At 60.1% G+C, this 458,968-nt stretch carries 425 protein-coding genes, 10 tRNA genes, 3 rRNA genes, 1 other RNA gene, 3 pseudogenes and 1 riboswitch (2 of these 443 running past the window's edge); of the genes and pseudogenes, 199 read left to right on the forward strand and 243 right to left on the reverse strand.

Annotated elements, in window-relative coordinates:
* From ACS4NR_RS16070 to leuA, 4 genes are all read left to right on the forward strand, one after another.
* Positions 1-247, forward strand: partial view of a LysR family transcriptional regulator gene (locus ACS4NR_RS16070; RefSeq protein ID WP_456017868.1) — the 3' end only. It extends 668 nt beyond the left edge of the window; 247 of the gene's 915 nt are visible here — the last part of the coding sequence; its start codon lies off the left edge, out of view; the stop codon is at positions 245-247.
* Between the two features lie 31 nt (positions 248-278).
* Positions 279-1,658 (forward strand): exodeoxyribonuclease VII large subunit, encoded by a 1,380-nt coding sequence (gene xseA, locus ACS4NR_RS16075; protein WP_108183714.1) that lies wholly within the window; start codon positions 279-281, stop codon positions 1,656-1,658.
* A gap of 3 nt (positions 1,659-1,661) precedes the next feature.
* A complete protein-coding gene (locus ACS4NR_RS16080; RefSeq protein ID WP_456017869.1) occupies positions 1,662-2,486 on the forward strand; it encodes a peptidoglycan DD-metalloendopeptidase family protein in 825 nt (274 codons plus the stop codon).
* Positions 2,487-2,951: 465 nt separating this feature from the next.
* Complete coding sequence (leuA, locus tag ACS4NR_RS16085; protein ID WP_027612129.1) at positions 2,952-4,631, forward strand: 2-isopropylmalate synthase; 1,680 nt, start codon at positions 2,952-2,954, stop codon at positions 4,629-4,631.
* A 176-nt stretch (positions 4,632-4,807) separates the two neighbouring features.
* On the opposite strand, the gene ACS4NR_RS16090 is transcribed toward leuA, so the two are convergent.
* From ACS4NR_RS16090 to trmJ, 21 genes are all read right to left on the reverse strand, one after another.
* Positions 4,808-5,599, reverse strand: coding sequence for an amidohydrolase (locus tag ACS4NR_RS16090; RefSeq protein WP_166497535.1), 792 nt, complete (start codon positions 5,597-5,599; stop codon positions 4,808-4,810).
* Entirely contained in the window at positions 5,587-6,735 is a 1,149-nt protein-coding gene (locus ACS4NR_RS16095) for a pyridoxal phosphate-dependent aminotransferase (RefSeq protein WP_456017870.1), read from the reverse strand. Before ACS4NR_RS16095 ends, ACS4NR_RS16090 begins: the two co-directional genes overlap by 13 nt.
* A gap of 248 nt (positions 6,736-6,983) precedes the next feature.
* The gene (gene der, locus ACS4NR_RS16100; RefSeq protein WP_027612132.1) at positions 6,984-8,456 is read right to left on the reverse strand and encodes a ribosome biogenesis GTPase Der; all 1,473 of its coding nucleotides are present in this window, start codon (positions 8,454-8,456) and stop codon (positions 6,984-6,986) included.
* Positions 8,457-8,668: 212 nt separating this feature from the next.
* Positions 8,669-9,820: an outer membrane protein assembly factor BamB gene (gene bamB, locus ACS4NR_RS16105; RefSeq protein ID WP_095136893.1), complete on the reverse strand. Its 1,152-nt coding sequence runs from the start codon at positions 9,818-9,820 to the stop codon at positions 8,669-8,671.
* Positions 9,813-10,454, reverse strand: coding sequence for a tetratricopeptide repeat protein (locus ACS4NR_RS16110; RefSeq protein ID WP_003227886.1), 642 nt, complete (start codon positions 10,452-10,454; stop codon positions 9,813-9,815). The genes bamB and ACS4NR_RS16110 overlap by 8 nt, the downstream gene beginning before the upstream one ends.
* A gap of 41 nt (positions 10,455-10,495) precedes the next feature.
* A complete protein-coding gene (gene hisS, locus ACS4NR_RS16115; protein ID WP_003227887.1) occupies positions 10,496-11,785 on the reverse strand; it encodes a histidine--tRNA ligase in 1,290 nt (429 codons plus the stop codon).
* Positions 11,786-11,821: 36 nt separating this feature from the next.
* On the reverse strand, positions 11,822-12,931 hold the full coding sequence (gene ispG, locus ACS4NR_RS16120; protein ID WP_025109215.1) for a flavodoxin-dependent (E)-4-hydroxy-3-methylbut-2-enyl-diphosphate synthase: 1,110 nt from the start codon (positions 12,929-12,931) through the stop codon (positions 11,822-11,824).
* Between the two features lie 3 nt (positions 12,932-12,934).
* Positions 12,935-13,972, reverse strand: a complete 1,038-nt coding sequence (locus ACS4NR_RS16125; RefSeq protein WP_253150364.1) for a RodZ domain-containing protein — start codon at positions 13,970-13,972, stop codon at positions 12,935-12,937.
* Entirely contained in the window at positions 13,972-14,730 is a 759-nt protein-coding gene (gene pilW, locus ACS4NR_RS16130; protein WP_007964430.1) for a type IV pilus biogenesis/stability protein PilW, read from the reverse strand. Before pilW ends, ACS4NR_RS16125 begins: the two co-directional genes overlap by 1 nt.
* 12 nt (positions 14,731-14,742) lie before the next feature.
* Positions 14,743-15,891: a 23S rRNA (adenine(2503)-C(2))-methyltransferase RlmN gene (gene rlmN, locus ACS4NR_RS16135; protein ID WP_003227893.1), complete on the reverse strand. Its 1,149-nt coding sequence runs from the start codon at positions 15,889-15,891 to the stop codon at positions 14,743-14,745.
* A 28-nt stretch (positions 15,892-15,919) separates the two neighbouring features.
* Positions 15,920-16,345, reverse strand: a complete 426-nt coding sequence (ndk, locus tag ACS4NR_RS16140) for a nucleoside-diphosphate kinase (RefSeq protein ID WP_007964426.1) — start codon at positions 16,343-16,345, stop codon at positions 15,920-15,922.
* Positions 16,346-16,433: 88 nt separating this feature from the next.
* Complete coding sequence (gene iscX / locus ACS4NR_RS16145; protein WP_103520545.1) at positions 16,434-16,634, reverse strand: Fe-S cluster assembly protein IscX; 201 nt, start codon at positions 16,632-16,634, stop codon at positions 16,434-16,436.
* Positions 16,635-16,648: 14 nt separating this feature from the next.
* On the reverse strand, positions 16,649-16,990 hold the full coding sequence (gene fdx / locus ACS4NR_RS16150; protein WP_007964424.1) for an ISC system 2Fe-2S type ferredoxin: 342 nt from the start codon (positions 16,988-16,990) through the stop codon (positions 16,649-16,651).
* The gene (gene hscA, locus ACS4NR_RS16155) at positions 16,990-18,855 is read right to left on the reverse strand and encodes a Fe-S protein assembly chaperone HscA (RefSeq protein WP_456017871.1); all 1,866 of its coding nucleotides are present in this window, start codon (positions 18,853-18,855) and stop codon (positions 16,990-16,992) included. Before hscA ends, fdx begins: the two co-directional genes overlap by 1 nt.
* Before the next feature lie 51 nt (positions 18,856-18,906).
* Positions 18,907-19,428 carry a co-chaperone HscB gene (hscB, locus tag ACS4NR_RS16160; RefSeq protein ID WP_008084660.1) on the reverse strand — a complete coding sequence of 174 codons (522 nt, stop codon included), beginning with the start codon at positions 19,426-19,428 and terminating at the stop codon, positions 18,907-18,909.
* Positions 19,429-19,436: 8 nt separating this feature from the next.
* Complete coding sequence (gene iscA / locus ACS4NR_RS16165) at positions 19,437-19,760, reverse strand: iron-sulfur cluster assembly protein IscA (RefSeq protein WP_003227904.1); 324 nt, start codon at positions 19,758-19,760, stop codon at positions 19,437-19,439.
* Between the two features lie 28 nt (positions 19,761-19,788).
* Entirely contained in the window at positions 19,789-20,175 is a 387-nt protein-coding gene (gene iscU, locus ACS4NR_RS16170; protein ID WP_003227907.1) for a Fe-S cluster assembly scaffold IscU, read from the reverse strand.
* A gap of 83 nt (positions 20,176-20,258) precedes the next feature.
* Positions 20,259-21,473 (reverse strand): IscS subfamily cysteine desulfurase, encoded by a 1,215-nt coding sequence (locus ACS4NR_RS16175; RefSeq protein ID WP_041071812.1) that lies wholly within the window; start codon positions 21,471-21,473, stop codon positions 20,259-20,261.
* A 47-nt stretch (positions 21,474-21,520) separates the two neighbouring features.
* The gene (gene iscR, locus ACS4NR_RS16180; protein ID WP_003227911.1) at positions 21,521-22,012 is read right to left on the reverse strand and encodes a Fe-S cluster assembly transcriptional regulator IscR; all 492 of its coding nucleotides are present in this window, start codon (positions 22,010-22,012) and stop codon (positions 21,521-21,523) included.
* A gap of 240 nt (positions 22,013-22,252) precedes the next feature.
* Entirely contained in the window at positions 22,253-23,029 is a 777-nt protein-coding gene (gene cysE / locus ACS4NR_RS16185; protein ID WP_003227913.1) for a serine O-acetyltransferase, read from the reverse strand.
* Positions 23,030-23,032: 3 nt separating this feature from the next.
* Complete coding sequence (gene trmJ / locus ACS4NR_RS16190; protein ID WP_027612138.1) at positions 23,033-23,803, reverse strand: tRNA (cytosine(32)/uridine(32)-2'-O)-methyltransferase TrmJ; 771 nt, start codon at positions 23,801-23,803, stop codon at positions 23,033-23,035.
* A gap of 145 nt (positions 23,804-23,948) precedes the next feature.
* Here trmJ and suhB point away from each other — a divergent pair, with 145 nt between their 5' ends.
* On the forward strand, positions 23,949-24,767 hold the full coding sequence (suhB, locus tag ACS4NR_RS16195; protein WP_007964419.1) for a type III secretion system regulator SuhB: 819 nt from the start codon (positions 23,949-23,951) through the stop codon (positions 24,765-24,767).
* A 249-nt stretch (positions 24,768-25,016) separates the two neighbouring features.
* On the opposite strand, the gene ACS4NR_RS16200 is transcribed toward suhB, so the two are convergent.
* From ACS4NR_RS16200 to queA, 6 genes are all read right to left on the reverse strand, one after another.
* The gene (locus ACS4NR_RS16200) at positions 25,017-25,565 is read right to left on the reverse strand and encodes a glycine zipper 2TM domain-containing protein (protein ID WP_027612139.1); all 549 of its coding nucleotides are present in this window, start codon (positions 25,563-25,565) and stop codon (positions 25,017-25,019) included.
* A gap of 121 nt (positions 25,566-25,686) precedes the next feature.
* Positions 25,687-26,601: a protein translocase subunit SecF gene (gene secF / locus ACS4NR_RS16205; RefSeq protein ID WP_095136888.1), complete on the reverse strand. Its 915-nt coding sequence runs from the start codon at positions 26,599-26,601 to the stop codon at positions 25,687-25,689.
* Between the two features lie 9 nt (positions 26,602-26,610).
* Positions 26,611-28,479: a protein translocase subunit SecD gene (gene secD / locus ACS4NR_RS16210; protein ID WP_095136887.1), complete on the reverse strand. Its 1,869-nt coding sequence runs from the start codon at positions 28,477-28,479 to the stop codon at positions 26,611-26,613.
* 64 nt (positions 28,480-28,543) lie between these two features.
* Complete coding sequence (yajC, locus tag ACS4NR_RS16215) at positions 28,544-28,882, reverse strand: preprotein translocase subunit YajC (RefSeq protein WP_016773317.1); 339 nt, start codon at positions 28,880-28,882, stop codon at positions 28,544-28,546.
* A 43-nt stretch (positions 28,883-28,925) separates the two neighbouring features.
* Positions 28,926-30,041, reverse strand: a complete 1,116-nt coding sequence (tgt, locus tag ACS4NR_RS16220) for a tRNA guanosine(34) transglycosylase Tgt (RefSeq protein WP_161794909.1) — start codon at positions 30,039-30,041, stop codon at positions 28,926-28,928.
* A 14-nt stretch (positions 30,042-30,055) separates the two neighbouring features.
* The gene (gene queA / locus ACS4NR_RS16225) at positions 30,056-31,120 is read right to left on the reverse strand and encodes a tRNA preQ1(34) S-adenosylmethionine ribosyltransferase-isomerase QueA (RefSeq protein ID WP_095136886.1); all 1,065 of its coding nucleotides are present in this window, start codon (positions 31,118-31,120) and stop codon (positions 30,056-30,058) included.
* A gap of 108 nt (positions 31,121-31,228) precedes the next feature.
* Here queA and ACS4NR_RS16230 point away from each other — a divergent pair.
* From ACS4NR_RS16230 to ACS4NR_RS16275, 10 genes are all read left to right on the forward strand, one after another.
* Positions 31,229-31,313, forward strand: a tRNA-Leu gene (locus tag ACS4NR_RS16230).
* 164 nt (positions 31,314-31,477) lie between these two features.
* Positions 31,478-32,719, forward strand: coding sequence for a tyrosine-type recombinase/integrase (locus ACS4NR_RS16235; RefSeq protein ID WP_264365733.1), 1,242 nt, complete (start codon positions 31,478-31,480; stop codon positions 32,717-32,719).
* A gap of 244 nt (positions 32,720-32,963) precedes the next feature.
* Positions 32,964-33,884 (forward strand): hypothetical protein, encoded by a 921-nt coding sequence (locus ACS4NR_RS16240; RefSeq protein ID WP_456017872.1) that lies wholly within the window; start codon positions 32,964-32,966, stop codon positions 33,882-33,884.
* 88 nt (positions 33,885-33,972) lie between these two features.
* The gene (locus ACS4NR_RS16245; RefSeq protein ID WP_085655305.1) at positions 33,973-34,239 is read left to right on the forward strand and encodes a helix-turn-helix transcriptional regulator; all 267 of its coding nucleotides are present in this window, start codon (positions 33,973-33,975) and stop codon (positions 34,237-34,239) included.
* Positions 34,236-34,541, forward strand: coding sequence for a hypothetical protein (locus ACS4NR_RS16250; protein WP_456017873.1), 306 nt, complete (start codon positions 34,236-34,238; stop codon positions 34,539-34,541). The genes ACS4NR_RS16245 and ACS4NR_RS16250 overlap by 4 nt, the downstream gene beginning before the upstream one ends.
* Before the next feature lie 531 nt (positions 34,542-35,072).
* Positions 35,073-35,357 (forward strand): hypothetical protein, encoded by a 285-nt coding sequence (locus ACS4NR_RS16255; RefSeq protein ID WP_456017874.1) that lies wholly within the window; start codon positions 35,073-35,075, stop codon positions 35,355-35,357.
* Complete coding sequence (locus ACS4NR_RS16260) at positions 35,354-35,626, forward strand: DUF3077 domain-containing protein (protein ID WP_456017875.1); 273 nt, start codon at positions 35,354-35,356, stop codon at positions 35,624-35,626. The genes ACS4NR_RS16255 and ACS4NR_RS16260 overlap by 4 nt, the downstream gene beginning before the upstream one ends.
* Entirely contained in the window at positions 35,623-38,538 is a 2,916-nt protein-coding gene (locus ACS4NR_RS16265) for a DUF927 domain-containing protein (protein ID WP_456017876.1), read from the forward strand. Before ACS4NR_RS16260 ends, ACS4NR_RS16265 begins: the two co-directional genes overlap by 4 nt.
* A gap of 92 nt (positions 38,539-38,630) precedes the next feature.
* A complete protein-coding gene (locus ACS4NR_RS16270) occupies positions 38,631-39,608 on the forward strand; it encodes a chromosome segregation protein SMC (RefSeq protein WP_456017877.1) in 978 nt (325 codons plus the stop codon).
* A gap of 313 nt (positions 39,609-39,921) precedes the next feature.
* The gene (locus ACS4NR_RS16275; RefSeq protein ID WP_401068401.1) at positions 39,922-40,287 is read left to right on the forward strand and encodes a histone-like nucleoid-structuring protein, MvaT/MvaU family; all 366 of its coding nucleotides are present in this window, start codon (positions 39,922-39,924) and stop codon (positions 40,285-40,287) included.
* A gap of 750 nt (positions 40,288-41,037) precedes the next feature.
* Here ACS4NR_RS16275 and ACS4NR_RS16280 read toward each other — a convergent pair.
* Together ACS4NR_RS16280 and ACS4NR_RS16285 are read right to left on the reverse strand one after the other, a co-directional pair.
* Complete coding sequence (locus ACS4NR_RS16280) at positions 41,038-41,730, reverse strand: PP2C family protein-serine/threonine phosphatase (protein ID WP_456017878.1); 693 nt, start codon at positions 41,728-41,730, stop codon at positions 41,038-41,040.
* A 2-nt stretch (positions 41,731-41,732) separates the two neighbouring features.
* Positions 41,733-43,049: a serine/threonine-protein kinase gene (locus ACS4NR_RS16285; RefSeq protein ID WP_122843333.1), complete on the reverse strand. Its 1,317-nt coding sequence runs from the start codon at positions 43,047-43,049 to the stop codon at positions 41,733-41,735.
* A gap of 606 nt (positions 43,050-43,655) precedes the next feature.
* Here ACS4NR_RS16285 and ACS4NR_RS16290 point away from each other — a divergent pair.
* A complete protein-coding gene (locus ACS4NR_RS16290; RefSeq protein WP_456017879.1) occupies positions 43,656-44,081 on the forward strand; it encodes a J domain-containing protein in 426 nt (141 codons plus the stop codon).
* Between the two features lie 474 nt (positions 44,082-44,555).
* Here ACS4NR_RS16290 and ACS4NR_RS16295 read toward each other — a convergent pair whose 3' ends face one another.
* Positions 44,556-46,019, reverse strand: a complete 1,464-nt coding sequence (locus tag ACS4NR_RS16295; protein WP_456017880.1) for an ApeA N-terminal domain 1-containing protein — start codon at positions 46,017-46,019, stop codon at positions 44,556-44,558.
* Between the two features lie 923 nt (positions 46,020-46,942).
* Here ACS4NR_RS16295 and ACS4NR_RS16300 point away from each other — a divergent pair.
* Positions 46,943-47,851 carry a hypothetical protein gene (locus ACS4NR_RS16300; RefSeq protein WP_456017881.1) on the forward strand — a complete coding sequence of 303 codons (909 nt, stop codon included), beginning with the start codon at positions 46,943-46,945 and terminating at the stop codon, positions 47,849-47,851.
* 217 nt (positions 47,852-48,068) lie between these two features.
* Here the strand turns inward: ACS4NR_RS16300 and ACS4NR_RS16305 are convergent, their stop codons facing one another.
* Positions 48,069-48,425 (reverse strand): DUF7079 family protein, encoded by a 357-nt coding sequence (locus ACS4NR_RS16305; protein WP_456017882.1) that lies wholly within the window; start codon positions 48,423-48,425, stop codon positions 48,069-48,071.
* A 271-nt stretch (positions 48,426-48,696) separates the two neighbouring features.
* On the opposite strand from ACS4NR_RS16305, the gene ACS4NR_RS16310 reads away from it, so the two are divergent.
* The gene (locus ACS4NR_RS16310; protein WP_367085650.1) at positions 48,697-49,026 is read left to right on the forward strand and encodes a hypothetical protein; all 330 of its coding nucleotides are present in this window, start codon (positions 48,697-48,699) and stop codon (positions 49,024-49,026) included.
* A gap of 24 nt (positions 49,027-49,050) precedes the next feature.
* On the opposite strand, the gene ACS4NR_RS16315 is transcribed toward ACS4NR_RS16310, so the two are convergent.
* On the reverse strand, positions 49,051-49,800 hold the full coding sequence (locus tag ACS4NR_RS16315) for a hypothetical protein (RefSeq protein ID WP_456017883.1): 750 nt from the start codon (positions 49,798-49,800) through the stop codon (positions 49,051-49,053).
* 86 nt (positions 49,801-49,886) lie between these two features.
* Between ACS4NR_RS16315 and ACS4NR_RS16320 the strand changes: the two genes are divergently transcribed.
* From ACS4NR_RS16320 to ACS4NR_RS16330, 3 genes are all read left to right on the forward strand, one after another.
* The gene (locus ACS4NR_RS16320; RefSeq protein ID WP_456017884.1) at positions 49,887-50,294 is read left to right on the forward strand and encodes a hypothetical protein; all 408 of its coding nucleotides are present in this window, start codon (positions 49,887-49,889) and stop codon (positions 50,292-50,294) included.
* A gap of 110 nt (positions 50,295-50,404) precedes the next feature.
* Entirely contained in the window at positions 50,405-51,136 is a 732-nt protein-coding gene (locus ACS4NR_RS16325; RefSeq protein WP_456017885.1) for a hypothetical protein, read from the forward strand.
* 75 nt (positions 51,137-51,211) lie between these two features.
* Complete coding sequence (locus tag ACS4NR_RS16330; RefSeq protein ID WP_456017886.1) at positions 51,212-53,131, forward strand: alkaline phosphatase D family protein; 1,920 nt, start codon at positions 51,212-51,214, stop codon at positions 53,129-53,131.
* Between the two features lie 123 nt (positions 53,132-53,254).
* Here the strand turns inward: ACS4NR_RS16330 and ACS4NR_RS16335 are convergent, their stop codons facing one another.
* Positions 53,255-54,427 (reverse strand): acetylornithine/succinylornithine family transaminase, encoded by a 1,173-nt coding sequence (locus ACS4NR_RS16335; protein WP_456017887.1) that lies wholly within the window; start codon positions 54,425-54,427, stop codon positions 53,255-53,257.
* A gap of 102 nt (positions 54,428-54,529) precedes the next feature.
* Between ACS4NR_RS16335 and ACS4NR_RS16340 the strand changes: the two genes are divergently transcribed.
* The 3 genes from ACS4NR_RS16340 (at position 54,530) to ACS4NR_RS16350 (ending at position 56,755) form a co-directional block, all read left to right on the forward strand.
* The gene (locus ACS4NR_RS16340) at positions 54,530-55,435 is read left to right on the forward strand and encodes a LysR family transcriptional regulator (RefSeq protein ID WP_047599263.1); all 906 of its coding nucleotides are present in this window, start codon (positions 54,530-54,532) and stop codon (positions 55,433-55,435) included.
* Between the two features lie 55 nt (positions 55,436-55,490).
* On the forward strand, positions 55,491-55,895 hold the full coding sequence (locus ACS4NR_RS16345) for a GNAT family N-acetyltransferase (RefSeq protein WP_456017888.1): 405 nt from the start codon (positions 55,491-55,493) through the stop codon (positions 55,893-55,895).
* A 158-nt stretch (positions 55,896-56,053) separates the two neighbouring features.
* Positions 56,054-56,755 (forward strand): hypothetical protein, encoded by a 702-nt coding sequence (locus ACS4NR_RS16350; RefSeq protein ID WP_166497722.1) that lies wholly within the window; start codon positions 56,054-56,056, stop codon positions 56,753-56,755.
* 67 nt (positions 56,756-56,822) lie between these two features.
* Here ACS4NR_RS16350 and ACS4NR_RS16355 read toward each other — a convergent pair whose 3' ends face one another.
* From ACS4NR_RS16355 to hmpA, 9 genes are all read right to left on the reverse strand, one after another.
* On the reverse strand, positions 56,823-57,314 hold the full coding sequence (locus ACS4NR_RS16355; RefSeq protein WP_456017889.1) for a RidA family protein: 492 nt from the start codon (positions 57,312-57,314) through the stop codon (positions 56,823-56,825).
* 406 nt (positions 57,315-57,720) lie between these two features.
* On the reverse strand, positions 57,721-58,608 hold the full coding sequence (gene cyoE / locus ACS4NR_RS16360; protein WP_003227980.1) for a heme o synthase: 888 nt from the start codon (positions 58,606-58,608) through the stop codon (positions 57,721-57,723).
* Between the two features lie 10 nt (positions 58,609-58,618).
* Positions 58,619-58,954: a cytochrome o ubiquinol oxidase subunit IV gene (gene cyoD / locus ACS4NR_RS16365; protein ID WP_047599258.1), complete on the reverse strand. Its 336-nt coding sequence runs from the start codon at positions 58,952-58,954 to the stop codon at positions 58,619-58,621.
* Positions 58,954-59,577 carry a cytochrome o ubiquinol oxidase subunit III gene (cyoC, locus tag ACS4NR_RS16370; protein ID WP_003227982.1) on the reverse strand — a complete coding sequence of 208 codons (624 nt, stop codon included), beginning with the start codon at positions 59,575-59,577 and terminating at the stop codon, positions 58,954-58,956. Before cyoC ends, cyoD begins: the two co-directional genes overlap by 1 nt.
* A gap of 3 nt (positions 59,578-59,580) precedes the next feature.
* The gene (gene cyoB, locus ACS4NR_RS16375) at positions 59,581-61,608 is read right to left on the reverse strand and encodes a cytochrome o ubiquinol oxidase subunit I (RefSeq protein ID WP_095136875.1); all 2,028 of its coding nucleotides are present in this window, start codon (positions 61,606-61,608) and stop codon (positions 59,581-59,583) included.
* Between the two features lie 3 nt (positions 61,609-61,611).
* Positions 61,612-62,553 (reverse strand): ubiquinol oxidase subunit II, encoded by a 942-nt coding sequence (gene cyoA, locus ACS4NR_RS16380; protein WP_027612162.1) that lies wholly within the window; start codon positions 62,551-62,553, stop codon positions 61,612-61,614.
* 826 nt (positions 62,554-63,379) lie between these two features.
* Positions 63,380-63,889: a disulfide bond formation protein B gene (locus tag ACS4NR_RS16385; protein ID WP_025109264.1), complete on the reverse strand. Its 510-nt coding sequence runs from the start codon at positions 63,887-63,889 to the stop codon at positions 63,380-63,382.
* A 25-nt stretch (positions 63,890-63,914) separates the two neighbouring features.
* Positions 63,915-64,265, reverse strand: a complete 351-nt coding sequence (locus tag ACS4NR_RS16390; protein WP_456017890.1) for an ester cyclase — start codon at positions 64,263-64,265, stop codon at positions 63,915-63,917.
* Positions 64,266-64,502: 237 nt separating this feature from the next.
* Complete coding sequence (gene hmpA / locus ACS4NR_RS16395; RefSeq protein ID WP_456017891.1) at positions 64,503-65,684, reverse strand: NO-inducible flavohemoprotein; 1,182 nt, start codon at positions 65,682-65,684, stop codon at positions 64,503-64,505.
* Between the two features lie 162 nt (positions 65,685-65,846).
* Between hmpA and norR the strand changes: the two genes are divergently transcribed.
* The 5 genes from norR to ACS4NR_RS16420 all read left to right on the forward strand — a co-directional run bounded on the left by norR (position 65,847) and on the right by ACS4NR_RS16420 (position 70,354).
* The gene (gene norR / locus ACS4NR_RS16400) at positions 65,847-67,400 is read left to right on the forward strand and encodes a nitric oxide reductase transcriptional regulator NorR (RefSeq protein WP_456017892.1); all 1,554 of its coding nucleotides are present in this window, start codon (positions 65,847-65,849) and stop codon (positions 67,398-67,400) included.
* A gap of 261 nt (positions 67,401-67,661) precedes the next feature.
* On the forward strand, positions 67,662-68,564 hold the full coding sequence (locus tag ACS4NR_RS16405) for a chemotaxis protein CheV (protein ID WP_007968390.1): 903 nt from the start codon (positions 67,662-67,664) through the stop codon (positions 68,562-68,564).
* A gap of 27 nt (positions 68,565-68,591) precedes the next feature.
* Positions 68,592-69,050, forward strand: a complete 459-nt coding sequence (locus ACS4NR_RS16410) for a GNAT family N-acetyltransferase (RefSeq protein WP_456017893.1) — start codon at positions 68,592-68,594, stop codon at positions 69,048-69,050.
* A 144-nt stretch (positions 69,051-69,194) separates the two neighbouring features.
* Positions 69,195-69,518 carry a hypothetical protein gene (locus ACS4NR_RS16415; protein ID WP_456017894.1) on the forward strand — a complete coding sequence of 108 codons (324 nt, stop codon included), beginning with the start codon at positions 69,195-69,197 and terminating at the stop codon, positions 69,516-69,518.
* An 86-nt stretch (positions 69,519-69,604) separates the two neighbouring features.
* The gene (locus ACS4NR_RS16420) at positions 69,605-70,354 is read left to right on the forward strand and encodes a YkgJ family cysteine cluster protein (protein WP_456017895.1); all 750 of its coding nucleotides are present in this window, start codon (positions 69,605-69,607) and stop codon (positions 70,352-70,354) included.
* Positions 70,355-70,494: 140 nt separating this feature from the next.
* Here the strand turns inward: ACS4NR_RS16420 and ACS4NR_RS16425 are convergent, their stop codons facing one another.
* The 4 genes and pseudogenes from ACS4NR_RS16425 to ACS4NR_RS16440 all read right to left on the reverse strand — a co-directional run bounded on the left by ACS4NR_RS16425 (position 70,495) and on the right by ACS4NR_RS16440 (position 73,133).
* Complete coding sequence (locus ACS4NR_RS16425) at positions 70,495-71,601, reverse strand: methyl-accepting chemotaxis protein (protein WP_456020395.1); 1,107 nt, start codon at positions 71,599-71,601, stop codon at positions 70,495-70,497.
* 201 nt (positions 71,602-71,802) lie between these two features.
* Positions 71,803-72,084, reverse strand: a pseudogene (locus ACS4NR_RS16430) (PAS domain-containing protein); the annotation flags it as partial.
* Positions 72,085-72,233: 149 nt separating this feature from the next.
* On the reverse strand, positions 72,234-72,473 hold the full coding sequence (locus ACS4NR_RS16435; RefSeq protein ID WP_047296393.1) for a hypothetical protein: 240 nt from the start codon (positions 72,471-72,473) through the stop codon (positions 72,234-72,236).
* A gap of 297 nt (positions 72,474-72,770) precedes the next feature.
* Complete coding sequence (locus tag ACS4NR_RS16440; RefSeq protein WP_086791645.1) at positions 72,771-73,133, reverse strand: DUF6124 family protein; 363 nt, start codon at positions 73,131-73,133, stop codon at positions 72,771-72,773.
* A 1,053-nt stretch (positions 73,134-74,186) separates the two neighbouring features.
* Between ACS4NR_RS16440 and ACS4NR_RS16445 the strand changes: the two genes are divergently transcribed.
* The 7 genes from ACS4NR_RS16445 (at position 74,187) to ACS4NR_RS16475 (ending at position 84,214) form a co-directional block, all read left to right on the forward strand.
* A complete protein-coding gene (locus tag ACS4NR_RS16445; RefSeq protein WP_456017896.1) occupies positions 74,187-75,347 on the forward strand; it encodes an efflux RND transporter periplasmic adaptor subunit in 1,161 nt (386 codons plus the stop codon).
* Positions 75,344-78,445: a multidrug efflux RND transporter permease subunit gene (locus ACS4NR_RS16450; RefSeq protein WP_115984425.1), complete on the forward strand. Its 3,102-nt coding sequence runs from the start codon at positions 75,344-75,346 to the stop codon at positions 78,443-78,445. The genes ACS4NR_RS16445 and ACS4NR_RS16450 overlap by 4 nt, the downstream gene beginning before the upstream one ends.
* A 9-nt stretch (positions 78,446-78,454) precedes the next feature.
* Complete coding sequence (locus tag ACS4NR_RS16455) at positions 78,455-79,132, forward strand: heavy metal response regulator transcription factor (RefSeq protein WP_007916978.1); 678 nt, start codon at positions 78,455-78,457, stop codon at positions 79,130-79,132.
* Positions 79,122-80,486 carry a heavy metal sensor histidine kinase gene (locus tag ACS4NR_RS16460; RefSeq protein WP_456017897.1) on the forward strand — a complete coding sequence of 455 codons (1,365 nt, stop codon included), beginning with the start codon at positions 79,122-79,124 and terminating at the stop codon, positions 80,484-80,486. The genes ACS4NR_RS16455 and ACS4NR_RS16460 overlap by 11 nt, the downstream gene beginning before the upstream one ends.
* A gap of 286 nt (positions 80,487-80,772) precedes the next feature.
* Positions 80,773-80,994 (forward strand): hypothetical protein, encoded by a 222-nt coding sequence (locus ACS4NR_RS16465; protein ID WP_115984428.1) that lies wholly within the window; start codon positions 80,773-80,775, stop codon positions 80,992-80,994.
* 197 nt (positions 80,995-81,191) lie between these two features.
* The gene (locus ACS4NR_RS16470) at positions 81,192-82,508 is read left to right on the forward strand and encodes an OprD family porin (RefSeq protein WP_456017898.1); all 1,317 of its coding nucleotides are present in this window, start codon (positions 81,192-81,194) and stop codon (positions 82,506-82,508) included.
* A gap of 197 nt (positions 82,509-82,705) precedes the next feature.
* Entirely contained in the window at positions 82,706-84,214 is a 1,509-nt protein-coding gene (locus tag ACS4NR_RS16475; protein ID WP_456017899.1) for a sensor domain-containing diguanylate cyclase, read from the forward strand.
* Between the two features lie 158 nt (positions 84,215-84,372).
* On the opposite strand, the gene lpxC is transcribed toward ACS4NR_RS16475, so the two are convergent.
* The 18 genes from lpxC to rsmI form a co-directional block, all read right to left on the reverse strand.
* A complete protein-coding gene (lpxC, locus tag ACS4NR_RS16480) occupies positions 84,373-85,284 on the reverse strand; it encodes a UDP-3-O-acyl-N-acetylglucosamine deacetylase (protein WP_007961638.1) in 912 nt (303 codons plus the stop codon).
* A 112-nt stretch (positions 85,285-85,396) separates the two neighbouring features.
* Positions 85,397-86,593, reverse strand: coding sequence for a cell division protein FtsZ (gene ftsZ, locus ACS4NR_RS16485; protein ID WP_456017900.1), 1,197 nt, complete (start codon positions 86,591-86,593; stop codon positions 85,397-85,399).
* Positions 86,594-86,661: 68 nt separating this feature from the next.
* Positions 86,662-87,921, reverse strand: a complete 1,260-nt coding sequence (gene ftsA / locus ACS4NR_RS16490; RefSeq protein ID WP_007989901.1) for a cell division protein FtsA — start codon at positions 87,919-87,921, stop codon at positions 86,662-86,664.
* Positions 87,922-87,936: 15 nt separating this feature from the next.
* Entirely contained in the window at positions 87,937-88,803 is an 867-nt protein-coding gene (locus tag ACS4NR_RS16495) for a cell division protein FtsQ/DivIB (RefSeq protein WP_095136858.1), read from the reverse strand.
* Positions 88,804-88,807: 4 nt separating this feature from the next.
* Complete coding sequence (locus ACS4NR_RS16500) at positions 88,808-89,782, reverse strand: D-alanine--D-alanine ligase (RefSeq protein ID WP_027612179.1); 975 nt, start codon at positions 89,780-89,782, stop codon at positions 88,808-88,810.
* On the reverse strand, positions 89,779-91,239 hold the full coding sequence (murC, locus tag ACS4NR_RS16505; RefSeq protein WP_007961634.1) for a UDP-N-acetylmuramate--L-alanine ligase: 1,461 nt from the start codon (positions 91,237-91,239) through the stop codon (positions 89,779-89,781). Before murC ends, ACS4NR_RS16500 begins: the two co-directional genes overlap by 4 nt.
* On the reverse strand, positions 91,232-92,302 hold the full coding sequence (murG, locus tag ACS4NR_RS16510) for an undecaprenyldiphospho-muramoylpentapeptide beta-N-acetylglucosaminyltransferase (RefSeq protein ID WP_027612180.1): 1,071 nt from the start codon (positions 92,300-92,302) through the stop codon (positions 91,232-91,234). Before murG ends, murC begins: the two co-directional genes overlap by 8 nt.
* Entirely contained in the window at positions 92,292-93,509 is a 1,218-nt protein-coding gene (gene ftsW / locus ACS4NR_RS16515) for a putative lipid II flippase FtsW (protein ID WP_047599228.1), read from the reverse strand. Before ftsW ends, murG begins: the two co-directional genes overlap by 11 nt.
* Positions 93,506-94,852, reverse strand: coding sequence for a UDP-N-acetylmuramoyl-L-alanine--D-glutamate ligase (gene murD, locus ACS4NR_RS16520; RefSeq protein WP_095136857.1), 1,347 nt, complete (start codon positions 94,850-94,852; stop codon positions 93,506-93,508). The genes ftsW and murD overlap by 4 nt, the downstream gene beginning before the upstream one ends.
* A 5-nt stretch (positions 94,853-94,857) precedes the next feature.
* Complete coding sequence (gene mraY, locus ACS4NR_RS16525) at positions 94,858-95,940, reverse strand: phospho-N-acetylmuramoyl-pentapeptide-transferase (protein ID WP_025109289.1); 1,083 nt, start codon at positions 95,938-95,940, stop codon at positions 94,858-94,860.
* Positions 95,940-97,307, reverse strand: a complete 1,368-nt coding sequence (locus tag ACS4NR_RS16530; RefSeq protein WP_456017901.1) for a UDP-N-acetylmuramoyl-tripeptide--D-alanyl-D-alanine ligase — start codon at positions 97,305-97,307, stop codon at positions 95,940-95,942. Before ACS4NR_RS16530 ends, mraY begins: the two co-directional genes overlap by 1 nt.
* Positions 97,300-98,763: a UDP-N-acetylmuramoyl-L-alanyl-D-glutamate--2,6-diaminopimelate ligase gene (locus ACS4NR_RS16535; protein WP_166497704.1), complete on the reverse strand. Its 1,464-nt coding sequence runs from the start codon at positions 98,761-98,763 to the stop codon at positions 97,300-97,302. Before ACS4NR_RS16535 ends, ACS4NR_RS16530 begins: the two co-directional genes overlap by 8 nt.
* Positions 98,763-100,502, reverse strand: coding sequence for a peptidoglycan D,D-transpeptidase FtsI family protein (locus ACS4NR_RS16540; protein WP_177325626.1), 1,740 nt, complete (start codon positions 100,500-100,502; stop codon positions 98,763-98,765). Before ACS4NR_RS16540 ends, ACS4NR_RS16535 begins: the two co-directional genes overlap by 1 nt.
* Complete coding sequence (gene ftsL, locus ACS4NR_RS16545) at positions 100,502-100,795, reverse strand: cell division protein FtsL (RefSeq protein WP_095136854.1); 294 nt, start codon at positions 100,793-100,795, stop codon at positions 100,502-100,504. Before ftsL ends, ACS4NR_RS16540 begins: the two co-directional genes overlap by 1 nt.
* Positions 100,792-101,739: a 16S rRNA (cytosine(1402)-N(4))-methyltransferase RsmH gene (gene rsmH / locus ACS4NR_RS16550; protein WP_007961626.1), complete on the reverse strand. Its 948-nt coding sequence runs from the start codon at positions 101,737-101,739 to the stop codon at positions 100,792-100,794. The genes ftsL and rsmH overlap by 4 nt, the downstream gene beginning before the upstream one ends.
* Positions 101,736-102,191, reverse strand: coding sequence for a division/cell wall cluster transcriptional repressor MraZ (gene mraZ / locus ACS4NR_RS16555; RefSeq protein WP_003228026.1), 456 nt, complete (start codon positions 102,189-102,191; stop codon positions 101,736-101,738). The genes rsmH and mraZ overlap by 4 nt, the downstream gene beginning before the upstream one ends.
* A 401-nt stretch (positions 102,192-102,592) precedes the next feature.
* Positions 102,593-102,946: RNase P RNA component class A (gene rnpB / locus ACS4NR_RS16560), an RNA gene on the reverse strand.
* Between the two features lie 73 nt (positions 102,947-103,019).
* Positions 103,020-103,925, reverse strand: coding sequence for a 16S rRNA (cytidine(1402)-2'-O)-methyltransferase (gene rsmI, locus ACS4NR_RS16565; protein ID WP_456017902.1), 906 nt, complete (start codon positions 103,923-103,925; stop codon positions 103,020-103,022).
* 177 nt (positions 103,926-104,102) lie between these two features.
* Between rsmI and ACS4NR_RS16570 the strand changes: the two genes are divergently transcribed.
* From ACS4NR_RS16570 to ACS4NR_RS16585, 4 genes are all read left to right on the forward strand, one after another.
* Positions 104,103-105,914, forward strand: a complete 1,812-nt coding sequence (locus ACS4NR_RS16570) for a penicillin-binding protein activator (protein ID WP_443532570.1) — start codon at positions 104,103-104,105, stop codon at positions 105,912-105,914.
* Entirely contained in the window at positions 105,914-106,276 is a 363-nt protein-coding gene (locus ACS4NR_RS16575) for a YraN family protein (protein ID WP_007961623.1), read from the forward strand. Before ACS4NR_RS16570 ends, ACS4NR_RS16575 begins: the two co-directional genes overlap by 1 nt.
* Before the next feature lie 104 nt (positions 106,277-106,380).
* Positions 106,381-106,974, forward strand: a complete 594-nt coding sequence (locus ACS4NR_RS16580) for a phosphoheptose isomerase (RefSeq protein ID WP_007961622.1) — start codon at positions 106,381-106,383, stop codon at positions 106,972-106,974.
* On the forward strand, positions 106,971-107,549 hold the full coding sequence (locus ACS4NR_RS16585) for a BON domain-containing protein (protein ID WP_456017903.1): 579 nt from the start codon (positions 106,971-106,973) through the stop codon (positions 107,547-107,549). The genes ACS4NR_RS16580 and ACS4NR_RS16585 overlap by 4 nt, the downstream gene beginning before the upstream one ends.
* 148 nt (positions 107,550-107,697) lie before the next feature.
* Here the strand turns inward: ACS4NR_RS16585 and ACS4NR_RS16590 are convergent, their stop codons facing one another.
* The 7 genes from ACS4NR_RS16590 to rplM all read right to left on the reverse strand — a co-directional run bounded on the left by ACS4NR_RS16590 (position 107,698) and on the right by rplM (position 112,584).
* Complete coding sequence (locus ACS4NR_RS16590; protein ID WP_027612189.1) at positions 107,698-108,111, reverse strand: ClpXP protease specificity-enhancing factor; 414 nt, start codon at positions 108,109-108,111, stop codon at positions 107,698-107,700.
* 16 nt (positions 108,112-108,127) lie between these two features.
* A complete protein-coding gene (locus ACS4NR_RS16595; RefSeq protein ID WP_007961620.1) occupies positions 108,128-108,745 on the reverse strand; it encodes a glutathione S-transferase N-terminal domain-containing protein in 618 nt (205 codons plus the stop codon).
* Positions 108,746-108,891: 146 nt separating this feature from the next.
* Entirely contained in the window at positions 108,892-109,674 is a 783-nt protein-coding gene (locus tag ACS4NR_RS16600; RefSeq protein ID WP_007917027.1) for a cytochrome c1, read from the reverse strand.
* Positions 109,674-110,885: a cytochrome b gene (locus tag ACS4NR_RS16605; protein WP_095136850.1), complete on the reverse strand. Its 1,212-nt coding sequence runs from the start codon at positions 110,883-110,885 to the stop codon at positions 109,674-109,676. Before ACS4NR_RS16605 ends, ACS4NR_RS16600 begins: the two co-directional genes overlap by 1 nt.
* Entirely contained in the window at positions 110,885-111,478 is a 594-nt protein-coding gene (gene petA, locus ACS4NR_RS16610; RefSeq protein ID WP_003228055.1) for a ubiquinol-cytochrome c reductase iron-sulfur subunit, read from the reverse strand. Before petA ends, ACS4NR_RS16605 begins: the two co-directional genes overlap by 1 nt.
* 270 nt (positions 111,479-111,748) lie before the next feature.
* Positions 111,749-112,141 (reverse strand): 30S ribosomal protein S9, encoded by a 393-nt coding sequence (rpsI, locus tag ACS4NR_RS16615; RefSeq protein ID WP_007961615.1) that lies wholly within the window; start codon positions 112,139-112,141, stop codon positions 111,749-111,751.
* 14 nt (positions 112,142-112,155) lie between these two features.
* On the reverse strand, positions 112,156-112,584 hold the full coding sequence (gene rplM, locus ACS4NR_RS16620; RefSeq protein ID WP_003228062.1) for a 50S ribosomal protein L13: 429 nt from the start codon (positions 112,582-112,584) through the stop codon (positions 112,156-112,158).
* A 244-nt stretch (positions 112,585-112,828) separates the two neighbouring features.
* On the opposite strand from rplM, the gene ACS4NR_RS16625 reads away from it, so the two are divergent.
* Entirely contained in the window at positions 112,829-113,869 is a 1,041-nt protein-coding gene (locus ACS4NR_RS16625; protein ID WP_095136849.1) for an NADP(H)-dependent aldo-keto reductase, read from the forward strand.
* 103 nt (positions 113,870-113,972) lie between these two features.
* Here the strand turns inward: ACS4NR_RS16625 and ACS4NR_RS16630 are convergent, their stop codons facing one another.
* Positions 113,973-115,109, reverse strand: coding sequence for an acyl-CoA dehydrogenase family protein (locus ACS4NR_RS16630; RefSeq protein WP_007961611.1), 1,137 nt, complete (start codon positions 115,107-115,109; stop codon positions 113,973-113,975).
* Between the two features lie 250 nt (positions 115,110-115,359).
* On the opposite strand from ACS4NR_RS16630, the gene ACS4NR_RS16635 reads away from it, so the two are divergent.
* Positions 115,360-116,256, forward strand: coding sequence for a GlxA family transcriptional regulator (locus ACS4NR_RS16635; protein ID WP_171061848.1), 897 nt, complete (start codon positions 115,360-115,362; stop codon positions 116,254-116,256).
* A gap of 177 nt (positions 116,257-116,433) precedes the next feature.
* Here the strand turns inward: ACS4NR_RS16635 and zapE are convergent, their stop codons facing one another.
* The 3 genes from zapE to ACS4NR_RS16650 form a co-directional block, all read right to left on the reverse strand.
* Positions 116,434-117,528, reverse strand: a complete 1,095-nt coding sequence (gene zapE / locus ACS4NR_RS16640; RefSeq protein WP_456017904.1) for a cell division protein ZapE — start codon at positions 117,526-117,528, stop codon at positions 116,434-116,436.
* Between the two features lie 90 nt (positions 117,529-117,618).
* Positions 117,619-118,974 carry a tryptophan--tRNA ligase gene (locus tag ACS4NR_RS16645; protein WP_135296538.1) on the reverse strand — a complete coding sequence of 452 codons (1,356 nt, stop codon included), beginning with the start codon at positions 118,972-118,974 and terminating at the stop codon, positions 117,619-117,621.
* 24 nt (positions 118,975-118,998) lie between these two features.
* The gene (locus ACS4NR_RS16650; RefSeq protein ID WP_456017905.1) at positions 118,999-119,628 is read right to left on the reverse strand and encodes an alpha/beta hydrolase; all 630 of its coding nucleotides are present in this window, start codon (positions 119,626-119,628) and stop codon (positions 118,999-119,001) included.
* Between the two features lie 144 nt (positions 119,629-119,772).
* Here ACS4NR_RS16650 and ACS4NR_RS16655 point away from each other — a divergent pair, with 144 nt between their 5' ends.
* On the forward strand, positions 119,773-120,207 hold the full coding sequence (locus tag ACS4NR_RS16655; protein ID WP_007961596.1) for a YhcB family protein: 435 nt from the start codon (positions 119,773-119,775) through the stop codon (positions 120,205-120,207).
* A 255-nt stretch (positions 120,208-120,462) separates the two neighbouring features.
* Here the strand turns inward: ACS4NR_RS16655 and ACS4NR_RS16660 are convergent, their stop codons facing one another.
* From ACS4NR_RS16660 to ACS4NR_RS16690, 7 genes are all read right to left on the reverse strand, one after another.
* On the reverse strand, positions 120,463-121,197 hold the full coding sequence (locus ACS4NR_RS16660; protein WP_095136845.1) for an OmpA family protein: 735 nt from the start codon (positions 121,195-121,197) through the stop codon (positions 120,463-120,465).
* 116 nt (positions 121,198-121,313) lie between these two features.
* Positions 121,314-121,958: an MBL fold metallo-hydrolase gene (locus tag ACS4NR_RS16665; protein WP_027612196.1), complete on the reverse strand. Its 645-nt coding sequence runs from the start codon at positions 121,956-121,958 to the stop codon at positions 121,314-121,316.
* A 63-nt stretch (positions 121,959-122,021) separates the two neighbouring features.
* A complete protein-coding gene (locus ACS4NR_RS16670) occupies positions 122,022-124,754 on the reverse strand; it encodes a LuxR C-terminal-related transcriptional regulator (protein WP_456017906.1) in 2,733 nt (910 codons plus the stop codon).
* Between the two features lie 286 nt (positions 124,755-125,040).
* On the reverse strand, positions 125,041-126,405 hold the full coding sequence (locus tag ACS4NR_RS16675) for a DUF1329 domain-containing protein (protein ID WP_115984448.1): 1,365 nt from the start codon (positions 126,403-126,405) through the stop codon (positions 125,041-125,043).
* Positions 126,406-126,432: 27 nt separating this feature from the next.
* Entirely contained in the window at positions 126,433-128,322 is a 1,890-nt protein-coding gene (locus ACS4NR_RS16680; RefSeq protein WP_115984449.1) for a DUF1302 domain-containing protein, read from the reverse strand.
* Positions 128,323-128,659: 337 nt separating this feature from the next.
* A complete protein-coding gene (locus ACS4NR_RS16685) occupies positions 128,660-130,342 on the reverse strand; it encodes a fatty acid--CoA ligase (protein ID WP_456017907.1) in 1,683 nt (560 codons plus the stop codon).
* Between the two features lie 146 nt (positions 130,343-130,488).
* Positions 130,489-131,673, reverse strand: a complete 1,185-nt coding sequence (locus ACS4NR_RS16690; RefSeq protein WP_456017908.1) for an MFS transporter — start codon at positions 131,671-131,673, stop codon at positions 130,489-130,491.
* A 100-nt stretch (positions 131,674-131,773) separates the two neighbouring features.
* On the opposite strand from ACS4NR_RS16690, the pseudogene ACS4NR_RS16695 reads away from it, so the two are divergent.
* Positions 131,774-132,539 (forward strand): annotated as a pseudogene (locus ACS4NR_RS16695) (AraC family transcriptional regulator).
* Positions 132,540-132,666: 127 nt separating this feature from the next.
* Here ACS4NR_RS16695 and ACS4NR_RS16700 read toward each other — a convergent pair.
* Positions 132,667-133,296, reverse strand: a complete 630-nt coding sequence (locus tag ACS4NR_RS16700) for a LysE family translocator (protein WP_007967726.1) — start codon at positions 133,294-133,296, stop codon at positions 132,667-132,669.
* Between the two features lie 243 nt (positions 133,297-133,539).
* On the opposite strand from ACS4NR_RS16700, the gene ACS4NR_RS16705 reads away from it, so the two are divergent.
* From ACS4NR_RS16705 to ACS4NR_RS16715, 3 genes are all read left to right on the forward strand, one after another.
* On the forward strand, positions 133,540-134,505 hold the full coding sequence (locus ACS4NR_RS16705) for a 2-hydroxyacid dehydrogenase (protein ID WP_456017909.1): 966 nt from the start codon (positions 133,540-133,542) through the stop codon (positions 134,503-134,505).
* A gap of 33 nt (positions 134,506-134,538) precedes the next feature.
* Complete coding sequence (locus ACS4NR_RS16710) at positions 134,539-135,537, forward strand: class I SAM-dependent methyltransferase (protein ID WP_108592724.1); 999 nt, start codon at positions 134,539-134,541, stop codon at positions 135,535-135,537.
* A gap of 39 nt (positions 135,538-135,576) precedes the next feature.
* A riboswitch (yybP-ykoY riboswitch) is annotated at positions 135,577-135,701 on the forward strand.
* Positions 135,702-135,789: 88 nt separating this feature from the next.
* Complete coding sequence (locus ACS4NR_RS16715; protein ID WP_095136833.1) at positions 135,790-136,374, forward strand: TMEM165/GDT1 family protein; 585 nt, start codon at positions 135,790-135,792, stop codon at positions 136,372-136,374.
* Between the two features lie 191 nt (positions 136,375-136,565).
* Here ACS4NR_RS16715 and ACS4NR_RS16720 read toward each other — a convergent pair whose 3' ends face one another.
* Complete coding sequence (locus ACS4NR_RS16720; RefSeq protein ID WP_095136832.1) at positions 136,566-137,384, reverse strand: M48 family metallopeptidase; 819 nt, start codon at positions 137,382-137,384, stop codon at positions 136,566-136,568.
* 263 nt (positions 137,385-137,647) lie between these two features.
* Between ACS4NR_RS16720 and ACS4NR_RS16725 the strand changes: the two genes are divergently transcribed.
* Positions 137,648-139,789, forward strand: coding sequence for a methyl-accepting chemotaxis protein (locus ACS4NR_RS16725; protein WP_095136831.1), 2,142 nt, complete (start codon positions 137,648-137,650; stop codon positions 139,787-139,789).
* Between the two features lie 105 nt (positions 139,790-139,894).
* Here the strand turns inward: ACS4NR_RS16725 and ACS4NR_RS16730 are convergent, their stop codons facing one another.
* Genes ACS4NR_RS16730 through ACS4NR_RS16740 form a run of 3 tightly spaced genes read right to left on the reverse strand, consistent with a single transcriptional unit; the run spans position 139,895 to position 141,007 of the window.
* A complete protein-coding gene (locus ACS4NR_RS16730) occupies positions 139,895-140,518 on the reverse strand; it encodes an SOS response-associated peptidase (protein ID WP_456017910.1) in 624 nt (207 codons plus the stop codon).
* A 36-nt stretch (positions 140,519-140,554) separates the two neighbouring features.
* A complete protein-coding gene (locus ACS4NR_RS16735) occupies positions 140,555-140,815 on the reverse strand; it encodes a putative signal transducing protein (protein WP_008083988.1) in 261 nt (86 codons plus the stop codon).
* Positions 140,816-140,824: 9 nt separating this feature from the next.
* On the reverse strand, positions 140,825-141,007 hold the full coding sequence (locus ACS4NR_RS16740) for a CPXCG motif-containing cysteine-rich protein (protein ID WP_095136829.1): 183 nt from the start codon (positions 141,005-141,007) through the stop codon (positions 140,825-140,827).
* Positions 141,008-141,149: 142 nt separating this feature from the next.
* On the opposite strand from ACS4NR_RS16740, the gene ACS4NR_RS16745 reads away from it, so the two are divergent.
* Positions 141,150-142,313 (forward strand): 1-acyl-sn-glycerol-3-phosphate acyltransferase, encoded by a 1,164-nt coding sequence (locus ACS4NR_RS16745; protein WP_177439983.1) that lies wholly within the window; start codon positions 141,150-141,152, stop codon positions 142,311-142,313.
* 92 nt (positions 142,314-142,405) lie between these two features.
* On the opposite strand, the gene ACS4NR_RS16750 is transcribed toward ACS4NR_RS16745, so the two are convergent.
* On the reverse strand, positions 142,406-142,684 hold the full coding sequence (locus ACS4NR_RS16750; RefSeq protein WP_007967709.1) for a hypothetical protein: 279 nt from the start codon (positions 142,682-142,684) through the stop codon (positions 142,406-142,408).
* Between the two features lie 194 nt (positions 142,685-142,878).
* Between ACS4NR_RS16750 and ACS4NR_RS16755 the strand changes: the two genes are divergently transcribed.
* The gene (locus ACS4NR_RS16755; protein WP_027612213.1) at positions 142,879-143,085 is read left to right on the forward strand and encodes a hypothetical protein; all 207 of its coding nucleotides are present in this window, start codon (positions 142,879-142,881) and stop codon (positions 143,083-143,085) included.
* 192 nt (positions 143,086-143,277) lie between these two features.
* Here ACS4NR_RS16755 and ACS4NR_RS16760 read toward each other — a convergent pair whose 3' ends face one another.
* Positions 143,278-143,862 (reverse strand): YajG family lipoprotein, encoded by a 585-nt coding sequence (locus tag ACS4NR_RS16760; protein ID WP_096797161.1) that lies wholly within the window; start codon positions 143,860-143,862, stop codon positions 143,278-143,280.
* Between the two features lie 203 nt (positions 143,863-144,065).
* Between ACS4NR_RS16760 and ACS4NR_RS16765 the strand changes: the two genes are divergently transcribed.
* Positions 144,066-144,299 carry a hypothetical protein gene (locus tag ACS4NR_RS16765; protein WP_003228102.1) on the forward strand — a complete coding sequence of 78 codons (234 nt, stop codon included), beginning with the start codon at positions 144,066-144,068 and terminating at the stop codon, positions 144,297-144,299.
* A gap of 706 nt (positions 144,300-145,005) precedes the next feature.
* Positions 145,006-146,514: a malate dehydrogenase (quinone) gene (gene mqo / locus ACS4NR_RS16770; protein ID WP_123587805.1), complete on the forward strand. Its 1,509-nt coding sequence runs from the start codon at positions 145,006-145,008 to the stop codon at positions 146,512-146,514.
* A 180-nt stretch (positions 146,515-146,694) separates the two neighbouring features.
* Here the strand turns inward: mqo and ACS4NR_RS16775 are convergent, their stop codons facing one another.
* The 4 genes from ACS4NR_RS16775 to ACS4NR_RS16790 all read right to left on the reverse strand — a co-directional run bounded on the left by ACS4NR_RS16775 (position 146,695) and on the right by ACS4NR_RS16790 (position 148,683).
* Positions 146,695-146,982, reverse strand: coding sequence for a PA4642 family protein (locus tag ACS4NR_RS16775; RefSeq protein ID WP_095136825.1), 288 nt, complete (start codon positions 146,980-146,982; stop codon positions 146,695-146,697).
* A gap of 63 nt (positions 146,983-147,045) precedes the next feature.
* Positions 147,046-147,531, reverse strand: coding sequence for a hypothetical protein (locus tag ACS4NR_RS16780; protein WP_166497596.1), 486 nt, complete (start codon positions 147,529-147,531; stop codon positions 147,046-147,048).
* 117 nt (positions 147,532-147,648) lie between these two features.
* Positions 147,649-148,122, reverse strand: a complete 474-nt coding sequence (locus ACS4NR_RS16785; RefSeq protein WP_095136823.1) for a WbuC family cupin fold metalloprotein — start codon at positions 148,120-148,122, stop codon at positions 147,649-147,651.
* Positions 148,123-148,125: 3 nt separating this feature from the next.
* Positions 148,126-148,683, reverse strand: coding sequence for a hypoxanthine-guanine phosphoribosyltransferase (locus tag ACS4NR_RS16790; protein ID WP_008086142.1), 558 nt, complete (start codon positions 148,681-148,683; stop codon positions 148,126-148,128).
* 161 nt (positions 148,684-148,844) lie between these two features.
* On the opposite strand from ACS4NR_RS16790, the gene upp reads away from it, so the two are divergent.
* Positions 148,845-149,483: a uracil phosphoribosyltransferase gene (gene upp, locus ACS4NR_RS16795; protein WP_003228118.1), complete on the forward strand. Its 639-nt coding sequence runs from the start codon at positions 148,845-148,847 to the stop codon at positions 149,481-149,483.
* 2 nt (positions 149,484-149,485) lie between these two features.
* Entirely contained in the window at positions 149,486-150,760 is a 1,275-nt protein-coding gene (locus tag ACS4NR_RS16800; RefSeq protein ID WP_003228120.1) for a uracil-xanthine permease family protein, read from the forward strand.
* Positions 150,761-150,878: 118 nt separating this feature from the next.
* On the opposite strand, the gene hemH is transcribed toward ACS4NR_RS16800, so the two are convergent.
* Together hemH and ACS4NR_RS16810 are read right to left on the reverse strand one after the other, a co-directional pair.
* Positions 150,879-151,904, reverse strand: a complete 1,026-nt coding sequence (hemH, locus tag ACS4NR_RS16805) for a ferrochelatase (RefSeq protein ID WP_456017911.1) — start codon at positions 151,902-151,904, stop codon at positions 150,879-150,881.
* A gap of 13 nt (positions 151,905-151,917) precedes the next feature.
* On the reverse strand, positions 151,918-152,820 hold the full coding sequence (locus tag ACS4NR_RS16810; protein ID WP_095136821.1) for a TIGR01777 family oxidoreductase: 903 nt from the start codon (positions 152,818-152,820) through the stop codon (positions 151,918-151,920).
* A gap of 197 nt (positions 152,821-153,017) precedes the next feature.
* Here ACS4NR_RS16810 and ACS4NR_RS16815 point away from each other — a divergent pair, with 197 nt between their 5' ends.
* The 12 genes from ACS4NR_RS16815 (at position 153,018) to ACS4NR_RS16870 (ending at position 163,136) form a co-directional block, all read left to right on the forward strand.
* The gene (locus ACS4NR_RS16815; RefSeq protein ID WP_456017912.1) at positions 153,018-154,004 is read left to right on the forward strand and encodes an NAD(P)/FAD-dependent oxidoreductase; all 987 of its coding nucleotides are present in this window, start codon (positions 153,018-153,020) and stop codon (positions 154,002-154,004) included.
* The gene (locus tag ACS4NR_RS16820; RefSeq protein ID WP_027612220.1) at positions 154,001-154,216 is read left to right on the forward strand and encodes a TIGR02450 family Trp-rich protein; all 216 of its coding nucleotides are present in this window, start codon (positions 154,001-154,003) and stop codon (positions 154,214-154,216) included. The genes ACS4NR_RS16815 and ACS4NR_RS16820 overlap by 4 nt, the downstream gene beginning before the upstream one ends.
* Before the next feature lie 214 nt (positions 154,217-154,430).
* Complete coding sequence (locus ACS4NR_RS16825) at positions 154,431-155,393, forward strand: YbgA family protein (protein ID WP_095136819.1); 963 nt, start codon at positions 154,431-154,433, stop codon at positions 155,391-155,393.
* Complete coding sequence (locus ACS4NR_RS16830) at positions 155,393-156,334, forward strand: MerR family transcriptional regulator (RefSeq protein WP_456017913.1); 942 nt, start codon at positions 155,393-155,395, stop codon at positions 156,332-156,334. The genes ACS4NR_RS16825 and ACS4NR_RS16830 overlap by 1 nt, the downstream gene beginning before the upstream one ends.
* 11 nt (positions 156,335-156,345) lie before the next feature.
* The gene (gene phrB, locus ACS4NR_RS16835; RefSeq protein WP_456017914.1) at positions 156,346-157,791 is read left to right on the forward strand and encodes a deoxyribodipyrimidine photo-lyase; all 1,446 of its coding nucleotides are present in this window, start codon (positions 156,346-156,348) and stop codon (positions 157,789-157,791) included.
* Positions 157,784-158,206 carry a nuclear transport factor 2 family protein gene (locus tag ACS4NR_RS16840; protein ID WP_095136817.1) on the forward strand — a complete coding sequence of 141 codons (423 nt, stop codon included), beginning with the start codon at positions 157,784-157,786 and terminating at the stop codon, positions 158,204-158,206. Before phrB ends, ACS4NR_RS16840 begins: the two co-directional genes overlap by 8 nt.
* Positions 158,203-158,985 carry an SDR family NAD(P)-dependent oxidoreductase gene (locus ACS4NR_RS16845; protein ID WP_456017915.1) on the forward strand — a complete coding sequence of 261 codons (783 nt, stop codon included), beginning with the start codon at positions 158,203-158,205 and terminating at the stop codon, positions 158,983-158,985. Before ACS4NR_RS16840 ends, ACS4NR_RS16845 begins: the two co-directional genes overlap by 4 nt.
* The gene (locus tag ACS4NR_RS16850; protein ID WP_166497590.1) at positions 158,982-160,229 is read left to right on the forward strand and encodes an NAD(P)/FAD-dependent oxidoreductase; all 1,248 of its coding nucleotides are present in this window, start codon (positions 158,982-158,984) and stop codon (positions 160,227-160,229) included. The genes ACS4NR_RS16845 and ACS4NR_RS16850 overlap by 4 nt, the downstream gene beginning before the upstream one ends.
* The gene (locus tag ACS4NR_RS16855; RefSeq protein ID WP_456017916.1) at positions 160,226-161,041 is read left to right on the forward strand and encodes a DUF1365 domain-containing protein; all 816 of its coding nucleotides are present in this window, start codon (positions 160,226-160,228) and stop codon (positions 161,039-161,041) included. Before ACS4NR_RS16850 ends, ACS4NR_RS16855 begins: the two co-directional genes overlap by 4 nt.
* Entirely contained in the window at positions 161,028-162,293 is a 1,266-nt protein-coding gene (locus tag ACS4NR_RS16860) for an SAM-dependent methyltransferase (RefSeq protein ID WP_166497588.1), read from the forward strand. The genes ACS4NR_RS16855 and ACS4NR_RS16860 overlap by 14 nt, the downstream gene beginning before the upstream one ends.
* Complete coding sequence (locus ACS4NR_RS16865; protein WP_456017917.1) at positions 162,286-162,777, forward strand: DUF2878 domain-containing protein; 492 nt, start codon at positions 162,286-162,288, stop codon at positions 162,775-162,777. Before ACS4NR_RS16860 ends, ACS4NR_RS16865 begins: the two co-directional genes overlap by 8 nt.
* Before the next feature lie 53 nt (positions 162,778-162,830).
* Complete coding sequence (locus ACS4NR_RS16870) at positions 162,831-163,136, forward strand: YkgJ family cysteine cluster protein (RefSeq protein WP_041072462.1); 306 nt, start codon at positions 162,831-162,833, stop codon at positions 163,134-163,136.
* Between the two features lie 131 nt (positions 163,137-163,267).
* Here ACS4NR_RS16870 and ACS4NR_RS16875 read toward each other — a convergent pair whose 3' ends face one another.
* The 6 genes from ACS4NR_RS16875 to hemA form a co-directional block, all read right to left on the reverse strand.
* Positions 163,268-163,786, reverse strand: coding sequence for an acyloxyacyl hydrolase (locus ACS4NR_RS16875; protein WP_027612230.1), 519 nt, complete (start codon positions 163,784-163,786; stop codon positions 163,268-163,270).
* 112 nt (positions 163,787-163,898) lie between these two features.
* A complete protein-coding gene (gene murI / locus ACS4NR_RS16880) occupies positions 163,899-164,690 on the reverse strand; it encodes a glutamate racemase (RefSeq protein WP_095136811.1) in 792 nt (263 codons plus the stop codon).
* Positions 164,683-165,438 carry a molybdopterin-synthase adenylyltransferase MoeB gene (locus tag ACS4NR_RS16885; protein ID WP_456017918.1) on the reverse strand — a complete coding sequence of 252 codons (756 nt, stop codon included), beginning with the start codon at positions 165,436-165,438 and terminating at the stop codon, positions 164,683-164,685. Before ACS4NR_RS16885 ends, murI begins: the two co-directional genes overlap by 8 nt.
* Complete coding sequence (prmC, locus tag ACS4NR_RS16890) at positions 165,432-166,262, reverse strand: peptide chain release factor N(5)-glutamine methyltransferase (RefSeq protein WP_456017919.1); 831 nt, start codon at positions 166,260-166,262, stop codon at positions 165,432-165,434. The genes ACS4NR_RS16885 and prmC overlap by 7 nt, the downstream gene beginning before the upstream one ends.
* Positions 166,263-167,345 carry a peptide chain release factor 1 gene (gene prfA, locus ACS4NR_RS16895; RefSeq protein WP_027612234.1) on the reverse strand — a complete coding sequence of 361 codons (1,083 nt, stop codon included), beginning with the start codon at positions 167,343-167,345 and terminating at the stop codon, positions 166,263-166,265.
* On the reverse strand, positions 167,342-168,628 hold the full coding sequence (hemA, locus tag ACS4NR_RS16900; RefSeq protein WP_047599168.1) for a glutamyl-tRNA reductase: 1,287 nt from the start codon (positions 168,626-168,628) through the stop codon (positions 167,342-167,344). The genes prfA and hemA overlap by 4 nt, the downstream gene beginning before the upstream one ends.
* Positions 168,629-168,810: 182 nt before the next feature.
* Here hemA and ACS4NR_RS16905 point away from each other — a divergent pair, with 182 nt between their 5' ends.
* From ACS4NR_RS16905 to ychF, 8 genes are all read left to right on the forward strand, one after another.
* Positions 168,811-170,535 carry a tetratricopeptide repeat protein gene (locus tag ACS4NR_RS16905; RefSeq protein ID WP_095136808.1) on the forward strand — a complete coding sequence of 575 codons (1,725 nt, stop codon included), beginning with the start codon at positions 168,811-168,813 and terminating at the stop codon, positions 170,533-170,535.
* 3 nt (positions 170,536-170,538) lie between these two features.
* Entirely contained in the window at positions 170,539-171,156 is a 618-nt protein-coding gene (gene lolB / locus ACS4NR_RS16910) for a lipoprotein insertase outer membrane protein LolB (RefSeq protein ID WP_095136807.1), read from the forward strand.
* Positions 171,157-171,159: 3 nt separating this feature from the next.
* The gene (gene ispE / locus ACS4NR_RS16915) at positions 171,160-172,011 is read left to right on the forward strand and encodes a 4-(cytidine 5'-diphospho)-2-C-methyl-D-erythritol kinase (RefSeq protein ID WP_003228157.1); all 852 of its coding nucleotides are present in this window, start codon (positions 171,160-171,162) and stop codon (positions 172,009-172,011) included.
* Between the two features lie 37 nt (positions 172,012-172,048).
* Positions 172,049-172,123: transfer RNA gene (locus ACS4NR_RS16920), tRNA-Gln, on the forward strand.
* A gap of 45 nt (positions 172,124-172,168) precedes the next feature.
* Positions 172,169-173,110 (forward strand): ribose-phosphate pyrophosphokinase, encoded by a 942-nt coding sequence (locus ACS4NR_RS16925; protein ID WP_003171603.1) that lies wholly within the window; start codon positions 172,169-172,171, stop codon positions 173,108-173,110.
* A 141-nt stretch (positions 173,111-173,251) separates the two neighbouring features.
* Positions 173,252-173,854 carry a 50S ribosomal protein L25/general stress protein Ctc gene (locus ACS4NR_RS16930; protein ID WP_007967646.1) on the forward strand — a complete coding sequence of 201 codons (603 nt, stop codon included), beginning with the start codon at positions 173,252-173,254 and terminating at the stop codon, positions 173,852-173,854.
* Between the two features lie 169 nt (positions 173,855-174,023).
* Positions 174,024-174,608: an aminoacyl-tRNA hydrolase gene (gene pth / locus ACS4NR_RS16935; protein WP_095136805.1), complete on the forward strand. Its 585-nt coding sequence runs from the start codon at positions 174,024-174,026 to the stop codon at positions 174,606-174,608.
* Between the two features lie 22 nt (positions 174,609-174,630).
* The gene (ychF, locus tag ACS4NR_RS16940; protein WP_007967645.1) at positions 174,631-175,731 is read left to right on the forward strand and encodes a redox-regulated ATPase YchF; all 1,101 of its coding nucleotides are present in this window, start codon (positions 174,631-174,633) and stop codon (positions 175,729-175,731) included.
* 187 nt (positions 175,732-175,918) lie between these two features.
* Here the strand turns inward: ychF and ACS4NR_RS16945 are convergent, their stop codons facing one another.
* Complete coding sequence (locus tag ACS4NR_RS16945; protein ID WP_166497585.1) at positions 175,919-177,136, reverse strand: MFS transporter; 1,218 nt, start codon at positions 177,134-177,136, stop codon at positions 175,919-175,921.
* Between the two features lie 441 nt (positions 177,137-177,577).
* On the opposite strand from ACS4NR_RS16945, the gene ACS4NR_RS16950 reads away from it, so the two are divergent.
* The gene (locus tag ACS4NR_RS16950; RefSeq protein ID WP_456017920.1) at positions 177,578-179,635 is read left to right on the forward strand and encodes a methyl-accepting chemotaxis protein; all 2,058 of its coding nucleotides are present in this window, start codon (positions 177,578-177,580) and stop codon (positions 179,633-179,635) included.
* A 115-nt stretch (positions 179,636-179,750) separates the two neighbouring features.
* Positions 179,751-179,827: transfer RNA gene (locus ACS4NR_RS16955), tRNA-Met, on the forward strand.
* A 105-nt stretch (positions 179,828-179,932) separates the two neighbouring features.
* On the opposite strand, the gene ACS4NR_RS16960 is transcribed toward ACS4NR_RS16955, so the two are convergent.
* On the reverse strand, positions 179,933-181,045 hold the full coding sequence (locus ACS4NR_RS16960; protein ID WP_456017921.1) for a M14 family metallopeptidase: 1,113 nt from the start codon (positions 181,043-181,045) through the stop codon (positions 179,933-179,935).
* Positions 181,046-181,315: 270 nt separating this feature from the next.
* On the opposite strand from ACS4NR_RS16960, the gene ggt reads away from it, so the two are divergent.
* The 3 genes from ggt to ACS4NR_RS16975 all read left to right on the forward strand — a co-directional run bounded on the left by ggt (position 181,316) and on the right by ACS4NR_RS16975 (position 184,075).
* Complete coding sequence (ggt, locus tag ACS4NR_RS16965; RefSeq protein WP_456020396.1) at positions 181,316-183,148, forward strand: gamma-glutamyltransferase; 1,833 nt, start codon at positions 181,316-181,318, stop codon at positions 183,146-183,148.
* Between the two features lie 249 nt (positions 183,149-183,397).
* The gene (locus ACS4NR_RS16970; protein ID WP_095136800.1) at positions 183,398-183,700 is read left to right on the forward strand and encodes a type II toxin-antitoxin system HigB family toxin; all 303 of its coding nucleotides are present in this window, start codon (positions 183,398-183,400) and stop codon (positions 183,698-183,700) included.
* Positions 183,701-183,703: 3 nt separating this feature from the next.
* The gene (locus ACS4NR_RS16975) at positions 183,704-184,075 is read left to right on the forward strand and encodes a helix-turn-helix domain-containing protein (protein ID WP_095136799.1); all 372 of its coding nucleotides are present in this window, start codon (positions 183,704-183,706) and stop codon (positions 184,073-184,075) included.
* 22 nt (positions 184,076-184,097) lie between these two features.
* Here ACS4NR_RS16975 and ACS4NR_RS16980 read toward each other — a convergent pair whose 3' ends face one another.
* From ACS4NR_RS16980 to ACS4NR_RS16995, 4 genes and pseudogenes are all read right to left on the reverse strand, one after another.
* The gene (locus tag ACS4NR_RS16980; RefSeq protein ID WP_456017922.1) at positions 184,098-184,730 is read right to left on the reverse strand and encodes a LysE family translocator; all 633 of its coding nucleotides are present in this window, start codon (positions 184,728-184,730) and stop codon (positions 184,098-184,100) included.
* A gap of 74 nt (positions 184,731-184,804) precedes the next feature.
* Positions 184,805-185,404, reverse strand: coding sequence for a flavin reductase family protein (locus tag ACS4NR_RS16985; protein ID WP_456017923.1), 600 nt, complete (start codon positions 185,402-185,404; stop codon positions 184,805-184,807).
* Positions 185,405-185,557: 153 nt separating this feature from the next.
* Positions 185,558-186,166 (reverse strand): methyl-accepting chemotaxis protein, encoded by a 609-nt coding sequence (locus tag ACS4NR_RS16990; protein WP_372241231.1) that lies wholly within the window; start codon positions 186,164-186,166, stop codon positions 185,558-185,560.
* A pseudogene (locus tag ACS4NR_RS16995) lies at positions 186,146-186,874 on the reverse strand (PAS domain-containing protein); the annotation flags it as partial. The gene ACS4NR_RS16990 and the pseudogene ACS4NR_RS16995, both read right to left, overlap by 21 nt.
* A gap of 237 nt (positions 186,875-187,111) precedes the next feature.
* Between ACS4NR_RS16995 and ACS4NR_RS17000 the strand changes: the two are divergent.
* Positions 187,112-188,482 (forward strand): GntT/GntP/DsdX family permease, encoded by a 1,371-nt coding sequence (locus ACS4NR_RS17000; protein ID WP_456017924.1) that lies wholly within the window; start codon positions 187,112-187,114, stop codon positions 188,480-188,482.
* A gap of 7 nt (positions 188,483-188,489) precedes the next feature.
* On the opposite strand, the gene ACS4NR_RS17005 is transcribed toward ACS4NR_RS17000, so the two are convergent.
* The gene (locus ACS4NR_RS17005) at positions 188,490-189,803 is read right to left on the reverse strand and encodes an MFS transporter (protein WP_456017925.1); all 1,314 of its coding nucleotides are present in this window, start codon (positions 189,801-189,803) and stop codon (positions 188,490-188,492) included.
* A gap of 333 nt (positions 189,804-190,136) precedes the next feature.
* On the opposite strand from ACS4NR_RS17005, the gene ACS4NR_RS17010 reads away from it, so the two are divergent.
* Positions 190,137-191,555, forward strand: coding sequence for a TIGR00366 family protein (locus tag ACS4NR_RS17010; protein WP_166497577.1), 1,419 nt, complete (start codon positions 190,137-190,139; stop codon positions 191,553-191,555).
* Positions 191,556-191,591: 36 nt separating this feature from the next.
* Here the strand turns inward: ACS4NR_RS17010 and ACS4NR_RS17015 are convergent, their stop codons facing one another.
* Positions 191,592-191,936 (reverse strand): HepT-like ribonuclease domain-containing protein, encoded by a 345-nt coding sequence (locus ACS4NR_RS17015; RefSeq protein WP_095136792.1) that lies wholly within the window; start codon positions 191,934-191,936, stop codon positions 191,592-191,594.
* Positions 191,933-192,223: a nucleotidyltransferase family protein gene (locus ACS4NR_RS17020; RefSeq protein WP_095136791.1), complete on the reverse strand. Its 291-nt coding sequence runs from the start codon at positions 192,221-192,223 to the stop codon at positions 191,933-191,935. Before ACS4NR_RS17020 ends, ACS4NR_RS17015 begins: the two co-directional genes overlap by 4 nt.
* 148 nt (positions 192,224-192,371) lie before the next feature.
* Between ACS4NR_RS17020 and acpA the strand changes: the two genes are divergently transcribed.
* From acpA to ACS4NR_RS17035, 3 genes are all read left to right on the forward strand, one after another.
* Entirely contained in the window at positions 192,372-194,066 is a 1,695-nt protein-coding gene (acpA, locus tag ACS4NR_RS17025; RefSeq protein ID WP_456017926.1) for an acid phosphatase, read from the forward strand.
* Between the two features lie 120 nt (positions 194,067-194,186).
* The gene (locus tag ACS4NR_RS17030; RefSeq protein ID WP_456017927.1) at positions 194,187-195,368 is read left to right on the forward strand and encodes a hypothetical protein; all 1,182 of its coding nucleotides are present in this window, start codon (positions 194,187-194,189) and stop codon (positions 195,366-195,368) included.
* Between the two features lie 178 nt (positions 195,369-195,546).
* Positions 195,547-196,062, forward strand: coding sequence for an SET domain-containing protein-lysine N-methyltransferase (locus ACS4NR_RS17035; RefSeq protein WP_456017928.1), 516 nt, complete (start codon positions 195,547-195,549; stop codon positions 196,060-196,062).
* A gap of 6 nt (positions 196,063-196,068) precedes the next feature.
* Here the strand turns inward: ACS4NR_RS17035 and can are convergent, their stop codons facing one another.
* The gene (gene can / locus ACS4NR_RS17040; RefSeq protein ID WP_095137378.1) at positions 196,069-196,713 is read right to left on the reverse strand and encodes a carbonate dehydratase; all 645 of its coding nucleotides are present in this window, start codon (positions 196,711-196,713) and stop codon (positions 196,069-196,071) included.
* Positions 196,714-196,852: 139 nt separating this feature from the next.
* On the opposite strand from can, the gene ACS4NR_RS17045 reads away from it, so the two are divergent.
* Complete coding sequence (locus ACS4NR_RS17045; protein ID WP_456017929.1) at positions 196,853-197,257, forward strand: serine kinase/phosphatase; 405 nt, start codon at positions 196,853-196,855, stop codon at positions 197,255-197,257.
* 112 nt (positions 197,258-197,369) lie between these two features.
* Here the strand turns inward: ACS4NR_RS17045 and rimI are convergent, their stop codons facing one another.
* Together rimI and ACS4NR_RS17055 are read right to left on the reverse strand one after the other, a co-directional pair.
* Entirely contained in the window at positions 197,370-197,822 is a 453-nt protein-coding gene (gene rimI, locus ACS4NR_RS17050) for a ribosomal protein S18-alanine N-acetyltransferase (RefSeq protein WP_007961522.1), read from the reverse strand.
* Positions 197,815-198,561, reverse strand: coding sequence for an energy transducer TonB (locus ACS4NR_RS17055; protein ID WP_456020397.1), 747 nt, complete (start codon positions 198,559-198,561; stop codon positions 197,815-197,817). Before ACS4NR_RS17055 ends, rimI begins: the two co-directional genes overlap by 8 nt.
* Before the next feature lie 246 nt (positions 198,562-198,807).
* Between ACS4NR_RS17055 and mksB the strand changes: the two genes are divergently transcribed.
* From mksB to mksF, 3 genes are read left to right on the forward strand one after another with little or no spacing between them, the layout of a single operon-like run.
* On the forward strand, positions 198,808-200,088 hold the full coding sequence (gene mksB, locus ACS4NR_RS17060; RefSeq protein WP_167734176.1) for an Mks condensin complex protein MksB: 1,281 nt from the start codon (positions 198,808-198,810) through the stop codon (positions 200,086-200,088).
* Complete coding sequence (mksE, locus tag ACS4NR_RS17065; protein WP_016773189.1) at positions 200,078-200,779, forward strand: Mks condensin complex protein MksE; 702 nt, start codon at positions 200,078-200,080, stop codon at positions 200,777-200,779. Before mksB ends, mksE begins: the two co-directional genes overlap by 11 nt.
* Complete coding sequence (mksF, locus tag ACS4NR_RS17070) at positions 200,776-203,616, forward strand: Mks condensin complex protein MksF (protein ID WP_095136782.1); 2,841 nt, start codon at positions 200,776-200,778, stop codon at positions 203,614-203,616. Before mksE ends, mksF begins: the two co-directional genes overlap by 4 nt.
* Before the next feature lie 183 nt (positions 203,617-203,799).
* Here mksF and ACS4NR_RS17075 read toward each other — a convergent pair whose 3' ends face one another.
* From ACS4NR_RS17075 to ACS4NR_RS17140, 14 genes are all read right to left on the reverse strand, one after another.
* A complete protein-coding gene (locus ACS4NR_RS17075) occupies positions 203,800-206,103 on the reverse strand; it encodes an MlaD family protein (RefSeq protein ID WP_456017930.1) in 2,304 nt (767 codons plus the stop codon).
* Positions 206,096-206,719, reverse strand: a complete 624-nt coding sequence (locus tag ACS4NR_RS17080; protein WP_047599125.1) for a paraquat-inducible protein A — start codon at positions 206,717-206,719, stop codon at positions 206,096-206,098. Before ACS4NR_RS17080 ends, ACS4NR_RS17075 begins: the two co-directional genes overlap by 8 nt.
* Positions 206,706-207,365, reverse strand: a complete 660-nt coding sequence (locus tag ACS4NR_RS17085) for a paraquat-inducible protein A (protein WP_456017931.1) — start codon at positions 207,363-207,365, stop codon at positions 206,706-206,708. Before ACS4NR_RS17085 ends, ACS4NR_RS17080 begins: the two co-directional genes overlap by 14 nt.
* Positions 207,366-207,514: 149 nt before the next feature.
* Positions 207,515-207,630, reverse strand: a 5S ribosomal RNA gene (rrf, locus tag ACS4NR_RS17090).
* Positions 207,631-207,784: 154 nt separating this feature from the next.
* Positions 207,785-210,676, reverse strand: a 23S ribosomal RNA gene (locus ACS4NR_RS17095).
* 247 nt (positions 210,677-210,923) lie between these two features.
* Positions 210,924-210,999 (reverse strand) — tRNA-Ala (locus tag ACS4NR_RS17100).
* Between the two features lie 29 nt (positions 211,000-211,028).
* Positions 211,029-211,105 (reverse strand) — tRNA-Ile (locus tag ACS4NR_RS17105).
* Positions 211,106-211,186: 81 nt separating this feature from the next.
* Positions 211,187-212,723: ribosomal RNA gene (locus ACS4NR_RS17110) — 16S ribosomal RNA — on the reverse strand.
* Together the 16S, 23S and 5S rRNA genes with 2 tRNA genes alongside form the textbook arrangement of a ribosomal RNA operon.
* Before the next feature lie 496 nt (positions 212,724-213,219).
* Positions 213,220-213,831 carry a protein-methionine-sulfoxide reductase heme-binding subunit MsrQ gene (gene msrQ, locus ACS4NR_RS17115; protein ID WP_253150563.1) on the reverse strand — a complete coding sequence of 204 codons (612 nt, stop codon included), beginning with the start codon at positions 213,829-213,831 and terminating at the stop codon, positions 213,220-213,222.
* Positions 213,831-214,844, reverse strand: coding sequence for a protein-methionine-sulfoxide reductase catalytic subunit MsrP (gene msrP / locus ACS4NR_RS17120; protein WP_456017932.1), 1,014 nt, complete (start codon positions 214,842-214,844; stop codon positions 213,831-213,833). The genes msrQ and msrP overlap by 1 nt, the downstream gene beginning before the upstream one ends.
* Positions 214,845-214,907: 63 nt before the next feature.
* On the reverse strand, positions 214,908-215,765 hold the full coding sequence (pssA, locus tag ACS4NR_RS17125; RefSeq protein WP_456017933.1) for a CDP-diacylglycerol--serine O-phosphatidyltransferase: 858 nt from the start codon (positions 215,763-215,765) through the stop codon (positions 214,908-214,910).
* Between the two features lie 147 nt (positions 215,766-215,912).
* A complete protein-coding gene (gene ilvC, locus ACS4NR_RS17130; RefSeq protein ID WP_007959661.1) occupies positions 215,913-216,929 on the reverse strand; it encodes a ketol-acid reductoisomerase in 1,017 nt (338 codons plus the stop codon).
* A gap of 48 nt (positions 216,930-216,977) precedes the next feature.
* Complete coding sequence (gene ilvN / locus ACS4NR_RS17135; protein ID WP_003205610.1) at positions 216,978-217,469, reverse strand: acetolactate synthase small subunit; 492 nt, start codon at positions 217,467-217,469, stop codon at positions 216,978-216,980.
* Positions 217,470-217,471: 2 nt separating this feature from the next.
* Positions 217,472-219,196 (reverse strand): acetolactate synthase 3 large subunit, encoded by a 1,725-nt coding sequence (locus ACS4NR_RS17140; protein ID WP_041065497.1) that lies wholly within the window; start codon positions 219,194-219,196, stop codon positions 217,472-217,474.
* Between the two features lie 399 nt (positions 219,197-219,595).
* On the opposite strand from ACS4NR_RS17140, the gene ACS4NR_RS17145 reads away from it, so the two are divergent.
* A complete protein-coding gene (locus ACS4NR_RS17145; RefSeq protein ID WP_456017934.1) occupies positions 219,596-220,012 on the forward strand; it encodes a DUF4124 domain-containing protein in 417 nt (138 codons plus the stop codon).
* Positions 220,013-220,112: 100 nt separating this feature from the next.
* Here the strand turns inward: ACS4NR_RS17145 and ACS4NR_RS17150 are convergent, their stop codons facing one another.
* Genes ACS4NR_RS17150 through mrcB form a run of 3 tightly spaced genes read right to left on the reverse strand, consistent with a single transcriptional unit; the run spans position 220,113 to position 223,544 of the window.
* Complete coding sequence (locus ACS4NR_RS17150; protein WP_007963922.1) at positions 220,113-220,448, reverse strand: YqcC family protein; 336 nt, start codon at positions 220,446-220,448, stop codon at positions 220,113-220,115.
* A complete protein-coding gene (locus tag ACS4NR_RS17155; protein ID WP_095140087.1) occupies positions 220,448-221,203 on the reverse strand; it encodes a tetratricopeptide repeat protein in 756 nt (251 codons plus the stop codon). Before ACS4NR_RS17155 ends, ACS4NR_RS17150 begins: the two co-directional genes overlap by 1 nt.
* A gap of 16 nt (positions 221,204-221,219) precedes the next feature.
* The gene (gene mrcB / locus ACS4NR_RS17160; RefSeq protein WP_095140086.1) at positions 221,220-223,544 is read right to left on the reverse strand and encodes a penicillin-binding protein 1B; all 2,325 of its coding nucleotides are present in this window, start codon (positions 223,542-223,544) and stop codon (positions 221,220-221,222) included.
* 116 nt (positions 223,545-223,660) lie between these two features.
* On the opposite strand from mrcB, the gene ACS4NR_RS17165 reads away from it, so the two are divergent.
* From ACS4NR_RS17165 to ACS4NR_RS17180, 4 genes are all read left to right on the forward strand, one after another.
* Entirely contained in the window at positions 223,661-225,217 is a 1,557-nt protein-coding gene (locus ACS4NR_RS17165; protein WP_443535374.1) for a bifunctional aminoglycoside phosphotransferase/ATP-binding protein, read from the forward strand.
* A gap of 91 nt (positions 225,218-225,308) precedes the next feature.
* Entirely contained in the window at positions 225,309-225,653 is a 345-nt protein-coding gene (locus ACS4NR_RS17170) for a pentapeptide repeat-containing protein (RefSeq protein WP_007963914.1), read from the forward strand.
* A 282-nt stretch (positions 225,654-225,935) separates the two neighbouring features.
* The gene (locus ACS4NR_RS17175; RefSeq protein WP_003228231.1) at positions 225,936-226,208 is read left to right on the forward strand and encodes a TfoX/Sxy family protein; all 273 of its coding nucleotides are present in this window, start codon (positions 225,936-225,938) and stop codon (positions 226,206-226,208) included.
* Between the two features lie 16 nt (positions 226,209-226,224).
* Positions 226,225-227,025 carry a Crp/Fnr family transcriptional regulator gene (locus tag ACS4NR_RS17180; RefSeq protein ID WP_456017935.1) on the forward strand — a complete coding sequence of 267 codons (801 nt, stop codon included), beginning with the start codon at positions 226,225-226,227 and terminating at the stop codon, positions 227,023-227,025.
* Positions 227,026-227,251: 226 nt separating this feature from the next.
* Here ACS4NR_RS17180 and ACS4NR_RS17185 read toward each other — a convergent pair whose 3' ends face one another.
* The 4 genes from ACS4NR_RS17185 to ACS4NR_RS17200 are packed head-to-tail and all read right to left on the reverse strand — an operon-like array spanning position 227,252 to position 230,797.
* The gene (locus ACS4NR_RS17185) at positions 227,252-228,103 is read right to left on the reverse strand and encodes a ChaN family lipoprotein (protein WP_456017936.1); all 852 of its coding nucleotides are present in this window, start codon (positions 228,101-228,103) and stop codon (positions 227,252-227,254) included.
* A 20-nt stretch (positions 228,104-228,123) separates the two neighbouring features.
* Positions 228,124-228,891 carry a heme ABC transporter ATP-binding protein gene (locus tag ACS4NR_RS17190; RefSeq protein WP_456017937.1) on the reverse strand — a complete coding sequence of 256 codons (768 nt, stop codon included), beginning with the start codon at positions 228,889-228,891 and terminating at the stop codon, positions 228,124-228,126.
* On the reverse strand, positions 228,891-229,874 hold the full coding sequence (locus ACS4NR_RS17195) for a FecCD family ABC transporter permease (RefSeq protein WP_177440045.1): 984 nt from the start codon (positions 229,872-229,874) through the stop codon (positions 228,891-228,893). Before ACS4NR_RS17195 ends, ACS4NR_RS17190 begins: the two co-directional genes overlap by 1 nt.
* A gap of 50 nt (positions 229,875-229,924) precedes the next feature.
* Positions 229,925-230,797: a heme/hemin ABC transporter substrate-binding protein gene (locus tag ACS4NR_RS17200; protein WP_456017938.1), complete on the reverse strand. Its 873-nt coding sequence runs from the start codon at positions 230,795-230,797 to the stop codon at positions 229,925-229,927.
* 161 nt (positions 230,798-230,958) lie between these two features.
* Here ACS4NR_RS17200 and ACS4NR_RS17205 point away from each other — a divergent pair, with 161 nt between their 5' ends.
* Entirely contained in the window at positions 230,959-231,276 is a 318-nt protein-coding gene (locus tag ACS4NR_RS17205) for a Rieske (2Fe-2S) protein (RefSeq protein WP_103367315.1), read from the forward strand.
* Here ACS4NR_RS17205 and sfsA read toward each other — a convergent pair.
* The gene (gene sfsA, locus ACS4NR_RS17210) at positions 231,273-231,986 is read right to left on the reverse strand and encodes a DNA/RNA nuclease SfsA (RefSeq protein WP_456017939.1); all 714 of its coding nucleotides are present in this window, start codon (positions 231,984-231,986) and stop codon (positions 231,273-231,275) included. The two genes, ACS4NR_RS17205 and sfsA, sit on opposite strands and share 4 nt — an antisense overlap.
* Positions 231,986-233,158, reverse strand: a complete 1,173-nt coding sequence (locus ACS4NR_RS17215) for a pyridoxal phosphate-dependent aminotransferase (RefSeq protein ID WP_443535386.1) — start codon at positions 233,156-233,158, stop codon at positions 231,986-231,988. The genes sfsA and ACS4NR_RS17215 overlap by 1 nt, the downstream gene beginning before the upstream one ends.
* A gap of 334 nt (positions 233,159-233,492) precedes the next feature.
* Here ACS4NR_RS17215 and dksA point away from each other — a divergent pair, with 334 nt between their 5' ends.
* From dksA to ACS4NR_RS17295, 16 genes are all read left to right on the forward strand, one after another.
* Positions 233,493-233,936: an RNA polymerase-binding protein DksA gene (gene dksA / locus ACS4NR_RS17220; protein WP_027614094.1), complete on the forward strand. Its 444-nt coding sequence runs from the start codon at positions 233,493-233,495 to the stop codon at positions 233,934-233,936.
* A 467-nt stretch (positions 233,937-234,403) separates the two neighbouring features.
* The gene (gene gluQRS / locus ACS4NR_RS17225) at positions 234,404-235,300 is read left to right on the forward strand and encodes a tRNA glutamyl-Q(34) synthetase GluQRS (protein ID WP_456017940.1); all 897 of its coding nucleotides are present in this window, start codon (positions 234,404-234,406) and stop codon (positions 235,298-235,300) included.
* A 77-nt stretch (positions 235,301-235,377) separates the two neighbouring features.
* Positions 235,378-235,554, forward strand: coding sequence for a hypothetical protein (locus ACS4NR_RS17230; RefSeq protein WP_003176118.1), 177 nt, complete (start codon positions 235,378-235,380; stop codon positions 235,552-235,554).
* Positions 235,538-238,492 carry a sensor histidine kinase gene (locus tag ACS4NR_RS17235; protein ID WP_166497202.1) on the forward strand — a complete coding sequence of 985 codons (2,955 nt, stop codon included), beginning with the start codon at positions 235,538-235,540 and terminating at the stop codon, positions 238,490-238,492. The genes ACS4NR_RS17230 and ACS4NR_RS17235 overlap by 17 nt, the downstream gene beginning before the upstream one ends.
* Positions 238,493-238,514: 22 nt before the next feature.
* Positions 238,515-239,951 carry a sigma-54-dependent transcriptional regulator gene (locus tag ACS4NR_RS17240; RefSeq protein WP_115986750.1) on the forward strand — a complete coding sequence of 479 codons (1,437 nt, stop codon included), beginning with the start codon at positions 238,515-238,517 and terminating at the stop codon, positions 239,949-239,951.
* Positions 239,952-240,674: 723 nt separating this feature from the next.
* On the forward strand, positions 240,675-242,075 hold the full coding sequence (locus ACS4NR_RS17245; protein ID WP_095140072.1) for a polynucleotide adenylyltransferase PcnB: 1,401 nt from the start codon (positions 240,675-240,677) through the stop codon (positions 242,073-242,075).
* Positions 242,076-242,078: 3 nt separating this feature from the next.
* On the forward strand, positions 242,079-242,564 hold the full coding sequence (folK, locus tag ACS4NR_RS17250; protein WP_456017941.1) for a 2-amino-4-hydroxy-6-hydroxymethyldihydropteridine diphosphokinase: 486 nt from the start codon (positions 242,079-242,081) through the stop codon (positions 242,562-242,564).
* 397 nt (positions 242,565-242,961) lie between these two features.
* Positions 242,962-243,762 (forward strand): 3-methyl-2-oxobutanoate hydroxymethyltransferase, encoded by an 801-nt coding sequence (panB, locus tag ACS4NR_RS17255; protein WP_456017942.1) that lies wholly within the window; start codon positions 242,962-242,964, stop codon positions 243,760-243,762.
* Positions 243,759-244,619: a pantoate--beta-alanine ligase gene (gene panC, locus ACS4NR_RS17260; protein ID WP_456017943.1), complete on the forward strand. Its 861-nt coding sequence runs from the start codon at positions 243,759-243,761 to the stop codon at positions 244,617-244,619. Before panB ends, panC begins: the two co-directional genes overlap by 4 nt.
* Before the next feature lie 210 nt (positions 244,620-244,829).
* Positions 244,830-245,210: an aspartate 1-decarboxylase gene (gene panD / locus ACS4NR_RS17265; RefSeq protein ID WP_003228271.1), complete on the forward strand. Its 381-nt coding sequence runs from the start codon at positions 244,830-244,832 to the stop codon at positions 245,208-245,210.
* A 230-nt stretch (positions 245,211-245,440) separates the two neighbouring features.
* A complete protein-coding gene (gene pgi, locus ACS4NR_RS17270; RefSeq protein WP_095140069.1) occupies positions 245,441-247,105 on the forward strand; it encodes a glucose-6-phosphate isomerase in 1,665 nt (554 codons plus the stop codon).
* Positions 247,106-247,370: 265 nt separating this feature from the next.
* Entirely contained in the window at positions 247,371-249,308 is a 1,938-nt protein-coding gene (gene acs, locus ACS4NR_RS17275) for an acetate--CoA ligase (protein ID WP_456017944.1), read from the forward strand.
* A gap of 51 nt (positions 249,309-249,359) precedes the next feature.
* Positions 249,360-250,232 carry an oxygenase MpaB family protein gene (locus ACS4NR_RS17280; RefSeq protein ID WP_456017945.1) on the forward strand — a complete coding sequence of 291 codons (873 nt, stop codon included), beginning with the start codon at positions 249,360-249,362 and terminating at the stop codon, positions 250,230-250,232.
* A 150-nt stretch (positions 250,233-250,382) separates the two neighbouring features.
* The gene (locus ACS4NR_RS17285; protein WP_253151558.1) at positions 250,383-251,399 is read left to right on the forward strand and encodes a class I SAM-dependent rRNA methyltransferase; all 1,017 of its coding nucleotides are present in this window, start codon (positions 250,383-250,385) and stop codon (positions 251,397-251,399) included.
* 218 nt (positions 251,400-251,617) lie between these two features.
* Positions 251,618-254,566 carry a DUF748 domain-containing protein gene (locus ACS4NR_RS17290; RefSeq protein WP_456017946.1) on the forward strand — a complete coding sequence of 983 codons (2,949 nt, stop codon included), beginning with the start codon at positions 251,618-251,620 and terminating at the stop codon, positions 254,564-254,566.
* Entirely contained in the window at positions 254,566-254,862 is a 297-nt protein-coding gene (locus ACS4NR_RS17295; RefSeq protein ID WP_095140064.1) for a DUF2845 domain-containing protein, read from the forward strand. The genes ACS4NR_RS17290 and ACS4NR_RS17295 overlap by 1 nt, the downstream gene beginning before the upstream one ends.
* Before the next feature lie 234 nt (positions 254,863-255,096).
* On the opposite strand, the gene ACS4NR_RS17300 is transcribed toward ACS4NR_RS17295, so the two are convergent.
* The gene (locus tag ACS4NR_RS17300; protein WP_047600285.1) at positions 255,097-255,453 is read right to left on the reverse strand and encodes a BON domain-containing protein; all 357 of its coding nucleotides are present in this window, start codon (positions 255,451-255,453) and stop codon (positions 255,097-255,099) included.
* Positions 255,454-255,750: 297 nt separating this feature from the next.
* On the reverse strand, positions 255,751-256,191 hold the full coding sequence (locus ACS4NR_RS17305) for a pilin (protein WP_027614108.1): 441 nt from the start codon (positions 256,189-256,191) through the stop codon (positions 255,751-255,753).
* Between the two features lie 228 nt (positions 256,192-256,419).
* Between ACS4NR_RS17305 and pilB the strand changes: the two genes are divergently transcribed.
* The 5 genes from pilB to yacG are packed head-to-tail and all read left to right on the forward strand — an operon-like array spanning position 256,420 to position 261,028.
* A complete protein-coding gene (gene pilB, locus ACS4NR_RS17310) occupies positions 256,420-258,120 on the forward strand; it encodes a type IV-A pilus assembly ATPase PilB (protein ID WP_456017947.1) in 1,701 nt (566 codons plus the stop codon).
* 2 nt (positions 258,121-258,122) lie between these two features.
* A complete protein-coding gene (locus ACS4NR_RS17315) occupies positions 258,123-259,340 on the forward strand; it encodes a type II secretion system F family protein (protein ID WP_456017948.1) in 1,218 nt (405 codons plus the stop codon).
* Position 259,341: 1 nt separating this feature from the next.
* Complete coding sequence (locus ACS4NR_RS17320) at positions 259,342-260,214, forward strand: prepilin peptidase (RefSeq protein ID WP_456017949.1); 873 nt, start codon at positions 259,342-259,344, stop codon at positions 260,212-260,214.
* On the forward strand, positions 260,211-260,834 hold the full coding sequence (coaE, locus tag ACS4NR_RS17325; protein ID WP_115986759.1) for a dephospho-CoA kinase: 624 nt from the start codon (positions 260,211-260,213) through the stop codon (positions 260,832-260,834). Before ACS4NR_RS17320 ends, coaE begins: the two co-directional genes overlap by 4 nt.
* Complete coding sequence (yacG, locus tag ACS4NR_RS17330; protein WP_003228296.1) at positions 260,831-261,028, forward strand: DNA gyrase inhibitor YacG; 198 nt, start codon at positions 260,831-260,833, stop codon at positions 261,026-261,028. Before coaE ends, yacG begins: the two co-directional genes overlap by 4 nt.
* A 6-nt stretch (positions 261,029-261,034) precedes the next feature.
* Here the strand turns inward: yacG and ACS4NR_RS17335 are convergent, their stop codons facing one another.
* Together ACS4NR_RS17335 and ACS4NR_RS17340 are read right to left on the reverse strand one after the other, a co-directional pair.
* Positions 261,035-261,250: a hypothetical protein gene (locus ACS4NR_RS17335; RefSeq protein ID WP_003228298.1), complete on the reverse strand. Its 216-nt coding sequence runs from the start codon at positions 261,248-261,250 to the stop codon at positions 261,035-261,037.
* 65 nt (positions 261,251-261,315) lie between these two features.
* Positions 261,316-262,005 carry an energy-coupling factor ABC transporter permease gene (locus tag ACS4NR_RS17340; protein ID WP_047600279.1) on the reverse strand — a complete coding sequence of 230 codons (690 nt, stop codon included), beginning with the start codon at positions 262,003-262,005 and terminating at the stop codon, positions 261,316-261,318.
* Positions 262,006-262,201: 196 nt separating this feature from the next.
* Here ACS4NR_RS17340 and ACS4NR_RS17345 point away from each other — a divergent pair, with 196 nt between their 5' ends.
* The 4 genes from ACS4NR_RS17345 to ACS4NR_RS17360 all read left to right on the forward strand — a co-directional run bounded on the left by ACS4NR_RS17345 (position 262,202) and on the right by ACS4NR_RS17360 (position 264,939).
* On the forward strand, positions 262,202-262,828 hold the full coding sequence (locus ACS4NR_RS17345) for a DUF1780 domain-containing protein (RefSeq protein WP_025108806.1): 627 nt from the start codon (positions 262,202-262,204) through the stop codon (positions 262,826-262,828).
* Positions 262,825-263,352, forward strand: coding sequence for an MOSC domain-containing protein (locus tag ACS4NR_RS17350; protein WP_103367298.1), 528 nt, complete (start codon positions 262,825-262,827; stop codon positions 263,350-263,352). Before ACS4NR_RS17345 ends, ACS4NR_RS17350 begins: the two co-directional genes overlap by 4 nt.
* Positions 263,353-263,403: 51 nt before the next feature.
* Entirely contained in the window at positions 263,404-263,577 is a 174-nt protein-coding gene (locus ACS4NR_RS17355) for a DUF3094 domain-containing protein (RefSeq protein WP_007909875.1), read from the forward strand.
* Between the two features lie 63 nt (positions 263,578-263,640).
* Complete coding sequence (locus ACS4NR_RS17360; RefSeq protein ID WP_095140057.1) at positions 263,641-264,939, forward strand: NAD(P)/FAD-dependent oxidoreductase; 1,299 nt, start codon at positions 263,641-263,643, stop codon at positions 264,937-264,939.
* Positions 264,940-265,110: 171 nt separating this feature from the next.
* Here the strand turns inward: ACS4NR_RS17360 and ACS4NR_RS17365 are convergent.
* The 7 genes from ACS4NR_RS17365 to rluD form a co-directional block, all read right to left on the reverse strand.
* Positions 265,111-265,187, reverse strand: a tRNA-Pro gene (locus ACS4NR_RS17365).
* 97 nt (positions 265,188-265,284) lie between these two features.
* Positions 265,285-265,360: transfer RNA gene (locus ACS4NR_RS17370), tRNA-Lys, on the reverse strand.
* Positions 265,361-265,365: 5 nt separating this feature from the next.
* Positions 265,366-265,442, reverse strand: a tRNA-Pro gene (locus ACS4NR_RS17375).
* Positions 265,443-265,451: 9 nt separating this feature from the next.
* Positions 265,452-265,527: transfer RNA gene (locus tag ACS4NR_RS17380), tRNA-Asn, on the reverse strand.
* Positions 265,528-265,822: 295 nt separating this feature from the next.
* Positions 265,823-268,387 (reverse strand): ATP-dependent chaperone ClpB, encoded by a 2,565-nt coding sequence (gene clpB / locus ACS4NR_RS17385; protein WP_095140056.1) that lies wholly within the window; start codon positions 268,385-268,387, stop codon positions 265,823-265,825.
* Between the two features lie 131 nt (positions 268,388-268,518).
* Positions 268,519-269,241, reverse strand: a complete 723-nt coding sequence (pgeF, locus tag ACS4NR_RS17390) for a peptidoglycan editing factor PgeF (protein ID WP_456017950.1) — start codon at positions 269,239-269,241, stop codon at positions 268,519-268,521.
* The gene (gene rluD, locus ACS4NR_RS17395) at positions 269,238-270,200 is read right to left on the reverse strand and encodes a 23S rRNA pseudouridine(1911/1915/1917) synthase RluD (protein WP_041065339.1); all 963 of its coding nucleotides are present in this window, start codon (positions 270,198-270,200) and stop codon (positions 269,238-269,240) included. The genes pgeF and rluD overlap by 4 nt, the downstream gene beginning before the upstream one ends.
* A 150-nt stretch (positions 270,201-270,350) precedes the next feature.
* On the opposite strand from rluD, the gene ACS4NR_RS17400 reads away from it, so the two are divergent.
* The 4 genes from ACS4NR_RS17400 to ACS4NR_RS17415 all read left to right on the forward strand — a co-directional run bounded on the left by ACS4NR_RS17400 (position 270,351) and on the right by ACS4NR_RS17415 (position 274,655).
* Positions 270,351-271,373, forward strand: coding sequence for an outer membrane protein assembly factor BamD (locus ACS4NR_RS17400; protein ID WP_115986762.1), 1,023 nt, complete (start codon positions 270,351-270,353; stop codon positions 271,371-271,373).
* A gap of 126 nt (positions 271,374-271,499) precedes the next feature.
* Positions 271,500-271,733 (forward strand): PP0621 family protein, encoded by a 234-nt coding sequence (locus ACS4NR_RS17405; protein WP_456017951.1) that lies wholly within the window; start codon positions 271,500-271,502, stop codon positions 271,731-271,733.
* Positions 271,723-273,312 (forward strand): sensor histidine kinase, encoded by a 1,590-nt coding sequence (locus tag ACS4NR_RS17410; RefSeq protein WP_095139316.1) that lies wholly within the window; start codon positions 271,723-271,725, stop codon positions 273,310-273,312. Before ACS4NR_RS17405 ends, ACS4NR_RS17410 begins: the two co-directional genes overlap by 11 nt.
* The gene (locus ACS4NR_RS17415) at positions 273,309-274,655 is read left to right on the forward strand and encodes a sigma-54-dependent transcriptional regulator (protein ID WP_115986763.1); all 1,347 of its coding nucleotides are present in this window, start codon (positions 273,309-273,311) and stop codon (positions 274,653-274,655) included. Before ACS4NR_RS17410 ends, ACS4NR_RS17415 begins: the two co-directional genes overlap by 4 nt.
* A gap of 132 nt (positions 274,656-274,787) precedes the next feature.
* Here the strand turns inward: ACS4NR_RS17415 and thiO are convergent, their stop codons facing one another.
* Genes thiO through ACS4NR_RS17450 form a run of 7 tightly spaced genes read right to left on the reverse strand, consistent with a single transcriptional unit; the run spans position 274,788 to position 281,553 of the window.
* Positions 274,788-275,888, reverse strand: coding sequence for a glycine oxidase ThiO (gene thiO, locus ACS4NR_RS17420; protein WP_456017952.1), 1,101 nt, complete (start codon positions 275,886-275,888; stop codon positions 274,788-274,790).
* Between the two features lie 57 nt (positions 275,889-275,945).
* Positions 275,946-276,347: a type IV pilin protein gene (locus ACS4NR_RS17425; protein WP_115986765.1), complete on the reverse strand. Its 402-nt coding sequence runs from the start codon at positions 276,345-276,347 to the stop codon at positions 275,946-275,948.
* Between the two features lie 15 nt (positions 276,348-276,362).
* Positions 276,363-279,446 (reverse strand): pilus assembly protein, encoded by a 3,084-nt coding sequence (locus ACS4NR_RS17430; RefSeq protein WP_456017953.1) that lies wholly within the window; start codon positions 279,444-279,446, stop codon positions 276,363-276,365.
* A complete protein-coding gene (locus ACS4NR_RS17435) occupies positions 279,433-279,912 on the reverse strand; it encodes a pilus assembly PilX family protein (RefSeq protein ID WP_095139306.1) in 480 nt (159 codons plus the stop codon). The genes ACS4NR_RS17430 and ACS4NR_RS17435 overlap by 14 nt, the downstream gene beginning before the upstream one ends.
* Positions 279,913-279,923: 11 nt before the next feature.
* Complete coding sequence (locus ACS4NR_RS17440) at positions 279,924-280,637, reverse strand: PilW family protein (protein ID WP_456017954.1); 714 nt, start codon at positions 280,635-280,637, stop codon at positions 279,924-279,926.
* Entirely contained in the window at positions 280,634-281,083 is a 450-nt protein-coding gene (gene pilV, locus ACS4NR_RS17445; protein ID WP_456017955.1) for a type IV pilus modification protein PilV, read from the reverse strand. The genes ACS4NR_RS17440 and pilV overlap by 4 nt, the downstream gene beginning before the upstream one ends.
* Complete coding sequence (locus ACS4NR_RS17450; RefSeq protein ID WP_253150419.1) at positions 281,080-281,553, reverse strand: GspH/FimT family pseudopilin; 474 nt, start codon at positions 281,551-281,553, stop codon at positions 281,080-281,082. Before ACS4NR_RS17450 ends, pilV begins: the two co-directional genes overlap by 4 nt.
* A gap of 130 nt (positions 281,554-281,683) precedes the next feature.
* Between ACS4NR_RS17450 and ACS4NR_RS17455 the strand changes: the two genes are divergently transcribed.
* On the forward strand, positions 281,684-282,253 hold the full coding sequence (locus ACS4NR_RS17455; RefSeq protein ID WP_095139302.1) for a GspH/FimT family pseudopilin: 570 nt from the start codon (positions 281,684-281,686) through the stop codon (positions 282,251-282,253).
* Here the strand turns inward: ACS4NR_RS17455 and ispH are convergent.
* The 6 genes from ispH to murJ form a co-directional block, all read right to left on the reverse strand.
* Positions 282,210-283,154, reverse strand: coding sequence for a 4-hydroxy-3-methylbut-2-enyl diphosphate reductase (gene ispH, locus ACS4NR_RS17460; RefSeq protein WP_095139301.1), 945 nt, complete (start codon positions 283,152-283,154; stop codon positions 282,210-282,212). The two genes, ACS4NR_RS17455 and ispH, sit on opposite strands and share 44 nt — an antisense overlap.
* 188 nt (positions 283,155-283,342) lie before the next feature.
* Positions 283,343-283,780 carry an FKBP-type peptidyl-prolyl cis-trans isomerase gene (gene fkpB, locus ACS4NR_RS17465; protein ID WP_177325639.1) on the reverse strand — a complete coding sequence of 146 codons (438 nt, stop codon included), beginning with the start codon at positions 283,778-283,780 and terminating at the stop codon, positions 283,343-283,345.
* Positions 283,781-283,787: 7 nt separating this feature from the next.
* Positions 283,788-284,300 (reverse strand): signal peptidase II, encoded by a 513-nt coding sequence (gene lspA / locus ACS4NR_RS17470; RefSeq protein ID WP_007909836.1) that lies wholly within the window; start codon positions 284,298-284,300, stop codon positions 283,788-283,790.
* Positions 284,293-287,124: an isoleucine--tRNA ligase gene (gene ileS / locus ACS4NR_RS17475; protein ID WP_253150420.1), complete on the reverse strand. Its 2,832-nt coding sequence runs from the start codon at positions 287,122-287,124 to the stop codon at positions 284,293-284,295. The genes lspA and ileS overlap by 8 nt, the downstream gene beginning before the upstream one ends.
* Before the next feature lie 13 nt (positions 287,125-287,137).
* A complete protein-coding gene (gene ribF / locus ACS4NR_RS17480) occupies positions 287,138-288,076 on the reverse strand; it encodes a bifunctional riboflavin kinase/FAD synthetase (RefSeq protein ID WP_003228347.1) in 939 nt (312 codons plus the stop codon).
* A 129-nt stretch (positions 288,077-288,205) separates the two neighbouring features.
* On the reverse strand, positions 288,206-289,744 hold the full coding sequence (murJ, locus tag ACS4NR_RS17485) for a murein biosynthesis integral membrane protein MurJ (RefSeq protein ID WP_456017956.1): 1,539 nt from the start codon (positions 289,742-289,744) through the stop codon (positions 288,206-288,208).
* 252 nt (positions 289,745-289,996) lie between these two features.
* Here murJ and rpsT point away from each other — a divergent pair, with 252 nt between their 5' ends.
* The gene (rpsT, locus tag ACS4NR_RS17490) at positions 289,997-290,269 is read left to right on the forward strand and encodes a 30S ribosomal protein S20 (protein ID WP_003228351.1); all 273 of its coding nucleotides are present in this window, start codon (positions 289,997-289,999) and stop codon (positions 290,267-290,269) included.
* 195 nt (positions 290,270-290,464) lie between these two features.
* On the opposite strand, the gene ACS4NR_RS17495 is transcribed toward rpsT, so the two are convergent.
* The 5 genes from ACS4NR_RS17495 to rplU form a co-directional block, all read right to left on the reverse strand.
* A complete protein-coding gene (locus tag ACS4NR_RS17495; protein WP_003228353.1) occupies positions 290,465-290,932 on the reverse strand; it encodes a CreA family protein in 468 nt (155 codons plus the stop codon).
* Between the two features lie 12 nt (positions 290,933-290,944).
* Positions 290,945-292,063, reverse strand: coding sequence for a glutamate 5-kinase (proB, locus tag ACS4NR_RS17500; protein WP_064589259.1), 1,119 nt, complete (start codon positions 292,061-292,063; stop codon positions 290,945-290,947).
* A gap of 123 nt (positions 292,064-292,186) precedes the next feature.
* Positions 292,187-293,410: an Obg family GTPase CgtA gene (cgtA, locus tag ACS4NR_RS17505; protein ID WP_003228358.1), complete on the reverse strand. Its 1,224-nt coding sequence runs from the start codon at positions 293,408-293,410 to the stop codon at positions 292,187-292,189.
* 194 nt (positions 293,411-293,604) lie between these two features.
* The gene (gene rpmA, locus ACS4NR_RS17510) at positions 293,605-293,862 is read right to left on the reverse strand and encodes a 50S ribosomal protein L27 (protein ID WP_003228360.1); all 258 of its coding nucleotides are present in this window, start codon (positions 293,860-293,862) and stop codon (positions 293,605-293,607) included.
* 35 nt (positions 293,863-293,897) lie between these two features.
* A complete protein-coding gene (gene rplU / locus ACS4NR_RS17515) occupies positions 293,898-294,209 on the reverse strand; it encodes a 50S ribosomal protein L21 (protein ID WP_003228361.1) in 312 nt (103 codons plus the stop codon).
* Between the two features lie 241 nt (positions 294,210-294,450).
* Between rplU and ACS4NR_RS17520 the strand changes: the two genes are divergently transcribed.
* The 3 genes from ACS4NR_RS17520 to ACS4NR_RS17530 all read left to right on the forward strand — a co-directional run bounded on the left by ACS4NR_RS17520 (position 294,451) and on the right by ACS4NR_RS17530 (position 296,405).
* Positions 294,451-295,419 carry a polyprenyl synthetase family protein gene (locus tag ACS4NR_RS17520; protein ID WP_003228362.1) on the forward strand — a complete coding sequence of 323 codons (969 nt, stop codon included), beginning with the start codon at positions 294,451-294,453 and terminating at the stop codon, positions 295,417-295,419.
* A gap of 179 nt (positions 295,420-295,598) precedes the next feature.
* Complete coding sequence (locus tag ACS4NR_RS17525) at positions 295,599-295,940, forward strand: zinc ribbon domain-containing protein YjdM (protein WP_025108781.1); 342 nt, start codon at positions 295,599-295,601, stop codon at positions 295,938-295,940.
* 207 nt (positions 295,941-296,147) lie between these two features.
* The gene (locus ACS4NR_RS17530) at positions 296,148-296,405 is read left to right on the forward strand and encodes a PA4570 family protein (RefSeq protein WP_003228365.1); all 258 of its coding nucleotides are present in this window, start codon (positions 296,148-296,150) and stop codon (positions 296,403-296,405) included.
* Between the two features lie 137 nt (positions 296,406-296,542).
* Here the strand turns inward: ACS4NR_RS17530 and ACS4NR_RS17535 are convergent, their stop codons facing one another.
* The 3 genes from ACS4NR_RS17535 to ACS4NR_RS17545 form a co-directional block, all read right to left on the reverse strand.
* Positions 296,543-297,160, reverse strand: a complete 618-nt coding sequence (locus ACS4NR_RS17535; RefSeq protein WP_003228367.1) for an FKBP-type peptidyl-prolyl cis-trans isomerase — start codon at positions 297,158-297,160, stop codon at positions 296,543-296,545.
* Between the two features lie 122 nt (positions 297,161-297,282).
* Entirely contained in the window at positions 297,283-297,588 is a 306-nt protein-coding gene (locus ACS4NR_RS17540; protein WP_115986773.1) for a DUF6482 family protein, read from the reverse strand.
* Between the two features lie 135 nt (positions 297,589-297,723).
* On the reverse strand, positions 297,724-298,212 hold the full coding sequence (locus tag ACS4NR_RS17545) for a TIGR00645 family protein (protein ID WP_007950967.1): 489 nt from the start codon (positions 298,210-298,212) through the stop codon (positions 297,724-297,726).
* 174 nt (positions 298,213-298,386) lie between these two features.
* Between ACS4NR_RS17545 and ACS4NR_RS17550 the strand changes: the two genes are divergently transcribed.
* The gene (locus tag ACS4NR_RS17550; protein WP_456017957.1) at positions 298,387-300,219 is read left to right on the forward strand and encodes a hypothetical protein; all 1,833 of its coding nucleotides are present in this window, start codon (positions 298,387-298,389) and stop codon (positions 300,217-300,219) included.
* 6 nt (positions 300,220-300,225) lie between these two features.
* Here ACS4NR_RS17550 and ACS4NR_RS17555 read toward each other — a convergent pair whose 3' ends face one another.
* Together ACS4NR_RS17555 and ACS4NR_RS17560 are read right to left on the reverse strand one after the other, a co-directional pair.
* Positions 300,226-300,555 carry a PA4575 family protein gene (locus ACS4NR_RS17555; RefSeq protein WP_095139295.1) on the reverse strand — a complete coding sequence of 110 codons (330 nt, stop codon included), beginning with the start codon at positions 300,553-300,555 and terminating at the stop codon, positions 300,226-300,228.
* A gap of 311 nt (positions 300,556-300,866) precedes the next feature.
* Entirely contained in the window at positions 300,867-303,305 is a 2,439-nt protein-coding gene (locus ACS4NR_RS17560; RefSeq protein WP_095139294.1) for a Lon protease family protein, read from the reverse strand.
* Between the two features lie 277 nt (positions 303,306-303,582).
* Here ACS4NR_RS17560 and ACS4NR_RS17565 point away from each other — a divergent pair, with 277 nt between their 5' ends.
* From ACS4NR_RS17565 to ACS4NR_RS17580, 4 genes are all read left to right on the forward strand, one after another.
* Complete coding sequence (locus ACS4NR_RS17565) at positions 303,583-304,071, forward strand: DUF3015 domain-containing protein (RefSeq protein ID WP_007909797.1); 489 nt, start codon at positions 303,583-303,585, stop codon at positions 304,069-304,071.
* A 268-nt stretch (positions 304,072-304,339) separates the two neighbouring features.
* Positions 304,340-306,193 (forward strand): Lnb N-terminal periplasmic domain-containing protein, encoded by a 1,854-nt coding sequence (locus ACS4NR_RS17570; protein WP_456017958.1) that lies wholly within the window; start codon positions 304,340-304,342, stop codon positions 306,191-306,193.
* Positions 306,194-306,411: 218 nt separating this feature from the next.
* Positions 306,412-306,768, forward strand: coding sequence for a hypothetical protein (locus ACS4NR_RS17575; protein WP_115986776.1), 357 nt, complete (start codon positions 306,412-306,414; stop codon positions 306,766-306,768).
* Between the two features lie 71 nt (positions 306,769-306,839).
* A complete protein-coding gene (locus tag ACS4NR_RS17580) occupies positions 306,840-307,334 on the forward strand; it encodes a GreA/GreB family elongation factor (protein WP_456017959.1) in 495 nt (164 codons plus the stop codon).
* Here the strand turns inward: ACS4NR_RS17580 and gdhA are convergent.
* A complete protein-coding gene (gdhA, locus tag ACS4NR_RS17585) occupies positions 307,331-308,668 on the reverse strand; it encodes an NADP-specific glutamate dehydrogenase (RefSeq protein WP_456017960.1) in 1,338 nt (445 codons plus the stop codon). The genes ACS4NR_RS17580 and gdhA overlap by 4 nt on opposite strands.
* A gap of 346 nt (positions 308,669-309,014) precedes the next feature.
* Positions 309,015-310,679, reverse strand: coding sequence for an energy-dependent translational throttle protein EttA (gene ettA, locus ACS4NR_RS17590; RefSeq protein WP_041065248.1), 1,665 nt, complete (start codon positions 310,677-310,679; stop codon positions 309,015-309,017).
* Positions 310,680-311,106: 427 nt separating this feature from the next.
* Between ettA and morA the strand changes: the two genes are divergently transcribed.
* The 5 genes from morA to ACS4NR_RS17615 all read left to right on the forward strand — a co-directional run bounded on the left by morA (position 311,107) and on the right by ACS4NR_RS17615 (position 319,699).
* Complete coding sequence (morA, locus tag ACS4NR_RS17595) at positions 311,107-314,955, forward strand: cyclic di-GMP receptor MorA (RefSeq protein WP_456017961.1); 3,849 nt, start codon at positions 311,107-311,109, stop codon at positions 314,953-314,955.
* 331 nt (positions 314,956-315,286) lie between these two features.
* Positions 315,287-316,540, forward strand: a complete 1,254-nt coding sequence (gene glyA, locus ACS4NR_RS17600; RefSeq protein ID WP_003228394.1) for a serine hydroxymethyltransferase — start codon at positions 315,287-315,289, stop codon at positions 316,538-316,540.
* A 334-nt stretch (positions 316,541-316,874) separates the two neighbouring features.
* Positions 316,875-318,188, forward strand: coding sequence for a C4-dicarboxylate transporter DctA (locus tag ACS4NR_RS17605; RefSeq protein ID WP_095139287.1), 1,314 nt, complete (start codon positions 316,875-316,877; stop codon positions 318,186-318,188).
* Between the two features lie 84 nt (positions 318,189-318,272).
* Entirely contained in the window at positions 318,273-318,977 is a 705-nt protein-coding gene (locus tag ACS4NR_RS17610; protein ID WP_095139286.1) for a FadR/GntR family transcriptional regulator, read from the forward strand.
* 23 nt (positions 318,978-319,000) lie between these two features.
* Positions 319,001-319,699 carry a GntR family transcriptional regulator gene (locus tag ACS4NR_RS17615; RefSeq protein ID WP_456017962.1) on the forward strand — a complete coding sequence of 233 codons (699 nt, stop codon included), beginning with the start codon at positions 319,001-319,003 and terminating at the stop codon, positions 319,697-319,699.
* Here the strand turns inward: ACS4NR_RS17615 and lanM are convergent.
* From lanM to ACS4NR_RS17640, 5 genes are all read right to left on the reverse strand, one after another.
* Complete coding sequence (lanM, locus tag ACS4NR_RS17620; protein ID WP_456017963.1) at positions 319,626-322,766, reverse strand: type 2 lanthipeptide synthetase LanM; 3,141 nt, start codon at positions 322,764-322,766, stop codon at positions 319,626-319,628. The two genes, ACS4NR_RS17615 and lanM, sit on opposite strands and share 74 nt — an antisense overlap.
* Positions 322,767-322,823: 57 nt before the next feature.
* A complete protein-coding gene (locus ACS4NR_RS17625) occupies positions 322,824-322,973 on the reverse strand; it encodes a hypothetical protein (protein ID WP_158558385.1) in 150 nt (49 codons plus the stop codon).
* 246 nt (positions 322,974-323,219) lie between these two features.
* Positions 323,220-324,191: a GTPase gene (gene yjiA, locus ACS4NR_RS17630; RefSeq protein ID WP_456017964.1), complete on the reverse strand. Its 972-nt coding sequence runs from the start codon at positions 324,189-324,191 to the stop codon at positions 323,220-323,222.
* A gap of 163 nt (positions 324,192-324,354) precedes the next feature.
* On the reverse strand, positions 324,355-324,552 hold the full coding sequence (locus ACS4NR_RS17635; protein WP_003228401.1) for a YbdD/YjiX family protein: 198 nt from the start codon (positions 324,550-324,552) through the stop codon (positions 324,355-324,357).
* 15 nt (positions 324,553-324,567) lie between these two features.
* Complete coding sequence (locus tag ACS4NR_RS17640) at positions 324,568-326,634, reverse strand: carbon starvation CstA family protein (protein ID WP_095139282.1); 2,067 nt, start codon at positions 326,632-326,634, stop codon at positions 324,568-324,570.
* Between the two features lie 159 nt (positions 326,635-326,793).
* Between ACS4NR_RS17640 and ACS4NR_RS17645 the strand changes: the two genes are divergently transcribed.
* The gene (locus ACS4NR_RS17645; RefSeq protein ID WP_456017965.1) at positions 326,794-327,162 is read left to right on the forward strand and encodes a PilZ domain-containing protein; all 369 of its coding nucleotides are present in this window, start codon (positions 326,794-326,796) and stop codon (positions 327,160-327,162) included.
* A 130-nt stretch (positions 327,163-327,292) separates the two neighbouring features.
* On the opposite strand, the gene radA is transcribed toward ACS4NR_RS17645, so the two are convergent.
* From radA to katB, 3 genes are read right to left on the reverse strand one after another with little or no spacing between them, the layout of a single operon-like run.
* On the reverse strand, positions 327,293-328,669 hold the full coding sequence (radA, locus tag ACS4NR_RS17650) for a DNA repair protein RadA (protein WP_456017966.1): 1,377 nt from the start codon (positions 328,667-328,669) through the stop codon (positions 327,293-327,295).
* Between the two features lie 43 nt (positions 328,670-328,712).
* Positions 328,713-329,249, reverse strand: a complete 537-nt coding sequence (locus ACS4NR_RS17655) for an ankyrin repeat domain-containing protein (protein WP_456017967.1) — start codon at positions 329,247-329,249, stop codon at positions 328,713-328,715.
* Between the two features lie 60 nt (positions 329,250-329,309).
* Entirely contained in the window at positions 329,310-330,851 is a 1,542-nt protein-coding gene (gene katB / locus ACS4NR_RS17660) for a catalase KatB (RefSeq protein WP_456017968.1), read from the reverse strand.
* Positions 330,852-331,136: 285 nt separating this feature from the next.
* On the opposite strand from katB, the gene mscL reads away from it, so the two are divergent.
* Complete coding sequence (gene mscL / locus ACS4NR_RS17665; protein WP_095139278.1) at positions 331,137-331,550, forward strand: large-conductance mechanosensitive channel protein MscL; 414 nt, start codon at positions 331,137-331,139, stop codon at positions 331,548-331,550.
* Positions 331,551-331,591: 41 nt separating this feature from the next.
* Here the strand turns inward: mscL and ACS4NR_RS17670 are convergent, their stop codons facing one another.
* Positions 331,592-332,368, reverse strand: a complete 777-nt coding sequence (locus ACS4NR_RS17670) for a ferredoxin--NADP reductase (RefSeq protein ID WP_456017969.1) — start codon at positions 332,366-332,368, stop codon at positions 331,592-331,594.
* Positions 332,369-332,697: 329 nt separating this feature from the next.
* On the opposite strand from ACS4NR_RS17670, the gene ACS4NR_RS17675 reads away from it, so the two are divergent.
* Entirely contained in the window at positions 332,698-333,426 is a 729-nt protein-coding gene (locus ACS4NR_RS17675) for a helix-turn-helix transcriptional regulator (protein ID WP_456017970.1), read from the forward strand.
* Positions 333,427-333,577: 151 nt separating this feature from the next.
* The gene (locus ACS4NR_RS17680; RefSeq protein ID WP_456017971.1) at positions 333,578-334,702 is read left to right on the forward strand and encodes a methyltransferase; all 1,125 of its coding nucleotides are present in this window, start codon (positions 333,578-333,580) and stop codon (positions 334,700-334,702) included.
* A gap of 74 nt (positions 334,703-334,776) precedes the next feature.
* Here ACS4NR_RS17680 and ACS4NR_RS17685 read toward each other — a convergent pair whose 3' ends face one another.
* From ACS4NR_RS17685 to ACS4NR_RS17695, 3 genes are all read right to left on the reverse strand, one after another.
* The gene (locus ACS4NR_RS17685; protein ID WP_095139274.1) at positions 334,777-334,944 is read right to left on the reverse strand and encodes a DUF2474 domain-containing protein; all 168 of its coding nucleotides are present in this window, start codon (positions 334,942-334,944) and stop codon (positions 334,777-334,779) included.
* An 83-nt stretch (positions 334,945-335,027) separates the two neighbouring features.
* Positions 335,028-336,035: a cytochrome d ubiquinol oxidase subunit II gene (gene cydB / locus ACS4NR_RS17690; protein WP_047602597.1), complete on the reverse strand. Its 1,008-nt coding sequence runs from the start codon at positions 336,033-336,035 to the stop codon at positions 335,028-335,030.
* 3 nt (positions 336,036-336,038) lie between these two features.
* Positions 336,039-337,484: a cytochrome ubiquinol oxidase subunit I gene (locus tag ACS4NR_RS17695; RefSeq protein ID WP_115986793.1), complete on the reverse strand. Its 1,446-nt coding sequence runs from the start codon at positions 337,482-337,484 to the stop codon at positions 336,039-336,041.
* Between the two features lie 546 nt (positions 337,485-338,030).
* Between ACS4NR_RS17695 and ACS4NR_RS17700 the strand changes: the two genes are divergently transcribed.
* Positions 338,031-339,269, forward strand: coding sequence for an MFS transporter (locus ACS4NR_RS17700; protein ID WP_456017972.1), 1,239 nt, complete (start codon positions 338,031-338,033; stop codon positions 339,267-339,269).
* A gap of 124 nt (positions 339,270-339,393) precedes the next feature.
* A complete protein-coding gene (locus ACS4NR_RS17705) occupies positions 339,394-339,675 on the forward strand; it encodes a HigA family addiction module antitoxin (protein WP_443534076.1) in 282 nt (93 codons plus the stop codon).
* Positions 339,676-339,680: 5 nt separating this feature from the next.
* On the opposite strand, the gene ACS4NR_RS17710 is transcribed toward ACS4NR_RS17705, so the two are convergent.
* Positions 339,681-340,232, reverse strand: a complete 552-nt coding sequence (locus ACS4NR_RS17710; protein ID WP_456017973.1) for a DJ-1 family glyoxalase III — start codon at positions 340,230-340,232, stop codon at positions 339,681-339,683.
* Between the two features lie 67 nt (positions 340,233-340,299).
* Positions 340,300-340,749 (reverse strand): DUF4879 domain-containing protein, encoded by a 450-nt coding sequence (locus ACS4NR_RS17715; protein ID WP_456017974.1) that lies wholly within the window; start codon positions 340,747-340,749, stop codon positions 340,300-340,302.
* Positions 340,750-340,973: 224 nt separating this feature from the next.
* Here ACS4NR_RS17715 and ACS4NR_RS17720 point away from each other — a divergent pair, with 224 nt between their 5' ends.
* Together ACS4NR_RS17720 and trmA are read left to right on the forward strand one after the other, a co-directional pair.
* A complete protein-coding gene (locus tag ACS4NR_RS17720) occupies positions 340,974-342,269 on the forward strand; it encodes an NCS2 family permease (protein WP_007963748.1) in 1,296 nt (431 codons plus the stop codon).
* Positions 342,266-343,345 carry a tRNA (uridine(54)-C5)-methyltransferase TrmA gene (trmA, locus tag ACS4NR_RS17725; RefSeq protein WP_456017975.1) on the forward strand — a complete coding sequence of 360 codons (1,080 nt, stop codon included), beginning with the start codon at positions 342,266-342,268 and terminating at the stop codon, positions 343,343-343,345. The genes ACS4NR_RS17720 and trmA overlap by 4 nt, the downstream gene beginning before the upstream one ends.
* A gap of 55 nt (positions 343,346-343,400) precedes the next feature.
* Here the strand turns inward: trmA and ACS4NR_RS17730 are convergent, their stop codons facing one another.
* Both ACS4NR_RS17730 and ACS4NR_RS17735 read right to left on the reverse strand, forming a co-directional pair.
* Positions 343,401-343,847, reverse strand: a complete 447-nt coding sequence (locus ACS4NR_RS17730; RefSeq protein WP_456017976.1) for a DUF2442 domain-containing protein — start codon at positions 343,845-343,847, stop codon at positions 343,401-343,403.
* Entirely contained in the window at positions 343,844-344,272 is a 429-nt protein-coding gene (locus ACS4NR_RS17735; protein WP_456017977.1) for a DUF4160 domain-containing protein, read from the reverse strand. Before ACS4NR_RS17735 ends, ACS4NR_RS17730 begins: the two co-directional genes overlap by 4 nt.
* A gap of 331 nt (positions 344,273-344,603) precedes the next feature.
* Here ACS4NR_RS17735 and aroQ point away from each other — a divergent pair, with 331 nt between their 5' ends.
* Both aroQ and ACS4NR_RS17745 read left to right on the forward strand, forming a co-directional pair.
* The gene (gene aroQ, locus ACS4NR_RS17740; protein ID WP_456017978.1) at positions 344,604-345,053 is read left to right on the forward strand and encodes a type II 3-dehydroquinate dehydratase; all 450 of its coding nucleotides are present in this window, start codon (positions 344,604-344,606) and stop codon (positions 345,051-345,053) included.
* Positions 345,050-345,904: a shikimate dehydrogenase gene (locus tag ACS4NR_RS17745; RefSeq protein ID WP_456017979.1), complete on the forward strand. Its 855-nt coding sequence runs from the start codon at positions 345,050-345,052 to the stop codon at positions 345,902-345,904. Before aroQ ends, ACS4NR_RS17745 begins: the two co-directional genes overlap by 4 nt.
* Positions 345,905-346,020: 116 nt before the next feature.
* On the opposite strand, the gene ACS4NR_RS17750 is transcribed toward ACS4NR_RS17745, so the two are convergent.
* The gene (locus tag ACS4NR_RS17750; protein ID WP_115986800.1) at positions 346,021-346,698 is read right to left on the reverse strand and encodes a TetR family transcriptional regulator; all 678 of its coding nucleotides are present in this window, start codon (positions 346,696-346,698) and stop codon (positions 346,021-346,023) included.
* A gap of 102 nt (positions 346,699-346,800) precedes the next feature.
* Positions 346,801-348,702 carry a 3-dehydroshikimate dehydratase QuiC gene (gene quiC / locus ACS4NR_RS17755; protein ID WP_456017980.1) on the reverse strand — a complete coding sequence of 634 codons (1,902 nt, stop codon included), beginning with the start codon at positions 348,700-348,702 and terminating at the stop codon, positions 346,801-346,803.
* 343 nt (positions 348,703-349,045) lie between these two features.
* Between quiC and ACS4NR_RS17760 the strand changes: the two genes are divergently transcribed.
* Positions 349,046-350,383: an MFS transporter gene (locus tag ACS4NR_RS17760; protein WP_253150279.1), complete on the forward strand. Its 1,338-nt coding sequence runs from the start codon at positions 349,046-349,048 to the stop codon at positions 350,381-350,383.
* Positions 350,384-350,511: 128 nt separating this feature from the next.
* Here ACS4NR_RS17760 and ACS4NR_RS17765 read toward each other — a convergent pair whose 3' ends face one another.
* The 4 genes from ACS4NR_RS17765 to ACS4NR_RS17780 all read right to left on the reverse strand — a co-directional run bounded on the left by ACS4NR_RS17765 (position 350,512) and on the right by ACS4NR_RS17780 (position 354,330).
* Positions 350,512-351,390 (reverse strand): DMT family transporter, encoded by an 879-nt coding sequence (locus ACS4NR_RS17765; protein ID WP_456017981.1) that lies wholly within the window; start codon positions 351,388-351,390, stop codon positions 350,512-350,514.
* A gap of 64 nt (positions 351,391-351,454) precedes the next feature.
* On the reverse strand, positions 351,455-352,270 hold the full coding sequence (locus ACS4NR_RS17770) for a sugar phosphate isomerase/epimerase family protein (protein ID WP_456017982.1): 816 nt from the start codon (positions 352,268-352,270) through the stop codon (positions 351,455-351,457).
* A 2-nt stretch (positions 352,271-352,272) separates the two neighbouring features.
* Entirely contained in the window at positions 352,273-353,334 is a 1,062-nt protein-coding gene (locus ACS4NR_RS17775; protein WP_456017983.1) for a Gfo/Idh/MocA family protein, read from the reverse strand.
* A gap of 219 nt (positions 353,335-353,553) precedes the next feature.
* Positions 353,554-354,330: an IclR family transcriptional regulator gene (locus ACS4NR_RS17780; RefSeq protein ID WP_456017984.1), complete on the reverse strand. Its 777-nt coding sequence runs from the start codon at positions 354,328-354,330 to the stop codon at positions 353,554-353,556.
* A 176-nt stretch (positions 354,331-354,506) separates the two neighbouring features.
* Here ACS4NR_RS17780 and ACS4NR_RS17785 point away from each other — a divergent pair, with 176 nt between their 5' ends.
* The 4 genes from ACS4NR_RS17785 (at position 354,507) to ACS4NR_RS17800 (ending at position 359,095) form a co-directional block, all read left to right on the forward strand.
* Positions 354,507-356,246: an FAD-dependent oxidoreductase gene (locus tag ACS4NR_RS17785; RefSeq protein ID WP_456017985.1), complete on the forward strand. Its 1,740-nt coding sequence runs from the start codon at positions 354,507-354,509 to the stop codon at positions 356,244-356,246.
* On the forward strand, positions 356,230-357,063 hold the full coding sequence (locus ACS4NR_RS17790; protein WP_456017986.1) for an aldo/keto reductase: 834 nt from the start codon (positions 356,230-356,232) through the stop codon (positions 357,061-357,063). Before ACS4NR_RS17785 ends, ACS4NR_RS17790 begins: the two co-directional genes overlap by 17 nt.
* Positions 357,064-357,253: 190 nt before the next feature.
* A complete protein-coding gene (gene ypfJ, locus ACS4NR_RS17795; protein ID WP_456017987.1) occupies positions 357,254-358,144 on the forward strand; it encodes a KPN_02809 family neutral zinc metallopeptidase in 891 nt (296 codons plus the stop codon).
* Positions 358,145-359,095 (forward strand): alpha/beta fold hydrolase, encoded by a 951-nt coding sequence (locus tag ACS4NR_RS17800; protein ID WP_456017988.1) that lies wholly within the window; start codon positions 358,145-358,147, stop codon positions 359,093-359,095. It abuts the gene before it with no gap.
* A 117-nt stretch (positions 359,096-359,212) separates the two neighbouring features.
* Here the strand turns inward: ACS4NR_RS17800 and ACS4NR_RS17805 are convergent, their stop codons facing one another.
* The 3 genes from ACS4NR_RS17805 to ACS4NR_RS17815 all read right to left on the reverse strand — a co-directional run bounded on the left by ACS4NR_RS17805 (position 359,213) and on the right by ACS4NR_RS17815 (position 361,347).
* A complete protein-coding gene (locus ACS4NR_RS17805) occupies positions 359,213-359,806 on the reverse strand; it encodes an HAD family hydrolase (protein WP_456017989.1) in 594 nt (197 codons plus the stop codon).
* Positions 359,803-360,672, reverse strand: coding sequence for an acyl-CoA thioesterase II (gene tesB, locus ACS4NR_RS17810; RefSeq protein ID WP_003228466.1), 870 nt, complete (start codon positions 360,670-360,672; stop codon positions 359,803-359,805). The genes ACS4NR_RS17805 and tesB overlap by 4 nt, the downstream gene beginning before the upstream one ends.
* Before the next feature lie 105 nt (positions 360,673-360,777).
* Positions 360,778-361,347 carry a GNAT family N-acetyltransferase gene (locus ACS4NR_RS17815; protein WP_095139254.1) on the reverse strand — a complete coding sequence of 190 codons (570 nt, stop codon included), beginning with the start codon at positions 361,345-361,347 and terminating at the stop codon, positions 360,778-360,780.
* Between the two features lie 82 nt (positions 361,348-361,429).
* On the opposite strand from ACS4NR_RS17815, the gene ACS4NR_RS17820 reads away from it, so the two are divergent.
* Together ACS4NR_RS17820 and ACS4NR_RS17825 are read left to right on the forward strand one after the other, a co-directional pair.
* Entirely contained in the window at positions 361,430-362,350 is a 921-nt protein-coding gene (locus tag ACS4NR_RS17820) for a histone deacetylase family protein (protein WP_414889573.1), read from the forward strand.
* A gap of 281 nt (positions 362,351-362,631) precedes the next feature.
* Complete coding sequence (locus ACS4NR_RS17825) at positions 362,632-363,873, forward strand: TIGR03862 family flavoprotein (protein ID WP_456017990.1); 1,242 nt, start codon at positions 362,632-362,634, stop codon at positions 363,871-363,873.
* 117 nt (positions 363,874-363,990) lie between these two features.
* Here the strand turns inward: ACS4NR_RS17825 and ACS4NR_RS17830 are convergent, their stop codons facing one another.
* Both ACS4NR_RS17830 and yedA read right to left on the reverse strand, forming a co-directional pair.
* Positions 363,991-365,331, reverse strand: coding sequence for a DEAD/DEAH box helicase (locus tag ACS4NR_RS17830; RefSeq protein ID WP_115986815.1), 1,341 nt, complete (start codon positions 365,329-365,331; stop codon positions 363,991-363,993).
* Positions 365,332-365,396: 65 nt separating this feature from the next.
* Entirely contained in the window at positions 365,397-366,338 is a 942-nt protein-coding gene (gene yedA / locus ACS4NR_RS17835; RefSeq protein ID WP_456017991.1) for a drug/metabolite exporter YedA, read from the reverse strand.
* A 163-nt stretch (positions 366,339-366,501) separates the two neighbouring features.
* Between yedA and ACS4NR_RS17840 the strand changes: the two genes are divergently transcribed.
* Complete coding sequence (locus tag ACS4NR_RS17840) at positions 366,502-366,954, forward strand: Lrp/AsnC family transcriptional regulator (RefSeq protein ID WP_095139246.1); 453 nt, start codon at positions 366,502-366,504, stop codon at positions 366,952-366,954.
* 135 nt (positions 366,955-367,089) lie between these two features.
* On the opposite strand, the gene ACS4NR_RS17845 is transcribed toward ACS4NR_RS17840, so the two are convergent.
* The 3 genes from ACS4NR_RS17845 to ACS4NR_RS17855 form a co-directional block, all read right to left on the reverse strand.
* Positions 367,090-367,695: a 3'-5' exonuclease gene (locus ACS4NR_RS17845; RefSeq protein WP_095139244.1), complete on the reverse strand. Its 606-nt coding sequence runs from the start codon at positions 367,693-367,695 to the stop codon at positions 367,090-367,092.
* Between the two features lie 24 nt (positions 367,696-367,719).
* Complete coding sequence (locus tag ACS4NR_RS17850; RefSeq protein ID WP_007963710.1) at positions 367,720-368,199, reverse strand: LabA-like NYN domain-containing protein; 480 nt, start codon at positions 368,197-368,199, stop codon at positions 367,720-367,722.
* A 231-nt stretch (positions 368,200-368,430) separates the two neighbouring features.
* Positions 368,431-369,189, reverse strand: coding sequence for a DUF2076 domain-containing protein (locus ACS4NR_RS17855; protein ID WP_456017992.1), 759 nt, complete (start codon positions 369,187-369,189; stop codon positions 368,431-368,433).
* Positions 369,190-369,367: 178 nt separating this feature from the next.
* Between ACS4NR_RS17855 and ACS4NR_RS17860 the strand changes: the two genes are divergently transcribed.
* Entirely contained in the window at positions 369,368-370,042 is a 675-nt protein-coding gene (locus ACS4NR_RS17860; protein WP_115986818.1) for a YciC family protein, read from the forward strand.
* 74 nt (positions 370,043-370,116) lie between these two features.
* Positions 370,117-371,196, forward strand: a complete 1,080-nt coding sequence (locus ACS4NR_RS17865; protein WP_115986819.1) for an endonuclease/exonuclease/phosphatase family protein — start codon at positions 370,117-370,119, stop codon at positions 371,194-371,196.
* Positions 371,197-371,352: 156 nt separating this feature from the next.
* Here the strand turns inward: ACS4NR_RS17865 and hrpB are convergent, their stop codons facing one another.
* Positions 371,353-373,872, reverse strand: coding sequence for an ATP-dependent helicase HrpB (hrpB, locus tag ACS4NR_RS17870; protein WP_456017993.1), 2,520 nt, complete (start codon positions 373,870-373,872; stop codon positions 371,353-371,355).
* 109 nt (positions 373,873-373,981) lie between these two features.
* Between hrpB and ACS4NR_RS17875 the strand changes: the two genes are divergently transcribed.
* Entirely contained in the window at positions 373,982-374,401 is a 420-nt protein-coding gene (locus ACS4NR_RS17875; RefSeq protein ID WP_443534036.1) for a polyribonucleotide nucleotidyltransferase, read from the forward strand.
* Positions 374,402-374,416: 15 nt separating this feature from the next.
* The gene (locus tag ACS4NR_RS17880; protein WP_115986822.1) at positions 374,417-375,325 is read left to right on the forward strand and encodes a cation diffusion facilitator family transporter; all 909 of its coding nucleotides are present in this window, start codon (positions 374,417-374,419) and stop codon (positions 375,323-375,325) included.
* Here the strand turns inward: ACS4NR_RS17880 and ACS4NR_RS17885 are convergent.
* Positions 375,319-376,359, reverse strand: a complete 1,041-nt coding sequence (locus ACS4NR_RS17885; RefSeq protein WP_456017994.1) for a DUF6515 family protein — start codon at positions 376,357-376,359, stop codon at positions 375,319-375,321. The two genes, ACS4NR_RS17880 and ACS4NR_RS17885, sit on opposite strands and share 7 nt — an antisense overlap.
* Before the next feature lie 455 nt (positions 376,360-376,814).
* Between ACS4NR_RS17885 and ACS4NR_RS17890 the strand changes: the two genes are divergently transcribed.
* Together ACS4NR_RS17890 and ACS4NR_RS17895 are read left to right on the forward strand one after the other, a co-directional pair.
* The gene (locus ACS4NR_RS17890; protein WP_008081091.1) at positions 376,815-377,294 is read left to right on the forward strand and encodes an Lrp/AsnC family transcriptional regulator; all 480 of its coding nucleotides are present in this window, start codon (positions 376,815-376,817) and stop codon (positions 377,292-377,294) included.
* A 585-nt stretch (positions 377,295-377,879) separates the two neighbouring features.
* On the forward strand, positions 377,880-378,089 hold the full coding sequence (locus ACS4NR_RS17895) for a DUF2788 domain-containing protein (RefSeq protein ID WP_003228500.1): 210 nt from the start codon (positions 377,880-377,882) through the stop codon (positions 378,087-378,089).
* Here ACS4NR_RS17895 and ACS4NR_RS17900 read toward each other — a convergent pair.
* The 4 genes from ACS4NR_RS17900 to ACS4NR_RS17915 form a co-directional block, all read right to left on the reverse strand.
* A complete protein-coding gene (locus ACS4NR_RS17900; protein ID WP_456017995.1) occupies positions 378,084-378,719 on the reverse strand; it encodes a pseudouridine synthase in 636 nt (211 codons plus the stop codon). The two genes, ACS4NR_RS17895 and ACS4NR_RS17900, sit on opposite strands and share 6 nt — an antisense overlap.
* Positions 378,720-378,791: 72 nt before the next feature.
* Complete coding sequence (gene amn, locus ACS4NR_RS17905) at positions 378,792-380,291, reverse strand: AMP nucleosidase (protein ID WP_177440024.1); 1,500 nt, start codon at positions 380,289-380,291, stop codon at positions 378,792-378,794.
* Between the two features lie 183 nt (positions 380,292-380,474).
* Positions 380,475-382,124 carry an acyl-CoA dehydrogenase family protein gene (locus ACS4NR_RS17910; protein WP_456017996.1) on the reverse strand — a complete coding sequence of 550 codons (1,650 nt, stop codon included), beginning with the start codon at positions 382,122-382,124 and terminating at the stop codon, positions 380,475-380,477.
* A 97-nt stretch (positions 382,125-382,221) separates the two neighbouring features.
* The gene (locus ACS4NR_RS17915) at positions 382,222-384,576 is read right to left on the reverse strand and encodes a hybrid sensor histidine kinase/response regulator (protein WP_456017997.1); all 2,355 of its coding nucleotides are present in this window, start codon (positions 384,574-384,576) and stop codon (positions 382,222-382,224) included.
* Between the two features lie 441 nt (positions 384,577-385,017).
* Here ACS4NR_RS17915 and ACS4NR_RS17920 point away from each other — a divergent pair, with 441 nt between their 5' ends.
* From ACS4NR_RS17920 to ACS4NR_RS17935, 4 genes are all read left to right on the forward strand, one after another.
* Positions 385,018-385,815 (forward strand): hydroxymethylpyrimidine/phosphomethylpyrimidine kinase, encoded by a 798-nt coding sequence (locus ACS4NR_RS17920; protein ID WP_007960553.1) that lies wholly within the window; start codon positions 385,018-385,020, stop codon positions 385,813-385,815.
* Positions 385,816-385,833: 18 nt separating this feature from the next.
* The gene (gene thiE / locus ACS4NR_RS17925; RefSeq protein WP_095139211.1) at positions 385,834-386,457 is read left to right on the forward strand and encodes a thiamine phosphate synthase; all 624 of its coding nucleotides are present in this window, start codon (positions 385,834-385,836) and stop codon (positions 386,455-386,457) included.
* A gap of 15 nt (positions 386,458-386,472) precedes the next feature.
* Positions 386,473-387,756 (forward strand): glutamate-1-semialdehyde 2,1-aminomutase, encoded by a 1,284-nt coding sequence (gene hemL / locus ACS4NR_RS17930; RefSeq protein ID WP_456017998.1) that lies wholly within the window; start codon positions 386,473-386,475, stop codon positions 387,754-387,756.
* A gap of 225 nt (positions 387,757-387,981) precedes the next feature.
* The gene (locus ACS4NR_RS17935; protein WP_456017999.1) at positions 387,982-388,536 is read left to right on the forward strand and encodes a tetratricopeptide repeat protein; all 555 of its coding nucleotides are present in this window, start codon (positions 387,982-387,984) and stop codon (positions 388,534-388,536) included.
* 108 nt (positions 388,537-388,644) lie between these two features.
* Here the strand turns inward: ACS4NR_RS17935 and ACS4NR_RS17940 are convergent, their stop codons facing one another.
* Entirely contained in the window at positions 388,645-388,974 is a 330-nt protein-coding gene (locus tag ACS4NR_RS17940; RefSeq protein ID WP_003185742.1) for a DUF1820 family protein, read from the reverse strand.
* A 132-nt stretch (positions 388,975-389,106) separates the two neighbouring features.
* Here ACS4NR_RS17940 and miaB point away from each other — a divergent pair, with 132 nt between their 5' ends.
* The 5 genes from miaB (at position 389,107) to lnt (ending at position 394,817) form a co-directional block, all read left to right on the forward strand.
* Complete coding sequence (gene miaB / locus ACS4NR_RS17945; RefSeq protein WP_456018000.1) at positions 389,107-390,435, forward strand: tRNA (N6-isopentenyl adenosine(37)-C2)-methylthiotransferase MiaB; 1,329 nt, start codon at positions 389,107-389,109, stop codon at positions 390,433-390,435.
* A 250-nt stretch (positions 390,436-390,685) separates the two neighbouring features.
* Positions 390,686-391,684, forward strand: a complete 999-nt coding sequence (locus ACS4NR_RS17950; RefSeq protein ID WP_095139208.1) for a PhoH family protein — start codon at positions 390,686-390,688, stop codon at positions 391,682-391,684.
* Positions 391,677-392,171, forward strand: coding sequence for an rRNA maturation RNase YbeY (gene ybeY, locus ACS4NR_RS17955; protein WP_095139206.1), 495 nt, complete (start codon positions 391,677-391,679; stop codon positions 392,169-392,171). Before ACS4NR_RS17950 ends, ybeY begins: the two co-directional genes overlap by 8 nt.
* Before the next feature lie 5 nt (positions 392,172-392,176).
* The gene (locus ACS4NR_RS17960; protein WP_027612886.1) at positions 392,177-393,016 is read left to right on the forward strand and encodes an HlyC/CorC family transporter; all 840 of its coding nucleotides are present in this window, start codon (positions 392,177-392,179) and stop codon (positions 393,014-393,016) included.
* A gap of 277 nt (positions 393,017-393,293) precedes the next feature.
* Positions 393,294-394,817, forward strand: a complete 1,524-nt coding sequence (gene lnt, locus ACS4NR_RS17965) for an apolipoprotein N-acyltransferase (RefSeq protein WP_456020398.1) — start codon at positions 393,294-393,296, stop codon at positions 394,815-394,817.
* A gap of 87 nt (positions 394,818-394,904) precedes the next feature.
* Here the strand turns inward: lnt and ACS4NR_RS17970 are convergent, their stop codons facing one another.
* Complete coding sequence (locus ACS4NR_RS17970; RefSeq protein WP_456018001.1) at positions 394,905-395,666, reverse strand: YdcF family protein; 762 nt, start codon at positions 395,664-395,666, stop codon at positions 394,905-394,907.
* A gap of 105 nt (positions 395,667-395,771) precedes the next feature.
* On the reverse strand, positions 395,772-396,095 hold the full coding sequence (locus tag ACS4NR_RS17975) for a hypothetical protein (RefSeq protein ID WP_456018002.1): 324 nt from the start codon (positions 396,093-396,095) through the stop codon (positions 395,772-395,774).
* A gap of 256 nt (positions 396,096-396,351) precedes the next feature.
* Here ACS4NR_RS17975 and leuS point away from each other — a divergent pair, with 256 nt between their 5' ends.
* From leuS to ACS4NR_RS18000, 5 genes are all read left to right on the forward strand, one after another.
* A complete protein-coding gene (leuS, locus tag ACS4NR_RS17980; RefSeq protein WP_166497261.1) occupies positions 396,352-398,958 on the forward strand; it encodes a leucine--tRNA ligase in 2,607 nt (868 codons plus the stop codon).
* A gap of 88 nt (positions 398,959-399,046) precedes the next feature.
* Complete coding sequence (locus ACS4NR_RS17985) at positions 399,047-399,652, forward strand: LPS-assembly lipoprotein LptE (RefSeq protein WP_456018003.1); 606 nt, start codon at positions 399,047-399,049, stop codon at positions 399,650-399,652.
* Between the two features lie 39 nt (positions 399,653-399,691).
* Complete coding sequence (gene holA / locus ACS4NR_RS17990; protein WP_456018004.1) at positions 399,692-400,729, forward strand: DNA polymerase III subunit delta; 1,038 nt, start codon at positions 399,692-399,694, stop codon at positions 400,727-400,729.
* Positions 400,730-400,926: 197 nt separating this feature from the next.
* A complete protein-coding gene (arfA, locus tag ACS4NR_RS17995; protein ID WP_007975872.1) occupies positions 400,927-401,091 on the forward strand; it encodes an alternative ribosome rescue factor ArfA in 165 nt (54 codons plus the stop codon).
* A gap of 61 nt (positions 401,092-401,152) precedes the next feature.
* On the forward strand, positions 401,153-402,475 hold the full coding sequence (locus ACS4NR_RS18000) for a lytic murein transglycosylase (protein WP_115986832.1): 1,323 nt from the start codon (positions 401,153-401,155) through the stop codon (positions 402,473-402,475).
* A gap of 125 nt (positions 402,476-402,600) precedes the next feature.
* Here the strand turns inward: ACS4NR_RS18000 and ACS4NR_RS18005 are convergent, their stop codons facing one another.
* The 13 genes from ACS4NR_RS18005 to ACS4NR_RS18065 form a co-directional block, all read right to left on the reverse strand.
* Entirely contained in the window at positions 402,601-403,551 is a 951-nt protein-coding gene (locus tag ACS4NR_RS18005; protein WP_456018005.1) for a S66 peptidase family protein, read from the reverse strand.
* 244 nt (positions 403,552-403,795) lie between these two features.
* Positions 403,796-404,794, reverse strand: a complete 999-nt coding sequence (lipA, locus tag ACS4NR_RS18010; RefSeq protein ID WP_160768663.1) for a lipoyl synthase — start codon at positions 404,792-404,794, stop codon at positions 403,796-403,798.
* Positions 404,795-404,819: 25 nt separating this feature from the next.
* Positions 404,820-405,467 carry a lipoyl(octanoyl) transferase LipB gene (lipB, locus tag ACS4NR_RS18015; RefSeq protein WP_025108695.1) on the reverse strand — a complete coding sequence of 216 codons (648 nt, stop codon included), beginning with the start codon at positions 405,465-405,467 and terminating at the stop codon, positions 404,820-404,822.
* Complete coding sequence (locus tag ACS4NR_RS18020) at positions 405,467-405,742, reverse strand: DUF493 domain-containing protein (protein WP_095139193.1); 276 nt, start codon at positions 405,740-405,742, stop codon at positions 405,467-405,469. The genes lipB and ACS4NR_RS18020 overlap by 1 nt, the downstream gene beginning before the upstream one ends.
* Before the next feature lie 86 nt (positions 405,743-405,828).
* Positions 405,829-406,986 (reverse strand): D-alanyl-D-alanine carboxypeptidase family protein, encoded by a 1,158-nt coding sequence (locus ACS4NR_RS18025; protein ID WP_095139191.1) that lies wholly within the window; start codon positions 406,984-406,986, stop codon positions 405,829-405,831.
* A gap of 187 nt (positions 406,987-407,173) precedes the next feature.
* Entirely contained in the window at positions 407,174-408,184 is a 1,011-nt protein-coding gene (locus ACS4NR_RS18030; protein WP_115986835.1) for a septal ring lytic transglycosylase RlpA family protein, read from the reverse strand.
* Entirely contained in the window at positions 408,184-409,194 is a 1,011-nt protein-coding gene (gene mltB / locus ACS4NR_RS18035; RefSeq protein ID WP_007960589.1) for a lytic murein transglycosylase B, read from the reverse strand. Before mltB ends, ACS4NR_RS18030 begins: the two co-directional genes overlap by 1 nt.
* Positions 409,195-409,211: 17 nt before the next feature.
* A complete protein-coding gene (rodA, locus tag ACS4NR_RS18040) occupies positions 409,212-410,315 on the reverse strand; it encodes a rod shape-determining protein RodA (protein WP_166497270.1) in 1,104 nt (367 codons plus the stop codon).
* Between the two features lie 31 nt (positions 410,316-410,346).
* Positions 410,347-412,242, reverse strand: a complete 1,896-nt coding sequence (mrdA, locus tag ACS4NR_RS18045) for a penicillin-binding protein 2 (RefSeq protein WP_095139185.1) — start codon at positions 412,240-412,242, stop codon at positions 410,347-410,349.
* Between the two features lie 10 nt (positions 412,243-412,252).
* Positions 412,253-412,720, reverse strand: coding sequence for a 23S rRNA (pseudouridine(1915)-N(3))-methyltransferase RlmH (rlmH, locus tag ACS4NR_RS18050; protein WP_003185785.1), 468 nt, complete (start codon positions 412,718-412,720; stop codon positions 412,253-412,255).
* Between the two features lie 9 nt (positions 412,721-412,729).
* Positions 412,730-413,224 (reverse strand): ribosome silencing factor, encoded by a 495-nt coding sequence (rsfS, locus tag ACS4NR_RS18055; protein WP_007960601.1) that lies wholly within the window; start codon positions 413,222-413,224, stop codon positions 412,730-412,732.
* Positions 413,225-413,296: 72 nt separating this feature from the next.
* Positions 413,297-414,019 (reverse strand): nicotinate-nucleotide adenylyltransferase, encoded by a 723-nt coding sequence (nadD, locus tag ACS4NR_RS18060; RefSeq protein ID WP_049827899.1) that lies wholly within the window; start codon positions 414,017-414,019, stop codon positions 413,297-413,299.
* A complete protein-coding gene (locus ACS4NR_RS18065) occupies positions 413,988-415,259 on the reverse strand; it encodes a glutamate-5-semialdehyde dehydrogenase (RefSeq protein WP_456018006.1) in 1,272 nt (423 codons plus the stop codon). The genes nadD and ACS4NR_RS18065 overlap by 32 nt, the downstream gene beginning before the upstream one ends.
* Positions 415,260-415,436: 177 nt before the next feature.
* Here ACS4NR_RS18065 and ACS4NR_RS18070 point away from each other — a divergent pair, with 177 nt between their 5' ends.
* Entirely contained in the window at positions 415,437-416,156 is a 720-nt protein-coding gene (locus tag ACS4NR_RS18070; protein WP_456018007.1) for a DNA-3-methyladenine glycosylase, read from the forward strand.
* Between the two features lie 135 nt (positions 416,157-416,291).
* A complete protein-coding gene (locus ACS4NR_RS18075) occupies positions 416,292-417,608 on the forward strand; it encodes a bifunctional DedA family/phosphatase PAP2 family protein (RefSeq protein WP_095139177.1) in 1,317 nt (438 codons plus the stop codon).
* Positions 417,609-417,611: 3 nt separating this feature from the next.
* On the opposite strand, the gene ACS4NR_RS18080 is transcribed toward ACS4NR_RS18075, so the two are convergent.
* The 3 genes from ACS4NR_RS18080 to ACS4NR_RS18090 are packed head-to-tail and all read right to left on the reverse strand — an operon-like array spanning position 417,612 to position 419,291.
* A complete protein-coding gene (locus ACS4NR_RS18080; RefSeq protein ID WP_115986841.1) occupies positions 417,612-418,202 on the reverse strand; it encodes an LON peptidase substrate-binding domain-containing protein in 591 nt (196 codons plus the stop codon).
* A 10-nt stretch (positions 418,203-418,212) separates the two neighbouring features.
* Positions 418,213-418,929, reverse strand: a complete 717-nt coding sequence (locus ACS4NR_RS18085) for an LrgB family protein (RefSeq protein ID WP_007960614.1) — start codon at positions 418,927-418,929, stop codon at positions 418,213-418,215.
* Positions 418,929-419,291, reverse strand: a complete 363-nt coding sequence (locus tag ACS4NR_RS18090; protein WP_095139173.1) for a CidA/LrgA family protein — start codon at positions 419,289-419,291, stop codon at positions 418,929-418,931. Before ACS4NR_RS18090 ends, ACS4NR_RS18085 begins: the two co-directional genes overlap by 1 nt.
* A 180-nt stretch (positions 419,292-419,471) precedes the next feature.
* Between ACS4NR_RS18090 and ACS4NR_RS18095 the strand changes: the two genes are divergently transcribed.
* The 3 genes from ACS4NR_RS18095 (at position 419,472) to ACS4NR_RS18105 (ending at position 422,435) form a co-directional block, all read left to right on the forward strand.
* Complete coding sequence (locus ACS4NR_RS18095) at positions 419,472-419,927, forward strand: MaoC family dehydratase (RefSeq protein ID WP_003228575.1); 456 nt, start codon at positions 419,472-419,474, stop codon at positions 419,925-419,927.
* A gap of 111 nt (positions 419,928-420,038) precedes the next feature.
* Positions 420,039-421,766: a C13 family peptidase gene (locus ACS4NR_RS18100; protein WP_166497253.1), complete on the forward strand. Its 1,728-nt coding sequence runs from the start codon at positions 420,039-420,041 to the stop codon at positions 421,764-421,766.
* 27 nt (positions 421,767-421,793) lie between these two features.
* Positions 421,794-422,435, forward strand: coding sequence for an oxidoreductase (locus ACS4NR_RS18105; protein ID WP_007968134.1), 642 nt, complete (start codon positions 421,794-421,796; stop codon positions 422,433-422,435).
* A 162-nt stretch (positions 422,436-422,597) separates the two neighbouring features.
* Here ACS4NR_RS18105 and ACS4NR_RS18110 read toward each other — a convergent pair whose 3' ends face one another.
* The 4 genes from ACS4NR_RS18110 to ACS4NR_RS18125 all read right to left on the reverse strand — a co-directional run bounded on the left by ACS4NR_RS18110 (position 422,598) and on the right by ACS4NR_RS18125 (position 426,933).
* The gene (locus ACS4NR_RS18110) at positions 422,598-422,882 is read right to left on the reverse strand and encodes a YceK/YidQ family lipoprotein (protein WP_115986843.1); all 285 of its coding nucleotides are present in this window, start codon (positions 422,880-422,882) and stop codon (positions 422,598-422,600) included.
* Positions 422,875-423,522 carry a flavin prenyltransferase UbiX gene (gene ubiX / locus ACS4NR_RS18115; RefSeq protein WP_007968137.1) on the reverse strand — a complete coding sequence of 216 codons (648 nt, stop codon included), beginning with the start codon at positions 423,520-423,522 and terminating at the stop codon, positions 422,875-422,877. Before ubiX ends, ACS4NR_RS18110 begins: the two co-directional genes overlap by 8 nt.
* Complete coding sequence (mpl, locus tag ACS4NR_RS18120) at positions 423,519-424,868, reverse strand: UDP-N-acetylmuramate:L-alanyl-gamma-D-glutamyl-meso-diaminopimelate ligase (protein ID WP_201136482.1); 1,350 nt, start codon at positions 424,866-424,868, stop codon at positions 423,519-423,521. Before mpl ends, ubiX begins: the two co-directional genes overlap by 4 nt.
* A 157-nt stretch (positions 424,869-425,025) precedes the next feature.
* Positions 425,026-426,933, reverse strand: coding sequence for a sigma-54-dependent Fis family transcriptional regulator (locus ACS4NR_RS18125; RefSeq protein WP_456018008.1), 1,908 nt, complete (start codon positions 426,931-426,933; stop codon positions 425,026-425,028).
* Positions 426,934-427,323: 390 nt separating this feature from the next.
* On the opposite strand from ACS4NR_RS18125, the gene exaC reads away from it, so the two are divergent.
* The 11 genes from exaC (at position 427,324) to ACS4NR_RS18180 (ending at position 438,610) form a co-directional block, all read left to right on the forward strand.
* A complete protein-coding gene (gene exaC, locus ACS4NR_RS18130; protein ID WP_025108675.1) occupies positions 427,324-428,844 on the forward strand; it encodes an acetaldehyde dehydrogenase ExaC in 1,521 nt (506 codons plus the stop codon).
* Between the two features lie 211 nt (positions 428,845-429,055).
* On the forward strand, positions 429,056-430,507 hold the full coding sequence (eat, locus tag ACS4NR_RS18135) for an ethanolamine permease (protein ID WP_095139162.1): 1,452 nt from the start codon (positions 429,056-429,058) through the stop codon (positions 430,505-430,507).
* Positions 430,508-430,559: 52 nt separating this feature from the next.
* A complete protein-coding gene (locus ACS4NR_RS18140; protein ID WP_456018009.1) occupies positions 430,560-431,954 on the forward strand; it encodes an ethanolamine ammonia-lyase subunit EutB in 1,395 nt (464 codons plus the stop codon).
* A 5-nt stretch (positions 431,955-431,959) separates the two neighbouring features.
* Positions 431,960-432,784, forward strand: a complete 825-nt coding sequence (eutC, locus tag ACS4NR_RS18145) for an ethanolamine ammonia-lyase subunit EutC (RefSeq protein ID WP_456018010.1) — start codon at positions 431,960-431,962, stop codon at positions 432,782-432,784.
* A gap of 114 nt (positions 432,785-432,898) precedes the next feature.
* On the forward strand, positions 432,899-433,360 hold the full coding sequence (locus ACS4NR_RS18150; protein WP_007958617.1) for a GNAT family N-acetyltransferase: 462 nt from the start codon (positions 432,899-432,901) through the stop codon (positions 433,358-433,360).
* 266 nt (positions 433,361-433,626) lie between these two features.
* Positions 433,627-434,277 (forward strand): DedA family protein, encoded by a 651-nt coding sequence (locus tag ACS4NR_RS18155; protein WP_115986848.1) that lies wholly within the window; start codon positions 433,627-433,629, stop codon positions 434,275-434,277.
* A 4-nt stretch (positions 434,278-434,281) separates the two neighbouring features.
* On the forward strand, positions 434,282-435,094 hold the full coding sequence (locus ACS4NR_RS18160; protein WP_456018011.1) for a M90 family metallopeptidase: 813 nt from the start codon (positions 434,282-434,284) through the stop codon (positions 435,092-435,094).
* Positions 435,095-435,206: 112 nt separating this feature from the next.
* Positions 435,207-435,734: an inorganic diphosphatase gene (gene ppa, locus ACS4NR_RS18165; protein ID WP_008052339.1), complete on the forward strand. Its 528-nt coding sequence runs from the start codon at positions 435,207-435,209 to the stop codon at positions 435,732-435,734.
* Between the two features lie 223 nt (positions 435,735-435,957).
* Positions 435,958-436,704, forward strand: a complete 747-nt coding sequence (locus ACS4NR_RS18170; RefSeq protein ID WP_095139154.1) for a S24 family peptidase — start codon at positions 435,958-435,960, stop codon at positions 436,702-436,704.
* Positions 436,705-437,599: 895 nt separating this feature from the next.
* Entirely contained in the window at positions 437,600-438,160 is a 561-nt protein-coding gene (locus ACS4NR_RS18175; RefSeq protein WP_095139152.1) for a hypothetical protein, read from the forward strand.
* Positions 438,161-438,175: 15 nt separating this feature from the next.
* Entirely contained in the window at positions 438,176-438,610 is a 435-nt protein-coding gene (locus ACS4NR_RS18180; protein WP_027612917.1) for a hypothetical protein, read from the forward strand.
* A gap of 23 nt (positions 438,611-438,633) precedes the next feature.
* On the opposite strand, the gene ACS4NR_RS18185 is transcribed toward ACS4NR_RS18180, so the two are convergent.
* From ACS4NR_RS18185 to ACS4NR_RS18205, 5 genes are read right to left on the reverse strand one after another with little or no spacing between them, the layout of a single operon-like run.
* Complete coding sequence (locus ACS4NR_RS18185) at positions 438,634-439,446, reverse strand: YfaP family protein (protein ID WP_456018012.1); 813 nt, start codon at positions 439,444-439,446, stop codon at positions 438,634-438,636.
* Between the two features lie 3 nt (positions 439,447-439,449).
* Complete coding sequence (locus ACS4NR_RS18190; RefSeq protein ID WP_456018013.1) at positions 439,450-441,069, reverse strand: DUF2300 domain-containing protein; 1,620 nt, start codon at positions 441,067-441,069, stop codon at positions 439,450-439,452.
* Position 441,070: 1 nt separating this feature from the next.
* Positions 441,071-445,645, reverse strand: coding sequence for an alpha-2-macroglobulin family protein (locus tag ACS4NR_RS18195; protein WP_456018014.1), 4,575 nt, complete (start codon positions 445,643-445,645; stop codon positions 441,071-441,073).
* Complete coding sequence (locus ACS4NR_RS18200; RefSeq protein ID WP_095139142.1) at positions 445,642-446,292, reverse strand: DUF1175 domain-containing protein; 651 nt, start codon at positions 446,290-446,292, stop codon at positions 445,642-445,644. Before ACS4NR_RS18200 ends, ACS4NR_RS18195 begins: the two co-directional genes overlap by 4 nt.
* A complete protein-coding gene (locus ACS4NR_RS18205) occupies positions 446,277-447,431 on the reverse strand; it encodes a DUF2138 family protein (RefSeq protein ID WP_456018015.1) in 1,155 nt (384 codons plus the stop codon). Before ACS4NR_RS18205 ends, ACS4NR_RS18200 begins: the two co-directional genes overlap by 16 nt.
* Here ACS4NR_RS18205 and ACS4NR_RS18210 point away from each other — a divergent pair.
* Positions 447,402-447,490, forward strand: a tRNA-OTHER gene (locus ACS4NR_RS18210). The two genes, ACS4NR_RS18205 and ACS4NR_RS18210, sit on opposite strands and share 30 nt — an antisense overlap.
* Before the next feature lie 151 nt (positions 447,491-447,641).
* The gene (locus tag ACS4NR_RS18215) at positions 447,642-447,902 is read left to right on the forward strand and encodes a hypothetical protein (RefSeq protein ID WP_456018016.1); all 261 of its coding nucleotides are present in this window, start codon (positions 447,642-447,644) and stop codon (positions 447,900-447,902) included.
* 125 nt (positions 447,903-448,027) lie between these two features.
* On the opposite strand, the gene ACS4NR_RS18220 is transcribed toward ACS4NR_RS18215, so the two are convergent.
* Positions 448,028-448,819, reverse strand: a complete 792-nt coding sequence (locus ACS4NR_RS18220; RefSeq protein WP_456018017.1) for a YfaP family protein — start codon at positions 448,817-448,819, stop codon at positions 448,028-448,030.
* 280 nt (positions 448,820-449,099) lie between these two features.
* Here ACS4NR_RS18220 and ACS4NR_RS18225 point away from each other — a divergent pair, with 280 nt between their 5' ends.
* From ACS4NR_RS18225 to ACS4NR_RS18245, 5 genes are all read left to right on the forward strand, one after another.
* Positions 449,100-450,245: a Fic family protein gene (locus tag ACS4NR_RS18225; RefSeq protein ID WP_456018018.1), complete on the forward strand. Its 1,146-nt coding sequence runs from the start codon at positions 449,100-449,102 to the stop codon at positions 450,243-450,245.
* Positions 450,246-450,350: 105 nt separating this feature from the next.
* Entirely contained in the window at positions 450,351-450,593 is a 243-nt protein-coding gene (locus ACS4NR_RS18230) for an exodeoxyribonuclease VII small subunit (protein ID WP_003228627.1), read from the forward strand.
* Positions 450,590-451,477, forward strand: a complete 888-nt coding sequence (gene ispA / locus ACS4NR_RS18235) for a (2E,6E)-farnesyl diphosphate synthase (protein ID WP_456018019.1) — start codon at positions 450,590-450,592, stop codon at positions 451,475-451,477. Before ACS4NR_RS18230 ends, ispA begins: the two co-directional genes overlap by 4 nt.
* A gap of 91 nt (positions 451,478-451,568) precedes the next feature.
* Positions 451,569-453,467, forward strand: coding sequence for a 1-deoxy-D-xylulose-5-phosphate synthase (gene dxs / locus ACS4NR_RS18240; RefSeq protein WP_456018020.1), 1,899 nt, complete (start codon positions 451,569-451,571; stop codon positions 453,465-453,467).
* 141 nt (positions 453,468-453,608) lie between these two features.
* Complete coding sequence (locus tag ACS4NR_RS18245; RefSeq protein ID WP_456018021.1) at positions 453,609-455,492, forward strand: TonB-dependent receptor domain-containing protein; 1,884 nt, start codon at positions 453,609-453,611, stop codon at positions 455,490-455,492.
* Positions 455,493-455,603: 111 nt separating this feature from the next.
* On the opposite strand, the gene ACS4NR_RS18250 is transcribed toward ACS4NR_RS18245, so the two are convergent.
* The 6 genes from ACS4NR_RS18250 to thiL all read right to left on the reverse strand — a co-directional run.
* Positions 455,604-456,404 carry a cobalamin-binding protein gene (locus ACS4NR_RS18250; RefSeq protein ID WP_456018022.1) on the reverse strand — a complete coding sequence of 267 codons (801 nt, stop codon included), beginning with the start codon at positions 456,402-456,404 and terminating at the stop codon, positions 455,604-455,606.
* The gene (locus ACS4NR_RS18255; protein ID WP_047602513.1) at positions 456,404-456,823 is read right to left on the reverse strand and encodes a hypothetical protein; all 420 of its coding nucleotides are present in this window, start codon (positions 456,821-456,823) and stop codon (positions 456,404-456,406) included. Before ACS4NR_RS18255 ends, ACS4NR_RS18250 begins: the two co-directional genes overlap by 1 nt.
* On the reverse strand, positions 456,820-457,437 hold the full coding sequence (gene ribA, locus ACS4NR_RS18260; RefSeq protein ID WP_095188498.1) for a GTP cyclohydrolase II: 618 nt from the start codon (positions 457,435-457,437) through the stop codon (positions 456,820-456,822). Before ribA ends, ACS4NR_RS18255 begins: the two co-directional genes overlap by 4 nt.
* A 240-nt stretch (positions 457,438-457,677) precedes the next feature.
* On the reverse strand, positions 457,678-458,415 hold the full coding sequence (locus tag ACS4NR_RS18265) for a substrate-binding periplasmic protein (RefSeq protein ID WP_095139123.1): 738 nt from the start codon (positions 458,413-458,415) through the stop codon (positions 457,678-457,680).
* A gap of 34 nt (positions 458,416-458,449) precedes the next feature.
* On the reverse strand, positions 458,450-458,953 hold the full coding sequence (locus ACS4NR_RS18270; protein ID WP_007910933.1) for a phosphatidylglycerophosphatase A family protein: 504 nt from the start codon (positions 458,951-458,953) through the stop codon (positions 458,450-458,452).
* Positions 458,950-458,968: the 3' end of a thiamine-phosphate kinase gene (thiL, locus tag ACS4NR_RS18275; RefSeq protein ID WP_456018023.1), read on the reverse strand. 947 nt of this gene lie beyond the right edge of the window; the window shows 19 of its 966 coding nt (coding positions 948-966); its start codon lies beyond the right edge, outside the window — the gene reads right to left on this strand; it ends in the stop codon at positions 458,950-458,952. Before thiL ends, ACS4NR_RS18270 begins: the two co-directional genes overlap by 4 nt.

Here is a 458,968-nt window from a genome sequence, read left to right on the forward strand (position 1 = left end):
GGCGCGGGTGATGTCGCGCAAGACTACGCAGTTGCAGTTGATCCAGGCTGGATTCGGCATCGCCCTGCTGCCCGAATCAATGCAGGACATCGCCCCCGGCGGCGTGCGATTTCTGCCGCTGAGCGATCCCGATTGCCAAAGCACCGTCGCCCTCGCCCATCGCCAGAATCCAACGCCACTGGTTCAACACTTCATCCAGACCTTCACAAATCCCCCCCACAATTGGTTTTGTGTTGGGTCATGGTGATCGACAGGCAAATGCCCTTAAACTGCGCCCCATGATTAAAGATCCCTTTGCAAGACTTGGCCTGGACCGTGAAGTCCTGACCGTCAGCCAGCTCAACGGCCGCGCGCGGGTGTTGCTCGAAGACGTGTTCAGCAACATCTGGGTCGAAGGCGAAATCTCCAACCTCGCCCGCCCGGCGTCCGGCCACGTGTATTTCACCCTCAAGGACAGCGGGGCGCAGGTGCGTTGCGCGCTGTTCCGCAATAATGCGGCGCGGGTGCGCCAGGCGTTGAAGGACGGCCTGGCCGTGAAGGTGCGCGGCAAGGTCTCGCTGTTCGAAGGGCGTGGCGACTATCAGCTGATTCTCGATACCGTGGAGCCGGCCGGTGACGGCGCGCTGCGTCTGGCCTTCGATGCGCTGAAGGAAAAGCTCAGCGCCGAAGGTCTGTTCAGTGCCGAACGCAAAGTCCCGCTGCCGGCGCATCCGCAACGTATCGGCATCATCAGTTCGCCGACCGGCGCGGTGATTCGCGACATCATCAGCGTGTTCCGCCGCCGGGCGCCGCAGGTGCAACTGACGCTGATCCCGACTGCCGTGCAGGGCCGTGAAGCCACCGCGCAAATCGTCCGCGCGCTGAAAATGGCCGACGCCCGTGGTTTCGACGCGCTGATCCTCGCCCGTGGCGGTGGTTCGCTGGAAGACCTCTGGTGCTTCAACGAAGAAGCCGTGGCCCGCGCGGTCGATGCCTGCGTGACGCCGATTGTCAGCGCCGTCGGGCATGAGACCGACGTGTCGATCAGTGATTTCGTGGCTGACGTGCGCGCACCAACGCCCTCCGCTGCCGCCGAGCTGCTGGCCCCGGATTCGAGTCACCTGATCCGTCAGGTCGAAAGCCTGCACCGGCGTCTGGTGATGCGCATGCGCGACCGGCTAATGCGCGATCGTCTGCGCCTGGAAGGCATGGCCCGCCGCCTGCGCCACCCCGGCGAACGCCTGCGTCAGCAAGCACAACGCCTGGATGACCTGGACATGCGCATGCGCCGGGCCTTCGAGCGCCAACTGAATACCCGCCGCGAGCGTTTGATCCGTCTGGAAACCCGCCTCGCCGGGCAACACCCGGGACGCCAATTGGCGATGCTGCGCCAGCGCCTCGACAGCCTCGCCGAACGCCTGCCGCGAGCCATGCGCGAAGGTCTGAAAAGCCGTCGCCTGCAATTGCACAGTCAGATGCAGACGCTGCATGTGGTCAGTCCGCTGGCAACCCTCGGCCGTGGCTACAGCATTCTGCTGGATGAACGCGGGCACGCCATTCGCAACGCCGCGCAGACCCACACCGGCCAACGCCTGAAGGCCAGACTGGGCGAAGGCGAACTGCAAGTGCGCGTCGAGGACAATCACCTGACGCCTGTCACCCTCTCTTTACTGGACTGATCCATGCCACGCTTTTTTGCTCCGTTATTGTTGCTGTGCCTGACCACCTTCAACGCCCACGCCGACAGCTACATCACCCGTTTGCTGAACAAACCGGTGCCGGGCGGCGTCGCGGTGATTGATCTGGGCAGCGCCGCGCAGGCGCCAAAAGCCACCTATCAGGGCAAACCGGTGCTGGTGGTGAAAGAACAGAACAACTGGCTGGCGATTGTCGGTGTGCCGCTGACGGTCAAACCCGGCAGCCAGCAGATCAGCAGCGGCGGGCGTAATCTGCCGTTCACCGTTGGCACCAAGAAATATCCGGAACAGCACATCACCCTGAAGAACACTCAACAGGTCAATCCGAACCCGGCCAATCTCAAGCGCATCGAGGGTGAACTGGCCGAGCAGATCAAGGCTTACCGCAGCTTCAGCCCGAACACTCCGAGCAACCTGCTGCTGGACAAACCGGTCAACGGGCCGCTGTCGAGCAAGTTCGGTGTGCGCCGCTTCTTCAACGGCGAAGAGCGCAACCCCCATGCCGGCCTCGACTTTGCGGTGCCGGCCGGCACGCCGATCAAGACCCCGGCAGCGGGCAAAGTGATTCTGACCGGCAACTACTTCTTCAACGGCAACACGGTGTTTGTCGATCACGGGCAGGGCTTTATCAGCATGTTCTGCCACATGTCGAAAATCGACGTGAAGGTCGGCGATCAACTGGCCCGTGGCGCGGTGGTGGGCAAGGTCGGCTCGACCGGCCGGGCGACCGGGCCGCACATGCACTGGAACATCAGCCTGAATGATGCGCGGGTGGATCCGGCGATTTTCATTGGAGCATTTCAGCCGTAATTCCTGATTGAGGCTACCGGCCCCTTCGGGAGCAAGCCCCCTCCCACACTGGATTTGTGTTGTAAACACGATCAACTGTGGGAGCGGGCTTGCTCGCGAAGGCGGCCCATCTCACACCGCAAATACTGCTCACACCCCCACCAGTTTCAATTGCGCCCCAATCCAACCCCGCGCAAACATCAATAAGATCATCCGCCTGAAGCACAATAAAATCGCGCCAATCGCAGCTTTTCGAGTATTCCTCTCAATTTTTTTCGACTGCTTGCCATCCTCTCCCCTCGCGGTTAGGGTTGAAGGCATGAAAACCTCTCACACCCTTATTCAGCTTCGCCAGCACCGCAGTCTGTGCCTCGTCAGCGCACGACTGCCGGGCTGAATCGCTGCGCCTCGTCCCAAGCTGTTCCCCGAACATTCGTTCCACCGGCAGGCCGCCTCTTTTCGGCCCAGACAATAAGGAATTTCCCGATGAGCATGCTCAAAGACCCGTCTTCGAAATACCGCGCTTTCCCCGTCATCAATCTGCCGGATCGCACCTGGCCGTCGAAAACCATCGACGCCGCGCCGATCTGGTGCAGCTCCGACCTGCGTGACGGCAACCAGTCGCTGATCGAGCCGATGGACGCGGTGAAGAAGCTGCGCTTCTGGAAAACCCTCGTGCAGGTCGGTGTGAAGGAAATCGAAGCCTCGTTCCCGGCCGCTTCGCAAACCGACTTCGACTTCGTGCGTACCCTGATCGAAGAAGGCCACATCCCGGACGACACCACCATTCAGGTGCTGACCCAGGGCCGCGAAGACCTGATCGAGCGCACCTTCGAATCCCTGCGCGGGGCGAAGAAAGCCATCGTTCACCTGTACAACGCCACCTCGCCGTCCTTTCGTCGCATCGTCTTCAACCAGGACAAGGACGGCATCAAGGCGATCGCGGTCAACGCCGCCAAGCTGTTCGTCAAATACGCAGCGATGCAGCCGGACACCGAGTGGACTTTCGAATACTCGCCGGAAACCTTCAGCGCCACCGAGCTGGAGTTCGCCAAGGAAGTCTGTGACGCGGTGATCGAGGTCTGGAACCCGACGCCTGAGCACAAGATGATCCTCAACCTGCCGGCCACCGTTGAATGCGCAACGCCGAACGTCTACGCCGACCAGATCGAATGGTTCGGCCGCAACATCAACCGTCGTGACAGCGTGATCATCAGCCTGCACACCCACAACGACCGTGGCACCGGCGTCGCCGCTACCGAGCTGGGCCTGATGGCCGGCGCAGATCGCGTCGAAGGCTGCCTGTTCGGCAACGGCGAGCGTACCGGTAACGTCGACCTGGTCACCGTGGCACTGAACATGTACACCCAGGGCGTTGACCCTGAGCTGGACTTCTCCGACATCGACGGCGTGCGCAAAGTCGTTGAAGAGTGCAACCAGATCCAGGTGCACCCGCGCCACCCGTACGTCGGCGACCTGGTCCACACCGCATTCTCCGGCTCGCACCAGGACGCAATCCGCAAGGGCTTCGCCCAGCAGAAACCGGACACCCTGTGGGAAGTGCCGTACCTGCCGATCGACCCGGCCGACATCGGCCGCAGCTATGAGGCAGTGATTCGTGTGAACAGCCAGTCGGGCAAGGGCGGTATCGCCTACTTGCTGGAGCAGGAATACGGCATCAGCCTGCCGCGACGCATGCAGATCGAGTTCAGCCAGGTGGTGCAGCGGGAAACCGACCGCCTCGGCCTGGAGATGACCGCCAAGCAGATCCACTCGCTGTTGATCAGCGAATACCTGCAAGCCAACACCCCGTACGCGCTGGTCAGCCATCGCCTGCAGGAAGAAAACGGCAACAGCGCCGTCGAAGTGGAAGTGGCGAGCAAGGGTCAGGGCGAAACCAACCTGCACTGGCGCGGCAAGGGCAACGGTGCGCTGGAAGCACTGGTGGCCGGCCTGCCGATTCCGGTGGAGATCATGGACTACAACGAACACGCGATCGGCGCGGGCACCAACGCCAAGGCAGCGGCTTACATCGAGCTGCGAGTGAACGGTGAACGTGCGGTGCACGGCGTGGGTATCGATGAAAACATCACCACTGCCAGCTTCAAGGCGCTGTTCAGTGCGCTGAACCGCTCGTTGAGCCAGCCGGAAGCGAAAGCGGCGTAAGCTTCGCTGAAATGCAAAAGGCCCCGGAGTGTGAATTCCGGGGCCTTTTTTATGCCTGCTGGTTTTGTATTGCCTGATCTGGCCTCTTCGCGAGCAAGCCCGCTCCCACAGGGTAATGCGCTCTACCTGTGGGAGCGGGCTTGCTCGCGAAAGCGCTCGCTCAAGCGAAGCGAATATCAAGTGAGTTGGAAGGTATCCGCATCCAGATTCGCCGGAAAACGCTCGCGATACGCCGCCAATGACGCGGCCTCCAGCACAACCTTGAACACGCCGTCGGCCTCCCCCGCCGCCAGCAACGTCTCGCCCTGGAAATCCAGCACCTGACTGTCGCCGGTATAGGCAAAGCCCTTGCCGTCGGTGCCGATCCGGTTCACCGCCGCCACGTAGCACAGGTTTTCAATCGCCCGCGCCGGCAACAAGCGGTTCCAGTGCAGACGCCGCGCACCCGGCCAGTTGGCGGTGTACAGCAGCAGATCGGTGTCCTGCGCGTCGCGACTCCACACCGGGAAACGCAGGTCGTAGCAAATCAGCGGCCGAATGCGCCAACCCTTGAGCTCAAACTGCACCTGGCGCTCGCCGGGGGTGTAGTGATTGTGTTCGCCCGCCATGCGGAACAGGTGGCGCTTGTCGTAATGCCAGACTTCACCGTCCGGGCGCGCCCACAGCAGGCGATTGCGATGGCTACCGTCCGCCGCCTGAATGATCACGCTGCCGGTGATCACCGCATTCAGTTTCGCGGCCTGCTCCTTCATCCATTTGCTGGTCGGGCCATGCTCGGCTTCGGCGAGGGTTTCCGATTCCATGGAGAAACCAGTGGTGAACATCTCCGGCAGGATGATCAGGTCGGCGCCTCGGGCCTGCTCCAGCAGCACCTCGAAGTGCTCGAGGTTGGCCTGACGGTCATGCCAGGCCAGGCTGGTCTGGATCAGCGCCAGATTGAGATCGGGCAACGCACTCAGATCACGCATAGTTTTGCCGCTGCCTCGCGCAGCGTCTCCTCGCGTTTGGCAAAGCACAGGCGCACCAGGCGCTGGCCTTCGGGTGGATTCTGATAAAACACCGACACCGGAATGCTCGCCACGCCGTGTTCGCGGGTCATCCAGATCGCCATGTCGACGTCGTTCAAGTCAGGGCGGATCTGCGAGTAGTCGACCAACTGGAAATACGTGCCGGTGACGCGGGTGAAGGTGAAGCGCGACGGCGTCAGCAAGTCGCAGAACAGGTCGCGCTTGGCCTGATAGAAACCCGGCAGCTCTTCAACATGTTCCGGGTGTTCGGCCATGTAATCGGCCAGGGCGTATTGCAGCGGCGTGACACCGCAGAAACTGACGTACTGGTGCACCTTGCGCAGCTCGGCGGTCAGCGCCGGGGGCGCAACCACGTAGCCGGTTTTCCAGCCCGTCACGTGGTAAGTCTTGCCAAACGAACTGACAACGAACGCGCGCTGATACAGCTCTTCGTGGGCCAGCACGCTGACATGCGGCACGCCGTCGAACACCAGGTGTTCGTAGACTTCATCGCTGATCAGGTAGATGTCCCGCCCCCGGATCAACTCCGCCAGTTGATCGAGCTCGGCACGGCTGATCAGTGCACCGCTCGGGTTGTGCGGGGTGTTGATGACGATCATTTTCGTGCGCGGGCTAAGGGCCGCGGCGAGCTTGTCGAAATCGATGGAGAAATCGTGCGGATTCAGTTGCACATGCACGCAGCGGCCGCCCGCCAGCTGCGTCGCCGGCTCATAGCTGTCGTAGCACGGATCGAACACGATGACTTCGTCGCCGCTGTGGATAACCGCCTGAATCGCACAGAAGATCGCCTGGGTGGCACCCGGCGTCACGGTCACTTCGCTGTCGGCGTCGACTTTCACGCCATAGCTGCGCGCGATTTTCGCCGCGATCTGCTCGCGCAGCGCCGGCAGGCCGGTCATCGGTGAATACTGGTTATGGCCGCTGGCGATATGCCGACCGACCGCGTCACGCAGGGACTGCGGGCCGTCGAAATCAGGAAAACCCTGGGACAGGTTAATCGCTCCGGTCTGCGCCGCGAGCTGAGACATCTGCGTGAAAATAGTGATGCCGACATCCGGCAGCTTACTGGTGATCATCGAGGGGTTCCCTGCTCTACACCCGGCTCTGACGACGGCGCGGGAGAGCCCGAGAATAGCCCATCCGGCGCCCATAAAAAAAGGGCGCCCGACTGAGCACCCTTCTTTCATTTATACCGCAGCAACCTTGTGGCGAGGGGATTTATCCCCGATCGGCTGCGAAGCAGTCGCAAACCCTATGACAGGTATTTGGGGCCGCTGCGCAGCCCCTCGGGGATAAATCCCCTCACCACAAAGGCTGCGAAAAATCACTTCTTGTCGCGGCGCTTCTTGCTGGCTTTCTTGTTGTGCGACATCAAACGACGCTTCTTGTTGACCTGGCGGTCGGTGAGCGTGTTCTTGTTGCCTTCGTACGGGTTTTCGCCACCCTTGAACTCGATGCGAATCGGCGTACCGACCAGCTTCAGCACACGGCGGTAAGTGTTCTCCAGATAGCGCACATACGACTTCGGCACTTTCTCGATCTGGTTACCGTGGATCACGATGATCGGCGGGTTCGCACCCCCCAGGTGAGCGTAACGCAGCTTGATCCGGCGGCTGTTGACCATCGGCGGCTGGTGCTCGCTGACCGCGTCTTCGAGAATCTGCGTCAGGCGGCTGGTCGGCCAGCGGGTAACCGCGGACTTGAACGAGTTCTGCACCGAGGCGTAGAGGTTGCCCACGCCAGTGCCGTGCAGCGCCGAGATGAAGTGGATATCGGCGAAGTCGACGAAGAACAGCCGACGTTGCAGCTCGACCTTCACAAAGTCGCGCTCGCTCGGGGTCATGCCGTCCCATTTGTTGATCGCGATCACCAGTGCACGGCCGGCTTCGAGGGCGAAGCCCAACAGGTTGAGGTCGTGATCGACCACGCCTTCGCGGGCGTCCATCACGAAGATCACCACGTTGGCGTCTTTGATCGCCTGCAGGGTTTTGACCACGGAGAATTTTTCGACTTCTTCGTGGATCTTGCCGCGCTTGCGCACACCGGCGGTGTCGATCAGCGTGTACTTCTCGTCGTTACGCTCAAACGGAATGTAGATACTGTCGCGGGTGGTGCCGGGTTGGTCGTAGACGATTACCCGGTCTTCACCGAGCATGCGGTTGACCAGAGTCGACTTGCCGACGTTCGGACGGCCGATGATGGCGATCTTGATCCCGTCTTTTTCGCTCGGGCCAGGAATGCGCTTGGCTTCCTCGCCTTCGGCAACGATCTCTTCCTCTTCGCCTTCCGCCGGTTCGTCATCATCACGCGGGAAATCGCTCAGTGCCGCTTCCAGCAGTTGAGTGATACCACGGCCGTGAGCACCAGCGATCGGGATCGCGTGGCCCATGCCCAGCGGGGCAAACTCAGCGCGGGCCATTTCCGGGTCGATGTTGTCGACCTTGTTGGCAACCACGTGGGAACGCTTGTTACGCTTGCGCAAGTGTTCGGCGATCATCTGGTCGGCGGCGGTGAAACCGGCCTTGGCATCTACCAGGAACAGCACAACATCCGCTTCTTCAATGGCCAGCAGCGACTGCTCGGCCATTTTTTCGTCCATACCGTGTTCGTCACCGGAGATACCGCCGGTGTCGATCAGAATGTAGGAACGCCCTTGCCACTTGGCCTCACCGTACTGGCGATCACGGGTCAGACCGGACAAGTCGCCAACGATGGCGTCACGCGTCCTGGTCAGGCGGTTGAACAAGGTGGATTTGCCGACGTTCGGTCGGCCCACCAGGGCGATTACGGGAACCATGCGGCTCTCCACTTCGTTATTTCAGAAAATACAAAAGCCGCTGCGAGGCAGCGGCTGGTGCTCGGGGCAACACTGTGGGAGCGGGCTTGCTCGCGAAAAACCGTAGCAGCACCGCGTTTATTCAGGCTGTACGCGTCTTCGTTGACGCCCTTCGCGAGCAAGCCCGCTCCCACAAATGAAGCTGCCTGGGGCGTTAACCCCAAGCATAGTTGTTACTTGATGGTCAGGGCTTCCAGTTTGCCGCTGTTGCCATACACATAGATCGTGTTGCCCACCACCAGCGGACGGGCACGCAGGCCGTCACTGTCGATACGCTCACGACCCACAAAACGACCGTCCACCTGGCTCAACAGGTGCAGGTAACCTTCCATGTCACCAACGGCTACGTAGCTGGAGAACACTTCCGGCGCCGACAGCTGGCGACGAGCCAGCGAGTCGTTGCTCCACAGTGCAGTGGTCGAACGCTCGTCAACGCCTTCAACGGTGCCCGAAGACAGACTCACGTAGACGTTGCCGAAACCCTGGGCAACACCGGCATAGCTCGATGCATCGCGCTGCCAGAGCTGGCGACCGCTTTGCAGATCGAGTGCCGCAACGCGACCCTGATAGCTGGCAACGTACAGGGTTTCACCGGACAACAGCAGACCGCCGTCGATGTCGACCACGCGCTCCAGTTCCGAACGACCGGTTGGAATCGCGACCCGTTGTTCCCAGACCGGCACGCCGTTGGAAATGTCCAGGGCAACCACTTTACCGGTCGACAGGCCAGCCACCGCGAGGCGGTTGGTCACGACTGGCGCGCTGGTGCCGCGCAGGGTCAGGACCGCAGGGGTGCTGTCGTAAGTCCAGCGACGGTCGCCGGTAGCAGCGTCCAGACCGATCAGACGATCGTCCTGGGTCTGTACCACGACAACGTCACCGTTGTTGGCCGGCGGCGCGAGGACTTCGCTGGAAACCCGGGCGCGCCACTTCTCTTCGCCGTTGATGGCGTCGAGCGCAACGATTTCACCCTTGAGGGTACCGATCGTGACCAGACCGTAACCCACGCCAACGGCGCCGGAGACAGGCAGTTCAAGATCCTTTTTCCACTTCACGTCGCCATTGCTGCGATCCATGGCCATCAGCACGCCGGTCACATCGGCCGCGTAGATGGTGTCACCATCGATCGCCGGCACCAGCATGTTGTAGGTTTCGCCCTGACCGTCACCGATCGAGCGGCTCCACTGCTTTTGCAGAACCACTTCTTCTTTGAAGTCGGTCAGCTCGGCCGGTGGCAGTTCTTTTTTGCTGTTGCTGCTGCAACCCGCGGCCAGAATGGCCAGAGCCAGCAATGCTGCATGCTTCCAACGGATCACGTCACGCATCCCCTTTGGCCAGGTCGTCAAGCTTGATTTGAAGGCCACCGACTGCCGCTTCATCCGACAGTGCCGCCTTGGCTTTTTGATACGCGGTGTTCGCCTCGTCGGTACGACCCAGTTGAACCAGCAGATCACCCTTGAGTTCTTCGCGAGTGGCCAGGAACGCCTTGTCGGCATCGCCGTCGAGCAGCTTCAGGGCTTCATCGGCCTTGTTCTGGGCACCCAGCACCTGCGCCAGACGCTGACGGGCGATTTCGCCCAGCGCCGGGTTGGCCGGTTTGGCAACGATGGCTTTGAGTTCAGTCGCAGCGTCGTCCAGCTTTCCGCTGTCGACCGCTACTTTGGCCACGAACAGGCTGCCGTACTGCGCGTACGCGGTGCCGCCGAATTCGCTGTTGAGCTTGCCGGCCAGATCCGCAACGCGGGCAGCGTCAGGTTTGCCATCCGGGGTCAGCGTGGTTTCCAGCAGTTGCTGGTAGAGCACCGAGGCGCCTTGCGACTGGTTGCTCTGATACTTGTGATAAGCCTGCCAGCCGAACACGATGACCAGCGCCAACAGGCCGCCGGTGACCAGAGGTTTGCCGTTGCGTGTCCACCAGTCCTTCAAATCCGCCAACTGTTCGTCTTCGGTACTCGACACCCCAATACTCCTTAATCGCTAAATCGGCTGTTTAGACAGCTTCAACCCTGCACGACGCAGGTGGCCAGGTGAGCGGCAAGCGCATCCCAGGCAATGCTTTGTTGTTCGCCCTGGCCACGCAGGGGTTTGAAACCTACCACTTGCTGGGCCATTTCGTCGTCACCCAGGATCAGTGCATACAGCGCACCGCTCTTGTCGGCTTTCTTGAACTGGCTTTTGAAGCTGCCGGCGCCGGCATTGACTTGCAGACGCAGGTTCGGAAGCTGGTCACGCACACGCTCGGCCAGGGCCAGACCGGCCAGTTCGGCCTGCTCACCAAAGGCGCACAGGTAGACATCGACCTGACGGGAGATTTCTTCCGGGATCTGCTCCAGGGTTTCGAGCATCAACACCAGACGCTCGATGCCCATGGCGAAACCCACGCCGGCAGTCGGCTTGCCGCCCATCTGCTCGACCAGACCGTCGTAACGACCGCCCGCGCAGACAGTGCCCTGGGCGCCGAGCTTGTCGGTGACCCATTCAAATACGGTTTTGCTGTAGTAATCGAGGCCGCGCACCAGTTTCGGGTTGAGCACATACGGGATGCCAACCGCGTCCAGACGCGCCTTCAGACCTTCGAAGTGCGCACGGGATTCGTCATCCAGATAGTCGGCCATCTTCGGCGCATCGACCAGTACCGCCTGAGTGTCGGCATTTTTGGTGTCGAGCACGCGCAACGGGTTGGTTTTCAGGCGACGCTGGCTGTCTTCGTCGAGCTTGTCGTGGTGCGCCGAGAGGTACTCGACCAGCGCTTCACGATAGCGACCACGGGACTCGCTGGTGCCCAGACTGTTGAGTTCGAGCTTGACCGCATCACGGATACCCAGCTCGCCCCACAGGCGCCAGGTCATGATGATCAGCTCGGCGTCGATGTCCGGACCGTCGAGGTTGAACACTTCCAGACCGATCTGGTGGAACTGGCGATAACGGCCTTTCTGCGGACGCTCGTGGCGGAACATCGGGCCGATGTACCAGAGTTTCTGCACCTGACCACCGCCGGTAATGCCGTGCTCGAGCACCGCACGCACGCACGCCGCGGTGCCTTCCGGACGCAGGGTCAGGGAATCGCCGTTGCGGTCTTCGAAGGTGTACATCTCTTTTTCGACGATGTCGGTCACTTCACCGATCGAGCGCTTGAACAGCTCGGTGAACTCGACGATCGGCATGCGGATCTGCTTGTAACCGTAGTTATCCAGCAGACGCGCGACAGTGCCCTCGAAATAACGCCACAACGGGGTCTGTTCGGGCAGGATGTCGTTCATGCCACGAATGGCTTGCAGAGACTTGCTCACTTTAAATCCTTAAATTCGTTCGGCGCTTCAGTCAGGTCAGCCGCGTGCGATAACCGCTGCGTCAGCTTCGACCTTCTCGGCCGCTTTCTCGCGGATCAGCTTTTCCAGCTCGTCCACCAGATTGTCATTCGTCAGTTTCTGCGACGGCTTGCCGTCGATGTAAATCAGGTTTGGCGTGCCCCCGGTCAAGCCGATATGCGCTTCCTTGGCTTCGCCGGGGCCGTTGACCACACAACCGATCACCGCGACATCCAGCGGCACCAGCAGGTCTTCAAGGCGCCCTTCCAGCTCGTTCATGGTCTTGACCACATCGAAGTTCTGCCGCGAGCAGCTCGGGCAGGCGATGAAGTTGATGCCACGGGAACGCAGATGCAAAGACTTGAGAATGTCGTAACCGACCTTCACTTCCTCGACCGGATCGGCCGCCAGCGAGATGCGGATAGTATCGCCAATCCCCTCGGCGAGCAGCATACCTAGGCCCACGGCGGATTTCACTGTGCCCGAACGCAAACCACCGGCTTCAGTGATACCCAGGTGCAGCGGCTGGACAATTTCCTTGGCCAGCAGACGGTAGGCTTCAACGGCCATGAACACGTCGGAGGCTTTCACGCTGACCTTGAAGTCCTGGAAATTCAGGCGTTCGAGGTGCTCGACGTGACGCAGCGCGGACTCGACCAGCGCAGCCGGGGTCGGTTCGCCGTATTTCTTCTGCAGGTCTTTTTCCAGGGAACCGGCGTTGACACCGATGCGGATCGGAATCCCGCGGTCACGGGCGGCATCGACCACGGCGCGCACCCGGTCTTCACGCCCGATGTTGCCCGGGTTGATGCGCAGGCAATCCACACCCAGTTCGGCGACGCGCAGAGCGATCTTGTAGTCGAAGTGGATGTCGGCAACCAGCGGCACCTTGACCAGTTGCTTGATCTTGCCGAACGCCTCGGCGGCGTCCATGTCCGGTACCGAAACGCGGACGATGTCGACGCCGGCGGCTTCCAGACGATTGATCTGGGCGACGGTGGCAGCCACATCATTTGTGTCGCTGTTGGTCATGCTCTGCACAGCGATAGGCGCATCGCCACCAACAGGTACGTTACCGACCCAGATCTTGCGCGAAACGCGACGTTTGATTGGAGATTCGCCGTGCATGACTTATTGACCCAACTTCAGGCGAGCAGTCTCGCCACTGGTGAACGGAGCGATATCGACCGGTTGGCCGTTGTAGCTGACCTGTGCGGCGCGAGCTACACCCAGGCGTACCGCCAGTGGCGGCTTGCCGGAAACCGAAACGCTGTCGCCTTTATGTTTCAGACCGCTGAACAGCACTTTGCCACGACCGTCGGTGACCTGTGCCCAGCAATCGGCGGTGAACTGCAGTTGCACCTGACCGTCGCCGGCCGCTGGGACAGCTGCTTCTGCGGTCGGCGCAGGGGTAGCCGCTACCACTGGTGCGGTGACAGTCGGCGCTGGTGTGGCCGGAACGTTCGGTGCCGGAGTCGCCGGAGTGGCCACAACCGGGGCCGGCGTATGAACCGGTGCGGCTGGCGTGGTTGCAGCCGGGGCGGCTGGTGCGGTGGCCGGAGCAACTGGCTCGGCACCGGTCGATTCCGCGGTGGTTTCCGATTGTGGCAGTGCCAGCGCGGTTGCGGCTTCGGCCTGACCTTCGGCAACGGCCTGGTCTTCCGGCTCGTCGATCGGGTGAATCTGCGTGGTGCCGTCGGCGCCTTCGACTTCAACGTGCTCCGGGGCCAGGCTGGTCACGTCCTTGCTGCGCTGCGAGGTCTGATCCTGCCACCAGACGAAACCGCCGCCGATGACCGCGACCAGCAACAACAGACTGACAATACGCAAAATAGTGTGTGAAACCCGTACCGGCTCTTCGATACGGCCCAGCGCATGCACATTGCTGCCCTGTGAGTCGGTGCCGGTGGACTGGTCGAATTGCTGAACCAGAACGGTCTGGTCCATGCCGAGCAATTTGGCATAAGCGCGAATGTAACCGCGAGCGAAGGTATGCCCTGGCAGCTTGTCGAAAGCGCCAGCTTCAAGATTGCTCAGGGAAGTCACGGTGAGGTTGAGCTTGAGGGCCACTTCGGCCAGCGACCAGCCATTGCTTTCGCGGGCCTGGCGCAAAGTCTCACCGGGATTAACGCGATTCGCTGCTACAACTTCGGGATGCGCCGCTTTCATCATTGCTCCGACAGGTATTGCTGATATTCCGGCGTACCGGGATAGAGTCGTTTTAATTGCAGGCCATAACTGGCGGCCTTGTCGCGATCTTCAAACACTTTTGCCAGCCGAACACCGAGCAATAGACTACGTGCATTTTGCTCGGTTAGCAGGCTGAAACGGTCGTAATAGTCACGCGCGGGCACATAATGCCTGTCTTCGAAGGACAACTCAGCCATTTCCAGCAAAGCGCGCGGTTGTTGACGGTTCAGCCGCAGGGCTTTTTCCAGTTGCTGCTGTGCCAGATCCCGCTGACCGAGTTTCGAGGCGGTCATGCCGAGGTTCTCGAAGACTCGCGAACGCTCAGGATACAGTGTATCGGCGGCGGCCTGCTCAAAACGCTCGTAGGCTTCCTTGTAACGCTGTTCTTCGTAGAGAAAACTGCCGTAGTTATTGAGGATTCGTGCATCGGTGGGACGCGAGGACAGGGCTTTGCGGAAATGTTCGTCGGCCAGCTTCGGCTCCATTTCGGCCTGGAACACCAGCCCGAGGGCAGCGTTGGCATCAGGATCGGAGCCGTCCAGCTCCAGCGCCTTCTTCAGCGGCACCTTGGCGCGCTCGGTCATCCCTTGCTGCAAGTACCCCAGTCCCAGCTGCACGTAGGCGGCACGCGCTTCGTCGCGGCCCTTGCTGGTCTTCATCGGGTTGTAGTCACCCGACAGGACACAACCAGCACATAGGCTGGCCATCAGCAACAGCAGCGCAAAGCGCAGGGACATAGAGATCCTCTCTTAGTTAGTGTTCGCGGCGTTCTGTGCCAGATCGCTGTCGGCGCTCAACTCGCGCACGGCGATGTAACGTTCGCTGCGACGGGTGCGATCCAGCACCTGCCCTACCAATTGACCACATGCGGCGTCGATGTCTTCACCACGGGTGGTGCGCACAGTGACGTTGAAACCGGCCTGATGCAACTGATCCTGGAACCGACGAATGGCGTTGTTGCTCGGCCGCTCGTACCCCGAATGCGGGAACGGGTTGAACGGAATCAGGTTGATCTTGCACGGAATGTCTTTGAGCAGTTCGATCATTTCCACGGCGTGCTCAAGCTTGTCGTTGACGTCCTTGAGCAAGGTGTACTCGATGGTCAGCACACGTTTCTCACCCAGGGCGGACATGTAGCGCTGGCACGACTCGAGCAGCATCTTAAGCGGATATTTCTTGTTGATCGGCACCAATTGGTTACGCAATGCGTCATTCGGTGCGTGCAGGGACAACGCCAGGGAGACGTCAATGTGCTTGGCCAGCTCATCGATCATCGGCACCACGCCCGAAGTGGACAGGGTCACGCGGCGCTTGGAGATCCCGTAGCCCAGGTCATCCATCATCAGATGCATGGCGGCCACGACGTTGTCGAAGTTCAGCAGCGGTTCGCCCATGCCCATCATCACCACGTTGGTGATGGCGCGGTCGATGGTGGCGGGAACACTGCCGAAGGATTTGTTGGCAATCCACACCTGACCGATGACTTCGGCGGCGGTGAGGTTGCTGTTGAAGCCTTGCTTGCCGGTGGAGCAGAAACTGCAGTCCAGGGCACAGCCTGCCTGGGACGAAACGCACAGCGTGCCGCGTTTGCCCTGGGGAATGTACACGGTCTCGACACAGCTGCCGGACGCCACGCGCACCACCCACTTACGGGTGCCGTCGCTGGAAATGTCCTCGCTGACCACTTCGGGACCACGGACCTCAGCAATAGCCTTGAGCTTGTCGCGCAAGGCCTTGCTGACGTTCGTCATGGCGTCGAAATCATCGACGCCAAAGTGGTGAATCCATTTCATTACCTGACCGGCACGGAAACGCTTCTCCCCGATTGAGTCGAAGAATTTTTCCATTTCCGGCTGGGTCAGACCCAGCAGGTTTGTTTTAACAGTCGATGTAGTCATGGATTCACCTTCACTCTTTAAGCAATGCTTAGCGAGTGGTTACTTCAGTAGCTGCGAAGAAGTACGAGATTTCGCGAGCAGCAGCGGCTTCGGAGTCCGAACCGTGAACGGCGTTGGCGTCGATCGACTCGGCGAAGTCAGCACGGATGGTGCCGGCAGCAGCTTCTTTAGGGTTGGTAGCGCCCATCAGCTCACGGTTCAGAGCGATAGCGTTTTCGCCTTCCAGAACCTGAACAACAACAGGACCGGAGATCATGAAAGCAACCAGGTCGCCGAAGAAACCGCGCTCTTTGTGCTCAGCGTAGAAGCCTTCAGCTTCGGCTTTGGACAGTTGCTTCAGTTTCGAAGCTACAACGCGCAGGCCTGCTTTTTCGAAACGAGTGGTGATCTCGCCGATGACGTTTTTTGCAACAGCGTCAGGCTTGATGATGGAGAAAGTACGTTGAACAGCCATGGTGTAACTCCAGAAACAGTAATTTGCGAAAAATTAAACCCGCGAATTATACGCGGGTTCTTGGGTATTGCCTAACCTGCGGGGACGATCAGTCCAATTCTGCGGCCCAGAGCTCCTGAACCCTTTCCAACACCTTCTCGCCAACGCGGCCAGAGGTCTTATCGAAGTCAGGCAGCTCCTCGATCATATGCTGCAGACGGACGAAACCTACAGAGTACGGATCGAGCCCCTCGTGGGCCTCGGCCAGCTCTTCGGCAATACGTTGAACATCATTCCAACCGTAGCTCATGACAGTCTTACCAGTCAGTGCGGCGCTTCGGCCGCATGGTTAAGCGAATATTTCGGGATCTCGACGGTGATGTCTTCTTCACCAACGATAGCCTGACAGGCCAGGCGCGATTGCGCTTCCAGGCCCCAGGCGCGATCGAGGAAGTCCTCTTCCAGCTCGTCAGCCTCTTCCAGCGAGTCGAAACCCTCGCGGATGATGCAGTGGCAAGTGGTGCAGGCGCAGACGCCGCCGCAGGCGCTTTCCATCTCGATGTGATGTTCGTGAGCCAGCTCGAGAATCGAAGTGCCGGGTTCGGCCTCGACGACCATGCCTTCAGGGCAGAACTTCTCGTGGGGCAGAAAAATGACCTGCGGCATCAGATATCCTCGATTTCATTCAGATTGCGCCCCGACAAAGCGGCTTTCACCGTCAGATCCATGCGGCGGGCGGCAAAAGCATCGGTCACTTGCGACAGACGCTTGGTCTGCTGCTCGATGGCATAACCATCGGTGCCTTTCATCAGTTCGGCCAGTTCCTGCATCTGCAGCTCGATGACCATGCGCTCTTCGGCGTCGAGCAAACGCTCGCCATCGGCCTCCAGAGCACCCTGCACCGCTTCGATCAGGCGCTGGGCATCGACTTGCTGCTCACGCAGAACGCGGGCGACCTTGTCGTCATTGGCGTGCTGGAACGAGTCCTTGAGCATCTTGGCGATTTCGCCGTCGGTCAGACCGTAGGACGGCTTGACCTGAATGCTCGCTTCAACGCCCGAACCCAGTTCACGGGCGGAAACGCTGAGCAGACCGTCGGCATCGACCTGGAAGGTCACGCGAATCTTCGCCGCACCAGCCACCATCGCCGGAATGCCGCGCAATTCGAAACGCGCCAGAGAGCGGCAGTCGCTGATCAGCTCGCGCTCACCCTGCAACACGTGGATCGCCATGGCCGACTGGCCGTCTTTATAAGTAGTGAAGTCCTGCGCACGGGCGACCGGGATGGTGGTGTTGCGCGGAATCACCTTTTCCATCAGCCCGCCCATGGTTTCCAGCCCAAGGGACAATGGAATCACGTCGAGCAGCAGCAGTTCGCCGCCATCACGCTTGTTGCCAGCCAGCGTATCCGCCTGGATCGCGGCCCCGATGGCCACCACTTGATCCGGGTCGATTTCCGTCAATGGCTGACGGCCGAAGGCTTCGGCAACGGCTTCACGTACACGTGGAACGCGGGTCGAACCGCCGACCATGACCACAGCATGCACGTCTTCCAGCTCAATACCGGAATCACGCACGGCGCGGCGGCAGGCTTTCAGGCTGCGCGCGACCATTGGCTCGATCAGCGCATCAAAGGCTTCGCGAGTCAGTTGGGCTTTCCAGTCACCGTAGGCAACTTCAACACTCGCCGCATCGGTCAGGGCTTCTTTTGCTGCGCAGGCGGTTTGCAGCAGATTGCGCTGCGCACCCGGATCGAGATCGGCGGACAGGCCCGCGCTCTCGATGATCCAGCCAGCAATCGCGTGATCAAAGTCGTCGCCGCCCAGCGCACTGTCGCCGCCAGTGGCCAGCACTTCAAAAACGCCGCCGGTCAGACGCAGAATCGAAATATCGAAGGTGCCACCGCCGAGGTCATAAATGGCCACCAGGCCTTCGGCATGCTGATCCAGACCGTACGCCACAGCGGCCGCAGTCGGCTCATTGAGCAGACGCAGCACGTTCAGACCCGCGAGTTTCGCCGCATCTTTAGTGGCTTGACGCTGAGCATCGTCGAAATACGCCGGCACGGTGATCACCGCACCGACCAGCTCGCCACCCAGGGTCGCTTCAGCACGCTGACGCAGCACCTTGAGGATATCGGCGGAGACTTCGACCGGGCTTTTCGGGCCTTGTACGGTGTCGATGAACGGCATGTGCGATTCGCCGCCAATAAAGCGGTATGGCAGTTGCTCGCCCAATTGCTTGACGTCGGACAGACCACGCCCCATCAGGCGCTTGACCGACAGCACAGTGTTCAAGGGATCGGAGGACGCGGCCAGTTTGGCCGACTCGCCAACCTCGACGCGGTCGGCGTGATAACGCACGGCGGACGGCAGGATGACCTGCCCGTCAGCGTCGGCCAGTGGTTCGGAAAGACCACTGCGCAACGCAGCGACCAGCGAATTGGTAGTGCCCAAGTCGATCCCCACAGCCAGACGACGCTGGTGCGGTTGAGGACTTTGGCCGGGTTCGGCGATCTGCAGTAGGGCCATCGTGATCAGGACTTATCTGTATATCAGGCGTGCGACCGGAGCGGCACTGGGTTAATCGTCGAGGCGCTCTTCTAACTGGCGCACTTCGTAGGTGAGCTTGTCGAGGAACTGCATGCGCCGCATCAGGCGTTCGGCCTGTTCGCGCTGCGCTGCATCATCCCAACAGGCTGCGAAGCTTTCGTTGAGTTCTTCCTGAGCCACTTTCAGGCGCCGCTTGAATACTGCGACACCGTCGAGGTCGGCACTGTCCTGAAGGTCTTCGAGCTCTTCGCGCCATTGCATCTGCTGCAAGAGAAACTCGGGATCATGGACCGTGACTTCCATCGGCACTTCATGCCCGCTGATGGTCAGCAGGTAGCGTGCGCGCTGGGCCGGGCTCTTGAGCGTCTGGTACGCGTCGTTGAGCCGCGCAGACTGCTCGAGCGCCGAGCGCTGCTCGCGCTCGGAAGCGTCGGCAAAGCGGTCAGGATGAACGCCGCGCGCCAACTCACGATAGCGCGTGGCCAACTGCTCGAGATCCAGACGGAAGCTCGGCTGCAGCTCGAATAAAGCGAAATGACAAGGAATACCCACGACAAGCCTCAGATGTTGAAGCTTTCGCCGCAGCCACATTCACCGCGTACGTTGGGGTTGTTGAACTTGAAGCCTTCGTTCAACCCTTCCTTGACGAAATCGAGCTCGGTGCCGTCCAGGTAGGCCAGGCTTTTCGGGTCGATGATCACTTTTTCGCCGTGACTTTCGAACACCTGATCCTCGGCAACCACCTCGTCGACAAACTCCAGCACGTAGGCAAGGCCGGAACAGCCTGTGGTGCGAACACCCAGACGAATCCCTTCACCTTTGCCGCGCCCGTCGAGGGAGCGTCGCACGTGTCGAGCAGCCGCTTCTGTCATGCTGATAGCCATCGTTGACTCCTTACTCGTCGCGCAATGCTTAGATCAAGCCTTTCTTCTGCTTGTAGTCGCGAACAGCCGCTTTGATAGCGTCTTCAGCGAGTACCGAGCAGTGGATTTTCACTGGCGGCAGGGCCAGTTCTTCGGCCAGCTGAGTGTTCTTGATGGTCTCGGCTTCGTCCAGGGTCTTGCCCTTCATCCACTCGGTGGCCAGGGAGCTGGAAGCGATTGCCGAACCGCAGCCGTAGGTCTTGAACTTGGCGTCTTCGATAACACCCTGATCGTTGACCTTGATCTGCAGACGCATCACGTCGCCGCACGCCGGAGCGCCGACCATGCCGGTGCCGACATCCGGGTCTTCCGCGTTCATCTTGCCGACGTTGCGCGGGTTTTCGTAGTGGTCGATGACCTTTTCGCTGTAAGCCATGGTGCTTAATCCTCACTCATCAGAGAGTCGCTCTTTAAGCCCTGCAACCTGGGGTCGCAGGGCCGGTTCGCGGCGACTTGAAATCAGTGTGCCGCCCACTCGATTTTCGAAATGTCGACACCGTCTTTGTACATGTCCCACAGCGGCGACAGAGCGCGCAGCTTGGTAACGGCCTCGCAGACTTTCTGCGCGGCGTAGTCGATTTCTTCTTCGGTGGTGAAACGGCCGAAGGTGAAACGGATCGAGCTGTGTGCCAGTTCGTCGTTGCGGCCGAGGGCGCGCAGAACGTACGAAGGTTCCAGGGAGGCCGAGGTGCAGGCCGAACCGGACGATACCGCCAGATCCTTGAGCGCCATGATCAGCGACTCGCCTTCAACGTAGTTGAAGCTCAGGTTCAGGTTGTGCGGAACGCGGGCGGTCAGACTGCCGTTGACGTACAGCTCTTCCAGATGCTCGACCTGCTTGTAGAAGCGGTCGCTCAGGGCTTTGATGCGCACGTTTTCGGCAGCCATGTCTTCCTTGGCCACACGGAACGCTTCGCCCATGCCGACGATCTGGTGGGTCGCCAGGGTGCCGGAACGCATGCCACGCTCGTGACCGCCGCCGTGCATGGTCGCTTCGATGCGCACACGCGGCTTGCGGCTGACGTACAGCGCGCCGATACCTTTAGGGCCGTAGGTTTTGTGGGCGGAGAACGACATCATGTCGACTTTCAGCTTCTGCAGATCGATCTCGACCTTGCCGGTGGACTGAGCGGCGTCGACATGGAACAGAACGCCCTTCGAACGAAGCAGTTCGCCAATGGCAGCGATGTCGTTGATGGTGCCGATTTCGTTGTTCACGTGCATCACCGACACCAGGATGGTGTCTTCGCGCAGTGCTGCCTCGATCATCGCCGGGGTGATCAGACCGTCTTCAGTCGGCTCGAGGTAGGTCACTTCGAAACCTTCACGCTCCAGTTGGCGCATGGTGTCGAGGACAGCCTTGTGTTCGATCTTGCTGGTGATCAGGTGCTTGCCCTTGGAGGCATAGAAATGTGCCGCACCCTTGATAGCCAGGTTGTCGGACTCGGTAGCGCCCGAGGTCCAGACGATTTCACGCGGGTCGGCGTTGACCAGGTCGGCCACCTGACGACGAGCGTTTTCGACGGACTCTTCAGCTTTCCAGCCGAATACGTGGGATCGGGACGCCGGGTTACCGAAGTTTCCGTCGACCAGCAGGCATTCACTCATCTTTTGCGCAACGCGCGGATCGACCGGGGTGGTCGCAGAGTAATCAAGGTAAATCGGCAATTTCATGGACTATCTCCTAAATCAGGGCTGGCGTTCCGCTAGCTCTTCGGCTGTCATTCGACGGCGGACGCTTCAATCTTGTCCAGGCGTGGCGCCTTGCTGTTGCAACGGCGCTGGTCCTGACGCTGGGCTACTTCTTGCACCTCACGGCGAGTCACAAGATCAGCCAAGCTGATACCACTTAGAAATTCGTGAATCTGCAGGCTCAGGTCGCACCACAAGTGGTGAGTCAGGCAAGTGTCGCCGGAATGGCAATCACCCTGGCCCTGGCACTTTGTAGCATCGACCGATTCGTTGACCGCATCGATCACCTGAGCCACCTGGATGCCCTGCATGTCGCGCGACAGCTGGTAACCACCGCCTGGACCGCGAACGCTGGAAACCAGGTTACTGCGGCGCAGCTTGGCGAAAAGCTGTTCGAGATAGGACAGGGAGATGCCTTGGCGCTCGGAGATATCGGCCAGGGACACCGGCCCGTGCTGCGCGTGCAACGCCAGGTCAAGCATGGCGGTCACGGCGTATCGGCCTTTTGTAGTCAGTCGCATGGACAATTACCACGGAGTTCGGAATGGGCGGGAGTATGCAATTCCCGAGCATTTAAGTCAACTATAAGACCTAGTGCTTTAGTCGGGTTTACCCGCAAAAGAGCGCGCGCATCATAGCAAAGGCTGGCGGCGTACAGCCAGCGGTACCGCGTTATCGTTCTTCGCGAGCAAGCCCGCTCCCACAGGGGAGATGCATTCCAATGTGGGAGCGGGCTTGCTCGCGAAAAGCAGCGCCGCGGTTTAGCTGGCCTGGCTCTGATCCTTGCCCTTCACGCAGGCAAAGTCTTCTTCACGCAGCTCAGGCAGATCTTTCGCACAGTAATTGCTGCCCAGATCCTTCAGCGCGCCGCACATCCCCTCCAGTCGCCCGTCCACCGCCTGCAGGTGATCGAGCAACTGACCGATGGCACGGGCCACCGGGTCGGGCATGTCTTCGCTGACACCATAGGCATCGAAACCGATCTTCTCGGCCATCGCCTTGCGCTTGGCGTCCTGCTCTTCATCGGTTTTGACGATGATCCGCCCCGGAATCCCCACCACTGTGGCGCCCGGCGGCACTTCCTTGGTGACCACCGCATTGGAACCGACTTTGGCGCCAGCACCCACCGTGAACGGCCCCAGTACTTTGGCGCCGGCACCCACGACAACGCCGTCACCCAGCGTCGGGTGGCGCTTGCCTTTATTCCAACTGGTACCACCAAGGGTCACGCCCTGGTAAATGGTCACGTCATCACCGATCTCGGCGGTTTCACCAATGACGATGCCCATGCCGTGATCAATGAAAAAGCGCCGACCGACCTTGGCACCCGGATGAATCTCGATCCCGGTCAGCCACCGACCGAAATTCGAAACCAGCCGCGCCAGCCATTTCAGCTCGTTGCGCCAGAGCATCCCGGCCAACCGATGAATCCAGATCGCGTGCATACCGGGGTAGCAGGTCAGGACTTCAAAAGCGTTACGCGCCGCCGGGTCTCGATGGAATACGCTCTGGATATCTTCACGCAAACGCTCAAACATCATTCAGTCCTTCCGCTTAAGAAGCTCACCACGGGCCGCTTTTTGGGTTTCCGTGAGGATGCCACGCAAAATATTCATTTCCGCCCGGCTGACCGAGCTGCGTCCGTACAACCGGCGCAGGCGCGCCATCAAGTGCCGCGGCTTTTCCGGATCAAGAAATTCGATGGCGACCAGCGTCTGCTCCAGATGCTCATAAAAGCGCTCCAGCTCATCCATGGTCGCGAGCTCGGCGCTTTTCACCGAGGCCACTTCTTCTTTCTCGATCTTGGTCGGCTGCCCTTGAGCAGCCAGCCAGGCCATGCGCACTTCGTAGCTCAACACCTGCACCGCCGCCCCGAGGTTCAACGAGCTGAACTCAGGATCGGAGGGGATGTGTACGTGAAAGTGACATCGCTGCAGCTCCTCGTTGGTCAGGCCGGAGTCTTCACGACCGAACACCAACGCGATCTGCGCACCCTGCCCGGCCTCCTCGACCACTTTGCTCCCGCATTCGCGGGGATCCAGCAATGGCCAGGGAATGCGGCGGTCACGGGCACTGGTGCCGAGCACCAGATTGCAGCCGACCAAGGCGTCTTCCAGAGTGGCGACGACCTGCGCGTTTTCAAGGATGTCACCGGCACCGGAAGCACGGGCATCGGCTTCGTGATGCGGAAACAGGCGCGGTTCGACCAGCACCAGCCGCGACAGACCCATGTTTTTCATGGCGCGCGCGGCCCCGCCGATGTTGCCGGGGTGGCTGGTATTGACCAGGACGACACGAATGTTCTGCAGCAAGGGAGGCGCTCTCGGACACAGGAAAGGGGTGCAAATCTTACAGAACAGCCTACCGTTAAGCTATGAAAGCGAACAGCGACCTTCACCTGAAGAAAAGTTCTGATAGAATGCGCGGCTTTCTTTAACAACCTTAGGTGACACATCCATGCAGCCCATGCTGAATATCGCGCTGCGCGCCGCCCGCAGCGCCAGTGAACTGATCTTCCGCTCCATCGAGCGCCTGGATACCATCAAGGTCGACGAAAAAGACGCCAAGGATTATGTATCCGAGGTCGATCGCGCCGCCGAACAGAAAATCATCGATGCTCTGCGCAAGGCTTACCCGAATCACTCGATCCAGGGTGAAGAGACCGGCATGCACGTCGGTAACGGCATCGAAGGCGAAGAGTACCTGTGGATCATCGATCCGCTGGACGGCACCACCAACTTCCTGCGCGGCATTCCTCACTTTGCTGTCAGCATTGCCTGCAAATACCGTGGTCGCCTGGAACACGCTGTGGTTCTGGATCCGGTTCGCCAGGAAGAATTCACCGCCAGCCGTGGTCGCGGCGCTCAACTGAACGGTCGTCGTCTGCGCGTCAGCGGTCGCACCAGCCTCGAAGGCGCCCTGCTGGGTACCGGCTTCCCGTTCCGTGACGACCAGATGGACAACCTCGACAACTACCTGGGCATGTTCCGCGCCCTGGTTGGCCAGACTGCCGGTATCCGCCGCGCCGGTTCCGCCAGCCTGGACCTGGCCTACGTGGCTGCCGGTCGTTTCGACGCGTTCTGGGAATCGGGCCTGTCCGAGTGGGACATGGCTGCAGGCGCCCTGCTGATCCAAGAAGCCGGCGGCCTGGTGAGCGACTTCACCGGCGGTCACGATTTCCTTGAAAAAGGCCACATCGTCGCCGGCAACACCAAATGCTTCAAGGCAGTGCTGACGGCGATCCAGCCGCACCTGCCAGCTTCGCTGAAGCGCTAAGCTTCCGGCGAAACGCAAAAAGCACCCTTCGGGGTGCTTTTTTTATGCCTGCGATTCAAGCCCCACCACAAAGACCCTGTGGGAGCGGGCTTGCTCGCGAAGGCGATCTACCATCCGGAATCAATGTTGACTGACCCACCGATTTCGCGAGCAAGCCCGCTCCCACATTGGGATTGTGGTGATCTGGCGTAGAATCGCAGGCACAAAAAAGCACCCCGCAGGGTGCTTCTTTTTTAATCGATCAGACCGTTATTGAGCAGGCTGATTCTGCGACAGAATCAACTTGCCTTCCTTGTCGACCGGAATCTGGTTGCCCGGATCGCGATCCATTCGCACTTTGCCTTCCTTGCCATCGAGCGAATAACGCACGTCGTAACCGACAACTTTGTCACTGATGTCATTCACGGTGTTACAGCGAGTCTGGGTGGTGGTGTAGGTGTCGCGGTTCTGCATGCCTTCCTGCACCTTGTTACCGGCATAACCGCCACCCACCGCGCCAGCGACCGTGGCAATCTTCTTGCCGGTACCGCCGCCGATCTGGTTACCCAGCAAACCACCCGCTACCGCACCAATCGCGGTACCGAGGATCTGGTGTTGATCCTTGACCGGCGCCTGGCGGGTTACAGCAACATCCTTGCACACTTCACGTGGAGTCTTGATCTGTGTTTTGACCGGTTCTACGGCCAGCACTTGCGCATACTCAGGGCCGCTTTTAACCAGGCTGTAGGTGGCAACAGCACCCCCGGCAGTCACACCGACAGCACCCAATACCGCACCAACCAGCAACGACTTGTTCACATGAACCTCCTGACCATCACATGCGGGACGCGCCCGCGCTTCTCCCAGCCTTGGAGCATAAAAAAAGGCGCGAGTTCAACTCGCGCCTTTTCCGGGCTGACAACCGGTGAAGCGATGGCCGTTATGGACGGTCGTCGACTTCCTTCTCGGTGTTGGCCGGAGGAATCAGATCCTCGGTGCTCAGGTTCAGCCAGATCAGCACCACGTTCGCGATGTAGATCGACGAGTAGGTACCCGCCAGCACACCGATGAACAGGGCAATGGAGAAGCCGAACAGGTTGTCGCCACCGAAGAACAGCAGCGCCGCAATCGCCAGCAAGGTGGAGATCGACGTCGCCATGGTCCGCAGCAGGGTCTGGGTGGTCGAGATGTTGATGTTCTCGATCAGCGAAGCCTTGCGCAGCACACGGAAGTTTTCACGAACCCGGTCGAACACGACGATGGTGTCGTTCAGCGAGTAACCGATGATCGCCAGTACCGCCGCCAGCACTGTCAGGTCGAAGGTGATCTGGAAGAACGACAGGATACCGATAGTCACGATCACGTCGTGAATCAGCGAAACGATGGCGCCGACCGCGAATTTCCACTGAAAGCGGAAAGCCAGGTAGATCAGGATGCCGCCGAGCGCCAGGAGCATGCCTAGGCCGCCCTGATCGCGCAGTTCCTCACCTACCTGCGGGCCGACGAACTCGACACGCTTGACCGTCGCCGGGTTGTCGCCACCGACTTTCTGCAGCGCGTCTGCTACCTGATGGCCCAGCTGCGGGTCTTCACCCGGCATGCGCACCAGCAGGTCGGTGGTCGCACCGAAGTTCTGCACGATGGCTTCGTGGTAACCGGAAGTCGCCAACTGCTCGCGCACTTTGGTGACGTCAGCCGGACGCTCGTAGGTCAGCTCGATGAGCGTACCGCCGGTGAAGTCCAGACCCCAGTTCATGCCCTTGGTGGCGACACTGAACAAAGCCAGCAGAGTGAGGAATACTGTGACGCCGAACGCGAAGTTGCGAACGCCCATGAAGTTGATTGTACGTAACATGGCAGCCCCTTAAATCCACAACTTCTTGAAGTCACGTCCGCCGAAGATCAGGTTGACCATTGCGCGGGTCACCATGATGGCCGTGAACATCGAGGTAAAGATCCCGAGGGACATGGTCACTGCGAAGCCCTTCACCGGGCCGGTGCCCATGGCGAAGAGGATGCCGCCGACCAGCAGAGTGGTCAGGTTGGCGTCGAGAATCGCGGTGAATGCCCGGCCGAAGCCTTCGTTGATTGCACGCTGCACGGTCATGCCGGCGGCGATCTCTTCACGGATCCGCGAGAAGATCAGCACGTTGGCGTCGACCGCCATACCCATGGTCAAGACGATACCGGCGATACCCGGCAGGGTCAGCGTTGCACCCAGCAGCGACATCAGCGCCAGCAGCAGCACCATGTTCACCGCCAGTGCGACCGTGGCGATCACACCGAAGAAGCGGTAGATGGCGATGATGAACAGCGAGACGAACAGCATGCCCCACAGCGATGCATCGATACCTTTGGTGATGTTGTCAGCACCCAGGCTCGGACCGATTGTGCGCTCTTCAGCGAAGTACATCGGCGCCGCCAGACCACCGGCACGCAGCAGCAGCGCCAGTTCGGACGATTCGCCCTGACCGTTCAGGCCAGTGATGCGGAACTGCGCACCCAGCGGCGACTGAATGGTCGCCAGACTGATGATCTTCTTCTCTTCCTTGAAGGTCTGCACCGGCACGTCTTTCTCGACGCCGTCGACTACCTGCTTGGTGTAAGTGGTCACCGGACGCTGCTCGATGAAGATCACCGCCATGCTGCGACCGACGTTCGAACGGGTTGCGCGACTCATCAGCTCGCCACCATGACCATCCAGACGGATGTTCACTTCAGGTGTGCCGTGCTCGCCGAAACCGGCCTTGGCATCGGTGACCTGGTCACCGGTGATGATCAGGCCACGCTCGATCTGCGCCGGAGGACGGTTGCCCTCGCGGAATTCGAACGATTCGGAAGTGGCTTTCGAAGCACCCGGCTCTGCAGCCAGACGGAACTCGAGGTTGGCGGTCTTGCCGAGAATACGCTTGGCTTCGGCAGTGTCCTGCACGCCCGGCAGCTCAACCACGATGCGGTTGGCGCCCTGACGCTGAACGATCGGTTCGGCAACACCCAGCTCGTTGACGCGGTTACGTACCGTGGTCAAGTTCTGCTTGATGGAGTATTCACGGATTTCCGCCAGCTTGGCCGGGGTCATCGCCAGACGCAGCACCGGTTGACCGTTGAGGTCGGCCGGAACAATGTCGAAATCGTTGAAGTTCTTGCGGATCAACGCACGGGCCTGTTCACGGGAGTCAGCATCGCTGAAGCCCAGCTGAATGGCGCCATTGAGTTGTGGCAGGCTGCGATAGCGCAGCTTCTCTTTGCGCAGCAGGCTCTTGACGTCGCCTTCGTAGACTTTCAGGCGGGCGTCGAGGGCTTTGTCCATGTCCACTTCCAGCAGGAAGTGCACACCACCGGACAAGTCCAGACCCAGCTTCATCGGGTGCGCGCCGAGGCTGCGCAGCCATTGCGGGGTGGTTTGTGCCAGGTTCAATGCAACGACGTAGTCATCACCCAATGCCTTGCGCACAACGTCCTTGGCCGGCAGCTGGTCTTCAGCCTTGCTCAGACGGATCAGGCCGCCCTTGCCGTTGGCCGCCAGCGAGGCTGCCTTGACGTTGATTCCAGACTCACGCAGCGCGGTGCTGACGCGATCCAGATCGGCCTGATTGACCTGCAGTGCCGTGCTGGCGCCGCTGATCTGAATGGCCGGGTCATCAGGGTATAGATTGGGAGCGGAATAAATCAGACCGATCGCCAGCACCGCCAGGATCAGAATGTATTTCCACAGAGGATATTTGTTCAGCATCACGCCGCCCGTTATGAACGCGGGGCGCCTTGCGCGCCCCGTCGATTGAGTAGAAGTTGGAACCTTAGATCGCTTTCAGCGTGCCTTTTGGCAGCGTGGCGGCGATGGCGCCCTTCTGGAACTTCATTTCCACGGTGTCGGAAACTTCCAGAACCACGAAGTCATCGGCCACTTTGGTGATCTTGCCGGCGATGCCGCCGGTGGTGACCACTTCGTCGCCCTTCTGCAGGCTGCTCAGCAGGTTCTTCTGCTCTTTGGCGCGCTTGGCCTGTGGACGCCAGATCATCAGGTAGAAGATGACCAGGAAGCCGACCAGGAAAATCCACTCGAAGCCGCCGCCCATTGGGCTTGCAGCAGCCGGTGCAGCTGCGTCAGCCATGGCGTTAGAGATAAAAAAGCTCATTTAGCACTCCAGTTGCAAATGTTGAATCTTGGGGTCAGAAAACTCAGTCCAAAGGCGGAACGGGGAGCCCGCGTTTGGCGTAGAAGGCATCGACAAAGGCGGCCAATGTACCCTGTTGAATAGCCTCGCGCAAACCAGCCATCAGCACCTGATAATGGCGCAAGTTATGGATGGTATTGAGCATGCTGCCGAGCATTTCGCCGCACTTGTCCAGGTGATGCAGATAAGCGCGAGAGAAGTTCTGGCAGGTATAGCAATCGCAGGTCGGATCCAGCGGCGAATCATCATGGCGATGGAACGCGTTACGGATCTTCAGCACGCCTGTATCAATGAACAGATGCCCATTGCGGGCATTACGGGTTGGCATCACGCAATCGAACATGTCCACACCGCGGCGCACACCCTCAACCAGATCTTCCGGTTTGCCAACGCCCATAAGGTAACGAGGTTTGTCAGCCGGCATCATGCCCGGCAGATAATCCAGCACCTTGATCATCTCGTGCTTCGGCTCGCCCACCGACAGACCGCCGATGGCCAGGCCATCGAAGCCGATCTTGTCCAGACCTTCGAGCGAGCGCATGCGCAGATCCTGGTGCATGCCACCCTGAACGATACCGAACAGCGCCGCGGTGTTGTCGCCATGGGCGTTTTTCGAACGCTGGGCCCAACGCAGCGACAGCTCCATCGATACGCGGGCGACGTCCTCATCAGCCGGGTACGGCGTGCATTCATCGAAGATCATCACGATGTCGGAACCGAGATCGCGCTGCACCTGCATCGACTCTTCCGGGCCCATGAACACTTTCGAGCCGTCGACCGGGGAGGCGAAGGTCACGCCCTCCTCCTTGATCTTGCGCATCGCGCCCAGGCTGAACACCTGGAAGCCACCGGAGTCGGTGAGGATCGGGCCTTTCCACTGCATGAAATCGTGCAGGTCGCCGTGCTCCTTGATCACCTCGGTGCCCGGGCGCAGCCACAGGTGGAAGGTGTTGCCCAGAATGATTTCCGCGCCAGTGGCGACGATGTCACGCGGCAACATGCCCTTGACCGTGCCGTAGGTACCCACCGGCATGAACGCCGGGGTCTCGACGGTGCCACGCGGGAAGGTCAGCCGACCACGACGAGCCTTGCCATCGGTGGCAAGCAGTTCAAAGGACATGCGACATTCGCGACTCATTCTGTTTCCTCTGGGCCTGTGTGTTCAGGGGCAGTCGGGGCGGGATTACGGGTGATGAACATCGCATCACCGTAGCTGAAAAAGCGGTAGCCGTTGTCGACGGCAGCTTTATAGGCGGCCATGGTTTCGGGATAACCGGCGAACGCCGAAACCAGCATCAACAGCGTGGATTCCGGCAAATGGAAGTTGGTGACCAGGGCATCGACCACATGGAACGGCCGGCCCGGGTAGATAAAGATGTCGGTGTCGCCGCTGAACGGCTTGAGCACGCCATCGCGCGCGGCACTTTCCAGCGAACGCACGCTGGTGGTGCCCACGGCAATCACCCGCCCGCCACGCTCACGGCACGCGGCAACGGCGTCGACCACGTCCTGGCCGACTTCCAGCCACTCGCTGTGCATGTGGTGATCTTCGATCTTGTCGACTCGTACCGGCTGGAACGTCCCCGCACCGACGTGCAGCGTGACGAACGCGGTCTCGACGCCCTTGGCGGCAATCGCCTCCATCAGCGGCTGATCGAAATGCAATCCCGCAGTCGGCGCCGCCACCGCACCGAGACGCTGGGCGTAAACGGTCTGATAACGCTCGCGATCCGAACCTTCGTCCGGACGGTCTATATAAGGAGGCAACGGCATGTGCCCGACACGATCGAGCAGCGGCAGCACTTCTTCAGCAAAGCCCAGCTCGAACAGCGCATCGTGACGCGCGAGCATCTCGGCTTCACCACCGCCATCGATAAGGATCTTCGAACCCGGCTTCGGCGACTTGCTGGAACGCACATGGGCCAGCACGCGATGCGTATCGAGCACGCGTTCGATGAGGATTTCCAGCTTGCCGCCCGAAGCTTTCTGCCCGAACAGCCGCGCCGGAATCACTCGGGTATTGTTGAATACCATCAAATCGCCTGGGCGCAAATGCTCAAGCAAATCAGTGAATTGACGGTGTGCAAGGGCGCCGCTCGGCCCATCAAGGGTCAGCAGGCGACTACCGCGACGCTCGGCCAAAGGGTGGCGGGCGATCAGCGAATCAGGGAGCTCGAAGGTAAAGTCAGCAACGCGCATGATGGGGTTCGTCTAGCAGGGCCGGAAAGTCTAGCGGAATTATCAAAAATTGACCATGAAACGTGATTGACCAACGGTAATCACCTCTCTATACTTCGCCGCCATTGAGCCCTGATGGCGGAATTGGTAGACGCGGCGGATTCAAAATCCGTTTTCGAAAGGAGTGGGAGTTCGAGTCTCCCTCGGGGCACCACATAGCAGTATCTGAGAGTCTCTACCAGCCTCTCAGACCCAAAGAAACCGGCCACTTGGCCGGTTTTTTTGTGCCTGCTTGACTACCCCTGTCTCCCCTTATCCGTTGTATCCCTGTATCCCTGCTTGTATCCTGAGAAAAATACCTAACTTTGGGATACAAGGATGAAGCGCGCAGACATCAAGCGCCGCCCTCTCGCTGACACGACACTTGCGGGATTGGAGCCGGAATCAAAGGAATACCGGGAGCTGGACGGAAACGGCCTCTACTTCAGGGTTAAACCTGATGGTGGTAAATCCTGGCAGCTCCGCTACAAACGTCCGGCGGGCAATTGGGCTTGGATGGGGCTAGGGGGTTACCCGGAAGTGAGTGGTGCATTGGCGCGGGACAAAGCTGCCGAACTACGCAAGGTAGTTAGCAGCGGGGCCGATCCTCTCGAACAGAAACGCTCTGCCAAAGCTGCCATTGACGCTGCCAGGACTAGGACCTTCAGAGCTGCTGCGGAAGCTTGGCTTAAGGCCAAAGAAGAAAAGGGCCTCGCTCCCTCCACTCTTAACAAAATCCGCACTTACCTCGATAAGGACATCCTCCCGGCATTGGGAAATAAGCCCCTCGACGAAATCACCCGTACCGACTGCGCAGACCTCCAGGCATCCCTCGAAGCGCGAAACGCGCACAACGTGGCGGAAAAGTGTCGCACTTGGATCAATCAGATCTTCGGCCGAGCCATCGGCTTAGGGCTCACCGAAAACGATCCGGGTAGTCGCCTCCGTGACATTGCAGCCCAAGCCCCCAAGACTCAGCAGCATCCACACCTGCTGGAACCTGAGCTGGCTGAATTCCTCCACGCACTCAAAAACACACCAAGCAGACTGACAGCCCGCACCGCCGCTTGGCTTTGTGTCTGGACAGCATCGCGCCCTGGCATGGTCCGCTTGGCTGAGTGGAAAGAGTTCGACCTTGAGAAAGCTATTTGGACGACACCTGCTGCCAAGATGAAGATGCGTCGGGATTTTGTATGCCCCCTTCCCCATCAAGCTGTTACCGCTCTGAAGGATCTGCATTGCTTAACAGGACGGAGTCGCTGGCTTTTCCCCGGCGTAGGAGCCAAGAACCCAACTATTAGTGAAAACACAATCAACAAAGTCTTTGCAACCATCGGCTACAAGGGTCGCCTTGTTGGACACGGTACTCGGCACACCGCAAGCACGTTGCTTCGAGAACATGGCTGGCCGAAGGAGCATGTTGAAGCGCAGCTGGCTCACAAAGAGGAAGGCATCTCAGGGGTATACAACAAGGCCCAATACCTTGAGCAACGCGTAACGATGATGCAGTGGTATGCCGATCATCTTGATGGACTCGCAGCTGGCAATGTAGTGCAAGCCCAGTTTGGAAAGGCGGTATGAGATCACTTACCCAGACTATCTCTAAAACCGGTGTAACGGGTGTTACTCGTGTAACAACACCACCCAACCTATTGAAAATATTAGAATTTCTCAAGGTTACACCGGATCCGAGCTCGACAAACTCCGCGTGTAACGATGCTGACGTGTGTAACCGTCATCGAACCACAAGCCCCCTGCTGGCAGCTGTTTTGCCAGATACACCTCGCTGGGGCAGTACGCACGGTACGGGGCGAGGGGTATCTTAATGAACAGGAATCTTGGCACCGAAGCTTTAGAGCTTGAGATTGCCGGGGTAGACGTTGGCTGCCTGCTTTGGGATATTGATGAGGTCGAACTCGCTGTCCGTGAGTTGGCGCTATACAGCCAATTCTCCGAGCACTTCCGTGATGCGTTTACCTGCATCCACAATGCAACATCTTTCTGGCTCAAGGACGGCCAATACGCTGACTGTGCTGAATCAGCGATAAAGACAATGTTTCGACTTCGCGACCCTATTGAAGAGCATTTCTACTTTTCCGAACCGACCTCACTGCCCAGAGTCGTTCGCCGCTTCCTTGGCATTGATCATCCCGCAAGCGACACGCAACTCGTAGCGACTTATGCGCTTATTCAAGCTGTGCAGGCGGTTGAAGTCCTTGCGAACTGGCTATTCGACCTAGAACGCTCCCTCTACGATCTGGATCTAGATCTGGTGGAGCAGATCAGACAGACCGACCCCAAACAATACCTCCTCCTCATTCAGAGAGAACGAAAGCGAAAGAGCGACTTCGAAATCGAGGCACGAGAGGAGTTTGCTGATTTCAATGGCGAGGCCTCCAAGACTTTGATGCTTGCTTCACTTTATCAACAAGCGGACTGGGCGGACATTTCGCGCAATGACTTTAGCGCATCAGGTTTTCTGCGAAGAGCGCTGGAAAAGGCTTTTGCCACAAAAGCGTCGGAAAAGGGCAAAGCGGCCGGAAAGGCTAACGCCAAGCCAGGCACAATCAAACAAGAGAACACCAAGAAGCTTTTTGAGGACATAAGCAAAGCGGCAAAAAGCCAAATCTCTTCCAACCCCAACATAACGGAAACTGAATTAGTCAAAGCGCTAGTCGACTTGGGCAAGGCATCAGCCCCAACAGTTAGAAAATACCTGAGAAAAGGTAAATTTCTCCCTAGATAAAATTTCGCTGTACCGACGAAAAGCAAACCATGTTTGCTTTTTTTTCGTCTTTTAGTCTGCGCCTGTCTCTCACCTTACAGGCACGACTATGTCTAACTCCCGCGCGTCAACAATCAACCAAATTCCTTATCGCGACCCCGCGACAACCTTGATCAGAATATCCGAAGTCATGGCTATCGTTGGCCTGGCACGCCCCACTATTTACAAGCTAATGCAGTGCCCAAAGAGCGGCTTTCCACGCCCGGTAAAACTGAGCACAAGCACCGCACGCGGAGCGCCAGTGGCGTGGGTTCTTTCCGAAATCCAAGCATGGGCACGCAGCCGCATTGAGGCGCGTGATCAGGTGGCCGCATGAATCGCAAAATCGCAGAGAAAGCTTTGATGCATCCGTTTTCAGTGCTGCGTCAAATCGGGTTTTCACCTCGCCTTATGCAGCGCCTCGAGCGCTATCGCAGCAAGCAGGACAAATTAGGTCGCGTGGTCAGCGTGCTCAGCTGGGCCGACGGCACTTGGTGCGCCCTATCCCTCCATTGCGAAAAGACCGGGGCTGTTGTCGTCGACGAAGGCCAGCAGGTCGACGCTTACGAAGACGCCTGCTCCATGCTCAGCGGCGGCTTCCTACCTCTTCTATCCCTGCGCTGGGAAGCCCTTGCCTGAAACGAAAACGCCTCCGGGGGCGATCCGGAGGCGTTGAGGTCAATCTACATGCCCGAACAATTTATGCCGCACCTGAAAAAACCGCAAGCCATCAGCGCAGTTGCACTTTCGAAACACGGACGTTACTCTCTGGCCGTCGCTGCAAATTCAGCGACCGGGTTTGACGGCCCGATCAACAATAGGCGCACAGGCGCCCCCCATTACGATTGCAGGCGCTTTTTTTGTGCCCGCATTCCTGTTTATGGTGGCTGTGCGTGGGAGACCTTCGGGTCTGCCGGGTTCCTATTGTCCCGGTCCGTCAACCTGCGCACAGCTACCACCCTAATTCGTTTGACGGCGAACGGTGGTAGCTCCTCAACAATAGGAGTTTCACCACATGCACGCCCTCAATCCGTCCAAAATTCGCGCCGCTGCACACCGTGCAATGGCTCTCGCCGCTTTACACGCCAACTCCAGCCTCGCTACACGCCTCTCCCGCTACAACGCTCACATAGCCAAAGCCCGCGCGCTCGAAACCGCAGGCGGTGCCCAATGAATAACGCCCTGAGTTTTGCCCTCCCCGAAAACCTGCTTTGCGTGAATCCAACCGCAGAAGCCGGCGTACCTATTGACGCCATCACCTGCGCTATCGACCGCGCTGACTCGGTGCTGACGCTGCTGGAAGACCACTTCGAAAACGAATCCTCGCGCCTTGCCAATCACATCATCGCCGCCGTCCTCTGGGACGTGCGCGGCACCCTCGGACTGATCAAGACGCTCGCCATGCACGGCGATAACACCTCAACGCCTGCGGTGCAGAAAGGTGGTGCGCTATGAGCATTTCCACGACACCGGGCCACGCTACCTTTTCTCGCGTTAATGCCACCGACCTGAAGCTATTTCGGGTGAATGCCGGAGTACCCGTCGAAGACGCGCTTGAGATGGTGTCGTTGCTGCAGCATCACGCGAACCTGCTCAGTTTCGACGCTGCCATGAGTGACCACGGCGAGCGTTTCAGTTGGCCCGCCCTATACCTGGGCGAGATGGCCAAAGCGCTGATCGACGACATCAACGATGCGCTGTTTCTGCCGAGGGCTGACACATGAGCCAACGACCGAACAACGCTAAGCGTCCGAGCTTTGCCGACGTGAAAGCCGCCGCGTTCAAAGACATCGATCGTGTCTTGTCGCACTGGCTGCCCAACGGAAAACGCGTGGATGGCGGCAAGGAATACACCGCTCCAAATCCGACCCGCAGCGACAAGCGCGCCGGTTCGCTCAAGGTCAACTTGAGCAAGGGTACATGGGCGGATTTTGCCACTGGCGACAAAGGCGGCGACCTAATCGATCTGGTGCGCTACTTGGACGGTGGCACCGACGTCGAGGCTTGCAACAAACTGGCCGACCTCCTAAACGTCGCGCCGGGCGCCGCCAAGACAATGGCAGCACCGACCAAGCCCAAGGCGCCGACATGGAACGCCATCCAGCCGATCCCGACCGAGGCCATGAACAAGTGCCCGGCCAAGCACCGTGATCATGGTGTGCCGTCCAAGGTCTGGATCTATCGCGATGCGCAGGGTCAGCCGCTCATGGCGCTGTATCGCTTCGACCTCGGCCCCGATGAAGACGGCAAGCCGAAGAAGGTCTTTGCGCCTCTGACATGGTGTCAGCGCTCCGATGGTCAAACCACACAATGGCGCTGGCAGGGTCTGCCGGATCCGCGTCCACTCCTACGCCTTGATGAACTGGCCCAGAGTGCTGACGCACCAGTGGTTCTGTGCGAAGGCGAGAAAGCGGCCGATGCTGCCACCGAACTGCTGCCGAACTACGTGGCCACCTGCTGGCCGAACGGCTCCAACTCCTGGCACAAAGCCGACCTGACGCCGCTCAAGGGACGAAACGTGGTGTTGTGGCCGGACAACGACGACAGCGGTAAAGCCTGCATGGCTACCGTTGCCGGAAAGCTGCGCGAAATCGGCGCCGCTTCGGTCCGGGTCATCGCGCTGGAGGTGTTCAAACGCAAGCCGACGCTGAAGAATGACCGCGCCGCGTTCGCGAAAGGTGGTCAATGGGATGACGGCGACGATGCCGCCGATGCGCTCGCCAAAGGCTGGACCGCCGGCCACTTCACCGCGCTGGAAAGCGGCGGCGAGCTGTTCGGTGTGATCAAGGAAAAGCCGGTAGTTGCCCAAGTGAAATCCGAGTCAGAACCGGAGCCGGAAGCGAAACCCAAAGCAACGGCCAAGCGACCGGCAAAATCGAAAAACGACCTGATGCCCGGTGGCTTTCGCCTGACGCCCGAAGGTGTGTTTTATGCCGGTGACGACGGCGAAGCACGCCCGGTGTGTTCGCCGCTGGAGATCCTTGCGCGTACCCGGGACGAAAAGGGCCACAACTGGGGGTTGCTGGTCGAGTTCGACGACCCCGACGGGACCAAGAAACGCTGGAACATCCCGGCACGCACAATGACCGGTGACTTCGGCAAAGACGTGCTCGGCCCGTTGGTGGACATGGGGCTGCGTCTGGCCGGCAGTCGCTCGGGGCGCAACGCACGCAACGATTTGCAGAGTTACCTTGGCGGCTTCGACAGTGCGCAACGTGCGCGTCTGGTCACTCGTTTGGGTTGGCATGACAACGCCTTTCTGTTGCCCGAGCAACAGGTCGGCATGCACGCGGAACACCTGCACTTCTACGAGGCCGGCGCGCAGCTTCCGCCGATCAGCGAAGCGGGCACGTTGGAACAATGGCAACAGCAAATCGGTGCGCTGTGCATCGGCAACCACCGTTTGGCGTTTGTCGTCGGTGTGGCCTTCGCCGGCCCTCTGCTACACATGCTCGGCCACGAATCGGGCGGCTTTCACCTGTACGGTGACAGCTCCGGCGGCAAAACCACTCACCTGCAAGTCGCCGCCTCGATCTACGGCGGGCCGCGTCTGGTGCGCTCGTGGCGGTCGACCGACAACGCGCTGGAGTCAATCGCTGCCGCGCATTCCGACGGGCTTCTGGTGCTCGATGAAATCGGAATGTGTGATGCCCGCATCATCGGCGAGACGGTGTACATGCTGGGCAACGGCACCGGTAAGGCTCGGGCCAATGATAGAGGCCAAGCAGGCCGGCAGGTGCAGGAATGGCGTCTGCTGTTTCTCTCCACCGGCGAGAAGACCTTGGCGCAGCACATGGCCGAAGCCAACAAGGAGCTTAAAGCGGGTATGGAGGTACGCATGCTCGCCGTTCCGGCGGATGCCAGCAAAGGTCTGGGCATGTTCGACACGCTCAACGGTTTCGAAGATGCGGCCGCTCTGTCCGACGCACTCAAAGCGCGGGTGGCGAACTATTACGGCACACCGCTTACCACGTTCCTGACTGCGCTGTGCGAACCCGGCAAGCGCCACGGCTGGGCGGCAATCCTGCGCCGCACGCTGGAAGGCTTTATTTCCAAGTCGCTCCCTGCGTCCGCGAGTGGACAGGCACACCGTGCCGCTGCTCGCTTCGGCCTCGCCGCCGCAGCAGGCGAGCTGGCCACCGCGATGGGCATCACCGGCTGGCCGGACGGCACGGCCACCACCGCCGCTCGGGTGTGCTTAAACGCATGGCTTCACGAGCGCGGCGGCGCCGGAAACTTCGAGGGCGATGCGATCTTGGCGCGGCTGCGCCAGGTAATCGAGCGTTTTGGTGAAAGCCGTTTCACACGCTGGGAATCGGCAGCGGCCAAGATCGACGAACACGGCCCGCGCACTATTGACCGCCTGGGCTTTCGCAAGACGCTGGAGCACGGCATGGGCGACACCATGCACACCACCAACACCTATTACGTGCTGACCGAGGCGTGGCGCTCGGAGATCTTCCGAGGCATGAACCTCACGGCTGTGAACAAGGAGCTACTGCAGCGCGGTGTGCTGGAACCGAGCAGCGACGGCAAGGCGTCGAGTCTGGTGCGGCTCCCCGGCCTCGGGCAGCAACGCTGCTACATCGTGAAGGCTATTCCAGGACCGGATGACGGCGAGGCTCGGGCCGCCTGAGGGCATCCCCGCTGATCGAGGTAACGCCGGCTTATTCCCGGCCTCGCCAGCCGCTCATTCAACCCAAACCCATTTTTTAAGGAACAAGACGAATGAAAGAATCCCAAACCTCCACCGAACAGCACGAACTGCTAGCCAGCAACCCAGATGCTCATGAGACAGGGCGTTCACTGCCCGAAGCAGTCAGCAGCGAAGCGCTAGCCGTATGCGAAAAGCAGCGCGTCTTGCTAGACAAAATCGCAGAGCTGAAGACTCAACGCGATAGCCTCCTGAGTGAGGCAGCACAACATTACGTGCAAATAGCGCCATTGGAAGCGCTCTTGGAAAACGAGGAAGAACTCGACGCAGATCGGTTGTATGAAATTCGAAAAGAGTACAACACTCTCAAAATTCCTTACGACTCCTGCAAGACACGCGCTGACTATGCAGAGGCTCGCATTCAACGACGTGAAAAGCTGGTCAATCACGAAACCCTGATGTCGGGTTACACAGAGTCGATGGCGAACTGGAAAGCTGACGAGCAAGAGCTTAACGAGAAACGCGACAGTCTCAGCACCCGCTTGGCACAGATCCAACAACAAGCAGAAGAAGACTTGGCCAAGGCACGACAAGCCGAAACCGATGCAGCAACCGCTTATGCACAAGCTGTGGCCTGGGGCGACACCGAGGGTGAGAAGACTGCCAATGCCGATGCCCAGAAAGCTGCAAAGAATCTGGCGACTGCGAGCGAGCACCATCGCCGACAGCTTCTGATCATTGCCGCGCTGGAGCAGGAACTCGTCATCGTGGATCAACACATCGACGAGGCGCGGAAAGAGCACAAAACCATCGAGCGAAGGGCGTTGCTCTTGGCGCGAACTGTTCTCGAGGAACAGTGGAACGAGAAAGCTCAAGAGTTGCTGGAGATGGGCGGCAAGCTCTGGTCTGCCATTGATCTGGTTGGAGGCGAGCAAATCAGGCTCAGGAAACTAATCATTCCTGAAGAAGGCGAAAACTTCCGGAACTGGACCAGTAGCGATTTGTGGGAACGCGCCTCCAAGTACTCGTTGGAAGACGTTCTCGCGTTGTAATGCGCTGAGCCACCGAAACAGCCTACGCAGGTAGGCTGTTTAACCTCCACAGGCTACAAAATGATCATTCAATTTGACCTTAGAAACACCCCCAACTGGAAAGACCTACTGAATGCACGAATAGTCTCCTTAAAGGAAATGCTGGAATTCGTGGACAAACCTCGCATAAAAACGAAAGTCGAGATTCTCACCGTGAAATTGATAAAAGCCGAGATCATTAGCATCCGAGAGTATCTTAAACTGTCAGAATAGCGCTGAACTTGTGAGCCGCACGAACATTCGAACTGTCATCAAACAAATGTAGGAATCAAACATGTCCAAACTTGCCGAATACCGCCAGCTCGAAAAGCACCTCGCCGAACAGCTTCAGGCTTTGGAAGCACTGAAGAGCGATGGCGCGCTGAAAAAAGAGATCGAGTTCGAAACCAAGCTGCGCGAGTTGCTCAACCAATACGGCTTCAGCCTCAAGCACATCATCAACCTGCTGGATCCGCAAAGCACGAAGCGCGCGTCAACACCAGCGGCGGCACCTGGCACGCGTAAGCCTCGCGCTCTGAAGGTCTACAAGAACCCGCACACCGGCGAAGTGGTCGAAACCAAAGGCGGCAATCACAAGACGCTGAAGGAGTGGAAAACCAAGCACGGTGCCGACGAAGTTGAAAGCTGGGTGAAGAAATAACGCAGCTTGAATAAAAGGCCTCTCAGAGGCCTTTTCTTTTGTTGATCACATCCTTCGCGCCTGCGACCTCACCATCTAAGAATCGCTACCATCAGCAAAAGGAGTCAACGTTGTGGACACAATGAGCAGACGTGAAATTGGCGACCTGTTGTCTCGGCGCCTCCCGCAATGCGCTATCACCTGCTCGATAAATGCAGACCATAGTCTGTCTGTCGAGGTGATCGGCCCCGACCAGCGACAATTCACCATCGCGAACATTGATCGCTCCAGCGCAGCTCTACCCATCTGGGCTAATGCTAGGTGCCTTGCCATACGTCCTCGACTGCTTTCCTGTAGTTCGCTGCAGCCTTCTCGATCATCACTCTGCGCTTCTCACGGGTGATGAAGCCTTCCGCGAAGTCTGACTCTGCCCTCCCAAACGCTAGAAACGAGCTGCTCCTGGCTGCCCTCCACGATTTTTTCTTAACGACCGCGTTTGCCCACTAGCCGCCGCTCACGGACGTCTGCTTTCGGCCGAGGCTGTGTAAAAACGTTTTTGAGCGCGACAGGTACTCAAAACCGGACTGAAAATCGCGCTTCTACGCGAAATCCACATCTGCTGACGTGCCGATAAATTTCAGATTTAACGTAGACGCGCACACTTCAATTTTGGCGAAGCGTTTTTACACACTCTGGGTCAAAAGGAGTCAATCGTATTTGCCTATGAAAGTAGGGGCGACTCAAACTGCTTACGCATTTAGTTAACAGAGATCAAAACTCCAATCCCACCAGCGTGAAATTGTCGGTTGCAGTTACATTATTAACCTGCCTCAGAACGCCCTCACAAAACTCAACAAAATCGGCATGCGCAAGAGAGAGATTGACAAGGCATTTTTTAGTTACAACACCGTAAACTCCGTCTGTAATTAAAAGCAATCGATCACCAGGTAGTACTTCAAAACTAAACTCATCAATGAGTAAATTTTTATGAGTACCAAGGGCGCTGGTAAGTACATTTTTCCTTGGATAGTGTATAGAGTCCTCTTTCGATATTTTCCCTTCGGCAACCAACCTTGCAACCTCAGTATGATCTTTTGTAAGTTGTTTTAATCCGTTACCTCGCAAAATATACGCACGAGAATCCCCCGTATGCACACCTTTCAAAACGTGCCCATCCCAATGGATCGCTGTAAAGGTAGTCGCCATACCGTGGAGCGCTGGGTCTAGGGCTGCTTTTTCACTTATACTTCGATGCGCATTCTCTAAGCAAGCAGTCAGCCCAAGCCTAGCGGCAAATGACTCTTTAAAGGAGTCAACCGCTAGCTTAGAGGCTATTTCACCCCCTTGGTTTCCACCGACACCATCTGCTACCGATGCAATTGTCTCGATGCCTTTAGTCTCGACGCAATATGAGTCCTGATTATTGGTACGCGGACCCTTGTCACTAAAAGCAAAAATTTGCACGCTTAACAGACCTGATTCAAGGTTGATAGAATTGTGGGGTGGAATGTATTACGAGATACCCCGATACTCCCTTCCAAATGCTTTACTGCCTGACATGCTCTAGCGCCAAGAACTCTGATTTCGAGTGCAACTCGGCGTGCGAGGTCAGCGTCCATAGATGAATCACAAAGTGCTGCAAACTTCCGCTCAACGTACCAGCGATTATGACTGGTTCCCATAATTAGAAGCGCAAGCATAATTTCAGCTTGGCAGGAGTAGTCGGGGCACTGCATAAATTCTTGTAGCCGATTGGCGATACCGTCACAAGTTTCAAAATTGAAGCTCGACTCTTTTACCCAAGCGCCATAAACAGTTCCGAGGCGAGCCGCAAGGGCTGGATCCATTGCAACCAGCTCGCTTATTCTATGTAAAGGAATAATTTGCAATAAAGACTTCACGTCAGTGGAAGGGTAACCGTCTTCAACTTTATCAACAATCTTTCGCCAAGTTGTCAAGGGTATATCGCCCGACCCAGTAAGCAACGTAATGAAGTCTGCCACTTGAGGTTCGGAGGCTGTGATGTGAATCTGGCCGAGTGATAAAATTGCTTCTCGTAGATCCGAAACAGATCCGAAGCGACGCGATGGATCGCGCCTTGTACAGCAGCGCATTATCTCGGAATAGGGCCCGGATTCAGAAATTTCGAAACACGGAACACGATCTTCAACCCCAAAGAGATCGTGAAGTATGCATCCTACGGAATAGATGTCCGACCTGCAGGATGCCAATTTTAAATCAGAAGTAACTTCAGGGGCAGTATAGTAGTCTGACCCCATTCGCATGCCTGTTTGGGTTAGTACAGACAACTGCGTATCCTTCACAGAAATCAGGCCAAAGTCACTTATAACGTATCTATCCCCGTCGGGTGTACGAAGACGCAAAACATTCTGAGGCTTCAAATCCCGATGCTTTATATCTAGTGAATGAAGCTCCTCTAATCCTGCGAGAATATCCATCACTGCTTCTATAGCCCGCCCCCCTAGCTGACGGTCATTCTGAATATCCTTATCAAGAGATGCTTCTGCCAATGGCATAATAAAGGAGGGAGGATTACTACCTAAATTAGAATCAATAACAGGCATTATGTTCTTGTGATTCAAAGCTGCCTGTACCTGGGCCTCCCTGATGAAGCGACGCTTGACATTCTCAGCAAGTTCAGGAGGAAAGTCGCCCCCTTGATTGATGCTGAACGTTTTTCTAGCAAACTGTGTTCCATTTGTATCGATAACCAGATCAACGTTACCGAATCCGCCTCTTCCTATTTGCCTTACAGTTTGCATATATGCCGTCCTTGCCTGAAGAAAATGCCACACATCTAGGGTGATCAGATAATGAGTGGATAGTGCCGAAAAATCAACTCATCTGAAATTCCTTGGATGATGGTAGAAGGGTAAAACACCAGGTCAAAGGGGGAGCAGAGGCTCCAGTGTTGCGCTTGATGGGGCTGATCTGCACAGTCCGCCTACGACTGGTCTGTATCGCGTTACCCAGAGATGGTCGTACCAGATTCCACGAGGTAAGCTTCCAAGGGCTTCCAAGGGCTTTCAAGTGGAAGTCTTGACGTTTTTTAGGTATTCGCAATCAGGAGGCTACGCTACACATTCAGCCCAATTTGAGATCATCATAGCGGGAGGTTCGCTAAGGGCACGTTGATGACGCAGCTCTGCTGAAGATGATACCCACCTCAAGGCTAACCATAGTAGATAAAGAAGCATCGCGGGGACGCTGAAAATATTAATCAAATAAATGGCTTGTGATCACATTTTATTTTATCCAAGGAACGAAAAGGTTTTTATCGCGACAGTAGCGAAACTTCAATTTTTTGTCAGGGGAGTGGTGGAGTGTTTGGGTACTTATATTACTATACGATTTTAGGGAAGAGTGAAGTGATTCTTGCTATCCCCAGTCCAACTTATGGCAATACGAGCTATGAACTTGGTGCTTTATATGATCAAGGGTTTATCTACCTCTCCGAAATTCAAGCTGCAAACCCATTGAGAGCGGTGGAAATCTTTAAAGAAAATGAAAGTCGTGAGATTTCAAAATTGAAAAGTGAGATTCGCCGATTGCAGATCTCTTTAGAAGAAGCACTGAGAGAAAATGATACTATAAGGCGTAACCCTTACAACTCAAGCACGCTAAAAGGCATGGTGAAAAATTACGAAATTTTTGGATTTTCTAATCCTCCACAACCAAGCGAATTGAAGAAAAGATATCGTTCCTTATGCCAAAAACTTCATCCTGACAAAGAAGGAGATAAACAACTATTTCAGCTAATTCAGCAAGTCTACGGCGAGCTTACAGAGAACTAATAATTATCGGCGCGCATTCTTTGCTGGCGAGGGGGTTAAAGTTCAACATTCACCCTAGCCGAAAGCCATCACTCATAGGCGATTCCTTTCTGGCAGTAGTTACTAGTGAGAGGTCGCATTAATCCATAAGCCGCCAGCCAATTTTAGATTGAGCGCGATTCAAATATCTTTAAACTCAATTTGCCGCCTTAGAGCTCCATGCTCCTATGTGCATTATCGGGTGGATTTTCTATAGGCTCTGCCTCGCTGAAGGAGTGTCAACCTTTTTATCTAAGTCCTCATCACGGGCTATTTCATAGGCGTCGGTAATGAGGTTTACTGCATCAAATCTTCAGTGGCAGAGCAAGATTGAAGCATTGTTGCGCCAGCAGTATCGCTAAGTTGCAAGCCCGAACTTCTTGATTAATGGATTCGTATCGTTTTCCCTTTTTTGTGATGTATCCCCCTGCCAATGCGCCGAAAAACGGCCATGACTTATCCCATTTCCAACGAATCGTCCCCCTTGTCCACCGGCAGCAACCCAGCATCCCGGAACGCATATTTCGGGCGATAAGCATTCGGTGCATTTTCCAAAAGGTTTGCCTTGATTAAGTCGGCATCCACACCGATTTCGTGTAACAACACAGCGTGATAAAGATACGCGAGAGCCTCGGATTTCTTCATGAGGTCGATCATGAACTCCCGGTAATCGCTCCCCTCCCGCTGACCGCCAAAATGCGACATGTCGTTCCTACGGTCTGCGCAAGATTTGCAAAAGACTTCTACCCGCTTCCGCTCGAAGCCGAGTGGCAATGCGGAAAGGACGTCCATCAATCGTTCTTTCAACGACGGTTCACTCGCGTGTTTCAGCGTACCTTCGAGCCAACGCTTGTCATTGCTGCCACTGACTTGATCCAGTATCCGCTGGATTTTTGCATCGAGCTTGGTTTCCTTCGCCTTGTCTTTGTTCTTCCGACGGTGCAATGACTCAAGCCCCCAAATCAGGTTTACAAATCGGTGCTCGACATACATCTTCATGCCGCGCCGGATGCCCAGATAGAGATAGAACCCCGGCCCTAACTCCTCGCGCTTTCGGCGCAGCTCCATCAGGATCGAACCGAAGTTGCTCTTCACCTGAATGTAATTGACCCAGCATTCGTCCCACGTCGGAGTCTTGGTTGATCGTTCGAACCCTTCGTAATAATATTGGTAGGCCATCTTCCCGATGATCAACCGCGGCCATTCCAACGAAAATGTCGTTCCAGTTAGCAGGATAAATAGCTCCTGCAACCGCGCATATTCCTCTCGCATTTCGAGCAGCGTGCGTGCCCGTTTCGGCTTGACCCGAAGGTTCACGCTTTCCACAAGATTGAGCTTGTCCGTGCGATGCACGAACTTTCCAGACCATGGACCAGTGATGTCGTAACGCATCGTCAAAGTACCGTCGTCCAACTCATGGATATCGGTCCTGGGCACCCGATGTTTGGCCGAGATACTTTGCCGGGTTCGTTTGACCTCGATATTTCCCAGCCGCAACCACTCTTCCAGGCCAGTTAGCTCGACGTCAATTGCGCTAAATCGGAGCGGGCGTGTGGCTGGTGGAAACGATCTATTCGTCACAAGGCAATGCGAGGCGGCGAACCCCTCGTGTGAAATGCCGTTGAAGCTAAACTGCCCGCCATGTCGCCGCAGACCTAGCAGCAAAACGTTCCGGCCACTAGCTTTGAGCTTTCCTTGGATGGCTTTCTCCAACGGGAATTGCTGTCTCCGCGCCCCGATGCCCGCCATCGGACCGCCTTCGCTGTTTGCGAAATAGCCATCCAGTTCAAGATATGCCGCACCATTCTCTTCAATGGTCAAAGTGCCAACAACGGAACTGTCCGGGGCAAATTGATTCGCCGGCAGAGGATCATCGTGCCACCAGAACAATCCCCGCTCCTCGAGTATTTTGGTTGTCATGTGTATCCCCGAATCATTTCCAGAAAACAGGCAGGTACTTATAGCGAGCTTACGCCGAGTTCTCTTCCTCCTTCATTTTTTCAGAAGCTACGAACGTCTGCTTCGCATCGCGGCGAACATCCTTCCGGGATTTTTAAGGTGTCGAGGTGAATGGCATTTTTGCCCTGCCGGTTCAGCGCAAGGTTAAGTTGGCAAGGTCCGCTTGTGGCCGAAAGCGGCCCGTTACGACTGCTGACTGATCGCTGGCAGAGCGGCCAAACTGATGATTACAGCCCGTTAATCGCATCAATTGGGGGGGACTGGGAGTGGGGAATTACCTGGCCTCCTGCGCATGGACATGACCTCCTCCGTCCCTCTTTCGAGCATCGGAGCGTTACACCAGATGGCAGAGTTACACGCCTAAATGTTTGTGTACGCAGCCGATGCAACATCATAAATAATCAATAAATACAGTCACTTAATAACCATCGTTACACCAGTTACACGAGTTACACCGCATTTTTGTGGGGTACATATCCCCACACCCCGTAAGCATCAATCCCACCAGCGAACGTCAGGTGTATCTCCCGCAGTGTGCCGGGGCCCCTGAGGTTTTCTTCGAGACACGGGGTCGGAAACCCGCGGAACCTTGTTAGCGGGAGAACTCCCAGCTTAGTGAACAGGTGAACTCGGTGAACTGCCTGTTCACCTGTGCATTTGCCCTATGTATTCACCGATCAGAGATCACCGTTACCGTTCCGGTAACGGTGCCCCTTTTTCTTCAAGATCCTTTCAATTTCAACGATTGAATTTCAGTAAGCTGGAGCACGCTCCGCTACCAAAGTCCCGCGGGTTTCCGACCCCGTGTCTTTAGGTATGCTCCAGGGGCCCCGGCGGTTTTTCAGCCATAATCTAAACATCCGTCCTAAACGAACGAGCTATCTATGGGTCTTGCAACCACCACAGCACGATTTGAATGTCCCATTTGTAAGGAAGAGGCCTGCGCCACTGTAGAAGTACCAGAGGTAGATTGGACCGTAGAACCTCTATCGGACTCGTTGTCTGAAGACGACGGAGAGATGGGGTGTGATCAATGCGGAGAGTGGTTCAACATCAGCATTCAAAATTCCCCTGCTGGGTGCTTTATAGAACTGATCGACCACCCGTCTGTTGACGTCAGCGCAGAGGACGCTGCATTTGCATCTGATGAATCGCAAGAGAATGAATGGCTGAACAACTCCATCCCGCAGAGCCCCTACGACATTTACATCTCCAACTATCATCATCTGGGCGACGTGCTTGCAGAGTGTTCAGGCAGTGAAGCGGGAGTTTTCAGGCGCTCTGCTGCGGTAATTCAGAGAATGATTTTCGCCGAGACGATCAGCTCGATGGAGGCCTATCTAGGGGACACACTCCAACAAGCAGTGCTATTCAGCGCAAAGGCAATGCAGCGTTTGACGGTAAAGGATAAGGAGCTGTCAACCGAGAAGGTCCCGTTGAATGTCATCCTGGCAAACCCCAACGTAGTCACCGACAAGGTCCGCACGTATCTCAAAGGGTTGCTGTATCACAACCTGCCTAAGATTGAAGCCATGTTTAAAATCGCCTTAGAAGTAGATATTTTTCCAGACGAGGATCTCAAGGTCCGACTTCTTGGGATCGTACAAATCAGGCACGACGTGGTCCATCGGAATGGAAAGGACAAGGACGGAGAGGAACACTCATTCCCAACTGCCTGGGTTACGGAGGCGATGGAGAACGTAAGGACTTTCGTTGAACACGTTGAGGCATCTGTCGCCCATGCTCGTCTTGAATTACTTTATGCATCTTTTGAAAGGAAGCAGCCGGAGTGAATTTGTATCCCTACTTGTATCCCTCTGGTTAAAATAACGCTGCAAGCCACGTATTATATGGAACCCGACAGTCTCCCTCGGGCACCAAAATTAAGAAAGGTCTTGCTTAGCAAGGCCTTTTTTTTCGTCTGTCGGAAAGTGAACGTGTGGCGCAGACCTCGCGCGCCCCGCACCTCCCCGCGATTTGTTTTTTATCAGAAATCCGGTACGCGAACGCTCACAACCTGCGGGCAATTTCCTTCCAGATATAGCCGTAGTTGTATTTGAGCCAGAGAACCAGCGCTTTATCGAATTGCCTGCGAAACCAACTGCGCTCTCTCTCCGCCAGCCTTTCGTTGATCATGCTATTGAGCGACTCGGGGTCGAAACCCGTCCAGACAGAGGGCACGGCAGCCGCAATATTGGTGAAACACACCGGTGCGACTTCTGAATAAAGGATCTCGTACAGCACACCGGGATCGATGTTCTTTACCTGACTGGCTATGTAGTCGTAATCCACAGGGAAATCGTTGAACGGATCAGAGAGTGCGACCCTTACATTTTTCAGTTCTGGCTCACTCAAAAAATGTCCCAATGCGAAAACTCCTCCAGCTCTTCATCCAGTGCTTGTCGTCGTAATCCATGGTCGTCGCCATCTTCGCAACCAACAGTTAACGTCAAGTGTATGAAGGCTCACCGTCAAGGTTGATCGGCTCCAGCGTGCCCGGCCTTGCCTTTAGGCTGCACTTGTTGATCTCGCTCCGTATAATCACACCCCTCTGAAGTAGTTCACCGCATCTTGCACCTAACGGTGGTTACATTCAGGCATCAACTCTCACACTGACGGACGTTGCTAAAGGCACACCATGGAAACGTCACTGGAAACCGTCGCCCTGTTCTCCCTCAAACTCGCTTACGAGGAGGAAGGCCTGAGTCCGATTCTGCGGGATGACATGGTCATGGGTGACTATCAGAAAGACGTGTTCGAACTGCTGGTGCGTCGCAGGGATGTCGAAACCATCCAGTTCAAGATGAACGAGTGCCTGGGCTTGGCGATGGATGCGTTGGGCGGGGTCGAGAAACCGTTGGGGCGGGAGCTGCACAAGCTGTCAGCCGATTTCCGTCAGGCGCAGTCGCTGGAGCAGCTTGATCAGCCGCTCCTCGCGCTCAAGGGTTATCTGAAAGACATTCTCTGATCAGTTGCTTCACGCGCTGACCTTTCAGCGCCGCGCCTTCAACACCCGAATATCCGTGGGAAACCCATCCGCCCCCACAATCTTCTTCCAGCCCACATACTGAAACTCGCCCCGCTCATCAATGTAATCGCCCTTCTCCACCGACCGGCCACCGACGATCGCCACGCGTTTTTCCTCGCCACAGCCGCCATCCGACGGGCGCACGGTATAGATCACATACGGCTTCACATACTGCGTAGCGCGGAAGTGTTGGCCGCAGATTTCGTCGACGGTGATCAGCATGGTTTTCAGGCGGGCTTCGCCGTCCATGTCTTCGTGCAGTTTCAGGAAGGAGATCTCGCCAACGTCGCTGTAGCCGAGTGAACGGGCGCGTTTGTATTCGGGGGAGTTTTGGTGGGCGATGCGGCCTTGCTCGGCAGCCTGGTTCATTCTGGCGGCGAACTCGGCATTGCCTTGCGCAATGGTTGCCTCGGCTTGGCCGGCGACGTTTTCGCATTGCGCGAATTCGCGGGAGCCGAGGTATTGGGGCGTCAGGTTCGAGCGGCGCTGGTTCATGCTCCGCAGGCTATTGTCGAGGTCGCCGATCACCTCATAGGCGCTGGGTACGCGACCGCTTTGGACGTCGGCGATTTTTTCCTGCATTCGCTTGCAGTTGGCGAGGTAATACTCCCAGCTGCTTTCCGGAGGCTCCTTCCACTCGGCAAATGCCGGGGTAATGACAGCGGCGCAGGTGATTGCACAAAGCGTGCGCAGAGCAGAAGCGACTTTTGACATGAGTAGTCCATTACAGGAATCAAGAAAGTGGCGCGACGCTACTATTTTGCTATCTTGCCGTCCACTGTCGGCAAGGTGCCGAGCGTTTGTACAGCGACTGGTTTCGAAGGATGGATACGATGGATGTTGTGTTTTTCTTTATCGCCTGGATAGGCATGTGGGTCTGGGTCGTCAGGCAGCGTGGCGCGTGGAACCTGCTACTCGCCAATGTGTTGGGCGCTGCCAGCGGCATGATTGTCGGCCTGGTGGTTTCGCAGCTTTGTGTCGGTCTGTTCGGCTCTAGCCGGCCACCGGTTCCGGGGCTCGTGGGATCGATTCTGGAAATGCTCGCAACCGCTGCGGCGCTGAGCGGTGTATGGATGCTGGTGGCCCGTCGCTCACAGGTCGAACATCCTGTCGCGCGTCAGCTACTGGCCGGCCTTTGCGGCGTAGTGGCCGGCATAACGGCGATCATGTTTTTTGCTCAGATCAATCCGCCCAATCTCGGCATGTGAATGTCTTCGTGGCGTCAGACCTCTATTTTGATATCTTGCCGTCCATCTTCAGCACTCACCGCCAGTGAGTGCTGTTTTGCAGGCTATTGAAGGGTTAAGGAAAGGATCGAATGGAGTTTCTGAGTTTTCTGGCATTTGTCGCGGCCTGGGGTTTGATGTGGCGCTGGGTGGTGAAAAACCGCGGCAGCTGGAACCTGTTTTACGGCAACATCGTTGGCGCGGCGGGCGGTTTTATCGTCGGCATGGTGGTGCTGTCGATCTTCCTGTCGTTATTCCCGTCGGCGCATAAGCCCAAGCGGGCGCCAGCCGAAGACGTGATTACCCAGAACGAAGTGACCACCAGTCTGCTGCCGGAAGCCGAGTCGGATACGACGACCGTGGCACTGGAAAACGCTCCCGGGTTCGCCGCTATCGAGCCAGACAATCAGCCTTCGCCCCGCGACTCCGCACTCCTGCCGAACTACGCCAGCCGGGCACCGAAGTCGATGTCGGAAAAAGCCGTTCTGGATCAGAGCGACGCGCAGGGCCGCAAAGCGTTCACCGCGCTGCGCGACAAGCTTGGGCAGAATGCCGACAGTGATAAATCGATGCTCGCGTATGTCATGTGCAGTCCTTACGTGACCGGGGCTTTGCGCTTCCCGGCGTCGGCGCGTTTTGCCGACAGCTCTGCCATCGTCACCCAGCGCTTCAAGGATCAGGTCTACACCCTCAGCAACAAGATCACCGCGCGCAACATGAACGGTGATGACGTCACTTATCGCTTCGACTGTTCGGTGCAGGAGCAACCCGCGTCCGCCGAATGGCGACTGCTCGCGCTGAAGCTGCAGAAGGCTGACTCTTAAGCCTTGTTTAAGGGTTTCAAGGCGCCGGCTGCGCTATCATCGCCGGCTTGTGCGCCTTGAGCTCTTTGCCCCCGAATGTCTTCGATACCTGCTGATCTGAACCCGCTGCCTCCCGTGTTGGCCGGCCCGCTGCTGCGACGGCTGGAACCGACGCGAGTGGTGCTGTGGCTGGTCGGCACCCGCGAATTGTCGTTGACCCTGCGCCTGCAAGGTGTAGGAGACATTCCTCTCGATGCAGGGAAATGCACGGTCATTGCCGTAGGCCGTCATGCGTTCGTCCATTTGATTGACGTTACGCTCGACAGCCCCCTGCCCTGCGACACGCGCATCGACTATGACCTGCTGATCGACGGCCAGACGCCCATCGCCGAATGGGCGCCGCACCTGCTGTACGGCAATGCCCGCTGTCCAAACCTTGTCGTGCGCTCACGGATTGATCAGTTGCTGCATGGCTCCTGCCGCAAGCCCCATCATCCGGCGGCTGACGGTCTGCTGTGCGTTGACCAACTGCTGTCTGGCGAAACCGATCCGCAACAACGCCCGGCCCTGCTGATGATGAGCGGCGATCAGGTTTACGCAGACGATGTTGCCGGCCCGATGCTGCGGGCGATTCATACCTTGATCGAACGTCTCGGCCTGTTCGACGAACACCTCGAAGGTGCCGTGGTCAGCGACAGCGCCAAACTCTACGAACACCCGGCCAGTTACTACCACCGTGCGGATCTGTTACCGGCGCTGGAGAGCAACGAGACATTGCGCGAGCGATTTTTCGGCGGTGCGCGTAAGCCGATTTTCACCAGCAGCAGTGCTGACAATCATCTGGTGACGTTCGCCGAAGTCATAGCGATGTATTTGCTGGTGTGGTCGCCGGTTGCCTGGGCTTTGATCAATCCTGCTGCCCCATCGCTGACGCCTGAACGCTTGAAGCGCTACACCTTGGAGCAGACCCGCATCGACGCGTTCAAGGCTGGATTGGACAAGGTCGCCCGGGCGCTGGCGCACCTGCCGAGCCTGATGATTTTCGATGACCACGACATCACCGACGACTGGAACCTTTCCGCGCAATGGGAGGAAACCGCCTACGGCCATCCGTTCTCCAAACGCATCATCGGCAACGCCTTGATCGCGTACATGTTGTGCCAGGGCTGGGGCAATAATCCGGACGCGTTCAAGGATGTGCTGGAGAACACACGACGTCTGAGCGCCAGCGGTGATGATCGTTATCTCGACAGCCCGGTGCAGGACGCGCTGATCGATGACTTATTGCGCTTTCAGCATTGGCATTTCGTGCTGCCGAGCAGCCCCGCGCTGGTGGTGCTCGACACCCGCACCCGGCGCTGGCGCAGCGAGATGGCACTCAAGCAACCCTCCGGTTTGCTGGACTGGGAGGCGCTGAGCGAGCTGCAGCAGGAACTGCTCGATCATCCATCAGCAATCATCGTTTCCCCCGCGCCGATCTTCGGCGTGAAGCTGATAGAAACCGTGCAGAAGGTTTTCAGCTGGTGCGGCTATCCGCTGCTGGTCGACGCGGAAAACTGGATGGCACATCGTGGTGCCGCGCAGGTGATCCTGAACATTTTCCGACACACCCGCACACCCGGAAACTACGTGGTGCTTTCCGGCGATGTGCATTATTCCTTCGTCTACGAAGTGCTTATCCGACACCGCAAGGCCGGGCCACGGATCTGGCAGATCACCAGCAGCGGGATCAAGAACGAGTTCCCGAAAACCCTGCTGGAATGGTTTGACCGCCTCAACCGCTGGCTCTACTCGCCGCGCTCGCCGTTGAACTGGTTCACCAAACGCCGACGCATGCGCATCGTGCCGTACACCCCGGAACATGCCGAAGCGGGTGAGCGGCTGTGGAATTCGGCGGGGATCGGCCAGGTGTTTTTCAATGAGCAGGGACAGCCGAGCGAGATCATTCAGCACAATTCGAACGGGGCGGTGAAGACCCGGATGCTGGCGCCGGAGTTGGGGGATTATCCGGACTGACGTGCACCTTTTCCAATGTAGGAGTGAGCCTGCTCGCGATTGCGGTAGGCCATTCAAAATGTATATCGCCTGATACACCGCTATCGCGAGCAGGCTCACTCCTACAGGGGGGTCGGTTGCGCGTCAGTGCGCGGTCACGGCGCGCCCCACACCTCTGACAATCATCTCCACCTCCCGCTCATCAAGCGTCAGCGGCGGCAGCAGCCGTATCGTTTTGCCGCGCGTCACATTGATCAGCAGCCCATGATCGCGCGCAGCAATCAGCGTCAGATCGCGAATCGGCTGTTTCAGCTCGATGCCGATCATCAAACCCTGCCCACGAATCGCCAACACATTGGAATTGTCTGCCAGTTCGGCGCGCAGGCGGGTGAGTAGGCGTTCGCCCTGCACCCGGACATTTTCCAGCAAGCCCTGTTCTTCGATGATATCCAGTACCGTGCAGCCGACCCGGCAAGCCAGCGGGTTGCCGCCGAACGTACTGCCATGACTGCCGGGCGTGAACAGATCAGCCGCCCTGCCCCGTGCCAGACAGGCGCCGATCGGCACGCCGTTGCCGAGGCCTTTGGCCAGGGTCATGACGTCCGGCACGATGCCTTCATGCTGGAACGCGAACCACTGGCCGGTGCGGCCGATGCCGGTCTGGATTTCGTCGAGCATCAACAGCCAGGCGTGCCGATTGCACAGGTCGCGCAGGGCTTTGAGGTAGCCGGGCGGCGCCAGTTGCACACCGCTTTCGCCCTGGATCGGCTCGAGCAGAATCGCCACGATCCGCTCGCCGTGCTTTTGCTGCAGCTGATCCAGCGCCGCCAGATCACCGAAAGGTACTTTGACGAAATCTCCCGGCAGATCATTGAAGCCCAGGCGCACCGCCGGGCCATCACTGGCCGACAACGTGCCCAGCGTGCGGCCATGAAACGCATTGGCCATGACCACCACCAGCGGCTGTTCGATACCCTTGCGCCATCCGTACAAGCGCGCCAGTTTCAGTGCGGTTTCGTTAGCCTCAGCACCCGAGTTATTGAAGAACGCGCGATCCATGCCCGACAGCTCCGTCAGCCGTTTGGCCAGTTGCTGCTGCCAGTCGATGCTGTACAGGTTGGAGGTGTGCAGCAGCATTGCAGCCTGCTCGCTGATGGCCGCGACGATCCGTGGGTGCGAGTGCCCGACATTGGTCACCGCGACGCCTGCGACGGCATCCAGATACTCACGACCGGCCTGATCCCACAGGCGAGTGCCCAGGCCTCTGGTGAAGCTAAGGGCCAGCGATTGGTAGGTGTTCATCAGGGCGGCGGTCATGACTTCAAACTCCAGTGAAGGTCGGTTTGTTTGCAGTATGGTTAGCCACCAGAACTGGATAAACTCGGCAAAACTTCAATCATTTAAAAGCAGAGCTTGATAATGGACCTGTTGCAGGCAATGAGCGTGTACGTGAAGGTCGTGGAAGCGGGCAGCATGACGGCAGCTGCGTTGCAGTGCGAAATGTCCACGACCATGGTCGGAAATCACCTGCGCGCATTGGAGCAACGGCTCGGCGTGCAACTGTTGCAGCGCACCACCCGCCGCCAGCGACTGACCGAATTCGGCAGCGTTTACTACCAGCGCTGCCTGGACGTTCTGGGTCTGGTGGCCGACTCCGAGCGCTTGGCCGAACAGGCCCTCGACGAGCCGCGCGGCTTGCTGCGCATCACCGCACCGCTGACCTTTGGTGTCGAACGCCTGGCCCCGGCGCTCAGTGAATTTTCCCTGCAGTACCCGCAGGTGAAGATGGACGTGGTGCTGACCAACAGCCGACCGGACTTGCTGGAAAGCGGCCTCGACGTGGCATTTCGGCTAGGGCATTTCGAGCAGTCGAACCTGATCGCCCGGCCGCTGATCGACTACACCCTGACCGTGTGCGCCTCGCCGGCCTACGTCGCCCGACGCGGCATGCCGATCACCCCGGAAGACCTGCAACAACACGACTGCCTGTCCTTCGCATACCCTGCCGGCGACGACTGGCAATCGGTGGAAAAACGCTGGCGCCTCAGCGGCCCGGACGGCGAGATTCTGGTGGATGTCAGCGGGCCGATGCTGATGAACACGTCCGCCGGCCTGCATCAGGCGGCGCGCACCGGGATGGGCATCGTCATGTTGCCGGACGCGCTGGTGGAACAGGATCTGCGCGACGGCAAACTGGTGACGGTAATCCCCGATTACCAGCCACCAAGCCGCCCTTTGCATCTGCTGTACGCGCCGGATCGTTATCGTTTGCCGAAGCTGCGTCGGTTTGTCGAATTCGCGATGCAGACGTGGGGCAGAGCCTGACGCCGGTCGCGATCAACTACGCTCGAATAACTGCCACCAAGGACGCTGTCAGACTATGAACACCCACATCACCATACGTAATCTGCTGCGCGCTGAAGTGGAGCCAGTCCGGCTGTTTCTCGGCCAACATGGCTGGGGACACCGAACAGGCTCCAGCGATTACTTCGCTCAACTGATCGAAAACTCGCAACGCACTGCCGTCGCACTGAGCGGCGAGCAAATCATCGGTTTCGCCCGGGGCATCACCGATGGTTTATCCAACGGTTATCTATCAATGGTCGTGGTTGATGGCCAGCACCGCCGCGCTGGCGTCGGGCGCGCACTCGTCGAGCACGTCATGGGCGATAACGCTGAAATCACCTGGATGCTGCGGGCAGGGCGAGAAGGCGCGGATGCGTTTTTTGCGAGTCTGGGGTTTCACTCATCGGTAATAGCCATGGAGCGTCCGCGCCTGAAATAGCGCGGCGCATACCGCTCATGTGTGGATGCCGATAGAAAACTCGACCGGCAGACCGGTTGGTCCGTGACAACGCTGCCCCGCTCCCCTAAATTAACCGGCCTGAAAAAGACCTCGCGCTTTCTCGTCTCCACTCCAGTTAAAAAAGTAGTGAAATTTCAATGTCCGATTTCAACACCGCTGAATCCGTAGTCACCGAATCATCCAAAGCGGAATACGAAAACTCCATCAATCTTTCACAACACCTTCCACAAGCCAAAATCATCAGCGAGATGGTGCTGGATGCTTTCCAGTCGACCCGCGAAAGCGACCAGATCCGCGAGCTGCGCGCCGCGATCCGTCAGGCGCACGACAGCTTCGATGATGACAAGGCCTACGAGTTGATGGGTCAGCTCAAGGCGCTGAAAGACGCCGAGGCCGCCGACCTCGCCGCCCTCGAAGACCTGAGCAGCAAGTTCTCGATCGGCCGCATCCTGTCCTGCTTCAAGGACGATCCGGCGTTCCAGGAAATCGTTTACGGCCTCGCGCTCAAAGTGCTGAATCAGACCCACCAGGCGATCAGCAATCCGAGTGGCGGCAAGGGCAAGGCTGCCAAGAAGAAAGAACTGGAAATCTTCACCATCAGCAAGGACGGCAGCAGCGTGACCCTGCCGCTGCGCACTCCGCGTTCGCGCCTGAACGTTGACCGTGAAGCGCTGGAGTTCCTCGGTTTCACCTTCGTCGGTGAAGGCGAAGAAGCCGAGCTGGAAGGCGAAACCTTCGTCGACAACGCTGGCACCGAACACGCGATCAACCGCAAGAACATCATCACCGCGCTGCAGCAGCAGACCGCGTTCGATGGTTACAGCATCGCCGCGCAGTAATCCCGGCGCCGACAAAAAAGCCCCGCTCTGAGATTCAGGCGGGGCTTTTTGTTGGGCGGTGCGCCGGTCAGATTTCCGGCTGTACCGCCGCGATCATGTCGACTTCAATCGCGGCGTTCTTCGGCAACTGATAGACACCGACCGTAGTGCGAGTGTGCCGACCGGCATCGCCGAGCACATGGCTGAACACGTCCGATGCACCGTTGGCCACTTCACTCAGGTCCACGAAGTCCGGAGTCGACTTCACATACACGGTGACCCGCAACAACGCCCGAATCTTGTCCAGCGAACCCACCGCATCGACGATCAGCGCCAGGCAGCGCATGGCACTGATGCTCGCGGCGGCCTGGCCATCCTTGAGGTTCAACTCCAACCCCACACGACCGGGATACAGAATCCTGCCATTGACCCGCGGCACCATGCCGCTGATGTACAACTCATCGCGGTGGCGGATCAGCGGCGCGTAATTGCCGCCGGCGGTGTTCTCGCCATAGATGTCGTAGTTCAGCTCTTGTGCCAGGGCAATGAAGCGTTCGTCGCAGGTCATCCTCTCAGTCATTTCGCCCAGCCTTTTGATCAGTGCATGAAGAACCGCAGGTTAAGACCGATGATTGCCGGAGATTCGATTTGTGGCAGGTCATCGACATAGTTGGATCCAAATTTAGGTGTTTCACGAAGTGATAGCAACCGGCCGCTGAGGCATCCTTCGCCACATTTTCACGGTGTGCCGCCATCTCTGCGACGCCCTGCATTAACTCAGCAAACAGATTGCGCTTTTTCACCCAAACCTGCCCCATTAGAAAATAGCCTCTGGGATCCTAACTAATGAAAAGTTTTCTGAAGGTAGGAGATCTCTCTATAAGCAGACAGTCGTTTCCCAAAGACACGCTCAACCTTAAATAGCACCCAACAAAAAACCCCGCACATCTCTCAATGTGCGGGGTTTTTCTTAAAGCCATCCAGCCTTACGGCGCGTACGTCAGCAGCAGCTCGGCCGGCACCTTGAAGTCCAGGGACATCATGACGCTCAGGGCGGTGATGGTGAAGATCGAGAACACGAACAGCTTGCGTGCCCAGACCGTGTCATCCACCGCCTTGTAGCCGGTCCAGGCCATGTACAACCAGTACATGCCCATGGCCGCGGCGACCGCGAGGTAGCTCATGCCGGCGTAACCGCTGAAGGTCAGCATCAAGGTCGCCACGAGGAACGCCAGGATGTAGAGCAGGATGTGCTTCTTGGCCACTTCGATTCCGCGCTTGACGGGCAGCACCGGAATCGATGCGGCCAGGTAGTCGTTGAAACGGAAGATCGCGATGGCGTAGGAATGCGGCATCTGCCACAGACTGAACATCACCAGCAGGGTCAGTGCGGCCATGTCGAAGCTGTTGGTTACGGCAACGTAACCGATCACTGGCGGCATGGCGCCCGACAGACTGCCCACCAGCGTGCCGTGAACCGACTTGCGCTTGAGGTACAGGCTGTAGAAGCCGACGTAGATGATGAAGCCGATTACCGCGAACAGGGCGGCCAACGGGTTGGCCACCTTGTACAACAAGGCAACGCCGAGAACACCAAGGATGGTCGCGTAGACCAGGGCCAGTTTCAGGGAGATCAAGCCCTGCACCAGCACCCGGTTCTTGGTGCGTTCCATCTTCAGGTCGATGTCGCGGTCGATGCAGTTGTTGAACACGCAACCGGAGGCCACAACCAGGGAAGTGCCGATCATGGCGGCCAGGAACACCGCCAGATCTACATGCCCTTTCGAGGCCAGGAAGAACCCGCCTGCCACAGAAAGCACGTTACCGAAAATGATCCCCGGTTTGGTGATTTGGATAAAGTGCTTGAGCGACATCGGGTCTACCTCACTTCGCCATCATGTACGTGTGGATGCTGAACATGATCCACAGCGACAGGCCAACCAGCAGCAGGATCACGATGGCCGTAAAGACAAACGCGATCACGTTGTTACGTTGTGCAATCGAACGGTCCAGGTGCAGGAAGTAGTACAGGTGAACGATCACCTGGATTACCGCGAACAGCAGGACGATTGCCAGCGTGGTGGATTTCGGCAAGGTCGGGAACATCACCAGGCCGAACGGAATGACGGTCAGGATCACCGACAGGATGAAGCCGATGGCGTACGACTTTACGCTGCCGTGGCCAGCATCATGGCTGTCATGGGAGTGTGCATTAGCCATTACAGAGTCCCCATCAGGTAAACAACGGTGAATACGCAGATCCACACCACGTCCAGGAAGTGCCAGAACAGGCTCAGGCAGCTCAGACGGGTCTTGTTGGTCGCCGTCAGGCCGTGCTTGTTGACCTGGTACATCATGATGCCCATCCAGATCAGACCCGCGGATACGTGCAGACCGTGGGTACCGACCAGGGTGAAGAACGCCGACAGGAAGCCCGAACGGCTAGGACCGAAGCCCTCGGAGATCAGCAGGTGAAACTCGTTGATCTCCATGGCGATGAAGCCTGCGCCGAGCAGGAAGGTCATGAACAACCAGCCCAGAACCTGCTGCTTTTTACCTTTGTACAACGCCAGCATGGCGAAGCCGTAGGTGATCGAGCTGAACAACAGCAGAGCGGTTTCGCCCAGCACGTATGGCAGTTCGAAGATGTCGTGGCCCGACGGGCCACCGGCGACGTTGTTTACCAGTACCGCGTACACCGCGAAGATCGACGCAAACAGAATGCAGTCGGTCATCAGGTAGAGCCAGAAACCGTATACGGTCATCTCGCCCGAGTCGTGGTGATGGTCATCGTGCCCATGGTCACCATGGGCGTGTCCAACATTGGTCACTAAGTTCGACATGGTTTAAGCCTGTTCCAACGAGGTTACACGGGTGGCATTGGCCGGGATTTTCCCTGCCGCGACCAGACGCTTGTGCTGCTCGGCTTCGATGCGCTCGATCGTTTCAACCGGAACCATGTAGCCCTGGTCGTCACGTGCCGCGTGGATCACGAAGTAGATGACAGTGCCGGCCAGGCTGGCGATCGCCAACCACCAGATGTGCCAGATCATCGCGAAACCGAAGACGGTCAGCAGTGCGCCCATCACCACACCAGTGGCGGTGTTGTTCGGCATGTGGATCGGCTCGTACTTGGCCGGAGCCTGGTACGCAGTACCGTTTTCCTTGGCTTCGGTGAACGGGTCGATGCAGTCAGCCTTAGGCAGCACAGCGAAGTTGTAGAACGGAGGTGGCGACGAGGTCGACCATTCCAGAGTGTGGGCATTCCACGGGTCACCGTGTTCGCACATGTTCTCTGGCTTGTTGCGGTCACGCACACTGACGTACAGCTGGATCAGTTGGCAGGCGATACCGACAGCGATCATCACCGCACCGAACATGGCAACGTACAGGTACGGTACCCACTCAGGGTTGGTGGTGGCGTTCAGACGACGAGTCATGCCCATGAAGCCCAGTGCATAGAGCGGCATGAACGCGACGAAGAAGCCCGAGATCCAGAACCAGAACGCTGCTTTACCCCAGCCTTCGTGCAGCTTGAAGCCGAACGCTTTCGGGAAGTAGAACGCGAAACCTGCGATGTAACCGAATACCGCACCGCCGATGATCACGTTGTGGAAGTGCGCGATCACGAACAGGCTGTTGTGCAGAACGAAGTCAGCACCCGGGATGGCCAGCAGTACGCCGGTCATGCCGCCGATGGCGAAGGTCACCATGAAGCCCAGGGTCCACAGAACCTGGCTGGTGAAGCGCAGACGGCCCTGGTAGATGGTGAACAGCCAGTTGAACAGTTTCACACCCGTCGGGATGGAAATCAGCATCGTCGCCAGACCGAAGAAGGCGTTGACGCTGGCACCCGAACCCATGGTGAAGAAGTGGTGCAGCCAAACCATGAAGCCCAGTACCGAGATCGCGCCCGAAGCGTAGATCATCGAGTGGTGGCCGAACAGTTTCTTGCCGGTGAACGCCGAGATCACTTCCGAGAAGATGCCGAATGCCGGCAGGATCAGGATGTAAACCTCAGGGTGGCCCCAGGCCCAGAACAGGTTGACGTACATCATTGGATTGCCACCAAGTTCATTGGTGAAAATGTGGAAATCCATGTAACGGTCGAGGGTCAGCAGTGCCAGGGTAGCGGTCAGGATCGGGAACGAAGCCACGATCAGAACGTTGGCCCAGGTGCAGGTCCAGGTGAAGATCGGCATGTCCATCAGTTTCATGCCAGGGGTACGCATTTTCAGCACGGTGGCCAGGAAGTTGACCCCCGTCAGCGTCGTACCCAACCCGGATAGCTGTAGCGCCCAGATGTAGTAGTCCATCCCCACGCCAGGGCTGTATTGCAGACCCGACAGCGGTGGATAGGCAACCCAGCCGGTCTTGGCGAATTCGCCGACGCCCAGGGACAGGTTGATCAGCACAACGCCGGACACCAGCAGCCAGAAGCTCAGGGAGTTCAGGAACGGGAAGGCAACGTCACGCGCGCCGATCTGCAGCGGCACTGCAAGGTTCATCAGGCCGGTGAAGAATGGCATCGCCATGAAGATGATCATGATCACACCGTGAGCGGTGAAGATCTGGTCATAGTGTTCAGGTGGCAAGTAGCCAGGCGAACCCTCGGTGGCCATGGCCAGCTGGGTACGCATCATGATGGCGTCGGCAAAGCCACGCAGCAGCATGACCATGGCAACGATGATGTACATCACACCGATTTTCTTGTGGTCGACCGACGTCAGCCACTCGGTCCACAAGTAGGTCCACTTCTTGAAGTAGGTGATTGCAGCGAACAACGCCAGACCACCGAGCGCGATCATCGAGATGGTGACCATCACGATCGGCTCGTGGAAAGGGATCGCTTCCCAACTTAATTTACCAAACATCGTTTACTCCTCTGCCCCGGCAGCTGAATGCGAATTCGAGTCCATGTCCGTTGCCGCCACTTCTTTCTCTTTCTTCTCGTGCTTCAGCGGCTTGCCCGGTTTCATGCCTTCGTACTTGTCGACGATGGTCTGGAACAGGTTCGGCGTGACCGAGGAGTAGAGCTCGACTGGATTGTTCTGGCTTGGCTTGGCAAGGGCTGCGTATTCAGCTTGTTCAAGCTGTTTAGGTGCCTTTTTGACTTCACTTACCCAGGCGTCGAAATCTTCCTGAGAAGTTGCGATCGCTTTGAATTTCATACCGGTGAAACCAGCGCCGCTGTAGTTGGCGGAGATACCGTCCATTTCAGCGTTGCGGTCAGCGATCAGGTGCAGCTTGGTGGTCATGCCCGCCATCGCGTAGATCTGGCCGCCCAGGCCCGGGATGAAGAACGAGTTCATCACGGCGTCGGAGGTGATCCGGAAGTTGACCGGGGTGTGCGCCGGGAACACGATCTTGTTGACCGTGGCAATGCCTTGTTCCGGATAGATGAACAGCCACTTCCAGTCCAGCGCAACGACTTCGATGGTCACCGGCTTGACGTCGGATTCAATCGGACGGTACGGGTCCAGTTTGTGGGTCGAAATGTAGGTGATGTAACCCAGGGCGATGATGATCAGAACCGGGATGGTCCAGACCGCCACTTCGATTTTGGTCGAGTGCGACCATTTCGGGGTGTAGACGGCATCCTTGTTGGACGCGCGGTACTTCCAGGCGAACAGGAAGGTCATGACGATAACCGGCACAACGACCAACAGCATCAGCAGCGTGGCGGTGATGATCAGGTTGCGCTGTTCCAGGCCGACCTGGCCCGTTGGATTGAGCAGGGTCATGTTGCAGCCTCCCAGCAACAACGTGCCGAGCAGCGGCACTAGGCCTAGTAATCTGGGGTACCTGTTTTTACTCATCTCACGACCTCTAAAGCAGCTTGCGCAATGCAGTTGGGTTTTGATCGCCAACACTTCACCCTGCCAAGGGTTGGCATTTTCTTTGGATTGAATAAGGGCCGCCCGTCGCGCGTCAGACGCTCGACAAAACCTTGGGACAGCGGTCAGTTCTTATTCGAATTCGTGGTCAAAGGCCTTGTTACAGACCAATTCCATTTGGTGCGGAAAGTTGGAAGGCACCGACACCTGGGTGTCGCAAAAGCCTTTCGGCCCGCTCGACACCCGACTTCCTGTCCAGTTCCTTAATAAAGGCTGAACAGTGCCGGGAATTCAGTGCGGGCGATTGTAGATAGGTAGCGCCCTATACACCATGTCTTATCCCGAAATAATTTTTATCGCTCAGAGCAACAATCCATCACCGTTTTTGCAAAAGTTCCGCATGTTATCGAAATCGATTCTCAACAAAAACACCAAAAAATGTAGGCCTATACACCTCAGTTCAGACAGCTCCGAAGGGATTTTCCCGGCAGCGAATCGGCGCAAAGCCCGATATTCAAAGGCCTCTGGCCATCTGCCAGAGCCTGTTAAAACTGCCTGATCTGGCACCCGCGTGCAAAACCAGAAAAACGCCGAAACAGACCAATCCTTTTTTGTAACATTACGCCAATCCGGGTCGCCGAAAGCCCCTGCGACAGGGCGCGTGTGACAACATGTCGCACATCTGCCGCACTCTCCATTGCCGTTCGTCACGGTGATTTCACAATCACTCTGAAATGCAAAACGCCCCGATCGGCTGATACGCAAATCGGGGCGTTTTCTGTATCGGCCAATCTGCCGAAGAGTTGATTCAGCGCAGTGCTTTTCGGTTACGCGAGGTCAGCAGCGGCACCAGGATCACCACCAGCACGAACGCCACCAGTGCCCATTGCGCCAGCGAAAGGCCGAGGATCGGCGGGTACGGCGTCGAGCAGAAACCGTCGACCTGGAAGCCCAGCGGGAAGATCTTCGCCAGCGGCAGGTCGTCGACAATCGGCTGCAACACATCGATGCCGCAGCTCACCGCCGGATAGAACTGGGTGTACACATGATGCCCGGCGACACCGGCACCGGCGATCGCGCAGATCACCACCAGCACTTCGAACACCGTGATGCTGCGGCGGGTGCGCATCGCCGCGCCGATAAAGGCAAACAGCGCAATCAGCAGCAATGCATAACGCTGCAGGATGCACAGCGGGCATGGCGCCTCGCCCAGCACGATCTGCATGTACAGCGCGCCACCAATCAACGCCAGGCAGATGATGCCCAGCAGCACCAGAAAGCGCCGCTCACGTCCCAGTCGAATCGTTTCCTCGCTCATCGCGTTTCCCTTGTATGTCCATGGTTCAGCTGGCTGGCGGCTGCGCTTGCAGTTGCGCCAGCAGGCTGATGTTGTCTTCGATATGCCAATTGGCCGCGATGCGACCGTTGTCGATCTGATAGATATCGGTTGCCCGGAAGTCTACACGCTGGCCCTGCCCTTTGAGAGTCTTGAACGTCCCACTGAAGTGTCCGCGAAAGTGCAGATGCACCACCACGCGGTCGCCGGCAATGATCATTTGCTCGATCTCGCAGCTCAGGTCCGGCACCGGTGCGATCAACGCCGATTCGGCCGAAGCAAACGGACTGGCCAGCAAAGCGGCCGACAAGCCAAGCATTGCCAGGCTCGAACGAGAGGAGAAGATGATGTGCGACACGGGGGCGATCCTGATCAGTTAAACGAACGAGCGCCTATCATCAGCATCGGGGAATAAACGATAAACCGGTTAAGAAACGATTAACCTTTAAACACTTTTTAAGAATCAAAATTGCGTTACGGCCATCGCGAGCAGGCTCACTCCTACAAGAGATCTGCTTCGTACACCATTTTCATGTACGCCACCGCCCCTGTAGGAGTGAGCCTGCTCGCGATGAAGGCGACTCAGTCCTAAGGATTATTCCAAAGCAGCAGCCGGCCCGAAGAACTCATAACGGCTCTGCTGCTCCGGCACGCCCAACGCTTTCAGATGCCGCTTGATCGCGCCCATGAAGCCCTTCGGCCCGAGGAAGTAAGCGTCGACATCCCGTTGCGCCGGCAGCCATTCACCCAATTGCTCTTGGCTGAGGATCCCGACTTTGTCCGCCGCCGGGCTCACGCCGTCGTCTTCGGCGTAGCAATAAAAGCGCTTGAGCTGCGGATGACGCGCCGCCAGCCCATCGACCCAGTCGCGGAACGCATGCACGCTGCCATTGCGCGCGCAGTGGATAAAGTGCACCGGGCGCTCGGTTTGCAGCGCCGCTTCGAGCATCGCCAAAGTTGGCGTGATGCCGACCCCACCACTGATCAGCACCAACGGCTTGTCGCTCTCAGTCAGGGTGAACTCGCCCGATGGCGGGAACAGCTGAATGCTCGCGCCGACGTGCAGTTGATCATGCAAGTGGTTGGACGCACGACCACCCGGTTCGCGTTTGACGCTGATGCGGTACTGACCTTTATTGGCCAGTGCCGACAGCGAGTAATTGCGGCGGATTTCTTCGCCATCGAGGATCAGCTTCATGCCGATGTACTGACCCGGTTCTGCGGCAAGGATCGGGCCTTTGTCCGCCGGCTCGAAGTAGAACGAAATGATTTCCGCGCTCTCCTCGACCTTGTCCACCACGATGAACTCCCGCGCGCCGCGCCAGCCGCCGACCGCTTGTTCTTTCTGGTCGTAAATCGCCGCTTCGGCACCAATCAGGATTTCGGCCAGTTGCCCATACGCCGCGCCCCATGCGCTCATCACTTCCGGCGTAGCGATCTCGTCACCGAGCACTTCGGAGATGGCACGCAGCAGGCAAGTGCCGACAATCGGGTAGTGCTCCGGAAGGATTTGCAGGGCGACGTGCTTGTTGATGATCTTCGCCACCAGATCGCCCAACTGGTCGAGCTGATCGATGTGTCGCGCATACATCAATACACCGTTGGCCAACGCGCGCGGCTGATCGCCACTGGCCTGGTGCGCCTGGTTGAACAGCGGGCGAACCTCAGGGTATTCAGAGAGCATCATGCGGTAAAAGTGGGTGATCAGCGCTTCACCACCGCTTTCCAGCAGGGGCACAGTGGATTTGATAATGGCACGATCCTGGACGCTAAGCATAAGAGTGACTCCTGAGCTTTTTGAGAATTACCTTAGGCTTATCAGCTTTCGTGCCAGATTAATTATCGTTATAAATCAATGGCTTATTTTTTACGTAGTCATTTAGACTCAAAGCGTTTTATAGTCATCGCGACTACATAGAGTCTCTTTGACTACAAGACCATGACCGCCAAATCCTTGCTCACCGCTCTACTGCCATTGGTCTCCGACCTGTCCCGCGAACTGCCCGAGGGCGAGCGCTATCGACGCCTGCTCGAAGCCATGCGCGCCCTGCTGCCGTGCGATGCCGCCGCACTGCTGCGCCTGGACGGCGAATGGCTGGTGCCGCTGGCGGTGGATGGTTTGAGTACCGACACTCTCGGCCGGCGCTTCAAGGTCAGTGAACATCCCCGTTTCGAGATCCTGCTGGACGGCGCCGGGCCAACGCGGTTCGCCACCGACAGCGACTTGCCCGATCCTTACGACGGTCTGGTCGATGGTCTGGGCGATCACCTCGAGGTACATGACTGTCTCGGCTGTCCGCTGTTCGTCGATGAAAAACTCTGGGGCCTGATCACCCTCGACGCGCTCGATCCGGAGCGTTTTGAACCAATCGAACTCGACGCCCTGCAAGCCTTCGCCAGCCTCGCATCGGCCACGGTCAACGCCGCCGAACGCATCGAACGCCTGGCACTGCGTGCCGAAGACGAGCACCAGCGCGCCGAGGTCTACCGCCAGGCCAGCGGTCAGCAGCAGCGCGAAATGATCGGCCAGAGCAAGGCGCACAAACGGCTGGTGGAGGAAATCAACCTGGTCGGCGGCAGCGACCTGACGGTGCTGATCACCGGCGAAACCGGGGTCGGCAAAGAACTGGTGGCGCAAGCGATCCACGCCGCCTCCCCGCGCGCCGACAAACCGATCATCAGCCTCAACTGCGCGGCCCTGCCCGATACTCTGGTCGAAAGCGAACTGTTCGGCCACGTGCGCGGCGCCTTCACCGGCGCCACCAGCGACCGCCGCGGCAAGTTCGAACTGGCCAATGGCGGCACGCTGTTTCTCGATGAAGTCGGCGAACTGTCGCTGACCGTACAGGCCAAGTTGCTGCGCGTGCTGCAAAGCGGCCAGTTGCAGCGGCTCGGCTCGGACAAGGAACATCAGGTCGATGTGCGCCTGATCGCCGCGACCAACCGCGATCTGGCCGAAGAAGTGCGCAGCGGCCGCTACCGCGCCGACTTCTATCACCGCTTGAGCGTGTACCCGCTGCGAGTGCCGGCACTGCGCGATCGTGGGCGCGATGTATTGCTGCTCAGCGGCTTTTTTCTGGAACAGAACCGCTCGCGCATGGGCCTCAATAGCCTGCGCCTGAGCAGCGACGCCCAGGACGCGTTGCTCGCCTACACTTGGCCGGGCAACGTGCGCGAGCTGGAACACTTGATCGGGCGTAGCGCGCTGAAGGCGCTGGGCAACTGCAAGGTGCGGCCGAAGATTCTCAGTTTGAGCGCGGCGGATCTGGATCTGCCGCGGGAGGTTGTGGATAACTCGGTGGAGCCGGTTGCCGAGGTGCCCGCGATGCCGTTGATCAGCGGCGATTTGCGCAGTGCCACCGAGCAATATCAGCGGCAGTTGATCAGTGCTGCGCTTGAGCGTAACCAGGATAACTGGGCCAGCGCGGCGCGGGAGTTGGGGCTGGACCGGGCGAATCTTGGGCGGATGGCTAAACGCCTTGGGATGAGATAGACCTCCATTGTGGCGAGGGAGCTTGCTCCCGCTCGGCTGCGCAGCAGTCGCAAAAGCAGCGGACATGACCAACCTGATACACCGCGGTGGATGGTTATGGGAGCGCTTCGCACTCCAGCGGGAGCAAGCTCCCTCGCCACAACGTTTGACCCGGATTGAGGATTGAGCCTAAAGCCTGCCCCCGACAAGTCGATAACCCGGCATCAATAGTTTCTGGCGATTTGCACCCTCGCCCATCACCTTTTTCCACAGAAGGTTTATATGTCTTCCACCAAAGCCCGCGCAGATTCACTTTCGCTTCTGCTGTTTACCTTGCGCAGCGGCAAGCTGATGGCGATCAACCTGCTGAAAGTCAGTGAAATCATCCCCTGCCCGCCGCTGACCAAAATGCCCGAGTCGCACCCGCACATCAAAGGCATCGCCACCCTGCGCGGCGCGTCGCTGTCGGTGATCGACCTCAGCCGCGCCATCGGTGAACGCCCCCTGGAAGACCCGAACGGCGGCTGCCTGATCGTCACCGATGTCAGCCGTTCGAAGCAGGGCCTGCATGTGCAGGCGGTGAGCAAAATCGTCCATTGCCTGACCACCGACATCAAGCCGCCGCCGTTCGGCTCCGGCGGCTCGCGCGCCTACATCACTGGTGTGACCTCGGTCGACGGCACGCTGGTACAAGTGCTCGACATCGAGAAAGTCATCCACAGCATCGCCCCGGCGCAGATCGAAATGGCCCCGACCGACCTGAGCATGGAAGACGCCGAGGTACTGGGCAACGCACGGATTCTGGTGGTCGACGACAGCCAGGTGGCGCTGCAGCAATCGGTGCACACCCTGCGCAACCTCGGCCTGCAATGCCACACTGCGCGCAGTGCCAAGGAAGCCATCGACTGCCTGCTGGATCTGCAAGGCACCGCACAGCAGATCAACCTGATCGTCTCCGACATCGAAATGTCCGAGATGGACGGCTACGCCTTCACCCGCACCCTGCGCGAGACGCCAGACTTCGCCCACCTCTACGTGCTGCTGCACACCTCGCTCGACAGCGCGATGAACAGCGAGAAAGCACGCCTGGCCGGGGCGAACGCGGTGCTGACCAAATTCTCGTCGCCGGAGCTGACCCAACGTCTGATCGAAGCGGCCAAACACGTCGCGGCCAACGGTCACTGAGTTTTGGGCCAGACGTACTGCTTTTTGATGCGGCGCGACCTTCGTCAAGACGTGCCGCCGATCCACTGGTCGGAAGGCATTGAGCTGAGCACTTATCGTCCGGAACTCGCTGCGGCCGTGCATCAGCTGATGCAACTTGGCTACCGCGAGGGTGGCGGCCGCGTGCCAGCACTGGAGGAATGGCAGCAGCGCTTCGAGAGCGATGCCGAATACGATCCTGATTTGTGCTTTATCGCCCGCGATAACGAAGGCGTGATCGGCGTGGCGCAATGCTGGACCAGTTCATACATCAAGAATCTGGTGGTTCACCCGCGCGCTCAGGGTCGTGGACTGGGTCGAGCGCTGTTGCTGAATGCGTTCAAGGTGTTTCAGCAACGCCGTGAAGGTTTTGTCGATCTGAAGGTGCTTGAAGACAACCTGCGGGCGCAGCGTTTGTATGAGAGTGCCGGGATGATTGTGGTTCGCCGGGAACTTGTGCCGGACTGATCGACCGTCTTCGCGAGCAAGCCCGCTCCCACCCTGGAATGCATTTCAAATTGTGGGAGCGAGCTTGCTCGCGAAGAGGCCAGCCCAGGCAACTTCTCATCCTCAGGCATACTCAAACCTTGGCCAAACCAAGGATGCCCAACCATGAAAACCCTCTCCCTGAGCCTGCTCTGCCTCACCGCCCTGGCCTCCCAGGCCCACGCCTCCAGCCCCGACGCCTGGGCCGCTTACGACAAAACCGTGCTCGCCAGTTGCACCAGGGCCAGCGGCCTCAAAGACGCCAAACCCGTCGGCAGCCCCGCGCAATTCGATGACCGCGTCGGCTACACCGCCGTGCTGCTACAAGGCCAATACCCGCAAAAACACATGAAAGGCCAGCAAGGCACTGAGCTGTGCCTGTACAGCAAAAAGTCGAAAACCGCGTTCGTCACCGAATGGGACTCGATCCGTCCTACCACCAAGCCTTGAGGGCTGGCGCACAACTTGCTTCGATCAGCCTCAGCCTGGCGACTTTACGTCGCCGTTTCACACTCTGATTGAAGATTGATCGTGCAATGAATACGACATTTTCCTGCGTCGGTTGCGGCAAATGCTGCACCGACCACCATGTGCCCCTGACCCTCGCCGAAGCCCGCATGTGGGCGGCGGATGGCGGTCAGGTGATCGTGCTGGTGGAGGCCTTTCTCGGCAACGGCCTGGGCCTGCCGGCGCAGCAGCGTGAGCACGCCGAACGACGTTCGCTGGTGGTACGCAGCGGCACGACCGAGGCCCACGTGGCCATCACCTTCGCCGCATACAACGTCGGGCGCTGCCGGAATCTTGACGAAGAAAACCTGTGCCGCATCTACGAACGCCGGCCGTTGGTGTGCAGGATTTATCCGGCGGAAATCAACCCGCACATCCCGCTCAATCCGGCCGCCAAGGATTGCCCGCCGGAGTCGTGGCAACAGGGGCCGCTGCTGATTGTCGGCGGGGAGTTGGTCGATCAGGAACTGCTGGAGCTGATCCAGCGTTCGCGTCAGGCCGATCGCGATGATATCCGCATCAAGGATGCGATCTGCGCCGCGCTGGGGATTCGCACCACGGCGCTCAAGGGCGACGGCTTTACCGCGTATTTGCCGCAGATGGACGCTTTTGCGGCCGTGATCGATCAGGTTTCAGCACAGCCGCTGAGTGAAGCGTCCAGCGAATGGCTGTTTCATTTGTCCGGGGATGATGTGGCCGGGCAGTTGGTGGCGGCCGGGGCGCAAGTAGTGACTGAGCCGGCGCAGACGTATGCGTTTATTTCGCTGCGCGCGGCTTGATCCGGATTTTTTATTGCCTGCAATGGCCCCTTCGGGAGCAAGCCCCCTCCCACAGGGTTTTGAGTTGTACACAGAATAAATGATCAACTCACAAACCTGTGGGAGGGGGCTTGCTCCCGAAGAGGCCGGCCCAGATAACCTCAATCCCGAACCTGCCGCCGCCCCCAGAACTCCCGCGCCAGCAACCGCAAATCCCCCGCCAGCCCCGCCACATCTTCAGAATTGCGCTGACTCTGCCGCCCCTCATCCACCGTCAACTCGGACGCCGTGCGAATGCTGACGATATTACGGTTGATGTCTTCGCTCACCGCGCTCTGCTGCTCCACCGCCGCGGCAATCTGCAGGCTCATCTCGGTGATCTGCTCGACCCGCTCGCTGATCCCGTCCAGCGCCCGCGCCGCGCGTTGAGCCTGTTCGACGCTGTTATCCACATGCTCGCTGCTCTGCTGCATAACCAGCACGGCGTCCCGTGCACCGTTCTGCAGGGTGCTGATCATCCGTTGAATCTCGTTGGTCGACTGCTGCGTGCGCTGCGCCAGCCCACGTACTTCATCGGCCACCACCGCAAAGCCGCGCCCGGCATCGCCAGCACGCGCCGCTTCGATCGCTGCGTTGAGCGCCAGCAGATTGGTCTGCTCGGCGATGCTGCGGATCACCTCCAGCACCCCGGAAATCTCGCTGCTGTGACCTTCGAGCTGATGAATCACCTCGGTCGCCCGCCGCAACTCCTCGGCCAGACGCAACACCGCACTGCGACTTTCACCGACCAGCCAATGCCCTTCGCGGGTTTCCGTGCCGGCCATGTCCGCCGCCACCGACGCCTGCTGCGCATGGCTGGCAACTTGCGCGACGCTGGCGGCCATCTGATGAATCGCCGCCGCCACCTGATCGGTCTCCGCCTGCTGCGCCAGCGAACTGTTGTGACTGCTTTGCAGATGATCGACCAATTGCGCCGCGTGCCCGGCCAACTGCTGCGACGCATCACCGATACGCCCGACCACCGCGCCGACCTGGGCTTCGAGCATTTGCAGGGCAAACTCGATCTGGCCGAACTCATCGCGGCGCCCGGTATAGATGCTCTGACTCAACGGATTGTCCGCGACCTGCCGCGCGCGCTCGGTCAGGCGTTCCAGCGGCCGCAAGATCCAGCGCACGCCCAACGCGCAGAGACTGCTGCCGACCACAAATGCCAGCCCATCGATCCATGCCGAGTCCGGACGCAACCAGGCCTCGATCCCCAACACCAGCCCCAGCAACGCACTGGCCAAAGCCGTGATTTTGCCGCGCAGGCCTAACGTGGGCAGCGGCCGCCGCCCCTTCAACTCTCCGCGCAACTGCGCGTACACCCGCTCCGCCGCCGCCACCCGCCGTGCATCAGGCCGGGTGCGCACCGACTGATACTCCACCGCCACGCCGCTCTGCGTAACCGGCGTGACATACGCGCTGACCCAATAATGATCGCCATTCTTGCAACGATTCTTCACCAGCCCCATCCACGAGCGCCCGCGCTTGAGCGTCTGCCACATATGCGCAAACGCCTGCGCCGGCATGTCCGGATGACGCAACAGGTTGTGTGGCGTGCCGAGCAATTCGTCGCGGCTATAACCGCTTATTCTGATGAAATCATCGTTGGCGTAGGTGATCGCGCTGGTCAGATCGGTGGTCGAAAGAATGTTCGCGTCCGGCGCCACATCGACGTTACGGCCGGTTACCGGGAGATTGATCTTCATGGAAAGCGCGCTCGTTTTATGGGAAGAGTCGGCAGGGCTGCTGACTCTAAGCGCACCAATTGGTCAAATATTGATCTGGCTCAGGATCTGAGCACTTAGCCATCACTGCGACCGAAAATCGCAGTCGATGGCCAAAAGAGGGATGAAACTCAGCGCTTGCCCATCGAGCGACGGGTACCCGGCGGCGCCATGCCCGGGGTCTTGGTGTGGCCGTTCTTGGCGCCATTCTTGTACCACGGCTGGTTCGAACCCTTGGCAGCCGCCAGTTCACCCGGTTTGAACGGGAACTTGAAAGCCGGGATCTCGGGTTTGGTCTCGCTGGCATCAGTCAGCTCGGCCGGGACATCGCTCACGGCGTCGTCAACCGGCGGTTGGATCGGGGAAGTCATAAAAGCTCCGCAAAGCAAAAAGTCCGGCCCGAACAGTGAGCCGCGAAGGCGCGCAGTATACCTGCGCGCCTTGCGACAGCACCTGAAGATTTGCAGCGCACGCCGAACGGTTTAGAGGTAGGTGATGGTGCAATGTTTGCCAAATTGGGAATGATCGGTCCCTTTTTGGGACCGGCTGACACCAATAGCCGGCAGAGATGCGTCGCCCGCAAAAACGCCTTCGCGAGCAAGCTCACTCCCACAAGTGAGTGGGAGTGAGCTTGCTCGCGATGAACGATGACGCGGCGCTCGGACGGATCAAGTGCGTGGATCAACCCGATCCAGCGCCCGGTTCACCGCCAGTTCGGCGAGCATGACGATCTGCTGGATCGCCAACGCCGTGCTGCGTTGCGGACCGCCGAGTTCATTGGCGAAATTGCTGGCCATGGCACTGGCAGAGGCCAACGATTCGTAAGCGTGGGCGAGCAGAGTTTCGGTGTCGATGCCTGGGTTGACCAGAAACATCGTGCTTGGCTGTCGCGGCTGGACGGGTTGCGGACTGAGGTAAAAGTCGAGCGCGCGTTTGATGGCTTCGCGGTTTTTGGCGAGGTCTTCTGCGCGGATGGCTTCGGCGAGCGGGGTTGTGGTTTCTACGGGAGGATCGGGTACGGGTTTCGACATTGAATTGATCTCTAATCATCTGATTAAAGCCATCTCTGTCGTTCTCACGCGACGAAGAGGTGGCAGCTATGTGCGGAGTGAGAAACCGGTAAGAGATCAACCCGGCCGAACCGAAGTCCGCCCGCACACAGCCGCCATAGAAGATCGTCGGCAGCAAATAAGCTGACGGCGATTATGGTGCGGCTGGCGCTTGATTAAAACCTCTCAGCGGGTTCTCACACCCGATCACCGATTTGCGGTGACAACCAAAGCCTAGAGACCGCACTTCCGACGGACAACCTGAAAACCTTGTGGGAAGGTTCTGGTTATTTGGCACAGAATTAAACAGCCTCAGACCATGGGGCGGATGGACTGGCCTCATCGCCAGCAGGCTGGCTCCCCACAGTTGAATTGAGTGCATTCAGTTGAGTATTGGTCGGCTATCAGGCCGCCTTCGCGAGCAAGCCCGCTCCCACAGTGGGATTGGGTGAGTCAGTTGGAGATTGGTCGGCTATCAGGCCGCCATCGCTGGCAAGCCAGCTCCCACAAAAGAGCAAAAGCAAAAGCAAGACCAAAAGATCGCAGCCTTCGGCAGCTCCTACAGGGAAGATAGGTACAACCCGCACGCGGCGCATGCCGCCCCACTCCAGGATGAGCGCAAGCTCGGCTGCAGCTCTTGATCTTGATCTTGATCCACGGGCGACGTCGGAAGGCTGAGCGGAGGGATTGATCCGGGGGTGGGAGCGCAGCGACCGTTTGGCGAAGCCAAACACAGCGAGAGGAGGTGCAGCGAAGCAAACCGTAGGCGCTGCGCCCGGATCAATCCCGCAGCGAAGGGACCCCGAGCCCCAGCGAGCGGGCCGCACGCAGGAGCAAGCCTTTTTGGTTACTTTTTCGGCGTCTGGAAAAAGTGACTCGCCGTAAGGGCGAAACCGTAATCAGCCACACCCGCAGAAACGGATATACACCCCGGCGAAACTGACAGCGCTGACAGCCAGCCGTCACCCTACTGACCTGCAGACAGGTTTATAAAGACAACAACCCTGCCCAAACTCCGTCCGGCGCCCACCCCGCATGCGAATCCAAAAGAACAAAGCCCTGCTCGCCACCCTGTTGATCGTCCTCGCAGGCGCAGGTCTGTGGTACACCCTGAAACCCGCCCCGACCAAACTCGCCACCCCCACCGCCATCCCCGTGCGAGTGATAGCGGTCAGCGAAAAAGACGTCCCCCGCTACACCACCGGCATCGGCTCCGTACTCTCATTACACAGCGTCGTAGTACGCCCACAAATAGACGGCATCCTCACCAAAATCCTCGTCAAGGAAGGCCAACTCGTCAAAGCAGGCGACCTGCTCGCCACCATCGACGACCGCTCGATCCGCTCCAGCCTCGACCAGGCCCGCGCACAACTGGGCGAAAGCCAGGCGCAACTGCAAGTCGCCCTGGTCAACCTCAAACGCTACAAACTGCTCAGCGTCGACGACGGCGTCTCAAAGCAGACCTATGATCAGCAACAAGCGCTGGTCAACCAGTTGAAGGCCACCGCCCAAGGCAACCAGGCCTCGATTGACGCGGCGCAAGTACAACTTTCCTACACGCAGATCCGCTCCCCGGTCACCGGCCGCGTCGGTATTCGTACAGTCGATGAAGGCAACTTCCTGCGCATGACCGATACCGCCGGCCTGTTCACCGTGACCCAGATCGACCCGATTGCCGTGGAGTTCTCGTTGCCGCAGCAAATGCTGCCAACCCTGCAGGGCCTGATCAACGATCCGCAGCCCGCCCAGGTCAAGGCCTACATTGGCGCCGACACCGACGGCGAAACCGGCAACCTGCTCGGCGAAGGTCACCTGACCCTGATCGACAACCAGATCAACGCCAACACCGGCACCATCCGCGCCAAGGCCGAATTCGACAATGCCAGCCAAAAGCTCTGGCCGGGCCTGCTGGTGACGGTAAAAATTCAGACGGCGCTGGATAAGAATGCGCTGGTGGTACCGCCCACCGTCGTACAGCGCGGTCTCGACCAACACTTCGTTTATCGCGTGAATGGCGACAAAGTCGAAGCCGTACAAGTGCAGATGGTCTATCAGGGCAGCGGCCAGGACATCATCAAAGGCGTGAAGGCCGGTGACGTGCTGGTGAGCGACGGCCAGTCGCGGCTCAAACCCGGCTCGACCGTGCAGGTCATGAGTGAGCCGCCGCAAGTGGTGCAAGCGGAGCCGAAACCATGAAGGCGCACAAAGGCGTCTCCACCTGGTGCATCGATCACCCGGTCGCGACGATTCTGCTGACCATCGCTTTGGTGCTGGTCGGCGTGATTGCCTTCCCGCGCCTGCCGATTGCCCCACTGCCGGAAGCGGAATTTCCGACAATTCAGGTCTCGGCGCAGTTGCCCGGCGCCAGCCCCGACACCATGGCCTCGTCCGTGGCAACGCCGCTGGAGGTGCAATTCAGCGCCATCCCCGGCATGACCCAGATGACTTCCAGCAGCGCGCTCGGCTCCAGTCTGCTGACCCTGCAATTCACCTTAGACAAGAGCATCGACACCGCCGCTCAGGAAGTCCAGGCGGCGATCAACACCGCCGCCGGCAAACTGCCCAAGGACATGCCGACGCTGCCAACGTGGAAGAAGGTCAACCCGGCCGACAGCCCGGTGCTGATCCTCAGCGTCAGCTCGACGCAAATGCCCGGCACCGAACTCAGCGATCTGGTGGAAACCCTGCTCTCGCGTCAGATCAGTCAGATCGACGGTGTAGGCCAGATCAACATCACCGGTCAGCAACGTCCGGCGATTCGCGTGCAAGCCTCGGCGGACAAACTGGCGGCGATCGGCCTGACCCTGGCCGACATTCGTCTGGCGATCCAGCAGACCAGCCTCAACCTCGCCAAAGGTGCGTTGTACGGCGAATCGAGTATCTCGACGCTGTCGACCAACGACCAGTTGTTTCATCCCGAGGATTACAGCCAACTCATCGTTTCCTATAAGGACGGCGCCCCGGTTCACCTGCGCGATGTCGCCAAAGTCGTCAACGGTTCGGAAGATGCCTACGTGCAAGCCTGGGCCGGTGATCGACCGGGGGTGAACCTGGTGATTTCGCGGCAACCTGGCGCCAACATCGTCGAAACCGTCGACCGCATTCAAGCCGCCCTGCCCGGCCTCGAAGCCATGCTCCCGGCCTCGGTGCAGGTGAAAACCCTGATCGACCGCACCCAGACCATCCGCGCCTCGTTGCATGAAGTCGAGATCACCCTGTTGATCGCGATCCTGTTGGTGGTGGCGGTGATGGCGCTGTTCCTGCGCCAGTTGTCGGCAACCCTGATTGTTTCAGCGGTGCTCGGCGTATCGCTGATCGCCAGTTTCGCCTTGATGTACCTCCTCGGGTTCAGTCTGAACAACCTGACGCTGGTGGCGATTGTCGTGGCCGTGGGGTTTGTCGTGGACGATGCGATTGTCGTGGTGGAGAACATCCACCGACACCTTGAGGCCGGCGACGACATGCGCGAGGCGGCGATCAAGGGTGCCGGCGAGATCGGCTTCACCGTGGTTTCGATCAGTTTCTCGCTGGTGGCGGCGTTCATTCCGCTGCTGTTCATGGGCGGCGTGGTCGGGCGGCTGTTCAAGGAATTCGCCCTGACGGCGACCTCGACCATTTTGATTTCGGTGGTGGTGTCGCTGACCCTTGCGCCGACGCTGGCAGCGCTGTTCATGCGCAAACCGGTGCATCACGCCCACGACAAACCGGGCTTCAGCGAACGCCTGCTCGGCTGGTACGAAAAAGGTCTGCGCCGCGCCCTCGCCCACCAGAAACTGATGATCGGCGTGTTCGGTTTGTCCCTCGCTTTGGCCATCGCCGGTTACATCTTTATCCCCAAAGGTTTCTTCCCGGTGCAGGACACCGGTTTCGTCCTCGGCACCACCGAAGCCGCTGCGGATATTTCCTACGGCGACATGGTGAAAAAACACCTGGCGATGGCCGAAATCGTCGCCGCCGATCCGGCCGTTCAGGCGTTCTCGCACTCGGTGGGGGTGTCCGGCAGCAACCAGACCATCGCCAATGGGCGCTTCTGGATCGCCCTGAAAAAACGCGGTGACCGCGACGTCTCGGCCAGCCAGTTCATCGACCGCATTCGTCCACAACTGATGAAAGTCCCGGGCATCGTCCTGTACTTGCGCGCCGGCCAGGACATCAACCTCAGCTCCGGCCCGAGCCGCGCGCAGTATCAATACGTGCTCAAGAGCAACGACGGCGCGACCCTCGCCACATGGACGCAACGCCTCACGGAAAAACTGCGCAGCAACCCGGCGTTCCGCGATATTTCCAACGACCTGCAACTGGGCGGCAGCATCACCCACATCAGCATCGACCGCAGCGCTGCCGCGCGTTTCGGCCTGACCGCCAGCGATGTCGATGAGGCGCTGTACGACGCCTTTGGCCAGCGCCAGATCAACGAGTTCCAGACCCAGGTCAATCAGTACAACGTGATTCTGGAGCTGGACACCAAACAACGCGGCAAGGCCGAAAGCCTCAACTATTTCTACCTGCGCTCGCCGCTGAGTGGCGAGATGGTGCCGCTGTCGGCGCTGGCCAAATTCGATGCGCCGACCATCGGCCCGCTGTCGATTGCCCATGACGGCATGTTCCCGGCCGCCAACCTGTCGTTCAACCTGGCGCCCGGCGTGGCGTTGGGCGACGCGGTGATCCTGCTCAATCAGGCCAAGGCCGAGATCGGCATGCCCACCGCGATCAGCGGCAATTTCCAGGGCGCGGCGCAGGCGTTCCAGAGTTCGCTGGCCAGTCAGCCGTGGCTGATTCTCGCGGCGCTGGTGGCGGTGTACATCATTCTCGGCGTGCTTTATGAGAGCTTCGTGCATCCGCTGACAATCATCTCGACCCTGCCGGCGGCCGGTCTTGGTGCGGTGATCATGCTGTGGATCTGCGGTCAGGACTTTTCGATCATGGCGTTGATCGGGCTGGTGTTGCTGATCGGTATCGTCAAGAAGAACGGCATCCTGATGATCGACTTTGCGCTGGAAGCCCAGCGCAATCGTGGACTGGCGCCGCAGGATGCGATTTTCGAAGCGTGTCTGACGCGGTTCCGGCCGATCATCATGACCACCCTCGCCGCCCTGCTCGGTGCGTTGCCGCTGATGCTCGGTTACGGCACCGGCGCCGAACTGCGCCAACCGCTGGGAATCGCGGTGGTGGGCGGCTTGCTGGTCAGCCAGATGCTGACGCTGTTTACCACGCCGGTCATATACTTGTGGCTTGAGCGGCTATTTCACAGGCCCAAACCAATGCCCACGACGGCACTGGCGACCACAGACTGAGGCAGGGTCATGCGCGTTCTGATTATCGAAGACGAGGAAAAAACCGCGGACTATCTGCACCGCGGTCTGACGGAACAGGGTTACACCGTGGACCTGGCCCGCGACGGCGTCGAGGGTCTGCATCTGGCGCTGGAAAGCGACTACGCGGTGATCGTCCTCGACGTGATGTTGCCGGGCCTCGATGGTTTCGGCGTGTTGCGCGCATTGCGTGCGCGCAAGCAGACCCCGGTGATCATGCTCACCGCCCGCGAGCGTGTCGAAGACCGGATCAAGGGCCTGCGTGACGGCGCCGACGATTACCTCGGCAAGCCGTTTTCCTTTCTGGAACTGGTGGCCCGCCTGCAGGCGCTGACCCGGCGCAGCGGCGGTCATGAACCGGTGCAAGTAAGCATCGCCGACCTGTGGATCGATCTGATCAGCCGCAAGGCTACCCGCGCCGGGACGCGGCTGGATCTGACGGCAAAAGAGTTCTCATTGCTCAGTGTCCTCGCCCGGCGTCAGGGTGAAATTCTGTCGAAAACCGCGATTGCGGAGATGGTCTGGGACATTAATTTCGACAGCGATGCCAACGTCGTCGAAGTCGCGATCAAGCGTCTGCGGGCCAAGCTCGACGGGCCATTCGACGAGAAACTGCTGCACACCATTCGCGGCATGGGGTATGTGCTGGAGAGCCGTGGTGTCCAGTAACTCGATTGCCCTGCGCCTGAGCGGCATGTTCACCCTGGTGGCGCTGCTGGTGTTTCTGTTGATCGGCGGCGCGCTGTATCAGCAAGTCGACAAGGGCCTGGGTCTGCTGCCTGAAGCCGAGCTGGATGCGCGTTACAGCGTGCTGGAATCGGCGCTCAATCGGTATGGCACGCCTGAGCATTGGGTGAAGATCAACGCCAAGCTCAAGCTGCTCGGCGAGGAAGACAAGCGCATTCGTTTCTGGGTAGTCAGCGGCGATCCCGGTTACGAGTACGGCGCGCCGGACGCGCGGATCCGCGCCTTCGCCAACGGCCCGACGGGCATGCATGACCTGCAGTTGCCCGACCATCCCTATCCGCTGAAAGTGCTGTTGACCGAACTGCCGGCCAAGGATCAACGCCCGCCGCTGCGCTTCATGATCGGCATCGACACTGAAACCTTCCACGAGACTCAGCACAACCTGCTGATCGCTCTCGTCAGCCTGGCGATTATCGGTGTGCTGCTGGCGTCGGCGCTGGGGTATTGGGTGGCGCGGATCGGCCTCAAACCGCTGATCAAACTGTCCCACGAAGCCCAGCGCCTGGCACCGCCACTGCGGGCGGGACGCCTGCGCATGTCACCCTTGCCGCCGGAGCTGGAACAGTTTGTCGACTCGTTCAACTCAACCCTGGAGCGGGTCGAACAGGCCTATTCGCGCCTGGAATCGTTCAACGCCGACGTCGCCCATGAGCTGCGCTCGCCATTGACCAACCTGATCGGTCAGACCCAGGTCGCGCTGACCCGCGGGCGCTCCGCCGAACACTATTTCGAAGTGCTGCAATCGAACCTCGAAGAGCTGGAACGCCTGCGTTCGATCATCAACGACATGCTGTTTCTGGCCAGCGCCGACCAGGGCAGCAAGGCCACCAAACTGACCGAGACGTCTTTGGCCGATGAAGTCGCGACCACGCTGGAGTACCTGGATTTCATCCTCGAAGATGCGCAAGTGCAGGTGCACGTCAGTGGCGATGCGCAGGTGCGGATCGAGATCGCGCATCTGCGTCGCGCACTGATCAATCTGCTGAGCAACGCCGTGCAGCACACCGAGCCGGGCCAAGTGATCGAGGTGCGCATCGAAGTTGAAGAGCATCAGGTCAGCATTGGTGTGGCCAACCCGGGCACTCCGATTGCCAGCGAGCACTTGCCGCGTTTGTTCGAACGCTTCTACCGGGTCGATGCCTCGCGCAGCAACAGCGGCAACAACCATGGGTTGGGGCTGGCGATCGTCAAGGCGATTGCGTTGATGCATGGTGGGGATGTGTTTGTGCGCAGTGATCGGGGGATGAATACCTTCGGCATCCACCTCCCGGTCTAACTGAAAAGCAAAATCCCTGTGGCGAGGGAGCTTGCTCCCGCTCGGCTGCGCAGCAGTCGTAAATCCTGCACACGCAGTTTGTCTGAATGAACGTGATTGCCGGGTTTAGGGCCGCTTCGCAGCCCAGCGGGAGCAAGCTCCCTCGCCACAAGGAATGGCGTCACCCGTGGTTGATCTTTGCTTCTGCTGTAACAGTCATTTATGAAAATCACGCTGTTTCCCAACGCCCGGCGACCTTATCTTTGCCCGCACCAAACAGCACTTGCCAAGCAAGAAGGTTTTCCAGATGTCCAACAGTATGGGTATTGCCAGCGCTTTCGTTTTGTCCTCATTGATCCTGTCGCCGATGGCGATGGCTGAAGAATCGCAGGCGTTCGTAGCGCAGAATGCCGCTCGCGCTCACGCCTTCGAGCAGTCTCAGGCAGAAGTGATGGTCAAGTCGCAGGACGCCTCGCAAGCCCCTCAAGCCGCCACTTCCCAGGCTCAAGCATCCGAGAAAGACAGCTGAGTCGCGCACTGCGAAACATTTCCCTCGACGCGGTTGTTTGGCTCTTCCCGTTCAACCGTCGTCCTTCCAGGCCGCTGCCTTTCAGCGGCCTTTTTTCGTTGTGGTCTGAAAGCCGTTTGGTTCGTCTGTAAAAAACAAGAAACATCCCGCACCTCAAGACATTGAAGTGTCAGTTGACCCAAGGAGCTCCATCGCAAGTGCGTTACCCAGTCCGCTTCACCCCGCTGTTCATTGCAATTGCCGCAACGATTGCCCCCGCCGCCCATGCCGACGAAGCCGCCAGGGAAGGTTTCGTCGAAGGCTCGAGCCTCAACCTCAACGCTCGCAACTACTACATGAATCGCAACCGTCTGCAGCAGACGGACGACAACATCGAGTGGGGCCAGGGCTTTCTCGGGATTTTCCAGTCAGGCTACACCGAAGGCACGGTTGGCTTCGGCATCGACGCCCACGCCATGCTCGGGCTGAAGCTCGACGGCGGTGGCGGCACCGATGGCTCGAGCATCCTGCCGATCAGTGATGGCAACGGCAAAGCGCCTGGCTCGTTCTCGACTGCGGGCGGCACGTTGAAAATGCGCGCGTTCGATACCGAGCTGAAGGCCGGTGACCTGTTCCTCACCAACCCGGTGATTGCCGGCGGTGATTCGCGCATGCTGCCGCAGACCTTCCGTGGCGTCAGTCTGACCAACCACAGTTTCGACGGCTGGATGTTCGAAGGTGGCCAGGCCAGTTTCACCAAGCCGTACAACCAGAGCGGTCGCCAGCGCATCGGCACGTCCTACGGCAAACTCGCCGAGGGCGACGAAAGCCGCCACCTGAACTGGGCCGGCGTGTCCTGGAGCGGCGTCGAAGGCCTGACCAGCAATCTGTACGCCGCCGAGCTCAAGGACATCTGGAACCAGTACTACTACGACCTCGACTACACCTGGCAGTTGAACGATCTGGTCAGCCTCAACCCGGGCCTGCACTTCTATCACACGCAGGACACCGGCGACGCGCTGCTGGGCGACATCGACAACAACACCTACAGCCTGCATTTCACCGTCGGCATCGGCAACCACAGCGTCACGGCTGCGTACCAGCGCGTGAACGGCAACACGCCGTTCGACTACATCAGCCAGGGCGACAGCGTTTACCTCGATAACTCGCAGCAGTACTCGGACTTCAACGGCCCGAACGAGCGCTCGTGGAAGCTCAAGTACGCCTATGACTTCGCCGGTCTCGGCTTGCCGGGCCTGACTTCGGCGGTTTCCTATTCGCGCGGCACCGTGGACCTGACCAAGGTCGATCCGCACAGCAAGGGCTATGCCTCGTGGTACAGCGCTGACGGTCGCAACGCCAAGCACTGGGAACGCGATCTTGATCTGAAATACGTGGTGCAGAGCGGCCAGGCGAAAGATCTCGCGGTACGCCTGCAATGGGCGACCAACCGGGGTGGCAACGGCTACGGCGCGATCGATACGGACACCGATGAATACCGGGTGATTGTCGACTACCCGATCAACGTCTTCTAAGATCCCCCCTGCACCACGGTCTTGAATTGAGAGATGTACCCTGTGGGAGCGGGCTTGCTCGCGAATGCGCTGCATCAGTCGACATCCATGTTGAATGACACGGCGCATTCGCGAGCAAGCCCGCTCCCACAATGGAATACCGTCACTGACTTCATGCAACTACGCTAATAAGATCCTCTCAACCGACAGTCCCCATCATGATCGCGAGCCGTACCCCACCTCTGGCGGGCAAGACCGGACGCCCCGAATTGCTGCTGATCTGCGGCAGTACGCTGACCGTGATCGCGATTCTGTGCATCGTCACCTTTCTGCTGATTCGTGAGCACGCCAACGCTCAGGAATCGGCCACCCGCAGTGCCACCACCATCGCCCAGCTCATCGACGCCGATGTCTTGCGCACGGTCGAGTTGTACGACTTGACCCTGCAAGGCCTGATCGCCGCCGCGCAACGCGACGACTTGCGCGACGTCACCCCGCAGATCCGCCATCTGGCACTGTTCGACCGCTCGACCACCGCACGCTTCAAGGGCGACATCCTGCTGCTGGACAAGCAAGGCGATGTGGTCGCCGACTCATCCCGTATCGAACCCAAGCCAGGCAACTTTGCCGACCGCGATTACTTCCTCGCCCACGCCTTCAACCGCGATACCGGCATGTTTATCAGCCGCCCGTTCAAGACCCGCTGCGATTGCGACGAAGCCAATCAATGGCGCATCAGCTTCAGCCGGCGGATCTCCTCGGACACCGGCGAATTCGCTGGCGTGGCCGTGGCCTCGATGAAACTCGACTACTTCGATCAACTGTTCAACAGCCTCGACATCGGCAAAGACAGCACGCTGAACATCATCAACAGCGACGGCATCCTGCTCGCGCAGAAGCCTTACCTGCAAAGCGATTCCATCGGCAAGAGTTTCGGCAACCGGCCAAACGTGGTGCGGATTCTCGGCGACAAGGATGGCAGTGGCAGTTTCACCAGCACCTCGAGCATGGATCATCAGCAACGGCTCTACACCTATTCCCGGGTCGGCAATCTGCCGTTGACCGTTATGGTCGCGCTGTCCAGTGATGAGGTGTTCGGCACTTGGCGCCGCACCGCGCTGTTGATCAGCGGCGCCACCGGCGTGCTGTGCGCCGGGCTGCTGTGGCTGACCTGGCTGCTCGCCCGTGAGCTGCGCTTGCGCCAGCGCGCCGAGCGTGAACTGGCGCAACTGGCCGCCACCGATGCGCTGACCGGCGTGGCCAACCGGCGGATGCTCGATCAGGCGCTGCGCCACGAATGGTTCCGCGCCCAGCGCTCGGGCAAGCCGCTGTCGGTGATGATGATCGATGCCGATCACTTCAAGGCCTTCAACGACCGGCATGGGCATCAGGCCGGCGATCAGGCGTTGCGTGAGCTGGCCCAGGTGATTACGGCGAACGTGCGACGACCGGCGGATCTGGTCGCCCGTTACGGCGGCGAAGAGTTCTCGGTGATCCTCGCCGAGACCGACAGCAGCGGCGCGCGACAGATTGCCGAACATATCCGCCAGGCGGTTGAGCAGTTGCCGTTGGTCGACGGGGCCGAACGGCCGATGACGGTGAGTATTGGCATCGCGACGTGGACGGCGGCGAGCGAGATGACGCTGGAGCAGTTGTTGTTTGCAGCGGACAAGGCGCTGTATCAGGCCAAGGAAGGTGGGCGCAATCGGGTGGTGGTGGCTGGCTGATTTTTGCGGCGATTGAACTGGCCTCTTCGCGAGCAAGCCCGCTCCCACAAGGGAACGCATTCCAAATGTGGGAGGGAGCTTGCTCGCGAAGAGGCCAGCCCAGGCATAAAAAAAGGCCATCCGAGGATGGCCTTCAAAAAACTAGAGAGGTTTTTTACTTACACTGCCGCAACCGGGCGCATGTAAGAGATCGGTGCAGTGCTGGCGTCTTCGAACGTCACGACTTCCCACGCATCTGTCTGCTCAATCAACTTGCGCAGCAGCTGGTTGTTCAGTGCATGACCGGACTTGAAGCCTTTGAACTCACCAATCAGGCTGTTACCTAGCAGGTACAGGTCGCCAATCGCATCGAGGATCTTGTGCTTCACGAATTCGTCTTCGTAGCGAAGGCCGTCTTCGTTCAGTACACCATCGGAATCCACCACGATCGCGTTTTCAACGCTGCCGCCGAGTGCGAGGTTGTGCTTGCGCAGGTACTCGATGTCACTCATGAAACCGAAAGTACGGGCGCGGCTGACTTCTTTTACGAACGAAGTGCTGGAAAAATCCACGCTTGCACTTTGGGTGCGGTCCCGGAAAACCGGGTGATCGAAGTCGATCTCGAAGCTCACCTTGAACCCTTCGAAAGGGACGAAAGTGGCGCGCTTGTCGCCATCTTCCACTGTCACTTCACGCAGGATGCGGATGAATTTCTTGGCGGCGTCCTGCTCTTCCAGGCCAGCCGATTGAATCAGGAATACGAACGGTCCAGCGCTGCCATCCATGATCGGGACTTCGGACGCGGAGAGCTCGACGTAGGCGTTATCGATGCCCAGGCCAGCCATGGCCGAGAGCAAGTGCTCTACCGTGTCCACTTTGACGTCGCCGTTGATCAGCGTCGTCGACATAGTGGTTTCACCGACGTTTTCCGCGCGGGCAGGAATCTGCACCACAGGGTCGAGGTCAGCGCGACAAAACACAATGCCAGTGTCGACAGGCGCAGGCTTGAGGGTCAGGTAGACCTTCTCCCCGGAATGCAGGCCTACACCTGTGGCACGGATAATATTTTTCAGTGTGCGTTGTTTAATCATGGCTTGGGCCGCTTCAGCGCAAATTGCGAACTGGTATCAACAAAGGCTGGCGATAATAGCAGACCGAGCCTTTGCTGAACACCAATCACCGTCATAGCCCTGATACATTCCATCAATCGGCCTGACGACGCAGGAATGCCGGGATGTCCAGGTAATCCAGATCGTCCTGCGGGTTCATCTTCGCGGCAGTCGCAGCACCGGCCTGAGCCTGGTTGCGCATGACGGTCGGACGGTCCAGGTCACGGTAGTTCACCGCCGGAGCTTCCTGACGCGTAGGAGCCGGTTGTTGAACCTGAGCGGCAGCCATGGAGGTGTGAACGGTGTTGTCGATGACCTTCACAGGCTTCTCGATTTTCGCGCCCAGACCGGTGGCAACCACGGTGACGTGCAGTTCGTCGCGCATGTCCGGATCGATAACGGTACCGACCTTGACCATCGCGTGCTCCGAAGCGAAGGCTTCGATGATGCTACCCACGTCGGAGTACTCACCCAGGGACAGGTCAGGACCGGCGGTGATGTTCACCAGGATGCCGCGTGCACCTTGCAGGTTCACGTCTTCCAGCAGCGGGTTGCGGATGGCCGCTTCGGTCGCTTCACGTGCACGGTTCGGACCGCTGGCGCAGCCAGTGCCCATCATCGCCATGCCCATTTCGCTCATCACGGTACGCACGTCGGCGAAGTCGACGTTGATCATGCCCGGACGCTTGATGATGTCGGAGATACCGCGAACGGCACCGGCCAGTACGTCGTCAGCCTTGGCGAAAGCCGACAGCAGGCTTGCGTCTTTACCGAGGATGGTCAGCAGCTTCTCGTTGGGAATAGTGATCAACGAGTCGACGCTTTCGGAGAGCATGCGGATGCCTTCGTCGGCGATCTGCATACGCTTGCGGCCTTCGAACGGGAACGGACGGGTCACGACCGCAACGGTCAGGATGCCCATTTCCTTGGCCACTTCGGCGATGATCGGTGCAGCACCGGTACCGGTACCGCCGCCCATGCCAGTGGTGATGAACACCATGTTGGTGCCCTGCAGGACTTCGGCAATGCGCTCACGGTCTTCGAGAGCGGCCTGACGACCTACTTCAGGGTTGGCGCCAGCGCCCAGACCTTTGGTCACGCCGGTACCCAGTTGCAGGATGGTGCGCGCGCCGATGTTTTTCAGCGCTTGAGCATCAGTGTTGGCGCAGATGAATTCGACGCCTTCGATGTTGCTCTTGACCATGTGGTTGACAGCGTTGCCGCCGCCACCGCCAACACCGATAACTTTGATTACCGGGCTTGCGGGGATGTTGTCTACGAGTTCGAACATTTTCCCTCTCCTTACATTCTCTAGTTTTTTCGCCTACTGCATTTTTGTAGCGGTGTTGCGGTAAAGCTTTAGAAGTTGCCTTGAACCCACTTCTTCAATCGGTCCAGCAACGGCGCCTGTGGCTCTTCGTTGCTGTAGCTGTCGCGGCTGCCGATGCCCGAGAACGAGATCCCGTCGGACTGCTTCTGCAGGCCGTACATCAACAAGCCAACGCCAGTGGAATAAATCGGGTTGCGCACCACGTCATCCAGGCCCTTCACGCCATGCGGCACGCCCAGGCGCACCGGCATGTGGAAGATTTCTTCGGCCAGTTCGGTGGCGCCTTCCATCTTCGAGGTACCGCCGGTCAGGACGATGCCCGCCGGGATCAGGTCTTCGTAGCCGCTGCGACGCAGCTCGGCCTGGATCAGGGTGAACAGTTCGTCGTAACGCGGCTCGACCACTTCGGCCAGGGCCTGACGCGACAGTTCGCGCGGTGGACGGTCGCCCACGCTCGGCACCTTGATGGTTTCGCCGGCACCGGCCAGTTTGGCCAGGGCGCAGGCGTAGCGGATCTTGATCTCTTCGGCGTACTGGGTCGGGGTGCGCAACGCCATGGCGATGTCGTTGGTCACCTGATCACCGGCAATCGGGATCACCGCGGTGTGGCGGATCGCGCCTTCGGTGAAGATCGCGATGTCGGTGGTGCCGCCGCCGATGTCGACCAGGCACACGCCCAGTTCTTTTTCGTCGTCGGTCAGTACCGAGTAGGCCGAGGCCAGTTGCTCGAGAATGATGTCGTCGATTTCCAGACCGCAGCGACGCACGCATTTTTCAATGTTCTGGGCGGCGTTGACGGCGCAGGTGACCACGTGAACCTTGGCTTCCAGACGCACGCCGGACATGCCCAGAGGCTCGCGCACGCCTTCCTGGTTATCGATCACGTAATCCTGCGGCAGGGTGTGCAGCACGCGCTGGTCAGCCGGGATCGCCACGGCCTGGGCGGCGTCGAGTACGCGCTCCAGGTCAGCCGAGCTCACTTCGCGATCACGAATCGCCACGATGCCGTGGGAGTTCAGGCTGCGGATGTGATTGCCGGCCACGCCGACGAAAGCCGAGTGAATGCGGCAGCCCGCCATCAGTTGGGCTTCTTCGATCGCGCGCTGGATCGATTGCACGGTGGACTCGATGTTCACCACCACGCCCTTCTTCAGGCCGCGGGACGGGTGAGTACCGATACCGACGATTTCCAGCGTGCCGTCGTCCGCGACCTCGCCTACCAGCGCCACCACCTTGGAGGTGCCGATATCCAGACCGACGATCATTTTGCCGCTTTGCACGTTTGCCATGGGTCCTGCCTCTTCTTAATTCTTTGCGACAGCGGGTTGGGCTGTCGTCGGCGCTACTGGTTCCCGCCAGCCAACAGCGAGGCCGTTGGCGTAGCGCAGATCGATGCGCGCAATGTTCGTAATCTGGTCTTTAAGCGTCTTGTCATAGATGGCAATGAAGCGGCGCATCTTTTCCACCAGGTTGCCGCGTCCCAGCAGCAACTCGATGCCGGGGCCGGAGCTGCCGGCACCGGTGGTCAGGAACCAGCTGCCACGTTCACGCAGTTCCAGGCGCGCGATCGAGAAGCCCAGCGGCCGGAGCATCTGGCTCAGCACCTGATACTGCTGCATCACCTGCTGCTGGGCCCGTTGTGGGCCGAACAGCTGTGGCAGGTGTTCGTAGTTCGCCAGTTCCTTCGGCGTGAACGCCTGGCCCTGGTTGTTCAGCAGCGACTCGTCGCCCCAACGGGCCACCGGCAGTTGCTCTTCGAGGCGGATCACCACCTGGTCCGGCCACACCCGGCGTACTTCGGCGTGGGCGATCCACGGCATCTGCTCAAGCTCGGTACGCATCCCGGCCAGGTCGATGGTGAAGAAGCTCGACGCCACGTATGGGGCGATTCGCTGCTGCACCGCTTGCTGACTGATGTAGCTCAGGTCGCCCTGCACGGCGATCTTGGTGATCGGCCGGTCAGCGTAGGGCAGCAAACGCTGTGCGCCTTCGTAGGTACCGAACCCGAGCGCCACTAGCAGCACCGGCCAGAACAGGCTTTTCAGAAAGCCGAAATTGGCTTTCGGCAGGCGCGCGGACATCGGCTCTTTGGCCACCATTCGGCTGGCACCCCGCGGCACCGGCTTGCGGCCGGGTGCGGGTGGCTGATGTCTGAGATGAGCGCCTTGCATGGTCTTAACCTCGCGCCTCTGTATTACCGGAGCCTTCAACACTGGCGGCCAGAATGGCCAGAACCAGTTGCTGGAAGTCCAGACCGGCAGCACGGGCCGCCATCGGCACCAGGCTGTGATCGGTCATGCCCGGTGCGGTGTTCACTTCCAGGAACCAGAACTGCCCGTCGGCGTCCTGCATCACGTCCGCCCTGCCCCAACCGGCAATACCCAGCGCCTCACAGGCCTTGGCCGTGAGATCCATGAGTTCCTGTTCCTTGGCGGCGTCCAGCCCACACGGAATGCGGTACTGGGTATCGTTGGCGATGTACTTGGCGTCGTAGTCGTAGAACGTGTGCGGTGTACCCAGGGCGATAGGAGGCAACACCTGGTCACGCAGGGTGGCGATGGTGAACTCCGGACCTTGAATCCATTGCTCAACCAAGACTTGCGAATCGTAGGTACTGGCCGCTTTCCATGCGTCGATCAACTCGGACGCAGAACTCACTTTGGCCATCCCGATACTTGAACCTTCATGCGCCGGTTTGACGATCAAAGGGAAGCCCAGTTCCGTCGCCGCCGAAATACAATCGGCTTCGCTGCACAGCACGGCGTGACGCGGCGTCGGAATCCCGAGGCTGTGCCAGACCTGCTTGGTGCGCAGTTTGTCCATCGCCAGTGCCGAAGCGAGAATGCCACTGCCGGTGTACGGAATGCCGGCGCATTCGAGCAGGCCCTGCATGGAGCCGTCTTCACCGCCACGACCGTGGAGAATGATGAACGCACGGTCGATCTTTTCGTTCAGCAGACGCTGCAGAAAATCCTCGCCGACATCGATCCCGAACGCGTCCACGCCCGCACTTTGCAGCGCGTCGAGCACGGCGTTACCGGATTTCAGCGAAACCTCACGCTCGGCACTCATGCCACCGAACAGCACGGCGACACGGCCGAAGTCTTTCGGCGCGATGGTGGAGAACAGGTTGGCGTAGGCAGCAGTCATTTCAACTTCCCCTCGACCGACGCAGCCACGGCGCCGGCGAACAATTCACTTTTCAACAGCTTCGGCGCGAGACCGCCGATATCCCCGGCGCCCTGGCACAGCAGGATGTCGCCGGCACGCAGCAGCGGCTTGACCAGCGGCGCGAGGTCGACACCGCGCTCGATGTAGATCGGGTCGAGCTGACCGCGCTGACGGATGCTGTTGCACAGCTTGCGGCTGTCCGCGCCCGGGATCGGCTCTTCGCCGGCCGGATAGACTTCCATCAGCAGCAGCACGTTGGCGTCGGCCAGTACATTGACGAAGTCGTCGTACAGGTCACGGGTGCGGCTATAACGGTGCGGCTGGTAGACCATCACCAGACGGCGCTCCGGCCAGCCACCGCGCACGGCTTTGATCACCGCGGCGACTTCGGTCGGGTGGTGACCGTAGTCGTCGACCAGCATCACGTTGCCGCCGTCCACCGGCAGTTCGCCGTAGACCTGGAAGCGTCGGCCAACGCCCTGGAACCCTGACAGGCCCTGGACGATGGCTTCGTCGCTGACGCCTTCGTCGGTGGCAATACAGATAGTCGCCAGCGAGTTGAGCACGTTGTGGTTGCCCGGCATGTTCACCGACACATCGAGCGGCTCGCGATCCGGGCGCAGCACAGTGAAGAAGGTCTGCATGCCTTGCTGACGCACATTGATCGCGCGCACGTCGGCGTCTTCGCTGAAGCCGTAGGTCACGGTCGGACGCTTGACCAATGGCAGGATTTCACGCACCACCGGATCGTCCAGGCACATCACCGCCAAACCGTAGAACGGCAGGTTGTGCAGGAACTCGACGAAGGTTTTCTTCAGTTTGTTGAAGTCACCGTCGTAGGTCGCCATGTGGTCGGCGTCGATGTTGGTCACCACCGCTACCAGCGGTTGCAGGTGCAGGAAACTGGCGTCGCTTTCGTCGGCTTCGGCGATCAGGTAGCGGCTGGTGCCGAGTTGGGCATTGGTGCCCGCGGCATTCAGACGACCACCGATGACGAACGTCGGATCGAGGCCACCAGCGGCGAACACCGAAGCGATCAGGCTGGTAGTAGTGGTTTTGCCATGAGTACCGGCGACGGCGATGCCGTGGCGATAGCGCATCAGCTCGGCGAGCATCTCGGCCCGCGGTACCACCGGGATACGACGCTCAAGAGCGGTCGCCACTTCCGGGTTGGAGGTGTTGACGGCGCTCGAGACCACCAGCACGTCGGCGGTCGCAGCGTTTTCAGCGCGGTGGCCGATATAGATGTGCGCACCGAACGATTCCAGACGCTCGGTCACCGGCGAAGCTTTCAGGTCGGAACCGGACACTTCATAGCCCAGGTTCAGCAACACTTCAGCGATGCCGCACATGCCCACGCCGCCGATACCGACGAAGTGGATGCGACGGATGCGGCGCATTTCCGGTTGCGGCATGGCTTTCTGATTCTCAACCATGGGCCACCTCCAGGCAGGTATCGACCACGCTACGGGTGGCATCGGGTTTGGCCAGACGGCGGGCCGCTTGGGCCATTTCTTCGAGTCGTTGCGGTTGCATCAAGACCTCTGTCAGGCGCGCGGCAAGATCCGCGGCACCAGTCGTTCTTTGCGGCATCACGAAGGCTGCGCCTTCACGGGCCAAATAATCGGCGTTGCGGGTCTGGTGATCGTCGATCGCGTGGGGCAAAGGCACCAGCATCGAGGGCAGACCAACGGCAGCCAGCTCACTGATGGTCAGCGCGCCAGCGCGGCACACCACCAGGTCAGCCCAGCCATAGGCCTGGGCCATGTCTTTGATGAACGGCTGCACCTGCGCATCCACGCCGGCGGCGCGGTAGCGCTCTGCAGTCACTTCATCGTGGTTTTTGCCGGCCTGATGAAACACTTCCGGGCGCAAATCGGCAGGGACTTGCGCCAGGGCTTCAGGCAGCAACTTGTTCAACGGTTCTGCGCCCAGGCTTCCGCCAAGGATCAGCAAACGCGCTTTGCGACCGGCCAGGGCTGGTCGCGATGTTTCGAGGAACAGCTCGCTGCGCACCGGGTTTCCGGTGGTACGGCGGGTGTCCGACAGAGTAAAGGTGTCGGGGAATGCTTCACACACCCGGGCGGCGAACGGCACCAGCAACCGATTGGCGGTGCCGGCCACGGCGTTCTGCTCGTGAACGATCACCGGCACACCGGCCAGTTTCGCGGCAATCCCGCCAGGCCCGGTCACATAACCACCGAAGCCGACCACGCAGACTGGACGCAGCTTGCGAATCACCGCCCGCGCCTGCCACACCGACTTGAGCAACATGAACGGTGCCTTGAGCAGCGACAGCTTGCCCTTGCCACGCAACCCGGTGGCATTGATGCGATGCAGTTCAAGACCTGCAGCCGGCACCAGTTCGTTTTCGATCCCGCGTGGCGTGCCGAGCCAGTGCACGGTGTAGCCACGCGCCTGGAATTCGCGGGCACAGGACAATGCCGGGAACACATGGCCGCCGGTGCCGCCGGCCATGATCAATACGTTAGCGCCCATGGTTCGGCTCCTCGGCGAAGTCGCTCTCATGGAACTCCATCTCTTCACTGCCCAGGTGGGTTCGACTCTCCCACTCGATCCTCAGCAACAAGCCAAGGCAGGCGCAGCAGATCACCAGGGAACTGCCGCCGTAACTGAGGAACGGCAGGGTCAGGCCCTTGGTCGGCAGCAGGCCGACGTTCACGCCGATGTTGATCAGGAACTGACCGATCCACAGGAACGACAGACCGTAAGCCACATAAGCGGCGAAGAACTGTTTGGCCTTCTCGGCCCACAAACCGATGTACATGCCGCGAATACACACGAAGACGAACAGCGCGACGGTGCACAGCGAACCGACGGCGCCCAGCTCTTCGGCCAGCACCGAGAACACGAAGTCGGTGTGTGCTTCAGGCAGGTAGAACTGCTTCTGTACGCTGTTGCCCAGGCCAACGCCCAGCCACTCACCGCGACCGAAGGCGATCAACGCCTGCGACAATTGATAACCGGCGCCGAACTGGTCGGCCCACGGGTCGGCGAAGTTGGTCAGACGTGCCATCCGGTACGGCTGCATCTGAATCAGCAGCACCACGGCCCCGACGGCCAATACCACCATCAGCGAGAAGCGGAACAGCCCGACCCCGCCAAGGAACAGCATCGCTGCAGCGGCCCCCATCATTACCACGGTGGCACCGAAGTCCGGCTCCATCAGCAACAGGCCCGCCATCGGCAGCAGCACGATGAACGGCTTGAAGAAGCCCATCCAGCTCTCGCGCACTTCTTTCTGCCGACGTACCAGATAACCGGCGAGGTAGATCACCACGAACACCTTGGCGATCTCGGACGGCTGCACGTTGAAGAAACTGAAACCGATCCAGCGCATCGATCCGTTCACTTCACGGCCGATCCCCGGGATGATCACCATCACCAGCAGACCGAACGCGCCGATCAGCATCATCCAGCCCAGGCGCTGCCAGGTGGCGATCGGAATCATCATGGTAACGATGCAGGCGCCCAGGCCCAGCGCCACGTAGATCAGGTGGCGAATCATGTAATACAGCGCGCTGCCCGATTGCGCCGCCGCCACTTCGGTGGAGGCCGAGGCGATCATGATCAGGCCCAGGCCCAGCAGCGCCAGGCAGCCGGCGAGCATCGGGAAGTCGAGGTCGATGCCACGGCCGGTGATGATCGGCGACGGGTACGGTTTGATGATATTGCGCAGGCTCATGCCAGATCCTCCACGGCGCGGACGAACTGGTGACCACGGTCTTCGTAATTCTTGAACATGTCGAAACTGGCGCAGGCGGGCGACAGCAGCACCACGTCACCCGGCTGGGCGACCGCGCGGCATTGCGCGACAGCGTCGACCAGCGACGTGGCGCGAATCAGCGACACCGCGTCGCCGATAGCCTCGCCGATCTTGTCGGAGTCGCGGCCCATCAGGATCACGGCGCGGCAGTTGGCCGCTACCGGATCGCGCAAATCGTTGAACTCGGCACCCTTGCCATCGCCACCGGCGATCAGCACAACCTTGCCGTCGATGTCCGCGCCCAGACCTTCGATGGCGGCCAGTGCAGCACCGACGTTGGTGGCCTTGGAATCGTTGTAATAACCGACGCCGTCGAGATCCCGCACCCACTGGCAGCGGTGTTCGAGGCCGGTGAAGTTACGCAGGGCATCAAGCATGGCGTCGAACGGCAGGCCGACCGCATGCCCCAGCGCCAGCGCCGCGAGGGCATTGGCCTGGTTGTGCGCGCCGCGCACTTTCAGTTCGCGCACCGGCATCAGGTTCTGGAATTCGAAGGCCAGGTATTTCTCGCCGTCTTCTTCGCGCAGGCCGAAAGCCTTGAAATCCGGTTTGTTCAGGCCGAAGGTCCAGCATGGCTGACCCTCGCCGATCAGCGGACGGCTGAGTGCGTCCTGACGATTGACCACGAACTGCTTCGCGCCACGGAAGATCCGGTGCTTGGCCAGGTGGTACGCCGGCAGACCACTGTAGCGGTCCATGTGGTCTTCGCTGATGTTCAGCACGGTGGCCACTTCAGCGTTGAGCTGGTCGGTGGTTTCCAGCTGGAAGCTCGACAGTTCCATCACGTACAGCTCGACGTCATCGCTGAGCAATTCCAGCGCTGGCGTACCGAGGTTGCCGCCCACCGCGACGCGCTTGCCGGCCGCAGCCGCCATCTCGCCGACCAGGGTGGTCACGGTGCTTTTTGCGTTTGAGCCGGTGATGGCCACGATCGGCGCCCGCGCGTTACGCGCGAACAGCTCGATGTCGCCGGCCATTTTCACGCCACGGGCGGCAGCGGCTTGCAGGGCCGGGGTCGCCAGCGCCAGGCCGGGGCTCACGTAAAGCTCGTCGGCACGGCACAGGAATTCGACGTCCAGCTCGCCACAACGCACTTCCACGTGCGGATAGTCACGCTTGAGCGTGGCCAGTTCCGGTGGATTGTCCCGCGTATCGGCGACGGCAAACGACACGCCCCGGTTCGCCAGGAAGCGAACCAGGGACATGCCGCTCTTGCCGAGGCCGACAACGATGCGGAAGTGGTCAGAAGCGATCAGAGACACTCGTTCTACCTCAGCTTCAGGGTGGCAAGGCCGATCAGCACGAGAATCACCGTGATGATCCAGAAACGGACGATCACGCGCGGCTCGGGCCAGCCCTTGAGTTCAAAGTGGTGGTGAATCGGAGCCATGCGGAACACACGGCGACCGGTCAGCTTGAAGGAAGCAACCTGAATGACGACCGACAGGGTTTCCATCACGAACACGCCGCCCATGATGAACAGGACGATTTCCTGACGGACGATCACCGCGATGGTGCCCAGTGCCGCGCCCAGTGCCAGAGCACCGACGTCGCCCATGAACACTTGCGCCGGGTAGGTGTTGAACCAGAGGAAGCCCAGACCGGCACCGATCAGTGCGCCGCAGAATACGATCAGTTCGCCTGCGCCCGGCACGTAAGGGATCAGCAGGTATTCGGCGAATTTCACGTTACCCGACAGGTAGCAGAAGATCCCCAGACCGCCGCCGACCATCACGGTTGGCATGATCGCCAGACCGTCGAGGCCGTCAGTCAGGTTGACCGCGTTGCTCGAACCGACGATCACGAAGTAGGTCAGCACGATGAAACCGGCGCCCAGCGGAATGCTGTAGTCCTTGAGCATCGGCAGGATCAGCGTGGTTTCCACCGGTGTGGTGGCGGTCATATAAAGGAAGATCGCCGCGCCCAGACCGAACACCGACTGCCAGAAATACTTCCAGCGGCTTGGCAAGCCACGGGAGTTCTTCTCGATCACTTTGCGGTAGTCGTCGACCCAGCCGATGGCACCGAACAGCAGGGTCACCAGCAGCACGACCCACACGTAGCGGTTGCTCAGGTCAGCCCAAAGCAGGGTGCTGACACCAATGGAAGACAGAATCAGTGCGCCGCCCATGGTCGGCGTACCCGACTTGGACAGGTGCGATTGCGGGCCGTCATTGCGAACGGACTGGCCGATCTGACGGTTCTGCAGGGTGCGGATCATCCACGGGCCATAGCACAGCGACAAAACCAGCGCGGTCAGCACACCGAGGATCCCGCGCAGGGTCAGGTACTGGAAGACCGCGAAGCCTTTGTAGAACTGTTGCAGATACTCCGCTAGCAGCAGCAGCATTAATGTTTCTCCAGACTGGGCCCGCACAGAGCCGCAACGATGTTTTCCATCGCTGCACTGCGCGAACCCTTGATCAAAATGGTGGTGTTTGTGTCCTGCTCGGCGTCGAGGGCCTGGATCAGTTCGGCTTGCGTGCCGAAGTGATGCGCCTCTTTACCGAATGCGTTCACGGCGTGGACCATGTTCGGCCCGACCGCGTAAAGCGCGGAAACCTTGCCCCGGGCGTATTCGCCCACGTCGCGGTGCCCCTGCTCCGCCCAGTCGCCCAACTCGCCGATATCTCCGAGCACCAGGACGGTGCGGCCGGAAAAGCCGGCGAGTATATCAACGGCAGCGCACATGGAGGTGGGGTTTGCGTTGTAAGTGTCATCGATCACGCGCATGCCGTTCTTCGCCAGTTGCGCGACAGTGCGACCCTTGACCGGTTGTACCGCGCCAAGCCCGGTGGCGATGCCAAACAGCGACACGCCCAAGGCGTGAGCGGCAGCGGCGGCAGCCATGGCGTTGGCGACGTTATGGGTGCCGAGCAGGTTCAGTTGAACGTGCTCCACACCTTCAGGCGTATGCAGGTTGAAGGCCGGGCAACCCCGGGCATCGGTGCTCAGGTCGCTGGCGTAGAAGTCTGCCTGCGGATTGCTCAGGGAGAAGGTCAGCACTTTGCGTGCGCCGGCGCGGAGCTTCCAGATGCCGAAAGCCTTGTCATCAAGGTTGAGCACAGCGACGCCATCCGCTGCCAGCCCATCGATGATCTCGCCTTTGGCTTCGACGATTTTTTCCGGCCCGCCGAACTCGCCAACGTGGGCGGTGCCGGCGTTGTTGAGGATCGCCACGTGTGGCTTGGTCAGCCCGACGGTGTAGGCGATCTCACCCAGACGCGAAGCGCCCAGTTCGATCACGGCGGCGGTGTGTTCCGGCGCCAGTTCGAGCAGGGTCAGCGGTGCGCCGAGATCATTGTTCAGATTGCCGCGCGTCGCCAGCACCGGACCGCGGGTACGCAGGATGCTTGCGAGCATTTCCTTGACCGTGGTCTTGCCGCTGGAACCGGTGATGGCCGCGACTGGCTGGGTGAACGCGGCACGGTTCAGCGCCCCCAACTGGCCGAGGGCCTGGCGGGTGTCCTTGACCAGCAGTTGCGGCAAGGTGCTGTCGACGACTTCGCGCTCGACCAGTGCCGCGACCGCGCCTTTGCCGGCGACGTCGTTCAGATAGTCGTGACCATCGAAGCGCGGTCCAGTCAGGGCAATAAACAGTTGGCCAGCGGTGATCGCGCGGCTGTCGATGCTGACGCCATCAAAACTGGCATCGGTGCTGATCAGACGGGCGTCGAGCACGTTGGTCAGTTCGCTCAATGTCAGGGCCTTAAGCATGGGCCACCTCCCACGCGGTGAGGGCATGATCGGCCTCGACCAGATCGGAGAAAGCGTGGCGCTCGCCATTGATTTCCTGATAGTCCTCGTGACCTTTACCGGCCAGCACGATCACGTCATCCGCCGAAGCACCAGCAATCAGTTGAGCAATCGCCTGACCGCGGCCGGCGACGAAAGTGACTTTATCCACAGCGGTGAAACCGGCGCGGATGTCGTCGAAAATCTGTGCCGGATCTTCCGTGCGCGGGTTGTCATCGGTGACCAGCACGCGATCAGCCAGTCGCTCGACTACTTCGGCCATCAGCGGACGCTTGCCGCGATCACGATCACCGCCGCAGCCGAACAGGCACAGCAACTGGCCTTTGACGTGTGGGCGCAGCGCAGTCAGAACTTTTTCCAGGGCATCCGGGGTGTGGGCGTAATCGACCACCACCAGCGGCTGAGTGCCGCCCCCCAGTCGCTGCATGCGTCCGGCCGGGCCTTCGAGTTTTGGCAGCACCTTGAGAATTTCGTCGAGCGCGTAATCCAGACCGAGCAAGGCGCCGACTGCCGCCAGTACATTGCTCAGGTTGAAACGACCCAGCAGCGTGCTGCGCAGGTGATGTTCGCCCTGCGGCGTGACCAGCGTGGCGCGTACGCCGTGGTCATCGAACTGCGCTTCGCGGACATAGAGATAGGCGCTGCTGTCGAGCAGGCTGTAAGTGATCAGGCGCGAATCGCGTTTTTCGGCGGCCAGCTGCCGACCGAAATCGTCGTCGAGGTTGACCACGCGGCACTTCAGGTCATTCCAGGCGAACAGCTTGGCCTTGGCCTCGGCATACGCCTCCATGGTGCCGTGATAATCCAGGTGATCGCGAGACAGGTTGGTCATCACCGCGACGTCGAACGCCAACGCGGTGACCCGACCCTGATCCAGACCGTGAGACGACACTTCCATGGCCACGGCTTTGGCCCCGGCCTTTTTCAGGTCGCCAAGAGTTGCTTGCACGGCAATCGGATTCGGCGTGGTGTGCAGACCACTTTCCAGCGCGCCATAGAAGCCGGAGCCCAGCGTACCGACGATGCCGCAGTGCTGACCGAGCAGATCGAGTGCCTGCGCGACCAGTTGAGTCACGCTGGTCTTGCCGTTGGTGCCGGTGACGCCGATCAGGTTCAGGTGATGGCTCGGCTCGCCATAAAAGCGCCCGGCGATGTCGGACAGCTGCGCCGCCAGGCCTTTGACCGGAATCAATGGCACTTCAGTGATCGGCAGCACGGTGGCGCCTTCCACTTCATAGGCAACCGCCGCCGCGCCGCGCTGCAAGGCATCGGCGATGTGCGCACGGCCATCGAACTTGCCGCCCGGCACGGCGAGGAACAGGTCACCCGCGCGTACGTTGCGGCTGTCCAGCGCCAATTCACGGATCAGCAGATCGTGGCCGGCGTGGGGGAATATCTTGTTCAGACTTAATGACATCAGCCGCGCCCTCCATTGGCTTTCAGCGGAACGACCGGGGTAGCGTTGGCCTGTTGGGTGGTCGGCAGGTTGTCCGGGGTCACGTTCATCAGACGCAGGGTGCCGGACATCACACGGCTGAACACCGGCGCCGACACCAAGCCACCGAAGTAACCGGCCTTGGACGGTTCATCGATCACCACCACGATGGCGTAACGCGGATCGCTCATCGGGCCGAAACCGGCGAACAACGAACGGTACGAGTTTTCGGCGTAGCCCTTGGTGCCTACCGACGTTTTACGTGCAGTACCCGACTTGCCGGCCACGTGATACGCCGGCACCTGCGCACGGAACACGCCGCGCGGTGCTTCGATCACTTGCTGCAGCATGCCTTGCATGGTTTTCGCGACCGCTTCCGGCAGTACCTGGGTAGTCTGCGGCGGCTTGTCGGTTTTGATCAGGGTCAGCGGTGCCAGACGACCGTTGTTGGCCAGTGCCGAGAACGCGTGCACCAGCTGGATCGCGGTCACGGAAATACCGTAGCCATACGACAGCGTCGCGGTTTCCGCTTTGCGCCATTCACGGTAGTTCGGCAGGTTGCCGACGCGCTCACCCGGGAAGCCGAGTCCGGTGTCCTGGCCGAGGCCGACTTTCTGCGCGAGGCGGAAAATGGTTTCGCCCCCAATATCGAACGCGACCTTACTCATGCCGACGTTACTGGAATTGATCAGGATGCCGGTCAGGTCGAGTACCGGGCCTTCGGTCTTCGACACGTCCTTGATGGTGTACTTGCCGATCTGCAGGGAGCCCGGGTACACCTCGACGGTGTCGCTCGGTTTCCAGCGGCCGGTTTCGATCGCGGCACTCATCGAGATCGCTTTCATGGTCGAACCCGGTTCGAACACGTCGATCATCGCGCGGTTACGCATCATCGCCGGCTGCAGATTGCGACGGTTGTTCGGGTTGTAGGTCGGCTGGTTGACCATGGCGAGAATCTCGCCGGTCTTCACGTCCATGATCACCAGGCTGCCGGCCTTGGCGCCGTTCTCGATGATCGCGTTGCGCAGCTCGCGGTTGGCCAGGTATTGCAGACGCAGGTCAATCGACAACGCCAAGGGCTTGCCGGCCTTGGCGTTCTTGGTGACCTGGACATCCTTGATCAGCCGACCGCGCCGATCCTTGATGACCTGCCGTTTGCCCGGCACCCCGGCCAGCCACTCGTCGTAGGCCAGCTCGACGCCTTCGCGCCCGTGATCGTCAATGTCGGTAAAGCCGACCATGTGTGCGGTGACTTCACCGGCCGGGTAGAAGCGGCGGAATTCTTCGATGCCGTAAACGCCCGGCACTTTCAGGTCGAGCACAGCCTGGCCCTGCTCGGGGGTCAGCCCGCGCACCAGGTAGATAAATTCTTTGTTGGCTTGCGCTTCGAGGCGTTCAGTCAGGGCTTTCGGGTCCTGACCCAGCGCGGCGGCCAGTGCTGGCCACTTCTCTTTGGCGGTCTGCATTTCCTTGGCGTTGGCCCACAGCGTGGTCACTGGGGTACTCACGGCCAAAGGCTCGCCGTTACGGTCGGTGATCAGACCACGGTGAGCAGGAATCGGGATATGACGCAGGCTGCGCGCATCGCCCTGACCTTTGAGGAAGTCACGGTCAACCACCTGCAGGTCGATGATGCGCCAGCAGATCGCCGCAACCATCACGCCGAGCAGTGCCACCATCAGGCGGAAGCGCCACGGGAAGAGTGCGCCTTCAAGTTTCATCATGGCGCCACCATCTTCACGTCAGCCGCGCCAGGGATGTGCATTTTCAGTTGTTCGGTGGCCAGCACTTCGATGCGGCTGTGCGCAGTCCAGGTGCTTTGCTCGAGAATCAGGCGCCCCCACTCGGCCTGCGCCTTGTCGCGCACGCTGAGTTCGTTATAAAGATTGTTGAGCAACTGCCGGTTCCAGTGCGCGCTGTAGGACACGCCGATGGCCGACACGAGCACGCCGATAAACAGCAGCAGCATGAAGAAGCTGCCGCCCGGCAGGGGCTTGGCGAAAAGCTTGCTCACCGCAACTTCTCCGCGACGCGCATGACAGCGCTACGGGAACGTGGGTTGGCTTTGAGTTCGGCGTCGGAGGCCGTCTGCGCTTTGCCATGGATTTTGATTTTCGGTTCGAACGCCACATGGCGCACGGGCAGGTTGCGCGGCAGGTTGTCGGCTTCGCCTTTCACCAGCTTACGCATGAACAGTTTGACGATGCGGTCTTCCAGCGAGTGGAAACTGATGACCACCAGACGGCCACCGATCTCCAGAGCATCCAGTGCGGCTTCGAGGCCGGCTTCCAGATCGCCCAGTTCGTTGTTGACGTGAATGCGCAAACCCTGAAACGCACGGGTCGCCGGGTTCTTGCCCTTCTCCCACGCCGGGTTGGCGACTTTCAAGACTTCGGCAAGATCAGCGGTGCGCTCGAACGGCTTGATGTCGCGGCGCTCGGCCACGGCACGGGCCATGCGCCCGGAGAAACGTTCTTCGCCGTATTCCTTGAACACCCGGGCGATTTCTTCCACCGGCGCGGTGTTGACGAATTCGGCGGCGCTGATGCCACGGGACGGATCCATGCGCATGTCCAGCGGACCGTCATTGAGGAAACTGAAGCCGCGCTCGGCGTCATCCAGCTGCGGCGACGACACGCCGAGGTCGAGCAGGATACCGCTGACCTTACCGCTCAGACCTTGCTCGGCAACCACCGAACCCAGCTCGGCAAAGCTGCGCTGCACAACGACAAAGCGGCCGTCTTCGGCCGCTAGCGTTTGCCCGGTGGCAATCGCTTGAGGATCCTTGTCGAATCCGATGAGTCGACCGTCCGTCCCGAGCTGGCTGAGGATCAGCCGACTGTGCCCGCCGCGCCCGAACGTGCCGTCCAGATAGCAGCCATCAGGACGTACGGCGAGAGCCTCGACGGCTTCGTCAAGCAGTACGGTGATGTGGTTAAAGCCGCTATCAATAGTCACAGGATCAAATCACGCAGTTCGTCAGGCATGGCGCCCGGTTGTTGAATAGCAGCAAGGTCAGCGGCAGACACCGCGTTCCATGCATCCTCGTCCCACAATTGGAACTTGTTCAGTTGGCCCACCAGCATCGCTTTCTTATCAAGCTTGGCGTATTCGCGCAGACGCGGTGGAACCAGAAAACGACCACTGCCGTCGAGTTCGAGGTCGACGGCATTACCAATCAATAAGCGCTGCAGGCGACGGTTCTCTTCGCGTAGCGAAGGGAGTGCGCGCAACTTGGTTTCAATGATTTCCCACTCGTCGAGCGGATAGACACACAGGCACGGATCAACAGCATCAATGGTCACGATCAATTGGCCGGAACTACGCGAAACGAGCTCGTCACGGTACCGGCTCGGCATGGCGAGACGGCCCTTTGCATCGAGACTGATAGCGTTAGCTCCGCGAAACACGTCAGCGTTTCTCCAATTTTTATCGTTTTGAGCTCAAAAAACCCACTTCATGCCACTTTCCGCCACTTGCGCACACTATAGGAATGCGCCCACCACACCGTCAAGGCGCGGATTAAAGGAAAACCCTTACAGAACGGAGATTTAGGAGCTTAAAAGGAGGGGTAACGACAATTTGGCGGATACTTTTGACCAATAACTTGATGCAGCACTGAAAGCTGCGCTCGGAAGTTAAAGTAATTTGTTAAGAGTAAGATTTTTTCGGTATTACAAAAGCGCTTCTGCTGTTGATTGAAGCAAGGTGGGAAATGGCTATTACCGCATTTGCCGCTGCCGGACTTTAGCGCAGGCCTGCCGATAATAACCAGCCCTGACGCCATTGATTCAAGCAGGGAAAGAAAAAGGTGGAGAGTCGATCTGTAAGCCGGGTTCTGTCTTGAACAGTCATTCGTCTACGATGGCCATCACTGGACATCTTTAGCAACCTACCCGGTCCCAGCGCGGGCCACGCCTTGGGACCCTATTTGGTCTTGCTCCAAGTGGGGTTTACCTAGCCACGAACTGTTGCCAGACGTGCGGTGCGCTCTTACCGCACCTTTTCACCCTTACCGGCGCCGAAGCGCTTAGGCGGTTATTTTCTGTGGCACTTTCCGTAGGCTCACGCCTCCCAGGCATTACCTGGCACTTCGCCCTATGGAGCCCGGACTTTCCTCCCCCCCCTAATTTTCATAGAGGGCAGCGACTGCCCGATCGACTCTCCGCCGCGCAGGTTAACGGCAGAGCGCCCGAAGAACAAGCGCTAATAGCCGTGAAACCTGTCTGCGCGACGGGTTACTCGCCCTTCTGCTGATCGAGTGCGACCTGGTACAGGACGTTTTTGCGCTCGCCGGTGATTTGCGCGGCCAGGGCGGCAGCGCGCTTGAGCGGCATCTCTTCGAGCAGCAGATTGAGCACGCGCATCGCCTCGCTGCTGACCGCATCTTCAGACTCCGGCGCAGACCAGCCCGCGACCAGCACCACGCACTCGCCACGCTGCTGATTGCTGTCGGACTCGACAAATCCACGCAGCTCAGCCAGCGGCAAGCCTTTGAGCGTCTCGAAGGTCTTGGTGATTTCCCGGGCCAGCAACGCCTGACGCTCGCCACCAAACACCGCTTCCATGTCTTGCAGGCATTCGAGAATGCGATGCGGGGCCTCGTAGAAAATCAGTGTGCGCGGCTCCTCCTTTACTGCTTCCAGGCGCGCCTTGCGCCCTACCGACTTGGCCGGCAGGAAGCCTTCGAAGATGAAGCGGTCGGAGGGCAGACCCGCCGCCGACAACGCCGCGATCAACGCACAGGCACCCGGCACCGGCACCACATTGATCCCCGCCGCCCGCGCCTGACGCACCAGGTGGTAACCCGGATCGGAAATCAGTGGCGTCCCGGCATCGGAAATCAGCGCGACGTTATCGCCCGCCAGCAAACGGGTAATAAAGCGGCTACCTTCATCACGTTCGTTATGTTCGTGGCAGGCGGCCAACGGCGTGGCAATGCCGAAGTGCTGCATCAGTCGCGCCGAGTGCCGCGTGTCTTCGGCGGCAATCAGTGCAACCTCGCGGAGGATCTTCAGGGCCCGGGCGCTGATGTCGTCCAGGTTGCCGATGGGCGTCGCCACCACATAAAGCGAGCCAGCAGCGGAATTCAAAGGACCTGGAGCAGTCAAAGCGCACACCTCGTGTTCGGTAAAAGCGAGCATTGTAACGCGTCACGAGGCTTGCGAACCGTATGAGCCGAGCGCGGTTTTGCACGCAGTTGTGCGCCGCCGCAACATTTACTCCAGCTAAATTGATTGATTCACGCCAGTAACATCGCGCCCCGGCCAGTGCTTGGGTACAATTCCACGCTAATTTGATCGAGTATCAGGAACACTTACATGATCGCTTGCCTGCGGCTGTTCACTGCCCTCTGCCTCGCTGCCTTGCTGGCGGCCTGCGCCAGCTCCCCCTCCTCCAGCCTTGGCGAACTTCCACGGACTCCGGATGCCAGCATCGAGCAACTGCTCGAACAGGCGACCCAGGCCAAGACGCCGGAAAAAGCCGCCCTGTTGCGCCTGAGCGCGGCAGACCTGGCTTATCGCCAGGGCAACGCCGGGCAGTCCGCGCAAATCCTGCAACAAGTGCCGATGGAACAGTTGAAGCCAGGCCAGCAGATCTTCGCCAGCACCCTGTCCGCTGAACTGGCGATGACCCGCAATCAGCCGAAAGCTGCGCTGACCGCTCTGAGCCATCCGAGCCTGCAGCACCTGAGCGAAATGCCGGAAGATCAGCAAGTGCGCACCGGCACCGTGCATGCCCGCGCATTGGAAGCCGACGGTCAGACACTCGCAGCCGCTCGCGAGCGCGTGTTCATCGCGCCGATGCTGCAAGGCGAAGCCGCGAGCAAGAACCACGAAGCCATCTGGACTCTGATTGGCTCGCTGCCGACCGACCAACTGCAACCCAACACTACCGACGACCTCGGCGGCTGGATGAGTCTGGCACTGGCAGTGAAATCCGCCGGCACCCTGGAACAGCAGCAAGCGGCGATCGATACCTGGCGCGCGCAGAATCCAAAGCACCCGGCGGCGATCAACCTGCCGTTGCCACTGACCAAACTCAAGGAACTGGCCAGCCAGCCCCTGAGCAAGATCGCCCTGCTGCTGCCGCAAGACGGTCAGCTGGCAGCGGTCGGTAAAGCACTGCGCGAAGGCTTCATGGCGGCGCACTATCAGGCTCAACAGGCCGGACAAAAACCGCCAGCGATCGAGTTCTACGACAGCTCCAAGCTGACCTCGATGGACGAGTTCTACCGCAAGGCTCAGGCTGATGGCGTGCAACTGGTGGTCGGCCCGCTGGAAAAACCGCTGGTCAAACAACTGAGCACTCGCCCTCAACTGCCGATCACCACCCTCGCGCTGAACTACAGCGAAGGCGATCAAGGCCCCGCGCAACTGTTCCAGTTCGGCCTGGCCGCTGAGGACGAAGCTCGCGAGGTCTCGCGTCGTGCCCGCGCCGACGGCCTGCATCGCGCGGCGATCATGGTGCCGAAAGGCGAATGGGGCGACCGCGTACTGCGCGCTTTCAGCCAGGACTGGCAGGCCAATGGCGGCAGCATTGTTGCCACCGAACGCGTCGATCAGCCGGTGCAACTGGCCCAGCAGATCGCCGACATGTTCCAGCTGCGTCAAAGCGAAGCCCGCGCCAAGAGCCTGCAGAACGCCGCTGGCACCAACGTAGCCGCGCAGCCGTCGCGTCGTCAGGACATCGAGTTCATCTTCCTCGCAGCCACGCCGCAACAGGCGCAGCAGATCAAGCCGACCCTGAACTTCCAGTACGCGGGTGACGTTCCGGTGTACGCAACTTCCCACGTCTACAGCGCCAGTGGCGATGTGAACCAGTACAACGACATGAACGGCGTGCGCTTCTGCGAAACCCCATGGTTGCTGGACAACAGCGATCCACTGCGCCAGCAAGTGGTTGCACAGTGGCCGCAAGCCGCCGGGAGCCTCGGCCGCCTGTACGCGATGGGTGTGGATGCCTACCGCCTGGCACCGCGCCTGGGCCAACTCAAGGCCCTGCCGGACAGCCGCATTGACGGTGAGTCGGGTAGCCTCGGCATGACCCAGACCCAGCGTGTTGTGCGTCAGTTGCCTTGGGCGCAGTTCGTCAGCGGTCAGGTTCAGCGCCTGCCGGACACCCCGCGCTGATGCCCGACGGCTCGCACCTGCAAAGCGGCAAGGATGCCGAGCGCCAGGCGCTCGAGCATCTGCAACACCAGGGTCTGCGCCTGCTGGCGCAGAACTGGTCATGCAAACGGGGCGAGCTTGATCTGGTCATGCTTGATGGCGATACAGTAGTATTCGTCGAAGTCCGCTACAGAAAAAACACTCAATGGGGTGGCGCGCTCGCTAGCATCGATGAGCGCAAACGGCAGAAACTGATATTCGCCGCACAGTATTTTCTTCAGCGTGAGTCACGCTGGGCCGATTCCCCTTGCCGCTTCGACGTGGTGGCCATCGACAGGCACCCCGATCAGTTGAACTGGTTGCAGAATGCGTTCGATGGTTGATTCTCTGCACACCACCCCGGACACTTTCACCGACAATTTTTGCTCTTTGCTTTGCGGGCTGCACATTCACGTGCCGAACAGCCGCGCCACTTAAGGTCACACAGATGGACATGCAATCCCGAATTCGCCAGCTTTTCCAGGCCAGTATCGACACCAAGCAACAGGCGATGGACGTACTTGCACCGCACATCGAGCAAGCCAGCCAGATCATGGTCAACGCCCTGCTCAACGAAGGCAAAATGCTTTCGTGCGGCAACGGCGGCTCTGCCGGCGACGCCCAGCACTTTTCCTCGGAGCTGCTCAACCGCTTCGAGCGCGAACGCCCGAGCCTGCCGGCCATCGCCCTGACCACCGACAGCTCGACGATCACCTCGATCGCCAACGACTACAGCTACAACGAAGTGTTCTCCAAGCAAATCCGCGCACTGGGTCAACCAGGTGACGTATTGCTGGCGATTTCGACCAGCGGTAACTCGGCAAACATTATTCAGGCGATCCAGGCCGCACATGATCGCGAAATGATTGTCGTAGCATTGACTGGCCGCGACGGCGGCGGCATGGCTTCGCTGCTACTGCCTGAAGACGTCGAGATTCGCGTACCGGCCCATGTCACTGCACGTATTCAGGAAGTCCATCTGCTGGCGATCCATTGCCTCTGCGATCTGATCGACAGCCAACTGTTCGGGAGTGAAGAATGACCCCTAATCGCCTTGGCCTTTTGGCCTTGACCCTGTGCCTCGGCATCAGCGGCTGCACCTCGGTGGTGAACGCCAGCCGTGAAGCGCCGATTGAAGACGACCGCGGCACCCGAACCTTCGGCAGTAAAATCGACGACTCGCTGATCGAAACCAAAGTCGGCGTCAACGTGGCCAAGGCCGACCCTAGCCTGGACAAGGACTCGCATATCGTCGTCACCAGCTTCAACGGCGTGGTGCTGCTCGCCGGCCAGACGCCGCGTGAAGACCTCAAGGCCAAGGCCGAACAGGCCGCCAGCGACGTCCAGCGCGTGAAGAAGGTGCATAACGAGCTGCAAGTGATTGCGCCTTCAAGCTTCCTCGCCCGCCAGAACGACGCTTGGCTGACCACCAAGATCAAGACCCAGATGCTGACCGATGCCAGCATTCCCGGCTCGCGCATCAAGGTCGTGACCGAGAACGGCATCGTCTATCTGCTGGGCCTGCTGACCAAGCAGGAAGCCCAACAGGCGACCAATCTGGTGCAGAGCGTTTCCGGTGTGCAGAAAATCGTGAAGCTGTTCGAATACATCGACTGACCTGCACTTCTGTAGGAGCTGTCGAGTGAAACGAGGCTGCGATCTTTTGATCGTCAAAAACAAGATCAAAAGATCGTCCGAACGCGGCCCGAGCCTGCGGCAGCTCCTACGTAATAAAAAAGGCGACCCTCTCGGGTCGCCTTTTTTATTACTTCACCACTTTCAGGCTCGGCCGGCCGCTTGGTCGCGGCGGCTCGCTGCCCGGTGGCGGCAAGTCGTCATCCGGCTCGATGTCGTCTTCGTCATCCATCGGCGACTCGAGATCGAACACCATGCCCTGCCCGTTCTCCCGGGCGTAAATACCCAGGATTGCACTGATCGGCACATAAAGACTGTGCGGAACGCCACCGAAGCGCCCCTCGAAGGTCACCACGTCGTTGTCCATGTGCAAGTGCCGCACGGCGCTGGGCGAAATGTTCAGGACAATCTGCCCGTCACTGGCGAAGCCCTGCGGCACCTGCACCGCCGGGTATTCGGAATTGACCAGCATGTGCGGGGTGCAATCGTTATCCACAATCCACTCGTAGAGCGCGCGGACCAGATAAGGTCGACTGGAGTTCATAGCGGCTCCTTAAGCCTTAGCGCATATCGCGTTCGACGCCAGACAGACTCGCCTGGAAAGCCTCACGCGCAAACTGGCGCTCCATATAATCAAGCAGCGGCTTGGCCGGCCGCGGCAGTTCAATACCCAGAATCGGCAAACGCCAGAGTATTGGCAATAGGCAGCAATCCACCAGACTTTGTTCCTCACTGAGGAAAAACGGCTTGTCGGCAAACAGCGGCGACACGCCTGTCAGGCTTTCACGCAATTCCTTACGCGCCACGACACGCGCGGCCTCCTTGGACTTGGGATCAAGAATCAGATCCACCAGACCACACCAGTCGCGCTGAATACGGTGAATCAGCAGACGGCTATTGGCACGCGCCACCGGATAAACCGGCATCAGTGGCGGATGCGGGTAACGCTCATCCAGATATTCCATCACCACGGTCGACTCCCACAACGCCAGGTCGCGATCGACCAGTGTCGGGAGACTGCCGTAAGGGTTCACCTCAATCAGTTTAGGCGGCTGGCGACCAGCTTCCACGTAAATGATTTCGGCGCTGACACCCTTCTCTGCAAGCACGATGCGCACTCGGTGGGAATAGTGGTCGGCGGGGTCGGAGTAACAGGCCAACCGATTGGTCACGCCCATGGCGATCCTCCTCGCTTGTTGAAATTATCGGAACCGGAAAAACGCGCGCGCCCAGAGGGCGCCTCCCGCAAAGCCTGGCGAACCAGACGTCGCGTTATCGGAGGCGCCCTTGGGCGCGCGCGATTAACAGCAATGCTTGAAGCGTATCAGTGCACGTCTTTCCAGTATTCACGCTTGAGCAGATAGGCGAACACAAAGAAGAACGCCAGGTACAGCAAGACGTAAGTACCGATGCGCTGATGTTGCAGCTTAACCGGGTTAGCCGAGTAAGCCAGGAAGGTTACCAGATTCTTGACCTTCTCATCGAACTGCTCTTCGTTCAGAGCACCGGATTTCGGCACGATGGTCAACTGATCGCACGCTTCGTGGGTCAGCGGCGTACCGGTCAGCGGATCGTATTGCTTCTTGCCGTCCTCGACGATCTGCACTTGCTTGCAGCCCACCACCTGACGCCCTTGCAGGCCTACCAGCACGTTAGGCATGCCGACGTTCGGGAAGACCTTGTTGTTCACGCCCCAAGGACGTGCCGGATCTTCGTAGAACGAGCGCAGGTAACCGTAGAGCCAATCGGTGCCACGCACGCGAGCCACCAGGGTCAGATCCGGCGGTGCAGCACCGAACCAGGTCTTGGCGTCCGCCGGCTGCATGCCGATGTTCATGTGGTCGCCGATCTTGGCGCCGGTGAACACCAGCTTCTCGAGCATCATTTCGTGGGGAATGCCGAGGTCATCGGCCACCCGCTCGTAACGCTGAAACTTGGCACTGTGGCAACCCATGCAATAGTTGGCGAAGGTTCGCGCACCATCTTGCAGAGCAGCCTTGTCGGATACGTCGATGTCGACTTTTTCCAGCTCCGGACCACCGTGTTCGGCGGCGAAAGACAGCACAGGCAGAGCAGCGAAAATCAGAGCAAAAAATAACTTTTTCATCAGCCAGTCACCCTTTCCGGAACCGGTTTGGTCTTCTCGAGCCTGGTGTAGAACGGCATCAGAATGAAGTAGGCGAAGTACAGGAAGGTGCAGATCTGCGACACCAGCGTGCGCTCCGGCGTCGGAGCCAGTACGCCCAGAATGCCAAGGATCACGAAGGAAATGCAGAACACCACCAGCCAGATTTTGCTCATCCAGCCCTTGTAGCGCATCGATTTGACCGGACTGCGATCCAGCCATGGCAGGACAAAGAGCAAGGCAATCGAGGCGCCCATGGCGATAACGCCCATGAGCTTGTCCGGGATCGCACGCAAGATCGCGTAGAACGGCGTGAAGTACCAAACCGGCGCAATGTGCTCCGGCGTCTTGAACGGGTTAGCCGGCTCGAAGTTAGGTTTTTCGAGGAAGTAGCCACCCATTTCCGGGAAGAAGAACACGATAAAGCAGAAGATGAACAGAAACACCACCACGCCGACGATGTCTTTCACGGTGTAGTACGGGTGGAAGGCGATGCCGTCCAGCGGGATGCCGTTTTCGTCTTTGTGCTTCTTGATGTCGACGCCATCCGGGTTGTTCGAACCCACCTCGTGCAACGCCAGAATGTGCAGCACCACCAGACCGAGAATCACGATCGGCAGGGCCACCACGTGCAGGGCGAAGAAGCGGTTCAGGGTGATCCCCGAGATCAGGTAGTCACCACGAATCCACTGGGTCAGATCGTTACCGATGACCGGGATAGCACCGAACAGCGAGATAATCACCTGGGCACCCCAGTAGGACATCTGGCCCCACGGCAGCAGATAACCCATGAAGGCCTCAGCCATCAGCGCCAGGTAGATCAGCATGCCGAACACCCAGACCAGTTCACGTGGTTTCTGGTACGAACCGTAGAGCAGGCCACGGAACATGTGCAGATAGACCACGATGAAGAACGCCGAAGCGCCGGTGGAGTGCAGCAAACGCAGGATCGAGCCGTACTCGACGTCGCGCATGATGTATTCGACGGAAGCGAACGCCTCTTCTGCCGACGGCGTGTAGCTCATCGTCAGCCAGACACCGGTGACGATCTGATTGACCAGCACCAGCAGCGCCAGCGAGCCGAAGAAATAGAAGAAGTTGAAGTTTTTTGGCGCGTAATACTTGCTGAGATGGTCTTCCCACATTTTGGTCGCGGGGAAGCGTGCATCAACCCAATCCATGAACTTGCTCATCACGCTTTCTCCGTATCGACGCCAATGACAATCAGGTCATCGGTCTCATAGGAATGCGGGGGAACTGGCAGGTTCAAAGGCGCGGGTTGCGACTTGTAGACGCGGCCAGCCAGATCGTAGTGGGAGCCGTGGCAAGGGCAGAAATAGCCACCGACCCAATCTTTACCCAGATCAGCAGGCGCCACTTCGGGACGGAAGGTTGGCGAGCAACCCAGGTGAGTGCAGATCCCGATCAGCAGCAGAATTTCCGGCTTGATCGAACGCACTTCAGGGTCGACATAGGTAGGTTGCGTGGAGTTTTTGGAAGTCGGATCGGAGAGCTGGCCCTCGATCTTCTTGAGATTCCCCAGGATTTCCGCAGTACGGCGGACAATGAACACCGGCTGGCCGCGCCACTCGGCAATCATCTGCTGTCCTGGCTCGATCTTGCTGACATTCACTTTCACCGGTGCACCGGCGGCTTTCGCCTTGGCACTGGGAAACCATGACCCCACGAACGGGACCGCAGCCCCCACCGCTCCTGCAGCACCCACCACGGATGTGGCTGCTACCAAGAAGCGACGCCGGCCTGCATTCACGCCGTCATTGCTCATTCAGTCCTCTCCCATCAGCTTTGTGGCCTGTTAAATCAGGCATCTACTAAATAAATCAATGTTACTTATAAAAATTTTGCCGAGATGGTAATGAAAAGCCCCAATTCTGACAAGGGAATTACCCGGAGCTCATACCCTCAAGCCTTGCAGTATAGGGGGTCTACGAATGTGGCAAGTTGTCACAGCGCAATTCTTTTGATAAATCGCAGGCATAAAAAAACGCCCGGTTCCGTGAGGAATCGGGCGTTCTTTTTTGAACGTGGAAACGAATTAACGCTTCGAGTACTGCGGACGCTTACGCGCTTTACGCAGACCAACTTTCTTACGTTCAACTTCACGGGCGTCGCGAGTAACGAAGCCAGCTTTGCGCAGAGCGCTACGCAGGGTTTCGTCGTAGTCCATCAGAGCGCGAGTGATGCCGTGGCGGATTGCGCCAGCCTGACCACTTACACCACCACCGATGACAGTGACGTAGATGTCGAACTTCTCGACAGTCTCGGTCAGTTCCAGCGGCTGACGAACTACCATGCGGGCAGTTTCGCGGCCGAAGAACGAGTCCAGGGAGCGGTTGTTGATGGAGATGTTACCAGTACCCGGACGCAGGAAAACGCGTGCGGTTGCGGTCTTGCGACGGCCAGTGCCGTAATTTTGAGTCGCCGACATAATGAACTATTCCGTTAAATCTTCAGTTCTTGGGGCTGCTGAGCAGTATGAGGGTGTGCAGCGCCCGCATAGACTTTCAGCTTACGGTACATGTCACGACCCAGCGGGTTCTTAGGCAGCATGCCTTTAACCGCGGTCTCGATCACGCGCTCAGGGGCTTTGGCGATCAGCTTTTCAAAGTTGATCGACTTGATGCCGCCCGGGAAACCGGAGTGGGAGTAGTACATTTTGTCAGTGGTTTTAGCGCCGGTAACACGGATCTGCTCGGCGTTGATTACGACGATGTAGTCGCCGGTGTCAACGTGAGGAGTGTACTCAGGCTTGTGCTTGCCACGCAGACGGCTCGCGATTTCGGTGGCCAGACGACCCAGGGTCTGACCAGCAGCGTCGACGACAAACCAGTCGCGCTTTACTGTTTCCGGTTTAGCAGTAAAAGTTTTCATTCTTTATAGCCTCAGGGGCCGCCTGTAAATAAGACGGCGGATCTTACTGAATAGTGCGTACTTTGACAAGTCAAAGGCAGCCGGATACAGACGCTTTCGGGGGCTCGGGTCGGCGCGTCCGTTCAACGGCAAGATTCTTCGGCGGCGGCGCATCACTTCCACTGCAGAAAGAGGTCGGCAATTATGCAGATTGCGAAAAAATTTTCAACCTGCTTTTATGATTGTTTTGCCCAAGGAGCACCCGATGGACTATCGCCAGCTAGGCCGTACCGACCTTAACGTGAGTGCAATCTGCCTCGGCACCATGACCTGGGGCGAGCAAAACACTGAAGCTGAAGCCTTCGCCCAGATCGAACGGGCCAAGGAAGCCGGGATCAACTTCATCGACACCGCCGAGATGTACCCGGTGCCGCCGAAAGCCGAAACCTATGCCACCACCGAACGTTACATCGGCAATTACTTCAAGCGTCGCGGCGACCGTGCCGACTGGATCCTCGCCAGCAAGATCGCCGGCCCCGGCAACACCATCGACTACATCCGCGACAAAAACCTGCGCCACAACCGCCAGCACATCACCGCCGCGGTGGATGCCAGCCTCGAGCGCCTGCAGACCGATTACATCGACCTGTATCAATTGCACTGGCCGGAGCGCAGCACCAACTTTTTCGGACAGCTGGGCTACAAGCACAAGATCGAGGCCAACCTGACACCGCTCGAAGACACGCTCGAAGCGCTCGACGAGCAGGTCAAGGCCGGCAAGATCCGCCACATCGGTCTGTCCAACGAGACGCCGTGGGGCACCATGCGCTTCCTCGCGCTGGCCGAAGCCCGTGGCTGGCCGCGTGCGGTGTCGATCCAGAACCCGTACAACCTGCTCAACCGCAGCTTCGAAATCGGTCTGGCGGAAATCGCCATCCGCGAACAGTGCGGCCTGCTCGCCTATTCGCCGCTGGCGTTCGGTTTCCTGTCGGGCAAGTACGAGGGCGGCGCGCGCCCACCGAAAGGCCGCCTGAGCCTCTACAGCCGCTTCAGCCGGTATTTCAATCCGCAATCGGAAGCTGCCTGCAGCCGTTACGTGGCCCTGGCTCGTGAGCACGGTCTGGACCCGGCGCAAATGGCGCTGGCGTTCGTCACCCAGCAACCGTTCGTCACCAGCAACATCATTGGTGCGACGACGCTTGCGCAACTGGACAGCAACATTGCCAGTTTTGATCTGAAACTTTCCGATGAAGTGCTGGCAGGGATCGAGGCGATTCACAAGGATCATCCGAATCCGGCACCTTGATCGACCGCTAAAAGCTTCGCGAGCAAGCCCGCTCCCACAGAGGCTCACCGCACCTGTGGGAGCGAGCTTGCTCGCGAAGGGGCCAGTCAACTCACTGCAAATTTCAAAGCGACCGCGCAATGATCTCCTTCATGATTTCATTGGTGCCGGCATAGATGCGCTGCACGCGCGCATCCGCCCACGCCCGGGCCACCGGGTATTCCCACATGAAGCCGTAGCCGCCATGCAACTGCACGCACTCGTCGAGCACCTTGCATTGCAGGTCGGTGCCCCAGTATTTGGCCATCGCTGCTGTCGGAACATCGAGCTTGCCTTGCAGGTGCAGTTCCAGGCACTTATCGACAAATACCCGGCCGATCTGAATCTCGGTAGCCATCTCCGCCAGTTTGAAGCGCGTGTTCTGGAAGTCGGCGATCGCCTTGCCAAACGCCTTGCGATCACGGGTGTAATCCAGCGTCCATTTCAGCGCGGCTTCGGCTGAGGCCAGACCGCCGATCGCTACCGTCAGCCGCTCCTGTGGCAATTCCTGCATCAAATAAGCGAACCCTGCCCCGGCCTGCCCCAACAGGTTTTCTTTCGGCACGCGTACGTCCTGGAAGAACAATTCCGACGTGTCCTGAGCCTTCATTCCGACCTTCTCCAAGCGTTTGCCCTTCTCGAAGCCCGGCGTATTCGCCTCAACTACAAACAGGCTGGTGCCTTTGGCGCCGGCCTTCGGATCGGTCTTGGCGACAACGATCACCAAGTCAGCGAGGAAACCGTTGGTGATGAAGGTCTTGGAGCCGTTGATCACGTACTCGTCGCCGTCCAGCACGGCGGTGGTCTTGACCCCTTGCAGGTCGGAGCCGGCGCCCGGCTCGGTCATCGCGATGGCACTGACCATCTCGCCAGAGACCAGTTTCGGCAGGTATTTTTGCTTCAGCGCTTCGCTTCCGTAATGCAGGATGTAAGGCGCGACGATGTCCGAATGCAGCGAGAAACCGATACCGGTCAGACCGAGACGACCGACCTCCTCAATCACCACCGCGCTGTACAGAAAGTCCGCGCCCAGGCCGCCATATTCTTCCGGCAGGTGCGAGCAGAGCATCCCCGCTTCCCCTGCCTTGTTCCACAGCTTGCGGTCGATGTGGCCTTGTTTCTCCCATTGCGCATGGAACGGCACGGCCTCTTTTTCGAGGAAGGTTCGTACGCTGTCGCGGAACAATTCGTGCTCGGAACTGAACAAGGTTCTGGGGATCATGCGGCACCTTTCATTCTTGTTGGAGGAATATGACCTTCAGAGACTAAGCCTCACCTCCGACACAGGACACTGGACACATCCGACAAAAAATAAGACGATCCAGCCGTCTGGTGACCACTTTCCCTTATAAAAACAAAACAAAAGTTGAATTATGTCCAAGCAAGTCTCTACGCCCTTGCGGCGCGTCAGCATCCTGGCAATCGACCGGGTTTTCGCATCCACTCTCATGCAGGCCAAGGACTTCTTCCATCTGGCCAGTCTGCGTTACGGCAAACAACTGGGCCACGGCCTGACACCGGCGTTCGAAACCCGCCTGGTCAGCCCCGACGGCAAACCGGTGAACAGCTTCAGTGACGTGATGATGCCGGTGGACGGCGGCCTGGAAAACGCCGACGTCATCATCCTCCCGGCGTTCTGGGACGACTTCGAAACGCTTTGCGGTCGTTACCCACAGATTCTGCCGTGGCTGCGCGAACAGCATGCCCGCGGCGCCGTCCTCTGCGGCGAAGCAACCGGGGTGTTCTGGCTGGCCGAAGCCGGATTGCTCAACGGCAAGGAAGCGACCACCTACTGGCGTTTCTTCAATGCCTTCGCCGAACGCTTCCCCAAGGTGTACCTCAATCAGGACAAGCACCTGACGGACGCCGACAACCTGTATTGCGCCGGCGGCACCACTTCGGCCTGCGACCTCTATATCTACCTGATCGAACGCTTCTGCGGCGCCAACGTGGCGCAGGCCGTGGCCCGCGACATTTTGTATGAAGTGCAACGCAGCTATTCGCCGGGACGTATCGGTTTCGGCGGGCAGAAGCTGCACCAGGACGTGATCATCCTGCAGATCCAGCACTGGCTCGAAGAGCATTTCGCCGACAAGTTCCGCTTTGAAGACGTGGCCCGCGAGCACGGCATGAGCATCCGCAACTTTATGCGCCGCTTCCAGACCGCGACTGGCGACAAGCCGCTGCACTACCTGCAACGCCTGCGCATCGAGACCGCCAAGGGCTTGCTGTCCGGCAGCCGCAAGAGCATCAAGACCATCAGTTATGAGGTCGGCTACGACGATGCGAGCTTCTTTGCGCGGCTGTTCCGCCAGCACACCGAGCTGTCGCCTAACCAGTATCGGCAGCAGTTTCAGCAGGCTGCGTAACTCGCTGCCCACGCACAAAACCCCTGTGGGAGCGGGCTTGCTCGCGAAAGCGTACTTTCAGTCGGCATCTATTTAGCTGACACACCGCATTCGCGAGCAAGCCCGCTCCCACAGGGGTACCGCGTCGTACAAAAAAGGGCCTGCAAATGCAGGCCCTTTTTTGTATGCCGAATCTGTTTAAGGCTTGTGCGCCCGCGACAGAAACTCGTGCGATTGCATCTCCAGCAGACGGCTGAGCGTACGCTGGAACTCGAAGTTCAGGCGCCCGCCGGTGTATAGGTCTTTCAGCTCGACTTCAGCAGAAATGATCAGCTTGACGTTACGATCGTAGAACTCGTCGACCATGTTGATGAAGCGCCGGGCGATGTCGTCGGTGGTGACGCTCATCTGCTCGACGCCACTGAGCAGCACCGCGTGGAAGATCTTGCCCAGTTCGATGTAGTCGTTCTGGCTACGCGGGCCGTCGCACAGTTCGCGGAAGTCGAACCAGGCCACGTCGTCGCAGGTGCGTAGCGCACGGATTTCACGGTTCTCGATGATCAGCACATCATTCTCGACCGCTGCGGTGCATTCCGGCGTGAGGGCCTTGAAGCTCTTGCGCAGGCTTTCGTGCGCGGCTTCGTCCAGCGGATAGTGGAACAGCTCCGCTTGTTCGAGGTGACGCAGACGATAGTCGACACCGCTGTCGACGTTGACGATTTCGGTGTTCTGCTTGATCAACGCGATGGCCGGCAGGAAGCGTGCGCGTTGCAGGCCGTCCTTGTACAGGCCGTCCGGAACGATGTTAGAGGTCGCAACCAGGGTCACGCCGTTCTTGAACAGCTCTTCCATCAGCGTGCCGAGGATCATCGCGTCGGTGATGTCCGAGACGAAAAATTCATCGAAGCAGATCACTCGCGACTCGGTCGCAAAGCGCTTGGCGATGATGGTCAGCGGGTTTTTCTCGCCGCCGAGGGTTTTCATCTCTTCGTGCACACGCTTCATGAAGCGGTGGAAGTGGGTGCGGGTCTTTTCCTTGAACGGCAGCGCTTCAAAGAAGGTGTCGACCAGGTAAGTCTTGCCGCGACCCACGCCGCCCCAGAAGTACACGCCCTTGACCGGCGTCTGATCCTTCTTGCCAAACAGCTTGCCCAGCAAACCCGGCTTGTTCTGCTCGGCCGCGATCAGATCGTCGTACAGGCGCTGCAGATGACGCACGGCAGTTTCCTGCGCGGCATCATGGAAGAAGTCCGGGCGTTTCAGATCAGCTTGATATCGTTCTAGGGGCGTCATAATTCGTTAGCAAGGCAACAAAAACGGGCCGTCACTGTAGCGACGGCCCGTAGGAATGGCAATCAGCCCTTGGTCGGGCCGCGCCGCGGATTAGTCCTGAACCGGGGTCAGTGCTACGCGCAAAGCTTCGATAGCGGCGTCCCGCGCAGCAGCATCGGCGAACGCCGGGCTGTCACCAACGCACTCACCTTCCAGCCACACGCTGAAGCTCAGGTCTTGATTGCGGATGTCCAGCGCCTGACCGGATTGCAGTTGCTTGGTCACCTGGCCGGCGGTTTTGCCGTCGGCGAAGTTGCGCGACAGCAGCAGTTGCTCGCCATCGGCCGCCAGCAAACGGAAGCGGAAGCTGCCGTCGTCTTCCCGGAAGCTGACGAAACGTGCAGCTTTCACGGCTTTCTTTTTGGTGGTCGCCGCCACTTGCACCTGATTGACGAACGAACGCAGGCCAACCGCCTCACGCAGTTCGTTGAGGAACGGCGTCGCCACCGCACGAGCCTTTTTCGCGCCGTGTTGCAGGATGTCTTCCAGATCCGCCGGGCGCTCGATCAGTTGGTGATAGCGCTCGCGGGACTCACCCAGTTCATTGTCGAGCAATTGGAACAGACGATTCTTCGCCTCGCCCCAGCCCAGACCGCCGAGCAGTTCGCTGCGGAATTCGTCCGCCTGCGCAGGTGTGGCGAAGGCCTGGAACAGGGTGAACAGATGCGAGTTGTCCGGATCTTTGGCTTCGCCCGGCGCTTTGGAATCGGTGACGATCCGCGAGATCGCGTCCTTCATCTCTTTGGCGCTGGAGAACAGCGGGATGGTGTTGTCGTAGCTCTTCGACATCTTGCGCCCGTCGAGGCCTGGCAAGGTCGCCACGCTCTCCTCGATCAGCGCTTCAGGCATGGTGAAGAACTCTTTGCCCTGGCCGAACAGGTGATTGAAGCGCTGACCGATGTCACGGGCCATTTCCACGTGCTGGATCTGGTCGCGACCGACCGGCACCTTGTGCGCGTTGAACATCAGAATGTCCGCCGCCATCAGCACCGGGTAGCTGTAGAGGCCCATGGTGATCCCGGCATCCGGGTCTTCGCCGCTCTCGACATTCTTGTCCACCGAGGCCTTGTAAGCGTGCGCCCGGTTGAGCAGGCCCTTGGCGGCGACGCAGGTCAGCAGCCAGGTCAGTTCAGGGATTTCCGGGATGTCGGACTGGCGATAGAAGGTCACGCGATCGACATCCAGGCCACCGGCCAGCCAGGTCGCGGCGATTTCCAGACGCGAGCGCTGAATGCGCAGCGGGTCATCGCATTTGATCAAGGCGTGGTAGTCGGCCAAGAAATAGAACGAATCGGCATTGCTGTCGCGGCTGGCGAGGATCGCCGGGCGGATGGCGCCGGCGTAGTTGCCCAGGTGCGGCGTGCCGGTGGTGGTGATGCCGGTGAGGATACGGGTACGGTTCGTCATGGGTAATCGCTTGTCAGACTGCAATCAATTCGAGAGACGCGGCAGGATCAGATCCTTGAGATCGGTCAGCTTGCCATGAAAAAAGTGTCCGCATTCTGCCACTTTCAGCAGCTGATGGGGGCGCTGGAGTTTTTCCGACCAGTCATAGACCAGTTGCGGATCGATCACTTCGTCGGTTTCCGGCTGGATCACGGTCAGCTCGCCGTGTTGTGGCAGTTGATCCTGATCGCCCAAACGCATGACCGCCGGCGCGACCATGAACAACTGCTTGAGCTGCACGCCCTGCGCTTCAAGACGACCGCCGAGACTTGCTGCAACAAATCCGCCGAAGGAGAAACCGAACAGGGTCAGCGGCAAATCCGGGTGTTTTTCCCGTAGCCATGCTGCGGCAGCCTGAGCATCATCGACTTCACCGCTGCCCATGTCGTGGGAGCCTTCGCTGGCACCGACGCCGCGATAGTTGAAGCGCAAGGTAATCAAACCTGCGTCGCGCGCGGTGCGCTGCAGGGTCGAGACGACCTTGTTGAGCATGGTGCCGCCCTGCACCGGGTTCGGATGGCAGATCAGCGCGATGCCGATTGGCTGCTCGTTATCGAGGTACAGCGCTTCGATTTGGCCGACTGGGCCGGCAATGACTACAGGGGTTTCACGCATCAGCAAGGAAGGAACTCCGTGACCTCGAATCGGGTCGACTCGTCTAGCAAATTGTCTGTGCCAATCTATTGCGAGTGAATCGCGGTATACAGCGCAGGTTCGAGCCGTTAACGTAAAGCAAAGCCGTTTATAGAGGAAGGACTCGTGGAACACTCGCTCTTAGTTTGGTTGTTGCCGACTCTTGCCCTGGTTGTGGGTGTCGCCATTGGATTCCTGATCGCTCGCGTCGCACCGAATGCCGCGCCGAGCCGCACGCAGCGTCAACTGGATGATATCCAGGAGCGTTTCGACAGCTATCAAAACGAGGTGGTCACCCACTTCAACAGCACCGCGATGCTGGTCAAGAAGCTGACCCAGAGCTATCAGGAAGTGCAGGATCATCTCGCCGAGGGTGCCAACCGCCTGGCCCTGGACGAGCAGACCCGTCAACGCCTGATCGCCGCTTTGCACGCCGATGCCGCGCAGGCACCGCGCGAACGCCTGACGCCGCCGCGCGATCAGGAGCCGCCACGCGACTACGCGCCGAAAGCCCCGAACTCGCCGGGCATGCTCGATGAGCATTACGGCTTGAAGAAGTAATCAGTCTTCGCTGCAAGCAAAAAGCCCCCGGACAATTCGGTTGTCCGGGGGCTTTTTTTGTATCTGATGATTTGAGGGTGCTTGGTTCGGCCCCTTCGCGAGCAAGCTCGCTCCCACAGGGTTATGTGGTGAACACAGATTTTGTGAACAACACCAATCCCTGTGGGAGCGGGCTTGCTCGCGAAAGGGCCAGCACGGGCAACCCAAAAAAATACCCGGTCACAAGACCGGGCATTTCTTCACTCAAGCATTCACTTACGGATACTGCTGAACCGTACCCGGCTGTTGCTGCTGACCACCATACTGCTGACCCGGGATCGCCTTCAGGTTGACCTCGACGCGGCGGTTCTGCGCGCGGCCATTGACGTCACCGTTGCTGGCAATCGGGTTATCCGGGCCGGCGCCACGGGCCGACAGGTTGGCACCGCTGACACCCTGCGAGGTCAGGTAGGTGGCCACGCTCTGCGCACGACGCTGAGACAGGTCCATGTTGTGCTGGCGGCTGCCGGTGCTGTCGGTGTAGCCGACGATTTCGATCTGGTTCTGGTTGAACTCTTTCAGCGAGTTCGCCAGGTTGTTCAGCGGCTGATAGAAACTTGAAGCGATATTCGCCGAATCGGTGGCGAAGGTGATGTTGCCCGGCATGATCAGCTTGATCTGATCGCCCTGACGCTGCACTTCAACCCCGGTGTTGGCCATGCTGGCGCGCAGCTTTTTCTCTTGCTGGTCGGCGTAGTAACCGTAACCGGCCGCCGAGGCACCCACCACCGCCGCGCCGATCAAGGCACCCTTGCCACGGTTGTTGTGGTCAATGGCGGCACCCGCCAGGGCGCCAGCCAGCGCACCGAGACCGCCATACTTGGCGGTTTTGCTCATGCCTTGCGAGCCACCGTCGGCCTGACCCTGATTGTCATACGGGTTGGGAGAGGCGCAGCCGGCCAACATGGCCACAGCGGTAGCAACAATAATCAAACGAGGCGTGGTGAACATGAAGAGCTCCTGGTTTTTTCGCATTCTGTGTGGCAGCGGCCCTAGGCAATAGACCTGTGCGGGCGTTGGATCATGACAATGCCGAAAAATTCCGCCGCACACTCATGACAAAATATTTAGGCGCGCACGAATGGGTTTTCGCGCATTTCATCCCCCAGACGCGTATCCGGACCATGCCCGGCAACCACGATTGCGTCTTCGTCGAGCGTGTACAGCCGCTGCTTGATCGATCGCACGATGGTCGCCTGATCGCCGCCCCACAAGTCCGTGCGCCCTACGCCGCGACGAAACAACGTGTCGCCGGCAATCAACAGCTTAGCCTCGGAAAACCAAAAGCTCATGGAACCGGGTGTATGTCCCGGCGTATGCAGCGCCACGCCGCAGCCACAGGCCAGTTCTTCATCGTCGCTCAACCAGCGATCCGGCGATGGCACCGGCGTGTAGGGTACACCGAACATCTGGCATTGCATTTCGAGGTTGTCCCACAGGAACTGATCTTCCTTGTGCAGATGCAGGGTCGCGCCAGTCTTTTCCTTCATCTGCCCGGAAGCGAGGAAATGATCGAGATGCGCGTGGGTGTGGATGATACTGACCACTTTCAGACCGTGAGCATCGAGGCGCGCCATGATCAGGTCAGGATTGCCACCCGGATCGACGACGATGGCTTTTTTAGTGATCGGGTCGCCGATGATCGTGCAGTTGCACTGCAGCGGGCCGACGGGGAAGGTTTCGCGGATGAGCGCAGGCGCTGGAACAGTCATGGGGCAATCCTGATCAATATTCGACGGCGGCGAAAACCGCTGATGCCGAAGATTTTAGCGGGACTAGATCATTAACCCCAGCGCCTTGGCGCGGGCCACCGCCTGCGTACGCCGCTCAACCCCCAACTTGCTGTTGATATGGCTGGCATGGGTTTTCACGGTATGCAGGGAAATGAACAGCTGTTCGCTGATTTCCTGATTGGAACAGCCTTGGGCAATCAAACGCAGCACCGCCAGCTCGCGACTGCTGAGTTGTTCGGCAGCGGCGCACTCAACCACTGGACGAGTCGCCACCTGCGGAAAATGCGTCAGCAACTGTTGTCCCGCCAACGTCGGTGAGTTGTGCAATTGGCTGCGCAACCAGTCAGGATGTTCTCTGATCAGTGCGTCAAATGGCTGTATCACACCGCCCGCCGCCGCTTCCAGCGCCTGGCTCAATGCTTTGCGTGCCTCGGATTCGCGGCCACTGCTCAGCAACAAATTCACTTTCTGCGCCAGCGCCATCACACACAGCAACTGGCGTCCGGTTTGCTGACCGTTTTCCAGCAACACATTCAAGCGTCCTTCGGCGAGCATCGGCTGTCCTTTGATCACATCGAGCAACGCCTGCTGCAGTTCGACGTGCAACGGCAGCTGTGGATGAAATTCCGGTGGCGCCGCTGCACGTTCGCCGGTGTAGGTCTGACCCAGGCGCGCCAGCCAGGCTTCAGCCAGATCGGTACGGCCTTGCACCAGCCACAGTTCGCATTTGACCAGGGTAATCATCGCCAGGTAGTAGATCGGCGGCACATCCCAGATATGCATCAGGCGCTCGGCTTCAGCGAGCTCGGCGAAGGCCTTGGCGAACTCGCCAACGCTGCCGTCCAGACGGGCGATCACGCAGTGGCCGATCAACACGCTGATATCGCGGCAGGCCCGCGCTTCGGCCAGACCACTCAGCAATCGGGCCCGGGCCTGCTGCGGTTGCAAGCGCATGGACAGCAGAAAACCTTCATACAGCGTCAGCCGCGCACGCACCGCGTACAGACGTTGCGCCGACAGCCCGCGCAGACGATCAAGGCCCTGATGCACCTCATCCAGGGCGCGCAGAATTTCCCCGCGCGACTGCAATACCCGCGCCCGGTCGTAATGCGCCAAGGCTTCGAACAGCGGATTGCCGACCCGCTGCGCAAGCTCGAGGGATTCGCGATTCAAGCCTCGGGCGCGCCATAGGTCGCCGTCGGCAATCGCCAGATTGGACAGGGTCGACAGGCACATCAGGCGTTGCCCATAACGTTTGACTGGCAGACTTTCCAGCGCCTCGCTGCAATAGCGTTGAGTCAATTCACGATGCCCGCGCCCACGGGCGATAATCCCGCTGAGCGCCAGCCATTGCGCCAGCATCGACTTTTGCGCAGAGGCCGAAGGCGCCGGCAGAAAACGACTCAGATGGCTGGCCAGCTCTTCAGCGGCATCCAGTTGACAGGCCAGCCCGAGCGCCCAGCTATAGAGCACGATCAAGCGTGGCGTGCTGATCAGCAGACTGTCGGGCAAGTCCATTTTCCAGCGCAGCAGCATGCCCACGTTCTGCTCGGCGAGCAGTTGTTCCTCGGACAGGTTCTGCACCAGATTCGCTGCGACATCCAGATGGCCGGCGCGCAAGGCCTGCTCCACCGCCTCGTCGAGCAGCCCTTGAGCATTGAACCAGCGGCAGGCGCGCAGGTGCAGGGTCGCCGCTGGCACCAGCGTCTGGGTCACGGGACGGCTGCGCAGCAGATCGGAAAACAAATGGTGATAGCGATACCAGTGACCGTGTTCGTCCAGTGGCACCAGAAACACCTGATGCGCCAACAGAAACCGCAGGATTTCGGCGCTGTCGTGGGCTTCGCGCACCGCGTCGCACAGTTCGCTGCAAAAGCGCTCCTGCGGTGCGGTGTCGTAAAGAAACGCCTGCACCTCGGCGGGCAGGCAATCGATCACTTCTTCCAGCAGATAGTCGCGGATCAGCCCTTCCCCGCCATTCAGCGCTTGCGGTAACGCGGCCTCGCTGCCGGCTTCGGATGCCGCGAGCAACCAGAAACGCAGTCCGGCCACCCAGCCTTCGCTGCGCTGGATCAGGTTTTCCAGGGCTTCGCCGCGCAATGAACTGCTGTGTCGATCGAGCAGCGTCAGGGCTTCATCATGGGTCAGGCGCAGGTCCTGCTCATGCAGTTCGAGCAACTGGCGCGACAGGCGCAGACGCGCCAGATGCCAGTCCGGGCGCTGCCGGCTGGTGACCATGACCAGCAAGCCATCGGGCAAATGATTGAGGAAAAACTGCAGGCAACGATCGAGCACCGGCCCTTGGGCGAGATGGTAATCGTCGAGCACCAGCAATAAGGGCGTGGTTGGTTGCAGTTGCAGCGCCAGTTCATCGAGCAAGCCGTCGAGCCATTCTTCGAACGCGAACGGCTGATGGCGCTGGCGCATCTTCAACAGGCCGAGTGCACGGCTGCCCAGTTCCGGAAAGTAGTCCTGCAGCCCCTCCAGCAAGCGCTCGAGAAAGCGCCCTGGATCGTTATCTCGCGGACTCAATCCCAGCCAGAGACTTTGCCAGTGCGCCGGCAGACTCTGACAGAACTCCACCGCCAGCGAACTCTTGCCGAACCCGGCGGGGGCGCTGACCAGCAACAGCCGTCCACCGAGCCCGGCCTGCAGGCGCTCGCAAAGACGTGGTCGCAAGACGTAGCCGTCGGGCAACGGCGGGCGGAAAAAACGCCCGTCCAATGACGCGACGGTAACGCTTGCGGGACCCGGAAGTGGGGACAGATCAGTCATGGCCGGCTCTTGTTCGAATTGCTGTTGGCGGCGTTGCAGATGTCCGCAGACTAGCCTTAAACGAACCGGTTATGAAGGTTGCTGCTACAAATGGCTACAAAAAGGCTACACCCTCCTGTGGCCCACCCTGTAGGAGCTGCCGAAGGCTGCGATCTTTTGATCTGGCTTTTGCCGTTGAAAAGTCAAAGTCAAAAGATCGCAGCCTTCGGCAGCTCCTACCCCCAAAAAAAACGCCCCGAACCAGTCGGGGCGTTTTCACGAGGATGCGGCCTCGGGTTGCAGCGGGTTAGCGAACACCATCCTGACGCAGTGCGGCCGGGGTGAAATCGCTGGTGGTGGCGGTGAAGCCGAAGTCATACGCCTGCTTCTCTTCGTTCTTCATGCCCAGCGCCAGATAACGCCCGGACTGCAAGTCGTAGAGGGTTTCCAGCGCGTACCACGGCACTTGCTTGTCGTAGTAGTTCTCGGCGTGCGCTTCAGCCACGCGCCACAGTTGACCACGACCGTCGTAGTGATCGATTACCGCTGCCTGCCAGGTATCTTCATCGATGTAGAAGTCACGCTTGGCGTAGATGTGGCGCTGACCTTCCTTCAGCGTCGCAACGACGTGCCAGACGCGGCGCAGCTCGTAACGTGCCAGATCCTGGTTGATGTGGCCGGCCTTGATGATGTCCGAGTACTTCAACTTCGGATCGTCGAGCTTGTAGCTGTCGGAGGCGATGTACATCTCTTTCTTGCCTTCAAGCTTCCAGTCGTAACGATCCGGAGCACCGTTGTACATGTCGAGGTTGTCGGAGGTACGCAGGCCGTCGGCAGCAGTACCCGGGCCGTCATACGACACTTGCGGTGCACGACGCACCCGACGCTGACCGGCGTTGTAGACCCACGCCGAACGCGGTTCCTTGACCTGGTCGAGAGTCTCGTGCACCAGCAGTACGCCACCGGCCAGACGCGCCGGCGCGGTCACTTTCTGCTTGAAGTAGAACAGGATGTTGCCCGGGTTCGCCGGATCGTAGTCCTTCATCTTGTCGCGGAACACGAACTGATCCTGGAAGTACACCAAACTGTACGAGCCGTTCGGTTGCGGCGTGGCCTGCGTCACCAGACGGGTCACGCTGCCGCCGCGATAGCGGGTGATGTGGTTCCAGATCACTTCCACGCCGGTTTTCGGAATCGGGAACGGCACGGCGGTATCGAAGTTTTCCAGACCGTTGCCGCCGGAGACCAGATTGGTGCTGGTGGCATTCTTCTTGATCGCGGCAAACACTTCATCCGGCACGGTGGCGCCGCGATGAGACGGGTAGACCGGCATCTTGAAGGTTTCCGGGTAGCGCTTGAACATCGCGTACTGGCCCGGGGCAAGCTTGTCCTTGTACTTGTCGGCATCTTTGGCGGTGATGGTGAACAGCGGCTGCTCACTGGCGTAAGGGTTGGACAGGAAGCCCTTGCTGTCGACGCTGCCGGCGTTCTTCGGCAGCGGTTTCCAGGCCGGAATCGAACCGTCGGCGTTACCGGCCATTTCCGCGCCCATCGGCGTCAGGCTTTTGCCCAGTTTATCCGCTTCGGCAGCAGGCACCGCCGCCATGACGCTGGTCGCCAGCAGCGACAGACCCAGAACACCGGCGTGGAACAGACTCTTTGTTATTTTCATAAATTCGTTCGTCCTGAAATGCAGTGCTTAGAAGTTCACGCCGAAGCTGAGCGCCACGAAGTCGCGGTCATCCACGGTGGTGTACTTGCCGTCGAAGAAATTGGTGTAGGCCAGACTCGCGGTGTAGGTGTTCTGGTATTCGGCATCGACGCCCAGGCTGACCGCTTTGCGACCTTCCTCGAAGTTGCCGCCAGGGCCTGGCGAGTAACCGCTGACGTCGTGGGACCAGGCCACGTTCGGCTTGAGGTTCACGCCGGCGAACACGTCGTTGTATTCCCAGATCGCACGACCACGGTAACCCCACGACATCGAGGTGGTGAAGCCGTCGTTATCGCAATTACGGCTGCGGTTGTTCTGCGGTGAACCCGGCCCTGCACCATTGATGGTGCTGGCGTTGAGAATGTTGGCGCAGGTATTCACACCGCCAGTGGCCGGCAACTCGCCTGGACCATACACCGGATCGCGGCCATAACGCTTCTCGGACCGGCTCTCCAGCCCGCCGACGTAGGTCGCACCGACTTCACCGACGAGGGTCAGACGGCTGGCGCCCATGACCTGATCAAAGAAGTGCGTGAACGTGGTCTGGATCTGGGTGATTTCCTTGCGCTCATAGCCATGCAGATCCTGGCCAGGAACGCCATTGAGTATCGAAGCGTTGGTCAGTGCGCCGCCGATCGGGCGCACACCTGCGAACAGGATGTCGGTGGAGTTCAGTTGCACCGGGGCGTTCGGACGGTAGCTGATCTCACCGCTCCACGCCGTACCGGTAGGCAGGGTGGTGGAGAAGCTCAGGCCGTAGAGGCGAATGTCTTCAGGATATTCAATGAAGTAGTTCGAGTTGCCCGCGACCAGCAACGGTGCGAGTGCCGCAAAAGGCCCCGGCAGTGCGCGCGCGGTGTTGTAGACCGATTGTGGTGCGCCGGTGGCGCTGAAGATCGGCGCACGGCTGTGGTAGTTCATGAAGTAGGCGCCGAACTCGGTGTCGAGCGGTTCGTACATGTACTTGAAGGACGCGCCCCACTGACCGCTGTCACGGGCATCGCGGTCCGGACCACGGCGTACCAGAACACCTTCTTCGTTGACGTTGACGCCGTTGGCCGCCAATGGCCCCAAGGCGATAGCCGGGATTTGCGAACGTTTGTTCAGCACGCGCAGATTGCTGTCGCAACCGTCGGCAACGATGTCCGGCTGGGAGAAGAACGTACCGCAGTTGTCGACGACGGTCTGGTCCCATTCCAGTTGATAGAACGCTTCGGCCGAGAGGTTATCGGTGAGGCTCTGGGACACGTAGAACATGTTGACCGGAATCAGGCCTTCCTTGATCTCGGCGCCCGGACGACGGAAAGCGGAGACGTCGATCGGGTTGATCGAGTTGATGCCGCCGCCGATGAAGGTACTTTCACCCCAGCTCACCACCTGCTTGCCCAGACGCACGGAGCCCGGCTGATCGGCAATCGCGTAGTTGTGGTAGACAAAGGCGTCGAGGATCTGCCCGCCAGCGGATTTGGCGCCCTCTTTGCGGTTGCTGTCGCTGATGTCCTTGAACTGGCGGCTCTCGTCCTTGAGTTCGAAGTCGTACCAGTATTTGCCACGGACGAACACCCCGGTGTCGCCGTATTTCAATTCAAGGTCATGGATGCCCTTGAAAATCTTCGAGAAGGTTTCGCCGCTCTTGAAGTTGGCGTGACCGTCATCGGAGGTCTGCGACAGGCCATGGCCACCATTGTTGACGCCGATGAGGTTCTTGTTCGGGCTCTGAGTAGACCAACTGGCACCGATCGACAGGGACGAGTCGAACTGTCCTTCGATTTCACCGACGTTGAAACTGACGCCGAATGCGGGCCCGGCGAGCGAAGAGGCAAGACTGACCGCCAGAGGCAGTTTCGCCCGGCGCCAGAACTGGTTTACTGAGGTCATCGACGCTACTCCATGTGCATTATTGTTATGGCAGTGAGTACTTTTAAAAACGCCTGGAAGACCGGGAGCCAGTAGCCACCCGACGTCTCTCCAAAATTGCATCGCCCCTGTTCGTGCGTGTGCCCCGTTCTTAAAAATCCTTGAGCGGACTATAGCCAGCAGGTGGTACTGCTTGATCCCTCTAAAGTGTGATTTGCAGCTGCCGGCCACTCTGGAACAGTCCTTTCGCCAGTCCGACACATGTCGGCACGGCAAGGATGGCTGATTTTTTCGATTTCACAAGCCAAGCGCTTGCTTGGTGGGTCTGGCGCGCCGGTTTCGGCGCGCCAGCGGACACTCAAAGTGTCGAGAGGAAGGTGCTGTTGTTGGCCTGCCATTCGGTGATGTCGAGGCGGATGCGCTTCTTGTCGAGCTTGCCGACACTGGTCTTGGGAATTTCCGTAACAAGGGCGATCTGGCTTGGAATCGCCCACTTGCTCAAGTGCCCCAGTTCCACGAACGGCTTGAGGTGTTCCTTGAGCTCGCGGGCACCGATCTCGTGCCCTTCGCGGATCACCAGCAGCGCAAACGGCCGCTCGCCCCACTGCGGATCAGCAATGCCCACCACTGCTACTTCACGTACCGCGACGTGACGGCTGATCAGGTCTTCGAGGTCCAGCGAGGAGATCCATTCGCCGCCGGTCTTGATCACATCCTTGATGCGGTCGCGGATGTCGATCACGCCCATGCTGTCGAGCGTCGCCACGTCGCCGGTGTGCAGCCAGCCGCCGGCCCAGAGTTCGGCGCCCTTCTGCGGCTCGTTGAAGTAGCCTTCGGTGAGCCACGGCGCACGCAGCACCAATTCGCCCTGGGTTTCGCCGTCGGCGGGCAGGAAGTTGCCCTCGGCGTCGACGATTGCCGCTTCCACCAGCGGCCCGGGCACACCGGCCTTGATCCGGTAAGTGGTGCGCTCGTCTTCGGTGCCGGCCATCAGCTCGTCGTTCAGGTGGGCACAGGAAACCAGTGGTCCGGTCTCCGACATGCCGTACGCCGCCGTCAGCTGAATGCCCCGGGCCTTGGCGGTTTCATACAGTGTCCGGTTCAGCGCACTGCCGCCGATGACGATTTTCCAGCCGCCAAAATCATTACCCTGCGCGCCTTTGGCGTTGAGCAGCATCTGCAGGATGGTCGGCACGCAGTGGGAGAACGTGACCTTCTCCTTGCGCCACAGCTCGACCAGGAATTCCGGGTCGTAACGCCCCGGATAAACCTGCTTGAGCCCGAGCATGGTCGCCACGTACGGCAAGCCCCAGGCATGCACATGGAACATCGGGGTGATCGGCATGTACACGTCGTTGGTGCCGAGCAGGCGCACGCTGTCGATCGCGCCCATGATCGTCGACACGCCCATGGTGTGCAGCACCAGTTGCCGATGGGTGAAGTACACACCTTTCGGGTTGCCGGTGGTGCCGGTGGTGTAGAAGGTGGTGGCGACCGAGTTCTCGTCGAAATCCTGAAAGTCGTACTGCGGGCTGGCGGCGGCCAGCAGTTGCTCGTATTCGCCAACCAGGTTCGGCAGCTCGGCAGTCTTCTCCGGCAAATCGGTGAGCAGCAGGGTTTTCCCCACCGTGGTCAAGTGCGGCGCGATGGCCTGGTACAGCCCGACGAACTCGCTGTTGACCAGCACGAAGCGGTCCTCGGCATGGTTCATGGTGTAGAGGATCTGCTCCGGCGACAGACGCACGTTGATGGTGTGGATCACCGCGCCGATCATCGGGATGGCAAACATGCATTCGAGGTAGCGATGGCTGTCCCAGTCCATCACCGCCACGGTGTCACCCGCCTTCACCCCGGCCGCCGTCAACACGTTGGCCAGCCGCGCCACCCGATCGATCAGGGTCGGGTAGCTGTAGCGCAACTGGTCTCGGTAGATGATCTCGCGGGTTTTCTCGTAACGGGCGCCAGACATCAGCAGCCGTTTGATCAGCAATGGATACTGGTAGGCCCCATCGGCCGGGGGAATGACGCGAGTCTGCAACATATGAATCCCTTTTCTGGCTGCACGGTGTTGGCGTAGAGCGCATTACTCTAGAGCCGTTATACCCCAGTAAAATCAGCCGAAGGAATGATTTGCACAGCCGTACAAATGCTAGCTTTGCGCCAGCATTTGCCGGTATTCAGCGTCGGTCAGGCTGTTTGCCCGACAGCCGCTTCGGAAGGTGTGCGTGGGAAAACCACAGCCGCGAGGAAGGTCAACGCGCCAAAACCCGCCAGAATCAAGTAAAGCCCGACAAACCCATGGCGCGGTTCGACGTAGGCAATGAGCGGAATCGCCGTCGCACTGACGCCGAACGACAGGCAGTAACGCAGAGCGAAGCCCCGTGACTGCCACTGCGGCGCGACGAAATTGGCGACCATCGAGTCGTTCACCGTCACCTGACCGAACACCACGAACATGAACGCCGCGCCGAGCACGATCACTGCCCAGCCATCGACATACGCCATGGCGTACAACAGCGGCGCCTGAAACAGCGTCAACACTATAAACGGCCATTTCAGGCTGACCCGGTGCAGCACCTGGCCAATGCTCAACTGCGCCACCGCACCAAAGGCATACGCCAGGCTGACCACCACGCCGAGGGTTTGCGGCGAGGCGAACAAGTCATGCAGACGTTCCTCAAACAGCTTCGGGTAGGTCATGGTGGTGGCGTTGAACACTACACCGCCAGTGGCCGTCGCCAGTGCCAGCACACCGAACACCATGAGCATCGAAATCCGCTGCCCGGCAGCGCCCTTCAGTGCGGTATGCGGACGCAGCGGGATCGGCTCTTCACGCACCTGCACGGCAAAGCCGACTCCCAGCAAGATCGCCACCACGCCCGGTAACACAAAGGCCGACCGCCAGCCGAACTGCGCCACGAGCAACCCGGTGATCAGCGCCGAGAACGCCACGCCGAGGTTGCCCCACATGCCATTGATGCCAATCTCCCGACCGCGATTCTGCGCGTAGGCCACCAGCATCGCGGTGCCCACCGGGTGGTAGATCGCGGCGAAAATGCCGATCAGGGTCAACCCGATCACCAGCATCGTCGGGCTGGTGCTCAGCCCGGTGAAGATTGCCGAGGCGCCGATGCCGAAGAAGAACACCAGCATCATCTGCCGCCGGCTCCAGTGATCGCCCAGCCAGCCGGCCGGTAACGAACAGGCGCCAAAGGCAATGAAGCCGCCCAGCGACAGGCCGATCAGCGCGGCGTAGTCGAGACCGAAGGCTTGGGTCATGCCGAGCACGGCGGCGGGAAAAATCAGCATGAACATGTGATCGATCACATGAGCGGCGTTGACGTAGCGTATGACGTTTCGAGATTGATTCATGGCAGCACGCTTGTGTTTGTTATGGGCGGAAGGTTGTCAGCGGCTTTATGCTAAGTTGGCGAAAAAGCGCATACCTGCCAACCAGGTCATCAAATCAGACATGTTGATCAGCCACTTCGAACACGGCCCGGTGAGTGCCTATCCCCGGGATTATCTGGACGGTGAGCACCAGCCGCTGCACCTGCACCGCGAGGCGCAGTTGCTGTATGCCGTCCGAGGGATCATGCGGGTGGTGACCGACCTCGGTGCCTGGGTGATTCCGCCAAGCCGCGCAGTGTGGATTGCGCCGCAAGTCGCGCACGAGATATTCATGTCCGGCGATGTGCAGATGCGCTCGCTGTTCATCGCCCCCGAGCTATCACCGGCCAGTCTGCAACAGTGCTGCGTGCTGGCGGTGACGCCGCTGCTGCGCGAGTTGATCCTGCGCGCCGTACAAGGCCCGCCGCACGCGGACAATCCGCTGATCCAGCAGTTGATGCTGGAAGAGCTCGCCAGCCTGGAAAACCTGCCGCTGCACATTCCGATGCCCACCGACCGACGCCTGCAGAACATCTGTCTGGCGTTGCTGCACACTCCGGATCACCCCAACACCCTGGAAGACTGGGCACAGCAGGTCGGCGCCAGCTCACGCACTCTGGCGCGGCTGTTCCAGCGACAACTGAAGATGAGTTTCAACGCCTGGCGCCAGCAACTGCGCCTGATGGAAGCCCTGCCGCGCCTGCTCGCCGGGGACAGCGTGCAGAGCGTGGCGCGGGATCTGGGGGTACGGCAGCGCGCGGGCGTTCAGCGCGATGTTTCGCCGTTTGCTCGGGGAAAATCCCCGCGACTACCTGAACACCCTGAGCAAGCTCAGCCAACTCGTGTAGGAATTTTCCACCCCCAGTGGGAGCGAGCTTGCTCGCGAAAGCAATCTTCCAGTCACCGGTGATGTCGACTGATCCGACGCCTTCGCGAGCAAGCTCGCTCCCACAATTTTGAATCGTGTTTCTGCAATCAATGCATCTCGGTAAACGCGATTTTCACGCCGAGAGCGATCAGCACCGCGCCCATGGTGCGGTCGAACCAATGGCCCATGCGGGCAAAACCGGCACGTACACGTTGCTGACTGAACAGCATCGCCACCAGACAGAACCAGAAAGCGGTCGCGACGGCCAGGTAAACCCCATAACCCGCCTGCACCGCCAGCGGCGTGTGCGGGTTGATCACCACGGTGAACAGCGACAGGAAGAACAGCGTGGCTTTCGGGTTCAGGCCGTTGGTGACGAAGCCCGAGGTGAACGCGCCGCGCGCCGTGCGTACGCCGGCCTCTTTGTGCAGATCATCGGCCACGACTTTCGCCGGCTGTGCGCGCAACGCCTTGAAGCCGATGTACAGCAGGTAAGCGGCGGCGGCCCATTTCAAGGCGTTGAACAGCACGATCGACTGCGAAACGATCAGGCCGATGCCCAGCAGCGAATAACCCACGTGCAGGAAAATCGCTGTGCCCACGCCCAGCGCGGTCCAGGTGCCGGCGCGGCGACCATGGGTCACGCTCTCGCGCACCACCACGGCAAAGTCCGGGCCGGGGCTGGCCACGGCCAGCAGATGGATCAGTGCAACGGTCAAGAACTCGGTCCAGTACATGGGGGCTCCTCTTGGGGTGAACATCAGCTTGAACACATCGCCCGAATGCTTTTCCCCTGTGGGAGCGGGCTTGCTCGCGAATGGCGTTGTGTCAGGCAACCTTTGTGGTTCTGACACGCCCTCTTCGCGAGCAAGCCCGCTCCCACAGGTTTTGTAAGCACCTCGGACACTGCGTAACGTTTTGTTTCATCTGGTAGGCTCGGCAGATTACGCCTTCCGTTCCAAGCACAAAAGGTACAGTTGATGACGAACCCGCGCCGCGCCGTATTCCTCGATCACCCGTCTCTGGATCTCGGTGATCTCGACCTCAGCCCGTTGCGCGCCTGCTTTAGCGACCTGCAACTGTTCGCCCAGACTGCATCGGAACAAGTCGCCGAACGCCTGCACGGTGCCAGCGTGGCGATCACCAACAAGATCCGCATCGACGCCGCCGCGATGGCCGCCAACCCGGATCTGCAACTGATCCTGATCACCGCCACCGGCACCAACAACGTCGATCTGGACGCGGCCCGCGCCCACGGCATTACCGTGTGCAACTGTCAGGGTTACGGCACGCCGTCGGTGGCGCAACACACAATCATGTTGCTGCTCAACCTCGCCACCCGCCTCGCGGATTATCAAAAAGCGGTCGGCGAAGGTCGCTGGCAGCAAGCCAGACAGTTCTGCCTGCTCGACTACCCGATCGTCGAACTGGAGGGCAAAACCCTCGGCCTGCTTGGTCACGGCGAACTCGGCGGTGCGGTCGCGCGACTGGCCGAAGCGTTTGGCATGCGTGTGTTGCTCGGGCAGATACCCGGCCGCCCGGCGCGCCCGGATCGTCTGCCGCTGAACGAATTGCTGCCGCAGATCGACGCCCTGACCCTGCACTGCCCGCTCAACGAACACACCCGGCACTTCATCGGTGCCCGTGAACTGGCGTCGATGAAACCCGGCGCCTTTGTGGTCAACACCGCACGTGGCGGCTTGATCGACGAGCAAGCCTTGGCCGACGCGTTGCGCAACGGTCACCTCGGCGGTGCGGCTACCGACGTGCTCAGCGTCGAACCGCCGGTCAACGGCAATCCGCTGCTGGCGGGCGATATTCCGCGGCTGATCGTCACTCCGCACAACGCCTGGGGCAGTCGCGAAGCGCGGCAACGCATCGTCGGCCAATTGACCGAAAACGCTCAGGCATTCTTCAGCGGTACAGCGCTGCGGGTCGTCAGTTGATAAACTGCGGCACTTTTTTTCCAAGGAGCAGTTATGGATCCGCGCAGTGAAGTACTGCTTCGTCAGGCCGAGTTATTCCAGGGTTCGCTGTTGTTGGCCGGTTTGCCTGCCGACGATCTGCTCGGGCGCCTGCCCAACGCGTTCGGCTGGTGCTGGCATGCCGGCGATCAAGCCGCACTGGATGCGCGCTTCGAAGGTCGTAGCCATTTCGGCGTAAACGTGCCGGAGCGCGAGTTCGACAGCGCCGTGGTGTTTTTGCCCAAGTCCAAGGATCTGACCGATTACATCCTCAACGCCGTGGCCGCACGTCTGGCCGGGCGTGAGGTGTTTCTGGTCGGGGAAAAACGCAGCGGCATCGAGGGTGCGTCCAAGCAGCTCAACCCGTTCGGCAAGCCGCGCAAGCTCGACAGCGCGCGCCATTGCCAGCTGTGGCAAGTCACCGTGGCCAACGCGCCTGAAGCAAAATCGCTGGAAAGCCTGGCGCAGACTTATGAGCTGCCACTGGCCGAAGGCCCGTTGAAAGTCATCAGCCTGCCGGGCGTGTTCAGCCATGGCCGACTGGATCGCGGCAGCGCCCTGCTGCTGGAGCATCTGGACAAACTGCCGAGCGGTCATCTGCTGGATTTCGGCTGTGGCGCCGGGGTTTTGGGCGCGGCGGTCAAACGTCGTTATCCGCACAATCAGGTGACCTTGCTCGACGTCGATGCCTTCGCCGCCGCCAGCAGTCGCCTGACGTTGGCGGCCAACGGTCTGGAAGCCGAAGTGCTGACCGGTGATGGCATCGACGCTGCACCGATGGGTCTGAACGCGATTCTGAGCAACCCGCCGTTCCATGTCGGCGTGCACACCGATTATTTCGCTACCGAGAACTTGCTGCGAAAAGCGGCCAAACATCTGAAAAACGGCGGCGAACTGCGCCTTGTTGCGAACAGCTTCCTGAAGTATCAGCCACTGATCGAAGAGCATCTGGGCGTGTGCGCGATCAAAGCCGAGGGCAATGGTTTCCGGATTTACCGGGCCAAGCGCGGCTGAAAATTTGTTCTTGCTCTATCGGTTTTGCGAAGGCAGAATCCGCTCCGTCCTAGGGGAGTAGTCTCCCACGAGCGCCAAGCTCGTCCGGCATACGTCAACATACTTGATCCTCAGATCATGGCGTATGCGACCCAAGCGTCCGCACCAGACGGATCGCAGGGTTTGACAAGACCTATGACACGCACACCTTACCCGGGGCGGGAAGGCTGTACGTGTCATAGCCGTGTCGACCCGCCCCTTAGGAAAATCCTGATGCTGGACTCGTTACTCGTTCCCACCGCAATCGTTGCCTTGGCCGAAATCGGCGACAAGACGCAACTGCTCGCGCTGATTCTCGCCGCTCGCTTTCGCAAACCCTGGCCGATCATTGCCGGTATCGTCGCTGCGACCCTGGCCAACCACGCGGCAGCCGGTGCGGTAGGTGCCTGGTTCGGCAGCTTCTTCTCCGATTCGGTGTTGCACTGGATTCTTGCCGCAAGCTTCGCTGCCACGGCGCTCTGGACGCTGGTTCCGGACAAGATGGACGACGATGAAGCCAGCACCGCACGCAAGTTCGGCCCCTTCCTGACCACGCTGATCGCCTTCTTCCTCGCGGAAATCGGTGACAAGACGCAGATCGCCACGGTGATGCTGGCGGCGCAATACCCTGAGCTGTGGCTGGTGATTATCGGCACTACCCTGGGCATGTTGATTGCCAACGTGCCGGTGGTACTGGCGGGTAACTTTGCGGCGGAGAAATTGCCACTGACCTTAATCCGTCGCCTGGCGGCTTCGGCGTTCCTGATTCTGGCGATCGTGGCGGTGTACAAGGCGATGCAGAGCAGTGGCTGGGTTTAACCCCCGTCGACTGAACTACCGAAAACCTGTGGTGAGGGGATTTATCCCCGATGGGGCGCGAAGCGCCCCCAAGCTGACCACCTCGGTGCACCCAGTACACCGCAGTCATAGGTTTTGGGGCTGCTTCGCAGCCCATCGGGGATAAATCCCCTCACCACAATAAAGCCAGTTCCCTTCAAGCCCCGACGGACTCAGGACTTCGGGGCTTTCTCGTACAGCGGCATGACTTTCGGAATCGCCGCCTGCAGCGAGGCGATCCGGCTGGTCGATGCCGGGTGAGTACTCATGAACTCCGGTGGCGAACCTTCTGACGCCTTGCTCATCTTGTTCCACAAGGTGATCGCGGCATTCGGGTTGTACCCGGCACGGGCGGCCAGCTCCAGACCGATCAGATCAGCTTCGTTTTCGTTGGCACGGCTGTTGGGCAAGGTCATGCCGTAGTTGGCCACGGTGTCGGCCAGCGCCAGACTGTCCTGACCCAGACCGAACAACGCACCGGCACCCTGCTTGGCCATTTCAATGCCATAAGCCTTGGACATCGCTTCACGACCGTGCTCGCGCAGGGCGTGGGCGATTTCATGGCCCATGACCGCAGCGATTTCATCGTCGGTCAGCTTCAGGCTGTCGATCAGCCCGGTGTAGAAAATGATCTTGCCGCCAGGCCCGCAGTTGGCGTTGAGCTCGTCGCTCTTGATCAGATTGACTTCCCACTGCCATTGCGCCGCATCCGGACGGAAGTTCGGTGCCTGGGCGATCAGCCGGTTGGCAATCGCCTGAACCCGCTTGGCCTCCGGACTGGTCTTGTCCAGCACGCCTTTGCTCGACGCTTCGCCGACGGTCTTCTGATAGGACTGGGCATACATCTGGTCGACCTCTTGCGAGGACAGCATGCTGAACATGTACTGCTTGCGCTCCACCCCCACGGCTCCGCCGCTGGTGGTGTTGACCGACTGACAACCGGCCAGCAACAGCGCTGCGCTCAGTGCACTTACAACCAATGTCTTGTTCATTCAAAAGCTCCCTGAAAACCTGCCGCGTATCCTAGGCGGGTAATTGTATCGGCGCCAGATACAACAGACGTGTTGCACGGTCTTTCGGAAATTTCCCACCGCTGCTGTCGTAAAAAATTCACAGCAACCGGCAAGCCTGCTGCCACTGCGTCGCGCACCGACCCATTTGCGACATCCTCCGCCGTTTGTTTCGTTCAACGCTCATGGCGCCATGCCTGCTGCCGATACAACAGCGCAGACGTCCTCTTGCGTGCGGAGCTCCCATGAAGTTCAAGTCGATCCAGTTTTCCGTCGCCGCCCTGGCTGGCGCCATCGTCCTCAGCGTGGTCGCTGCGCTGGTGCTGTACGCGCTGTTCTCCGGCGCCCGCACCCAGGAAATGGTGCAACAGCGAACCCAGGCGCAGTTCGAGCAAGTCATCGAACAACGCCTGACCTCGCTGGCGCAGACCCAGGTCAGCCAGATCCAGCGCGAACTCGAAGCGCCGTTGCTGATTGCCGGCGGACTGGTGCGGGTCAACGCGCTGCTCGGCACACCGGGTGCCGATGGCCAGCCGCGACTGAGCATGAGCCGCGAGCAACTGATCAGCCTGATCAAGGAAAACGTCGAAAAGAATCCGAAGATTCTCGGCACCTACATCGGCTGGGAAAAAAACGCACTGGACCACAATGACGCGGCCTACATCGGCAGCGCCGTGATCGGTATCGATCCCGCCAACGGACGCTTCCTGCCGTGGTGGTTCCGCAATACCGACGGCAGTCTGGGCGTGGACAAACTGGCCGATGTCGACGATCAGAAAACCCTGTCCACCGGGGTGCGCGCCAGTGAGTACTACCTGTGCTCCAAGGAAACGAAAAAGCCCTGCGTGATCGATCCGGCGCCGTACAAGGTCGGCGACAAGATCGTGATGCTCGCCTCGTTCATTGAGCCGATCATGCTCAACGGCGCATTCCAGGGCATCGTCGGCGCCGACCTGTCGGTGAACTTCATTCAGGAAATGCTCCTCGGCGCCAACCAGAAGCTGTACGGCGGCGCCGGGCAAATGACCCTGATCGGCGGCAACGGCCGGATCGTCGCCTACACCAAGGACACCAGCAAATTCGGGGAAAAGGTCAGCGACATTCTCGACGCCGAGCAGATCGCCAACATGGCCAACCTCAAGCGCGGCGAAGTCACCTACTCGGTCAACAAGGACAAGGGTCGCATCGAGCTGTACCTGCCGTTCGGCATCGGCCAGACCGACGCACGCTGGACCTTGATGCTGCAACTGCCGCTGAACGCAGTGATGGCGGATCTGCAGAAACTCCAGGCCGATCTCGATGCACAACGAAAATCCGACACCTTCGGCATGGCCATGGTCGGCCTGATCATTGCCGCCATCGGTTTGCTGGTGATCTGGCTGGTGGGGCACGGCATCGCCCGACCGCTGAAACAGATGGTCGCCATGCTCGATGACATTGCCAAAGGTGAAGGCGATCTGACCCGTCGCTTGAGCAGTGATCGCAGCGATGAACTGGGCTCGATTGCCAAGGGCTTCAACACCTTCCTCGCCAAGTTGCAGGCGATGATCACCCAGGTGGTGACGTCGGTGCAGAGCGTCAGCGATTCCTCGGAACACACTGCCGACATCGCGATTCGCACCAACATCGGCATTCAGAAACAAATGGCCGAGATCGATCAGGTTGCCACCGCCGTGCAGGAAATGACCGCCACTGCCCAGGACGTGGCACGCAACGCCACCCAGGCGGCGCAAGCCGCCAGCCATGCGGATCAGGCCGCAGGCCAGGGCATGCAGATCGTTCGTGATACCTCGAATTCGATTGGCGTGCTGGCGGTGGAAATCGGCAAAGCGGTGGAGGTGGTGCAGACGCTGGCCAAGGACAGTGAAAACATCAACGCGATCCTCACCGCGATTCGCGGAATCGCCGAGCAGACCAACCTGCTGGCGCTGAACGCGGCGATCGAAGCGGCGCGGGCCGGCGAACAAGGTCGCGGCTTTGCGGTGGTGGCGGACGAGGTACGCAATCTGGCGCAGAAAACCCAGAAAGCCACCGAAGAAATCCAGAGCATGATCCAGCAACTGCAACAAGGCACCCGCGATGTGGTGCGGGTCATGGAAGACAGCCAGCACCGCACTGACGAAAGCGTGCAGCACGCGGCGAAAGCGGCCGAGGCGCTGGAGACGATTACTCAGGCGGTGTCGGTGATCAATGACATGAATACGCAGATTGCCAGTGCGGCGGAAGAACAGAGCGCAGTGGCGGATGACATCAATCGTAACGTGATCAATATCGGTCAGGTGGCGAATGAAGTGGCGGGCGGTGCGGATGAGTCGAGTTCGGCCAGTGCCGGCCTGACTAAATTGGCGGAGCAGCAGCGGCGGTTGATCAATCAGTTCAAGGTCTGATCCAAAGGCCCATTCGCGAGCAAGCCCGCTCCCACAGTAATTTTGCGGCGTTCACAAAACCTGTGGGAGCGGGCTTGCTCGCGAAGAGGGCGGCACAGCATCAAATCAGCCCGGAGTCAGACACTCCGGCCCATTGAGATTCGGATCATTCACCAGGTTCGCCAACACCCGCTCGCGCAACGCCGCCGGCTCACTGGCGAGCAACCCCTGCAGCACATGCAGCGGCGTCTCGGGATCGAGCCAGGCCGCCTGCCCCGCCTCATCGAGAATCAACGGTCGGCGCTGACTGGCCGCCGGTTGGGTGATCACCGCCGTACTCAGCCACACCTGCTCTTGCACCGGATAGGCCTCCCAGATCGCCGCGAAGAACAGCGACGAACCCTCCCCCGGCGTCAGCCAGTACGGGCGCTTGCGCAGGTTGCCGCGCCATTCGTAGAAACCGTTGGCCGGCAGCAGGCAGCGACGCAGGCGCAGCGCTTCGCGGAACATCGGTTGCTCGGCCACCGTTTCCGCCCGGGCATGCGCCGGTGTTTTCGATAGATCGGTCAGCCACGGCGGTGTCAGGCCCCAACGGGCGCGGGCCAGCGTGCGTTGGCCGTCGGCCTCGGCACGCAGCATCAACACCGAATCATTGGGGGAAATGTTCCACTGCGCCTGCTGATCGGCGGGAAATCCGGGCAGGGCCGCGAAATCGCGGTTCCAGCGAAACAGGGCATAACGTCCACACATGGGGCAACACGACTCAGAAATAAAACGAACGTCAGCCTAACAGACCAGCGTCCCGGGGAAGCTCTCCGGTTCATCGCCGGGCAGCGGCAGCGCGGCATTGTACGCGGTGATCAGTTCGCGGGCGTATTCGGCCTGATCGTTATCGACCGACAGGGCGAGCAGGCCGAAGATCGGCAGTTCACCGGTGCCGCCGAGCAGATCCCGGCCCACCAGATGCGCCTCGATGCCTTCACTGGCGAGCATGCCCTTGAGCATCTCGCCTTCCATCAGGTTTTCCGGTTCGTAGATTCGCTGCATGAGCGCCCCTCATTCGTTTTCGCTGAACACTTCCAGAAACCAGTCCTTGCCATGCACCTGCAAGACAAACGTGATCGGTCGACAACACACCTGACAGTCCTCGATGTAGGTCTGATCGCCGCCAGACAGATCCACTGTCGTCTCGACCGTTTCCCCACAATAAGGACATTCGTATTCAGCGCTTTCCAGCATCGCGGTCTCCCAGGTGACTTGTGCGTATAATCGCCGGTCTATTTGCAGGGCTATTTTTGTCTGGCTACCTTTTCAGACCGTGCCCCGTTGGTTTTCGATCAAAACCTTTACTTACCCTAGCCGTTTCCAACAAGAGAGCATGATGGGCGAATTCGATGCCATCCGACCTTACGACGACAGCGAAGTACCTGCGGTACTGGCAAGACTGCTCGGCGACAAGGCGTTTCTAGATATCCTCACCCACTTCCGCTTCCCGCGTTTTGCCGGTGCCTTCGGCTGGATGCTCAAACCACTTATAGCCCATCGGCTGCGTCGTGAGTTTGCCGACGTGACCTCCGTGGCCACTTTGCAGGACAAAGTCGAGTTTTACGTCGACCACACCATCGAGCGCGCCACTGATGGCGTGACTTACACCGGTGTCGAGCAATTCAAGTCCGGCAGCGCCTACCTGTTCATCGCCAACCACCGCGACATCGTGATGGACCCGGCCTTCGTCAACTACGCGGTGTACCACGCCGGCCTGCCGACCCCGCGCATCGCGATCGGCGACAACCTGCTGCAGAAGCCTTTCGTCAGCGACCTGATGCGCCTGAACAAGAGCTTCATCGTGCACCGCTCGATTACCGGGCGTCGCGAGAAGATGGCGGCGTATCAGTTACTGTCGGCGTACATCAACCACTCGATCCGCAACGATTGCGCCTCGATCTGGATCGCTCAGGCCGAGGGCCGGGCCAAGGACGGCGACGACCGTACCGAGTCGGCGATCCTCAAGATGTTCCACATGAGCCGCAAGGACGAGCCGTTCGGCGAGGTCATCCAGTCGCTGAACCTGACCCCGGTGTCGATCAGCTACGAATACGACCCGTGCGACCAGGCCAAGGCCCGCGAGTTGTACATCCGCGCCACCACCGGCACCTACGCCAAGGCGCCAGGCGAGGATGACGTGAGCATTGCCAAGGGCATCACCGGCTACAAGGGCCGGGTGCACGTGAACTTTGCCGCGCCGATCACCGAGCTGTTCGAAGACACCAAGCAATTGGCGGTCGAGATGGACAAGCAGATTCTCGGCGGTTATCGCCTGTTCCCGGTGCATTACCTGGCGTATGCGATGTGGGCCGATGCCGATCCGCAACTGAACGTGCCGAAGGCAGCCGAGGTGTTCCCGGCCGACGAACTGGCCAAGGCGCAGGAAGAATGGCAGCGCCGCCTGGACGCCTGCCCTGAGGAGCACCGTCCGTATCTGGTGCTGCAATATGCGACGCCGGTGCGTAATCAGTACCGCGTGAAGGCTGGATTGCCGTTGTAACGGCAAGATCAAAAGATCGCAGCCTGCGGCAGCTCCTACAGGGGAATGATGTACACCCTGTAGGAGCTGCCGCAGGCTGCGATCTTTTGCTTTTAGAAGCGCGTGCTGATCCAGGAAACGATCAGGGCCAGACCAAGGCAGGCAAAACCGAAGCGGTAGAAAAAACGGTTCATGCGCAACGTCGCCCAATCCAGAATCGGCTCGGCATTCGGTTGAGCCTGACGCTGCGCGGCGATGCTGGCCATCGCGCGCTGTTCACGGCGGCGGGTCGCGTGCAGCAACCAACTGCCCGGGAAGGCCAAGGCCAGCGCCAGCAGGTTGATCAATTTGGCGGGATGGGCGGTAAACAGCGTCATCAAGTGCAGCGACATCACAGACCTCGGAACTGAATCGGTGTGGCAGCCGCCGAATCGACGACCGCGGCGCGGATTCTACCGAAACACTCCACCCCTGCCCTACCCTTTGCGACAAATAACCTGACAATCGACCGATGGCTGTCCTGTGTCACGGCATCGTCATTTACATCGGCCACCATGCGCGCCTCGAAACACACATGGAACGCGACATGCTTCACGCCGAAAACCAGGATCGTCTGTACCTCATCACCCCGACCGACGAACAACAGAGCCTCGTCGGCAGCCTTGCCTTCAATGTTCAGGACCGCCACTGGCTGGTGTATTGCGCCCTCGGCGGGCATCAGCATGCGGATTTGCCGGAGACGGATTTGCTGACGGGCGTGAGCGTTCTCGACTTCTACTCCCAGGCCGCCTGACACACGCCTGTCCCTGTGGTAGGGGGCTTGCTCCCGAAGACTGAGTGTCAGTCGACTTCTGAGTTGACTGATCCACCGCTTTCGGGAGCAAGCCCCCTCCCACAGTTGTATGAGTATTCAGATAAATTGTGTGGCCACAAAAAAGCCCGGAGCCATCACTGGCGCCGGGCTTTTTCACATCGGCCGGACAGCTTACTCGGCGAGCACCTGACCCACGGTCGGGTCCTTGAACAGGCGAGTCAACGCGTCGCTCAACACGTCGCTGACCAGTTTGGTGTTGGTTTCCTGGTTCGGCGCCATGCCGAAGCGCTGGTCCAGCGAAGCGCCGTAACGGCCGCTGTAGCGACGGTTGCCGCTCTGCACGTCGGAGCGGAAGGTTGCGCCGATGGTGGCTTCGGTCACGTACATGCCTTCTTTCGGCGACTGGTACTTCAGCTCGGTCAGGGTCACGGTCAGCTGCGGCGCGTTCATCCCGTTGCTGGTCGGGGTGAAGCCGAGCAGACGCACGGCGGCTTCAGCCTGAGCCTGCAACTTGGGCAGGATCTGCTCGCGCTGCACGGTGATGGCGCTGGTTTCCGGGTACAGGCCGCCACGGGTGCCGAGGGTTGGCGACGGACGACCGTCAACCACGCGCACCACCACTTGCTGGCCATGGCCGACCGGGGCCAACTGCGTGGTCAGCTTCGGTTCCGGGCTCAGTTGTTGCGGGCTGTGGGCGCAGCCAACCAGGGTCAAACTGGTCACAGTGATCAAACCGAACAACAGGCGTTGCAACATGCTCTTTTCTCCAGAATCAGGCACAAACAGGCCGGCAGTATAGCGGTGGGCCACTGCGGGTCACCAGCACCCGACAGTGAATACTCAAATGTCTGACCCGGCCGTGGGAATGCGGTTCCTGTCACAGATTATTCACCGCCCATACACGTTGGCGTCACGGCCGCCTGGCAAGCTTCAAACCAGTCCCCAACAAGGTACTCGCCATGCGCTATCTGATCTCGTTATTCGCCCCACGTCCGCTGCACCGCAGCTTTGCCTTGCTCGACCGCAACGGTCATTGCCAGGCATTCAAGCAGTGCAGCCTGCAACCGATGGGCGATGGCTGGGTGGAAATCGAAGAAATCCGTCTCAACTGGCTGCACCAGCCACTGCCCGCCAGCGCCCGCGTCATACCGTCGCAGCCCCGCGCACGCGTGCAAGCGATGTTGAGCATCTGACCGGATGCCTAATAAAAGTCATTAAACACGACCAACTGCCCGCATTTCTTCGATACAATCTCCCCCCGATTATAAGGACGTCTCCTGATCGGGCCCCGCAACACCGGCAATGCCCAGCATTAGCCATCAAAATCGCCCACAGAGAGCCGCCCACACAGATCGAGTGAAGTTGGCGCGCTTGCCTGCTCTTCCGGCAAAACCCCGCTTTTCGCGAATCTGCAGAGCTGTCATACGCTCGGCCACCGCGTTGTTTTGCCTTTGCGGGCAAGGTGCCAGGCCTGGACAGCCCTTTTTGAGGTTCACGTCTTCAAAAGAGCGTGAAAAAAACGGGTTTTCACAACTTCACAAGAGTGTGGCGAGCAAATGAAAAGTTTTGCGTCTGAACATGCACCATTAGCGTCTGAAACAGCCCAACGACACAGGACCGGGGATACCTCGAACATCGGAGCCTGAAGCCTGTCCGCTACGGATTTGGTTGCACAAAACGGATTGTCTCGACCATAAGTCGAATTGCCAGCTGCGTGCTGAAATGAGTTCATGGAGCTCTTGAAAGCCAAGCCGCATACATCCGTCGAAGTTGCGAAAAATTGCGAAGATTCGGACATGGCGAACCTGACCATGGATAGCCTGGACACCACTGACCTGTCCCGGAACGCCTGGCAGCCATGCCGACAATTTGGTGCTGCAGATTTTGGAGACGCGTTAAATGGCGCATAACGAAGCAGTCGACGTAGTTCTGGTTGGGGCCGGCATCATGAGTGCCACCCTGGCAGTACTGCTCAAAGAGCTCGACCCGGCGATCAAGCTGGAAGTCGTCGAGCTGATGGATTCCGGTGCTGCGGAGAGTTCCAACCCGTGGAACAACGCCGGTACCGGCCACGCCGGCCTGTGCGAGCTGAACTACACGCCGCAAGCCGCTGATGGCAGCGTCGACATCAAGAAAGCCGTGCACATCAACACCCAGTTCGAAGTGTCCAAGCAGTTCTGGTCGTACCTGACCAAGAAAGGCACCTTCGGCTCGTGCAAATCCTTCATCAGCCCGGTGCCGCACCTGAGCTTCGTCCAGGGCGACAGCGGCGTGTCCTTCCTCAAGTCACGCTTCAACGTACTGAGCAAGCATCACGCGTTCGCCGACATGGAATACACCGAAGACAAAGCGAAGATGGCCGAGTGGATGCCGCTGATGATGCCGGGCCGTTCGCCGGACGAAGTCCTGGCCGCGACCCGCGTGATGAATGGCACCGACGTCAACTTCGGCGCCCTGACCAATCAGTTGCTCAAGCACCTGACCAGCGCACCGGACACCCAGGTCAAATACTGCAAGCGCGTCACCGGCCTCAAGCGTAACGGCGCCGGCTGGACCGTCAGCATCAAGGACGTCAACAGCGGCGCCAGCCGTGAAGTCGACGCCAAATTCGTCTTCCTCGGCGCTGGCGGCGCGGCCCTGCCGCTGCTGCAGGCTTCGGGCATCGAAGAAAGCAAAGGCTTCGGCGGCTTCCCGATCAGCGGCCAGTGGCTGCGTTGCGACAACCCGGAAGTGGTCAAGCACCACCAGGCCAAGGTCTACAGCCAGGCCGCCGTGGGTTCGCCACCGATGTCGGTGCCGCATCTGGACACCCGCGTGGTCGACGGCAAGAAATCCCTGCTGTTCGGGCCATACGCCGGTTTCACCACCAAGTTCCTCAAGCACGGCTCCTTCATGGACCTGCCGCTATCGGTGCGCGCCGGCAATATCGGGCCGATGCTGGCGGTGGCGAAAAACAACATGGACCTGACCAAGTACCTGGTCAGCGAAGTGATGCAATCGATGGAGCAGCGTCTGGAATCCCTGCGCCGCTTCTACCCTGAGGCGAAAGCCGAAGACTGGCGCCTGGAAGTGGCCGGCCAACGGGTACAGATCATCAAGAAAGACCCGAAAAAAGGCGGCATCCTGCAATTCGGTACCGAACTGGTTGCGGCGAAAGACGGCTCCCTCGCCGCGCTGCTCGGCGCTTCGCCAGGTGCGTCGGTGACCGTTTCGATCATGCTGGAACTGATCGAGAAATGCTTCCCGGCCAAGGCCAAGGGTGAGTGGGCGGCCAAACTGGCGGAGATCTTCCCGGCCCGCGAGAAGGTTCTGGAAACCGATGCTGCGCTGTATCGCAAGATCAACACGCAGAACAACATCGCGCTTGAACTGGTTGAAGAAAGCAGCGAGACCCCAAGCTTCGCTTGATCTTGCGGCATAAAAAACGCCCCGTACTCATTGAGTGCGGGGCGTTTTTTATGGCCAGTATTTGAAACACTGACCTCTGTGGCGAGGGAGCTTGCTCCCGCTTGAGTGCGCAGCGCTCACAAGAGTTTGGGGCCGCTGCGCAGCCCGGCGGTAGCAAGCTCCCTCGCCACAGGGATGGTGTTAGGCGCGAGCTTTTTCGATCAGTTCGATGTAGTCCGGAGCGTTGCGCTGATCGGCGATCAGGTCAACGAAGGTCTTGCCGTGCTCATCCTTGCCATCCACGTCGTAACCGGCCGCGACGAAGAACGTCAGGAAGCGCTCGAAATCGTCGATGCGCAGGCCACGGTAGGCCTTGATCAGTTTGTGCAGCGACGGCGAAGTGGCGTCGACCGGTTCAAAATCGAGGAACAGCTTGATCTGCTCATCGCCGATCTCGTCACCAATCACCTGTTTCTTATCTTTACGCATTGCCGACTCCAGCTCGCAGACATTACACGGGGCGGGCAGTTTACCCCTGCCCTGCCACCAGGCTCAACGCGAACGAACGGCTCCGGTGTGCAGATCGGCCCAGATGTGTCCGTTGGCGTAACTGAGGAACTGCACATACACGGTGTCGTTGCGCAGCAGATCGATCACCACCCGGTATTGGGCCAGCGGGTAAAACAGGGTCAGTGTTTTGCTCTTGTCGTCATAAACCGGTTTTTTCAGGCTTTTGCTTTCGCCATCGAAATTGACCAGCACCTGAGTGATGGTCGCTCCTTTGTTCAACGACTTGCCCTTGAGGCGGATCATCAACGCAGAAGTCACCGGAATCGGCTGCTGGTTGGACTGGCGTTGTGCGCCGACCACCACCGAATAATCGGTGACCTGCAGCAGTTGTTGCTGCTCGGGTTCGGCATCGCGCAGGGTCAGGTCGTCCGGCGGCAGGAATTGACTGTGCATCGGCGCCGGAGCGGCGGCCAGGGGCAGGCTGAGGGTCAGCAACAGGGCGGCAAGGCTGCGGAACAGAAGGCTCATGACAGGCTCCGGGGGGCGGGGCCGAGCACTCTAGCCGGGTTTCACGCAGTCCTGCAAAGCAAAAAAGGCGCAGGTCGCGTTGTCAGCAACCTGCACCTTTTTTGATCCAGCCCCGGATCAATCGAACTGCGCGCGCATCCAGGCCTGGTATTCAGCCACACCGGGCGCGCCTTCTCGCGGGGCCCAGTGAGCGAGTTCGCCCTCTCCGACTGGACGATAAGGGCCGGCCTTGCACTCGAACATCAGACTGTCGGCTTCCAGAACCACCAGGCCATGGAAGATGCCCGTCGGCAGATCCACACCGACACACTCGCCACCGGCCTGAAGAATCTGTTTTTTCACCACGACACCGGTTTCGTCAAAAATCAGCAGCCCCAGTCGCCCCTTGAGCACCAGCAATGTTTCCGCCTTGTTCTCACCCAAATGCCGGTGCGGAGGAATATAAGTGCTCGGTTGCAGGCCCACCGCCATGCGATGACAGGCCTCTTCCATCTGGTGAAAATTGTGGTGCTGGCGCCCACGGGGACTGGCCGCAGCTTTCTCGGCCAATTCAGCGAACAGCGTTTGATCAAGAAAGCCCGGTGTGTTCATTGATTACATTCCCTTAACAGCAAAGATCCCGTTGGCGTTGCGCCAGTAGCCTTTGTAGTCCATGCCGTAACCGAAGATGTAGCGGTCAATGCACGGCAGGCCGACGAAGTCTGCCTTCAGGTCAGGACGCGCCTTGCGGTCGTGATCCTTGTCGATCAGCACGGCGGTGTGCACTTTGCGCGCGCCGGCGTGTTTGCAGAAGTCGATGATCGCGCCCAGGGTGTGACCTTCGTCGAGGATGTCATCGATGATCAGTACGTCGCGGTCGATGAACGAGACTTCCGGCTTGGCTTTCCAGAACAGGTCGCCGCCGCTGGTTTCGTTGCGATAACGGGTCGCGTGCAGGTAGGAAGCCTCCAGCGGGAATTGCAGGTGAGTCAGCAGTTTTCCGGAGAAAATCAGGCCGCCGTTCATCACGCAGAACACCACCGGGTTGCTGTCGGCCAGTTGTTCGTTGATTTGTGCACCGACGCGGGCGATGGCGGCCTCGACTTCAGCTTCGGTGTACAGGCAGTCAGCCTCTCGCATGATTTGACGGATATGCTCGAGATCAGCGGACATGGCGCTCTCCAGGGGGATGTTTTCGGAAAAGCGGGCAAAGGTACGCATCCCGTGAGGTCGAATCAAGCCTTAATGGACTAACGTACTCAATGTCCTATAGGACATCACCCTCGGATAGATTAATCTAGGCCGGTTTTTTTGCCCGCCGCCGGAGTTTTTCCATGCCCATCCTCGAGATCCGCCACCCGCTGATCCGCCATAAACTCGGCCTGATGCGCCGCGCCGATATCAGCACCAAGAATTTCCGTGAGCTTGCTCAGGAAGTCGGCGCCCTGTTGACCTATGAAGCTACAAAAGATTTGCCGCTCGAATCCTACGATATCGCAGGTTGGTGCGGCACTGTGTCGGTGGAGAAAATCGCCGGCAAGAAGATCACCGTCGTGCCGATCCTGCGCGCCGGCATCGGCATGCTCGAAGGCGTGCTGAGCCTGATCCCGGGTGCCAAGGTTTCCGCCGTGGGCGTTGCCCGCAATGAAGAAACCCTGCAAGCACACACTTATCTGGAAAAACTGGTTCCGGAAATCGACGAACGGCTGGCGATGATCATCGACCCGATGCTCGCCACCGGCAGCTCCATGGTCGCGACCATCGATCTGCTGAAGAAAGCCGGCTGCAAGGACATCCGCGCGATGGTGCTGGTCGCCGCGCCGGAAGGCATTGCCGCTGTGGAACAGGCTCACCCGGACGTGACCATCTACACCGCCTCCATCGATGAGCGTCTGAACGAACACGGTTACATCATCCCAGGGCTTGGCGATGCCGGTGACAAGATCTTCGGTACCAAGCAGAAGGACGCGTGAGCATGCAGCAAGAGTTCAACGATCCGCTCTGGCGCACGGTGCTGTCCGGCGCCCAGATGCTGTTCGTGGCTTTCGGCGCTCTGGTGCTGATGCCGCTGATCACGGGTCTTGACCCGAACGTGGCACTGTTTACCGCGGGTCTGGGGACGATTCTGTTCCAGATCGTCACCGGGCGTCAGGTGCCGGTGTTCCTCGCGTCGAGCTTTGCGTTCATCACCCCGATCATCCTCGCCAAGGGCCAGTTCGGCCTCGCCGCGACCATGGGCGGCGTGATGGCGGCCGGTTTTGTCTACACCTTCCTCGGCCTCGCCGTGAAGATCAAGGGCACCGGTTTCATCGACCGGCTGCTGCCGCCAGTGGTGATTGGTCCGGTGATCATCTCCATCGGCCTGGCCATGGCGCCGATTGCCGCAAACATGGCGATGGGCAAGGCGGGTGACGGTTCCGAGCTGATCCACTACCAGACCGCAATGATGATCTCGATGCCGGCACTGCTGACCACGTTGATCGTGGCAGTGTTCGGTAAAGGCATCTTCCGTCTGGTGCCGATCATTTCCGGGGTGCTGGTCGGTTTTGCCATGTCGTTCTATTTCGGCGTGGTCGATACCGCGAAGATTGCGGCGGCGCCATGGTTCGCCCTGCCGCATTTCACCGCACCCGAATTCAACTGGCAGGCGATCCTGTTCATCGTTCCGGTGGCGCTGGCTCCGGCCATCGAGCACATAGGCGGCGTGATCGCGGTGGGTAGCGTGACCGGTCGTGACTATCTGAAGAAGCCGGGTCTGCATCGCACCCTGCTCGGTGACGGCATCGCCACCACGGCGGCCGGTCTGTTTGGCGGCCCGCCGAACACCACCTACGCCGAAGTGACCGGCGCGGTGATGCTGACCAAGAACTACAACCCGAAAATCATGACCTGGGCGGCGATCTTCGCCATCACCCTGGCCTTCATCGGCAAGTTCGGCGCACTGCTGCAAAGCATTCCGGTGCCGGTGATGGGCGGGATTCTGTGTCTGTTGTTCGGCTCGATCGCGGCCGTGGGGATGAACACCCTTATCCGCCACAAGATCGACTTGGGCGAGGCGCGCAACCTGGTGATCGTTTCGGTGACCCTGGTGTTCGGTATCGGCGGCGTGCTGGTCGGCACCGGTACTGGCCCGGACGACTTCGGCCTCAAAGGCATCGCGCTGTGCGCGGTGGTGGCGATTGCGCTGAACCTGATTCTGCCGGGCAATGATGGCTGGAAGAACAAGAAGGCGGATGAGCCGCTGATCTAAGGGTCTGGATGCTTGTTGTCTGACAGATAGCTTTCGCGAGCAAGCCCGCTCCCACAGGGGATCTTCAGCGCACCGAAGATCAAATGTGGGAGCGGGCTTGCTCGCGAAGCTTTTGGCTTTAAAGCGCCAACGGCGCTCGTTCACACAGGGTTGCCAACGCCTTCGCCCATTGCGGGTCATCATTCAGGCACGGCACCAGCACCAGCTCCTCGCCCCCCGCCTCGCGGAACTGTTCCTTGCCGCGATCACCGATCTCTTCCAGCGTCTCGATGCAATCGGCGACAAACGCCGGGCACATCACCAGAATCTTCTTCACCCCGCTTTGCGCCAACTCGTCCAGCCGCGCTTCGGTGTAGGGTTCAATCCACTTCGCCCGCCCCAGACGCGACTGAAACGACACCGACCATTTACCATCGGCAATGCCCGCGCGCCTGGCGAATTCGGCGGCGGTGCGCATGCACTGAGCGCGGTAACAGGTGGCAAGGACTGCCGGCGAGGCATTCTTGCAGCAATCCGCGTTTTTCAAGCAGTGACTGCCGGTCGGATCGAGCTTGGTCAGGTGCCGCTCCGGCAAACCATGGAAGCTCAGCAGCAAGTGATCGTAGTCCTGCTGCAGATGCGGGGTGGCGCTGGCGACCAGCGCGTCGATGTACTCAGGCTGATCGTAAAACGGTTGCAGCACCGAAAGTTTTACATCGAGTCTGTTCTCGCGAATCACCCGCCGGGCTTCTTCGATCACCGTGGTCGTGGTGCTGTCGGCGAACTGTGGATACAGCGGTGCCAGCGTGATGCGCTTGTGCCCCGCAGCCACCAGTTGCAACAATTTGGTTTCAATCGAAGGCTCGCCGTAACGCATGGCCAGTTCCACCGGGCCGTGGGTCCACTTGGTGGTCATCTGCTGCTGCAGACGACGGCTGAGCACTACCAGCGGCGAGCCCTCCTCCCACCAGATCGAAGCGTAGGCATGGGCCGATTGCTCGGGGCGCTTGATCAGGATCAGCGACACCAACAGCCGCCGCACCGGCCACGGCAGGTCGATCACGTACGGATCCATCAGAAATTGATTGAGGTAGCTGCGCACATCGGCCACCGAGGTGGAGGCCGGGGAACCCAGGTTGACCAGAAGCAAGGCGTGATCGGTCATGCATCGTCCTATTTCAAAGGCGGCCGGAGAGATCATCCAAAGCCGCGCGCAAATCCGTGAACTGGAAAGTGAAACCCGCTTCCAGCAAGCGTGCCGGCACGGCCCGTTGGCCGCCCAGCAACAGCAATGACATTTCGCCAAGCCCGACCTTCAGCGCCAGGGCCGGCATCGGCATGAACGCCGGACGGTGCAGCACGCTGCCCAGCGTCTTGGCAAATTCGCGATTGCGCACCGGTTTCGGTGCGCAGGCATTATAAGGACCGCTCGCCTGATCGCGGTGCAGAAGAAAATCAATCAGGGCGATTTGATCATCAATATGAATCCACGGCATCCACTGCCGGCCATTGCCCAAAGGCCCGCCCAGCCCGAGTTTGAACGGCAGCAACAGCCGCGACAAAAAGCCGCCCTCGGCCGACAGCACCAGCCCGGTACGCACCAGCACCACGCGGACGCCCAACGCTTCGGCGCGCTGGGCGGTTTCCTCCCAGGCAATGCACAACTGGCTGGCGAAATCGTCGATCACTGGCGGCGACTCTTCTGTCAGCTCGCGTTCACCGCCGTCGCCATACCAGCCGACAGCAGAACCGGAGATCAGCAACGCCGGTTTCTGCTGACGTGTTTCCAGCCAGGCCAGCAGGGTTTCGGTGAGGGTGATGCGGCTGCTCCACAACAACGCCTTGCGCCGATGGGTCCATGGCCGATCCGCGATCGGTGCACCGGCCAGATTGACCACCGCGTCCAGCGGCTGGTTGCCGAAGTCTTCCAGACGCGCAATCGCGCGCACCTGCGCGCCACAGATTTTCGCGACCTTTTCCGGACGTCGACTCCATACCGTCAATTGATGGCCCTGCCCCGACCAGTGTCGGCAGAGCTGACGGCCTATCAAACCAGTACCGCCGGTCAGCAATATGTGCATGACATCTTCCTCGCGTGGCGTTTTACCCGGATCACTAGTCTATTTTTATAAGCAGGGATCTTTTCTATCGGGCAGGCTCTATTGTTTAACCATAGGCCAAGCTGTCAGAACGAGAACGCTAGAAGTTATACCAAAAAACAAAATTGTACAGGTTTCATTCACGGCGTAGTCTGTACAGAAAGGTAAACGAGGCCCCTATGACTGTACCTATCGCAATCATCGGCACCGGCATCGCCGGACTCTCCGCCGCCCAGGCGCTGACAGAGACCGGACACACCGTCCAGCTCTTCGACAAAAGCCGCGGCAGTGGCGGACGCATGTCGAGCAAACGCAGCGACGCCGGTTCTCTGGACATGGGCGCGCAATACTTCACCGCCCGCGACCGGCGATTCGTCACCGAGGTGCAACGCTGGCAAAACCTGGGCTGGGTCGCCGAATGGACGCCGCAGCTCTACACCTTTCACGGCGGGCAACTGAACCTGTCGCCGGACGAGCAGACCCGTTGGGTCGGCACGCCACGCATGAGTGCGATCACCCGGGGCTTGCTCGACGGTCTGGAAGTGCACTTCGCCTGCCGCATCACCGAGGTATTTCGCGGGGAAGAGCACTGGCACCTGCAGGACGCCGAAGGCTTCACCCATGGTCCCTTCAGCCATGTGGTGATCGCCACCCCGGCGCCGCAAGCCACCGCACTGCTGGCTGCCGCACCAAAACTCGCTGGCGCCGCCGCCGGGGTGAAAATGGACCCGACCTGGGCCGTCGCCCTCGCTTTCGATACGCCACTGGATACACCGATCGAAGGTTGCTTCGTGCAGGACAGCCCCATCGACTGGCTGGCACGCAACCGCAGCAAACCGGGGCGCGACACCACTTGCGACACCTGGGTGCTACACGCCAGCAGCGCCTGGAGCCGGCAACACATCGACCTGTCCAAGGAAGCGGTCATCGAGCAACTGCACGGTGCATTCGCCGAACTGCTGCACAGCGCGATGCCCGCTCCGACTTTCAGCCTCGCCCACCGCTGGCTCTACGCACGCCCTGCGACCGGCCACGAATGGGGCACGCTGGCCGACGCCGATCTGGGCTTGTACGCCTGCGGCGACTGGTGCCTGTCGGGGCGTGTCGAAGGCGCCTGGCTCAGTGGCCAGGAAGCTGCACGCCGCTTGCACGAACACCTGCAATGAATCGCATCAATCCGCAAAAGCTGCTGCTGTCGAAGTGGACAGCAGCCCACCCGCAAAACCGCGAAAAGCATTTTCTGGTGACCGAACTGTTCCGTGATGAGGAAGGCACGGTGCTGGAGATCGAGTTGCAGGCGGTGTTGACCAAGCGCGCAGAACGCCTCGACTGGCAGACGTTGAAGAACAACGATCACTGGTTACTGGGCTGGCAATAAAGATCCTGTAGGAGTGAGCCTGCTCGCGATGGCGTCGCATCATTCAACATCAATGCTGCCGACATACCGCTATCGCGAGCAGGCTCACTCCTACAAGGGATTGGGGAATCCGGAAAAACTTATACAAATGAGTTGACTTGTACACGCATGAATCTATGCTGAGGAAAAGTTGTACAGAAATAAGCGCCTGTACAGGAATAGATTCGAGGTGTGCATGTCCGATCTTTCTGCTTCCCGGCCCAAAATCGCCATCAGCGCCTGCCTGATGGGCGCCGAAGTGCGCTACAACGGCGGGCACAAGGAATCGCGGTTGTGCAGCCGCACCCTTGCCGAGTATTTCGAATTCGTCCCGGTGTGCCCCGAAGTCGCGATTGGCCTGGGCATTCCTCGCGAGCCGATCCGGCTGGTCGGAGATACGGAAAATCCCGAAGCCGTCGGCACCGTCAACCCGCAAATCAATGTCACCGAACCGCTGGCGGCCTACGGGCAGAAAATGGCCGGCGAGCTCAATGACATCTGCGGCTACATCTTCATGCAGCAGTCGCCTTCGTGCGGTCTGGAGCGGGTCAAGGTCTATCACGCCAACGGCGCGCCGGTGAACGGCGGTGGCCGCGGCATCTATGCCCAGGCATTCTGCGCGCAGCACCCTGACCTGCCAGTGGAAGAAGCCGGGCGCCTGAACGATCCGGTGTTGCGGGAAAACTTCATCACCCGCGTGCTCGCCTACAGCGCCTGGCAACAGGTGCTCGAACAAGGCCTGAGCCGCCGCGCGCTGACCGAATTCCACTCGCGCTACAAATACCTACTGATGGCGCACAACCCTGAGCAGTACAAAGCCCTGGGCAAACTGCTGGGCAACATGGCCCAGACCGACCCGGTCGAACTCGGCCCGCGCTATTTCAGCGAGTTGATGAGCGCGTTGAAGAAATGCGCCACGCGCCGCACCCACAGCAACGTGCTGCAGCACATCAGCGGCTACCTGAAACAGGCGATCAGCCCGGAAGACAAACAGGAAATGCAGCATGTGATCGGCCAGTACCGCCACGGCATCGTGCCGCTGGTGGTGCCGTTGACTCTGCTCAAACACCACTTTCGCCAACACCCGGATCCGTACATTGCGCGGCAGGTTTACTTGCAGCCGCATCCGGAAAACCTCAGCCTGCGAAACGCCATTTGATGAACGATAAACTCGACACCAGCGCCCAGGAAGACCTCGGCGCGGACTTCAAGAAAGCCCTCGACGAGGGCTGGCTACCTATCCGCGAAGTCGCGCGGCAGACTGGCGTCAATGCCATCACCCTGCGCGCCTGGGAGCGCCGTTACGGGTTGATCGTGCCGCAGCGCACGCCCAAGGGGCATCGCCTGTATTCCGGCGAACATGTGCAACGAATCCTGACCATCCTGACCTGGCTCAACCGAGGCGTGGCCGTCAGTCAGGTCAAACCGTTGCTCGACGCTCCGCAAGCCTTTACCGAGACGGTGGAGAACGACTGGCAACGGCAGCGCCAGTCTTTGCTCGGCGCCGTTATCCAGCTCAATGAGCGCAACCTCGACGACAGCATCAACCAGGCCATGGCTCTTTACCCGCCACGCACCCTGTGCGAGCAATTGCTCCTGCCGCTGCTGGCCGAACTCGAGCAGCGCTGGCAAGGCCAGTTCGGCGCGCAGATGGAGCGTGTGTTCTTTTATTCCTGGTTACGCAGCAAATTCGGCGCGCGCATCTACCATAACAATCGGCAGTTACACGCTGCGCCGTTGTTGCTGATCAATCACTCGGACCTGGCACTGGAACCTCACCTGTGGCTATGCGCGTGGCTGATCAGCAGCGCCGACTGCCCGGTGCAAGTGTTCGACTGGCCGCTACCGGCCGGAGAACTGGCGCTGGCGGTCGATCATCTGCAAGCGCGGGGAGTGCTGCTGTATTCCAGCAAGGCGATGAATCTGGCGCAGTTGCCAAAACTGCTGAATGGCATCGGCACTGCAAAAATGCTCGTCGGACCAACGGTATGCATCCACCAGACCGAGTTGTCCGTAAGAACCCCTGAGATCGCTGATTTGATCCTGGCCGAAGACCCGCTCTCGGCACATCAGGAACTGGTTCAGCGTGGGCTGATTTAATGGAAACCGCGATGCAATTGATCTGGCTGCGCAGCGACCTGCGCCAACATGACAACACCGCCCTCGCGGCCGCTGCTGCGCGCGGCCCGACGGTTGCCGTGTATCTGTTGAGCCCGCAGCAATGGCTGGAACATGACGACGCGGCGTGCAAGATCGACTTCTGGTTGCGCAACCTGCGTGAATTGAATGCCAGTCTCGGCGCGTTGAACATCCCGTTGTTGCTGCGTACCGCCGACCATTGGGATCAGGCGCCGGCGGTGCTGCTTGAGCTGTGTCGGCAACTGAACATCGAGGCCGTGCACGTCAACGAAGAATACGGCGTCCACGAAAGCCGTCGCGATGCCGCAGTCGCCGCGGCCCTGAAAGCCAAAGGCATTACTTTTCACAGCTACCTTGATCAACTGCTGTTCAAACCCGGCACGGTACTGACCAAAACCGAGACTTACTTCCAGGTGTTCAGCCAGTTCCGCAAGGTCTGCTATGAACGACTGCATCGCTCGGTGCCAGCGCTGGTAAAAGCGCCCGGCAAACAGGCAAAGCTGAACATCGACAGCGATCCGGTACCGGCATCCGCCGCCGGTTTTGCAACGCCGAGCGAGTCTTTGCGCGCCCTGTGGCCGGCCGGCGAACAGGAAGCCCGGCGCCGTCTCGACACCTTCGCCGACGCACAGATCGACTACTACCAGAGCGAACGCGACTTCCCGGCCAAACCCGGCACCAGTCAACTCTCGGCCTATCTGGCCGCCGGAGTGATCTCGCCGCGCCAATGCCTGCATGCGGCCCTGCAAAGCAATCAGGGCGAGTTCGACAGCGGCAAGGTCGGCGCGGTGACCTGGATCAACGAGCTGCTGTGGCGCGAGTTCTACAAACACATTCTGGTCGGCTATCCACGGGTTTCACGCCACCGCGCGTTTCGCCCGGAAACCGAAGCCCTGGCCTGGCGTGATGCGCCAGACGAGTTGGCCGCCTGGCAAGAGGCGCGCACCGGTTTGCCGATCATTGATGCAGCCATGCGCCAACTGCTGGAAACCGGCTGGATGCATAACCGTCTGCGGATGGTGGTGGCGATGTTTCTGACCAAAAACCTGTTGATCGACTGGCGAGAAGGCGAGCGCTTTTTCATGCGCCACCTGATCGACGGCGACCTGGCGGCGAACAATGGCGGCTGGCAGTGGAGCGCCTCGACCGGCACCGATTCGGCGCCGTACTTCCGTATTTTCAACCCGATCAGCCAATCGGAAAAATTCGACAGCGAAGGCCTGTTCATCAAGCACTGGCTGCCTGAGCTGGCTGGCCTGAACAAGAAGGAAGTACACAATCCGGCCAGCGCCGGCGGACTGTTCGGAGTCGCGGATTATCCGGCACCGATCGTCAATCTGGGAGCCTCGCGCGAACGCGCGCTGGCAGCTTTCAAGAACCTGCCGTCGCGCTCGTCTATGGAAGAAGTCCATGAGTGAATTCCTGCGCCGCTTCGCCCGCCAGTTCGCCGAGTTGAACAAAGACAACTTGCAACGTCTGGGCGAGCTGTACAGCGATGACATTCATTTCACCGATCCACTGCATGAAGTACAGGGGCTGAAGCAACTGCAGCATTACTTCAGCGAGCTGTACGCCAACGTCAGCGAACTGCGTTTCGATTTCCACGGCTTCGACCAGGTCGCTGACGGTGAAGGTTACCTGCGCTGGGTCATGAGTTACCGCCACCCGCGCCTGGCCGGTGGTCAATTGATTCGCGTCGCCGGGTGTTCGCACCTGCTCTGGCGCGACAAGGTTTATCGCCACCGGGATTATTTCGATGCCGGGGCCATGCTGTATGAACATTTACCCGTATTGGGCCGGGTGATCGCCTGGTTGAAAAGGAGAATGGGATGAGTCGTACACCTCCACGGCGTTATTGGCTGACCGGTGCCAGCAGTGGCATCGGCGCAGCACTGGCTGAAGACATTCTGAAAAGCGGCGCGCATCTGGCTGTGAGCTCGCGTCAGGTGGCACCGCTCAAAGTGCTGTCGCAACGTTATCCGGGGCAAGTGCTGGTGGTGGCCGGCGATCTGACCAGCAGTCAGACCGTGCGCGAAATCGGCCAGCAGATCGAACAGGCCTGGGGCTCACTGGACAGCGTGATTCTCAATGCCGGCACCTGCGAGTACGTCGATGCGCGACAGTTCGATGCCTCGATCATCGAACATGTGGTGCGCACCAACCTGCTCGCCAGCAGTTACTGCATCGAAGCGGCCCTGCCATTGCTGCGCAAAGGCACAGCACCGCATCTGATCGGCATGGCCAGCTCAGTCACCTACCTGCCGCTGCCTCGGGCCGAAGCCTACGGCGCGTCGAAGGCCGGGCTGCGCTATCTGTTCGAATCGCTGCGGATCGATCTGGCCGTCGAGGGCATCGATGTCACCATCATCAGCCCGGGTTTTGTCGAAACGCCACTGACTGCCAAAAACGACTTCCCGATGCCGCTGAGCTGGCCTGTAGATAAAGCCGCACGGCATATTTTCGCCAAACTCAAGGATCGTCCGCTGGAGATCGCCTTTCCGGCGCTGTTCATGGCGGCGCTGTGGCCATTGTCGAAGCTGCCGGCGCGCCTGCAACTGGCAATCGGCAAGCGCATGGTGCGCAGCAACCCACCGCTGCGAGACCCGATATGAAGATCGCCATTGTCGGCAGCGGAATCGCCGGCCTGACCTGCGCCCACCTGCTCAATCGCCGACACGACATCACGGTGTTCGAAGCCAGCGACTGGGTCGGCGGTCACACGCACACCGTGCAAGTGACCGTCGATGGCCGCGAATATGCGGTGGACACCGGCTTTATCGTGTTCAACGACTGGACCTACCCGAACTTCATTCGTTTGCTCGGCCAGCTCGGCGTGTCGTTCAAGCCGACCGAAATGAGCTTCTCGGTTACCGACCCGGACTCCGGCTTGGAATACAACGGCAACAACCTCAACAGCCTCTTCGCCCAACGCAGCAACCTGCTGTCCCCGGGGTTCTGGGGCATGTTGCGCGACATCCTGCGCTTCAATAAAGAAGCTCAGCGCGACCTCGCCGAACAGCGGATCGCCGCCGACACCACGCTCGACGATTACCTCAAGGCTGGCGGTTATGGCGAACGTTTCATCCTGCATTACATCGTGCCGATGGGCTCGGCGATCTGGTCGATGCCAATGGCCGAGATGCTCAATTTTCCGCTGCAGTTCTTCGTGCGATTCTTCAAGAATCATGGACTGCTGTCGGTCAGTGATCGTCCGCAATGGCAGGTGATCGAGGGTGGCTCCAGCGCCTACATTGCGCCGTTGACCGCGGCGTTCAACGACAAGATTCGCCTCAGTTGCCCGGTGACCCGCATCGATCGCGACGAACACGGCGTGGTTATCCACAGCCCCGCCGGCATCGAGCGCTTCGATAAAGTCGTGCTCGCCTGCCACAGCGACCAGGCCCTGCAATTGCTGGGCACGCCAAGCCAGGCGGAACGGTCGATCCTCGGCGCCCTGCCCTATGCCGATAACGAAGTCGTGCTGCATACCGATACCCGTCTGCTGCCGACCCGCAAACTGGCGTGGGCCAGCTGGAACTATCGCTTGAGCGGCGCCGGCCATACGCATGCCGCTGTCACTTACGACATGAATATCCTGCAGGGCATTCAGAGCGACACCACGTTCTGCGTCAGCCTCAATCAGAGCGCCGGGATCAGCCCGTTCAAGGTGCTCGCCAAATACACCTACGCCCACCCGCAATTCAGCCTCGCGGCTGTGGCGGCGCAAAACCGCTGGGCCGAACTCGACGGTCAGCAGCACACCCATTATTGCGGCGCCTACTGGGCCAACGGCTTTCATGAGGACGGTGTGGTCAGCGCGTTGCGCGTGGCCGCCGCGTTCGGGGAAAGCTTATGAACAGCGCCCTGTACAGTGGCTGGATCGGCCATCGGCGGTTTTCGCCAAGACGCCACGAATTCCGTTACCGGATCGGCCTGTTGTACCTCGATCTGGCCGAACAGGATGCCGTGTTCGGGCTGTCGCGGTTTGCCAGTCGCAGCCGCTTCGCACCGTTTTCATTTCGCGAAACCGATTACCTGAAAACCTTCACCGGCAGCGGCATGCGCCTGATCGACGCGGTGCGGCAGCAGGTTGGCGCCGCCATCGGCCACCAACCGCAAGGTTCGATCTGCCTGCTGACTCAACCGCGCAGTTGGGGTCTGGCATTCAATCCGGTGAGCTTCTTTTATTGCCACGAGGCTGACGGGCAACTGGCGGCGATCCTCTGCGAAGTGACCAACACGCCATGGCGCGAGCATTATCACTACGTGTTGCCGGCCAGTGCACCGACCAGTCTGCATGACTTTCATCAGCATTTCGCGGTGGCCAAGGCCTTTCATGTCTCGCCGTTTCTGCCGCGTGATCTTGAGTACCGCATGAGTTTCAGCCCGGCCGCGCAAACCCTCGGCGTGCATATGGCCGACTGGCAGGGTGAGCACAAGCTGTTCGACGCCACACTCAATCTGCAGCGCGAGAATCTGAGCCGCCATAGCCTGCACCGCTACTTGCGACGTTTTCCGTGGATGACCGCGAAAACCTGTCTGGCGATCTATTGGCAAGCCCTGCGCCTGTTGCTCAAACGCGCCCCGATTTTTGCTCATCAGGCTGCCGACGGCAGCTTCCAAACCGCCACCGTGCCTCCCAAGGAGCACCGCCATGAAATCCTCTAGCCTGTCTGTCAGTCGCTTCAGCACCAACGGCTTGACCGGCTCGCTGCTGCGCCGAGGTGTATTGCGGCAACTGAGCCAACTCAAAAACGGGCAATTGCTGGTGGTCGAGGATGGCGAACGCCTGATGTTCGGTACGCCGGGCAGCCACCTGCTCGGCGAAATCCATGTGCAGGACGCGGCGGTGTGGGGCATGGTCGCCGGCAATGGATCGATCGGTGCCGGCGAAGCGTTTATCCACGGTTACTGGAGTTCGCCGGATCTGACCGCCGTGGTGCGAGTGTTCGTCAGCAACCTCGACGTACTCGACGCCATGGAGCGCGGCCTGGCTCGCCTCAGCCGGCCGCTGGTACAAGGCCTGCACTGGCTCAACCGCAACACGCGCAAGGGCTCGCAGAAAAACATCGCCGCTCACTATGACCTCGGCAATGACCTGTTCGAACAGTTTCTCGACCCGACCATGATGTATTCGGCCGCGCAGTTCCTCAGCCCGGAAGACAGCCTGGAACAGGCCCAGTTGAACAAGCTGGAACGGATCTGCCAGAAGCTCGCACTCAAACCCGAAGACCATTTGCTGGAGATCGGCACCGGCTGGGGCAGCATGGCGCTCTACGCCGCGCAGCATTACGGTTGCCGTGTCACCACCACAACGCTGTCGAAAGAGCAGTACGCGTTTACCGCCAAGCGCATTGAAGCTCTGGGCTTGCAGGATCGGGTAACGCTGCTGCTCACGGACTACCGCGACCTCACCGGCGAATACGACAAACTGGTGTCGATCGAGATGATCGAAGCGGTCGGCCATCGCTTCCTGCCGACCTACTTCAAACAGTGCGCGCACCTGCTCAAGAGCAACGGCCTGATGCTGTTGCAGGCGATCACCATTCGCGAGCAGCGCTACGAGCAGGCCAAGCGCGGCGTCGATTTCATCCAGCGCTACATCTTCCCTGGCGGCGCCCTGCCCAGCGTGCAGAAAATGCTTGAAGTGGTCAGCCACGAAACAGACATGAACCTGCTGCACATGGAAGACTTCGGTCTGCACTACGCCCGCACCCTGCGCCTGTGGCACGAAAACTTTCGCCGCGCCCATGGCCGTTTGAGCGAGTTGGGTTACGACGATTACTTCCTGCGACTGTGGGAGTTTTACCTGTGCTACTGCGAGGGCGGGTTTCTGGAGCGCACCATCGGCACCGCGCAATTGCTGCTGGCCAAACCGGCGGCCATGCCGGCGCCGTTGCTCGGACGCTTCAATGCTTGAGCGACTGGCCAATGCCGTGCTGTTTCAGGTCGGCTGGCTGGCGTGTGTCATCGGCGGCGACAGTCTGTGGCTGCTGCTGGCGCTGGCGGTGCTGGTGATTCATCTGGGGTGGATCAGCAGTTGGGCGGCGGAAGGCCGTTTGATCCTCAGCGTGGTGCTTGTCGGCACAGCCGTAGACAGTCTGTTGCGCGCTGCCGGGGTGTTCGAATTCCAGGATCAGTCGCCACTGATTCCGCTGTGGCTGATGCTGCTCTGGGCCTTGCTCGCCACCACGCTACGTCACTGCCTGCAATGGAGCGCCCGCCCGTGGTGGCTGGCCAGCGGACTCGGTGCCGTGGGCGGCGCCGTGTCCTATTACGGCGGCGGACAGCTGGCCGGGGTGCGATTTCCTTACGGTGAAGTGCCGACTCTGATCGGCATTGGCCTGCTGTGGGCGCTGCTGTTTCCGTTGTTGCATGCGATGGCTCGGCGGCTGGCCCACTGAGCGTCTGTCAGACCTTTCACACGATAACCGGCGGCTGCCTTACACTGCGCAGCATGAAAACCATTCCCCACCAGCAAATCACCGAGCCAGCGGTCACGTGTTCGACCTGCGCAGCGTGCTGTTGCCAGCTCGAAGTAATGCTGATCACCGACACTGGCGTGCCCGAGCGCTTTATCGATACCGATGAGTGGGGAGGTGAAGTGATGCTGCGGCTGGACGACGGCTGGTGCGCGGCGCTGGATCGCGACAGCATGATGTGCACGATCTACGAAAGACGTCCTCTGATCTGCCGCGAGTTCGAGATGGGGGCACCGGAGTGCATTGAAGAACGCAAAGGCATTGCCACTGCCTACCGTTGATTCCGAAAAACACCACTGAAACAAATGTAGGAGTGAGCCTGCTCGCGATTGCGGAGTACCAGTCAAACAAATGTTGGCTGACACTCCGCAATCGCGAGCAGGCTCACTCCTACAGAGGTTATGTGTAGCGCTTACAGCGGCATCGTGTAATGCAGCGCGTAGCTTTCTACACCGTCGTTGCTGCTGGCCAGGCCGGCGTTGGAATAGTGCGTCGCCCGAATCCCCACTTCATGCCCGCCATTGAAGCGCAGACCAAAACCGATACGGTCTTCGAACTGGAAAGAGCCGCCAATGTTGTTGCTTTCATACTTGGTGTTGGAGAACGCTGCCACACCAATACCCGCTTCAACATACGGCTTGACCGACTGACCGGCAAACTCGTAAACGAATACCGGCGAGAAGGACAGGCTGTTGTTGCTGGAAGTCTTGTCACCTTCCCAGTAAGTGTAAGCGCCGCTCCAGTAACCGGTCAGGCGACCGACGTCACTTTGCAGCCAGCTCTTGTCCCAATCGAAATTCATGCCCAGACGATAAGTCATGGTCGAGTCGCTGGTCGCACCCACTGCAAACTCAACGCCTGCCGCTTGTGCGGTAATACTTTGCCCCATCAGTGCAGCCGCAATCGCGGCCAAGCAGAATAGTCGCTTCACTTTGAAACTTCCTTTTCCGGAACGATCGTTTGGTTTTCTAGATAACTCATCGCTATAGAAGCTAGCGCTTGATTAGAAGTTCAGCTGTTTTTTTAGTTATTTCACATTTTTTTTACAAGCTGAATTTTTCGACGTTGCCGACAACTTGCCCCAGCAGGGGCAGGGTCTTGCGGAAGAACTCGGGGTCGGCACTGGTCCAGAATCTGACCGGACGGTTCGGGCCATCGGCCAGCAGGTCACGTTCAGCCAGCAACCGTTGCAGTTGCCGCGCTACGGCTGCGCCAGTGTCGATCAGACTGATGCTCTCGGGGAGCATGGTCTTGAGCAGCGGCTTGAGAAACGGATAGTGGGTGCAGCCGAGGATGATTGTGTCGCAACCGTTGGCCAGCAGCGGCTCGACATAGTGCTGCAGCAATGTGCGCAACTCGGCGCTGTGCAGATCACCGCTTTCGATCAGCTCGACCAGTCCGGGACACGGCTGGGTAATGACCCGCACATCGGTGGCGAAACGGTCGAGCAACGCAGCGAACTTGGCGCTCTGCAAGGTGCCGGTGGTAGCGAGCACGCCCACCACACCACTGCGGGTCGCGGCGGCGGCGGGTTTGACCGCCGGCTCCATGCCGACAATCGGCCACTGGGGGAAATCCCGGCGCAGATCGGCGACAGCGGCCACCGTCGCGGTGTTGCAGGCGATCACCAGGGCCTTGGCGCCTTGCTCGCGGAAAAACCTGGCCATCACGTTGCAGCGCTGACGGATGAACTCCGGGGTTTTCTCGCCGTAGGGAATGTGCCCGCAATCGGCGAAATACAGCAGTGATTCCTGAGGCAGCAAACGCTGGATTTCAGCCAGTACCGACAAACCGCCGACCCCGGAGTCGAACACCGCGATCGGTGCCTCACGCATGCTGCGAACCACAGACGCTGCAGCCCGGATCGCGCTTGACCCGCAGCTCACGGAAGCGCGAACCCAGCGCATCGATCAACAGCAGACGCCCCACCAGTGGTTCACCAAAACCGACCAGCACTTTCAACGCTTCAAGCGCCTGCAGGCTGCCGACGAGCCCCACCAGCGGCCCGACCACACCGGCTTCGCTGCACGTCAGTTCGGCTTCGCTGCCATGCCCGTACAGGCAGTGGTAGCACGGACTTTCCGGGCGGCGCGGGTCGAACACCGACAACTGCCCTTCCAGACGAATCGCCGCGCCGCTGACCAGCGGCTTGCACGCTGCCACACACGCGGCGTTGACCGCCTCGCGAGTGGAGAAGTTATCGGAACAGTCGAGCACCAGATCCACCGCCGACACGGCGACGGCAAGGGAATCCTCGTCCAGCGCCTGACGATGGGCAACCAGTTGAATCTCGGGATTGATCGCGCCCAGGCGCTTGAGCGCCGAGTCGACCTTGCTCATGCCGACGCTGTCGGTGTCATGAATGATCTGGCGCTGCAGGTTGGTCAGGTCGACCGTGTCGAAATCCGCCAGATGCAACTCACCGACGCCCGCCGCCGCCAGATACAGCGCGACCGGGGCACCGAGACCGCCGAGGCCGACAATCAGCACACGGCTGTCTTTCAGCTTCAGTTGCCCATCGATATCGATGTGTTGCAGCAGAATCTGCCGGCTGTAGCGCAGCAATTCCTGATCATTCAGCACGGCAGGCGCCCCAGGCTGATCCGTTGATGGCCGCCCAGATCGGTGCGGCTGTGGACTTCTTCAAAACCACGGGTGAGCAACAGATCACGCACGGCTTCGGCTTGATCATAGCCGTGTTCGAGCATCAGCCAGCCGCCGGCTTCCAGATGACCCGGGGCCTGGGCAACGATCAGGCGCAGATCGTCGAGCCCGTCGACACCGGCCACCAGCGCACTGGCCGGTTCGAAGCGCACGTCGCCCTCGATCAGGTGCGGGTCGGCGGCGGCGATGTACGGCGGGTTGCTGATGATCAGATTGAAGCGCTGACCTTCAAGAGCACTGAACCAGTGGCTGCTCAGCACCGTGGCGTTGTTCAGGTTCAAGCGCTGACGGTTGCGTTCGGCCAGGGCCACGGCTTCCAGCACGCGATCCACCGCCGTGACTTTCCACGCCGGACGCTCGCTGGCCAGGGCCAACGCAATCGCGCCGCTGCCGGTGCCCAGATCGAGGACTTTCGCCGGCGTTGCCGCCAGCAGTTCCAGCGCGGCCTCGACCAGCAATTCGGTGTCCGGGCGCGGGATCAGCGTATGCGGCGCTACCTCCAGATCGAGCTTCCAGAACCCCTGCTGACCGAGGATGTAGGCCACCGGCTCGCCACTTCGACGCCGTTGCAGGTACTCGGTAAAAATCAGCACCGCTTCGCTGGGTACGATGCGCTCGGGCCAGGTGTGCAGGAAGCTTCGCGATTTGCCCAGTGCCGCCGCCAGGAGCAGTTCGGCATCCAGACGCGCCGTGGGCGAGTCCGGCAATTCGGCAGCGCGCAACAGACTGGCAATGATGGTCATTTATTCACCTATCGCTGCAAGTTGGTCGGCCTGGTATTCGGCCAGCAATGGCTCGATCACCGCTTCAACGCCACCGGCGAGGATTTCATCTAGGGAGTACAGGGTCAGGTTGACGCGATGGTCGGTGACTCGGCCCTGGGCAAAGTTGTACGTGCGAATGCGCTCGGAACGGTCACCGGAACCCACGAGCAACTTACGCTCGCTGGCGATGGCATTCGCCGCCGCTGCGGTTTGCTGATCGTTGAGCTTGGCCGACAGCCAGGCCATCGCCCGCGCGCGGTTCTTGTGCTGGGAACGTTCTTCCTGACACTCGACGACGGTACCGGTCGGTATGTGCGTGATGCGGATCGCCGAGTCGGTGGTGTTGACGTGCTGACCACCGGCCCCGGAGGAGCGGTAAGTGTCGACACGCAGATCCGCCGGGTTGATCTCGATAGCTTCGCGCTCGTCCGGCTCGGGCAACACCGCCACGGTGCAGGCCGAGGTGTGGATACGGCCCTGGGATTCGGTAGCGGGTACACGCTGTACGCGGTGCGCGCCGGATTCGAACTTCAGCTTGCCGTAAACGTTGTCGCCTTCAATGCGGGCGATGACTTCTTTATAGCCACCGTGCTCGCCTTCGTTTTCCGAAAGGATCTCCACGCGCCAGCCACGTCGTTCGGCGTAACGCGAGTACATGCGAAACAGATCGCCGGAGAAGATCGCCGCCTCGTCGCCACCGGTACCGGCGCGAATTTCGAGAAAGACGTTACGACCGTCATTGGGATCCTTGGGCAGCAACATGCGCTGCAGATCATCTTCCAGCCTGATCAGCAATTCCTTGGCTTCGCGGACTTCTTCCACGGCCATTTCACGCATGTCCGGGTCGCTGTCCTTGAGCAGCGCCTGGGCGCCTTCAAGATCACTTTGTACGCCGAGCAGCTTTTTATAGCCTTGTACCACCGGCTCAAGTTCGGCGTATTCCTTGGAATAAGCGCGGAATTTGGCCTGATCGGCAATGACTTCGCCGTCGCCGAGCAGCGCGGTCAGTTCCTCGAAACGGTCCTGGAGGGTGTCCAGCTTGTTGAGCAGTGACGCTTTCATTGCGGTTTTTTATCCGAAAAACTATCCGGTGAGCCCTCGAGGGCAAAGAGTTCCTGGGCCATGGCCAGCGCATCGAGGCGGCCTTCGGCAGAAAGCTTTTTCAGCTGCACGCTTGGAGCATGCAGCAGTTTGTTGGTCAGGCCCCGGGCCAGTTGCCCGAGCACGTCTTCGGCGTTGCCGCCGTTGGCCAGCAGACGCAGGGCTTTTTGCAGCTCCTCGTCGCGCAGGCGTTCGCTCTGTTGCCGATAGGCCTTGAGCACATCGACCGCCGCCAGCTCACGCAGGCGTACCATGAAATCGTCGGCGCCGACCGAGACCATCTCTTCCGCCGCCTGGGCTGCACCCTGACGACTCTTGAGGTTCTCGGCGACCACTTCGTGCAGATCATCCACGCTGTAGAGGTAAACGTCGTCGAGTTCGCCGACTTCCGGCTCGATGTCGCGGGGTACGGCGATGTCGACCATGAAGATCGGCTTGTGCTTGCGCTGCTTCAGCGCACTTTCGACCGCGCCCTTGCCGAGAATCGGCAACTGGCTGGCGGTCGAACTGATCACGATATCGCTGCGCACCAGTTCCGCCGGGATGTCCGAGAGTAGCACCGCGTGCGCGCCGAACTGCTCGGCCAGCAGGCTGGCACGTTCCAGCGTACGGTTGGCAACCACGATGCGCTTGACCCCCAGCTCATGCAAATGGCGGGCGACCAGAGTGATGGTCTCGCCGGCACCGATCAGCAGGGCCTGGCTGCGTTGCAGGTCGCTGAAAATCTGTTTGGCCAGGCTGACGGCGGCAAACGCCACGGACACCGGGTTTTCGCCGATGGCGGTGTCGGTGCGCACTTGCTTGGCGGCATTGAACGTCGCTTGAAACAGCCGTCCCAGCAACGGGCCGATGGTCCCGGCCTCGCGGGCCACGGCGTAGGCCGATTTCATCTGGCCGAGAATCTGCGGTTCGCCCAGCACCAGCGAGTCGAGCCCGGAGGCGACGCGCATCATGTGACGAACTGCCGCATCATCTTCATGCACATAAGCACTCGCGCGCAGCTCATCGAGGCTTAAATGGTGATAATCGGCCAGCCAGCGCAGAACCAGATCAGCAGACAGCTGATCCTGTTCTATATAAAGCTCACTGCGATTGCAGGTGGAGAGGATCGCAGCTTCGCGGCTGTCGGTGAGTCGGCAGAGCTGCTGCAAGGCCTCCACCAGCTGCTCAGGGGTAAAGGCCACGCGCTCGCGGACGTCTACTGAAGCAGTCTTGTGGTTAATACCGAGTGCAAGGAAGGCCATTCAAGGTCGCTGATGGTGACGTGAAGCCGGCAATTGTCCTACTTCGTCAGATTCAGAACAACTACCGCTGACTATTGTCCCAATTGTCGGCCACTATAAAGGCCACATTCGAGACTCGGTTATGTTTGGCCGAAGGCTTGTGTCATGATGATCCGACCGCAGGTTAGTCGTCCTCTTCCTATATGAATAGATCTTCCGCGTTGCTCCTCGCTTTTGTCTTCCTCAGCGGCTGCCAGGCCATGGCCCCCGTTTCGCCGGACGCTACCCCGCCGGTCGAAGACACCGCGTCCACACCTGAAAAACCCAAGGTTTACAGCTCGTTCAGCGAGGAAACGGTTTTCAGCCTGTTGAGCGCCGAACTGGCTGGCCAGCGCAATCGTTTCGACATTGCCCTGGACAACTACGTGACCCAGGCAATCAATACCCAGGACCCGGGGGTTTCCGAGCGCGCGTTCCGCATCGCCGAATACCTCGGTGCCGACCAGCCTGCGCTGGATACTGCGCTGATCTGGGCGAGAAACGCTCCGGACGACCTCGAAGCGCAACGCGCCGCCGCCGTGCAACTGGCGCGCGCCGGGCGTTACGACGACTCCATGGTCTACATGGAGAAAGTCCTGCAGGGCAAGGGTGACACCCATTTCGACTTCCTCGCGCTGTCGGCCGCCGATACCGATCAGGAAACCCGCAACGGCCTGATGAAAAGTTTCGACCGCCTGCTGCAGCGCCACCCGAAGAACAGCCAGCTGATTTTCGGCAAGGCCCTGCTGCTGCAACAGGACGGCGACAATAAAGCCGCACTGACCCTGCTCGAAGACAACCCGCCGGAAGAAGGCGAGATTGCTCCGATTCTGCTGCGTGCGCGCCTGCTGCAAACCATGAATCGTGGCGACGAAGCCCTGCCGCTGTTGCAGAAAAGCATCAAGAAATACCCGGACGACAAACGCCTGCGCCTGACCTATGCGCGCACGCTGGTCGAACAGGACCGGATGGAAGACGCCAAGGTCGAGTTTTCCACCCTCGTCCAGCAATACCCGGAAGACGATGAACTGCGTTACTCACTGGCGCTGGTATGCCTGGAGGCCAAGGCCTGGGACGAGGCCAAGGGTTATCTGGAAGACCTGATCGCCCGTGAAAGCCATGTCGATTCGGCGCATCTGAACCTCGGTCGCATCGCTGAAGAACGCAACGACCCGCAGGGCGCGCTGATCGAATACGCGCAGGTCGGCCCGGGCAACGACTACCTGCCGGCGCAACTGCGTCAGGCCGATATTCTGATGAACAACGGCAAGACCGCTGAAGCCCAGAGCAAACTGGCCGCCGAGCGCGATGCCCAGCCGGATTATGCGATCCAGCTGTATCTGATCGAATCCGAAACCCTGTCGGCCAACAAACAGGACGACAAGGCCTGGAAAACGCTGGATAAAGCCTTGCAGCAATACCCGGACGATCTGAATCTGCTCTATACCCGCGCGATGCAGGCGGAAAAACGCAATGACCTGGCGCAGATGGAAAAAGACCTGCGCCTGATCATCAAGCGCGACCCGGACAACGCCATGGCGCTCAATGCGCTGGGCTACACCCTGTCCGATCGCACTACCCGTTACGCTGAAGCCAAGACCCTGATCGAACAGGCGCACCAGATCAATCCGGAAGACCCGGCGGTACTCGACAGCCTCGGTTGGGTGAATTACCGCATGGGCAACCTGGACGACGCCGAGAAATACCTGCGTCAGGCCCTTGAGCGTTTCCCGGACCACGAAGTCGCCGCGCACCTGGGCGAAGTTCTCTGGGTCAAGGGCAATCAGCGCGAAGCCAAACAAGTCTGGGGCAAGTACCTCAAAGATCAGCCCGACAGCACCATCCTGCGCAGCACCATCAAGCGCCTGACCGGATCCGAGACTCTTTAACTCATGTTTTTGCGCCACGTTATTGTTTTCAGTTTCATCGCCCTGCTCGCCGGTTGCGCGGGCTTCGGCGCTCGCGAATCGGTCGAGGGCCACGGCAGTCCGGCTCAGTGGGCCGCGAACAAACAACAGCTGACCGGCCTCGACGGCTGGCAGATCGACGGCAAGATCGGCATCCGTGCACCGAAAGATTCCGGCAGCGGCACGCTGTTCTGGCTGCAACGCCAGGACTACTACGACATTCGCCTGTCCGGCCCGCTGGGTCGTGGCGCGGCGCGTCTGACCGGGCGCCCGGGCAAGGTCTCGCTGGAAGTCGCCAATCAGGGCCGCTATGACTCCGAGTCGCCGGAAGCGCTGCTCGAAGAGCAACTCGGCTGGAAGCTGCCGGTGTCGAATCTGGCCTGGTGGGTCCGTGGCCTGCCGGCACCCAGCAGCAAAAGTCGTCTGACCCTCGATAACGACAGTCGCCTGGCCAATCTGGAACAGGACGGCTGGAAGGTCGAGTACCTCAGCTACGCCGAGCAAAACGGTTACTGGCTGCCCGAGCGGATCAAGCTGCACGGCACCGATCTGGACGTAACGCTGGTGATCAAGACCTGGCAACCGCGTAAATTGGGGCAATAAAGCATGACCGCTCCACGTCTTACGCTGCCGTCGCCGGCCAAGCTCAACCTGATGCTGCACATTCTCGGGCGCCGCGCAGATGGCTACCACGAACTGCAGACGCTGTTTCAGTTTGTCGATTACGGCGACGAAATCACCTTCGCCGTGCGCGATGACGGCGTGATTCAGCTGCACACCGAATTCGCTGGCGTGCCCCACGACAGCAACCTGATCGTGCGCGCGGCAAAAATGCTGCAGCAACAGTCCGGCTGCACACTCGGCATCGACATCTGGATCGACAAAGTGCTGCCCATGGGCGGCGGCATCGGTGGCGGCAGCTCCAACGCGGCGACCACCCTGCTCGGCCTCAATCACTTGTGGCAACTGGGCTGGGATGAAGATCGCCTCGCCGCACTGGGCCTGTCGCTCGGCGCTGACGTGCCGGTTTTCGTCCGTGGTCACGCGGCATTTGCCGAAGGCGTGGGCGAGAAACTGACCCCGGTCGACCCCGAAGAACCGTGGTATCTGGTGCTCGTGCCGCAAGTCTCTGTAAGTACGGCAGAAATTTTTTCCGATCCTTTGTTGACACGTAACACGCCGCCCATTAAAGTGCGCCCCGTTCCCGAGGGAAACAGTCGAAATGACTGCTTGCCGGTGGTTGCAAGGCGTTATCCAGAAGTACGTAACGCATTGGATTTGTTAGGTAAATTTACCGAAGCAAAACTCACCGGAACTGGAAGTTGTGTGTTTGGGGGCTTCCCAAGCAAAGCTGAAGCTGATAAAGTCTCGGCCCTTCTGACAGAGACCCTTACAGGGTTTGTAGCGAAAGGAAGCAACGTTTCGATGTTGCATCGCAAGCTGCAAAGTCTGCTCTAAAAGGAATCAAGTGCTAGGCACTTGAAGCAACAGATACAGGGGCGTCGCCAAGCGGTAAGGCAGCAGGTTTTGATCCTGCCATGCGTTGGTTCGAATCCAGCCGCCCCTGCCATTTTCTATACTCATCCAGGTTACCCTCAGCCTCTAGGTACTGCGCGTGTCCAAGATGATGGTCTTTACGGGGAATGCTAACCCCGATCTGGCTCGGCGTGTTGTACGTCAGCTGCATATCCCTCTCGGTGACATCTCTGTCGGCAAATTCTCCGACGGCGAAATTACTGCCGAGATCAATGAAAACGTTCGCGGTAAAGACGTTTTCATTATTCAGCCGACTTGCGCTCCGACCAACGATAACCTGATGGAACTGGTAGTGATGGCTGATGCCTTCCGCCGCTCCTCGGCTACTCGTATTACTGCTGTTATTCCTTATTTTGGTTATGCCCGTCAGGATCGCCGTCCGCGTTCCGCACGTGTGGCTATCAGCGCGAAAGTCGTTGCTGACATGCTCACCGTAGTCGGCATCGACCGTGTTCTCACGGTTGATCTGCATGCTGACCAGATTCAGGGCTTCTTCGATATTCCGGTAGATAACATCTACGGCTCCCCGGTTCTGGTGGATGACATTGAAGATCAGCGCTTCGAAAACCTGATGATCGTGTCCCCGGACATTGGTGGCGTCGTGCGTGCACGGGCTGTTGCCAAATCCCTGGGCGTGGATCTCGGGATCATCGACAAACGCCGTGAGAAAGCCAATCACTCTGAAGTGATGCATATCATCGGTGATGTCGAAGGGCGTACCTGCATTCTGGTCGATGACATGGTCGATACCGCCGGCACTCTGTGCCACGCGGCCAAGGCCCTGAAAGAGCATGGCGCAGCCAAGGTCTTTGCCTACTGCACACACCCTGTGCTGTCGGGTCGGGCCATCGAGAATATCGAAAATTCCGTGCTGGACGAGCTGGTGGTGACTAACACCATCCCGCTGTCCGCTGCAGCACAAGCCTGTGCACGTATCCGTCAACTGGATATCGCACCGGTTGTTGCCGAAGCGGTTCGCCGCATCAGCAATGAAGAATCGATCAGCGCGATGTTCCGTTAAGGGCCCTGCCCTTCTCGAAATGTCTCGTTGACGAAAAGCGCCCCGCCCCGGCATTCCTGTCGGGGCGGGGCTTTTTTGCCCATACCGTGTTTGGCGCTGGTCGCAAACGCCACTCGGTCATGGCTATTTTGGAGATACAAAATGAACGATTTTACTCTGAATGCTGAAGTGCGTTCCGACCTGGGGAAAGGTGCGAGCCGCCGCCTGCGTCGTCTCGCCGCTCTGGTTCCAGCTGTTGTTTACGGTGGCGACAAAGCCCCTGAATCCATCAGCATGCTGGCCAAAGAAGTTGCCAAACTGCTCGAAAACGAAGCGGCTTACAGCCACATCATCGAGCTGAACGTTGGTGGCAAGAAACAAAACGTCGTCATCAAAGCCCTGCAACGTCACCCGGCCAAAGGCCACGTGATGCACGCTGACTTCGTACGCGTTGTAGCTGGCCAGAAACTGACCGCTATCGTTCCTGTGCACTTCATCAACGAAGCTGCTCCAGTGAAGAAAGGCGGCGAAATCTCGCACGTTGTTGCCGAGATCGAAGTTTCCTGCCTGCCAAAAGACCTGCCTGAGTTCATCGAAGTCGACCTGGCTAACGCTGAAATCGGCACCATCGTTCACCTGTCGGACCTCAAAGCTCCTAAAGGTGTCGAGTTCGTTGCTCTGGCACACGGCGATGACAAGGCAGTAGCCAACGTCCACGCTCCACGTGTTGCTCCAGAAGCTACCGAAGAAGGCGCAGCAGAGTAATTTCACTCTGTTCGTCGGAGTGAGTGAAACATCGCGGACTGGAACGTAGCGAGAAAGCGGGCGAGAACGCGGAGTTTACATTCATGGTAAATGAGCAATTTTCGTCCACTTTCGCCGCCTTCACTGATCGCGGCGATGTTAACCACCACTCCAAGGAAGGGCCCCTATCGTGACTGCCATCAAACTGATCGTTGGCCTGGGTAATCCAGGCGCCGAATACGAACAGACCCGGCATAACGCAGGGGCCCTTTTTGTTGAGCGCATCGCTGCCGCGCAAGGTGTGAGCCTTGTGGCCGATCGCAAATATTTCGGCCTGACCGGGCGCTATTCGCATCAGGGTCAGGATGTTCGCCTGCTGATTCCCACCACCTACATGAACCGCAGCGGCCAGGCCGTGGCGGCACTCGCCGGTTTCTTCCGAATCAAGCCTGAAGAAATCCTGGTGGCGCACGACGAACTCGACCTGCCTCCGGGCGTCGCCAAGCTCAAGCAGGGCGGCGGCCATGGCGGTCACAACGGGTTGCGCGACATCATCGCGCAACTGGGCAATCAGAATACTTTCTACCGCCTGCGGCTTGGCATCGGCCACCCGGGCGTCGCCAGTATGGTTTCAAATTTCGTCCTGGGTCGTGCGCCACGCGCCGAACAGGAAAAACTCGATGCCAGCATCGACTTTGCCCTCGGCGTGCTGCCGGATATCCTCGCCGGTGAATGGAACCGCGCGATGAAAAACCTGCACAGCCAGAAGGCCTGACTCTAATCCGAGGGGAAACACCATGGGATTCAATTGCGGCATCGTCGGCCTGCCTAACGTCGGCAAGTCCACCCTGTTCAACGCCCTGACCAAATCCGGTATCGCGGCCGAGAACTTCCCCTTCTGCACCATCGAGCCGAACAGCGGCATCGTGCCGATGCCGGATCCACGTCTGGAAGCCTTGGCGGCCATCGTCAATCCGAAGCGCATCCTGCCGACCACCATGGAATTCGTCGACATTGCAGGCCTGGTGGCCGGCGCCTCGAAAGGTGAAGGTCTGGGCAACAAGTTCCTGGCCAACATCCGCGAAACCGACGCCATCGCTCACGTGGTGCGCTGCTTCGAAGACGACAACGTGATCCACGTTTCCAACAGCGTAGATCCGAAGCGCGACATCGAAATCATCGACCTGGAACTGATCTTCGCCGACCTCGACAGCTGCGAAAAGCAACTGCAGAAAGTCGCGCGCAACGCCAAGGGCGGTGACAAGGACGCCGTGGTTCAGAAGGCTCTGCTGGAGCAACTGATCGCGCACTTCACCGAGGCCAAGCCTGCGCGCAGCCTGATGAAGAACATGAGCGCTGACGAAAAGTCGGTGATCAAGGGCTTCCACCTGCTGACCACCAAACCGGTCATGTACATCGCCAACGTCGCTGAAGACGGTTTCGAGAACAACCCGCACCTGGACGTGGTCAAGGCCATCGCCGAAGAAGAAGGCGCCATGGTTGTTCCGGTGTGCAACAAGATCGAAGCGGAAATCGCCGAGCTCGATGACGGCGAAGAGAAAGACATGTTCCTCGAGGCCTTGGGCCTGGAAGAGCCTGGCCTGAACCGCGTGATCCGCGCCGGCTACGAAATGCTGCACCTGCAGACCTACTTCACCGCCGGTGTCGAAGAAGTCCGCGCCTGGACCGTAAAAGTCGGTGCCACCGCACCACAAGCTGCTGGCGTGATCCACACCGACTTCGAAAAAGGCTTCATCCGCGCCGAAGTCATCGCCTACAACGACTTCATCCAGTACAAGGGCGAAGCCGGTACCAAGGAAGCCGGTAAATGGCGCCTGGAAGGCAAGGACTACATCGTCAAAGACGGCGACGTGATGCACTTCCGCTTCAACGTGTAAACGACACGCCCAAGAAAAAGCCGCGTTTGATACGCGGCTTTTTTGTGCCTGACAGATTTGTTTGCAACACCACCAATCCCCCTGTGGGAGCGGGCTTGCTCGCGAATGCGGTGGGTCAGCCACATTAATATCGACTGATATACCGCATTCGCGAGCAAGCCCGCTCCCACAGTTGGAATTGTATAGGTCAGGCCTTTTTGGTGCGCGGCAGGAAGATCGCCAGCACGCCAAACAACGGCAAAAACGAACACAGGAAGTACACGTACTCAATCCCGTGCACATCCGCCAAGTGCCCCAGCAGCGCCGCACCGATCCCGCCGAAACCAAACATCAAACCGAAGAACACTCCGGCAATCATCCCGACATTGCCCGGCACCAGTTCCTGCGCGTAAACCACGATCGCCGAGAACGCCGAGGCGAGGATGAAGCCGATCACCACGCTGAGGACAGTGGTCCAGAACAGATCGACGTGCGGCATCAGCAAGGTGAACGGCGCCACACCGAGGATCGAAAACCAGATCACCGCCTTACGCCCGATCTTGTCGCCGATCGGCCCGCCGAAGAACGTCCCCGCCGCCACTGCACCGAGAAACAGAAACAGGTGCAGTTGCGAACTGGCCACCGACAGGTCGAATTTCTCGATCAGGTAGAAGGTGAAGTAACTGGTGAGGCTGGCCATGTAGAAATACTTGGAGAACACCAGCAGACCGAGCACCACCAGCGCACTGATCACCCTGCCCTTCGACAGCCCGTGAGTCGCCGCCTGACCGGCCTTGAGCTTGAACAGGTTGAGGTGATGGGCGTACCAGCGGCTGATGCGATACAGCACGAACAGCGCGAACACCGCGAATAAACCAAACCACGCCACGTTGCCCTGACCGAACGGAATGATGATCGCCGCCGCCAGCAACGGGCCGAACGCGGAACCGGCGTTACCACCGACCTGGAAGGTCGATTGCGCCAGACCGAAGCGTCCGCCGGAGGCCAAACGCGCGATCCGCGAAGCCTCGGGATGAAAAGTCGAGGAACCGATACCGATCAGCGCCGCCGCCAGCAGAATCAATGGAAAACTGCCGACCACCGACATCATCACGATGCCGATCAGCGTGCAGATCGAACCCGCCGGCAACAGCCACGGTTTCGGATGGCGGTCAGTGTGATAACCGACCCACGGCTGCAACAGCGACGCGGTCAACTGGAAGGTCAGCGTGATCAGGCCGACCTGAGTAAACGTCAGGCCGTAATTGGCTTTGAGCATCGGATAAATCGACGGCAGCACCGACTGAATCAGGTCGTTGATCAAATGCGCCAGCGCCACCGCGCCGATGATACGCATCACCAGTGGGCTGCTTTGCGGAGCAGCGGGCGCCGAGGCAGCGGCGGTCTGAGCGTTGCTGATAGCCATGAAGGTTTCCGTACAGCAGATGGGTGCACGCAGGCAGGTGCGTCAATGTGCCATTTTTCGGTGCGCCAGCGCCATCCCCTTAGCCAGCTAACTAACGTCCTACTCCATAACTCATCAAACCCTGTAGGAGCTGCCGCAGGCTGCGATCTTCTGATTTTGTTTTTAAGGGGCAAGATCAAAAGATCGCAGCCTTCGGCAGCTCCTACGTGGGATATGCGTTGCTCAGGTGATAGCGCAACGCCATGGTCTGAATCTTGCCTTGCTTCTCCCCTCGAACGCGGCGGCCTTACAAAGGTCACCGAGAATGGGAAGTTTCGCTACAGAGCCGGCCTACAGAGCGGGCGAGAGTGAACTTTCGAGGCCTTTTAGAGGGCACAGGTCGCGATCGGAACGAGCGCGATGCACGCCAATGGTGCGTGGTGTCCAGAGGAGTCATGAGGCATGCAGGCTTTCTTGTCACCGGGGATCAAATTGCTGGGGCGGTTTGGATTCGCGCGTAAATTCCAGTTGTTGTTTCTGCTGTTCATTCTGCCGTTGGCCGGCAGCCTGTTGATGATTGGCCAGGACTATCGCAACAAGCTCAATCTGATTTCCGGCGAGCGCGCCGGCGTGCGCCAGTTGCTCAGCCTCGATGCGCTGGACAACCTGCTCGCCGCCCAGCGTGACCGCGCCGCCCGTTGGCGCGCCACCGAAACCAATCGCCAGCCGACCCCGGCGACCCTCGCCGCCATGGCGGCGTTTGACGCGGTGCAACCAGCCGTCCAGCAAGCCACCAGTGATTTGGGTAACGCGCTGAAAAATGAAGGTGCCGAAGACGAAACCCTCGCTCGCTATCAAGCCCTGCAAACCGCGCTCGGCGGTCTGGATTCGAGAAGCCTGAGCAGCGTCGGTTGGTGGCCGGACGGTTACGACCGTTTCACCAACGCCCTCAGCGCCCTGCAAGCCTTGCGAGAGCAGATCGTCATGGACAACCGCCTGACGCTGGCGCCATGGCTGGAAACCTATCTGCTGACGCAGATCTCCACGCAGCACGCACCGGATCTGATCGAGCGGGTGGGTCGCCTGGCGGCGGTCGGCCAGGCTTCGGTGGTCTCGGGGCAGTTCACTTTGCAGAGTCGTTTGCAGCTACGCGACCTGCGCGGGCGGATTGGCGACGCCCGCGAACAGCTTGTCAAAACGGCAGGTCTGCTCGAAGCGCGTCTGCCGAGCGATCTGCAAACCTGGGCCGGTCAATACCACGACAGCCTCAAGCGTCTCGATACCGGGCTGAAGGTGCTGGATGACGGCGTGTTCGGTGGCAGCATTACCCTCAAACCTGAAGACTTTGAACGCAGCCTCGACGCTCTGCTGAGCGATCTCGCCTCGTTGCGCCAGCAATCGCTGCTGTCGCTGGATCAGCGTCTGGACGCTTACCACGCTTCGGCGATTCGCCAGTTCATCGTGGTCGCCGCCGTATTCGGTTGCCTGCTGCTGGCGGCGCTGTACCTGTTTGTCTGCCTGCAGGCCTCAATCCGCCGCAGCGCCAGCGGCATCACCCTGCTCGCCGAAGCGCTGCGCGACGGCAATCTCAGCCTGCAAGCGCCGGTGGTGGGCCGCGATGAGCTGGCGGCGATCAGTACCGCGCTCAACGTTGCCGTGTTGCAACTGCGCGCCAGCATGCTCGGGGTCGATCACGAAACCTCGCAACTGAGTCACGCGGTGCGCAGCCTCAACGATCACTCCAGCGGCGCGCTCAACGAGGTCGAAGCGCAGCAGTTGCAGATCAGCCAGATCGCCGCCGCTGCCACGCAACTGGCCGCCACTTCGCAAGGCGTGGCGCAGAGTTGCGAACAGGCCTCCGGCAGCGCCCAGCACACCCGGCGCATCGCCGCCGACAGCAGCCGCGACAGTCAGCGCACCACGGCGAGCATTCAGCAGCTCAATCAACGCCTGAACGACACCGCAGCGGCACTGGGTCGAGTCAGCGAACAGGGGCAGCAGATTCAACTGGTGGTCGACACCATTCGCGGCGTCGCCGAGCAGACCAACCTGCTGGCGCTCAACGCTGCGATCGAGGCGGCACGCGCCGGCGAACAAGGGCGCGGGTTTGCCGTGGTCGCCGATGAAGTGCGCAGCCTGTCGCAGCGCACGCAATCGTCGACCGCGCAGATCGCCGGCACCGTCGACAGCTTGCGCGCCACGGTCAACGAAGCGGTGAGCCTGATGGAAGCCGCATGCGGCCAGGCGCAATCGGATGCCGAAGCTGTAACCGGCCTCGGTGAACGCCTCGGCGAAATCGCCACCGCGGTGCAAAGTGTCACTGACACCCTGGCGCAAATCGCCACCGCTGTTGAGGAACAGGCGAGCACCGCCGATGAGGTCAGCGGCAATATCCAGCAGGTCGATCAGGCGGCGATGCGATTGCTTGAAGGTGCGCGGGCGGTGAACCTGGCGGCGGACACCTTGAGCCAGGGCAGCCATGCGTTGAGCGCCAATACCGCGAGATTCCAGCTGCGTTGACACCCTGCCCGGCCCCGATTTCCGGGGTTGAAGGATAAGCGGTTGAAAATAAGAAGAAATATTTTAAATTTACGCTTGACGCTTTTCCATTTCAGGGGAATAATGCGCGCCACTTGGCTACATAGCTCAGTTGGTTAGAGCATAGCATTCATAATGCTGGGGTCCGGGGTTCAAGTCCCTGTGTAGCCACCAAGTACTAAAAACGGCTTACCGAAAGGTAGGCCGTTTTTTTATGCCTCGAAAAAACCGTCCTCTGTGGTGAGGAGATAAATCACTCACCACAATGCCAGGCCTGACCTATTCAGGCTGCTCTGCCGACAGGGCCGCCAATCCCTTCGCCCAGATTTGCCGAGTGCGCAACCCGACCATCGCCCGCCAGTCAGGATCGGCCGGATAGAACTGCTCCAGCAGTTTCAACTTGATCGCCCGCCCCGTCGCATCCAGCGGATCGCCATGCAGATGCAGCCAGTGATCATCGCGCAAATAACGATGCACCTCCGGCCCCGGATAGGTTCCGCATTCGATCACGAAGGGCATCAATTTCACCCCCGGCAACGCATTGAGCAATGCCTGTGAGGTGTAGCCGGTAGCTGTCGCCGCGACACCGGTTTCACTCAACGTTTCGGCGCCGGTGTGCAAGGTGTACAACCATGGGCCGTAGATCGACTGTGCTTGCGCCAACGCCGGATAAGGCGCCTGGGTGATGGTCAGCAACATCGGATGGCCGTAATCGCCGGCGCCAGTGTGCAGATCGAAGCACATCACGGTTTGCGCGCCCGCCAGATGCGTGTCGATGACCTGATGCAACGTGCGATTCGACCAGCTCGGCGCGCGGCCGCCATAGAACAGTCCATCGGGATGGCTATGCTGACCGCCCTCGACAATCGACATCACCGCCGGCCAGCCGTGCTCGGCAATCTGCGCGTCGAGCAAGGCATCGGCCCGCGCGCGCTCCGGGCCGTGCAAATCGGTGCAGGCGTAGATCTCGTGCAGCGTGGCGTAGGCGCGGTTGTCCGGTAGCGGGGCGGTGAAATCCAGGTGATTGCGGTTGAGGTCGATATTGTCTTCGTTGACCCGCCGCAGCCACGCCGTACCCCACGGGTTGATCAGGTGAATCATCACTACCGCGACATCGTTGGGCAGCGAGCCCGGCACGAAAGTCTTCAGCCAGTCGATCTGGCAATCCGAGCCGTAATAGCCCTCGACTCCGTGAGTGCCGCTGAGTGTGACCAGCCGGCGCTTTGCCTGTGGATCACCGAGCACAGCGACATCAGTGCTCAGCGGTTCGCCAAAAGGGCCGCAACGCGGATGTGCGTAGGAGGTGAGCGTGGCTCCGGCAGTTTGGGCGGCGGTCAGAAACTGTTCGCGTTGATCGCGGTAACTGGACTCGGTGGGAAACTCGCTGTGCATGTCGGCCTCTTGTGATTTTTATGGCTTGACCTTTATAGGAATGAGCCTGGCCGCGATAGCGGTGGGTCAGTCAACTTGGATGTTGAATGTGATGACGCCATCGCGAGCAGGCTCACTCCTACAGGGGGATGTTTGCGGTCGTTCGATTGAGGTTGACCCTAGCGAACATCCGGTCCGAAAAGAAAGACAAAAATGCCCACCGGTTTGCGTCGCGACCGAGCGGTCGATAAAGTCCGTCAGACCTTTCACCCCACGGACGGAGAGCCCCACGTGTTTCCAGCCCTGCCCCTGAGCCGCTTTCGCCTGCCTGCCCTGACACTGATCATCAGCGCCCTGACCCTCGCCGCGTGCAACGCCCCGCCCTCCTCGACCTTGCCGCTGGCGCCGGAAGCCGCTTCCGGTTACCGCACCGATCTGCAGACTCGCCACGCCAGTAAACACATGGCCGCTGCCGCCAATCCGCTGGCTGCCGAGGCGGGGCGCGAGATGCTGCGCAAAGGTGGTTCGGCGATTGATGCGGCGATTGCCATGCAAGCGGTGCTGACCCTGGTCGAGCCGCAATCCTCCGGAATCGGTGGCGGTGCGATGATCGTGTTGTGGGACGGCAAACAGGTGCGCACCTATGACGGGCGCGAAACCGCGCCGGCCGGTGCCACCGAGAAGCTGTTCCTGCAGGCCGACGGCAAACCGATGCCGTTCCCGCAGGCGCAGATCGGCGGTCGCTCGGTGGGCACTCCGGGCGTGTTGCGTGCTCTGGAAATGGCGCACAAGCAACACGGGCGCCTGCCGTGGGCCACGCTGTTCGAGCCGGCGATCAAACTCGCCGAGCAGGGCTTTGCGATTTCACCGCGTCTGCATTCGCTGCTGGAATCCGACCCGGTAATCCGTAAATCGCCGGACATGGCCGCCTACTTCCTCAACCGCGACGGCAGCGTCAAAGCCGTCGGCACGCGTCTGCAGAATCCGGCATTGGCCGCCGTGCTCAAGCGCATCGCTACCGAAGGTCCGGACGCGCTGTACACAGGTCCGATCGCCGAAGAGATCGTCGCCAAGGTACAGGGCCACGCCAATCCCGGCAGCCTGTCACTGAATGATCTTCAGCGCTATCAGGCCAAGGAGCGTGCGCCGCTGTGCACCGACTACAAACGCTGGCAGGTCTGCGGTATGCCGCCGCCGTCGTCGGGCGGGATCGCCGTGGCGCAGATTCTCGGCACCTTGCAGGCGCTGGAAACCCGCGACCCGCGCCTGTCGCTGACACCGCTCAAACCGCTGAAAACCGACAAACCCGCCGGCATCGAACCGGCACCGCAAGCCGTGCACCTGATCGCCGAAGCCGAACGCCTGGCCTACGCCGACCGCGCGCAATACGTCGCCGACAGCGATTTCGTCCCGGTGCCGGTCAAAGGTCTGGTCGACCCGGGCTATCTGGCCAGCCGCGCCAGCCTGATCGGCGAACGCAGCATGGGCAGCGCCCAACCGGGCACACCGCCGGGCGTACAAGTGGCCTACGCTCCGGATCGCTCGCCGCTGCGCATCTCCACCTCGCAAGTGGTAGCGGTGGATGACCTCGGTGGCGCGGTGTCGATGACCACCACCATCGAAGCGGCGTTCGGCTCGCACCTGATGGTTCAGGGCTTTCTGCTGAACAACCAGATGACCGACTTCTCGTTCATCCCCGAAGAGAACGGGCAGAAAGTCGCCAACCGCGTCGAACCCGGCAAACGCCCACGCTCGTCGATGGCGCCGACGCTGATCTTTGACCGCAACAGCGGCGAATTCCTCGCCAGCGTCGGCTCACCGGGCGGCTCGCAGATCATCGAATACGTGGCCAAGACCACCGTCGGCCTGCTCGACTGGAACCTCGACCCGCAAAGCGCCATCAACCTGCCCAACTTCGGCAGCCGTAACGGCCCGACTGAACTGGAACAAGGCCAGTTCAGCCCGGCGTTGATTCAGGCGTTGAAGGACAAGGGCCACACGGTCAATGAAATCGACATGACCAGCGGCACGCAGGCGATCGTGCGGGTCAAGGATGCGCAGGGTAAAGCGTCGTTGGCCGGTGGCGCGGATCCCCGGCGTGAAGGGGAAGCGTTGGGGGATTGAGGCCACGCAGGAAAAACAAAAGGCTTACCGCGAGGTAAGCCTTTTTTGTTGCCGATAAGTTCTATTCATCTACTCACCGTCGCCTTTTCCTACCCCGAAAATCAGATGCCACGGCTAGAGTAAGTGACCGTTCAGCAAACAATACTTTCGGGATCTGCTGGCATTTATGACCACACAAATGTTCGAACCGTATGCCCATCAAACGCCAACAGTCTTGCATCAGTCCCATAGCGGGACTAGGATCGCGTCATGAGAATTATTGCTGTCAGTCAGCTGAAAAACTTTTGGGAACGGTATCCCGAGTCAGAGCAATCGCTGTTGGCGTGGATTGATGAAGCAAGAAAAGCAAGCTGGTCAACTCCGTCGGACATCAAGGCGCATTTCGCTTCTGCGAGCATTCTGAAAAGCCGCAGAGTGGTGTTCAACATCAAGGGCAATGACTTTCGCCTGATCGTAGCCGTGGCCTATCGCTTCGGTGCCCTATACATAAAATTTGTCGGCACCCACAAGCAGTACGATGCAATCGACGCTGATACCGTCGAAATGGAGTAACCCATGAACATACGTCCGATTCATAGCGAAGAAGACTACCGTGCGGCGCTCAAAAACGTGTCTGCACTCTTTGACAACGAGCCAGAACCCGGAACTCCTGAGGGTGATTATTTCGACATCATGATCACTCTCATCGAAGCCTATGAAGCAAAACAATTCCCGCTTGATTTGCCGAACCCGATCGATGCCATCAAATTCCGAATGGAACAGTCAGGTCTCTCAGCGGCAGACCTCGCACCGGCAATCGGTCGTACAAACCGCGTTTATGAGGTGTTGAACGGCAAACGGGCACTGACCTTGCCGATGATCTGGAAACTTCACGAATTGTTTGGAATTCCTGCAGAAAGCCTGATCAAGCCAATGAAGCAAATGTGATCAACTCAGCCTGGACTACGGCTCAGCGATTAGCCACCAAATGCGCCCCAAACAGCAGATAACAACCACCAGCCAAACGATCCAGCCATTGCCGCGACCGTTCGTAAACGCTCGCGATCCGGCGGCTGGCGAAGAACAGCGCGACGCTGCAATACCAGCTGAACGACAGCGTGGCCATGGTCAGCACGGCCAGCGTCAGCAGTAGCAGCGGGACGTGGGCCGGCATCGCGGTGGCGAAGATGGTGGCGACGAACAGTGCCGACTTGGGGTTGGTCATGTTGCCCAGAAAGCCCCGCCCGTAGGCGCCCAGCAGGGTCTGTTGCGACTCATCCAGCGTACCGGCGGCAATCGGCGCTTTGCGTTTGAACTGCTTGAGGCCGAGGTAGATCAGGTAGCAGCCGCCGGCGATCTTGAAGCTCAGGTACAGCGTCGGCACCGCGCTGAACAGGGTCTGAATCCCCAAGCCGCCGGCCAGCCCCCACAACACGGTTCCGCTGGCGACGCCGAGCGCCGCGACTACGCCATGACGGCGTGAGCGACTGACGGCCAGTTGGGCGATGTTGAAGAAGTTCGGCCCGGGCGTAACCACCGCGACCGTCCACAACAGCGCCAGCGAAAGCAACGGGGCGAGATAACTCGAAGGGGAAAGGTCCATGGGCGGGCGCCTGATTGGTTCGACAATGCCCCACACCTTGCTACATCCGGCGCTGGTTTTCCATCAGGTTCAGATCACAGCGGCAGGGTTTTGCCGTCCACCGCATCGCCAATCGTCAGGAAATGCCCGCCGGCCACGTGGTGCAGCGTGCGCAAGCCGTCGTGCCCGTCGAAATGCCAACGCCCATCGCTGAACACCCGATCATCAGCCTGAGCGGCGATGACTTCGGCGAGGAACAGGTCGTATTGCTCGTGGTTGCGCGGTTCGGGCAGCAAGCGGCATTCGAGCCAGGCCACGCAGCCTTCAAGCAACGGCGCCTCGACGGTTTCACCGGTAAAGGTTTGCAGGCCGTAAGCCTGAAACTTGTCCTGCCCGTGATTCTGCCGGATCTCCAGCCCCGAGGTATTGCCGACGGTTTGCACGATGTCAGCCTGATTGACGCACGGCACATTGAGCACAAAAGTGCCGGAGGCTTCGAGCAACTGGCGGGTCCAGGTGGACTTGTCGAGGACGACCGCGACTTTCGGCGGTTCGAAATCCAGCGGCATCGCCCAAGCGGCCGCCATGATGTTGCGCTGGCCGTCATGGGCAGCGCTGACCAGCACGGTCGGCCCGTGATTGAGCAGACGGTAGGCTTTGTTCAAGGGCACCGGGCGGCGGTGGGAGGCGCTCATGGGGATCTGCTCCGGGGAAAAAGGAGAAGATTGTAGCGCCACCTGCAACTGTAGGAGTGAGCCTGCTCGCGATCGCAGTAGTTCAATCAACATGGAGGTTGAATGTCAGACCGATATCGCGAGCAGGCTCACTCCTACAGGGTTCAGTACAGGTCAGTTAGAGAGTTGATTGGCAAATTGCCCAACCGCATCCACCACTTTCTGCGCGCCGTCCTGGATCTCGACGATCACCGTGCCCGCCTCCGCCGCCAGCGCCAGGCCCTGCTCGGCCTGCAGCTTGCCGTCGGTCATCAGGGCCACGGCGTTGCGCGCCATTTCCTGATTCTGCCGCACCACGGTGACGATCTCTTCGGTCGCCTGGCTGGTGCGCGAGGCCAGTTGTCGCACTTCGTCGGCCACCACCGCAAAGCCCCGGCCCTGTTCGCCGGCACGGGCCGCCTCGATGGCGGCGTTGAGCGCTAGCAGATTGGTCTGTTCGGCAATGCCGCTGATGGTTTTGACGATGGTACCGATCACCTGCGACTGCTCGTTCAGGGCTTCGATACCCTCACCGGCCGCCTGCATGTGGCGCGACAGATCACGCATCACATTCACTGCCTCGGTGACCACTGTGGTGCCACGTTGCGCGGTGCTGTCGGTTTGCTGCGAAGTGCTGTAGGCAATGCTGGCCGCGTCTGCAACCGCTTGTTCGCGGTTGACCTGATCGGTAATCACCGTGGCGAACTTCACCACTTTGTACAGTTTGTTGTTGGCATCGACCACCGGGTTGTAGGACGCCTCCAGCCACACCGTACGACCATGGCTATCGACCCGCTTGAAGCGGTTGGCGACAAACTCGCCGTTGTTCAGGCGACGCCAGAAATTCTGGTACTCGGCGCTGTTGTATTCCTCAGGGGTGCAGAACATCCGGTGATGTTTGCCTTTGATCTGCGCCAGGCTGTAACCCATGCCATGCAGAAAGCGCTCGTTGGCATTGAGCACGTTGCCATTGAGGTCGAACTCGATCACCGCCGTCGAACGCACCAAGGCACCGATCAGGTTTTCGTGTTCGCGAGAGGCTTCGATGGTGCGGGTCAGGTCACTGGAGAAGATCGAGAAATGCTTGATCCGCCCGTCCGAAGAGCGCACTGGCTGTACGATCGAGCGCAGCCACGCTTCTTCGCCGTTACCACGCAACAAGCGCACGGCTCCGGCGAAATGCTCGCCACGGGTCAGTGCGGCCTTGAAACGATGATGAAAGTCATCGGCCTTCACGTGCGCCGGAACGATGTCTTCAATGGCGCGCCCCACCAGATCCTGGCTCTTGTAGAGCATCTCGCCAAGGAAGTTCTGGTTGACCGACTGAATCCGGCCATCAGGTTCCAGTGTCAGCACCAGCATCTCGCTTTCCAGGCTTTCCTTCACCTGCAGCAGGCTGGAGAGTTCTTCACGAAGAGTGGCCAGCTCTTGCTTGAGGCGTTTGTTGAACATGGGAAAGTACCGATAGGCAGGTAGAAAGCGGGATGCAGCCTAACCATCGGCCTTGGAAAACTTTTCTGAAGAGCGTTTGAGACCGGTCAGTCAAAAATAATCTCAATAGGCCATTGCTCCGACTATCACCGCGCAGGCAGGTTACAAAAGCCGCCGCTCTGGCCCGGCCACTTCAGGTATTCTCCGGGAAAATTGCAACAATATGTTGCAGGTATACGCCCGATAAGGAGTGCCGTTTTGGATTTATCGACCGCTGCCTGGATGGTGCATGACACCCGCCTGATTCTCTGCTGCCTGCTGGCGATTGCGATGATTATCGTGTTGATCAGCGCCACTAAACTGCCGCCCTTTCTCTCGATCCTGATCGGCACCTTCATTGCCGGTGTCGGCGCCGGTCTGCCGCCGGAAGACGTGGCCAAGGCGTTCAGCAAAGGCGCCGGGGCGATCCTCGGTGAAGCCGGGATCATCATTGCCCTGGGTTCGATGCTCGGCGCACTGATGGCCGAGTCCGGCGCCGCCGACCGCATCGCCTCGACCTTGCTTGGGCTGGGAAAGGGCAAATCGCTGCCGTGGGTCATGGCGCTGGTGGCGATGGTGATCGGCCTGCCGCTGTTCTTCGAAGTGGGGCTGGTGATGATGGTTCCGATCATCTTCGTCATGGCCCGCCGTTCGGGGCAGCCACTGTTGAAAATCGCGATTCCGGCACTGGCCGGGATGACCACGTTGCATGCCTTGATGCCGCCGCATCCCGGGCCGTTGATCGCGGTCAGCGCATTGCATGCCGACCTCGGGCTGACCATGTTGCTGGGCTTCAGCATTGCGATTCCGGCGGTGATTCTGGCGGGTCCGATTTACGGCAACTGGCTGTCGAAACGCATGCACATCGATGAGCCGGCAGAGCTCGGCGCACTGTTCAGCGCCCCGCCGAAAGCGCCGCGCCAGCCGAGCTTCGGCATTTCGCTGCTGATCATTCTGTTGCCGGTGCTGCTGATGCTCGGCAGCACTCTGGCTAAAGTCGCGATGCCCGCGCAAAGCAGCGTCGCCCTGACCCTGAAGTTTCTCGGTGAACCGTTGGTGGCACTGGGCATTGCGGTGATGGCGGCGGTGATCTGCCTCGGCTGGGCCAACGGCATGCCGCGCGAACAGGTCGGCGGCACTCTGCGCAAAAGCCTCGCGCCGATCGCCGTATTGCTTCTGACCATCGGCGCCGGCGGCGGCTTGAAGCAGACCTTGCTGGACGCCGGGGTCAGCCAGACCATCAGCAAAGTCGCCGAAGGCGCGCACATGCCGTACCTGCTGCTGGCCTGGCTGATTGCCGTGGCACTGCGTCAGGCTACAGGTTCGGCGACAGTCGCGACCACGACGACGGCGGGGATTCTGGCGCCGATGATGGCGGGCCTCGCCGCGACGCAAAGCTCACTGGTGGCGCTGGCGATTGGCGCCGGCTCCGTGTTCTTCTGCCACGTGAACGACGCCGGCTTCTGGATGGTTCGCGAATACTTTGGCTTGCAGCTCAAACAGACGATCTGGGTCTGGTCGATTCTGCAAACCATTGTCTCGGTGGTGGGACTGGTGGGGACGTTATTGTGGTGGCACTGGTTGACCTGATCAGCCTTCAGGAACAGGGCGCCACCGAACGGCGCCCGACACCGGGCATGCGCACACCGAAGTACGCCGCACTGACGATGCCGACCGCCCCCATCACCGCACAGAACATCACGCAGATCCACGGGCTCCACGGCATCAGACCGATCAGCAACAGCGGTGTGATGCTGGCCCACGCGGCGTAGGCAATGTTGTAGGTGAAGGAGATGCCCGACACGCGAATCCGCGCCGGAAACAATCCGACCATCACCGATGGCACCGCGCCGACCACACCGCAGGCCAGACCGGCGATGGCATACGCCAGCCCCACCCAGTTGCCGCCCATAATCAAGCAGCTATAAAGCACACCGATGCCCAAGGGCAACAGCAGGCTATACAGCATGACCGTGCGCCAGGCACCGAGGCGATCGACCAACAGACCTGCAATCACGCATCCAATGTTGAGGAAAACAATGCCCAACGCGCTCAGGGCGAAGGTGTGGCTGGCGGTCATGCCGAAGGTTTTCTGCATCATGGTCGGGGTGATGACCACGAACACCACCACCGCCGACGTCAGCACACAGGTCAGCAGCATCGCCGGCAACATCGCCAGACGATGCTCGCGCAGCACCGTGCGCAGCGGCAGTTCGACCCGCGCTTCACGCTGGGCTTCCATGGCTATGAACACCGGGGTTTCGCTCAGCCAACGGCGCAGGTACACACCGATCACGCCGAACACACCACCGAGCAGGAACGGATAACGCCAGGCGTAATCGAGAATTTCTGCGGGGGTGAACATCTGGGCGAGGAAGGTCGCGGTCAACGCGCCAATCAAGTAACCGAAGGTCAGCCCGGCCTGCAAAAAGCCCAGCGCGTAACCGCGATGGCCGGCAGGCGCGTGTTCGGCGACGAACACCCAGGCGCTCGGCACTTCGCCGCCGACCGCCGCGCCTTGCAGGATGCGCAGCGCCAGCAACAGCAGCGGCGCGAAGTAACCGATCTGTGCATAAGTCGGCATGATCCCGATCAGCAGGCACGGCAGCGCCATCATCAGGATGCTCAGGCTGAAGACCTTTTTCCGGCCCAGGCGATCGGCGAAATGCGCCATCAGGATCCCGCCCAGCGGACGCGCCAGATAACCGGTGACGAAGATCCCGAAGCTCTGCAGCAGACGCAGCCACTCGGGCATTTCCGGCGGGAAGAACAACTGGCTGAGGGTCAGGGCGAAGAACACGAAAATGATGAAATCGTAGATCTCCAGCGCCCCGCCGAGGGCCGCAAGGCCGAGGGTCTTGTAATCGGAACGGCTGAATGGCGCCGGTCGCGCTGTGGATTGGGCAGTCATGGCAAAGAACTCTGGCAGGCAAAAAACCAAGGCGCCCATGGTCTACGCAAATGCGCGGATGGACAACCCGTTAGACCATAGTCCCGGTTTGGCAAAACCTGCTCACAAAACAGCCTGGCTTGATTTACTGTTTAAGCCTGTCCTGCTAGGTGAGCCCCTCCGCCGGCGAGCCGGGCCGGGAACCTTGTAGGAGTGAGCCTGCTCGCGATAGCGGTATGTCTGTCACCTTTATGTTGAGAGTGCCGACGCTATCGCGAGCAGGCTCACTCCTACAGGAGATGTGTGTTTCGCCTGCTGTATCAAAAATAACCATAAAAATCCGAGGTACTCCCTGTGGCCGTTGATATCGAAGATAGCCGCTCCGCGCGCTTTGCCTTGCGCTGTTCAAGCTTTGCCGAACGCTGGTTCCCCGACTCCTGGGTGTTCGCTGCGTTGGCCGTGATCATTGTCGCGCTGGCCACCCTGGCCATGGGCGCCAAGCCCACCGATGCCGCGATGGCGTTCGGCGACGGGTTCTGGAGCCTGATCCCGTTCACCATGCAAATGGCCTTCGTGGTGATTGGCGGGTACGTGGTCGCCAGTTCGCCGCCGGCGGTCAAACTGATCGACAAACTGGCGCGCATCCCGAAAAACGGCCGCTCCGCCGTGGCCTGGGTCGCGCTGATCTCGATGGTCGCCTCGCTGTTGAACTGGGGCCTGTCGCTGGTGTTCGGCGGTTTGCTGGTGCGCGCCCTCGCCCGCCGCACCGAGCTGAAAATGGATTACCGCGCAGCCGGCGCTGCGGCGTACCTGGGCCTCGGCGCGGTCTGGGCGCTGGGCCTGTCATCATCGGCGGCGCAATTGCAGGCCAACCCGGCCAGCCTGCCGCCGGCGATCCTGTCGATCACCGGGGTGATTCCGTTCACGCAGACCATTTTCCTCTGGCAGTCCGGCGCCATGCTGCTGGCGCTGATCGTGATTTCGATCATCGTTGCTTACGCCACCGCGCCCGGACCGAACTCTGCGCGCGACGCCAAGGATTGCGGCATCGACCCGGCGTTCAACCTGCCGCCGCTGCAACCACGCACCCGGCCCGGCGAATGGCTGGAGCACAGTCCGCTGCTGATCATTCTGCTGGTGTTGCTGGCGGCCGGCTGGCTGTTTCACGAGTTCTCAAGCAAACCGGCGATCACCGCGATTTCCGGGCTGAACACCTATAACTTCCTGTTCATCATGCTCGGCGCCCTGCTGCACTGGCGCCCGCGCAGCTTCCTCGATGCGGTGGCCCGCGCGGTGCCGACCACCACTGGCGTGCTGATCCAGTTCCCGTTGTACGGCTCGATCGCCGCGCTGCTGACCACGGTCAAAGGCGCCGATGCGCAAACGCTGGCGCATCACATCTCAACGTTCTTCGTCAGCATCGCCTCCCACGACACCTACGCGTTGCTGATGGGGGTGTACTCGGCGATTCTCGGCTTCTTCATCCCGTCCGGCGGCGGCAAGTGGATCATCGAAGCGCCGTACGTGATGCAAGTGGCCAACGATCTGCAATACCACCTCGGCTGGGCGGTGCAGATCTACAACGCCGCCGAAGCACTGCCGAACCTGATCAACCCGTTCTACATGCTTCCGCTGCTGGGCGTGCTCGGTCTGAAGGCGCGAGACCTGATCGGCTTCTCGTTCGTGCAATTGCTGGTGCACACGCCGCTGGTGCTGTTCTTGCTGTGGGTGCTGGGGACGACATTGGTTTATACGCCGCCGGTGATGCCGTAGATTGACGAGGTTGCACCTGCCTCATGGCAGGTGCAATCAATGTTGCTCGCAGGGCAGGAATCTCAACAGCTCAGGCAAAGCAACCTGAACCGTGTCCCAGACGACATCCAGATTAATGTCGAAGTAGCCATGAGCGATCCGGTTACGCATCCCGCGCATGCTGCGCCAGGGAGTTTGAGTGTTCTGAGCCGCGAATTCCGGAAACCGATCCATTATTTTGGTTGCCGCCTCGCCAATGATAACCAGGCTCATGATGACCGCTTGTTGCGTCCGTTTGTCGTCGACGAATTCTTCCTTGCTCAGACCTTCGACGAAGACCAGCGCATCGCTCGCAGCTTGACGCATATGTTCAAGGTAATCGCCGAGCCGGTTCTCGATCATACGGGACGGGCCTGTTCAAGAACCTGCTGACGAAATTTCAGCGGAAGGTCTCCCGGCGTCAACAGGTCGACGGTAACGCCCAGCAAATCTTCAAGCTCAACCTGAAGCCCGCCGAGATCAAACAAGGTGGCACCGGGCAATGGATCGACCAACAGATCAAGGTCACTGCCTTCCATATCGGTACCCAGCACCGTTGAGCCGAACACGCGCGGATTGGTCACACGGAATCTGCCGACAACCTCACGAACGGCAGCTCGTTGCAGATCAAGAGCAATGGAAGGCTTCATGGTTCACTCAGGCCAGTTTCTATATCGCAGCAGTCTAGCAGTGCCGAGGGGCCGTAGACACCGCACCATTTTGTAACCCAACCGTCACATTCAATTGTTAGCGTCCGCCCGAAACAAAATGAAACAATTAAGCTGAGCGGGCTGACAGATGAAAGACGAAACAGACGGCACTGACGCACCTGAATCCGACAACCCCACCGACACCAGCCGCCGCCGCTTCCTCGGCGGTGTTGCCGTCCTCGGCGTGGGGGCCACGCTCGCCGGCTGCGGTAACGCCAGCAACCCGCCGGGCAAACCGGTCGAGCGCCCGCTGACGCCAGCCGAGCTGGACAAGGCCCTGCGCGAGCAGGTGAAAACCGTGGTGGTGATCTACGCCGAGAACCGCAGCTTCAACAATCTGTTCGGTGATTTCCCCGGTGTCGAGAAACCACTGTCAGCGCTCAAGCCTGCCGATTACCAGCAACGTGATCGCGATGGCAGTCTGTTGCAGACGCTGCCGCCCGTCTGGGGCGGCGTGTTGCAGATCGGCCCGCAAACCCTCGATGGCGTGACCTATCCCAGCGCCACGCAGTTTCAGGAAAACCTGCCCAACGCACCGTTCGCCCTCAAAGGCCCGAACGGCGAAGACCTGCCGTTCGGTCTGGTCACCCGCGACTTGTGGCACGTGTTCTATCAGAACCAGATGCAGATCAATGGCGGCAAGAACGATGGCTTCGTCGCCTGGGCCGACTCCGGTGGGCTGACCATGGGCCATTACGCCCAGAGCCGTTATTCCCTGCGTCTGTGGGACGTGGCCCGGGAATTCGTACTGTGCGACAACTTCTTCCAGGGCGCTTTCGGTGGCTCGTTCCTTAATCACCAATACCTGATCAGCGCCACCGCGCCGTTCTATCCGGACGCGGCCAATTCGGTGGCCAAATCGCAGATTGCCGCGCTGCAAAGCAATGATCCGACCGATCCGCGCCTCAAGCCGCTGGAGCAGTCACCGACCAGCGCCATGACCGGCCCGCCGCAGTTCGGCCCAAGTGCGCTGACCCCGGACGGCTACGGTGTGAACACCCTCGCCCCGCCGTACTGGCCGACATGGATTCGCGACCCGGAGCGTCCGGCGTACTCCAAGCCGGATCTGCCCAATGTGATGGTGCCGCAGACCCACGAGCACATCGGCGACAAGCTGTCGAAGAAGAACGTCGACTGGGCCTGGTACGCCGGCGCCTGGCAAGCGACGCTGGAGCAGTACAAGGACTCGGGCGGCATTCCGAAGATCCCCAACTTCCAGTATCACCACCAGCCGTTCAACTACTTCAAGCAGCAAGGCCCGGAGAACCCGCAAGAGCGCAGCAAACGCCTGCGCGATGCCGGTTTGGGTGACGAGTCGAGCAGCAACAAGTTCTTCGCCGATGCCGAGGCCGGCAAGCTGCCGGCGGTGAGTTTCTACAAACCGCAAGGCAACCTGAACATGCACGCCGGGTATGCCGACGTGGCTTCCGGCGACCGGCACATCGTCCGCGCCCTGAAGGTGCTGCGCGAAAGTCCGCAGTGGAAGAACATGGTGGTGGTCGTGACGGTCGATGAAAACGGCGGCTGGTGGGATCACGTGGCGCCGCCCAAGGGTGATCGCTGGGGCCCGGGTTCGCGGGTGCCGGCGCTGGTGGTGTCGCCATTCGCCCGCAAGGGCACGGTGGATCACACGGTCTACGACACGGCGTCGATCCTGCGCCTGATCACCCGGGTGTTCCAACTGGAAACCCTCGACGGCCTCAGGCAGCGCGATGAGGCAATGATCGCCCGTGGCCAGAAACCGATGGGCGATCTGACCAACGCCCTGCATTTTCAGGCCTGAAAACCCCGTCCTGCGGGCTGACGCAAAAATCCGTGAATGACCGCTTCTCTGTGCAACACGGCTGATCCAATATGAAGCGCCCCAAAACCCCGGGGAACCCACGCTGAAAAGGATCTGAGCATGTTCAAACTCGCAGGATTTACCTCCGCAGCACTTACCCTCGCCGCGCTCACCCTGAGCGCGGCTGCCCACGCCGATGTCGATTTGAAGCTGGGCAGCGCCGAGCGCGTCACCCGCCTCTTTGCCTACCCCAACAACTGCAGCGTGATCTGCTATCGCAACTGGTCGCTGGAGCAGACCGTCGCGCATTACCTGAGCCAGAGCGTGCAGCGCGATGGCTACAGCAATGCCAAGGTGTTGGTGAAGAACGATAACGGGCAGATTTACGCCGAGATCAGCGACGTTCCCGAAGGCTACGACAAGCCGCTGTCGGCGCTGCTGGACGCCGGTGATCTGGCCTATACCGGCGCCAGCAAGCTCAATGCCGATGGCAAATGGGCGTACAGCTGGTATCTGTTCCTGCCTTTAGGCATGGCCCTGGAAAACCGCAAGAGCGTCGAACTGCTGCACTTCCCGCCGGACTATTCACTGACTCAGGCGCAGGATTACCTGCGCTCGAACACCACCGACCGCTGGGCCACGCTGTTGACCGCCAACGGCATCCCGGCCGAGCAGACGCCGGCCTATCAGACCATCATCGACATCGCGCCAATCGCCGCGCCGTCCAACGCCGGCAGTGATCTGGAGGGCGTCTACGACTACTTCAAGGATTACCAGACCACGCTGGTCAAGCAGTTCAGCCAGACCAGCGCCGGCACCACCCTGCCGATGGTCGCGTTCGGTGCGCCGGTGCGTAACTGGATCAAGCAGCAATATGGGCCGACGGTGGGCGTTTTGGGTCTGGCGACCATCAGCCCGAGTGCTGGGGTGAACGTACCGGTGTTGGGATCGAACCATCCGAGCTACATCTGGTACGCCGCCGACCCGGACAGCTACAACGGCGATGAAGCAAAAGCCGATGCCGCCGGGCTGAAAGTCATGGGCCAAGACTTGAGCGCCGCCTGCTGGCAGGCCGGGATGGGCAGCAAACCCGGCACCGACGCGAAAACCCTGCTTGATAGCTGCACGCAAACCTGGCAAGTGACGCAAAAGGTCAAGACCTGCGAATTGTTCTACACCTCAATCCGCAACCTGACCCCGGCCCAGGCTTCCGCCAAGTGCTCGACCACCCCGGTCAAAGCCCAGTTGCAACAGCTTCAGGGCGAATTGCCGGACACCGCCGTTCCTGCACCACACCTCTGATCCGCTGAAAAAGCTTCCCGTGTCAGTCAATGCTGACGCGGGGAGCAGCCAATTACCCCTGTCAGATCTGACAGTAGACGGTAAGCGGTATACGCGGGAGGATTGGATCCAAACATGTTGCAGCGCTGACAGGACGTCAGACCAGGGAAGTCGCAGCATTTTGCCGACAGGGACCGTTATGAATAATCACGCCCATCAACACAACATCCCACGCGACGCGCCCGGCATCTATCCGTTTGCCGGATTGCCGGTGCGTCTGGGTTTCCCATCCATCGAGGATTTCGAAATCGTGCAGGACCACCAAGGCCACGCGGCGGTGGTGGCGCGTCGGGCATTCATGCGCATCACCCGGATGTGTCGGGTGTCCGGGCAACTGCTGCCCTATCGCTGCCGACAGACACGCCAGTTACTGGCCGGCATCCATCTCTACGACCCGCGCTTTTGCGGGTTGCTCGAACACGCCTGCGATCCGAATGTATTTCTGGACATGAGTGAGCTGTGGCTGTGGGCGCTGCGCGACATTCAGCCAGGTGAACGCCTGACCATCGACTTCGCCGCCACCGAGGACCGCTTGTTGCAGCAGTTCGCCTGCAACTGCGGTTCGCCACGCTGTCGTGGCTGGATCACCGGATACGATGAACCACCCACGATCGAGGGCCAGCAGTTTTTGCAACGCTGGCGGCATCCACACTGATCGGGATTACACCGCCCCGACCGGACGCAGACGGTATTGCGGCGGCAGTTGCTCGAAACCGCTGATGGTGGTGTTCAGGCTTTTCCAGCGACCGTCCTTGATGCCGTAGATGCAGCCGTGAATCGACAGGCTCTGGCCGCGATGCCAGGCGTTCTGGATGATGCTGGTGTGGGCGACGTTGGCCACTTGCTGGACGACGTTGAGCTCGCACAGCCGGTCGACCTGTTCTTCCTCGGTCGGCAGCTTGGCCAGTTCGTCACGTTTTTCGTAGTACAGGTCACGGATCGAGCGCAGCCAGCCATCGATCAGGCCGAACTGGCGATCCTGCATCGCAGCGCGCACACCGCCGCAGCCATAGTGGCCGGTCACGAGGATGTGTTTGACCTTGAGCACATCAACCGCGTACTGGATCACCGACAGGCAATTGAGGTCGGTGTGCAGCACCACGTTGGCGACGTTGCGGTGTACGAACAGATCGCCCGGCAGCATGCCGACGATCTCGTTGGCCGGTACACGTGCGTCGGAGCAGCCGATCCACAGATATTCCGGGGTCTGCTGGCGCGCGAGTTTGGCGAAGAAATCCGGGTCTTCCTTGGTGATCGCGTCAGCCCAACGCTCGTTGTTATCAATCAGGTCTTGTAAGTCGTGCATGGTTAAGGCCTCAAGAAAGATGCGCTGGTATGACAGACGACCGCCCATCGGGGTCACGCAAGAACCGCAGGTGTTTTTCTTTGGAATTCTCGGGTGCCCGGTGAGTCCACTCAGTAAGGCCACAGTATGAGGATTTGCCATGACTGATTCACGACGTCCGTACGATGCGGTGCAACCGGAACCCATCGATGACAACGAAGACCGCATGGGCTCGGTGCACGAGCTGGATTTCGATGAAGACGAACCCAGCGCGAAAATCGGCGACGAGATTCCGGAACGTGAACGTGAGCAACTGATGCCCGCTGAACGAGTGCGTGAGGCCGGGCTTACCGGCGCATCGACTGCAGACCACGAACCGACCGACGATGACTTGAGCCCGGAAACGCTGATTCACGAGGACGGCGCACGTGATGCCGAAGAGGCTGGCGAAGGCAATCAGGCCGATTGGGATCTGAGCATTGTCGACGAGGACGACATCGGCGGGGGTAATGGGCTGGATGAGGCGGAGCTGGCGCAGCGCGATCCGCTGGATGGCAATCGCTGATTGGTAGCGCCTGTAAGGACGCCTTCGCGAGCAAGCCCGCTCCCACATGGGTTTGAGGCACGACTCAAAACCAATGTGGGAGCGGGCTTGCTCGCGAAGCTTTTAAACAAGATCAGTCGACCAGGGTGCAAGCCATCACTACGGCGTCTTCACGCCCACCCACCGCCGGATAATAATCCCGCCGCCGGCCAATCTCGTTGAAGCCATAGCGCTCATACAACTTGAACGCAGCAGTATTGCTGTCGCGCACTTCCAGGAAACATTCCCGGGCCTCGGCCGCATACGCCCGCGACATCAGATGCTCGAGCAGCGTCAGCCCCAGCCCCCGCCCCTGATTCTCCGGTTTGACCGTGATATTCAGCAGATGCGCCTCGTCGAGAATGATCTGCACCACCCCGTGGCCGACCTGCTGCTGGCCTTCGAACATCAGCCAGATCTGGTATTTGCCCAGCCCGTCGAGAAAAATCCCGCGGGTCCAGGGATGGCTGTACGCCGCGTATTCGATCTTCAATACCGCGTCCAGGTCCGCCTCGGTCATCGGGCGGAACGATACAGCTTCACTCATTCGATGGTTTCCAGCGCGCCATCAGCCGACGCATGGCTTGCCACACAGCGGCTTTGCGCTGTGGCTCTTCCATTAACAATTCCAGACCGGGGATGGCCCAGGCCAGGCCCAGGCCTTCAATCTGCAATTCACTGTTGAACGCTTCGGCGTCCGCTTCACCGGCAAAGCGCACCGCTGGCAGGCCGATCAGCCACAGGCAGGCGCAGGGTGCCGCTTCCATTTGTACCGAGAGGAAGCCCTGAACAAAGTCGCGCGCGGCTTCCGGACCCTGATCCATAGTGCCGCGGTTCAGCCACGGCCAGCGCACCGGCTCGCCGACGATTTGTGGCGCATCCGGCAGACCGGCGGCGCGCAACATGTCTTTAAGCAGCAGATAGGCCGGATCGCGGCTCTGGAACGCCTCGCCTGTGGGTAACTCGACCAGCAGCAGACAAGCCCCGGCGCGCAGCAATTGCAGGGCAAAACGCGGTGGCGGCACGGGCGCGGGCTTGGCGACAACCGGCGCCTCTTCAACCTCTTCCACTGGTTTGGCGCCATTGCGGGTACTGGCGAGCGACGGACGCGGCACTTCGATCTTCGGCCGTTCGACCGGACGGGCGGCAGGCTGCACCGGAGCTTCGGCCTGCACAACCGGCATCACCACGGCCTCTGGCTCAGGCTCGGGCATGTCCAGCAGCTCGGGCCGCGACGGGGCGGCGAAAGGCAATTCGGTGCGCGGCAGCCAGTTGACCACCTGCATGGCGTTCAAATAGGCGCGGCGGCGGGACTCGATAAGCAAAGGTCGGCCACTTGTGGATAACTGAAAGTGTGCTGATTCTACCGCCCTTCGCTCAAGATCGCCCGTTGTTGATCGATAGTCTTTCACGAGGCGCTTTACCCACGCTCTTTAATACAAAGAATGCGACAGCCCGTCCCGAGAGTGAAGCGCATCCCTCGTGATGCAGTACAATCGCCGCTTTTAATCGCCAACCAGCCGGCCATTCCGATGATCGAACCCAAGCGCGTCTTGCGCGCCCTCGCTGAACACTGGGCACTTCTGGAGCCACTGTGCGAGCACTTCGACCAGGGCACCCTGAGCCTCAACGAACTGCGCACGCAACTGGCCGCCCAACAACTGGACAGCACGCCGCAGGACATCACCAGCCTGCTCGACGTGTGGATTCGCCTGGACATTCTGGTGCCCGTGGCGAAAAGCCCGAACCGTTTCGAGCTCAACGCGCAGATCCACGACTTCCTCGCCTACCTGCGCCGTGAGCACCGTCTGGGCCTGTGCCTGGAGATCGAAGCCTACTTGCGTCACCTCGAACGTCTGGCCGGCTACATTCAGGACGCGTTCGATGTGCGCGACGGCAACGACCTCGCCCGTCAGCTGCGTTTGCTCGACATGCGCGTGCGCGATGTGCTGAAGAAACTCGACAACGACGAACAGGCACTGGTAGCCGTGGCCGAACGGGCCAAGACCAGTGACCGGCAGATTCCGCTGCGTCAGCGTTACGCCGAAGTACTGGCGACCTGGGACGAATACGTTGAGCCGATGATCGATCTGGTGAACGCCGACGGCGCCTTCGAACAAGGCGTGCGCAAGGTCGAAACCGTGCTACTGAAGATGCTCAGCGAACAGCAACGCCTCGGCCATCTGGTCGATGACGACATGCTGCTGCGCACTCACGCGCGCATCCTCGAAATGCAGACCAGTGCCCAGCTGACCCTGCGTCATGCCCGCGAACTGCTGCTGCCGCTGCGTGAAGAAGCGCGCCGCCACAACGCTGTGACCCGTGGAGCTGCGCTGGCGCTGGCGGCGATCCGCCGTAAAGGCATCGATGCCGTGCCGCAAGCGGCGATGCCGCTGTTCACCCGGCCGCAAAGCACCTTCCTCGGCAGCGCCAGTCAGGTCGAAGCCTACGTCTACGCCCTGGCGCGTTTCGAGCCGAAACCGGCGCGTTTCCCCAAGGCGCACAAGACCCAGAAATCCGGCGATGCGCCGCGTGCACCGCGCACCGTGCGCGAGATGGTCGAGCGTTGCGAAGAGTCCCTGCCAATGCCGGATCTGATGACCTGGCTGCTGGAGCAGGAACCGGACGGCGCCACAGACGAATTGCTTTACTGGTTCTCGCGCCTGTCGCGGGAAAAACGCTTCACCCGCGAGCGTCTGGAACGCCGCGAATACCACACTCACGAGCACCAGGTCAGCCTGCGCTCCTTCGCCCTGCTCTCGGCCCGCGACTCCGCCGCCGAGGATTCTGCGAGCATCCCCAATGCATCTTGATCTATCCGAACTGTCCCAACTGGCGCCGATCTTCCGCGAGCTGTTCAAGGGCTATCACGTCAGCCGCCGCGACCCGGAACTGTACGCGCAACTGTCGAACTTCCAGGATCAATACCGCACGCTGTTCAAGGCGCTGGGGTTCGAACTGGTCTGCGACACCCGTGGGTTCTATTACTTCGTGCCGGACATGGCCGCTGCGGCGGTGAACAAGACTGCTCAGCGTCTGGCGCTGTTCACCTTCATTCTCGTCGAGCATCTGGCCGATCAGGGCCGCGATCCGATCGCCGTGCTCGACGGTGGCAGCCTCGGCCGTGAAGAACTGCCGTCGTTGCTGGATAAATACCGCGACCTGTTCATCCAGGCCGAAGTGCAGACCGTCGAAGAACTCGAAGAAAAAATCATGCGCCGCATGACTCAGCTCGGTTTCGCCGGTGAAGAAAACGGCGTGTACCGCTTCCTGCCACCGATGCACCGTTTCCTCGACGTATGCCTGTCGGTGCAGCAGGACCGCGATCTGGCAGCCAGCGTACACAGCGTGCTGCCGCTGCCGGCGCCGGTGCTGATCGACGAAGAAGCCGAAGCCAAATTCCTAGAGACCGACGATCCGCTCGATCTCAGCGAGTTTGAAGAGGAAAGCGAAGAAGACGCACTGGCCCGGGCCATTGCCGAAGAACAGGAGTCCGACGCATGAGCCAGGAACGCTACGGCATCCGCCGCTTTGCCCTTTTGAACACCGCCGGTTACAGCCTCGGTCTGTTCCCGCTGGAAGAACCGCTGTCGGTTTACGGCGCGAACAACCTCGGTAAATCCGCCTCGATCAACGCTCTGCAGTTCCCGATTCTGGCGCGCATGTCGGACATGAGTTTCGGCAAGTACAGCCTGGAACAATCGCGACGTTTCTACTTCGCCTCCGACACCAGTTACATCCTTGTCGAAGTCAATCTGCCGCACGGCCCGCACGTGATCGGCGTGGTCGGTCGCGGCCCGGGTGGTGGTTTCGGTCACCAGTTCTTCGCCTACGCCGGCAAGCTCGACCTGGCGCACTACCAAAAGAACGACACCTGCCTGCGGCAGAAAGAGCTGTTCAGCAACCTTGAGAAAGAAGGCCTGAAAGCCTACGAACTCAAACCTGATGAACTGCGGCGTTTGCTGGTCGGCGGGCACACTTCGATCCCGCTGGACCTGACCCTGATCCCGCTGCGCTCCACCAGCGAACAGAGCCTGAAAACCTTCCGCGCGCTGTTCATCAACCTGCTGCACATGCGCGAAATCACTGCTGCCAAGTTGAAGCAGTTGTTCCTCGATGCCTTCGAGCACAGCCTGCGTTCCGGTAGCGTCGACTACATCGCCGCGTGTGAAGAAGCCTTCCGCGACGTACGCCGGATGGAGCAGGACTACAACTCGCTGGTCGCTGCCGGCCCGCTGGTCGAAGCCTTGGCCAACGGCGTGAAACAGCGCGACGTGCTGCGCGGCAAGCTGCATCGCCTGTCGCCGCTGCTCGACTCGTTGCTCGGCACCTGGTCGGACTACGCCACGGCACGCAAGGAAGAGCTGACCATTCAGGCCGAGCACTACCGTCGCGAGCAGGATGATCTGCAAAACGATCAGCGCGGTGGCACGCAGGAGCTGATGCGGCTGGAGCGGGAGATCTCCGGCATTCAGCGCTGGCTTGGCGAGTTGTCGGTACTGAAGAACCGCTTCGCGCTGGTCGATGACGTCAAAGTGCTGGAGCAGCAGCTGCTCGCGGCCAAGGACGCGCACGACGAATTGGCCGGTGCGCTGGCACAGTCCCGGCAGTTCAGCGCCGAAGATCTGGAAGAGCGTCTGCGCGATCTGGAAAAACGCCTGAAGTCGGTGAAGCAGCAACTCGATCACGCCGACAACAACAGCTATGCGCGCCTGCGTGAGGAGTTCTCGCAGCAGGACGTCGAGCGCCTGATGCGCCTGTTCAACAGCGCGCTGTTCAGCCTGCCGCTGGGCGAGCACGGCATCACCCTCGACGAGGACGGCGAGTGGGTCAAATCGGTCGAGCTGATCCTCGATGGCTTCAAGGGCGAGCGCTTCGAAGTACCGGGCCTGTCGATCGACATCTCGCACATCGAGCCGCCGGCGCTGCAAGCGCTGGCCGACCGCGCCGCGCTGCGTGACCAGAAAGAGCGTCTGGAAAAAGAGCTCAAGCAGCTCAAGACTCAGCAAGCCGTGGCCGCCGACCGCGCCGCGAGCAAGACCCAGACCGAAGCGCTGTACCAGCAAGTGCTGGATGCGCAGAAAGCCCTGGAAGATTTCCGTCGCACCCAGACCCTGAGCGCCGAAGAAGGCGACAAGCTTGAGCAACTGGCGCAGATGGAAGCCGCGCAGGACGAACTCAAGCGCTCCAGCGATGCGTTCACCGAGCGCGTCCAGCAACTGTCGGCCAAGCTGCAACTGGTCGGCCGGCAGATCGCCGACATGGAAGCCAAGCAGCGCACCCTCGACGACGCCCTGCGCCGCCGTCAACTGCTGCCGGCGGATCTGCCGTTCGGTACGCCGTTCATGGATCCGGTCGACGATTCGATGGACAACCTGCTGCCGCTGCTCAACGACTATCAGGACAGCTGGCAAGGCTTGCTGCGCGCCGACGGTCAGATCGAAGCGCTGTACGCGCAGGTGCGCCTCAAAGGCGTGGCCAAGTTCGACAGCGAAGACGACATGGAGCGCCGTCTGTCGCTGCTGATCAACGCTTACGCACACCGTACCGACGAAGCCCTGACTTTGGGCAAGGCGCGGCGTGCGGCGGTCACCGACATCGCCCGGACCCTGCGCAACATCCGCAGCGACTACGACAGCCTCGAGCACCAACTGGCGCTGTTCAACCGCGAGATCAACAAACGTCAGGTGTCCAACCTGCAGAGTTTCCGCATCGTCCTGGCGCCGAACAAGGAAGCGCTCAAGCACATCGACCAGATCATCCACAGCGCCGGCCAGTACGAAGAAGGCGAAACCCTGTCGGTGTTCGATCTGAGCCAAAGCGCGGAGCAGGACAACAAGAACGAAGAGGCCAAGGAATACCTCGCACGGCTGGTGGCGGCGAACCACAACCAGCTCGGCCTCAAGGACTTGTTCGAACTGGCGTTCGAGATCACCAAGGTCAACGGTCAGCCGGTGATCCACACCGACATCGACGGCGCGGCCTCCAACGGCACCACCATGACCATCAAGGCGCTGACCAACATGTACTTGTTGCTGCACTTGATGGATCGCGACCTGGCCGGTCGTGTGCGCCTGCCGTATTACCTCGACGAGGCAGCGGACATCGACGAGAAGAACCAGGCAGCGCTGCTGGAAACCAGCCTGCAACTGGGCTTCGTGCCGATTCTGGCGAGTGTGAAGCCGCAGGTCTGCGCCAGTGTCGCCATCGATCTGGAAGGCGGCAGCGGCCCGGCGGGGATCTACATCGATGAGGCGGACTGGAAGTACATCCGCCGGCATGATGTGGTGAAGGCCACCATCAATGTGCAAGCCGATGAGCCGGAGCTGGATGAGGTTTGACCGGCTTTAGCTGAAGGCAAAAAAAGGGCCGCGATCTGTTGGGATCGCGGCCCTTTTTTATGGCTGGGGATTTGTGCTGACTTTTAGTGCCCTATCGCGAGCAGGCTCACTCCTACAATTTGGAACGCGTTCCCCTGTAGGAGTGAGCCTGCTCGCGATGGCGCCACTTCAGGCACCACAGAATTACTTACCGAGCGAAATCTTCGGTGCCCAGGTCAGCCACTCATCCTCGAACTTGTCGAACAACGGGAACGTTTGCTCAGGCCGTGCCGGGTTGCCCATGCGCTCACCGTCCGGCGTGGCGAAGGCGATACCGCCCTGAATCGCCGTCTCCAGCGACTCCGTGCGCACCGTCAGACCATTGAACAGACCGATGTCGAAACCGACACCGCTGGTGTTCCAGAATCGGCTGCCGCTGCGCACCAAAGGCGCGTATTTCGGCTCGATCAAAATGTGCACCAACACCCGGTCGGCCGTCTGGCCCAGCTCATAACCGGTGACCTTGCCCACGGTAATTTCGCGATAGGTCACGGGCACGCCAGGCTTCAACGAACCACGTCGTGCAGCACTCAACACCAGACTTAAGCCAGCCTCTTGCTTGCTCACTTCCGGCGGACTGGCCAGCGCAACGAAGTTCTTCTGCGGGCCGAGATTTTTCGCCGCCGGCTGCACTTCCACATATTGCCCGGTGACCAGGGTTTCCAGATTCTGGGTCTTGATCAGCCCCAACTCCGGCTTGACCACCCAGAACTGACTGCCGACCCGGGCGATCTTCTCCGGCACTTCAGTGATTCGTGCGGTGATCATTACCGATTGCAGATCATCGGTCAGATCGACGTCTTCAATCTTGCCGACATCCAGCCCTTTGAATCGAATCGGTGTACCCGGGCGCAGACCATCGGCGCGATCAACCTTGATCGTCACCACAGTGCCTTTCTGGTTGGCTTCATCATGGTTGGCGAACAGACGGAAGCGTGGAATACGCTTTTGCAGCGGCGCTTTGGCTTGCGGTGTTTCGAAAGCGATACCGCCGGCCATCAACGTCTGCAACGACTCGCTCTTGACCTGAATCCCGCCGGTCAGACCACCGGTGAGGGTGATACCACTGACATTCCAGAAGCGCGTAGAAGCGTTGACCAGGTTCTCGTACTCCTTCTCGATATGCACGCCGATGACAATCTGCTTTTTGGTCTTGGAGAACTGATAGCTCTGTACCGAACCGACCTTGACCTGCTTGTACAAAATCGGGCTGCCGACGTCGATCGAACCAAGAACGTCAGTGAACAGCACCAGGTGCAGACCCGGTGCGCGCAGGTCCAACGGCGGCGCTTTTGGCCGCGCCTCGAATTCGCGTTTCGGCGCAGCACCTTTGTCGCCCGGACGCACGGCGATGTAGTTACCTTTGACCAACGCTTCGAGCCCGGTGATACCGGCCAGGGAAATCGACGGTTTGACCACCCAGAACTGCGTGCCCTCTACCAGATAGTCTTCAGCCAGAGGATCAAGCGTCAGCTCGGCGGTGGCGCTGTTCAGATCCGGATCAACCTTCAGCGCTTTCAGATTACCGACCTGAATGCCTTTGTACATCACCGGCGTACGACCGGCCTGCAGGCCTTCGAAGTCACTGAGTTTGACCTTGACCCGAATGCCGGCAGCGGCAGCGTCGAAGTCTTCATAGAGACGGAACGGCAGGCTTGGATCGGTAGGCGGACTGTCCTTGCGATTCTCTGGGGTGGCGAAGGCGATACCGCCGGCGACGATGCTTGCCAGAGACTCGCTGCGTACTTTCACCCCGGACAGGTTGGCGTCGATGCTGATGCCGCTGGCATTCCAGAAACGTGTGTGTTTGCGCACCAGTTTGGCGTAGGTCGGCTCGATGAACACTTTGAGCTCAACGGTGCTCTGATCTTCAGACAGCACGTAGCTTTTGATCTGACCGACTTTGATCTGCTTGTAGAACACCGGACTGCCGCGGTTAAGCGAGCCCAGGCGATCGGCCTTGATGGTCAGGTGCAGGCCAGGCTTGGAGTCCGACAGCGGCGGCTCCTCGGCCAGCGCCTTGAACTTGCGGGTCGGTTCACCTTCACCGGGACTGATGGCCACGTAGTTACCTGAAACCAGGGTTTCCAGACCGGTGATACCGGCCAATGTCACGCTCGGTTTCACCAGCCAGAAACGCGTGCTGGTCTTGAGGTATTGCTCGACGTCCTTGTTCATCTCGACGGTGGCAATCACCCCTTTGGAGTTGCCCTCGTCATCAAGTTTGAGCGTCTTCACCTTACCCACCGGCATGCCCTTGTAGACCACTTCGGTCTTGTTGGCCTGGATGCCTTCACCGCTTTCGAAACGCACCTGAATCTCGATGCCGGTTTCGTTATAGGCACGCCAGCCGAGCCAGCCGCCAATGATCAGGGCAATCAGAGGCAGTACCCAAATGGCAGACCAGTTGGAGGCCGGTCGGGTTTTCGCTACAGGCAAATCAGTCATGGTCGTCGTCCGACTCCGTGTTATCCCAAATCAGTCGGGGATCGAAAGTTACTGCGGCAAGCATCGTCAGAATCACCACACTGGCGAAGGCGATGGCGCCAAGGTTGGCTTCGACACTGGCAAGCCGGCCGAAGTTGACGACCGCCACCAGGATGGCGATCACAAAGATATCGAGCATCGACCAGCGACCGATGAACTCGATGAAACGGTACATCCAGATCCGCTGCCGCGCGGACAACGGCTGACGCCGCTGCACCGAAAACAGCAGCAGTGCGATGCCCACCAGTTTGAAGGTCGGCACCAGAATACTGGCGATGAACACCACGGCGGCAATCGGGATCATGCCGTGCTGCACCAACTGGATCACGCCGGACATGATGGTGCTGGGATCGCCCTGCCCCAGCGAGCTGACCGTCATGATCGGCAACACATTGGCCGGTATGTAGATGATCGCGGCCGTGATCAGCAGCGCCCAGGTTCGGGCCAGACTGTTCGGGCGACGAGCGTGAACCAGCGCACCGCAGCGGGTGCAGGTTTGCACATCGGTGTCCGTATCCTGCCTGTTCAACTCATGGCATTCGGTACAGATCAGAATGCCCGCATCAATCGCCCGCATGGGCATCCTCTCCTGATAACGCCTGCCAGATCTGATGCGGTGACATCACTACTTCCAGCCAGACCTGAACCAACAACAAACCGATGAAACACGCCAGACCGAGGCCGACGGTGATGGCCGCCATGTCCGCCAGTTTGACGATCGCCACGAGGACGCCCATGAGGTAGACCTCAAGCATGCCCCAGTCTTTGAGGTGGTGATAAATACGGTAGAGCAATAAGCCGTAACTGCGTCCGACGTTGAATCGAATCGTCAGCAAAACGAATAACTGGCACAGCAACTTCAGCAACGGAATAGCCATACTGCACAGGAATACAACGATCGAAACGCCCTGCATGTCCGTATTGAACAAGCCGAGCACGCCGCTCCAGACCGTATCCTGCGAAGATTGTCCGAGGATATTGAGTTGCATGATGGGTAAAAAGTTTGCCGGGATATACAGCAATAATGCTGCGATCACCAAGGCAAGGCTGCGCTGCACCACATTATGGCGATGCGCGTACAACTCGTAACCGCAGCGCGGGCAGATTGCTTTCTCGCCATGGGCAAGCTTGGGCTTGCGCATCAGCAGGTCGCACTCATGACAGGCCACCAAGTCTTCCAGCGGTAAATCTGACAGCCCTTGGGCGTCAACCGGATCTGACATAAAGGCTCTGGCTCCGAAAAAGATGGGGCTATTCTAGTGTTCTGATTCGAAAATAACTGTGCAAAATTGTTCGTTGCCTAAGTAAAAATACTTTTCTTCGGGCAAAACAAAACCCCAACTGCTTTCGCAATTGGGGTTTCGGAATTTAATCTTGACGATGACCTACTCTCACATGGGGAAACCCCACACTACCATCGGCGATGCATCGTTTCACTTCTGAGTTCGGGATGGGATCAGGTGGTTCCAACGCTCTATGGTCGTCAAGAAATTCGGGTACTGACTCGTGGCACGTTGGCCTCGCTTCAGCAAATCGGGTATGTGATACAGGTGTCTTGTGAGCATCGCAAACTTTCGGTTCATTGCGTCTTCACACACCGCAATCTGGTCTCTTTCGAGCATTCAGATTGCTTGGGTGTTATATGGTCAAGCCTCACGGGCAATTAGTATTGGTTAGCTCAACGCCTCACAGCGCTTACACACCCAACCTATCAACGTCGTAGTCTTCGACGGCCCTTCAGGGAACTCAAGGTTCCAGTGAGATCTCATCTTGAGGCAAGTTTCCCGCTTAGATGCTTTCAGCGGTTATCTTTCCCGAACATAGCTACCCGGCAATGCCACTGGCGTGACAACCGGAACACCAGAGGTTCGTCCACTCCGGTCCTCTCGTACTAGGAGCAGCCCCTCTCAAATCTCAAACGTCCACGGCAGATAGGGACCGAACTGTCTCACGACGTTCTAAACCCAGCTCGCGTACCACTTTAAATGGCGAACAGCCATACCCTTGGGACCGGCTTCAGCCCCAGGATGTGATGAGCCGACATCGAGGTGCCAAACACCGCCGTCGATATGAACTCTTGGGCGGTATCAGCCTGTTATCCCCGGAGTACCTTTTATCCGTTGAGCGATGGCCCTTCCATACAGAACCACCGGATCACTAAGACCTACTTTCGTACCTGCTCGACGTGTCTGTCTCGCAGTCAAGCGCGCTTTTGCCTTTATACTCTACGACCGATTTCCGACCGGTCTGAGCGCACCTTCGTACTCCTCCGTTACTCTTTAGGAGGAGACCGCCCCAGTCAAACTACCCACCATACACTGTCCTCGATCCGGATAACGGACCTGAGTTAGAACCTCAAAGTTGCCAGGGTGGTATTTCAAGGATGGCTCCACGCGAACTGGCGTCCACGCTTCAAAGCCTCCCACCTATCCTACACAAGCAAATTCAAAGTCCAGTGCAAAGCTATAGTAAAGGTTCACGGGGTCTTTCCGTCTAGCCGCGGATACACTGCATCTTCACAGCGATTTCAATTTCACTGAGTCTCGGGTGGAGACAGCGCCGCCATCGTTACGCCATTCGTGCAGGTCGGAACTTACCCGACAAGGAATTTCGCTACCTTAGGACCGTTATAGTTACGGCCGCCGTTTACCGGGGCTTCGATCAAGAGCTTCGCGTTAGCTAACCCCATCAATTAACCTTCCGGCACCGGGCAGGCGTCACACCCTATACGTCCACTTTCGTGTTTGCAGAGTGCTGTGTTTTTAATAAACAGTCGCAGCGGCCTGGTATCTTCGACCGGCATGAGCTTACGGAGCAAGTCCTTCACCCTCACCGGCGCACCTTCTCCCGAAGTTACGGTGCCATTTTGCCTAGTTCCTTCACCCGAGTTCTCTCAAGCGCCTTGGTATTCTCTACCCAACCACCTGTGTCGGTTTGGGGTACGGTTCCTGGTTACCTGAAGCTTAGAAGCTTTTCTTGGAAGCATGGCATCAACCACTTCGTCACCCAAAGGGTAACTCGTCATCAGCTCTCGGCCTTAAGATCCCGGATTTACCTAAGATCTCAGCCTACCACCTTAAACTTGGACAACCAACGCCAAGCTGGCCTAGCCTTCTCCGTCCCTCCATCGCAATAACCAGAAGTACAGGAATATTAACCTGTTTTCCATCGACTACGCTTTTCAGCCTCGCCTTAGGGACCGACTAACCCTGCGTCGATTAACGTTGCGCAGGAAACCTTGGTCTTTCGGCGTGGGTGTTTTTCACACCCATTGTCGTTACTCATGTCAGCATTCGCACTTCTGATACCTCCAGCAAGCTTCTCAACTCACCTTCACAGGCTTACAGAACGCTCCTCTACCGCATCACTTGCGTGATACCCGTAGCTTCGGTGTATGGTTTGAGCCCCGTTACATCTTCCGCGCAGGCCGACTCGACTAGTGAGCTATTACGCTTTCTTTAAAGGGTGGCTGCTTCTAAGCCAACCTCCTAGCTGTCTAAGCCTTCCCACATCGTTTCCCACTTAACCATAACTTTGGGACCTTAGCTGACGGTCTGGGTTGTTTCCCTTTTCACGACGGACGTTAGCACCCGCCGTGTGTCTCCCATGCTCGGCACTTGTAGGTATTCGGAGTTTGCATCGGTTTGGTAAGTCGGGATGACCCCCTAGCCGAAACAGTGCTCTACCCCCTACAGTGATACATGAGGCGCTACCTAAATAGCTTTCGAGGAGAACCAGCTATCTCCGAGCTTGATTAGCCTTTCACTCCGATCCACAGGTCATCCGCTAACTTTTCAACGGTAGTCGGTTCGGTCCTCCAGTCAGTGTTACCTAACCTTCAACCTGCCCATGGATAGATCGCCCGGTTTCGGGTCTATTCCCAGCGACTAGACGCCCTATTAAGACTCGCTTTCGCTACGCCTCCCCTATTCGGTTAAGCTCGCCACTGAAAATAAGTCGCTGACCCATTATACAAAAGGTACGCAGTCACCCAACAAAGTGGGCTCCCACTGCTTGTACGCATACGGTTTCAGGATCTATTTCACTCCCCTCTCCGGGGTTCTTTTCGCCTTTCCCTCACGGTACTAGTTCACTATCGGTCAGTCAGTAGTATTTAGCCTTGGAGGATGGTCCCCCCATATTCAGACAAAGTTTCTCGTGCTCCGTCCTACTCGATTTCATGACTAAGAGATTTTCGCGTACAGGGCTATCACCCACTATGGCCGCACTTTCCAGAGCGTTCCGCTAATCTCAAAGCCACTTAAGGGCTAGTCCCCGTTCGCTCGCCACTACTAAGGGAATCTCGGTTGATTTCTTTTCCTCAGGGTACTTAGATGTTTCAGTTCCCCTGGTTCGCCTCTTGCACCTATGTATTCAGTACAAGATAACCATCTTATGATGGCTGGGTTCCCCCATTCAGACATCTCCGGATCAAAGTCTGTTTGCCGACTCCCCGAAGCTTTTCGCAGGCTACCACGTCTTTCATCGCCTCTGACTGCCAAGGCATCCACCGTATGCGCTTCTTCACTTGACCATATAACCCCAAGCAATCTGGTTATACTGTGAAGACGACATTCGCCGAAAATTCGCAAAACTCTTAAGAGTCACTCACAAATTTTACCTTAGCCTGATCCGTTACCAGTGAAAGTAACGTTCAGTCTATCTTTCTATCACATACCCAAATTTTTAAAGAACGATCTAATCAAAAGACTAGAAATCAGCATTCACCATCACAGCGATGGAATGCTCATTTCTAAGCTTTCAAACTTCAGAAGCAGTGGTGGTGGAGCCAAGCGGGATCGAACCGCTGACCTCCTGCGTGCAAGGCAGGCGCTCTCCCAGCTGAGCTATGGCCCCGTATTTCTACAGGTTTCCCACACAAAAATTGGTGGGTCTGGGCAGATTCGAACTGCCGACCTCACCCTTATCAGGGGTGCGCTCTAACCAACTGAGCTACAGACCCAATTTCGGGCTGCTTCTATCGTCTTCTTCAATGAATCAAGCAATTCGTGTGGGAACTTATGGAGCAGCTGATGTCGTCGATTAAGGAGGTGATCCAGCCGCAGGTTCCCCTACGGCTACCTTGTTACGACTTCACCCCAGTCATGAATCACACCGTGGTAACCGTCCTCCCGAAGGTTAGACTAGCTACTTCTGGTGCAACCCACTCCCATGGTGTGACGGGCGGTGTGTACAAGGCCCGGGAACGTATTCACCGCGACATTCTGATTCGCGATTACTAGCGATTCCGACTTCACGCAGTCGAGTTGCAGACTGCGATCCGGACTACGATCGGTTTTGTGGGATTAGCTCCACCTCGCGGCTTGGCAACCCTCTGTACCGACCATTGTAGCACGTGTGTAGCCCAGGCCGTAAGGGCCATGATGACTTGACGTCATCCCCACCTTCCTCCGGTTTGTCACCGGCAGTCTCCTTAGAGTGCCCACCATTACGTGCTGGTAACTAAGGACAAGGGTTGCGCTCGTTACGGGACTTAACCCAACATCTCACGACACGAGCTGACGACAGCCATGCAGCACCTGTCTCAATGTTCCCGAAGGCACCAATCCATCTCTGGAAAGTTCATTGGATGTCAAGGCCTGGTAAGGTTCTTCGCGTTGCTTCGAATTAAACCACATGCTCCACCGCTTGTGCGGGCCCCCGTCAATTCATTTGAGTTTTAACCTTGCGGCCGTACTCCCCAGGCGGTCAACTTAATGCGTTAGCTGCGCCACTAAGAGCTCAAGGCTCCCAACGGCTAGTTGACATCGTTTACGGCGTGGACTACCAGGGTATCTAATCCTGTTTGCTCCCCACGCTTTCGCACCTCAGTGTCAGTATCAGTCCAGGTGGTCGCCTTCGCCACTGGTGTTCCTTCCTATATCTACGCATTTCACCGCTACACAGGAAATTCCACCACCCTCTACCATACTCTAGCTTGCCAGTTTTGGATGCAGTTCCCAGGTTGAGCCCGGGGATTTCACATCCAACTTAACAAACCACCTACGCGCGCTTTACGCCCAGTAATTCCGATTAACGCTTGCACCCTCTGTATTACCGCGGCTGCTGGCACAGAGTTAGCCGGTGCTTATTCTGTCGGTAACGTCAAAATTGCAGAGTATTAATCTACAACCCTTCCTCCCAACTTAAAGTGCTTTACAATCCGAAGACCTTCTTCACACACGCGGCATGGCTGGATCAGGCTTTCGCCCATTGTCCAATATTCCCCACTGCTGCCTCCCGTAGGAGTCTGGACCGTGTCTCAGTTCCAGTGTGACTGATCATCCTCTCAGACCAGTTACGGATCGTCGCCTTGGTGAGCCATTACCTCACCAACTAGCTAATCCGACCTAGGCTCATCTGATAGCGCAAGGCCCGAAGGTCCCCTGCTTTCTCCCGTAGGACGTATGCGGTATTAGCGTTCCTTTCGAAACGTTGTCCCCCACTACCAGGCAGATTCCTAGGCATTACTCACCCGTCCGCCGCTGAATCCAGGAGCAAGCCCCTTTCATCCGCTCGACTTGCATGTGTTAAGCCTGCCGCCAGCGTTCAATCTGAGCCATGATCAAACTCTTCAGTTCAAACATCTTTGGGTTTTTAAGAAACCCTAAACTTGGCTCAGCAATCGTTGGTTACATCTTTGATTTCTCGCGGAGTAACTTGTGATGCTGATAATCTTGTTAACTATCAGTCTGACTCCACAAGCACCCACACGAATTGCTTGATTCAGTTGTTAAAGAGCAGTTGGTTAAGATCTTTCGTCTCAACCGAGGCGCGCATTCTACAGCAGCCTCACTTGCTGTCAAGTGATTATTTTCAGAAGCTTTCGAAGATTTCTTCAACAACTTCAACCACTTGCGCTTCCGATCTCTCGTCAGCGGGAGGCGAATTCTACAGCGTTACACGCTGCTGTCAACACCTCTTTTTCAACTTCCTTTTGGCTTCGGTGAACTGAAGCAACTTGCTGCCGAAAACTACGTAACTCATTGAATTTCAAGGAGTTTTCCGTTTCGACTGCGCCGGAAGTGGGGCGAATTATAGACCTCCTGAATCTGCCGTCAACCGTTAATTTCAGTTTTATTGCAAAACTTGCTTTTTAGCCAGCAACCGCGGGATTCGACGGGCAACCGCAGGTACACGTAGCAATAGCAGCATCGCGCCTATAAAGGCATAGATCGCCCACTCCCTGAGATCTGCCCGCACAATCCATAGCATATGCAGCAATCCGAGCCCCAAAATCACGTACACCAACCGATGCAGTTTCTTCCAGCGCACACCCAAGCGGCGCTGACTGTAGCGATTGGACGTAACCGCCAACGCCAACAGACCAAGGAACCCCAGCGTCCCCACAATAATGTACGGCCGCTTACGCAACTCCACGCCCAACTGAGACCAGTCGAAACCAAGGATGAACGCCATATAACTGAACAGATGCAGAACCACATAGGCAAAACACCAAAGTCCCAACTGACGGCGTACAGCAATCCAGCCCGCCCAACCCGTCAATTTCTGCAACGGCGTCATGCTCAAAGTGATCAGCAGCAATACCAGCGTCCCAAGCCCCAATCGATCAACCAGGACTTTGCCAGGATCCGGCCCCAGCAGATCAGCGAACGCCTGATAAAACCAAAGCAATGGCCAGATCGCCGCTGCGATGAAAACACCTACACGCCAGAACGGATATCGCATCAGTAGTTCTTCCGCAGATCGAGCCCTGTATATAAAGAAGCGACTTCATCCGCGTAGCCGTTGAACATCTGCGTATCACGCACATTCGGCTTGAACAGACTGTTCGGCAGACGCCGTTCCCGCGCCTGAGTCCAGCGCGGGTGATCAACCGTCGGATTCACGTTGGCATAAAAACCGTATTCATCTGCCGCGATGCTCTGCCAAGTCGTCTTGGGCTGCTCGCTGACCAGACTGATCCGCACAATGGACTTCACACTCTTGAAGCCATACTTCCACGGCACCACCAGACGCAGCGGCGCACCGTTCTGATTCGGCAACTCACGGCCATACATGCCAACCGCCAGAATCGCCAGGGGATTCATCGCCTCGTCCAGGCGCAAGCCTTCTACATAAGGCCAGTCGATCAGGGCAAAACCCGAGCGCTGACCTGGCATGCTCTTGGGATCCTGCAGGGTTTCGAAGCGAATGTATTTGGCCTTGGAGGTCGGCTCGACCTGTTTGAGCAGCGCAGAAATCGGAAAACCAATCCACGGGATAACCATCGACCACGCCTCAACACAGCGAAGGCGATAAATACGCTCCTCCAACTGGTACGGTTTCATGAAGTCTTCCAGCGCGTAACGCCCTGGCTTACCCACCTCCCCATCGACGACAACGCTCCACGGCTCGGTTTTCAGCGAACCGGCATTGGCGGCCGGATCGCCCTTGTCGGTGCCGAACTCGTAGAAGTTGTTGTAGTGGGTGGCGTCTTTATAAGGCGTGATCGCCTCATCCTTGACGTTGACTGCGCCCCATTTAGTAGAGGACAGCTTGTCGGTAAACCAGGCAGGCGCTTTACCGGGTTCAACATCGGCGTACCGAGCGGCATCCTCGGCATTGGCCCAGCGCGGCAGGCTACTGACGGCAAGTCCGGCAGCAGTACCACCCAACAATTGGCGGCGCGAGAGATAAATGGCTTCAGGCGTGACATCCGACTCGTGGCAGTCGGACGCTTTGGGGACTTTGATCAACATGGCAACTCCGCAGCTTTGGAGGACTGATGCACCCATAGACTGCGGAGTATGCGGGAAATTACATCACTCGGCTTTTTTGTGCCGACGAAGATGCAACAGGTACTGCACCGGGCCAGAAGCGGCGTAGGCGAGGAACACCAGCAGCAGAATGCGCGGCGGATCGCTGAAGACCACGGCGAACACCAGCACCACCACAAGGATCGCCACGAACGGCACGCGACCTTTCAGATCCAGCTCTTTAAAGCTGTTGTACTTGATATTACTGACCATCAGCATGCCGGCCGCTGCAACCATCAGTGCGACCAGGAACGACATCTTCGAACCTTGAATACCGTAATCGCTGAACGCCCAGACAATCCCCGCGACCACACCGGCAGCCGCCGGACTGGCCAGACCGATGAAGTAGCGCTTGTCAGCCGTACCCACCTGAGTATTGAAGCGGGCCAGACGCAACGCCGCGCCTGCTACATAAATGAAGGCAACCATCCAGCCAACCTTGCCCATGTCGCCCAACGCCCAGCCGAACGCCAGCAGCGCAGGTGCGACACCGAACGCAACCATGTCCGACAGCGAGTCGTACTCGGCGCCAAAGGCACTTTGCGTATTGGTCATGCGCGCCACACGACCGTCGAGGCCGTCGAGCACCATGGCGACGAATATCGCGATCGCAGCAAACGCGAAATACTTGCTCGCATTGGCCGAGTCGCCAGCGCTTAGAGCCGCCTGCGCGCTCATCGAGTTGATGATGGAATAAAACCCTGCAAACAGGTTCGCAGTGGTGAACAGATTCGGCAGCAGATAGATACCACGATGCCGGACTTTACGACCTTCTGCGTCGTGCCCTTCCTCGATGTGCTCATCGATGGGCAGCAGGCTTTCGGCGTCAGAAGCCTGGTTCGGCTCTTCGGGACGTTCGCTCATGGACATTACCTTGCAACGGTTTGGAGAAAATTCGACAGAGGCTTGAGGACGACAGTTCGGCCACAAACGATGCAGCTTTATACCAGAACCACCGCCTCAAACGAAAAAACGCGGCCGAGGCCGCGTTTTTCGTACAAGGATGACGACTTAGTTTTTGGCTTTGTCGACGATCTTGTTGGCACCGATCCACGGCATCATGGAGCGCAGTTGCTCGCCGATGATTTCGATACCGTGAGCGGCATTGTTACGACGCTTGGCGGTCATCGAAGGGTAGCCGGTTGCGCCTTCGCTGATGAACATTTTGGCGTATTCGCCGTCCTGAATACGTTTCAGGGCGTTGCGCATGGCCTGACGGGATTCGGCGTTGATCACTTCCGGGCCGGTCACGTACTCGCCGTATTCGGCGTTGTTGGAGATCGAGTAGTTCATGTTGGCGATACCGCCTTCGTACATGAGGTCAACGATCAGTTTCAGTTCGTGCAGGCACTCGAAGTAGGCCATTTCCGGCGCGTAGCCAGCTTCAACCAGAGTTTCGAAACCGGCTTTCACCAGCTCAACGGTACCGCCACACAGAACGGCTTGTTCGCCGAACAGGTCGGTTTCGGTCTCGTCCTTGAAGGTGGTTTCGATGATGCCGGTACGACCGCCACCCACGCCAGCTGCGTAGGACAGTGCAACGTTTTTGGCGTTGCCCGAGGCGTCCTGGTAGATCGCGATCAGGTCAGGGATACCGCCGCCCTTCACGAACTCGGAACGTACGGTGTGGCCCGGAGCTTTCGGCGCGATCATGATCACGTCGAGGTCGGCACGCGGAACAACCTGGTTGTAGTGAATCGCGAAGCCGTGGGAGAAGGCCAGGGTGGCGCCTTTCTTGATGTTCGGCTCGATTTCGTTCTTGTACAGCTGGGACTGGAATTCGTCCGGGGTCAGGATCATGACCAGGTCGGCGCCAGCAACAGCGGCAGCCACGTCGGTCACTTTCAGGCCGTGAGCTTCGGCTTTGGCAACAGTGGCCGAACCTTTACGCAGACCAACGGTAACGTCGACACCGGAATCTTTCAGGTTGCACGCTTGGGCGTGGCCCTGGGAACCGTAACCGATGATGGCAACTTTCTTGCCCTGGATGATCGACAGGTCGCAGTCTTTATCGTAGAAAACTTTCATGAATTTCCCCTATATATCCAGGCCGTTCAGGCCATTCGCTAATTTGGTTTAGATGCTGAGTACTTTGTCGCCGCGGGCAATGCCGGTCACGCCGCTACGGACGGTTTCCAGAATCGATGCGGTGCCGATGGATTGAATGAAGCTGTCGAGCTTGTCGCTGGTACCGGTCAACTGAACGGTATACACGCTGGCGCTGACATCGACGATCTGTCCACGGTAAATATCGGTGGTGCGTTTGATCTCGGCGCGCTGGGCGCCAGTGGCCTTGACCTTGACCAGCATCAGTTCGCGCTCGATGTGAGCGCTTTCCGACAGGTCTACCAGCTTGACCACTTCGATCAGCTTGTTCAGGTTTTTGGTGATCTGCTCGATGATTTCATCGTGGCCGACAGTGGTCAGCGTCAGACGCGACAGCGTCGGGTCTTCGGTTGGCGCCACCGTCAGGCTTTCAATGTTGTAGTTGCGCTGCGAGAACAGGCCGACTACGCGAGACAAAGCGCCGGGTTCGTTTTCCAGAAGCAGGGAAATAATGTGCCGCATGATTAAGTACGCTCCGTCTTGCTCAGCCACATATCGCGCATGGAGCCGTCTTTGATCTGCATCGGATAGACGTGCTCGCTGGTATCGACCGAAATATCGATCACCACCAGACGATCTTTCATGGCGAACGCTTCTTCCATCTTCGACTTCAAATCTTTCGAATCGGTAATGCGCACGCCGACGTGACCGTAGGCTTCAGCCAGTTTGACGAAGTCAGGCAGCGACTCCATGTAAGAGTGCGAGTGACGGCTGCCGTAGCTCATGTCCTGCCACTGACGAACCATCCCCAGAACGCCGTTGTTCAGGATGACGATTTTCACCGGCAAGCCGTATTGCAGGCAGGTCGACAGCTCCTGGATATTCATCTGGATGCTGCCTTCGCCGGTGACGCAGGCAACGTCGTCATCCGGGAAGCTCAACTTGATGCCCATGGCCGCCGGGAAACCGAAGCCCATGGTGCCCAGGCCACCGGAGTTGATCCAGCGGTTAGGCTTGTTGAACTTGTAGTACTGCGCAGCGAACATCTGGTGCTGGCCCACGTCGGAAGTGATGAAGGCATCGCCCTTGGTCACTTCGCACAGGGTTTCGATCACGGTCTGCGGCTTGATCAGGCTGCCGTCGCCCTTTTCATAAGGGAACAGGCCGCGATCACCACGCCATTCATCGACTTGCTTCCACCAGCTGGCGACGGACTCCTTGTTCGGGGTCTCGCCGATTTCCTTGAGGATCGCGACCATTTCGGTCAGGACGCTCTCCACCGGGCCAACGATTGGCACGTCGGCCTTGATGGTCTTGGAGATCGAAGCCGGGTCGATGTCGATGTGGATGATCTTGGCGTTCGGGCAGAACTTCGCCGCGCCGTTGATCACCCGGTCATCGAAACGCGCGCCGACAGCGAGGATCACGTCGGCATGGTGCATCGCCAGGTTGGCGGTGTAGCTGCCGTGCATGCCGAGCATGCCGATGAACTGCCGGTCGGTACCCGGGAAGCCACCCAGGCCCATCAGGGTGTTGGTCACTGGCAGGTTGAGCATTTTCGCCAGTTCGGTCAGCGGTGCGGAACCGTTGCCGAGGATCACGCCGCCACCGGAATAGAGCACAGGACGCTTGGCCGCCAGGAGCATTTCTGCCGCCTTGCGGATTTGCCCGGAGTGGCCGCGAACGGCCGGGCTGTAGGAACGCAGCTTGGCTTTTTTCGGGAAGACGTATTCGAACTTCTCGGCCGGGTTGGTCATGTCTTTCGGGATATCGACCACGACCGGGCCCGGACGACCGGATTGCGCCAGGTAGAACGCCTTCTTCATGACTTCCGGGATTTCCGAAGCGTGCTTGATCATGAAGCTGTGCTTCACGATCGGCCGGGAGATACCGATCATGTCGGTTTCCTGGAACGCGTCGGTGCCGACCATAGTGCTTGGCACCTGACCGGAAATGATCACCATTGGAATCGAATCCATATAGGCGGTGGCGATACCGGTGATGGCGTTTGTGGCGCCAGGACCTGATGTCACCAGTACCACGCCGGCTTTACCGGTGGCACGGGCGTAGCCGTCAGCCATATGGGTAGCCGCTTGTTCATGACGAACCAGGATGTGGGTCACTTCCGGTTCTTTGAACAGGGCATCGTAAACATGAAGGAGAGCACCACCCGGGTACCCGTAGATATATTTGACGCCTTCGTCACGCAAAAAGCGGACGAGCATCTCACCGCCAGATAAAAGCTCCACGTTGTTCACCTCTAAAACGCCAGAATACCGTCCACACAAAAGGGGCGGGTCTTAATAGGTTTACTTCTCGGCAGAGCATGAGCGACGGTGGTCGCCGACTACGTCAGCACTGACTGAGCAAGTATTGGGATCGTCCCAAGTGTTGCGGGCCTTTCCCACCCAGCGCGAGGTAACGCGTTGCGGGTATAACAGGTCGACGCGGATATGCGCCTCATGATCTACCGAGTGGGTCTGCTTCTGGCAGTCCCTCTACAGCGGACTTTGGATTCTTCTGTTTCGCCCTCTCCAAGTCAAGCCGTCAATGTGATTAATTGTGGGTAAGCACATGAGAACGCAAGAAAAAACCTGAAAACAGCTACTCTGTTAGCGTCAATTGCGCAATTTTGCCAAGGAATCAGCATGCGAACGCTTCTGTTAACTCTGCTGATCGGCCTCAGCCCATGGTGCTCGGCCGCTCAGATCTACAAATGGGTCGATGCCCAGGGCGTCACGCACTTCGATGCGCAGCCACCGCAAGGGCTGCCGGCGACGCCTGTGCAGACGCCCTCCTCGCCCCCACCGAAACCTGCCGCCATGCCTGGCAGTGGTGCGTTGGGCGATCAGAAAGCCATCGACGACAAGGTGAAGAAACAGGTGGCGGAGCAGCAGGCGCAGCTCAAGGCATTTTGCGAACAGGCACGGACGAACCTGGCGCAATTGCAGAACAATCCGCGGTTGAGGGAGGAAGTGGAGGGACAATTACGGCGGCTGGATGATGCGCAGCGGCAGGAGCGCATTGTCGAAGCGCAGAAGCAGATTGCGCAGAACTGCGAATAGTCACCTGTAGGAGCTGCCGCAGGCTGCGATCTTTTGATGCTGTTTTCAAAAGCAAGATCAAAAGATCGCAGCCTTCGGCAGCTCCTACAGGGGATCGGCTCTAGCGGGAAGCGGTGATCAGCAGGTCAAACTCTTTGAGCAGCACCTGCAGTTGGCGGTCCTTGCCCTGCAGATTGCGCTGGGCGAAGACCATTTCAGCCATTTCCTGAATGCCCGAGGCATTGGGCAGCGGCAGATCCTGTTCGAGGATCATCTTCATTCGCGGCAGGAAGATCCATTGCAGCCATTGTTCGAAATCCAGCGTGTCGACCGAAAACGGTTCGACACTGCTCAGGGCTTCGGCCGATGGCTGGACCTCATCCCACCAACCCTGCGTGCGCAGTTCGCGCTCGATCAGCAGCAATTGATCAGCGATTTTCGGGAAACGGGAATCCATCACAGCGAAACCTTGGCCTTCTGACGAGCCAGCGCTGCGCCGGCGGAATCGCCTTGTTTCTCACGGGACTGCGCGATGATTTCCCACAGGCTGGCCTGCAAGTCCGGACGACCGTTGGCCATGGTCAGCGCCCGACGGGCGAACTGCTCGGCCTGCGGCGCATCGCCTTGAGCCATGCGTACTTGCGCCAGACGATAAAGCACTTGCGGCTCACGCGGGGCAACGCGTTGCGCGCGCTCGAGGCTGGAAGACGCACCGTTGAGGTCACCACCGGCCTGTTGCTGCTGTGCGGTGGTCAGCAAGGCGAGCACCGGACCGTCCAGTTGCTCGTCCGCCGACAGACCACCGCCACTGCTGGCCGAAGGAATCCCGCTTGGCGTGGAAGGCATGCTGTAACTGCCGGAGTTGATCGGCGCCGACTCGACCGGCGTCGGGTTGTACGGCCCTGCGGTGATACCGCCAGACGCCGGGCCCGGCACGATCGGCGAGGAGCTGATCGGCGCCGATGTCGTGGCGCCGCCACCCGGCACCATCACCACCACGCCGGTATCGCCTTGCGGGATGGCCTGAGATTGCGCCTGGCCCTGGACTGGGCGTGTGACTGTCGTCTTGCGGAAACCGCCGTTGGCCGACAGCCGTTCGCTATTGGACACGGCCGTGCCGGAATCCACCACCGGGATCGAACCTCGCTGTACGGTAGAGCAGCCGCTGAGCAAAGCCACGGCGGTCACCGCTGGAATCAACCACTTGTTCACTTGAAACCCTCTTTGCTTAATTCATCCAGCCCTTGACCCAATCCATCACCGACTCTGGCGAGGCAGGCGTTTCGCTTGCACACGCGGCGCCGGGTGGTGGTTCGCTGCCGCGAATATACGGCATCTGTACCGCCCCCGGACAGTTGGCATCAGAGCCTTGTCCGGTACGCGAATCGACCCACGCCTGCACGATGTTGTCCGGCTGCGGCATGTCCAGCGGCAGCGGATCGGCCTTGCGCATGAAACTGGTCCAGACCTGCAACGCACCGGTCGCACCGGTAAACGGAGTCTTGCCGTTGTCGTCACGACCGAGCCAGACCACGGCCAGCAGATCCTGACTGAAACCGGCGAACCAGCTGTCACGCGAATCGTTACTGGTACCGGTCTTGCCGGCCAGCGTGAGGGTCTTGGGCAGCACGTTGTAAACCGAGCTGCCGGTACCTTCACGCATGACCCGCTGCATGGCGTTCTGGATCAGGTAGATGGACGCCGGATCGAAACGCTGCTCGATCTGGAACGGATAACGCTTGAGTGGCTCGCCATCGGCGGTCAGCACGCTGCGAATCCCGCGCATCGGCGTATTGAAACCACCGTTGGCGAGGGTCTGGTACATGGTCGCGACTTCGATCGGGGTCATGCCACCGGCGCCCAGCAACATAGACGGGAATGCAGGGAACTCACGCGTCACACCCAGACGCCCCAAGGTCTTGAGCACGTTAGGCACGCCGACTTCCAGACCCAGACGCGAGGTCGACAGGTTGTAGGAATGCGCCAGGCCTTGATAGAGGAACACGGTACCGTGGGAGCGGCGATCATAATTCTGCGGTTTCCACACCTGACCGTTCGCGCCTTTGACCGACAACGGATCGTCGGACAGCCAACTGGTCAGTGTGTACTGGCTCGGTTTCTCCAGCGCGGTCAGATAAACCGCCGGTTTGATCAACGAACCGATCGGCCGCACCGCGTCCAGTGCCCGGTTGAAACCAGCGTAACTGGCCTGACGGCTGCCGATCATCGCCTGGACTTCGCCGGTTTCCGGATTGGTCACGACCATCGCTGCTTCCACGTCATCAGAGCCTTTGCGCCCGGCCAGACGTTTAAAGGTGTCGTTGACCGAGGCTTCTGCTTTCATCTGCAGGATCGGGTCGAAACTGGTGAAGATCCGCAGGCCTTCTTCGGTCAAGTCTTCGTCGCGGTAGTCTTCGCGCAACTGGCGTTTGACCAGATCGATAAAGCCGGGGAACGAGCTGTCGGCAAGCTTGCCGCGCGTGGTCACGCCCAGAGGCATTTTCTTCGCCGCTTCAACCTGTTCGGCAGTCGCCACGCCTTGCTGCTCAAGCACGTCGAGCACCAGATTACGGCGTTCCAGCGCACGCTCCGGATTGCGCCGCGGGTTGTAGTAAGACGGGCCCTTGACCATGCCGACCAGCAACGCGACCTGATGCAGCTTCAGCTCGGACAGTGGCTGGCCGAAGAAGAACTGGCTGGCCAGACCGAAACCGTGCACCGCACGTTGACCGTCCTGGCCGACAAAGACTTCGTTGAGGTAGGCCTCAAGAATTTCCTTTTTGTCGTAGTGCAGCTCCAGCAGCATCGCCATCATCGCTTCGGTGAGCTTGCGGCTCAGGCTGCGCTCGTTGGTGAGGTAGAAGTTCTTGACCAATTGCTGGGTCAGCGTACTACCGCCCTGGGTCATCTTGCCGCCAGAGGTGTTGACCCAGATCGCCCGGGCAATCGACTTCGGCGACACGCCCCAGTGGCTGTAATAGTCGCGGTCTTCAACTGCTACCAGGGTTTCCAGCAGATACGGCGGCACCTGATCGAGTTTGATCAGAATGCGGTCTTCAAGATTTTTCGGGTAGATGCCGCCGATCATCAGCGGCTCAAGCCGCACCACGGACAATTTCCCGCCATTGAGCCCCGAAAGCTCGGCCACATAGTCGCCGGAGAAACGTACGCGTACTGGCTGGGCTTTTTCCAGGCCTTCATAGAACTGGAAGCCGCGGGTATTCAGATCAACGGTATTGCCGTTGACGGCGGCAGCGCCGGGGCCATTGCTCACGGCTTCGCGGCGATAGCCCAAGGCATCGAGTTCAGTGAGGAAATCGTCCTTGCTGAGCTTTTGTCCGACGAACAGCTCGAGCGGCCGCGCGTAAACCTTGGCCGGGATGGTCCAGCGCTTGCCGGAGAACTTCTCCTGCACCACGGCATCGAGGTAAACGGCGAAGCCGGCCAGCACTACAAGGCCGACCAGGCTGAGTTTAATGGCCCAGCTCAACCACGGGCTAAGGCCCTTGGAGACTGGTTTTTTCTTGGTACGGGGGGATCGAGTTCGAGTCATGGCGGCGGATTATACGCACTTTATTCATCCTCAACAGGAGCGCTCCGAGGTTTGCGTCGGGCTGGCGAGCGGCCATAATGGCGACCTCGAATTTCCCAGTCTCTGAAGGATCGCCCGTGAGCCAGTCCCTGATCGCTGCCCTGCAAAACCCGGCCCTATACCCGCACCCCGTCGAAGGGTTCCAGGTCATCGAAACCCATATCTCGTGGGTGATCCTCACTGGCCCCTTTGCTTATAAAGTGAAGAAGCCGGTGAATTTCGGCTTCCTCGACTTCACTGGCCTGGAGTCGCGCGCACATTTCTGCGCTGAAGAACTGCGTCTGAACCAACGTCTGACCGATGATTTGTATCTGGACGTGTTGCCGGTGACCGGCAGCGTCGAGGCGCCGCAACTGGGTGGCGACGGCCCGGTGATTGAATACGTGCTGAAAATGCGTCAGTTCCCGCAGACCGGCCTGCTCAGCACCCTGCAAGCCAACGGTGAGCTGACCACCCAGCACATCGATGAGATGGCCGAGCAGATTGCCAAATTCCACCTCAGCGCACCGAAGGTTCCGGCCGAGCACGAAGCCGGCACCCCGGATGCGGTGATGGCCCCGGTCGCGCAAAACTTCGAACAGATTCTGCCGTTCCTCAGCGATAAAAACGATTTGCTGCAACTTGAAGCGCTGAAAGCCTGGGCCGAAAGCAGCTTCGAACGCCTCAAGCCCCTGTTCGCCCAACGCAAGGCCGAGGGTTTCACCCGCGAATGCCACGGCGACATCCACCTGGGCAACGCCACTGTCATCAATGGCAAAGTGGTGATCTTCGACTGCATCGAGTTTAACGAACCGTTCCGCTTCACTGACGTCTGGGCCGATACCGGTTTCCTGGCGATGGACCTGGAAGACCGCGGTCTGAAATCCCTCGCCCGCCGCTTCATCAGCCAGTACCTGGAGCTGACCGGCGACTATCAAGGCCTCGAAGTGCTGAACTTCTATAAAGCCTACCGCGCGCTGGTTCGTGCCAAAGTTGCGCTGTTCAGCATGCCGGCGGACGCCACACCGGTGCAACGCGCCACTACCCTGCGCCAATACCGCAACTACGCCAACCTCGCAGAAAGCTACAGCACCATTCCTTCGCGCTTCATGGCAATTACCCACGGCGTATCGGCGGTCGGCAAGAGCCACGTGGCGATGCGTCTGGTCGAAGCGCTGGGCGCGATTCGCCTGCGTTCCGACGTCGAGCGCAAGCGCCTGTTCGGCGAGCAAACCGTAGCCAACGATGTGCAGGCCGGGATTTACAGTGCTGATGCCAGCGCCGCGACCTATGCCCGTCTGCATGAAATCGCTGAAGTGATCCTGCACGCCGGTTTCCCGGTGGTGATCGACGCGACTTACCTCAAGCGCGAACAACGCGATAGCGCGGCAAAAATCGCTGAAGCCACCGGCACACCGTTCCTGATCCTCGACTGCAACGCGCCGCAAGCGGTGATCGAGAGCTGGCTGGCGATCCGTCAGGCCGACCAGAAAGATCCTTCCGATGCCACGCTGGCCGTGATCGAGGCCCAGCAAGCCAGCCGCGAAGCCCTGACGCCAGAAGAAATCCTGCGCAGCAAACGCGTGCAAACCAATGAAAGCGGGACGCTCGACACCGTTGTGGCGCAGATCCGCCAGCGTCTGCCGGGCCTGTAAGAAACTATTTCGGCCGTGAAGCCCTCGCTTGCTTCACGGCCGTCAAATAGTGGCACTATACTGGCGTCATAAAACCAACAGGTGATCTGACATGAGCCAGCCGAAACTTCTCGACACCCCGCTTTATGCCCTGCTGCACAAAGACGACATCGCAGGCTTCAACAAGGAACGCCCGAACGACGGCCCGATCGACATGGTCGGTGGCGACTTTCGTGGCCTCGATCTGCGTGAACTGAACGCCGATGGCGTGGATTTCCGGGACGCGTACTTCCGCTCTGCCGATTTGCGCGGCATCGATTTCCGTAACTCATCGCTCGAAGGCGCAAGCCTGGCGCACGCACAGATTTCCGGAGCGTATTTTCCGCCGGAGCTGAGTGCCGACGAGATCCTGATGTCGATGAATTTTGGTACACGCCTGCGTTATCGCACCCGCTGATACTTTTTTATCTTTCTCTGACCCGACGCCTTTCCCCCTGTGGGAGCGGGCTTGCTCGCGAAGGCGTAGTGTCAGTCGATACATCTGTTGGCTGAAAGCCCCCCTTCTCGAGCAAGCCCGCTCCCACATTATCTCCGCGTTTCTTCCCTCCTTTCTGCGTTCGCAGCCCCTTTCTTAGTAGCGTTTGCGTCTAATCCGACCAAACAACCACGCTTTTCCTACTGATGGCTACACTCCTGAGAAGATCGCCCACGCACCATTCGGCCGTCGCAAGGAGGCTTGATGAATGATGAACTGCAACACCTGAAGAATCTTGGCAAGACGTCGGCGCAGTGGCTGCATGCCGTGGGCATCCACAGCGCCTCGGACTTGCGTCGCCTGGGGGCGGTGGACGCCTATCGGGCCGTGCGCACCCGCGGGTTTCGCGCGTCAAAGGTGTTGTTGTACGCGATCGAAGGGGCGCTGATGGATGTGCACTGGAACGACATCCCGGCCGAACGCAAAGACGCCTTGAACAAGCAGCTCGAAGCGATTTCCTCGCGCCACAAGAACTGAACAGGCACTGACGGCGATGTATCTGCTCGGAGAACAATCGGCACCGGTCGATGCACTGATCAATCGCTTGCAGAGTTTGCCCGCGCGCTGGCTGGAAGGGCTTGCACCGTGCGGGCCAGCCTTTGAGCAAGAAATCTCTGACAACCTGATGGCACAGCTCCCACACGATCAGTTGTTTCTACTGACAGAAGGCGTGATCCACGGCGACATCGGCGGCCGTGCACTGTTTTACTGGCAGGAAGGCGATCTGATCGGGCTGCAGCAAGGTGACGCCTGGGCCGATTGCCGACTGCGCAGCGACGGGCCATTGCGCTTGTTGCCCTATCGGCGAACCGATCTGTTCCAGCATTTGTATGCCGAGCCGGGCCGGGCCGAGCAATGGCTTGAGTATTTGCTGGGGCAGATGGCGCTGCTGGCTCATGCGGTGGCCGAACTGAAACCGCGGGAGTTTCGCAGCACCAATGGCTTCAAGCGGGTCGAGAGCGGTGAAGTACTGATCCAGCAGGGCGATGCCGCCGATCACGTCTTCGTGATCATCGATGGGCATGCCGAAGCGTTTGTTGACGGGCACAAGGTTGGCGAAGTGCCCAAGGACGAGATTTTCGGCGCCATGGCGGTGTTCACCGGCGAGCCGCGTAACGCTACCGTCATTGCTCGCGAGCCGAGCACAGTGATGCTGATTCCCGGCGAGCAGTTTCTGAACATGACCCGCAACAATCCGAAGATTGCCCACAGCCTGATCGAGAGCATGGCCCGACGCATCGGCCAGCTCAATCAACAGATCACGCAACTGGGTGCCGTCAAACCTCCACGTTGAGTCCCGTATTTCCGGGGCATTCCGGCCATTCGCACGACTAAATCAAGCAAATGGAAAAACAGTGGTTGACTCGCTAATGAGAATCGCTATGATTATCACAACTGGTCGCGAGATCAGTCGATATTCTGAAAAGCCCTTGGTTCGGACTCTCAGATTATCTCCTCATCAGGCTAATCACGGTTATTTGACCCGGTTTTTACCGGGTCTTTTTTTGCCTGTGGAAAAGTCATTGGCCAAATTGTTTGCGCATCTGTGCGCAGTAATCCTGCGCGGGCGTAGCCGGGGTGTACCAGACGTAATCGGCCATCGCCACAGTAACCACGGCGCCCTGCTCGGCCAGCATCAGCACCGTTGGCGCTTGGGCTGCGCCCAGATCCAGAACATGCAGCGGCACGCCAGCATTCTTGCGCGCATGCCAGGCACCCGCCAGCAGCAAGGCTGGCGTCGGCGCTGCCAGCAAACGTTCAGCCATGCGTCGATCACGCTGTTGCTGAACCGCGAGCATCGCCGGCATCTGCGATTTGGGCAGCAAGCCGCAATGTGAATCGCTGATCTGCTCAAGCAGCGCGGACTTCACCGATGCCGCATTGCTGCGAACTCCAATCAGGGCTGGCGGCTGACGATAGAACGCGCGGACTTCACTGTCGTCCAGATTGGCCGCCAACAGCGGATAGCCTTGCGTGAGGGCGAACCGAACGATCGGTCCATAAAGATTCCAGTCCCAGCCATCCTGCCAGGCCAGTGCGGCGGGAAGATCAGTGGGGGGCGTTGCTGCGCGGCGAACCTGATCAACTTTCGGCTGTTGATTCGGCGTAAGCATCTCAAGCAGCAGACTGCCCTGAGGGCGCTGTTCCCCAAGCGCTTGCAGCAACCATAACTGCACGGCGTGGTGATCGGCATTGTCATGCTGTTCGCCGATGATCAGTTGGTGCGGCTTGGCCAGACGCGTCAGCAGTTCCTGCGCCGTCAACACCTGGCCGCTGTGCAGATCGCGAATCTCACCGCTGACCGGTGGCGGCGCCGCAACATGCTGACACCCCGCCAGCCACAACACCGCTAACAACCAGATCCCGCGCATACCATCACCTCAATGAGAAATCAGCGGGCGATGATCAGCGGATGCCCACGCTCCGGGTGCGGCTGCACCAATACTTCGAGACCGAACACGGCTTTGAGCGAGTCCGGTCGCAAGACTTGCTGCGGCGTATCCAGCTCCACCGGGCGCCCGCCTTCGAGCAGCAATACCCGATCACAATAGCGCGCCGCCAGATTCAGATCATGCAGGATGACCAACACCGCTGCGCCACGATCGGCAAACTCGCGCACCGCTTGCAGCGTGGTGTGCTGATGCAAGGGATCGAGCATCGAGGTCGGTTCATCCAGCAACAGGGTTTGCCCGGTCTGCCCGGGCCATAACTGCGCCAGCACCCGCGCCAGATGCACACGCTGGCGCTCGCCACCCGATAGCGCCAGATAGCTGCGCCCGCTCAGGTGCCCGGCATCTGCAGCGTCCAGCGCTGCCGCAACAATCTCGTCATCGCGCACCCGACCACTCTGATAAGGCAAGCGGCCCATGCCGACCACTTCTTCCACGCGAAAGGCAAAATCCAACGTCGAGACCTGCGGCAATACCGCCAGACGCTGGGCGCGCTGCGTACCGGTCCAGTGATTCAGCGCCTTGTGGTCGAGCAACACCTCGCCCTCACTCGCCGTCAGCTCTCCGCACAAGGCACCGAGCAAGGTGCTTTTGCCGGCACCGTTCGGCCCGAGCACGCCCAACACCTCACCGGGCTCAAGTTGCAGGGTGACGTCGCTGAGCACGGTCTTGCGCCCGCGGCGGATGTGCAGATTGTGCGCACGCAACATCAGGCACGTCCTCGCAGCAGCAGATAGAGGAAGAACGGCGCGCCGATAAACGCGGTGACGATACCGATCGGCAATTCCGCCGGCGCCAGCGCCAGCCGCGCCACCAGATCCGCCAGCAACAATAGACTGGCACCGGCCAATACCGAGGCGGGCAATAGCACACGGTGATCCGGCCCGGCCAATAAACGCACCAGATGCGGCACCACCAACCCGACGAAGCCAATCATCCCGGCTGCTGCCACCGCTGCGCCAACACCCAACGCCGTGCAGAACACCAATTCACGCTTGAGCCGTTCGACATCGATCCCCAAGTGCCCGGCTTCGGACTCACCGAGCAACAAGGCATTCAGGGCCTTGGCGCGGCGCGGCAACCACAGCGCGACGCCGGTGCTGATGATCAGCAACGGCCACAGACGCGCGTAACTCGCACCATTGAGGCTGCCCAGATTCCAGAAAGTCAGCGTGCGCAAAGTCGCGTCATCCGCCAGATAGGTGAACAACCCGACTGCCGAGCTGGCCAACGCTGTCAGGGCGATCCCGGCCAACAGCATGGTCGCGACGTTAGTCTGACCGTTGCGCCGTCCAAGCCGATAGACCAGCGCCGTCACCCCCAGCCCACCGAGAAACGCGCACGCCGATAACAGATACGGCCCGAACCAATCCGGCAACCCGCCAAAAAACGAACCGCCGACAATGGCTACAGCCGCCCCGAGCGCCGCGCCACTGGAGACCCCGACCAACCCGGGATCGGCCAGCGGATTGCGAAACAAACCCTGCATCGCCACACCTGACAATGCCAGCACACCGCCAACGGCCAAACCGAGCAAGGTGCGCGGCAGGCGAATCTGCCCGAGGATCAGTTCAGCCTGCTCCAGACCATCCGGCGCCAGCGGCACACCGAGCATGCGCAATGCAGCGCGCAAGGTATCCAAAAGGGGCAGGCTGACTGGCCCCAGCGCCAACGACAACCAGATGGCCAGCAAACACAACAGTGTCAGGCCGATGAACAGGCTGCGCGGTTTGACCAATGTGGTCATGGGTTGCCCTTGGCTGAGTAGAAACCGTCAGACAAGCTTTTCAACGCCGCCGGCAAACGCGGCCCGAGCCCGCCGACCAGCAGCGTCGGATCCAGCTCCAGTACCCGACCGGTCTTGGCCGCACGACTAGATTGAAGAATCGGATTTTCCTTGAACAACGCCGCTTTTGCCGCCTCGCCGCTCAACGCGCGATCAGCAAAAACCAACACCTCGGGATCGAGTCCGGCCAGCGATTCCACGGAGAACGGCTTGTAACCGGTATGTGTCGCCAGGTTGTGCCCACCGGCCTGTTGCAATAGCCAGTCGGCGGCAGTGTCCTTGCCGGCAATCAACGGTTTGCCGCCGGCATGCCCGATCAACACCAGCACACCGGGCGCCTTTTGTCTGGTCTGCAACTCGGCGACTCGCGCTTTCTGCGCGGTCAGCTGCTGTTGATAACTATCCAGCAACTGCGCCGCCTGCGCTTGCGCGCCCAGCAACTGCCCCAGATGCGTGACGTTTTTTTCCAGGGTCGGCAAATCCGGCTGTGCCGAGAACAGTTCGACCCGCACCTTCGCGCTCTTCACCTGGGCGATGACCGGCGGCGGGCCCATTTCTTCGCTGCCGATGAGGATATCCGGGCGCAGACTGAGAATGCCCTCAGCCGACAGACTGCGTTGATAGCCGATGCTGGGCAGCTGCTTCAGCGATTGCGGATGCTGACTGGTAGTGTCGACGCCGACCAGCTTGGATTCGCCGCACAACGCGCTCACCCACTCCGATAGCGCGCCACCGGCACTGACCCAACGTTGCGGCAAATCGGCAGCTATCACCTGAAGGCTGGCGAGCAGTCCGACACACAGCACAACAACGCGGGTACTCAGGCGCATACGCAGCTTTCCTTGAACAATTTTCCCGGGCAGCACACCGGCAGGCCAAGTATCCTTGGCGGCGGCTGCGCAGAGTGGGCGAAGGCGGCCATTTGATAATTGTTTGCATTTAAACGTCAAGCTCGGACATTTCATAAACGAGCCGACACTTGAGGATAGCCATGAAGTTTTTGTGCGCCGGTACCGATCTCGCTGAGGCCGGCAGCCGTGGGTTCGACATCGATGGCAACAAACTGTTTGCCGTGCGCCGCAATGGCCAGGCCTATGTTTATCTCAATCGCTGCCCGCATCGCGGCGTCGGTCTGGAATGGCAGCCCGACCAGTTTCTCGACCCGAGCAACAGCTTGATCCAGTGCGCCACCCACGGCGCACTGTTTCTGATCGAAGATGGTGAATGCGTCGCCGGGCCCTGCGCCGGGCAATCGCTGACCGCCATCCCCTGCCGCGAAGATGCGCAGGGGCTGTGGATAGATGTTTAACCGTTGAGCAAAACGTCCAGCCGCCGGTCGATCACCATCTCTTCGTGGTTCAAGCGCACGCCGTAGGCCAGCACTTCGACCCCGCATGCAACGGCCTCGCGCAGGGCATCCGCGTAGGCCGAATCGATTTCCTCGGCAGGTCGCACGGCCTCGATGCCGCTGAGATTGACGCAATACAACTGCACCGCACGAATACCGTCACGGGCCAGATGCGCCAGTTCGCGCAGATGTTTGGCGCCGCGCTGGGTGACCGCGTCGGGAAACGCGGCCACGTTGGTTCCATTGAAGCCTAACGTGACGCTTTTTACTTCCACGTAGGCCGGGCCACTCGGGTATTCGAGGCGGAAATCGATGCGGCTCTTTTCCTGACCGTACGCCACTTCGCGTTTAAGCGCCGTGAAGCCGTTCAACTCACTGATGACTCCGGCCTGCAGCGCCTCTTCAACCAGCGCGTTGGCGCGGCCAGTGTTCACGCAAAACAGCCGGCCCTGCGGGGTTTCACCGATTTCCCAGGTGCCGGGCAGCTTGCGCTTCGGGTCGTTTGAGCGACTGAACCACACCTGCCCGCCTTCGACCTGGCAGTTGAGCATCGAGCCGGTATTCGGGCAGTGCAGGGTCAACAGCTCGCCATTGACCGTTTCAACGTCCGCCAGAAAACGTTTGTAGCGGCGAATCAGCCGCGCCTCTTCCAGAGCCGGATAAAAGCGCATCAGCCTTGCCAGCTCTTCAAGCCGCGAGCGATACGTTCCACCGCTTCCTGTAAGCGAGGGAGGTTTTGCGTGTAAGCGAAACGCACATGGTGGCTGGCCTGATAACGCCCGAAATCCAGCCCTGGGGTGAAGGCAACGTGCTCGGTTTCGAGGAAATGACGGCAGAACGCGAAGGCATCACCGCCGAACTGGCTGATATCGGCGTACAAGTAAAACGCCCCTTCAGGCTCGACGGCGATGTTGAAACCCAACTCGCGCAGTGCCGGCAGAAGGAAGTCGCGGCGGCGGCCAAATTCGGCGCGGCGCTCTTCGAGGATGCTGATGGTGTCCGGCTCGAAGCAGGCCAAAGCGGCATACTGCGCCATGCTCGGGGCGCTGATGTACAGGTTCTGGGCGAGTTTTTCCAGCTCACTGACGGCCGCATCCGGCGCCACCAGCCAGCCGAGACGCCAACCGGTCATGCCGAAATATTTGGAGAAACTATTGAGGACAAAGGCGCTGTCATCGACTTCCAGCACACTGGCGGCATCGGTGCCGTAAGTCAGGCCGTGGTAGATCTCGTCCACCACCAGATGCCCGTGCCGCGCCTTGATCGCTGTGGATAACCCGGCCAGTTCATCGCGGGTCAGGATGGTTCCGGTGGGGTTGGCTGGCGACGCCACCAAGGCACCGACGCTGTCGTGGTCCCAGTGCCGCGCCACCAGATCCGGAGTCAGTTGGTAACGCACGTCCGGCCCGACCGGGACCAGTTGCGCCGCGCCTTCGACCAGACGCAGGAAGTGCCGGTTGCACGGGTAACCCGGGTCGGCCAGCAGCCAGTGTTTGCCGGGATCCACCAGCAAGGCACTGGCCAGCAACAGGGCGCCGGAGCCACCGGGGGTGATCAGGATCCGCCGTGGATCAATGTTCAAACCGTAACGCGATTGATAGAACCCGGAAATCGCCTCGCGCAACTCGGGAATACCCCGCGCGGCGGTGTAGCGGGTCTTGCCTGCCGTCAGCGCCGCTTGCCCGGCACGGATGATCGGCTCGGCGGTGGTGAAGTCCGGCTCGCCGATTTCCAGGTGGATCACGTCGTGACCTTCGGCCTGCAGTTCGTTGGCCCGCGCCAGAAGCGCCATCACATGGAACGGTTCGATCGCACGACTGCGCGCACTGTAAGGCTGAGCCATTGGTTTTCCTTCGACGGGGAAAAAGAGACGATTCTACCCATCTGCCGGAACGAGCGAGAACCCGTCGCGGTCACAGCCTCAAGAACGCTGGACTGTAACGATATGCGCGTACGCTCCAGGATTGACTAAAATCAGAGATTGATCAGGTCTCCATCACTGTCAGACATGGCTTGCCAGACTTCTGCAAGCGCCACCCGCCGGGGCCTCGACATCCGGGAGTAGCGCAGGCCGAATTGATCTGGTAAGTTCGCCCGCTTGCAGCCGCAGGGCCGGCAGGTGTCGGTGATGGAGCAATCCTGCGCAATGGATTACAAGAGTAGAGGCGGTCCATTTCATGCCCACCCAAGCAAAGCAACAGCAGCAAGTGACGATCAGCGGCTTCGAACCTTACGTTCCGAAGGAAGGCGAGGAGTACATGGGCGCCCCGATGCGCGCGCACTTCACCAAGATCCTGAACAAGTGGAAACAGGACTTGATGCAGGAAGTCGACCGTACTGTTGATCACATGAAAGACGAAGCGGCCAACTTCCCTGACCCGGCCGACCGTGCCAGCCAGGAAGAAGAATTCGCCCTCGAGCTGCGCGCCCGCGACCGCGAGCGCAAACTGATCAAGAAGATCGACAAGACTCTCGAACTGATCCAGGACGAAGAGTACGGCTGGTGCGAATCCTGCGGCATCGAGATCGGCGTCAAGCGCCTCGAGGCCCGTCCTACCGCCGATCTGTGCATCGACTGCAAGACCCTGGCGGAAATCAAGGAAAAGCAGGTCGGCAAGTAATCTCGACCTGAACGAAAAACGGAGCGTGCGAACGCTCCGTTTTTGTTTCTGCCTTTTGCCTTTGCCCTTTTGCCTTGCTTTTGTGGGAGGGGGCTTGCTCCCGAAGGCGGTGTGTCATTCAACATCAAAGGTGTCTGAACCGACGCTTTCGCGAGCAAGCCCGCTCCCACAGGGGTAGTGTTTCTGCCTTCTGCCCTGATTGCGCTTTTGGTGGGAGGGGGCTTGCTCCCGAATGCGGTGTGTCATTCAACATCAAAGGTGTCTGAACCGACGCTTTCGCGAGCAAGCCCGCTCCCACAGGGGTAATGTTTCTGCCTTCTGCCCTGATTGCGCTTTTGGTGGGAGGGGGCTTGCTCCCGAAGGCGGTACGTCATTCAACATCAAATATGTCTGAGCCGACGCTTTCGCGAGCAAGCCCGCTCCCACAGGGGTAATCTGCGCGAATCCTGAAAAGTTATATTGTCCACATGACTGCCAAAACCGCCCCCGCCTACATCGGCCGCTTCGCCCCCACCCCCAGTGGCCACCTGCACTTCGGCTCGCTGGTTGCCGCCCTCGCCTCCTACCTCGACGCGCGCGCAGTCGGCGGGCGCTGGCTGGTGCGCATGGAAGATCTCGATCCGCCCCGGGAAGAACCCGGCGCGCAGGCGGCGATTCTCAAGGCGCTGGAAAGCTACGGGTTCGAATGGGACGGCGAGATGGTGCGCCAGAGTGACCGGCACGCTGCCTACGCCGAAGTCCTCGACAGTCTGTTCAATCACGGCCTCGCTTACGCCTGCACCTGTTCGCGCAAACAGCTGGAGCCGTACCACGGAATTTATCCGGGACTGTGCCGCAATGCCGGGCATGAGCAGCAAGACGCGGCGATCCGCCTGCGCGTGCCGGAGCTGGAATACCACTTCATCGACCGCGTGCAGGGCGAATTTCGCCAGCACTTGGGGCGTGATGTCGGCGATTTCGTGATTCGCCGCCGCGACGGCCTCTACGCCTATCAACTGGCCGTGGTGCTGGATGACGCCTGGCAAGGCATCACCGACATCGTGCGCGGCGCCGATCTGCTCGACTCCACGCCGCGCCAGCTCTACCTGCAAGAACTGTTGGGCCTGCGTCAGCCGCGCTATCTGCACCTGCCATTGATCACGCAGCCGGACGGCAACAAACTCGGCAAATCCTACCGTTCGCCGCCACTGGAAGCCGATCAGGCCACTCCGTTGCTGCTTCGGGCCTTGCGTGCGCTGGGGCAAAACCCCGGCGCTGAACTGGCCCACGCCTCACCGCAGGAATTACTCAACTGGGGCGCTGCCCACTGGGACGTATCCAGGATCCCGCGCACACTGACCCTGCCCGAGGCGCAACTGCAATGACGGCACTTGCAGTCGTGCGCCCATCCGTTACCATCGCCGCACGTTTTCGGGCACGCGCATAAAAAAGAGAGGCCGGGATGTACATCTATCGCTTGGTCCTGCTTCTGGTCGTGGGGATCTATCTGTTTTCGCCAGCCATCATGGATTGGTGGATCGACGCCACGGGCGCCTGGTATCGGCCGTATCTGCTCTGGTTGATCCTGATTGTCGTGACCTTCATCCTGCAGAGCCAAAAAGATGCCGATGAGCTTTAGCCTGACCCAGATGATCCTGATCAGCGCCGCGTACCTTGCAGTGCTGTTCGGCGTCGCCTGGATCAGCGAACGGGGCATGATCCCGCGGGCGATCATTCGCCACCCGCTGACCTACACCCTGTCGCTGGGGGTCTATGCCAGTGCCTGGGCGTTTTACGGCACGGTGGGCCTGGCCTATCAGTACGGCTACGGCTTTCTTTCCAGTTACCTCGGGGTGTCCGGCGCGTTTCTGCTGGCGCCGGTGCTGCTGTATCCGATCCTGAAAATCACCCGCACCTATCAACTGTCGTCGCTGGCGGATCTGTTCGCCTTCCGCTTTCGCAGCACCTGGGCCGGCGCGCTGACCACCATCTTCATGCTGATCGGCGTACTGCCGCTGCTGGCGTTGCAGATTCAGGCGGTGGCCGATTCCATCGGCATCCTCACCGGCGAGCCGATCCAGAGCCGCGTCGCCCTGGCGTTCTGCGCACTGATCATTCTGTTCACGATCTTTTTCGGCTCCCGGCATATCGCCACCCGCGAGAAACACGAAGGGCTGGTGTTCGCGATTGCCTTCGAATCGGTGATCAAACTGATCGCCCTCGGCGGCGTCGGTCTGTATGCGTTGTACGGCGTGTTCGACGGCCCGCAACAGCTTGAACTGTGGCTGCTGCAGAACCAGACCGCCCTCGCCGCGTTGCACACACCGTTGCAGGAAGGCCCGTGGCGCACGCTGTTGCTGGTGTTCTTCGCCTCGGCGATCGTGATGCCGCACATGTACCACATGACCTTCACCGAAAACCTCAATCCGCGCTCGCTGGTCAGTGCCAGCTGGGGACTGCCGCTGTTCCTGCTGCTGATGAGCCTGGCGGTGCCGCTGATTCTCTGGGCCGGCCTGAAACTCGGCGCCACCACTGACCCGGAATACTTCACCCTCGGTATCGGCATTGCTGCCAACAGCAAACCGCTGGCCCTGCTCGCGTACGTCGGCGGGCTGTCGGCGGCCAGTGGCCTGATCATCGTCACCACCCTGGCGCTGTCGGGCATGGCGCTAAACCACCTGGTGCTGCCGCTCTATCAGCCGCCGGCCGAAGGCAACATCTATCGCTGGCTGAAGTGGACGCGCCGGGCGCTGATCGTCGCGATCATCATGGCCGGTTTCTGCTTTTACCTGATGCTCGGCGCCGGGCAGGATCTGGCCAACCTCGGCATCGTCGCCTTCGTCGCCACCTTGCAGTTCCTGCCCGGCGTGCTCTCGGTGCTGTACTGGCCGACCGCCAACCGTCGCGGCTTTATCGCCGGCCTGCTGGCGGGGATTCTGGTGTGGGTGGTGACCATGCTGCTGCCGCTGGTCGGCAATCTGCAGGGTTTCTACATTCCGCTGCTGAACATGATCTACGTGCTGGACGACACCAGTTGGCACATGGCGGCCATCGCCTCGCTGGCAGCCAACGTATTGATGTTTACTCTGATCTCGCTGTTCACCAACGCCAGCCCTGAAGAGGCCAGCGCCGCCGAAGCCTGCGCGGTGGATAACGTGCGCCGTCCGCAACGCCGCGAACTGCACGCTGCTTCACCCCAGGAATTCGCCACGCAACTGGCCAAACCGCTGGGTGCCAAAGCAGCGCAGAAAGAAGTCGAACAGGCCCTGCGCGATCTCTATCTGCCGTTCGATGAACGCCGCCCTTATGCGCTGCGCCGCTTGCGCGACCGGATCGAAGCCAACCTCTCCGGCCTGATGGGCCCGAGCGTGGCGCAGGACATGGTCGAAACCTTCCTGCCGTACAAGGCCGGCGGCGAAAACTATGTGACCGAAGACATCCACTTCATCGAAAGCCGCCTCGAGGATTACCACTCGCGCCTCACCGGGCTGGCCGCCGAACTCGACGCCTTGCGCCGCTACCACCGCCAGACCCTGCAGGAGCTGCCAATGGGCGTCTGCTCGCTGGCCAAGGATCAAGAGATCCTGATGTGGAACAAAGCCATGGAAGAACTCACCGGCATCGCCGCGCAACGCGTGGTCGGCTCGCGCCTGAGTACCATCGCCAATCCGTGGAAGCAGTTGCTGCAAGGCTTCATCAACCTGCCCGACGAGCATTTGCATAAACAGCACCTGGCCCTCGACGGCCAGACCCGCTGGCTGAATCTGCACAAAGCGGCGATCGATGAACCGTTGGCACCGGGCAACAGCGGCCTGGTGCTGCTGGTGGAAGACCTGACCGAAACGCAGATGCTCGAAGACAAACTGGTGCACTCCGAACGACTGGCGAGCATCGGCCGACTGGCGGCGGGTGTGGCCCACGAAATCGGCAACCCGATCACCGGCATCGCCTGTCTGGCGCAGAACCTGCGCGAAGAGCGTGAAGAAGATGGCGAACTGACGGAAATCAGCGGGCAGATCCTCGAACAGACCAAGCGCGTGTCGCGCATCGTGCAGTCGCTGATGAGTTTCGCCCACGCCGGCAGCCACCAACACAGCGACGAGCCGGTGTGTCTGGCTGAAGTCGCGCAGGACGCGATTGGCTTGCTGGCACTCAACCGGCGCAACTTCGAAGTGCAGTTCTATAACCTGTGCGATCCCGATCACTGGGTCGAAGGCGATCCGCAGCGGCTCGCGCAGGTGCTGATCAATCTACTCTCCAATGCCCGCGACGCCTCGCCGCCGCACAGTGCCGTACGGGTCAAGAGTGAAGCCGGCGAACACACGGTCGATCTGATCGTCGAAGACGAAGGCAGTGGTATTCCGCAGAACATCATGGACCGATTGTTCGAACCTTTCTTCACCACCAAGGATCCGGGTGAAGGTACCGGTCTGGGCCTTGCACTGGTCTATTCCATCGTTGAAGAGCATTATGGACAAATCACCATCGACAGCCCGGCTGATGTACAAAGCCAGCGCGGCACCCGTATCCGGGTGACATTGCCGCGTCATGTCGAAGCGACGTCCGCTGTGAACTGAGACCGTCGAGAGTATCGAATCAATGCCGCACATTTTGATCGTCGAAGACGAAACCATTATCCGCTCCGCCTTGCGCCGCCTGCTGGAACGCAACCAGTATCAGGTCAGCGAAGCCGGTTCAGTGCAGGAAGCACAAGAACGCTTCAGTATTCCCACATTCGATCTGATCGTCAGCGACCTGCGCCTGCCTGGCGCCCCCGGCACCGAGCTGATCAAGCTTGGCCAGGGCAAACCGGTGCTGATCATGACCAGCTACGCCAGCCTGCGCTCGGCGGTCGACTCGATGAAGATGGGCGCGGTGGACTACATCGCCAAGCCTTTCGATCACGATGAAATGCTCCAGGCGGTTGCGCGGATCCTGCGTGACCATCAGTCGGCGCCTGCCGCCAGCGAAGTGCCTGCCGGCAAAACAGCCAATGGCAGCGGCAAGTCGTCTGTCGACAACAGCAACGGCGAGATCGGCATTATTGGCTCGTGCCCGCCGATGCAAGATCTGTACAGCAAGATCCGCAAAGTTGCGCCGACTGATTCCAATGTCCTGATTCAGGGCGAGTCCGGGACCGGTAAAGAGCTGGTGGCCCGCGCCCTGCACAACCTGTCCAAGCGCGCCAAGGCACCGATGATTTCGGTGAACTGCGCCGCCATTCCGGAAAGCCTGATCGAGTCCGAACTGTTCGGCCACGAAAAAGGCGCGTTCACTGGCGCCAGCGCCGGTCGCGCCGGTCTGGTGGAAGCGGCGGATGGCGGCACGCTGTTCCTCGACGAGATCGGCGAACTGCCGCTGGAAGCTCAGGCACGTCTACTGCGCGTGCTGCAGGAAGGCGAAATTCGCCGCGTGGGTTCGGTGCAGTCGCAAAAGGTCGATGTGCGCTTGATCGCCGCGACCCACCGCGACCTCAAGAGCCTGGCGAAAATCGGCCAGTTCCGTGAAGACTTGTATTACCGCCTGCATGTGATTGCCCTGAAACTGCCGGCATTGCGCGAACGTGGCGCCGACGTCAACGAAATCGCCACGGCGTTCCTCGCTCGCCAGAGTGCGCGCATCAACCGTACCGACCTGAAATTTGCCGCCGATGCCGAACAGGCCATCCGGCATTATTCCTGGCCGGGCAACGTGCGCGAACTGGAAAACGCGGTGGAGCGTGCAGTGATCCTGAGCGAAAGCCCGGAAATCTCCGCCGACCTGCTGGGCATCGATATCGAGCTGAGCGATCTGGAGGACGACGAGTTCATCGGCCTGCCGCCACAAACGGCCGGTAACGCCAGCAACAGCAGCCATGAGCCGACCGAAGACCTGTCGCTGGAGGACTACTTCCAGCACTTCGTCCTCGAACACCAGGACCACATGACCGAGACCGAACTGGCGCGCAAACTGGGCGTCAGCCGCAAATGCCTGTGGGAACGCCGTCAGCGCCTGGGCATTCCACGGCGCAAGACCGGGGTCACCAGCGAGAGCTGAACGTTACCTGTCGAGTGCGCGGGTAACGCTTGAAGACGTGAAAAAACTGTTACCTCAGTCCTTTCACGTAACAGAAGCCGGGGTTATCGGTAACGAAACCCCGGCTTTTTTTCGCCCCGAGAAAACCGTTATATCGATCTAACCCCTTGTTTTATTGGGCTTCGCAAAAGTTGGCACGGCACCTGCTATATGTTTGGTACAAGAACAATAACAAGCAATGCACAAGACAATAAAAATAAGACGAATCGACTCACGCACAATAAAAACAAGACGGCGAGAGGCGCAGCTAACTGATTCTTTTGGAGAGGCGTTGTATTTGGGGCTAGCCCCACGACCAGGCCGAGAACAACAAAAACTGTCCTAAGACAGAGCCTGTACTGGTTGGATCGCAAGATCACTGCAACACAGCGACCAAAGCAATCCGTTTGCTCTTGGCTCCCGATTGGGAGGGTCATGAAGGAAAAGCTTCATGGCGAGGGCACTCAACAAAAACAAGAAGCCCGAATCAATAATAAAAAGAGCACGCAACTACTTCTGGGGGAGCTTCGGCTCCCCTTGTAGTTTCTTCCCCGCAGCAAAAACCCGCCTCCAAAGCCTTTAGCCTGCGACTTACAGCGCAAATCCGCTGCGTCCTACACCATCCCCCGACTAAATGCTAGAATCTGCGCCCATCATGCGGTCATTCTTTGGTATGGCCGAACATTCCTTCAAACAGTGCATCCCATGCTGAAGAAGCTGTTCCAGTCATTCCGAACTCCCGTGCGTCGTACGCAACACATCCGCAGCACCCCTGAAGTGCTCAACAGCGGCCAACATTCGCTGCAAAAGGGGCAATTCAGCCGCTACGCGGTCAATATCGTCGAACGCCTGCAGGGCGCCGGCTACCAGGCCTATCTGGTCGGCGGCTGCGTGCGTGACATGCTCCTGGGCATCACGCCCAAGGATTTCGACGTCGCCACCAGCGCCACCCCCGAGCAAGTCCGTGCCGAATTTCGCAATGCGCGGATCATCGGTCGCCGCTTCAAACTGGTGCATATCCATTTCGGTCGCGAAATCATCGAAGTCGCAACCTTCCGCGCCAATCACCCGGTCAATGAAGACGACGAAGACAGCAACCAGTCTTCGCGTAACGAGAGCGGGCGGATTCTGCGCGACAACGTTTACGGCACCCTGGAAGAAGACGCGCAACGTCGCGACTTCACCATCAACGCCCTGTATTACGATCCGGTCAGCGAGCGCATTCTCGATTACGCCAACGGCGTACACGACATCCGCAATCACCTGATCCGGCTGATCGGCGATCCGAAGCAGCGTTACCAGGAAGACCCGGTACGCATGCTGCGAGCCGTGCGTTTCGCCGCCAAGCTCAATTTCGGCATCGAAAAACACACCGTGCAGCCGATCCGCGAACTGGCGCCGATGCTGCGCGAGATCCCGTCGGCCCGCCTGTTCGAGGAAGTGCTCAAGCTGTTCCTCTCCGGCCACGGCGCAATCACCTTCGAGATGCTGGTCGATCTGCAACTGTTCGCCCCGCTGTTCCCGGCCAGTGCCGACGCACTGGAGCACAACCCGGAATACACCCACACGTTGATCAGCGAAGCGTTGACCAATACCGACCTGCGCATCAAGCAAAACAAACCGGTGACCCCGGCGTTCCTGTTTGCCGCCCTGCTGTGGCCTGCCCTTCCGGCCCGTGTGTTGCGTCTGCAGGAACGTGGCATGCCGCCGATTCCGGCGATGCAGGAAGGTGCGCACGAGCTGATCGCCGAACAGTGCCAGCGCATCGCCATTCCAAAGCGCTTCACCATGCCGATCCGCGAGATCTGGGACATGCAGGAACGCTTGCCACGCCGCAGCGGCAAACGCGCCGACCTGCTGCTGGACAATCCACGCTTCCGCGCCGGTTACGACTTCCTGCTGCTGCGTGAAAGCGCTGGCGAGCAGACCGACGGTCTGGGCGAATGGTGGACGGATTATCAGGACGCCAACGACAGCGAGCGTCGCGAGATGATTCGCGAACTCAGCAGCAAGGGTGATGACGCCAGCGGCGCGCCGCGCAAACGTCGCCGCAGCAGCGGTTCCAAGCGCAAGCGCGCCGGGGCTCCGAGCGCATCGGGCGAATAAGGCATGGAACGCATCTATATCGGCCTGGGCAGCAACCTCGCTGACCCGGCCGAACAATTGCGCAGCGCGCTCAACGCGCTGGGGCAATTACCGCAAACCAACCTCGCCGGCGTCTCGGCGTTCTATCAGAGCGATTCACTGCTGCCAGGGCAACCGCGTTACACCAACGCGGTCGCCGCCCTCGACAGTGACCTCGCGCCGCTCGATCTGCTCGATGCGCTGCAAGCGATCGAAAACGATCAGGGTCGCGAGCGTCTGGAACGTTGGGGGCCGCGTACGCTGGATCTGGATATCCTGCTGTTCGGCGATCGCCTGATCGACGAGCCACGCCTGAAAGTCCCGCATTATCAGATTCAGGAACGGGCGTTCGTGCTCTATCCCCTGGCCGAACTGGCTCCCGAGGATCTGCGCCTGGCCGATGGCCGCGCCCTCGCCGATCTGCTCGCCGCCTGCCCTTTCGTCGGCCTCGAACGCCTCTCTCAAGCTTGAAAACATCCCCCTGTGGGAGCGGGCTTGCTCGCGAAAGCGTCGTGTCAGTCACTCAATCAGTCAACTGACCCAACGCTTTCGCGGGCAAGCCCGCTCCCACATTGAGTATTCCAATTCTGATTTTTTGTCGGACAAAAAACCCGTAAATCAGGCCTGCCGCGCCGCTGAAACGCATCAGTAACGCCGGTAACACTCCCCTCGTAACAATGCGGTAACACACGCAATTGACTTCCGCTTGGCTCCTCACGACTATAGGCGTCCCGCTGCCGCCAACCCGGCACATACGGGCGCAATCCAGGCCTTATAAGCACGACAAAAGAACGTGCGCCTGAGTAGACGAAGAATCACGCGCGTTACTCGCAGTAGTTTCCAGAGCGCCTGAACGAGGATTTTTTACATGCCAGCCATCACCCTGACCACGCTCCAGAGCCTCAAGCAGAAAGGTGAAAAGATCACCATGCTGACCTGCTATGACGCGACCTTCGCCCACGCCTGCAACGAGGCCGGTGTCGAAGTGCTGCTGGTGGGCGACTCCCTCGGCATGGTTCTGCAAGGGCACGACAGCACCTTGCCGGTGACCACCGCAGAAATGGCCTACCACACCGCCTGCGTCAAACGCGGCAACACCGACGCCCTGATCCTGGCTGACCTGCCGTTCATGGCCAACGCCACCCTCGAACAAACCATGACCAACAGCGCCATGCTGATGCAGGCCGGTGCGCACATGGTCAAGGTCGAGGGTGCGCTGTGGCTGGCGGAGTCGATCCGCCTGCTGGCCGAGCGCGGTGTGCCGGTCTGCGCGCACATGGGCCTGACCCCACAAGCGGTGAACATTCTTGGTGGCTATAAAGTGCAGGGCCGCAACGAGAACCAGGCGCGGCAGATGCGTGCCGACGCGATCTCGCTGGAACAGGCCGGTGCTTCGATGCTGCTGCTTGAATGCGTGCCGAGCGAGCTGGCGGCGGAAATCAGCCAGGCGGTGAAGATTCCGGTCATCGGCATCGGCGCCGGTAGCGATACCGACGGCCAGGTACTGGTGCTGCACGACATGCTCGGCCTGTCGATCACCGGCCGCGTACCGAAATTCGTCAAGAACTTCATGCGGGGTCAGGACAGCATCCAGTCCGCCCTGAAGGCCTACGTCAACGAAGTCAAAGGCGTTACTTTCCCTGGGATCGAACACGGATTCTCTGCATGAACACTGTTAAAACCGTACGCGAACTGCGCGCCGCCGTGGCCCGCGCCCGCAGTGAAGGCAAGCGCATCGGCTTCGTGCCGACCATGGGCAACCTGCACAGCGGCCATATCGCGCTGATCACCAAAGCCACTCAGCGCGTGGATTTCGTGGTCGCGAGCATTTTCGTCAACCCGCTGCAGTTCGGCGCCGGCGAAGACCTCGACAAGTACCCGCGCACCCTGGCGGCGGATCAGGAAAAACTGCTGCAAGCCGGCTGTCATCTGCTGTTCGCCCCGACCGTCGAAGAGATGTACCCCGACGGCATGGCCGGGCAGACCCGGGTCAGCGTTCCGCAACTGTCTGAAGGCCTGTGCGGCGCCAGCCGTCCGGGGCATTTCGAAGGTGTGGCAACGGTGGTCAGCAAGCTGTTCAACATGGTCCAGCCGGATCTGGCGATCTTCGGTCAGAAGGACTTCCAGCAACTGGCGGTGATCCGCGCGCTGGTGCATGACCTGAACATGCCAATCCAGATCATCGGCGAACCGACCGTGCGCGCGGCTGACGGCCTGGCGCTGTCGTCGCGTAATGGCTTCCTCAGCGAAGATCAACGTGCCGTGGCCCCGGTGGTCTATCGCACCCTGAGCACGATTGCCGAGTCGATCAAGCACGGTGAGCGCGACTACCCGGCGCTGATCGCCGCCCACGTGCAACAGCTGGAAGCCGCCGGCCTGCGTCCGGATTACCTGGAAATCCGCCATGCCCTGACCTTGCGTCCGGCGACGGCAGAAGACCGCGATCTGGTGATTCTGGTGGCCGCGTTCCTCGGCACCACACGGTTGATCGACAACCTGCACCTGAACCTCGATACCCCGGCTTAAAAAACAGCGCAATACCCCTGTAGGAGTGAGCCTGCTCGCGATGAGGGCCTGACATTCGACACCATTGTTGAATGACAGTCCGCTATCGCGAGCAGGCTCACTCCTACAGTGTTTTTCAGTGTTCTGAAATTTGCATTTCAAGCCATATTGCCGCCCCCAAAGCCTTCGGGCACACTGCCCGCCGTTTGCTTCCAACCCGGGAAATCCCTCATGCACGCCATCATGCTCAAGGCCAAACTGCACCGCGCCGAAGTCACCCATGCGGTACTCGATTACGAAGGTTCCTGCGCCATTGATGGCGAATGGCTGGACTTGTCCGGCATCCGTGAGTACGAGCAGATCCAGATCTATAACGTCGACAACGGCGAGCGCTTCACCACCTACGCGATTCGTGGCGAAGAAGGTTCGCGGATGATTTCGGTCAACGGCGCAGCCGCGCATAAAGCCAAGGTCGGCGACCGCGTGATCATTTGCGCCTATGCCCATTACAGCGAAGCGGAACTGCTCAATTTCAAGCCGCGCATGCTCTACATGGCGCCAGGCAATGAGCTCAGCCACACCAGCAACGCCATTCCGGTTCAGGTGGCCTGAGCCGCTTCGACACGTCACTCCCCTTCCGTTGGTCGGCCCGTTCCCGGTATTGATGTTAAAAAAGTACAGGGAACAGGTCAGAAGAAGTCAAGACAGATCGCAGCGCGAGGTTTACTGTATTCGCCCTGCGTTGAAAAATCGTGTCGATGTATTTGACCCTCGCCCAAACATGGCGTATCGGTCTGTTCTGTGTTCAAAAGGCCGTTCAAGTAAAAAGGAAAACCGCAGCGATGGCGTACTACCGCACTCCTCATGACGTTACCGCTCTGCCTGCCTGGCAAGCGTTGAAAGATCACCGCCAAGCCATGCAGGATTTCAGCATGCGCGAAGCCTTCAACGCCGATCCGCAGCGCTTCAATCAGTTCACCCTCAGCAGCTGCGGACTGTTTCTCGATTATTCGAAGAACCTGATCAACGCCGAGACCCGCAACCTGCTGGTGGGCCTGGCCAATGAAGTCGATCTGAAAGGCGCGATCAAAGCACTGTTCGACGGCGAAATCGTCAACGCCTCCGAAGGCCGCCCGGCGCTGCATACCGCCCTGCGCCGCCCAGTGGGCGACAAGCTGTCGGTCAACGGCGTCAACGTGATGCCGGAAGTGCACAAGGTGCTGAACCAGATCACTGATCTGGTCGGCCGCATCCACGACGGTCTGTGGCGTGGTTACACCGAGAAGCCGATCACTGACGTGGTCAACATCGGCATCGGTGGCTCGTTCCTCGGCCCGGAGCTGGTCTCCGAAGCGCTGTTGTCCTACGCGCAGAAAGGCGTGCGTTGCCACTACCTGGCGAACATCGACGGCAGTGAGTTCCACGAACTGACGCAAAAGCTGCGCGCCGAAACCACACTGTTCATCGTTTCATCGAAATCCTTCAACACCCTCGAAACCCTGAAGAACGCGCAGGCCGCCCGCGCCTGGTATCTGGCTCAGGGCGGTTCCGAAGCCGAGCTGTATCGCCACTTCATCGCGGTATCGAGCAACAACGCTGCGGCAGTCGCGTTCGGCATCCGTGAAGAAAACATCTTCCCGATGTGGGACTGGGTCGGCGGGCGTTACTCGCTGTGGTCGGCCATCGGTCTGCCGATTGCCCTGGCCATCGGCATGTCCAACTTCAAGGAACTGCTGTCCGGTGCCTACACCATGGACCAGCATTTCCAGAGCGCACCGTTCGAACAGAACATGCCGGTACTGCTGGCTCTGCTCGGCGTGTGGTACGGCAACTTCTGGGGCGCGCAAAGCCACGCGATCCTGCCGTACGACCACTACCTGCGCAACATCACTAAGCACTTGCAACAGCTGGACATGGAATCCAACGGCAAGAGCGTGCGTCAGGACGGCACTTCGGTGTCGACCGATACCGGCCCGGTGATCTGGGGCGGCGTCGGCTGCAACGGTCAGCACGCTTATCACCAGTTGCTGCACCAGGGCACCCAACTGATCCCGGCCGATTTCATCGTGCCGATCGTCAGTTTCAACCCGGTCTCCGACCACCATCAGTGGCTGTACGCCAACTGCCTGTCGCAGAGCCAGGCGCTGATGCTCGGCAAGACCCTGCCGGAAGCCGAAGCCGAATTGCGCGAAAAAGGCATGAGCGAAGAGCAGGTGCACAAACTCGCGCCGCACAAGGTGATCCCGGGCAACCGTCCGAGCAACACCCTTGTGGTCGAACGCATCAGCCCGCGTCGCCTCGGCGCGCTGGTCGCCATGTATGAGCACAAAGTGTTCGTGCAGAGCGTGGTCTGGGGCATCAACGCCTTCGACCAGTGGGGCGTGGAACTGGGCAAGGAACTGGGCAAAGGCGTTTACAACCGTCTGGTCGGCAGCGATGAAACCGTCGCGGACGATGCTTCTACCCAAGGCCTGATCAACTACTTCCGCGGTCGTCACCGCGGGTGATTTGAAAGCAACACCCACAGGATTTGGATCAACCAGAATCCTGTGGGCAAGCAAATTCCCTTGTAGGAGTGAGCCTGCTCGCGATAGCGGTATGTCTTTAAGCATTGATGTTGACTGACACCCCGCTATCGCGAGCAGGCTCACTCCTACAGTTGTTTTGGGTACACCTGAATTCAATACCAGCCATCAGATTCCTGATGCGGCTTGAACCCTTGGCCCTCTCGGCGCATCTTTATTCTTCGCACAACAAGAATAAGGAACCGTCATGTTCGATATCAGCACGTTCCCCAAAGCCGATGCCGTCCGCCGGGCTGCGCAGTTGAGTCAGGACGACTACAAGCGCCTGTACCGCGAATCGATTGAACACCCCAGCGCCTTCTGGGCCGAACAGGCCACGCGCTTCCTCGACTGGAGCACACCGTGGCAGACCGTTCAGCGCTACGACCTGAAAACCGGTGAAGCGGCCTGGTTTGCCGGCGGCCAACTGAACGTCAGTTACAACTGCATCGACCGCCACCTCGCCCAGCGCGGCGAGCAGACCGCGATCCTCTGGGAAGGCGACGACCCGGCCGAATCAGCGCAGATCACCTACAAAAAACTCCACCATCACGTCTGCCGCCTGGCCAATGTGCTGAAAAGCCGTGGGGTGAAAAAAGGCGATCGGGTATGCATCTACATGCCGATGATCCCCGAGGCGGCCTACGCCATGCTCGCCTGCGCGCGGATCGGCGCGATTCACTCGGTGGTGTTCGGCGGCTTCTCCCCGGACTCACTGCGTGACCGCATTCTCGACGCCGACTGCCGCACCGTGATCACCGCCGATGAAGGCGTGCGCGGCGGCAAGTTCGTGCCGTTGAAACAGAATGTCGACAAGGCCCTGCAAAACTGCCCGGACGTGAGCACCGTCGTTGTGGTCGAGCGCAGCCAAGGCAAAGTCGATTGGGTCGAAGGCCGTGACCTCTGGTATCACCAGGCCGTGCGTGACGTCAGTGACGATTGCCCGCCAGAGCCGATGGACGCCGAAGATCCGCTGTTCATCCTCTACACCTCCGGCAGCACCGGCAAACCCAAAGGCGTGCTGCACACCACCGGTGGCTACCTGCTGCAGGCGGCGATGACCTTCAAATACGTGCTCGATTACCGCGATGGCGAAGTGTTCTGGTGCACCGCCGACGTCGGCTGGGTCACCGGCCACAGTTACATCGTCTACGGCCCGCTGGCCAACGGCGCGACCACCCTGATCTTCGAAGGCGTGCCGAGTTACCCGAGCACCTCGCGCTTTTGGCAGGTGATCGACAAACATAAAGTGAACATCTTCTACACCGCACCGACCGCTCTGCGCGCGTTGATGCGCGAAGGTGCCGGGCCACTGCAGGAAACGTCGCGCCAAAGCCTCAGATTGCTCGGCAGCGTCGGTGAGCCGATCAACCCGGAGGCGTGGGAATGGTACTTCAACGTGGTCGGCGAGCAGCGCTGCCCGATTGTCGATACCTGGTGGCAGACCGAAACCGGCGGGATCATGCTCAGCCCATTGGTCAGTGCACAACGCATCAAACCGGGTTGCGCCACGCAGCCGATGTTCGGCGTGCAACCGGTACTGCTCGATGAGCACGGCAAGGAGATCAAAGGCGCCGGCAGCGGCGTGCTGGCGATCAAATCCAGCTGGCCGGCGCAGATCCGCAGCGTCTACGGCGACCCGCAACGCATGGTCGACACCTACTTCAAGCCCTACCCCGGCTACTACTTCACCGGTGACGGCGCACGCCGCGACGAGGACGGCGATTACTGGATCACCGGGCGCATCGACGACGTGATCAACGTCTCCGGCCACCGCATCGGCACCGCCGAAGTGGAAAGCGCGCTGGTGCTGCACGACAGCATTGCCGAGGCCGCCGTGGTGGGTTACCCGCACGACGTCAAAGGCCAAGGCATCTACGCCTTCGTCACTCCCATGAACGGCGTCGAGCCGAGCGATGAGCTGAAGAAACAACTGCTCGCCCACGTCAGCAAGGAAATCGGCAGTTTCGCCAAGCCGGACCTGATCCAGTGGGCGCCGGCCTTGCCGAAAACCCGTTCAGGCAAGATCATGCGGCGCATCCTGCGCAAGATCGCCTGCAACGAACTCGACAGCCTCGGCGACACTTCGACCCTGGCCGATCCGAGCGTGGTGCAGGGCCTGATCGACAAGCGCCTGAATCAGTAACGTCCGTGGCGCGGTCACCCGGCCGCGCCCGTCCACCACCAATGAGTTGTCATGGAATTCATCCGCAGCAGTATCGAAAACCAACTCATGAGCCTGACCGGTCTGTCCCTCGGTCAGCTCGACCTGGAAAATCCCAAGGGCGATCCCGGGCTGTTCGGGCCGGACTCGGTCAGTTGGCAAGTGCATGGCGATTTCAGCAGCATGCTGATCGGCGGCATCAGCGCTTTGTTGCTGCAGGCCCTGCATCCGCTGGCGCTGGCCGGGGTCTGGGATCATTCGAATTTTCGTCAGGACATGCTTGGACGCCTGCGCCGCACCAGCCAGTTTGTCTCCGGCACCACCTTCGGCTCGCGCCGCGACGCCGAATGGCTGATCGACAAAGTGCGCAGCATTCACCTGCAAGTGGTCGGCACTGCACCGGATGGCCGGCCCTACGCGGCCAGCGATCCGGAACTGCTGACCTGGGTGCATGTGGCCGAAGTCAGCAACTTCCTCGCCGCGCATTTGCGTTACCGCAACCCGCAGCTGTCGTTGGCGGATCAGGATCGCTACTACGCGGAAATTGCCGTGGTTGCCGAGCGCCTGGGTGCGCGGGATGTGCCGAAATCGCGGCAGGCCGTGGCCGACTACCTGCAACGCATGCGCCCGCAATTGCTCTGTGATGAACGCAGCCGCGAAGTCCTGCGCCTGCTGCTTGATGCCCCGGCCCCGAGCGTGCTGGCGCGGCCGTTTGGCGACTTGATGATGAAGGCCGGCATCGATCTGTTGCCGGACTGGGCCAGCGCCATGTTCTGCATACGGCAGAACCCGCTGCAACGCCAGTTGATCCGCGCCAGCGTCAAGCGCAGCGCGCCAATGCTGCGCTGGGCGATGCGCAATGGCTCGGTGCAGCGGGCAAAGCGGCGAATGGGAATTCTGACCTGAAGAGCTTCGCGAGCAAGCCCGCTCCCACAGGAGAACTGTGCTACGCCATGGACTCCCTGTGGGAGCGGGCTTGCTCGCGAAGGGCTTAACTCGGTTGCCCGCCAAGCTGCTAAACTCCCGCGCCCCCATTCTCACCAGCAAGGCGCACGCATGTCTTCCTTGAATCAGGCGCTGCGCGCCGCCCTCGATAAACGCCAGGATCTGCTCGCTGAGCTGCACAGCCAGGGCACCGACTGCTATCGGCTGTTCCACGGCAGCCAGGAAGGCGCCGGCGGCCTGACCATCGACCGCTACGGCCCGCAATTGCTGGTGCAGAGTTTTCACCAGACCCTGGAGCGAGACGACCTGCTGCAACTGCACACCATGGTCAATCAGACCCTGGGCTTCGAAACCCTGCTGGTCTACAACGACCGCTCCCGCGGCAACTCGCGGATCGATCGCGAAGACAGCGTCTACCGCGCCGACGACGCCGCGCTGGCGGATCTGGTCGGTCACGAATGGGGCCTGAACTATCGCGTGCGCGGTCGGCATGCCGGGCAGGATCCGCTGCTGTTTCTCGACCTCCGCAACACCCGTGGCTGGGTCAAGGATCACGCCAAGGGCAAAAGCGTGCTCAACCTGTTTGCCTACACCTGCGGCGTCGGCCTGAGTGCCGCTGCCGGTGGTGCGCGTGAGGTGTGCAATCTGGATTTCGCCGAAGGCAATCTGGCGGTTGGCCGTGAGAACGGCTTGCTCAACCCGCAATTGCCCGAGATGCAATTCATCCAGTCCGATTACTTCCCGGCGATCCGTCAGCTCGCCGGCCTGCCGATCAGCCAGCGACGCGGGCAGAAACTGCCGAGCTATCAGCGCCTCGAACAGCGCCAATACGATCTGGTGCTGCTCGACCCGCCGGCCTGGGCCAAGAGCGCGTTCGGCACCGTCGACCTGCTGCGCGACTATCAGAGCCTGCTCAAGCCGGCGCTGCTGACCACCGCCGACAACGGCGTGCTGATCTGCTGCAACAACCTGGCAAAAGTCAGCATGGACGACTGGCGTGAACAGGTCCTGCGTTGCGCCGAGAAGGCCGGGCGACCGGTGCGCGAATGGAGCGTGATGACTCCGGGCGCGGATTTCCCGTCCATGGACCAGCAACCGCCGCTGAAAACCCTGATCCTGCAGCTGTAACCCCCCCTGCGGGACTGGCAACCATCCAATGTGGGAGCGAGCTTGCTCGCGAAGGCGGCGTGTCAGTCAGCATATTTCTCGACTGATCCACCGCTTTCGCGAGCAAGCTCGCTCCCACAGTGTCTTGGTCCTACAGAACAATCTGAACAATCCTGCCCCAAGCGAGGTACTTCGGAACCAGAATCGCGTGCCATACTCCAAGGCACTCCGATTCAGAGATGAAGCCGCACATGCCCAAAGGATTGATTCGCGCGATTGGCGCCTTGTTGACTGCTCTGGCCCTCTACAGCCTGCTGGGGTTTCTGATTTTGCCGGGCATCGCCCTGCGCATCGCCAACCAGCAACTGGCCAACTACGCCACGGTGCCCGCGCATATCCAGCGCATCGAACTCAATCCGTTCAGCCTTGAAGTCACCCTGTGGGGCCTGGTCGTCGGTGAGCCGGGCAAGGAGCAGGTCGGCTTCGAGCGGCTGTACGCCAACCTGCAACTCGACAGCCTGTGGACCAAAGCGCTGCACCTGGCCGACATCGAACTGGACAAGCCCAAGACCGAAATCCTCTTCGCCAAGGACGGCCAGCTCAATCTGCTAGGCCTGTTCAAGATTCCCGTCAGCGAACCGACCCCGGCCGACCCGAATGCCAAGCCGTTCCCGCTGCGCATAGATCGCATCCAGCTGGCCGGTGGCAACGTACATTTCCAGGACGCGCGGCCGAGTGAACCGATCGAGTTCATCTACGACAAACTCGACTTCGAGCTGAAAAACCTCAGCACCCTCCCCGACGATAACGCCGACATGACCTTGGTCGCCGCCGGCCCGGCCGGTGGGCAGATCGACTGGAAAGGCAACTTCAGCCTGATCCCGTTCACCTCCGAAGGCACCTTGAAAGTCACCGACGGCAAGATGAAGTCCTTCTGGCCTTACGTGCGTGACGCGCTGCCGCTGGTACTCGAAGACGGCGTGCTGAATCTCAGCACCGAGTACAAACTCAATCTGTCGAAAGAAACCGAACTACAGCTGAACAACGTCGCGGTGAGCATTGCGCCGTTCGCGATCAAGGCGCCGGACGGACGCCCGTTGGCGAAACTTGAACGACTGGACGTCAGCGAAACCTCGCTGGATCTGGCCAAACAGCAAGTGGTGGTTGGCAAGATCCGCAGCAACAAGCTGGAAACCTGGGCCGCGCTCGAAGCCGACGGCCAGCTCGACTGGCAGAAACTGTTCGCCAGCCAGCCATCGAAACCTGCCGCCAAGGCCGCCGCCGAACCCAAGACCGCTCCGGCCGCCGCCGACTCGCCGAAAGAGCCGACCGCGCCGAGCAAGCCTTGGCAAGTGCTGCTCAAAGACGTCCAGCTACGCAACTACACCGTGCATCTCGCCGACCGCTCGGCCAACCCGCCGGTGGCACTGGATGTGACGCCGCTGAACATTGATCTGCAGGATTTCGACAGCCTCAACGGCTCGCCCTTCAAGGTCAGGCTCGACAGCGGTCTGGGCAAACAAGGCAAGATCAACGCCGACGGGGTGGTCAACCTCGCGCCGGTCACCGCCCAGCTCAACGTGAAAACCCAGGACATCGACCTGCGCGTCGCACAGTCCTACATCAATCCGTTCATTCGCCTGGAGCTGCGCAGCGGCATGCTCGGCAGCGACCTCAAGGTCAACCTCAAGAGCACCGAACCACTGGCACTCGGCGTGACCGGGCGTGCACAGATCGATCAACTGCACACCCTCGACACCCTGAAAACCCGCGACTTCCTCAAGTGGCAGCAAGTGGTGGTTGAAGGCATCAACTATCAACACGGTGACAGCCTGTCGATCGACAAGGTCAACCTGTTCCAGCCGTACGCGCGGTTCATGATCAACGATGACCGCACCACCAACATCGACGACCTGCTGATCCCGCAGCCTGCCGACAATGGTGCGAAAAACGCCGCGGCGAAGCCGGCCAGCAAGGACAAGCCGCTGGGCATTCACATCGGCGCGATTGCGATCAACGACGGCTCGGCCAACTTCGCCGACTTCAGCCTGACGCCGAATTTCGCTACGGCAGTTCAACAGCTCAACGGCCAGATCGGCACCATCGACAGTCGTCAGGCGAAACCGGCGAGCGTCGACATCAAGGGCAAAGTCGATCGCTATGCACCAGTGACCATCAAAGGCGCGGTCAATCCGTTTGATCCGATGGCCAGTCTCGACATCGCCACCAGTTTCAAACGCGTCGAGCTGACCACCCTGACCCCGTATTCTGGCAAATTCGCCGGTTACCGCATCCGCAAGGGCCGGCTCAACCTCGACCTGCACTACCTGATCACCAAGGGCCAGTTGAAGGCTGAAAACAAAGTGGTGGTCGAGCAACTGCAACTCGGCGAGAAAGTCGACAGCCCGGATGCCGTGAGCCTGCCGCTGAAACTGGCGATTGCGCTGCTCAAGGACGTCGATGGCAAGATTTCCATCGAACTGCCGGTGACCGGCGACCTCAATAACCCGCAGTTCAGCGTGATGCCGATTGTCTGGCAGACCCTGCGCAACCTGATCGTCAAAGCGGCTGCCGCGCCGTTCAAGCTGATTGGCGGACTGGTCAGCGGCGGTGGCTCCGAGGATCTCGGTACCGTGTCCTTTGCCGCGGGTTCGAGCGAGCTGAGCAAGGATGCCGAATCAGCGCTGGACAAACTGTCCCAGGCCCTCAAGGAACGTCCGGCCCTGCGTCTGGAAATCGAAGGCACCGCCGCGCAAAGCAGCGACGGCCCGTTGATTGCCGAGCAGCGTCTGGAGCGCGAATACCAGTACAACTACTACAAGATGCTCCAGCGCCGTGGCGACAAAGTGCCGGCGCAAGCGTCCCTGCTGCAAGTGCCGGAGAGCGAGAAAGGCCCGCTGCTTGAAGGCATCTACCGTACCCGTCTGAAAACCCAGCCTCCGGCCGAATGGAAGGATCTGGGCAAGGAAGAACGCACGGCGAAAATGCGTGATGGCGTGATCAAGTTCTGGAGTTCCAGCGATGTGCTGCTGCGACAGCTGGGTCAGGAACGCGCCAGCAGCATCAAGGACTATCTGGTAGACAAAGGTCAACTGGCGGATGACCGGGTGTACTTCATCGATGCCAATCTGGGTGAGGCCGAAAGCGATGGCCGAGTGGTGACGCAAATGCATCTGGACGCCGAATGATGAACCACAAATGGCTGCTTGCGCTGACGCTGGTGCTCGGCGCCAGCCCGGCTCTGGCTTCTGACACGCTACGTTGTGGCAGCCAACTGGTCAGTCTCGGCGACCGCGCCAGCGAAGTGCTGCAGAAGTGTGGCGAACCGGTCAGCCGCGACGTCCTCGGCTATAAGCGCAGCGCCAACCGCCGCGAAGAGTTTCAGGTCGAGGAATGGACCTACGGCCCGAGCAACGGCATGTACCAATACCTGCGCTTTGAAGGCAATCGTCTGCGGCAGATCAACAGCAAACGCGGTAACTGAAAGATCAAAAGATCGCAGCCTTCGGCAGCTCCTACAGGGAAATGCATACCACTGTAGGAGCTGCCGAAGGCTGCGATCTTTTGCTTCTACCAAATAGAACAGGCCCCGACACAAGTGCCGGGGCCCGTAATGGTCACATCCGTGTGACCGTTCGCATGAACTCTAAAGTTGCGGCAGACGTATTGCTCGGCCCGTCTGTCGCGTCTTCTCCCGGTCCAGGCGAGAAGTCATGCCTTACTCGGCTTTCAGGCCGTCAGCGGAGACCGCTTTGACGCCTTTGATTTTCTTGGCGATCGCAACAGCTACGTCTTTCTGCGATTCAGTTACAGCAGTAGTCGACGAAAGCGATACAACGCCTTTGTTGGTTTCTACTTTGATGTCGGTACCAGGAATGCCTTTTTCGGTGACCAGGTCAGCTTTGACTTTGGTGGTGATCCAAGTGTCAGAAGTAGCTTCTTTAGCCTGGGTGACTTCACCGGCAGCCAGAGTCATTGGAGCCTGAGTAGCCTGGGTGGATTGTGCAAAAGCACCGGAAGCCATGGTCAGGGTCAGCGCGGTAGCAGCAGCGGCAGTGATAGCGAACTTCTTCATACGAGTAACTCCTGTTTTTCTGGAAAGTCTGCTGGTTGTCTTGTCAGCAGGGTTACTGGGTATATTGCGAAGGCTGTGCCAACTTTTTGAAAGACAATAAATCGTTATAAATCAAATAGTTATGAATTAAGCAAATTTTCGGAATCATGCATTTTGCATGACATGTGCGTTATCGACATGCAAGTTGCGGCTTTTCGGAAAGTTCCTAACACGCTGAAATTCCTGAAGCTTTTGGCAGTGCCCAGCAGACATAAAAATGCCCCGCAAAACGGGGCATGTGCCAGTCAGGCCATGGTATCAAGTACCGCTGGCAGTGCAGCCTTTTGGCGAATAGTCAGCATTGACTGTTGTGGCGCAGGTCCACACACCAGAGGTGTTGCCTGTTGCGGCACCCGAGCGACTGAGTGTGATGGTTTTGCCTAAGACAGGACCCGGTGCGTTCACCAGTGTGCAAGTGATCGAGCCGGCACCGGTCGAGGCAGTTCCGGACGCCGCCAATGTGCAGTTCGAAGTGGTGGCTGAAGCGCCCCCCGCCACCAGTGTCAGCGTAGGGTCAGTACCTTGATTGATGGTGTCTTCGAACGGCACCTTCAGCGCGCTGATTTCGGCCAGACCTGCCGTCACCTTCGAACGCGCCTGATACTTGGAGTATTGCGGCAGGGCGATGGTCGCCAGAATACCGATGATCGCCACCACGATCAGCAGCTCGATCAGAGTGAAACCTTTTTGGTTGTTCATAGACAGGCTCTCCATGCATGAGTCGGAATCTCATGATCTGCAAAGGGCTCAGCATAGGCCGTGCCAACCGCTTGCAGACCCCGTGCGCTCGGCATAAAGGCGCCGTGTCGCGCTTTCCTACAACCCGTAACCGCACTATCTGACACTTTTTGTCACCTGTACCGGGCGTGTTTGGCGCTGTCACTTGACTAGGCTATAAGTCATGAACTGTCTGCATCCGGAATCCCCATGAATGACATCGCTCTGAGCGGACTGGCCAAGCAATTGGTACAGGCCGAACTGCTTACGGAAAAAAGCGCCCAGCAGGCCTGGCAGCAGGCGCAGCGCAATCGGCTGTCGCTGGTCAGTTACCTGGTACAGAACAAACTGGTGAAGAGCTCACAGGTCGCCGAGATTGCTTCCGAGCATTTCGGCATGGCCTTCATGGACCTCAATTGCCTGGACAAGGAAACCCAGCCCAAAGGCCTGGTCAGTGAAAAACTGGTGCGCCAGCACCACGCCCTGCCCTTGTGGCGTCGTGGCAACAAGCTGTTCGTGGGCATTTCCGACCCGAGCAATCATCAGGCGATCAATGACATTCAGTTCAGCACCGGGCTGAGCACCGAAGCCATTCTGGTGGAGGACGACAAGCTCACCGAGGCCATCGAGAAATTCTTCGACACTCACGCCAGCGGCCTCGAAGAAATGGCCGACGTCGATCTCGACGGGGTGGATGTCGAGTCCGTCGACGACAGCCGCCAGGACGCCATCGGCGGACTCGACGCCGATGACGCACCGGTCGTGCGCTTTGTGCACAAGATGCTGCTCGACGCGATCAAGAGTGGCTCCTCCGACCTGCACTTCGAACCCTACGAAAAGAACTTCCGCGTGCGGGTGCGCACCGACGGCATCCTGCGTGAGGTGGCCAAACCGCCGATCCAGTTGGCCGGGCGGATCGCCGCACGCCTGAAAGTCATGGCCAGCCTGGATATCTCCGAGCGACGCAAACCCCAGGACGGGCGGATCAAGATGCGCCTGTCGAAAACCAAGTCGATCGACTTCCGGGTCAACACCCTGCCGACCCTGTGGGGCGAAAAAGTGGTGATCCGGATTCTCGACCCTTCCAGCGCGCAGATCGGCATCGATGCATTGGGTTACGAACCGGCGCAGAAAGAACTGTACATGGCCGCGCTCAAGCAGCCCCAAGGGATGATTCTGGTAACCGGGCCTACCGGCTCGGGGAAAACCGTGTCGCTGTACACCGGCCTGAATATTCTCAACACCGTTGACATCAACATTTCCACCGCCGAAGACCCGGTGGAAATCAACATGGAAGGCATCAACCAGGTCAACGTCAATCCCAAGCAGGGGCTGGATTTTGCTCAGGCGCTGCGTTCGTTTCTGCGTCAGGACCCGGACGTGATCATGGTCGGCGAGATCCGTGACCTGGAAACCGCCGAAATCGCGATCAAGGCCGCGCAGACCGGCCACCTGGTGCTGTCCACGCTGCACACCAACAGCGCCGCCGAAACCCTGACCCGCCTGCACAACATGGGCATTCCCGGGTTCAACATCGCCACCTCGGTGAGCCTGATCATCGCCCAGCGCTTGGCGCGCAAGCTGTGCAGCCACTGTAAGAAACCCATCGAGATCCCCAGCGAAACGCTGATCAAGGAAGGTTTCCCGCCGGAACAGATCGGCAGTTTCACGATCTATGAGCCGGTCGGTTGCGACCTCTGCAATGGCGGCTACAAGGGACGCGTGGGGATTTACGAAGTGGTGAAAAACACCCCGGACCTGCAACGGCTGATCATGGCCGAAGGCAATTCGCTGGAAATCGACAGCCAGATGCGTCGCGACGGCTTCGACGACCTGCGCACCTCCGGCCTGCGCAAGGCCATGCAAGGCATCACCAGCCTGGAAGAAATCAACCGGGTCACCAAGGACTGAACATGGCGGTCAAGGCAGCGAAAATCAGTATCTACGCCTGGGAAGGCACGGATCGCAAAGGCAGCAAGGTCACGGGCGAGTTGAGCGGGCAGAACCCCGCGCTGATCAAGGCCCAGTTGCGCAAGCAGGGGATCAACCCGGGCAAGGTACGGAAGAAATCCACCTCTTTGCTCAGCCTCGGCAAACGCATCAAGGCCCAGGACATCGCCCTGTTCACCCGGCAGATGGCAACCATGATGAAGGCCGGCGTACCGCTGTTGCAGTCGTTCGACATCATTGGCGAAGGCTTCGACAACCCGGCGATGCGCAAACTGGTAGACGAGGTGAAGCAAGAGGTGGCGGCCGGCAACAGCTTCGCCGCAGCCCTGCGCAAGAAGCCGCAGTATTTCGATGAGCTGTATTGCAACCTGGTGGATGCCGGCGAGCAATCGGGCGCCCTCGATACGTTGCTCGAACGGGTCGCGACCTATAAGGAAAAAAGCGAAGCACTCAAGGCCAAGATCAAGAAAGCCCTGACCTACCCCAGCGCCGTGGTGCTGGTGGCAATGGTCGTCACCGGGATTCTGCTGGTAAAAGTCGTGCCGCAGTTTCAGTCGGTATTTTCCGGCTTCGGCGCCGAATTGCCGGCCTTCACCCTGATGGTGATCAGTCTTTCGGAGTTCATGCAGCAATGGTGGTGGGTAGTGCTTGGTGCTTTGATCGCGGCAGTGTTCGGCATCCGCCATGCGCTGAAGAAATCCCAGGCATTGCGCGACCGCAAGGACACCTGGCTGCTGAAGCTGCCGCTGGTGGGCACGCTGATGTACAAATCGGCAGTGGCGCGATTCGCCCGCACCCTGTCGACCACCTTCGCCGCCGGCGTGCCACTGGTGGAGGCGCTGGATTCGGTGGCCGGCGCCACCGGCAACGTGGTGTTCAAACGCGCGGTGCTGCGCATCCGTCAGGAAGTCGCCACCGGCATGCAGCTGAATTTCTCGATGCGCAGCACCGGCGTCTTCCCCAACATGGCAGTGCAGATGACCGCCATCGGTGAGGAATCGGGCGCGCTGGATGACATGCTCGACAAGGTCGCCGGTTTTTATGAAGAGGAAGTGGATAACATGGTCGACAACCTCACCAGCCTGATGGAGCCGTTCGTCATGGTGGTGCTCGGGGTCATTGTCGGCGGGCTGGTCGTGGCCATGTACCTGCCGATCTTCCAGCTTGGCTCAGCGATCTGACATGCCTATCGACGAACTCTTCAGTCTTTATCCGCTGGCCTTTGTGTGCACCGCCCTGCTGCTGGGTCTGGTGGTCGGCAGTTTTCTCAATGTACTGGTCTGGCGTCTGCCGAAAATGCTCGAGCGCGATTGGCGCCAGCAGGCGCAGGACGTCCTCGGCCTGCCGAGCGAAACACCACTGCCGACCTACAACCTGATGCTGCCGCACTCCGAATGCCCGCACTGCGGCCACCGGATTCGTGCATGGGAAAATATTCCGCTGCTCAGCTATCTGCTTCTGCGAGGGCGCTGCTCCGCGTGTGCCGCACCGATCAGCAAACGTTATCCCCTGACCGAACTGGCCTGCGGCCTGCTTTCGGCATTCGTTGCCTGGCATTTGGGTTTCGGCTGGCCGGCGGGCCTGTTGATCGTCCTTACCTGGGGGCTGCTGGCGATGAGCCTGATCGACACCGAACATCAACTGCTGCCCGATGTGCTGGTGTTGCCGTTGTTGTGGCTGGGGCTGATCGTCAACAGTTTCGGGCTGTTCGTCTCGCTGCACGCGGCGTTGTGGGGTGCGGTGGCCGGGTACATGGCGCTGTGGTCGGTGTTCTGGCTGTTCAAACTGCTGACCGGCAAGGACGGCATCGGCCACGGCGATTTCAAGCTGCTGGCGCTGCTCGGGGCCTGGGGCGGCTGGCAGATCCTGCCGCTGACGATCCTGCTGTCATCGCTGGTGGGGGCGATTGTCGGGGTGATTCTGCTGCGTTTGCGTGAGCAGAAAACCTCGACGCCAATGCCCTTCGGCCCGTATCTGGCAATTGCCGGCTGGATTGCCTTGCTCTGGGGTGGTCAAATAACCGACTTCTATTGGCATTTTGTCGGTTTGAAATGAATACCCCTGTGGAAAAACCCTGGATTCTCGGCCTGACCGGCGGCATCGGCAGCGGTAAAAGCGCCGCTGCACAGCACTTCATCGATCTCGGGATCCATGTGGTCGACGCCGACCACGCGGCGCGCTGGGTGGTCGAGCCGGGGCGTCCGGCACTGGCGAAGATTGCCGAACACTTCGGCCCGGGCGTCCTGCAAGCCGATGGCACGCTGGACCGTGCAGCCCTGCGCAAATTGATCTTTGAAGTGCCGGAAGAACGCCGCTGGCTCGAAGCCCTGCTGCACCCGTTGATCGCCGAGGAAATCGCGCACCATCTGGGGCTGGCAACATCGCCTTACGCGATTCTGGTTTCACCGTTGCTGATCGAATCCGGGCAGTACGCGATGACCCAAAGAATTCTGGTGATCGATGCCCCGCAACAACTGCAGATCGAACGCACCTTGCAGCGTGACCAGACCAGCGAACAGCAGGTCCAGGCGATCCTCAAGGCCCAGTCCAGCCGCGAAGACCGCGTGAGCCGTGCCGATGATGTGGTGGTCAACGACCGCGACCTCGCCTGGCTGCACAGCGAAGTCGAGCGCCTGCATCACTTTTACCTGACTTTATCCGGAGGCCAGTCATGAGCCCTACAACCGTCGAATGCCCAACCTGCGGCGCCCCCGTGGAATTTACCCCAGAGAACAAATTCCGCCCGTTCTGCTCTGATCGCTGCAAGCTGATCGACCTCGGCGCCTGGGCGTCGGAAGAGCACAAGATTCCGGTCGCCCCGGATGCCGAAGACGAAATGTTCTCCGGCGATTTCGACCCGCGTCACTGATCGCGATCAGGGCCGCATGAAGCCGTAGTCCTGATCGTCGTCGAGGTTTTCCGCGAGAAAGCGCAACTCGTCGGCCAGGTCTTCGGCGTTGCGCACCGTCTTGCTCTGCTGCACCACCGCGCTGAGCAAGGCGCGCAAACTCAGGCCCGGATCGAAGCCCACCTCCAGCGCCATGTCCAGACTCTGCCGCGTCTCCTGCCTCGCCCACTCGTAAACACTCATGCCGCTGCTCCTGAAAGAATTTGGCCGAGCATGAAATGCCGCGCGGGGGGCGGATTTGATGTGGATCAAGACTTGGGATCGTCGTCCTTCCACGGCGCCGAAAGGTAGCGGGTGCGGTTGAAGGTTTCCAGCCACTCCGGGCTGAACACCACCAGCGCGCTGATCACCATGCCGTTGATAAAGGCTTCGGGAAAAATCAGCAGCCACAGGTAACCGATAAAATCTTCCAGCCATTCCGGCATGGCAAACAGGCCGTCGTACCACAGCAGGCCCAGACTCAGCGTCAGACACAGCAATGCGGACAACGCTGCGGCAAAGAACCCGGAACAGAAGATATACACAAACGGATTACGCGGCTGGGCGCGCTCGACGAGGATCGCCACACACTCAGTGATCAACACCGGCAACAGGATCAGCAACGTCCCGTTGACCCCGACCGCCGCCAGATCCTGGCGCCCTAGCAACACCAGCCCGAGCTGTGCCACCAGCCCGCCGACGATCGCCAGCGGCCAGTCCAGTAACAACGTCACGGCGGTCATGCCGATGAAGTGGTAAGAGACCCCGGTGTCGAAATCCCTGCGCACCATCCACAGCAGGAACAAGGCGAACACCGTGCCAAACAGCAGATGCTGACGCCGACTGTCGCTGAACAACTCGACCCACGGCGCACGGCAGATCGCCCACAACAGCACTGGCAGGTAAATCAGCCAGCCGAGTGTCAGGCTCGTCGAGGACAGCAGTTCTGCACCGATCATGTCTCCCTCACTTTTATCAGGAAAACTCCTACATCCCCTGTAGGAGCTGCCGAAGGCTGCGATCATTTGATATTGCTGTTTGACAGTCAAAAGATCGCAGCCTTCGGCAGCACCTACAAGCGCTTAACGTGCGACCCGTCAGCATCAGCCAATGCAAAGCTATCTGCTTGTCGCATTTGAACGCTAAGCTTGGCCTATGGATGACTCAGATTATTTACGCCTGCTGACCATCGCGGCCGAGCAAGCCAACGCGTTCCTGTCCAATGCCCGCAAATGGGAGCGTGAGCGTTGGGTCTGCCAGCGCTTGCTGCAAGGCTTGAACATTCCTTACCGCGTCGATGAGTTCGCCCCCGCCGGGGAGCCGCCGGACGTGCTGTTTCGCGATGCCAATTTCGAAGTGTTCTTCGTTCTCGATGAAGGCCGCCGGCTCAACGACGAATGGCGCGACGAACTGCAACGCCGGCGCAGTGCGTTTTCCCTCAGCCAACTGGTGCGCCGTGAAGCCAAGCCGCGGCGGATCCCAGCCAATGAGTTCCTGTTGCGACTGGCACCGACCTTGCGCAAAAAAGCCCACAACTATAAGGAACGCGGCATGGATCTGGGCGAACTGGACATCATCGCCTTCGCCAGCCTCAAGCGCGAAGTGCTGGACCTCAACAGCCACTTTCCACCGCCCACCGAGTATCTGCGTCAGGGTTGGCGCTCGCTGTCGCTGGTCGGCCCGACCTTCGCCAGGGTGCTCTTTGCCCATCCCGATGCGCCGGATTTCCTGCGCAGCAACCTCGGTCGCAGCATCGTCTTCGATGTCGGGATCAGCCTGTGACGCCGCTACAGCAGTTGATCGCCGACGTGCCGCAGACCGGCCGCGTGCGCTGGATCGGCGTACGCCCGGAGTCTCGCGGGCCGATGCTCGAACTTGACGCCGTGGAAGCGCGACTGGAGGCCGGACTGACCGGCGATCACGCCCGCCCCGGCGTGCGAAATGCCCGACAGGTGACGTTGATTCAATTCGAACACCTGGCCGTGATCAGCGCGCTGATGGGCCGACCTGAAGATCAACCCGTGAGGCCTGAGGATCTGCGGCGCAATCTGGTCATCAGCGGCATCAACCTGTTCAGTCTCAAGGGGCGGCGTTTTCGCATCGGTCAGGCGATTTTCGAGACCACCGGCTGGTGTCAGCCCTGCGCACGCCTGCAAAACAACCTCGGCCCCGGCACCTTTCAAGCGGTGCGCGGGCATGGCGGAATTACCGCACGAGTGTTACAAAGCGGGATCATTCGCCTCGACGACGGTGTTTCGGTCGAACCGGTTCCGGCCAGTGGCTATGCTGCGTTCAACCCGGGATAAAAACCGCTGTAGCTTCCAAACCTTCAGCAACGTCTACCTGACGAGGCCTTTATGACCAGCCGCCTGAACCCCGAAGACCAGAAGCATGTCGAAGAGTACCTGCAGTTGTCCCAACACCGTGTCGAGCGCCGGCCTTTCCGGCCGTGGATGCTCCTGGTGCTGGTGCTGGCAGTGACCATTGGTCTGGGCCTGCTGAGCCGATTTATCAGTTACCTGACGCTATGAGCAGCATTGCGCTCGCGAAGGTGATTGCACCGATTTCCTTTAAAAACCTTGCGAGTTATCCCTATGTCCCATCGTATTGTTATTGTCGGCGGCGGCGCCGGCGGTCTGGAGTTGGCTACCCGTCTGGGTAAGACTCTGGGCAAGCGCGGCACGGCCAGTGTGATGCTGGTCGACGCGAACCTGACGCACATCTGGAAGCCCCTGCTGCACGAAGTGGCCGCCGGATCGCTGAACTCTTCCGAAGACGAACTCAACTATGTTGCCCAGGCGAAATGGAACCACTTCGAGTTCCAGCTGGGGCGCATGAGCGGACTCGATCGCGCGCAGAAGAAAATCCAGCTGGCCGCCACCTACGACGAGAACGGTGTCGAACTGGTACCGGCGCGTGAAGTGCCCTACGACTCGCTGGTGATCAGCGTCGGCAGCACCACCAACGATTTCGGCACCCAGGGCGCAGCGCAGCACTGCCTGTTCCTCGACACCCGCAAACAGGCCGAACGCTTCCACCAGCAGTTGCTCAATCACTACCTGCGCGCGCATGCCGGGCAGACCGATGTAGTCGAACAGATCAGCGTGGCGATCGTTGGTGCTGGCGCCACAGGCGTCGAACTGGCGGCAGAACTGCACAACGCGGCGCATGAACTGGCCGCTTACGGCCTCGACCGGATCAAACCGGAAAACATGCACATCACCTTGATCGAAGCCGGCCCACGGGTGCTGCCAGCCCTGCCGGAGCGCATCAGCGGCCCGGTACACAAGACTCTGGAGAAACTCGGGGTCAATGTGATGACCAACGCTTCGGTCAGCGAAGTAACCGCTGACAGCCTGATCACCGCCGATGGCAACGTGATCAAGGCCAGCCTGAAAGTCTGGGCCGCCGGGATTCGCGCGCCGGGTTTCCTCAAGGACATCGACGGCCTGGAAACCAACCGCATCAATCAGCTGCAAGTGCTACCGACGTTGCAGACCACCCGCGACGAAAACATTTTCGCCTTCGGTGACTGCGCCGCGTGCCCGCAACCGGGTTCGGATCGCAACGTGCCGCCGCGTGCACAAGCCGCGCACCAACAGGCGTCGTTGCTGGCCAAGTCACTGAAGCTGCGCATCGAGGGCAAAACCCTGCCGGAGTACAAATACACCGACTACGGCTCGCTGATTTCGCTGTCGCGTTTTTCGGCTGTGGGTAACTTGATGGGTAACCTGACGGGCAGTGTGATGCTGGAGGGCTGGCTGGCGCGGATGTTCTACGTGTCGCTGTATCGCATGCACCAGATGGCGCTGTACGGGCCGTTCCGCACGGCGATGCTGATGCTGGGCAGCAAGATCGGTCGCGGCACCGAGCCTCGTCTGAAGCTGCATTGATCCACCCTGTAGGAGTGAGCCTGCTCGCGATAGCAGTGGGTCAGTCAATTCATTCATGACTGACACACCGCTATCGCGAGCAGGCTCACTCCTACAATGATTTTGCTTAGGGCCTGAGTTTTTCATGGGCAAAAAAAATCCCCGTATCTTTCGATACGAGGATTTTCAATATGGTCGGGGTAAGGGGATTCGAACTCCTGACATCCTGCTCCCAAAGCAGGCGCGCTACCGGACTGCGCTATACCCCGGTAAAAAAAAGGCGACCTATCAAAGATCGCCTTCTTCGATCAGCGCTTTTGGCCTCTGATCTTAAGATTCGATCCCAGTGTTACCTGGTTTCAAAAATGGTGGGTCGTGTGGGATTCGAACCTACGACCAATTGGTTAAAAGCCAACTGCTCTACCAACTGAGCTAACGACCCAAAAATGGTCGGGGTAAGGGGATTCGAACTCCTGACATCCTGCTCCCAAAGCAGGCGCGCTACCGGACTGCGCTATACCCCGGTTTGAAATTGGCTCCGTGACCAGGACTCGAACCTGGGACCCAATGATTAACAGTCATTTGCTCTACCGACTGAGCTATCACGGAACTACATATTTCAATTTACAACGGTGAAACTTACAGCTCTTAGACATCGTTCGCATCGCTGCGTTCGTGTGTCTGAGGCGCGCTATTCTACAACCTAGAACACCTCTGTCAACCCCCTAAATCGCTTTCAAGTTAATGATTTGCAACTTATTTCAGATTTCAGCTCAGTGAGCTGAGATGCTGCGGGTGACTGACTGCGGGGCGCACTTTACAAGCCTTTTCCTTAGAGTTCAACAGCCTAACGAAAAAAAGGCCTCGCAAAGCGAGGCCTTCCTTATTTCATTGGCTTTGCCGATCAGTCGAAAACGATTTCGTCGTTTACGACCTTGCCGGTTGCCGTATCACCCGGCAGGAAATGCCCCGACAGGATCAACTGCGCCAACGGGTTTTCGATCCAGCGCTGGATCGCACGTTTCAGAGGACGTGCGCCATAGACCGGGTCGTAACCGACGGCAATCAGCTTGTCCATCGCTTCCGGGCTCAGCTCCAGCTTCAGCTCGCGCTCGGCCAGACGGCTGCGCAGACGACCCAACTGGATCTCGGTAATGCCCGCGATCTGGTCCCGCGCCAAAGGCTCGAAGATCACCACTTCGTCGACCCGGTTGATGAACTCGGGACGGAAGTGACTGGTCAGCGCGTCCATCACCGCTGCACGCTGGGCCTCACGGTCACCGACCAGTTCCTGGATCTGCGACGAACCGAGGTTCGAGGTCATGACGATCACGGTATTGCGGAAATCCACCGTGCGCCCGTGACTGTCGGTCAGACGCCCATCCTCCAGCACCTGCAGCAGAATGTTGAATACATCCGGGTGCGCTTTCTCGACCTCGTCCAGCAGGATCACCGAGTAAGGCTTGCGACGCACCGCTTCGGTCAGGTAACCGCCCTCCTCGTAACCCACGTAGCCTGGTGGTGCACCGATCAGCCGCGCCACGGAATGTTTCTCCATGAACTCGGACATGTCGATCCGCACCATTGCCTCTTCCGTATCGAAGAGGAATTCGGCCAGCGCCTTGCACAGCTCGGTTTTACCGACACCGGTCGGGCCGAGGAACATGAACGAGCCGCTCGGACGATTCGGGTCTGCCAGCCCGGCACGCGAACGGCGTACCGCGTTGGAGACCGCAACCACCGCTTCGTCCTGGCCGATCACGCGCTGGTGCAACAGGCTTTCCATCTTCATCAGCTTGTCGCGCTCGCCTTCGAGCATTTTCGACACCGGAATACCGGTCCACTTCGAAACGACTTCGGCGATTTCCTCTTCGGTCACCTTGCTGCGCAGCAACTGGTTTTCACTCTTGCCGTGCTGGTCGACCATTTGCAGGCTGCGCTCCAGATCCGGGATCACCCCGTACTGCAATTCGGCCATGCGGTTGAGATCGCCTTTACGGCGCGCCGCTTCCAGTTCCTGACGCGACTGCTCGATCTTCTGCTGAATCTGCGCCGAACCCTGTACCTCGGCTTTTTCCGAGTTCCAGATTTCTTCCAGATCCGAGTACTCACGTTCGAGGCGGACGATTTCTTCCTGAAGTTTTTCCAGGCGCTTCATCGCCGCTTCATCGCTTTCTTTCTTCAGGGCCTGGGATTCAACCTTGAGCTGAATCAAACGACGCTCCAGACGATCGAGCACTTCCGGCTTGGAGTCGATCTCCATGCGGATACGGCTGGCGGCTTCGTCGATCAGGTCGATGGCCTTGTCCGGCAACTGCCGGTCAGTGATGTAGCGATGGCTGAGCTTGGCCGCGGCGATGATCGCGCCGTCGGTGATCGCCACTTTATGGTGAACCTCATAACGCTCCTTGAGGCCACGCAGGATAGCGATGGTGTCTTCTTCGCTCGGCTCGTCCACCAGCACTTTCTGGAAACGCCGCTCAAGCGCCGCATCCTTCTCTATATATTGGCGGTACTCGTTGAGCGTGGTTGCGCCGACACAGTGCAGCTCACCGCGCGCCAGTGCCGGTTTGAGCATGTTGCCGGCATCCATCGAGCCTTCGCCTTTACCGGCGCCGACCATGGTGTGCAGTTCGTCGATGAACAGAATGATCTGCCCTTCCTGCTTCGACAGCTCGTTGAGCAGCGCTTTCAGGCGTTCCTCGAACTCACCGCGATACTTGGCACCGGCAATCAGCGCGCCCATGTCCAGCGACAGCAGACGTTTGCCCTTGAGGCCGTCCGGCACTTCGCCGTTGATGATGCGCTGGGCCAGACCTTCGGCAATCGCGGTTTTACCCACGCCAGGTTCGCCGATCAGCACCGGGTTGTTCTTGGTGCGGCGCTGCAGAACCTGAATGGTGCGGCGAATTTCGTCGTCACGGCCGATCACCGGATCGAGCTTGCCGTCTTCGGCACGCTTGGTCAGGTCGACGGTGTACTTGTCCAGCGCCTGACGCGACTCTTCGTGGTTGGCGTCATTTACCGCCTCACCACCGCGCAGGTTGTTGATCGCGTTTTCCAGGGCTTTCTTGCTCACGCCCTGGCCGAGCAGCAGTTTGCCGAGCTTGCTGTTCTCGTCCATCGCGGCGAGCAGCACCAGCTCGCTGGAAATGAACTGGTCGCCCTTCTGCTGGGCCAGACGATCGGCCTGATTGAGCAGGCGCGCCAGGTCCTGCGACATGTTGACGTCGCCGGTCGGGTTCTGGATTTTCGGTAATTGATCGAGCTCTTTGGTCAGCTCTTTGCGCAGGCTGTTGACGTCGAAGCCCACTTGCATCAACAGGGGTTTGATCGAACCACCCTGCTGTTCAAGCATCGCCTGCATCAAGTGCGCCGGCTCGATGGCCGGATGATCGTGGCCAACGGCCAGAGATTGGGCGTCGGACAACGCCAACTGTAATTTGCTGGTTAAACGGTCTATACGCATGGGGTCACCTTCCTTTTGAGCAGGCCGGACCTAAAAACCATCCTGAATAAAGAAACCTGCCAGATACCACTGTAGATGCGGTCGATTCTGGGAGATTCAAGCGTCAGCGAGTTGATTCAAGTCAGGCAAGTCTAGCGGGTGAGCCAGACAAGGGAGGCGAAACGGCCAGTGCGCGACGCACGGCGGTAAGAAAAGAAGCGTGGATCGGTCACGGTGCAGAAACCGCCGCCATAAACCGCAGTGACGCCGCGTTCAGCCAGACGCAGGCGCGCCAGCAGATAGATGTCAGCCATGAACTTGCCAGCATTGTGACTGGGCACGAAGGCGGATGCCGCTTCCGGCAATTGATTGACGAAGACTTCGCGTACTTCCGGGCCGACTTCAAAGGCTTTCGGGCCGATGGCCGGGCCAAGCCAGACCAGTACGTCCGCCGCAGCGGTGTCGAGATGGTCGAGGGTGGCTTCCAGTACGCCCGCCGCCAAACCGCGCCAACCGGCGTGAGCCGCCGCGACGCGAGTACCGGCACGGTTGCAGAACAATGCCGGCAGGCAATCCGCGGTCATCGCCGCGCAGGCAACCCCGGGAGTCGCAGTCCAGCTGGCGTCGGCGGTGGCAACCACGCCCGGATCAGCGTGGGCCACGGCAATCCCGTGCACTTGCTGCAACCAGGCAGGCTTGATTGAGAAATGTTCGGTCAGACGCCGACGATTCTCGGTGACCGCTTCCGGGCGATCATCGACATGATCGCCCAGATTGAGGCTGTCGAACGGCGCCTCGCTGACACCCCCCTCGCGGGTGGTGACACAGGCGCTGACGCTGGCCGGCGCAGGCCAGTCCGGCGTCAGCCAGTTCATCCGACGAATGCCTCGCGATCCTGCTTGAGCAGGGTCAGCAGCCAGACGAAATCTTCCGGCAGCGGCGATTCCCAGCTCATGCGCTCACCGGTGGTCGGATGATCCAGCTCGAGGAAGCGCGCGTGCAGGGCCTGACGCGGGAAGTGCTTGAGCGACTCGACCATGGTCGGGTTCGCGGCAGGCGGAATGCGGAAACGACCGCCGTACGCCGGGTCGCCGACCAACGGGAAGTTGATGTGCGACATGTGCACGCGAATCTGGTGGGTCCGGCCGGTTTCCAGTTTGACCCGCACATGCGTGTGGGAACGGAAACGCTCCAGCACGCGGTAGTGACTGACGGCAGGCTTGCCACCTTCCATCACGGCCATGCGCTGGCGCTGCTGACCATGACGGCCGATCGGAGCGTTGATCTTGCCCCCGGCGGTCACGACACCGATCACGATGCACTCGTAGATCCGGCTGACGCTGCGGCTTTGCAGCTGGGCAACGAGCTTGGTCTGCGCCTGAATGGTCTTGGCCACCACCATCAGACCGGTGGTGTCCTTGTCCAGACGATGCACGATACCGGCGCGCGGGACATTGATGATGTCCGGCACGTGGTGCAGCAAGGCATTGAGCAAGGTGCCATCAGCGTGGCCGGCAGCCGGGTGCACCACCAGGCCCGCAGGCTTGTTGATCACCAGGATGTCGTCGTCTTCATAGACGATGTCGAGCTCGATGTCCTGGGCGATCCACTCGCCCTGGGCTTCCTGCTCGGCAGTCAGCTCAAGGACGGCACCGCCATGCACGATGTCGCGCGGGCGGATGACCGCCCCGTCCACAGTCAGGCGACCTTCTTTGATCCAGGCGGAAAGGCGCGAGCGTGAGTGCTCAGCGAAGAGTTGGGCGGCGACTTGATCGAGGCGTTGGCCGCCCAAATCGGACGGCACCTCTGCGCGAAGTTCAATTTTATCGGACATGCTCTGACTGGCGTCGGCACAGCCTTTGGTTTCGGCTGCGCGCTTGTGGTTAAATACGGCGTCTTTTGCCCCGAGGCTTTTCAACGGGGCGCTCATCATAACAGGACGGCCCCGCCCAAGACAGCGGCCGTCATAGGGACGCAAGCCGCCATGCAAGTGAAACACCTGCTGCTGATCGCCATCCTCGCATTGACCGCTGCTTGCTCATCGAAGGAAGTCGTCGACGAAAACCTGAGCGAAGCCGAGCTGTACCAGCAGGCTCAGACCGACCTGGACAACAACAGCTACACCAGCGCCACAGCCAAGCTGAAGGCTCTGGAGTCGCGCTATCCGTTCGGTCGCTACGCGGATCAGGCACAGCTTGAACTGATTTATGCCAACTATAAAAACGCCGAGCCGGAAGCTGCCAAGTCCGCCGCCGAGCGTTTTATCCGTTTGCACCCACAGCACCCGAACGTGGACTACGCCTACTACCTCAAGGGCCTGACCTCGTTCGACCAGGACGTCGGCCTGCTGGCGCGCTTCCTGCCGCTGGACATGACCAAGCGTGACCCGGGCGCTGCGCGCGACTCTTACAACGAGTTCGCCCAGTTGACCAGCCGCTATCCGAACAGCCGCTACGCACCGGACGCCAAGCAGCGCATGATTTACCTGCGCAACCTGCTGGCCGCGTACGAAATCCACGTCGCCGACTACTACCTGACCCGTCAGGCTTATGTAGCTGCAGCCAACCGTGGTCGTTACGTGGTGGAAAACTTCCAGGAAACCCCATCGGTCGGCGACGGCCTGGCGGTGATGACCGAGGCTTACCAGCGTCTGCACCTGGACGAACTGGCCGCCACCAGTCTGGAAACCCTGAAGCTCAACTACCCGAACCACCCGAGCCTGCAGGACGGCCAGTTCGTGCCTTCGGTTGCCGAATCCGACAACCGTTCGTGGCTGAGCAAGGCCACTCTGGGCCTGATCGAATCGCGTCCGCCGCTGCCGCCGGGAGAAACCCGCGCCAACCAGGACGTGCAGAAGCAGTTCCAGGACGCGAAAGACGCGATCCCGAACGAGCTCAAGCCTAAAGACGAAAACGGTGACGTGATCGAGGAAGAACATCATGAAGCCGAAGGCAACAACGAAGACCGTTCGTGGTTCAGCTACATGACCTTCGGCGTGTTCGACTGATCACACCGGTGTCACAAAAAAGGGAGATCTGCGGATCTCCCTTTTTCATTGCCGCGCATTAATAGTCTGTGCGCCTGCCGGCACCTTGGCTAAACTGCCGGATCACTAGCCGAAAAGCCGCCCATCATGCTTCGTTTACTGTTCTGGATTGTCCTGATTTTCGCTGCGGTATGGCTGTGGCGTAAATTCAAGGCGCCCGCCTCGTCTGCCCAATCGCCCCGCGAGCAAGACGCCGCGCCGATGGTGCGCTGCGCCCACTGCGGCGTGCACCTGCCCCGCGACCGCGCGCTGAACCTTCAGCGACAATGGTATTGCAGCCAGGCTCACCTTGAGCAAGGCCCGGGTGCCAGTGATCGCTGAGGTCGCCAACGCCGACCGTAAACAGGCTCAGCGCCTGCTGCGCCTGTATCATCTCTACCGTTTGAGCGTCGGCATCACGCTGGTGCTGCTGATCTCCAGCAACATGGACAACCGCCTGCTGACGTCGGCCGACGACGAACTGCTGCGCAGCGGTAGCTGGTTGTATCTGGTGCTGAACATCCTGCTGGTGGTGTTTCTGGAAAACACCCGGCGGCCGACGCAGTTGTTCAGTCTGGCGCTGGTGGATGTCCTGCTGCTGTGCGGGTTGTTCTACGCGGCGGGCGGGGTGGCCAGCGCGATCGGCAACCTGCTGATTGTCTCGGTGGCGATCAGCAACACCCTGCTGCGCCGGCGCATCGGCCTGCTGATTGCCGCCATCGGCGCACTCGGCATTGTCAGCTCCAGCTTTCTGCTGAGCTTCAGTCATCCCCTGAGCGCCAATGACTATCTGCAAGCCGGGACCCTCGGCGCCTTGTGTTTTGCCGCATCGCTGCTGGTCCAGGGCCTGATCCGGCGTCTGGAAGTCAGCGAAAATCTCGCCGAACAGCGCGCCAGCGAAGTCACCAGCCTTGAAGCGCTCAACGCCCTGATTCTGCAACGCATGCGCACCGGCATCCTGGTGCTCGACGAACAGCGTCGGGTACAGCTGGCCAACCACAGCGCGAAAAATCTGTTGGCCCAATCGCATCTTGAAGGTCATTTGATCAGCGACTACTCGCCGGCATTGGTCGAGCGCCTGCAACTGTGGCTGAGCAACCCGACCCTGCGCCCGCAGAGCCTGAAGATTCCCGGCAACGGCCTGGAACTGCAACCCAGCTTCATCGCCCTCGACCAGAGTCCCAACCAGCAAACCCTGGTGTTCCTCGAAGATCTGGCGCAAGTCGCGCAACAAGCCCAGCAGCTCAAACTCGCCGCGCTCGGGCGTCTGACCGCGGGCATCTCCCATGAAATCCGCAATCCACTGGGCGCCATCAGTCATGCCGCGCAGCTATTGGCGGAGTCCGAGGAACTCGATAGCGCTGATCGGCGTCTGACGCAGATCATTCAAGACCACTCCCAGCGCATGAACCGAGTCATCGAAAACGTCCTGCAACTGTCGCGCCGCCAGCAGAGCGCTCCGCAACGGCTGGATCTCAAGCCGTGGCTGGAACAGTTCGTCGCCGAGAGCCGCGAACAGGCCACTGAGCGACAAACGATTCATTTGCGGATCAATTCCGGGGACTTCATCACGTTGATGGATCCCGACCAGCTCACGCAGATTCTCGACAATCTGTTACGCAACGGCTGGCGGCACAGCGCCCTGCTGCACGAGCAGGCCGAGGTCTGGCTGGCGCTGTTCGTCGACCCCGAAAGCCAACTGGCGGTGCTCGAAGTGCAGGACAACGGCCCCGGTGTCCCGTCCGATCAGCAGGCGCATCTGTTCGAACCGTTCTTCACCACCAGCAGCCAAGGCACCGGCCTTGGGCTTTATCTGTCCCGTGAGCTGTGCGAAAGCAACCAGGCGCGCCTAGACTTCAAACCACGCCAAGGCGGCGGCTGCTTTCGCATCACCTTTGCTCACGGACGGAAACAAAGTTGAACACGAGCCCACGGCAAAAAATCCTCATCGTCGACGACGAACCGGATATCCGCGAACTCCTGGAAATCACCCTGGGACGGATGAAACTCGACACCTTCAGTGCTCGCAACCTCGGCGAGGCCCAGGCGCTGTTGCAACGCAATGCGTTCGACCTGTGCCTGACCGACATGCGCCTGCCCGACGGCACGGGGCTGGACTTGGTGCAGCACATCCAGCAACGTCATCCACAACTGCCGGTGGCGATGATCACCGCGTATGGCAGCCTGGAAACAGCGATCAATGCGCTGAAGGCCGGCGCCTTCGACTTCCTCACCAAGCCGGTTGATCTCACGCGCCTGCGTGAACTGGTCAGCACCGCACTGCGCATGCCTGCCGCCGGCGGCAGCGTCACCTCGATCGACCGCCGACTGCTGGGCGACTCGCCCCCAATGCGCGCTCTGCGCAAACAAATCGACAAGCTCGCCCGCAGTCAGGCTCCGGTCTACATCAGCGGCGAATCGGGCAGCGGCAAAGAGCTGGTCGCGCGGCTGATCCACGAACAAGGGCCGCGCGCGCAACAGCCGTTTATACCGGTCAACTGCGGGGCGATCCCTTCAGAGCTGATGGAGAGCGAGTTTTTTGGCCATCGCAAAGGCAGCTTCACCGGCGCGGTGGACGACAAACCGGGGCTGTTTCAGGCCGCGCACGGCGGCACCCTGTTTCTCGATGAAGTGGCGGATCTGCCGCTGTCGATGCAAGTCAAGCTGCTGCGGGCGATTCAGGAAAAAGCCGTGCGCAGCGTCGGCGGCCAGCAGGAAACCGTGGTCGATGTGCGCATTCTGTGCGCCACGCACAAAGACCTGGAAGCGGAAGTCGCCGCCGGGCGCTTCCGTCAGGATCTGTATTATCGGTTGAACGTGATCGAACTGCGGGTGCCGTCCCTGCGCGAACGGCGCGACGACATCGAAGTGCTGGCTGCGCACATGCTCCAGCGCCTGGCCAGCAACAGTGGCCAGCCGGCAGCCCAATTGCACCCGCAAGCGCTTGAAGCACTGAAGCGTTATCGTTTTCCCGGAAATGTGCGAGAACTGGAGAATGTCCTCGAACGCGCGCACACGCTGTGCGAAAACCAAGTGATCGAGGCCGAGGATTTGCGCTTGAGCGAAGGGAGTTGCGCAGTCGAGGACGGCATTGCCGACCTGACGCAGATCGACAACCTTGAGGATTATCTGGAGAACGTCGAGCGTAAGCTGATTCTGCAGGCGCTGGAGGAAACCCGCTGGAATCGCACGGCGGCGGCGCAGCGCTTGAGCCTTTCGTTTCGGTCGATGCGCTACAGGCTGAAGAAACTCGGTCTGGATTGAGGGCCCCTTCGCGAGCAAGCCCGCTCCCACAGTAGATCTCGGTTGTTCACACAATTTGTGTTCATCGCAGATCCAATGTGGGAGCGGGCTTGCTCGCGAAAACGGTCTGCCAGCCACCAGAGAAATACCTGACTAAATGCGACCTTCAGGTGCATACGGCACCGGATCGATAATCGGCGCCCGCCCCAGCATCACATCGGCAAACAGCTGACACGACGCCGGCGCCAGCACCAGCCCGTTGCGGTAATGCCCGCAGTTCAGCCACAACCCCTCAAACCCCGGCACCCGGCCGATATACGGAATCCCCTCCGGCGAGCCCGGGCGCAAACCGGCCCAGTGCCCCACCACTTCGGCCTCCGCCAGCGCCGGCAGCAGCTCGACCGCCGAAGCCTTGAGGCTCTGCAACGCGACATCGGTCGGGGTCTTGTCGAAGCCTTCGTGCTCCAGCGTACTGCCGATCAGAATGTGCCCGTCGCGACGCGGAATCGCATAACGCCCCTTGGCCAGCACCATGCTCGGCAGGAAATCCGCCGCACACTTGTAGAGAATCATCTGGCCCTTGACCGGCTCAACCGGCAGCGTCCGGTTCAGCGTCTTGAGCAGATCACCGCTCCATGCTCCGGCGGTCAGCACCACCTGGTCGCCACTGATCACGCCTTTGGACGTCTCGACGCCAACCACCCGCGCGCCTTCGCGAACAAACCCGCTGACTTCGCATTGCTCGTGAAGGGTCACGTTAGGCAGCGCCAGCAAAGCGGCTTTCAACGATTTGACCAGACGCGGGTTACGCACATTGGCCACATCAGCCATGTAGATCGCCCGGGAGAATCCACCGCCGAGCACCGGCACTGCGTCGTGTGCTGCAGAGATATCCACAGCCCGCAGCGGACGGTTTTCCCGCTCGGCCCAGGCCAGTGCTTCGGCTTCATCGTCCAGATCCAGCCAGTACAGGCCGGTGATGTGCACTTCGGGATCAACTCCGGTATCGGCAAATAGCCGCTCGCCCAGCTGTGGATAAAAATCCTGCGACCAATGCGCCAGTGCGGTGACCGCCGGGCTGTAGCGCCACGGGTACAGCGGCGAAACAATGCCGCCGCCGGCCCAGGACGATTCCTGGCCGACGTTCGAGCGATCCAGCAGCACCACGCTGCGCACTTCGGAGGCGAGGTTGTAGGCGGTCAGCAGGCCAATCACCCCGCCACCGACAATCACCACTTGCTGTTGCCTGGTCATGTTTGATCCAACCGTAAAAAAGACAGTGGGCGCAAAAGGCGCCCTCAAGAAGGTACCTCAGCGGCCCCAGCAATCCTTGGTGGTCAGCCCGGTGGTAGCGTTGTTCATGCTTCTGACGCCAGTGTTGGTGAGGGTAAAGTCCCCGCACTTGTCGGTGGCCATGGCAGTGCCAGCCTTGCGTGTGGCGGTCAGCAGGAAGGTCTGGTCAGCGATCGTCGGGGTGATGGTGTAGTAATCATTGCCCGTGCTCAGACCGGTGATGCCGGTGTAGACGTTGTTTTTGGTATAGAAGCGTTCGAGGCTCTGCGCCTGCTCCGAGAGCAGTGACACCACTTCGGCACGCCGGCCCTTTTTCAGGTATTCGGTGTAGCCCGGTGCAGCGATGGTGATGATGATGCCGATGATCGCAATCACGATCATGATTTCGATCAGGGTGAAGCCTTGGTTGACTCTGCGCATGCCTCAAACTCTCACTTACTGTATTTGTCGCCACATGATACGACGGCTGCCGCCGCCGGATTTTTCCACCAGTGTGGTGACGGTGCCACTGGAATCGTTGACGATCTTGCGCGTCGCGCCATTGACGATGGCGTTCAGGGTCGGAATCCCGCCGGTGAACACCACGCCGCTGGAAATCGTGTCGTTGCTGTCGACCACGCCATCGGCGTTGGTGTCGAGCACCGCGTAGTTGAGCATCTTACCGCTGAACGCATCGAGTTCGACCAGTTTGCCGGTGCCGAAACTGGCGCACGGGTCGGTGGTGTCGACACTGGCGGTGGTAAACACGATGCGCCCGAGCACCAGACTGGCCTGATTGATCACCCGCTCGCCGGTCAGCACGTTGTTGTACACCAAGGGCAGATACCAGCCCTTTTCCGCCGGATAAGTCGTATCGTTCTGGCTGGTGGTGATGAACTGCCCCGTACTGCCGGAGAACACTCCGGTCACTGCTTGGGTCTGCAGGCTGCTGACTGTCAGTTGCCCGGAACCGCCGTCGGCATCCCACACCGAATAAAATGCCTGCAGGTCCTTGTTGGTCTTGTCGGCGGTTTCGTTGAATTTTCCGGTGCCGAAAAATACCTGTTTGCCCCCCTGCGAATTGTCCGCCAGCAGCGGCTGCGCGGTGATCGGCTGAGTCGCTCCGCCCGCCGTGGTGAACAGCGGCTTGCCGGAAAACGCCACGCCCCAGCCGTCGGTCGACGTCGCGCTCAGATCGAATTTCCACAAACGCCCTTTCAAGTCACCGCCGTAAGCGGCCTGCACCACGTTGGAAGAATTGACCTTGAGCTTCACCGACGACAGGCCATTGGTGGTTTCGGTGCTGTCGATCACGATTTTCTTGATCAGCGAACCGTCACGCACATCCAGCACATACAACGCCGCCACACCGGAGTTGCTGCCATAGCCATTGGCGATGAATGCCGCCCAGCGACCATCGGCCAAGCGTGCCACTTCCGGCCGGGCATAGGCGTAACCCAGATCATTGAATGCATTGGCGGTGTTTGCCGTGGCGGGCGCACTGACCTCCCAAAGGGCGCTGAGCACATTGCCGGCGGACGCGTCGAACAGTTGCAAGGCATAGAAAGCTTTGCCGCCGGCGCCGGTGCCGCCAATGGCCAGGGTTTTCCAGGCGCTGTTGATTTGCGCGTCATACACACCGACCTGACCGTCCACCAGAAACTTGTGGCTGACGCCGTTGATGTAAGCAGGATCTGCAATCAGCCGCATCGACGGCAATACGCTGGACGGCATGTAGGCATAGCGTCGAGTGCCGTTGGCCGAGTTGATCACGTTGACGAAACCGTCGTTGGCATTCACCACCAGACTCGAATTCATATTCGCCGCTTTGGTGGTCAGGTACGTGGTGTAGGTGGTGTCCCCCGAGAGATCGGAGGCGGTTTTGTCGCCGGGCGAGGCCAGCACCAGCGGCGAGTTGACGATGTCGCCGAGCAATACGCTGCGCACCTTCAGCCCGGCCTTGTTGGTGCCCTTGCTCCACTCCACCAGATCGTTGCCGCTGATGCCGGTGGGCAGGCCTTGGCTGAGCGTGGTCTGCTGGGCAGCGGAAAAGTTGCCGTAGGCCAGAGTGACGGCGGCATTGCTGCTGGTGTTCCAAGATTGGTAAGGCGGTGCGGTAGCGCCCGGGACGATTGTGGTGTCGGTACTCCACAACGCTGCCGAGGTATTCACCGCGCCAGCCGAGGTGAAACCGAAGGACTTGATCGTCCCGCGCCAGTCTTTGGGGTCATAGCTGGTCTGGAAATAACGGGTGCCACTGGCCAGCGTGGTGCCGCTGGTGACCCCGCTGCCGCCGGAGCCGGCCTTGGAGGTGATGTCGCTCAACGCCGAGGACAGCGCGGCATTGAGGCCCGTGCTGTCGGTCGCCTGGTAATACCTGCCCTGCCCGTAAGCGGCGGCGTCCGACAACATGTCATTGTCGGCGGTAAAACCCACTGTGTAGGTGTTCATGTTCTGCTTGGGAAAATCCACCGCGTTCCAGCTTTTGCCGGCGGCGTCAGTACCGGTCGAACGCATGTCGATGTCGAAAGCGAATTTGGCAATATCGTCGAGATACAGCGTGTCGCCCTCGCTATCACCATTGAGGTTGTTGCCGTCATTGTTGATGCCGTCCCAGTTCGGCAGGCGACTGCCACCCAGCGGATCATTGCTCGGGAAGGTGCGGTCGTAAGTCGGCAAACCGTCGGTGATCACCACGCCGTAGTTCTTCTGGCAACGGTACTGGATCGGGCTGGTGTAGGTCGTCGGCGTGCTGTTGTAGTACGGGGCCATGCCACGCATGTAGCGAGTGATTTCGTAATAGGTTTCCGCCAGCGGCGTATTGGCCACGGCGCTCAAACCGTTGATCGCAGAAATCAGCGCGTTGTAGTTGGCGTCGGCCTGTGCCTGGGTCACGCTGCCGGACACCGGTGACAAGTCGCTGATCGAACGCGCGATGTAACCGCCATTGCCCGAGTTGTTACTGGTGGCCGGATTGAAAGTTGACAGGCCCATACGCAAGGTACGATTGCTGGTGACCAGCGCGGTGGACACGTTGCGCGCGACGTTGATCCGATAGTCGTTGGGAATTGCCCCGTTGGTGAAGTCGCGGGTGCCGTTGTTGATCGCCAGCCCGACCACATAGGCTATGTAATCCCCGGTGTAGCGGGTGTTGCCGCCACCCACCGGATCCGGCAGTTTCAGGCACAGCGGCGCAACACTGTTGTTGTAAAAGGCATAGGCCCCACCGGAACAACCGGAGGTCGGCAGGCTTGAGAGAAACACCGAATCACCGGTAATGGCGGTCGAACTCAGGCACAGTCCGAGCAACGCGTTGCACTGCCGGGCAGGTGTGCGATCAACGTCGGGATCGAATCCTGGCGCATAAATAATGCTGTTCATGCTGCCGGAATCGTCGATCAGCAACATCACGTTGGGCGACACCGCCGCCGCGCTCAACAGCGGCGAATCGGACGGAGTAAACGCATACGCCGGCGCCGCCAGATACAGGCCCAGCAGCACGCCGGCCAACAAGGTCCGGAAGCGCTCAATACTTCGCATAGACACTCTCCACCACACTGCGCGAAGTACCGGCGATGCCGACTGCCGTCACTCGATACAGGGTCGCCGAAGTGTTACTCGGCACGTTCACTGCCGTCAGGGTCGTGCCAATGTTCTGCACACCATAAAAGCCGTTACCGGCTGCGATCCACGTGACCCCGGAAGTCGAATTGAACCCCGCCGCGCTGACCACCGAAGACTCCGCCGGTGGCGCACATTGCGTGGTACTGGCGCAGACGGCCAGCGAATAACTGTCGAGCTGCACCGCACTCTCGCCGATACGCAGCGCGGCCTCTGCGGTCTGGAACGACTGATTGCGCAGGCTGACGCTGCCGGCCATTTTTTCCTGCAGGTTGGCGCTCTGCATAGAGGACAGGCCGATCAGTGTCAGCAGCAACAAAAACACCAGACTGACCAGCAACACCATACCGCGCTGGTTTTGCCGCTGCTCGAAAGTCATCCTCATCGGCCCGGCCCTCATTGCAGGCGGTTGCGCAAAGCGGCAACCACGTTGAAGGTTTGATTGGCCACCCGGTTGTTCGGGTCGGTGAGAGTCAGGCTCAGGCGCACACTGCGGATGCGCGCCGGATCGCTGGGGTTGGCGCTGTAGGAGGACGCCGCGACGTCGGTAGCCGACGCGGCCAGACCGAAGGTCACGTTAAAGGCACTGACGTTATTCACCAGCACCTGCTGGGTCGGATTGCCGCTGCCGGTGCCCATGAGGATCTGGTTGTTGCTGAAGCTGTAGATCAAGCGACGGATCGGAAAGGCGATCTGCCCGCTCGCCGCCGCGCGCAACCCGGTATAGGCCGTGGCGCTGTTGCGGCAATCGGAGATCACCGTCCAGGTCGGCGTACCGCCACTGCCGCCAACGTCAGCAGTGACCAGAGTCAGTTTGAGATTGCTGTTATCCCAACTGATCGGGGTGACTTGCGCCGCGTTGAAATCCCCTGCCGAACTCGCGTCGGTAATGCTGCCCAGACAGCCGAACATGCCGACCATGCGCAGTTCCTGAATCATCTTGCTCAGGACAAAACGTGCGTCTTCTTGCATCGCGGCCGCGGTGTTCTGGCTGACGTAAGTGTTTTTAGCGGCAAGGAATGTCTGCACCACGCCCAGCACGATGATCAGCCCGAGCGCCAGGGCAATGAGCATTTCGATCAGGCCGAAACCACGGTTGTATTGCTTCATGGCGTGGCCACCGGATCGACCGTGGCACGGCTGGTCAGGACGAAACTGCGCGTGGTACCGCTGGCATTCGCGGCCCGTGAGTCATTCCAGTTGATGGTGATGGTGTACACCCGCTGATTGCGGGTGATCGTGCCGGTGGCGCTCGGCCCGCCGAAATTGACGATGCTGGTGGTGAAATCGTAGAGATCCTGATCGCGGGCGACACTGAGGTTGCCCGCGGTCGGTGGTGTCACCGTGTAATCGGCAGCGGCGTTGGCGCGGATGCGATCCATCATGTCGTAGGCGATAAAACTCGCCTGGCTGGTCATGCGCGAACTGTCGGTGTACTTCAGCGCATTCACTTGAACAGCTGCCGCGCCCAATATGCCAACGGTCAGAATCAGCAACGCGACCAGCACTTCGATCAGCGACATGCCCTCCTGTGCCTGTGTGCTCCCTGCCCTCATCCGCAACTTCCACCCAATTGAATTCGTCCGTTCAGACACACGTTCAGCGTCCTGCTTTGCGTTCCCAGCGCGTAGCTGATGACCACCGCCGTCGACGGCGCCGCCAGGCCGCCCAGATTATTGAAATCCAGTGCGGTCACTCCTGAGGGTAGCGTCAGAGTCGCGCCGCTGCTCATCGCTGGAACAACCCGCAATACATTGGCCGAAGTGCCAGTACTGTCGTAGACCGACAATTCGCCGGTCCACACGCTGCCGCCGGCGCTCGGGCGCAAGCGTGTGGTCACGCCACGATCAATCGCCTCCAGCCGCGCATAGTTGATGGCGCGCTGCAAGTCGCCCATTTCGGTATCGGCCTTGCTGCTCTGGATCGAGCGAGTGAAACCCGGCACCGCCAGGGTTATGAGGATCACCATCACCGCGACCGCAGCCAACAACTCAGGCAGCGTGAAACCTTTTGTATGACGATCCATCGATGCCCTCCGTTGCCGTCGGCTATACCTGCTTCTACAAACTAGAACATTCAACCGGCCTGCGTCGGTTGATTTGCCCTGCCCGGCGCACGGATCGCGTCTGGCCTCATGCTTCAGGGAGAAAGTGCTCATGCCGCAACAGGGTTTCAGTCTGATCGAATTGCTTATGGGACTGGCGATTGGCGCAATTGTTCTGGCGCTGGTCAGTCCGGCGTTTGCCGCCTTCAACGAATCGACTCAGCGCGACCATGCGGCGCAGTCGCTGCTCGACGGGATTCGCAACGCCCGGACCCAGGCCATCACTCGCAATCAGAGCGTGGTGATCCATGGCATCAATGGCGACTGGAGTCAGGGCTGGCGAATTATTCTGGATATCAGCGGCAAGGGGCCGCAGGACAGCAGCAATCCACTGCTGCAGGAACAAGCGAGTGACGGGCGGACACCGATTGTCGGCAATTGGGCAGTCAGTCGTTATGTACGTTTCAGCAGTCTGGGACAACCGCTGATGCCCGGGCGGGCATTTCAGGCAGGGACATTACATATCTGTTCGGCACGCGAGCCGGTCAGCCAGCGCCAGGTGGTGCTGGCGGCGACCGGCCGGGTGCGCCTGACCAGCGCGAAGGCTGAGCAGGCACTGTGCCTGAAGGCGAAGAGCGTCAGATCGAGCGGACGCGCAGCTCTTTCGGCATCGAGAACGTGATGTTCTCTTCGCGGCCGGCCAGTTCATCGGCACCGGTCGCTCCCCAGGCTTGCAACTGCTGGATCACGCCACGCACCAATACTTCCGGCGCGGAAGCACCGGCGGTGATGCCGATGCGCTCGACACCATCGAACCAGCTCTTCTGCAGGTCTTCGGCGCCGTCGATCAGGTAGGCCGGCGTGGCCATGCGTTCAGCCAGTTCGCGCAGACGGTTGGAGTTGGAGCTGTTCGGGCTGCCGACCACCAACACCACGTCGCATTCGTCAGCCAGTTGCTTGACCGCGTCCTGACGGTTTTGCGTGGCGTAGCAGATGTCGTCCTTGCGCGGGCCACCAATGGCCGGGAAGCGTGTGCGCAGGGCATCGATCACGCGACTGGTGTCGTCCATCGACAGGGTGGTCTGGGTCACGAACGCCAGCTTTTCCGGGTTGCGCACTTGCAGTTCGGCTACGTCTTTCTCGTCTTCGACGAGGTAGATCGCGCCGCCATTGCTAGCGTCGTACTGGCCCATGGTGCCTTCGACTTCCGGGTGACCGGCGTGGCCGATCAGGATGCACTCACGGCCGTCGCGGCTGTATTTCGCGACTTCGATGTGCACCTTGGTCACCAGCGGGCAAGTGGCGTCGAATACCTTCAGGCCACGGCCGGCGGCTTCATTGCGCACGGCCTGGGAAACGCCGTGGGCACTGAAGATCACGATGACGTCGTCCGGTACCTGATCCAGTTCTTCGACGAATATCGCGCCACGGCTGCGCAGGTCTTCGACGACGAACTTGTTGTGCACCACTTCATGACGCACATAGATCGGCGGCCCGAAGACTTCCAGGGCGCGGTTGACGATTTCGATCGCCCGGTCCACGCCGGCGCAGAAGCCACGGGGGTTGGCGAGTTTGATTTGCATGCTGTGCCTCGTGTCTTGCGCGCGAAATAAATTTACGTCCTGCTGATCGAGCACATTGCTCAAATACAGCAAAAATCCAATGTGGGAGCGGGCTTGCTCGCGAAAGCAGTGTGTCAGACAACTTCTATGTTGAATGTCAGTCAGCATTCGCGAGCAAGCCCGCTCCCACAATTGTTCTGCGGTGTCACTCAGATCGCTTTGACGTTGATGATCTCGACGTCAAAGGTCAGCGTCTTGCCGGCCAGCGGGTGGTTGAAGTCAATGGTCACTTGCGCGTCGTCGAACTCTTTCACCACACCCGGCAGCTCAGTATTGGCCGCATCATTGAAGATCACCAGCAAACCCGGCGACAACTCCATGTCGACGAACTGCGAACGCGGGATGATCTGTACGTTTTGCGGGTTCGGCTGGCCGAAAGCGTTTTCCGGCTCGACGGTCAGCGTACGCTTGTCGCCGGCCTTGAAGCCGAACAGTGCCGCCTCGAAACCCGGCAGCAAGTTGCCGTCGCCGACCTTGAAGGTCGCCGGGGCCTTGTCGAACGTGCTGTCGACCGTGTCGCCGTTCTCCAGGCGCAATGCAAAGTGCAAAGTGACTTCCGTGTTCTGGCCGATGCGTTGCTCAGCCAATACCTGTTCAGTCATGAACGGCTTCTCCGGTTTTCTTCGATTTGAACATGTCCAGTGCCAGCATCACCGCACCGACGGTGATGGCGCTGTCGGCGAAGTTGAACGCCGGGAAGTACCAGCGGTTCTGCCAGTGCACCAGAATGAAGTCGATCACATGGCCCAGGGCAATGCGGTCATACAGATTGCCCAGCGCACCGCCCAGCACCAGCGCCAGTGCGACGGCCAGCCAGGTTTCGTTGCGGCCCAGGCGTTTGAGCCAGACCACCAGCACTGCACTGACCACGATCGCGATCAGCGCGAACAGCCAGCGCTGCCAGCCAGAGCTGTCAGCCAGGAAGCTGAAGGCCGCGCCGGTGTTGTAGGCCAGGGTCCAGCTGAAGTAATCGGGAATGATCACGATCTGCTGGAACATTTCGAGCTTGCCTTCGAAGTAGAACTTGCTGGCCTGGTCGATGACCAGAACCAGCAAGCTCAACCAGAGCCAGCTCAGCCGTCCGAAACGGCCAACGGCGTTAGGCATAGTGACGAACCTCGCCTGCGCCATCGATGTTGTCCACGCAACGGCCGCAGATTTCCGGATGCTCCGGGTTCACGCCCACGTCTTCGCGGCAATGCCAGCAACGCGCGCATTTCGGGAAGGCCGATTTGACGATCTTCAGTTTCAGGCCGCTGACTTCGGTGGCTACCGCGTCCGCAGGTGCCTGAACGAAAGGTGCCACGCTGGCAGTCGAAGTGATCAGGACAAAGCGCAGTTCGTTGCTCAGTTTGGCCAGGTCGGCGCTCAGCGCTTCTTCGGCGAACAGCGTCACTTCGGCTTGCAGGTTGCCACCGACGGCTTTGGCCGCACGCTGGATTTCCATTTCTTTGTTGACCGCCACCTTCACTTCCATGATGCGATCCCAGTACTCGCGACCCAGCTCGAAGCCTTCCGGCAACTCGGTCAGACCTTCGTACCAGGTGTTGAGCATCACCGATTCGTTGCGCTCGCCCGGCAGGTATTGCCACAGTTCGTCGGCGGTGAACGCGAGGATCGGGGCGATCCAGCGTACCAGCGCTTCGGAGATGTGGAACAGCGCGGTCTGGCACGAGCGACGGGCCTTGCTGTCGGCGCCGGTGGTGTACTGGCGATCCTTGATGATGTCGAGGTAGAAACCACCCAGCTCCTGCACGCAGAAGTTGTGGATCTTCGAGTAAACGTTCCAGAAACGGTATTCGCCGTAGTGCTCTTGCAACTCGCGTTGCAGCAGCAGGGTGCGATCCACCGCCCAGCGATCCAGCGCGAGCATTTCTTCGGCCGGCAGGAGGTCGGTGGCCGGGTTGAAACCGGTCAGGTTGGAAAGCAGGAAACGCGCCGTGTTACGGATACGGCGATAGGCGTCCGCGCTGCGCTGCAGGATCTGCTCGGACACGGCCATTTCGCCGGAGTAGTCGGTCGACGCGACCCACAGACGCATGATGTCGGCGCCCAGGGTGTCGTTGACTTTCTGCGGCGCAATCACGTTGCCCAGCGATTTGGACATCTTGCGGCCGGACTCATCGACGGTGAAGCCGTGGGTCAGCAACTCGCGGTACGGCGCGTGGTTGTCGATGGCGCAACCGGTCAGCAACGACGAGTGGAACCAGCCGCGGTGCTGGTCGGAACCTTCCAGGTACAGGTCGGCGCGCGGGCCGGTTTCGTGACCCATCGGGTGCGAACCGCGCAGCACGTGCCAGTGCGTGGTACCCGAGTCGAACCAGACGTCGAGGGTGTCGCTGATCTTGTCGTACAGCGGCGCTTCGTCGCCCAGCAGTTCGGCGGCGTCGAGTTTGAACCAGGCTTCGATGCCTTCGACTTCAACGCGCTTGGCGACCTCTTCCATCAGTTCGACGGTGCGTGGGTGCAGTTCGCCGCTTTCCTTGTTCAGGAAGAACGGGATCGGCACGCCCCAGTTGCGCTGACGGGAGATGCACCAGTCCGGACGGTTGGCGATCATCGAGTGCAGGCGCGCCTGGCCCCAGGCCGGAACGAACTTGGTGTCTTCGATGGCTTTGAGCGAGCGCACGCGCAGGGTGTCGCCGCTGACCGGCTCCTTGTCCATGCCGATGAACCACTGCGCGGTGGCGCGGTAGATCAGCGGGGTTTTATGGCGCCAGCAATGCATGTAGCTGTGTTCGATGACGGTGGTGTGCAGCAGCGCACCGACTTCGGTGAGTTTTTCGACGATGGCCGGGTTGGCCTTCCAGATGAACTGGCCGCCAAAGAACTCCAGCGACGGCACGTACACGCCGTTGCTTTGTACCGGGTTGAGGATGTCATCGTTGACCATGCCGTACTTCTTGCAGGTCACGAAGTCGTCCACACCGTAGGCCGGGGCGGAGTGAACCACACCGGTGCCGGCGCCCAGTTCGACGTAGTCGGCCAGGTACACCGGCGACAGGCGGTCGTAGAACGGGTGACGGAAGTTGATCAGTTCCAGCGCCGAACCCGGCGCGGTGGCCAGTACGCTACCTTCAACGCCGTAACGCGACAGGCAGGATTCAACCAGCTCTTCAGCCAGAACCAGCAGCTTGTCGCCGATATCGACCAGGGCGTAATTGAATTCCGGGTGGACGTTCAGCGCCTGGTTGGCCGGGATGGTCCACGGGGTGGTGGTCCAGATCACGATCGAAGCGGGTTTGCTCAGCGATGGCAGACCGAACGCGGCGGCCAGTTTGGCCTCGTCAGCGATCGGGAAGGCTACGTCGATGGTCGAGGACTTCTTGTTCTCGTACTCGACTTCGGCTTCGGCCAGCGCCGAACCACAGTCGAAGCACCAGTTCACAGGTTTGAGGCCCTTGAACACGAAACCGCCCTTGACGATTTCGGCGAGGGCGCGGATTTCACCGGCCTCGTTCTTGAAGTCCATGGTCTTGTACGGGTTGGCGAAGTCGCCCAGCACGCCGAGGCGGATGAATTCGCTCTTCTGCCCTTCGATCTGCTCGGTGGCGTAGGCACGGCACAGCTCGCGGGTCTTGTCCGCGCCCAGGTTCTTGCCGTGGGTCACTTCAACCTTGTGCTCGATCGGCAGGCCGTGGCAGTCCCAGCCCGGAACATACGGCGCGTCGAAGCCCGACAGGGTCTTCGAGCGGATGATCATGTCCTTGAGAATCTTGTTCAGTGCGTGACCGATGTGGATCGTGCCGTTGGCGTACGGAGGGCCGTCGTGCAGGACGAACTTCGGACGATCCTTGCCAATCTCGCGCAACTTTCCGTACAGGCCAATACTGTCCCAGCGCTGCAGGATCTGCGGTTCGCGCTGTGGCAGGCCGGCCTTCATTGGGAAGGCGGTGTCCGGAAGGTTTAGCGTGGCTTTATAGTCGGTCATTTAAGGCTCTTCATTAGCGATGGGCGCTAGGTGCGGCTAGTGCACGGGCGGCGGCGACATCCGCGTTGATCGCCGTTTTCAGTGCCTCCAGGGAGGCGAAACGCTGCTCTTCACGCAGCTTTTGGTGGAAAACCACCGTCAGACGCCGGTCATACAGATCGCCGGCAAAATCCAATAGATGAACTTCAAGGTGGGCTTTACCGTCACCTTGGACCGTAGGCCGCACGCCAATATTGGCGACGCCGGGCCAGGTCTTGCCGTCGATGTCCACATCTACCAGGTAAACCCCGGTGAACGGTACGCGACGACGCTTGAGTTGAATGTTGGCAGTGGGCGTACCCAGTTGCCGGGCCAGTTTCTGGCCGTGCAGCACGCGACCGGCAATCCGGTACGGGCGGCCGAGCAAGCGTTCGGCCAAGGCAAAATCGGCGGCGGCCAACGCGTTGCGCACCTGGGTGCTGCTGACGCGAATGCCGTCCAGCTCGACGGTTTGTGCGGCTTCCACGGTAAAACCGTGAACCTGGCCGGCCTGCAGCAGAAAATCGAAATCGCCGAGGCGATCGCAGCCAAAGCGGAAATCGTCGCCGACTTCCAGATGCTGCACGCCGAGGCCGTCCACCAAAATGGTATCGACGAACTCACTGGCACTGAGCTTGCTCAGGCGCTGGTTGAATGCCAGGCACAACACCCGGTCAACGCCTTCGGCGGCCAGCAGCTGCAGCTTGTCGCGCAAGCGAGCCAAGCGCGCCGGCGCGGTCTCCGGGGCAAAGAATTCCCGTGGCTGCGGCTCGAAAATCACCACGCAGCTGGGTACGCCCAACTCAAGCGCACGCTCACGCAGTCGGGCCAGGATAGCCTGGTGACCACGGTGAACACCGTCAAAGTTGCCAATAGTGGCGACGCAGCCCCGATGCTGGGGGCGCAAGTTGTGGAGGCCTCGAACCAGCTGCATAACGCGCTTCTTGCTCATAAAGTGGTCGATTATAACCACACCCGACGGTCGACGACAGGCAACACCGTAACGCAAAGTGATCGAGCCGACAAAACTGCCGGCCCGTGCCCGGTTATAAAGGCTGAAACCTCAGCTCAAAGCCTTGCGATTGAAGTCGCGCAGGCGGAAACCGAGCAGCAGCAACATACCGAAATACGCCACCACACCAGCAACCACCAATGCCCCCAGACGCAGGAAGCGCTCCAGCATGTGCCCCTGATCCCAGGCCGGCATGAAATGCATGCCCAGCAGCAATACCGCCGACATCACCGCCACCGCCACCACCAGCTTGAAGCCAAACGTGTACCACCCTGGTTGCGGCTGATACATCTTTTGCTTGCGCAGTTGATAGAACAACAGACCGGCATTCAGACAGGCACCAGCACTGATCGCCAGCGCCAGGCCGGCATGAGCCAGCGGGCCGATCAGCATCAGGTTGAACAGCTGCGTGCACACCAGTGTGAAGATTGCGATTTTCACCGGAGTGCGGATGTTCTGCTGCGCATAAAAGCCCGGCGCCAGCACCTTGATCACGATAATCCCCAGCAGACCGACAGAGTAAGCAATCAGTGCGCGCTGGGTCATGGACGCATCAAAGGCGCTGAACTGACCGTACTGAAACAACGAAACAGTCAGTGGCTCGGCGAGAATCCCCAGTGCCAATGCACACGGCAGCACCAATATGAAACACAGGCGCAGGCCCCAGTCGAGGATCCGCGAGTATTCGTGGCGATCCTTGCTCGCGTAAGTCTTGGCCAGCGTCGGCAGCAAAATGGTGCCCAGCGCTACACCGAGCACGCCGGACGGCAATTCCATCAATCGGTCGGCGTAATACATCCACGACACCGAGCCGGCGACCAGAAACGAGGCAAAAATGGTGTTGATGATCAGCGAAATCTGGCTGACCGAAACGCCGAGGATCGCCGGCAGCATCTGCTTCATCACCCGCCACACGCCGCTATCGCGCAGATTCAGGCGCGGCAGCACCAGCATGCCGATCTTTTTCAGGTGCGGCAGTTGGTAGAGCAACTGCGCCAGACCACCCACCAGCACAGCCCAGCCGAGGGCCATCACCGGTGGATCGAAATACGGCGTCAGGAACAGCGAGAACACGATCATGCTGACGTTAAGCAGAGTCGGCACGAACGCCGGCACCGAAAAGCGGTTCCAGGTATTGAGGATCGCCCCGGCCAGCGAGGACAGGGAGATCAGCAATATATAAGGAAACGTCACCCGCAACAGATCGGAAGTGAGCTGGAATTTTTCCGGCGTATCGGCAAACCCCGGCGCTGTGGCCCAGATCACCCATGGCGCAGCGATCATGCCCAGCGCGGTGACCAGTGCCAGCACCAGCGTCAGCAGGCCCGAGACATAAGCAACAAAGGTACGGGTCGCCTCTTCACCCTGCTGACTTTTGTACTCCGCCAGAATCGGCACGAAGGCCTGCGAGAACGCGCCCTCGGCGAAGATTCGCCGCAGCAGGTTGGGCAATTTGAAGGCAATGAAGAAGGCGTCCGTGGCCATTCCGGCGCCGAACGTGCGAGCGATGAGCGTGTCACGGACGAACCCGAGAATCCGGGAAAGCATGGTGATAGAGCTGACGGCGGCCAACGATTTGAGCAGATTCATTGAGGGAATGTGTGCCTGTCGATAAACAGCAGGCGAACAATGCGCCTACTTGTGCGATACTCTGCGCCGCAACAGCACAGAGCCAAAGCTCGCGAGTTTACAGGTCAAGCGCCGGAAATAAATATCCCGCCTCTTTACACCTACCACTTAGCGGAACGTTTCAAGCGCCCTTGACAAGACTTCTCTTCATCGGCATGATTCGCGGCCTATTTTGTTTGCTATTTCCTAAAAAGTCTTTCGAGGAGCTCGACGGTGGCCAACTCACCTTCCGCCAAAAAACGTGCAAAACAGGCTGAGAAGCGTCGCAGCCACAACGCCAGCCTGCGTTCCATGGTTCGTACCTACATCAAGAATGTAGTTAAGGCCATCGACGCAAAAGACGCTGAAAAAGCTCAAGCTGCATACGTTCTGGCTGTGCCAGTTATCGACCGTATGGCCGATAAAGGCATCATCCACAAGAACAAGGCTGCTCGTCATAAGAGCCGTCTGAATGGCCACGTCAAAGCACTGAAAGAAGCTGCTTAATCGACGTAGTCATTAAAAACCGACCTTAGGGTCGGTTTTTTATTGCCTGCGATTTAGTAAATCCAGTACAAAAAAATGTAGGAGTGAGCCTGCTCCGGGCGGCGCTCCGACGATGGCGTTGTTTCAGTCGATGCATATATTGACTGATACAACACCATCGCGAGCAGGCTCACTCCTACAGTTGTTTCCGCGGTGTTATTGCTGGACCGGAACCCACGGCACGATCGGGATCGCAGTCACCGCATTCTGCGGGCTACCCTCGATCACGCGATCGCTGTAGACCAGGTACACCAGCGTATTGCGCTTCTTGTCGAGGAAACGCACCACCTGCATGGTCTTGAACACCAGCGACGTGCGCTCCTTGAACACCTCGTCGCCATCCTTCAGTTCGCCCTTGAACTTGATCGGACCGACCTGACGACAGGCAATCGACGCCTCGGCACGATCCTCGGCCAGACCCAGGCCACCCTTCACCCCACCCGTCTTGGCGCGAGACAGATAGCAGGTCACGCCGTCGACCTTCGGATCATCGAAAGCCTCGACCACGATCCGGTCATTCGGGCCGACGAACTTGAACACCGTCGACACCTGACCGATTTCCTCGGCCGAGGCCAGCAATGGCAGCGCCATCAGCAGACCCAACAATCCTTTTGCCATGCGCATGCGTATTTTCCCTTAGACCAGAATCAGATTGTCACGATGAACCAGTTCCGGCTCAGCCATGTAGCCCAGCACGCCGACAATTGCATCTGACGACTGACCAATGATTTTTTGCGCTTCAAGCGCACTGTAGTTGGCCAGGCCACGGGCAATCTCACGACCGTCCGGCGCCACGCAGACCACCATTTCGCCACGGCGGAAACTGCCTTGGACCAGTTTCACGCCGACCGGCAGCAGGCTCTTGTTACCTTGCGACAATGCCGACACCGCCCCCTCGTCCAGCACCAGTGTGCCGCGAGTCTGCAGATGCCCGGCCAGCCACTGCTTGCGCGCCGCGAGCATGCCGCGCTCAGGCGACAGCAGCGTACCGATGCGCTCGCCAGCCTTCAGGCGATCGAGCACTCGCTCCAGACGCCCACCAACGATGATCGTGTGCGCCCCGGAACGCGCCGCCAGACGCGCCGCACGCAGCTTGGTCTGCATGCCGCCACGCCCCAACGCGCCACCGGTACCGCCCGCCACCGCATCCAGGGTCGGATCATCGGCGCGCGCTTCGTAAATCAGTTGCGCATCAGGGTTGTTGCGCGGATCGGCATCGAACATGCCATCGCGATCGGTGAGGATCACCAGCAGATCGGCCTCGACCAGGTTGGCCACCAGCGCCGCCAGCGTGTCGTTGTCACCGAAACGGATTTCGTCGGTGACCACGGTGTCGTTTTCGTTGATCACCGGGATGACTTTCAGCTCCACCAGTGCACGCAGAGTGCTACGGGCGTTGAGGTAGCGCTTGCGGTCGGACAGGTCATCGTGAGTCAGGAGAATCTGCGCGGTATGCCGGCCATGCTCGGCAAAGCTCGATTCCCAGGCCTGCACCAAGCCCATCTGACCGATTGCCGCGGCAGCCTGGAGTTCGTGCATCGCACTGGGTCGTGCGGTCCAGCCCAGGCGACTCATGCCGGCAGCCACGGCACCGGAGGAAACCAGCACCAGCTCGACCCCCGCCTCATGCAGGGCGACCATCTGCTCGACCCAGACACCCATTGCCTTGCGATCCAGCCCCTTGCCGTCCGCCGTCAGCAAAGCGCTGCCGATCTTCACGACCCAACGCTGCGCACCTGTCACTTTGCTCCGCATCATCTTCAACCTTAGCTTGAGGACAGCGCGACCCAGCGCCGCCCATGACGTTATTTGTGACTTGCGATTTCCAGATACTAAAACGCCGCTCGATTGAGCGGCGCTTAAGTTTACTGCAACGAATCAGTCGCGCACGTAAATGATTTCCGGACCGTCTTCATCATCCACATCTTCTTCGTCCCAGTCATCGTCGCCGATGTCGTGGACCGACTTCACGCCGCTGCGACGCAGGGCACGCTTGTCATCCAGCGCCTGCAACTGGGCACGGGCTTCATCTTCGATGCGCTGATCGAGATCGGCCAGCTCTTCCTTGTACGCAGGGTCGTTAGCCAGGCGATCGGCACGATCTTCCAGATAACGCATGATGTCACGCGTCAGACGCTCAGTGCCTTCTTTGGCGATGGCCGAGATCACGTAGACCGGACCTTCCCACTGCAAGCGATCAACGATTTCCTTGACGCGCTCTTCGTGCTCTTCTTCAAGGATCTGGTCGCACTTGTTCAGCACCAGCCAGCGATCACGCTCGGCCAGCGACGGACTGAACTTGACCAGCTCGTTGACGATCACTTCAGCCGCGTCCGGTGCGCTGGTGTCATCCAGCGGCGCCATGTCGACGAGGTGCAGCAACAGACGCGTACGCGCCAGGTGCTTGAGGAAGCGAATGCCCAGGCCGGCACCGTCGGAAGCGCCCTCGATCAGACCCGGAATGTCGGCGATGACGAAGCTTTTCCAGCGGTCGACGCTGACCACACCCAGGTTCGGCACCAGCGTGGTGAACGGGTAGTCGGCAACTTTCGGCTTGGCGGCCGATACCGAACGGATAAAGGTACTTTTACCGGCGTTCGGCAAGCCCAGCAGACCAACGTCAGCCAGTACTTTCATTTCCAGTTTCAGGTCACGCTGCTCACCCGGTTTACCCGGAGTGGTCTGGCGCGGCGCACGGTTGGTACTGGATTTGAAACGGGTGTTGCCCAGACCGTGCCAGCCGCCCTGCACCACCATCAGCTTCTGGCCGGCCTTGGTCAGGTCGCCAATCACTTCCTGGGTGGCCGAGTCGATCACGGTGGTACCGACCGGCACACGCAGGATCAGGTCTTCACCCTTCTTGCCGGTGCAATCGGTGCTGCCGCCGTTGGAGCCACGCTCGGCATCGAAGTGCCGGGTGTAACGGTAGTCGACCAGGGTGTTGAGGTTTTCGTCGGCCATCATGTAGATGGAACCGCCGTCACCGCCGTCACCGCCGTTCGGGCCGCCGTTTTCAATGAATTTTTCCCGACGGAAACTCATGCAGCCATTGCCGCCGTCGCCAGCTTTTACGCGGATCGATACTTCGTCTACAAACTTCATAACTCAACGCCTCTCGCCATACGGACGAGCCGAAAAACAATCAAGACATAAGACTCTTGCAAAAATGAGCGCAGCGACCCCAAACCACGACCTGCATCGCACGCCGACAGCCCATACAAACAGTTTTGCAAGAGACTCACCCCACAAACGAAAAAGCCCCGTCGCAAGACAGGGCTCTTCCAGCGATCTCGCGATTAAGCCGCGACAACGCTCACGTAACGACGACCGAAGGCGCCTTTTACTTCAAACTTGATCACGCCTTCGATTTTCGCGAAGAGGGTGTGATCCTTACCCATGCCAACGCCGTAGCCAGCGTGGAACTGGGTGCCGCGCTGACGCACGATGATGTTGCCGGCCTTGATGACCTGGCCGCCATACATCTTCACGCCAAGGCGTTTGGCTTCTGAGTCGCGACCGTTACGGGTACTACCACCAGCTTTTTTGTGTGCCATGAGTTCAATTCTCCTAGTGAGGAATTAGGCTGTAATTAAGCCTGAATACCGGTGATTTTGATCTCGGTGAACCACTGGCGGTGGCCCATACGCTTCATGTGGTGCTTACGGCGACGGAACTTGATGATGCGGACTTTATCGTGACGACCTTGGGAGATCACTTCAGCCTTGACGGTTGCGCCAGCAACAACAGGTGCGCCGATGTTCACGTCGTCGCCATTGGCGACCAGCAGAACGCGGTCAAAAGTCACGGATTCGCCAGTAGCGACTTCCAGTTTTTCGATCTTCAGGTATTCACCTTCAGCGACCTTGTATTGCTTACCGCCGGTAACGATTACTGCGTACATGGTATTTCTCCGATAATCCTGCTCACCCAGCTCTTTATAAGAAGAGGTATTGGCTGGCATGGCTGCATGGGGCTGGAACGGCCCAAGTGCAATTGCGTAAGGCAGGTGCTGCCCAGGAAGTTCAGGGTGCGCGATTGTACGCAAGCCGCGAGAGTCACGCAAGAGGCCGTCCATCGCGCCTTGACAGGCCCCGGTGGGGGTCCTAGCATGCCGCGCAACCCTTCTGGAGCAACTGTCGCTGATGCAACCCCAAGCTTTCTACCGCGCGGTGGCGGACGATTTTAACGCCGTCGACGGCATCATCAAGAAGCAGCTGACTTCCCGAGTGCCGCTGGTATCGAAAATCGGCGATTACATCACCTCGGCCGGCGGCAAACGCCTGCGTCCTTTATTGGTGCTGCTGTGCGGCAAGGCCCTGGGTCGCGAAGGCGACGACATGCGCCTGCTGGCCGCCACCATCGAGTTCCTGCACACCGCGACCCTGTTGCATGACGACGTGGTCGACATGTCCGGCATGCGCCGTGGCCGCTCGACCGCCAACGCCATGTGGGGCAACGCCCCGAGCGTGCTGGTCGGTGATTTCCTGTACTCGCGCTCGTTCGAAATGATGGTAGAACTGGGTTCGATGCCGGTAATGAAGATCCTGTCCCAGGCCACGCGCATCATCGCCGAAGGCGAAGTGTTGCAGCTGTCCAAGGTACGTGACGCCAGCACCACCGAAGAAACCTACATGGAAGTCATCCGCGGCAAGACCGCGATGCTCTTCGAAGCCTCGACCCACAGCGCCGCCGCACTGGCCGGTGCCACCGCCGAGCAGAGCGAAGCCCTGCGCACCTTCGGTGATCACCTCGGCGTGGCGTTCCAGCTGGTCGACGACCTGCTCGACTACAAGGGCGACGCCGAGACCCTGGGCAAGAACGTCGGTGACGATCTGGCCGAAGGCAAGCCAACCCTGCCGCTGATCTACACCATGCGTGAAGGCACGCCGGAGCAGGCTGCCCTGGTGCGCCAGGCGATCCAAAAAGGCGGGATTGAAGATCTCGAAAGCATCCGCATCGCCGTGGAAGCCTCGGGTTCGCTGGAATACACCGCACAACTGGCCCGCGACTATGTGGCCCGTGCGATCAAGTGCCTCGACGCGCTGCCGGCCAGCGAATACCGCGATGCACTGGTGGAACTGAGCGAGTTTGCGGTCGCCCGCACGCACTGATCTGCCTTCTGTGGGAGCGGGCTTGCTCGCGAAAGCAACCTGTCATTCAACATTAATGTTCAATGACATACCGCATTCGCGAGCAAGCCCGCTCCCACAGTTGTTTCTGCGCTATGCCCTCCTGCGCGTAAAACCCTATACAATGTGCGACTTTTAGCGATCCCCTCCAAGGAGCCTTAGTGAGCACGTTGCCACCCTGCCCGAAATGCAATTCCGAATACACCTACGAAGACGGTGCCCAACTGATCTGCCCTGAGTGCGCCCACGAGTGGTCGGCCAGCGGCGAAGCTGAAGTGGCATCCGATGATGCCGTGAAGAAAGACTCGGTCGGCAACGTGCTGCAGGACGGCGACACCATCACCGTGATCAAGGACCTGAAGGTCAAGGGCACCTCGCTGGTGGTCAAGGTCGGTACCAAGGTCAAGAACATCCGCCTGTGCGACGGCGACCACGACATCGACTGCAAGATCGACGGCATCGGCCCGATGAAGCTCAAGTCCGAGTTCGTCAGAAAGGTCTGATCCTGCTGTCAGCCATCCCGCGCCCGACGCGGGATGGTGCTACGCCCTCCCCGCTTTCCCCTCGCGCATTCTCGCGTAATAGCCAGACGCCAGCCGTTTTGACCTTACGCAATCTTTACCCGGAAAAAATCGCATTCCGCCAATAGGCACTTGCTATTTGACGAATAAGAATTATTCTCATTGAAACCTTTCAAGGAGATGAGACCCATGACTTATTTGATCGACGCCTGGCTGGATCGCCCACACCCGTACCTCAGGATCCTGCATCGGGAAACCGGCGAAGTCTGTGCGGTACTGGAAGAAGAAGCCTTGCATGAGCTGCAGGATCAGGGTGATCTGGACGTCAGCAGCCTGAATTCCAGCGAACCGCTGGTGCTCAAGGAACTGGTGCGCAATCTATTCCTGTTCTGCTATGCCCGGGCCTTGCGCCCGACCAATGAGCTGCATCACAAGATCGAAATATGAGTAGCGCGGTAAAAACTGTGGGAGCCAGCCTGCTGGCGAAAGCGCTGTGTCAGGCAACGCATTGGTTGACTGAAAAGACGCCTTCGCGAGCAAGCCCGCTCCCACATTATTGACCTGCCACTAGGGCAGGCCTGGAATTACAGAACGTCCAGCAGCTCGACGTCGAATACCAGAACGCTGTGCGGCGGGATGCTGCCAACGCCTTGAGCGCCGTAAGCCAGTTCGCTCGGCACGTACAGGCGCCATTTGCTGCCGGCGTTCATCAGTTGCAGGGCTTCGGTCCAGCCGGCGATCACGCCGCCCACCGGGAATTCTGCTGGCTGGCCACGATCGTAGGAGCTGTCGAACACAGTGCCGTCGATCAGCATGCCGTGGTAGTGAGTACGCACGGTGTCTTCACGGGATGGCTTGGCGCCTTCGCCCTGGGTCAGCACTTCGAATTGCAGGCCGGAAGCCAGGGTGGTGATGCCTTCTTTCTTGGCGTTTTCAGCCAGGAAAGCACGGCCTTCACCGGCAGCCGCTTCAGCTTTGGCGGCGGCTTCGGCTTGCATGATCTCGCGGATAACCTTGAAGCTGGCGGACATGGCTTCCTGATCGACACGGCTTGGCTTGCCGGCGAATGCGTCGGTCAGACCGGCCAGGATGGCGTCCAGGCTGACACCCGGTGGCGGGTTGTCGCGCAGCTGGTCACCCAGCTGACGGCCGATACCGTAGCTGACGCGGGTTTCGTCGGTGGACAGATTTACTTCGGACATGACACTGCTCCGCTGTGCGGACGGCCATCAGACTTGCCGTGCGTGCACAGCGCGTCCCGGCGCGCCCGGAACCTAAAAGGGCGAGCAGACTAGCACAGATGCCCAGCGATGGGGCGCAAGGCCTACAGGGCTGAACGCCAGGCCAGCGGCACTTTCAGGCTTTCATCGACGCTGCCGCCCAGGCCGCACATCTCGTCGTGCACCGAGGTGTGCACAAGGTTGAACGGCAGCACCGGAAAGTTATGCAGCAAATCCCGGGCATGCTCCACTGAGCGCAGCTGCAGCATCTCGCCCTTGAAATCACTCAACGGATACGCCGCCCCGTGCATCCGGGCCTCAAGCAGATAAATCCCGCCCTCCATGGAGATCAGGTTCAGCTCATCGACCTTTCTGGCGATGGCAAACGCATTCAACTCTTGCAGGTTCATGAACACACCTCGTGCAGTGGCGAGCCAGGACCTCTACAGGGATATGCCCGCGCGCACCAAAGCACAAGCCACAAACGACACCGCCCGTCTGTTTCGCAACAGACGGGCGGTGTTTTTGCAGCGATCAATCAATGATCAGTGCTTGGTGAGCTTGTCCAGGTAACCCATCGCGAACGCCGAAATCACGAAGGTCATGTGGATGATCACGTACCACATCAGGTGCTCGGGATCGACGTTCTTGGCATCCATGAAGATCCGCAGCAGGTGAATCGAGGAAATCGCCACGATCGACGCCGCCACTTTCATTTTCAGCGACGAGGAGTCCATGGTGCCCAGCCAGCTGAGCTTCTCTTTGCCTTCGTCGATGTTCAGCTCGGACACGAAGTTCTCGTAGCCGGAAATCATCACCATCACCAACAGGCCGCCCACCAGCGCCATGTCGATCAGCGACAGCAGCACCAGAATCAGCTCGGACTCGGCCATGGAGAACACGTTGGGAATGACATGAAACACTTCCTGGAAGAATTTCAATGCCAGCGCCAGCAGCCCGAGGGACAGCCCGATATAGATCGGCGCCAGCAGCCAGCGCGTGGCGTACATTGCATTTTCGATAAAGCGTTCCATTGACTCTCACACAATAAGGATTGAAATCGGTGGCGAGTATACCAGCCGCCCGTGACAGCCAGAAACCGCCCGGCTCGCACCTCCAATCACCGCAACCTGCGTGTGTAGGTGATTTTATTTCTGCTACTGTCCAAACCATTGACCGCCTAGCGAAAGTGGACAGGACGACTGGAAATGCATGTGCGATTGCCGTTGACGACTACCGGAATTTGCCTCGCTCTGCTGCTGGTCGGCTGCTCGCCCGGCGAAGAGAAAAAACCCTCGGTCAGCCTCGAAGCAAAGACGGCAACCTTCGAAATTTCACTCGACGCCATCGCCGACCCGAAACTCAAGGACGCCGTGACCGAACTCGGTGGTTCGCTGCTACTGCTTGAACGCGCGCAGCTCAAGCTCGACAGCACCCCGCTGAAAACCGTCTACGGTGAAGACGCCCTCGGCATCCTCAAGCACTACCCTTCGCCGCAGGCGCTGGTCGACACTTTCATCAACGGCCTGTTCGTGCTGCACAAGGACGCCAGCTCCGACTACCTCACCGACCTGCAACCGGTGTTCCCGTTCAACCTGAACATTCCCGGCGGCTTTCTGTTCCCGCATGGCGTGGAATGGCAGTCAGTGACCCTGAGCAACAAGCGCGTGATTGCCTATCAGCCGGAGTGGTCGGAAACCGATCCCGGCATTCAGTTGAGCCCGTCCAGCTCCAATGTCACCAACCCCGATGACCTGACCGTGACCTACCCGTTCATCGAAGGCCTGAACGTGGACAAGAAGACTCAGCCGCAACCGGTGAGCCTGCAGGGCAAAGTCGAAGTCATTACCCCGCGCCGCTTGTTCAGCTTCAACCTGAGCCAGAAGGACGTCGGCCAGACCCGCACCGATGACAACCTCAGCGTCACTCTGCTGAAGCTGGAAAAGAACTACGCCGAAGTCGAGTTCAGCAACAGCCTGCCACTGGCACCCGAGGTTGAAGGCGCGCAGCTCAATCCGTTGATCGTTCAGGCCCGCGACACCACCGGGCACTATCTGGTGCGCGCCGGTTCGATCAATGAGAGCCCGGCACAAGTGGCTTTCTACGAGAAACAACTGGCGCATCTGCAACAGCAGAAAACCTGGAGCGAGGCGCTGGAAAAACAACTGGAGGAGGAACAGCACGCCTTCGAGCAGCAACATCCACGCCGCTACAACAAGGTCTACTTCAACGGCCCAATCGACACCCTGGAAGTCAGCGTGCTGGATTTCTCATCGGCAACCGTAACCCGCAAGGCGCTGGATCTGCCGGTGCGTACCTTCAGTCAGCACACCACGGACAAAACCATCCAGCCGCTGGACCCGGCGGTGGTGGTGTATGACGATATGGCGCCGAACTGGCTCAAAGGCGCGAGCCTGACCGAGGAGGAGCTGAAGGCCGGCATTCGCATCCATCAGTCCGTGGAAGAGCCCAGCGCCGCACGCATCGAGTTCTCCCACCGGCGAACCTTCAACGATGAGCTGCTCGGTGATGACTTCAACCCGGGAGAAAGCCCGGTGACGTTCTTCACCGAGAAACGCAGCGGCAAACTCGATGAGCCGATCGAACTGCCACCCGAGGCCTATCAGGTCGATCCGCTGCAAGCGACCATCACGTACGATTTGAACCTGTTCCCGGAAACCCCGGCGATTGCCGTGGGGTCGATGCCGCTGTTTCTCGCGACCATCGACAAGCAAACCTACGACGCCAAGTCGCTGCCCAAAGGCCTGGAGATCAAGAACAACATGCTGGTGGTGGATCTGAAACGATTCCCGGCCAACGCCTGGCGATTCTTCGTCAAGGACGACAGCGGCAACTACCTGAAACAGATTCTCTCAGTCAGTCATGACGCGAGTGCAGAAGGCCCGGCGCTATTCGGCGTGCATTACTTCTATGGCCGTCCAACGCAGGTGGAGACCTATCAGCGAACCGAACTCAATACCGTGCAATACGGCTTTGAGGTCAAGCTCGACAAGGCGCAGGTGCCCGACACTGCACCGTGATTGCGCCTAGTGGTCGAACAAGCCAACCGTACGCCCGCGTCCGCCGTTGATCTGGCGCAGCTGTGCCTGCAGGTGCAGGCTCCAGATCTGTGGATCGTCGGCCAGCTCGTAACCGTGCATCGTCAGGCTTTCCACAATGGTGTCGAGAATAGACTCGGCGGCGACCGGCCCGTGAAACGGGCCTTGGGCCTTGATGGCGGAAGGTTGTTCACCGGCCATGCCGGCGGCGAAGAGCAATGTCCACATGCCGTTATCGCCGGCCAGCGGTTTGACGGCGCATTCGATGCGGGTCACAAGACCCAGGCACTGACGGGTGAGGCAGAGGTTGCGCGACATGGCGGCGACCCTCGGTAAAGCCTGTATTCAGCCTTCACGCGAAGGCTGTTTCGATCCAGTGATACTGTCGATGTCCTTGAGCTGAGAATAGAAGAAAAGTCCGCCGCGCAAGCCGGATAGAACCAGAAGGCGCCGAATGGTCATTGTGTGAATTCTGACGCCAGAGTAGTGGCACTTTTCCCTGAGTTACACCAAAAAACAAATGTAGGAGTGAGCCTGCTCGCGATAGCGGTATGTCAGAGCAATCATTCGTTGACTGACACTCCGCTATCGCGAGCAGGCTCACTCCTACAGTTTGACCGCGTTGAGGCTTACGCAGGTTTGGCTTCTACCAACGCCTCCTGCGCCAACTCCTTCTCGGCCTCTTTCAGATCGTCTTCGCTGATCATCTCGGCAATCACCCGCAGACGCTCGACCACGCGCGCGTTGACGCTGCCCTCGGGGAACTGACCGTCAGCATCCGGCTCACCGGCCGGCTCGCCGACCAGCAGGCTGAGCGCTTCGTCAGCCTGCCGCACCGCGTACACGTGGAACTGCCCGGCGCGCACCGCCGCCAGCACCTTCTCGTCGAGCATCAGCGTGGCGACGTTGGCCTGCGGAATGATCGCGCCCTGTTCACCCGTCAGCCCGCGTGCTTCGCAGAGACGGAAGAAGCCTTCGATCTTCTCGTTGACCCCGCCGACCGCCTGCACTTCGCCGAACTGGTTGATCGAGCCGGTGATCGCAAAGCACTGCTTGAGCGGGGTTTTCGACAGCGCCGAAATCAGCGTGCAAGCCTCGCCCAGCGACGCACTGTCGCCATCAACGTAACCGTAGGATTGCTCCAGCGCGATGCTCGCGGAAATCGCCAGCGGAAATTCCTGAGCGTAACGGCTGCCCAGATACCCGGTGAGAATCATCACGCCCTTGGAGTGGATTGGCTGGCCGAGGTTGACCTCGCGCTCGATGTCGACAATGCCGCTGCCGCCCGGGTACACCGTGGCGGAAATCCGCGCCGGCACACCGAACGCCGAATCACCGACCTCGAGCACGGTCAGCCCGTTGCACTTGCCGACCGCGGCGCCGTCGGTGTCGATCAGGATGATCCCGGCGAGCATGTCGTCGAGAATCCGCGCCGACACACGACCGGTGCGAGTGGCCTTGGCTTTCAATGCGCGCTCGATATGCCCGGCATCAGTCATTTCATCACCGGCCAGATGACGAATGAAGTCCGCCTCGCTGACCAGTTGGAACAGATCGCCGATCCGCGCCGACAAACGTCCCTGATGCTCGGCCAGCCGCGCGCTGTAGGTCGCCAGACGCGCCACCGCATCGGCGGTCAGCGGTGCCATGCCTTCTTCCGAAGTGCGGGTTTTCAGCAACTGGGCAAATTGCTCCAGGCTTTCGTCGACCATCGGGATGTCTTCGTCGAAGTCGACCAGCACGCGGAACATCTCCTGGAAGTCCGGATCCAGGTCCTGCAGCGTGTAGTACAACTGTCGCGCACCGATGATGATGACTTTGACCTGCAACGGAATATGTTGCGGGTTGAGGGTCACGGTGGCGAAACGGCCCATCTCGCCCAGCGGCGACTCCATTTTCAGTTTGCGCGATTGCAGGGCGCGCTTCAGCGCGTCCCACACGAACGGCTCGCTGAGCATTTTTTCCGCTTCAAGAATCAGAAAACCACCATTGGCCCGATGCAAAGCACCTGGGCGCAACTGCCGATAAGTGGTGTAGAGCGCGCCCTGATCGGTGGTGTACTCGATGCGCCCGAACAGGTTTTCGTAAGTCGGGTGCGGCTCGAACACTACCGGCGCTCCGCCGCTGGCCGGATGACCGACCACCAGGCTCGGCGCGTATTGTTCTTCCAGCAGCTTGCGCGCCACGGCGTCGGTCTTGCTGTCGTCGACCAGTTGCTCGACCACGGTTTTCAGCAAGTACACCTGCATCGCTTGCAGGTAACCGCAGACTGCAGCGTTCTCCGCGTACTTCTCGGACAACGGCGAGAGCAGTGGCTGCAAGGCCAGGGTGATGGTTTCTTCGTTGAGCTGACGCAGTTGATTGTTCGACTCGCGCTTCCACTGCGGCAGACTGGCGAGTTCTTCGTTCAGACGCTCTTCGAGGCCGGAGATGTCTTCGTGAAACCGTTCGCGCTCGGCTTCCGGCAATTGGGCGAATTCCGCTTCATCCAGCGCCTTGCCTTCAAGCATCGGCGTGAAAGCGATATTGCTGCTGTCGCGGTACAGGGCGACGTCCTTCTCCAGCGCCAGCCGCTCGATGATATCGAGGGCCTTGTCGTAGCGCTGGTTGAAAGCGCGGTCGATGGCGCTTTTCTTCTGCTGGTAGGACGGGTGTTCGAACACGGCCGGAAAGGTTGCCAGCAGGTTATCGATCAGGCCGTTGATGTCACCGATGAACGAAGCCGCCGTGCCAGAAGGCAATTCCAGCGCGCGGGGCTCGCGCGGCTCATCGAAATTGTTCACGTAGACCCAGTCCGCCGGGGTCTGCAGACGCTTGCCTTCAGCCTTCAGGTAGCGTTTGACGAACGAGAAGCGGCCAGTGCCGGGCTCGCCCATGACGAAGACGTTGTAACCGGGGCGTGGCATTGCCACACCGAACTGCAAGGCTTCGACCGCACGTTCCTGGCCAAGCACACCGCGAAAGGGCTCCAGATCATTGGTGGTAGTGAAGCTGAACTGTTCAGCGGAAAACGGACGAGTCAGCGCTTCAGGCGCTATACGCAGGCTGGCAGCAACAGGATCAGGCATCGGGCTTCCTTAACAATCAGGCGGGGCAGATAGCGGCATTCTGGCGCTGCCCGTGCCCCACTGGCAAGGCGCGCCACACGACAAAGCATAGACAACCGGGTGACCCTGCCCCGCCCCCCGGCAAATCGAGGTTATCGCCAAATCTTTTGTAAAAACTCACGGAACCCCAAGAACGTGCCTAAACTCCAAACTGCGCGGCTGGAACTAATACTGGCCCACTGGCACCGTCAGGTGTCAGAACCCTGTCCATTGGTATGCACATAAAGAGAACAAAGCTATGAAACGGATTCTTCTCGGTACTCTCTTCACCGCTGTATCCATCAACGCCATGGCGCAAGCCCCGGGTGGCCCGGATTGCGGTTGGGGCAACATGCTGTTCGAAGGTCAGCGTGGCACCCCGGCACACTTCCTGGCATCCACCACTAACGGCACCTCCGGTAACGCTACGTTCGGTATGACTTCCGGCACCAACGGTTGCTCGACCAACGCGTCGCTGACCTACGGCGGTAAATCCTGGTTCGCCATGAATGGCATGATGAACGAGCTGTCCGAAGACATGGCCAAGGGCAACGGCGAAGCGCTGACGACCTATGCCGTGGTACTGGGCGTGGCGCCGGAAGACCGTGCGCACTTCGCTGCTGTCACTCACGAGCATTTCCAGCAGATCTTCAGCAAGGCTGACGTGACCGCAGAAGACGTGCATACCAACACCCTGGCCGTGCTGAAGTCGGACCCACGTCTGGCCAAGTACGCAACTCAGGCTTAAGCTCGACCCCACCCGCTTCTTTCGGGAAGCGGGTTTTGTTTTTTATGGCCCGCCCTTTTTGAGCGATGCAGGTCAGTTGTGACATGCGCTGAACCCTGTGGCGAGGGAGCTTGCTCCCGCTGGAGTGCGCAGCGCTCCCGGTTCTTTTAAACGGGGCCGCTGCGCGCCCCAGCGGGAGCAAGCTCCCTCGCCACAGGTTCGGTGCTGTTTGACTTGTCTGTATTAACGCCCGGGGTCTTTGTTTTTCTTTCGACTTAAGTTGCCATTTATGCTCAAACGCCTTGCCTGGCTGGCGCTGTGTGTCTGCGCCCCGCTGTCCGCCGCGCCTCACATCGACCCTCAACGTTTGCAGCAACTGGCCAACGACCGCTTCTGGATTTCCCTCGGTCACTACGAAACCGCCAAGCTCGGCGGCTGGCGCAGTTATGTCAGCGACAAGAAATTCTTTCTTGCGCCCGATGGCAACGAACACCCCGACAATGAACTGGCCGCTACGGTACAGGCGCTGTACGCCCCGACCAGTCTCGGCGAGCAACATGCGCAATGTGTTTATCCGGCCCGCACCCGTTGGCTGAAAGCACAGCTCAATCTCAGCGATCTGCCGACACCTGCATGCGCCGAATACAAGAAGTGGTTCAAGGACGTCTCGCCGCACAGCGCAGTGATGATCTTCCCGGCGGCCTACCTCAACAGCCCGTCGTCGATGTTCGGCCACACCCTGCTGCGCATCGACCAGGCTGACGTGCAGGCCGACAAGACCTCGCTGCTCAGCTACGCAATCAACTTCGGCGCCTACATCGAAGGCTCCGACAACAGCATCCTCTACGCCTGGAAAGGCTTGATGGGCGGCTACCCGGGGCTGTTCGCGCTGGTGCCGTATCAGGAAAAACTTTCCGAGTACCGCAGCCTGGAAAACCGCGACCTGTGGGAGTACCGGCTGAACCTGACGCAAGCAGAAACCGCGCGCATGGTCGAGCATGTGTGGGAGCTGAAGCAGATCCAGTTCGACTATTTCTTCTTCGACGAAAACTGCTCCTATCGCCTGCTCGAACTGCTGCAAGTGGCGCGTCCGAGCCTGCGCCTGACCGAGCAATTCCCGCTGACCGCTATCCCTACCGACACAGTCAAAGCGGTGAAAGAGGCCGGGCTGGTGGAAAGCATCGAATATCGTCCGTCCCGCGAGCGTGAATTGCTCAGCCGCGCCGAACCGTTGAACAGCGATGAACAGCAATGGGTGCTGAAGGTCAGCGCCGATCAACAGGTGTTGCAGGAGCCGACCTTCAAGGCCCTGCCCCGGGATCGCCAGGCGCTGATCATCGATGCGGCGTATCGTCTGGAACGCTACCGCGCCAACGGTCAGGAACGTGATGCGCAACGAGCGCAGCGCAGCTTTGAACTGCTGCGGGCGATCAACAAGAATCCGGCACCGGAGCTGCAGATCCCGCAACCGGGCCTGCCCGAAGACGGCCACGAATCACGCACCTGGCAGGCCGGCGTCGGCACCCGCGGTGATCGTGCGTTCGGTGAGTACGGTTTGCGCATGGCCTATCACGATCTCAACGACAACGCCGAAAGCTTCCCGCTCGGCGCGCAGATCGAAATCCTGCAGATGAAGTTGCGTCAATACGAAGGCAACCAGTGGCAATTCCAGCAACTGGACCTGGCGACCATCCGCTCGCTGACCCCGCGCAATGAGCTGCTGCAGCCACTGTCGTGGCAAGTCACCGGCGGCCTTGAGCGGGTGCCGGGCAAGCATGATGACGAGACGCTGGTCAGCCACGTCAACGGCGGCGGCGGCGGCACCTGGGCGCTAGGTGATGACGTATTGGGTTTTGCCCTCGGCACCGTGCGCGTTGAACACAACAATGACTTCGCCGAATTCGTCTCCCCGGCCGGCGGTTTCAATACCGGTGTGTTGTGGAAAAACCCGCTGGGCAATCTCAGCCTGGAAGCCAAGGGCGATTACTTCTTCAATGGTGAAGTGCGCCGTAGCTTGAGCCTGAATCAGCAATGGGAGCTGTCGCGCAACCTCGGTTTGCGCCTGACGGCACAGCGTGAGTTCAGCCACCTCGCCACCCCGGAAACCGAGGTCATGCTTGAAGTGAAGTGGTATCACTACTGACCTGAAGCGCAATCAATAACCCCTGTGGGAGCGGGCTTGCTCGCGAAGGCGTCGTGTCAGGCGATTCAAATCTCGACTGATCCACCGCTTTCGCGAGCAAGCCCGCTCCCACAGGGATCTCCAGTGTTCAACGAATTACTCACATGCCTTTCACCAACGCCCGACGAATCCGCTTCTAGACTTTCCCCATAAGCCGAGAATCGGCGCAGGAGAGTGCGATGTGGCGGTGTGCGGGGCTGTTGGGTGTTTTGCTGTTGCTTGGGGGTTGCCAGACCACCCATGAAGACTTGATCGCCAAAGGTTATCCGCCAGCCTTCGCCGACGGCTTTGACGATGGCTGTGTCAGCGGCCGGCAAGCCGCCGGTTCGATCAGCGGCGAGTTTCGCAAGAACGTGCCGCGCTATCTCAAAGACAAGCAATACGCCGAAGGCTGGACCGACGGCTTCCGCCAGTGCCAGGCGATGCTGGAAAACAAGGATCGCGAGGAGTATCGCAACGAGCACTGGGACGAACGCGAGCGCGCCTGGCAGCAGCAGAAAGATCAGGACGCCGGGCGGGCTTATCGCGCGCAATAGGTCGCTTCCAGACATCCAGTGAAACCAAATGCCGGCGACCATGGCCCAAACTCTATGCACAGGAGAACAGCATGAGCCGCGCTTTCGTCAACGAGGACAACGCCGCCGCGCAAGCCGATCAGCCCGTCGAACGGCAGGTCAGCGCGCAGCCCAATTACGTCACACCGCAGGGATTGGCGCAGTTACAGGCCAAAGTCGCCGAACTGCAAGCCCTGCACGCCGAGCAATCGGCCAAGGGCGAACAGGCTGACAAGCAACGTCTGGCCGATCTGCAACGGGATCTGCGTTACTTCAACCAACGCCTCGCCAGCGCGCAGGTCGCTGCCCCCGCGACTTCTACCGACAAGGTGCAGATTGGCAGCTGGGTGACGTTTGCCGACGAACACGACACCGAGAGTCGGGTGCAACTGGTCGGCGAAGATCAGGCCGACGCCAGTCAGGGCCTGATCAACTGGGCTTCGCCGCTGGGCCGGGCGCTGCTCGGCGCCCGGCTCAATGACGAAGTCCTGTGGCAGCGCCCCGCCGGCGATCAGATGATTGAAGTGATTCGCATCGAACCGGCTTAAACCACACCCTGCGCGAGCATGGCATCCGCGACTTTGACGAAGCCGGCGATGTTCGCGCCTTTGACGTAATTGATCCGCCCGTTCTCTTCGCCGTAATGTACGCAGGCGTGGTGGATCGACTGCATGATCGCGTGCAGCTTGCTGTCCACCTCACCCGCCGTCCACAGCAGGCGCATGGCGTTCTGCGACATCTCCAGACCGCTGACCGCGACCCCGCCGGCGTTCGACGCCTTGCCCGGGGCGAACAGAATGCCGGCCTCGATGAAGATATCCACAGCCGCCAGCGTGGTCGGCATGTTCGCGCCTTCGGCCACGCACACGCAGCCATTGCGCAGCAGCGTACGCGCGGCGTCGGCGTCGAGTTCGTTCTGCGTGGCGCAGGGCAGCGCGATGTCGCACGGCAGCGACCACGGCAACTGACCGGCGCGGAACTCCAGACCGAACGCGGTGGCCAGTTCGCTAATGCGTCCGCGTTTGACGTTTTTCAGTTCCAGCAGCGCCTGCCACTGTTCTTCGCTCAGGCCCGATTCGCAGTACAACGTGCCTTCGGAGTCGGACAGCGAAATCACCTTGCCGCCCAGGTCCATGACCTTGCGCGCGGCGTACTGCGCGACGTTGCCGGAACCGGAAATCGCCACACGTTTGCCTTCGACGGTCTGCCCGCGGCGCTTGAGCATCTCCTCGGCGAAGTACACGCAACCGAAACCAGTGGCTTCCGGACGAATCAGGCTGCCGCCGTAGGTCATGCCTTTGCCGGTCAACACGCTGGTGAACTGGTTGTTCAGGCGTTTGTACTGGCCGAAAAGGAAACCGATCTCCCGTGCCCCGACACCGATGTCACCGGCCGGCACGTCAACGTCGGCGCCGATGTGGCGGTACAGCTCGCTCATGAACGCCTGGCAGAAACGCATGACTTCGGCGTCGCTCTTGCCCTTCGGATCGAAGTCCGAACCGCCCTTGCCGCCACCCATTGGCAACGAGGTCAGGGAGTTCTTGAAAGTCTGCTCGAAGGCGAGAAACTTCAGCACGCCCAGGTTCACCGATGGATGGAAGCGCAAGCCGCCCTTGTACGGGCCGATCGCGCTGTTCATCTGAATGCGGAAACCGCGATTGACCTGGACCTTGCCCTGATCGTCGACCCACGACACGCGGAACACCACTGCGCGCTCCGGCTCGCAGATGCGCTCCAGAATGCCCGAGGTCAGGTAACGCGGATTGGCTTCGAGAAACGGCCACAGACTGCGCAGGACTTCTTCAACGGCCTGGTGGAATTCGGGCTGATCCGGGTCGCGTTTTTTCAGGCGGGCGAGGAAGGATTCGACGGATTCGATCATGGGAAAAGTCTCGGCAAATTTATTGTCGTTGGAAGCGATTGAGCCGGACTGTAGCAAACGATTTACGCACAGGAACAGCGCAAAATGTCGCAGTTATGAAATTAAATGGTGCGCAGGATATAAATCAGGCGGCTTTTTGAGCTGATTCTGCACCTGAATGGGGAGGTCAAATTGAAGTGATGCACCAACAGTTACACCGATATCGCGAGCAGGCTCACTCCTACAGGAGACCGTATTTCAATTGTAGGAGTGAGCCTGCTCGCGATGGCCACGACTCGGTATCACTGAAAAAAACTCAAAAAAAACGGAGCCCGAAGGCTCCGCTTTTTCAAACCACCAACCCGAATCAGGCCAGTTTTTTGTGGCGTACCCGGTGTGGCTGGGCCGCCGCTTCGCCAAGACGCTTTTTGCGGTCGGCTTCGTACTCGGTGTAGTTGCCCTCGAAGAACACCGCTTGCGAGTCGTCTTCGTACGCCAGGATGTGGGTCGCGACGCGGTCCAGGAACCAGCGATCGTGAGAGATCACAATGGCGGCGCCCGGGAAGTCCAGCAGGGCTTCTTCCAGGGAACGCAGAGTTTCAACGTCGAGGTCGTTGGACGGTTCGTCGAGCAGCAAGACGTTGCCGCCCTCCTTCAGGGTCAGCGCCAGGTGCAAACGACCGCGCTCACCACCGGACAGGTCCTTGACGAACTTCTGCTGGTCGCCGCCCTTGAAGTTGAAGCGACCGACGTAAGTACGCGACGGAATCTCGTAGTTGCCGATGCGGATCTGATCGGAACCGTCGGAGATCTGCTGGAACACGGTTTTGCTGCCATCGAGGTCTTCGCGGCTCTGGTCAACGCAGGCCAGTTGCACGGTTTCGCCGATTTCGATGCTGCCCGAATCCGGAGTTTCCTTGCCCATCAGCATGCGGAACAGGGTCGATTTACCGGCACCGTTACCACCGATCACGCCGACAATGGCGCCCTTCGGCATGGAGAACGACAGGTTGTCGATCAGGACGCGATCGCCGTAGCCCTTGGTGACGTTCTTGAACTCGATGACCTTGTCGCCCAGACGCGGACCGGCCGGGATGTAGATCTCGTTGGTTTCCGAACGCTTCTGGAATTCCTGCGACTGCATTTCTTCGAAGCGTTGCAGACGTGCCTTGGATTTCGACTGGCGGGCTTTCGCGCCTTTGCGCACCCACTCCAGTTCTTCCTTCATGGCTTTTTCGTGAGCCGACTGCTGCTTGGATTCCTGCGCCAGACGATCGGACTTGGCTTCGAGCCAACCCGAGTAGTTGCCCTCGTAAGGAATACCCGCGCCGCGGTCGAGTTCCAGAATCCAGCCAGCAACGTTATCCAGGAAGTAACGGTCGTGCGTGATCGCGACCACGGTGCCCGGGAAGTCGTGCAGGAAGTGCTCCAGCCACGCCACCGAATCAGCATCCAAGTGGTTGGTCGGTTCATCGAGCAGCAGCATGTCCGGGGCGGAGAGCAGCAGACGGCACAGGGCCACACGACGTTTTTCACCACCGGACAGGTGTTCGACCTTGGCGTCCCACGCCGGCAGACGCAGGGCGTCGGCAGCGACTTCCAGTTGACGCTCCAGGTTGTGACCATCGCTGGCCTGCAGGATCGCTTCGAGCTTGGCCTGTTCGGCAGCCAGCTTGTCGAAGTCGGCATCCGGGTCAGCGTAAGCGGCGTAGACCTCGTCCAGGCGCGCTTGCGCATCCTTGATCACGCTGACGGCTTCCTCGACCACTTCACGCACGGTCTTGGTCGGATCAAGTTGTGGCTCTTGCGGCAGATAACCGATGTTCAGATCCGGCATCGGACGGGCTTCGCCCTCGAACTCGGTGTCGACGCCGGCCATGATTTTCAGCAACGTGGATTTACCCGAACCGTTGAGGCCGAGCACGCCGATCTTGGCGCCGGGGAAGAACGACAGCGAAATGTTTTTCAGGATTTCCCGCTTCGGCGGAACAACTTTGCCCAGCCGATGCATGGTGAAGACGTATTGAGCCATGGAGAACCTTGGGTCAGTGACAGATGAATGATTGGAGCGCAGGCGATGCCCGGCCAGACCGATGCGCGTCGTTCACTTGATGGTCATCAATGCGTGCGCGCGGAAAAAAGTCTGATTCTAGGAGCTGGGCCAGACGCTGTTAAAACGTAACGAGCGAAGGAAAGACAAGGCGGAAACAGGCGAGGACGCGGAGTTTACGGGTTGTAAATGAGCAGTCCGAGCCTGTTTTCAACGCAGTATTTCCGAGCGCAGTAGTTTTAGCAGTGTCTGGGCTCCCGCGTAACCGGCAAAGCTACCTTAATGACGGAAGGCAGTCCAGCCGAGTGGGGCTGGCACTTCGCCACAACTCAAGGCATGCTAGCCGCCCTTCGGGCGTCCGGCTTATAGTGCACGTCGCGCCAGTCCAGCCAAACCGCAGGATTTCAGCTTGTCCAACGTTACCCCGCCAGCTTCTGTGAGCGCGTCCAATCCGGGGACCGGCTCGCCCCTGCGCGGAACATTGAAGGGTGCATTGGCGACGCTGGTACTTTTGCTGCTGGCCCTGCTGTTCTGGCAACTGCTCGATCAATTGCGCGAGACCCAGAAAAACCAGCGCCAGTACACCATCGACTACACCGCCGACCTCGCCTCGCAGGTCAGCCTGAACATGTCGCTGAATGCGCAAATCGCCCTCAACCTGCTACCGATCGTCGAACAGCCGCAGTCGTCCGACGAACAACAGGCGCTGCTGCGCAAGCTCCAGCAATCGCTGCCGGAACTGCGCAGCCTGGCCCTGCTCAGCCCCTCCGGGAAAATCCTCAACGACAGCGCCAGCGACAGCCACGACGCCGATTACCTTGGTGAACTGGTGCGCCGCAGCCGCGCTCAGGCGCATTACTTCAGCAACGCCGACGACGGTTCGGTGGTACACCTGTTATTGCATCAGGCCAGCGGCAGCACGCGCGGTTATTGGGCGTTGCGCCTGACCCCGACGTTTTTCGATTCGCTGACCCAGCAGGGCGAAACCGGCATCCGTCCGTTGTGGCTGGTGGAAAACCGTCTCAACCATCAGATCATCAGCCGCGACGAGGCACGGCCTTCGGCCCGGCCTGGCGTCTTGAGCCCGGACGACATGGCCAACACCGTGCTGACCGTGCCGTTGAGCAGCAGCGACTGGCAGTTGCGCGGGCTGTTCGACCGCCAGCGCGTGCTCGAAGAACTGCTGCCGGCGTTTATCGGCAAATGCCTGTTGGGTCTGGCGTTCTCGATGCTGCCGGTGATCGCTCTGCTCAACATGCGCCGGCGCCAGCGCCAGTTACATGAAGGCCGCCGGCGTTATCAGGACATCTTCGAAGGCACCGGCGTCGCCCTGTGCGTACTCGACCTGTCGGGCCTCAAGCAGTTGTTCGACAAGGCGCAGATCCAGACCAGCGACCAGCTCAAGGCCTGGCTCGACCAACCGGCCCAGCGCCAGCAATTGCTGCAGGAACTGCGCGTCACCGAGGTCAATCAGGTGGCGCTGCAACTGCTCAACGTCAATTCCTGCGAGCACGCCTGGCAGTTGCTGATCGACGGTCAGCCGCACAACCAGTGCGCCATCGGCCACCAGGTGCTCGACGCGGTTCTGCAGCAACAGAATCAACTGGAACTGGAAATCAGACTGCCGGACATCAACGGCCGCGATCAGCATCTATGGATGGTCCTGCGCCTGCCACAGGAACAGCACGACTACAAAGCGGTGATTCTGAGCATCAACGACATCACCAGCCGCAAGCTGATCGAACTGTCGCTGCTGGAGCGCGAAGGCTTCTGGTCGGACGTGGTGCGCACTGTGCCGGATCATCTGTACGTGCAGGACGTCATCAGCCAGCGGATGATTTTCAGCAACCACCACCTCGGCCAGACCCTCGGTTACAACCGCTCCGAGTTGCACCAGATGGGCGAGTACTTCTGGGAAATCCTCCTGCACCCGGAAGACGCCGACTATTACCACCGCTCGCGGCAGATGCAGCGGCACGCCGGTTACAGCCAGTTGTTGCAGTGCCAGTTGCGCTTCCGCCATCGCGACGGCAAGTGGCGGCGCTTCGACATTCGCGAGCAGGCCCTGGCCCGTGACAAACATGATCAGGTCACGCGGATCATCGGCGTGGCCAAGGACATCACCGAGCAGATCGAAGCCAGTGAATCCCTGCGTGACAGCGAGCAGCGCTACCGCATGCTCGCCGAAAGCATCAGCGACGTGATTTTCTCCACCGACAGCAAGCTGTCGCTGAACTACGTCAGTCCGTCGGTGCAAGCGGTACTGGGTTACGACGCCGAGTGGATTTTCCAGAACGGCTGGCAATCGACCATCGCCAACCCGCAGCAGCTGTCCGGCATCTACACCTTGATGGATCGGGTCAGCAAAGCGCTCGACAAGCCTGAGCAACTCGCGCAGCTGCGAAGCCAGGTACAGACGCAGATGTTCCTGTTCGACTGCCTGCGCGCCGACGGTCGCAAGATTCCGATCGAGCTGCGCCTGGTGCTGGTGTGGGACGAACACGGCGCGTTCGAAGGCGTGCTCGGCGTCGGCCGCGACATCAGCCAGCAGCGCCGCGCCGAGAAAGACCTGCGCATGGCCGCCACGGTATTCGAGCACTCGACCTCGGCGATCCTGATCACCGACCCCGCCGGTTACATCGTGCAGGCCAACGAAGCCTTCAGCCGGGTCAGCGGCTATGCCGTATCCGAAGTACTCGACCAGTTGCCGAACATGCTCACCGTCGACGAACAACAGGACGCGCACCTGCGCTACGTGCTCAAGCAACTGCACCAGCACAGCACCTGGGAAGGCGAAGTCTGGCTCAAGCGGCGTAACGGCGAGCATTACCCGGCGTGGGTCGGCATCACGGCGGTACTCGACGATGAAGGCGATCTGGCCAGTTACGTGTGCTTCTTCAGCGACATCAGCGAGCGCAAGGCCAGTGAGCAGCGGATTCACCGCCTCGCCTACTACGACGCCCTGACCCACCTGCCGAACCGCACGCTGTTCCAGGATCGTCTGCACACCGCGCTGCAATCGGCCGAACGGCAGAAGTCGTGGGTGGTGCTGATGTTCCTCGACCTCGACCGCTTCAAGCCGATCAATGACTCCCTCGGCCATGCTGCGGGCGACCGCATGTTGAAAGACATGGCCACGCGGCTGCTGGCCTGCGTCGACGATGACGATACCGTGGCACGCATGGGCGGCGACGAGTTCACCTTGCTCCTGCAACATCGTTCCAGCCGCGAAATGGCGCTGAACCGGGCGATTCATGTGGCCGAGCAGATTCTTGCCAGTCTGGTGCGCCCATTCGTGCTGGAAGGCCGCGAGTTCTTCGTCACCGCCAGTATCGGCATCGCCCTGAGTCCGCAGGACGGCAACGAACTCAGCCAACTGATGAAGAACGCCGACACCGCGATGTACCACGCCAAGGAGCGCGGCAAGAACAACTTCCAGTTCTATCAGGCCGACATGAACGCCAGTGCGCTGGAACGTCTGGAGCTGGAAAGCGACCTGCGTCATGCGCTGGAGCAGAACGAATTCGTCCTGTATTACCAGCCGCAATTCAGCGGCGACGGCAAACGCCTGACCGGGGCCGAAGCGCTGCTGCGCTGGCGTCATCCGCGTCGCGGGCTGGTGCCGCCGGGGGATTTCATTCCGGTGCTGGAAGAGCTGGGTCTGGTGGTCGACGTTGGCGACTGGGTCATCAGCGAAGCCTGCCGCCAGCTCAAGACCTGGCACCAGAATCGGGTGCGCGTGCCGAAAGTCTCGGTGAACATTTCAGCGCGGCAGTTCTCCGATGGCCAGCTCGGTACGCGTATCGCCACCATTCTGCGGGAAACCGGGCTGCCGCCGGCGTGCCTGGAGCTGGAGCTGACCGAAAGTATCCTGATGCGCGAAGTCAGCGAGGCGATGCAGATCCTCGCCGGGCTGAAAAACCTCGGCCTGAGCATTGCGGTCGACGATTTCGGCACCGGTTACTCGTCGCTGAACTACCTCAAGCAGTTTCCGATCGACGTGCTGAAGATCGACCGCACCTTCGTCGACGGCCTGCCGTCCGGCGAACAGGACGCGCAGATCGCCCGCGCGATCATCGCCATGGCCCACAGCCTGAATCTGGCGGTAATCGCCGAGGGCGTGGAAACCCATGAGCAACTGGACTTCCTGCGCGAGCACGGTTGCGATGAAGTGCAGGGCTATCTGTTCGGACGGCCAATGCCGGCGAGCCGGTTTGAAGCGCAGTTCAGCAATGATGCGCTGTTCATGTTCGACTGATTTTTTGCGGCACCGCCAATGACGCCTTCGCGAGCAAGCCCGCTCCCACATTGGAATGCACATCCCTGTGGGAGCGGGCTTGCTCGCGAAAGGGCCGGTACAGACGCCGGAAAAATCTGCGGTGCAGCCATCCCCAGCAGGCTGGCTGCCACAGGGACTTGCCGTGGATCAGTATTCTCCGGTTGAAACGCGGCCATTGTGGAGCCAGCAAAAGCACCGCACATCTGGCATGAAGGCCACTTGTCTGCGACATGATGTCGTTTCATATGCCATCCAAAACCCATTGGGTTAGAATGCCCCCCTTTTCTGCCCCCGATCCTTGAGGACCGCCATGTTCAGCCGTGATTTGACTATTGCCAAGTACGACGCCGATCTCTTTGCCGCCATGGAGCAAGAAGCTCAGCGCCAGGAAGAGCACATTGAGCTGATCGCTTCGGAAAACTACACCAGCCCTGCGGTGATGGAAGCTCAAGGCTCGGTACTGACCAACAAATACGCCGAAGGCTACCCGGGCAAGCGCTACTACGGTGGTTGCGAGTACGTCGACGTTGTTGAGCAACTGGCCATCGACCGCGCCAAAGAGCTGTTCGGCGCCGATTACGCCAACGTTCAGCCGCACGCCGGTTCCCAAGCCAACGCCGCTGTCTACCTGGCCCTGCTGCAAGGTGGCGACACCATCCTGGGCATGAGCCTGGCCCACGGTGGTCACCTGACCCACGGCGCCAGCGTTTCCTCCTCCGGCAAGCTGTACAACGCGGTGCAGTACGGCATCGACGCCAACGGCCTGATCGACTACGACGAAGTCGAGCGTCTGGCTGTAGAACACAAGCCGAAAATGATCGTGGCCGGTTTCTCTGCCTACTCGCAGATTCTCGACTTCCCGCGCTTCCGCGCCATCGCTGACAAAGTCGGTGCCTACCTGTTCGTCGACATGGCTCACGTGGCCGGTCTGGTCGCCGCTGGCGTCTACCCGAACCCGGTGCCTTTCGCTGACGTGGTCACCACCACCACCCACAAGACCCTGCGCGGTCCACGTGGCGGTCTGATCCTGGCGCGCGCCAACGCCGAAATCGAGAAGAAGCTGAACTCCGCGGTATTCCCGGGCGCCCAGGGTGGCCCGCTGGAGCACGTGATCGCCGCTAAAGCGATCTGCTTCAAGGAAGCGCTGCAGCCTGAGTTCAAGGCTTACCAGGAACAAGTGGTGAAGAACGCCCAGGCCATGGCCGAAGTGTTCATCGAGCGCGGTTTCGACGTGGTTTCCGGCGGTACCAAGAACCACCTGTTCCTGCTGTCGCTGATCAAGCAGGACATCTCCGGTAAAGACGCCGACGCCGCGCTGGGCAAAGCGTTCATCACCGTGAACAAGAACTCCGTGCCAAACGATCCACGCTCGCCGTTCGTCACTTCCGGCCTGCGCTTCGGTACTCCGGCCGTGACCACTCGCGGCTTCAAAGAAGCAGAGTGCAAAGAGCTGGCCGGCTGGATCTGCGACATCCTGGCTGACCTGAACAACGAAGCGGTGATCGACGCCGTTCGTGAGAAAGTCAAAGCCATCTGCAAGAAACTGCCGGTGTACGGCGCGTAATCGCGACGTCAAATCCGCAGCATGAAAAACCGGCCAAGTGATTGGCCGGTTTTTTTATGCCCCTGATTTCCCGTGTAGGAGCTGCCGCAGGCTGCGATCTTTTGATCTGGATCTTAAAAACAAGATCAAAAGATCGCAGCCTTCGGCAGCTCCTACGCGACTATGGCCGCCGGTCAGACCGGTCATGCCAATTTTCATATTTTCACTTGTCATCCCGAAAAAACCGAGCCTAGACTGCACCCGCACTGGACATACCGGTAAGACCACAATAATTAAGTCCTGAATCTGATGCGCCACGCGCACGGCAGCCAGGACACCGACCAGGATTCCTCCCATGCTCAGATGGTGCTCGCGTTCAATCTTCCTCCAAGTGGTTCTCGGACTGGTGCTCGGCATCGTCTGCGGGCTGACCCTTCCCGAATATTCCGCTCAGCTCAAACCGCTGGGCGACGGCTTCATTAAACTGATCAAGATGCTCATCGGCCTGATCGTGTTCTGCGTGGTGGTCAGCGGCATCAGCGGCGCGGGCGATCTGAAGAAGGTCGGGCGCATCGGCCTCAAGTCGGTGATCTACTTTGAAGTGCTGACCACCCTCGCCCTGGTGATCGGTCTGGTGTTCGCCTTCAGCACCGGGATCGGCAGCGGTGCGAATATCCATCTGGAGCAACTGTCCGCCGCCGACATGGGCGATATCGCCGAACGCGGCCAGCACATGCACACCACCACCCAGTTCCTGATGGACCTGATCCCGACCTCGGTGCTCGGAGCTTTCGCCGACAACAACATTCTGCAAGTGCTGCTGTTCTCGGTACTATTCGGCAGCGCGTTGAATCTGGTCGGTGAAGCGGCCTCCGGAATCTCGCGGCTGATCAACGAACTGAGCCATGTGATTTTCCGGATCATGGGCATGATCGTGCGCCTGGCGCCGATCGGCGTGTTCGGCGCCATCGCCTTCACCACCAGCAAATACGGCCTCGATTCGCTGCAACACCTGGGCAGTCTGGTCGGCCTGTTCTACCTGACCTGCATGGCATTCGTCAGCGTGATCCTCGGCGTGGTGATGCGTGCCTCCGGCCTGCGCCTGTGGCCACTGCTCAAGTACCTGCGCGAAGAGTTGCTGATCGTCATGGGCACCGCTTCTTCCGACGCCGTGCTGCCACAGATTATGCGCAAACTCGAACACCTGGGCATCGGCAGCTCGACCGTCGGCCTGGTGATTCCCACCGGCTACTCGTTCAACCTCGACGGCTTTTCGATCTACCTGACCCTGGCCATCGTGTTCATTGCCAACGCCACCGGTACCCCACTGGCGATGACCGATCTGCTGACGATTCTGCTGGTGTCGCTGATCACTTCGAAAGGTGCCCACGGCATTCCCGGCTCGGCGCTGGTGATTCTGGCGGCGACGCTGACGGCGATTCCGGCGATTCCAGTGGTCGGTCTGGTGCTGGTACTGGCAGTGGACTGGTTCATGGGCATCGGCCGGGCGCTGACCAATCTGATCGGCAACTGCGTCGCCACCGTGGCCATCGCCCGCTGGGAAAAGGACATCGATGTGCAACGCGCAAACAAAGTACTCAGCGGTCAGCAGGGCTACACCTTTCAACCGCGTAAAACCGGAACTCCGGCGCACCAGCAAGAGTTCTGATTTTCAACCCCGCAGGAGCTGCCGCAGGCTGCGATCTTTTGATCTTGTTTGCGGCATCCCCAACGGGCTTACGGAGCAAAACCCGTGATAACCACATCAACCGTCGTCAACTCAGTCGTAGAAAAACTGCGCGCCGCCCTCGCCCGTGGTCAGTGGCGCTCCGGCGACATGCTGCCGGGCCAGCGCGAACTGGCCGAACAACTGGGCATCAGCCGTCCGAGCCTGCGCGAAGCGGTGATTGTCCTGGAAACCCTTGGCCTGGTGCGCTCGATGCCGGGCAAAGGCGTGGTGGTGCTCGACGCCCAGCTCAGCGACAGCCAGAGCCACGACAGCGCGGTGGCCGGCGCCAGCCTCGAAGACGTGCTGCAACTGCGCTACACCCTTGAGCCATTCATCGTCGGTCTGGTGGCGCAGTCGATCAGCAGCAAGGAAGTCGGCCAGTTGCGCCTGACCCTGATGGACATGCGCGAAGCCCTCGAAGCGGGCGACAGCGAAGCCGGGGTCAGCGCCTACATCGCCTTCCACGAGGAGCTGTTCACCCTGACCTCGAACCCGATCTTCCAGAGTGTGGTGCAGCAAACCAGCAATGCCCTCAAGCAAAGCGCCGAAGTGCTGCGCAATTCGCCCGAGCATCTGGCTGAACGTCTGGAAGAAAACGAAGCGGTAGTGCGCGCAATCCGCAGCAAGAACAGCGCCCAGGCCAGCGCCGAAATGCGTCGGCACATTCTGCGCGAAGGCCAGCGGATGGGCATTGAATTGAACATTCCGGATGACAACCTCAGCCGTTGATGCACTCGAACTGGAGACCGGCCATGAACAGCTTCGCTTCACTGCAATATGATCGCGAGATCCCTGCCGCCCAGCCGTTTGCCCGGGAACTTCGCCACGAAGCACCGGAGGACGACCCCTACCCGCAGGTATTCGAAGCAATCCTGGATCAGCGCCTCACCGCGGCCAGTCGCTTCACAGAAGAAAGTCTGGTGCAGATGTTCGGTGCGAGCCGCAGCCAGATACGTCGGACGCTGACCCAGCTGTCCCATGAGCAGGTCGTCATCCTGCGCACGCATCAGCGCCCGAAAATTGCCATAGCTGCTCCCGAACAGACCCGCCAGATACTCCACGCACGGCGCCTGACCGAAATCATGCTGATTGAGCTTACCTGCCAGCAGCAACCTGCCGGACTTGAAGCACTGCGCGAACTGATTGAAAAACAGCGGCGATTCCGCGCCCTTGGCCAGCACGGAGCCGCCATTCGGTTGTCCGGCGAGTTCCACCTGCAACTGGCCAAACTGGCAGGCAATGCTCCCCTGGCGCACTTTCTTGGCAGCCTGGTGCCCATGACGTCTCTGGCGCTGGCCCAATGTCGACAGCAGACCAACCGGGACACGACGGTGCAAACACATACCACCATTGTCGATGCAGTGGAGCGCAATGACGTCAATGCCGCGGTTCGTCTGATGAATCGACATCTGAGCGATCTTGAACAGCAACTGCTGGGTCTGGCGCCGTGAAGAACGTCAGTGCCAGCGCATCGGGCAATGTCGAATCAATCGCACTCAACAATGCCTGACCGACGCCGGCGATGCCCAACATCATCCCCAGCACAGGCACACTGTCTTGCGAAATCAGATCCTCACTGAAAAAGTTGTCGGCAGTCTCGGAAAATGCCTGCAAGGTTCTCGCGATACCCTGATGATTTTCAGTGCGGCGGTACAGTGACAACAGACACATCAGATTGCCGAAATCACCGTGACACTGGCTGTAACCGGAGCCTAGGCCATGGCACCAGAGGTTGCTTTCACATCGGCGGATATCGCGCTCGACCGTCTCCAGGTGTTCGGCCTCCATCACGTCTTTGAGCGAATGCCTGAGCTGCAGCCTGGCGATCAGAATTCCGGCATCGCCGTGGCACCATTTGCTCATGTGAGCGGGTTGCGACGGCTCACGTAAATCCAGCCAGAACCCATGGTTCATCTGACGATTTTCGTCCTCCAGCAGGTCCTTTATCAGCGCAATCAACGTCGCGTCTGCTGTGACTTCATAGACCTTGGAGAGCGCATGGAGTATTCCCGAAATCCCATGGGAGAATCCCGTCAGCAACGGGGTGGAACAGGCCTTGCGCACAATTCGCCCACCTTCAATTGCCAGTTCCGCCCGGATGGCGGTCGAGAGCCTTTCGATCAAGGGAATCAAGCGCTTTTGCGGCCGCAACAGATACAGATTCGCCAGCAGCGTGACGGTCCCGCACCAACCGTTAAGGAAATCGAAGTCATCCCCCTGCCGTGGATAATCATCAAGCCTGTGCAGTAACTCATCGATCGTCGCACGGTGGATGTCCCGGCCTGTCACCCGCTCATGATTGACCAGCACATAGAGGTACGACGCCAGACCAAAATAGGCACTGGCGGCCATGTCACTGTCAAAATGTTCGTGGGTTCTGCCCATGGAATCGACAATTTGATCAGCCTTGGCCAAGTGCTCTGCGCGGCCACTGACACGGAACAGACTCATATAAAAAACCGCGAGTCCGCCCATGCCGCTATAGAGACTGTTGGTCATGGGTGACAGGTATTTACGCCGGGTTGTCGGGTGCTCGTTCAGGAACCCCCACGCCACGTCCCCTTCGGCACCTTCAATACGCAACCGCTCTATGGCCGCCGCGACCTTGAGAGCGCCTTCCAGATAATCCGCCGGCTGCAGGCTCGGTACGCCTTTGGCGATGTGCCGCCGGTGCATCGGCATCGCCCCATTGCCCGAAGGGAACAGGCACTCCTTCAGAATAGAGGTCTGGAACGTTCTGTCCGCAGGGCACAACGCGCTCAGTTTTCGTCGGCAGCTTTCCAGAGGACTTTCGATGTCGAGCGCGGCCACAAACGTCCCGTGGGAATCGTGTATCCAGTTCGAGGCGATAGGCATGGTGAAACTTGGAATGTTGCCACTCTGCAGATCCCCCAACTCGTAGGCGGCCACATTTTTTGCAATGAGCGATGCATTCGACTCCGACCACAGGGTCGCCAGCAACAGCTGCCTCTGGAGCATGCATTGCGTGAAGCGTGGGTGCAGAGTCAGTTCAAGAAAGTCTATATAACGCTGGGTATTTTTGAGCAGCACGCGTGTTTTCAACTGGGGAGCCTGATGCCGGATACAGTCAAGCACCGCTGCCTGATGTTTCACCACCTCATCGTAGGCACATTCAAAGCCCTTCAGAAAAGCCTCCTGAAAAAGCTCTACCGAATACGTCACCCCGTTGAAAACCGGCAAATGCTTGATAATCGGGGTTTTGCTGACCTGTATGCGCCGCAGATGGTACAAGCCTTGCTCGCGGACCAATTGCCTGGCCGTCGTGCTGAATTGCTTTTGAGACGTCAGGCCACTGAAATCGTTGTCCGAATTCGGCGAATAGGGAACAAAACCACTGCTAAAGACTGAGCGGCTATTGAGCTTGAGGGTTTTGAACAAAGCGCCGTTGCCGGGAAGATCATCTTGCAGATCGATCATGGAGGCAGTGAATAGACACTCGAGATCGATCAAGACGGGACTGCTCCCGCACGCAATGATGTTTTCGTAATGAAAGTCGATGCCGTTCAAGGCGTGGACAAGGGCTACCTGCGCACCTGCGCGCCTGTAGAACAGAGCCAGATCGGCCTCGCTCCCGCAGGCGCGATTATCGATGTACTCAATCCAGCTATGATCTTCCATACATACCAATAGCGGGGCACGAGCGGAAAAGCCTTCATCAGCGCTTTTTTCGTACAGCAACGCCAGCAGCGAGCCATAGAGCTGCGCTTCTCTGTTTGTTCGTGGTTTGTAAACCAGTGATTGGCTCCCGACCCGTACTGCGCAAACCGTTTCACCATTGGCGTGGGGATCTCCCATTCCAAGTTCGATCGAGTCGATTCGTCGGCCAGACAAACCAAACACGCTGGCAAGCATGCACACATCGTCAGCAAAGTGAAAAATGATGTTGTAGAGATAACCTGCGATCCCTTCCAACTGTTTGAACAGTAAGTCGGCAACCACCGGATAGTCCAAAAGGAACTGGCCTGATCCGCCCGCGCTTAAATATTGCTCGAACGATTCCAGATCGGAATCAATGCCCTCGGCCAGTCGAGTATTAAGGAAGTGCACCAGGGATTTTTCAGAAACTCGTTTTACACAGGCCAGTACATAATGCCTGACACCTGAAATCAATGATCCCAGATGACACCACTCATGAATTGGTTTGTATCTACTGTCGCTCTGAAACGCAGATTCAAAGTAACCAAACATGCAATCATAAAAGCCTGAAAATGGTTCATCCCCTGCTTTGCGTATCCAGTCTTTTTCAGACATGGACATAATCAGTCGAACTTTCGCCTCAAGCTTCTGCACAGACGTACATCGCTTTTCCAGCACAGGTTGTCTGGCGTTATTTTCAAACCATTCAATCAGGTCGTTTTTGCCCATACCGAAATAACGCTGCAGGGCATGATCGTCTTTATGCAACATCTCCAGGGTACTACGCAGGATGTCGACATCGACGCCGCCTCCAGAACCCGATGATATGCGCTCTTGAAACGTCAGAATGTCAGCAAGCATTTTCTCCACCTTGAGCAGTATGGCGGATTATCCATCCGCCATATGTTACAGAAGGCCTTAACAGCCGAACGTGCAACCCAGGCTCTCGCAGGTGATAGCAGTCGTTGCCATTACTTCAACACCGGCCATCTTGTTGACGCCTGCTTTTACATAGGCTTCAAAATCGCCGGCGAAATCACCAGACATTTCCAGAACTTTATCTTTCATATACTTCTCCTGTTATTAAATTGATATATGCCCTTGAGTGGCACATTTCAAAATTAACACAGGAGCGCAAAATGCCTACTTTAAAAAACCAACCGGATGTGTCCAACACCAATTAAAAAACATGCACAAACTTGCACTAGCAACATACTGCAACTTTCTAGAAGTCAAACTACAAAGCAACACCCCAAAAAGAACCAACACTCGCTGAAAAAACAACGAGTGTCGTTTGCCATGAAACTCAAACTCTCAATTGATAGTCAGCCGGGCAAAACCTTCTCGAATTTTATCTTCCGGCAGATCATCGGCAATAAACACGATGACACTTTCCCGGGCCTCACCCTCGGCCCACTCGGTATCCCAGTCAAAACCGTAAAGTTTCAAAACGCCCTGAAACACCAGCCGCCGATCCTCGCCAGCAATGTTCAGTACGCCCTTGTAACGCAGTAACTGCTTGCCGTGCTCTTCCAGCAGCTCATTCATGAACTCACTGAGCTGATCGATATCCAGCGGCTGGTCTGTGCGCAGCACCAGGCTGGAAATGCGGTCGATGGAGGGCGCCTTGCTTACCGGACGCAGGCTCACCCCGCCGCCCAGGTCGGCGTTGAGGTTGAAGCCGCGCACGTCGAGCAGTTCCGCCAGATCGATGTTGCCGTGCTCGACCACGCGGATTGGCGCACGACGGTTGATTCGCGTCAGGCGTTCGCTCAATGCGTTGAACGTGGTCTCATCCACCAGATCGGTCTTGCTCACCAGCAAGCGGTCGGCGAAACCGATCTGCGCCTGGGCGATGGTCTGGGTCAGGTGCTGGGCGGCATGGGCGGCATCCACCAGGGTGATGATGCCGTCGAGCAGATAGCGCTCGCGCAGTTCCTCATCGATGAAAAAGGTCTGCGCCACCGGGGCCGGGTCGGCCAGACCGGTGCACTCGATCACCAAGCGATCGAAGGCGATTTCGCCGTTGTCCAGGCGTTCGAGCAGCAGGTACAAGGCCTTGGTCAGGTCAGTGTGGATGGTGCAGCAGACGCAGCCGTTGGCCAGGGTCATGACTTGCACCGGCTCCTCGCCCAGCAATTGGCTATCGATGCCGGCGTCGCTGAACTCGTTTTCGATCACGGCGATTTTCAGGCCGTGCTCGGCTTTCAATAGATGGCGCAGCAAAGTGGTCTTGCCGGCACCGAGGAAACCGCTGAGTACCGTTACGGGTATGGGAGAAGACAAAACAGATCCCCTTCACAAAATGAATGAACAACACAAAAACAACTGTGGGAGCGAGCTTGCTCGCGAAGGGGTCGTGTCAGTCGACATCATTGCTCGATGACACACCGCTTTCGCGAGCAAGCTCGCTCCCACAGGGGGATTACCTCAACCGCAGGCTGTCAGCTCAACAGCACTTCGGCCCACCCTTGCCACCGTAACGCGCTTCCTGACGTTCGCGGAAGAACATCTCGTAGCTCATCACCGGTTTGTCCGGGTGCTTGGTTTGCATATGCTCGACGTAGGTGTCGTAGTCGGGCATGCCGACCATCAGGCGCGCGGCCTGACCGAGGTATTTACCGAGGCGACTCAGGTCATTGAACATGGTGCAATCCTCTGGTTACGCATCCGGCAGGGCCTGGAATGGCGATTCTTTATCCGTACGCTCTTTTTTGCCCCAGGCGGCGATGCCGACCTTGAGCGCATAGAACAGGATGCTGAAGACCACGAACAGGAACAGCGCGGTGAGCGTTGCGTTGGTGTAAGCGTTGAAGATCACGTGCTGCATCTGCTCGACGCTTTTTGCCGGTGCCAGCACCTGACCGTTGGCCAGCGCATCGCTGTATTTCTTGGCCAGCGACAGGAAGCCGATCGCCGGGTTGGCGTCGAACAGCTTGATGAAGCCAGCGGTGGTGGTGCAGATCAACAGCCAGGTGGCCGGCAACAGGGTGACCCAGATATAGCGCTGGCGCTTCATCTTGATCAGAACCACGGTGCCGAGCATCAGCGCAATACCGGCCAGCATCTGGTTGGAGATACCGAACAGCGGCCACAGGGTGTTGATGCCGCCCAGCGGATCGACCACGCCCTGATACAGCAGCCAGCCCCACATCGCCACGCAACCGGCGGTCGCGATCAGGTTGGCGGTCCACGACTCGGTGCGCTTGAGCGCTGGAACGAAGGAGCCGAGCAGGTCCTGCAGCATGAAACGCCCGGCACGGGTGCCGGCGTCTACCGCGGTCAGGATGAACAGCGCTTCGAACAGAATCGCGAAGTGGTACCAGAACGCCATGGTGTTTTCACCCGGCAGGACACTGTGCAGGATCTGCGCGATACCGACCGCCAGGGTCGGCGCACCACCGGCACGAGCCAGAATAGTGGTTTCACCAATATCGTGCGCCACGGCTTGCAACGCCTCAGGCGTAATGGCGAAGCCCCAACTGGTGACCACTTGCGCAACGGAGGCCACATCACTGCCGACCACGGCCGCCGGACTGTTCATGGCGAAGTACACGCCAGGCTCGATCACCGAAGCAGCAACCATCGCCATGATCGCTACAAACGATTCCATCAGCATGCCGCCATAACCGATGTAACGCGCGTTGGTTTCGTTATCCAGCAGCTTCGGCGTGGTGCCCGACGAGATCAGCGCGTGGAAACCCGATACCGCACCGCAAGCGATGGTGATGAACAGGAACGGGAACAGGCCGCCCTTCCACACCGGGCCGGTGCCGTCGACGAACTGAGTCAGCGCGGGCATTTTCAGCTCGGGCATGGTCACCAGAATGCCGATCGCCAGGGCGACGATGGTACCGATCTTGAGGAAAGTGGAGAGGTAGTCACGCGGCGCCAGAATCAGCCACACCGGCAGCGACGCAGCGACGAAACCGTAACCGACCAGCATCCAGGTAATCTGCACGCCGGTGAAGGTGAACGCCTTGGCCCACACCGGATCGGCGGCGATCTGCCCACCGAGCCAGATCGAACCCAGCAACAGCAATACGCCGACCACCGAGATCTCACCGATGCGGCCCGGGCGGATGTAGCGCATGTAGATGCCCATGAACATCGCGATCGGGATGGTCGCCATCACCGTGAAAATACCCCACGGGCTCTCGGCCAGGGCTTTCACGACGATCAGCGCCAGCACCGCGAGGATGATGATCATGATCAGGAAGCAGCCGAACAGCGCGATGGTGCCGGGGATACGGCCCATTTCTTCACGCACCATGTCGCCCAGGGAGCGGCCGTTGCGCCGGGTCGACATGAACAGAACCATGAAGTCCTGCACCGCGCCCGCCAGCACCACACCGGCAATCAGCCAGAGTGTGCCGGGCAAGTAGCCCATCTGCGCCGCCAATACCGGGCCGACCAGAGGTCCGGCGCCCGCGATCGCGGCGAAGTGGTGACCGAAAAGAATGTGTTTGTTGGTCGGCACATAGTCCAGACCGTCGTTGTTGAGCACGGCGGGGGTGGCCCGACGCGGATCCAGTTGCATCACATTGTTGGCGATGAACAGGCTGTAGTAACGGTACGCAACCAGATAAATGGCCACGGCTGCGACCACGATCCACAAGGCGTTGATCGCCTCGCCGCGGCGCAATGCCACTACGCCCAGGGCGCACGCTCCTACGATTGCCAGCACTAGCCAGGGTAAGTGGCGTAGCAGGCTATTATTATTTTTCATTTTATTATTCCAGCCAGGGTGGACAAGAAAGACAGCCACCCCGAGTTTAGCGCTTACGGCGCCAAAGGCCATACCCCGACGTTGGTCTAGACGGCTTGTCGATTGGCAGCCACCCAACGGTCGGGTCTATAGTCAGCGAACTCTTCCGAGGATTGCGCCATGAGCGAACACCCAGCCAATCGCCGTCGCTTCAAACGTATTGCGTTCGATGCCAGAACCGAGTTGCGTCAAGGTGAATATATCTGGCCGGTGAAACTGATCGACCTGTCGCTGAAGGGGCTGTTGATCGAACGGCCGGAGCCTTGGCTGGGAGATAAGGAGCAGGATTTCCTCGTCGACATTCATCTGAGCGATGATGTCGATATCGAGATGGATGTACACCTGGCTCACGAAGATCACGGACAACTAGGCTTCGTCTGCCGGCATATCAGCCTGGAGTCGATCCAGCGCCTGCGACGGTTGATCGAGCTTAACCTGGGCGATCCGCAGGAGTTGGAGCGCGAACTGGGCGCCCTGATCGAAATCTAGAAACCACCACAAATCCCTGTGGGAGCGGGCTTGCCCGCGAAGAGGCCGTGTCAGTCAACATTGATTTCGACTGACACACCGCTTTCGCGGGCAAGCCCGCTCCCACAGGGTGTGCGACGTATCTGAAAGACTATTCGAACAGTGCGTCGAGCGCCTGCTCCAAACGGGTCACGGCAATGATCTGCAGGCCCGGCGGCGCCTCCTTCGGCGCATTGCCCTTGGGCACGATCGCCCGTTTGAAGCCATGCTTGGCCGCTTCCTTCAAGCGCTCCTGCCCGCTCGGCACCGGACGCACTTCGCCGGACAAGCCCACTTCACCAAACACCAGCAGATCATGCGGCAATGGCCGGTTGCGCAGGCTCGACATCACCGCCGCCATCAACGCCAGATCCGATGCTGTCTCCAACACCTTCACCCCGCCGACCACGTTGAGGAACACGTCCTGATCGTGGGTCGGAATGCCACCATGGCGATGCAAAACCGCCAGCAGCATCGCCAGACGGTTCTGATCCAGCCCCAACGTCACCCGCCGTGGATTGGCCAGATGACTGTCATCGACCAGCGCCTGCACTTCCACCAGCATCGGCCGGGTGCCTTCCCAGGTGGCCATCACCACACTGCCCGGGACTTCTTCCTGGGCACGGGTGAGAAAAATCGCCGACGGGTTGGAGACTTCTTTCAAGCCCTTGTCGGTCATACCGAACACGCCGAGTTCGTTGACCGCACCGAAACGATTTTTCACCGCCCGCAGCAAACGCAAACGGCCATCGGACTCGCCTTCGAAATACAGCACGGTATCGACCATGTGCTCCAGCACCCGCGGGCCGGCGAGCGCGCCTTCCTTGGTAACGTGACCAACGAGGAAAATCGCCGTGCCGCTCTGCTTGGCATAACGCACCAGCAGCGCCGCGCTCTCGCGTACCTGCGACACGCCGCCGGGGGCCGACTGCAATTGTTCGGTGAAAATCGTCTGGATCGAGTCGATCACCATCACCTTGGGCTTTTCCTGGCGAGCGGTGGCGATAATGGTTTCGATGCAGGTTTCGGTCATCACCCGCAGTTGATCCTGGGGCAGCCCCAGACGCCGGGCACGCATCGCCACTTGCTGCTGGGACTCTTCACCGGTGACGTACAGCGCCGGCATGCTCTTGGCGAGATTGCACAGGGTCTGCAACAGAATCGTCGACTTGCCGATGCCCGGGTCACCACCGATCAGCACCACCGAACCGTCGACCAGACCGCCGCCCAAAACCCGATCCAGCTCACCGGAGGCGGTGGAGAAGCGCGGAATCTCCTCGATGCTGACTTCGGCCAGGGTCTTGATCTGCGCTTGCTGCCCGGCCCAGCCGGTACGCCCGGTACGCCCGGTGGGCGCCGTGGCGCCACCGCTCTCGATCATGGTTTCGGTCAGGGTGTTCCAGGCGCCGCACTCGCCGCACTGGCCTGCCCATTTGGGAAAGGTTGCGCCGCACTCGGTGCAGCCGTACATGCGCTTGGCCTTGGCCATCTGGATCCCCCGGCAAAAAACGCGATGATAACGCAGCCACCGCTCAGCGCGGCACGGCGGTACGGATTTCGCCGTTGGCCAGACGCGCGGCGCTATTGCCCAGCGGGTCTTCGGCATTGAGATCGGCGCCTTTGGCCTTGAGCGCATCGAGCAGTTCGACACGCTTGAACAACCCGGCGTACATCGCCGCAGTCTGGCCTGCGCCGTTGCGCTGATCGGGGCTGCAATCGGTGGCCATCAGCCTTCGAGCAATCTGCATCTCGCCTTTGAAAATCGCCCCCATCAGCGCTGTGTTGCCACGTTGGTCCTGCGCGCAGGCATCAGCGCCCGCCGCCAGTAACCGGTCAACTGCTGCGCCCTGACCGTGATACGCCGCCAGAATCAAAGCGGTGTAGCCCTTGCTGTCGCGGGTATCGAGGGAATAACCGGACTCGATAAAGGTCTCGAGCATCGGCACATCGCCACGCCGGGCGGCATCGAAATAGTAATCCTGCAACTGCGCCTTGATCGCCTCAGGGCTTTGCCCGGCCTGCGCTGTAAAGGAAAGGCAACCGAGCAGCAGTAAAAGAAAGGCACGCATAAACGCTCTCCTTGGGCAGAGCGGGGCCTGAGTCAGGCCCCGCGTTGCATGGCGTCGAGATCAGTCGACCAGTTTCGCTGCCAGCGCCTTGACCCGGCTCAGGTCACCCTTGGCCACTTTGGTCACACCGGTGCCGTACTCCGGATCGGCCTTATAAAGGAAGGACAGGATAATGTGCTTGCTCTCGTCATCGGTGGTTGCCAGCGAACCGCCGAAGCTGGCGATCAGGTCCTGACGCTCCTGCTGACTGAACGAGCGATACAGATCACCGGCCTGTTTGAAGTTCTGCTCACGCTGAATCTTCGCCTGCTGGGTGCTGCCCGACAGTGCCAGCTGGCTGTAACGCGCGCTTTGCGGCTCGTCACGCGGTTGCAGGCGGCTCGGCTGATAGTTCACGCCTGACGCCGTGGCACCGAAGTTCATCGCACCGTCCTGATTGCCATTATTGATGGCAACTTTTGGCGCATTGATCGGCAGTTGCAGGGCATTGGCACCCAAGCGGTACATCTGCGTATCGGCATAAGAAAACACTCGACCTTGCAACAGACGATCTTCCGAAGGCTCGATTCCCGGAACAACATTGGCCGGGGCCATCGCAACTTGTTCGGTTTCCTGGAACACATTGGCTGGATTACGGTTCAACACCATTTGTCCAACTTTTCGCTCAGGAACATTCGGCCAGATCTTGGTGGCGTCCAATGGATCGAAATCAAACTTGGACAAATCTTGCGGATTCAGTACTTGGATGTACAAGTCCCATTTCGGGAAATCACCCTTATTGATATGACTGACCAGATCATTAGTCATATGACTGTAATCCTTGCCCTGAACTTTTCCGACTTGTTCAGGTGTCAGGTTTTTGATGCCCTGCAAACTCTTCCAGTGAAACTTCACATAGTGCACTTCACCTTTGGCGTTAACCAACTTGTAGGCATGCACACCATTACCATCCATCTCCCGATAACTGGCCGGCGTTCCCGAGTTCGAGTAGAGCTCGGTCAGTGTGCGAGTGGCTTCCGGTACGTGGGAGAAGAAGTCGAAACGACGCGAGTCATCGTCAAGGTTGGTGCGTGGATCGGGTTTGAACGCATGGACCATGTCCGGAAACTTGATCGCGTCGCGAATGAAAAAGGTCGGGAAGTTGTTGCCGACCAGGTCCCAGTTGCCATCAGCGGTGTAGAACTTGGTGGCAAAACCCCGTGGATCGCGCAGGGTTTCAGGGGAGTGGTTACCGTGTACCACCGCGGAGAAGCGCACGAACACTGGCGTCACCTGCCCGGCAGCGAACACCTTGGCCTTGCTCAGATCGCTGAGGTCGTTGGTCACGGTGAACGTGCCATGGGCACCGGTACCGCGGGCATGCACCACGCGTTCGGGAATGCGTTCACGGTCGAAACGCTGGAGTTTCTGGATCAGTTGCACGTCTTGCAGCAGCACCGGGCCGTTGGCGCCGGCGGTTTGCGAGTTCTGATTGTCGCCCACCGCTGCACCGTTATCCCGGGTCAGGGGCGCGGCGTGCACGGAGAAGGTCAACAGGCTGGCGGTGAGTACGCCGAGCGTACGGCGATGGGGAAAAGCCCCCAGTCCAAGGGTGGAATTCATATCAGGTTCCTCTGGTTCTTTTGGGCGCATCCAGGTGCGCCAACCAGAGGCTAGAGGGCTAAGTCCGCGAACATAAATAGAAAGTTCGTACCCCGACGATTGAAAATTTTGGCTTCCCGATCAGCGTGTTACGGCGTATTTCGCGCGCGATTAGTGGCACTTTGCAAACTAAACGCGGATTTATGGGTCGATAAAAACGGGCATTGTAAGAAGGTGTTTCGCGCAGGACGCGTTTGCTGATTTACACTGCGTACACCAACCTCATCTGTAACAAGGAAATAACCTATGGGCGTGCTAAGTGAGTTCAAGGCCTTCGCGGTCAAAGGCAATGTGGTCGACATGGCCGTCGGTATCATCATCGGTGCCGCCTTCGGCAAAATTGTTTCGTCGTTTGTCGGCGACGTGATCATGCCGCCAATCGGCCTGTTGATCGGAGGGGTGGACTTCAGTGATCTGGCCATCACGCTAAAAGCCGCCGAGGGCAACGCCCCTGCCGTGGTACTGGCTTACGGTAAATTCATCCAGAGCGTTCTGGATTTCATGATCGTTGCTTTCGCGATTTTCATGGGTGTCAAAGCCATCAACCGCCTGAAACGCGAAGAAGCCGTAGCCCCTTCCCTGCCACCGGTTCCGACCAAGGAAGAAGAGTTGCTCGGCGAGATCCGCGATTTGCTCAAGGCCCAGAACAACCAGCCTTGACTGCTTCATGACTGAAAACGGCGCCTGATGGCGCCGTTTTTTTACCAGTAGTTTTCCACCGCCACCTGCCCCGGCCGCCGCGTCAGGCTCAGGCTCATATGGCGTTTCTTCAGCAGCGCTCGAGTGTCGTCGATCATCTGCGGATTGCCGCAGAGCATGACGCGCGAGTGCTCGGGGGTCAGTTCAACGCCAGCTTCACGTTCCAGCTCGCCGTTTTCAATCAGCGTGGTGATGCGACCGTGCAAGGCGTCCGGCAATTGTTCGCGGGTAACCGTGGGGATAAACCGCAGTTTATGGGCGTGTTCAGCCAGGTAATCACGCCTGGACAGTTCTGCAATCAAAGGCTGATAGGCCAGTTCCCGCGCTTCGCGCACGCTGTACACCAGAATGATCCGCTCAAAACGCTCCCACACTTCGAAGTCCTGCAGAATCGACAGAAACGGCGCAACCCCGGTCCCGGTGGATAACAGCCACAAATCCCGGCCGTCGACAAACCGATCCAGCGTCAGGTAACCAAAGGCCTGGCGCTCCACCAGCAGGGTATCGCCGATCTGCAACCGGCTCAGCTCACTGGTGAATTCGCCACCCGGCACCACAATGGAGAAGAACTCGAGAAACTCGTCGAAGGGTGAAGAGACCATCGAGTAGGCACGCCAGACCGTGCTGCCATCAGCCTTGGTCACCCCCAGGCGCGCGAATTGTCCTGCGCGAAACCTGAAACCCGTATCGCGCGTGGTGCGCAGGGTAAACAGGCTGGGGGTCAAGGGCTGCACGTCGAGCAAGGTCTGGGCAGTAAATTTCTCTGCGCTGACTGTCATGGGGGCACTCCACAGATAAGACCCTGCCAGTCTCGCGCAAACCCGGCGCATAAACACCACTGTTTTTGTAGTGTTTTACCATTCAGGCAGCGCAAAAAAATGAGAAATAAACGCAAATGCCGTTAATACAACGTTATTCAAAGCCCCATTGAATGACAGGTTAAATACAACGCGTTACTGATGACTAATAACCTTTCCAGCAACTAACCGCCCCCTCCAAGAGCAAAAAAATTCAACGCTATCTGTAAGACCTGTCCTACACTCGGTTGCGTGCAGGATCCGATTGGATCCAGACAAGCACCCTAAGGACGACTCATGGAGAGTGAGTGATGGAAATGTGGAAGGAGTCGCAATTAAAGCAACTGACTTTCGCAAGAGAAATAGAGACCGCTTATCCGATCTTGCTGCGATTCGCTCAAAATATTGGCTTCAATTTTTGTGCCATCTCAATGACATCAAACAATCGGAACGCTGACTTCAAAACCTTGCAAATCAATAACTATCCGAAGGAGTGGAATCAACTTTATGAAAGACAAAACTACCGAAAAGTCGATCCGGTAATAGCACACTGCAGTCATTCAATGCTGCCGATTGTCTGGACCGAAGACGTGTTTTCGCGAACCTTGTCGCTGTGGGACGCGCAACAGAAACATGGATTGCGACACGGTTGGTCCCAGTCGTTCCACCATGAAGAGAGCGGGCTGTGCAGCACCCTGAGCCTTGCGAGGAAAAACGGTCCATTAAGTCCGCTCGAGTTGTACGAGCATTTTGGCTATATGTTTTACGCGACCAGCCACCTCAGTGACCTGTTCGCCAAAACCTTGCCCAAACCGGCCAAAAAGCCCGCGCCCCCGCGCCTTTCACCGCGAGAACTGGAAGTGCTCAAGCTCTCGGCGCTCGGCAAGACGGCCTATGAGATTGCCAGGATCCTCTGCCTGAGCGAGCGGACCGTGAATTACCACGTGCAAAACGTGATTCTCAAACTGAACGTCTGCAACAAGATTTCTGCGGTCATTGCCGCCAAGAGTTGCGGCCTTCTCGACATGCCTGCCCACTAAAAGCTGCGAGTATTTCAACGGAAAAAAACGTACCATTTGCGACCTTCCTGAGTGATGACGTGAACCTTGACGTTGTATTTCACTCGGACGGTTCCGCTGCGCGACACCCTGGGCTGCGGGCCACCCGTTGATTAACCAGAGTTCCCGTACCATGCCCTTGCTCGAAACGCCCTTTGCCCAACTCGACCTGATCCGCCAGCCCGAGCAGCAGAATGAACCTCTGCAAGCGTTCGATGCAGCCGACGAATACCTGCTCAATCACCTCGCTGCGCAGCAACCGACGGCAGACACCCGGGTACTGGTACTTAACGACAGCTTCGGGGCTTTGGCGGCGAGTCTGGCGGGCAAGGTTCAGGTCAGCAGCAGCGGCGATTCGTATCTGGCGTTCCAGGGCCTGGAGAAGAATCTGGTGCGCAACGGCCTGCCATTCGATGCAGTGCGCGGCATTGCGGCGAGTGAGCCGTTGGTCGGGCCGTTCGACAAGGTGCTGATCCGCGTCCCCAAGACACTCGCGCTGCTGGAAGAACAACTGATCCGCCTGCAAGGGCAACTGGCACCCGGCGCTGAAGTGGTAGCTGCGGCCATGGTCAAGCACCTGCCGCGCGCTGCCGGCGATCTGCTGGAGCGTTACATCGGTCCGGTACAGGCGTCACTGGCGGTGAAGAAAGCTCGCCTGTTGATCGCAACGCCTGAGGCCAAAGCCGCGGCGACCTCGCCCTACCCTTCGCGTTATCAACTGGACGAGCCGGCCATCGAATTGCTCAACCACGCCAACGTGTTTTGCCGTGAAGGCCTGGATATCGGCACCCGAGCTTTTCTCCCGCACCTGCCCAAGAACCTCGGCAGCGCCCGCGTCGCCGACCTCGGCTGCGGTAACGGCGTCCTGGCTATCGCCAGCGCCCTGCACAACCCCGACGCGCACTACACGCTGGTCGACGAATCGTTCATGGCCGTGCAATCGGCCGCCGAGAACTGGCGCGCCGCGCTGGGCGAGCGTGAAGTGCTCGTGCGCGCTGGTGATGGTCTGGCCGGACAGGAGCCGCAATCGCTGGACGTGGTGCTGTGCAATCCGCCGTTCCATCAACAACAGGTGGTCGGCGATTTCCTCGCCTGGCGCATGTTCCAGCAGGCCCGCGAAGCGCTGGTGGTCGGCGGTGCGTTGTACATCGTCGGCAACCGGCACCTGGGCTATCACAGCAAGCTGGCGCGGCTGTTCCGCGGCGTCGAGCAAGTGGCGGCCACACCGAAATTCGTGATTCTCAAAGCCCGCAAGTAAAGCATCAGTCAAAAAAAACCCTCCGCGGTACAGAGGGTCATAAAACCGCGCCAAGGGCAACGGGACGGGATGTTTCAGTGTGTGGTCAGGCCGGCCGCGTTCATGAACAGGCGCATCAGGCTGGCGGCAATGAACAGCGCGCCGACGCTACCGATCCAGATCAGGGCCAACCAGCCGAGCCGCTGCCACAGCGGCTTTTTTTCGGCTTCTTCAATTTCGCGCAGGGAATGTTTGCCGTTCATTGCATCGTTCCTCTTGGGCGGTGACGTCGCTGAGGACGCCACCGCGAACAGGTTTGCTCCCTCACGGTGAGCAGAGCCGCAGATCAGTGGTAACCGTCTTCATGGGTGACCTTGCCGCGGAACACGTAGTAGCTCCAGAAGGTGTAACCCAGGATGAACGGGATGATGAACAGCGTACCGACCAGCATGAAGCCCTGGCTCTGCGGCGGTGCGGCGGCGTCCCAGATCGAGATCGACGGCGGCACGATATTCGGCCACAGGCTGATGCCCAGACCGCTGTAGCCGAGGAAAATCAGCACCAGGGTCAGCAAAAACGGCATGTAGTTGGCGTTGCGCGCCACCGCGCGGATCAGCCCGTACAGTGTCACCAGCACCAGAATCGGCACCGGCATGAACCAGAACAGATTCGGCATGCTGAACCAGCGTGTCGCGATCTCGGGGTGAGACAGCGGCGTCCACAGACTGACGATGCCGATCACTGCCAGCAGCACGAACGCCAGCGGCCGCGCCAGGTTGTGCATCTGTTCCTGCAACTTGCCTTCGGTCTTCATGATCAGCCAGGTGCAGCCGAGCAAGGCATACGCCACCACCAGCGCGGCACCGCAGAACAGGGTGAACGGTGTCAGCCAGTCCAGTGAACCGCCGGCGTATTGCCGATTGACCACCGGCAAACCGTCGATGAAGGCCCCGAGCGCCACGCCCTGGAAGAACGTCGCCGCCACCGAGCCGCCGATGAACGCCTTGTCCCACAGGTGACGCTTGTCGTCCTTGGCCTTGAAGCGGAACTCGAACGCCACGCCGCGGAAAATCAGGCCGATCAGCATGAAGATCAACGGCAGGTACAGCGCCGACAGCACCACCGAATAAGCCAGCGGGAACGCGCCGAACAACGCCGCGCCGCCCAGTACCAGCCAGGTTTCATTGCCGTCCCATACCGGGGCAACGGTGTTCATCATCACATCACGGTCGGTCTTGCCGGGAATGAACGGGAAGAGAATCCCGATCCCCAGGTCGAAGCCGTCCATGACCACGTACATCATGATGCCGAAGATGATGATCACGGCCCAGATCAGCGGAAGATCAATACCCATGATTCAAATCTCCTTGGTCAGGCGAACGTCGTCGCCGTGATCGGCATCGGCCGAATCGTCGGCAGCGGACAACGGACGAGCCGGTGTGCGTTTCTTGCCTGGACCGCCGTCTGGCGTTTCTGTGCCCTCGCTGATCTTCGGCCCTTTACGCACCAGGCGCATCATGTAACCAAGGCCCGCACCGAACAGCGCGAAATACACCACGACGAACATGATCAGGGTGATGCTCATCTGCATGAAGCTGTGATTGGACGAAGCATCCGCCGTGCGCATCAGCCCGTAGACCACCCACGGCTGCCGACCGATTTCAGTGGTGAACCAGCCAGCGAGAATCGCGATCAGGCCGGACGGCCCCATCCACAACGCCAGATACAGGAACGGCCGCGAGGTGTAGAGCGAATCACGCTTGCGCAGCCACAGGCTCCACAGACCGGTGAAGATCATCAGGAAGCCGAGACCGACCATGATCCGGAACGACCAGAACACAATGGTCGAGTTCGGCCGGTCTTCAGGCGGAAACTCCTTGAGCGCCGGCACTTGCTTGTCCAGCGAGTGGGTCAGGATCAGGCTGCCGAGGTACGGGATTTCCACGGCGAACTTGGTTTTCTCTTCCTTCATGTCCGGCCAGCCGAACAGGATCAACGGCGTCGCTTCGTTGCCTTTGTTTTCCCAGTGACCTTCGATCGCAGCGATTTTCGCTGGCTGGTGCTCAAGCGTATTGAGGCCATGGAAGTCGCCAATGACCGCCTGGATCGGCGCCACGATCAGCGCCATCCACATCGCCATCGACAACATGGTGCGAATCGCCGGGTTGTCCCTGCCGCGCAGCAGGTGCCAGGCCGCCGACGAACCGACGAAGAAGGCCGTGGCGACGAACGCAGCGGTCGCCATGTGCATCAGGCGATACGGGAACGACGGGTTGAAGATGATCGCCAGCCAGTCGGTCGGGATCACTTGCCCGTTGACGATCTCGAAGCCTTGCGGCGTCTGCATCCAGCTGTTTGAAGCGAGAATCCAGAATGTCGAGATCAGCGTGCCGATCGCCACCATTACCGTGGAGAAGAAGTGCAGTTTGCGTCCGACCTTGTTCCAGCCGAACAGCATCACTCCGAGGAAACCGGCTTCGAGGAAGAATGCCGTGAGCACCTCGTAGGTCAGCAACGGCCCGGTGACGGAACCGGCGAAGTCCGAGAAACGGCTCCAGTTGGTGCCGAACTGGTAGGCCATGACCAGACCGGAGACCACACCCATGCCGAAGTTGACGGCAAAGATCTTCGACCAGAAGTGGTAAAGATCCCGGTAAGTGTCGTTATGGGTTTTCAACCACAACCCTTCAAGCACCGCCAGGTAACTCGCCAGACCAATGGTGATGGCCGGGAACAGGATGTGGAACGAGATGGTGAACGCGAACTGAATTCGGGCGAGATCGAGTGCCTCTAAACCGAACATAAGTCTTCCTCTGTCAGGTAATACCGGCATTGGGGCTTGTGGCCCCTGCCTACTGCCCCCACGGATATGGAGTGCGGCGAATTCTGATTCGTTCTTTTTTAACAGCCATCGCAACGCAGGGAGTCTGGCCAACGGGCCACCAGAGCATGGCCCGGGAGGGTCTTGATCTGGATCAAGCAACGTTAAAAGAGTAGTCCCATTTCCGACGAAGAACGGCGTGGTCGTTTGCCGCGTGACAAGTTGCCTCATTGCCTGGGCAATGCTCTGAAACAGATGTCCCAGAGCCAGGAAACCCTCCGTGGCGAGGGAGCTTGCTCCCGCTCGGCTGCGCAGCAGGCGTAAAAAGTTTTTCCAGCGCTTGCCTGAAAGCAGGATTGTGCTGGGTCGGGGCCGCTTCGCGACCCGGCGGGAGCAAGCTCCCTCGCCACAGAGAACGGGGTATCCGGATAATCGATGTCTGGCTAACTAAATTTTCTGTCATAGCAACTTCCTGTTACAGACTGGTGATAATCTCGCCGTTCCCCTTCGAGCCAGACCTGCCTTCAGATGCCCAGCCAAGAGCCCCTGCTGTTACGTCACCATCGTCCGTTTCTCGCGTTCTGGTTCGCCCGGATCTTCACCGCCAGCGGCTTTCAGATGCTCACGGTGGCGATCGGCTGGAATCTGTACCAGTTGACCGGCAACGTGCTCGACCTGGGCCTGGTCGGGCTGGTCGAGTTCGCGCCACGGGTGCTGTTCATGCTGCACACCGGGCATGTCGCCGACCGCTATGACCGGCGTCGGGTCGCCGCGATTTGTCAGTCGTTGCAGGCGTTGATCGCCCTGGCGCTGGCCATCGGCAGTGCGACCGACCACGTCACCCGGGAAATGATCTTTATCCTCGCCTTCCTGCTCGGCGCGGCGCGCTCCTTCGAAATGCCAACGACCCAGGCGCTGCTGCCGAGCATCGTGCCCAGCGCCCTGTTTCCACGGGCGGTCGCTGCAGCGCAATCGGCTCAACAGTCAGCCACCATTGTCGCCCCGGCCCTCGGTGGCTTGCTTTACGCGTTCGGCAGCGTCTGGGTCTATGGCCCGACGGTCCTGCTCTACGTCATCGCCTGCACCTTGATGCTCAACCTGCCCGCCCGACAAACGCCGCTGAACAAAGGCAAAGCCACGCTGGACTCGTTGCTGGCAGGCATCCGCTTCATTCGCAGCCGGCCGGACATTCTCGGAGCGATCTCGCTGGATCTGTTCGCGGTGTTGCTCGGTGGCGCCACCGCGTTGCTGCCGGTGTTCGCCAAGGACATCCTGCTCACCGGGCCGTGGGGCCTGGGCCTACTGCGTTCGGCACCGGCGGTCGGCGCACTGGGGATGTCGCTGCTCCTCGCGCGATTTGCCGTCGAGCGCAACGTCGGTCGGGTGATGTTCACCGCCGTCGGCGTATTCGGCGTGGCAACCATCGCCTTCGGCCTGTCGACCTCGTTCTGGTTCTCGCTGGCGGTGCTGGTGGTGCTCGGCGCGGCGGACATGATCAGCATGGTGATCCGCGCCTCCTTCGTGCAACTGGAAACCCCGGACGAAATGCGTGGCCGGGTCAGCGCGGTGAACGGCCTGTTCATCGGCGCCTCGAACCAGTTGGGCGAATTCGAATCCGGCCTCACCGCGCACTGGTTCGGCACCGTGCCGGCGGTGGTGATGGGCGGGGTCGGCACGCTGGTGGTCACCGGGACCTGGATCAAACTGTTCCCGACCCTGGCCAACCGCGACCGGATGCATGTGCCGGTGGAAGAGGCGAAGGTCTGAGGCACATCAGCGAAATCAACAGGCCAAGCACAAATTGATCGAAAAGGTGCGGTACATAGATACCGCACAGAGTGTAATGTATCGCCTTACACTCGCCGCCATGATCAAATCCTGCAGGCTTCCCATGCACAACCCGCCACACCCCGGTGAAACTCTGCTCATGGATGTCTTGCCAGAGTTAGGCATCAGCTTGAGTGAGTTGGCCAGACATCTGGGCTTCGCCCGCCCTCACCTTTCCCGCGTATTGCACGGCCATGCACCGATCAGCCCGGATCTGGCGGTACGGCTGGAGCGAGCAGGCATTGGCAAGGCGCGTGTGTGGCTAGGCGTTCAAACCGATTACGATCTGTGGCAAGCAGAGCATCGGGAGCAACCAGCCATTACGCCTATCGCTGCCCACGCCTGAAGCCATCAAATCAACATCTCCCCCGCCACTTTCGCCCGCAATGCCTTGCCACCAAGCTGCTCCACCAGCGTCAGGGCAAAGGCCAGTGCGGCGCCGGAGCCCTGAGCGGTGATGCAGTTGCCGTCGACCACCACCGGTTGATCAACAAACGTACAGCCTGACAGTTGATGACTGGCACTCGGCAGGCAGGTCATGCGGCGTTGGCGTAATACCCCGGAGGCTTGCAGGGCGATGGCCGGGGCTTCGGCGATGGCGGCGAACAGGCGACCGGCGCTGGCCTGGTCCTTGAGCAATTGTTGCAACGGCTGATGCGCCGCGAGGTGCTGGGCGCCGATGGCACCACCGGGCAGGACAATCAGATCGAAGGTCTGCGCCAGCACATCAATCAACATGCCGTCCGCCGTCAGGCGTGTGCCGCGGGCGCAGGTCAGCATGCGCCGGCCTTCGATGCTGGCCGCCACGACTTCGACGCCGGCGCGGCGCAGCACGTCGATCAGGGTCACGCTTTGCAGATCATCGATGCCCTCGGCGAGGGTAATCAGGGCTCTAAAGGTCATGGGCGCTATCCGCTGGGTGATCTTTCAAGCGTAGTCAGCTTTGCCTTGCCCTGTTCGATGACAGCCGTTACTTGATGTAAAGCTGGGTCGACATCGTGTTGCGTGGCGCGTTGATCGAGGTGTTACTGAAGGTGAAGGTGCCTTCCTGCTTGCCCGCCAGATCAAAGGAATACAGTGAGCCGACGGTGTTGCTGCCAGGCTTGCACTCGGTCAGGTTGCCGTTATCAAAGGCGCACACCGGCGCCCGGGTGCCGTTGACTTCAAAGCCGTCCAGCGTGGCGTGTGGCTGGTTCTGGCCATAGCCGACTTCCAGCACATACACCTTGATACTCGGGCCGCTGTGGTTGCATTGAGTCTGGGTCTGTCCGTCACCGATGTCTTCCAGCCCGCAGGCGGGCGACTGAACCTTGATCACTTTCACCTGCGTCAACGGTGGTGCGGAGGCTGCCAGCGCCGCCGTCGACCCGGCCATCAGCCCTGCCATTACCCAGAAAGCCTTCATCCAGCGCTTGCCCATGTGATCGCGTTTCCCCGAAAAATTCAGCGCGCAGTATGGCGCAGTTGGCCTTGTGGCAAAACTTCGACGACGTTCGGCACCAACAACCGCCATATTCCTCACGCTGCTGGTATGATGCGCGGCTTTTTCCGGCCCACCACAAATTCCCAGGCGCTTGCGACGGTCTGTGCTTTGCTGTTGAGGTCGATACATTCACGGCGCCGCGCGCGCCACGGGGAGCAGACATGCTGGAAAGGCTGTTTCAACTCAAGGCACACAACACCAACGTGCGTACCGAGATTCTGGCGGGCGTCACGACCTTCCTGGCCATGGCCTACATTCTGTTCGTCAACCCGAGCATTCTCGGCGAGACCGGCATGGACAAGGGCGCGGTGTTCGTCGCCACCTGTCTGGCAGCCGCCATCGGCTCGACCATCATGGGCCTGATCGCCAACTACCCGATCGCGCTTGCTCCGGGCATGGGCCTGAACGCTTTCTTCACTTACACCGTGGTCTTGCACATGGGCCACACCTGGCAAGTGGCGCTGGGCGCGGTGTTCATCTCGGCGGTGTGCTTCTTCCTGCTGTCGATCTTCCGCATCCGCGAATGGATCATCAACAGCATCCCGCTGCCGCTGCGCTCGGCGATTGCCGCCGGTATCGGCCTGTTCCTGGCGCTGATCGCCCTGCACAACGCGGGCATCGTGGTCAGCAACCCGGCGACCATGGTCGGCCTCGGTGACCTGAAAGCCCCGGCGCCGATTCTCGCCACCCTCGGCTTCGCCCTGATCGTCGCCCTCGAAGCGCTGAAAGTGCGCGGCGCAGTGCTGATCGGCATTCTGGCAGTGACCATCATTTCCATCGCCATGGGCTTCACCCCGTTCGGCGGCGTGACCTCGATGCCACCGTCGCTGGCCCCGACCTTCATGCAACTGGACATCAAGGGCGCGCTGGACATCGGTCTGGTCAGCGTGATCTTCGCCTTCCTGTTCGTCGACCTGTTCGACAACTCCGGCACCCTGATCGGCGTCGCCAAGCGCGCCGGCCTGATGGGCAAGGACGGCCACATGCCGAAAATGGGTCGGGCACTGATCGCCGACAGCACCGCGGCGATGGCCGGCTCGCTGCTGGGTACTTCGACCACCACCAGCTACATCGAATCTGCTGCTGGCGTGAGCGCTGGCGGCCGTACCGGTCTGACGGCGATCGTCGTGGCGATCCTGTTCCTGCTGGCGCTGTTCTTCTCGCCACTGGCGGCCAGCGTCCCGGCGTTCGCCACCGCTCCGGCGCTGCTGTTCGTCGCCGTGCTGATGACGTCGGGCCTGGCGGAAATAGACTGGGAAGACATCACCGTTGCCGCACCGGTCGTGGTCACCGCGCTGGCGATGCCGTTCACTTACTCGATCGCCAACGGCATCGCTTTCGGTTTCATCTCCTGGACCGTGATCAAGCTGCTGTCGGGCCGCGCCCGTGAGCTGAACCCGGCGCTGGTGATCCTGTCGATTCTGTTCGTGATCAAGTTGGGTTGGTTCAACGCATGACTTTCGATTCCCAGGCCTACGCCACTCAGCTCGAAGACAAGGTCACGCGTTTGCGTGACCTGCTGGCCCCGTTCGATGCACCAGAGCCGACCGTGTTCGACTCGCCCCTGCAGAACTTCCGCCTGCGCGCGGAATTTCGCCTGTGGCGCGAGGCCGGTGAGCGGCACTACGCGATGTTCTCCCAGGACGACAAACGCACGCCGATCCTCATCGAAGAATTCCCGATTGCCAGCCTGCGCATCAACCAGTTGATGCCGCAGCTCAAGGCGGCATGGCAGGCCAGCGCGGCGTTGAGCCACAAGCTGTTTCAGGTGGAGTTTCTGACCACCCTGGCCGGCGACGCAATGATCACCCTGTGCTACCACCGTCCGCTGGATGAGCACTGGCATGCGGCAGCGACCAAGCTGTCCGCGGATCTGGGGGTCAGCATCATTGGTCGCTCCAAGGGCAAACGCGAAGTGCTCGGCCAAGACTATGTGGTTGAAAAACTCGACGTCGGCGGCCGCACGTTCAGCTATCGCCAACCGGAAGGTGCATTCACCCAGCCCAACGGCACTGTTAACCAGAAGATGTTGAACTGGGCTTACGAAGCATTGGGCGATCGCTCTGACGATCTGCTGGAGCTGTACTGCGGCAACGGCAACTTCACCCTGCCGCTCGCCACCCGCGTGCGCAAAGTGCTGGCCACCGAAATCAGCAAGACCTCGGTCAACGCGGCACTGAGCAACCTCAGCGAAAACGCTGTGGATAACGTCACGCTGGTGCGCCTGTCCGCCGAAGAGCTGACCGAAGCGCTGAACGAAGTGCGCCCGTTCCGTCGCCTGCAAGGCATCGACCTGAAGAGCTACGAGTTCGGCAGCGTGTTCGTCGACCCGCCGCGCGCCGGCATGGACCCGGACACCTGCGAGCTGACCCGGCGCTTCGACAACATCCTGTATATCTCCTGCAACCCGGAAACCCTCGCGGCCAACATCGCCCAACTGCACGACACGCACCGCATCACCCGCTGCGCGATGTTCGACCAGTTCCCGTGGACGCATCACATGGAGTCCGGGGTGTTGCTGACCCGGCGTTGATGGCGAATGCCGAATACAAAAAAGCCGTCGTTGATGACGGCTTTTTTGTTCCTGCTTACTGTGCGGTGTCGGTTTTACGTGGACGCCCGCCCTTCTTGCCATTCGCTCGTGCGGCTTCGGATTTTGCCGCACTGCTTTGACGACCGTTGCGCGACGCAACCACCGAGGCCGCCATCCTCATGAGAGACGGGCTCGCCGAAATCATTCCGGAGATGGAAACGTCAAGGTCTTTGCCCTTGTGGCAAAGCGCGGTGCCTGCAGAACCGACTGTCAGGTTCGCATAATCGTCTGAATCAAACCCGTCGAACTCCGAGTACTGGCTCACCGGTAGCAACACACCGCTGCCGTCTTCAAAACGAATGACCAGAGACGGGCTTTCAAAGGTCACAGAAACAGCCTGCAAGCTGCTAGCTTGGCGCGCTTCGCCACGTTTTATCGCGGCATCGAGCATTTCTTCCGTCAGTGGACGATGTACGGACGGCTTTGCCTTGATGACTTTCATAAATCGATTTCAACTCCTTCCAGTTTGCCGAGTAATGTCAGAAGGGTTTTGTCTGCTTCTGGCTCATAGCGCGCCGAACTGATCCTGTATGTCGTAGCAGTAACCGTTTTCACAACAGGTACTTCATTGGACTCGCAGTCCCACACCTGATTGTCGAGACAGACTGTTTGCAAACCTGACCACCAGATCCCTCGTGCGCGACGCAAATGAGCAGGTTGCCCCAGTGATCGACACAATCCTTCCAGCACCGCCAGCGGCGGTCGGCGAGAAAGCGGCACGACGTCCCACAGATCAATGTCGTTGTGCCAGAAGCTGAACTGGAATCGGGCATTCCAGGCGCCCGCGTCAACATGTGCGTGGGGTGGGCAATGCTCATCTCGCAACATGATGCTTATCGACAATCCCTTGTATTTACATACTTTCATGCTAACCCATCCGTTAGGTTCATAAGTTTCAGGATTCGATTTTCCTTTCAAATCCGACCGCCGGTGCTGCTCAGCACCCAATAGTTTTCACCCCCTTTGAGGCTAGCGTCGGCATGGGTGAGGAGGCGTTGAATATTCAAGAAAAAACGTAAGCAGAGCTGTCGATACAATTCGAATAAATCTGAAATGAAAATGGCTTGTGTGCGATCACCGAACACTAAGCGCCAAGTGCAACGCCGTTCAATTGACCATGGTAACCATCTGGTACATTTTACCTCCACAGGCTGAAACCCTCGGCCAAAGCCAAAAACAATAAGTGGAGTTTGCCCCCATGCCCCCTATCGTTCTGGTGCTCAACGGCCCGAACCTGAACCTGCTCGGCACCCGTGAACCGGCAACCTACGGTCACGAAACCCTGGCTGATATTTCTGCTCTGTGCGGCCGCGCCGCAGAAGAATTCGGCCTGGCCGTGGAGTTTCGCCAGACCAATCACGAAGGCGAATTGCTCGACTGGATTCACGCGGCACGCGGCCGGTGCGCCGGAATCGTGATCAACCCGGCGGCGTGGACGCACACCTCGGTGGCGATCCGCGACGCGCTGGTGGCCAGTGAATTGCCGGTGATCGAAGTGCACCTGTCCAACGTGCATGCGCGTGAGCCGTTCCGCCATCACTCGTTCGTCTCGGCCATCGCCACGGCGGTGATGTGCGGCTTCGGCAGTCATGGCTATCGTCTGGCCCTGGAACATTTCAGTCACCGACTGAAGGGGCGCGCAGCATGACCCGTAAACCGGTAATACTGGCTGGCCTGATCGGCGCCGGCATTCAGGCCTCGCGCACGCCGGCACTGCATGAACACGAAGGCGATGCCCAAGGCCTGCGTTACCTGTATCGGCTGATCGACCTCGATCAGTTGCATCTGGACAGCAACGCCCTGCCCGACTTGCTGCAGGCGGCCGAGCGGATGAACTACACCGGCCTGAACATCACTTTCCCGTGCAAGCAGGCGATCATCCCGCTGCTCGATGAGCTGTCGCCGGAAGCCCGAGGCATCGGCGCGGTCAACACCGTGGTGCTCAAGGACGGCAAACGCATCGGCCACAACACTGATTGCCTGGGTTTTGCCGAAGGTTTTCGCCGAGGCTTGCAGGATGTCGCCCGTGAGCGAGTAGTCCAAATGGGCGCCGGTGGTGCGGGAGCGGCAGTGGCCCACGCGCTGTTGAGCGAAGGCGTACAGCAACTGAGCATTTTCGATGTCGACCGCGAGCGTGCCGAGAGCCTGGCGAACAATCTCAACCAGCATTTCGGCTCAGGCCGCGCGGTCGCCGGGAGTGATCTGCCGGGCACGCTGAATCAGGCCGATGGTCTGGTGAACACCACGCCGATGGGCATGGCCAAACTGCCGGGGATGCCGGTGCCGGTGGAGCTGCTGCGCAAGGAATTGTGGGTCGCAGAGATCGTTTACTTCCCGCTGGAAACCGAACTGCTGCGCAACGCCCGCGCCCTCGGTTGCCGCACGCTGGACGGCGGCAACATGGCAGTGTTTCAAGCGGTGAAGGCGTTTGAATTGTTCAGCGACGTGGTGCCGGATGCGCAGCGGATGCTCACGCATTTTCAAAGCATGAATGGCTGAAGCTCAAAAGGAACCTGTGGGAGCGGGCTTGCTCGCGAAAGCGGTGTGTCAGGCGCCAGATGTATAGGCTGACACGCCGCCTTCGCGAGCAAGCCCGCTCCCACAATGGGTAGGTGTCACGGCTGCAAGTAGCGCAACACCGATTCGCAGATCATCTCGCGATGACGCTGCTTGATGCTTTCGTCCGGCAAATCGATCTGAAAAATCTCACCGAACGTATGGCGGTTCGAGACGCGGTAGAAACAGAACGAACTGATCAGCAAGTGCACATCCAGCGCGTCCAGCCCGGCGCGGAACACACCCTCCTCGGCACCGCGACGCAAAATCTCGCCCAGTGAATCGAGGATCGTATTGTTCATCGCCTTGATCGTGTCCGAACGCTTCACGAACTCGGCGTTGTGGATATTTTCGATACAGACGATGCGCACGAAATCGACGTTGCGATCGTGGTGATCAAAGGTGAACTCCACCAGTCGGCGGATCGCCACCACCGGCGGCAACTCGGCCAGGTGCAGGCGGTTTTCGGTGGTGCGGATGTCGCCGTAAAGCTTCTCCAGCACTTCGACGTACAGCTGCTCCTTACTGCCGAAGTAGTAATAGATCATGCGTTTGGAGGTATGGATACGCTCGGCGATCGCATCGACGCGAGCACCCGACAAACCCTGCTGGACGAACTCGACGATCGCCTCCTGCAGGATATTCTCGCGGGTCTTTTCCGGGTTGTTCTTGCGACTCTTGCGCGGCTCGATGCCAGATGCGACGGGGGCTGCGGGGAGTTCTGAAGTCATTGTCATTGCGGGCTCACGGCCATCACTGCACAGGTTGGCGATTATGGGCCGCGCTGCACAGTGAAGGAAGCCACGCGGCTCGTGTTTAATCCCGCGTTTACGAATTTCCTACAACTTGGCCTGACGCGCCGCACCGCTGCGTGATTTGGCCATCGCTGCCAGGCGTACCGCGACGTTCGCCGCACCATAACCGGCATAACCGTTTTTACGCTGGATGATCTCGAAGAAAAAGCGTCCCTCGAACGGCTCGGTGTACACGTGGAACAGCTCTCCGCCCTGTGCGTCACGGTCGTAGAGCACGTTGTAGTACGCCAGTTCGCTGAGGAATTCGTCGTCGAAATCGAAGCGCGCAGCGAGGTCGTCGTAATAGTTGAGCGGAATATCCAGCAGCGGCACGCCAGCTTCTTTGGCGCGGCTGACTTCGGCGAAGATGTCATCACAATCGAAGGCGATGTGATGCACACCGGAGCCGCGATAACTCGACAGTGCGTGAGAGATCGCAGTGTTGCGGTTCTCCGAGATATTCAGCGGCAAGCGGATCGAACTGTCGCGACTTCTCAGCGCCCGGCTCTTCACCAGACCGTACGGATCGGGCAGTACCACTTCATCGTCGGCCTCGAAATCCAGCAGACTCTTGTAGAACAGCACCCAACTGTCGAGGCTGTCGGCCGGCAGCGCCATGGCCATATGATCGATGCGCTTGAGGCCGCCACGGGCCTGAGCATTCGGCAGCAGATTGAAGTCGGTGCCATAGACGTCCGCCGCCTCATCCACCAGATAAATCAGGCTGCCATCCGGTGCACGCACCGCGGCCAGTTCCAGTTCGTTGGGGCCGACCAGTCCGCGATAGGGCTGGCCCTTATAGGCAACGGCACGGGCCAGGGCGCTGGCGCTGTCCTTGACCCGCACGGCGGTGGCGCACAGCGACGGGCCGTGGGCCTCGAAAAAACTGTGGCCGAACGAATACGGTTCGGCGTTGAGGATCAGGTTGATATCGCCCTGGCGCAACAGGCTCACGCTCTTGGAGCGGTGCTGCCCGGCCTTGACGAAGCCCAGGCGCTCCAGCCAGTTGCTCAGTTTGGCGCCGAGGCTTTCGTCGACGGCGAACTCAAGAAACTCGATGCCGTTGTACTCGCTGGCCGGCGGCGTTTCGAAGAGGATGTCGCGGTTGGCCACCGGCGTTGTTTGCTGTTCCAGGCGCTGACGGGTTTTCTCTTCCAGATACAGCAACGAACGCAGACCATCAGCGGCATTCGCCCGTGGCGGCGCGGCGCGGAAGCCATCGTTGAAAATTTCCAGCGACAACGGCCCGGTGTAACCGCTCTGGATGATTGGCGCGAGGAACCCCGGCAGATCGAATTCGCCCTGCCCCGGGAAACAGCGGAAATGCCGGCTCCACTCCAAGACGTCCATGGCGAGTATCGGCGCGTCGGCCATTTGCACAAAGAAGATCTTGTCGCCGGGAATGTCGGCAATCGCGCTTGGATCGCCTTTCAACGACAAGGTGTGAAAGCTGTCGAGCAGCACGCCGAGCGCCGGGTGATCGGCCTGGCGCACGATGTCCCAGACCTGTTGATAAGTATTGACGTGCCGGCCCCAGGCCAGCGCTTCATAACCGATGCGCAACCCGCGAGCGCCTGCATGTTCGGCCAACAGCCGCAGGTCATCGACCAGAATCTGCCGGTCGCCGACGCTGTCCGCCGAGGCGTTGCTGCAGACCAGCACCAGATCGGTGCCCAGTTCCTGCATCAGGTCGAATTTGCGCTCGGCCCGCTCCAGATTGCGCGCCAGCCGATCACGGCGGCAGCCTTCGAAATCGCGGAACGGCTGGAACAGGGTGATGGCGATCCCCAGGTCAGCGCACATCTGCCTGATTTCCCGCGGACTGCCGTCGTAATACAGAAGATCGTTTTCGAAGATCTCGACCCCGTCGAACCCGGCGGCGGCAATGGCTTCGAGCTTTTCCGGCAGGGTGCCGCTCAGGGAAACGGTGGCAATGGAACGCTGCATGTTTCTACTCCCGATGGGGATCGTCTTGTCACGCGTCCCTGTAGGAGCTGCCGAAGGCTGCGATCCTTTGATCTTCACAAACAAAGATCGCAGCCTTCGGCAGCTCCTACAGAGGTACGTTTTTTATCGTGAGGAAATTATTGGCTGCATCGTCTTCAGCAGCAATTTAAAGTGTACCAGCCGGTTAGTTTTGCGTGCGATTATCGAACACTATGGCGTTTCGGCGAATTGACGATTTTTCGTCCACTGCCCACCATCAACGTCACATTGAGTCCGGAAATGAACCTTCGGTCGCAGTGCGTGCAAACAACACCACATAACAAATTCAAAAACGGGTGGAACAATGATTCCTTCACAGACTTCCCGCATGGCTCCGGCCATGAGCACTGCCACGGGTGGCATCGGCGACAAGATCCGCGGCGCCATGGCTGTCGGCAAGACCCGTTGGGGCATGCTGGCGCTGGTGTTTTTCGCCACGACCCTGAACTACATCGACCGCGCCGCCCTCGGCGTCATGCAGCCGATCCTCGCCAAGGAAATGAGCTGGACGGCGATGGATTACGCCAACATCAACTTCTGGTTCCAGGTCGGCTACGCGATCGGCTTCGTCCTGCAGGGACGCTTGATCGACCGGGTAGGCGTGAAGCGCGTGTTCTTCTGCGCGGTGCTGCTCTGGAGCCTGGCCACTGGCGCCCACGGCCTGGCGACTTCGGCCGTCGGCTTCATGGTCTGCCGGTTCATCCTCGGCCTGACCGAAGCGGCCAACTACCCGGCCTGCGTGAAAACCACACGCCTGTGGTTCCCCGCCGGTGAACGCGCAGTGGCCACCGGCATCTTCAACGCCGGGACCAACGTCGGCGCCATGTTCACGCCAATGCTGCTGCCGCTGATTCTTCACGTGTGGGGCTGGCAGGCGGCGTTCCTGTGCATGGCGGCACTCGGTGGGATCTGGCTGCTGTTCTGGGGCCTGAAATACTTCAACCCGGAAGACCATCCACGGGTGAAAAAATCCGAACTCGACTACATCCAGCAGGAAGTCGAACCGGAACAGGCCCGCGTACCGTTTTCACGCATCCTGCGCATGCGCGGCACCTGGGCGTTCGCCCTCGCCTATTCGCTGACCGCGCCGGTGTTCTGGTTCTACCTGTATTGGCTGCCGCCGTTTCTCAATCAGCAATACAACCTGGGCATCAACGTCACCCAGATGGGTATTCCGCTGATCATCATCTACGTGACGGCCGACTTCGGCAGTGTCGGCGGCGGCATTCTGTCTTCGTTCCTGATCGGTCGCGGCATGAACCCGATCAAGGCGCGGCTGCTGTCGATGTTCCTGTTCGCCTGCTGCATCATCGGCGTGGTCATGGCGGCCGGCTCGAGCAACCTGTGGGTCGCCGTCGCGGCAATCTCCCTGGCGATCGGTGCGCATCAGGCCTGGACCGCGAATATCTGGAGCCTGGTGATGGACTACACGCCCAAGCACATGATGAGCACGGTGTTCGGCTTCGGCGGCATGTGCGCCGCGATCGGCGGGATGTTCATGACCCAGATCGTCGGCCACATCCTGACCGTCACCAATAACAACTACACGGTGCTGTTCACCCTGATCCCGGCGATGTACTTCATTGCCCTGACCTGGATGTACTTCATGGCCCCGCGCAAGATTCCAGACGTCACCGAATAACCGGCCTGCACCCCCTCCCCCCTGTGGGAGCGGGCTTGCTCGCGAAAGCGGACTGACATTCAACATTGATGTTGACTGATCCACCGCCTTCGCGAGCAAGCCCGCTCCCACAGGGTTATGTATCTCTCTCACCTGCGGCTCTGCTGCCACGCCGCCGCCAAGCCGCTGCAACAGATCACCGCAATGCCGATCACCGTCAACAGACTCGGCGTGTGATTGAACACCACCCACCCCAATAGCCCGGCAAACACGATCTGGCAGTAGCCGAACGGCGCCAGCAACGCTGGTGCTGCGTGGCGGAACGCCTGGGTCAGAAACAGGTGCGCGGTCATCCCGCAGCTGCCCAGCGCCAGCATCAACACAGCGTGTGACCAGATCGGCACTTGCCAGAAGAACGGCACCAGCGCACTCATCACCAGCGTGTTGCACAGACCGGCGAAAAAGTTGCTGGTGGTCGGACTGTCGACCTCACTGAGCTTGCGCGTCAGCAGTTGATAGAAGCAGAAAAACAGCGCCGAGCAGAACGGCAGCAGCACCGCCGGGGTGAACAATTCACCGCCCGGGTGAACGATGATCAGCACGCCGATGAATCCACAGATCACCGCAATCCACTGCCCGCGCGTCACCCGTTCCTTGAGCAACGGCACCGACAGCGCCGTCACCAGCACCGGCGCGAGAAAGTTGACCGCCGTGGCCTCGGCCAGCGGGATGTATAACAGCGCGGTGGTGAAAAACAGACTGGTGCCGAGCAGGCACAACGCCCGCGCCAACTGCCACAACGGCCGTTTGGTGCGCAGCACGCGCAACCCCGATTGCGGCAGGAAAATTCCCGCCATCAGCAAGGTGTGCACCAGATAACGCGCCCACACCACCATGACGATCGGGTAGAAACCCGAAAGGTATTTCGACAGCGCATCGTGGCTAGAGAACAGGAAAGTCGCCACGACAATCAGCAAGATCCCCTTGAAGGGTTGGTTGACACCGGAGAGCGGGGTGCTGACGGTCATTGGATATCTCTGAAGGAAAAATAAACAGTGGCGGGGACGCTGGCGTCCCGCCACAAAAACTGACTTACAACTGCGCCAACAATTCCCGCGTCCTGTCGAGCGCCATCTGCGCTCGCTGCAATCCGCTTACGCCCTGCTCCAGCAGTTTTACCGTGGGGATCTCCAGGCTCAGTGGAATATTAGCTGGCAGACTGCGCAACAAACCGTGCAGGTCGCAATCGCCCTCGCCGGGAAACCGCCGCTCATTACGCGCCTGACGCAAGATCTCGGCCATGTCCGCCGGTCGCGGTCCCGCCACATCACACAATTGCGCATAACGCAGGCGCGCAGGCGCGACGTGGGCCAGATCCTCCAGCCGTGAACCGGAGCGATCGAAATGAAAGGCATCGACCAGCACCGCGGCGTTTTCCCGGTCGGCATTGGCAACGATGCGCAACGCCTGCTCGAGGTTGCGCGCATCGGTCCAGGGCATGAACTCCAGATGCGGATGCAAACCGTAAGGCGCCGCCAGATCACACAACGCCGCAAAGTTGTCGGTCAGCCGATGCTCGTCAGGATCATTGCCGGCGACCAGTAATTCACTGGCGCCGAACTCCGCGCCGACGGCCAGCAGCTTCTCGAAATCGGCGACCACGGTTTGCGGTTTCAGGCGCAGGATTTCCACATCGAGCACAGCGATGCCAGTGTCGCGCAAACGCGCCAACGTCTGACGCCGTAAGCCGCCATCGGCCACCAATGGAAAGTGATATTCCTCAGGCGTCGCCGGCTCCAGGCGCAGGCCGACATGGCTGTAACCGGCGCGCGCCGCCACCTCGACCATTTGCGGCGGTGACAACTCGAGTACGGTGAGACTGGCCAGAGAAAGAATTCGCTCTTTCATGCTCAAGCCTCGACCGCTGCCGGGGAACAGGCACGACCGCTGGCCGCTGCCTCGCGAATCGCCTCGACCAGCGCCAATGTTCGCGCGGCATCGGCGGCACTGACCAAGGGTTCGACTTCACGCCGCGCGACCTGCACAAAATGCTGCAGCTGCAACCGCAACGCGTCCCCGGCCTCACACTGTTCTTGCTGCGCGATCAGCGGTTCGTGCCAGCCGGCATCGACTTGATCGGCAGCGTAATGCCAGCGCTTGAGTTGCGGAATGCTCAGCGCCCCGGCGGTTCCCGCCAGCAGATAACACGGCTGATCGTCCTGACGCGGATAGACCGGGTTCTCCCCGGAGTTCAGCTCCCAACTCCACGGCGCGGCAACCGCATCGGAACCGCTCAGCGTGCCCAGTGCACCGTCGGCAAATTGCAGTAACACAGCGACGCTGTCTTCGTTGGCAAACCCACGCACCGCGTTGTCGGTGACGGCCTGCACCGACTGCACTTCACCGCACAGGTGACGCAGCAGATCGAGGTCGTGAATCAGATTGGTCAGCAACAGGCCCGCGCCCGGTTCACGGCGCCACGGGACCTCGAAATATCGGTCGGGTTTGCGTAACTGGAACAGTGCAGTAACCGTGGTCAGCCGCCCGAGCGCGCCGCTGAGCAACAATTCGTGGGCACGCACGATCAACGGATTGTGCCGCCGATGATGGCCGACCAGCACCGGCACGCCACTACGTTTGACTGCCGCCACCAACTCACGCACCTCATCCAGGTGCACGCCGAGCGGTTTCTCCAGCAATACGGGAACCCCAGCGGCGAGGCAATCCAGCGCCGTGCTGACATGCTGATTATTCGGATTGGCCACGATCACCGCGTCCGGCCGTACCTGCTCCAGCATCTGCCGATGATCGGCGAAATACGCCACGCCCCACTGCGCCGCCAGCGCGGGAGCCTGCGGGCCGGGATCGGCCACTGCGCACAACCGGGCTTCTTCGAGGGTTTGCAGGTGCTGGTAATGCTGCTGGCCCATGTTGCCAGCGCCGATCAGGGCGATACGAAGGGGCGAAGTCAAAGGGCGATCCTCTTGTGATTGTTGTTGGAAATGTCACTCCAGCAACAATTTAGAACCGCGTTCCACAATCAAACACCCAGTGATGGGAAAACCGTGCGGACACCGCACAACTTTGTACTTGACGCTCAACCTGTAGGAGCTGCCGCAGGCTGCGATCTTTTGACTTTGATTTTCAAGATCAAAAGATCGCAGCCTTCGGCAGCTCCTACAGAGGATCGGTCAGACGAACAATTCGGACGCCAGACTCGCCGCCGACAATTCCTCGGCGAACGTCACCAGCAAAGGCGCCAATTCGTGCAGCCGCGCGCCGGGCATCCGCGCGCTTGGCCCGGCAATGCTCAGTACACCGATCACCCGCCCGTCAACGGGATGCTTGACCACCGCGGCAATCGCCGAGGTGCCCACCGCCGAACTTTCCTCGACACAGGCATAACCCTGCTCCCGCGCCAGCCGTAAGCGCTCCAGCAGTTCGATATTGGAGCGCGGCGCATTCGGCCCGACGCCCACCGGCACTTCCGCGCCCTGGCGTTCAACCAGCGACAACGCTTCGGCGTCGCTCATGCAGGCCAGCCAGGCGTGCCCGGAAGCGGTATAGAACAACGGCGCGTCGCGGCCCATGTCCGGGTCATAACGCAGGCCCGTCCGTGCGCCCTGCGCCTTGGCGATCCAGGTCTGGCGCTCGCCATCGATCACCCCCAGGCGCACCAGTTCGCCGGTTTCCTGAGCCAGTCGATCCAGCACCGGTTGCACGATGTCGGCACCGCTGCTCGACAGGTACTGAAACCCCATCGCCACCAGTTTGGTCGACAGGTGATAGCGCAAAGTGTCGGCATTCTGCCGCACGTAGCCCAGGCGAATCAGCTCCGCGAGCATCCGGTGAGTGGCACTTTTCGGGATGTCCAGTTGCTCGGCCAAGGTCTGCATCGGCAGCCCGCGCGGCGCACTGGTGAGGCTTTCCAGCACGCTGAAAACCCGTTCGATCTGACTGCCGGCCATGGGAAAATCCAAGTGAAATTTTGCCGATTCTAGAAGACATCCGAGACAAAGCGAAATCCGGAACTGGCTGTGCGATAACCGCCCACTTTACTGAACCATGCCTTGTTGCAACTGCACATCATTGGTTAATTTCTGGAACCTGATTCCAATAAAACCCAGCTGCGGAGCTTTGCCTGATGCCTGCCGAACTTCCCGAAATCGACTGCGACGTTCTGGTCGTCGGCTCCGGTGCCGCCGGTTTATCCACAGCCGTCACTGCCGCATGGCACGGCCTGAAGGTCATCGTGGTTGAAAAAGATCCGGTGTTCGGCGGTGCTACCGCGTGGTCCGGCGGCTGGGCATGGGTGCCATGCAATCCGCTGGCCCGACGCGCCGGCATCGTCGAAGACGTCGAGCAACCGCGCACGTACCTGCGCCATGAACTCGGCAAGCATTACGACCCGGCAATGGTCGACGCTTTCCTCACTGCCGGGCCGCACATGGTGGCGTTTTTCGAACAGCACACTGCTCTGCAATTTGCCGACGGCAACGCTATTGCCGACATTCATGGCGATACGCCCGGCGCGGGCACGGGCGGTCGCTCGGTCATCGCCGCGCCTTACGACGGACGAAAAGTCGGATGCCTGCTCAGGCGCCTGCGTACAACGATGCGCGAAACGTCCTTCATGGGCATGCCGATCATGACTGGCGCCGACCTTTCGGCGTTCCTCAATCTCACCCGTTCGCTGAAAGCCGCGTGGCATGTAACCCGTCGTTTTACCCGACACTTGCTCGATCTGGCGGTACATGGCCGGGCCATGCAATTGGTCAACGGTGTGGCGCTGGTCGCAAGGCTGGCGAAGTCCGCCGAGGACCTTGGCGTTTTGTTATGGGAGTCGGCACCCGTGACCGAACTGCTGCGCGATGAAGCAGGGGTTTGTGGGGCGCTGGTCAACAGCGCCAAAGGCCCGATCCGCATTCATGCACGCAAAGCCGTGGTGCTGGCCGCCGGCGGATTCGCCAACGACGTCGAACGGCGAAAGGCCTTGTTTCCGCGCACGCCCACGGGTCATGAACACTGGGCGCTGCCACCGCTGGCGGTCAACGGCGATGGCCTGCGCCTCGGCGAAAGCGTCGGCGCCACGGTCAACACCGACGTGGCGTCGCCCGTGGCCTGGGCGCCGGTCTCGCAAGTGCCGCATGCTGACGGCAGCATCGGCCATTTCCCGCACATCATCGAACGCGGCAAACCGGGAATCATCGGCGTACTGCGCAACGGCCAGCGCTTCGTCAACGAGGCCAACGGTTACTACGACTACGTCAGCGCCATGGTCGCCGCCACGCCTGAAGGCGAAGAAGTCGCCTCGTGGCTGATCTGCAGCCGCGCCTTTCAACGGCGATATGGCCTGGGCATGTCGCGGCCATTTCCCGTTCCGGTGTCAGGGTTTATCCGCAGCGGCTATCTGAAAACCGGCAACACCCTTGAAGAATTGGCCAGCGCCTGCAGCATCGATCCCGGTGGATTACGTCACACGGTGGATCACTACAACCTGCAGGCTCGCCTTGGTGAAGACCCGTTGTTCGGTCGCGGTTCCACGTCCTACAACCGCAAACAGGGCGATCCGGCGAACCTTCCCAACCCTTGCGTTGCCCCAATAGAGGCCGGCCCGTTCTATGCCGTGAAAGTCCAACCGGGCTGCTTCGGTACCTTTGCCGGGCTCAAGGTCAACCCGCATGCGCAAGTGCTCGATGCCCATGCCCAGCCCATCGCCGGGCTCTATGCCGCCGGCGGTGACATGGCCAGCATCATGGGCGGGCACTATCCGGCGGGCGGAATCAACCTTGGCCCGGCGCTGACTTTCGGCTACATCGCCGCCCGGCATATCGCCGGCATCACTGCTTTCGAACAGGAGATCGACCATGCAGCACATCGTTAACGCCCAGGGTTTGAACATGCCGAAACTCGGCCTCGGCACCTGGCCGATGCTCGGCGACCAATGCACTCGTGCCGTCGAGCAGGCCCTGGAACTCGGCTACCGGCACATCGACACGGCAGCGGCCTACAACAACGAAGACGCGGTCGGACAAGCATTGGCGAACACACCGACACCCCGCGAGCAGATTCATGTCACCACCAAGGTCTGGTGGGACCAGTTGCAACCCGACGCCATGCGCCACTCGATGGAACGAAGCCTCAAGGCTTTGCGCAGCGAGTACGTCGACCTGTTCATGATCCACTGGCCGAGCACTGACTGGGACTTGCCGAGCACGCTTGAAACCCTCGCATCCTTCAAGGAGCAAGGTCTGGCTCGCAACATCGGCGTGGCGAATTTTCCGCTGCCGCTGCTGCGCAAAGTCGTCGAGGAATACGGCATCCCTCTGTCAGCGATCCAGGTCGAGTACCACGTCCTCCTCGGACAAAACGCCCTGCTCGACTACGCGCGCCAGCACGATCTGGCACTGACGGCCTACACGCCATTGGCGCGTAACAAGGTCTCGGAGATTCCACAGATTCAGCAGATTGCCGAAAAACACGGTGTGCTGCCGACTCAGGTGGCATTGAAATGGCTGCTGGATCAGCCCAACGTCGCGGCGATTCCCAAGGCCAGCAGCCGGGCCAATCAACTGGCGAACATGGCTGCGCTGCAGGTTGAGCTGGACGCTGAAGACCGCGCACTGATCGCCGCCCTGCCGAAGAATCAGCGTCAGGTCAGCCCGGATTTCGCCCCGGTGTGGGATGCCTTTGATCGCTGACACACAGTGCGAAAGGAGAAATCCGTCAACGGATTGAATTAGTCGCCCACACGCTCGTCAATAACAGGCCCGCCCTCGTCACCCGAGGCCGGGCCTGTTTGCGTGTACGCCAATAGACGGACGACCGGACTGGCGCCACACTCCCACACCAGCAACACTCATCACCACGAACAGAAAAGAGGATTCCCACATGCTATGGAAAAAAGGCCGACGCAGTGACAACGTCGTCGATGCCCGTGGCGATGATAGCGGCGGCGGTGGTGGCATGCGGTTCGGTGGCGGCAAAGGCCTGAGCCTGGGGGCGATCCTGCTGATCGTCGGCATCGGCTGGATCACCGGGCAGGATCCGTTGCAGATCCTCGGCCAGCTCACCGGACAAATGACCGAACAATCGGCACCGACCTCGACGCAAACCCGTCAGGCACCACCGGTCAACGACCAGCAAGCCGAATTCGTGCGTTCGATCCTCGGCGATACCGAAGACACCTGGGGCGCGATTTTCCAGCAGGCCGGCCGCCAATATAAGGACCCGACCCTGGTGCTGTTCAGCAACCGGGTGAATTCCGCCTGCGGGCTGGCGACTTCTGCCACCGGCCCGTTCTATTGCCCGGCGGATCAAAAAGTCTATCTGGACATGGCCTTCTTCCAGGAAATGGCCCAGCGCTTCAAGGCCGCCGGCGACTTCGCCCAAGCCTACGTTATCGCGCACGAAGTCGGCCACCATGTGCAGACGCTGCTCGGCGTCTCGGCGAAGATTCAGACGGCTCGTCAGCAAGGTCGGCAGATGGAAGGCGACGGCGGTTTGCTGGTGCGTCAGGAACTGCAGGCCGACTGCCTCGCCGGCGTCTGGGCCTACAACGCGCAGAAGCGTTTGAACTGGCTGGAACCGGGCGATATCGAAGAAGCCTTGAACGCGGCCAACGCCATCGGTGATGATCGCCTGCAACAACAGGGTCAGGGCCGTGTGGTGCCGGACTCGTTTACCCATGGCACGTCGGCGCAAAGGATGCGCTGGTTCAAAACCGGATTCGCTCAAGGCCAGGTCGGCCAGTGCGATACCTTCGCGGCGAAAAACCTGTAAATGCGCAAATGGCTTCTGGCTTTACTGATCATCGGCGGCAGCGCGCACGCGGCGGGCGTCGATGCCATCAGCTCCGGGCGTCTGCAATTCAAGGCCGGCGAAATGGCCGTGGGCATCGGCCCGGCGCCGGAAAAGATCGAACGGGTGCTGATCGTCATTCACGGTCGTCTGCGCAACGCCGAGACCTATCGCAAGAGTGCCGAGCGCGCCACCGAACTGGCCGGGCAAACCGCGCACACGCTGGTGATCGCGCCGCAGTTTCTCAATGAAAGCGACGTCGCCTTGTATTCTTTGCCCAACACCCTGCTGCGCTGGAACGGCAACGAATGGATGGGCGGCGGGTTATCCACAGGGCCGAATCCGCTGAGTTCCTACGCCGCGCTGGATGAAATCGTCGCCCGGGTCAGCGACCGCAAGCAGTTTCCGGACGTGCAGCAGATCGTGATTTTCGGCCATTCCGGTGGCGGTCAAGTGGTGCAGCGTTATGCCCTGCTGGCCAAGGAACAACCGGCGCTGAAGGCCAACGGCATTCGCCTGCGGTACGTGGTGGCCAATCCGTCGTCGTACGCTTATTTCAACGAACAACGGCCGGTGGCGTTCGATCACGCACAGTGTCCGGGATTCAATCGCTGGAAGTACGGGCTGGCAGACATGCCGGTGTACGCCGGTGGGCAAACGCCGTTGCAGCTTGAGAGCAGTTACATCAAACGCGAAGTGATTTATCTGCTGGGGCAGCAGGACATAGACCCGCAACATCCGGCGCTGGACAAGAGTTGCGCCGCCGAGGCGCAGGGCGCGTATCGGCTGGAGCGCGGCAAACTGTTTTTCGGCTACCTGCTGCGCCGCCATCCGGAAGGGGTCAATCAGCGGCTGGTTGAAGTGCCTGGGGTCGGGCATAACGGCGATGGGATGTTGACGTCGCCGCAGGGGCAGAAAGCGCTGTTTGATTAATGACTTGTGGTGACTGTTAAGGCGCCATCGCGAGCAGGCTCACTCCTACAGGGGAAACGCATTCCAATTGTAGGAGTGAGCCTGCTCGCGATGAGGCCAGATCAGACAATAAAGATCTCAGGCCAAAAGCATCCGCCGCAACTCGACACAATCCTGCGCATGCCAATCCGTCAGCTCCGGCCACGGGTTGTCCGGCAGATTCACTAGCACTGTCCGCGCCCCGGCCGCTCGCCCGCAATCCAGATCGAAGCGGTAATCCCCGACCATCACCATTTCGCTGGCCGGCACGCTCCAGGCCTCGGCCAGTTTCAGCAACCCGCCGGGATGCGGCTTCGGCGGTGCTTCATCGCGGCCCAACACATCTTCCACGGCGAAGCAGTCGGCCAGGCCAATTGCTTCAAGTGTCACATGCGCCAGCTCGCGCGCATTGCGCGTCAGGATGCCGAGCCGATAACCGCGCCCGTACAGGTCGCGCACCAGCTCCACCGCACCCACTGCCGGTTTTGAACCCAGCGCCAGATCGCGCTCATGCTCCAGCAACCACGCGTGCTTCGCTGCGGCTTCATCAGCAGGCAGCGCCGCTAGATGGGTAAGAATGTCGTCCTCGGGCGGAATTGCCAGCGCCACGCGGATCGCCGCAAAGTCATGCACGGCGATGGTCAGGGTGCCGTCCATGTCGAACACCCAGTGCTTCACATCGCTCAGGCTCATGCCCAATCCTTGCGGTGACGAATCAGGCCTTCCTGGGTCACCGATGCCACCAGTTGCCCGGCGCGGTTGTACACGCTGCCACGGGAGAATCCACGGGAGTTGCCGGCCCACGGGCTGTCCATCGCATAGAGCAACCAGTCATCGGCGCGCAGATCGTTGTGGAACCACAACGCATGATCGAGGCTGGCGACCTGCATGTCTTTCTGCCAGACCGACTTGCCGTGCGGCAACATCGATGTGGTCAGCAAGCCGAAGTCCGAGGCGTAGGCCAGCAGGTATTTGTGCAGCGCCGGAATGTCGGCCAGTGCACCGTCGGCACGGAACCACACATACTTCACCGGATCGGCCGGCTGCGGGTTGTACGGGTCTTTTTCAGTGACCGGGCGCACTTCGATCGGTTTCGGGCACAGCAGTTTTTCGCGCATGTGCTCGGGGATCAGGTGCGCGCGTTGCTGGGTCAGTTCCAGCTCCGACGGCAGGTTTTCCGGGCCGACCACCACTGGCATCTGGCTCTGGTGCTCGAAGCCTGCCTCGTCATATTGAAACGACGCGCTGCAGGTAAAGATCGGGTGCCCCTTCTGAATAGCCGTGACCCGACGGGTGCTGAAACTGCCGCCGTCACGCACGCGATCCACCGAGTACACCACCGGCAACTTGGCGTCGCCCGGGCGCAAAAAATAGCCGTGCATCGAATGCACATGACGCGCCTCTTCAACCGTCTGACTGGCCGCCGACAGCGACTGACCGAGTACCTGGCCACCGAACAACTGACGGAAACCCAAGTCCTGGCTGCGGCCACGGAACAGGTTTTCCTCGATCGGCTCCAGGGTCAGCAGGTCGACCAGATCTTCCAACACTTGGCTCATTCAGACTCTCCTCACACAACGCTATGCCGCGCAGTCTTGGCTGCGGCGGCCCATTCAGGTTCTGGCGCGAGCCATTGTCGCGCCATTGTAAACGTCCGTGTCGGCTTAGCCATGCAAGGTCTGCAGCCATTGCTCCCGGGTGATGCGGTACAACAGATGCCGACGCAACGGGTGATCGACGGCAAGTTTGGGGTGATCGAAATCATCGGCCGGATCGTGATGCATGCCAATCGCCTGCATGACTTTCTCCGAGGGCAGATTGCTCTGGGCGGTGAAAGACACGATTTCCTTCAGCGACAACCGGTCAAAGCCGCAACGCAGAGCGGTCCAGGCCGCTTCACTGGCATAGCCCAGGCCCCAATGCTCGCGGGCCAGACGCCAGCCGATTTCCACCGCCGGGGTGAATGGGGCATCGAAACCGACCACACCCAGGCCAGTGAAACCGATGAACTCACCGCTATCCTTGCGCTCCAGCGCCCATAATCCGAAACCGTGTTCGGCAAAATGTCCGCGCACCCGCCCAATGAGCGATGCACTTTCCAGACGGCTCAAGGGCTGTGGAAAGTAACGCATGACCTGCGGATCGGCACACATCGCCGCAAATGCCGGCAAATCCTCGTCCTGCCATTGGCGCAGCAGCAATCGCGCACTTTCCAGTTGCAGTATCGGCTCCATCGTGCCCCTCCGTTTCCATGCCGCAAGTCTACATCGCTGGTAGGATCCTTCACTCTTTCCATCGTTCCTACATGAAGTCGCCATGCCACTGCCGCTGATCTATCACGAAGACTACAGCCCCGAGTTTCCGGCGGATCACCGCTTTCCAATGGACAAGTTCCGCTTGCTGCGCGATCACCTGGTCGACAGCGGCCTGACCCGCGACGCCGACCTGCTGCGTCCCGAGATCTGCCCCAACGACATCCTCGCCCTGGCGCATGACCGTCGCTATATCGAACGCTACATGAGCGGCGAGTTGTCCCGCGAAGACCAGCGGCGCCTCGGCCTGCCGTGGAACGAAGCCCTGGCGCGGCGCACGGTACGGGCGGTCGGCGGCTCGATTCTGGCGGCAGAAAAAGCCCTGGAGCACGGTCTGGCCTGTCACCTCGCCGGCGGCACCCATCACGCCCACTACGACTACCCGGCCGGGTTCTGCATTTTCAACGACCTGGCGATCATCAGCCATTACCTGTTGCAAAGCGGCCGGGTGAACCGGGTGCTGATCTTCGATTGCGACGTGCATCAGGGCGATGGCACCGCGCGGATCCTGCATGACACCCCGGAGGCGATCACCGTTTCCCTGCATTGCGAAAAGAATTTTCCTGCACGCAAGGCCGAAAGCGACTGGGACATTCCGTTGCCCAAAGGCATGGGCGATGGCGACTATCTGCAGGTGGTGGATGACACCCTCAACTACCTGCTGCCGCTGTATCAACCGGACCTGGTGCTGTACGACGCCGGGGTCGATGTGCACAAGGACGACGCCCTCGGTTATCTGCAGCTGACAGACGAAGGCGTCGCCGCCCGCGATGAAAGCGTGATGCGCCATTGCCTGGGCCGCGACATCCCGGTAGTCGGCGTGATCGGCGGCGGCTACAGCAAGGATCGCCACGCCCTCGCCCGCCGCCACGGCATCCTGCATCACAGCGCGCAACGGGTCTGGACGTCACACGGTTGTCACTAAGCTGTGCTGCGTTACCCACAATGGCTGTGGAACGGCCTGTGGATAACCTGAGCGAAAGGGACTACAGGCCATATCGAACATGGCGTACAGCGCGATGGTTATTTTTTAACCACATACTGAATTCACCTCGATCTCTTTGTAGGAGTGAGCCTGCTCGCGATGGCGGACCAACATTCAGCACTTATGTCGCCTGATAAACCGCCATCGCGAGCAGGCTCACTCCTACAAAGGTCTGCGCTGTTAGAATGCGCGCCTTATCCCGCCATACCGCAGCGCACGCCATGACCCAGACCTCCGCCCCCTTCCACGCTCACGTCGCCATCATTGGCGGTGGCCCCGCCGGCCTGATGGCCGCCGAAGTGCTGAGCCAGGCCGGCGTGCGCGTCGATCTGTACGACGGCATGCCCTCAGTGGGGCGCAAGTTCCTGCTGGCCGGGGTTGGCGGCATGAACATCACCCACTCCGAGCCTTACCCGGCGTTCCTCGCACGCTACGCCGAACGCGCGCCGCAGATCGCGCCACTGCTGCGCAGCTTCGACGCCGACGCGTTGTGCCGCTGGATTCATGAACTGGGCATCGAAACCTTTATCGGCAGCTCCGGCCGGGTGTTCCCCACCGACATGAAAGCCGCTCCTCTACTGCGCGCCTGGCTCAAGCGCCTGCGCGACAGCGGCGTAGTTATCCACACCCGCCATCGCTGGCTCGGCTGGGATGAACACGGTGCACTGCGCATCACCAGCCCCGACGGCGAAATCACCGTCAAACCCGACGCCACCCTGCTCGCCCTCGGCGGCGGCAGTTGGTCGCGCCTGGGTTCGGATGGCGCGTGGATGCTGCCCCTGGAGCAAAAAGGCGTAGGACTGGCGCCGTTGCAGCCGAGCAATTGCGGATTCGAGGTGCAGGCCTGGAGCGAATTGCTTGTCAGCAAATTCGCCGGCGCACCGCTGAAAAATGTCGCCATCGGTTTGAACGACGACGTGCCACGCTTGGGCGAATGCGTGATCACCGCGACCGGGGTTGAAGGCAGCCTGATCTACGCGCTGTCGGCGCAGATTCGCGAGGCGATCAATGCGTATGGCTCAGCCACGGTGCACATCGATCTGTTGCCCGGCCGACCTGTGGATAAATTGCAGGCAGCGTTGAGCAAACCGCGCGGCTCGCGTTCGATGGCCAAGCATCTGCACAGTCAGGTCGGGATCGACGGAGTGAAAGCAGCGTTGTTGCGTGAATTGACTGACTCGGCAACCTTCGCTGATCCGGCGTTGCTGGCGCGGGCGATCAAGGCGTTGCCGCTGCCCCTGGTGAAAACCCGCCCGCTGGACGAAGCCATCAGCAGCGCCGGTGGCGTGACGTTTGAGGCGATGGATGAGCGCTTGATGCTCAAGGCGTTGCCGGGGGTGTTTTGTGCGGGGGAGATGCTGGATTGGGAGGCGCCAACGGGCGGGTATCTGCTGACGGCGTGTTTTGCCAGCGGGCGTGCGGCGGGATTGGCAATGTTGGAGTGGTTGCAGAGTAAGGGCTGAAGACCGCGGCGCGCCCTTCGCGAGCAAGCCCGCTCCTACAGGAGATCTGCATTTCACTGGAGACCAATGTGGGAGCGGGCTTGCTCGCGAAGGCGCCTTTACAGACAGCGCATCAAATTAAGGCTTGCGCTTGCGTGGCCCGGTATTAAATACCGGCACTTTACGCACAGGCTTGATCGACGGCTCCGGCGCCTGAGTGTCACCACTGTCGACCCACTTGCCCAGATTGCGCTTGCCGCCACCGCCGCCGGACGTTTTCGGCTTTTTCGGTTTCTTCGGCTTCTTGATCACCTGACCGCTGGCATCGGTATCCGGCACGCGGTGCTCAGGTTCGAAGTCCGGCTCGTTCTGGCGCTTCAAGGTCTGACGCGTGAGCATCTCGATCGCCGAGAGCATGTTCACTTCATCCGCGCACACCAGCGAAATCGCCTCACCGGTCGCACCGGCACGGCCGGTACGACCAATGCGGTGAATGTAATCCTCGGCCACGATCGGCAGGTCGAAGTTGACCACCAGCGGCAGGTCTTCGATGTCCAGACCACGGGCGGCGACATCGGTCGCCACCAGAATCTGCACTTCACTGAGTTTGAAACGATCCAGCGCACGCTGACGGGTGGCCTGCGGCTTGTCGCCGTGGATACCGTCGGCGTTCACACCGAGGCCCTGGAGTTTTTCCACCAGCGCGTCCACTCCATTGCGGGTCTTGGCAAACACCAGCACCTGCTTCCACTTGTTCTTGCGCATCAGGTGCACGAACAGTTCCGGCTTGCGCTTCTTGTCTACCGTCACCACCCACTGCTTGACGGTGTTGGCCGCGACGTTGCGCGGGCTGACTTCGATACTCAGCGGATCGTTGAGCATCTGCCCAGCGAGCAGGCGGATGTCATCGGAGAAGGTTGCGGAGAACAACAACGTCTGGCGCTTCTTCGGCAACGCACGGTAGATGTTCGCCAGCTCTTCGGAGAAGCCGAGGTCGAGCATGCGGTCGGCTTCGTCGAGCACCAGGGTTTGCAACTGATTGAATTTCAGCGCGTTCTGACGGAACAGGTCGAGCAGACGGCCCGGTGTCGCCACCAGCAGATCGACGCCGCCGCGCAGCTTCATCATTTGCGGATTGATGCTGACGCCGCCGTACACCGCATAAGTGCGCAGTGGCAGATTTTCGGCGTACTGGCGCACGGATTCGTGCACCTGCTCGGCGAGTTCGCGGGTCGGCACCAGAATCAGCGCGCGAACCGAGTTGGCGGTGACTTTCGGCCCTTCCATGGCCAGCAACTGCAGCAGCGGCAAGGCGAAACCGGCGGTCTTGCCGGTGCCGGTCTGGGCCGCAGCCATCAGGTCGCGACCGGCCAGCACGGCCGGAATGGCTTGCGCCTGAACCGGCGTTGGAGTCTGGTAGCCGAGCGTCTCGAGGGAGCGCAGCAAGGGTTCGATCAGGCCAAGGGTGGCGAAAGTCATGGGAGTACCGTAGGAAAATTCAGCGCAATTGTGCGACACGAGTGTGCAATGGCGCGCAGTTTACCCTAATTCACACGCTGTTCTGCTGGAACGGCGGTCTTCGGTGGCTCCGCGACGAGCGGCTGCGCCGGCCGCCGCCACTGCGGCAGACCGATCAGCACCACGGCACTGATGATCACCAGCATCGCCAGCGCTTCTTCCATGCCGATGGTCTCGCCGACAAACACGATCCCCAGCAACACCGCCACCGCCGGGTTGACGTAGGCATAGCTGGTGGCCGCCGCCGGACGCACGTGTTTGAGCAGGTACATGTAGGAATTGAAAGCGATGATCGAGCCGAAGAAGATCAGATAACCCAGGGCCAGCCAGCCCTCCATCGGTGGCAAGGCTTGCAGGTGCTCGCCGCTCACTGCGCTGCCGATCAACAGCACCACGCCGCCCACCAGCATCTCCACGGCACTGGCCATCGCCCCTTGCGGCAGCGGCAGGTGCTTGCTCCACACCGAACCGAACGCCCAGGTCGCCGCCGCAAAAATCAACAGCGCCGCGCCCATCGGACTCGATTGCAGGTTGGAACCCATGTTGAGCATGGCGATGCCGACAATCCCCAACGCCACCCCGGCCCACTCCAGGCGAGTATTGCGCGCGCCCCAGAAATACCCGAAGAGCAACGTGAACAACGGCACCGTCGCCACCGCCAGTGCCGCCACGCCGGAAGCCACCCCCGTGTGCTCGGCGACGCTGACCGCGCCGTTACCGAAGCTGAGCAGCAAGATCCCGATGATTCCCGCCGCTTTCCACTGCGCCCAGGTCGGCGCCGGCGCCCCGCGCCAGCGCAGGAAGGCGTACATCAGGCTGCCGGCAATCACGAAACGCACCCCGCCGAGCATCAGTGGCGGCCAGTATTCGACGCCGAGGCGGATCACCAGATACGTCGATCCCCAAATCACATACAGCGCGAAAAACGCGGCGATCAACGGCAAGGAAAAACGGCGCAAGGCAGGCATGGGCAGCTCGACAGTCAGAGGCAGGGTGTGAATTATTCTAGAAAGGCCGGCGAGCAAAAATAAGCTACAAAACCTGTTTATCGAGCCGGTACACTTTTGAAACAACGGAGATCGACGGGATAAACCGCGATTTCGAAAGTCTGGCAATTTCAGGAGTCCGGCCTTGGACAAATACGACCGCATGCTGCTCAGCGCCCTGTTGGAAAACGGTCGCGCGTCCTACGCCGATCTCGCGCGCAAGGTGAACCTGTCCGCCCCGGCAGTGGCCGAGCGCGTGGCCAAGCTTGAAGCAGCCGGAGTGATCACCGGGTATCAGGCGAACATCGACCTGTCGAAAATCGGTTTGCCGATCCAGTGCATGATCGAATTGCGCCTGCACCAGAACGGCAGCCAGAAGGTCTACGACGAACTGGTAAAAATCCCGCAGCTGACCGAGTGCTTTCGAGTGACCGGCGACCCGTGCGTGATGATGAAGGGTGCGGTGGGGTCGATGACGGAGCTGGAAGAGCTGATCAATCGCGTGGCGAAGTTCGGCTTCAGCAAGACCTCGATTGTGTTGTCGAGCGCAATCGAGAAGCGCGTGCCGCTGAGCCACATCGAAGGTAACGGTAAATAGTCAGGAATTCAGAAGTTCCAAATGTGGGAGCGGGCTTGCTCGCGAAGAGGGAGTGTCAGACAACATATTTGCCGAATGACACACCGCTTTCGCGAGCAAGCCCGCTCCCACAGGGGGTTTTTGGTGACTTCGAGATCAGCGGTAGCGCAGCAGGTGTTCGCTGACTTTCGCGGCGGGGACTTTCTGCAATTTGCACAGCAGGTCGTGGTTCAGCTCCCGCACCCCATGCTTGTGCCGCAGTTCTTCCGCCAGATGCGCCATCAGGTTGGCTGCCATCTCGGCATCCGCCATCGCCCTGTGCGCCTGGCCGGTGTGCGGCAGGCGGGCGAAAGTGGTGAGTGTGCCGAGCTTGTGATTCGGAGCCGCCGGCATCAGGCGCCGGGCCAGCAGCAGCGAACAGGCGAAATTCTGCAGACGGGTGCGTTTGATCCGTCCAAGCTCGAAGTCCCAGAACTTCTGGTCGAACGAGGCATTGTGCGCGACCAGTGGCGTGCAGCCGACGAATTCGTTGACCTCTTCCATCACCCGCTCTGCCGGCGGCGCGCTGCGCAGCATGGCGTTGCTGATGCCGGTCAGTTGTTCGATGAACGCAGGAACGCGCACGCCAGCGTTCATCAGGCTCTGGTAACGCTCGACGATACGGCCGTTTTCCAGCATGACCACGGCGATTTCCGTGGCGCGACAGCTGCTGTTCGGCGACAGGCCGGTGGTTTCAAAGTCGATGACTGCAATGCGTTCCAAACCGGGTTCAACTCCGTACAAAAATCAATTTTTGAGCAACAGCGCGCCTTCGATCGGCACATAACGGCTGGCGGCGCGGATCAGCGAGTTGGCGGTCAGGCCCGGCACGCCGTAGGCCACTGCCTGTACGCCGTGCTTGCTGATGATGCGTTCGAGCAGCATGTCGAAATCACCGTCACCGGAGGCCAGGACGATTTCATCGACATGGTCGGCGGCGTCCATGATGTCGAGGGTGATGCCCACGTCCCAGTCGCCCTTGGCCGAGCCGTCGCTGCGCTGGATATAGGGTTTGAGCTTCACGGTGAAACCGAGGTTGCGCAGGATCTGCTGGAACTGCTGCTGCTTGCTGTCGCCACGGTCGATGGCATAGGCATAGGCCTCGACGATCTGCCCTTGCTTGCTAATGTCAGCCCACAGCGCGGCGTAGTTGAAATGGCAACCATAGGCCTGACGCACGGTGTAGTAGAGGTTCTGCACGTCGGCGAACACTGCGATTTTTTTCACCGGAATTCCTGTGAGCGCGCGAGCGCACGAAGCGGAATCAGGCACCAGGCCCGAAAAAGGCGCTCAGTATGCCAGTAAAAAGCAGTGTGGCGAGGGAGCTTGTCGAATCGTCGCACCGTCCCGCTGGGTTGCGCAGCGACCCTGTCTTTTAAAAGAAGGGCCTGCTGCGCAGTCCAGCGGGAGCAAGCTCCCTCGCCACAGAAACGGTGTTGCCTGGTGCCTGACCGTTAGTCAGACGAACGAATCGTCGTCATCGAAGAACGACGAGTTGTCATCGCTGTAGTCTGTATCGGTGAATCCACTTTGGTCATTGCCAGAGAAACCGTTATCGGCCACACGCTGGTCATTGCCCCAATCGTTGCCGCTCTGGTCAGCCACCTGCGCCGGCTCTTCCTTGATCACTTCAACGATTTCTTCAGGCTGCTGGTTGTGATGGAACAGGCTGCTGATGCCCTGCGCCAGCATCACGCCACCGGCCACGCCAGCGGCAGTTTTCAGAGCGCCGCCGAGGAAGCTGCTGCCCGCGGCCGGAGCGGCTTGCTGGGCGTAGTTCGGCGGCGGCGCGGCATAGTTCTGTTGTGGCGCTGGCGCACCGAAGTTCTGCTGCGGAGCCGGTTCACGCCAGCCACCGGTGGACGCCGGAGCGCTTTGGGTCGGCGCAGGACGCGAGTTGCCGCCGCCGAAGATGCTCGACAGGAAACCACCGCCACCGCTTGGCGCCGGGGCCGCGCTCTGGGACTTGGCCGCTTGCAGTTCAGCCTGCAACTGCTGGACTTGTCGGGTCAGCTGCTTGTTCTGTTCGTCGAGGCTCTTGATCGCCGCCTCTTGCACCAGAATCGCCTGGGTCATGAAATAACCTGCCGCCGGCTGGCGGGTCAGGTGTTCCTTGATCCGCGCCTCGGCCTGGGCGTCGCGCGGGGCTGCCTCCGTTTCGGCCTGTTGCAGCCGGGAAAACAGTCCATCGATCAGGGTTTGCTCTTCGCTGTTCATGGCGACCTCGTAGATTGCCGGGGATAACGTTGCCCGTGCCCACTGCGGACATGGCGCACCTCTGTAATGGAGGCAGTGACAGGATGTTTCAACGACCTTTACCGAATGTTTACGTTTGTGTCGGCCCGCGCGTCATCGGTTAAAGTGAGCCACTGTTTTCGACCTGCGATACCGACTGATGAATGCCTTCGATGTACTGCGCGACTCTCTGTATTTTTTCAAACGCCACCTGGTCAGCATCGTGCAGTTATGCCTGCCGCTGGTGATCTTCGAGGCCGTGCTGCAGCAAGTGGTGGATCGCGCCACTGACCCCGACAGTTTCTCCGCCGCCAGCGTGGTCGTCGGTTTGCTGGTGTATCCGCTGTACACCGCCGCGCTGATTCTGTTCCTCGACGCCCGCACCCGTGGCGACGCTCCGCGCAACCTCGACCTGCTGGCAATGTCCGCCCGCCTGTGGCCGCGCCTCGCCCTGCTTACGGCACTCAATACCTTGCTGATTCTGCTGGGGCTGTCGCTGTATTTCCTGCCGGGCCTGATGCTGATGGTCATGCTCGCATTCGCTGAATACCTGCTGGTGTTGCGCGGTATGGGGCCGTTGCAGGCGATGAAGGAAAGCCTGCGCCTGACCCGTGGGCATTTCTGGCGGATCCTGCTGTGCATTCTGTGTGTGATGGGGCCGCTGTGGCTGCTCAAGGGTGCAACGCTGGCGGTGTACCCCGACCCGCAGAATCCGCTGATCGCGGTACTGATCGACAGTGCGCACAGTTTCCTGCAACTGTTCACCAGCGTGGTGCTGTTCCGCCTGTTCATGCTGATCAGCGAATTGCCTGACAAACGTAACGGAGCGGTCTGACTTCGCGGCCCTTGGGCCAAGGGTCCGCGGTCGGGTATGCTCGGGATCACTTTTGTAACGCGATAAGCCGAGCCATGCCCCGTCTGCTGCGCTACACCCTGTTGCTGATTGTGCTCGCCATCGCCGTGATCGGCGGGCTGATCTACAGCCTGACCTGGCGCCCCGATGCGCGAGAAACCTTGCCCGTCACCTGCAGCGGTACGCCGCCGACCCTGGTGCCCGGGCAAGCGCTGAAAGTCATGACCTGGAACGTGCAGTACCTGGCTGGCAAGCGCTACGTGTTCTGGAACGATCTCGCCCAAGGCGCCGATGAAGCACCATCCCCGGAAGACATGGCCTTCAGTCTCGACGAAGTGGCACGGGTGATCCGCGACGAGCAGCCCGACGTGGTGCTGCTGCAGGAGCTGGATGACGGCGCCAAGGCCAGTGATTACCAGAATCAGCTCAAGCTGCTGCAGGAACGGGTCACCGATCTCTACCCGTGCAGCGCCCATGCTTTCGACTGGAAAGCCGAGTTCGTCCCCGACCCGCACATCTTCGGCAGCGTTGGCCGGCAACTGGTGACCCTGAGCCGTTACCGCATCGAACACGCCGAACGCCTGCAATTGCCGGTGCCCCCGGCGAATTTCATCTCCCGCCAGTTCCAACCCAAAGACGCCTTGCTCGCCACCAAGCTGCCGCTGAGCGACGGCGGACAACTGACGGTATTCAACACCCATCTGGATCGCGCCCGCCAACCGGACGAGACCTTGCAGGCGCAAGTGACAGCGGTGGCTAAAGTGCTCGACAAGTACGAAAGCCAGGGCCTGCCATGGCTGATCGGCGGCGACTTCAATCTGTTGCCGCTGGGCCAGTATCAGCGTCTGCCCGCCGAGCAGCGCACGCCCTACGCGATCGACAGCGCCCTGCATCTGTTATGGGACAAGTACCCGATGATCCCGACCAACAACGAAGCCAGCGGCATCGACCGCGCCCACTGGCTGACCCACTACCCCAACGACCCCGGCCTGAATGGCCCGGATCGCACCGTCGACTATCTCTTCTACAGCCCGAAGATCAAACGGGTCGAAGCGAGGGTGCGCCAGGACGATACGTTGCGCATTTCCGATCACTTGCCGGTGATTGCGCGGTTCCTGCTGCCCGCGGCTCCTTAGCCCCCCCTCATAACCCTGTGGGAGCGGGCTTGCTCGCGAAAGCGGTGTGTCTTCAAAGTTGATGGCGGCTGACACTACACCTTCGCGAGCAAGCCCACTCCCACAGTAGATTGATGTCGTACCGTGATTGGGTGGCAGGCTGCGTTGTTTTGCTCTTCAGGTGCCGCGCGGCTTGGCCCGCGCGGTCGCCTCGGCCACCAACGGATCATCCGGCCAATAATGCTTCGGATAGCGCCCCTTCAGATCCTTCTTCACCTCGGCATAGGTACTGCGCCAGAAGTTGGCCAGATCCTGCGTCACCTGCACCGGCCGGCGCGCCGGGGACAACAGGTGCAGCTTGACCACTTGCCGGCCGTCAGCAATTCGCGGCGTCTCGGCCAGACCAAACAGCTCCTGCAAACGCACCGCGAGAATCGGCGGAAACTCGCTGTAATCCAGACGAATCGATGACCCCGACGGCACGCTGATGTGATGCGGCGCCAGCTCATCAAGCCTCTGCGGCAACGGCCACGGCAGCAGATTGCGGACGATGCTCGACAGGTCCAGATTGGCGAAATGGCTGAGCCGCGAGACCTTGCCCAAGTAAGGCATTAACCAATGCTCGAGAGTGTTCAGCAACGTTGCATCGCTGACATCCGGCCATTGGCTTTCGGCCTGAGCGTTCAGATCCAGTTGCCGCAGCAACGCGACCCGCGCCTGCCACTGGCGCAACTCCGGCGTCCATGGCAACAACTCCAGCCCCTTGCGCCGCACCAGATTGACCAGCGCCTGACTGCGCGCCGCTTCGTCGAGACCGGTCAACGGTTCGCGGCTGAGGATCAGTTCGCCAACCTTGCGCTGACGCTCGGCGCGCAGCACGCCTTCGCGCTCGTCCCAGTCCAGTTGATCGACGGCGTGCACCTGCTCGGCGAGCACCGAATCGAACAGCGCCGGATCGAAATCCGCCGCCAGGTAAATCCGTTCCTCACGCTGGCCCTGACGACTGCCGAGGTCGGCGATGACGATCCACGCCTCCTTCATCAGGCTGTCGGCTTCGGCGAACAGCGCAGCGCGACCATTGGCCAGACGATATTCGGCGCCACCGGCACGCCGCTGTTGGGCGACACGATCCGGGTAGGCTAGCGCCAGCAACGCTCCGAGCCAGCGTGGGTGATCGGGATCGCTGACCGGCTCGCTGGCCTTGCCGCGCAGGTAACCGCGATATTGCCGCGCCAGTTGCCGCGCACGCTGCACGCCGCCCTGAGCACCGCGTGCCGCGCGCTCTTCGCCGCAGAGCAGCGCCAGGCGGCTGTGCAGATCGGCACCGGCACCGCGCAGGATATCGCGCTCGCCGAGCAGTGCCGCGACGTCACACGCCATGTTCGCCAGCCCCAGCGCCTGACCGCGCAGCAACAGATGGGCGATGCGCGGATGCGCCGGCAACTCGGCCATGGCCTGACCGTGGGAAGTCAACGCCTCGCCTTCAAGTGCGCCCAGGCGCTGCAACAAATCCTGCGCCTGGGCGTAGGCTGCTGCCGGCGGAATATCGAGCCAGACCAGTTCGCCCGGCGCCACGCCCCAGCGTCCGAGTTGCAGCGCCAGACTCGCCAGATCAGCCGACAGAATTTCCGCACTGCCGTAAGCGGCGAGTTGCTCGTGCTGATCCTGCGACCACAGGCGATAACACACGCCCGGTTCCAGACGTCCAGCCCGGCCTGCACGTTGGGTGGCGCTGGCCCTGGAAATGCGCTGCGTATCGAGACGGGTCATGCCGCTGCCGGGGTCGAAACGCGGCACTCGCGCCAGACCGGCGTCGATCACCACGCGCACGCCGTTTATGGTCAGGCTGGTCTCGGCGATGTTGGTCGCCAGCACCACTTTGCGCTGGCCGGCCGGGGCCGGGTCGATGGCAGCGCGCTGGGCATTCAGGTCCAGTTCACCGTGCAACGGGCAGAGCAATACGTCTTTACGCTCGCCGATGGCATCGCTCAGTTGCTGATGCACCCGACGGATTTCCGCCTGCCCCGGCAAGAACACCAGCAGGCTGCCAGTCTCCTCGTGCAGCGCTTCGAGGACGGTCTGGGTCACGCGCTGGTCGATGTATTCGCCGGGCTGGAACGGCCGGCCCCAGCGCATCGTCACCGGGTACATGCGCCCTTCGCTGCGCAGGATCGGCGCGTCATCCAGCAACCCGGCCAGACGCTCGCCTTCCAGCGTGGCGGACATCAGCAGAATCTTCAGCGGCTGTTCAGCGCGGAACAGTTCACGACCGTTCAAACTCAGAGCCAGTGCCAGATCGGCATCAAGACTGCGCTCATGGAATTCGTCGAAGATCAGCAGGCCGACGCCTTCCAGCGCCGGATCATCCTGCAGACGCCGGGTGAGAATGCCTTCGGTGACCACTTCGATACGGGTCTTAGGGCCAACCTTGCTGTCGAGACGGATGCGGTAACCGACGGTTTCACCGACCTTCTCGCCCAGTTCGCTGGCCAGACGTTCTGCGGCTGCACGCGCGGCGAGACGACGCGGTTCGAGCATCAGAATGGTCTGCCCGGCCAGCCAAGCTTCATCGAGCAAGGCCAAAGGCACGCGGGTGGTTTTACCGGCGCCGGGCGGTGCTTCGAGCACGGCTTCGTGGCGTGTCGCCAGCGCTTCACGCAGGGCGGGTAAAACTTCATCGATCGGCAAAGAAATCATGCTGGCTCCCAAACAGAGCGGCGAGTATAACGGCGAACTGCTTGGCGTTCGTCAGGGTCTTAACTTCACAAGACGAAGCTTCGTTAATAGATGACTCAGGAGATTTTCCATGCGCTTACTTTCTCGCCTGATCGGCGGTGTACTGGTCGCCACCCTGTTCACTCAACTCACCGCCTGCGGTTCGATTTTCTATCCGGATCGTCGCGGGCAGATCGACGGCAAGATTGACCCGGCGATTGCCGTACTCGACGCCGTGGGCCTGCTGTTCTACGTGATTCCCGGGCTGATCGCCTTTGCGGTGGACTTCGCCACTGGCGCGATCTATTTCGAACCGGGCCACACCGCTCAGGTCGATCCGGCCAAACTCAAACAAGCCATCGGCCCGGACGGTCAGGTCGATAACCTCAAGTTGCAGGCTATTCTCGAAACAGAACTGGGCCGCAATCTGCCGCTGGACGATCCGCGCCTGATCCAGCACAAGGGCAGCACGCAACAACTGGCGATGTTTGGCCTGCAACCTGCCGCATAAGGACTTTCCTGCCCCATGACCTCCAGCCCCGAACACGCCCGCCTGCTGCGGCTGGCAACCCGCGCCTCGGTGGCGGTGGCCTGCACGCTGATCATCGCCAAAGCCATCGCCTGGTGGCTGAGCGGTTCGGTCAGCATGCTCGCCGGCCTCACCGACTCGGCGCTGGATGGCGTCACTTCGTTGCTCAATCTGCTGGCGGTGCATTACGCGCTGCGCCCGGCCGATGACGATCACCGTTACGGCCACGGCAAGGCTGAATCGCTGGCAGGCATGGCGCAGGCGCTGTTCATTGGCGGCAGTGCGATGTTGATCGCGTTTCAGGCATACGAACGCATCCAGCACCCGGAACCGCTCGGCGCGCCGTGGATCAGCATTGGCGTGATCATTTTCTCATTGCTGCTGACGGTGGCCTTGCTGGTGCTGCAGCATCGAGTGATCAAGCAGACCGGCTCCAACGCCGTGCGTGCCGACTCACTGCATTACCGATCCGATCTGTTACTCAACGGCAGTATTCTGGTGGCGCTGATGCTGGCCGGATTCGGCTGGCATCAACTGGATGCCTGGTTCGGACTGGGAATTGCCGCCTACATTCTGTGGAGTGCAATCCAGATCGCCCGGGAAAGTTTTTCGGTGCTGATGGATGAGGAGCTGCCAACCGATGTCAGTCAGCACATGCTCGAACTGGCCTGCAGCGTGCCGGGTGTGTTGGGCGCGCATGACTTGCGCACGCGGATCTCCGGCAACCACTGGTTTGTGCAGTTGCACCTGGAATTACCGGGGGAATTGACGTTGTCGGTGGCGCACGGCATCAGCGACCAAGCCGCCGATGCCATTCACAAAGCCTACCCGCGAGCCGAAGTGCTGGTGCACGCCGACCCGCAGGAAGTGGTCAAGTCAGAACGGGCGCAAACCCGGCTTCAGTAACTGACCTGATAACCGCGACTGCTCAGGCAATTGCCTTGAGCCTGACGGTAAGCCTGGACCACTTCAGGCGCCGGTTGATAGGTCGCGGTACGCGGGTCGAAACCGCTTTGCTGCACGGCGTATTGGTAGCACTGGTAACCGTCCTGCTGAACCTGTTCCGGTGACTGACCGTTGGCCGGATAAGCTACGACATCGTAGCCTTGGGACTGCGGCTGCGGCGGCTGCGGCGGCTGCACCGGCGGCTCGACCACGACGTAATCCTGGGTGGCTTCCTGATACGCATAGTAGGAACCGGCAGCGAGGAACAGCAGCGCACCGCCGATCCACACTTCACGGGCGTAATCCGGCAGATACTGGGTACGAATCCCGCGTGGCGGCTGCACGACGATGTAGCGCGGGCCTTGCGGGCGGTACCAGTAGCCGCCGGAATAGAAGTAATCCTGACCGCGATACGGCACGCGATATTCACGGTCCGGGAAACGGTCGATCACATGCCCCGGACGGTATTGCGGGCCTGGGCCCCAACCGTTGCCGTGTCCGTCCGGGCGACCCGGCCAGCGATTGTCATTGGGCCGGTTGCCGGTTTGCCATTGCTGGTTGTGGTAACCATTCTGCGGACGCTCGTCGCGGTAGTAGCCCTGACGTGGTTCCTGGGTCTGGCGCACGGTGTCGGGCCGTGGCTGGATCGGCAGGTTGTTCGACGGTGGTGCCTGATGCACCGGACCAGGCGGGTTCGGCGCGCGGTTCTGGTTCTGCCACTGGCCATTGTTGTGCTGCTGGCCGTTGTGCTCGAACTGGCGGCTATTGTCGCCCCGAATGATTTCGTTGTTCTGCGGCCGCGGCTGATTTTGCGGCGGCGGATTGTTCTGCCCGCGGGGCTGATGATCGCCGCCACGGCCCTGATTGCCCTGATGCTCACCGCCGCGCCCGTTATTATCGGGGCCACGATTCTGTGGCTCGTCGGCCAGCGCTTGCGCACCGACGCTCACACACAGCAAACCAACACCGGCCAGACGCCAGATGCGCGACTTCATGCTTTTCCTCACTGCGGGTATTAAGAGGGCTTGTAGCTAAGACCGGGAATACGCACACCGGGTTCTGCGACAGGTTATCAGTCACGAGACTTATTTATTGAGGGTGGCCACGCGGCAAGGCACAAAAATCGCGGGCAAGAAAAAAGGGAGACCCGTCGGCCTCCCTTCAGAGAACTTCGTCCTGGCTCGACGCTTTTGACGTCGGCTCACCTCACGCCGTCTTCTGGACAGTGTGCAGCTCGGGGGCCGGCACATCCCCGGTGGGGGTGGCGGCCGCGGCGGGCCTGATTGGGCGGGCCGCAGTGGACTGTGTTACCGAGCAGTGATTCTGGTGATAAGAATAGGCTGCAAGGCGCGACAGAGGATTGCGAAGATTGCTCAAATAAACACTGCTTGCGCAATTTTTAACCCTGGATAGATAATCCGCCGCAATAGTTACAACCAAGGACTGATTCATGAGCAAACTCGACCGTTACGACCTGAGTATTTTGGCGGAATTGCAGCGCGACGCCCGCATCTCCAACCAGGAACTGGCCGAGCGCATCGGTCTGTCGCCCTCGCCCTGCTCGCGCCGGGTCAAGCAACTGGAGGACGACGGCTACATCTCGCGCCAGGTCGCCCTGCTCGACCGCAAGATGCTCGGCCTGAGCCTGACCGCCTACGTGCTGATCGGCATGGACCGGCACACACCGGAGCGTTTCGAGAACTTCGAAGCGGCGATTCGCACCCTGCCGCAGGTGCTGGAGTGCAGCCTGGTGACCGGCGTGGATGCCGACTATCAATTGAAAGTCGTGGTGCCGGACATGGATCACTATCAGAAGCTGCTGCTGGGGCATCTGACCCGGATTGAAGGGGTGACCAGCGTGCGCTCGAGTTTTGTGCTGAATCAGGTGCTCAACAGCACCGAACTGCCGCTGACGCATCTGCGCAACTGACATCGCCTTCGCGAGCAAGCCCGCTCCCACAGTTGATCTTCGTCGAGCACACAATTTGTGTTCAACCGAGATTCACTGTGGGAGCGGGCTTGCTCGCGAAGAGGCCGGTACAGGCACCCCACAGTTGAGCTTCGTCAAGCACACTTTGTGTTCAACCGAGATCCACTGTGGGAGCGGGCTTGCTCGCGAAGAGGCCGGTACAGGCACCCCACAGTTGAGCTTCGTCAAGCACACAACTTGTGTTCAACCGAGATTCACTGTGGGAGCGGGCTTGCTCGCGAAGAGGCCGGTACAGGCACCCCACAGTTGAGCTTCGTCAAGCGCACTATCTGTGTTCAACCGAGATCCCCTGTGGGAGCGAGCTTGCTCGCGAAGAGGCCGGTACAGGCACCCCACAGTTGAGCTTCGTCAAGCACACAATTTGTGTTCAACCGAGTTCCACTGTGGGAGCGGGCTTGCTCGCGAAGAGGCCGGTACAGGCACCCCATAAATGCGGCACACCGACGCAGATCAATGCGGCCTCCGTCACCCTCGGCGTATAATCGCCCAGCCCTTTTTCAGCCCTGTGCGCGCCGGAGATGCCCGATGGATCCAGCAGTATTCGAAGAATGGATGATGACTGGCCTGGTCAGCATCCTGATCATTTTCATGGGTTTCATCGTCTGGGATCTGGCGAAGAAGTCCAAGGCCGGGCGTTTCGGCTCGTTCATTCTGTTCTTCGTGCTGGGCCTGGGCGTGGCCGCGTTCATCATCAAGAGTGTGGTGATCGGCCTGATCGAATCCGGCGCTCTATAACCGCGCCGGTACTTCTTTCCATTGGCCCTGATCGAGCCCTTCGAGCGTCCAGTCGCCAATCCGCACCCGCACCAGCCGCAACGTCGGCAGCCCCACCGCAGCGGTCATCCGCCGCACCTGACGGTTGCGCCCTTCACGAATCACCAACTCCAGCCAACGGGTCGGCACGCTTTTGCGAAAGCGTACCGGCGGATTGCGTGGCCACAGTTCAGGTTCCTCCAGTTGCCGCGCCTCGGCGGGCAGGGTCATGCCGTCATTCAGTTCGACGCCATCACGCAAACGCTGCAATTGCTCGACCGTGGGCACGCCTTCGACCTGCACCCAATAGGTCTTTGCCAGTTTGTGTTTCGGGTCGGCAATCCGCGCCTGCAACTGGCCGTCGTTGGTCAGCAGCAGCAAACCTTCGCTGTCGCGATCAAGGCGTCCGGCCGGATAGATGCCTGGCAAATCGATAAAATCCTTGAGCGTTGCCCGCCCGCCTTCGTCGCTGAACTGCGTCAACACATCGAACGGTTTGTTGAACAGGATCAGCTTCGGCTCGGCCGGCGGCGCCTTGGCGACACGACGTGGAGCTGAAGAGGACGGCTTCGCGCCATGACGGCGGGAAGGTGGACGCGGGGGACGGGACATAAGAGAACAGACATTTAGCGATCAGGGCTGCTAATGCTAGTGCCCCGACCGCCAAATGACCACGACTAACCGTTAGCGGAACGGCGGCTCGTCGAAGCTGCGCAGTTTGCGCGAATGCAACGAGTTGAGTTCGGTGCGCAGCAGATCCACCGCCGCGATGCCGATCTTCAAGTGCTGGCTGACCGCACGCTCGTAGAACGCGTTGGCCGAACCCGGCAGCTTGATTTCGCTGTGCAGCGGTTTGTCCGAAACGCACAGCAACGTGCCGTAAGGCACCCGCAGGCGATAACCCTGGGCAGCGATGGTGCCGCTTTCCATGTCCACGGCCACGGCGCGGGACAGGTTGATCAGCGGACGTTCCTGCGCCCAGCGCAGTTCCCAGTTACGGTCGTCGTAGGTCAGCACGGTGCCGGTGCGCAGACGTTTTTTCAGCTCTTCGCCCTTCTCGCCGGTGATATTGGCGGCTGCTTGCTGCAGCGCCAGTTGCACTTCGGCCAGCGCCGGGATCGGAATGTTCGGCGGCACCACGCGGTCGAGAATCCCGTCACGACGCATGTAGGCGTGGGCCAGCACGTAATCGCCGATGGTCTGCGACTGACGCAGACCGCCGCAGTGACCGATCATCAGCCAGCAATGCGGACGCAGCACCGCCAGGTGGTCGGTGATGTTCTTGGCGTTGGACGGGCCGACGCCGATGTTGACCAGGGTCACGCCATGGCCGTCATTGGCGATCAGGTGATAGGCCGGCATCTGGTAGCGGTGCCAGACCACGCCAGCGGCAATCGCCGAGGCTTCACCGTGATCCATGCCCTTCTCGATGATCACGTTGCCCGGCAGGACCATGCGCACGAAACGCGGGTCGTTGCGCAGTTGCTCCAGGCCATGGACGATGAACTGGTCGACATAGCGGTGGTAGTTGGTCAGCAGAATCCACGGCTGCACATGGCGCCAGTCGCTGCCGGTGTAGTGCACCAGACGGCGCAGGGAGAAGTCGACCCGTGCGGCGTCGAACAGCGCCAGTGGCAGCGGATCAGTGTTTTCCCAATCGTAGAGGCCGTCGGCGATGCCATCGGTGGCGGCGGACAGGTCGGTACTCGGAAACACCCGCGCCAGCACCGCAGCGGTGACGCCGGAGCCGGCCAGTTCATCACCCTGCTCGACTACGTACGGGTACGGAATGTTCTGTTGGCTGACACCGACTTCCACGGTCACCGTGAAGTCATGCATCAACGGCACCAGCTGTTCCAGCAGGTATTTGCGGAACGCCTTGGGGTGGGTGACGGTGACGCTGTAGGTGCCCGGCAGTTGCACCTTGGCGTAGGCGCGGGTGGTCTGCGGGACTTCGCCCTGACACAGGTAGGTCAGACGCAGTTCGGGGTAACGAAACAGAGCACGCTGTTCGGCGTCAGGCTCGACGCGATCCTTGAGGTAACGCTTGAGCGCCGAGTTCAGCGCAGTGGTGGCCCGCTCATGCAGCTCGGCCAGACGATCCACGGCTTGTTCGGCGGTTTGAACGACAATAAACGCTTCGGTCACGATCAGCTTCCTGTGTTCTGACTTGCAGGGCTTCATCTTGCCTGCATCGTGGTCTCACGGGAACAGTGGCGTTGTGGGTGTACCCAAATCTCCCTGTCAATGGAGATCCCCCTGTGGGAGCGGGCTTGCTCGCGAATGCGCTGTGTCAGTCGACCTATCCACTGACTGACACACCGCATTCGCGAGCAAGCCCGCTCCCACAAAGGGATTTGTGTTGGGTCAGAAACCCTGGGGGGTCGAGCGGGCGACGATGGCTTCAACGTCCAGCCCACGCGGCAAGGCGCCGTAGACGCGGCCGCCACCGCTCAGGCGGCTGGCAATGAACGCGTCGCTGACCGCCGAGTTGCCGGCTTCCAGCAATAGCTTGGCCTGCAAACCGAGCGCGATGTCTTCGGTGAGTTGGCGCGCCCGATACTGAATGTCGCTGGTGTCCTTGAACTGCGCCTGCAACTGCTGGATATGCGCGGCCAGGCGTTTGTCGCCATGGCCGTCGCCCAACTCACTGAACAACACATCGAGCACACCCGGTTCTTTCGACAGTGCGCGCAACACGTCGAGGCACTGCACATTCCCCGAGCCTTCCCACGTCGAGTTGACCGGCGCCTCGCGATACAGCCGTGGCAGGATGCTCTCCTCGACATACCCGGCGCCGCCCATGCATTCGGCGGCTTCGTTGATCATTCCGGGGGCGCGTTTGCAGATCCAGTACTTGCCCACCGCCGTCACCAGCCGGGCGAATTGTGCTTCGTGGCGATCATCCAGATGATCCAGCGCCTTGCCCATACGCAGGCTCAGGGCCAGTGCAGCCTCGCTTTCCAGCGCCAGATCGGCCAGCACGTTCTGCATCAACGGCTGTTCGCTGAGCAGTTTGACGCCGACCTTGCGGTGCGCGCAGTGGTGGCTGGCCTGGGTCAGCGCCTGACGCATCAGCGAGCTGGAACCGACCATGCAATCGAAACGGGTCATCGCCACCATCTCGATGATGGTCGGCACACCGCGCCCTTCTTCGCCGACCATCCACGCCAGCGCGCCACGGAATTCAACTTCGCTGGAAGCGTTGGACTGATTGCCGAGTTTGTTTTTCAGGCGCTGGATGTAGAACTGATTGCGCGTATCGTCCGGGCGATGGCGCGGCAACAGGAAGCAGGTCAGGCCCTTGTCGGTCTGCGCCAGCGTCAGGAACGCATCGCACATCGGCGCCGAGCAGAACCACTTGTGCCCGACCAGTTCATAGGCCTGCCCCGGGCCACTGGCGCCCACCGGATAGGCCTTGGTGGTGTTGGCCCGCACATCGGTGCCGCCCTGTTTCTCGGTCATCGCCATGCCGATGGTCACGCCGGCCTTGTGCGCCATGCCGACGTTGCGCGGGTCGTATTCGGTGGCGAGGATTTTCGGCAACCACTGTTCGGCCAGATCCGGCTGCAAGCGCATGGCCGGGACGCTGGCGAAAGTCATGGTCAACGGGCAACCGCTGCCCGCCTCGGCCTGGCTATGCAGATAGCTCATCGAGGCGCGGGCGACATGCGCGCCGTCCTGCGGATGGGCCCATGGCAATGAAGTCAGGCCATGTTCGATCGCGGTGCGCATCAGCTCGTGATAAGCGGGATGGAATTCCACCAGATCGATGCGATGGCCGTAGCGGTCATGGCTGACGAACACCGGTTTGTTCTGATTGGCAAGGAAACCGGCCTCCATCAACGGCCCGCCGGCCAGCGCACCGTAGGCATCGATCCGCGACTCGGCCCACCCGGCGCCAAAGCGGCGCGACCACTCCTGCAATGGCAGGTCGATGCGGTACAGGTTGGCACCGTCCAGCGACGGTGGCTGGTTGGTGACTTCGTGGGTTTCGGCGAACTGATGCAGGTTCATGACGGGGCTCCTTTGGTCAGCCAAGGGATTCAGTTAAGCACCGGCCCGTGGCTGATCAAAGTGTCATATGCGCCGAACTGTCGGCGCTTTCACCCTATTACGCGCTGAGCACCCGACGCTCCAGCGCCGTCTGCAGGTCTTCGAATTTCACCGGTTTGTTCAGGTAATCGATGCGTGTACCCGGCGCGCAGTGCTCGCGATCCGTGCCCAGCGCCAGCATGAACACCGGCAGATTGGCGCAGCCGGGCAACGTATGAATCTGGCAGCACAACGACGCACTTTCATGATTGGGCAACTGGCAATCAATCAGCACCGCATCGAAGGTTTCCCGTTGCAGACAGTCCAGCGCCGCCGCGCCGTTGTCCGCAGTACGTACGCGAAACCCCAGTTTGAGCAGCATGCCGCGCATCACCAGTTGGTTGACGCTGTTGTCATCCACCAGCAACACCGTGCAGTCCTGCGGTGCACGGCTGCGCTCGTGCAGCGCTTCCGGAGTTGGCGCCGCTTCGAGCTGCGGTAGCTCGAACTCGACATCCAGTTGAAAACGGCTGCCGCTGCCAGGCTGGGAGCGATGAGTCAGCTTGCCGCCGAGCAGTTCCACCAGTTGCCGACAGATCGCCAGCCCCACGCCCAGGCCGCCGTATTCGCGGGTCATCGAGCCGTCGAGCTGGAAGAAGCGCTGATACATCGTCGCCTCGCCCAGATCGGTGAAACCGATGCCGGTGTCGATGACCGCAAACGACAGCGCCAGGCGGTTGTCCGTCGCCGGTTTGCCAGTGACCCGCAGCGCCAGACCGCCGACCCGGGTGAACTTGATCGCGTTGTCCAGCAGGCACTCCAGGCACTGCGCCAGTTTTGCGCTGTCGCCGTGCAAGCGATCCGGCAGGGTCGGCAGCACCTCGACCTTGAAGTCCAGCGACTTGCTCGCCGCGTTGCCGTCGAACTGCACGCGCAAGGCCTCGACCACCGCGCGCAGGCTGAAACTGCCCGGCGTCGCCTTGAGCTTGCCGGCCTGCAGTTCGGTGAGGGTGAGGATGCCGTTGACCATGCGCATCATGTCCCGCGCGGAACCGGCGGCGGTTTGCTGGTATTGCTCCAGTTCAGGCTCCAGCTCGACGGTCTGCATCAGCTCCAGCGATCCGATCACCCCGTTCATCGGCGTGCGCAACTCATGGGTCAGGGTTGCGAGGAATTCATCCTTGAGCTTGTTGCTGTGGGCCAGTTGCTGGTTGAGCACTTCGAGTTTCTGCCCGGCATCGAACAGGGTTTGCGCCTGTTGCTCGCGCATGGCGTTGATGCGATCGGCCAGCGCCAGCGACAGCAGCGCGACTTCGATCGCCGAGCCGATCTGGCTGGCGTACATGGTCAGGAACACGTTCGGCAGCAGGCCCAGCACCATCAGCGTATTGACGATGCCGCCGAGCAGGAACGCCGACCAGGCAATAATGAAATAACGCGCCACCCGCAGGCCACGCCACCAGGCGAGAATCCCGGCGGCGAAGATCACCACGGTGAACACCAGCGCCAACAAGGTCGCCAGGCGCAGCGACAATGCGTAACTGGTCATCAGCGACAGCCCGACCACCAGCGCGCCGAACGCGATCAGAGCGATCAGCAGATAGTCGAGCCAGCGGCTGTGGATTCTGGTCTGCAGGAAACTGCGGGCGAACTGGCTACCGAACAGCCCGGCGCAACCGATGAAAAACGGCGTGGCGGCGTTGGCCCACCACGGATTGTCCGGCCAGAAATACTCGACCGCCGCGCCGTTCACCGACAGTTGATAAAGGCCGAACGAGGCGATGTAGAAGATGTAATAGAGGTAGCTGGTGTCGCGCACGCTCAGGTAAATGAACAGGTTGTAGACCAGCATCCCCAGCAGCACGCCATAAATGATCCCCAGCACATACAGGCGCACCGGTTGATCTTCCAGGTAGGCGGTGCTCGACCATAACGTCACCGGAGCCTGGATCGAGCCTTCACTGGCCAGGCGCAGGTACACGGTTTTTTGCTGATCAGGGGCGAAGGTCAGGTCGAACAGGTAATTGTTCTGCCGGATCTCGCGGCTGGCGAACGGCAAGGCGTCGCCGGTCTGCCGGATCAGCCGGTAGTCGCCATTGGCATCGGCCATATAAAGGTCGAGGTGATCGAGCGGCGGATATGCCAGCTCCAGCAGCCAGGTGCGCTGCGCGGCCGGGTTGTTCGGACGGTAATGCAGGTCGATCTTCAGCCAGAACGCCGAGCGCGAGTAACCGGCATTGAGCGTGGCTTTGTCGTGGGGTTTGAAATTGCCCGCCGCCGCTTGAGCGCGAACGTCGGCGATGTTCGCCTGACCGCTCGGGTCTTCGAACACTTGCAAGGAGCGGCCCAGGGGAAGGCTCTGGGTATTTTCGTCGAACTCGACGGCGCTTGCGAGGAGGGGCAAGCAGAACAGCAACATCAGCAAATAGCGCATTGAAGCCCCAGCGTGGCTCGTCCGGTTGTGTCAGGAAGCCCCCCATTCCCTTTGAGTAGACGTAAAACCGGTATTACCTGTTATTGGTTTGGATCCAGACTAGCATAGCCGTTGATGGCCATTGAGCACCATCGAAATTTTTCCTACAAAGGCTCTAGAACGGGCGTTTCAGAGCAAAGCGGCGGACTAGAGCTGTTGAGTTGGTCAACTCAGTCATTGCGATCCGCTTTTGTGGCGAGGGAGCTTGCTCCCGCTCGGCTGCGCAGCAGTCGTGAAACCTGTAAATGCGCTGTGCCTGAATAAATGCAGAGAGCTGCTTCGCAACCCAGCGGGAGCAAGCTCCCTCGCCACAATGGTAGCTGCAGTGTTGTCCGACAATCTGCTCGCAAACACCGTCAGGACTGAACCCGAAAATCAGCTTTGGTGGTAAGCTCGCGCACCATGAATATCTACAGCTCCCGCCCCGTTGTCCTCTGTCTCTCCGGCCACGACCCCAGTGGTGGCGCCGGCTTGCAGGCAGATATCGAAGCTCTGCTCGCGCAGGGTTGCCATGCGGCTCCGGCCGTCACCGCCCTGACCGTGCAAGACACCGTCAACGTCACTGACTTCCGCGTCCTCGACCGTGAGTGGGTGCTGGCGCAAGCCAATGCCGTGCTCAACGACTCCGAAGTCGCAGCGGTCAAACTGGGCATGCTCGGTTCGCTGGAAATGGTCGACACCGTGGTCGAACTGCTTTCCGCGCACCCGCATCTGCCGGTGGTCTGCGACCCGGTGCTGCGTGCCGGCGGCGGCGGACGTCTGGGCAAGGACGAGGTCGGCTATGCGATGCGCGAGCGTCTGCTGCCGCTGTCGATCATTGCCACCCCCAACCTTCCCGAAGCGCGGATTCTCGCCGAACTGCCCGAAGGCACTGCGGACGAGTGCGCGGAAAAACTCCTGCCGTTCGTCAAAAACCTGCTGATCACCGGCGGCCATGGCGACGAAACTGAAATCCACAATCGCCTGTACAGCCGTGACGGCCTGCGTGAAACCTTCTATTGCCAGCGTTTGCCGGGCAGTTACCACGGTTCCGGCTGCACATTGGCCAGCGCCCTCGCCGGTCGGCTGGCCCAGGGTGAAAACCTCGCCAGCGCCGTGCGTACGGCACTGGATTACACCTGGCGCACCCTGCGCGATGCCGAACAACTGGGCAAAGGCCAGTTCGTGCCGCGTCGCCTGCCGCTGGATTTTTGCTCGTAACGTCTTGAGGTCTGCCTGATGAAACTACGTGGCCTGTACGCCATCACCGACAGCCAATTGCTGGCGGGCAAGTTTCTGTCGTACGTGGAGGCGGCGCTGGAAGGCGGCGTCACCCTGCTGCAATACCGCGACAAAAGCAGCGACGAGGCCCGCCGTCTGCGCGAGGCCGAAGCCCTGCGCAATCTGTGCGAGCGCTACAAGACGCAACTGATCATCAACGATGACGCCGAACTGGCTGCGCGCCTCAACGTCGGCGTGCACCTAGGGCAGACCGACGGCCCGCTGTCGCCGACCCGCGCCCTGCTCGGCTCCAAAGCCATCATCGGTTCGACCTGCCACGCGCAACTCGAACTGGCTGAACAGGCCGCCAAAGAAGGCGCGAGTTATGTCGCCTTCGGTCGCTTCTTCAATTCCAGCACCAAACCCGGCGCGCCAAGCTGCAGCCTCGATCTGCTCGACGAGGCCAAACGCAAGCTGCATCTGCCGGTTTGCGCGATTGGCGGCATCACCCTCGACAACGCCGCGCCGCTGGTGGCCCACGGGGTCGACCTGCTGGCGGTGGTCCACGGCTTGTTCGGTGCCGAAAGCACCGCCGAAGTGACCCGCCGCGCCCGCGCCTTCAACGAACTTCTGAAAATCTGATTTGAGAGCCCGAACATGTCTCGTTCCGAAACCCTGTTTGCCAATGCCCAGAAACACATTCCCGGTGGCGTCAACTCGCCGGTTCGCGCGTTCAAGAGCGTGGGCGGCACGCCGCTGTTCTTCAAGCATGCCGAAGGCGCCTACGTCACTGACGAAGACGACAAGCGTTATGTGGATTACGTCGGTTCGTGGGGTCCGATGATTCTCGGCCACAGCCACCCGGACGTGCTCGACGCGGTGCGCAATCAACTGCAACACGGCCTGTCCTACGGCGCGCCGACCGCGATGGAAACCGAGATGGCCGATCTGGTCTGCTCGCTGGTGCCGTCGATGGACATGGTGCGCATGGTCAGCTCCGGCACCGAAGCGACCATGAGTGCGATTCGTCTGGCCCGTGGCTACACCGGTCGTGACAGCATCATCAAGTTCGAAGGCTGCTACCACGGTCACTCCGACAGCCTGCTGGTCAAGGCCGGTTCCGGCGCGCTGACCCAGGGTGTACCAAGCTCCGCCGGTGTACCGGCAGCGTTCGCCAAACACACCCTGACCCTGCCGTTCAACGACATCGACGCCGTGGAGAAGATGCTGGCTGAAGTCGGTCAGGACGTCGCCTGCATCATCGTCGAGCCAGTCGCTGGCAACATGAACTGCGTGCCGCCGGCACCAGGTTTCCTCGAAGGCCTGCGTTCGCTGTGCGACAAGCATGGCGTGGTGCTGATTTTCGACGAAGTGATGACCGGTTTCCGCGTCGCTCTCGGCGGTGCCCAGGCGTACTACGGCGTAACCCCGGATCTGACCACCTTCGGCAAGATCATCGGCGGCGGCATGCCGGTCGGCTGCTTCGGCGGCAAGCGTGAAATCATGGAGCGCATCGCGCCGCTGGGTCCGGTATACCAGGCCGGCACCCTGTCGGGTAACCCGCTGGCGATGGCCGCCGGTCTGACCACGCTGCGCCTGATCAGCCGTCCAGGGTTCCACGCCGAGCTGACCGACTACACCACGCGCCTGCTCGACGGCCTGCAACAACGCGCCGATGCGGCGGGCATTCCGTTCGTGACCACGCAAGCGGGTGGCATGTTCGGCCTGTACTTCAGCGGTGCCGACGACATCGTCACCTTTGAAGACGTGATGGCCAGCGACGCTGCGCTGTTCGGTCGCTTCTTCCACCTGATGCTCGAAGGTGGCGTGTACCTGGCGCCGAGCGCATTCGAAGCCGGTTTCACCTCGATCGCCCACGGCGAAGCCGAGCTGAAAATCACCCTGGACGCTGCCGAGCGCGCCTTTGCTGCACTGAAGTAATCGCCGTACCGCTGACGTTGGCCATGGCCAGCGTCAGCTTTCACCTAGACTCACGCCGTTTTTCCCACGCCTCTGCTAAAAATCCAGCAGAAAGTGGCCGATAAATTCCCCGCGCAGCAGAAAAACGAGTAAAGACTTTGTAAGGTTGGCCCTGCTTATTTCATAATGCGCGCTTATTGGATCCCTCGATGGGTCCGCGTGCCCTTCAGAGGTAAGTCGATTCCCATGAACCGCACCGGCCGCACCCTTGCCTTGGGCTGCCTGTTGCTCCTTCAGCCCCTGCTCGCGCATGCACAAGCAGGCGGCAACTCGTTGTTGATCCCGGCGATGGGTCGTTGCACCCTCAACACTCAGCCGCAAGACGTCACGCAGGCACTGGCCGCCTGCCAGAAAGCGGCGGACGAAGGGGATGCGCAAGCGCAATACGAGTTGGGTGAGTTCTACTACGGCGGCAAGAATGCGCCACGCGATCTCAATCAAGCCCTGAGCTATTTCGAAAAGGCCTCGTTGCAAGGCCACGCTCAGGCGCAGTTCAAGCTCGGTACCATGTTCTTCCACGGTGAAGGCGTCCAGGCCAACAACATTCAGGCGTACATCGTGCTGAAGATGGCCGCGGTCAACGGCGCCGAAGATGCGCTGGACACCGCCGACGAAGTCTCCGAAAAAATGTCCCGCGAAGACCTCGAAACAGCGACCCAGGTGCTCGGGCAAATTTTCCGTAAATACCTGATGGAACTGCAGAGCGCCGATGGGCGTACGCCGTTTTCGCCGCTTCCCTGATTTCTGGCCCCATCGCGAGCAGGCTCACTCCTACAGGTGATCTTCAGTGTGCAGGTGATCCCTGTGGGAGCGAGCCTGCTCGCGAAGGGGGCGACGCGGTTCTGAGCCCTACTTCTCAGGCATCGGCATCGGAAACGGCATCACATTGCCGACCGCGCCACGGGCTTCGCTGATTTTCGGGGTGCCCAGACGTTCCACCTCGTCGATGCGCACGATCGAATGCATCGGCACGAAGCTGCGCACCACGCCTTCGAACTGCGCCTTGAGCTTCTCTTCGCTCGGATCGACCACCACTTGCGTGCGCTCGCCAAAGACGAACTCTTCCACTTCCAGAAAACCCCACAGATCACTTTGATAGATCTGCTTGGCGTACATTTCGAACACCTGGCCCTGGTTGAGGAAAATCACCTTATAGATTGGAGCTTCGCGTTTGGTCATGGCGGGGGATAACATCGGGGATAAAAATGAGGGCGCAAACTATAGCATAGCCACCGGACGCACAGCGGTAGGAACCTGAGGGCTTGTTCCCTATAATGCGCGGTTCTTTGAATCACGTGACGACCAAAATCCATGGCCAAGAAGCTTTACATCGAAACCCACGGTTGCCAGATGAACGAGTACGACAGCTCGCGCATGGTCGATCTGCTGGGCGAACATCAGGCCCTGGAAGTCACCGCCCGTGCAGAAGACGCCGACGTGATTCTGCTCAACACCTGCTCGATCCGCGAACGTGCACAGGACCGGGTGTACTCACAGTTGGGCCGCTGGCGCGAACTGAAGCTGGCCAACCCGGACATGGTGATCGCCGTCGGCGGTTGCGTCGCCAGTCAGGAAGGCGCGGCGATCCGTGATCGCGCCCCGTATGTCGACGTGGTCTTCGGCCCGCAGACCCTGCACCGCCTGCCGGAAATGATCGACGCCGCGCGCAGCAGCAAGTTGCCGCAGGTCGACGTCTCGTTCCCGGAAATCGAAAAATTCGACCACTTGCCCGAGCCGCGCATCGACGGCCCGAGCGCCTACGTGTCGGTGATGGAAGGCTGCAGCAAGTACTGCACGTTCTGCGTGGTGCCTTACACCCGTGGTGAAGAAGTCAGCCGGCCGTTCGATGACGTAATCGCCGAGATCATCCACCTCGCCGAAAACGGCGTGCGTGAAGTGACCTTGCTCGGGCAGAACGTCAACGGTTATCGCGGTACGACTCATGACGGTCGTCTGGCCGATCTGGCCGAGCTGATCCGCGTGGTCGCCGCCGTCGATGGCATCGACCGCATTCGCTACACCACTTCGCACCCGTTGGAGTTCTCCGACAGCCTGATCCAGGCCCACGCCGAAGTGCCGGAGCTGGTCAAACACCTGCACTTGCCGGTGCAGTCGGGTTCCGACCGGATCCTCGCGGCGATGAAGCGCAACCACACCACGCTGGAGTACAAATCCAAGCTGCGCAAACTGCGCGCTGCGGTACCGGGGATCTGCATCAGTTCGGACTTCATCGTCGGCTTCCCGGGCGAGACCGAGAAAGACTTCGAACAGACCATGAAGCTGATTGCCGACGTCGGTTTCGACTTCTCCTACTCGTTCGTCTACAGCCAGCGCCCGGGCACCCCGGCGGCCGATCTGGCCGACGACACCCCGGAAGAGCTGAAGAAAGAACGCTTGAACGTCCTGCAGCATCGTTTGAATCAGCAAGGGTTCGAGATCAGCCGACAAATGGTCGGCTCGATCCAGCGCATTCTGGTCACCGACTACTCGAAGAAAGACCCGGGCGAGCTGCAAGGGCGTACCGAGAATAATCGTATCGTCAACTTCCGCTGCGATAATCCGACCCTGATCGGCCAGTTCGCCGACGTGCACATCGACGCGGCGCAACCGCACTCGCTGCGCGGCTCGCTGGTGCAGTAAACGTAAGGCGTCAAAGTGCCTCTGTGGCGAGGGAGCTTGCTCCCGCTCGGTTGCGAAGCAGCCGCAAACCAGACACCTCGATCATCCTGAATGATCAAGGCTGGAGGAGTTGGGAGCGCTTCGCACTCCAGCGGGAGCAAGCTCCCTCGCCACAGTAATCCAGTGAGACCGTTTTAAGAGCTTTCGCACCCACGCCACTGGCGTTATCCTTGATTTCATCTTAATTGCCCCAGGGCGGCTAAATACGACCTTGAACGCACCCATAGAACCACATCGTTTTATCCTCGAGCCCTTTGAGGCTCGCCGCTTCGCCAATCTGTGCGGGCAATTCGACGAGCATCTGCGCTTGATCGAACAGCGCCTGGCCATCGAGATCCGCAACCGCGGAAACCAGTTCGAACTGATCGGCGACCCCAAGCACACCACGTCTGCGGAAAACCTGCTGCGCCGCCTGTACCGCGAAACCAAGGGTACCGAGCTGTCGCCGGACATGGTGCACCTGTTCCTCCAGGAGTCGGCTGTGGTCGAGCTGGACAACCACGCCCCCGCCGAAGCCTCCGTCGCCCTGCGCACCAAGAAAGGCATGATTCGCCCACGCGGCCTGAATCAACTGCGCTACGTGAAGGAAATCCTCGGCAACGACATCAACTTCGGCATTGGTCCGGCCGGTACCGGCAAGACCTATCTGGCCGTGGCTTGCGCCGTCGATGCCCTGGAGCGCGAGCAGATCCGCCGCATCCTGCTGGTGCGTCCGGCGGTTGAAGCCGGTGAAAAGCTCGGCTTCCTGCCCGGCGACCTCGCCCAGAAGATCGACCCGTACCTGCGCCCGCTGTACGACGCCCTCTACGAAATGCTCGGCTTCGAATACGTGGCCAAGCTGATCGAGCGCCAGGTGATCGAAGTCGCGCCGCTGGCCTACATGCGCGGTCGTACGCTGAACAACAGCTTCATCATTCTCGACGAAAGCCAGAACACCACCGTCGAGCAGATGAAGATGTTCCTGACCCGGATCGGCTTCGGCTCCACCGCCGTCATCACTGGCGACATCACCCAGGTCGACCTGCCGCGCGGCACCAAGTCCGGGCTGCACCACGTGATCGAAGTGCTCAAGGACGTTCCTGGCATCAGCTTCACGCACTTCCAGCCCAAAGACGTCGTGCGTCACCCGTTGGTGCAGCGGATCGTCGAGGCCTACGAGCGCTTCGAGACCCGTGCCGAAGCCGCCAAGGAAACCTCGCGCGATGCTTGAGCTGGATCTGCAAATCGCTACCGAAGCGAATGCCCCGAGTGAAGCCGACTTCCGCAAATGGTGCGAACTGGCCCTGCGCCAGCGCAGCGCCGACTCGGAAATGACCATCCGTCTGGTTGACGAGGAAGAAGGTCGTGAGCTGAATCACACCTGGCGCCACAAGGATTACGCGACCAACGTCCTGTCGTTCCCGGCCGAAGTCCCGGACGAGTTTCTCGACATCCCGCTGCTCGGCGATCTGGTGATCTGCGTAGCGGTGGTCGAGCGCGAAGCTGCCGAACAAGGCAAGGAACTCCAGGCCCATTGGGCACATCTAGTCATTCACGGCTGCTTGCATCTGCTCGGTTACGACCATATAGATGACGACGAAGCCGAAGAAATGGAAGCACTGGAACGCGAGTTGCTTGCCGAACTGGGCTACCCCGATCCGTACGCGGACGACGAACCCGAAACCTCCCCTATCGTTACAACAAAGGATTCAGAGTAATCGCTATGAGCGAAGATCGATCGAGCAACGGGCAGAAGTCATGGCTGGGTAAACTGACCCAGGCTTTTGCCCACGAGCCGAAGAACCGTCAGGAGCTGCTTGAGCTGCTGCGTGATGCACATCAGAACAAACTGTTGGACAGCGAAGCGCTGGCCATCGTCGAAGGCGCCATTCAGGTGGCTGACCTGCAAGTACGCGACATCATGGTGCCGCGTTCGCAGATGATCAGCATCAAGGCGAACCAGACACCCCGTGAATTCCTCCCGGCCGTGGTCGACTCGGCGCACTCGCGCTATCCGGTCATCGGTGAAAGCCATGACGACGTGATGGGCGTGCTGCTGGCCAAGGATCTGCTGCCGCTGATCCTCAAGGAGAACGGCGACAGCTTCAACATCAAGGACCTGCTGCGCCCGGCCACTTTCGTGCCGGAGTCCAAGCGTCTGAACGTGTTGCTGCGTGAATTCCGCGCCAACCACAACCACATGGCCATCGTCATCGACGAATACGGCGGCGTCGCCGGGCTGGTGACAATTGAAGACGTGCTGGAACAGATCGTCGGCGACATCGAAGACGAGCACGACGTCGAAGAAGACAGCTACATCAAGCCGCTGCCCAGCGGGGACTTCCTGATCAAGGCCCTGACACCTATCGAGAACTTCAACGAGTTTTTCGACAGCGAATTCTCCGACGACGAATTCGACACCGTCGGCGGTCTGGTGATGAGCGCGTTCGGGCACTTGCCAAAACGCAACGAAATCACTGAAATCGGCGCCTATCGTTTCCGCATCCTGAACGCCGACAGCCGTCGGATTCATTTGCTGCGACTGACACCCATCGCCCGGTAATCATTAAGGATTGGGGTATGTCATCAGCTATTTCCTGCATCGCGTTGCGCCTGAAAGCGGGCCAGGCAAGGCGCAGTCCGCAGGGAATGGCATTCCCTTTCCAAGGACTGCAACGCAGCATGGTCCGCTTTCAGGCGTAACCCGGAGGGCCGGGCCTGCTGTTACGCAGGGCTGCGTTGCTCGTCGTTCATTTGAAAAACCAAACTTCACTCCTCGCGCCTTGCCCTGCGTAACAGCAGACCCGGCGCGATACAGGAAATAGCTGATGACATACCCCCTGCGCTGGACAACCCGCCCCGGCTGGCCCGGTAACCTGCTGGCCGTGGCGGCCGGTGCAATCACCACCTTCGCCCTCGCCCCGTTCAACATCTGGCCGCTGGCTTTGCTCGCGGTCAGCCTGTTCTACGCCGGCCTGCGCGAGCTGAAACCGCGTCAGGCACTGGGCCGTGGCTGGTGCTTCGGTTTCGGCCTGTTCGGCGCCGGTACCAGCTGGATTTACTACAGCATCCACCATTTCGGTGGCGCGTCGGTGCTGCTGGCCGGGTTCCTGATGCTGCTGTTCACCGCAGCGATCGCGTTTTTCTTCGCCCTGCCCGCCTGGGTCTGGGCACGCTGGTTGCGCCGAAATGAAGCACCGCTGGCCGATGCGCTGGCGTTTGCCGCACTGTGGGTCGGCCAGGAAGCGTTTCGTGGCTGGTTCCTCACTGGTTTTCCGTGGCTCTACTCCGGCTACAGCCAGCTCGACGGCCCATTGGCCGGGCTCGCGCCGGTGGGCGGCATGTGGCTGGTGTCGTTCGTTCTGGCGCTGACTGCGGCGCTGATCTACAACGCACCGCGCCTGCTGCAAACCGGTCGTAAAGGCTTTATCGCGGCCGGTTTGCTGCTGCTGGTCGGGCCGTGGGTGGCGGGTATTGCGCTCAAGGGCCACGCCTGGACCAGTCCGTCCGGTCCGGCACTGAGCGTCGCTGCGATTCAGGGCAACGTCGAACAAAGCATGAAATGGGATCCGGCGCAGCTTAACGCGCAACTGGCGCTCTATCGCGACCTGAGTTTCCGCTCAAAACCGGTGGACCTGCTGATCTGGCCGGAAACCGCAGTACCGGTGCTCAAGGAGTCCGCCGAGGGCTACCTGAACATGATGGGCAACTTCGCCGCCGAGCGTAAATCGGCGCTGATCACCGGGGTGCCGATCCGCGAAACGGTTCGCCACGAAAAACGCTTCTTCAACGGCATTACCGTGGTCGGCGAAGGCGATGGCACCTACCTCAAGCAGAAACTGGTGCCGTTCGGTGAGTACGTGCCGCTGCAGGATCTGCTGCGCGGCTTGATCGCATTCTTTGACTTGCCGATGTCCGACTTCGCTCGCGGCCCGGCGGATCAGCCGCTGCTGCAAGCCAAGGGTTATCAGATTGCGCCGTTCATCTGCTATGAAGTGGTGTACCCGGAATTCGCCGCTGGCCTGTCAGCCCGCAGCGATCTGCTGCTGACGATCAGCAACGACACCTGGTTCGGCACCTCGATCGGCCCGCTGCAACACCTGCAAATGGCGCAGATGCGCGCGCTTGAGGCCGGCCGCTGGATGATCCGTGCTACGAACAACGGCGTGACTGGGCTGATCAACCCGTTCGGGCAGATCACCGAGCAGATTCCGCAGTTCGAACAGGGCATTCTGTATGGCGAAGTGGTGCCGATGCACAACCTGACGCCGTACCTGCAATGGCGTTCGTGGCCGCTGATCATCCTCTGTGTGCTGCTGTTTGGCTGGGCGCTGATGGCGAGCCGGATGTCGAAAACCCTTTAAAGCAAAAGATCGCAGCCTGCGGCAGCTCCTACATGGGGATTTGTGTTTTCCCTGTAGGAGCTGCCGCAGGCTGCGATCTTTTGATCTTCAGCGGTAAAAAAGCGAATACCCCACCTGTCCCACCGCCTCGTTGAGCAATTGCCCGCTCTGCCAGATCGACTTGAACTCCGGCAGCCAGCCACCAAACGGGCGCGCATTATCGGTCCCGAGAAACCCGACGGGCGCCGGCACCACTTCGAATCCTGCCTGCTGGAAACACCACACGGCGCGCGGCATGTGCCAGGCCTGCGTCACCACCACGACGCGCTTGATGCCTTGCGGCAACAAGAGGTCGGCGCTGAATTTGGCGTTTTCCCAAGTGGTACGGCTCTCGCCTTCCTGCCAGCGCGTGGTCACGCCGAAATCATCGCGCAGCGAATCGGCCATCAGCTTCGCCTCGGTCGGCGGCGTGCCGTAATGCAGGCCACCACTGGTCAGAATCGGCAGCCCGGAGGCCTTGGCCAATCGCGCCGCATAGCGCTGACGCTCCAGCCCCACGCCAGTTGGCTGATCCTCGCCCCAGGCCAGATCGCCGCGCTCACGCCCGGAACCCAGCACCACAATCGCATCGGCGCGCTGCGCCAACATCGACCACGCGTCACGGGGCAGCGGCGGCTCACGCTCCAGCGCCTTGGCGCCCCACTGCACCACCACCGGCAGGCTCATCAACCAGAAACCACCCAAGCCAAGGGCAAAACACAGGCCGGCCAGCCGTGGCCGGGAACGACGCAGCCACCAGGCGACCAGCAACAGCAGTAGAAGAATGCCGGGCGGCAAGAGCAGTTGTTTGATGAAATAACGAAAAGGCATCGGGGCATCTCCAGAGATGCCCGAAGCCTAAGAGTGTTAATGAAACGTTACAACCGATAGGTAGGATCCTGTTGGAAAAGATCCGTTATTTGACCTGCCATGCGTTTACTTGGCCTGCACAGAACGAACCTTGACGGCGTCTCTGCCGGGCGCCTTGTCCTTGAGCCAGATGACCTTGGCTGAATGTCCTGCATCGAGCTGTTTCACTGCCTGCGACAGGTATCCATGCGATTCACGCTCACTGCGATCCAGATAGGCCTTGACCAGTTTGAACTCGGCGGGGCTCAAGCCACGCAATTCCAGTTCCACGGGGCGCTCGTCGCGCAGCCGGCCAGCGGTTTTGGCAGCGTCGAGGGCCATGCCCAGACGATCCATCAACCGTTCGTACAACTCGGGTTTCGTCACGTTTTTTTGCCGTTGCTCCACCATCCCTCACCTCATTGAAGATAAGACTCACTCCCCAATAAGAGCTTAGCTTCGCTGCACAAACCGGCTGAACGCCGCGACCAACGGCCCTCGCCAAGGTTTTCCGGGGCCAGACAGCTGTAATCAGGGTTTCCCTAGGCCAAGCGCGGTCATGTATGCTACGGCGCTTCCTGTCATTCCACTTCCAGCCTGTCCGGAGCATCCCCCGGAGGGCGCGTTGAAGAGGATTAGGCCACCCCTATCCAGTACAAAAGTAGCCATGCACGAACAATATCAGCCCCGTGAAATCGAAGCCGCCGCCCAGTCGTTCTGGGACGAGCAAAAGTCCTTTGAAGTCAGTGAACAGCCAGGCAAGGAAACTTACTACTGCCTGTCGATGTTCCCTTACCCCAGCGGCAAGCTACACATGGGGCACGTGCGCAACTACACCATCGGCGACGTGATCTCCCGCTACCAGCGCATGCAAGGCAAGAACGTTCTGCAACCAATGGGTTGGGACGCGTTCGGCATGCCGGCGGAAAACGCCGCGATGAAGAACAACGTGGCGCCCGCCAAGTGGACCTACGAAAACATCGCCTACATGAAGTCCCAGCTGCGCAGCCTGGGCCTGGCGGTGGACTGGTCCCGTGAAGTGACCACCTGCAAACCGGATTACTACCGCTGGGAACAATGGCTGTTCACTCGCCTGTTCGAAAAAGGCGTGATCTACCGCAAGAACGGTACCGTGAACTGGGACCCGGTCGACCAGACTGTTCTGGCCAACGAACAGGTGATCGACGGTCGCGGCTGGCGTTCCGGCGCGCTGATCGAAAAGCGCGAAATCCCGATGTACTACTTCAAGATCACCGCTTACGCGGATGAGCTGCTGGAGAGCCTCGACGAACTGACTGGCTGGCCGGAACAGGTCAAGACCATGCAGCGCAACTGGATCGGCAAATCCCGCGGTATGGAAGTGCAGTTCCCGTACAACGTCGACTCGATCGGCGAAGCCGGCACCCTCAAGGTCTTCACCACCCGTCCGGACACCCTGATGGGCGCGACCTACGTTGCCGTGGCTGCCGAGCACCCGCTGGCCACCCAGGCCGCGCAGAACAACCCTGAGCTGCAAGCGTTCATCGCTGAATGCAAGGGCGGCAGCGTGGCTGAAGCCGACGTCGCCACTCAAGAGAAAAAAGGCCTGCCGACCGGCCTGTTCGTCGAGCACCCGCTGACCGGTGAGAAACTCCCGGTATGGGTCGCCAACTACGTGTTGATGCACTACGGCGACGGCGCCGTGATGGCGGTACCGGCGCACGACGAGCGCGACTTCGAATTCGCCCACAAGTACAACCTGCCGGTCAAATCGGTGGTGCGCACCAGCTCCGGTGACACCAACCCGGCTCCGTGGCAAGACGCCTACGGCGAGCACGGCACGCTGATCAACTCCGGCGAGTTCGACGGCCTGGACTTCACCGGCGCGTTCGACGCCATGGAAGTCGCCCTGATCAAGAAAAACCTCGGCGCCTCGCGCACCCAGTTCCGCCTGCGCGACTGGGGCATCAGCCGTCAGCGCTACTGGGGCTGCCCGATCCCGATCATCCACTGCGCCACCTGCGGTGACGTGCCGGTGCCGGAAGACCAGTTGCCGGTAGTTCTCCCGGAAGACGTGGTGCCGGACGGCGCCGGTTCGCCGTTGGCGCGCATGCCTGAGTTTTACGAATGCAGCTGCCCGAAATGCGGCCAGCCTGCCAAGCGTGAAACCGACACCATGGACACCTTCGTCGAGTCCTCGTGGTACTACGCCCGTTACGCCTCGCCGCACTTTGAAGGTGGCCTGGTGGAAAAATCCGCGGCCGACCACTGGTTGCCGGTGGATCAGTACATCGGCGGTATCGAACACGCCATTCTTCACCTGCTGTACGCGCGCTTCTTCCACAAGCTGATGCGTGACGAAGGTCTGGTCAGTTCCAACGAGCCGTTCAAGAACCTGCTGACCCAGGGCATGGTAATCGCCGAGACTTACTATCGTCGCGAAGCCAATGGTGCCTACACCTGGTTCAACCCGGCGGACGTGGAACTGGAGCGTGACAGCAAAGCCAAGGTCATCAGCGCCAAACTGAAATCCGACGGCCTGCCGGTGGAAATCGGTGGCACCGAGAAAATGGCCAAGTCCAAGAACAACGGCGTCGACCCACAGTCGATGATCGACCAGTTCGGCGCCGACACCTGCCGCCTGTTCATGATGTTCGCTTCGCCGCCTGACATGAGCGCCGAATGGTCGGACTCCGGCGTTGAAGGCTCGCACCGCTTCCTCAAGCGCGTCTGGCGTCTGGCGCAGGCCCACGTCACCCAGGGCCTGCCGGGCAAGCTGGACGTCGCCGGCCTGAACGACGAGCAGAAAGCCGTGCGCCGCGCCATCCACCTGGCCATCAAACAGGCCAGCCATGACGTCGGCCAGAACCACAAATTCAACACCGCCATCGCTCAGGTGATGACGCTGATGAACGTGCTGGAAAAAGCCGCGCAAGGCACCGAACAGGATCGCGCGCTGGTTCACGAAGGTCTGGAAGCCGTGACCTTGCTGCTGGCTCCGATCACGCCGCACATCAGCCATGAGCTGTGGAATCAACTGGGCCACGCTGACCCGGTGATCGATGCCGGCTGGCCTGCGGTCGATGAAAGCGCACTGGTACAGGACAGCCTGCAACTGGTCATTCAAGTGAACGGCAAGCTGCGTGGCCAGATCGAAATGCCGGCCAGCGCCACCCGCGAAGAAGTCGAAGCGGCGGCCCGTGCCAACGAAAACGTGCTGCGTTTCGTCGACGGTCTGACCATTCGCAAAGTGATCGTTGTACCGGGGAAACTGGTCAACATCGTCGCCAGCTAAATTGGATTGGGCGTCAGGTTCGCCTGACGCACTGTAAAACCTTTCGGGCCGCAGGGTCGGCCCACATGGTTTCAAGGGGAGCAACACAATGATCAAACGCAATCTGCTGGTGATGGGCCTCGCCGTTCTGCTGAGCGCCTGCGGTTTCCAGCTGCGTGGCACCGGCACCAACGAACTGACGATCAAGGAGCTCGATCTGAGCGCCCGCAACGCTTATGGCGAGACCGTCACCCAACTGCGTCAAGTGCTGGAGGCCAGCGGCGTCAAAGTCTACAGCGGTGCGCCGTACAAGCTGTATCTGGCTGACGAGCAGGAAAGCCAGCGCATCCTCAGCTACGCTGGCGCGGGCCGTACTGGCGAATATCAAGTCAGTACCGTGCTGAACTACGACATCGTCGGCGAACACAACCTGAACCTGTTGAGCGACAAGCTTGAAGTGCAGAAAGTGTTCATCCACGACGGCAACAACCTCGTCGGCTCCGATCAGGAAGCCAACGACGCCCGTCGCGAAACCCGTCGCGAACTGGTTCAACGCATGATGCTGCGCCTGCAACAGCTGACGCCGGGCCAACTGCAGCAATTGCAGCAAGCGGCCAACGACCGTGCCCGGGCTGAAGCCGACGCGCTGAAGGCGGCACAGAAAGCTGAAGCGGAAACCCCGCGCCAGTCGCCGCTCGAACTGCCGCAGCAGTAAGACGTACGGGGCGCTCAGGCGCCCCGTTCGCCGTCTCTTATGAAGCTCGCTCCCGCTCAACTCGGCAAACACCTGCAAAGCGCGCTTGCGCCCGTCTATATCATCAGCGGCGATGACCCGCTGTTGTGCCAGGAAGCCGCCGACGCTATCCGCAGTGCTGCCCGCCAGCAAGGTTTCGACGAGCGCCAGGTGTTCGCCGCCGACGCCAATTTCGATTGGGGTACCTTGTTGCAGGCCGGCGCCAGCATGTCCCTGTTCGCTGAAAAGCGCCTGCTGGAACTGCGCTTGCCGTCAGGCAAACCCGGTGACAAGGGCGCTGCAGCGCTGATCGAATACTGCTCGCGCCCCGCCGAAGACACGGTGCTGCTGATCAGCCTGCCCAAGCTCGATGGCAGTGCGCAGAAGACCAAGTGGGGCAAGGCGCTGGTCGAAGGCCAGCAGACCCAGTTCATCCAGATCTGGCCGGTGGATGCCAATCAGCTACCGAGCTGGATCCGCCAGCGTCTGTCGCAAGCCGGTTTATCGGCCAGCCAGGACGCAGTCGAACTGATTGCCGCACGCGTGGAGGGCAACCTGCTCGCCGCCGCGCAGGAAATCGAAAAGCTCAAACTGATGGCCGAAGGTGGGCAGATCACCGTCGAAACCGTGCAGGCCGCAGTGGCCGACAGTGCGCGCTTCGACGTGTTTGGTCTGACTGACGCCGTGCTCAACGGCGAACCGGCACACGCCTTGCGCATGCTTGAAGGCCTGCGCGGTGAAGGCGTCGAGCCACCGGTGATTCTCTGGGCACTGGCGCGGGAGTTGCGCCTGCTGGCCAATATCTCGCTGCAGTACAGCCAGGGCACGCCGCTGGACAAGTGCTTCAGCCAGGCGAAACCGCCAGTCTGGGACAAGCGCAAACCCCTGATGAGCAAAGCCCTGCAACGCTACTCGGCGCAACGCTGGGCGCAGTTGTTGCTCGAAGCGCAACGCATCGATGCGCAGATCAAGGGGCAGGCCGCCGGCTCACCCTGGATGAGCCTGAGCCGGTTAGCGCTGTTGATGTCCGGCCAACGCCTTTCACTGCCCGCCGAGTAAGACGTTCAACCGCATCCCCCCTTCGCGAGCAAGCCCGCTCCCACAGTCGACCGAGTTCTATCAGGTGAATGCGATCGACTGCGGGAGCGGGCTTGCTCGCGAAGGCGTCAGAATATTCCTACGCAATAGAGGCTGGACAGACGCGCGGCTTCGGCAGATTATTCGCCCCGCAGCACCCACCTACCGAGAGAATCATCATGAGCAAAAAGCCATCGAAACATGGCCCGAACAAGGCCAAGTCCATCATCGCCCAACCCCTGTTCCGCAGCCGCCAGGAACGACCAGCCAAGGGTAAAGGCAGCTACCGCCGCGAAGCCTTCCAGTCTGACAACTGGGAGGCTTCTTACTTTCTGGCTGCCTGAAGCACACCACCCCCCGGTCATGTTAAGGTCTGCACCTGATTCGTATCCTCTGGAACCGTGCATGCCCTTCAGTCTTTCCCGTCGTTGGCCCGTTCGCCAACTGATCGCTGCCTCCAGCTTCATTCTGCTTGTCGCCTGCGCGGAAAAACCTACCGCCGCCGATGCGCAACCCCTGCAAGCCGCCCCAGTCGCCACAGCCCCAGCGATCATCCCGCCGGTAGTGCCGTCCGCTGACCCGCTTGATCTTCAGCCAACCCAGACGTTTGCCGAATGGCAGGCGGGTTTCCGCAAGGACGCCCTCGCCGCCGGGATCCGCGCCGATCTGTTTGATCGCGCCTTTGCCAATGTCAGCTTCGATGCCAGTGTGATCAAAGCCGACCGCAGTCAACCAGAGTTCTCCCGTCCGGTCTGGGAATACCTCGACGGCGCCCTGTCGCCGCTGCGGGTGCGCAAGGGTCAGGCGCTGATCAGCCAGTACGCCGACATCCTGCAAAGCATCGAGCAGCGTTATGGCGTGGATCGCCAGGCACTGGTGTCGGTGTGGGGCATGGAAAGCAATTTCGGCCAGTTCCAGGGCAGCAAATCGGTGATCAACTCGTTGGCGACCCTGGCCTATGAAGGCCGCCGCCCGGGCTTTGCTCATGCGCAACTGATCGCAGCCCTGCAGATTCTGCAACAGGGCGATATCACCCCTGAGAAGATGCTCGGCTCGTGGGCCGGGGCGATGGGCCAGACCCAGTTCATTCCGACCACCTACAACACCCACGCCGTGGATTTCGACGGTGACGGGCGCCGCGACATCTGGGGCAGCCCGGCCGACGCCCTGGCCTCCACCGCGCATTACCTGCAAAGCTCCGGCTGGCAACGTGGTCAGCCATGGGGCTTCGAAGTGCAATTGCCGAGCAGCTTCAACTACACCCTGGCCGATGGCGCGATTCGCAAGACCGTCGCCGAATGGCGGCAACTGGGAGTAATCCTGCCCAATGGCGGTCAGGCCCCGGCCGGTTCGGAACAGCTGTCCGCGGCCCTGCTGCTGCCGGCCGGTTACCGTGGCCCGGCGTTCCTGATCCTCGACAACTTCCGGGCAATCCTCAAGTACAACAACTCGTCGTCCTATGCGCTGGCGGTGAGCCTGTTGTCCGAGCGCTTCAACGGCGCAGGCCTGATCAACGGCACCTGGCCGAAAGATGACCTGCCATTGAGCCGTACCGAGCGTATCGAATTACAGACGCTGCTGAGCGCGCGTAACTACGATGCAGGCACGGCGGACGGGATTATCGGCGCCAATACGCGTAAAGCGATTCGCAGCGCCCAGCAGGCGCTGGGTTGGCCGGCGGATGGTTATCCGACGCATAAGTTGCTTGAGAGCCTGCGTACTCAATAGAAAGATAGTCGTCTGGCTGATGCCGCTTCGCGAGCAAGCCCGCTCCCACATTGGTTCTGTGTACGACGCGAATCAAATGTGGGAGGGGGCTTGCTCCCGAAGACTGACTCACTGGCAACCAAACCCTAGCGTTTGATCACTACATCCTGTTCCAACATCAATTCCTTCTTCCCGGCATCCAAGCGAACCAGCGCCCCCATCGGCAGCGTCAGGTTCGGGTCGCAATGCCCGCTGCGCCACCCCGACAGCACCGGAATCCGTAATGGTTCGAACGTCTGCTTGAGCAAGCGATTCAGCGCCTCGATATCGACCCCGGCCACATCACCAACCAGCACCCCACGCAATCGGGCCAGTTTGCCGGCCAGACGCATCTGCGTGAGCAAACGATCGATCCTGTACAACGGCTCGTTGACGTCCTCGATCAGCAGGATCACCCCTTCCACGTCGATTTCATAAGGCGTGCCCAGCGTCGAAGCAATCATCGCCAGATTGCCGCCAAGCAAGCGCCCATGCGCGATGCCCGGTTCGACCGTGGTCAACGGATAAGCCACCGGATGACTCAGCACACTGCCCGCCTTCAACTGACCGCGCAGCATGGCGAAGAATGAGGTGACGGTCGGCGGCTCCTTGTCGCCCAGCAAATCGGCATTGAGCAGCGGGCCGTGGAAGGTCACAAAACCGGTGTAGCGACTGATCGCCAGATGCAGTGCGGTGATGTCGCTGTAGCCGACAAACGGCTTGGCGTGACGGCTCAGCAGATCGTAATCAATCCGGTCCAGCAGCCGCGGTGTGCCGTAGCCGCCGCGCAGGCAAATGATCGCGTCGACATCGGGGTCAGCGAATGCGGCGTGCAGGTCATTGAGGCGTACGTCGTCGCTGCCGGCCAGATAGCCGTCCTTCTCGTAGACACCGGGGAACACTTTCAGCGCATATCCGCGGGCGCGCATCCACTGCACAGCCTTTTCCGTGTCCAGCGCACCGGGGCCAGCAGGGGCGATCACACCGATCAGCCCTTCGGACGGCAGCGCCGGTACGGGTTTGTGCGGAAAAAGGGTGTGGGTCGGTCGAACGGTCATCCATGGGTCTCCCTGTGTGAAGTCTTGCAGACACAGTAGTCAGGAACGGAAATAAACAAAAGAGGTGAAACTACCCAATAACCCGTGGCGATGGAGCTTGCTCCCGCTGGGTTGCGCAGCGACCCCAAGATTTTTGGGACTGCGTCGCACCCTGGCGGGAGCAAGCTCCCTCGCCACAGGTTTTGACAGGCCCAAACAAAAATACCCGCCGAAGCGGGTATTTTTCGAGGCTATCAGCGCCGGATCAGGAACCGAGCAGCTCGGCCTTGACCAGTTTCGCCTGCTCGTCGGCGTGGTACGAGGAACGTACCAGCGGGCCGGAAGCGACGTTCTTGAAGCCCATCTTGTAACCTTCCTCGGCGAACCAGGCGAAGGTGTCCGGGTGCACGAAACGCTGCACCGGCAAGTGGCTGCGCGACGGTTGCAGGTACTGGCCGAGGGTCAGCATGTCGATGTCGTGTTCGCGCATGCGCTTCATGACTTCGATGACTTCTTCGTCGGTCTCGCCCAGACCCAGCATCAGGCCGGACTTGGTCGGAATGTGCGGCATCATCTGCTTGAAGCGTTGCAGCAGGGTCAGCGACCACTGGTAGTCAGAACCCGGACGCGCAGCCTTGTACAGACGCGGCACGGTTTCCAGGTTGTGGTTGAACACATCCGGCGGCTCGGCGGCGGTGATTTCCAGGGCGATGTCCATGCGGCCACGGTAGTCCGGAACCAGGGTTTCCAGCTGCACGTTCGGCGACAGCTTGCGGATCTCGCGGATGCAGTCGGCAAAGTGCTGGGCACCGCCGTCGCGCAGGTCGTCGCGGTCAACCGAGGTGATCACCACGTACTTGAGCTTGAGGTCGGCAATGGCGATCGCCAGGCTTTCCGGCTCGTTGACGTCCAGTGGCTTCGGACGACCGTGGCCAACGTCGCAGAACGGGCAACGACGGGTGCAGATGTCGCCCATGATCATGAAGGTCGCGGTGCCGCCGGAGAAGCACTCGCCCAGGTTCGGGCAGGAGGCTTCTTCGCAGACGCTGTGCAGCTTGTGCTTGCGCAGCAGACTCTTGATCCGGTCGACTTCCGGCGAAACCGGGATGCGCACGCGAATCCAGTCGGGTTTCTTCGGCAGTTCGGTGGTCGGAATGATCTTTACCGGGATGCGTGCAACCTTCTCGGCGCCGCGCAGCTTGACGCCGGCTTCAACCTTGGGACGCGGGGCCGGGCGCTCGGTCACGTCGAGCGTCGGGATCATGGTTTGCACTGCATCAGTAGTCATATCAGTCGATTCCGCCCGTCAGGGTCGTCTGCTCAGCATAGTCGAGGTGTTTGACGAGCTGCGCGCGCAGCCGGGCACTTACCTCGGCAAATTCAATCGATCCTGCGTGATCGCTCAGCTGGGTCATCGCCAGCCCGGCATAGCCGCAGGGATTAATCCGTCGAAACGGCTCCAGGTTCATATCCACGTTCAAGGCCAGGCCATGAAAGGAGCAACCGTGGCGAATCCGCAAACCCAGAGAAGCGATTTTCGCTCCATCGACGTAGACGCCGGGAGCATCTGGCTTGGCGGCGGCGGTGACGCCGTAGCTGGCCAGCAGTTCGATCAGGCACTGTTCCATGCGCGTGACCAGATCACGTACGCCGAAACCGAGCTTGCGTACGTCCAGCAACAGGTAGGCGACCAACTGGCCCGGGCCATGATAAGTCACCTGCCCGCCGCGATCGACCTGTACGACCGGGATATCGCCCGGCAGCAACAGATGTTCGGCTTTGCCGGCCTGGCCCTGGGTGAACACTGGAGGGTGCTCGACCAGCCAGATTTCGTCGGCGGCATTGCTGCCACGTTCGTTGGTGAAGCGTTGCATGGCATGCCAGACCGGCTCATAAGCCATCTGGCCAAGTTCGCGAAAGCCCAGCGTGCCCGGCATCACAACACCATGTGCACGAAACCGGTCGCCCGCAGTTCGCTGTTGATGTTGTACAGCTGATCCTGATCGGTCGCGACGATGTGCAACTGGATGGTGGTGTACTTGCCGTTGGTGCTTTGGCGTTCGACATCAAGGCTATGATTGATGTCCGCATGCTTCTCAACGATTGCGACGATCTTGTCCTTGTTCCCAACACCTGTCTCACCGATCACTTTAATCGGGTAGTCCTTAGCGGGGAATTCGATCTTTGGCGCCTTTACTTCGGTATCGGTCATGGCGTAACGGCCTCGTAAGCGTAAGCCGTGGTAACGCACATGGCCCCGAACCGGACAGGAACGGGGCCATGCAGGTCAACACTCAATCAGTTGAACAAGCCGTAGAAGAATAGACGGATGCTATCCCACATGCGGCGGAAGATACCACCCTCCTCGACAGCGTCCAGAGCGATCAGGTCGGCGCTGTGCACTACCTTGTCGTCCAGTTTCACTTCGACTTTACCGATCACATCGCCCTTGGCGATTGGCGCGATCAGTTGCGGGTTCATGGTCATGCTGGCAGCGAGCTTTTTCAGCTGGCCTTTTGGCAGGGTCATGGTCAGGTCTTGAGCCAGGCCGGCCTTGACTTGACTGGTGGTGCCTTTCCACACCGGGGCCTGAGCCAGTTCGGTGCCCTTCTGGTAGAAGGTCTGGGTTTCGAAGAAACGGAAGCCGTAGGTCAGCAGTTTCTGGGTTTCAGCGGCGCGCGCCACTTCACTGTTGGTGCCGAACACCACGGCGATCAGACGCTGGCCGTCACGGACAGCCGAGGACACCATGCAGTAGCCGGCTTCGTCGGTATGACCGGTTTTCAGACCGTCAACGGTCTTGTCGCGCCACAGCAGCAGGTTGCGGTTAGGCTGCTTGATGCCGTTCCAGAAGAACTCTTTCTGCGAGTAGATCGCGTAGTGAGCCGGGTCTTCGTGGATGATCGCGCGCGCCAGGATCGCCATGTCGTGAGCCGACGAGTAGTGCTCAGGGTTTGGCAGACCGGTCGGGTTCATGAAGTGCGAGTTGGTCATGCCCAGATCGGTGACCGTCTTGTTCATCAGGTCGGCGAACGCGTCTTCGCTGCCGGCGATGTGCTCGGACAGCGCCACGCTGGCATCGTTGCCGGACTGGATGATGATGCCGTGCAGCAGGTCGCTGACGGTCACTTGCGAGCCGACTTTGATGAACATCCGCGAACCGCCGGTACGCCAGGCGTTTTCGCTGACGGTCACCGGGTCGTTCTCACCGATCTGGCCACGACGGATTTCCAGCGTAGCGATGTACGCGGTCATCAGTTTGGTCAGGCTGGCTGGCGGCAGACGCTGGTCACCGTTGTTCTCCACCAGCACGTTGCCGCTGCTGGCGTCCATGAGCACGTAGGCTTTTGCAGCCAGTTGAGGTGGCGACGGCATCATCTCGGCCGCGAAGGCGGCTGGCGAGAGGAGCAGCGGGACTAGCAGACACAGGCGTTTGGCAAAGGTGGTGATGTTCATCCGTCTCTCGAAATCGCTAATGGAAACTTGCCCGAGGGCAAAACTATTCAGACAGCCTTTTAACGGGCCATCGCGTGTTCAGTTGCTCACTCCAGTCACCCTTGCCGGGCTTTTGTTCTTCGACGAGCCAACAACCTGGTTCACCCCCCAAAACCGCAGGTGAACCGTCAATCAAGTGCTACGTTTCTTACTCTGTGACCACGCTCGGCGAGCCGAGATTGGCCAGGCGCACACTGTTCTGCACCTGGGCGATTTCACCCGGCGAACCGATCGGCCCCAGGCGTACCCGGTGCAGGGTCTGCTGATTGCGCACGATCGAGCTGATGAACACCGGAGCGCTCACCATCCCGCTGAGCTTCGACCTCAGGAGTTCTGCAGCGTCCGGGTTGGCGAACGCGCCCACCTGCAGATACTGGCCAGACGCTGGTGCAGAAGCGTTTTTTTTTGCGCTGATCTGTACAGGGACAGTGTCAGAGGCATGTTGCTGCGGCGGCGGAGTCCACTGCTCGATGGTACCGGCCGACGCCGTGATCACCGGGGCGCTATTCTGCGCGACTCGCGGCTCGTTGAGCATCAGCGGCGCCGGACGGCCCTTGGCGGCCCACCATTGCTGCGGATCGATGCCCTCGACCTTGACCCGCGCGGTGCCGGTTTCGGCATAACCGAGCTTCTTCGCGGCCGCGTAGGACAAGTCGATGATCCGGTCCGAATAGAACGGCCCGCGATCGTTGACCCGCAGGATCACGCTCTTGTTGTTGTCCAGATTGGTCACCCGAACGTAACTTGGCAGTGGCAGAGTCTTGTGGGCGGCACTCATGCCGTACAGGTCATACACTTCGCCGTTGGCGGTGTTCTGCCCGTGGAACTTGGTGCCGTACCAGGACGCCGTGCCCGAGGCGACGTAGGTCTTGGATTCCTGCAGCGGGAAATAGGTCTTGCCCAGCACGGTGTACGGGTTGGCCTTGTACGGACCGGTGTGCAGGGTCGGCGTGGCGTCCGGGATTCGCGAAACATCGACATCCCACCACGGCGCGCCGTCTTTGTGCGCGCGGTTGATGTCCAGCCCCGGCTGTGCACGCACGGCAGTGGACGGGGTCTTCTGGGTCGGCGCGCGGCTGGTCGAACAGCTGGCGACCAGCACCGCCAACGCAGCGAATGCCACCAGCTTCAGGGGTTTATTGATAGGCAATGCCCGCATTACTTGACGCCCCGTGCTTTTACCAGCTCTTCAGACAGTTGATGTACAGCCATGGCGTACATCACGCTGCGGTTATAACGCGTGATCGCGTAGAAATTCTTCAGGCCCATCCAGTATTCAGGGCCGTTGTCGCCTTCGAGGCGAAATGCAGTAACCGGCATATCATCGCGCAGCGCATCATGACTTGACCAGCCCAGCGCTCGCAACTCTCCGACCGTTTTCGTCGGCTCGATGCCGGTGGTCAGGCCTTCATCGACCTGTTCGCCGCGCACGTCGGCGCGGCTGACCACCGGTTCCCCGGCGACCCAGCCATGCCGCTTGAAGTAACTGGCCACGCTGCCGATCGCATCGTCCGGATTGGTCCAGATATTGATGTGACCGTCACCGTCGAAATCCACCGCATAGGCGCGAAAGCTGCTCGGCATGAACTGCGGCAAGCCCATCGCCCCGGCGTACGAGCCCTTGAGGGTCAACGGATCGACCTGTTCTTCGCGGGCCAGCAGCAGGAACTCACGCAATTCCTTGCGGAAAAATTCGGCACGGGGAGGATAGTCGAAACCGAGCGTGGACAACGCATCAATCACCCGGTAATTGCCGGTATTACGTCCGAAAAAGGTCTCGACGCCGATGATCGACACGATGACTTGTGCCGGTACGCCATATTCCTGCTCGGCACGGGCCAGTACGGCCTCGTGCTGGCGCCAGAAGTCCACACCACGGGCGATGCGCGCGTCGGTGATGAACATCGGGCGATATTCTTTCCACTGTTTGACCCGCTCGGCGGGTTTGGAGATCGCGTCGAGAATCGCCTGCTTGCGCTGGGCCTCGCGGAACACCGCCATCAGTTGCTCGCCGGCAAAACCGTAGTCGCGGGTCATTTCACCGACGAATTCGGCCACCTGCGGTGAACCTTCGTAATCGCCGGCCAGCGCTTCCTGCGCGCTGCCAAGGATGCCGACCAGGCCGACCCACGGCGCGTAACGAGTCGCCCAGCTGCGCATGACTTGCATTGAACTCTTCACCTTATTCAAACCTGTGCGATCCACTTGCGATGCGTATGAATCGACATCAAAACCCCAAACGCTGACAGCAGTGTCACCAGCGAAGTTCCTCCGTAGCTAATGAAGGGCAACGGCACCCCCACCACCGGCAACAGGCCACTGACCATACCGATGTTGACGAAAACATAAACAAAAAACGTCATGGTCAGCGCGCCGGCGAGCAGTTTGCCGAACAGCGTCTGCGCCTGGGCGGTAATCACCAGGCCGCGACCGATCAGCAACAGATAGATCAGCAGCAGCGCGCAGATGCCCACCAGACCGAACTCTTCGCCCAGTACGGCGATGATGAAGTCGGTGTGGCTTTCCGGCAAAAAGTCCAGGTGCGACTGGGTGCCCAGCAGCCAGCCCTTGCCGAAAACACCGCCGGAACCGATCGCGGCTTTCGACTGGATGATGTTCCAGCCGGTGCCGAGCGGATCGCTTTCCGGGTCGAGGAACGTGAGGATCCGCTGCTTCTGGTAGTCGTGCATGATGAAGAACCACATGGCGATCGCCACCGGCACGGCGGCAGCCAGCACGCTGAGGATCCAGCGCCAGCGCAGGCCGCCCATGAACAGCACGAACGCACCGCCGGCCAGAATCAGCAGCGAAGTCCCGAGGTCAGGCTGGCGCACGATCAGAATGAACGGCACACCGATCAGCATCAGGCTGATGCCGACGTGCTTGAGCTGCGGCGGCAGCGTGCGCTTGGACAGATACCAGGCAATCGTCGCCGGCATCAGAATCTTCATGAACTCCGAAGGCTGGAAGCGGATCACCCCGGGGATGTTGATCCAGCGCGTCGCGCCCATGGCGTTGTGGCCCATGATGTCCACCACCAACAGCAGCACCACGCCGATCACGTAACCGAGCGGCACCCAACGCGCCATGAAGCGCGGTTCGAACTGGGCAATGACGATCATCGACACCAGACCGATGCCGAACGAGGTGGCCTGTTTACCCAGCAGATCCCAGCTCTTGCCACTGGCCGAATACAGCACGAACAGACTGCCTGCGGCGAGGATCAGCAGCAGGATCAACAGCGGACCATCGATATGCAGACGTTGCAGCAGCGTCGCCCGGCGACGCATCACATCCTCGCTGGAGAGCATGCGATCAAAATTATTCATCACGGGCCGTAGCCTCCGCACTGATAGGACCGGCGTATTCGGCCTTCAACCGACCATCCTGATCCAGAAGCCAGGCATCCATGACCTGACGCACCACTGGCGCGGCGACTCCGGAACCGGACTCACCGTTCTCGACCATCACCGAAACGACTATTTTCGGGTTGTCGGCCGGGGCGAATCCGACGAACAAGGCGTGGTCGCGGTGGCGCTCCTGAACCTTGGAACGGTCGTATTTCTCGCCTTGCTTGATCGCGACGACCTGAGCCGTACCCGACTTGCCGGCAATTCGATATTGCGCACCGATCGCCGCCTTGCGCGCGGTACCCCGGGCGCCGTGCATCACCTGCTGCATGCCGTGGTTGACCTTGGTCCAGTCCGACGGATCGCGCAGGACGATGTTCGGCATCGGGTTCTCATCCACAGGTTTTGCGCCTTCGATGGTCTTGGCCAGGTGCGGGCGGTTCCAGATGCCTTTGTTGGCGACCAGCGCCGTGGCCTGCGCCAGTTGCAACGGTGTGGACTGCATATAACCCTGGCCGATCCCCAGAATCAGGGTTTCGCCCGGGAACCACGCCTGCTTGCGCGTCGCCCGCTTCCACTCGCGGGACGGCATCAGGCCAGGGGATTCTTCGAACATGTCCAGCGAGACTTTCTGGCCGATGCCGAACTTGTTCATGTAGGCCGACAGCCGATCGATGCCCAGCTTGTGCGCCAGGTCATAGAAGTAGGTGTCGTTGGAACGCATGATCGCCGTGTCGAGGTCGACGAAGCCGTCACCGGTGCGGTTCCAGTTGCGGTATTTGTGATCGTAGTTGGGCAGCATGTAGTAACCGGGGTCGAACACCCGGCTCGACGCCGTCACCACTCCGGCATCAAGACCGGCAATTGCCACCGCCGGCTTGATCGTCGAACCCGGGGGATACAGACCGCGCAGCACCCGGTTGAACAGCGGCCGGTCGATGGAATCGCGCAGCTCGGCATAGGCCTTGAAGCTGATGCCGGTGACAAACAGGTTCGGGTCGAAACTCGGCTGACTGACCATCGCCAGCACTTCGCCGGTGTTCGGATCGAGCGCAACCACCGCGCCGCGCCGCCCGCCCAGCGCGGCTTCGGCTGCTTCCTGCAGTTTGATGTCCAGACTCAGGACGATGTCCTTGCCGGGAATCGGATCGGTCCGCTTGAGCACGCGCAATACGCGGCCCCGGGCGTTGGTCTCGACTTCCTCGTAACCCACCTGGCCGTGCAGTTCCGGCTCGTAGAAACGCTCGATGCCGGTCTTGCCGATGTGGTGAGTGCCGCTGTAGTTGACCGGGTCGAGGGTCTTCAGCTCTTTCTCGTTGATCCGCCCCATGTAACCGACCGAGTGCGCAAAGTGAGCGCCCTGCGGGTAGTGGCGCACCAGCTGCGCAACCACTTCCACCCCAGGCAGGCGGAACTGGTTCACCGCGATCCGGGCGATCTGCTCTTCGGTCAGCTCGAACAGGATCGGCACCGGCTCGAACGGCCGGCGCCCCTGACGCATGCGCTTCTCGAAGATCACCCGGTCCTCGGGCGTCAGCTGCAGCACTTCGACGATCACGTCGAGCACTTGCTGCCAGTCGCCGGAGCGCTCGCGAGTCATGCTCAGGCTGAAGCTGGGGCGGTTGTCCGCCACCACCACGCCGTTGCGGTCGAAGATCAACCCGCGGGTCGGCGGAATCGGCTGCACGTGGACCCGGTTGTTTTCCGAGAGCGTCGAGTGGTACTCGTACTGGATCACCTGCAAGTAGTACAGCCGCGCAATCAGCACGCCGATCAACAGCATGATCGCCACAGCCCCGAACACGACGCGGCTACGCACCAGGCGGGCGTCCTTTTCGTGGTCCTTGATGCGGATCGGCTGAGACATGAGGGCAGGACTACTTGTGGTAAGGGTGACCGGACAGCACGGTCCAGGCACGGTACAGCTGTTCGCCGATCAGGATCCGCACCAGCGGGTGCGGCAAGGTCAGCGGCGACAACGACCAGCGCTGATCGGCGCGGGCGCAGACTTCCGGCGCCAGCCCTTCGGGGCCGCCGACCATGAAATTGACCGTGCGCGAATCCAGCCGCCAACGGTCGAGTTCGACCGCCAGTTGCTCGGTACTCCAGGGCTTGCCGTGGACTTCCAGCGTGACAATCCGCTCGTTCGGCCCGACCTTGGCCAGCATGGCTTCGCCTTCCTGGCGGATGAAACGGGCCACGTCGGCGTTCTTGCCACGGGTATTGAGCGGAATTTCCACCAGTTCCAGCGCCAGCTCGGACGGAAGACGCTTGGCATATTCATGCCAGCCTTCTTCCACCCACTTGGGCATGCGTGAACCGACGGCGATCAGTCGCAGTCGCACAGCAATCCCTTACAACTGGTCTTTGTTGAGCTTGGTGAAATGCTCGTGGGTGTTTTCCGGGCTGTGGTGCTTGGCGTCTGCCGCACGGCTTTGCTCGGCGCCGGCCCACAGGCGTTCCAGGTCGTAGAACTGACGCGCCGAGGCGGTCATCATGTGCACGATCACCAGGTCGAGGTCGAGCAGAACCCAGTCGCTGTCGCCCTTGCCTTCTTCGCCCAGCGGCTTGGCGCCCTGCTTTTTGACTTCTTCACGGACCTTGTCCAGCATCGCGTTGATCTGGCGATTGGAAGTACCGGTGGCGATGATCATGTAGTCGGTGATGCTCTGCTTGTCACGCACATCGATGATCTGGATGTCTTGCGCCTTGACGTCTTCCAGGGCTGCCACGGCAACCTTGACCAGCTCGTCGCCCTTGAGCGGCTCATTGGTGTTGGCGACTTCCGGCAGCGGCGCGCTCTTGAAGGTGCCTTTGCGCTTAACTTTGCTTACATCTTTGTCGGTCATATAAAACTCGTTTTGCTCATGTATTCGGCGGCTTGGCGATACGTGGATTCGTATCAGTGAAGCACGCCTTGTTCAGTTCGACGCACGGTACAGACCGTGCGCATCGATGTAGGCCAGGACCGCGTCGGGCACCAGGAAACGTACCGACTTACCGCTGGCCAGCAGTTGACGGATCTGGGTGGCGGAAACCGCGAGCGGAGTCTGCCAGACGAATGCAATCTGTCCGCTCGGCCCTTTCAGGGCCAGCGGGTCGCTCACCGAACGCGCTGCCAGCAGGTTGCGCAAGGCATCCGGCGGTTCGCTGTCGGCGTCCGGGCGCTGTAGCACCAGGATGTGGCAATGCTGGAGCAACTCTTCCCAGCGGTGCCAAGTGGGCAGGCCGCAAAATGCGTCCCAGCCCAAAAGCAGAAAAACCTGGGTCTCGGCGGCCATTTCGGCACGCATCAACTCCAGGGTATCAATGGTGTAGGACGGCTTGTCCCGCTGCAATTCGCGGGCGTCCACCACCAGCGGCGGCACTCCGGCCACCGCGCACTCAACCATTGCCAACCGATCCTGCGCCGACACCTGCGGCGTATCGCGGTGCGGCGGCCGGGCGCTGGGCATCATGCGCAGCTCGTCGAGCAGCAGCGCTTCGGCGACTTCCAGCGCACCGCGCAAATGGCCGATGTGCACTGGATCGAACGTGCCGCCCAGTACGCCGATGCGCCGGGGTCGGAGTTCGCCGTCAGGCAGCGGCGCTGTCAGGTCGAGGTCGGTCAAGTCAGACCGTCGCCTGGCCGCGCAACTGGCCATCACCGACCACGATGTACTTCTCGCAGGTCAGTCCTTCGAGACCCACCGGGCCGCGGGCGTGCAGCTTATCAGTAGAAATGCCGATCTCGGCACCCAATCCGTACTCGAATCCATCGGCGAAGCACGTGGGGGTGTTGATCATCACCGACGCCGAGTCGACTTCCGCGACGAAACGCCGGGTGTCGGCGAGGTTTTCGCTGACGATCGAGTCGGTGTGATGCGAGCCGTAATGGTTAATGTGTTCGATGGCTTGGTCCAGTCCGTCGACCACCCGGATCGACAGGATCGGCGCCAGATACTCGGTGCTCCAGTCGTCTTCGCTGGCCGGTACCGCGTCGATGATCGCCCGGGTGCGTTCGCAGCCACGCAGCTCGACGCCTTTCTCGCGGAACTGGGCAGCCATCGACGGCAGGAAATCCTTGGCAACACTTTGATCGACGAGCAAAGTCTCCATCGCCCCGCAGATGCCATAACGATAAGTCTTGGCATTGAAGGCGATGCGCTGGGCTTTCGCCAGATCGGCGTGCTCGCTGACAAATACGTGGCAGATGCCGTCCAGATGCTTGATCACCGGCACCCGGGCATCGCGGCTGATTCGTTCAATCAGGCCACGGCCACCGCGCGGCACGATCACGTCGACGTACTCGGGCATGGTGATCATCGCGCCGACGGCGGCACGGTCAGTGGTTTCGACCACTTGCACCACGGCTGCCGGCAATTCGGCCTCGGCCAGACCGCGCTGGATGCACGCGGCAATCGCGCGGTTGGAATGAATCGCCTCGGAGCCACCGCGCAGGATGGTCGCGTTGCCGGACTTCAGGCACAGACTGGCGGCATCGATGGTCACATTGGGCCGGGATTCGTAGATGATCCCGATCACCCCCAGCGGCACGCGCATCTTGCCGACCTGAATCCCGGACGGGCGGAAGCTCATGTCACGGATCGCACCGACCGGGTCGGGCAATGCTGCCACCTGACGCAGGCCGACGATCATGCCGTCGATGCGCGCCGGAGTCAGCTCCAGACGCTCCAGCAGGGCCGGCTCCAGGCCATTGGCGCGACCGGCGGCCAGATCCTGTTCATTGGCTGCGGCCAGCTCGGCGCGAGCAGCGTCCAGCGCATTGGCAGCAGCCTGCAGGGCGCGGTTCTTCTGCGCGGTGCTGGCACGGCCGATGACCCGGGAAGCTTCGCGGGCGGCGCGACCCAATCGGGTCATGTAGTCAAGAACGGACTCAGTCATGGTCTGCTGGGGTCTTGGCAAAGAGGAAAGCGGCAGATTATAGCTGTCGCGTCCCGGGACTAACAGCGGTGACAGGCGGATGGTCGAAATGGACTGCAATTTGCCGACGTTCAGCCGTAATTAAGCCGCGGATTGTTATCATCACGACCTCCTTCGCCTGGATAACTACCGTTTGCCATGTCCAACCTGACCGTTCGCGCCACCGACGAGCGCCTGCCTCTGGGCCTTCCGGACGCTTTTTTCGACCGTGACGCACAAGTGCTGGCCCGCGATCTGCTTGGCAAAGTCATCCGCCACCGGGTCGGCGATCTGTGGCTCAGTGCCCGGATCATCGAAACCGAAGCCTATTACTGCGCGGAGAAAGGCAGTCATGCATCGCTCGGCTACACGGAAAAGCGTAAGGCTTTGTTTCTGGATGGCGGACACATCTATATGTATTACGCACGGGGTGGTGATTCGCTGAACTTCAGCGCTCAGGGCCCCGGCAATGCGGTGCTGATCAAGTCCGCCTACCCGTGGGTCGATGAAATCAGCGGGCCGGCGAGTCTGGCGCAGATGCTGCTGAACAATCCCGATGCCCAGGGCCGGCCGCGTCCTTCGCAAAAGCTTTGCGCCGGGCAGACGCTGCTGTGCAAGGCGCTGGGGTTGAAGGTGCCGATGTGGGACGCCAAGCGTTTCGATCATGAGCTGATGCTGGTGGAAGACACCGGGCCGGCGCCGACCCAGATTATCCAGACCACCCGCCTGGGCATCCCCCAGGGCCGCGACGAACACCTGATGTACCGCTTCGTCGACGCCAGCTATGCGCAATGGTGTACGCGGAACCCGCTGCGCCGGGGTCAGGTCGAAGGTCGCGATTATTTTTTGCTGCCGGGGTTAGAGGCAGGGCTGAAGTAAAAGGAATTCACTGTAGGAGTGAGCCTGCTCGCGATAGCGGTGCATCAGTCAACGAAGAAGTCGACTGACCAGGCGCCATCGCGAGCAGGCTCACTCCTACAAGGATCAATTTGAAGATTTGATGGAGTTTTTGGTATGGGCCCATGGCTCGATAGCGTGACCGGGTGGCTCGCCGCCAATCCGCAGTGGCTGGCGGCTGCGGTATTTATCGTCGCTTGCGTGGAGTGCCTGGCAATTGCCGGGCTGATCGTGCCCGGCACGGTGTTGCTGTTTGCCGTCGCGGTACTGGCCGGCAGTGGCGCGCTGTCACTGAGCGAAACGCTGCTGCTGGGCTTTCTCGGCGGGATTCTCGGCGACGTGATCTCATACTTCCTCGGCCGCCATTTCCACCAGAATATCCGCCGTTTGCCAGGGCTGCGCCACCATCCGGAATGGATGGCCGGGGCCGAAACCTACTTCCAGCGTTACGGCATTGCCAGCCTGCTGGTCGGGCGCTTCATCGGGCCGTTGCGGCCGATGCTGCCGATGGTCGCCGGGATGTGCGACATGCCCTTCCCGCGTTTCGCCGCCGTCAGCCTGCTGGCCGCCGCCGGCTGGAGCGTCGCCTACCTGTTGCCGGGTTGGGCCACCGGCGCGGCGATCCGCTTGCCGCTGCCGGAAGGTTTCTGGCTGCAGGCCGGCATCGTTGCCGCCAGTATTGCGGTGATGGTCGGCATGAGCGTCAACAGCAGCTTGCGCCAGCATCGCCGGGCGACGATCTGGATCAGCAGCATGAGCCTGTTGATTCTGATCGGCCTGTTTACTGGCTATCCGTATCTGCACGCCCTCGACCAAGGCGTGATGACTCTGGTGCAGGAACATCGCCAACCGATGCTGGACGAGATCGCGGTGACGTTCACCCTGATCGGTGAATTTCGCAACATGCTGATGTTCAGCGCCCTGCTTACCGGCCTGTTGCTGCTGTGCCGGCAATGGCGCCAGGCAATCTTTGCCGGTGGCGTGCTGCTGTGCACCGCACTGCTCAATACCGTCACCAAACAGTTTTTCGCCCGGGTCCGCCCGGAGGTGCTGACCGATCCGCTGACCAGTTACAGCATGCCCAGCGGCCATGCGTCGGGGGCTTTCGCGCTGTTTCTGGTGCTGGCGGTTCTCGCCGGTCGCGGCCAACCGCCACGCATGCGCCTGACCTGGCTGCTGCTCGGCTGTATTCCAGCGCTGTCGATTGCCCTGTCACGGGTGTACCTCGGTGCGCATTGGCCGACGGATATTCTGGCCGGCGCAATGCTGGCGGCATGCGTGTGTGCGGCGGGTCTGTGGCTGAGCCAGCGTCAGACGCCGCTCAATGCCATGCCGTTCAAGGTCTGGTGGCTGATTCTGCCGGCGCTGCTGTTGCTGTTCAGCCTGTTTGTCTTCAGACATCTGCCGCAAACGATGCTGCGTTACGCCTACTGACGCTCAGGCGAACAGCTCGCCCTGCAACTCATCAAGCAGCGCCTGGATCGCATCCAGTCGCTGCTGCGGATCGTCGAGTTGCAGCAGGTCGATCTTGTCTTCTTCGGCGAACGGCAGCAGATACGCCAGCTGGTTGGCCAGCGACTGCTGCCCCAGCGCTTCGCTGCCCATGTTCAACGCCTCGACCATCGGGTGCTCGGCCAAGGCCTTGAGCAGCGCCACCAGATCGGCGTCTTCGTCCTGCAGCGGTTGCTCCGGCTCATCGTCCAGCCACTCGACGTCGGCGAGGATCAACTGATCGCGCTGCACCTCAGTGCGCAATACCTGAAAACGCCGCCCGCCCTGCACCCGGATCCCGAGCAGACCGTTATCCTGTTGCTGGAAATCGGTGATCCGCGCTTCGCAGCCGACCAGGGCAAAGCCTTCTGGCGCAACGCCGACTTCGTGGCCGTCGAGGATGCACACCACGCCGAAACCGCCACCCTGTTTCATGCAGCGGCCGATCATGTCCAGGTAGCGCGCCTCGAAGATCTGCAAGTCGAGGTTGCAGCCGGGAAACAGCACTGTGTTCAGCGGAAAAAGCGGCAGACTCATAGACATTTCCTTACACCACCATCGACACCGCCAACGGCAGGAACACCGCCGTGGCCACGCCCATCAGACTCATCGCCAGCGCCGCGAAGGCGCCGCACTCATCGCTTTCCTGCAGCGCCACCGAAGTGCCGACCGCGTGCGCGGTCATGCCCAGCGCCATGCCGCGCGCTTCAGGGCTGTGCACGCCGAGGCGGGTCAGCAACGCCGGGCCGAAGATCGCGCCGATCACCCCGGTGATCAGCACGAACACCGCCGCCAGCGCCGCGACACCACCGATCTGCTCGGCCACCAGCATGGCAATCGGCGAGGTCACCGACTTCGGCGCCATGGTCATCAGGATCATGTGCTCGGCACCGAACCACCAGCCCAGCAATACGCCCATGCCCGTGGCGACGACCCCGCCTATCACCAGCGTAGTAAAAATCGGCCAGAACAATTGGCGGATGCGCTTGAGGTTGAGATACAGCGGCACCGCCAGCGCCACCGTCGCTGGCCCCAGCAGAATGCTGAGGATCTCGGTGCTCTTGCGGTACTCGGCGTAGGTCAGGCCGCAGCCGACCAGCACGCCAATCACTAATAGCATCGAGACCAGCACCGGTTGCAGAAAGATCCAGCGGGTTTTCTCGAACGCCGCCAGCACCAGTTGATAGGCACCGAGAGTGATGCCGATGCCGAACAGCGGATGATGGATGACCGAGGCCCAGGCACCTTGCCAGTCGAAAAGCATCAGGACTCCTCCGAGTGCGGCGCGTGACGCTTGACCAGGCGTTGCATCAGCACCCCGGCGAAGGCCATCGACAGGATCAACGACAGCACCAGCGCGCCGACAATCGCCCAGAAATCGGCGGCAATATCGCTCGCATAAACCATCACACCCACCGCCGGCGGCACCAGCAGCAATGGCAGATAACGCAGCAGGCTGCCGGCCGCGAGGTTCAGCGGCTCGCCGACTTCACCACGAATGATCAGGAACACCAGCAACAGCAGCAAGCCGATGATCGGCCCCGGCAACACCGGCAACAGCAAATGGTTGAGTGCCGTGCCGAGCAATTGGAACAGCACCAGCATGGTCAGGCCACGTAACAACATCAGACATCTCCCCCCGCAAGTCCTCGGCATTATAAGCACGGCTGCGCTATGGATCGGCATTCGCCAAAAGCATGGTCGGTTGACCGGAGCAAATCGCCATGTTGATCTACAGTGGTTCGCAGGGCGGTCAAATCCCCCACCTGAAAAACTATAAAACCGATGAACCCAAGGAGAGTCTCAATGCCCTATGTTCCCGTTGCAGAGCTCAAAGATTATGTCGGCAAGGAACTCGGACGTTCCGAATGGCTCACCATCGATCAGGAGCGCATCAACCTGTTCGCCGAAGCCACCGGGGATTATCAGTTCATCCATGTCGACCCGGTCAAAGCCGCGCAAACGCCATTTGGCAGCACCATTGCCCACGGTTTCCTGTCACTGTCGCTGATCCCGAAACTGATGGAAGACATCCTCGTGCTGCCGCAAGGCCTGAAGATGGTGGTCAATTACGGTCTGGACAGCGTGCGTTTCATCCAGCCGGTGAAGGTCAACTCAAAAGTGCGCCTGAAGGTCGATCTGGCCGAAGTGACCGAGAAAAAACCCGGTCAATGGCTGCTCAAGGCCACCGCGACGCTTGAGATAGAAGGCTCGGACAAACCGGCCTATATCGCCGAACCGCTGTCGCTCTGCTTCGTTTAAGTCACGGGATGCGAAACAGCGCACGCTGTTTCGCATCAGCGCTGTTTTTACCGGCTGTATAAGGTCACATAGCTGCGGCATACTCGGTCGCCTAATTGCCCGGATCCCGCTATGCGCCCACTCGCTTCTCTTGCACCCCTTGCCCTGACCCTGATGCTCACCGCGTGCGGCGACGGCGAATCGCTGTTGCCCCCGGATGCACGGCTGCCGGACGGCGGACGCTATCGCGGTGAACTGGTCAACGGCTTGCTGCAAGGCCAGGGCCGCGTCGACTACCCTAACGGCAGCTGGTATGCCGGGCAGTTCGACAAGGGCCAATGGCATGGCCAGGGCGAGTGGCACGGCAGCAACGGCGAGGTCTATCGTGGCCAGTTCCAGCAGGGCCTGTTCGATGGCCAAGGCAGCCTGACCACCAACGCCAGCAGTTACACCGGCGGTTTCAAGCAGGGCCGACGCGACGGCGAAGGCACCCTCAAGGAAAACGCCATGACCTACCGTGGCGAGTTCAAGGCTGACCAGTATTCCGGGCTGGGTCGTCTGGAAATGGACGACGGCAGTTCCTATCAGGGCCAGTTCGCCCACGGCAAACCCAACGGCGAAGGCCAGCGCGGCGACTCCAGCGGCAATACGTTCAGCGGCCACTTCGTCAACGGCCAGCTCGAAGGCAATGGCACGTTCAACAGTGCCGATGGCGACATCTATGTCGGCGGTTTCAAGAACAGCCAACTGCACGGCAAGGGCCGCTACGAGAACGCCGACGGCGACGTGTGGCTCGGCCAGTTCAAGGAAGGCGCGCTGACCGGCAAGGGCGAATTGATCGGTGCCGACGGCAGCCACTACATCGGCTACTTCAACGACTGGCGCTTCAGCGGTCAGGGCCGCTTGAACCTGTCTGACGGCAGCTTCTACATCGGCGGGTTCGACGGCGACAGCTACGCCGGACGCGGCACTTTGGTGCTGACCGACGGCACCGTGCTCAGCGGCACCTGGATCAACGGCCAGCGCGTACGTGACGCCGACGGCAAGCTGTTGCCCGACACCCTCGAACTCGGCTTGCTGGCCCAAGGGCGTCTGCTCGATGACGCACTGGCCGCCGTGCCTGCGTCGACGCCAGCAGTCGAGCTGTACACCCTGACCCTCGGCGGCGACGGCAAGCAAAGCGTGTTCCTGCGCGAGTCCGATTACGTCGCCAACATGCTCACTACGCGTTTCGGCGCTTATGGCCAGATTCGTCTGGTCAACCACCGCGAGCATCTCGCCGACCGGCCGATGGCCACCCGCGAAAACCTGCGCCGCGCCGCGCAGACCCTCGCTGAACGCAGCGGCCCGGAAGACCTGATCTTCATCTACCTGACCAGCCACGGCACTGCCGAACACGAGCTGGTACTCGACCAGCCGCGCATGGAGCTCGCCGACCTGCCCGCCGACGAACTCGCCGCCGTGCTCGCGCCACTGAAAAACCGCGACAAGGTGATCGTGATTTCATCGTGCTATTCCGGCGGTTTCATCCCTGCGCTGAAAGATGAGCGCACCCTGATCATGACCGCCTCGCGTGCCGATCGCGTGTCGTTCGGTTGCTCGGAAGAAGCCAACTTCACCTACTTCGGCGATGCCTTGTTCGCTCAGGCCCTGAACCAGACCGACGATCTGGAGCAGGCCTTCAAACTGGCCAAGGCCACCGTCGCCGAGCGCGAACTGGCAGACAACTTCGAAGCCTCGGAACCGCAGATCTGGGCACCGAAAACCGTGCTGTCGCACTGGCAACTGCTGCGCAAACAGCAAGCGAGAAAAGCGTTGCAGAGTGCTGCATTGAACGACGGAGCAACAAACAGCAACTAAGCTGAACAGTATCAAGGGAGAAACACTATGTACTTGACGCCTCAGCACGTATTGCTTGCCGGAGCCACCGGACTGACCGGTGAACATCTGCTCGACCGTTTGCTCAACGAGCCGACGATCACCCGCGTGCTCGCCCCGTCCCGTCGGCCATTGGCGGAGCATCCGCACCTGGAAAATCCGGTGGGCGACCCACAGGCGTTTCTGCCGCAACTCAGTGGTCGCGTCGATATCGCCTACTGCTGCCTCGGCACCACCATCAAACAGGCCGGCTCCGAAGCCGCGTTCCGCGCGGTGGATCTGGACATGGTGGTGGCGTTCGCCAAACGCGCGCGGGAGATGGGCGCACGGCACCTGATCGTGATCAGCGCGCTGGGCGCCGATCCGAAATCGTCGATTTTCTACAACCGGGTCAAAGGCGAGATGGAGCAGGCATTGCGCGCGCAGGACTGGCCGCAGCTGACCATCTGCCGACCATCGCTATTGCTGGGAGATCGCACCGAGCCGCGCCTGGGCGAACAACTGGCGGCGCCGTTCTCCAAACTGATTCCCGGCAAATATCGCGGCATCGAAGCCTGCCAACTGGCCCGGGCGATGTGGCGCCTGGCGCTGGAAGAACAGGATGGCGTGCGGATCGTCGAGTCGGATGAATTACGCAAGCTCGGCAAATAACAGCGGGACTTTGTGGCGAGGGAGCTTGCTCCCGCTCGACTGCGCAGCAGTCGCCAGCCCTGAATAATGCGGTGTATCTGAAGGATTTAGTCGTGGGGTTTGGGGCCGCTTCGCAGCCCAGCGGGAGCAAGCTCCCTCGCCACAGGAGTGCGCAGCACTCCCCTACAATCCGCCAGTCGCCTGAAACCCAACGCCAATCACGGTCAGCAAAGACAACGGCAACAGCAGCGTATCAAGCAACGCACTCGCCGGCAGGTCCACCCCCGGATAACTCGGCGCCTCGGCCCCGAAGCGATCCATCGCACAACAACCGCCATTCATCGCGTACAAATCCAGGCGCGTCCCGGAATACACCACCGGCGCCCCCGGTTTGGCGGCATCCAGCGTGCGCGCGGTGGCGCAGCCGGCCAGTTGCAGCGCCAGCACAATCGTCAGCAGCTTATTCATCGCTGCTCAGATGATGCTCGCCCCAACGCGGCAGCATGTCCTGAGGAATGCCCAACAGATTGAGAATCCGCGCGACGACGAAATCGATCAGGTCGTCGATGGTCTGCGGCTGGTGATAGAAGCCCGGCGAGGCCGGCAGGATGGTCACGCCCATGTTCGACAGCTTCAGCATGTGCTCCAGATGGATACTCGAATACGGCGCCTCGCGCGGCACCAGAATCAATTGGCGACGCTCCTTCAAGGTGACGTCCGCTGCGCGCTCGATCAGGTTGTTGCAGGCACCGGTGGCAATCGCCGACAAGGTCCCGGTGGAACACGGCACCACCACCATCGCCGCTGGCGCGCCGGAGCCCGAGGCCACCGGCGACATCCAGTCTTCCTTGCCGTACACGCGGATCTGCCCGGCGGCCGCCCCGGTGTACTCGGTGAGGAACGCCTGCATCATCTGCGGCTTGGGCGGCAGCGTGACATCGGTCTCGGTGGCCATCACCAGTTGCGCAGCCTTGGAAATCAGGAAGTGCACTTCACGATCTTCCCGCACCAGACAATCGAGCAGGCGCAAACCGTACTGCGCGCCGGACGCGCCGGTCATCGCCAGCGTGATGCGTTCCGGGCCGCCGCTCTGGGCGAAAGTGTTCATTGCAGCGCCTCGGCGAGTTTGCCGTGCAGGCCGCCGAAGCCGCCGTTGCTCATGATCACCACGTGAGTACCGGGCTGCGCCTGGCTCTTCACGCGTTCGATGATGCCTTCCAGCGAATCGCTGACAATCGACGGCACGCTGCACAGTGCCGCAGTGGCTGCCAGATCCCAACCGAGGTTGGCCGGGGCGTACCAGATCACCTGATCGGCATCGACCACGCTGTCCGGCAAGCCGTCGCGGTGCGCACCGAGCTTCATCGAGTTGGAGCGCGGTTCGATGATCGCGATCAGCGGTGCGTCGCCGATGCGCTTGCGCAAGCCATCGAGGGTGGTGGCGATCGCAGTCGGGTGGTGGGCGAAGTCGTCGTAGATGGTGATGCCGCGCACTTCCGCGACTTTCTCCATGCGGCGTTTGACGTTCTTGAATGCGCTCAAGCCGGCGATGCCCATCGAAGGCACCACACCGACATGTCGCGCCGCTGCCAGCGCAGCCAGGGCGTTGGCGACGTTGTGCTGACCGGTCAGCTCCCACTCGACGGTGCCTTGGGACACGCCTTCGAACATCACTTCGAACGCCGAGCCATCGTCTTTGAGCAACTTGACCTGCCACTGCCCGCCGACGCCGGTGGTTTGCACCGGAGTCCAGCAGCCCATTTCGATCACGCGCTGCAAGGCCGGTTCGGTGGTTGGGTGAATCACCAGACCTTCGCTCGGAATAGTCCGCACCAAATGGTGGAACTGCCGCTCGATGGCCGGCAGATCGGGGAAGATGTCGGCGTGATCGAACTCAAGGTTGTTGAGGATCGCGGTGCGCGGGCGGTAGTGGACAAACTTCGAACGCTTGTCGAAGAACGCGCTGTCGTACTCGTCCGCCTCGATCACGAAGAACGGCGTGCCGCCCAGACGCGCGGACACCGAGAAGTTCTGCGGCACGCCGCCAATCAGGAACCCCGGGCTCATGCCGGCGTGTTCCAGCACCCAGGCGAGCATGCTGCTGGTGGTGGTCTTGCCGTGCGTACCGGCAACCGCCAACACCCAGCGCCCTTGCAGCACGTGATCCGCCAGCCATTGTGGGCCGGAGACGTACGGCAGGCCTTTGTTCAGCACATATTCCACCGCCGGGTTGCCACGGGACATGGCGTTGCCGATCACCACCAGATCCGGTGCCGGATCGAGCTGGGCCGGGTCGTAGCCCTGGGTCAGTTGAATGCCCTGGGCCTCAAGCTGCGTGCTCATCGGCGGATAGACGTTGGCGTCGGAACCGGTAACGTGGTGGCCCAGCTCTTTGGCCAAAACCGCCATCGAGCCCATGAAAGTCCCGCAGATACCCAGAATATGAATGTGCATAGTCGACCTCGTAAAACATGGCCGCAGGTTAGCGCAGGGAGGGGGAAATCGCACCTGGTGTTTCGCCTGCGACGACGCCTTCGCGAGCAAGCCCGCTCCTACAAGGTTGGCGCTGATCCTGTGGGAGCGGGCTTGCTCGCGAATGGCGCGACGCGGTTTAACGGGAGATCGCGTGTTTACGCAGCTTTCTATAGAGGGTATTGCGGCTGACCCCGAGCTGCTGCGCGGTCTGGGTCATGTGCCAGCGCGTTTGTTCCAGCACATTGAGCAACGCCAGACGTTCGGCGTCTTCCAGCGGATGCTCGGACTCAACCGACTTCAGCTCCAGCGTTGGCCGCCCCTGCCGAATCATCGCCGGCAAATCCTCCAGCCCGATCCGCCCTTCATCACACAATGCCGCCAATGTGCGCAAGACATTGCGCAACTGCCGCACGTTGCCCGGCCAGTTGAAGGCCAATAAAGCCTGGCGCGCCGGTTCGTCGATCACGATTGTTTCGCCGCCGGCCTCCTCGGCCAGCAGGAAATCCAGCAACTGCGACTTATCACTGCGTTCGCGCAACGCCGGTAACGCAACCTCGAGGCCATTGAGCCGGTAATACAGATCTTCGCGGAAACTGCCGTCCGCCACGCGCTCCAGCAGATTGCGGTGCGTGGCGCTGATGATCCGCACGTTGACCGCCTCCGGCTCGCCACCAATCGGCACCACCTGCCGGTCTTCCAGCACCCGCAACAAACGGGTCTGCAGTGCCAACGGCATGTCACCGATCTCATCGAGAAACAGCGTGCCGCCATCGGCCTGCTGCAGCTTGCCGCGCATGCCGTCCTTGCGCGCGCCGGTGAAACTGCCGCCGCGATAACCGAACAGTTCGCTCTCGATCAGGCTCTCGGGAATCGCCGCGCAATTGAGCGCGACAAAAGCTTTGTTGGCGCGCTGACTGGCGTGATGCACAGCCTTGGCGAAGGCTTCCTTGCCAGAGCCGGTTTCGCCGTTAATCAGCAGCGGCACGTCGCGCTCGAACACCCGCAGCGCCTTGCGGAAATCCGCTTGCAGCGCCGCGTCGCCGAGGCAAATGTTCGTCAGCGGTTGAGGCTTGGCCGCGACCGGGGCCGGCAGGACCGGCGCCGGTTTGCGCGATTCGCCGCGCAACAAAGCAAACAGATGCCGGCCGTCGCGGGTGCGCAGTGGCCAACTGGCGCTGGCATTGGCGCTGGCACGACCGAGCAACTCGTCCAGCGAGCAATCGAAAAACGCTTCCACTGGCTTGCCGAGCAAACCACCGCGAATATGTCCGAGCAGGTTCAGCGCGCTCTGGTTGACCGCGCTGATCCGCCCTTCCCCGTCAAACGCCAGCAGCCCTTCGCTGAACAAGCCGACGGATTCGGCCTGAAGATGGAAACGCAGCAGCCATTGGTTATCGAAGCAGCGCAGGAAATAGCAGCTCTCGATCATCTTCGCCGACAGATTGACCAGCGCCATGGTGTGGAACTGGCTCTGCCGCGAAACGTCCTGGCGCGCCGAGGACACGTCGAGCACCGCAAGCAATTCGCCGTGCGGGTCGAACACCGGGCTCGCCGAGCAGGTCAGGCCGGTGTGGCGGCCGCGAAAGTGTTCGTCCTGATGGATGGTCAGCGCCTGGCGCTCGACCAGGCAGGTGCCGATGCCATTGGTGCCTTCGCAGGCTTCGCTCCAGTCGGCGCCGAGCCAGAGGCCGGCGCGTTCGAAAATCTTGCGCTCGGCCGGCGCGGTGACGCAGTTGAGGATCACCCCGCGCGCGTCGGTCAACAGCACCGCGTGGCCGGCGCCGGACAGTTGTTGATGCAGGCTGCTCATTTCATTACCGGCGATCTGCAACACCTGTTGCAGGCGTTCGCGGCTTTCAAGCACGCGCCCGTGTTCGAGCACGGTGGGCGCCATGGTCAGGGCCGGATCGAGGTGATAGTCCTCAAGACAGCGCAGCCACGAGCGGGCAATCGACGGATCGGCACCGGGCCCGTGCAGGTGCGGTTTGCCCTGACTGACGGTGAGAACCTGCTGGGCATGGCGACTCAAATGGTTGTCGTGCATTTCTTATTATTCTCCCCGAAAGGTCGACGCAAACCTCATGTAGGAGCTGCCGCAGGCTGCGATCTTTTGATCTTGTTTTTGAGGATCAAGATCAAAAGATCGCAGCCTGCGGCAGCTCCTACAGGGTTTCTGTTGGCTGAGGATCCTCCAGGCAGGCCGGCATTGCAATGCTGGCAAGACCACCCGGTCACAGGCTGTGCCAAAAGCGGTACAAACTGTCACCCCCTCTGTACCGAAACCATCACAGGCGCCGCCCGCCCGTCCGACAAAAAATACGCAAGGCCTTGATTTGCCTGAGCTGCACGGCAGTGGCCCGACCTTTGCTCTACGCTTATAGCAAGCGCACTTGCGCGTTTCTCTAATAAGTACAAAGCCAAGGAGAACAACATCATGCGTTACGCTCACCCCGGTACTGAAGGCGCCAAAGTCTCGTTCAAGAGCAAGTACGGTAACTACATCGGCGGCGAGTTCGTCGCGCCTGTCAAAGGTCAGTACTTCACCAATACCTCGCCAGTGAATGGCCAACCGATCGCCGAATTCCCCCGCTCCACTGCCGAAGACATCGACAAGGCACTGGACGCCGCCCACGCCGCAGCCGATGCGTGGGGCGCGACCTCGGTGCAGGCGCGCTCGCTGATCCTGCTGAAAATCGCCGACCGTATCGAACAGAACCTCGAACTGCTGGCGATCACCGAAACCTGGGACAACGGCAAAGCCATCCGCGAAACCCTCAACGCCGACATCCCGCTGGCCGCTGACCACTTCCGCTACTTCGCCGGCTGCCTGCGCGCCCAGGAAGGCAGCGCTGCCGAAATCGACGGCAACACCGTGGCCTATCACATCCATGAACCGCTGGGCGTGGTCGGGCAGATCATCCCGTGGAACTTCCCGCTGCTGATGGCCGCGTGGAAACTCGCCCCGGCACTGGCCGCCGGCAACTGCGTGGTACTCAAGCCGGCCGAGCAGACTCCGCTGGGCATCTGCGTGCTGATGGAGCTGATCGGTGATCTGCTGCCACCGGGCGTGCTCAACGTGGTGCAAGGTTTCGGCAAAGAAGCCGGCGAAGCGCTGGCCACCAGCAAGCGCATCGCCAAGATCGCCTTCACCGGCTCGACCCCGGTCGGCTCGCACATCATGAAATGCGCGGCCGAGAACATCATTCCGTCCACCGTGGAATTGGGCGGCAAGTCGCCGAACATCTTCTTCGAAGACATCATGCAGGCCGAGCCGACTTTCATTGAAAAAGCCGCCGAAGGTCTGGTGCTGGCGTTCTTCAACCAGGGCGAAGTCTGCACCTGCCCGTCCCGCGCGCTGGTTCAGGAGTCGATCTACGACGAATTCATGCAAGTGGTGATGAAGAAAGTCCTGCAGATCAAACGTGGCGACCCGCTCGACACCGACACCATGGTCGGCGCGCAGGCGTCCGAGCAGCAATTCGACAAGATCCTGTCGTACCTGGAAATCGCCAAGGGCGAAGGCGCCGAGCTGCTGACCGGCGGCAAGGTGGAAAAACTCGAGGGCAATCTGGCGACCGGCTATTACATCCAGCCGACCCTGCTCAAGGGCACCAACAAAATGCGCGTGTTCCAGGAAGAAATCTTCGGCCCGGTGGTGAGCATCACCACCTTCAAGGACGAAGCCGAAGCCCTGGCGATCGCCAACGACACCGAGTTCGGCCTCGGCGCCGGCCTGTGGACCCGCGACATCAACCGCGCCTACCGCATGGGCCGCGCGATCAAGGCCGGTCGCGTGTGGACCAACTGCTACCACCTGTACCCGGCGCACGCCGCGTTCGGCGGGTACAAGAAGTCCGGCGTCGGCCGTGAAACCCACAAGATGATGCTCGATCACTATCAGCAGACCAAAAACCTGCTGGTGAGCTACGACATCAATCCGTTGGGTTTCTTCTAAAGCCCTTGGGCGACACAGATATTTCTGTGTCGCCCTCTCGTCCGCTTTCGCGAGCAAGCTCGCTCCCACAGGGATCTGTATCAGATCTCAATGTTGAGCTAACCACGGAAATCTGTGGGAGCGAGCTTGCTCGCGAAAGCTGCGTGCCATTCAACCCGATAGTTCCTGACGGAACAGCCGGGCCAATACAACAATAAAAATGGTGAACCCTATGCCTGGCGAATCCCCTGCTGGCGCTCCGGCGACCGGCTCTTCCGTCGACTTCGAAAAAGTCGGTTCGGACTATTTCCAACAACGCGAATTGAAAAAAGGCGCCGCCGGCTGGGTGCTGCTGGTGGGGCTTGGGGTCGCTTATGTGATCTCCGGCGACTACGCAGGCTGGAACTTTGGCCTGGCTCAGGGCGGGTGGGGCGGCATGTTCCTCGCGACACTGCTGATGGCCACCATGTATTTGTGCATGTGCTTTTCCCTGGCCGAACTGTCCTCGATGATTCCCACGGCGGGGGGCGGTTACGGGTTTGCCCGTAGTGCCTTCGGCCCGTGGGGCGGCTTCCTGACCGGAACCGCGATCCTGATCGAATACGCCATCGCTCCTGCCGCGATTGCCGTGTTCATCGGCGCTTACTGCGAATCGTTGTTTGGCATCGGCGGCTGGATGATTTATCTGGCGTTCTACATCATTTTTATCGCCATCCACATTTTCGGGGTTGGCGAAGCGTTGAAGCTGATGTTCGTCATCACGGCCATCGCCGCTCTGGCGCTCGGTGTATTTCTGGTGGCCATGGTGCCGCACTTTGACGTCGCCAATTTGCTCGACATCCCAGTGACCAGCGCTACCGGCGCCAGCCCTTTCCTGCCGTTCGGCTACGTCGGCGTGTGGGCGGCAATTCCTTACGCGATCTGGTTTTTCCTCGCGGTGGAAGGTGTGCCGCTGGCCGCTGAAGAAACCAAAAATCCGAAACGCGACCTGCCACGCGGGCTCATCGGCGCCATGTTGGTGCTGCTGGCGTTTGCCCTGCTGATTTTGATCGTCGGGCCCGGCGGCGCAGGTGCAAACTCGCTGTTGACGTCGGGCAACCCGCTGGTTGAAGCGTTGAGCAAAGCCTACGGCGGCTCGACCTGGATGGGCGGTTTCGTCAACCTCGTGGGCCTGGCCGGGCTGATCGCCAGTTTCTTCTCGATCATCTACGCCTATTCGCGGCAGATTTTCGCCTTGTCCCGCGCAGGCTACCTGCCGCGCAAATTATCCGAGACCAATAAAAGCAAGGCCCCGGTACTTGCGCTGGTGATCCCCGGAGTCATCGGTTTCGGGCTGTCGCTGACCGGCCAGGGCGACCTGCTGATTCTGGTGGCGGTGTTTGGCGCGACCATTTCCTACGTACTGATGATGGCCGCGCACATCACGCTGCGCATCCGCCGCCCCAAAATGGATCGCCCGTACCGTACGCCCGGGGGCATCTTCACCTCGGGTGTGGCGCTGGTATTGGCCTGCATCGCCGTGATCGCGGGGTTCCTCGTCGATCCACGGGTCGTGATCGGCGCCGCTATCATCTATGGAGTGTTAATTGCTTACTTTGCTTTCTACAGTCGACATCACTTGGTAGCAGGTACGCCGGAAGAAGAATTTGCGGCGATTCAGAAGGCCGAACAAGCCCTGCACTGACGGTCGAAAACCACGGCGCGGGCCTGGCCTGCGCCGTCACGGAGATTTCTGTATGGCGAGTTTCGCTCACACGGTCGGCGCCCAGACTTACCGCTTCGACAGCCTCAAGGACGTCATGGCCAAGGCCAGCCCCGCGCGCTCCGGGGACTTCCTGGCCGGCGTTGCCGCGCTCAATGACGGCGAGCGCGTAGCCGCACAAATGGCGCTGGCCGACATCCCGCTCACGCATTTTTTGCAGGAAGCGCTGATTCCCTACGAAAGCGATGAAGTCACCCGACTGATCATCGACACCCACGACAAACAAGCCTTTACCGTGGTCAGCCACCTCACCGTCGGTGGTTTCCGCGACTGGCTGCTCAGCGATGCGGCCGACGAAACCAGCCTGCACAACCTCGCCCCCGGCCTGACCCCGGAAATGGTCGCCGCCGTGTCGAAGATCATGCGCGTGCAGGATCTGGTGCTGGTGGCACAGAAGATCCGCGTAGTGACGAAGTTTCGCGGCACCCTCGGCCTGCGCGGGCGCTTGTCGACCCGGTTGCAACCAAATCATCCGACCGACGAGCCGTCCGGCATCGCCGCGAGCATTCTCGACGGCCTGCTATACGGCAACGGCGACGCGATGATCGGGATCAACCCGGCCACCGACAGCATCGCCTCGATCTGCGCGATGCTGGAGATGCTCGACGCGATCATCCAGCGCTACGACATCCCGACCCAGGCGTGCGTACTGACCCACGTCACCACCTCGATCGAGGCGATCAACCGGGGTGTGCCGCTGGATCTGGTGTTCCAGTCGATTGCCGGCACCGAAGCGGCCAACGCCAGTTTCGGCATCAACCTCAACGTATTGCAGGAAGGCTATGACGCCGGGCTGAGCCTCAAACGCGGCACCCTCGGACAGAACCTGATGTATTTCGAAACCGGTCAGGGCAGCGCGCTCTCGGCCAACGCCCACCACGGCGTCGACCAGCAGACCTGCGAGACCCGAGCCTACGCGGTGGCGCGGCATTTCAAGCCGTTTCTGGTGAATACCGTGGTCGGCTTCATCGGCCCGGAATACCTCTATAACGGCAAACAGATCATCCGCGCCGGCCTCGAAGACCATTTCTGCGGCAAGTTGCTCGGCGTGCCGATGGGTTGCGACATTTGCTACACCAACCACGCCGAAGCCGATCAGGACGACATGGACACCCTGCTGACCCTGCTCGGTGTGGCGGGGATCAACTTCATCATGGGCATCCCCGGCTCCGACGACATCATGCTCAACTACCAGACCACCTCGTTCCACGACGCGCTCTACGCGCGCCAGACTCTGGGCCTGAAACCGGCGCCGGAGTTCGAGCAATGGCTGGCGAACATGGGCATTTTCACCCAGGCGGACGGCAAGGTTCGCTTTGGCAACAACCTGCCGCCGGCCTTCCGCCAGGCACTGGCGCAACTGGGATGAGTGTGATGGAAAAACCGCCTGTCGACCCGCAAAACCCGTGGCTGGAGCTGCGCCGCCTGACCCCGGCGCGCATCGCCCTCGGCCGCACCGGCACCAGCCTGCCGACCAGCGCCCAGCTGGATTTCCAGTTCGCCCACGCTCAGGCGCGAGATGCGGTGCATCTGCCGTTCGATCATGCCGGGCTCAGCGCGCAACTGAGCGAGCGCGGGCGCGAGACCTTGTTGCTGCACAGCGCGGCGACCGATCGCAACAGTTACCTGCAACGCCCGGATCTGGGGCGCAAGCTCAGCGACGCCTCGGCGCAGACCCTGCGTGATTACGCTTCTGCGCACCCTGGCGGGTTCGATCTGGCGATCGTAGTGGCGGACGGCCTGTCGGCACTGGCGGTGCATCGGCATACCTTGCCGCTTCTGACCCGCCTGGAGGAGCAGATGAGCGCCGACGGCTGGTCGCTTGCCCCGGTAGTGCTGGTGGAACAGGGCCGGGTCGCCATCGGTGACGAGATTGGTCAGTTGCTTGGTGCAAAAATGCTCGTGATGCTGATCGGAGAACGCCCGGGCCTAAGCTCGCCCGACAGCCTCGGTTTATATTTCACCTACAATCCAAAAGTCGGGCTGACCGATGCCTACCGCAATTGCATCTCTAACGTGCGGCTTGAGGGCTTGAGCTACGGCATGGCGGCGCATCGCTTGCTGTATCTGATGCGCGAAGCCTGTCGGCGACAGCTGTCGGGGGTCAACCTGAAGGACGAAGCACAGGTTCAGACGCTGGAGTCGGACGCCGGTGCGGACATGAAGGGAAACTTCCTGCTCGATCCACCCACAACCTGAACCGTTTCCGCATTGCGTTTCTGCGCTGCTTTCAGGCAGGATCGACGCACGGCCGCAGGGTTTCCCATCGCCGTCAGAGCAGTTGAAGACAGCCACTTGAAGACGAGACCTATCATGCGGATTATTCAAGCGACCCTCGAACACCTGGATTTGCTGACCCCGTTGTTCGTCAAATATCGCGAGTTCTACGGTTCCCTGCCTTACCCGGATTCCTCCCGCGCGTTTCTCGAAAAACGCCTGCGTCGCAAGGAGTCGGTGATTTATCTGGCCCTGGCCGATGATGACGACAAGAAACTGATGGGTTTCTGCCAGCTCTACCCAAGCTTCTCCTCGCTGTCGCTCAAGCGCGTGTGGATCCTCAACGACATTTACGTCGCCGAAGACGCCCGCCGCCAACTGGTGGCCGACAACCTGATCCGCACCGCGAAGAAAATGGCCAAGGAAACCCAGGCCGTGCGCATGCGCGTTTCCACCAGTGCCGACAACGAAGTGGCGCAGAAAACCTACGAATCGATCGGCTTCAAGGAAGACACTGAGTTCAAGAACTACGTGCTGCCGATCAGCGACGAGCTCTGAACTCAAAAGATCGCAGCCTTCGGCAGCTCCTACAGGGCAACGCACGTAGGAGCTGCCGAAGGCTGCGATCTTTTGGCCCCTCCCGTTATTCCTGACAATTCATCACACCCCGACATCCCTCGCTACAAAACCAACGCGCTTTTCACCTCTCAGACCGTATAATCCCGTGCTTTCCGGCTTGTAAGAAAAACTACATCCCGCTGTAGGCTTACACCCGAACCATCCGCACAGGCCTGCCGAGTCGGGCCGTCACCACAGGTGCCCCCATGGATTTCAACCCGCTCGACCTTGTCCTGCATCTCGACGTCTATCTCGATTTGCTGGTAACCAACTACGGGCCGTGGATCTACGCGATTCTGTTCGCTGTCATATTCTGTGAAACCGGTCTGGTGGTGATGCCGTTCCTGCCGGGTGATTCGCTGCTGTTCATCGCCGGTGCCGTGGCAGCGGGCGGTGGTATGGATCCGGTGCTGTTGGGCGGTCTGCTGATGCTCGCGGCGATCCTCGGCGACAGCACCAACTATGTGATTGGCCGAACGGCGGGCGAAAAACTCTTCAGCAACCCTAACTCGAAAATTTTCCGTCGCGATTACCTGCAGAAAACCCACGATTTCTACGACAGGCACGGCGGCAAGACCGTAACCCTGGCGCGTTTCCTGCCGATCATCCGTACGTTTGCACCGTTCGTCGCGGGTGTGGGGAAAATGCCTTATCCGCGCTTCTTCGCATTCAGCGTGTTCGGCACCGTCCTGTGGGTCGGCGGCCTGGTGACCCTGGGTTACTTCTTTGGCAATGTACCGTTCATCAAGAAGAACCTGTCGCTGCTGGTGGTCGGCATCATCCTGCTGTCGCTGATACCGATGATCATCGGTGTGGTGCGCAGCCGCTTTGGCGGCACCAAAGCCCAATCGCACTAAGCCGATGTGGTCGTTGAGCGCCTGGCGTCGCCGGCGCATCCTGGCCAGACACCCGATTGCCGACGATATGTGGCAACGGGTGCGCCATCACCTGAGCTTTCTCGACGGCATCAGTGCCGCTGAAGACCAGTGGCTGCGTGAAGCCAGTGTGCTGTTTCTCGAAGAAAAACACCTGACTGCCCTGCCTGGCGTCGAACTGCATCAGGAACAACGCCTGCTGCTCGCCGCTCAGGCCCAGTTGCCGTTGCTCAGTCTGGGCGACTTGAACTGGTATCAGGGATTCCACGAAATCGTCCTTTATCCCGACGACTTCCTCAGCCCGCAACGCCATCGCGATGCCAGCGGCGTCGAGCACGAGTGGGACGGCGAGCACAGCGGCGAAGCCTGGCAACAGGGCCCGGTCATCCTCGCCTGGCCGGGGGTGATGGCCAGTGGTGGCTGGGAAGGCTACAACCTGGTGATCCACGAACTGGCGCACAAACTCGACATGCTCAACGGCGACGCCAATGGCTTGCCGCCGCTGCACACCGACATGCGCGTCAGCGACTGGGCCGAAGTCATGCAGCACGCCTACGACGACCTCAACCGCCAGCTCGACCACAACCCCGATGCCGAAACCGCCATCGACCCCTACGCCGCGGAAAACCCGGCGGAGTTCTTCGCGGTCACCAGCGAATACTTCTTCAGCGCTCCGGATCTGCTGCACGCGGCTTATCCACAGGTCTACTTGCAACTGCAGCTTTTCTACCGGCAGGATCCGTTGGGCAGGCTGCGGCAACTTCAGGCCACAGACCCGGTCTATCAGGCGCACGAGTAAGCGCTGCACGACTTCTGGTACGTGGCGTCGGCGTAGGAATATGCCTATAATCGCCGCCACTTTTTGGTCAATCCGGCCAAGTGTTTTTGGTCAACTACGGGGGCAACGCCCAATGAGCTACAGCAAGATTCCGGCTGGCAAAGACCTGCCGAACGACATCTACGTCGCGATCGAGATCCCGGCCAACCACGCGCCGATCAAATACGAAATCGACAAAGACAGCGATTGCCTGTTCGTTGACCGTTTCATGGCCACCCCAATGTTCTACCCGGCCAACTACGGTTACATCCCGAACACCCTGGCTGACGACGGTGATCCCCTCGACGTGCTGGTTGTGACCCCTTACCCGGTTGCTCCAGGCTCGGTGATCCGTGCGCGTCCAGTCGGCATCCTGAACATGACCGACGACGGCGGCGGCGATGCCAAAGTCATCGCAGTCCCACACGACAAGCTGTCCCAGCTGTACGTCGACGTGAAGGAATACACCGACCTGCCACCGCTGCTGATCCAGCAGATCGAGCACTTCTTCGCGAACTACAAAGATCTCGAAAAAGGCAAGTGGGTCAAGATCGAAGGCTGGGCTGGCGCTGATGCCGCTCGCGACGCGATCACCAAGTCGGTTGCTGCCTACAAGGGCTAAGCGCCGGCTGGCTGCATGACGCTCGAAGAAAACCCCGGTTGATCCGGGGTTTTTTGTGCCTGAAAAACGCCGCTTTAAACAATGTGTTTATCGCGGACTACAGAAAAGTTTCGAAGTGAGTGATTTCCCACAAGCACGTCTTACATCCAGTCGCAAAATACAGGCTTTTTTTGAACAGCCGGTTTATTCAAACCGCTCTGGCACGGCCGTAGACTCGGTGTTTATGAGAAAGAACACTAGCGGTCCAAGATTCAAGGCACTCCTGGAAGCAGCGAACATCACCACCACGGGATTCGCAAAGTTCTGGGGCACGGAAGCCCAAAACATTCATAACTGGTACACCCGGGGCGTCCCGGCGTATCGCATGGAGGAAGTCTCACGCCTGCTCTCGGTCAACAGCGAGTGGCTGAAAACCGGCGAAGGCAGCAAAGAATCACCCCGCCTGCAAACGCCTGCCAGCAACGGCGACACCTTTGACGCGCAGTCCGTCAACGGCGTCTATTCCATCATCAACCCCAACGACATCGAACTGCCGTTTTTCAAGGAAACACCGCTCAGCGCCGGCGCCGACAAAACTCACGTCATCCTCGACCCCGAGCAAACCGTCCGCCTGCCCCGCGCCCACCTCGCCCAACTGGAAATCCGTCCCGGCGACGCCATTTGCGCGCACATGATCGGCAACAGCATGGCCGAGCGCATCGAAGACGGCTCCATCGTCGGCATCGACCGCGGCCTGACCCAGGTGGTCGACGGCGAAATCTACGCCATCGAACACGACGGCATGCTGCGCATCAAATACCTGCACCGCATGCCCGGCAACGCCCTGCGCCTGCGCAGCCACAACAGCGCCGAATACCCGGACGAAATTTTCCGCGCAGCGCAGATCGATGAGCAGCGGATCCATATTCTGGGCTGGGTATTCTGGTGGTCGACCCTGGGCAAACGCCGGCCGGTGGTGCCGTTTCTCTGATCGGATACGGATCTTCGATCCTGCACCAAACCCTGTGGGAGCGAGACTGCTCGCGAAGAGGCCCCGAAAATCAGTACAAATTACGAATTTTGCCCCCCGTGGTGGCTCTATTCCGCAGTTGAGGCTGGGAATCCCCAACAAAACTCAGTATCCTGCGCCCCACATTTGCGCATCGCCCCGCTCCCGCGGCTCAGATGACGCCCGACGCGGCAGACCAAAGTCTGGCCAAGTCCCACAGCCGGACGCAGATCCGGGTGTACGTTTTGAAGGCTGACGCGGTTTACCAAAAATAAACCAAGCCAGTCCCCGAGAAGCCGGCCACAAGCCGGCTTTTTAATGCCTGAAACAAAGCCAAGCCTACCGCCAGGAAGGCCCCCTTGTTATCGTAATAAAGACAAACTTCATTACGGTTTTCCATCGTGGCATTTTCTAAACCCTCTACTGACGACGATCTGAAGCAGCGCTTCGCTGATCAGTATCAGTCACCGCTCAAAACAGAATTGAATTTTGTAGAGGATAAGGCTCTAATAGCTGCAGTCATCAAACGTCTTGTAGCTCCGCAAAGGATCAAGATAAGCCTGGATGACCTGTAACCTCGAAGACCCAGAGTGCTAAATCCCGCCAAACTCAAATCCCAGTGTTTTCTATCCTCATCCTTCGACCGGATTACGGTATTGAGTCCTCATGGGACCTTATGGAATTGACCTGCTCCTATTGCAAACCCTGCGTTCTTTATACCTGAGCCTTTCGCAAGATTAACCGGGCAGCGCCCGCCATTCAGGCATCGCAATAGGCCATTAGCACATCCGCCCTAATTGCCCCGCGCCCAACCTCACCACTAAATTTCCATTCTGTTTTTGTGCATTACAAAAGCGCCAAGGAATGGAGCAACACCATGTCGTCGTTTTTCAAACTCAATCAATCCGTTGTTCTACTGACCGCACTCCTGACCGCTACCAGTTCGGCCTTGGCAGAGGAGCCGAAGCTCGTCGGTGACTGGTGGATCATTTACGGCAATGGCATACCCCACAAGAACATCATGTATGTCGCCGACAGCACTTCAGTCGTGCCGTCGAAGCAAACCAAGGGGGCCAAGTTGGTGGCCGTGACGCTGGTGTATGAGGAACCCGGCAAACCGATGATCGATGCCTATAACCTCGAAGTTCAGTGTTCGACGAACAAGGTCCGAATTCTCAACGGCCAGTCCGTAGATCGCATCGCCTACATGATGCGCAACCTGAAAGTTAATGACCAATGGCAGCAGCCGAAGGAGTTCTGGGTGCAGCGCACCAGCGAGTTCGTTTGCTCACCTGCCAAAAAGGACATGATCGCGTTGGGCAAGATGGAGTATCTGCAGATGATTCAGGGTCTGCAGCAGATGTTCTTCAAGCTGGCGCCGATTCAGGAGAAAGGCCAGATGATGGACAACCTCGACTCGATCCTGGGCAACAAGTAAGCGGCGGGAATCACGATGAACCCATGGACTAAAACGTTATTGGCGCTGCTGATAACGCCCGCTGTTTTGCTGATCAATGGTTGCCACTTGATTGCCCAGTCGCGCTGGGAGGGACGCGATGTGCAGGAAGCGCTCGATCTGTTTGGCAAACCCGACTCGATGAAAAAACAGACCGGGGCCAACGGCGAGAATCTGGCTGTGCTCACCTGGTACAAATCGTCGAGCTGGACCACCACGGAAGCGGCCGGTACCTCAATGAATCACACCGGCAACGGCATGGTTTACACCGAGTACTACGAGACGGTCGGTCACAGTTCCGATTGCAAACTCGAAGCCACCGTCAACAAGGCGAAAAAGATCGTGCTGTTCAGGATCGAAGACGGAAAGATCATTCACGGCAAGTGCATCAACGTGCCGTTCGTGCCTGGTTACATTCCGCCCGGTTTTTAGTGCAGCCCTGAGCAGGCAGCTGCTCAGGGATAGCTGAACGACTTCACAAGCGTCAGTTCACCCACCGCTCGCATCGGCACCACAAACGTCTCCATTTTCTCGCTTGGCGTGCCTTCCTCGGTAATCACCGTCACCTGCGCCGTGGTCAGCGGCTGCACCGCCTCCTCCCCGCCTTCATCATCCCCCCGATAACCTCCGCCGAAGTAGTTCACATACACCAGATATTGGCCCTTGATCGGCGCCGGCATGGCGAAGATTTCCGGGCCATAGCCGGTGGTGACGTCGACGTCGAGCGCGGCGCCGTTGGGTGCGACGCGGTCGCCGTACCAGATGTGCGCGCCGTCGGGGGTGATCAGGTGCAGGTCGAGGTCGGTGCCGTCGCTGTCCCAGGAGAGCAGCACGCGCAGTTTGGCCGGGGTGGCGCCGCCGCTGGCGTTGAGGAACTGCGTGCGGTGCCGTTGCTGGCCGTTGGGGCTGCGCACTTCGACGCTGTTGCTGCCATTAGGGAAGGAGAACGGGCGGTCGAAGCGGCCGCTGTCGTCGATTTTCAGCGGCATGCTGACGCCGTTGACGATCAGCCGGCCGGGTTCCTTGCTCTTGGGGGTGGCTTTGATTTCACCGCTGATGCGCGCGGTGTTGGCCTGGCCGAGCGGGGTGTTGACCGAGGAGGCCGGGTAATTGACGGTCTGGCGGAAGCTCTCGCCTTCGCCCTCGGGCGCGCCGGTGCGCCAGCCGCCGACCGGGGTGTCGAGTTTGACGCTGTCGGCGGCCATTGCCATCGGCCATGCATTGAATGCGCAGAGCAGCAGCAAGACCTGTGGATAACGGAGTGTCATGGTCTATTCCAGCAAGAGGTGACGGGCGAGCCCTTCGATGTAGGTTTCATCCTGGCCATTGGGATGTGCTTCAAAGGCCAGGTGCAGATATTCGTGAGTCAGGTCGAGGCGATCCTGCAGGGTCAGCACGCCGCGCACGTAGATGCGCTGGCGCTCGCGATCGACAAACGGGCGGCCGAACGCCAGTTTGCACACGGCAAAGGTGCTGACTTCGTTGTAGCCGGTTTCGCTTTCCAGCGTCGGACGCCAGCCGCGACGCTGCTTTTGCAGCCAGTCTTGCGCGGCGGGCAACGCTTCGCAGGAGGCGACCGGGTTGTCCCAACGGCTGAGGCTGGCGCGCGGATAAGCGTGCAGCAGAATCGCGTCATAACGCTGGCCGGCGTTGGCCTGTTCGACGGCTTGTTGCCAGGCGAGTTTGTCCGGGCCGGGTTGATCGGAGTGATAGGTGACGGTGCTGCCGGCCAGCACCAGATCCGCGGTCCACGCCGCGATGTTGCGCGACTCGGCGGAAGCAGGACGCGGGGCGACGCGCTGACGGTTGCTGCTGTCGTCGATGCTCAGGCACTCGCCGTTGCGCGTGGCGTTTTGCAGCAGATAGGTGCGGATCGCCACGGCCAGCGCTTTGGCGGCTTCGGCGGGTTCGGGTCTGGCTTCACGTTCAAGGACGCGGGCAACGTATTCTTCACGATCGAGCCGTGCGACGAGTTTGTCGTTGAGCAGAAACAGTTCGCCGCCGCTGTGGATATCCAGCACGTTGCCGTTGGCGAATTCGACGCGGTAGTCGCCCCGCAAAGGCCCGGAGCCAGCAACGCGCTCACCCGACAGGACTCGCGAAAGTGGATAACGCGAGAACAGTCCGACCTCAACACAACGCCCCGCTTCCGCCGGCCAGGATGAAGGCAACACCGTCGCCAACGCCTGCCCGTAATGGCGCAAGACCATTTGACTGGTGCCCCGCCCGCCGGCCCAAACAGGCGAGCCGTCCGCCGTCCAACCGGCGAAACCACCCTGCCGCGATTGCCGATCCTGATCACCGAGCCAGCTCCAGGTTTTCACCCGCAGGCGCCCACCGAGCTCACCAACCACATTGCCGTCTGCCGCATTCAGCACGACGTCGAGCAACACGCGGCGCATCTGCTCCTGCGCTGGCAGCAACGACAACACCTTCAGCAAATCAGCCACGGAAACCCGGGTAGTCGGTTGCACGGACGGCAAATCCAGCAGCCACGCCGGCGCCTGCCGCGCCTGCCAATACGTGCGCCAATCGGCAGCAGCAATGCCCAACCGCGCCGGTTCAAAGTACAAGCCGCAGGATTTGACCAACGCCTGATCACGCTCGATCTTGCCGCCCGCCGAACAGCAATAAACCTCTTCCTTGGACTGCCCGCGACATTCATACGCCGGCTCGTGCGCGCCGGTATCCACCAGCCACGCATAGACGAACAATTTCCACAGACTGCCCAGCGGCGTATCCAGCGTCGGCGGCAATGGCTCGCGAGCGATCAGTTGCGTCTGATTCAACGACAACAACTCGCCCTTGTACGCCAGCCGCAACGGCTCATCCTGCGCCGTCGCCAGCGCAGGCATCACACACATCAGCAGCCACAGCAGCGGCCGGGTCATGTCAGTTGACCGTGACCTGACCGAGGGCGGCTTTCGCTTCTTGGGCCTGATGCTGCGGCGCGTAGACCTGAGTGAAACGCACCGGCGGCAAGTTGAACTGGCCCTTCTGCGAGAAGCGCACCAGATGGCGCAGACGCAGTTCGCCGCTCAGCGCATCCACCGGCACCGCGTAAGCCAATTGCCCCGGCTCGAAGCGTGCCTTTTCCAGCGCGGTCGGCTCGGTGCCGTCCTTGCCCTGCAACTTGATGCCCCAGGTGGTGCGCTCGACATCGGCGCCCGGTGGCAGCGGCACTTCGAGCATGCCGTAGCGCAACGGTTTCGGTGCCTTGCTGGTGAGGATCACCTCATCTAGATACAGGCTGTCGCTGGACAGCGGTTTGCTACCGACCGGCTCCAGTTTGAAGGTGAACGCTTCATCGCCCGGCACCAGTCGCGACAGACGCCGGGTGATGGTCACGGCCATTGGATCGACCGCCGGTTGCTGGGTCTGGAAGCTCAGCGCCGCCCGCAGCGGACGCTCCTGAGTACCGGACACCGACAACACGCTCGGCACTGGTGTCGCCCCCTGCCAGGTCCAGAACATCTCGCCGGTCGCGCCGTAGTTTTTCTTCCAGCCTTCACCCGGCAGCAGCGCGATGGTCGGCGACGCCTGAGCGATGCTGCGTTGCAACCAGCTCAGCGCCAGGGCGCGTTCGAGGGTCGATTGCTGCGGCAACAGACGTTGCAGCAACGCCGTCGCGCGGGTCTGATCGAACGCTTGCAGCGACAGGTTCAGCGCTTCGGCAAACGGCTGCGAACTGACCGCCAGACGCTGTTGCGCAGCGCCGACCTGACGATTGAATGCGTCCGGCAACGCGACTTTCGACTGGGTCGCCAGCGCTGCGGTCAACACTCGCGCTGCGGCCAGACCGAGCGCCGAATCCGGATCGCTCATCACCAGACTGTCTTCGCCGTCGTCCATCAGGGTTTCGGCGTTGCCCTCACCAGCCTTGGCCAGATCGTCCATCAAACCGCTGAGCAAGGTGTTCACCGGCAGATGCATCTGCTTGGCGAACGACAGGATCAGCGCTCGCTGCAGCAGCGGCGTATGCGGCGCCTGCTTGGCGTAAACCTCCAGCACTCGTTGCCAATGCTCCGGCGGCAGGGTCAGTTCCAGCACCTGACTGGCGTTCCAGTCGGCGTAGTAGGCGTAAGCGGTGAGGAAGGCGTCCGGTTCACCGTCGAAGCCCCACCAGGTGAAGCTCGCCGACGGCCCGGCCATTTGCACCAGACGCAGACGGCTGTTCTGCATGATCAGGCGCAGGCGATCACGGATCTGCGGGCTCGACGCCAGCGACGGATAAGCGATGCTCAGCGGCAGCAAACGGCTGGCCGTCTGCTCGACGCCGCCGTACGGGTAGCTCAGCAGATCGTCGAGCGCGGAACGGAACAGCGCTTGCGGAGTGTCATCCAGACGCAGACGAATGTCGGTGGCGTCGGCCGGCAGGCTCAACGGTGTATCGCCGCTGGCCACGTCGAGGCTCTGGGTTTGCGTGACTTGCCAACCGTCACCGGTCGCGCTCAGGCGCACGGCGAGGGCGTCAGCGGTTTTGCCGTCCTGCACCAGCTCGGCGGTCCACTCACCCGAGGCCAGGGCGAACGCTGGCAGCGGCACGTGGTTGATGCCGTTGTTCAGGGTCACCGGCAGGCGTTGTTCGGCGCCAGCGTAATGCGTGATCAGTTCAGCCTTGACCGGCTTCTCGGCCTGACTGAACGCAAACACACCGAGTTGCGGCTGATCGCCTTTGCGAAATTTGCTCGGCCCACTCCACTTCAGATACAGCGGTTTTTCCGAACGGACGAACTGCTTCTTCTGCCCGACCTGACCGTCATCGGCAATGGCCCGCGCGGTGATGCGCCAGCGGGTCAGCGAGTCCGGCATCTTGAAGGTGAAGCGGGTTTTGCCGTCAGCACCGGTCAACAACTCTGGCTGCCATGCGGCGGTGTCGACGTCTTCACGACGCGGACGCTCCAGCACTTTCACGCCACGTTCGCTGCGATTGGCCTTGCCCGGCGCGCCGGGGCTGCCCGGCAACGCCACGTCATAGCTGATGAACGACAGGCTGGCGCTGGTGCGCACGTTGTTACGCCGTGGGTGATAGAAAAACTGGTCGATGGTCGGTGCGACTTCCGGTTGCAGCGCGTAGACCATTTCATCGACGACGCTGACGGTCAGGTGCGCCGGTACCGCTTTGCCGGCGAACTGCGTGGTCAGGTCAACGGTCACGGTATCACCCGGCAGATACACCGCTTTGTCGGTGCTGATCGCCACGTCGATTTGCGGCGCGATCACCTTGATCCCGGCGTTCTGGAAGCTGTACTGCCCGCCTTTGGTGTACAGCACGGAGAAGGTCAGGTTTGGCGCAAAACTGTCCTTCACCGGGATGCGCGCGCGGTATTGGGTGTCGCTGAGTTTTTCCAGTTTCAGCCAGTCGCCGCCCTTGGCCAGAAGCGCGGTGGCTTCGACCTTGTCGCGCTCCAGCGACAGCAGTGCATCGCTGACCGGCTCCGGGAATGTGATCAGCGCCAGTGCTTCATCGCCAGCTTTGTACTCTGGCTTGTCGAGGACGATTTCCACAGTGCCCGGTACCGCTTTGACGCCGTCGCCGGTGACCGAATGGCCGGTGGCGCCGAGGACGCGACCGTGTTGATCTTTCAGCGTCAGGTTGTAAGTACCCGGACGTTCGAAGGCCAGACTAAAGCCTTTGTCAGTCGCCGCGAGTTTGCCTTCGCCAGTGCTCTGGTCTTCCAGGCGCACCCAGCTGTAGCTGCTCGGGGTCACGGCTTTGCTCTGCTCGCTGCCACCTTCGTTGGCGTAGCTGAACGCGACCTTATCGTTGACCGAGCTGAAGCGTTGCGGCGCGCTCAGGCGGAAGCTCGCGGCACCACGGTCGATGAGGATTTCCTTGGTGGTCTTGACCCGATACGCCGCGCCATCGCTGGCAAACACGGTGAGCATGTAACGGCTCGGTTTGTCGGCGGCCGGCAGGTCGAGGGTCGCGTTGCCCTTGCTGTCAGTGGTCAGTTCGGTGCTGGTCAACTCCACCGGGAATTGCCCGAGGTATTGCAGCTCGTTGTCGACCATCGACAGTTGCTGGGCACGCAGGCTCAGGCTCAGTTTGGCGTTGGCCACCGGTTTGCCGTCCGGGTAGAGCAGCACCAGACTGCCCTTCACCGGCTCGCCGGTGCGGTAATCCTGCTTGGCCAGATTCAGCGAAATCTCGAAGTGCGGCTTGATGTACTCGGCCACACGGAAGGCGCTGCTGTAGGCCTGATCCTTGTAGTTGAAACGGATCTCGTAACCACCGGCCACGGCGTTGTCCGGCAACTGGAAACGCCCCTGAGTGCCAGCCTTGGAATCGAGTTTCAGGTCGAGGCGTTGCAGCTCGGTGCCGGTGGCATCAAGCACACTGACGTTGACGTCAGCAGCGCCCGGCAGCACCGAATCCCGCGCATTCTTGAACTCGCGACCGACGATCTTCAGTGACACCCAATCCCCCGGGCGATACAGCGGTCGATCAGTGAACGCATAGAGTTTGGTGTCGTAGATTTCGCTGTCGTAATAGAAGTTTTCGGAAACGAATACACCGCCCTCCTCGTCCTCGCCAATGACGAACGAACGTTCGGGGCTGACGTGTTTCAGACGCAGCAAACCATCAGCATCGGTGGCGCCGCTGCTCATCACGCCGAGGCCGTCGGTCCACAGCACATTGACCTTCGGCACCGAACTGCCTTCGTGTTTGCGTGCGGCCCAGACCAGCAATTCGTCACCGGCAATCTTGCTCACCGCCACGGTGTTGGAAACGAACACCATGGTGGTCGCGCGGTACTTGCCGATCAGCGCTTCGACCAGGTACAGGCCCGGCTTCAGGTTGCCCAGCGGGATGTACACGTTACCCGGTGCAACGCTGACGAACTCGCTGGAAGAACCGGCCAGATTGACCCTGGCCGGCGGCTGGATCGGTTTGGCCTGCCACAGCGGATAGCGGAACTGGCTGACCACCGGCAGACCCGGAATCAGCGCGAATTGCGGCTGCGCGTCGTACGGGGTTGGCGCGGCGATGGTGTTGCCCATCTTCAGCTCCGGCACTTCCTCGGTGACCTGCTTGCGCGACTCGTAAGAGAACGCACGCTGCATCACCCGCCGCGATTTGCGGTACCAGTTGTCCCACAGGTACGCGAGGGTGTTGGACAGTCCTTCGCCCTTGAACTGACCGTCGCTGACCACGCGGTGCAGGTTCTTCTGGCGTTTGAGGAAGTCCAGCGGCTTGTCGATGCGATACACGCGAATGTCGGCGCCGCCGTAAGGCTCCATGCGGAAACGACGATAGTCCCGGCCCGGCGCTTCGAGACGGACCATCGCCTGCTCGTCGGCGGCGAAACTGCTGTCGGCCAGCAGGAAGAAGCTTTCACCGGCGACCGGCGTGTAGCCGCTCGGTTCCACCGAGTCTTCAGCGTTGACGGTCGCCAATGGCAGCAACAGCGCCAGCAGCAGAGGAATTCGAGCGCAGAGTCGCAGCATGCGGGCACCGGTCATTGGGAGAGAAAGTTCAGTCGATAGACGCCGATGAAGTTGGGGTTGGCTGCGTCGGGTATCCATCGGGTGTCCTTCCATGTCATGAGTTGCTGCAGGCTTGCCGAACGCATGCCGTTGTCAGTGGGGGTGGTCGTGCCGGTGTGATAGGCGATGTAACGGCCCATCCAGATCATCAGGTGCTGGTCGTCGCCCTGATCGAAAAACATCAGGTCGCCGGGGCGTGCCTGGGACACGTCGCGGCTGACCAGATGGCTGTTGAACTGAATCAGTTTGATCGCGTTGACGTACGGCCCGACCTTGCCGCCGCCCTGCTGCCATTGCTGGGCAAGCTTGCGCTGCTCGTCGCTGAGCGTCAGCTCCGGCGGCAGGTAGCGATTGGACAGGCCATTGCTGCGCAGCCATTTGTCGTCGTGGACTTTCAGCGCTTCGTTGGCGGCGAAACGCACCAGCCCGGCGCAGTCCTGCTGATACCAGCGCGGGCTCGGGCCCTGGCTCAGTTGCTCCTGAGCGATGCGCACGAACCAGGCGCGGAACACCTGGGATTGCGCCGGATCAAGCGCTGGGGATTCGACGGCTCGCACGCCCGCGCTCAAAAACAGCGCGAGCAAGCCGAGGCTACGGATCAATCCAGTCACAGCGCTTTCCATTCCAGCGGCAGCCATTGCCAGTGGCCGTCAGGCTCGCTGCCTTCAGGCAAGGTCAACGCGTATTTGCCGTAGCCGCCGAGGGTGCGCAGTTTCGGAATCAGGTAGGTTTGCGCGGCGTTGTAGAACACCGGCTCCATGTCCTGCGGCAGGCTGTCGAGGGTTTCCTGCTGCATCAGTTGCGCCATCGAATCCGGGCCGAAGTAGATCGGCATCAGCACATCTTTCGGCAGCACGTCGGCCATCGGCGGGAAGCGTTTGTCGAGGGTACCGAGAGCCTTGTCGAGCAGTTTGTCGTCGAGGGAAAACAGCAGCGTCGAACCATGGCGGGCGAGGCTGACTTTCATGAACGCGCGCCCGCTGATCGCGGCCGGGTTCTCGGCAGTCTTGGCGGCGTACGGGCCGAAGTTCGAGCTGACCTGACGCTGCCAGACATGGCTCTGCCCTTCCTGTTTCTCGACTACCGGGAACGCGTGTTCGGCGACATTCGACTCATAGGCGCCCACCATCGAACCGAACAATGTGCCCAGGTCGCCATCGAGCTTGCTGCTGTCCTCATCCTTCAGACTGGCGACCAGCAACGGCGTGTACAACCGCGAATCGGCGTACCAGCACAGGCCCGCCGCACCGGCCACATGCTCGGTGAGTTTCTGCGCCACGGCTTCGTCGGCGCCGAGTTTCACCAGCAGCGGTTTCTGCGGCTCGGCCGCCACCGGCAAGGTCACGCAGGCACTGGCGCCCAGCGGCATGGCTTGCCACACCGGTTTGAAATCGAAGTCCGGCTGGTTTTCCAGTTCGTCCATGGCCAGGTAGCTGTGCCAGCCCTTGTCGTCCATATCAAAGCGCAGCCCGGCGAAGTTCGGGATGAAGCGCTGATAGCCCATCGCAAGGACGCTGGAATTGACCGACAGACGCTGTTTGATCTCCGGCGCCTTGGCTGGCAACCCGAAGGCCTCGGGGAACAGTTTGTCGCCATTGAGCAAGGCCGCCAGCGCTTGCGGCGAGACATGTCCCGACTCCTCGGACTCGCCGTTGGCCGGGTCGTAATATTTGTTCGGGTTGGACAGCACCACCAGTTTGTCGCCGCGCGACGCGAACAGCAGCGACTTGCTGGCGTTGTAGCTGAGTTGGTACAGCGGCACTTCGTCGCTGCCGACCTTGAGGCTGCCGAAGACACTGAGCTGCGAATCGTCCAGCGCCACTTTCGCCAGCGGTTCGAGCAGTTTCGCCAGCCCGCCGCGGTCCATCACCAGCAGAAAATCCTTGAGCCGGCCATCCGCACCGCGCCACAACGCCACATCTGCCGGTTGATCGAAAAGCTGTTCGATCAGGCTGTCCTGCAGCTTCAGGTCGTGTTCGTAAATGATCCGGCGCAGGCTGCCGATCAACCCCAGGCGGTCGGCGTGGGTTTCGTAATAGAAGACGAAATCCTCGGTGAGCGTGGCCTTGAGGAACGGCACCGTCAGCAGGTCCTTGGGCAACTGGCTCAGGGAGCGGGTTTCCAGCAGCGCATCCGGACGACTCAGGCCGAGTTTGTCACTGGCAAGTATGGCCGCCGGCACCTTGGGTTTGTGCAGCATCCAGCCAAGACCACCGGCCACCCCGGCCACTAGAACCAGGCCGATCAGCAGCGCCGGCCAGCGCCGGGAAGGTTGGCCGGCAGCTGTCGGGACGGCCGGAGAAGCAGCGTTATCACTCATGTTCACAAAACCCGAAGTTCATCCGTGGTGCGGGATGCTTAATAGTTGAAAGTCTTGACCAGCAGCAGATCACCGATCGCCCGCAGGGGCACGATGAACGTTTCACGTCTTTCGTCGACCGTGTTTTCGTTGAGCACCAGCGTGATTTGCGAGGTGATCACCTCGTTCTGATTGCTGGCCTCCTCGAAGTTATAGCCGCCGTCGCCGAAGTTGCCCCAATAGTTGACGTAAACCAGATAGGTGCCATGCAGCGGCGCGGTCATGGTGAACATTTCCGGGCCGGGGCCATCGACACCGTCCGGGTCCAGACCACCGCCGTTGGTCAGCGCCGTATGGGCGAAGAACGCGTGCTGGCCGTCCGGGGTAATGATGTGCAGGTCGAGTTCGGCCTTGGGGTCGTCCCAGCCGAGCACCACACGAATCTTCGCCGGGGTGCGCAGGTTGTTCGCTTCATAGAACTGCACGCGCTTGAGCGACTGACCCTCGGCGCTGCGCACTTCGACACTGTTGGAACCGGCGCCAAACGCATACGGCCGGGCGAACTGCCCGTCATCGTCGGTGTACAGATTCAATGGATTGCCGTTGACCGCCAGCGTATGCGGCCCGCGCTGATTGCCGATGGCCTTGAGCTGGCCCTGAATCATCGTGCGATTGCGCTGAATGCCGCGATCGATCGGCGGCGTGGGGTAGGCGACTTGCGGGTTTTCACTGCGGTCGAGCAGACCGTGATAACGCCAGCCGCCGGACGGTTCCGACAGTTCAGCGCTCGGCGCCGCCAGCAGCGCAGGCGCGCAAGCCAGGCCGATCAGCAGCCAAAGAAATGAACGCATGTATTGCCTCCTGCCATGCCTGAACGAAACCTTGCACCCGATCCTCGGTACTTCACAGCGGTGAAAACTGCGTTTCGTCTGAAAGACCCCGTGAATATGGGTCGTAGAAGGCGCGAAGATTAGCGATTCGGCAGTTTTTTAACAATCGGATACATCTGGATTTGCGGTGGGAATCACGCCGTAAAGTGGACGGTGAGCCGAATAGCCGTCATATTCGGCTCACTAAATGAGCCGAATAGCATTTCTATTCGGCTCACGCCCTTATCACAGGCAATTTACGATGACGACTCAATGGATCTGGCAACAACCTGACTGGCCCGATTTCAACTGGCAAGCAGAACGTCTCGCACCGCTGTTGCGCGAGTGCGTCCAGGCTCAGGGCCAGTTGATGGGCATGGCCGGTTCTGTTGGCAACTCCCTCAGCGCTCAGACCGAACTCGACGCACTGCTGCAAAACATCGTGACCTCCTCGGCGATTGAAGGCGAGCAGTTGAATGTCGGCTCAGTGCGTTCGTCATTGGCTCGACGCCTGGGGCTGGAATTGCCCGACGGCGATAAAGTCAGCCAACGCAGCGAAGGCCTGGCGCAACTGATGCTCGACGCCACCCGACGCTTCGCTGAACCCCTGACGCTTGAGCGATTGCTGGAATGGCACCGGTGGCTGTTTCCGGACCAGGAAAGCGACTTCACCGCGAGATCGATGCATGTCGGTGCGCTTCGCGGTGACGAGCCGATGCAGGTAGTTTCCGGTCGTCTCGACCGCCCGACCGTGCATTTCGAGGCGCCACCGCGCCAAGGACTGGAGCGGCAGCTCGCCAGATTTCTTGCCTGGTTCGAAGCCAGCCAGCATCAAACAGCGCTGGATCCGCTGCTACGGGCCGGCATCGCGCATTTCTGGTTTGTCACGCTGCATCCGTTTGATGACGGCAACGGTCGACTGACTCGGACCATCACCGATCTGGCGCTGGCGCAAGGCGAAGCACAGGCCATCCGGTTTTACGCCATGTCGGCCAGCATCCTCGATGACCGTAGCGGCTATTACCGAGTGCTTGAGGCCAGTCAAAAAGCCACACTGGATATCACCCAATGGCTCACGTGGTTTCTGCAGACGCTTTTACGCAGTCTGCAGCAAGCCATCGCGCGTATCGAAAGTGTGCTGGGTAAAACCCGCTTCTGGCAGGCACACCGTGAATCCGAACTGTCGGTGGAACAGAGTAAAGTGCTCAATCGTTTGCTTGACGGTGGAGAGCGCGGGTTCGAACACGGTATCAGCGCGGCGCAGTATCAGGCGGTGGCCAAGGTTTCCAAAGCCACGGCGACGCGACATCTGGCGGAACTGCTGGAAAAGGGTTGTCTGCAGCGTATGCCCGGAGGCGGACGGAGCACGCGATACAAAATCAATTACCCGGACAATTCCTCGAATTGAACCGCTGCCCCTGTGGCGAGGGCTCGCGAAAGCCCCGCTCATTTGCCCATAAACCCCCTATCTGCTAGTGTCGCGCCGGTTTAACGTCAACCGGAAATCGCCGCCATGGCCCGCAAAAAAGCTGCACTGGATTTCGAACAGTCCCTCGCCGACCTGCAAACACTGGTCGAGCGTCTGGAGAACGGTGAATTGTCGCTGGAAGACTCGCTGACCGCTTTCGAGCAGGGCATCGGTCTGACCCGTGACTGCCAGGCAGCGCTGGCCCAGGCCGAGCAGAAGGTGCAAGTGCTGCTGGAGCGTGATGGCGAACTCGCCGAGGAACCCTTCGACGCGGAACAGCCAGAATGATTGCGGCGTATTCGGCGACCAGCCAGGCGCGGGTCAATGCGGCACTGGAAATCCTCTTCAAGGCTCCGCTGCCGGAGCTGTCGCGCCTGTATGAGGCGATGCACTACAGCGTGATGATCGGCGGCAAGCGCGTGCGTCCGCTGCTGGCCTACGCCGCATGCGAAGCGCTGGGCGGCAAGACTGAGCAAGCCAACGGCGCGGCCTGCGCGGTGGAGCTGATCCACGCTTATTCGCTGGTTCACGACGATTTGCCGGCGATGGACGACGACGATCTGCGTCGCGGCCAGCCAACGACTCATAAAAAATTCGACGAAGCCTGCGCGATCCTCGCCGGCGACGGCTTGCAGAGCCTGGCCTTCAGCGCTCTGCTCGACACGCGTCTGAGCAATCTCGACGCCGAGATTCGCCTGCAACAGGTCACGGCGCTGGCGCACGCGGCAGGCCCGGCAGGTATGGTCGGCGGTCAGGCCATCGACCTCGGTTCGGTCGGTCTGAAGCTGGATCAGCAAGCGCTGGAGCAGATGCACCGACACAAGACCGGCGCGCTGATTGAAGTCAGCGTCAAGCTCGGCGCCCTGGCCAGCGGCCGTGCCGAGCAGGATGAACTCAAGGCTCTGCAGATTTATGCACAGGCCATTGGTCTGGCCTTCCAGGTGCAGGACGACATTCTCGACGTCGAAAGCGATACCGAAACCCTTGGCAAACGCCAAGGCGCCGACATCGCCCGCGACAAGCCGACCTACCCGGCCCTGCTGGGGCTGGACGCGGCCAAGCGCTATGCTCTTGAACTGCGCGATCAGGCCCTGCAGGCGCTGCGACCGTTTGACGCGGCAGCCGAGCCTTTGCGCGACCTGGCCCGGTATATCGTCGAGCGGCGTAACTGAACGCCAACCTGCCAAAAAAGAGCAACGCGTGGGCAGGGGGCGAAGCATCAGGTAAACTGCCGCCTCTTCTATACCTATAACGATTCGCCTGATGCCCACGACGTTTCATGAGATTCCCCGCAAGCGCCCGACCACGCCCCTGCTCGACCGCGCGAACACGCCGGACGGCCTGCGCCGGTTAGGCGAAGCCGAGCTGGAAACCCTGGCCGATGAGTTGCGCCTGGAATTGCTCTACACGGTCGGCCAGACCGGTGGGCATTTCGGTGCCGGCCTGGGCGTCATCGAGCTGACCATCGCGCTGCATTACGTCTTCGACACCCCGGATGACCGGCTGGTGTGGGACGTGGGTCATCAGGCGTATCCGCACAAGATCCTCACCGGTCGCCGCCAGCGCATGGAAACCCTGCGCCAGAAGGACGGCATCGCTGCCTTCCCGCGCCGCGCCGAGAGCGAGTACGACACCTTTGGCGTCGGCCACTCCAGCACCTCGATCAGCGCAGCGCTGGGCATGGCGATTGCCGCCCGCCTGCAAGACAGCGATCGCAAGGCGATTGCGGTGATCGGTGACGGCGCGCTGACCGCCGGCATGGCCTTCGAGGCGCTGAACCATGCGCCGGAAGTCAACGCCAACATGTTGGTGATCCTCAATGACAACGACATGTCGATCTCGCGCAACGTTGGCGGTTTGTCCAACTATCTGGCGAAGATCCTTTCCAGCCGCACTTACGCGAGCATGCGTGAAGGCAGCAAGAAAGTCCTGTCGCGCCTGCCCGGCGCCTGGGAAATCGCCCGTCGCACCGAAGAATACGCCAAGGGTATGCTGGTTCCCGGCACCCTGTTCGAAGAGCTGGGCTGGAACTACATCGGCCCGATCGATGGCCACGACCTGCCGACCCTGATCGCCACCCTGCGCAACATGCGCGATCTGAAGGGCCCGCAGTTCCTGCACATCGTCACCAAGAAAGGCAAAGGCTTCGCCCCGGCGGAAGTCGACCCGATCGGTTACCACGCGATCACCAAACTGGAACCTGTCGACGCTCCGGCCGCTGCACCGAAAAAAGCGGGCGGGCCGAAGTATTCGGCGGTGTTTGGCGAATGGCTGTGCGACATGGCTGCATCTGATCCGCGTCTAGTCGGCATCACACCGGCAATGAAAGAAGGCTCGGACCTGGTGGAGTTCAGCGAACGTTTCCCGCTGCGCTACTTCGATGTGGCGATTGCCGAGCAACACGCGGTGACGTTCGCTGCCGGCATGGCCTGCGAAGGCGCGAAACCGGTGGTGGCGATCTACTCGACGTTCCTGCAACGCGGTTACGACCAGTTGGTACATGACGTCGCGGTGCAGAACCTCGACGTACTGTTCGCCATCGACCGCGCCGGTCTGGTGGGTGAAGACGGCCCGACTCACGCCGGCAGCTTCGATCTGTCCTACCTGCGCTGCATCCCGGGCATGGTCATCATGACCCCGAGCGACGAAAACGAACTGCGCAAAATGCTCACCACCGGCCACCTGTATAACGGCCCGGCGGCGGTGCGCTACCCGCGCGGCACCGGCCCGAACGCGACCATCGACAAGGATCTCGAACCGATCGAAATCGGCAAGGGCATCGTCCGCCGCCAGGGCAGCAAAGTCGCTCTGCTGGTGTTCGGCGTGCAACTGACCGAAGCACTGAAAGTCGCCGAGAAGCTCGATGCGACCGTGGTCGACATGCGTTTCGTCAAGCCGCTGGATGAAGCGTTGGTGCGCGAGATCGCCGGCAGCCACGAGTTGCTGGTGACCATCGAAGAGAACGCGATCATGGGCGGCGCCGGTGGCGCGGTCAGCGAGTTCCTGGCGCGCGAGAACATTCTCAAGTCGATGCTGCACCTGGGCTTGCCGGACATCTACGTCGAGCACGCCAAACCGGCGCAGATGCTGGCCGAGTGCGGGCTGGATGAAGCGGGGATCGAAGCGTCGATTCGCGAGCGTCTGGAACTGCTCAACAAGTAACACGCAATACCCATGTGGGAGCGGGCTTGCTCGCGAAGGCGTCGGATCAGTCGATGATGAGTTGACTGATACACCGTCTTCGCGAGCAAGCCCGCTCCCACATTTGATTTGTGTACATCAGAAATACCCACGGGAACACCGATGAACCTCTCGCGCCTCGCCCTGCCCCTCCTCCTGCTGCCAGCCGCCAGCGCTCTCGCCGACACCTTCGAACGCGACGAAGCGCTGAAGCTGCCGGATACGCTGATCAGCGCCAACCGCCAGGTCGAAGCGCGCAACGACAGCAGCGCCGCCAACACCGTGTTCACCCGCGAAGACATCGACCGCCTGCAACCGGGCAGCGTCACCGATCTGCTGCAACGGGTGCCGGGCGTGCAAGTGGCGCAGGCTGGCGGACGCGGCAGTCTGCCGGGGATCTACATTCGCGGCACGCAATCGGCGCAGAGTCTGGTGCTGGTCGACGGTCAGCGCATCGGCAGTTCGACCTCCGGCGACAGCAACCTGCAGCACCTGAACATCGACCAGATCGAACGCGTGGAAGTGTTGCGCGGTTCGCGTTCGGTGATTTACGGCAGCGATGCGATTGGCGGGGTGATCCAGATCTTCACCCGGCGCGGCACCGAGCAAGGCCTGCAGCCGCGCTTGCACGTCGGCTTCGGCAGCAACCAGACCAGGGAACGCAGCCTCGGCCTGTCCGGTGGCGATGACAAGACCCGCTTCAACCTGGGTGCCAGCCTCGATGACACCGCTGGCCTCGACCGGACTCACGAGTCTTACCCGAGCGACAGCGATCACGATGCCTATCGCAATAAATCCGTCAGCCTGAGTCTCAGCCATGCGCTGACCGACGACATCGAAGTCGGCGCCAACCTGCTGGATAACCGTGGCAAGAGCGAGTTCGATAACCCGTTCGGCCGCTTTGATACGACCACTTTCGAGTCGGTGCAACAGCAGCCTTACAGCGACTTCAACGTCAGCAGTGTCAGCAGCTACGTCGATGCCCGTGTCAACGAAACCTGGAAAACCCGCGTCGAATTCGGCCACAGCGAGAATCGCGAAAAAACCTTCGACAAGCTCAGCGACGAGCGCACGGTGTTCAATACCTATCGCGATTCGGTGAACTGGCAGAACGACCTGACTCTGGATGCGCGCAACAGCCTGATCCTCGGCGGCGACTGGTACCAAGACCGGGTCAACAGCAGCACCGCATTCAACGAGGACAGCCGCTGGAACCGTGCCGCGTTCATCCAGCATCGCTATCAGGCCGACAGCTTCTCCACGGAGCTGGGTCTGCGCCACGACGACAACCAGCAATTCGGCAGCCAGAACACCTGGAGCGGCACCTTCACACTGCCGCTGAACCCGGACAACGATCTGCTGCTGAGCTACAGCGAAGGTTTCCGCGCGCCGACCTTCAACGACCTGTACTACCCGGACTTCAGCAACCCTGACCTGAAGCCGGAAACCTCGAAAAGCTACGAGCTGCAATGGCGCAGTCAGTTGAGCGATAGCAGTCGACTGGAGACGTCGATTTACCGCACGGATCTGCAAGACGCGATCATCTTCGGCAGCAACTCACGCCCGGAGAACGTGGCCTCGGCGCGGATCAATGGCTTTGAAGCGGCGCTGAAACAGGAGCTGTTCGGCTGGCAGAGCAGCCTCGGTGTGGCGTTTATCGATCCGCGTGATCGTGATACCGGGCACACCCTGGCGCGTCGTGCGCGGCGCACAGCCAGTTGGGATCTGGATCGCCAGTTCGACCGGTTGGGGCTGGGCGCCAGTTGGCAATTGGTCAGCGGCAGTTACGACGACAAGGACAACACCCACTCACTGGGCGGCTACGGCTTGATCGGACTGCGCAGCAGTTGGGCGCTGAATCGCGAGATCAAACTGGATATGAAGGTCGAGAACCTGCTGGACAAAGGCTACAGCCGTGCGCTGTACAGCTATGACGGCAGCCAGTATGGCTATCGCGAGGAAGGTCGGGTGTGGGTGTTTGGGGTGACCTGGACACCGGAGCTCTGATCCGGAATTTTCGCTGCTTCGACTGGCCTCTTCGCGAGCAAGCCCGCTCCCACAGGGGGAACGCATTCCAACTGTGGGAGCGGGCTTGCTCGCGAAGAACTCACCTCGGTCTCAGCGCTCAGGCGCAATCAAATGGCAGAGCTTGGCGGTCGCTTCGATCATCTGGCCGCTTGGGCGCTCCAGGCCTTTGTCGCTGATCAGCAGCAACTGACCATGTGCCACCGCACTCACCTGCGGCCAGGCCTTCCACGCATCGAGCTGGCCCTGATCTCCCGCCAGAATCACCTGCGGATTGCGCTGCAACACCGCTTCTATGCTGACCTGCGGCGCCGGCAAACTCAGATCGGCAAACACATTGCGTGCGCCGCAGATTTCGAGCGCATCGCTGATGATCTGCCCGCCACCGACGGTGTACAGGGGCTTGTCCCAGACTTGATAGAACACCTTCAGCGGCGTGTCCCGACGATAGCGCTGGCGCAGGTCATCGAGCTTCCTGCGTAAATCCGCCGCCAGTTTCGTCCCACGCTCAGGTCGCCCCAGTTGCGCGGCAATCGCTTCGATCTGTGCAGACAATTGTTCGAGATTGTGCGGTTCGGCGACGTAAGTCGGGATGTTCAGGCGTTTGAGCTGATCGCGTTGCGCCGGGCCGACACTGCCGGGCCACAACAGCAGCAAATCCGGCTTGAGACTGAGCAGGCGCTCCATGTCGAGTTGGCCATAACGCCCCACCGAGGGAACATCGGCAACGGCAGCCGGACGCTCGCCGGCATCGAGCACACCAACCAGCAGATCGGCCGAGCCCAGCTCAACAACGATTTCAGACAGAGAAGGCGCGAGACTGACCACTCGCAGGTTCGCCAGCACCGGGCCGGCGCAGGCCAGCAGCAGAACCGCCAGCCACAGACGGCGCATCAGCCGAGTTGACGCGGGATGCGATAGAGGTAGAACAGCACCGCCGTGGACAACGCCAGCAGCATCAGCGGTACGGCTTCAAGGCCGACGAACACCGCCAGCGCGCCGATCCATGCCGGCAATGCGGCCGCGAGAAATGCACTGCGACGCCGGGCCGCCAAGGCAATCCAGGCCGCAGGTTCGTCGGGGGTATCAAGGGCTTTTTGCGTGGCGATCAGCGCGTGCTTGTAGCGGCCGAAAAACTTCAGGCTGACAAACATCGAGGCCACGCCGGCAATGAACAACGGCATGGCCAGCACCGGCAGAATGCCTTCGCCTTGGCCGAACAGGCCATTGAGGACAAACAGCGGTACCAGCGCCAGCGCCAGGTATTTCCACCAGTCGACCGCCAGGCGGCGTCGCACCTGACCGCGGGTCACGCGCGGTCGACCTCGCCCTGATGCTCGTTGCCCATCATGTGGTCGAGCTTGCTGGCCTTGGTCGCCAGGTACAGTTTGTTGTGCGGGTTGTGCCCGGTGTGCAGCGGCACGCGCTCGGCGACGACGATGCCCATGTCGGTCAGGGCTTTGACCTTGCGCGGGTTGTTGGTCATCAGGCGCAGCGACTTCACACCCAGATGCTCGAGCATCGGCAGGCACATGGCGTAGTCGCGCTGATCGGCGGCGAAGCCCAGGCGCTCGTTGGCTTCTACGGTGTCGGCGCCGCCGTCCTGCAATTCATAGGCGCGGATCTTGTTCAACAGACCGATGCCGCGACCTTCCTGACGCAGGTACAGCAGCACGCCACGGCCTTCACGGGCAATGGCTTTAAGGGCGCCTTCCAGTTGCGAACCGCAGTCGCAGCGCTGGCTGAACAGGGCGTCACCGGTCAGGCACTCGGAGTGCAACCGGCCGAGAACCGGGGCACCGTCGGCGAAATCACCCAGGCTCAGCACAACGTGCTCGCGGCCGGTGGCCTCATCGAGAAAACCGTGCATGGTGAATTGCGCAAAAGGCGTTGGCAGCTTGGAAGCGGCGACAAAAACGACAGGCACCGGTGTGCTCCTGATCTAAAAAGTCTGAAGATTCGCAGGCCGGCATTGTAACAGCAGGTTCCTGCAGACGCTTAGGCTGAATTATCGGGCATAACGATCAAAAAGTTTGATGACACCCGGTTTGCGTGGATCCCCCGTGGGAGCGGGCTTGCTCGCGAAGGCATCGTGTCAGTCGATCAATAGGCTGGCTGAGCCACCGCATTCGCGAGCAAGCCCGCTCCCACAGGGGGGACGTTGCTGTCAGTTCGGCTCGAATGGATACGGTTGCTTCCACCGCTCGAAAATCGGCTTAAGCTCGCCACTTTTTACCAACTGCTCCATACGCCTGTCGAACAGCGCCATCAGGGTTCGGGCCTGCGGTGTGTTGGCGAAGCACAGGTACAGCGGCAATTCGGCGATATGCGTCTTGCGAAACTGCGTCGGATCCCTGGCCCGGCCAAGCACGTAATCGATTTCGGTCAAGGCATCGATGTAATAGTCGGCGCGGTTGTGGGTGAGCATCGACAGGATCCCGGTACGCCGGATGACTTCATTGTAGTTACGTACATTGGGCAGGTATTTCTGATAGTCGTAACCGCGAACCCAAGCCAGTCGATAGTTGCCAAGGGTGTCCAGGCTCGCCGGCGGATTGCTCGCAAGGCCCAGGGCGTAGATGTGGTCGGTGTCGAAATTCCAGCGCGGATACAGCAGCTCACTGTCCTCGTCATGATAGGAGCCGACACAGGCGTCGACTTCGCCGCGCTCTGCCAGCCCGACCGAGCGGGTGTACGGTTCGCTGCGAATGTCGAGTTTCACCCCGGCCGGTTCGAACACCTTGCGCAGCACGTCCCAGCCCAGGCCATGACCGTCGGCGGCGGTGTAATCTTCCCAGTCCTCGCTGGCCAGGTGGATGACCGACGGCGCGTGCGCGACTTCCTGCGCACTGGCGACAGTGCCCAGCAAAGTCAGAAACACCAGCGCCAGCCAGCATCGAGCCATCCCTGGTCTCCTCACTGAACCCGGCTGCTGCGGATCAGGCGAAAATCCACACCAGCCCCTGCATCGCCAGCCAGGCGAACACGCCGGCCAGCACGTCGTCGAGCATGATACCGACGCCGCCGTGAACATGCCGGTCGATCCAGCGGATCGGCCATGGCTTGAGAATGTCGAAGAAGCGGAACACCAGAAAACCCGCCAGCAACCAGTACCAGCCTTCCGGCACCAGCCAAAGAGTGATCCACATCCCGACCATTTCGTCCCAGACGATGCCTTCGTGGTCGTGGACCCGCAGATCATCGGCGACCTTGCCGCACAGCCAGAAGCCGAACAGCATGGTGATCCCGAGCATCAGCCAGTAACCCCAGTCGGGCAGCATCTGCCACAACGGGATAAAGGGTAGCGCAACTAACGAACCCCACGTGCCCGGCGCTTTCGGCAGGGTGCCGGAGCCGAAGCCGAACGCGAGAAAATGCCAGGGATTGCGCCAGACCGACGGCGGAACGAATTCGGCCGGAACCTGTTTCGGGTGATCTGTCACGGTGTCTCCTGAAAA

The organism is Pseudomonas sp. JQ36, from assembly GCF_053851495.1.

Coding starts and splice junctions, on each gene's coding strand:
- ACS4NR_RS16840 (WP_095136817.1), top strand. CDS start 157,784: ATGAGTGAATTCCTGCGCCGCTTCGCCCGCCAGTTCGCCGAGTTGAAC.
- ACS4NR_RS16720 (WP_095136832.1), bottom strand. CDS start 137,384: ATGAACAAGACATTGGTTGTAAGTGCACTGAGCGCAGCGCTGTTGCTG.
- mpl (WP_201136482.1), bottom strand. CDS start 424,868: ATGCACATTCATATTCTGGGTATCTGCGGGACTTTCATGGGCTCGATG.
- ACS4NR_RS18070 (WP_456018007.1), top strand. CDS start 415,437: ATGTCCAACCTGACCGTTCGCGCCACCGACGAGCGCCTGCCTCTGGGC.
- ACS4NR_RS17875 (WP_443534036.1), top strand. CDS start 373,982: ATGCGCTTACTTTCTCGCCTGATCGGCGGTGTACTGGTCGCCACCCTG.
- ACS4NR_RS18180 (WP_027612917.1), top strand. CDS start 438,176: ATGAACCCATGGACTAAAACGTTATTGGCGCTGCTGATAACGCCCGCT.
- ispE (WP_003228157.1), top strand. CDS start 171,160: ATGACCGCTCCACGTCTTACGCTGCCGTCGCCGGCCAAGCTCAACCTG.
- ACS4NR_RS17425 (WP_115986765.1), bottom strand. CDS start 276,347: ATGCGCAGAGTCAACCAAGGCTTCACCCTGATCGAAATCATGATCGTG.
- gdhA (WP_456017960.1), bottom strand. CDS start 308,668: ATGATCGAATCCGTCGAATCCTTCCTCGCCCGCCTGAAAAAACGCGAC.
- ACS4NR_RS17615 (WP_456017962.1), top strand. CDS start 319,001: ATGAACAGCTTCGCTTCACTGCAATATGATCGCGAGATCCCTGCCGCC.
- acs (WP_456017944.1), top strand. CDS start 247,371: ATGTTCGATATCAGCACGTTCCCCAAAGCCGATGCCGTCCGCCGGGCT.
- ACS4NR_RS17520 (WP_003228362.1), top strand. CDS start 294,451: ATGCAACCCCAAGCTTTCTACCGCGCGGTGGCGGACGATTTTAACGCC.
- iscR (WP_003227911.1), bottom strand. CDS start 22,012: ATGCGACTGACTACAAAAGGCCGATACGCCGTGACCGCCATGCTTGAC.
- zapE (WP_456017904.1), bottom strand. CDS start 117,528: ATGACGCCCCTAGAACGATATCAAGCTGATCTGAAACGCCCGGACTTC.
- radA (WP_456017966.1), bottom strand. CDS start 328,669: ATGGCCAAGGCCAAGCGCATGTACGGCTGCACCGAGTGCGGCGCAACC.
- ACS4NR_RS16590 (WP_027612189.1), bottom strand. CDS start 108,111: ATGAACTCCAGTCGACCTTATCTGGTCCGCGCGCTCTACGAGTGGATT.
- ACS4NR_RS16760 (WP_096797161.1), bottom strand. CDS start 143,862: ATGTTGCAACGCCTGTTGTTCGGTTTGATCACTGTGACCAGTTTGACC.
- queA (WP_095136886.1), bottom strand. CDS start 31,120: ATGCGCGTTGCTGACTTTACCTTCGAGCTCCCTGATTCGCTGATCGCC.
- ACS4NR_RS17290 (WP_456017946.1), top strand. CDS start 251,618: ATGAAGCCGCACATGCCCAAAGGATTGATTCGCGCGATTGGCGCCTTG.
- msrP (WP_456017932.1), bottom strand. CDS start 214,844: ATGTTGATCAAAGTCCCCAAAGCGTCCGACTGCCACGAGTCGGATGTC.
- ACS4NR_RS16260 (WP_456017875.1), top strand. CDS start 35,354: ATGAGCATTTCCACGACACCGGGCCACGCTACCTTTTCTCGCGTTAAT.
- ACS4NR_RS16785 (WP_095136823.1), bottom strand. CDS start 148,122: ATGAACACACCGGGCTTTCTTGATCAAACGCTGTTCGCTGAATTGGCC.
- ACS4NR_RS16860 (WP_166497588.1), top strand. CDS start 161,028: ATGAAATCCTCTAGCCTGTCTGTCAGTCGCTTCAGCACCAACGGCTTG.
- gluQRS (WP_456017940.1), top strand. CDS start 234,404: ATGACTGCCAAAACCGCCCCCGCCTACATCGGCCGCTTCGCCCCCACC.
- ACS4NR_RS17555 (WP_095139295.1), bottom strand. CDS start 300,555: ATGTCGCGCAACCTCTGCCTCACCCGTCAGTGCCTGGGTCTTGTGACC.
- ACS4NR_RS17790 (WP_456017986.1), top strand. CDS start 356,230: ATGCAGCACATCGTTAACGCCCAGGGTTTGAACATGCCGAAACTCGGC.
- ACS4NR_RS17780 (WP_456017984.1), bottom strand. CDS start 354,330: ATGGCCGGCAGTCAGATCGAACGGGTTTTCAGCGTGCTGGAAAGCCTC.
- ACS4NR_RS16780 (WP_166497596.1), bottom strand. CDS start 147,531: ATGAGCCTTCTGTTCCGCAGCCTTGCCGCCCTGTTGCTGACCCTCAGC.
- ACS4NR_RS17150 (WP_007963922.1), bottom strand. CDS start 220,448: ATGGATTCCCGTTTCCCGAAAATCGCTGATCAATTGCTGCTGATCGAG.
- ACS4NR_RS17015 (WP_095136792.1), bottom strand. CDS start 191,936: ATGATCGAGAACCGGCTCGGCGATTACCTTGAACATATGCGTCAAGCT.
- ACS4NR_RS16705 (WP_456017909.1), top strand. CDS start 133,540: ATGACGAACCCGCGCCGCGCCGTATTCCTCGATCACCCGTCTCTGGAT.
- ndk (WP_007964426.1), bottom strand. CDS start 16,345: ATGGCTGTTCAACGTACTTTCTCCATCATCAAGCCTGACGCTGTTGCA.
- ACS4NR_RS16250 (WP_456017873.1), top strand. CDS start 34,236: ATGAATCGCAAAATCGCAGAGAAAGCTTTGATGCATCCGTTTTCAGTG.
- ACS4NR_RS17075 (WP_456017930.1), bottom strand. CDS start 206,103: ATGACTGATTTGCCTGTAGCGAAAACCCGACCGGCCTCCAACTGGTCT.
- ACS4NR_RS16235 (WP_264365733.1), top strand. CDS start 31,478: ATGAAGCGCGCAGACATCAAGCGCCGCCCTCTCGCTGACACGACACTT.
- ACS4NR_RS16825 (WP_095136819.1), top strand. CDS start 154,431: ATGTCCGATCTTTCTGCTTCCCGGCCCAAAATCGCCATCAGCGCCTGC.
- rplM (WP_003228062.1), bottom strand. CDS start 112,584: ATGAAAACTTTTACTGCTAAACCGGAAACAGTAAAGCGCGACTGGTTT.
- ACS4NR_RS17300 (WP_047600285.1), bottom strand. CDS start 255,453: ATGAAGAAGTTCGCTATCACTGCCGCTGCTGCTACCGCGCTGACCCTG.
- ACS4NR_RS16975 (WP_095136799.1), top strand. CDS start 183,704: ATGAACATACGTCCGATTCATAGCGAAGAAGACTACCGTGCGGCGCTC.
- ACS4NR_RS17335 (WP_003228298.1), bottom strand. CDS start 261,250: ATGAGTGTTTACGAGTGGGCGAGGCAGGAGACGCGGCAGAGTCTGGAC.
- ACS4NR_RS17935 (WP_456017999.1), top strand. CDS start 387,982: ATGAACCGCACCGGCCGCACCCTTGCCTTGGGCTGCCTGTTGCTCCTT.
- ACS4NR_RS17560 (WP_095139294.1), bottom strand. CDS start 303,305: ATGCCTGATCCTGTTGCTGCCAGCCTGCGTATAGCGCCTGAAGCGCTG.
- ACS4NR_RS16090 (WP_166497535.1), bottom strand. CDS start 5,599: ATGCGTGATCTGAGTGCGTTGCCCGATCTCAATCTGGCGCTGATCCAG.
- tesB (WP_003228466.1), bottom strand. CDS start 360,672: ATGAGCCAAGTGTTGGAAGATCTGGTCGACCTGCTGACCCTGGAGCCG.
- upp (WP_003228118.1), top strand. CDS start 148,845: ATGCCCATCCTCGAGATCCGCCACCCGCTGATCCGCCATAAACTCGGC.
- ACS4NR_RS17710 (WP_456017973.1), bottom strand. CDS start 340,232: ATGACCTTTAGAGCCCTGATTACCCTCGCCGAGGGCATCGATGATCTG.
- ACS4NR_RS16710 (WP_108592724.1), top strand. CDS start 134,539: ATGGATCCGCGCAGTGAAGTACTGCTTCGTCAGGCCGAGTTATTCCAG.
- ACS4NR_RS17625 (WP_158558385.1), bottom strand. CDS start 322,973: ATGAAAGATAAAGTTCTGGAAATGTCTGGTGATTTCGCCGGCGATTTT.
- ACS4NR_RS16645 (WP_135296538.1), bottom strand. CDS start 118,974: ATGACGAACCGTACCCGTATCCTCACCGGCATCACCACCACCGGCACG.
- ACS4NR_RS17765 (WP_456017981.1), bottom strand. CDS start 351,390: ATGACCGTCAGCACCCCGCTCTCCGGTGTCAACCAACCCTTCAAGGGG.
- ACS4NR_RS17865 (WP_115986819.1), top strand. CDS start 370,117: ATGCCCCGTCTGCTGCGCTACACCCTGTTGCTGATTGTGCTCGCCATC.
- ACS4NR_RS17400 (WP_115986762.1), top strand. CDS start 270,351: ATGCAAGTGAAACACCTGCTGCTGATCGCCATCCTCGCATTGACCGCT.
- ACS4NR_RS16265 (WP_456017876.1), top strand. CDS start 35,623: ATGAGCCAACGACCGAACAACGCTAAGCGTCCGAGCTTTGCCGACGTG.
- ACS4NR_RS17800 (WP_456017988.1), top strand. CDS start 358,145: ATGCGCAAATGGCTTCTGGCTTTACTGATCATCGGCGGCAGCGCGCAC.
- ACS4NR_RS18095 (WP_003228575.1), top strand. CDS start 419,472: ATGCCCTATGTTCCCGTTGCAGAGCTCAAAGATTATGTCGGCAAGGAA.
- ACS4NR_RS16670 (WP_456017906.1), bottom strand. CDS start 124,754: ATGACTGATCTGTCCCCACTTCCGGGTCCCGCAAGCGTTACCGTCGCG.
- ACS4NR_RS17960 (WP_027612886.1), top strand. CDS start 392,177: ATGAGCGAAGATCGATCGAGCAACGGGCAGAAGTCATGGCTGGGTAAA.
- ftsA (WP_007989901.1), bottom strand. CDS start 87,921: ATGGCAAACGTGCAAAGCGGCAAAATGATCGTCGGTCTGGATATCGGC.
- bamB (WP_095136893.1), bottom strand. CDS start 9,820: ATGCGTGACGTGATCCGTTGGAAGCATGCAGCATTGCTGGCTCTGGCC.
- mscL (WP_095139278.1), top strand. CDS start 331,137: ATGGGCGTGCTAAGTGAGTTCAAGGCCTTCGCGGTCAAAGGCAATGTG.
- ispG (WP_025109215.1), bottom strand. CDS start 12,931: ATGCACGGCGAATCTCCAATCAAACGTCGCGTTTCGCGCAAGATCTGG.
- cyoE (WP_003227980.1), bottom strand. CDS start 58,608: ATGTCGCTCAAGCACTTTATCCAAATCACCAAACCGGGGATCATTTTC.
- ACS4NR_RS17900 (WP_456017995.1), bottom strand. CDS start 378,719: ATGTCCCGTCCCCCGCGTCCACCTTCCCGCCGTCATGGCGCGAAGCCG.
- acpA (WP_456017926.1), top strand. CDS start 192,372: ATGAAAGACGAAACAGACGGCACTGACGCACCTGAATCCGACAACCCC.
- ACS4NR_RS17580 (WP_456017959.1), top strand. CDS start 306,840: ATGAGCCGCGCTTTCGTCAACGAGGACAACGCCGCCGCGCAAGCCGAT.
- pgi (WP_095140069.1), top strand. CDS start 245,441: ATGGCGTACTACCGCACTCCTCATGACGTTACCGCTCTGCCTGCCTGG.
- ACS4NR_RS18110 (WP_115986843.1), bottom strand. CDS start 422,882: ATGAATAAGCTGCTGACGATTGTGCTGGCGCTGCAACTGGCCGGCTGC.
- ACS4NR_RS16595 (WP_007961620.1), bottom strand. CDS start 108,745: ATGGGCGTGACCAATCGGTTGGCCTGTTACTCCGACCCCGCCGACCAC.
- ACS4NR_RS17230 (WP_003176118.1), top strand. CDS start 235,378: ATGTACATCTATCGCTTGGTCCTGCTTCTGGTCGTGGGGATCTATCTG.
- mqo (WP_123587805.1), top strand. CDS start 145,006: ATGGCGCATAACGAAGCAGTCGACGTAGTTCTGGTTGGGGCCGGCATC.
- ACS4NR_RS17680 (WP_456017971.1), top strand. CDS start 333,578: ATGCCCTTGCTCGAAACGCCCTTTGCCCAACTCGACCTGATCCGCCAG.
- ACS4NR_RS16750 (WP_007967709.1), bottom strand. CDS start 142,684: ATGTCGCTGCACTTGATGACGCTGTTTACCGCCCATCCCGCCAAATTG.
- rlmN (WP_003227893.1), bottom strand. CDS start 15,891: ATGACTACATCGACTGTTAAAACAAACCTGCTGGGTCTGACCCAGCCG.
- ACS4NR_RS16270 (WP_456017877.1), top strand. CDS start 38,631: ATGAAAGAATCCCAAACCTCCACCGAACAGCACGAACTGCTAGCCAGC.
- coaE (WP_115986759.1), top strand. CDS start 260,211: ATGAATACCCCTGTGGAAAAACCCTGGATTCTCGGCCTGACCGGCGGC.
- rsfS (WP_007960601.1), bottom strand. CDS start 413,224: ATGACCGACAAAGATGTAAGCAAAGTTAAGCGCAAAGGCACCTTCAAG.
- ACS4NR_RS17705 (WP_443534076.1), top strand. CDS start 339,394: ATGCACAACCCGCCACACCCCGGTGAAACTCTGCTCATGGATGTCTTG.
- ACS4NR_RS17430 (WP_456017953.1), bottom strand. CDS start 279,446: ATGCGAAGTATTGAGCGCTTCCGGACCTTGTTGGCCGGCGTGCTGCTG.
- ppa (WP_008052339.1), top strand. CDS start 435,207: ATGAGCTACAGCAAGATTCCGGCTGGCAAAGACCTGCCGAACGACATC.
- ACS4NR_RS18265 (WP_095139123.1), bottom strand. CDS start 458,415: ATGGCTCGATGCTGGCTGGCGCTGGTGTTTCTGACTTTGCTGGGCACT.
- ACS4NR_RS16905 (WP_095136808.1), top strand. CDS start 168,811: ATGAATAGATCTTCCGCGTTGCTCCTCGCTTTTGTCTTCCTCAGCGGC.
- ACS4NR_RS16690 (WP_456017908.1), bottom strand. CDS start 131,673: ATGAATCAATCTCGAAACGTCATACGCTACGTCAACGCCGCTCATGTG.
- cyoC (WP_003227982.1), bottom strand. CDS start 59,577: ATGTCGAACTTAGTGACCAATGTTGGACACGCCCATGGTGACCATGGG.
- ACS4NR_RS17185 (WP_456017936.1), bottom strand. CDS start 228,103: ATGCGCGGGATCTGGTTGTTAGCGGTGTTGTGGCTGGCGGGGTGTCAG.
- ACS4NR_RS16240 (WP_456017872.1), top strand. CDS start 32,964: ATGAACAGGAATCTTGGCACCGAAGCTTTAGAGCTTGAGATTGCCGGG.
- ACS4NR_RS17940 (WP_003185742.1), bottom strand. CDS start 388,974: ATGACCAAACGCGAAGCTCCAATCTATAAGGTGATTTTCCTCAACCAG.
- ACS4NR_RS17750 (WP_115986800.1), bottom strand. CDS start 346,698: ATGACAATGACTTCAGAACTCCCCGCAGCCCCCGTCGCATCTGGCATC.
- ACS4NR_RS17605 (WP_095139287.1), top strand. CDS start 316,875: ATGCTCAGATGGTGCTCGCGTTCAATCTTCCTCCAAGTGGTTCTCGGA.
- ACS4NR_RS17355 (WP_007909875.1), top strand. CDS start 263,404: ATGACCAGCCGCCTGAACCCCGAAGACCAGAAGCATGTCGAAGAGTAC.
- yedA (WP_456017991.1), bottom strand. CDS start 366,338: ATGCCTGCCTTGCGCCGTTTTTCCTTGCCGTTGATCGCCGCGTTTTTC.
- ACS4NR_RS18020 (WP_095139193.1), bottom strand. CDS start 405,742: ATGACCGATACCGAAGTAAAGGCGCCAAAGATCGAATTCCCCGCTAAG.
- ACS4NR_RS16285 (WP_122843333.1), bottom strand. CDS start 43,049: ATGCAAACTGTAAGGCAAATAGGAAGAGGCGGATTCGGTAACGTTGAT.
- ACS4NR_RS17145 (WP_456017934.1), top strand. CDS start 219,596: ATGCGAACGCTTCTGTTAACTCTGCTGATCGGCCTCAGCCCATGGTGC.
- ACS4NR_RS17885 (WP_456017994.1), bottom strand. CDS start 376,359: ATGAAGTCGCGCATCTGGCGTCTGGCCGGTGTTGGTTTGCTGTGTGTG.
- ACS4NR_RS17735 (WP_456017977.1), bottom strand. CDS start 344,272: ATGAAAGTATGTAAATACAAGGGATTGTCGATAAGCATCATGTTGCGA.
- ACS4NR_RS16700 (WP_007967726.1), bottom strand. CDS start 133,296: ATGTACTGGACCGAGTTCTTGACCGTTGCACTGATCCATCTGCTGGCC.
- ACS4NR_RS16980 (WP_456017922.1), bottom strand. CDS start 184,730: ATGGACCTTTCCCCTTCGAGTTATCTCGCCCCGTTGCTTTCGCTGGCG.
- der (WP_027612132.1), bottom strand. CDS start 8,456: ATGGTTCCCGTAATCGCCCTGGTGGGCCGACCGAACGTCGGCAAATCC.
- ACS4NR_RS16585 (WP_456017903.1), top strand. CDS start 106,971: ATGACCCCTAATCGCCTTGGCCTTTTGGCCTTGACCCTGTGCCTCGGC.
- arfA (WP_007975872.1), top strand. CDS start 400,927: ATGAGCAAAAAGCCATCGAAACATGGCCCGAACAAGGCCAAGTCCATC.
- ACS4NR_RS16970 (WP_095136800.1), top strand. CDS start 183,398: ATGAGAATTATTGCTGTCAGTCAGCTGAAAAACTTTTGGGAACGGTAT.
- mrdA (WP_095139185.1), bottom strand. CDS start 412,242: ATGTCTCAGCCGATCCGCATCAAGGACCACGAAAAGGACGCCCGCCTG.
- ACS4NR_RS16685 (WP_456017907.1), bottom strand. CDS start 130,342: ATGTTGCAGACTCGCGTCATTCCCCCGGCCGATGGGGCCTACCAGTAT.
- ACS4NR_RS18140 (WP_456018009.1), top strand. CDS start 430,560: ATGGCGAGTTTCGCTCACACGGTCGGCGCCCAGACTTACCGCTTCGAC.
- ACS4NR_RS16405 (WP_007968390.1), top strand. CDS start 67,662: ATGTCTTCCACCAAAGCCCGCGCAGATTCACTTTCGCTTCTGCTGTTT.
- ACS4NR_RS17200 (WP_456017938.1), bottom strand. CDS start 230,797: ATGCGCCTGAGTACCCGCGTTGTTGTGCTGTGTGTCGGACTGCTCGCC.
- rluD (WP_041065339.1), bottom strand. CDS start 270,200: ATGTCCGATAAAATTGAACTTCGCGCAGAGGTGCCGTCCGATTTGGGC.
- pssA (WP_456017933.1), bottom strand. CDS start 215,765: ATGAGCGAACGTCCCGAAGAGCCGAACCAGGCTTCTGACGCCGAAAGC.
- ACS4NR_RS16985 (WP_456017923.1), bottom strand. CDS start 185,404: ATGAGCGCCTCCCACCGCCGCCCGGTGCCCTTGAACAAAGCCTACCGT.
- ACS4NR_RS16345 (WP_456017888.1), top strand. CDS start 55,491: ATGAACACCCACATCACCATACGTAATCTGCTGCGCGCTGAAGTGGAG.
- ACS4NR_RS16435 (WP_047296393.1), bottom strand. CDS start 72,473: ATGACTTCCCCGATCCAACCGCCGGTTGACGACGCCGTGAGCGATGTC.
- ispH (WP_095139301.1), bottom strand. CDS start 283,154: ATGCAAATCAAACTCGCCAACCCCCGTGGCTTCTGCGCCGGCGTGGAC.
- ilvN (WP_003205610.1), bottom strand. CDS start 217,469: ATGCGGCACATTATTTCCCTGCTTCTGGAAAACGAACCCGGCGCTTTG.
- ACS4NR_RS17895 (WP_003228500.1), top strand. CDS start 377,880: ATGGATCCAGCAGTATTCGAAGAATGGATGATGACTGGCCTGGTCAGC.
- ACS4NR_RS16730 (WP_456017910.1), bottom strand. CDS start 140,518: ATGTGTGGACGTTATGCCCTGTTTCGCTGGAACCGCGATTTCGCGGCC.
- ACS4NR_RS17985 (WP_456018003.1), top strand. CDS start 399,047: ATGATCAAACGCAATCTGCTGGTGATGGGCCTCGCCGTTCTGCTGAGC.
- ACS4NR_RS17190 (WP_456017937.1), bottom strand. CDS start 228,891: ATGTTGCGTGCGCACAATCTGCACATCCGCCGCGGGCGCAAGACCGTG.
- hrpB (WP_456017993.1), bottom strand. CDS start 373,872: ATGATTTCTTTGCCGATCGATGAAGTTTTACCCGCCCTGCGTGAAGCG.
- ACS4NR_RS17005 (WP_456017925.1), bottom strand. CDS start 189,803: ATGACTGCCCAATCCACAGCGCGACCGGCGCCATTCAGCCGTTCCGAT.
- ACS4NR_RS17550 (WP_456017957.1), top strand. CDS start 298,387: ATGCATGTGCGATTGCCGTTGACGACTACCGGAATTTGCCTCGCTCTG.
- ACS4NR_RS18190 (WP_456018013.1), bottom strand. CDS start 441,069: ATGACCCGGCCGCTGCTGTGGCTGCTGATGTGTGTGATGCCTGCGCTG.
- ACS4NR_RS17545 (WP_007950967.1), bottom strand. CDS start 298,212: ATGGAACGCTTTATCGAAAATGCAATGTACGCCACGCGCTGGCTGCTG.
- prfA (WP_027612234.1), bottom strand. CDS start 167,345: ATGAAAGCGTCACTGCTCAACAAGCTGGACACCCTCCAGGACCGTTTC.
- proB (WP_064589259.1), bottom strand. CDS start 292,063: ATGCGGAGCAAAGTGACAGGTGCGCAGCGTTGGGTCGTGAAGATCGGC.
- ACS4NR_RS17910 (WP_456017996.1), bottom strand. CDS start 382,124: ATGAACCTGCATCAGTTCGCCGAAACCCACGAAGTCACCAACCAGCCA.
- ACS4NR_RS16580 (WP_007961622.1), top strand. CDS start 106,381: ATGGACATGCAATCCCGAATTCGCCAGCTTTTCCAGGCCAGTATCGAC.
- rpsI (WP_007961615.1), bottom strand. CDS start 112,141: ATGTCGGCGACTCAAAATTACGGCACTGGCCGTCGCAAGACCGCAACC.
- ACS4NR_RS18075 (WP_095139177.1), top strand. CDS start 416,292: ATGGGCCCATGGCTCGATAGCGTGACCGGGTGGCTCGCCGCCAATCCG.
- ACS4NR_RS17805 (WP_456017989.1), bottom strand. CDS start 359,806: ATGAGCCTGAGCGATGTGAAGCACTGGGTGTTCGACATGGACGGCACC.
- ACS4NR_RS17170 (WP_007963914.1), top strand. CDS start 225,309: ATGAGCCAGCCGAAACTTCTCGACACCCCGCTTTATGCCCTGCTGCAC.
- ACS4NR_RS17055 (WP_456020397.1), bottom strand. CDS start 198,561: ATGCAGGTGGTCAACTGGCTGCCGCGCACCGAATTGCCTTTCGCCGCC.
- mksF (WP_095136782.1), top strand. CDS start 200,776: ATGAGCCAGGAACGCTACGGCATCCGCCGCTTTGCCCTTTTGAACACC.
- ACS4NR_RS18220 (WP_456018017.1), bottom strand. CDS start 448,819: ATGCGTTCATTTCTTTGGCTGCTGATCGGCCTGGCTTGCGCGCCTGCG.
- ACS4NR_RS16665 (WP_027612196.1), bottom strand. CDS start 121,958: ATGACTGTTCCAGCGCCTGCGCTCATCCGCGAAACCTTCCCCGTCGGC.
- ACS4NR_RS17890 (WP_008081091.1), top strand. CDS start 376,815: ATGAGCAAACTCGACCGTTACGACCTGAGTATTTTGGCGGAATTGCAG.
- ACS4NR_RS16865 (WP_456017917.1), top strand. CDS start 162,286: ATGCTTGAGCGACTGGCCAATGCCGTGCTGTTTCAGGTCGGCTGGCTG.
- cyoA (WP_027612162.1), bottom strand. CDS start 62,553: ATGAGTAAAAACAGGTACCCCAGATTACTAGGCCTAGTGCCGCTGCTC.
- ACS4NR_RS16775 (WP_095136825.1), bottom strand. CDS start 146,982: ATGCGTAAAGATAAGAAACAGGTGATTGGTGACGAGATCGGCGATGAG.
- iscA (WP_003227904.1), bottom strand. CDS start 19,760: ATGGCTATCAGCATGACAGAAGCGGCTGCTCGACACGTGCGACGCTCC.
- rpmA (WP_003228360.1), bottom strand. CDS start 293,862: ATGGCACACAAAAAAGCTGGTGGTAGTACCCGTAACGGTCGCGACTCA.
- ACS4NR_RS16495 (WP_095136858.1), bottom strand. CDS start 88,803: ATGCAAGGCGCTCATCTCAGACATCAGCCACCCGCACCCGGCCGCAAG.
- ACS4NR_RS18230 (WP_003228627.1), top strand. CDS start 450,351: ATGGCCCGCAAAAAAGCTGCACTGGATTTCGAACAGTCCCTCGCCGAC.
- ybeY (WP_095139206.1), top strand. CDS start 391,677: ATGCTTGAGCTGGATCTGCAAATCGCTACCGAAGCGAATGCCCCGAGT.
- ACS4NR_RS17080 (WP_047599125.1), bottom strand. CDS start 206,719: ATGCGGGCGATTGATGCGGGCATTCTGATCTGTACCGAATGCCATGAG.
- ACS4NR_RS18185 (WP_456018012.1), bottom strand. CDS start 439,446: ATGACACTCCGTTATCCACAGGTCTTGCTGCTGCTCTGCGCATTCAAT.
- rimI (WP_007961522.1), bottom strand. CDS start 197,822: ATGAGTGAAGCTGTATCGTTCCGCCCGATGACCGAGGCGGACCTGGAC.
- ACS4NR_RS16850 (WP_166497590.1), top strand. CDS start 158,982: ATGAAGATCGCCATTGTCGGCAGCGGAATCGCCGGCCTGACCTGCGCC.
- ACS4NR_RS17830 (WP_115986815.1), bottom strand. CDS start 365,331: ATGACTTTCGCCACCCTTGGCCTGATCGAACCCTTGCTGCGCTCCCTC.
- quiC (WP_456017980.1), bottom strand. CDS start 348,702: ATGCAGCGTTCCATTGCCACCGTTTCCCTGAGCGGCACCCTGCCGGAA.
- ACS4NR_RS16725 (WP_095136831.1), top strand. CDS start 137,648: ATGAAGTTCAAGTCGATCCAGTTTTCCGTCGCCGCCCTGGCTGGCGCC.
- xseA (WP_108183714.1), top strand. CDS start 279: ATGATTAAAGATCCCTTTGCAAGACTTGGCCTGGACCGTGAAGTCCTG.
- ACS4NR_RS17215 (WP_443535386.1), bottom strand. CDS start 233,158: ATGGCTCAGCCTTACAGTGCGCGCAGTCGTGCGATCGAACCGTTCCAT.
- ACS4NR_RS16600 (WP_007917027.1), bottom strand. CDS start 109,674: ATGAAAAAGTTATTTTTTGCTCTGATTTTCGCTGCTCTGCCTGTGCTG.
- ACS4NR_RS17540 (WP_115986773.1), bottom strand. CDS start 297,588: ATGAACCTGCAAGAGTTGAATGCGTTTGCCATCGCCAGAAAGGTCGAT.
- lanM (WP_456017963.1), bottom strand. CDS start 322,766: ATGCTTGCTGACATTCTGACGTTTCAAGAGCGCATATCATCGGGTTCT.
- thiE (WP_095139211.1), top strand. CDS start 385,834: ATGAAACTACGTGGCCTGTACGCCATCACCGACAGCCAATTGCTGGCG.
- ACS4NR_RS17685 (WP_095139274.1), bottom strand. CDS start 334,944: ATGAACGGCAAACATTCCCTGCGCGAAATTGAAGAAGCCGAAAAAAAG.
- ACS4NR_RS16715 (WP_095136833.1), top strand. CDS start 135,790: ATGCTGGACTCGTTACTCGTTCCCACCGCAATCGTTGCCTTGGCCGAA.
- ACS4NR_RS17295 (WP_095140064.1), top strand. CDS start 254,566: ATGAACCACAAATGGCTGCTTGCGCTGACGCTGGTGCTCGGCGCCAGC.
- ACS4NR_RS17970 (WP_456018001.1), bottom strand. CDS start 395,666: ATGCCTTTTCGTTATTTCATCAAACAACTGCTCTTGCCGCCCGGCATT.
- ACS4NR_RS16315 (WP_456017883.1), bottom strand. CDS start 49,800: ATGTCAAAAGTCGCTTCTGCTCTGCGCACGCTTTGTGCAATCACCTGC.
- eat (WP_095139162.1), top strand. CDS start 429,056: ATGCCTGGCGAATCCCCTGCTGGCGCTCCGGCGACCGGCTCTTCCGTC.
- ACS4NR_RS16625 (WP_095136849.1), top strand. CDS start 112,829: ATGGACTATCGCCAGCTAGGCCGTACCGACCTTAACGTGAGTGCAATC.
- ACS4NR_RS16255 (WP_456017874.1), top strand. CDS start 35,073: ATGAATAACGCCCTGAGTTTTGCCCTCCCCGAAAACCTGCTTTGCGTG.
- hemL (WP_456017998.1), top strand. CDS start 386,473: ATGTCTCGTTCCGAAACCCTGTTTGCCAATGCCCAGAAACACATTCCC.
- can (WP_095137378.1), bottom strand. CDS start 196,713: ATGCACGACTTACAAGACCTGATTGATAACAACGAGCGTTGGGCTGAC.
- ACS4NR_RS17915 (WP_456017997.1), bottom strand. CDS start 384,576: ATGCGCTATTTGCTGATGTTGCTGTTCTGCTTGCCCCTCCTCGCAAGC.
- ACS4NR_RS16125 (WP_253150364.1), bottom strand. CDS start 13,972: ATGAAAGCGGCGCATCCCGAAGTTGTAGCAGCGAATCGCGTTAATCCC.
- murC (WP_007961634.1), bottom strand. CDS start 91,239: ATGGTTGAGAATCAGAAAGCCATGCCGCAACCGGAAATGCGCCGCATC.
- ACS4NR_RS17345 (WP_025108806.1), top strand. CDS start 262,202: ATGGATGACTCAGATTATTTACGCCTGCTGACCATCGCGGCCGAGCAA.
- murJ (WP_456017956.1), bottom strand. CDS start 289,744: ATGAATCTGCTCAAATCGTTGGCCGCCGTCAGCTCTATCACCATGCTT.
- ACS4NR_RS18225 (WP_456018018.1), top strand. CDS start 449,100: ATGACGACTCAATGGATCTGGCAACAACCTGACTGGCCCGATTTCAAC.
- secF (WP_095136888.1), bottom strand. CDS start 26,601: ATGTTACGTACAATCAACTTCATGGGCGTTCGCAACTTCGCGTTCGGC.
- ACS4NR_RS16420 (WP_456017895.1), top strand. CDS start 69,605: ATGAATACGACATTTTCCTGCGTCGGTTGCGGCAAATGCTGCACCGAC.
- ACS4NR_RS16815 (WP_456017912.1), top strand. CDS start 153,018: ATGACTGTACCTATCGCAATCATCGGCACCGGCATCGCCGGACTCTCC.
- ilvC (WP_007959661.1), bottom strand. CDS start 216,929: ATGAAAGTTTTCTACGATAAAGACTGCGACCTGTCGATCATCCAGGGC.
- ACS4NR_RS17440 (WP_456017954.1), bottom strand. CDS start 280,637: ATGAAGCAATACAACCGTGGTTTCGGCCTGATCGAAATGCTCATTGCC.
- ACS4NR_RS16810 (WP_095136821.1), bottom strand. CDS start 152,820: ATGCACATATTGCTGACCGGCGGTACTGGTTTGATAGGCCGTCAGCTC.
- ychF (WP_007967645.1), top strand. CDS start 174,631: ATGGGATTCAATTGCGGCATCGTCGGCCTGCCTAACGTCGGCAAGTCC.
- ACS4NR_RS17715 (WP_456017974.1), bottom strand. CDS start 340,749: ATGGGCAAGCGCTGGATGAAGGCTTTCTGGGTAATGGCAGGGCTGATG.
- ACS4NR_RS16080 (WP_456017869.1), top strand. CDS start 1,662: ATGCCACGCTTTTTTGCTCCGTTATTGTTGCTGTGCCTGACCACCTTC.
- ACS4NR_RS17565 (WP_007909797.1), top strand. CDS start 303,583: ATGAAACGGATTCTTCTCGGTACTCTCTTCACCGCTGTATCCATCAAC.
- murI (WP_095136811.1), bottom strand. CDS start 164,690: ATGCGTGAGGCACCGATCGCGGTGTTCGACTCCGGGGTCGGCGGTTTG.
- ACS4NR_RS16295 (WP_456017880.1), bottom strand. CDS start 46,019: ATGACAACCAAAATACTCGAGGAGCGGGGATTGTTCTGGTGGCACGAT.
- cysE (WP_003227913.1), bottom strand. CDS start 23,029: ATGTTTGAGCGTTTGCGTGAAGATATCCAGAGCGTATTCCATCGAGAC.
- mksB (WP_167734176.1), top strand. CDS start 198,808: ATGATCGAACCCAAGCGCGTCTTGCGCGCCCTCGCTGAACACTGGGCA.
- ACS4NR_RS16530 (WP_456017901.1), bottom strand. CDS start 97,307: ATGCTTAAGGCCCTGACATTGAGCGAACTGACCAACGTGCTCGACGCC.
- rplU (WP_003228361.1), bottom strand. CDS start 294,209: ATGTACGCAGTAATCGTTACCGGCGGTAAGCAATACAAGGTCGCTGAA.
- ACS4NR_RS16605 (WP_095136850.1), bottom strand. CDS start 110,885: ATGAGCAAGTTCATGGATTGGGTTGATGCACGCTTCCCCGCGACCAAA.
- amn (WP_177440024.1), bottom strand. CDS start 380,291: ATGAAGCCCTGCAAGTCAGAACACAGGAAGCTGATCGTGACCGAAGCG.
- yacG (WP_003228296.1), top strand. CDS start 260,831: ATGAGCCCTACAACCGTCGAATGCCCAACCTGCGGCGCCCCCGTGGAA.
- ACS4NR_RS16845 (WP_456017915.1), top strand. CDS start 158,203: ATGAGTCGTACACCTCCACGGCGTTATTGGCTGACCGGTGCCAGCAGT.
- ACS4NR_RS16755 (WP_027612213.1), top strand. CDS start 142,879: ATGCTTCACGCCGAAAACCAGGATCGTCTGTACCTCATCACCCCGACC.
- cyoD (WP_047599258.1), bottom strand. CDS start 58,954: ATGGCTAATGCACACTCCCATGACAGCCATGATGCTGGCCACGGCAGC.
- folK (WP_456017941.1), top strand. CDS start 242,079: ATGGAACGCATCTATATCGGCCTGGGCAGCAACCTCGCTGACCCGGCC.
- ACS4NR_RS18105 (WP_007968134.1), top strand. CDS start 421,794: ATGTACTTGACGCCTCAGCACGTATTGCTTGCCGGAGCCACCGGACTG.
- ACS4NR_RS16445 (WP_456017896.1), top strand. CDS start 74,187: ATGCGAATCCAAAAGAACAAAGCCCTGCTCGCCACCCTGTTGATCGTC.
- panC (WP_456017943.1), top strand. CDS start 243,759: ATGAACACTGTTAAAACCGTACGCGAACTGCGCGCCGCCGTGGCCCGC.
- ACS4NR_RS17175 (WP_003228231.1), top strand. CDS start 225,936: ATGAATGATGAACTGCAACACCTGAAGAATCTTGGCAAGACGTCGGCG.
- pilW (WP_007964430.1), bottom strand. CDS start 14,730: ATGTCCCTGCGCTTTGCGCTGCTGTTGCTGATGGCCAGCCTATGTGCT.
- ACS4NR_RS16790 (WP_008086142.1), bottom strand. CDS start 148,683: ATGTCCGCTGATCTCGAGCATATCCGTCAAATCATGCGAGAGGCTGAC.
- ACS4NR_RS18030 (WP_115986835.1), bottom strand. CDS start 408,184: ATGCGGGCATTGCCTATCAATAAACCCCTGAAGCTGGTGGCATTCGCT.
- ACS4NR_RS17405 (WP_456017951.1), top strand. CDS start 271,500: ATGCTTCGTTTACTGTTCTGGATTGTCCTGATTTTCGCTGCGGTATGG.
- ACS4NR_RS17745 (WP_456017979.1), top strand. CDS start 345,050: ATGACCCGTAAACCGGTAATACTGGCTGGCCTGATCGGCGCCGGCATT.
- hmpA (WP_456017891.1), bottom strand. CDS start 65,684: ATGCTTAGCGTCCAGGATCGTGCCATTATCAAATCCACTGTGCCCCTG.
- ACS4NR_RS17975 (WP_456018002.1), bottom strand. CDS start 396,095: ATGGTGGAGCAACGGCAAAAAAACGTGACGAAACCCGAGTTGTACGAA.
- exaC (WP_025108675.1), top strand. CDS start 427,324: ATGCGTTACGCTCACCCCGGTACTGAAGGCGCCAAAGTCTCGTTCAAG.
- ACS4NR_RS18000 (WP_115986832.1), top strand. CDS start 401,153: ATGCCCTTCAGTCTTTCCCGTCGTTGGCCCGTTCGCCAACTGATCGCT.
- ACS4NR_RS16650 (WP_456017905.1), bottom strand. CDS start 119,628: ATGCGTGAAACCCCTGTAGTCATTGCCGGCCCAGTCGGCCAAATCGAA.
- ACS4NR_RS17320 (WP_456017949.1), top strand. CDS start 259,342: ATGCCTATCGACGAACTCTTCAGTCTTTATCCGCTGGCCTTTGTGTGC.
- rsmI (WP_456017902.1), bottom strand. CDS start 103,925: ATGCTCGCTTTTACCGAACACGAGGTGTGCGCTTTGACTGCTCCAGGT.
- ACS4NR_RS17020 (WP_095136791.1), bottom strand. CDS start 192,223: ATGAAGCCTTCCATTGCTCTTGATCTGCAACGAGCTGCCGTTCGTGAG.
- ACS4NR_RS16535 (WP_166497704.1), bottom strand. CDS start 98,763: ATGTCATTAAGTCTGAACAAGATATTCCCCCACGCCGGCCACGATCTG.
- ACS4NR_RS18005 (WP_456018005.1), bottom strand. CDS start 403,551: ATGACCGTTCGACCGACCCACACCCTTTTTCCGCACAAACCCGTACCG.
- lolB (WP_095136807.1), top strand. CDS start 170,539: ATGTTTTTGCGCCACGTTATTGTTTTCAGTTTCATCGCCCTGCTCGCC.
- ACS4NR_RS17180 (WP_456017935.1), top strand. CDS start 226,225: ATGTATCTGCTCGGAGAACAATCGGCACCGGTCGATGCACTGATCAAT.
- ACS4NR_RS16735 (WP_008083988.1), bottom strand. CDS start 140,815: ATGCAGCGAATCTACGAACCGGAAAACCTGATGGAAGGCGAGATGCTC.
- ACS4NR_RS17880 (WP_115986822.1), top strand. CDS start 374,417: ATGACCTCCAGCCCCGAACACGCCCGCCTGCTGCGGCTGGCAACCCGC.
- ACS4NR_RS17675 (WP_456017970.1), top strand. CDS start 332,698: ATGGAAATGTGGAAGGAGTCGCAATTAAAGCAACTGACTTTCGCAAGA.
- ACS4NR_RS17035 (WP_456017928.1), top strand. CDS start 195,547: ATGAATAATCACGCCCATCAACACAACATCCCACGCGACGCGCCCGGC.
- ileS (WP_253150420.1), bottom strand. CDS start 287,124: ATGACCGACTATAAAGCCACGCTAAACCTTCCGGACACCGCCTTCCCA.
- ACS4NR_RS17815 (WP_095139254.1), bottom strand. CDS start 361,347: ATGGAGCCGATACTGCAACTGGAAAGTGCGCGATTGCTGCTGCGCCAA.
- ACS4NR_RS17530 (WP_003228365.1), top strand. CDS start 296,148: ATGACTTATTTGATCGACGCCTGGCTGGATCGCCCACACCCGTACCTC.
- ACS4NR_RS16575 (WP_007961623.1), top strand. CDS start 105,914: ATGCCCGACGGCTCGCACCTGCAAAGCGGCAAGGATGCCGAGCGCCAG.
- ypfJ (WP_456017987.1), top strand. CDS start 357,254: ATGCTATGGAAAAAAGGCCGACGCAGTGACAACGTCGTCGATGCCCGT.
- sfsA (WP_456017939.1), bottom strand. CDS start 231,986: ATGCGCTTTTATCCGGCTCTGGAAGAGGCGCGGCTGATTCGCCGCTAC.
- ACS4NR_RS18250 (WP_456018022.1), bottom strand. CDS start 456,404: ATGCGCCGTCTGTGGCTGGCGGTTCTGCTGCTGGCCTGCGCCGGCCCG.
- mltB (WP_007960589.1), bottom strand. CDS start 409,194: ATGCAAGTCATGCGCAGCTGGGCGACTCGTTACGCGCCGTGGGTCGGC.
- lspA (WP_007909836.1), bottom strand. CDS start 284,300: ATGCCTAACGCCGTTGGCCGTTTCGGACGGCTGAGCTGGCTCTGGTTG.
- ubiX (WP_007968137.1), bottom strand. CDS start 423,522: ATGAACACTTTCGCCCAGAGCGGCGGCCCGGAACGCATCACGCTGGCG.
- msrQ (WP_253150563.1), bottom strand. CDS start 213,831: ATGCGATATCCGTTCTGGCGTGTAGGTGTTTTCATCGCAGCGGCGATC.
- ACS4NR_RS17575 (WP_115986776.1), top strand. CDS start 306,412: ATGTGGCGGTGTGCGGGGCTGTTGGGTGTTTTGCTGTTGCTTGGGGGT.
- mrcB (WP_095140086.1), bottom strand. CDS start 223,544: ATGACTCGAACTCGATCCCCCCGTACCAAGAAAAAACCAGTCTCCAAG.
- ACS4NR_RS17245 (WP_095140072.1), top strand. CDS start 240,675: ATGCTGAAGAAGCTGTTCCAGTCATTCCGAACTCCCGTGCGTCGTACG.
- ACS4NR_RS17640 (WP_095139282.1), bottom strand. CDS start 326,634: ATGAAAAATAATAATAGCCTGCTACGCCACTTACCCTGGCTAGTGCTG.
- cgtA (WP_003228358.1), bottom strand. CDS start 293,410: ATGAAGTTTGTAGACGAAGTATCGATCCGCGTAAAAGCTGGCGACGGC.
- ACS4NR_RS17495 (WP_003228353.1), bottom strand. CDS start 290,932: ATGCGCATGGCAAAAGGATTGTTGGGTCTGCTGATGGCGCTGCCATTG.
- ACS4NR_RS16095 (WP_456017870.1), bottom strand. CDS start 6,735: ATGATCACCAGTAAGCTGCCGGATGTCGGCATCACTATTTTCACGCAG.
- ACS4NR_RS18155 (WP_115986848.1), top strand. CDS start 433,627: ATGGATTTCAACCCGCTCGACCTTGTCCTGCATCTCGACGTCTATCTC.
- ACS4NR_RS16540 (WP_177325626.1), bottom strand. CDS start 100,502: ATGAAACTTGAAGGCGCACTCTTCCCGTGGCGCTTCCGCCTGATGGTG.
- ACS4NR_RS16350 (WP_166497722.1), top strand. CDS start 56,054: ATGTCCGATTTCAACACCGCTGAATCCGTAGTCACCGAATCATCCAAA.
- secD (WP_095136887.1), bottom strand. CDS start 28,479: ATGCTGAACAAATATCCTCTGTGGAAATACATTCTGATCCTGGCGGTG.
- ACS4NR_RS16340 (WP_047599263.1), top strand. CDS start 54,530: ATGGACCTGTTGCAGGCAATGAGCGTGTACGTGAAGGTCGTGGAAGCG.
- lpxC (WP_007961638.1), bottom strand. CDS start 85,284: ATGATTAAACAACGCACACTGAAAAATATTATCCGTGCCACAGGTGTA.
- ACS4NR_RS16475 (WP_456017899.1), top strand. CDS start 82,706: ATGATCGCGAGCCGTACCCCACCTCTGGCGGGCAAGACCGGACGCCCC.
- ACS4NR_RS18245 (WP_456018021.1), top strand. CDS start 453,609: ATGAACCTCTCGCGCCTCGCCCTGCCCCTCCTCCTGCTGCCAGCCGCC.
- ACS4NR_RS18085 (WP_007960614.1), bottom strand. CDS start 418,929: ATGCTTTTCGACTGGCAAGGTGCCTGGGCCTCGGTCATCCATCATCCG.
- pilB (WP_456017947.1), top strand. CDS start 256,420: ATGAATGACATCGCTCTGAGCGGACTGGCCAAGCAATTGGTACAGGCC.
- ACS4NR_RS16960 (WP_456017921.1), bottom strand. CDS start 181,045: ATGCACAGCGAGTTTCCCACCGAGTCCAGTTACCGCGATCAACGCGAA.
- ACS4NR_RS17670 (WP_456017969.1), bottom strand. CDS start 332,368: ATGACAGTCAGCGCAGAGAAATTTACTGCCCAGACCTTGCTCGACGTG.
- ACS4NR_RS16355 (WP_456017889.1), bottom strand. CDS start 57,314: ATGACTGAGAGGATGACCTGCGACGAACGCTTCATTGCCCTGGCACAA.
- lipA (WP_160768663.1), bottom strand. CDS start 404,794: ATGATCCCGACGCTCGACGTGACCGAGCGCCCGGCCCCGCGTCCCAAG.
- ACS4NR_RS17450 (WP_253150419.1), bottom strand. CDS start 281,553: ATGGATCGTCATACAAAAGGTTTCACGCTGCCTGAGTTGTTGGCTGCG.
- ACS4NR_RS18100 (WP_166497253.1), top strand. CDS start 420,039: ATGCGCCCACTCGCTTCTCTTGCACCCCTTGCCCTGACCCTGATGCTC.
- cydB (WP_047602597.1), bottom strand. CDS start 336,035: ATGGGTATTGATCTTCCGCTGATCTGGGCCGTGATCATCATCTTCGGC.
- ACS4NR_RS16800 (WP_003228120.1), top strand. CDS start 149,486: ATGCAGCAAGAGTTCAACGATCCGCTCTGGCGCACGGTGCTGTCCGGC.
- ACS4NR_RS16950 (WP_456017920.1), top strand. CDS start 177,578: ATGCAGGCTTTCTTGTCACCGGGGATCAAATTGCTGGGGCGGTTTGGA.
- ACS4NR_RS18080 (WP_115986841.1), bottom strand. CDS start 418,202: ATGAGTCTGCCGCTTTTTCCGCTGAACACAGTGCTGTTTCCCGGCTGC.
- ACS4NR_RS17045 (WP_456017929.1), top strand. CDS start 196,853: ATGACTGATTCACGACGTCCGTACGATGCGGTGCAACCGGAACCCATC.
- ACS4NR_RS17240 (WP_115986750.1), top strand. CDS start 238,515: ATGCCGCACATTTTGATCGTCGAAGACGAAACCATTATCCGCTCCGCC.
- ACS4NR_RS17700 (WP_456017972.1), top strand. CDS start 338,031: ATGCCCAGCCAAGAGCCCCTGCTGTTACGTCACCATCGTCCGTTTCTC.
- ACS4NR_RS18175 (WP_095139152.1), top strand. CDS start 437,600: ATGTCGTCGTTTTTCAAACTCAATCAATCCGTTGTTCTACTGACCGCA.
- mksE (WP_016773189.1), top strand. CDS start 200,078: ATGCATCTTGATCTATCCGAACTGTCCCAACTGGCGCCGATCTTCCGC.
- ACS4NR_RS18150 (WP_007958617.1), top strand. CDS start 432,899: ATGCGGATTATTCAAGCGACCCTCGAACACCTGGATTTGCTGACCCCG.
- ACS4NR_RS16330 (WP_456017886.1), top strand. CDS start 51,212: ATGTCTTCGATACCTGCTGATCTGAACCCGCTGCCTCCCGTGTTGGCC.
- ACS4NR_RS17085 (WP_456017931.1), bottom strand. CDS start 207,365: ATGTCAGATCCGGTTGACGCCCAAGGGCTGTCAGATTTACCGCTGGAA.
- ACS4NR_RS16300 (WP_456017881.1), top strand. CDS start 46,943: ATGGGTCTTGCAACCACCACAGCACGATTTGAATGTCCCATTTGTAAG.
- ACS4NR_RS17920 (WP_007960553.1), top strand. CDS start 385,018: ATGAATATCTACAGCTCCCGCCCCGTTGTCCTCTGTCTCTCCGGCCAC.
- ACS4NR_RS17360 (WP_095140057.1), top strand. CDS start 263,641: ATGTCCCATCGTATTGTTATTGTCGGCGGCGGCGCCGGCGGTCTGGAG.
- pgeF (WP_456017950.1), bottom strand. CDS start 269,241: ATGAACTGGCTGACGCCGGACTGGCCTGCGCCGGCCAGCGTCAGCGCC.
- iscX (WP_103520545.1), bottom strand. CDS start 16,634: ATGAGCTACGGTTGGAATGATGTTCAACGTATTGCCGAAGAGCTGGCC.
- ACS4NR_RS17655 (WP_456017967.1), bottom strand. CDS start 329,249: ATGCGTGCCTTTCTTTTACTGCTGCTCGGTTGCCTTTCCTTTACAGCG.
- katB (WP_456017968.1), bottom strand. CDS start 330,851: ATGAATTCCACCCTTGGACTGGGGGCTTTTCCCCATCGCCGTACGCTC.
- ACS4NR_RS17435 (WP_095139306.1), bottom strand. CDS start 279,912: ATGAGGATGACTTTCGAGCAGCGGCAAAACCAGCGCGGTATGGTGTTG.
- ACS4NR_RS17645 (WP_456017965.1), top strand. CDS start 326,794: ATGAGCGAACACCCAGCCAATCGCCGTCGCTTCAAACGTATTGCGTTC.
- ettA (WP_041065248.1), bottom strand. CDS start 310,679: ATGGCTCAATACGTCTTCACCATGCATCGGCTGGGCAAAGTTGTTCCG.
- ACS4NR_RS16310 (WP_367085650.1), top strand. CDS start 48,697: ATGGAAACGTCACTGGAAACCGTCGCCCTGTTCTCCCTCAAACTCGCT.
- glyA (WP_003228394.1), top strand. CDS start 315,287: ATGTTCAGCCGTGATTTGACTATTGCCAAGTACGACGCCGATCTCTTT.
- ACS4NR_RS16175 (WP_041071812.1), bottom strand. CDS start 21,473: ATGAAATTGCCGATTTACCTTGATTACTCTGCGACCACCCCGGTCGAT.
- ACS4NR_RS18170 (WP_095139154.1), top strand. CDS start 435,958: ATGAGAAAGAACACTAGCGGTCCAAGATTCAAGGCACTCCTGGAAGCA.
- clpB (WP_095140056.1), bottom strand. CDS start 268,387: ATGCGTATAGACCGTTTAACCAGCAAATTACAGTTGGCGTTGTCCGAC.
- ACS4NR_RS16410 (WP_456017893.1), top strand. CDS start 68,592: ATGCGGCGCGACCTTCGTCAAGACGTGCCGCCGATCCACTGGTCGGAA.
- ACS4NR_RS16680 (WP_115984449.1), bottom strand. CDS start 128,322: ATGACCTCAGTAAACCAGTTCTGGCGCCGGGCGAAACTGCCTCTGGCG.
- ACS4NR_RS16275 (WP_401068401.1), top strand. CDS start 39,922: ATGTCCAAACTTGCCGAATACCGCCAGCTCGAAAAGCACCTCGCCGAA.
- ftsZ (WP_456017900.1), bottom strand. CDS start 86,593: ATGTTCGAACTCGTAGACAACATCCCCGCAAGCCCGGTAATCAAAGTT.
- dxs (WP_456018020.1), top strand. CDS start 451,569: ATGCCCACGACGTTTCATGAGATTCCCCGCAAGCGCCCGACCACGCCC.
- ACS4NR_RS17030 (WP_456017927.1), top strand. CDS start 194,187: ATGTTCAAACTCGCAGGATTTACCTCCGCAGCACTTACCCTCGCCGCG.
- miaB (WP_456018000.1), top strand. CDS start 389,107: ATGGCCAAGAAGCTTTACATCGAAACCCACGGTTGCCAGATGAACGAG.
- ACS4NR_RS16455 (WP_007916978.1), top strand. CDS start 78,455: ATGCGCGTTCTGATTATCGAAGACGAGGAAAAAACCGCGGACTATCTG.
- murG (WP_027612180.1), bottom strand. CDS start 92,302: ATGGGCGCTAACGTATTGATCATGGCCGGCGGCACCGGCGGCCATGTG.
- aroQ (WP_456017978.1), top strand. CDS start 344,604: ATGCCCCCTATCGTTCTGGTGCTCAACGGCCCGAACCTGAACCTGCTC.
- ACS4NR_RS17535 (WP_003228367.1), bottom strand. CDS start 297,160: ATGTCCGAAGTAAATCTGTCCACCGACGAAACCCGCGTCAGCTACGGT.
- nadD (WP_049827899.1), bottom strand. CDS start 414,019: ATGGCCAGTTGCGCGGCCAGGCGACGGTCTGACTTGACCGACCTCGAC.
- ACS4NR_RS17770 (WP_456017982.1), bottom strand. CDS start 352,270: ATGAAAGAGCGAATTCTTTCTCTGGCCAGTCTCACCGTACTCGAGTTG.
- ACS4NR_RS16570 (WP_443532570.1), top strand. CDS start 104,103: ATGATCGCTTGCCTGCGGCTGTTCACTGCCCTCTGCCTCGCTGCCTTG.
- eutC (WP_456018010.1), top strand. CDS start 431,960: ATGGAAAAACCGCCTGTCGACCCGCAAAACCCGTGGCTGGAGCTGCGC.
- leuA (WP_027612129.1), top strand. CDS start 2,952: ATGAGCATGCTCAAAGACCCGTCTTCGAAATACCGCGCTTTCCCCGTC.
- hemH (WP_456017911.1), bottom strand. CDS start 151,904: ATGACCGATCACGCCTTGCTTCTGGTCAACCTGGGTTCCCCGGCCTCC.
- ACS4NR_RS18090 (WP_095139173.1), bottom strand. CDS start 419,291: ATGTTGTTACGTGGCCTGACCATGCTGGTGCTGTTCCAATTGCTCGGC.
- ACS4NR_RS17635 (WP_003228401.1), bottom strand. CDS start 324,552: ATGTTCAATGACCTGAGTCGCCTCGGTAAATACCTCGGTCAGGCCGCG.
- ACS4NR_RS17305 (WP_027614108.1), bottom strand. CDS start 256,191: ATGAACAACCAAAAAGGTTTCACTCTGATCGAGCTGCTGATCGTGGTG.
- ACS4NR_RS16245 (WP_085655305.1), top strand. CDS start 33,973: ATGTCTAACTCCCGCGCGTCAACAATCAACCAAATTCCTTATCGCGAC.
- rodA (WP_166497270.1), bottom strand. CDS start 410,315: ATGCGTCGCCGGGCGACGCTGCTGCAACGTCTGCATATCGATGGTCCG.
- ACS4NR_RS16450 (WP_115984425.1), top strand. CDS start 75,344: ATGAAGGCGCACAAAGGCGTCTCCACCTGGTGCATCGATCACCCGGTC.
- hemA (WP_047599168.1), bottom strand. CDS start 168,628: ATGGCCTTCCTTGCACTCGGTATTAACCACAAGACTGCTTCAGTAGAC.
- panB (WP_456017942.1), top strand. CDS start 242,962: ATGCCAGCCATCACCCTGACCACGCTCCAGAGCCTCAAGCAGAAAGGT.
- ACS4NR_RS17855 (WP_456017992.1), bottom strand. CDS start 369,189: ATGAACAGCGAAGAGCAAACCCTGATCGATGGACTGTTTTCCCGGCTG.
- leuS (WP_166497261.1), top strand. CDS start 396,352: ATGCACGAACAATATCAGCCCCGTGAAATCGAAGCCGCCGCCCAGTCG.
- panD (WP_003228271.1), top strand. CDS start 244,830: ATGCACGCCATCATGCTCAAGGCCAAACTGCACCGCGCCGAAGTCACC.
- fdx (WP_007964424.1), bottom strand. CDS start 16,990: ATGCCGCAGGTCATTTTTCTGCCCCACGAGAAGTTCTGCCCTGAAGGC.
- ACS4NR_RS17280 (WP_456017945.1), top strand. CDS start 249,360: ATGGAATTCATCCGCAGCAGTATCGAAAACCAACTCATGAGCCTGACC.
- ACS4NR_RS18160 (WP_456018011.1), top strand. CDS start 434,282: ATGTGGTCGTTGAGCGCCTGGCGTCGCCGGCGCATCCTGGCCAGACAC.
- ACS4NR_RS16415 (WP_456017894.1), top strand. CDS start 69,195: ATGAAAACCCTCTCCCTGAGCCTGCTCTGCCTCACCGCCCTGGCCTCC.
- phrB (WP_456017914.1), top strand. CDS start 156,346: ATGCAATTGATCTGGCTGCGCAGCGACCTGCGCCAACATGACAACACC.
- suhB (WP_007964419.1), top strand. CDS start 23,949: ATGCAGCCCATGCTGAATATCGCGCTGCGCGCCGCCCGCAGCGCCAGT.
- ACS4NR_RS17570 (WP_456017958.1), top strand. CDS start 304,340: ATGCTCAAACGCCTTGCCTGGCTGGCGCTGTGTGTCTGCGCCCCGCTG.
- ACS4NR_RS17340 (WP_047600279.1), bottom strand. CDS start 262,005: ATGATCGGTGCAGAACTGCTGTCCTCGACGAGCCTGACACTCGGCTGG.
- ACS4NR_RS17315 (WP_456017948.1), top strand. CDS start 258,123: ATGGCGGTCAAGGCAGCGAAAATCAGTATCTACGCCTGGGAAGGCACG.
- ACS4NR_RS17455 (WP_095139302.1), top strand. CDS start 281,684: ATGCCGCAACAGGGTTTCAGTCTGATCGAATTGCTTATGGGACTGGCG.
- ACS4NR_RS18125 (WP_456018008.1), bottom strand. CDS start 426,933: ATGCACGACAACCATTTGAGTCGCCATGCCCAGCAGGTTCTCACCGTC.
- ACS4NR_RS18200 (WP_095139142.1), bottom strand. CDS start 446,292: ATGGAAAGCGCTGTGACTGGATTGATCCGTAGCCTCGGCTTGCTCGCG.
- ACS4NR_RS16830 (WP_456017913.1), top strand. CDS start 155,393: ATGAACGATAAACTCGACACCAGCGCCCAGGAAGACCTCGGCGCGGAC.
- ACS4NR_RS18025 (WP_095139191.1), bottom strand. CDS start 406,986: ATGAACATCACCACCTTTGCCAAACGCCTGTGTCTGCTAGTCCCGCTG.
- iscU (WP_003227907.1), bottom strand. CDS start 20,175: ATGGCTTACAGCGAAAAGGTCATCGACCACTACGAAAACCCGCGCAAC.
- ACS4NR_RS18195 (WP_456018014.1), bottom strand. CDS start 445,645: ATGACCGGTGCCCGCATGCTGCGACTCTGCGCTCGAATTCCTCTGCTG.
- ACS4NR_RS17825 (WP_456017990.1), top strand. CDS start 362,632: ATGACCCAGACCTCCGCCCCCTTCCACGCTCACGTCGCCATCATTGGC.
- ribF (WP_003228347.1), bottom strand. CDS start 288,076: ATGCAGCTGGTTCGAGGCCTCCACAACTTGCGCCCCCAGCATCGGGGC.
- trmA (WP_456017975.1), top strand. CDS start 342,266: ATGACTTTCGATTCCCAGGCCTACGCCACTCAGCTCGAAGACAAGGTC.
- ACS4NR_RS16945 (WP_166497585.1), bottom strand. CDS start 177,136: ATGGCTATCAGCAACGCTCAGACCGCCGCTGCCTCGGCGCCCGCTGCT.
- ACS4NR_RS17205 (WP_103367315.1), top strand. CDS start 230,959: ATGAAGTTTTTGTGCGCCGGTACCGATCTCGCTGAGGCCGGCAGCCGT.
- ACS4NR_RS17730 (WP_456017976.1), bottom strand. CDS start 343,847: ATGAAAGTCATCAAGGCAAAGCCGTCCGTACATCGTCCACTGACGGAA.
- ACS4NR_RS17695 (WP_115986793.1), bottom strand. CDS start 337,484: ATGTTCGGTTTAGAGGCACTCGATCTCGCCCGAATTCAGTTCGCGTTC.
- petA (WP_003228055.1), bottom strand. CDS start 111,478: ATGAGCAATGACGGCGTGAATGCAGGCCGGCGTCGCTTCTTGGTAGCA.
- thiO (WP_456017952.1), bottom strand. CDS start 275,888: ATGACCAGGCAACAGCAAGTGGTGATTGTCGGTGGCGGGGTGATTGGC.
- norR (WP_456017892.1), top strand. CDS start 65,847: ATGACCGCCAAATCCTTGCTCACCGCTCTACTGCCATTGGTCTCCGAC.
- yajC (WP_016773317.1), bottom strand. CDS start 28,882: ATGAGCTTTTTTATCTCTAACGCCATGGCTGACGCAGCTGCACCGGCT.
- ACS4NR_RS16765 (WP_003228102.1), top strand. CDS start 144,066: ATGCGCTATCTGATCTCGTTATTCGCCCCACGTCCGCTGCACCGCAGC.
- ftsW (WP_047599228.1), bottom strand. CDS start 93,509: ATGAGCCTGCGCAATATCATCAAACCGTACCCGTCGCCGATCATCACC.
- ACS4NR_RS18065 (WP_456018006.1), bottom strand. CDS start 415,259: ATGACTGAGTCCGTTCTTGACTACATGACCCGATTGGGTCGCGCCGCC.
- ACS4NR_RS17760 (WP_253150279.1), top strand. CDS start 349,046: ATGATTCCTTCACAGACTTCCCGCATGGCTCCGGCCATGAGCACTGCC.
- pilV (WP_456017955.1), bottom strand. CDS start 281,083: ATGAGGGCAGGGAGCACACAGGCACAGGAGGGCATGTCGCTGATCGAA.
- ACS4NR_RS16660 (WP_095136845.1), bottom strand. CDS start 121,197: ATGTTCACCACGCCTCGTTTGATTATTGTTGCTACCGCTGTGGCCATG.
- ACS4NR_RS16930 (WP_007967646.1), top strand. CDS start 173,252: ATGAACGATTTTACTCTGAATGCTGAAGTGCGTTCCGACCTGGGGAAA.
- mraY (WP_025109289.1), bottom strand. CDS start 95,940: ATGCTGCTGCTGCTAGCGGAGTATCTGCAACAGTTCTACAAAGGCTTC.
- ispA (WP_456018019.1), top strand. CDS start 450,590: ATGATTGCGGCGTATTCGGCGACCAGCCAGGCGCGGGTCAATGCGGCA.
- ACS4NR_RS16500 (WP_027612179.1), bottom strand. CDS start 89,782: ATGACTGCTGCCTACGCCAACCTGTTCTCCACCATCGCGCCGAAAGAC.
- ACS4NR_RS16675 (WP_115984448.1), bottom strand. CDS start 126,405: ATGAAAATAACAAAGAGTCTGTTCCACGCCGGTGTTCTGGGTCTGTCG.
- ACS4NR_RS16870 (WP_041072462.1), top strand. CDS start 162,831: ATGAAAACCATTCCCCACCAGCAAATCACCGAGCCAGCGGTCACGTGT.
- dksA (WP_027614094.1), top strand. CDS start 233,493: ATGCCCACCCAAGCAAAGCAACAGCAGCAAGTGACGATCAGCGGCTTC.
- ACS4NR_RS16630 (WP_007961611.1), bottom strand. CDS start 115,109: ATGATCCCCAGAACCTTGTTCAGTTCCGAGCACGAATTGTTCCGCGAC.
- hscA (WP_456017871.1), bottom strand. CDS start 18,855: ATGGCCCTACTGCAGATCGCCGAACCCGGCCAAAGTCCTCAACCGCAC.
- tgt (WP_161794909.1), bottom strand. CDS start 30,041: ATGTCCTTTGAACTGCTTGCCACCGATGGCAAGGCTCGTCGTGGTCGG.
- ACS4NR_RS16325 (WP_456017885.1), top strand. CDS start 50,405: ATGGAGTTTCTGAGTTTTCTGGCATTTGTCGCGGCCTGGGGTTTGATG.
- ACS4NR_RS16745 (WP_177439983.1), top strand. CDS start 141,150: ATGGGCGAATTCGATGCCATCCGACCTTACGACGACAGCGAAGTACCT.
- ACS4NR_RS17860 (WP_115986818.1), top strand. CDS start 369,368: ATGAATGCCTTCGATGTACTGCGCGACTCTCTGTATTTTTTCAAACGC.
- ACS4NR_RS17785 (WP_456017985.1), top strand. CDS start 354,507: ATGCCTGCCGAACTTCCCGAAATCGACTGCGACGTTCTGGTCGTCGGC.
- ACS4NR_RS16440 (WP_086791645.1), bottom strand. CDS start 73,133: ATGTCGAAACCCGTACCCGATCCTCCCGTAGAAACCACAACCCCGCTC.
- prmC (WP_456017919.1), bottom strand. CDS start 166,262: ATGACCATCATTGCCAGTCTGTTGCGCGCTGCCGAATTGCCGGACTCG.
- ACS4NR_RS17285 (WP_253151558.1), top strand. CDS start 250,383: ATGTCTTCCTTGAATCAGGCGCTGCGCGCCGCCCTCGATAAACGCCAG.
- ACS4NR_RS16740 (WP_095136829.1), bottom strand. CDS start 141,007: ATGCTGGAAAGCGCTGAATACGAATGTCCTTATTGTGGGGAAACGGTC.
- lipB (WP_025108695.1), bottom strand. CDS start 405,467: ATGCCGGGCACGCTGGGCTTTCGCGAACTTGGCCAGATGGCTTATGAG.
- ACS4NR_RS17720 (WP_007963748.1), top strand. CDS start 340,974: ATGCTGGAAAGGCTGTTTCAACTCAAGGCACACAACACCAACGTGCGT.
- ACS4NR_RS16465 (WP_115984428.1), top strand. CDS start 80,773: ATGTCCAACAGTATGGGTATTGCCAGCGCTTTCGTTTTGTCCTCATTG.
- holA (WP_456018004.1), top strand. CDS start 399,692: ATGAAGCTCGCTCCCGCTCAACTCGGCAAACACCTGCAAAGCGCGCTT.
- ACS4NR_RS17820 (WP_414889573.1), top strand. CDS start 361,430: ATGCCACTGCCGCTGATCTATCACGAAGACTACAGCCCCGAGTTTCCG.
- ACS4NR_RS16855 (WP_456017916.1), top strand. CDS start 160,226: ATGAACAGCGCCCTGTACAGTGGCTGGATCGGCCATCGGCGGTTTTCG.
- cyoB (WP_095136875.1), bottom strand. CDS start 61,608: ATGTTTGGTAAATTAAGTTGGGAAGCGATCCCTTTCCACGAGCCGATC.
- ACS4NR_RS16335 (WP_456017887.1), bottom strand. CDS start 54,427: ATGACCGCCGCCCTGATGAACACCTACCAATCGCTGGCCCTTAGCTTC.
- ACS4NR_RS16820 (WP_027612220.1), top strand. CDS start 154,001: ATGAATCGCATCAATCCGCAAAAGCTGCTGCTGTCGAAGTGGACAGCA.
- ACS4NR_RS17235 (WP_166497202.1), top strand. CDS start 235,538: ATGCCGATGAGCTTTAGCCTGACCCAGATGATCCTGATCAGCGCCGCG.
- ACS4NR_RS16385 (WP_025109264.1), bottom strand. CDS start 63,889: ATGAGCGAGGAAACGATTCGACTGGGACGTGAGCGGCGCTTTCTGGTG.